The sequence below is a fragment of the Vibrio intestinalis genome (assembly GCF_025195085.2).
Classification (GTDB): domain Bacteria; phylum Pseudomonadota; class Gammaproteobacteria; order Enterobacterales; family Vibrionaceae; genus Vibrio; species Vibrio intestinalis.
Genome location: NZ_JANAVY020000001.1, coordinates 1 through 461373, shown reverse-complemented (window position 1 = coordinate 461373; position 461373 = coordinate 1). Strand labels below are relative to the sequence as shown.

The following is a 461373-nucleotide window of genomic DNA, read 5'->3' as shown; positions in this document are numbered from 1 at the left end:
AGACCAGTAAATGCACAAACTGGGATCGCTAACCAACGCATGTTGATTTTTGCAAGGAAAGCGTAAATCGCGATAGTGATACCAAGAACGATAAGACCAACGTAACCCATGCTACCAGATGCAACATCTGCAGATTGTAGGCTAACTGCCCAGTCTTGAATCGAGCCGATTTGGCTCATCGTACCGGTAAAACCAAGGAAGATAAGTAAGCCACCGGCTGTACCTTCAGAGGTGAGGTTCACCAGTTTAGAACCACCTTTGAAGTAACTCAGTAGAAGACCGAATACACCAAGAAGGATTGCTAGCGCAAGAGGGTGAGCACCCGCAAGAGCGATAGAGCCGATTAATGGGATCATCGGGCCGTGGTTACCGGCTAAGTTAGCGCGTGGGTTGAGGAAACCAGAAGAAATGATACAAAAAAGAAGTGCTGGAATTAACATCTCAACACGCGCAACTTCGATAGCGAACTCTTTACCAAGATTAACGTGATCCCAAGCTGCGGTTAGACCTTCAGCCCAAGACATCATTACCGCAGAGTACATCGCGATGATGCCGATAGTACCTGCAAGAGCTGGAACTAAATCTTCAAGTTCGAAACGGAAATCACGACCTGGAAGGTTTAAACCGAAGCGGCGAGGCTTCATGATTTGCAGTTCGTGGTCTAGGTAGTCGGAACGACTTGCAAACTCAGAAGCTGGACGGTGCAGCTCTTGATAGCTCTTGTTTTCGATATCCGAATCAGAGTGCGGCTTATTTACTGCGTCTGACATAGATTCCTCATATATAAAAGTTAGTGATTCTTTGTGGTCGCTTATTATTTGAATTATGTAAGCGCTGGTGTAAAAGCTATAGCTTCCTGCAAAGTTCTCTTTTGATGCCGTCTTTCAAGCACGACACCTATGTGCTTTAACATAGTCGATTTCTCCGACAAAAGAACGCTTTTGAGGCTTTTATCTGTTGGGGAGTTTAACGTGCTAACCCTTTGGAGTGATTGATTTAGATCACTTTATGACAGAATGTGAAAGAAAACTACGCAGTTTGGTTAATCTTTAGCTAGTCTTTTCCTTGATGCTGAAAAAATATTTCAGATTGTAACTTTTGCAAGCGATGTTTGATGGTTATTTGTCCAGTGGTTTGAAAGTATGCAACAAGGTTTACTGGCTGCTTTTATGTCAAAAATGTTAACACAAACGAGAGCTTGAGTACGTGTCTTTTATTGGGTTTTATTCATTGTGCGAAGTTGTTTTATCTAATTGATGAATTTTTACTCATATAAAATAGCTATATATCCCATTTGTTTAGGTTAATAATTTGTTGCATCTGTTTTGGAGTGGTGCTAATTTGAGTGGAAATATGAGTGGAACTCATAAAGATTGGTTGGCTCCGTTCGCTGATTAATCACACAAATACACAGGGAGTGACAGCGCATGACAGATGTACCCGCGCTTAATATCAAAGACTTACACAAAACATTTGGCCAAAACGAAGTGCTTAAAGGGATCTCATTAGAAGCCCATAAAGGCGACGTAATCTCGATTATCGGCTCTTCGGGCTCTGGCAAAAGTACTTTCCTTCGTTGTATCAACCTACTAGAAACACCTACCGCCGGTGAAATCTGGGTCAATGGCGAATTGATCGAGATGAAAAACAACCGCAAAGGGGAAGCCGTTCCCTCCAACGAAAAACAAGTTCAACGCATTCGTTCGCGTTTAGCTATGGTGTTTCAAGGATTCAATCTTTGGTCTCACATGACCGTACTTGAGAACGTGATCGAAGCCCCAGTTCATGTATTGGGTGTACCGAAAGCGCAAGCAATTGAAAATGCAGAGCTACTCTTAAAAAAAGTCGGTTTGTATGAGCGCAAAGATTACTACCCCGGGCATCTTTCTGGTGGTCAGCAGCAACGTGCAGCGATAGCACGAGCGCTGGCCGTAGATCCAGAAGTGATGCTGTTTGATGAGCCCACATCGGCTCTCGACCCTGAACTAGTTGGTGAGGTTTTGGGCGTAATGCGTGAGCTAGCGGAAGAGGGGCGTACCATGTTGGTCGTGACTCATGAGATGGCTTTCGCGCGTGACGTATCAAACCACGTAATGTTCTTGCATCAAGGTTTAGTGGAAGAGCAAGGCGATCCTGCCAAGCTATTTTCTAATCCTGAATCAGAACGCTTACAACAATTTATTTCATCAATTTATTAGCCATTCTTTTCTAAGCTAGAAAATGAAGATGGCGCAAACACAACATCTATAAGCAATAAAATCACAGGAGTATGGATATGAAAAAGTGGTTAGTAGTAGCAGCTCTCGCAGCTACAGCCGTGACGGGTATGGCTCAAGCGAAAGAATGGAAAACCGTTCGCTTTGGTATTGAAGGTGCTTACCCTCCGTTCAGCTGGACAGAAGCTGACGGCTCACTAAAAGGCTTCGATGTCGACATGGCAAACGCGCTGTGTAAAGAGATGGAAGTGAAATGTAAGATCGTCCCTCAAGACTGGGATGGCATTATTCCTTCACTACTTGCGCGTAAGTACGATGCGATCATCGCTGCGATGTCTATTACAGAAGAACGTAAAAAGAAAATCGACTTCACGGGCAAATACGCACTGATTCCAAACAAATTCATCGCTAAAAAAGACGCAGGTTTAAACTTCGATAACCTAGACGGCGTGAAGATTGGCGTTCAGCGTGCGACTACCCACGATAAGTACCTAACAGATAACTACGACAAAGTAGAAATCGTTCGTTACGGCTCTTTCGATGAAGCATATCTAGATCTAGCAAGTGGCCGTATCGCAGCTGTATTGGGCGATGCATCAGCACTGGAAGAGGGTGTACTTAACAAAGATGGTGGTGAAGGCTACGAGTTTGTAGGCCCATCACTGACTGATCCTAAGTGGTTCGGTGAAGGTTTTGGTATCGCAGTACGTAAGCAAGACAAAGATCTTACCGCTAAGCTAGATGCTGCAATTCTTTCTCTACGTGAGAAAGGCGTTTACCAAGAAATCGCTGCTAAGTACTTCAACTACGACGTTTACGGCGAATAAGCCCACAACGCATAGATTGCCGATTTGTTCCTAGAAGTCATCGGCAGTCGTCATTGACTGATTGTCGATAGGGCAGTTGCCCTTGCTCTATCGACGATTGAGTTTAGGGATTAGGAACTCACCTATGCTGGATCTTCAAGGATACGAAGCCTCAATATTTAAAGGGGCTCTGGTGACAATCGAAGTTGCCATTCTGTCGCTTTTGCTTGCTATGATGTTAGGTATGCTTGGCGCGCTTGCCAAACTGGCACCTTACCGCTGGGCTCGTGCTATTGCGACCCTCTACACCACCATTATTCGTGGCATCCCTGACTTAGTTCTGATGATGCTGATTTTCTTTGGCGGACAAGTCTTACTTAATAACGGCCTTTACTACATAAACGAATCCATTAATGAGTGGTTCACTTCTAGCGATCCTAGCCATGAGTGGACGGCTTATTTGCCCGACTATATAGAAGTGAGCCCATTTATCGCTGGTGTTCTGACGATCGGCTTCATTTTCGGTGCTTACATGGCTGAGACTTTTCGCGGTGCAATTATGGCCGTTGATAAGGGTGAACTTGAGGCAGCCAAAGCCTACGGGATGAGCTCGACGCTGGCCTTTAGACGCATTCTATTTCCGCAGATGGTGCGCCATGCGCTGCCGGGTTTCGGCAATAACTGGCTAGTACTGCTGAAAACAACTGCGCTAGTCTCGATTATTGGTTTAGAAGATATGGTGCGAGTAAGCTCTTTAGCGGCTGGCTCCACCAAGATGCCATTTACCTTTTATATGGCCGTAGCGATCATTTTCTTATTCTTCACCAGTGTTTCAACTGGCTTACTCAAGCTAGTAGAACGTAAATTCTCAATTCACGCGAGGTAGAGGAATATGGATTTCAGTATCATTATCGACAATCTGCCACTCTATTTCGAAGGTCTATGGACCACAACATGGCTAGTTGGTTTAGCTTTGGTGATTGGTTTAGCAGTCTCGATACCCTTGGCGATAACTCGTAACAGCTCTAACTATTTATTGATGTTACCAAGTTGGGCGTTTATTTACTTTTTCCGTGGCACGCCATTGTTGGTTCAGCTGTATCTGATTTATTACGGAATGAACCAATTTTTCCCAGTGGTTGGAACTTTGTGGGAACACGCTTGGTTCTGTGCGCTGGCAGCTTTTGTATTGAACACATCTGCCTACACCGCCGAAATTATTCGCGGTGCTATTAATGGCTTACCGAAAGGGGAAGTGGAAGCGGCAAAAGCTTATGGTATGAGCAAGGCAAAAACTTATTACCGAATTATCTTACCGAGTGCGTTACGCCGAGCTTTGCCAGCGTACAGTAACGAAGTGATATTCATGTTACACGGCAGTGCCGTAGCAGGTATTGTAACGATTCTTGACTTAACAGGTGCGGCACGATTGGTGAACTCACGCGCTTATGCGCCATTTGAGTCGTTCATCGCTGCGGGTATGTTCTATATGGCGCTTACCTTTATTATTTTGTGGGTGTTTAAAGTCGCTGAGAAACGCTTCTTAGCGTATCTAAGACCATTGAGTTGACCGTTCGATTCAGTAAGTAACTTTCTTATTACGTAAACCTCTAGCTGTAATGGCTAGAGGTTTTTTGTTACATGCCTTTAAACAAGCTTTGCGATGCACGGCTTACCGGTAATTTATGTTGCCCAAGCATGACAAACATTCTTCCGGCAAAATCTTTGCTGACTTTATCTATCGCAGAAACCCGAACCACAGTTGAACGATGGATTTTCCAGAATTGTTCAGGGTCGAGCTGAGTGAGCAACTCTTTAAGTGGAGTACGGATGAGAAACTCCTGCTGATCATTGGTATGAATCGAAACGTATTTTTCTTCGGCTTTAAAAAACAGTACATCATCGACCGAAATAAGGTGAATATCTTCGCCTTTGGAGGCTTTCAACCACGTCAGAAAATCAGATTTAGTCGGGGATGAAAGTTGACTAAGCTGTGCCATTAATGCACTTAAATCAGGGGTTTCAGGCTGAGAAGATTCAGCAAGGCGGCGTTTTATCTTCTCACAACATTCCAATAAGCGGTTTTCGTTGATGGGCTTAAGTAGATAGTCAACCGCATTTTGCTCAAAGGCTTGGATGGCATATTCGTCATAGGCTGTGACAAAGATGATCAACGGCTGATACTCGCTACTCTTAAGCTGCTTGGCGACGCCCATGCCATCAAGCTCTGGCATGCGTATGTCTAAAAACACCACATCCGGTTTGAGTTTGGCAATATGCTCTAACGTTTGCTGGCCATCTTCGCAGGCTGCGAGAATATCAAGGTCAGGCCAAACTTCGCCTAGGCTGCGGTCGAGATGATGACGAAGCAAAGGCTCGTCATCGGCGATAATCGCAGTATATGAACTCATAGTGCACTTGGCTCCTTAGTCATAGGTAATTCGATGGTTACTTTAAACCCACCTTGCTCTGGTTGTTGGATAGACATTTTAGCCTGACTGTCATAAAGGGCGTGCACTCGTTGCTTGATATTGCTTAAACCAACCCCCGAACCTTTAGTCTGGCTGCTTGCCTCTAGGCCTAGGCCGTCATCTTGCACTGTGATGATTAGACGATCTTGGGTGTATTTTTCCACTGAAATAGTAATCGTCCCGCCTTGTTTTTGTGGCTCAATACCATGTTTGATGGCGTTTTCTACCAAGGGCTGAATGAGCATCGGTGGAATGGAGATTTCTCTTAGTTCGGCGGCGATATTAATCTCAAAGTTAAGCCTATGGTCGAGACGGACTTTCTGAATCGCCAAATAGGCCTCGATTAAGCGAATCTCGTTAGCGATGCTAGAGTGTGATTGACGAGAGTTGGCCAGTGAGGTTCGCAAAAGCTCGGTGAGTTTTTCTAACATCATGCGGGCTTTCGCCGAATCTTGCTCCATGAGTGCGCTGATATTGGCAAGGGTATTAAACAAGAAATGCGGTTCTATTTGGCTCTGCATTTGACGCAGTTGGCTGAGGATGAGCGCTTTTTCTTGTTCCGCTTGTTTACGTTTGCTCTCTTCAATAATTCGTTCTGCATGCGCTTGCTTTTCGCGGTTGTGGAAATAGTAGTAACACATACTGGTGAAGATGATGCCAAGCAAAACGACCGGCATCAAACCGTCTAGGCCATCGCCGACAAACTTAGCTAGCCAAATCCATGCGTTTAAAGAGCCAATTACAATGGCACTGACCAAAGAGACCATAATTTCGGCGCGGTGAGACGCGTTAGGCATGGCAGTTTCAAAGATCAGCGAAGAGATCAGAGCACCGTAGCCAAAACCAAGACTCGTAAGGATGTGGACATGCACGGGGCCGCCCCAAACCGCTGAAGTGGTGGCCGCGATAAATAAACAGAAAAACGTGGTAAAGACGAAATTTCGCCAACGGCCTGTGAGTTTAGTGCGTAAGCATGTCATTAGAACTTCCCTTTAAGCGAGAGTGTCAGTGTACGTTTATCATTGATTTGCGCGTAAGCAGATTCGCTATCTCCGGTCAAAAACCGTGCGCTAAATTCCAGTTCTATAGAAGCAGAGCCCGTATCAATCCATTGATAATTCAACCATTGTGTCGCGATGATGCCGCCATCTTGCGGAGAGTACATCAAATCTAGAGTGGGGGTGAAATCGGTGAGCCATTGCCATGAATCGTCAGTTTGCCACTGTGCCCATGCTTGGGTATCCCAACTCCAATGAAGCAATAGAGTGTGTTGAGCGATGTTGCCATGGTTAAGACCTTGCGCGTAAGAGCTTGCCAACGCGCTGGTTTGAGGTGATGTGTTTAACTTGCCTGCTTGATCAATGGCCTGCTCCCATTGCGATGCTGTCCATGCGCGTTGATCATACCAATACTCACCAATTAGGCTGTGACCATGCATGTTGGTGTAGGTGAAGCCTATTAGTCCTTGCCAAGCGTTGCTATGCTCAGTTAATTCTACTGGTTGATAGGGCTGCGAAGCTTGCTGATATTGTAAGTATTGGTTTTGCCAACTGCCTTCAGCGTGTAGCTCCCATTCCTCACCAAATACGGTTACCCAACTTGCGCCTATCAAACCTCGGCGCACGTCGTCATAATATGCTACCCATTGATATTCAGTATCGCCGGAGAATATGTAGCGTCGGATACCCGCTCCCTGTTGTTGGTTTGCTTTGGCAAACGCATTTTCTTCACGGTCAGACCAATGTGAGTTTGTGTAAATAGCGCTCCATTCGCCTAGTTGATCAAAGTAGGAAAGAGCGCCAACTACTGCGCCTTCTTCGACACTTAAACCAATCGGGTTTTGTGCGTACGGTTTGAATAGATCAAGTGGCCTATAGCCATAACCGACGCCCCAATCTACGCGTACTTTTCCAAGAGTGATATCGATGCTCTCATTTCCGAATGCTATTTCACCCTGCCAAGCCAGTTCTCTAACGATAAAATCGGTATGATCATTTTCAAACCAGCCGTCTGCGTGTTCATCAAGGCCATGTTTATAGTCAGCTTCGCTATAGAGCTGCTGGCCATAGAGGGTGAACAAGCCATTCCAGCTTCCTAGGCTGACTTGCGCGTCTAATAGGGCATCAAACTGAGTGGTAGAGTTTGTATCGGCACTAATGAATGCGGAGTCTTTTTGCTTTGAATGCTGAACGGATGTTGCCCAATCCCAATCGACTTGCGGCGAGATGGCTGCTTGAAGCTCACCACCGAACATCGCGAGTGAAATCAGTCCCAAGACTCTCATGGCTATAACTCCGATGTATTGTTGCGCGCGAGAAAGCTAGGGTTGTAATACTTGTCATCCAAGCGCCAAGGCTTAATTGATTGATATTCTATTTCGGTCTTTTTGTTTGGCTGAATAGCATCAAGTAGTGTCATCGCGGTCACCGCTAATTTGTCATCACGAATTCCGCGGGTGAATTGCGCTTGCTTCGCCAGTTTACCGGAGCGCAGATAGAGGTCGGCTTGAATCGGGAAGCCATTATCTTTCTCTAGCCAAAGTACGATGCGTTGGTAGCTCGCGCCTTTTGTGGTCGCGATTAATTCTATGCGTTGCGTGGTGTAACTGACGTCAGCGTAATCGCTTATTGTTTCTTCGGTTTGCCAAGTGCCTTGATAGTCTTGGCTCCATGTTAGGGTGCTGATATCGCCAACGGAGGCATCACCGAGCAATTTCTGCATAGGTGTAATACGAATGGGTCTGCGACTTTTGGGCATTTGTAGCCAAAAGTTATCCTGTAGCATCAGCATCTTTTGCCCAGCCTCAACCGCCGATTTGAACACCACCAAAGACTCGCGATCAGGACGAGAGTAGACGTTGTACTGGCGAGTTTTATCCAGCTGATTGTCTTTGTATAGCCGAACTATCGAAATGATCTGCGCGGAGTCTTGGTCCATTCGATAACTGTCTGCTTGCTCAATTAACACATCGACTTGTTGTTGAGTTAAAGGCGCACTGTTGACTGTCATTGAAAGGGTAAGCGCAATGAATACACCAGCGGTTTGGAGCAGATGTTTTAGGCTAGATAAGCTAGTAAAGTTACACATAAATTAATGCCTCAGTGATGGGTTTGTTTACGCCTTTACGGGCAGAGAAATAGGCCGCAGTTAGGCAAATGGTCAGAACGCCAAATGATGCGAATAGTGCCAGTGGCAGCGAGAAATAAATGGTGAGAGGGTAGCCCTCGGTCATTCCCGGTGGTGGGGGCATTTGCACGTCAAAAATCATCAGCAGCGCAGTTAAACCGAGCGAAGCCAATGTTCCAAGCAAGCTACCAAGCAGCGCCAACAAGCTTGCTTCACTTAAGAATCCATTAATTATTTCTTGCGGGTAGCTGCCTAGTGCAGATAGGGTGCCAATTTCGCGGGTTCGCTCTGTGACCGACATTGTCATGGTGTTAAACAGTGCCACAAATACCACCATGGCCATGATACAACCCATAATGCCGAAGATACGGTCATAAAGATTTTTTACGTTTTGGTAGTAAAACGCGCGCTCATGCCACGGTGTGATTTGAAGCTGCTGGCTATCATCAATCAGCTTAGAGATGTGTTCAGCAATGGTTTGTGTTTGCTCTAGTTCGAACAGAAACACCGAGATAGTGCTGACTTTATCGCTGTTCAATAATGATTGAGCACTATTGATGTGAATATAGAGTTGACGTTTATCAAGCTCTGGGACTCCAGTAGAGTAGATACCGTGCACTTGGAAATCATAAGCATTAAGCGCACCATCGACAGTAGTGGCGAGTAACGTGACCCAGTCACCGATTGATACGTTTAAGTTTCTGGCGAGATCCTTGCCTAGCATGACTTCAGGCGCATTGGCATCGTAACGTGGCGACCGGACGTTGGATAGCGTTTGGCCTTGCTTCACATCGAGAAATGGCCCTTTCATATCAAATTCACGATCGTTAACACCATGCCCCACATAAATGGCTGACTTAGTGCCATTGGAGATCAGTCCGGTAAACTCGATTCCCGGCTGTACCCCACGAACTTGGTCGAATGCCATGATGCGGCGAATGAGCTCGGTTGGTTCATTTAGACCATTGGCCAACGGTGTCTCTTCTTCTTTTTGAAAGTAGCCGGGTGTGGAGATAATTAAATGACCAATATCGCGTGCTGTCGATTCTTTAAGGCTGTCGTAGGTGTATAGGCCAAAGCCACCGGTGCTGGTTAACGCGAAGACCGCGATGGTGATTATTAAGATCGACAGTGAGCTTCGGCGTTGGTTACGGCGTAGGTTTAGCCACGCCAAACGCATGGCGTCAGGGATTAAGAGTGCAGCTAGCTTGCCCATGAGATCACTCCTAAATTTGAGTTGTGTGCATGCAGTTCGCCATCTAATAATTCGATGGTGCGGTTGCAGCGAGAGGCCATGCGTGAGTCATGAGTTGCAATCACAAACGTGGTATTCATCTCGTGTCCTAAGTCACGCATGATGTCGACCACCAGATTTGCGGTTTTACTGTCTAAACTGGCGGTGGGTTCATCTGCAATCACTACGCTAGGGTGATGTACCATTGCTCGCGCGATGGCGACGCGTTGCTGTTGACCGCCGGATAGATTGTCTGGCCGGTGGTGGATGTAGTCTTGTAGGCCAACCATATCGAGCATGCGTGTGGCTTGTGCGATTTGCTGTTTTCTGTCGAGTCCGTTTAGCATCAACGGGTACGCAACGTTTTCAAGTGCGCTCATTACGGGTACAAGGTTGAAACGTTGAAAGATAAAGCCCATTTGCGAGCGACGAATTCGCGCGGCTTGTTTAGGAGCTCGAGGAACTGCTTCGCCATTTAGCGTGACATCGCCTTGGTATTGCATATCCAAAAGGCCAAGAATATTGAGTAGGGTGCTTTTCCCCGAGCCTGACGGCCCACATAACGCGACCATCTCGCCGCTTTGTATCTCACCAGAAACGGATTTAAGCGCCGGGACCGATTGGCTACCTAACTGGTAGTGGCGTTGAATGTGGTTAAACGTAATCATGACGGCCTCCTTAGCTTTGGTCGCTGATTAGCTGCTGCATCGCTTGGGTTTGTTTGTCTTGTGCATCGAGCTTTTCCATTGTGGTTAACCACTGTTTGGCTTGCGGGAGGTCTTGCGCTCTTAGTGCTGCTTCAATGGCGTAGCGATAGATCCAGCTGGTGGCTGAAAAGGGCTGCTGCTCAAATTGGGGCTGTGCGAGTAGAGTGAGGAACATGTCATAGCCGCGATCAAAGTGATTGAATAAGTCGGGTAGAGACGTGTAGGTCGCCGCCGCCATAGCTTGCGCAAGATAGGATTCAGGAATGCCTTGTACCCGTTGCTGCTGGTCTATGGACTCTGGCAGGGTGTCAATCAGGCCAAGTCCTTTTGCGATAGTCGCTAAGCCTTGTTCAGTAAACTTCATTTTATTCCAAGGCAGAAAAGCATCGCGGCCTTGCATGGTTTGAGTGCTACCTAAATAGACTAAGGTCAATGGCTTCGCGCCTTGCTGGTCTATCAATTGGTTTAATTGGCCGTAAACTGTATCGACCATGGTTTCGTCGCCTTCTGCAGCAAGGTTATAGTTGCTTAATACCTCTGGTGTTGGGTTTGCAAGTAGCGGAGTGCTTACAAGGCTTGCGCTGATTAATGCTGCCGATAGAAGAGTTTTAACTGTGTTCATCGCTCGAATCCTTAAGACAATGTATTGGGTAAGTGATGTCAGAATAAGGAAGAGATGAGTAGGGTGCTGACCAATGAGACAAATGGTCAAATTCGGAGATAAACGGTTAAACCCAAGGATGAACTGCGTGGGAAGGATTTATCGAGCCAAAACAACCAAACAGCATAAGCGTGAGTTGCTCGCATTGGTTGATATGTAGTTAAGTAATTAAGTAGATAAGTAGGAATAACGCCAAAGCGGACTTTGGCGTTATTCAATTATACTCGGTTATCGCCACTACTGAATGCGATCACTTGGCTGATATGGGTCAGGCTTCGGCCACTTTCTTGCTGCCAATGAGCAAAGGCTTGGTTGCAAGCTTGCAGTGACTTTTTGGTATCTCTGCCACCTTCAATAATTTTGTAACTGCGTAGATATGCTTCGACATCAGAAGAGAGAATAAAAGTGTCTACCCCCATTTGGCGTAGGGCGTAAGGGCCAGTGTTTCCGCCTAAACGTTTACCGTGTTTTTTCATGTACAGCCACAAATCTGTAATGCTTTCTTTAGGCCAGTTGGCAACCATGTTGCCGAATGAACCGTGCTCGATACTGGCTTCATGAATCATTCGTGCGTTGTCTGCAATCGACATCACCTTGGTTAGATGACGAATGATGCGCTTATCGGTAGCTTTGGTTTCCCATTGTTCGTCAGACAGCATAAGCAGTGGCTCAACCTTGAAGCCAAAAAACAGTTCTTCAAAATTTGGCCATTTATTGCGCACCACTTTCCAAGATATGCCCGATTGGAACACTTTCATTGAAAACGCAGATAACCAACGGTCATTGGGGATAGATTGAATTTCGCTTTGGCTCAAAGAAGGAGAGAGCAACAGTTCTAGTTGATCTTCGCCTCCTTTACGTTCAGCGGCTCTTTGATAGATGTCTGCAAACTTTTCTAAATGCATCATAGCTGCCTTTATAATGAGAGTTGATTACGTCCTAAAAACAGTAAAGCCAGAGCTCAGCTCTGGCTTTCAAGGGATTATAGCGTCAGTAAGTAGTTAACCAGTTGGTTATACTCATCAAAGCTTTTTATTTGGTTTGCGACCACGATGTATTTATCGTTGACCACAATTGCTGGTACGCCTCGTAAGGTGCTTTTGTTGAATTTCTGGTCATACTTTTTCAGTTTCATTTCTACTGCTTTGCTATTGTAGGCCAGGTCAAATGCAGTGCTACTGATACCATTGTCGCTAAATACTTGACGCAGCTCTTGCTCGTTCATTGGTGGCTGACGTTTAATGTGGATCTGTTCAAACATAGCTGGAACCATACGTTCTTCTACCTGCAGTTCAGCCATGGTTGCGTAAGCTTTTACCATCGGCTTTGCCATCTCTCCGCCCATAAAGCCGACGTGCACTTTTTCAAACGTGACCTCTGGGTCAAGCGTTGGTTTTAAATTCTTTACAATCGATTCAAAACGAAAACAGTGTGGACAATAGAACGAGAAATACTCGGTTACCGTCGGTGTTTTCGATTTAGGGCCTTTGATTGTGGTGTAGTAGGTGCCTTCTTCAAATTGTGTCGCACTTGCGCCAAATGAAATGAGTAATGCAGTGAATGCTGTGATCAGTTTTTTCATGGGAATTCCTAATGTTGTATTCCTAGTTATAGGTTTGATAAGTAATAACAAGTTAAGTTAGGAATACCCTTTTGGAGGGCGTTTTAGTGCTTGAGGTCGAGAAATGGTTTTGCCAATCGGTTCACGACCAATCAGCGCAAGAGTTGATGGTGCAACTTGCCAGCAGAATGAGACTGGCTCACTAGGCAGTTTGGTAATGCAGACTGATGAGCAGCCTTGATGGCTAACTTCACGTTTGTGCTCCGGTGCATCGGGGCATTCAGTACTGCTGCTTAGATGGGGAGTATGTTGCTCAGGCATTAGCGGTAAAGGCTCAGCCGGACTTGCTTGCACAGTAGAAGTCGCACTCAACCATAACAGGCTGAATGCGCAAAACAGTGCAATCAATAAACGGCGTTGTTCCTTAAGCATTCATGCTTCCTTGACCCTATCTAGTGCAAAGTATTACAAATATGAAGCTGTCCAAATAGACAGCCTCCATTGCTATTGGTTCACCAATGTTAAACCACTTGGCAGTGCATCACCAAACACACGTTTCGATTCTGATTCAGAAAGCGCTTTGACTTCACTAACCAGTGCTAGCCATGTTTCTGGAACTTTGTTTTTCTTAAGATTTTCAATCACTTGTTCGCGGAAGTGGTCAGAAATATCAAACAGCCGATCTCCGGTTTTACGACAGATCATGACCGCGGCAAAGGCAATCATTGGCTCTTTTTGCCAGTTTTGTTCCAGCAGTTTCGGTAGCCATTGCTCGGCTTGCTCACGCGATACCACATTATGTTGACTGCCATAAAGCGGGGTACGAGAGGCCAAACGACCGACGGCCCACCAGTGTGCTTGCTGGAATTGACTATGGTTTATTGCTTTACTTAAGAACCATGAGCTAAGCAGAACTTTATCCTCAACATCTAGGTGTTCAAGTGAGGCGGCAAGGCGAACCATGGATTCATAGCCTTGCTCCTGCGCGGCTTTCATCGACTGTGGGTTCTTCATCGCTCCCGGATGCAGGTATTTCGCAATATCCGCTAAGATGGTCTCTTGCTGATCTTGATTTAAACCACCTGCCACGCGGCGCCAGAACACCCACCAATCGGTCCAACCTTGGTGGTTTTTAAACTGGATGCCCTGTTGGTAAAGTGACCATACTTGCTCCATGCGCCAGCTATCGGTGGCATCACCAAAGCCCGGACGCATAGCGAAGCCCGCAAGACGTAGCCAGTTTTTCTCGTGTGCTTCAGAGCGGCGACGACGCTTACGACCAGTAGCAAAGCTATCAAAAATTTGGCGAAGGGTAGCAAAATCCCATTCATCACGTTTACCAAGCTTACGCTCAAGTTCTTTGGCGAGGGTTTTGATCTCTTTGCCATCGGCGCTTTTCTTGTTACCGCTGTATATACGCGCGATGAGTTCTCTACAGTGATTTAGATTTGGATGCTGCTGTTGCTCAGATTCTTCATCTGCTTTTTGATTGCGAACTTCGAATTCTAGCGCCCAACGTTGATTATCATCTTCAACGCTGACACATTCCATTTTTAGAGTGCCGACTTCAGTTAATTGGCAAGCAAGCTGCACTTCTACGCGTTCTTTCTGGTTAGCTTGCAGCTCAACGCCTTGGCCTTCTAAGGTTGAAATGTATGGTGGAAGCGGCGCAAATAGGTCGGGGTCGATATCCGCCATTACACCGTTTTGAATCGCAAGGTTATTACTGAGCGAATCGTGAGTGGAGGTCAGCAGGTTGAATCGCACTGGCTCACCCAGTGTCAGCGAGAAGCGGCGTCCACTAAGGCGAATTTCTTGGCCTTCTTCTGTGCCTTTGGCTAATAAGCATAGGGCTTTACCGAGTTTGTTTTTCTCGGGTAAATGCAAAAAGTAAGAGCGAGCAGCACCACCGCCAATTTTAAGCTGCGCACCGCGGCGAGCTTTACCAAAGGCCACTGCACCGAGTGCAACCGACCAATCAGGGTGCGGGTTATCAAGCACAGTAACCGGAGCACCGCGCCAATTGCCAAGTAAACTGGTTACACGTTCGGTGACTAATTCACTGTTGAATACGCCTCCGTTGAGCAACAAGCCTACAGGAACCGCTGCGCCTTGTGCAGCATCAGTACCGAGCGCAGCATGGCTAACTTGTTGATGCTGAGTTAAGAACTCGGCAATGTGTTTACTAACCGCAGGATCGGCCACATAAGGCAAGCCAAATTCGACGACCGCGCTGCGGCGCTTATCTGGTAGCTGATCAAACTGGCTGAGAGGGAAGAAACCATCAAGCGCAATTTGGTGTACTTCTTGTCTACTTAAATCAATGCTCTTAGTACCGCCGAGTAGCTTTGAACCGCTGCCAAGCATCGTGATTTTTACTTGCTCAGGCGCGTTGGCTGAAAGCAGGTTTTCTTTCGCTTTGCGAGTTTGTTGAATCAGCTTAGTTAAGCTAGCTGCATTAAGTTTTTTGCTTTGATTGAAACGCTGCTCCGCAAGGTGAGCGAGCGCAAGGTCAAGGTTATCACCACCAAGCATTAGGTGCTCACCTACGCCGATACGATCGAGAGATAACTCTTGCTCTGCATGGCTGTCTTGCTGATTAAATTTCGCCTCAATCAAACTTAAGTCGGTAGTACCACCGCCTACGTCAGCCACTAAAATTAGCGGCAATTGCTGTAACTCTTCAGCGGCGGTTTGCTGGTGGCGTGCGTACCAGTCGTAGCAGACCGCTTGTGGCTCTTCAAGTAATACAATTTTATGCAGGCCCGCGAGCTCTGCTGCTTCTAGAGTGAGCTTTCTTGCTGTCTCATCGAATGATGCAGGGACAGTAACAACTACTTCTTGGTCTTCAAGTTTGTTACTTGGGTTACGGTAGTTCCACGCTTGGCGAATGTGATTCAGGTAGCTAGCACTGGCAATAACAGGTGAGACTTTCTCTACGTCACTCGCGCCCGCCCACGGTAAAATCTCAGAGTGGCGATCAACCGCTTGGTGTGAGAGCCAGCTCTTGGCGCTGGAGACTTGTCGGCCTTCGACTTTCGCGCCAAGCTCTCGTGCCCATTCGCCAATGATCACTTGGTCAATATCACCCGCGACAAGCGTCGGTTGCCAAGGGAGCGTAAGATCCGATGGTGCGATTTGGCCTTGAGCAGGGTGGTAGCGGAAAGAGGGCAGTAATGGCTTACGAACGACTTCGCCCGGGCCAATTAGCTGGTCTATATCGAATAGGTTAACTTGGGAGTGTTGCAGATCGTCGGTAATTTCACAGAATGCGACGACAGTGTTTGTCGTACCTAAATCGATACCAACGAGAAAACGAGGAGATGCCATACAAACCTCTGCTTTGGTCAATAGACCAATACCTAAAAGAAAGGCACCCATAGGTTGGGTGCCATTGGCTTAATTATGCTTGCTCGACGTCGCTTTTTGAATCTTCACGAACGTCAAATTCAACATGCCATTTTTGGCCGTTGTCGGCCGCGATAGCTTCTAAGTAAAGCGTGCCTAGCTCAGTCACTCGTGACGCGAGCGTTACTGGAACGACTTCACCTTGCTTACGACCTTCAGAAACCGGAAGTGTTACTTGAATTTCAGGTAGCTCTTCAAGCTCTTCTGGTGCCCAGTGATCTAGGTGTGTGCCTGCTTCATCTTCACGGCGAACCGTTGAGCCAAAGAATTGGAAGTGAACCGGCTCACCGATAACCAAACCAAACTCTTGGCTAGGAACAACAACACTTGAACCTTCTTCCATACCAAATGGCGCAACACATAGTGCTTCAAGTGGTGGTGCCATACCCGGAATCGCCGGCATCGCACTTTCGATACCTACATAGTAGCTAGACGCGATACCGCCGCGAATACGAACGCCTTGGCCGCGACGCACTGCGCCGTAGTAAGATGCGCCGCTTGCTACAGCAAGGTCTAAGTCAACACCTGTTAGGCGTTTAGGTAACTCAGCATCTGCTTCAATTAGCCATTCGCCGATGGTCTCTTCAAGACGGTTAGCTAGAAGTCCAGATTTCAGCACACCGCCGTTAAATAGAATTGCGGTTGGTTTGATGAAGTCAGCGCTTGAAGTAGATTCCGAATCTGGCATGCCCGGCATATTTGCAAATGGATTGAAGTCTTGCGCAGGCGCAGACTCTTCACCAGCAAGGGCATTCGCTTGCTTAGTTAGGAAAGTGGCGATATGGCGTGTGATGCCAGCATCTTGCGCGTAAGGTAAGCCCATTTGCGTTAGTGCGCCACGTGCTTTTTGCACTGGGTGCTCGCTAACCGTAACTTTAGGGAAGAAGCCATCAACCAAAGTTTGCTGAACTTCTTGCTGAGTCAGTTCAGTTTTCAGCGTTGCGCCCAGTAGTTTTGAACCACGGCTTGGCACTACGATTGGCACTGATTGCAGCTCGCTATCGTTTAGTAGCGCTTCTTTGGCATCACGACATGCGTGCGTCATGGCCTGAACTTGCCAAGGTTGAAGCTCTTTACCTTCTTGAGCAAGCTTCATCTTTAGACGATACGCTAGCGCTAAATCCATGTTGTCACCGCCAAGTAGGATGTGCTCACCTACAGCGATACGGTTAAGAGTGAGGTTGCCATCATCTTCGGTTACTTCAACCAAAGAAAGGTCGGTAGTACCACCACCGATATCAACGACCAAAACGATGTCGCCGACATTGACTTCATCACGCCATTTATCGTTGCTGTTGTCGATCCAGTTGTACAGTGCCGCTTGAGGTTCTTCTAGCAAGGTTAAGTGTGCTAGACCGACGTTTCGAGCTGCTTCTGCGGTAAGATCGCGTGCGGCTGGGTCAAATGATGCAGGAACGGTAATCGTTACGTCTTGTTCGATTAGGTCATGCTCTGGATGAGTATGATTCCAAGCTTGTTTAAGATGTTCTAGGTAAAGCTCAGTCGCTCGAAGTGGTGAAACTTTCTCAACTTCTTCTGGGCTACCTGTTGGCAAAAATGCATCACGACGGTTTACGCCGCCGTGGCAAAGCCAAGATTTCGCACTTGCGATCAAACGAATAGGTGTTTTAGAACCAAGGTTACGCGCAATGGCACCAACCAGTGCGGTTGGCTCTGTAGACCACGGCAATACGCGCGAGGCTGGGTTCATCTCATGTTCGTGAGGTTGATATAGGAACGAGCCAAGTTGGCTGCGAGTTTCTACTGTGCCTGGCGCGGTAAGCTGCGCGATTGGCATAACTTCAACCTGTGCGTTTTCATCTGTCGTATCTAGGTAAGACAGAACGCAGTGTGTGGTACCTAAGTCGATACCAACACTAAATTTTGCTTGTTGCATGGTGTTCTCTTTGGTGCTTAATTTTGCTGCTGGAGTGCTGTATTACAGCTCTACTTCAGCAGGAGCAATAACAGATGCATCGTAATTCTCTGCCAGTTTTGGCAAGGTCATGTCGGTTGCTTTCCAACCTTTGTGCACAAGTGTGCCATTGAATGGCGCTTGGCCTGTTACGTTGCCTGTTAGGCGAATTTCTTGCGGATTGAAGCCTTCAGCCACAGTGATGCGTGTTTCTTCGTCTTCTTCACGGATGTGGCTAAGCGTTACGTAGTCGCTTAGTATTTTTTGACCGCCAGTGTGAATTACACGTGCTGCTGCGCCCACTTCTTCATCAGAGAATGACGTTAGGTCTTCTTTTAGGAAGTCGATTAAGCGCGCTTCTTGCTGCATGATAGACAGTAACTGCATTGCTGAATCGGTAGAAGCGGTCGCTAGTTTTGATTCTACTTCGACAACTTTTTCGATGACTTTTTCTACTTCTACAACCTTCTCAACTTCGACGATCTTCTCGACAGGCTTTTCAACCTCAACGATTTTCTCTACTGGTTTTTCAACCACTTTTTCGATCACTTTAGATTTGCGTGAAACAGCAACTAGAAGCAGCAAAACACTAGAAGCGGTTAAGCCAGCGTGCAGCATATCGAATGTTTGAGGAATCAGTTGTAAATCGACAATCATAGCGAATCTCTTAAATTAGGTTAGATATCAAGGGATGTCCCTTGCTCATTGCTCTATAAATAAGGGCGAATGTTAACATATTCAAGGCCTCGCGCCCGTATAAAAGCAGCGTAAACCAGTATAGTCGGTGTTATTTGGTTTGTTTTTAGCCGTTTGTTACGGCTGTTTTTTGGTCGCGGATGTCAGTAAAGCTGAAATCCGATCAATTCCTCGCCAGTTACGCCGTTGGCAACCGCAATGCTCAGGGCTACTCTTGAGATTGGAGTGTGAAATACGTTAAGATTTTGCGCTTCGATTTATTCTAAATCCCTAAGACAACAGGTAAGCAATGAACCATAACCGTATCGTATGTTTTGATCTTGAAATGTGTTGCTGGAACCAAGATGGTGTCGGCACCACAGGTGAGATCATTGAAATCGGCCTAGCCGAGATTGATTTGGTGCAAGGTGAGATTGTCAAACGCGCTCAATACTACGTTAAGCCCGAACAGGATGAAGTCTCTTTGTTTTGTAGCCAATTGACGGGAATTACTCCGCGTAAAATTGAGAAGCAAGGTCGTCCGCTGGAACAAGTGATTAAATCGATGATCAAAAACTTCGGTGGTAGCAATAAAATCTATGCAGCTTGGGGACGTGACGACTTAATCCTTGCTCAAGAGTGTGCGGATAAAAACATCGAAATGCCATTTAAAGAGTACATCAATCTAGCGACTTTATACAGAATTCAAAACCGTTTAAAAGACAAGCGAATTGGCCATAAAGCGGCCCAAGAAGAAAAAGGGATTGAGTGGGAAGGTCGTCAACATTCTGGCTATGTAGACGCCTATAATTTGGCTAAATTGGCCTTGATTCTATTATAAAATATTGTTAAATTTATTAATTGCTTGTCGTGATTTTGCATTTCTCATCACATTGTGATTTGACTCAAATACATTATCTTGTGCTTCTTTTTCTGCTTTACCCTAAGCGGCTCCTATCTCACCATGAAACGGCATATCAATAATAACAAGGATGTCGTTTATGAACTTGCTTGCGAATACTTCTGTTCGAATTCGCTTAATTGCGAGCACTATATTTCCTATTTTCGTTATCGCGATTTTAGCCACTTTAGCCGTGACTGAACTCGGCAAAGCCAACCGCGGCGCACAAACCATTTATCAAGACCGTGTTGTTCCCCTTAAAGGGTTAAAAGTCATTGCGGATGAGTTTGCAGTATTAATTATTGATACGGTAAATAAAGCTAATGCAGGTTTGGTTGATCGCGACCAAGCTATCAACGATGTTGAATACGCCATTAAGGATATCTCCGATCAATGGCAAGTGTATATGGCCACCGAGCTGACCCCAGAAGAAGCCCAATTAGCCCAGCAAGCGGAGAAGCTGTTTGTACCAGCCAAAGCCGAGCTTGCCAACCTAATTACTTATTTGAAATCACTAGAATCTGGCAATATCGAAGGTCAATTAGGTCGCTTTGATGGCCCTTTGTATCGCGTGGTTGACCCTATTAGCTCGAAAATCACAGAATTGGTTGATTTGCAGTTACAGGTGGCGGAGCAAGAGTACAATCAGATCAACACTATTTACGCGAACTCTCTAAAAATCATGTTGTTTGTTGGCCTAATAGCAGCAGTCTTCTTGCTTATTATCAATACCAGTAATTTTGTTGTGATTCGCCAAGCGTTAGAACGTCTACAAAAAGCAATGTTTGGTGTCTCTGAGCAGATGGATCTCACCATTAAAGCACAGGAAAATGGCCCTAAAGAGCTGGCCGATATTTCTAAAGCGTTTAATGAGATGATCGGCAACATTAATCAGCTTGTTTTAAAAATGCATGATATGTCAGGTGAACTGGCGCAAAGCTCAGAACAAATGAAGCAAATCAGCCAACAAGCGAGCCAGCAGGTTGTGCATCAATCAAGTGAGATTGACCAAGTAGCGACTGCAATGGAAGAGATGGTATGTGCTTCGCGTGAAGTGACAGAAAGTGCTAACAAAGCAGATCACTCTGTACGTGAAACAATGACGCAAGCGTCATCTGGTCGAGAGATTGTAGAGGTTACGGTGCATGCTTCAACCGAACTTGTGCAGCAAATTAACCATGTAACTGAGCAAGTACTGGCTGTTGAAGTCGAAACCGATGGTATTGGTTCCGTAATCGATGTAATTAACGGCATTGCCGAGCAAACTAACTTGCTAGCGCTTAATGCTGCGATTGAAGCGGCGCGTGCGGGTGAGCAAGGGCGCGGCTTTGCTGTGGTTGCCGATGAGGTGAGAACATTAGCCTCTAGAACGCAAAGCTCTATTTCAGAAATTCAAAGTGCGATTGAAAGGCTGCAAACAGGCATGAAATCAGCGGTGACAGAAACACAATCGAGCCAAGAGTTTGCGATGTCAACAGGTGAAAAAGTTGGTGGAACTGGTGAGGTGCTGCAATCCATCGTCGGCTCTGTAGAGCAAATCAATGACATGAACACTGTGATTGTCTCAGCGTGTGAAGAGCAGCAACAAGTGTCAGAAGAGATCAACCGTTCGCTCTCTGGCATTAGCCAATCGACCCAGCAAAGCAAGCGCGGGGCAGAGCAATTGGCTGAGTCGAGTTTGTCTGTCTCGGATTTGTCTAAGAGCTTAAGCGCGATGGTAGCGCAGTTTAGAATATCACGTTGAGCGGTGAATTATAGAATGTAACTTTAAGGACAGCTCTTTAGCTGTCCTTTTAACTGAATGACCGCATTATTGTTCAAGTAGTTTTAGCTTGGCAGTTACAGGGAGATGGTCACTGCGGTTTGCCCAACTTGCTTTGTCTTGTTGAGGAATTGACACGTACATAACTTGCCACTTTTGCGCGTTTGACGTGAGTATGTGGCCTATGCCGATGATTGGGTTATCTGTTGGCCAAGTACGGATGTCTAAATTGTTTTTCTCGACTAGATTCCAGTATTTCGATAGCTTAAACATAGATTCATCACTTGGTACTGCATTGAAATCCCCGCAAGCCCGCAAGAATGACGATTCTAGAGCTAATATTCTTAAAGAGTGAGTCACTGTTTCCGAGAACATAGTTGTTAATGGCATAACGTTCTTCGACGCGTAATTTAGGATCTGCATACCAGTCGTAATGTGCGACTAAAAATAGGATAGGGCTGTCAAACGAAGGTACTTTTATCTTAGCAACGTAAAGTACCCCGTAGTTCATCTCCTGATGGAATTTGAATCGCCTCTGTTCGTAAGATAGGGTATTTAGACATAACCGCTACGCCATATTCACCGCCATCAAAATTAATCGTTTTAGCAAACTTGCCTTGAAGATTGGTTTTTTCCTTTAATAACGCTAGTTGATCAATGTTTCCGCTGCGCTTGGTATTTTTGTCGATTTCTATGATCGCTGTGATGCGGAGTTTAATGTTTTGATGCCCTGTGCTATGTCATTTAAGGCACCTACACGGGCTGCTGCAATATTATAAGTAGAGACGGTTATTTGAGGATGGTTTTGCGTATATAGATCTCATACTGAAATAAGTGCTTCAATTTGCATTGCAATAGCCAAAGTTTAGTTGCTCGTTTCTAGCTCCATTTTTGGGGAGAAGGTTAAGAGACTGTCATTGCGATTGGGAAACAGTAATACTTAAATCACATGGCGGTCAGTTTAATGTATACTGGTTGGCTAAATTAATGGTCAGAAAGCCTAGTTGCGAAGTAAAGGAACCACTTGAAAAAATATATCATTATATTATTACTCTGTTTACTTAAATCCAATGTTGTTTCTGCAAATGGATTTGGTTTTGAACTCACCCCAATACCCGCAAGTAAGTTTGAGTACTTTTTAAAGCTCAAAAAATCTTATTCTCAGCCATTGCTTAATGAAATTGATGATCTAAACAAAGTTCTTGAACTGAATCCTGAACGCTTAGCTCTAAAGGGAGAACTACTCGTTATAAACAATGAAACTAATGAACAGTTGGCGCAAATAGACTTAATGTACAATGGTTTTATTGCATACTATCCAGATGACAGGGTTCTTTACTTTGAAGGGGGGCATAACTCAGACGTTGTTATTTCTTTAGATAGCGGATTAGAGCTTGAAGAAGTTCCTAAGAATAGGATTTATTCACCGAATGCAGGCTATAGAATTAGTTCATATTATAACGGGCAGGCGCCGTCATCGCTCATTCAAAAGAATACAAATGGAATATGGCAGTCTGTATCCCATTTAACCGAGAGTAAATTGCCATATTCATTTTTTATGATTGACCGTTTTAACTGGATCTCTGAGACAGAATTCATATTTGTCAATTTTGAAGGTAAGTTTTATTTAGGTGAAATAATTAGAAAGTGAGTTTTGCTTAATGTCGTTGAATTTGTTGGTTCAGAATTTTAAAGATAACTCAAATTCTGACACTGAGTTATTGGTAGCTATTCATAACTGGGTTAGGGAAGAAATTAAGTTTGGCTTTACCGCTGATTTTGAGTCAGTCTGTCCAAAGAAAACCTTAGAAAATGGAGTCGGGCACTGCAATGCTCAAGCTGATCTTTTATGTCATTTGTTTACCTTAGCAGGCTTTGATGCAAGGCTAGCATTCGTCTACATCAACAAAGAAATTCTGAGATACTCTATTCCTAAGCTTGTTTATTTCTTCCTGCCTAAGAAGCTGTTTCATGCTGTAACTCAAGTGAAACTAGAGGGAAACTGGGTGTCTATAGATAGCTATATTTTTACTAAGTCCCAGTTTTCAAGTCAGCTAAATCGGTTAAAACAACACAGAGAAAATTTCTGCTTCGGGCTTCACCATCGTTCGGAGTGTCGGTGGGATGGTAAAACGGATTGTTTTTCTCAAGCTCAAAGTGCAGATATTGATGAGTTTTGCAAAGTGTATGAAAGCTTAGCCCAAGCGATCAAGTCTCAATCGAACACCAACAGAATTCTCGGAGTTCACTTTAGCACCTTGCTTAAACCTTTAGCAGCTAAGAATGGTATAGGACGTAGAGCTTTTCAAAGCTACATTAATCAATATTTGAACTGATAATTGGTTAATATTTTGCTTTTAGCAACACATGAAAGATTTAGCTTTTCAACCGCTGCTTTGGCTTCACTTCCATCAGGCATTTCAAAAAATGCAAAGCCTTTAGATAGGCCTGCTGCTTAGTCAAATACCAAGTTGCACTCTCTGACAGAGCCATATTGAGAGAACAAAGCGCGAATTTCGTGCTCAGTGGTAGTACCTTCTAAGTTGCAAACTAAAAGTTTCATAATGATTGCCTGATTTAGTTAACCAAGCGTAGAATTGACTTTCAGTGTGGGCGGCTTGATATTAAGGACTTTGGTTTTGGCCGTATTTTACTTCGAGTCGGTTACCGACAGCTTGGCGCGGATAAATTCGCTGTGGTCAACGTAGAGAAGTTCTGCTGTTTTACGGATGACCGCATCTTCCAATGGATCAATCTCACCATCGGCATGAGCGACTTCCCACATTGCCTTGATAAGTTCAAACCGCGTTTCTTGGCTCATCTCGCGTAGCTGAGAAGTAAACTCATACAAAGAGGCTGATTGCTTGGTTTGATTTTGCGCACGAGACAGTAGCGTTTTGCTGCCAGCCTCATCAAGGTCGAGTAGCCGAGCAACCAGCGCGATTTTTGCTTGGGTCTCTGCTTCATCTACTTGATGATCCGCGCCTGCGACTTCGCACAGTAAGCAAGCGATAGCGAGGTTTTCATCGGCTTGATGATTGTTGCTGAGGTCTTCGCCTTCAAGTAGCTGTTTAAAAAGCTTAGTGATCGAATTTAGCATCTATATCGCCCATTTTATTTCTTTATAACTCTATACATAGTGGCGTCATCAAGGGATCACAAGTCAATCATCACAACTTTTGCTCGATAGGAGGAAAGTGCACTTGTTTTCCTTCTCCGGTCAAAATTGAAATGTCACTTGGTTTACCATGGCTATCTAGCTTTAATTCACCAATTGCACTCGTGTTAACTAAGCGTTTTGAACCTTCGGTGTCTGGGTCTCGCTTATACACTTTTAAACGCTTACGTTTGGTGAAAAAGTTAAGCGGTGAGCGAGGTGAATAAATGGCTTGGTCTATCCAATCACATGCTGAAAGAAGCGGTTCAGGGAATTGATTTTTGAATCCACTACAGGTTATTTGGAAGATGTTTGGGCTGGATTTTCTAAATCTCAGCTTAATATCGTATGCAAAAGAGTAGTGCACATCGCCGGATAGAATCACAAAGTTAGTCGGGGTTTTTGTGTGGGTAAAAATACTTAATAGCGTATTAGCACTGCCCGGATGCGCCATCCAGTTCTCTGCGTCAATCAGCAGCGGTTGACCAAGTATGGTCATACTCTTTTGCAGCGCTTCAATAAACTTGACCCCAAACATAGGGGCTGCCGAGATGATGATCACCTTATCTTGGTGCATCAACTCTTGCTGAAATTCGATTAAAGCTTCCCAATCCATCAGACCTGATGGTTTGTTCATTCGCGATTCTGAGCGCCAACGACGAGTACGGGTATCGAGCACCACCACCTTAGGTGAGGCATCAATGGTGTAGTGCCAGCGCTCAAAAGTGTACAAGTAGTTGATTAGGTCGTCATGGCTTTGTGTTGATTGGCTACTGAAATAGCGCTTGGCTAAAGCGAGCAACTCGCTAGTAAAGTTATCAGGTTCATTGCCCCAACCTTGGCATAGCCAATAAGCGACCAACCCGTTACCGATAATGCGTTTGGAAAACGGGTTTTCGTAGGCGGCTTTTTCCCATCCCACGGTTAAGTTCCAATCATCGGTGATGTCGTGATCATCAAAGATCATGTAAGTGGGGATGTGCGCCATCAAGCGCTGGCTATTACCAAGCCCTGCGACAAACTGCTCGATGATAGGCTTTTCTGTGTGCCAGTTGTTTTGGGTCGCCGCTGATAGCTTTTCTCCACCTTGCACAAAGTTGTTATCCGCAAGGTGATTAAGATTGACCAATTGCCATACCGTCGGAGACCAAACCATGAGGTACATGGCAAAAAACTCGCTGAAACTTATCAGGTGATTCTCGGCCTCTCGTGAGCTAAAAATAGGCTCTTGAACATGAGGGAATAATCTATTCAGTAGGCGAGGTTCTGGCTGATATGTTGGCAGCAATTTATCGCGGTGGTAATAGCACCAAGGGTGAGAGTAGAGCTGCTGAGATGATGAAATAGGCGCATCGGTAAACTGCTCATCATATAGCCCAAGAGTTTGAATCACTTGGTGGATGGCATCGAGCATTGGGCCTGCAACATGATCTGCGTAAATTTGATCGCCGCTCATCATTAGCATGTCAGGGCGTTGTTCAAGGGTTTGCTTTGCGACTTTTAAATCCGCTTGTACTAGCGCATCTTTGCTCGGGTGATGAGGGTTGCGGCAAGAGCCATGCAGCAAATAATCTGCTTTGGTCGAGATTTTAAAAACTGGGCGACTCTCTTGCTGGTATAGCAATTCAGGAATCAGATCTGCCAATCTACCTTGAGCCGTTTGAATATCGTAACTTAGCGCGATATTGGTAGGAAATTCCCCTTTAAACTGAGCGCAAACAACATGGGCGTGCTGGCCTACTTGAAGTTGGCTAGAGAGATCAAACTCAGCTTGGTGAATTAAGCCTTGGTTGGCTTCGTCATAAAGCTCAAAAGTGGCTTGTAACGGTTGGCTGGTGACAAGCCAAATAACCAGTTCGTTGGCGGTGGTCTTTCTGAGAATAGGCCCAGCAAGAATAAGGGGAAGAGCTGAATTTGCTGTCATCAAAATCCTAATTATTCTACGTATTCATTTTCTAAGTCGGGCGCTTCTAATAATTCGACGATTTCAGAGCTAGAACGCTCATGGCCCATCAAAAACAGTGCAAGTATTGCATCAGCTTTACTTTTGGCATCGCTATCTTCTGCTATGATCTGTTCAAAGCGTTCGCGAATTAGCTCAATCTCATGCTCAACAAAGCCTCGGCCTTCTTCTTCACCTTGCTCTTCGTCAGGGGCGTTGTCGAATTGCAGAAACAACATATCGTCCACCTGATTGGTAGCGATTAGGCGTTCTGGTAACCACTCGTCGCCAGTCACCAAATTAAGGTCGGCGTCGGTCGGTAGTTGATTAAGTAAATGCTTGAATTCGGAAACTTTCACAATTATTTGAGTAAATAGAGCGTATTATCCTATTTTAACGGCTAATCGCCCTGAAACATAAGTAAAAAGTCGCGTTAATAACGTCTAAGTGGCCAAAAAATGACAATAAACACTCGCTGGCTGTTGCCAGTGTGCTTTTTAAGCTTCGCAAACTGCGCGGTAAGTGCAGATGAAAAACATCAATTTTCTGAACAAGAATGGGGGCTAGCGGCCATGTATCGCGTTGCCAGCATTCCTTTTGATACCCAAGATGGAGACCAAAGTGTTAGCACTTTTGTCCCTATGATGTTTTTTGAAAACGAATATGTCTTCGTCAACGGATTAGAAGGTGGTTTGCACCTTTATGATTGGCAGCAAGAGCAACTTGAGTTGAATGTATTAACCCGAATGCGTTTTGTTGATATTCCGGCCTCAGTACAAAATGCTGAGCAGGGGGATACCGCAGATTACGGTTTTCAGCTCAAATACCAGTTTGATGAGCAGTGGCATCTAAACACGGAATTGATGACAGATGATGAACTGAGATTTCATACTAACCTCACAGTGGGTGGTGAATTTGAGCAAGGGGATTGGCTGTTAAAGCCATTCGCGACATTGAGATACAAGGATGCGGATTTCAATAGCCAATATTTTGCTTTTCACGAATCGTCAGGCGAGAAAATTGGCGGCGGTGTGGATGCAAAAATAGGTCTAGATGTACGTTATCACGTGGCATCAAATCTTTATCTATTAGGCTCTACCAGTGTAACGCGCTTGGATGACAATGCGTATAACGCTCTTGCCGTTGAAGATAGATATCAAGGGGAAGTGTACGTTGGTTTTGGATTCTTCAATGATAAGAACAAAGAGTACAAATCAGAGCTGTCTAACCGACCATACCTACGTGTTGCCCATGGTTGGGGAACACCATCCAATATTGGTGACATTCTGGCGCTGAACGTAGAGAAAGATCCGTTTAATAACCAGCTTAGTTCGGTGTTTTATGGTCACCCATTAACGGATGAGTTGTTTGGGTTCCCTCTGGACATCTACTTCACGCCGGGTCTAGTGCATCATTGGTCGTCAGAAGTGCAATCATCCAGCACTGAGTTTGTCGCGGCCATTAAAGCTTACGTTACCGTTGAGTGGCCTATCGATTGGCGTTTAGGTATCGCGGAAGGTCTCTCTTACGTGGACAACATCACCTACATCGAACAAAGCGAAATGGATAGAAAAGGCTACAACGCCAGTAACTTACTTAACTATTTAGATTTCTCTGTAGATGTGAATGTCGGTCAGCTATTTAATCAGCCGGAATGGGAAAACATGTGGTTTGGTTATTCACTCCATCACCGTAGTGCGATATTCGAAAAAGCCTCCCAGTTTGGCCGAATTAAAGGTGGCAGTAACTACAATACGATTTATCTGCAATATGAGTTTTAGCCGCTCGTTGTTATAGGCTTATAACCTAGATTGCGAAACGCCCATAAGCACTGGTACTTATGGGCGTTTTATTAGCAAACTGTGATACAATCCCGCCAGTTTTAGATACAGCAAAGAATAGGACACGCTTTGACTTCGTCACAGCCAAATAAAAACAAGCCAGCAGAGCAAAAATCGCAAGCCAACAGTGCTGCCTCTCTGCGTAAAGCGCTTGAACAATGCATGCTGCGCGACCGATTCCGCTTAAGTAAGCGTATCGCAGGTGCTAACAAGATTAAGAAAGACGCTGCCCGCAACGCAGTGTTTGATGAGATCGCGCTCGATATCGCAAAATCCATGATGGATGTAGAGCAGCGCAGCGCGTATCAGCCAACCATTGAATACCCAGAAATCCTGCCCGTCAGCCAAAAGCGCGATGACATCGCCAAAGCCATCGAAGAAAACCAAGTGGTTATTGTCGCCGGTGAAACAGGTTCAGGTAAAACCACTCAGCTACCAAAAATTTGTGCCGAGCTTGGTCGTGGTAAATTTGGCCTGATTGGTCATACTCAGCCACGTCGATTGGCTGCACGTTCGGTAGCCAACCGCATTGCGGAAGAGATGGAAACGCAACTTGGCGAGTTCGTTGGTTATAAAGTTCGATTTAACGATCAAATTTCTGACAATACCCAAATCAAGTTGATGACAGACGGTATCCTACTGGCTGAAATTCAACACGACCGTTTTTTAAATCAATACGACACCATCATCATCGATGAGGCGCACGAGCGCAGCCTTAACATCGATTTTATTCTTGGTTACTTGAAAGAGTTGCTTCCGCGTCGTCCTGATTTGAAGGTCATCATTACTTCGGCAACCATTGATCCAGAGCGATTCTCTAATCACTTTAATAATGCGCCGATTATAGAAGTTTCTGGTCGTACTTATCCGGTTGAAACTCGCTATCGCCCGCTGCGTGGTGATGATGACAGCGACCGCGATCAACTTGAAGGTATCTTCGAAGCGGTTGATGAGCTGTGTGATGAAGGCTTAGGTGACATCCTAATCTTCATGAACGGTGAACGTGAGATTCGCGATACGGCGGATGCCTTATCGAAACGAAATTTAAAGAGTACGGAAATCGTACCTCTTTACGCGCGTTTGTCTGCGGGTGAGCAGAACAAGATCTTCCAGCCGCATGCTGGGCGTCGTATCGTATTGGCAACTAACGTAGCCGAAACCTCGTTAACGGTACCGGGCATCAAGTATGTGATTGACCCGGGTACTGCGCGCATTAGCCGTTATAGCTACCGCACTAAAGTACAGCGCCTTCCGATTGAGCCTGTCTCTCAGGCGAGTGCGAACCAGCGTAAAGGTCGTTGTGGTCGTGTGGAAGAGGGTATCTGTATCCGTCTTTACTCGGAGGAGGATTTTGAGTCCCGTCCTGAGTTTACCGATCCTGAGATTCTGCGTACGAACCTAGCGTCGGTTATCTTGCAGATGACGGCACTGGGCCTTGGCGATATTCAAGCATTCCCATTTGTTGAAGCGCCAGATAAGCGCAACATTCAAGATGGTGTTCGCCTGCTAGAAGAGTTAGGTGCGATTAGCGGCAATGAGAAAAATGGCCGCGAAGGTGATAAGAAAAAACTTACCGCGATTGGCCGTCAGTTAGCTCGCTTACCAATCGATCCACGTTTGGCGCGTATGGTACTTGAATCACCTAAATACGGTGCGACCAAAGAGTTGATGATCATTGCCTCGGCATTGTCGATTCAAGATCCGCGTGAGCGCCCAAGTGATAAACAGCAATCATCAGACGATAAGCATCGTCGCTTCTTCCATGAAGAGTCAGATTTCCTAACGTTTGTGAACTTGTGGGATTACATCCAGAAGCAGCAAAAAGCACTGTCGGGCAATCAGTTCCGCAAGCAGTGTAAGCAGGATTACCTGAACTACTTGCGTGTACGTGAGTGGCAAGATGTTTACTTCCAGATTCACCAAGCCATGCGTGAAATGGACTTTAAACTCAATGACGAGCCAGCGTCATACCAAGGTGTGCACTCGGCTATCTTAGTTGGCCTGCTTTCTCATATTGGTATGAAAGACCAAGAGAAGAACGAATACCAAGGTGCGCGCAACGCTCGTTTCCATATATTCCCTGCCTCTGGTCTATTTAAGAAGCAGCCGAAGTGGATTATGTCAGCCGAGCTGGTGGAAACATCAAGGTTGTGGGGCCGTATTATCGCCAAGATTCAGCCAGAATGGATCGAGCCTTTAGCGAAACACCTGATTAAACGTAGCTACAGTGAGCCACATTGGTCGAAAAAACGCGCAGCGGTGATGGCTTATGAAAAAGTCATGCTGTACGGAATTCCTATCGTACCAAAACGCTTAGTGAACTACGGCAATATTGATTCTGTGATAAGCCGAGAGATTTTCGTGCGTAGCGCATTGGTGGAAGGGGAATGGGAAACCAAACACGCCTTCTTCAAACAAAACCGTAAGCTATTGCAAGAAGTTGAAGAACTAGAGCATAAATCTCGTCGCCGCGATATATTGGTGGATGATGACGAGCTGTTTGATTTCTACGATCAGCGTGTAGGTACAGAAGTCGTTTCTGGTAAGCATTTTGATTCGTGGTGGAAGAAAGCCTCGCAGCAAAACAAAGAGCTACTCAATTTTGAAAAAGAGATGCTGTTCAAAGGCGATGCAAGCCACGTTACGGATTTAGACTACCCGAACTTCTGGCACCAGAATGGCCTCAAGTTAAAACTAAGCTACCAGTTTGAACCGGGTGAAGATAGTGACGGTGTCACAGTGCATGTGCCACTGCCGATCTTAAACCAGATTGACCAATCAGGCTTTGATTGGCAGATCCCGGGTTTGCGCCATGAGCTGATTGTGAGCTTGATTAAGTCACTACCGAAAACGCTGCGTAAGAACTTTGTTCCTGCACCAAACTATGCCGATGCGTTCCTTGCTCGTGTAACGCCAATGGAAATGCCATTGCTTGATGCACTAGAGAAAGAGCTGCGCCGCATGACAGGCACTGAGCTACTGCGAGAAGATTGGAACTTAGAGCAAGTGCCTGAGCATTTGAAGGTGACTTTCCGCGCTGTTGATCATCGCAACCGTAAACTCAAAGAGAATAAAGACCTTCATGAGCTAAAAGAAAGCCTAAAAGATAAGGTGCAAGAAACCTTATCTAAAGTGGCAGACGATGATATCGAGCAGCAAGGTTTACACACTTGGAGCTTTGGTGAACTGCCTCAGGTTTATCAGCAAAAACGTGGCGGTTACGATGTCAAAGCGTACCCAGCGATTGTAGATAGCAAAGACAGTGTTGAGATTAAACTGTTTGAAACTGAGTTCGAGCAGCACAACGCGATGCGTGCCGGTCAGCGACGTCTGATTCTTCTCAATGTGCCATCACCAATCAAATACCTGCACGCGAACTTGCCGAACAAATCTAAGCTGGGTCTTTACTTTAACCCTTACGGTAAAGTGTTGGATCTGATTGATGACTGTATCGCTTGTGGCGTTGATAAGCTGATTGAAGAGCAGGGCGGCCTTGTTTGGGAATCAGATAAGTTCGAAGCGATGAAAGAACACATTCGTGCAGAACTCGGTGACACTGTGGTTGAGATCGCTAAGCAAGTGGAAACGATCTTAACTACGGCATTCAACATCAATAAGAAGCTTAAAGGCAAGATTGATTTCAGCATGGCGTTTGCGCTGTCTGACATTAAAGCGCAAGTAGAAGGGCTTATCTTTAAAGGATTTGCCACTGAGTGTGGTTGGAAACGACTGCCAGATATTCTTCGCTACCTGAAAGCGGTTGAGCGTCGTATGGAGAAACTGCCAATCGATCCAAATAAAGATCGCTTGCACATGCTTAAGGTTGAGTCAGTGGCGAATGATTACAAAGAGCTACTGAACAAGATTCCGAAAGGTGTGGCAGTGCCTGAAAACGTCAAAGAAGTACGTTGGATGCTTGAAGAGCTTCGCGTGAGCTTCTTTGCTCAGCAGTTAGGTACGCCATATCCGGTGTCAGACAAGCGAGTGAAAAACGCTATCGACAACTGTTAATAGCCTTTATGCCAGCGCCCTTTGAATACACTTTGGGCGCTAACTTGTTAGATTGTTTAGATTTAACAGTGCCCTGTCATAACGGTATGCTATTTGCATTATTTTGCTCAACAGACAGCCATGTCAGAGAAACGGCAGAGCCTTGCCGTTCACTGGCATTACGATAAAGAGAAGGTTAATTATGAAAAAGACACTTATCGCTTTGGCGCTATTAGGTGCATCAGCGACTGCTTCTGCAGACTCTTGGATTTACGGTGGTGTTCAAGGCGGCCAATCTGACTTTTCAGGCGAGAATGACACAGCATACGGTGTGCATGTTGGTACGGGTATCCTACCATTCATCGGCCTAGAAGCAGGTTACTGGGATTTTGGTCAAGTAGAGTTTTCTGCTCCACGTGCAGGTATCACTGCAAAAGCGGATGCAAGCTCACTTTACTTTGCTGCTAAGCCAAGTATTGATTTCGGTCCTCTACATGTTTACGCGCGTGGTGGCTTACACTCTTACGATATCGGTTACAGCAGTAACTTTGGTAGCATCCCTTCAGATGATGGCATCGATATCATGTACGGTGTTGGCGCAGAGTACTCTGTACTTCCTGGTCTAACAATCGGTGCAGGTTACCAGAGCTTTGCAGTAGAAGTGGAAGGTGAAAGCGATAACATCAATACCTTTACGCTTAACGCGACATTCCACTTCTTATAATGATTAAGTGGTAAGAAATGATAAAACCCAGCAGTGATGCTGGGTTTTTTGTTTTGGGTTAACGTCGCTATTCATCGCCGAGCGTGGTTACGATGCACAGTTCACTGAGTTGATCGTATTGCTGCTGCATAGAGTTGAGAAAATCGTCAGCATCAGCAAATTTGGTAATGCCTTCGCCGAGCACAACATCACAATTGAAAGGAACAAACATCGCAGTGCCTTTTGGCAAAGAGCGGCCCAAACCTCTCATTACCACGGGCACAACTGGGCAGTTGTCATGTTCTTTAACTAAGTGATAAATCCCTTTCTTTAAACCACTCATCACCTCCGGCTCACCACGGCTGCCTTCAGGGAAGATGATTAGGATGTCTCCGTTTTTCAGTGCTTGGTGGCACTCATCAAATACAGCGTTTCGTTCACTTTTTGAAGGAGAACGGCGAATAGGAATGATACCGAGCACATTGAGTGACAACCAAGACGACAGCTTGTTTTTGAGAAAGTAATCCGCGGCCGCAACAGGGCGAACCTTGTGCACCATACTGATTGGGAACAGCGCTAATAACACTAAGGTATCAAGATGGCTATTGTGGTTAGCGGCGACAATCACAGGGCCTTTCTCTGGCAGATTTTGTCGTTGAATGACGTTAAGGCCTAAGCCAATAAACACCAACGGTTTGACCAGTAGCAGCACAAATAGAAACTTGAAAATCTTCATATTTAGCCCCTAATAGTACAAGTAGTAGATGTAGTGGAAGAACAGTGGCGCAGTAAACATCAAGCTGTCGATTCTATCTAAGATACCACCATGACCTGGGATGAACTGGCTGGTGTCTTTAATCTTAAGATCGCGCTTAACCGACGAGATAACTAAATCACCAATAAATCCACTAAATGCAATGATCATCCCAGCCACCATGCCCTGCAACGAGGTGAGCGGTGTTAAGTAAGGTGCGACAAAGTAACTAATGGTAATAATGGTAGCAGCGCCGCCGATAAAGCCTTCCCATGTTTTATTTGGGCTCACTTTTGGCACAATTTTATGTTTACCAAAGCTCTTGCCCCAAACGTACTGACACACGTCGTTGAACTGAGTAAAGACGAGTAGGAAGAGCAGCATTCCCATAGAACCAGCATCTGGATTCTTGCTTGGTAATACGAGTAAGTAAGCCATGTGGCTGACACAGAATACTGTTAGCATCAAAGCCCAGTGAATAATGCCCGCCGAGCGAATAAAGCCTTTAGTATCGCCAATTAATACCGCCACCATCGGTAGGTAAAGGAACATGTACACCGGAATAAAGATGATGAACATGCCGTACCAACCAATAGATAACCAGTAGTATTGGAAAGGGATAGACAGATAGGCCCAAAAGATCACACGGCGGTCAGTCATACGTGTTGGCACAATAGAGAGGAACTCTTTCAGCGCCATAAAGCTTAAAAAGCCGACGAAAATGAGGGTGTATTGCACTGGTAGGTAAAGCACCACAAACACAATGCCAATCATCCACCACCAAGAGCGAATACGTAGTTTAAGCTCTTGATAGTCTTTATCTGGGTTACGTCGTGATAAATACAAATAGGCGAGCGTTCCAACCATTAGAACTAAGATAATCGTCGCCATCATATGTAGCGAATGGGGAGGGATGTTCATCATGGGTTAGCTCGCTGTATCTGCTTCAGTGTTTGTTTCAGTGACCTCATCAGTATCCATTGAGAACTGTTTCGCTTTCGCATCATAGATCGCTTTTAAGCGGCGCCACGAGGTGTACAAACAACCAACTACCAGCACGCCTAATGTCACATCCATGGTGTAGATAAATGGTTCAGGGAGAATAACGAAAACTTGGTCAGCAAACATTACCAAGCAGATTACCGTTAATAGCGCCATGCGATGCTGTTTCGCCATCGGGCCTCTGAAGTCTGCTTCGCAGCCCATGCTGACACCGAGTACGCGAATATAAGCGGTTAGGACTGCAAGCAATGCGGCAGTCCATGCTAAAGGTAAAGCAAACTGAGATACGCCAATAAAACCTGCGGCTAGGATCAGTAGCGGGTCGGCAATTCTGTCGGGTACATCATTAAACAGTTCACCAGCAGGGGTCTTTTTCCCGCCTTCTACAGCAACCATGCCATCAAACAAGTTACACAGCAGGCGCATTTGAATTGCTACAGGTATCAGGATTAGCCAAACAGCGGAAGGGAAGAAGTGATAACCCACTGCAAAAGCCAGTCCCAATGCAGCAAAGGCCATGCTCATGAGAGATATTTGATTAGGGGTAATATTTTTATTGCTCAACCAAACAGCGATGCGTTTCGCGATGGAGAGATTGCGTACCGCGAGTGGTCTACGGTTCTTTTCTTCTTGTGGTTGCATAATGCCAGACATCCATTTTCATAATTGTCAGCATTATACCTCTGGTTTTATAAGCTCGACAGAAAAGTTACTTTTAAACATAGACTTATTTGATCTCCCTCCATTGGCGTCAATCGATATAGCGAGTTAAGGATGAGGAAAGGCTTTGATAAACGTTGGGGCTGGAAAATCCAAATAAATGCCTAACTATTTGTTAATAAACAACTTAATTACATCGTACTTGTTTTGTTTATCACAAATTGGTTTGTTTTATCGAATTTAAATTAATTTAACGAATATTATAAATTTGCATTTGATTCTAGGTGAAATAGGGCGGCAAGCTATGAAAAGTTCGGTAGGTAAGGTGGGATTCAGTTTGTTTCTGGCACTCACAATAGCAGGCTGTAAAAGTACACCAACAGTGTATCCAACAGGCCAGCGATTGTTATTGACTGGCGATACGTTGATTTATGAAGGAATGATCACTGGCGAAGGCGTGTTAGAAGCAATAAGGATGGTGAGGCAGAGTGACAATGCCATTAAAAAACTGAAGATCACCAGCACTGGTGGTGAAATGGCGGTAGGAATGGAGTTTGGTTACTTTGTTAAAGAGAACGATCTTGACGTCGAAGTCAGTGAGGTTTGTTTTTCCGCCTGCGCGAACTACATACTTCCTGCTGCGAAAAGTGTTGTGATTAATACCAATTCATTGATCGGTTGGCACGGTGGTGCTAAACAAACGGATAAACTTTGGCAACAAAGCGTGCCGAAAAGTAAACAAGTTGAGTTTATGACGTATTTAAATCGTCTACGAACCAAAGAGACTGCATTCTTTAAACATATGGGAGTCGACCAACAAATTACCACTTATGGGCAGACAATAGAGAATAGCTGCCAGATTAAGCAACAAACTCACGGTTGGTATTATACATTAGAAGACCTGCATCGAATGGGGCTCAAGAACATCACAGTTAAGGGCAGTGGTTTGTTGAATGAAATTGAATACAAAGATGATGGTGGTCAACTCGATACAACAGACTTCACGCCTCAAAAGATCACTTCTTGTTTGTTAGAGAGTGTCTTCGACCAAGCATAATGTATGTTTACGAATGATGCGCTGTCTCGATACGGTTCTAGACCAAGTAAAAAGCCACTCCTCGGAGTGGCTTTCGAATTTATTAGAGCTTTATGAGGTTAAGCGTTTTGCTTTTCTAGCTCTTCTACTTGTTGCTCATCTTCAATCAGAGAGTCAACAATTACCGCACATGCTGCATCACCAGTGATGTTAAGTGCTGTACGAATCATATCGAAGATACGGTCTAGAGCGAACAGTAGTGGTAGACCTTCAATTGGAATACCCGCTGCCAGTAGAACTGCAACTACTAGGAATGAAGGGCCAGGAACACCTGCTTGACCAACTGCGCCTAGCGTAGAAGTCACGATGATTGCGATGTACGCGCCAATACCTAAATCTACTTGGAACAGCTGTGCGAAGAAGATAGCAACCAAACCGTAGTAAATCGCGTTACCAGACATGTTGATTGTCGCGCCTAGTGGCAGTACAAATGAAGCGGTAGAGTTACGAACGCCTAGCTCGTTTTCACATGCATCCATTGTTACAGGTAGAGTCGCCATTGAAGATGCTGTTGATAGCGCAACTGCTTGAGGCTTCTTCATTACGGTTAGGAACTTCTTCGCTGATGTCTTAGTGAAGATTTGGATCATCAGTGGGTAGGCAACAAAACCGAAGATTAGGATAGCAGCTACGTAAACCACGAATAGCTTGAACACCACCATTAGTGCGCCGAAACCGAACGTACCAACTGCTTCAGCCATAAGACCAAATACACCGATAGGAGCAATGATCATTACTTTATTGATCATCCAAACCATAGCGTCAACGATGCAGTTTACACCGTTCATGATTGGGTCACGGCGGGCTTTGTCTTGCTTAGAAATAGCAATACCAAAGAACAGGCAGAATACCAAGATTTGTAGGATGTTTGCTTCGTTCAGTGATTGGAAAACGTTAGTTGGGATCATACCAGTGATGGTCGCCCAGAAAGTAGGTAGTTCACCTTTTGAAGCGTATTCTGATGAGAACATGCCTTCAACGCCAGAAACGTCGATGCCCATGCCCGGCTCAAATACAGTACCCATAACAAGTGCAAGTGTTACCGCTAACGCAGAGGTTAGAGCAAAGTAGCCAAGGGTAACTACGCCCACTTTACCTGCAGATTGGCTATTACCAAGACCTGCCGCACCTGAGATAAGTGCAACGGCAACTAATGGGATAACCAGCATTTTGATTAAGTTAATAAAAATTGCGCCCAGTGGAGCGAACATTGTGGCACTTTGGCCCATCATGGCACCAACGGCAGTACCAACGATCATTGCAATGACGACTTGAACGCCAATGTTGCTTAGCAAACTCTTTTCTTTTAACACTTCCATAACCTCTGTGCTAATAAATGTTTAATTCCTAGAATTAACGACTAACGGCTTTCGCTGTGTTGGTTAATTGTTTCGAGAAGGTTTTTACACGTTTGTTTTACAATTAGCAATAAGCAACTAGGAGCAAAGATTAAAACGTGAACAGCTTTTTGTGTGTTTGGTGATATTTCGCACGAAAGCAAACGTTTGCTCTTGGTGTTGTTATAAATTTGGAGCGCTTAGTTTATAAAATGGTGAGGATGGGTGTGGGTTGATTGGTGGGGTGAATGTTAATGAAAAGATCGATTGTCAGCTGGCAATCGATCTTTAAAGAATGTTACAGAATTACTTTTGAGTCGCCGCTTTCATTGATGAAATGAAGGCCTTGAGCTCGCTTAGCATTTGTTCTGGCTGCTCAACGTTTGATTCGATAATTTTAACCACGGCTGAGCCTGAGATAGCACCTGCTGCACCAGCATTTAGCGCTTGCTGTACTTGCTCAGGTTGAGAAATACCAAAACCCAGCAGCGCTGGTGGCGCATCAAATTGGTTTAAGCGCGCAAGCAGATGATCAACCGGCATGTTAGCCTTAGTTTCTGCGCCCGTTACTCCTGCGCGTGACAATAGGTAAGTGTAGCCACCACCAAGTTCAGCAACAGATTTTAATGTTTCATCGCTAGCCGTTGGCGGAGCGATGAAAATAGGGTGAATGCCATGCTTTTCCGCAGCAGCAACAAACTCTGCACTTTCGTTGGTGGGTACGTCGGCAATCAGAACTGAATCGATACCTGCTTTTGCGCAGCGCGCATAAAAATCATCTATACCGCGCGAGAAGACCAAGTTGGCGTACATCAATAGGCCAATAGGTAACTCTGGGTATTGAGCTCGAATCTTACCGATTTGCTCAAAGCAGATATCAGGCGTCGCGCCGGCATCCAATGCGCGAATGTTCGCGCCTTGAATGGTTGGGCCATCGGCGAGTGGGTCTGAGAAAGGGATGCCTAACTCTAGTGCGTCTGCTCCCGCTTCAACTAGCGTTTGCATCACAGCTAGAGATTGCTCTGGGTTTGGGTCACACACCGTAACGAAAGGAACGAACGCGCCTTGATTTTTCGCTTCCAGACGCTGGAACATTTGTTGATAGCGGTCCATTACATCACTCCTTTTTCTTCTAAAATGGCATGAACGGTAAAGATGTCTTTATCACCGCGACCCGATAGGTTCACCACCAATAGTTGTTCTTTTTCCGGATTTTCGCGTGCCATACGTAGTGCATGGGCTAGGGCATGAGAAGACTCAAGCGCAGGGATAATACCTTCACTACGGGCTAATTCTTGGAAAGCATCCAGTGCTTCATCGTCAGTAACGTTGTCGTATTCAGCGCGGCCAATCGCATTGAGGTGCGCGTGTTGTGGCCCAACAGATGGGAAATCCAACCCCGCAGATACAGAATAAGACTCTTCTACTTGGCCATTTGGATCTTGCATCAATGGTGCTTTCATACCAAAGAAGATGCCTGTTTTACCATGCTTCAGTGGCGCGCCGTGTTGGTCAGTATCAATGCCTTTGCCTGCGGGTTCTACACCAATTAGGCGCACGGTTTCTTCTTCGATGAAATCAGCAAACATACCGATTGCATTTGAACCACCACCGACACATGCGATGACGGCATCCGGCAGTCGACCTTCACGAGCTAGAATTTGGTTTTTGGTTTCCTCGCCAATCATACGTTGGAAATCACGTACAATGGTTGGGAATGGGTGAGGGCCAGCGGCGGTACCTAATAGGTAGTGCGCCTCTTCATAACTTGCAGACCAGTCACGCAGCGCTTCATTACATGCATCTTTTAGTGTTGCTGAGCCTGAGTGGACAGGAATCACTTCAGCTCCCATCAGCTTCATACGAAATACGTTCGGGCTTTGGCGTTCAACATCTTTCGCACCCATGTAAACGCGGCATTTCAAACCAAGCAACGCACAAGCAAGTGCCGTTGCCACGCCGTGTTGACCTGCGCCCGTTTCTGCGATGATCTCTTCTTTACCCATACGCTTAGCAAGCAGCGCTTGACCAAGTACTTGGTTGGTTTTGTGTGCACCGCCGTGGAGTAGGTCTTCACGCTTTAGGTAAAGCTTAGTCTTGGTGCCTTTTGTTAGGTTACGGGTCAGCGTTAGCGCTGTTGGGCGACCAGCGTACTCTTGTAGCAGCGCCATAAACTCGCTGCGAAACTCTGGGTCTTGTTGTGCATCAATAAACGCTTGCTCTAGTTGCTCTAGCGCAGGCACTAAAATTTGCGGAACGTACTGACCGCCATATTCGCCAAAGTAGGCATCTAACTTTGCCATTGCTCTCTTCCTTAATATTGTCTAATTGCAGCAAACGCTTGTTGCAACTTAGTTGAATCTTTTTTACCCGGGGCGCTTTCTACGCCTGAGTTTAGGTCTAGTCCCAAGCAGCCGAGTTGTCTGGCCTGTTGTGCATTGTCTGGTGATAGGCCGCCTGCAAGCATGGCTTGCTCAGTATCGCCGATGAGCGACCAATCGAACGTTTGTCCCGTACCGCCGCTTTGGCTGCCTACTTGGGCATCAAGCAGATGGCGGTCAATACCACGAGCGATGCGAGCAGGGGCGCTGTCGCTCACGCCATAGGCTTTCCATATTTCAGTTTCCGAAGGCAGTTGAGTACGCAACACTTCCACGTACTCTTGGGATTCTGCGCCATGTAGCTGAACCGCTGATAGCTTAAGTTGATTAGCGATCTCCGCCACGATTTCAGCAGGATGGTTTTGGAACACGCCAACATAGTTGAGTGGTGCGCCGCTCATTACGATGCGCGCCTCTTCTGGGCTAACGTAGCGTTTAGATTGTTCTACAAAGATTAAACCGCCAAAAACTGCGCCTGCTTGATAAGCTTTTGCCGCATCGTCGCTGTGAGTTAGGCCACACACCTTGTTTTCGCCTAAAGTCACTTTGCGAACCGCTAGCTCTAAGTTTTCTTCTGACATCAGAGAACTACCAATTAGGAAGCCATCAGAAAAAGGCACGAGGTCACGCACTTGCTGATGGGTATAAATGCCAGACTCTGAAATCACCGTCGCATTGGGGGCTAACTCGCGAATGGTTGGAGATAGCTGTTTGGTGCGGTTAAGGTCGGTAGAAAGATCGCGTAAGTTGCGGTTATTAATACCAATCACTTTCGCGCCTAGTTTTAATGCGCGGTGCAGCTCTTCTTCATTACTGACTTCTGTCAGAATACCCATGTTGAGCGAATGGGCGACGTCCGCTAGCTGCTGGTATTCTTCATCATTTAATACCGAAAGCATCAGTAAAATCGCATCGGCAGAGTAGTTTCTTGCCAGATACACTTGGTAGCTATCGACCATGAAGTCTTTGCATAACACAGGTTGGCGAACTTGGCCGCGCACCTGAGGTAAGAAATCAAAGCTACCTTGGAAGTATTTCTCGTCGGTTAATACCGAGATTGCATCCGCATGATTGTTATAAACCGATGCGATGTAATCGAGGTCAAAGTCATCACGAATAAGCCCTTTTGACGGAGACGCTTTCTTACATTCAAGGATAAATGCCGTGTGCTCATCACCAACCGCTTGATAGAAGTCGCGATCAGACGGGGTTAACTCGGCTTTAAAGCTTGCTAAAGGTTGCTCAAGTTTACGCGCTTCTACCCATTGATATTTGTCGTGCACGATTTTCGCTAATACTTCGGCCATCTGCGCTTCTTTAATCGAAACGTGTTGCGACAGTTGGTTTTGCTGAGATTGGTCTGTCATGGTGTTGTTATCCTCGCGCAGCCAGTTGTTGAACAAGCTGATACGCTTTACCTGAGTTCATCGCTTCGATGGCTTGCGCTGCATTGGCCTTTAGATCTTCATGACCAAATAGACGCATTAACAGCGCTACGTTAACCGCAACCGCGCCGAGCTGAGCATCTGTACCTTTACCCGTTAAGATATTGGTGATGATCGCTTTGTTCTCTTGCGGGTCGCCGCCTTTGATTGACTCTAATGGGTAGATTTCCACGCCAAAATCTTCTGGCGTTAATGTGTATTCAACAATTTCGCCATTTTTGATTTCGGCGACTGTTGTTGCACCATGAATCGCTACTTCATCTAGGCCACTACCATGTACCACTGCTGCGCGCTTCATGCCCATTTTTAGCATGGTTTCTGCAATCGGGCGCACTAATTCTTCGCTGTAAACACCCATTAGCTCGATGTTAGGGCGAGCAGGGTTAATCAGTGGGCCTAGAATGTTGAAGATAGTGCGAGTTTTCATGGTTTGGCGCACTGGCATAGCATGGCGCACACCGCCGTGATATTGCGGCGCAAAGAGGAAAGCAACGCCAAGATCGTCGACCGCTTTGGCGGTGTCTTCTGCGCTCATCGCCAGATCAATACCAAAGGAGTCCAATAAGTCTGAAGAACCTGATTTACTTGATACGCTGCGGTTGCCGTGTTTGGCAACCTTTAAGCCACACGCCGCAGCAACAAAGGCGGCCGTGGTCGAAATATTGATGGTGTTGTGACCATCACCGCCTGTACCCACAATGTCTGCAAAGTCGTAGTCCGGGCGTGGGAAAGGGTTGGCATTCGCCAGTAGCGCTTTGGCTGCGCCGGCGATCTCTTCTGGGGTCTCGCCTTTGATTTTAAGTGCCGTCAGCGCAGATGCCATTAGGATTGGGTCTAACTCGCCACGAATAATGACATCGAAAAGCTGTTGGCTCTCTTGCTCAGAGAGTGACTGCTGGTCGTATAGTTTATTAATAATCTGTTCCATGACGTTGTTCCTTAATCCTTTTTATTGTCCGTTGCAGCGTTTGAGTGCACATCCAACGCCCAATCAATGGCGTTCGCCAGCAGTGTTGCACCGTAGGTGGTCATGATTGACTCTGGGTGGAACTGAAAACCGCAGACTTTATCTTGCTCTTGTACTACCGACATTACCAGACCATCGACTTCCGCTGTGACGGTTAGGCTTTTCGGCACTTCTGTTGCCACTAAAGAGTGGTAACGCGCAATCGCCAGCGGTGAAGGTAAACCTTGGTATGTGGCATGATTTTGGTGAGCCATCATGGACACTTTGCCATGCACAATCTCACCAGCGCCTTCAACTTTACCGCCATAGGCTTCAACGATGGCTTGGTGACCAAGACAAATCCCAATCATTGGCACTTTGCCTTTTAGACGCTGAATCAGCTCTGGCATATTGCCCGCTTCTGATGGTGCGCCCGGGCCGGGAGAGAGCAGTATCACTGGGTTATCCAGTTTGCTGACTGCTTGCTCAATCACTTGTGCGGCAATGTGGTTTCTATAAATCGTTACCTGATGGCCTAGCGAGCGAAATTGATCCACAAGGTTGTAAGTAAACGAGTCGAAGTTATCGATAAAAATAATGTTCGCCATGGGTTAACTCCTTGTGCGTCGATGCTTGATGCGCTGATTGAATGGCTGAGATCACCGCTTGCGCTTTACCGCGCGTTTCATCCGCTTCCGCTTGAGGGTCAGAGTCGAAAACAACCCCAGCACCCGCTTGAACTTGAGCAATGCCGTTTTCAACATAAGCTGAGCGAATCACGATACAGGTATCTAACGTGCCTTCGCCGGTAAGGTAGCCTACAGCGCCGCCATAACTGCCACGACGTGCTTGCTCTACATCGCGAATAAGCTGCATCGCGCGGATTTTAGGCGCGCCAGTTAATGTGCCCATGTTCATGCACGCTTGGTAAGCGTGCAGCGCATCTAGATCTTCACGAAGTTGACCAACCACACGTGATACTAGGTGCATCACGTGGCTGTAGCGGTCAACTTTTAAAAGGTCTGCAACGTGGCGAGTGCCCGCTTGCGAGATACGCGCAACATCGTTACGCGCTAAATCCACCAGCATCATGTGCTCGGCGTTTTCTTTTACATCGCTGCGCAGTTCAAGCTCAATGCGGCTATCTAAATCGAAATCAATGCGGCCATCTTGGTGTTTTCCACGGCGACGCGTACCAGCGATTGGGTAAATCTCGACTTGGTTGGTGTGTGTTTCGTATTTCAGCGCACTTTCAGGAGAAGCGCCAAACAAAGTAAATAGCTCATCCTGCATGTAGAACATGTAAGGGCTTGGGTTGCTCTGTTTTAGTGCTTTATATGCCGCCAGAGGAGAAGGGCATGGCAGCGTAAATCGACGTGATGGTACAACTTGGAATACGTCGCCTTTCACCACGTATTGTTTTAGGTCACGCACGATCTGACAGAAATCTTGGTCAGCAATGCTTGGCACCGCGGTCACGTCGCTCAGCTTTTGTGGCTCTGGTAAGGCTTTTGGTTGCTGACATGCAAGGTCAATCTCTTGTAGGCGCTGCTTTAATGGCTCAACGTCCGAGTTTTCCGTAAAGCGCGTCGCTTGCAATGAGCAAGATTGCGCTTGGTGATCAACCACAAGCAATGTCTCTGCAACGTAAAACACGTAGTCAGGGCACTGGTTCGTTGCTTGTGCGTCACCCAATGGTTCAAAGTTTGCCACTAAATCGTAAGCAAATAAGCCACCTAAAAATAGGGCGTGTTTAGATTGACTAGTTAAATCGAAACTGTGTTGAATAAGGCGCAGCGCATCAAATGAAGAGGCTTCACGTAGGCGCGAGTCTTCATCTAACGTGTCGCAGGGCGTGCTGAATTCAAGGGTCAATTCGCCTTGTTTGTATTGGCTGGAAACCGATTCCGCCACGTTAGCTTGAATATGCTCCAATAAGTGCTGACCGTTGTCGGTTAGCGCTGTCATTGTCACGGTATGACCAAAACAAACGATACGCACTGCTGAGTCGACAATTAAAAGGCTTTGCAGATTTTGTTTTGAATCGATTTCAGCCGATTCAAGTAATAAGCTGTCGGTTTTGTTTTCACACAAGGTGTGGAATAAATGCGTTGGATCCTGAGAGTAGGGAACCTCAGTTTGAATAACGTCTACACTTCCTAGCTTTCGAATTTCAATGGCCTTGTTCACAAGACCTCCTTTTCGTTATCGTTTTAATCATTCTTCCTTATCTACATACTCGCACAAAGCAAACGTTACCCCAATCTAGAATTTGTTCGTTTTGCTGAATCTTTCGCCAGTCAGTTTAAGTATGTTTGTCGGAAGCAAAATAATGGAATCAAAAAAGCCCGCTATCTGAGCGGGCTTTGGCAATCTTTCTAACACCTAAGTGTTGTTAAAAGTACACGTTAGCCCACCAAGAACTTGTCCAAGTGCGCCACCAAACTAGGTCTGAGTTCTGCTGTTTAGAGCAGTTCAGATCAAGTTTCACATTTTGCTGTTGGTTAAATTCTTGTAACATAGCGCGTCTACCGAATTAGGTGAATTTAATACGTTGTATTTGCGTACTAGTTAACTAGTATTTTGTTGTGCTGTCAAGCCCCAAAATATCTCAATATCGTGATTGTTCGAATAGACTCTAACTATTAGACCTTTGTCACCCAAATTAGAATTTACAAATGAGAATTGATTTACACAGTCATACCACAGCTTCAGATGGCCGACTTTCCCCGCCAGAATTGATTGAGCGTGCATTGAGTTTTGAACTTGATGTACTGGCGATCACTGATCACGATACTGTTGAAGGCCTTGCGGAAGCCAAACAGTATGTGGCAGATAATAATTACGATCTGACCATCATCAATGGCATTGAAATTTCTACCGTGTGGCAAAACAAAGATATTCATATTGTTGGTTTGAATCTCGACCCTGATAACGCGGAGCTGCAAGCTCTTATAGAGCAGCAAAAGAGCTATCGCAGTGAGCGAGCGGCTTTAATTGCTCATCGTCTACAAAAAGCGACCCGAGAAGGGGTATTGGAAGAAGTTCAGCAAATCGCTGGTGATGCGCCAATTACGCGCGCGCACTTTGCTAAATGGTTAGTAGATAATGGTTACGCCAAAACCATGCAGCAGGTATTTAAGAAGTTTTTAACCCGTAATAATCCGGGTTATGTGCCGCCGCAATGGTGCTCGATGGCGGAAGCTGTGGCTGCGATTCATGCCGCTGGTGGCCAAGCAGTATTAGCACACCCTGGGCGCTATGATTTAACGGCAAAGTGGATTAAGCGATTGATCGCGGCCTTTGTTGAAGCCGGTGGTGATGCGATGGAAGTTGCGCAACCTCAACAAGCGCAACAAGAAAGACGCAACCTTGCAGATTATGCTATACAATACAAACTATTAGCCTCTCAAGGCAGCGACTTCCATTATCCATCCCCTTGGATGGAGTTGGGGCGCAATCTCTGGTTGCCTAAAGGTGTGGAACCAGTCTGGAAAGATTGGGGTATTGAGCCTTTAGCAACTGAGGCTGATATTGATCAGCAAGAGTAATATCGAAAACCCAGTGGCAAAGTCTTTAAAGTGTGACTGGGTATTATAACTATAGAGCCGCGAGGCTCGATAATGAGGAATTACCATGAGCCAGTTTTTTTACGTTCATCCTGAGAACCCACAGGCTCGCTTGATTAATCAAGCTGTAGCAATCATTCGCAATGGCGGGGTAGTGGTCTACCCAACTGACTCTGGCTACGCATTAGGTTGCCAGCTAGAAAACAAACAAGCATTAGAACGAATTTGTCAGATCCGCCGTCTAAACGAGAAACATAACTTTACTTTGCTTTGCCGTGATTTATCTGAAATCTCGTTGTATGCACGTGTGGATAACACGGCATTTCGTCTTCTGAAAAACAATACGCCAGGGCCATACACCTTTATCTTTAAAGGGACTAAAGAAGTGCCGCGTCGCTTGATGAACTCAAAACGTAAGACGATTGGTATTCGCGTTCCTGATAACCGTATTGCGCTGGATTTACTTGAAGCACTGGGCGAGCCATTAATGTCAACGTCGCTTATTCTACCGGGTAACGACATCACGGAATCTGATCCAGAAGATATTCGTGACAAGTTAGAACACGCAGTAGACGTGATTTTGAACGGTGGTTACTTAGGTGAACAGCCAACTACAGTGGTTGATTTTAGTGATGATGAGCCTGTGATTGCTCGTATTGGTTCTGGCGATCCAGCGCCATTCGAATAGTCAGCTATTGTTTGCTAAATTTGATGCTTTCATCACAGTATTTTGCTATATTGTGCGGCCGCGAATTTGAGTCGCGTATTTCATTCGACGTCTGCGAAGACGACACATAGGTAAATTGATGAACGAAAAACTTCAGAAAGTATTAGCCCGAGCTGGTCATGGCTCTCGACGCGAATTAGAAGCGTTGATTAAAGCGGGCCGTGTAAGTGTTAACGGTATCGTTGCAAAGCTGGGTGAACGACTAGAAGACGATAATGCTATCGTTCGTATCGATGGTCACACTGTTTCTGTTAAAGCGCAGGAAGAAGTGATTTGTCGTGTGCTTGCTTATTACAAGCCAGAGGGTGAACTGTGTACTCGCCACGATCCTGAAGGTCGTCGTACTGTGTTTGACCGTCTACCAAAAATCCGCGGTTCTCGTTGGATCTCGGTAGGTCGTTTGGACGCAAACACATCAGGTCTACTTCTGTTCACTACTGATGGTGAACTAGCAAACCGTCTAATGCACCCAAGCCGCCAAGTTGAGCGTGAATACCTAGTTCGCGTATTTGGTGACGTGACTGAACAAAAAGTGAAGAACTTAGTTCGTGGCGTAGAGCTTGAAGATGGCACTGCTCGTTTTGAAGATGTTGTTTACGCAGGCGGTGAGGGTATGAACCACACTTTCTACGTAGCGATCAACGAAGGCCGTAACCGTGAGGTTCGTCGTCTATGGGAATCGCAAGAGACAACAGTAAGCCGTCTGAAACGTGTACGTTACGGTGACATCTACCTAGATAAGAAACTGCCTCGTGGTGGATGGATGGAGCTGACTCTGAAAGAAGTAAACTACCTACGTGAATTGGTAGAGCTTCGTCCAGAGCGCCAAACTATGCTTGACGAAAGCAAAGAGAACACATCTCGCAAACGTGAACGTTCTCGTAGCCAGAAGATTCGTCGCGCAGTTAAGCGTCACGAAGAGCGTGTAAATGCACCCAAAGGTCGCAGCAACAACCCAGCTCGTCGTAAGCCCGCTAAATCGTCGGCAGGTAAGCCAGGTGCACGTAGCAAGCATCGTTAATTGATGATTCAATATTTAAAAAGCAGCCAGATGGCTGCTTTTTTCTTGTCTGCAATTTCGTCAATCATTACAAAACTAAACGAACCAAATCAAAACTCTAAGCCTCTCGCTTTTAGTTCTTGCTCCGCTTGATGCGCATGCGCAAATTGAATTGCATCAATGCCAACTGCTTTTGCCCCTTCGACGTTGTGTGGCATATCATCTAAGAAAATACACTCTTCAGCCACTAGCCGGTTGCTTTGCAGTAAGTGCAGGTAGATTTCTGCTTGGGGTTTCAGCATATCCACATCCGCCGAGATAGTAGCACCATCAAACAAAGGCCAGAAATCGTATTGCTGCTTTAGGTAATCGACCAGTTCGGTCACGTTATCTGTTAGAGAATAGACGCCATACCCTGCGTGCTTTAAGCGCTCAATCAACTGTTGAGAACCATATAGCGGCGTAAGGGTTTGTCTTACGTTGTAGAACAGCTTTTCAGCCTCAAGCTCGCTGAAATGAAGTTGCTCTTGATACGCCTGCTTGGCTTGTTGTTCCGTTAATCGGCCTTTGTTCAAATCCATCCAGATAGAATGCTGGAATACTTCACGAGCTTTACTTTGCGCGTCGATATTGTCACCAAAGGTTAGGCGGATGATTTCTAGCGGTGACCAACGTACTACCACGTTGCCAATATCGAAGATCACGTTTTTGATTGTTGTTGCGGCCATAGCGACGTTCCTTAAATCTTATGGATAAAGAGGGCGATTGATATTGTTCAGCATAGCGAGATTATTGGTCAAAATGTCCGATAAATGTCATTCAGAATCAAACAGTGTGACGTCGGTAATCACTTGGTTTTCATCAAGCTTTACGCAGATTTGAGAATAGTAGAGACAACCTTCTTTGATGAATGGTTCAAAGTCATCAACATCTCGTGGGATTCGTTTTATAACGCTCTTGGCATCTTTGCCAATTAGGTCGTGTTTCGCCAACACAATGGCTTGCCTTAACGATTGACTGGTCGTTTCGTAACTTGCTTGCTGATAGGTTTGAGTCACACCTATATCGATGGCCTTGATAAACCAAGTCCCTAACCAAAATAGGTTGGATAACACCAGTAATGCGATGAGAAAGATGATCTTCTTCATTACTTCTTCCTTGTGGGTGAGTCCAATATCAATGTCGCGAATGAACTCGGATATCGCCATTCAGTAAGTTGAATGGCGATACATGTTGGTACTCAATGCAGTCCGTTAAGAGTTTTCTTTTATCTGAGCTAAACACTCTTCGATTTTTTCTAGGCCATATTCTTTATGCGCTTCTGCATCTAGATTGATGGCGTGTTCGAAGTTGGTAATAGCGAGTCGCAATGTGTCTAATGCTTGCGGGATATCACAAATGATGAAGTTGTACTCCGCATCACCCATTAGGTAAATGCCTTTCATCATGTAGGCGCTAGAGCTAGGGTCAATTGCTATCACTCTATCCATTAAAGCTACGCCATGGTCGGCGTTCTCACCATTGTAGGTAAGGACTTCTGCATATTTGTACATAGCATCAACGTAGTTCGGTTCTAGCTCAAGTGCAGTATAGAGAAGTGACTCCGCTTCTTCATCGTCGATATCAAGAGAGAAGTAGATACAAGCTTTATGGTATTTTGCGCGCGCATTTTGAGGCTCAAGTTCGATGATTTTATCTAAGTCTTCAAGTGATTGGCGGTAGTTTTGCGCATGGTCATCGAAAAGACATTCATCGTTAGCGATGTAGTCACCAGCAAGCCACAGCGCGCGTTCATAAAGAGCAGGGATACTGGTAGGGTCAACCGCTAAGGTTGCGTTTAGTTGTTCTAATCTTTGTTCAATCATTATGGTTACTCTGACATTGCTTCCCACGTACAGTTGCCATTTTGGTTCACTGAGTGAGAGTTTTTAGATAAGTTGAAAACTTGTTTACTACCACTAGGCCGGTAAGAGAAATTAAATACCACAGCGCCTTGGCTATGGTATTGGTAGCTGCCGTTGATTTGGCCATCAACAATTTCAAGCCAAGTATGTTTAAACTCCCATGGTCTATCGGGAATTTCAGTGACCACTTCGCTGCCCTTAAATACTAACGGGATATATTGCTGAGAGGTGTGATAGCGAAGTTGACCACCCACCCAGCCGATGTCTGGATCTTGATAGGTTTTGAACTCAACTTTTAACTTCTCATCTGGTGCCATGAAACAGCGGGTATCAATACTGAGTTGCTTCGCGTTAGCTTGGGTGATACCGAAGAGTAGCGTGGCTATAGTGAGTATCTGGATTCGTTTCATGGCTTAGACCCTATTCCCAAGGATTATAGCGAGCAGTAACATCCCCCAGCCTAAGAAAAACAAGGCTTTGTATATAAAGTTATAAACGTATTCGTTGTCTCTAGTGTCGTAGTGGTCGACGATCGCCGTAAATACCAGTAAAGAAAAACAGCCCATCGCTGTCACGAATGGCGTGATCGCACTACCCACGATATCAGTACCACCGCGTTTGCCCGGTAAGTGAAAATACCCAGTTTGCCACGCGTAAAAACCCATACCGCCCAGTGCTAAAGCAAAGATAAACATGCCAAATCTCATATTGCGTGAGATGCGGTTCGGAACGTAGGGTTTATCTTTCTTGATAAACTCGTATTCGCCATGACGCTTGCTGATAAATGATTTTTTCACCAGTAGTTTTAGGATTAGTGTTTCTTCTTGTTCGGTGTAATAGCCGGTATTGAGTTTGGCGAACAACTGACGTCCGAGCTTAGGCGTAATGTCTTGCTTACCCTCGAACAGCACTTGGCGCTGTTGAACATAGAAATAGATCTTACTGAACATTCTAGAGCCCCTGCATTGCTTTAGGCACAGGGTACGCATGGCCGTCATATTTTAAGGTGATTTGCTGTTTGTCTGTATTGGTGACGACGTCACTGCATTCATCACCAGTCAGTAGCGTTTGCCACTTAGTGGTTGTGGTTTTAACCAATAAATTCGCATAGCCTTGATTGCTCTGCTTTTGGATGATGATAATTCGCTTATCTTCGCCCGATTTACCTTCGCAATGGGTATCCCACTCGCCAGCAAATTTCTGTACTTGCATATTGTCTAATACTTTATTGATCCGTCCGCGTTTGTAGGTGTACAGCGACATGCTCGTGTTATGGAAAGGATAAACACTGGAGCTGCCACTACGGTACTCTTTAATACCAAAAGCAACAGTATCATTGGCTAACTTGTAGTAGGCGGTGTCGATTTCGATTCCTGTTACATAGATAGCGTCAGAGAACAGCGCATCGTCTTCTGTGTGAACGCTTAAAATGGTATTTGTTTCCGTCGAGACCATCAACACGATGAGATCGGATGTTTCTGCTTCACGCGATTCCTCAAAAGTAGACGGGTGGTCGGCTTTTAAGGCAAGAATTGCCAGCTTAGGGTTGGCAGGCCATACCTTGCATTCTATTGAAGCTAACGAGCGGTTTAACTCATCGTTCAGCTTAGGGTTGCGATTCTCATCAGGCGAATAGTTTGGGTAGAGCTGTTTGATGATTTTGCTGCTTTTATTGGCGCAAAAATCTTCGCTAGCTTGAGAAGCGGTTGCGACAAACAATAAACAGCACATTAGGCCAGTTAAGTATTTCATGATTCGGCAGTCCCGCGTTCTTGTTTTATGTCTTGTAAGATTTTTTTAAACGCAGAGTTAGGTACAGCATGTTTGACATAAAAGCCAAGTGAGCTTTGGTAGCCAGATAATATGTACACTTGGTCTTTGGTCAAATAGCTTGTTTCTGAAATGCAGACATAACCATGTAACGTTGGTTCTAGATAGTCGTTTTCTATGACGAATTCACACTCACGCGAAGCATGGTTTTCACGCGGCATGACGATTTGCACATTGGCGTATTGCTTCCCAAGTAGGCGAGCGTGTAATCCTGGCACACTGTAGGCAAAGCAAATGTGCAAGGTATAGCCAATTAAAAATACTCGAAATACAAATTCGATCGCTTGGAATATCTTGCGTTTAGACATCATCTTGCTCGCGACACCTTTACGGAACAAGGCCAAAATCACAATGGTCAAAATGACGGCTAAGGTTTTAGCGACTTTGCTCACCATCTCAGTGGGAACAAATTCGATGAAAAAGCCGTACATACCAAGGGGCAAAGCAAGGATGGCAGCCCAAGCTAACGTTTTATTCATTGGTGTTTGGTTCGGCTGAAAAGTAACGTTTTGGTTCATATTTATTTTGGCTCTGGTAGCACTGGCGGTGTGCTGTCTGCGTAGGTCAAAAAATTCTCCCACAAAATATGGGTGCGCTGCTTGGTCAATTGGATACGGCAGTTCAGCCATTTTGCGTTTCGGATCGTTCCTTCACGCCACATGGTATAAATAGAATCGCAGTGAGATTGGCGGTAAGCATCCCATTTTTCATGGGCCACTTTCATTTCTTCTACAAGGGTTGGGTCAAAGCTGTTTCGTTCTAGGCTTTTTTGCCAGTAATGTTCAAGCTGCTGATTGGCTTGTTCAGCCTCTAGTCCCATACAGTAGTTAAAATCAAGGCTAGTAACGGGGTTGCTGCAATCGACCTCTTGCTCTGCCAAGCAAGAAAACGCCATAAATGCGCTGGCGAAAAGAAGTAAATATTTCATAGTAAGGTGGTTTAGATTCCGATAAATGTCCGAACTGATTACTGTCGGGGGTGCTTTAACTGCTTATTAGTACGGTTGTTCTGTAAATTTGATGGCAAATACCGTATTCGCACTGTATTTGCTCGTTTGTTGGGTGGTTAGAGCATTTATGCGTGCGGAATAAACCGAAACAACAATTGATCATAATGATGCATATCTTAGCAGGGTTAATGCTTAATAACTTTGGTACAAGTCATTCTTTTAACTAAGAAAAATTAATTTTTGGCGATTTGTTAATCGATTTAGACTTAAAAAGCAGAATATTCACACGGTTAGGCGTGTACGGCATCGAAAGCGGTAGAGTATTGCTCTCCAATCAATGGTTTCGCTGGTTGTTTTTACGTACAAGGTTGGAATGTTGCATTTTATGGTAACTTTATAAAAAACAGCTCGTTACTTGCCTCAAAATATTAACGAATTATTGATCGTATGCTGAATTTTTGAGCGGATTAAATTGCTGCTAACAAAGAGATATTGTACGGTATTGATATTAGTTTTGTAGACAGGATGTTTGCGTATGCAATGTTGTATAAAGCAGCTTTGGCAACGAGAAAGAATCTCACTTTTTTTTATTTCTCTTCTTTCTATTTTCGTTTGTTTAGGCTTTTCTCCTCGCACACAGGCCGATTTCAATGGGTTACCACCTTCATTACAGGGGGAGCTAACGGAGTCGCAAGTCAAAAATATCGCTATTGAACTTAAGTACTTGGATGAAGTCTTGACCTCATCTGTGCTCAGTTATGCCTTTTCTGGCGATGAAAAATGGTTAGACCGTTATTACGATTATGAGCCAAAGCTTACAGCTCTGATCAACGCGTTACTGGGTAGTCAAACAGACAGCGATAGGGAAATCGTTAGTGATCTCGAAGCGGCGAACTTTTTGTTAGTCGAGTGGGAAATGCGAGCTTTAGATTACGCAAAAGCGGGTGATCGTAAAGCCGCCATGGATCTCATCAACAGCGATGACTATCACCACTACAAAAATCAATACATGGGTTTGTTGCTTAATTTGGCTAACCGAATTGAGCAGCGCGCGAAGAAACAGCGCGAAGAAAGCGAGCTAAAGTTAACTCAAGCAGAAAAGCAGTGGATCAGTGAAAATACCATTAAGGTCGGTGTCGAAAATTGGCCACCAATGCTTTATCGCCTTGATGATCACCAAGTGGGGGGGGTAGCGGGCGAGATTGTTAACCAAATCATGCACAAAACCGGCCTGAATGTTGAGCTTGTTGACGGTGAGTGGAGCGATTTGCTTGCTATGTTTGAACGTGGTGAGCTAGATGTATTGCCGCACGCCTATCAAAGTGAAGCACGCAAAGAATTTGGCGATTTTTCTACGCCGTACTTTCTTGTGAGAGAGCTGTTTTTTGTTAAGCAGGATGCGCCGTATCGTTTGGCCTCTGATCTGTCCCAAGCGACTATCGCCATTTCAGAGGGTTACACCACCATCGAAAAGGTTCGAACGCTCTACCCAGATATTAAGGTGATTGAAACGCCGGGGATCGACCAAGCGATTAAAGCCGTGCTTGATGGCAAGGCCGATGCGGTATTAGATGCTGAAACGGTGATTTTGAACTGGTTGGCGACTAATCAAGAGTCGCGTTTACGCTCAATAAATGAAGATGTTGTATCACCTTCCACATTGCATTTATGGTCTTCGAATCAGCATCCAGAACTGCAACCCATTCTACAAAAAGGCTTAGATTCGCTGGAGCTGCGCGATCTGATTCTCACCAAGAACGACTGGTATCAGCCAGCACAGGCGATTGAACTTAATCAAGACAACCAAAGCTTACTTGAATCGCTGCGTTATGTGGTTGCAGCGGTTATCGTTCTGTTCTTAATTTTAGGTTTTATTACCCTTAAGGTTTTCCAAGCCAGTGATAAAGAACTGGCCAACAAGTTCTCAAGCAAAAGCTTTAAGCACTCTGTGATTTCTGTTCAGGTCATCTTATGTATTGCTTTGCTTACCACAGCCCTAATGGTCACGCGTTACGCTGAGAGGCAGAGTATTAGTGCTATCAACTATAGCTTGAGCACCTTATTGACTTCTACGCACAAACGTATGACAGGTTGGGTAGAGCTAGAGCTAGATAGCCTCGGTCAGTTAGGCCGTAATCCCCAGTTGGTGGAGATGGTCGAAGAGCTGTTAGAGATCACGCCTACACCAAGTGCATTGATCTCTGCGCCGATTCAAGATGATATCCGCGCCTTCATTAATGAGCGTACCGGCATTGCTGGGTCATTTGGCTATTTCATTATTTCGCCAGAAAAAATCAGCTTATCTTCTCGTCGGGATGCCAACATTGGTGGCATTAACCTGATTCAACTTAACCGCCCAGATTTAATGGAAGAGGTGTTGAGCGGACGTGGCGTGTTCATTCCGCCAATTCGCTCTGATGTCGCGTTAGAAAACCACGATGGCAAATCTAATCCTCCAACCATGTTCTTTGCTGTGCCTATTTATAACTCAGCGAACCAAGTGATTGCGGTGTTAACCAAGCGGGTCAACTTTGAAGGCGTATTTTCTACTGTACTGTCGGCGGGCTTTATTGGCCGAAGCGGTGAAACTTACGCGATTGATCGCACAGGTTTGCTGCTATCGAATGTGCGATTTGAAGATCAGTTGCGTGAAATTGGTTTATTGGATGAGGGCGTGAGTTCATCGCTACATTTACGCGTTGCTAACCCAGGCGTTAATTTGACTGAAACGCCAATGGACGCAGATGCTTCTTGGCCTCTAACCGAAATGGCGCAAAGCATCTCAGACCGTGAGGCAGGAGTTAACCTTAAGGGATATAACGACTATCGGGGCATTCCGGTTGTCGGCAGTTGGGTGTGGGATGAAGTGCTCAATGTCGGCATCGCAGCTGAAATGGATGTGGATGAAGCCTACGCGCTGCTGAAAACATTCAAAATTACTGTTTGGTCTATTCTGGCAGTAGCGCTCACCTTAATGCTCAGCACCAGTATTTTCACCTTGCGTATCGGTACTCGTGCAACCCGTGCACTGGCGCGCGCTCAGGCAGATTTGGAAGTGCTCGTTGATCAACGCACCGCTGAGCTACAAGTCAATGCGCAGCGCACACGAACCATTATCGATAACGCTTCTGACGGCATCATAGTGGTTAACTCTGACGGGACAATTTTGGAGTTTAGCCCCGCAGCGGAGCAAATCTTTGGCTATCAGGCCGAGCAAGTGATCAGCGAGAAAACCAATATCAGCACTCTGATGGATAGGCCGTTCCAACAAGTCTATTTAGAAGCGGCAGAGCAGGGCGATGTCAGCAACTTACTGTTTGAATTCACGGGTTATAAGCCAGATGGCAGTGAGATTGATATTGAGGTGGCGATCAGTGATGCGTTTATCGATGGCGAACTGTCGTTTACCGGTATCGTTCGTGATGCGACAGAGCGTAAAGAAGCTGAGCGCGAATTGATGCTAGCTAAGAAAAAAGCGGAAGAGGCAACCAAGGCGAAGAGCGACTTCCTTGCTAACATGAGCCATGAAATTCGCACACCAATGAATGCGATCATCGGTATGAGTTACTTGGCGATGCAAACCGACTTAGATCGTAAGCAGCGCGATTACGTCAACAAAATTCAAACGTCGGCAGAATCGCTGTTGGGCATTATTAATGACATTCTCGATTTCTCTAAAATTGAGGCAGGTAAGCTGGATTTAGAGGCGACGGAGTTTGAGTTAGATGATGCGGTAGAGCAGCTGGTGCAAGTCGTCGCTCAGAAGGGCCAAGAAAAAAGCATCGAATTACTGACCGATATTGACCCGAACATGCCAAATAACCTAATTGGCGACCCGCTGCGTTTAGGGCAAATCTTGCTTAACTTAACCAACAACGCGATCAAGTTTACCGACTCAGGTGAGATCATTGTGCGCGCTGAAATGCTCAGTAACAACGGCAATACCATTAAGACGCGATTCTCGGTTAAGGATACCGGTATTGGTATGACACAGGAGCAGATCTCGCGCCTATTCCAATCGTTTAGTCAGGCTGATGCTTCGACAACCCGTAAATATGGTGGCACAGGTTTAGGTTTAACCATCTGTAAAACCTTAACTGAAATGATGAACGGAGACATTTGGGTCGAAAGCGTGGCAGGGGAAGGCAGTACCTTCTTCTTTACCGCTGAGTTTGATATTTCAGAGCATGAAGTGCAAAGCCGAATTGAGTCAGCGAAAAAAGTAGAGAACTTATCGGTACTGATCGTTGATGACAGCGTTGCGGCGCGTGAAATCCTGTTCAGCATCTGTGAAAGCTTACGGTTCAAACCTGATGTCGCTTCTTCAGGGGCAGAAGCGTTAGAAAAACTGGTATTGGCGGAGAAAGAACAGAATCCATTTAGCTTGGTATTAGCCGATTGGAAGATGCCAAACATGGACGGCATTGAGCTAGGTAAAGCGATTGTCGCTCATCAAGAGATCACAGAGAAGCCACACTTTGTGATGGTGACGGCGTATGACCGTGATGACATGCTTAAGCTGGCAAAAGAGACCAAAGTCGATGGCTCGATGACCAAGCCAATCAGCGCTTCAACTTTGCTTGATACCGTGTTGAAAGTGGTCTGCAAGCGCGCAATCAGTAACAAGAGTCGCGCTTCAGATAACCTTGACGTGTCGGTGACACAGGGCATTGCTGGCGCGAAAGTACTGCTTGTCGAAGATAACGAGATTAACCAGCAAATTGCCATCGAACTACTGACACTTGCTGGCTTAGATGTGGATACGGCAGATAACGGCCAACAAGCCGTCGATAAAGTAGATCAACATGAATACGACTTGGTATTGATGGATATTCAAATGCCAGTGATGGATGGTTATCAAGCAACGCGTGCGATTCGTCAAAAACCTCAGTTTGCAGAGCTGCCTATTATCGCGATGACTGCCAACGCCATGTCGGGTGACAAAGAGAAATGTCTGGAAGCAGGCATGAACGATCACCTTTCGAAACCAATCAATCCAAACCAAGTATTCAAAACCCTAGCCGAATGGATTGAACCAACCGGCCAATCAGTGGAAGCCGCTGAATCCGTTGAACAAGAGTCGATTGAGATCGAAGGGTTTGATACTCAAGCGGCATTGGCGCGTATGGCCGGAAACGTGAAGGCGTATAAAAAGACTCTCGCCCGTGTGGTTGAGTCAGAGTCGAATGTGATTGAGCGACTGAATATCGCCCTGCAAGGGGAAGATATCGGTAAAGCGGTCATTATCGCTCACACGCTGAAAGGCATCGCGGGCAACATCGGTGCTAATGATCTTATTGAGCCGTCTGAGCGCATCGAGCATGCCTTGGTGGAACAGCAAGAACAGCAAGAACAGCAGCGCTGTGAAGTAACTCCTGAACTTGAATCCCAAATCGCTGAGCTAGAAGAGCGAGTAACCACTATGTTAGGGGCTATAGAGTCGGCCTTAGCTCAAGCGACTTCATCCGAGCAGCCTTCACAAGCCGATAGCAAACGCTTTGCTGAGTTGGCGCAAACCTTACAACGTCAGATTGATGACTTTGATAGCTCGGCAAGCGATACCTTTGATGAGATGGTGACTTGTATGCCAACCAAAGTGCAAGCAGAGCAAATTAATGCCATTCAAGATGCGCTCTCGATGTTTGATTTTGACCAAGCAACTCCATTGATTGAAGCGCTTATCGCTGAGAATAATGCTGATTTGGATGCGGCAAGTGAAGGCTCAAATCAGGCCAGTATTGCTGAGCATATTGAAAAAATGGAACAGATGATTGAGATGTTTGATTCATCCATCGTCGAGTACTTAGATGACTTGCTGGAATCGGATATAGACAGCTGGACACGCGGTGAACTAGAGCAACTTAAGCTGCCAATTGAACAATATGAATTTGAACAGGCAGCAGAGCAGTTAGCTAAGATTAAAGCTGCGGCGACCACGTTTATCAATTAAGTAAATTTATGGAAGAAGCTATGAGCACAGGAAAAAAAGCGACCATTTTGGCTGTCGACGATACAGTCACCAATATCGAAGTCGTTAAAGGCGTTCTGTCAGGCGACTATTTAGTGCAAGCTGCGGTGAGCGGGGAAATGGCACTAAAAATCATCGGTAAACGTAAACCCGATTTAATCTTGCTGGACGTTATGATGCCGGAAATGGATGGTTATGAGGTTTGCCGCCGACTTAAGGACTCTGAAGACACGTGTGATATTCCGGTCATATTCTTAACCGCGAAATCGCAAGAAGATGATGAAACAAAAGGGTTATCACTGGGCGCGGTGGATTACATCACTAAGCCTATTAGCCCACCAATCCTTAAAGAACGCGTCAAAAATCACTTAGCCTTAAAATCGGCTCGCGATCAATTGGCGCGTCAGAACGAAGTGCTGGAAGAAAAGGTGGTTGAGCGTACTCAGCAACTCAATGACTTACAAGATGTGGCCATGGTTGCTATGGGCGCTTTGGCTGAATCTCGAGACCCTGAAACTGGCAACCACATTCGACGTACCCAGAAATACGTCAAAGTGCTTGCGCAGGCGCTATCTCAAACACCGAAATACCGAGAATATCTACAGCCGGATATTATTACTGCCTTATACAAATCAGCGCCTTTGCATGACATTGGCAAAGTTGGCATCGTCGACAGCATTTTGCTTAAACCGGGCAAATTGACCGATGAAGAATTTACCGAAATGAAAAAGCACGCGGCTTACGGTAAAGACGCAATAGAAGCGGCAGAAGGCTCGTTAGGTATTGCAGATAACTTCTTAACTTTTGCCAAAGAAATCGCTTATTCACATCATGAAAAATGGGATGGTTCGGGCTACCCTGAAGGTATTAGCGGCGAGCAAATTCCAGTTTCTGCACGTTTAATGGCCATTGCCGACGTGTATGACGCGCTAATCTCTGCGCGCGTTTATAAGCCGGCCTTCTCCCATGAGAAAGCGGTCGAGATCATCACAGAAGGTAAAGGAAGTCACTTTGATCCGATAATGGTAGAAGCATTCGAAGAAATCGCTGACCAGTTCAATCAGATCGCTCAACAATATAAAGACGAACACCCTCACTAACGGAAGCGTGGTTATGGAAAACTATAAATTAATGGCAAAGGAGTCGCCGTACAAAGAATTGAGCGTGTTAATTGTCGATGATTTTGAAGCAGTGACACGAACTTTATACAGCGCGTTTGAACAGCTAGGTTTTAAAACCATCTTAAAAGCAAAAGATGGTAAAGAGGCGATTTACCGACTGGAGCACAATGTATTCGATATCATTGTTTCTGACTGGAAAATGCCCAAAATGGATGGTTTGGAGTTACTGCGTTTCGTTAGAAAATCAGAAGCCCATAAAACCATTCCTTTTATTATGCTGACTGGCAACTTACATCAAAGCGATGTTGTCGATGCTATTGAAGCAGGGGTCTCTGAGTATTTGATTAAGCCATTTTCGATGGCAACGTTGAGTGAACGAGTTCATAAAGCCTTCGTATCGCCAATTCCCGCAAATACGATAAGTCGGAATCGAGATAAAGAAGTAGTTGTTGAGAAAGAAACTAAACGCACCATCTTAGTCGTGGATGATGAGCCATCAAATCTACAGGTGTTTGGTGAACTCTTAAAACCGCTTTACAAAATACGAGTGTGCCGCAGTGGTGCTCAAGCGATAGATATTTGCTCCAAGCCCGATAAACCGGATTTGATTCTACTCGATATCATGATGCCTGAAATGGATGGCTTATCGGTGTGTCGAGCACTGAAAGCGAATCCGGAAACGGAGTTTATTCCGATTATCTTTGTTTCTGCTTTGTCGCAAACCGACGATGTGGTGAAAGGGCTCAAGCTCGGTGCGGTCGATTACATTACCAAGCCTGTTGTCCCTGAAATAGTGTTAGCGCGTGTTGAAGCCCACATGAATGCGGTGGTGCAAAGACAAAAGCTGGTGAACCAAGTGGAAGTGCTGATTCAGTCTGCTCGGATGCGCGATGATGCAGACCAAACTTTCTTGCACGATGTGCGCAACCCGCTGACAGCAATCATGACGACCTTGATGAATGGTGAAACCACTCAAGAAGATGTCGAGGTGGTCAAAGAAAACTCTGCCGTGATTGGCCGAATGTTAGAAAACCACAGTATTCTGATGGAGCTAGAGCAGGGCTTGTATTCCAAAGCGCTAGAGCCGGTCACTGCGGAAAATGTGTTGCAAAAAGTCGCGTCTAGTTTTAAAGCCAAAGCGGATGAGAAACAGATACGAGTTATCTTGGATGTGGACCCTGCCCATATCTACCAAGGGGATGATTTACTCAGTTACACGATGTTTTGTAACTTGATCTCGAACGCCATAGAGGCTGCGCCCAACGGTACTCGCGTGACGGTCAAATCTGAACGCAAAGAGGATGAAATTATCATCTCAGTGCACAATGTTGGCGAAGTACCCATTAATATTCGCGGTCAGTTTTTCAATAAGTTTGTCACCTCTGGAAAAATTGATGGCATGGGCATCGGTGCTTACTCAGCGAAACTCTGTGCTCAGGCGCAAAACGGCCGGATAAAACTGAATATTAAAGAAGGGGTGGGGACAACGCTCATCCTGCATTTAAAAGTGGGTTAAGTTGGGTTAGAAGTAGGACATATAAAATCAAAAAGGGTCAGCAGTTGCTGACCCTTGTGTTTTTAAAGAGGAGATTACAGAGTTTGATTAAGTTGGAAGTATCGACCTTGTTGGGCGATTAACTCTTGGTGTGAACCGTGCTCAACCACTTCACCATTCTCGACTAAACAAATGCTGTCCATCTTCTCTAGTTCTACAAGTCGGTGGGTAATAAATACCACGGTTTTGCCAACAAAATGCTTATCAAACAAACGCATGATTTGCTGTTCAGTTTGTTTATCTAGCCCTTCGGTTGGTTCGTCAAGCAGCAGAATAGGGGCATTGTGCAGTAATGCACGTGCAATACCGATACGGCGTTTTTCACCACCAGAAAGCTGACGGCCACCATCACCTAACCAATCGTCTAAACCTTTACCTTCGAGCAGTTTCTCAAGACCTACCTTACCAATCGCGGCAGATACTTCAGCATCGCTGGCATCTGGCTTAGCCATGATTAAGTTATCTCGCAGCGTACCATTCAAGATATCTACTCGTTGGCTCACGACGGTAATCGCTGAGCGCAGTTGCGATTCTGATAACTCTTTTAGTGGCTTACCAGCAATCAAGAGTTCTCCTTGGTTGGTATCCCAGTAGCGGGTAAGGAGTTGAAGTAATGTTGATTTACCTGATCCCGTTTGGCCAACGATCGCTAAACGATGCTCAGCAGGCACGACGAGATTAATATCTTTAACTACGGGTACTTGTCCATCAGGGTAGGTGAAGGTGACATTGCGATATTCAATGCCAAAGCCTTGTACTAATTCTGCTGGTTTCTCTGCGAATACTACTTCAGGCTCCGCTAAGATGACGTCATTTAGTCGACGAGCAGAGGTCAGCGTTTGACCTAAGTGTTGGAAAGCGCCGGCAATTGGCATTAGCAGCTCAACACTGGCCATGGTTGCAAAAGCAAATAGAGCAATCAGTGGGTCAGGTTGACCACCGCCAACACCGTCTGCGGCTAGCCAAAGCATAAGTACTAATGTCCAACCATTGGCAAGCATTAGTAGTGCTTGGGCAAGGCCAGCAAAGTGGGCGTTAACGAACTGGTTCTTAAGCAGCTTTTCTTGCGCCGAGTAGATGGCATCGCGGTAGCGTTGTTCTGCGCCAAAAATAGTTAGCTCGCTGTAGCCTTGTAACCAATCAAGGGTATTGATGCGTAAGTCGGCTTTGTTCTGTGTTAGCTCAGCACCGTTACGTTTACCTAATTTGTAAAACAGCACCGGCCAGCAAAGCACTAATACCAACAAGATGCCGCCAAGGGTTAAGCCTAACTCTGGGTCGAAGTAGCACAATACGGCTGTAAGGCTGGCGATACCGACAACACCAATGGTGACCGGGCTGATAAGACGTAGATAGATGTGGTCCATCGCGTCGATATCGGCAATGATGCGGTTGAGAATATCCGCATCACGCAGGTTAGAAACTTTGCCCGGTACGAGTGGCGCCAATTTCTTAAAGAAGAAAATACGCAAGTCAGTCAGCAGTTTAAATGTCGCATTGTGGCTAACTACGCGCTCACCCCAACGACCCGCTGTTCTACCCATGGCAAAGCCACGAACAAACGCACCAGGTAACATGTAGTTAAAGGTTTCACGCGCGATGGTTAATCCGGCAACCGCCGCAGCGGATAAGAACCAACCGGAAAGAGAAAGCAATCCGATGGATGCAAATAGGGTCAAGAACCCAAGGAACATCCCAAGAGATAAACCAAACCAGTGCTTTTTAAACAGTTTCAGATAAGGAAGTAAATCACGCATCTAGGCTACCCTCATTTTGCTGTTGCAGGGCTTGGTTCGCATTGAGCATGTTTTGGAACAGTCCTTCTTCTTGTGACAGTTGAGCAAAGTCGCCTTGCTGAACGATTTGTCCATCTTGCATCACCAATATTTGCTGCACACTTTGTAGCGGAGCAAGTTGGTGAGTAACGATAAGCGCGCTCTTAGCTTCAATTTGGTTATCAAGGCCTTGTGAGACAAGACGTTCACTGCGCGCATCAAGGCTTGCTGTTGGCTCATCTAACAGCCAAAACTCGCCGTTTTGCAGCATGGCTCTAGCAAGGGCAAGACGCTGTGCTTGACCGACTGATAAGCCACCTGAGCGATCAGAAATCGGATACTCTAAGCCGTGTTGAGAAACAAATTCATCGGCAAAAGAGTCCTTTAGTACTTGCTTGATACGTTCTTCATCCACCTCGTGCTTGCCCAACGTGATGTTGTCACGGATTGAACCATGCAGCAGTAGTGGGTTTTGCCCCACCCAGCTAATTTGTTGACGCCAGTGCTCAAGGTTCAGTTCAGTACGTTCTATGCCATTAATTTGCAAAGAGCCGCTGTAAGGTAAGAAGCCTAAAATCGCATTAACTAAACTGGTTTTACCCGCGCCACTTGGGCCGACTAAAGCCGTTGTCTGTTTTGCGCTAAGCGTAAAATCGATAGGGCCAAGTAGGCGTTTGCCCTCTAAGCTAAACACTTCTAGGCCTTGTGCTTTGATCTCTACCCCTTGGGAGACATCAATGGAGGTTTGTCCTGATTTTACTGCGGTCACATCGGTTTCAAGGAAATCGACAATACTCTCCGCTGAGGCAACAGCTTGCTGCTTGGCGTGGTAAAAAGTACCGAGGTCACGCAGAGGCTGGTAGAACTCTGGGGCAAGGATCAGAATAAACATACCGGCAAACAGAGTGACCCCGACGCCGTAATATCCGAAGTTGAGCTCGCCAATAAAGGCGAAACCAAAGTAAACCGCAGTCAGCGCGATAGAGATTGATGTGAAGAACTCTAATACCGCTGATGATAAGAAGGCAATACGCAGAACATCCATGGTACGTGAGCGAAATACCTCAGATGCGCCTTGCATGAGCTCCGTTTCTGCTTTGGTGCGATCAAACAAACGTATAGTGGTCATAGACTGCAGACGGTCGTAGAAGTGACCAGACAATCGTTGCAATGCTTTGAAGTTTTTTTGCCCAGCGTCAGCGGCTTTAATTCCGACCAGTGCCATAAATAAGGGTACAAGAGGGGCGGTTAGTAAGAAGATGAAACCCGCAGCCCAGTTGACCGGAAATACGACGACAAGAATGATGAAAGGAACGATAACGGCCAGCGACATTTGCGGCAAATAGCGAGCGAAGAAATCGTGCATTTCTTCGACTTGCTCAAGCATCAAGGTTGCCCATGTACCTGCTGGTTTACCTTTGATGTAGGCAGGGCCAAGTTCGCGTAACTTATCGAGGATCAGTTGTCGCATGTAGGTACGGATTTGCTCACCACAGCGGTAGCCTGCGATTTCACGCCCCCAAGAGCAGAGCGCTCTTATTGCGATCAATGCCGCTAGACCGGCAAATTGAGGAAGTAGCGAATATTTGTCCGTGTGTTCAATAATCAGTTGATGAAGTATTGAGGCAAGTAAGGCCGCTTGCCCAAGTAAAAACACGCTTGATAACACGCCAAGGCCAACGGCAGCCAGCAACCAGCGCTTTGCCAGTTTACTTTGCTGTCGGAGCCATTTGTTCAAGCTGCGTTGTTTATTTTTATCCATTATGAAGGCTTACTGCTGTTTTTATAGGTCATCTGATGCCCATTACTTGGTCTAGTAATCGCTCAGATTTCACTTTTTCTGACTTGTGAACGCTCGATTATACAAAATAAAACCCCGCGGGAGTACCGCGGGGCTTGAATCATTGTTTTAAATTATGTCAGCCGTTACTTGTTATCAGCTAAGGCATCAAGAAAACGCTCGGCGTCTAGAGCCGCCATACAACCTGTACCTGCCGAGGTAATTGCTTGGCGGTAGTTGTGGTCCATTACGTCACCGGCCGCAAATACACCTTCAACACTGGTTTGAGTCGCATTGCCTTCTAAGCCAGAGTTCACGATGATGTAGCCATCTTTCATCTCAAGTTGGCCTTCGAAGATGCCCGTGTTTGGCTGGTGGCCGATGGCAATGAATGCGCCCATGACATCAATTTGTTCAACCGTATCTGACTTGGTGTCTTTCACGCGTACGCCAGTCACGCCCATATCATCGCCAACCACTTCATCAAGCGTGCGGTCGGTATGCAGAATAATGTTGCCGTTTTCTACTTTGTCCATCAGGCGCTTAACTAAGATCTTCTCAGCGCGGAAGGTATCACGGCGGTGAATCAGGTGAACTTCTGATGCGATATTAGACAGGTACAGCGCTTCTTCAACCGCTGTGTTACCGCCGCCAACAACCGCTACTTTTTGGTTACGGTAGAAGAAACCATCACAAGTTGCACACGCAGATACCCCGCGACCTTTGAATGCTTCTTCTGATTCAAGACCAAGATATTTTGCCGATGCACCGGTTGAGATGATCAATGCGTCACAGGTGTATTCAGCGCTGTCGCCTTTTAGTTTGAACGGACGCTGGCTGAAATCTACTTCGTTGATATGATCAAACAAAATTTCAGTTTCGAAGCGCTCAGCGTGTTCTTTCATGCGCTCCATTAAATCTGGGCCTGTTAGGCCAGTTGGATCGCCAGGCCAGTTCTCAACTTCAGTCGTTGTCGTTAGCTGACCACCTTGCTGCATGCCTGTAACCAAAACAGGCTTAAGGTTTGCACGCGCTGCGTATACCGCTGCTGTGTAACCCGCTGGGCCAGAACCAAGAATAAGTAGGTTACAGTGTTTTACGTTGCTCATTGGCGCTCCATCTTTTTACTAATAGCTTCATCGCTATTGGTCACTGTTTAGGAATTAGAATCGATTGTAATAAAAATAATGGGGATAGGAAACGCGCATTCAAGCCTGATCGGATAAATAAATCGCTATAGCTTAGAACCAGTTGTATCAAAGGTTAAAGCTGAACAAAGGCGATGCAATGGCCTGAAACTCATAGGATTGTTAATAATTCCTAGTTAAGAACACCAAAAACAAGCTCTCAGGCTTTGATGGGGTAGTCATAATACCTATATCTGGCTATTTTGTTGGAGTTTATTTCTAAATTGGTAATTCTGTTGGAGTTATATATCGCAAAAAGTTGACTGATTAGAATTTATGCATGATATTAAGTTGTAAATATATTGTTAAATTGAGCGTAATCATTAAGGAGTCGATGATGCTACACGGTCATGAAAACACATTACAGCTGACACAACTGAGTCGCGAGGCGATTCATCAGCTTTCTCCCACCTTCACAACTTTACCTCACACTCAGCATGCGGATGGTCAATATCGCTTGCGCCGTTACTCGGTAGTGCAGTTTATTGACGGTAAAGTGGTCGCGACAGACAAGCATGATTTTGTTCAGTCAGAGCAGATTAACCATTTCCAAGGCGATATCGTGCGTCAATTTGAGCCATTGCTGAGTAAAACGATAAACAGTGAAGGGATGCGAGAAATGTGCGAGTTGTTTGTCGAGAGCAATGAGCTGCCAAATGGGCAGGAAATTGAAATCCATCAAATCCGGATCTCTGCGGTGTATGACGAAACGCAAGTTGCGCCAGAAGGTGTTCATCAAGATGGCTTCGACCATATCGCTCTAATTGGTATCGACCGCCACAACATTGTGGGTGGTGAAATCATGCTTTATAACGATAACCACGAAGCGCCATTTTTCCGTAAGGTGTTGGAAAATGGAGAAGTGGCGTTACTGGCAGATGGTAAACTTTGGCATAATGCGTGCCCAATTCGAGCCATAGAACATGGTAAAGAAGGCCATATGGATGTGTTTGTATTGACCGCGAAGGATGGTGTTAATGCACTTCAATCTTAATGCCGTTCGGGCGCAGTTTGGCGCGCTAAGCCAGCAATATAATGGGCAAGATGTTTGCTTTTTTGATGGGCCAGGAGGTTCGCAAGTTCCTTTCTCTGTATTAGAAGCGATGCAGGATTACTTAGGCCATTACAATGCCAATTTAGGTGGGCAATACTTCTCAAGCCGTAAAACTGATCAACTGATGGCGAATGCTAGGGCAAGTGCTCAGGCGCTCGTTAATGCTCAAAGCGCCGACAATATTGTGTTTGGCGCGAACATGACTTCGCTGACGTTTTCTCTTAGCCGATCTATCAGCCGTAATTGGATTGAGGGCGATGAGATTATTGTTACTGCGCTTGATCATTACGCGAATGTCAGTACATGGCAGCAAGCGGCTGAGGATAAAGGAGTTAAGGTACTCAGTGCCAACATCAATACTGACGACTGCACGCTTGATGTCGCGCATTTGCTGTCAATGATGAATGACAAGACCCGCTTGGTGGCGGTGACCTTAGCCTCCAATGCGACCGGCAGCATCGTCGATGTTGAGCCGATTATTCGCAAAGCGCAGCAATACGGAACTCAAGTGTTTATTGATGCCGTTCACTACGCACCGCACCATTTAGTGGATGTTCAGCAGTTAGGCTGCGATTTTTTGGTCTGCTCTGCGTACAAGTTCTTTGGCCCCCATGTGGGGATCGCCTATATCGCGCCCAAATGGCTGCAGACCTTATTGCCTTATAAAGTTGAACCGGCAACCAATATTGGACCGGGTCGATTTGAAACAGGTACTCAAAGTTTTGAAGGCCTTGCTGGTCTGGTGGCAGCGGTTGATTATCTCGCACAGTGGGGCAACCAAAATGATTCACTGCGCGATCGGCTTGTTCAATCTTATGTTTTATATAATCAGCACGAACAAACCTTAAGCGAGCACTTTATAAAGCGGATCAATGAACGCAAATACATTCAGCTTTGGGGAGTTAAACAAGGCTTGAGTGCCCTAAGAACGCCAACATTCGCGCTCACTTTTGAGCATCAAAGCCCTGCTGATATCGCTCGACATTTAGGAGAGTCGAATATTTGTGTCTGGAGTGGTCACTTTTATGCGTTGGGGGTAGTTCGTCAGCTGGGGCTAGAGGAGAGTGGTGGTGTGGTCCGTATAGGCATGATGCACTACAACACTATTGAGGAAATTGATCAGTTGTTTGCCACGCTCGATGCACTTTACTGATTAGCTCAATTATCCGTCTCGCTATCCGCTTCACTAACAATAGAGCCGCTCGGTCTGAGCGGCTTTGTTGATCAACTAGGCGTCAGCGGACACTTCTACTTCATAAGATGTGAACTTACGAATATTGATAACGCCGGTATCCAGAATTAGGTATTGACCCTTTATCCCTTCAATTTTGCCTGACACAACAGGATTCTTATCAAAGTTGTGTGAGGTGATCTTAGTCGGGTGGGTATTAACCGGATAGTGAATCTCAGTGATCGCTTCTTGCAAAATCTCAATCGCATCCTCACCAAACTCCTGTTTGATTTGTGTGATTTTGTCTTCGACTAGAGGCAGTAATTCAGAGAATTTTTCTTCAAGCGCCATTGGTTCACCATCTTGCTTAAGCAGGGTTCGCCAGTTGGTTTTGTCTGCAATATGTTTGGCTAACTCCACTTCAATCAGGCCAGAAATATAACGACTTTTCACTTTAAAAATAGGCAAGCCTTGCGTTGCCCCTTGGTCAATCCAGCGTGTAGGGATTTGGGTATGACGAGTAATGCCGACTTTTAAGCTAGAGGTGTTAGATAGGTAAACATAATGGTCAACCATGCAGTTTGCTTCGCCCCATTCAGGTTCGCGGCAAGTGCCTTGGTCGTAGTGACAGGTTTCCGGCTTCATGATGCACATGTCGCAGCTAGCGAGTTTTTTCATGCACACAAAGCAATGGCCTTGAGAGTAACTTTTCTTGGTTTTTTTACCACATGATTGGCAAAAGATATTGCCAGTGTGAGTCAGGGTAATGTTTTGGCCTAGGAATGGCTTGAGATCGATAGCGTGTTCACCGACCGGTAAATGGTAGTGAACCGCATCTTCAAGATCACCGCGCATTTTACGCAGTGTCCCGATAGCGATAGATGACATGACTTTGCTCTTTTTGCTTTATGTAACCACGTAAGTGGCTGGGTCAATTAACCCTAATGATTATTTTGTTATTTTATCAGAAAAGTCTCAGGAGTGTGGAGTAGATGCGCTCTGCGTATAGTGGCATTGGAGCATAACGGTGCTGTATACGAGGGAGTTAAAAATATTGGTGTAAGTAGGGTTATTTTTCTGTGCAACAGATCATTTTTATCGTACATTTTGTATCAAAAATAGGACAACAATAATTAGGGTCTTTTGACTCACATTTAGCTGGTTAGGAAGGTGAGGAACCTTGAAAAGTTTTCACAAGCTCGTTTTCGTTATGACGATATTTTCAGTGACGGCCGTTTGGCTACACTGGTTATATGGCGACACGAAAGTATACAAAATTAGCCCCAATCAATTTGTTTATGTTGCCACCAATGATCAAGTCCAAAAGGGTGCATCGACAAGCTCACTCACACAAACGCCACATAAAACCGTTTTAGATTGCCAACTGCAAACCAGCGAAGATTATGCATGGCCGTATTGTGGTCTCTCTATCCATATCCAACCAGAAAATGCGGCAATTGGCATCGACTTATCTGATTACCATACGATACGCCTAGATCTAGATTTTGAACGTTTAGACAGTGACGAAAAGCCAACCATGCGCTTTTACCTGCGTAACTTCAATCCCGCTTACTCTAAAACTGATGATGAGTATACCCATAAATACAACGGCTTAGATTATCGTCTTGGCGATTACAGCAAACCGTTGGAGATCCCACTCAAAAGCCTACAAGTGCTCACGTGGTGGCTGGTGGACAATAAAATTCCTATTGAGCATTCCTCGCCAGAGTTCAACAATATTAACCGTATTGAATTTGCCACTGGATCAGGTAGCCCTGTTGGGCAATATCAAATGACGGTAAATAGCATTGAGTTTATTGGTGAATACATCGCTGGTGAAGATTTGATGATGGGGCTACTTATCATGTGGATTGTCACGGGAATGACCTACAGCGCACATGAGATTCGCAATAGCCGTAAATTAATTGCAGACACAGAACATCGCCGTCAAAAGCTCAAAACTCTTAACCGCAACTTGCGTGAGCAGAATGTGCAATTTGCTGAGATGGCTCATCACGACCCTTTAACTGGCGCAATGAACCGACATTCGATTCGTGAATGGTTAGACAAAGAATTTGTCGCGACTGATGGCGGCAATCTACAACTGTCGGTCATTTATGTGGATATTGATCACTTCAAGCAAGTTAACGATCAATTTGGCCATAAAATGGGTGACGATATTCTACGCGAATTCACCATGGTGATATTGGGTCAGCTACGTGTGACTGACCGCCTTGTTCGCTGGGGTGGGGAAGAGTTTGTGATTTTCAGTCCGTTTACCACGCTTGACCAAGCGGTGATCGTTGCTGAACGACTACGTAAAAAAATCGCTCAACATATCTGGATTCACGGTGAAGTGTTGACGGCCAGCCTTGGTGTTGCAGACTTAGGCGATGAAAGCCCAACCGATATGTTGGCAAGAGCAGATGAAGTGCTTTACCTTGCGAAGCGCAATGGCCGTAACCGAGTGGAAGTGGCCGAGCGAGTGCAATAGTGATTGAGTCGCGTTAATTGTTTCAGTGCAGATTGTTTAGGCAGGAAAAAGGTGACCGTGAGTCACCTTTTTTGTTCCGCTATGTTTTATTCAGTTTATTCGGTTTTATCTGTTGGCTCTGCGGCGCTTTGACTTTGTTCCAAATCAGGTAAAGCCTTTGAAATAGGCTCTTTCGGGCCAAGGAATTTAGGCTGAGTACCAATCAAATATAAGTCAATGAAGGCTTTAGTTCGGGCGAAAACCTCACGAAAGCGCACCTTAAAACCAGAGTGAGAACTTGGCCCCGGCACAGCAAAACAGCGGGCATTAATCTGATGGTAATTGGCGATATACAGCGCGCGCTCACAGTGGAATTTTTGCGAGATAATTAGAAAGTTATCGGTATCGAAAATTTCTTTTGCGCGCACGATGGAATCAAGCGTGCGAAAGCCTGCGTAATCGAGGTGAATACGGTCTTCAGGGATTTCAGCTTTGAGTAAATCGCGCTTCATCGTCCACGGTTCGTTATAGGAGCGATGGGCGTTGTCGCCACTAAGGATGAAGTTGCTGATTTTTTCGTCTTGGTAAAGCGCTATCGCAGCATCGATACGGTTGGTGTAATACTCGTTTAAGGTACGGCCTAAGTATTTGCTCGTACCTAGTACCACGGCCACTTCATGGGGTTTGACTTCACTGGCGTCGAAGTAGAGTTGTCCCTGGGTATGATTTGTTACCCATCGGTCAATGGAGATAACCGCGACAACCCCCAAAATAGCTAAGGCTAAAAATGTCCATAGCGCTTTCTTGCACCGAGTCAGAAAACGCGATTGAGGTGAGCGGTGGTAAAAAATCTTTCTCACTAGATTTGTCGATTCCTTTGTGCCCAAAGCCCTATCAAAATAAAGCTGGTCAATACTATGCAAAACATCATGCCATAGGGCAAATCACGTAATGTCCGCGCTAGGTAAGGGGTTGCTTTTACAATGATTAAGCCGTAACCAAACGCATTAATCAATATAAACACGACCGTTCTTACGACAAAGTTCTGAGTTCTCAACAATCGACGCAGATTCGCATTGATTTCACCGCCAAACATCACTAAAGCACAAGCGATTAAGGCAGTAGAGATCTCACTTAAATATGGCGCAATATAACGCCCAGCAGGGGCTAAAAATTCCAACATTTTGATGACCAAAGCAAAAAGCCCCTAATAATAGGGGCTTTGAGTAGGATATTAGAAAGCAGTACGTTTGTAACGGCGGTACACAGGCTGCCAGAAGTGAGCATCGATAGCTTCTTCAAGCGCTTCGTCGGTAATTTCCAAAGCAACACCTTGTTCAATCGCTTTTTTGGCAACTGCGAAGGCAATCTTCTTCGATACTGAATGAATCGCTTCCAGTGGCGGTAACAATGCGCCTTGGCCATTGATTGCCAGTGGTGAACATGTTGCTAGCGCACGGCTTGACTCCATCAGCATTTCATCAGTTACGCGACGCGCTGAAACAGCAAGTACGCCTAGGCCAATACCCGGGAAGATGTAGCTGTTGTTACATTGTGCAATTGGGTAGGTTTTACCATCGTGAACCACAGGGTCAAATGGGCTACCGGTTGCCACTAGCGCTTCACCGTTTGTCCAACGAATGATGTCGTTTGGTGTCGCTTCAACACGACTGGTAGGGTTTGAAAGCGGGAAAACAATTGGACGCGGGCAATGCTTGTGCATCTCTTGAATGACTTCTTTGCTAAACAGACCCGGAGCGCCAGATACGCCAACAAGAACCGTTGGTTGGGCATTGCGCATGACATCTAATAGTGAGTATGCGTTGTTGTCGGTTTCCCAATTTTGTGTGTTTTCAGATTTCTGAACGAGCTTTTGTTGGAAGTCGAGAAGGTTTGGCATGCCTTCTTGCAGTAGGCCCCAACGGTCAACCATGTAAACTTGTGAGCGAGCTTGCTCATCTGAAATACCTTCAGAAACCATTTGAGCGATGATCGCTTCTGCAATACCACAACCGGCAGAGCCTGCACCTAAGAAGGTGATGCGTTGATCAGATAGCTTACTACCCGCAGCCTGACATGCCGCCAATAGTGAACCCACGGTAACCGCAGCCGTACCTTGAATGTCATCATTGAAGCAGCAGATGCGATCTTTGTAGCGCTCTAGTAGCGGCATTGCGTTTTTCTGTGCAAAGTCTTCAAATTGAATTAGAGCATCAGGCCAACGACGTTGAACCGCTTGGATAAACTCTTCGACAAACGCATCGTAATCCGTACCTGTGATGCGTGGATGACGCCAGCCCATGTACATAGGGTCAGCAAGGCGTTGTGGGTTGTTTGTACCCACATCAAGCACGATAGGCAAAGTATAAGCTGGGCTAATACCACCACAAGCGGTATAAAGCGAAAGCTTACCAATTGGAATACCCATACCGCCGATACCTTGGTCACCAAGACCAAGAATACGTTCGCCGTCCGTTACAACGATGACTTTTACGTTGTGGTTTGATGCGTTGTTTAGAATGTCATCCATACGCTCGCGGTTGGCGTAAGACACAAACAAACCACGGCCACGACGGTAGATGTTAGAAAAGTTTTCACATGCTGCACCAACCGTTGGGGTGTAGATGATTGGCATCATCTCGGTGATGTGGTTCTGCACTAAACGGTAGTAAAGCGTCTCGTTAGTGTCTTGAATGTTGCGTAGATAGATATGCTTATCCATATCGCTTTCAAAACTACGGTATTGCTGATACGCGCGTTCAACCTGTTCTTGGATGGTTTCGGTGGTTTCTGGCAGCAGACCTTCTAAGTTAAAAGAAATTCGTTCTGAAGCAGTAAAAGCACTGCCTTTATTTAGAAGGGGGGTACTTAGAAGTGCTGGGCCAGCAAAAGGGATATACAAAGGGCGTTTGTCGTTATTCATTACGAACCTATTAATTTCGACCCATAGTTGGGCAGGGGGAACAGGGAAATTGTTACTATTGTAAACCGCTATGGGTAATCTCGACAACAATCACAGTGCAGAGTGAGAGATTGATTAAAGGAATCGGGCTTTCTCTGACGGATGTTAACGGCTTGAGTTTAAAAACTCACTTTTTGGCGTGTTATACTGGCGCTCCTAATTACTTCCATTCTATTGATTATGCTTCAACTTCCTATTGATTCACTAAAGTCTGATTTTATGCAATTGCTCAAACAGAGCGATCTCATTGTTGAAGCTGAGACCGGCTCGGGTAAGTCGACTCGCTTGCCTTTATGGGCGGCGGAGTATGGCCGAGTATTGGTGATTGAACCAAGGCGATTGGCGTGTACTTCGCTAGCGGAGTTTCTCTCGCAGCAAGCAGGGCAAACTTTGGGTGAACGCATTGGTTATTCGATCAAACTCCAACACTGCGCGACTGAGAATACTCAAGTGCTGTTTGTCACTCCCGGAGTGGCACTTCGTTGGATGAGTGAAAATCAGTTGAGTGATTTTTCTACCATCATCGTGGATGAGTTCCATGAACGTCGCTGGGATACGGATTTGCTCGTCGCGCTATTGAAACAGCGCAATCAGCACCGCGTGGTGTTAACCTCGGCAACCATAGAAGGAGAAAAACTGGCTGCGTACTTGGGCGCACAAAGGCTGCATGCAGAAGGGCGCGTATATGATGTGGCGATTGGTCATCGCGCTAAAGAGTCTCGCCAACTGCCGGATTCCCGTCATTTGGATCAACGAGTGCGCCAAGAGGTAGAAGCCTTATTACCAGATTGTCAGGGTGACATTTTGGTTTTTCTTCCGGGCAGAAAGGAGATTGCTCAGTGCCAATCAGCGCTCGCGCACATTGAAGACATTATCGTTGCGCCGCTTCATGCGTCAGTGACTAACCAACAGCGTGATATCGCTTTAAATCCGCAAGGAAGAATGAAGGTTGTTTTAGCGACCAATGTCGCTGAAACCTCACTCACCATTGCCAATATTGTTGCTGTGATTGATTCCGGTTTAGAGCGCAGAACAGAGCAACGCAATGGGCGCACCACGCTTAGTTTAAAGCACATTTCTAAATCGAGCGCTCAGCAACGCGCGGGGCGAGCAGGCCGAGTGATGGATGGCATTTGTATTCGCTTGTTTGGAGAACATGCCGCGCTGAGTGATGTGACGCCACCGGAGATGTTTCGAGAGTCATTAACCGAGGCGATGCTTGCCTCTGCTAGTTGTGGCGTAGCGCTAGAGCAGTTGGAGTTTTTACAATCATTACCGCAGCGCTCGGTGGAACAGGCTAAAGAGTTATTATTGGCCATGAACGCCATAACGCAGCAAGGCTTGGCAACTGAGCATGGTAAGAAAATCTATCCTTTACCTATTGATGCGCTGTTGGCCGACCTTGTCACTCGAATGCCAACTAAGGCGCTGCAAGAAGTGATGATCGATTACACCGCGATATTGGCAACACCCGGCAAGCTATATCGGCTCAAAAGTTCAGAAGAACTGCAAGAACAACTCGCGCAGGATGAGCCATTGGGTTGTGATGGTCAGTTAGCCATCAAGATCATTCGTGGTGATCTGTTATCAGGTGTCGACGTTGATAATGAGGCCTTAAGCGAGGCGCGAGCGCTATCAGCGCAGATGCGTGAGGTATTTGAACTGCCACAGCTTGAGGTTGCATCACGTTATGAACATTCTCAATGGGTCAATGCGATTGCAACTTTGCATCCTGAGCTGGTTTTTGTCAGACGAGAGCGCAGGCAAGAGGCATTTAGCAATGGTGAGTTGGAAGTTGTATTGGGTAGAGAAAGCCGTTTTTCGCCTCGTTCTGAAGGCGCGATTGTATTAGATACTCATAGCCTGCCGGGTAGAGGGGTGAAGCAAACCTTAACTTTAGCGACGCAAATGATGCCGTTCTCTTTTGAGCAGATGGCGGCGCTAAATATTGGTGAATGGCAACAGGGTGAAACCGTGTGTGAGGATGGCGTCACCCAAGTTGAGATGCAGCTAGTGTATGCAGGACGAGTGATCGCCACAGAGCTGCAACAAGCGCAAGGGGAGCTCGCAATAAAGCCGATGCTAGAGGCGGTAAAAAACGGTGAGGTGCTTGATGGGCTCTACTTGCAGCGCAAACAACAAATAGACCATTGGCGATTGTATGTTGAACTGGGTTTAAGCGAGCAGGTAAGCGATCATCAGCAACTGACGTTTGAACATTGGTTTACTGAGCAGTTAACTCAACTCGAATTGGACTCAATGGAAGAGCTTGAGCTTTTTAGCGCCGAGGATTTTCAGTTCGAGGGCATTCCATATTGGGAATATGAAGACTTTGCACAAACTTATCCATTTACCCTGCTTTTAGGGGATTTGAATTTAGATGTTGAATATCACACGGATAAAAAATTAGTTTACGTAATATATCGTGATGGCTTACGTAAAGGCGACCCCAAGAGGTGGGAGCTCCCGCGCTGGAAGGGCTGGCGCGTTCAGTACAAAAAAGCCAGTCGAGTTATTAATGTGGTTTAACAGGATAGTGTCCTATCTCGTTTTTGGGAATGGATTATTTTGGTAGCGCAAATATTAAGCAACTGATTCCGTATATCATTTTCTTGTTCAAGGTTTGTTACTGCTTTGGTTTTTATATAGCTTTTCCGCTCAAGTAAGGGGTATAAAAGACTATTGTTTTATATCCTATTGCTATATGAAGAATGATGGCCGATATTAAATTCACTGTGTTGCCGCGATCACGGGGGATGATATGGAACATCAAGGCAAGGCATGTGTGGTATTTGATTACACCTCTTTTTTAGGCGCTTCCTGCAGTAAGAAATGGACGTTTCTCGAAGCAATTAGCTCCATTGCTCCTATCTTTGGGCTGGCATGGAAAGATGGTATCAAATCGCAAGAGACAGCCGAAGAGCGTTTATGGAATCAAGCCATGAAGTCGCTCTCAGCGAGTCGAAGTGACGAATCAAATATTCATACGCTGTTAAAGCTTGCAAAAACGGAGGGTATTCACGAAATAAAACTTGTCATGCCTTACGAGCTAGAACAAGAACAAATAGAGCGATTAAAAAAGCGTTCCAAAGTGGATATTCAAAATCTTCAACAAGATGAATTAATGATTACTTTTTAAAAGGCCCTAGCGGGCCTTTTTTGTTTTTGGTGATCACGTTTTTGCCACGAAACCCACATAAATATAATTGCTTATACGCGAACTCGTTAACTGTGCACTACGGTTAAAAAAACAGTTGTGAGGGTCAGTTATGCGCATAAATCCAAATAAAACGCTGCCAATTCTCGGTTGTTGTTTACTCGGTATCACTTCACTGCCAGCGGCGGCAATGGTCGAACTCCCAAGATATTTTTACGCGGATCTCGCTGCAGGTGCGTTAGATGATGATATCGGAACCAACAGCAATGTGACCGCATTGAGTGTTGGTGGGGTGATGCCGCTAAGCTTTGGGCTGTTGGCGAGCCTTGATTATTCTGCTCGTTTTATCCATCCAGATGAGACTACGACGGAAATCTATACCTTACTGCCCGGCCTAGGGATGCAATTCGATTTGGCGCAAAACCTTGCGTTACAAGGGTTAGTGAAAGCGGGCATGCAATGGGCTGAGCAGACCAATGACATTACTGACACCACGCTATCAAGTAATGATGAGTTCACATGGGGTGGTGAGTTGGGTTTGATATATCAATTGAACGAGCGGTGGAGTGCTATCGCGGATGTTGAATGGAATCGCAGTGACATTATTGATGTTGATATTTATACGCTAAGGGCAAACTACCGTGCTTCTCAGCGAATGAGTTTTGGCGGGTTTTATACCCATCGAAATTCGGGAGTGACGACCACTAATGAAGGGGGTGTATCGTTAAGAGTGCACTTCTAACAAAAAGAGCCAGCAATCGCTGGCTCTAATTCTATTGGCTGTTGCAATAGGGGTTTTGGCGGTAATCGGGCTTATAGAACCGCAGCAATGCCTTTGCAAAGCGGTAGCATGTTGTTCTTCGTCATACCCGCTACGCTGATACGGCCAGAGCCAACAATGTAGATACCGAACTCTTCTTTTAGGCGGTTTACTTGCTCTTTAGTTAAACCAGAGAACGAGAACATACCGTTTTGACGTTCAATGAAGCTAAAGTCTGCGTCTACGCCTTGCTCTTTTAGTGTTGCAACGAATAGCTCACGCATCTCTTGAATGCGGTCACGCATCTCTTTTACTTCTGCTTCCCATTCAGCACGAAGATCGGCATCGTTTAGAATGTAAGTAACCACAGCACTACCGTGCGCAGGTGGGTTTGAGTAGATAGAGCGAATGATGGCTTTTACTTGAGAGAAAGCCGTTGTCGCGGTTTCTTCGTTTTCTGCAACTAGAGTGAAAGCACCCACACGTTCGTTGTAAAGACCGAAGTTTTTAGAGAATGAGCTCGCAACTAAGATTTCTTTGTTGTATTTAGCGAAAGTACGCAGACCTGCTGCATCTTCTTCTACGCCAGTTGCAAAGCCTTGGTACGCGAAGTCAAACAGTGGCAGAAGTTGTTTCTCTGCAACCAATTTTGCCAATGTTTCCCACTCGTCTGCCGTTGGGTCGATACCCGTTGGGTTATGACAGCAGCCGTGAAGAAGAACGATGTCGCCTGCGTTTGCTTTCTCTAGATCAGCAAGCATGGCTGAAAAATCTTTCTCTTTGGTTTCAGCGTTGTAGTAGCTGTACTGAGCGGTTTCAATACCTGCTGCTGTAAACACGCCATTGTGGTTTGCCCACGTTGGGTTGCTGATCCAGATTTTTACGTCGCCCAATTGGCGTTTGATGAATTCACCCGCAACGCGAAGTGCACCAGTACCACCTGGTGCTTGTGCTGTTTTCGCGCGTTTAGAGGTGACGATTTCTGCTTGCCCACCGAATAGCAGTTTTTGTACTGCTAGGCCGTATTCTGCCGTACCTTCGATTGTAAGGTAAGACTTGGTTTTTTCGGTTTCAATCAGTGCTGCTTCTGCTTTCTTTACTGTTGCTAGAACAGGCGTTTCACCTTGTTCATTTTTGTAAATGCCTACGCCTAGGTTGATTTTTTCAGCGCGAGGGTCTTTTTTAAACTCTTCAGTAAGCCCAAGAATAGGGTCTGCTGGTGCAGCTACTACTTTTTCAAACATAATCGTCATCCATGTAAAGTCGAAGGGAGAAAATACTTCGAATATTTATACCTTTATGAGGCCACACTGACAACAGCTAGCCGAAATAAAATGCAAATTTATTCATCTATTTGCTTCACTCTTGGTTTAAGTCGGGCATTTACCTAGTTGCTTGGCCGTGAATTAATCGAGAAATCATAACTTTTCCATCACTTTTAGATGTTCTAACGAGAGCGGTTTTTTGACCCAGAATTACGTATAACGCCATAGCCTATGGGGATTGCCAATGGTTTTATATTCCTAAAAATTGGGATGAAAAGCTCAGTTTTACTCGATTGATGTGCAAGCACTTAATATGAGAGTGATTTTCCAGACTAAGTTGTGAGATGTTCGCCTATTTTTAGCTAGAGTTAATGACAAAGGGCTAGGGGTTAGTCAGGAACGTAATGCTGTTCATTGAAGAGAATGTCCCTTCGTTACTGAATAGAGAAAAGCCTCAAGATTTACTTAAATCTTGAGGCTTTTTGTCAATTATTCGGTCGTTTTAAATTATTTTTTTAAATTAATTTCCGACTCATGGGCGTTGGTTTCAAAATCAGGGTTGGATGCCATTTTCTCACTTGCCCATTTGTTCAAGTGGCTCAAAATCGCTTTCACAGCATGCTTTTCAGTAGGCTGCTCATTACTTTCTACCGCGATTTCTTCTTTAGGGTGCGTACCCGTTGCATCTTCAGCAATGTGTAGCCAATCTGGGTGCCAATAGTAAGGTTGACCCGATGGGGTAGACCAAGTGTGCACACCGTTGGTTTCACCTTTGTATTCAATATTGGATTCGTCGTATTTCTTCATTGTTATTCTCACCAGTTATTTGCTGACTTGTGTGGCCAACTAAGGCCTAGTTCGCGCAAGCGTATTAATCTAGTAGGTTAATTATAGAACCTGACCCTAAATGTAATATACGTTGTGAGAAAGAAAGTGATCTCACCGCCATAATTGACGTTTGCTGGCGTAGAGCTGAGGGATAGTAACTAAAGCTGTGGATTGCTTGAGTAATAACTACAAAAAAGCCCTCTAAAAAGAGGGCTTTACATCGTATTCTTGGTTCAGATTAGAAGTTTGCTGAACGTGGTGTACGTGGGAATGGGATTACGTCACGAACGTTACCCATACCTGTTACGTAAGACACTAGACGCTCGAAACCAAGACCGAAACCAGCGTGAGGCACTGTGCCGTAACGACGTAGATCGCGGTACCAGTTCATGTGCTCAGGGTCGATGCCCATCTCGCGCATACGTGCATCAAGAACATCTAGACGTTCTTCACGTTGAGAACCACCGATGATTTCACCGATACCCGGTGCAAGTACGTCCATCGCAGCAACTGTCTTACCGTCGTCGTTCAGACGCATGTAGAACGCTTTGATGTCTTTCGGGTAGTTCTTAACGATTACTGGCGCTTTGAAGTGTTCTTCAGCTAGGAAACGCTCGTGCTCAGAAGACATATCGATACCCCATTCAACTGGGAATTCGAACTCACGACCAGAATCTAGAAGAATTTGGATTGCGTCAGTGTAGTCTACTTGTGCGAAGTCTGAAGAAACGAATTGCTCTAGACGAGTAATCGCTTCTTTGTCGATGCGTTGTGCGAAGAACTCAAGGTCATCACGACGCTCTTCCAGTACCGCTTTGAAAACGTACTTCAGCATATCTTCTGATAGCTTAGCAACGTCGTTTAGGTCTGCGAATGCTACTTCAGGCTCCACCATCCAGAATTCCGCTAGGTGGCGGCTAGTGTTTGAGTTTTCAGCACGGAAAGTAGGGCCGAACGTGTAAACTTTGCTTAGTGCACAAGCGTAAGTTTCTGCGTTAAGCTGACCAGATACCGTTAGGAACGTCTCTTTACCGAAGAAATCTTCGTTGTAATCAACATTGCCTTGCTCTGTGCGAGGTAGGTTTTCCATGTCTAGCGTAGATACGCGGAACATTTCACCAGCGCCTTCAGCATCAGATGCTGTGATTAGCGGAGCAGAAACCCAGAAGTAACCTTGCTCGTGGTAGAAACGGTGGATTGCTTGAGATAGGCAGTTGCGTACACGCGCTACAGCACCGATAACGTTAGTGCGCGGGCGTAGGTGCGCAACTTCACGTAGGTACTCAATCGAGTGACGAGTTTTAGCCATTGGGTAAGTATCAGCGTCTTCAACCCAGCCAACAACTTTAACGTCAGTTGCTGCTAGCTCGAAGTCTTGACCTTTAGCAGGAGACTCAACAATCTTACCTGTTACTTCAACAGAGCAGCCAGTAGTTAGCTTAAGTACTTCGTCTTCGTAATTATTAAGATTATTTGGGACCACGGCCTGAATCGGGTCGAAACAAGAGCCGTCATAAATGGCAAGGAAAGAGATTCCAGCTTTGGAATCACGACGTGAACGAATCCAGCCGCGAACAGTGACTTCACTGTCTACTGCTAGCTTACCGCTCAAAACGTCTGTTACAGGCGCGTAAGTCATGTTTAAAATAATCTCCATTGAGGTAAAAATTCAACCCAATGTCTTTTGTAGGAGATTAATGGCTAAATTTGGCCAAAAATTCGTCAAAACATTGGGTTGGCGATATTTTTTCATCGAACCTCCATATTACCTGTCAAATCCTATGCTTCAACCTTTATTGTCAATTTGCTTGCGATAATTTCATTATTTTCTTTGACGGTATTGTTTTATCACCAGAAATAACCGCTGTTTGTCTCTTTACACCACGAGAAATAGGCAACTCTGGGGGATTTACTTGTCAGCAGCAGAGTAAATCCTTAGTATTGCGTCACTTTTATAAAGCCTGAGAATTAAGATGAAAACAGAATTGTACAAAGAGTTTATGTTTGAGGCAGCACACCACTTGCCTCACGTTCCAGAAGGTCACAAATGTGGTCGTCTGCACGGCCACTCTTTTTTAGTTCGTCTTTATGTAGAAGGCGAAGTTGATCCCCATACAGGCTGGGTTGTGGACTTTGCAGAAATCAAAGCGGCATTTAAACCAATCTACGACCGCTTAGATCATTACTACTTGAACGATATTGAAGGTCTTGAAAACCCGACAAGCGAAGTGCTAGCAAAGTGGATTTGGCAGCAGCTAAAACCATCATTGCCACTTCTGAGCAAAGTTGAAATTAAAGAGACTTGCACGGCGGGTTGTATCTACAAAGGTGAGTAATCTTTGTTGCCGAGTTAGACTAAAAAGCCAATCGAGAGATTGGCTTTTTTCGTTTAGAGAGTGGGGAAGTTTATTATCGGCACACCGAGCGAGCCATACGCGCATAAGTGTGTCTTACGCCACGAATGGTAATGCTGTATTCACGAATGTTCTCCGGTACGGCGATGCCAATAGCGCAGCCAGTGTCACCAATGTGGTGTAAATCTGCACCCGCCATTTTACTCATCAGTGCGATTTGGCGGATGGTCTCAATGCCAGCCCCTTCTTGTGATGTGCCAATCGCTGTCATCGCCATAATGCCAATCTCATGTGCGTAGTCGATAAGGCTTGCCGCGTATTCTGTAGTAATACCTGCAACTGTACCTGGCGCAGGGATCAGCACAATATCTACCCCATTGTCAGCAAACTCTTTCACATCTGCCTTGGTGATGATTTTTTCGCTACCAGAGCGAAGAATGCCAGCCGCGTGCATTTTACCCGCGATTAATACCATATCTTTACCCACCGATTCTCGAATGGATTTAAGGCTGTGCGAGATGGCTTCGTTGCTCACGCCGTTACCCGGATTACCCGTTACCGTGATAAAGCGCGCGCCCATATCATATAGTTTCTTGGCATTTTCACCGGTAGCTAATCGGCCTGGGGATACTTGCCAGAAATCTTGGTGCGTTGGAGCGTAATCTGGGGCTACCGCTTCTAAGTTTACGCCGACCGCACGGCCAGTATAGTGGGCAAGTTCAGAGAGTAAGTTTTTAGACTCTATTGAATCTGGCATGCCTTTAATTTCAGGCTTATCGGCATCGAACAAATTGAGAAGAAGTAGGTCAGCGCCTTGACTCGCGGCAAGCTCCGCGTTGCTGACAGAAACCAGCATCGGCTGCAATGCGCCAATGGTTTCGGCCATGATAATGCGTCCTTCACTCATGCGCAGTGAGTCTAGAAGAGATTGGCCTTGAAGCTGTTTGATCTCTGAAGCAGAGCAATCTAAATATCTTTTCGTCATAACGAATCCTTAATGCACCAAGCGCTCGCTAGATGAACCGCTAGCGGCCAAGGTAAATGAAAACTGCCAAAATGGTAGCAACTCTCACTAGGTTATTCTGAATTAGAAATGACTTTTTGGAACTGGGCGACAGAGTGAATAATCTTAACTTGATCTTAATTTAAAGTAGCAAGCTAGGAGCATGTGATGCCCGTGAGTGAAAAGCGAAGATAAGGTTCGCGAGTGGTGCTTGCATACCACTCTTTTGGCATTGAATCCGCAAGGCCAAGCTGGCGTAAGGCTTGTTTTTGCTGTTTAGTAATGACAACAAAATGAAGCAAACTATCAAGGACTCGACGCGCCGATTGTCGGTTTAACTCGCCATCGCGCTCATAGCGTTTTAACTCGCCAACAATAACAGTTAAAGGCACGATAGGTTCAAGCTGCGCATGTTTAATCGATGTGCAGCCATCGGCTTTTGGGGCTGATAAACGTGCGGTTTCCCAATCGGGTTTGCCTTGCTTTGATAGATAGCCTTCGCGAAAGCAATAATAGCTGAATAGAAAACGCTCGACCATCGCCCAGCGCTGGGCTGAAAGCTCTAGCCAAAGGTGTTCAAATTCGATATCCCAATCAGTCATTAATTAGCCTTTACATGGCTTAATGGTTGATGCTTATGCAGCGCTTTTAGCAGTAGGGCTAGCAACATGATCCCCGTTGCACCAAGGCCAATCCCAATGCCAGCCCAAATGCCCATAAGCTCAAAGTGGTTCGCTAGCCACCAAGCGGCAGGAATACCAATTACCCAATAGCCAATGGCGGTAATAATGGTAGGGCCAACCACAATTTTCATGCCGCGCAGCAAGTTGATTGCTAATAACTGCCACGCATCGACAATAAACGACAGTGCAACAACCCAAAGTACACTAGCAAGCAGCGCGGTGAGCGTTGCATCAAGGCTAAATAGGTTAGCAATAAACTGCGGCCAAATAATGAAGCCTGCAGCAATGATGATGCTGATGACTGAAGTTAAAAAGAAGCTACGTTTTACTGTAAGTTTGATTGCCGGGTAATCTTCTGCGCCATACTGTTGCCCGACTAGAATAGCTGCGGCTTGCGAGAAGCCGAAGTTGACGTTCCAAGTGAAACTTAAACATTGCAGCAGTATTTGGTGTAGAGCCAATGACGCGACGCCAATCATACCCGCCATCAATGTACCACCGTAGATTAAACCGTGCTCTAGCAGTGCTGCCAGTGCGATAGGTAGGCCCATACCTAGCAACGGCAACATAGAAGAAAAAGAGAATTCGTGCAGGTTGAGCCAAGGCGCAAATTCTTTGTATTCGTCACGACTAAACACCCAGCAGGCATAAAGAACCGTTGTGATAGCAGCCGCCAATGCGGTGCCTGCGCCGAGCCCTGATAGCCCTAAGTTAAAATTAAATGCCAACACGTAGCTGATAGGCACATTAAGAAGAACGGTTGCAACCGATACCACCATGATGGAGCGCACGTTACCAAATGCACTGGTGAGCCCACGTAGTACCAACATTAATAGCGAAGGAAGCATGGCCCATTTTAGTGCGTCAATGTATTGCATCGCTGGGGCAATAAGCTCGGCTGGTTGTTTTGCCAATATTAGGAGTTCAGGAGTCCAAATAAAACTAACGGTCAGCAGCATAGAAAGAATCACTGATAGCAGTACCGCACCTTTGACGTTGAGGCGGATTTGCTGATTGCCGTAGTCTGGGCGAGCGACTCTTTGACCATACGCAATTGCAATTAGGTTAGCGACGCAACCAACGGTGCTGCCCGCAACGATAAAGACAAAGGTATAAATTGATGCGCCTAAACCACCAGCGGCTAAAGCGGCAATACTGAGTTGAGACATCATCCAGACATCAGTAAGCACTAATGCCATAGCAATCAGTTGAGATATGATCAGTGGAAATGCGAGTGATAGTATTTTATTCAAAGGATTGCTCTAAGATCAGTGAATTATGTTGTCTGTTTTTTGAGACATTTAACTGCATTATGCCCAGTGATTCAAATGACTTTTACCTTAAATCTCGAATGCTTTTCATTGTGCGAGATTCCATTGGCTTGGTTAGTCTGCTTTAGTCAGGTTTTGGGCAGTGAGATATACGGTAAGGCGTCAGTGTTGACTGTGCTATCGGTGCTTGTCGAATGTTGATTTGCAGGAGTATTTAATGGATGCCATATTCTAAACTGGTCATTTTTACGACATGCGTCTATTAATTGACCATTAGTTAGTAAAAGCGCTTGCCGAGTTCGGAGTCAATATTGATCCTTGTCACGATTTGGAATTCGATACAGTTAAGGAAAATGTAATGAAATCGCCTTTTGACCACCAAATTCAGCAAGAAATTGGTGATCGGCAAGTGATCGCACTGATGTGCGCTGGTGGTTTTACTTCTAGTTTGCTCGCGCGAGCCATGCAAAATTATCTTGATCAACACCAACTGCCTTACTACGTGATGTATTCTGCGGTAACACTATTGTCTAATCCAAGCTTCTTGGAAGATTTTGGCCGCAAGGTGTCACTGGTGATGTTGTCGCCTCAAGTACATTACTATTTCGATGATGCGCAACAAGCACTCAATTTTTATGATATTCCGGTAAGTAAAATAGAGAAGCAAGATTACTGCCGTATTGATTATCAAAGAGTGTCAGAAGTGGCGTTAGACAACTTGCGCTTAACGTCAGTGTAGTGCGCTGTAGGCACTCACTGGCAAGCGACGATAACGCGTTGACAGGAGGGGTAAATGCAGCAACTCGATAAAAACATATGGATAGTGGAGGGTGAGACAGTATCGTTTTACTCTTTCCCTTTTTCGACCAGAATGACCATTGTGCGCTTAGATGATGGCCGTTTATGGATTCACAGCCCTATTCGAATCAGCGATGATCTGCAGTATCAAATCGACCAGTTAGGTTCAGTGGCTTTTCTTGTTGCCCCTAATCATCTACATCATCTGTTTTTACGCGAGTGGCAAATAGCTTACCCCTCAGCGATGACACTCGGCACCCAACAAGTCATCAATAAACGTAAAGACCTCAATTTTGACCGCGTGTTAGATAGCAATACATCGTTACCATGGGGAGAGTCTCTCGCTCATCGATTCTTCACCGGCTCATCTGCGATGCAAGAAAGTGTATTTTTACATCACGCATCTGGCACTTTGATTGTGACTGACCTGATAGAAAACTTCGAGCCAAGTAAACTTACGCCTTTTCAGCGTCGCATTGGCAAATTGGTAGGTATTGTTGCTCCCAACGGTAAAATGCCGATTGATTGGTGCTTGACCTTTTCATTTAACAAACGAGAGGCGAGGGAGCACATAAAAGCAATCTTAGCTTGGCAACCTAAACGCATTGTGATGTCTCATGGCAATATCGTCGAACAACAAGCAGAGCAGTTTTTGACGCGTTCGTTCAGTTGGTTGAATCCACTATAAACAGTACGAATTGTAGATGATTTACGCATGGCATTTTTTTGGCATGTCAAAAGGGTTACGTTATTGAGTGCTTGCCAGTAAAACGGTGGTAACTTATGTGTGTAGACTCCCTTTTTTGGACTTCAAATAACATTTTTGCTCAGTATTTATGCAAGCCACTGATATGATGAAGATATTAAAGCAGTTTCATTTGATTGCTAGTTCGGGCTGAGGCTTTTTTCTAAAACAAAGTGCATGAAAAGCAAACCTCGCCCTAATCTTTGTTAAATTAGGTAGGGTTTGGATGCTGGAAACAAAAAGGTTGATACTTCGCCAATGGGAAGATGAGGATTATCCTCACTTTGCGCGTATGTGTGCAGACCCAATGACGATGAAATTTTTCCCCAAGCCACTTTCTGTGCAAGAAAGCAATGAGTTAGCCGATAAAATCCGTTCAGCCATTGACGAAAATGGATGGGGTTTTTGGGCGGTGGAAGATAAAGCAACGTCTCAGTTTATTGGCTTTGTCGGTCTACATTATCAAGACGCGACCAGTGGTTTACCAAATGCCCCATTTTTAGAAGTGGGCTGGCGTTTATCTAAAACGTATTGGCATAAAGGTTACGCAACAGAAGCCGCTGAACAAGCGCTACGTTACGCATTTTATGTGCTCGATTTCGACCAAGTGTATGCGTTTACCGCTAAAACGAACTTGCCATCCCAAGAAGTCATGAATCGTTTGGGTATGGTCAACACCTGCCAGGATTTCAATCATCCTAGCTTACCTACTGCTCACCAACTTGCTCCCCACTGCTTGTATCAAATAGAACGAGAAAGGTTCTTGTCACTGTAATTTTATTGGTCGACTAGTGCGGTTTATGGCATTAGTCGCATCTCATCGTCTCTTATCTCTGCTTTTGAATCGTTTTGATTACACTGGTTTTAACTCATTCACAAGGTAACGCCGTAACAAGGAAGAGAAGCGATGTCTGTTCAACACAAAATCCATAATCAAGAAGTGTACTGCTGCGCAGACAGTGCGCTCATCGAAGAGCAAAAAGCCTGCATGGAACGTCTTTATGACTATAACCAGTCAAGGCCGTCAGAATCAGATAAGAGAACGCAATTGCTTGACGAGATCTTCGCCAGTACAGGTAAGGACTGTTACGTAGAGCCGCCGTTAAGAGCAAATTGGGGCAGGCATACTTCCGTTGGCGATTATTTCTATGCCAATTTTAATCTTACTTTGGTCGATGATACTTACATCACCATCGGTAATTACGTCATGATTGGCCCAAATGTGACGCTATCCACGGCGGGTCACCCCATCGATCCTGAAACGCGCAAACGAGCGGCTCAATTTAATATTCCTATCACCATTCGCGATAATGTTTGGATTGGCGCCAATGTAGTAGTGCTACCCGGAGTAACGATTGGCGAAAACAGCGTGATAGGCGCAGGAAGCATTGTCACAAAAGATATACCTGCTAACGTTGTTGCGGTAGGTAATCCTTGTCGGGTATTACGTGAGATAGGCGAAAAAGACAAACAGTTCTACTTTAAAGATAGGCGCTTTGATTCGGAGGCGTTTATCGCTCAAATAGAGAGTTAGCCCGCAATTTTAGTTGGCTAATTTATAAATTTTATCTATTCGCTGTGGCATAATCCTTTTTTATTATTTTTATCAATGATTTGAACTAATCTAAACAGAGACATTTGGATAAATAATTAAGGATTAAGTATGAAAAAGGTGTTTACCGCGGCTGCATTAGCGCTTTCTTGTGTTCTTACTGCACCAGCGCAAGCGAACGTTAATGACTTCTCGATTTGCCTAGCTGATTCACTGAACGGTAAAGAGCGTAAACAACTCGCCACTTGGGTTTTTTATGCGATGGCAGCGCACCCTGAGTTGAAGGAGCTTGCGAATGTAAGCCAAGAGCGCCGTGTCGAGATGGATAAGAGTGTAGCGAAGTTGATGACACGCCTACTGACAGAAGACTGTTCTGAGCATGTTGTAGCTGCGATGCATCAAGACCCGTTAGCTATTCAACGAGCGTTTGAGTTTGTTGGCCAAGTGGCGATGCAAGAACTGTTGGCAGATCAAGCAGTGACGAATTCAATTTCTAACTATGCGCATTACGTAGACCAAGAAGCCATTGCAAGTTTGTTTACTAAATAAAACGATAATTGAAAACGCTGCTTTTTAGTCATCATGAAATTAAAGGCAGGTTTCTGTAGCGCTCAATAAGCCCAATTTTTCGTAAAGAGGAACGGCTAGGGCGCTACTGCTGATTGGTTTTGGTCGTTTACAAACAGCAACGCGAGATCATTAGGTAGTAAAAAAGCATTGCTTTCGACAATGTTCTGCCAAACCTCTTCTTCATCTAACTGAGTCACATCCTCTTTGGCTTTCACGAAGCCCCCATAATCCCCATCATTGGTTTGAAAGATCACCATATATTTAAGCTTAAGCCCGTCTTCATAGACCTTTTTGATGCTTATCTCTTGGGCTATGTCTTTGGCCGGAAAGTGCTCGAAAGTAAATTTACGATTAGTTCTTAACACGTAGTGGCCAATATCCTCGCTAAGTGGAATACCACGAAAGGCAGTGGTAAACGCAAGGGATTGGCAACCACCGAGTGAGCTTGCTTTTTCTTTAATAAAGAAGCACATGGTGTATTTTGCGGGGCAGCTTTCAAACCCGGGCTCTGCCACACAAATTGCGTGCGGGCCAGCTTGTATTACAGCTGCTTGGTGGTAATCAGTCATTGGTTGTTGGTATTAATAAAGTCGTCGTTATAATTTGCAACTTAGCGTCAACGTGCTGTTTTATCAATCAATAACTACTGTTCGCGAGACGTAACCCACGAGTCTGGGTGTAGAGTAGGGTGTGAACGTTACTTGATAGGTTGAGAGCAGCGATTTCACTGCTCTCATTATTAAGGCGTGTTTGGTCTTTATAGAGAGTTAATACGTTAGATTTGGGCTAGCAATAAATAACTTTTTCTCCCAGTAGCGCGAATAAAGCACATAAGGGACGTTGCCGATTCGAAACGCATACGGTCTTACTGCATCTTCAATTGGCACAATACGCTCTAGACGTTTTTCAAGTAAATCAGCTCGCCAGATACAAGCGTACGCTGATGAGTTATCGAAGTAGAACTCATAGTTGTCTGTACCCCAGCCAAGATTGTTGATCACCCAGCCGTTGTATACGTCATTAATGACGACAGAGTTGCCTTGGCGCCCCTCGATTTTTAGGGCTCCTTCACTCGCTGTCACTACAGCATCACCTTGTGGAGAGGTGACATAATCACTCGCATAGCCAGTAATGATGTGCGGCGGATTTTCTGCAGGTAGCGCTTTGATTTCGTCTTGGCTTAGGTCGATAAACCATGCGTCTTTTCGGTCATCGTAGTAGGTGAGGTAAACTTTAGAACCTTTTACTGCGGAGACTTTAAGGTCAACAGGTGCAGTAAACAGCAACGACTCTTCACCTGTAAGCAAGTCTATTTGTCGTACCTCTGGCGATGAAATGCGAGAAAATACCACTTTCACTTGGTTGTCGTACTGGGCAACTGCATAGCTAGTGGATGAAGAGAACGGCTGCTCAGTAACGAGCTCTTTGCCCTGCCAAGTAGCGTTAGAGTCTACCGTTAAATCATCTGCCACAGAGGATTTCATCGACTCCATGTATTCTAGCGTGGCTTGCGCATTGTCATCCGCAATAATCAAACTCATCCCAGTATTGATGGTTTTGACTTGAGCTTGCTGCTGCGCGCTCAGCGGTTTATGCCTCGCGGTGAGATATTCTATCGGCTTGGCTGGCTGAAGGGTTTCAGCGCTTGTTGGATTAAACATATTGGCCAGAATCATCGGCTTATCTTCATCAAGGAACAACAGTCGAGTTTGCTCGTCTTCAATTGTCTGATCAGTCTGTATCGCTACTTTATCTAAGTCGCCGCTACTGTTTTTAACCAATAGATTTAACGGTTCATTAGGTTTGAGAGTTTTAGGGCCAATACATACCGCGTTTTCATAGCCAGCGAAACTGGATTGCCAACTGGCCGGTAGCGCAAGCATCGATTTGTCGTGGGCACAGCTACTACGAGAGAAATATTGCTCGGTTTGTTGTTCTATTTGCTTAATTGAGCAAAGGCTAAGGTTGGTTTGAAACGCTTGCTCGATATTGTCGCCTAGCTTACGAGAAGTTGCTTGAACAAGAGCTGCTGCTTCATTGCAGCGTTTAGACTCATTAAATTTGGTGGCGACTAATGCGTAGTCGCTCAGCAACCATAAACTTTGCTCATTTGCTTGCGAGCCAAACTGGTTAGGGCAGGCGTCAGTATAGAGGTAAAGCGAGTAGTAAGCGGCGTTGTAATCTTCTCTCTTGTAGTGGTCGAGAAACAGAGCTCGCGCTTTTGCCGTCGCTTGATCGCTACATTCCAAGATCGGTTCAGCAGAATAGGCCGAAAAGCTTGATGCAATTAAAGCGAGTGCACCCAAGCGAAACAGTGAATTTTTCATAATGGTAGGGCTTGTTTTAATAAGATCAGTAACATACCACATCTCACATTTGAAACAATTTGCTACTTCAAGCTTTCTAGCAAAATCTGAGGTTAATTCCAATGCGGATAGGTATGTAGGTTTAGGGCTCTATAGCAGCCTGCATATCTTGATAACCGCCCGCATTGTAAAGGTTAGTGAAGCCTTGCTTTGTTAAGTAATCATATGCTTGACCAGAGCGGTTGCCGCTGCGGCAGTACAGCACAATAAGTGTATCTTTATCAATGTTGGCAAAGTGTTTGTCGAGGTCAGATAAAGGGTAGTTGAGTGCCTTTTTAAGATGGCCTTGCTGGAACTCTTGTGGCGTTCTGACATCGACGAGGAGTGCTCCCTGTTCAATGAGTTGCCAACCTTGATCTGCTCTTGGTGTTGCTTGAATAACAGTAGATATCAGCGCAAAATTGATGATTGCAGCAGCAAGTAGTTTATTTAGCATTTCTATTTACCTAAGTTTATTTAGTTTCAACTTTCAAATTGTAGTCACTCTTATTGCTTATTCGTCTTCGTATTCATCGCCAAATTGATAGTCACTGACTCGGATAAATCTAAGATTTGGCGCTAGCGATTCAATTTGCTGTTTAAGCTTCTCATGAATAAATAGAGGGCTTAGATCGCATCCGCCCATTTTAAAGATTAGGCGCTGATCTTCGTCGATTTTATCGAGCACGTTTGCATCCAGTCGATATTGATAGACTCGGGGCTCATCGTCTTCATCATCGCACGCCTTGTAGTCAGACGTTTCTCTGTCCCAACAATCGAGGTCTTGGTACATATTAAGTAGCAAAAAAGGCTGCTGAGCATACTCTCCTTTGTATTCAACCGTTGCAGGGAATAGCTGACCGCCATAGATGTGGTGTTCTAATAGGGCTTTAAATGACTCGGTAAATAATAAGCTAGGGGTGCAGAATAGGTTACTGGTTTCGCTAAGGGCGAGACGAGACTTCGCGTTGAAATGAACGGCACCATCTTCAAGGTTTAATTTACGAAAGTGAAAACGTCGCAGTGCAGTTTGCTCGGTAGGGATGACTTGCCAAGGCTCGATGCTATCGGAGTAATTGCCGTGCATGATGTAGTAACTGTTGTTGTAACTCATAGGTGTCGCATCATTGCTTAGTTTTTAGTGAGTTTATCATGAGCGATATCCGGTTTATTGAGTAGTCATGTCTTTGAATGGGCTGAACATCACATTATTCAACTATCTGGCTATCTAGATGAATCGCAATAGTGCAATTGATTGAAATAACTTAGCTTTTCATGTCCAATATGCTCTGGTTTTGATAAGGGGCAAGTATGGAAGCGTTGCCAAAATGGTTAGCGAAAAAGTTTCAGTTTTTCGCCAGTAAATCGATTCTATTTCTGTGGCTAATGCTGATGGGCTGTGTGTTTGCCATGGCAGCTATGCTCGCTTTGATCTTGCCTTTTGGCGATTATTGGGCATTGGTGTTAGTGGCGCTGTTCATGGTCTGCCTAGTGGGGTTAATGTGCAGTAAGTTTTATTACCAGCGTTGCTATTTAACGGGTGAATTAGTTAAACACAGTAAAGGAATGAAAATCGCTTTTCTTACTAATGTGTATCTGTTTTTAGCAATGACAATGGCATTGTTGTTATTACCGTTATTGCTATGAATGTGGGGAAAGATAGAGGTATACCGTCATTAAGGAACGAAAATTGAAAATTAATTGGTTAAGCCTTGGCTTATTGCTCATTACAGGGCAAGCCATTGCAAGTTCGGATCTATCGGGTGAATACCAGCGCTACCGAGGAGACCAATTAGATCAACATGGTGCGTATTTTGAAATCACCCGTCAGCCTAATGGTCACTATTTGATTTCAGGTTCTGCGGTATGGGTGGGGAACGCACAAACAGGCCAAGTAAATATTGGTGATGTTTATGGCGAATATCCTCTGAAAGGCGATCAAATCCATTATCAAAATGATGAATGCCAGTTCGTCATGACTTTTGCAGGCGATGAAATCTTCGTCACTGATGACCTTGTAAGCTGTGGCGGAATGAATGTTACCTTCAATGGTACTTATAAGAAGAATCAATAACCTAATATAAAATTTGAGTTCGTTTTAGCGCGGTCAGTACCGCACTAGAATCTGACTCAGAGGTATTATCCATTATGCTTAAATCCCTTTTTATGCCAGTCGTTTTAATTGCTGGTTCTGTTCAAGCGGCCGATCTGCAAGGGTGTTTTTCGACTGAAGATTTGATTACCAGTTTTGGTGATGGTCAGTCTGAAATGAAACAGTCTTATATAAATATTGTAAAGCAGGGCGATGACTACCTAGTTGATGCGTTGCTGTGGGGAGCGAATTATCATATTTGTGGAGTAGGCGATCCAACAGAAGGCGCTGACCCTGCGCCACTTAAAATGCATAAAGTTGGCGATAAATTAGTTTACGAGAAGCAAGAGCCCGAATACGGTATTAGCTGTAAATTAGAGCTAAGCGTGCAAGATGAAATGGTCAATATTTCTGATGAGAATTACCACTGTGGGCAATACATTTTCTCTTGTGGTGCGCGGGTAGGTTTACACAACGTTGAGTTGCCTTCTACTCCCGACCAATGTCATTCAAGTAATGCGTCCAACTAAGAAGGAAATGTTATGAATAAAGTGGGCTATGCAGTGTATTGGCTTGGCTGTGGTTATGTATTGTCACATCTCTTTCTAATGCACGATTGGGTGCAATTCTTTGACGGTTTCTCGTTGCTCTGTACCTTAGTACCGGCGGTTGCTGCCTTGGCTATTGCAGGTGAAGGAATCACGCAAAGGTTTAAGCTATCGGCCAAAATCATGTGGGTCAGTGCCACTCTTACATTTGTCTATGGCGCAGTTTTGACACTAAGCCATCATCCATTTGATGCGGATGGATTTGTTATGGGTCTGTCTGTTGCCATGTTGCCGTTGTTCTATGCGCTTATTTTAACTCTACTGGTTGCGCCTTTGGTGTTTAGAACAGAGGGCAATAATCAATGAAACGCTTGAGCATTATCGCTCTATTGATGTTTTGCAGTTTACACTCTTTCGCTCAAGAGGGCAGTTTTGAGCGAAAAAGCTATTTAGAAGTGAAACGACAATTAGTTTCTGATGGTTGGACCGTTGTTGTTGAACAAGCGAAGACTAGTGCGCAAACACCTCCAGAAGTGGACTGCGGCAGCGGTGCGGATTCTATTTGCTCGGCTGCATTTACCAAAAATGGTCAGCATCTCGCTTTAGCGCTTGAATCTAAAGATGGTCAGTTAATAGTGATAGGAGAGTACTGAGTATGAAACGAAAGTTGGTATTGAGTACTGCCTTTCTACTTACCGCAGTTAGCAATATATTGGTCGCTCCGAGTGTAAGCGCGGATACTCTAGAAACCAAGAGTTACATTGTCATAGTAAATGTGCAGTGTGAGGAAGGTGAGGTAACTTGCGAAAACGTACTTTACTCGGGTGAGTCCAAAATCTCAGGCAATAAAATTGAGTTGGTCGGTAAGACAGTGCATTCCATATGCGCAGATGGTGTAACTCCGTGTATGTTTCGTGGTTACTCTTTTAAAAATGGTGATGTGAACTATTTTGTTTCTGTCTTCGGTGATCTGGAAGTGTGGGATGCCAAAGGGAATGTTTTAGTTGATGAATCCGGTGAGTGGAAATAAGCATGGCGATGGAAAACTACTGAGCCTGATGAATATTGACCGCGGAATGACTCAATTCTTGCTTCTGTGACCAATTCTACTTCCAAATCGTTTTATAACATCCATAATGAGCACTATCTAACATGTTGTTTTGAAAGCAATACGTATAGGCGAATTGCCATCTAAAATCATAATCTATAGGTAGTCATTATGAAGCCAGCACCAATTAAACCAGAAATTCAATTTGATGATTTTGCTAAGCTCGATATTCGAGTTGGCGAAATTGTTGAAGTGTTGGAAGTAGAAAAATCAGACAAGTTGATGAAGCTGATGGTCGATTTTGGTGACCACACTCGCTCTATTCTGGCGGGCATTAAACAAGAACGTGAAAACCCGAAAGAGATAGAAGGTAAACAAGCACTCTTTGTGGTCAATCTCCCAGAACGAAAAATGGCGGGCGAGCTATCACAGGGTATGTTGTTTGATATTGGCTATGAAGACAAATTACAGCCATGCTTAGCGTGCCCAGAAATTAAAATTCCAAATGGTGCTCGTGCTGGTTAATTGTGGCAAAGTACCTAATTACAACGGCTAGAAGGTAATAAAATGATAGATTTCAATAACTCATCAGTGTTTAAACTTAAGCCTATTGAAGTAGAGAAAGCACGAGACGATTTCCATAAATTCTTGATTAATGGCGAGCAGATTTTCGCGGCGTTCAAAACGATTCGCGATCAAGTGGTGTTTACCAATAAGCGTGTTATCGCTGCTAACGTGCAAGGTATTACTGGCTCGAAAGTGGATTACACCTCGCTTCCTTTTAGCAAAATCAACGCGTTTTCTGTTGAAACGTCTGGAACGTTCGATATGGATTGTGAGATTGAGCTTTATCTGAGCGAAGTCGGCCGAGTGCGTTTTGAAATTAAAGGTTCATTCGATATTGTGCAGTTCAACCGTTTTATTAGTGAATACGTACTGTAATTAAACGATGAATAACAAACACCCTGCTAGGATACCTGCAGGGTGTTTTTGTATCTGGCTTGAGTTAGGCTTTCGAAGAATTAAGGAAGCAGGTGCTCGATTTGGGTAATAGAGTAATGGGTTTTCTTATCTTCGTCGGGAAGGGATGCACTGATGGTTACTTTCGCCATATAAGCTTTTGCATCTGGATGAGCGGGTTGGGCCTGACAGAAAAACGTATAGTTGATGCCATTCTTAGCTTGAAGTTGTACTGCGAGAGGGCTGTACTGAACGCCAACAATCGAGTTCATGATTTCAAATGCGTCAATGACTTCAGAGGTGAAGTCCCGCGTCAAAATCAGCGTGCCATAATCATTCGATACTGCATTTTGTTGTGACATTCTGTACTCCTTAGCGTGATAAACGACTCTATGAGTAAAGTAGTAGTGACTTCAGCTCAAAAGAGATTGCCAAGCAGTATTACTGAAAATATCAGCAAAGTTGGTATCAAGTTAGTATCAAGTTCACTTCTCCGTCTTAATTTTATTGGTAACTTTATAAATACCTATAAAGCAGGTGGCGAATATTAAAAAATAAAGGAGCCGAAAACGACTCCTATGAGCGACGTGTATTGGCCACCTTATAGGTACAGAGGCATCACTTCAGTGGGTTCTCCATACGCTAGCCTGCTAGGTTTCAATTGGTTATTTATCAAGTTTTGTAGTACACCAATGGCAGAACCAACAGGGCCTACTACAGGTATATAACGTTGATACTTGCTACTCAGTGCGTGGCTAAGATAATCGTGCACTTCGAGCATCCCAGTACAGCCGAGAATGATGGCCTGTGCGCCTTGCTGTTCAATGGCGATAGCACTTTGCTCAAGAAGACTTTGTTTGAGTTTCTCAGTATCGTGCAGTTGATTGACAGGAAGGTTTGCGTGTTGAATAGAAGCAACATGGTTAGCGACATCTAATTGGCGAGCTAAATCCCAAAGCATGGGTACGACGGATTCAACAACGGTAATGATGGAAAATCGATTGGCAACCATCATTGCGTTCAGTACCGCTGGGGCGAACCCTCCCACCACAGGAATACTGACCGCTTCTTTTAATGATTCTACTGCAGGCTCACCAAAGCAGTTTACAAAGATACCATCGAACCCCGCTTTTTCCGCTTGAATAGCTTTAGTAAGTATCTGTTGAGAGTTCCACAATTCGGCCGTTCGAGTTTGAATAAAAGGGGTTGCACCTTCATCTAATGCAACATATTCCACCGAGAAGTCCGGGGATAGGACAGGAGAGATTTCCTGCTCAAAGCCAGGGATAAAAGATTGAGCGCTTTGGTTCGAGACAGGAACAATGACCATGATTTTTTTCTGTGTCATAGTGATATATCCTTATTTAGTTTGATTTGTTAAACACAGGTGTTGGTCCCAAAGTAACCAAAACTTTGCAGCATAGAATTAAAATTTTGTACCGCTTGTTCGGTTTTCAGTTTGGCGTGTGGAGGCAGTGAGAATAAGTAAACTTGCTGTTTCTCTTTCACATCTTCTACGGATAACCCGTGTAGGCTATTTAAATGAGGGTAGGCGAGCTGCTTATCTTCTTCTGTTAATGGTGCAATTATCTCTTCAATTAACTCCGCGTCGATTTTGCCAATCATACAAATGAGGTTTGGGCACATGTCGATAGGCGCTGGCTGGCTAGTGTTCCAAGCGATAAGGTTTTCGTTTTGGTTCAAGACCACCATCTCTTGCTCTTTGGCATTGTGGTCATTCAATATCTCTTTGGTTTGTTTGAATCTCAGTTCTGTAAAGTCAAACCCACCTTCCGATTTCGCACTTACTTTATCGACAATGCATGGTAGGTCATTGTCAAACAGTGGCGTAAGGGTAATATCATGCTGCATCGCTAAATAGTGACGCAGCGCTGCGAGTGGTTGGTTGTCACCGCTGGTGGCAAGGCTGTGGCCAATATCACGAGACAAAGAAATGGTGTTAGGTACTAGTGCCGATTTTGCTTGTTGCACTGACATCGGCCAACCAGCAATTGCACCGATACCGTCAAATGAGTCTGGGTTAGCCAGCATAGGACGGATAGTAAACTCGGTAATTTGCGCTTGTTCAACGGGATTACTGTCTGAGGTAAGGTTGAGTGTTAGGCCATTGGCAAACTGCGCACCGGGTACGTTTTCATGTGCGGGCCTTAAAACAAACGGTGTAGCGGGCACTTCTTGAGTAAAGGTTAATGAACTCAACGTTGGTACAGAACGGCCAGCTCCATCCGCGTCTACTAATTGAATAGCGGGTGTATGCTTGAGCGCTGCTAGCATCGCAACAAAGATGTTAGACCCTGTTTCCACTGAAATGGTGTAAGAGAGTTTATCGGCGATGTTTTGTTGTTGTACATTTTTCTCTAATGTGCTGAATGCGCGTGTTTCCGCACCTTTTAAACCGATTCGCTCAAAGCTTTTCGGCGAGCCCATTGCTGCGACTACTGCGCCGTAATCATTGGTATTTAAGTCATCCAATTTTGCCAGTTTGACCGGATTACCTTGCTGTTGCTCTTGAGCGATTTTGGCAATAAAGCCATAAGCTGTTTTGATGGAGCCGCCACCTCCGCTTGCCAGCAAGGTAGAGCCGTTGGCGATTTCAAAGAGGTGTTCAATCTTAAGTGTTTCCATAGTAATTGTTCCATTATTGTAGTTTGGGTGGCCGAGTACTTATTACGGCCTGACGTTGCATGTGATTTTTTCTATCAGTGTTTCTATTTCGATTAAGTAACAAAGTTCGCCTTTCTTGTGCATAAAGGCTTGGCCTTTTTGGGCGATCAATAAGGCTGGATGAGATTGCTCCGCAAGGTAAAGGATCTGTGCAGAAAATAGACAGTAGAGTGAGTGGCACATAAGGTGACCAGACTTAGCGAGCCAGTTGTTGTAGCCATCTCTAATATAGCTAAGGCCATGTTCTAATTGCCCTGACTGACCATAAGACCAACCAAGAAATAAGCGTGATAAACCAATAAAAAATGACAGGTTATGGTTCGTCGCTAGCAGCAATAAACGATCGGCACTTCGCTCGACTTGCTCGACTTGATTCAAGTGAAAGTAATAGAAAAGCTGCGCTTGCAGTGCAATGGCTTCGGTTAAAATATTGCTGGTATCTTTGCTAAGCTCATACAGTTTTTCGATGACAGATTCCGCTTCAGGTAGATCTCCTTTTCGCGAGTGACTGAGGGTTAAGAATAGGTAAGCAACCACCCTAGGATCTTGGCCAAATTCGACTAAATCACGCTCTAAGTGCTCGGCTTGGTGAAGTTGTAACGCGTTGCTGGCCGCTTCAATTGATTGGTCTAACTGACCAATCCAGTAATAGGTATTGGCTAACGCAATTAAGGAGTTAACCCGAGCGCATTCATCATTCGAGCGACGGCTTATTTCATGTAGGCTCAGAGCGATATCTTTCGCGTCAACCAGATCCAATGCCATGAGCTTTTCTAACCAGCGATTGAATATCACGCTGTTCAGGCTTGATTGCTGAGCAGAGCCTGAAAGCAGTATGGCCAAACGTTCATTGATGATCTTTTGCTGAGGTGATAACCAACCAAATTGCGCGCGGCAAATAGAACCTTGTATTAATAGAACCTCGATGGCTTGATTCAGGACAAGCTTACCCGGCAGGGCGTGTTCTATTTGGTGAAGTAGTTCGGCAGCTTGGTCAAATTGGCCATTGTTTTTGAGTAGTTTGGCTGCGTGTATGTAGTGTTGTGCGGCTTGACGCGTTTCGCCTAAGTTTTGATAACAGTTGGCCAGCACAATAAGGTCGTCGGCGTGTTTTCGCGGTGTTTGAGTCAACGCTGAGATAATTAATTTGTTGCTAGCGATCCAATCTGCTTTTGAGATGTTGTTTTTAATGTGTTGATAAATACCGGAGTGGGTAAACTTAAACCGCTGATGATCGACTTTATCAAGTAAGGCACATTGGCAAAGCGCTTCTAAGTTAGGCTCTGCAATGGGGTAGACGGTTTCTATCAACATATTTGAAAAGCTAATGCCAAGAATCACTGCTGTGTTCAGCATCGAGCGCTGCTCGCTAGTTAAAGTTTGTAGTTGTTGGTCGACAAACGCCAGCGATACAGCATTTAGTTCAACTGTTGGTTCTTTATTGAGTAACATCTGTTTTAGAAACTTAGGGTAGCCTTTTGCGATGTCGGCGCATTGATCAACGAAGTGCTTTGATGCGTTTTGCTGAGTCCAGTATTCAGCTAATAGTCGGCAGTCGGAGTGAGTGAGCGGCGTTAGAGGGTATTTGGGGTGATTTTCTAACAATGTGCCTTTGAACAAATCTTCATCGATAGTGGCACTGAAAATAAGCACGAAGTTGTCGATGTCATTGGTTAAGCACTGCTTAAGTAATTGAATACTTTGTTGATCAAAATCGGAAATGTCGTCGATAAACAGCCCGCTTAGGTTGCAGGCTCGGATCACGGTCGAGATAAGTTTGATCGTATCTGCAGTGATAGTGACGGAGGGGCGTTGCTTGCATTGTTGCCAAGGCTGCAGGATTAAAGCGAGCAGCTTGTTTATCTGGTTTTGTGTTAATGACGGAAGTTTCTCGGCGATGGTCTTAACGATAGCTTGGTCATCAAAATACGCTTTTATGTTAAATATTAGAATTAGAAGTTCAGTGATCAACGGGCGTTTTTGAAATGGGAAAGGCAGTGGGCTAAACCTAAGAACTGGCCTAATGCCTGCGGTTTCCAAGGACGATAAGAACAGTTCACACAGATGAGACTTACCAATGCCATTTGTTCCGGTCACTTGCACTATCAAAGGCCCACGCGGCGCATCATAGTATTGAGATTGCTGCTTAATAAATTGAATCAGCTCTTTGTCTCTACCAAAGGTATCAATGACAGACGTTCTATGATGGCTAAAGCGCCAGTAAGGTAACTCGGTGCTTACATCTGGTTGGGTTAGACAGTGAAAACTGGTGTAGGCAATAATCTCAGGGTCACAGATGTGCAATCCGCAATGTTCGGTTGATTGTAAAATGGTGATCAGCTGGTTTAAATCAAAGTTACTTATCGAGACGCTTTCTGCTAGGTACTTATCGACTTTACTGGTGGTAAGGGCGATTTTTAAGTCATAGCAATGGTGTGAGCCCCTGTATCGATTGTAGATTTTTTTGAGTACCAGTGGGGTTAAGGTTGGCTCTGGGTAACAATACCCAAACCCAACAATATAGTTGCCGACGATGTCCACCACTTCCAAACTGTTATCTTTAAGCTCCGCTACATGATGAGCAATGTAATGGCTGTTATCTTCACCTAGATGATCGCATTGGCCGTTGTTGGTAATGAGAAGGGCAAATAGATGTACCTTGCTGGGCTGAATCTGAGGTTCGACTTGGCTATTCACCTCGCTTGGCAGTAAGGCTTCGATAGTGGTATCAAAGAAGTTAGCTAACTCATTGGCTACACGAAAACTCACTTCTTTACCAGTTTCCGCTCGCTTTAAAGTGGCTATAGAAACTTGGTAGTTTTCCTCGTACAAAGCTGCTGCTAAAGCCTCTTGGCTGTATCCGCTCAGTAAACGTAATTGTTTGATTTTGCGCTTTGAAAGCTCAATTTTACCTTTATATTTTTGGTTAGGACGACTCGTTTTGGTAATGTTTGGCATCGCAATACTTGTTTAATAGTGACAAAAGTAACGTAAGCCCGTTTTGTGCGAGGGGCGGCAATACATCAGTTTTAATGGCGAGACGACAAATAACAGTTTGGCTGTTAGGAAGTGATGCTGACGATGTTATTGGATTTATTTATGCACAAGTAATTGTTTACATTGAAACTAATTATGACAGCAGCGTCTATAAACCGAAGTGACGCCATTATAGCAACTGGTTGAGTATATGTTTTAGGGCTGAGATCGGAAAACTTGATTAATGTTGCAAATTAAGCGCTCAGCAACATTCACAGAAGCAATAGACGGAGAGAAAGCGTGATACAAGTGGGACTTATAAAAGAGCGCGCTAGTGTTCTAGCACGCTCGAATCCAATGGTTACAGATAACGATTAGTGAGGTGCTGCTGGAAGTATTGTGCGTTTAAGGTTTCCCCCGTTGCCGCTTTAACCAGTTCATCGGTTGTGAATAAGCTGCCTTTACTCCAGATGTTATTGCTCAACCAGCTAAAGATTGGCGAGAGATCTCCAGATCGAATTGCACCGTCTACATCAACCGTTTTCTTCATAGACGCCATAAACTGCGCAGCGTACATAGCGCCAAGCGTATAGCTAGGGAAATAGCCAAATGCGCCATCGGTCCAGTGAATATCTTGCATACAGCCGTTCTTAAAGTTGCCTTCGGTAGATAGGCCTAGGTATTGCTGCATTTTGGCGTTCCACAATTCAGGAACATCAGTATGTTTGATTGTGCCATTGATGAGGTCGCGCTCTATTTCATAACGCAAGATCACGTGTGCAGGGTAGGTGAGTTCATCGGCATCAACACGGATGAAATCTTTCTTCACACGGGTATACAACTTCTGGAAGTTTTGTTGCGAGAAAAGCTCACTATCAGGTTGATTGAAATGCTTACCTGCAAAGTGTGAGAGATGCTCGATAAAAGCATCGCTGCGGCCAACTTGCATTTCAAAAAATAGCGATTGCGATTCATGAATACCCATTGAACGAGCTTCGCCTGCCGGTGTGCCAGCAAGGGCCTTTGGCAAGCCTTGTTCGTAGCGAGCATGGCCCGTTTCGTGCACGATACCCATTAGACTTTGTACAAATTCAGCTTCATCATAGCGAGTGGTAATTCGCACATCAGATGGCACGCCACCACAGAATGGATGAACACTTTCATCGAGTCGGCCATGGTTAAAATCAAACTGAAGTAGCTTCATTACATCAAGACCAAGGGCTTTCTGTTGCTCTGTTGCGTAGTGGCCTTGTGCTTGAATAAACTGTTCGCTTGCTTGCTTATCGATTACTTGATCAATAAGGCTTGGTAGCCAACTTTTCACATCACTAAATAGCGTATCTAGTGCGGCAGAGGAGGTGCCCGGCTCGTATATATCAAGCATGGCATCGTAAGGAGTTAGGTTGTTTGCTTCCGCGCGTATTTGCGCTTCTTCTTGAGACAGTGCCACCACTTCAGCCCAGTTTTTCTCAAAGCCTACCCAATCGTTTTCTCCGCGTTGAGTACGCCAAGCATGCTCACATTTAGAACCAGCTAATGATTTAGCTTGCACTAGCTTCTCAGGCAGCAAATTCGCTTGTTGCCATTGTCGTTTTAGCTCTCGAAGTTCCGATTGTTGCTGGCTGCTTAGCGCTTCTTGCTCTGCTTCAGCAAACCAATCATTAAGCTCTGGCTTAGTATGAAGAGAGTGAATGTGTACTGAAAGCTGCGCCATGGCTTCTGAACGAGCTTGATTGCCGCCCGATGGCATAACAGTGGCTTGATCCCAGCCACAGATAGACGCTAAGTGGTTAAAGTGATCAATGGTTTTTGAATGTTCGACGAGTTTTTTGAATGCGCTCATGATGTTGGCCTTTCCCTGACTGAGTAAATAAAAGCGATAGAAAACAGAATCAGAGTGTAGCAAGGCAATGATTATCATCCAAGTATCTGATAAATATACCGCCAATAGCAGTGCGTAAGGCGAATATACTAGCAATAATCCCTGATTATTCTGCTCGATTCCGACTAAAGAATGGCTTCCACTACCGAATAACTGGTGTATATTGAAGCATCAACAAGGAAGTCTGAATTATGATTGTTAACTTTGAAGCGTTTCTTATCGCGATTACCATCCTCACGCTTACGCCTGGGTTAGATACTGCGTTAGTGATTAAAAACTCCTCGCGTGGAGGGCTTGCCGATGGCGCTATGACGAGCTTGGGTATTTGCCTTGGTTTGTTTGTTCATGCCACTTTTTCAGCGGTCGGCATCTCGGCGATTCTAGCGCAATCGGCAGAATTGTTTTCTCTGGTTAAAATGGTCGGTGCTGCCTATTTGATTTGGTTAGGCGCAAGCTGTTTAGTTTCATTATATCGAGGTCAAGCGAACGGCATGGAGGTCGCAATGGCATCAAGTGGTGTGAACTTAAAGCGCTCTGTGAGAGAAGGGTTCTTATCTAACGTTTTAAACCCTAAAACGGCGGTATTCTACTTAGCCTTTTTACCTCAGTTTATTGACCCAAATGGCTCAGCATTTCTCCCTTCATTATTGATGGCATCGATTCATTTTGTGATTGCTATGATCTGGCAGTGTGGTTTGGCGGGCGCGTTGGATAAAGCCAAAGGCCTGTTACAGAGCTCCACATTTATGCGCAGGATGGAAGCAACAACAGGTGCAGTGCTGGTGGCTCTGGGCGTGAAATTGCTGATTGAAGAGTAGTGAATAGAGATCAACCAAAAACGCGGCTTACTTAGCCGCGTTTTTGTTTTACTGAAGCTTAAATAGTGATTTGATTTTAGCTAGGCTTACGCTTTGACCGCATCAACTTCATCAGAATTTGAGTGGCTGGCAAAAAACAGTTTAGTCTCTTCAACCACTACTTGGCGCAGTGCAATCAAACCAATTAGGTTAGGGATTGCCATCAAACCATTCACGATGTCGGCGATAATCCAAATCATATCTAAGTGCAGGAAAGCGCCTGACGCAACTAACGCGACAAAAATGATTTTGTAAGGCAATACGGCTTTGGTACCAAGTAAAAATACCACGCAGCGTTCGCCGTAGTAGTTCCAACCTAGGATGGTGGTAAAGGCGAAGAAAATTAGGCCAATAGAGATTAACATTGGGCCAAAGGTATCAGCGTTTAGACCAACAGCAAATGCGTGCGTTGTCATCGCTGCTCCTGCAAAGTCACTTTGCCATGCGCCTGTTAGAATGAGTGCAAGACCCGTCATGGTACAGATGATGATGGTGTCAAAGAAAGTCCCTGTCATTGAGATGAGTCCTTGCTTTACACACGAGTCTGTTTTTGCTGCTGCCGCCGCCATTGGTGCACTACCAAGGCCAGATTCATTCGAGAATACGCCGCGAGCAATGCCTGATTGAATGGCTAACATGATGCTCGCACCTAAGAAACCGCCCGTTGCCGCAGTAGATGTAAAGGCAGACACAATCACCAATTCAACCGCTTCTAGCAACTTATCTGCATTCATGATGATGACGCTTAAACATGCCAACACGTAGAATAGCGCCATTGTCGGCACCACTTTACCTGCCACTTTAGCGATAGATTGAATACCGCCCAACGTTACGAACGCAACTAACAGAGTTAGGATGCTAGCTGAAATTTCACGCGATACACCGAACGAGATTTCACTGGCATCGAGAATGGCATTTACTTGCGGGAAAGTACCAATACCAAAACACGCGACACCTAGTGCGAAGATGGCAAAGAGTACCGCGAGTGCTTTAGAGCCGACGCCATATTGCAGGTAGTACATTGGGCCGCCAACCATCTCGCCTTTGTCGTCTACACGGCGATATTTCACCGCAAGTAGGCATTCAGCGTATTTGGTTGCCATACCAAATAGAGCCGCTAGCCACATCCAAAATAGTGCACCTGGGCCACCCAGTTTGATCGCCGTAGCAACACCGACGATGTTACCCGTGCCAATTGTTGCTGAAAGCGCAGTACATAAGGCTGCGAAGCTTGAAACATCGCCCTGTTTGTTTGAATCTTCTTTGCTAAATACCATTTTTAGCGCGCGAGGCAGGTACCTAAACTGAAGTAGGCCTAAACGAAAAGTAAAATAGACACCCGTGCCAACGAGTAAAATAAGTAATGGCGGACCCCAGACAAAATTGTCGATGGTTTTTAGTAAAGATTGAAGGTTATCCATGGTTTCCCCTTAAGTGATAAAACTTTTTTAAGGAGAAGAGTGAAAGGTGAGATCGAGCCGTAAAACAGCAAAATCATCAAATATGAGCAATAGGGCAGGCAAGGCCAGATCGCTGGATGTAACTTTCCACTCCTCTGTCCTTTTGCCTGAGAGTTTCACTCTGCTTGCGCTGAGCTTGCTCCTTCGGCGACCGATTGCTACCACGAGGTAGTACGGTTCTCTCCAGAGGTTCCTCCAACTACAGTCCCTGCTACCTATGGCAGCACCTGAAAGATTTACTTCTTCGGTAGGTTAATCTAACCAAATGTTAAAATTTGGTTAATAACCACTCTCCTGCAGTCTTCAACGGAACAATCATTCGAACTAGCGAATGAATGCTAGTCAATAGCACTGGTGGCTATTGATGGAGGAACTTTATCACTATTTTTGATGATTTCAACAGATTTTTGATACTAGAGCCGCGAAAGGTCAACTAAAACGAAAAACGGCGCTCAATGAGCGCCGTTTGTGCAAGAAGGTTATTCTCAGTCTACAACGTTACGATGCTTTCTGATTAGAAGTAGTTTGCGTCTACTAGTTCGCTTGTTTCTACAGCGCTTACTTCTTCGCGAGCTTCTAACCAAGCCGCAACTTGAGCTTTTTGCTCTTCAGTTACGTTTTGGTAGCGTTTGTTTGCACAGATAAAACCTTCAAACAACTCAAGGCCGCCACCGCCAAAACATAGGCCTAGGCTATCGATGTAGTCGATGAACTCATCAACAAATACATCATAACGATCGAAATCTTGGATGTTTGTCTTACAGCTAACATCAAAGCCCAGCATCGCGAATTCGCCTAAAAATAGTTTTTTCAGGATACGACGTTTTTTGTTTTCTTGTTTAAATGGTTTCATTAGTTTGCCTCAAAAAAAAGGGTTAGCTGTTTATACCTCAATTTTAGCTATTCCCCAAATATAATGCGACGAGGGAGTGACAACAGTATGCTATTTGTCCAACTGAAGCACTTGGCAGGTTTGTGATCTAAATTTACAACAAGAAAACGACTTGGCTCTGACCATTTCACCTTGATTAATGGTATAAAATAATGAACTCACGCCAAGGTTATGCGTGCTGGCATCTAAGGAGTGGCTATGACAAGACTGATTGCGATCGTATTTCTTATTGCGTTAGCGTTTGTAATTTTCCGTTATCGAACCAATGAAAAGGTTCAAAAGTGGGTCGTGGTTACTTTGGTGTCAGGTTTTTTAATTTATACCGCTAGTTTGGTGGTAACCGAGTTGATGCGCTAAGTCAGTAGGAGCGATAACGTGAACACACATAACGAGCACGATGATAACGAAGATGTGGTAGTAATAGAGCAGCGTGATAAGCGCACCTATGCTTATATTGCTATCGCCGGTGCTCTTGGATTGGCTTTGGGCGGACTGATTGGCTCATCATTGACGGCTGATAAATGGCAGCAAACTTACCTACAGTTGGAGAAGGAAGTTCAAACTCTTGAACAAGATAAAAAGCAGTTGGTGGTAAAGGTTGAGCAGAAAGTAGCAAAAGTTGATGATGAAGTGGCTGACAAGCTCAAATTAGCTATGACGCAACAGCAACAAGATTTTGAGCAGCAACTCGCGGCGATGCAATCTCAAGTGGCTGAATTAGAGAAAGTGAATATCTCTTTAGAAGAGCTGATTAATCAGCAAAAGCAGCAAATTGCCGACGCGGACAAACAAAACAATCAGCTAAATCATCAAGCGGATATGCAGGTTACCTTGTTAGAGCGTTCACGCGAGCTATTTCAACGTGAGCTGAAGGTAAAACAAGAACTTGAATCATTGATTGTCGAGCGCGAAGAGCTTGAACCTAAATTAGTTACGCTGAAAAAACAGTGTGATGCTTACTTAGATGGCACATCATGGGATGCGAAGTCTGATTCGTGTGATAAGCAGGATGATGCCAATTCGCGCATCAGCCAGATTAATCAAATGATCCGCGTGCACCAAATGGATCTAGAGCAAATAAAATCGATTGCCGAGCAGATGGGGCTAGAGTAACCCTGATGAAATAGCTTGGCTAAACAAGTGGCAATAAAAAACCGACCATCAGGTCGGTTTTTTCATATCTTGAGTTCAAACTTAGAATTTAAAGCGAGTTGTGAACATGATTTGATCGTCGTAGAAGTCGTTCAAGCGTGCTTCAGCACCTAGTGAGAAAAGCTCTGACGCGTGGAAACGTGCGTACGCTGCACCTACCCAATCTTCGTTGTCGTCTAGCGATACGTAACCTGCTTTGCCGCCAACTTCAAGTTGTGGGCCTAACCATTGACGAACACCTACGTTCAGTTCCATGCCTGAATCAGTGCCGTTAGTACCGTCATCAGCAATGCGGAACAGGATTTCACCCGTTAGGTCTGCCCAGTTGTTGATAGGAGCGTGGAAGCCCACACCCGCAGCGGCATCGAAATCACCAGAGAACTCAGAGTCAATACGGCCAATTGCGTGTGCATTTGGGTGGATTGATTTGCTCATGCCTGCACCGAAAGTACCAGGGCTTGCGCCGATACGCGCCTCGACGTAATCGTAGCTAAAGTTGCTCATTACCGATGGGCTATTTGGGTCAGTTTGAGCTAAAGCTTGACCAGATACCAGCACTAGCGCTGCAGCTAAGATTGATTTACGCATAAGGAGATTAACCTATCTATATCTAATTTTATTCGGCGACATCTTGCCATGAAAGCAGCGGCTATCCTAAACGTTTTGATAAACCATGTGTCGGCACAATGTCATTGTTTTGTCGGAATAACTTAAAATAAGCAAACATTATGCCATATTGGCTAATTCAGACCTCATTTTTCAATCAGTTATTCACCAAAGTTGATTCGATTTTCGGCTAGTGCATTAAAGACCTTCTCGGTATCTAGCACGGATGCCCAGCGCATCAGATCGGGCTCGTTGGCAATCATGTATTGGGTCAACTGATCTTTGACGATTTGACGAATTTCATCGCCATGCCAAGGTTTCGCGAGATAGAAGTCTAGGCTAGCGTGGTTGACTGCTTCAACTGTATCTTCTAATCCGGCTTGACCTGTTAGTAGTAGTTTTCTCGCGACTTTTGTATCACTATCTTCATTTAATTCAATTAGATAACTGATGCCAGTTTGCTCCGGCATGATATGGTCACATAGGATGAGCGCTAAATGCGTTCCTTCTGATTTGGCCTCTTGGATGATTTCTTTTGCCTCAGAGACAGATTCAGCCGCTTCCAATATGAAATGCTCTTCAAAACAGTCGAGATCTTGAATGACGCTATCTAATACTTCTCGCTCGTCGTCGACACATAGGATGAGGTATTTGTTCATTAGTGGTTTTCCTCGCTGTTGTTTGATGGGGTTTCAATCGGTAGCCAAACGGACATCTGAGTGAAGTGACCTAACTCAGATTCCACTTCAATAGTGCCACCATGTTGTTGAATAATCTGCTGGCATACTGACAAACCGATACCTAAGCCGAAGTTTCCTTCCTTCTTCGTAGTGAAATTGAGAGTAAAGACTTGCTCGATAAGCTCTTTAGAGATGCCGCAGCCATTGTCTTTAAATGCCACCACAGCCCATGTTTGGCCTTGTCTGTTGACCATGCTGGTTGTCACTGTGAGTATGCCTTGCTCTGGGAAGGCATCTATCGCATTAGACACTAAGTTAGTCCATACCTGTTGCAGCGCGATTGGTAAACATTTGATATCGGGTAGAGGAGCGTAGCTTTTCTCTACTTGATGACGTTTGAGCTTGTTTTCAAAAATGACTAACGTGTCTTCGATGCCTTCATGAATATCGACATAGTGATAGGTCTCATCATCTGGGCGCGCATAACCTTTTAGGCTTTTGACCATATCAGCGATACGTTGCGCACAAACATTGATTGAACGCAGTGTGGAGCCTGCCAAATGGAAGTTCTCTAGTTCGTTGAGCTCAGCCATGGCCATATCTGCGTTGGCTTTTGCTTTGGTAATCCATTCTTGGTCTTGCTCTAAGCCCAAACGCACCATCTTTTTCGCAATGCGGCGATTGGCAATCTGCTGCTCTAACTGTTTGGCTTTTTGGCGTTCGTCGGAGGTCGATTCCGGTCTTGATGCCAAGGCTCGCGTCAGTATTTGGTTACCTTGTTCAACCACATTGCGGCTGCTGTCTGCCACTAAGCGGTGAATATTGTCCGTTAAGGTTTCAGTGCCGCGCAGTATTGCCGCAATTGGGTTATTAAGCTCGTGAGCTACTCCCGCGACGAGTTGGCCAAGCATGGCCATTTTCTCACGTTCAATCAGCTGTTGATGAGCGGTTTCTAATGATTCGAGGGTTTTTTGTAGCTCGAGCTTGGTGTTGATGCTGCGTTGTAAGCGGCGGTTGAAATGGCGTAACAATAAGTTGGTGAAAAGAGGGAGCAACGCCGTATTGGAATGCATAACTTTGGTGAATACTGCTCGGTCTAATTTAATGACCTCTGTATCTGTCAAAGTTATGGCGGTAGAGAATGAAGGTTCACCGGTAACAAATGACATACCACCAACTAAATTACCTTTGGTGTGACGTACAACTTCACGTTGCATGCCGAGCTCGTCTTTTTTATACAGCGCCACTTCACCACTGGTAATAAACCAAAGAAAACGGTTTTCTTCACCTTCGACAGTGAGTAAATGATCGCTGGAATAACGTCGGAGTGCGCGGGTGTCATCTTCGTTGGAGAAGAAATTAATTAAACTATCAATGACTTGCTCGGCTAACTGCGCATCGGACATACGGTGATGCTCAGAGATGAAACCCTCTTGGTAAGAGCGCATCTTCAAATCAATATGGCTACGCAGCAGTCGCTGTTGGTCTAGTACTTGGCTATAGTGAAGTAAGTTTTCTTTGTCGTGTTCGATGACAAAGGTCGTCAGCTCTTTTTTGACGGTTTTGAACACCAAGTTGTCTTGTAGCGGTTTGGTTAGACAGTGGTCGAGTCGGCCTTCATTGACCGCAGCGAGAATGGCCTGAATATCTTGGCCGCAACTGATGAGAATTTTACGCGCAGTTTGAGTTAAAGGTGATTTATCGAGCTGAATCAGTAAGTCAGCGCCATCGAAACTTTCATGGTGGCTGGCAATAACTAATGCGACTGGCTGGTCATTATCAAGGCAGTATTGCAGCGCGGCATGAGCATCTTCCATGGTGTCAGCGCTGTGAATATCAAAACGCGACGCAAAGGAGCTGAGCTCTTGGCGCAACTGTTCAACGCTAACAGGATTGTTGTCTACACATAGTACGGCATATTGGTTCACTTAACTGAAACTCCAAACAGATAAGATGCTTATAAACTCACCGTAGCAAGTTTGTCGCAAATATGCTGAGAGCTAGTTAATAGAAATATCGCCCGGCGATTTATTTGACCAATACTCTGATTTAACTCAAGGTTTTTTCGTGTAGACTGTAAGTAGATATTTAATAAAACATAAGCAAAAAATCATGCAACAACTTAAAAAATATGGCGCTATTGGCGGCGCAATCTCATTGGCTCTGTGTTGGCCTTTAGCGGTTGGTCAGATTGGCTACAACGTAATTAATGACGGTATTGCTCAGCTTGATAGCGATGCTGTTGAAGCGGAAGTCGTTAGCTATGAACGCGGTTACCTAAGTTCTACGGTTGTGACTCGTTATGTCGTTAAAGATGAGTTCACCGCAGAAATGTTTGCGGCTGATAACATCCCAACCGAAATGATCGTTACCAGTGAAGTTAAGCACGGCTTATTCAGCCTAAGTGCTGATTCAGCGACTGAGATGTGGCCAGAATTGACACTACACACTGATACTCAGCTGAACGGCAACACAGATTTCGCGTTCAAGCTGGATAGTTGGGCAGCGGAGCTAACGGCCGAACCTGCAGGCATGTTCTCATTTGCACCATCAACACTGACTGGTCATGTAAGCGTTTTAGGTGAAGTGGAGTTTGAGCTTAATATCCCATCTATCCAAGGTGACTCAACAACGTCAGAGAAATGGATGGTTACAGGCTTAACAGCGAAAGGTAACGGCAAGAAGCAAAAAGGCTTCTGGATCGGTGATCAATCAGTTGTCATCGAAAACATGAACATTGTGACGCCGCAAAATGGCAAAGAGTTTGAGTTTAATCAAGGTCAATACCTTTACTCAGCGCAATACGATGAGCAGCAGCAACGTGTAGACAGCAACCACGCAATCAGTGCGAATGATGTGATCATGGGCACCGACAAAGTGGATAACTTCTCTGTGGATATGACGTTTGGTCAGCTAGACGCGTCTGGCTTTGAAAAGCTGATGTTAGCGTATGAAACTGCGCCAGTGGGTACAGTAGAAGGCGAGCGCCAGTTTATTGAAGCGATTGACAGCATGATGAAGCGCGGTTTCTATATTGCATTGAATAAGCTGTCGATGCAGATGGGCGAGGGTACGTTCTCTTCGAGCTGGAAGATTGAACTGCCTGAATCAGAAGCAGGCTACTCTATGAACCCGATGATCGTATTGCCTGCGCTAACTGGTCACGTAGAAACATTCGCTTCTGACCAGTTCGTGGCGGATAACCCAAGCTTCCGCGCAGCCATTGATGAAGGTATGGTCATGGAGTTTGTCGGCGAAGTAGACAAAGGCTACCAGTTAAAAGCGGAGCTTAAAGATGGCCAATTACAATTTGCAAGCGGTCAAAAGATCGCTTTGCAAGACATGCTGTTACCTTTAATGCTTGGTATGTAAGCTGAAAAGTTATCAATAAACAGCGTTAGCCAATCAAAAGAGGTCTTAAGACCTCTTTTGTTGTTTTTAACTCTCGAAAAAAGTGGTATTAATGAAGGCTTATACAAAGTACCAGCAAGGAAAGAAACTGTGAGTGACGTTTTTAACTTTAGTGCCGGCCCTGCGGCTTTACCGAAAGCGGTAATGGAGCAAGCCCAGTCGGAATTCATTAACTGGAACAACTTGGGTACGTCTGTAATGGAAATCAGCCATCGCAGTAAAGAGTTTATCCAAGTGGCCGAGCAAGCTGAGCAAGACTTACGTGATTTGCTCAATATTCCAGATAACTACAAAGTTCTATTTTGCCAAGGTGGTGCGCGAGCGCAGTTTGCAGCCGTGCCTTTAAACCTTCTTGGTGACAAAAAGAAAGCGACCTACGTTGATGCAGGTTACTGGGCAGAAAGCGCCATCGATGAAGCGCAAAAATATTGTGAAGTGGATGTTTTCGATGCGAAAACAACCATTGATGGCAAAGTTGCAGTAAAGCCAACTAGCGAGTGGAAAGTCGCTGCTGATTCTGCGTATGTTCACTTTTGCCCGAATGAAACCATTGATGGTGTAGAGATCGCTGAGCTGCCTGAAACCGATTTGCCGATCGTTGCAGATATGTCCTCTAATATTCTTTCTCGTCAAATTGATGTCAGCAAGTACGGCGTGATTTACGCGGGTGCGCAAAAGAATATTGGCCCTGCGGGTCTTTGCATCGCTATCGTTCGTGATGATCTGTTGGAGTTTGCGAGCCAAGTGGTACCAAGCTTTATTAATTACAAAGTCTTGGCAGAAAAAGACTCGATGTTTAACACGCCACCAACGTTTGCTTGGTATCTCTCTGGCTTAGTGTTCAAATGGCTAAAAGCGCAGGGCGGTGTCGCGGCAATGGAGCAAATCAACCGTGAAAAAGCGGCATTGATTTACAACTACGTAGATGGTTCAGACTTCTACCGCAACAATGTACATCCTCAAAACCGTTCACGTATGAACGTGCCATTTCAATTGGCGAAACCTGAGCTAGATGGTCTGTTCTTGGAGCAAGCTGCAGAACGTGGTTTAGTATCATTAAAAGGTCATCGCGCCGTAGGTGGTATGCGTGCATCAATCTACAATGCCGTGCCATTAGAAGGTGTACAAGCCTTGGTTGAGTTTATGCGCGAGTTTGAAGAGAAAAACGCTTAAGTTCAATCGGATATTGTTGCACTACGCAAAGAGTTGATAGAAATGAAAGAGGCTGACCATATGGTCAGCCTCTTTAGTATTCGCTGAATTATTAGCGTTGTCTCTGTTTGCGTTTACCTTGCGCGTTACCGGTATTATTTCCGGTTGTTCCACGGCGATTACTAGTGCTTCCGCCGTTTTTGCCTTGGTAACCGCTCTGGTTGTTATTTTGGTTTTGTGACCCGCCTTGTGGATTACCTTTACCACGATTTTGGCCACCAGAATTAGGTTTGCCGCCATTGCGGTTGTTAGGGTTACCTTGGCCGTTACCACCTTTAGCCGTATTGCGTTGGCCGTTGTTCTCGCCTCGCTTACCGTTCATTTTGCTAAAGCCCGGTTGGTTTTTAGTATGCTTAGTGGCAAAGCGTTGTGAACCGTGACGGCCAGACTTACGGCGCTGAGCTGGGGTTAGCACATCGGAGTCTTCCGCAGGAATCAAACAGCCCGGCTTATCACCAATTAAGTGCTTTTTACCCATGTTGATCAGTGCTTCACGAATCATCGGCCAGTTTGCTGGATCGTGGTAACGCAGCAGTGCTTTGTGCAGACGACGCTGACGATCACCTTTCGCTACTGGCACTTCTTCGCGTTTTTTGTATTTCACGCGTTTCAGCGGGTTAGTCTCTGAGTAATACATTGAAGTCGCATTACACATTGGTGATGGGTAGAAGTTTTGAACTTGGTCAGTTTCAAAGTTGTTCTTTTTCAGCCATAGCGCTAGGTTAACCATGTCTTCATCTTCAGTGCCCGGGTGCGCAGAGATAAAATAAGGGATCAGGTACTGCTTTTTACCTGCTTCTTGGCTGTATTTTTCAAACATTTCTTTGAAGCGGTCGTATGTCCCCATACCCGGTTTCATCATCAGATCGAGTGGGCCTTTCTCTGTATGTTCAGGGGCGATCTTCAAATAGCCACCAACGTGGTGAGTAACCAGTTCTTTTACGTACTCAGGTGACTCAATCGCTAAGTCGTAACGCACACCGGAGGCGATCATCACTTTCTTTATGCCTTTCACTTTACGCGCTTCGCGGTAGAGGTCGATGGTGTGCTTGTGATCGGTATTGAGCTTGTTACAAATACCCGGGAATACACAAGAAGGGCGGCGACAGTTTGCTTCCGCTTTAGGGTCGCTACAACCTAGGCGATACATGTTTGCCGTTGGGCCGCCAAGGTCGGAAATTGTGCCTGTAAAGCCAGGTACTTTATCGCGAATTTCTTCAAGCTCGTTGATGATCGACTCTTGAGAACGGTTTTGAATGATTCGGCCTTCGTGCTCGGTGATCGAGCAGAATGAACAACCACCAAAACAGCCACGCATGATGTTTACCGACGTTTTAATCATGTCGTAAGCTGGGATTTTCGCTTTGCCGTAACTTGGGTGAGGAACACGCGCATAAGTTAAACCAAATACGTAATCCATTTCTTGTGTAGATAGAGGAATCGGCGCTTGGTTAACCCACAGTTCGCGATCACCATGACGTTGAATCAAAGCGCGACCAGAATATGGGTTGGTCTCAAGGTGCATAATGCGACTAGCGTGCGCGTATAAAATACGGTCGTTATTTAGCTTTTCAAATGGCGGTAAGCGAACCGCGGTGGTTGCAGCGTCGTGGCGAGAAGGGCGAATCGTAATTGGCTTCGCTTCTGGCTCTTCAGTTTTTGCTTTGGTATCGCATTGCTCTTCAACCGCGTATGGGTTTGGCGGAATGAAGGCTTCTTTACGCGGCTTTTCAATACGTGATGAGTCTACGATGGTGTAGTCCTCAGGCTCACAAGGTAGGTTTACCGCTGTACCACGAACATTAGTTAAGCTAGAAATTTCTTCACCGTCAGCTAAGCGATGAGCCACTTCAACAAGCGCACGTTCCGCATTACCAAATAGAAGAATGTCTGCTTTAGCATCAAACAGCACTGAGCGACGAACTTTGTCTGACCAGTAGTCGTAGTGCGCCAAGCGGCGAAGGCTCGCTTCAATACCACCTAGTACAATTGGCACACCTTTGTAAGCTTCGCGGCATCGTTGCGAATAGACCAACGTCGCGCGGTCAGGGCGTTTGCCGCCTTCGTTGTTTGGCGTGTAGGCATCGTCATGGCGCAATTTTCTGTCCGCAGTGTAGCGGTTGATCATTGAATCCATGTTACCTGCGGTAATACCAAAAAATAGGTTTGGCTTACCTAATGCCATGAAGGCATCTTTATTATTCCATTCTGGTTGAGCAATAATGCCGACGCGAAAGCCTTGTGCTTCAAGTAGGCGACCAATGATGGCCATACCAAAACTTGGGTGATCGACATACGCATCACCGGTAACGATGATGATGTCGCAGCTGTCCCATCCCAGAGCATCCATCTCTTTACGGCTGGTCGGTAAAAATGGTGCGGTGCCAAAGCACTCCGCCCAATATTTCTTATGCTCGTGAATTGGCGTGATATTGTTGTACATATATTGCTCTTAATTCCAGTGAGCGCGAATTATAGCGACTTGTGATACGAGTATCTATAGCCGTTTTGTATCGAATATTATGACTGTTTAGCTTCTAAACTGCGTATTAGAAGGTCATTGCCTTATAGCGAAAAACCGCAGGTTTGGTAGAATCCGCACCTATTATTATTTTAGTGAGTAAATCACACATGGTTCAGCAATTGTTAACGATGTTTGCGCCAATGCTTTTAGGCGCGCAATTAGTTTTAACCCTAGTGTTAGTCAAAGGCGATATTTGCCCGGGGCAAAGAGGCCGCGTGCATAAACTATTACCTGTGTTAGCTATCTTATGGCTGGCCGTAGCCTCGCTAAAAATCCAAGCCTTTATGGTGGTTTTCGCGATTGGCTATTTTTATACCCAAGTGCAAACCAAAAAGACTCGCGATTCAGGCCCATTATGGGTGATGTATATGGCTAATGGTCTTGCGTTGGCTTACGTGGGCATCATGATTGGTGAGGCAAGCACTTGGTCTGCAGGCTTAGCGGTGTTGATTGAAGTATTATTGTTAGGTGCTGCATTGGCGCATCTATTACTGACGGTAGCGCGCACTCGTTTACAAGCATTCCATAAAATTTTACCTGCGGCAGGCGTTGTCTCTGCGATGCTGATGAGCTTGACGGTATTGTTCAAAGCCTATGGATTGAGCGAAGAGCAACTTAGCCAACTGACTCAACCCATTCTATTTGGCCTTGCGCTACTCATTAGTGGTGTTGTGGTTTGGTGTTGGCATATCTTTACTCAAAAAGCGGTGAGTAAAGTACAACTTGGTGTTGCGTTAGTGATGTTACTTGGCTCAGGTTTTATTGCCCAAGTGCTATAACTGGCGGCATTTTAGATCTGCTTCACTTTAAAAATGACTATTTAGGTCTAGGCTAAAAGTAAGCCATTAAAGTAGGAGTGGAGTTATGGATCTGAGCAATGTTCGAAGCCTAGATAGCATTATCCTTCTAGGTATCGTTAACGAAAAACTACGGCTAGAGTGCGATAGCTTCGATGAGCTAGTCAGCATGTATGAGATGGATGTTGAGAATGTTGTGGGCAAACTGGACGTACTCGGTTACCAATATGACCCGCTCACCAATCAATTCAAATCATACGAACGATAATTGAGAAAAGGCGCCTAGAGCGCCTTTTTTATTACCTCAATAATTCCACTAAGCGAGTTTTATCCCTTCTAAGTGCGCTTTGCACTGCTGTTTCGCGGTGGAGAAAAACGCTTGTAGATAGCGTTTGTCTTTTTCTGAATTTCGCGTAGCTGCGAATAACCGTCTTTGTAACCCATCACCTAACGGGATGCTAGTAATTAACCCTTGGCGAGAAAATTCGCTGATTGCCCAGTTTGGTAGTGCGGCAACACCTAATCCCGCTGACACCATTTGTACCAACATTAATGTGTTATCGCACTGCTTCCATTTAGCCGGTTCAATGCCTGCTGGTTGCAAGAAGTGTTTGACCACATCTAAACGCTGCTTTTGCACTGGGTAAGAGATCATAGTTTGATCTAGTAAATGCTCTGGTTCGATTTGCTTTAACGAAGCGAGAGGGTGGTTGATGGCGGTGATCAATCGCATTTCAAAATCGAACAGAGGTTCGTAATGTACTTCCGCTCTTGGTTGGATATCTGAAGTGATCACTAAATCAAGCTCGCCGTTGAGTAGTGCAGGCAGAGGCTCAAAACCAAAGCCGGATGAAAAATCTAAAGTGACACTTGGCCATGTCACTTGATATTCCTTTAATGCTGGCATTAGCCATTGAAAGCAAGAGTGGCATTCAATCGCCATATGCAGTCGGCCATTTACGTCTTCTTTTAAGCTCGCGAGTTCATTTTCTGCTCTCGCTAGACGTGGCAATACATCATCCGCAAGACGCAGCAAGATTTCTCCCTCAGAGGTGAACTTCACCGGACGAGTTTTACGCAAAAACAGTTGGCCGCCGATGCGTGCTTCTAAATCTTTTATTTGGTGAGATAGTGCTGATTGGGTTAAATGCAGCGCCGTCGCGGTGGCAGTGAGCGAACCAGTGTCGCGTAAAGAGAGCAGTGTCCTTAGGTGTTTGAGTTCTATCATCAATCACGTTCATCCAGATTTTCATTCCATGAATATTTCTAACTTACCTGTGTAACAGGTGAATGTAAACATCTAGACGTCTATAAGTCTGCTTTATTTATTTTTGAGGTTGAGATTAATGATTATGAATTTTTTTAATAAACAAGTTGAATAATTGGACGTTGTTCATCTTGGCGAGAAGCGAGATAGTTTAGCCATCCAGACGCCTTTGGTTGCTCTGAAGCAGAAAGCAATCAAGTAGGCTCTGAACCAAACAAACGAAATAAAATATTGAACGAAGGATTTGGATTATGGCTACGACAACGCACATTTTAGGTTACCCGCGTATTGGCGAAAAACGCGAACTCAAATTTGCGCTAGAAAAGTACTGGCGCGGTGAAATTGAACAGAAAGAGCTAAAGCAAGTGGGCGCGGATCTACGAGCAAAGAACTGGAAAACTCAGGCGGATGCGAATTTGAGCTTTGTCAGCGCGGGTGATTTTGCTTGGTATGATCATGTACTGACGACCACATTGCTACTCGGTAACGTGCCTAAGCGACATGACCAAGGTTTTCCGGATTTAGACACCTTGTTCCGTGTAGGGCGTGGTCAGTCGCAAGCCAATTGTGGTTGTGCGGGCAGTGCCGCATCAGATATGACGAAGTGGTTTAACACTAACTATCACTACATAGTGCCTGAGTTTAACAAAGAGACGAGCTTTGAAGTGAGTTGGCCGCAACTGTTCGAAGAAGTAAACGAGGCAGTAAAAGCAGGCCATACGGTGAAACCAGTGTTGTTGGGGCCTCTGAGTTATCTATATCTAGGTAAAGAAGTGGAAGATGGCTTTGACCGCCTAACTTTGCTACCACGATTACTCACCGCCTACCAAGCGATCTTGGCCAAGTTGGCTAAACAAGGTATCGAATGGGTACAAATTGATGAGCCAATTCTATCACTTGAACTAGAAAAGCCATGGTTGGATTCATTTAAGCTCGCTTACCAAGTGATTCGTAGTGATGTCAAAGTGCTGCTAACTACTTACTTTGATTCTGTTGTTGATTCACTCGACCGTATTGTTGAGCTTGAAGTTGATGGTCTACATGTAGATTTGTCTGCGGCGCCATCTCAGTTAGATCAAGTTGCTGAAAAGTTACCAAAAGAGTGGGTATTGTCAGCTGGAGTGGTGAATGGCCGAAATGTGTGGCGCGCAGATCTTTCAGCGCAATTGCAAACACTTCAGCCGTTAAAAGACAAGTTGGGTGAAAAGCTTTGGATTGGTTCGTCTTGTTCGCTGCTACACAGCCCAGTTGATCTTGAGTTAGAGCCAAACCTAACCGATGAAGTGCAAAGCTGGTTTGCTTTTGCTAAGCAAAAAGTGACCGAAGTTTCGCTGTTAGGGGCAGCGCTAGATGGCGACCAAAACGCGATTCTTGCTTGTGATACCTACAGTGCGCCAATTCAAGCGCGTAAGACAGCGGCTCACGTGAACAAACCTCAAGTTCAGCAGCGCCTAAATAGTATTACCAAAGCGTTAGCGGAGCGAAGTGCGCCATATAACGAACGCGCGGCTCATCAGGCTGAAGTGCTAGGCTTACCATTGTTTCCGACGACGACGATAGGCTCGTTTCCGCAAACCAGTGAAATTCGCGTACAACGCAGTGCCTTCCGCACGGGTAAGTTATCGGAATCTGAATACGAAATTGCGCTCAAAGGCCATATCGAAGATGCAGTAAAACGCCAAGAAGCGTTAGATCTGGATGTGTTGGTGCATGGTGAAGCGGAGCGCAATGACATGGTGGAATATTTCGCTGAAAACCTAGCAGGCTTTCAAACCACTAAGTTTGGTTGGGTGCAAAGTTACGGCTCTCGCTGCGTAAAACCAGCCATCGTGGTTGCAGATATTGAGCGTGAAAAACCTATGACAGTTGGCTGGTCTACGTATGCTCAGTCGCTAACCAGTAAACAGATGAAAGGTATGTTAACTGGGCCGGTGACTATCTTATGTTGGACATTCCCACGTGAAGATATCTCGCGAAAAGAGATTGCTAACCAACTTGCACTGGCGCTGCGTGATGAAGTGTCTGACCTACAAGATGCAGGCATCAACATTATTCAAATTGATGAGCCCGCAATTCGTGAAGGTTTGCCACTGAAAAAGCGTGACCACAAAGCATATTTAGAGTGGGCAGTGGATGCGTTTAAGATCTCCGCAGCAAGCGCGAAGCCAGAGACTCAAATTCATACTCACATGTGTTATTCAGAGTTCAATGAAATTATCGACTCAGTGGCCGCACTTGATGCCGATGTGATTACCATTGAGACATCACGCTCGAATATGGAGCTGCTGAAAGCGTTTGAAGAGTTTAATTACCCGAATGAAATTGGCCCTGGCGTATATGATATTCACTCGCCAAACATTCCAACCGAAGAGTGGATTGAAGGTCTTATTAACAAAGCGGCTGAGCAAATTCCGGCGCAGCGCTTATGGGTAAACCCAGATTGTGGACTAAAAACTCGTAACTGGGCTGAGACAGAAGCGTCGCTCGCCAACATGGTCTCTGCAGCCAAGAAACTGCGTAAAGAGTTTGCTCAAGCGTAACTAAAACCGTCTATTCGGCCAAAATAAAAATCCCCGCGACTGTAATCAGTGAGCGGGGATTTTCTATTCTTATCAGAGGTCTAGCTCAGTATGATCAACACCGTACCGGCTAAGGTCATCAATATGTTGGCTATCGCGTAGGTACCCGCATAACCCAATGCTGGGATGGTCGATTTCGCGTAGTCATTTACGATGTCCATTGCAGGAGCACAGGTGCGAGCACCGATGATGGCACCAAATAGTAGTGCACGGTTCATCTTAAGCAGGTAGGCGCCAACTAAGTAAGCTGCAACCACGGGAACCACGCTGACTAAGAACGCAAGGCCAATCACCTGCGGGCCGATTTGCGATAGATGCTCAAACATCTTGCCGCCAGCACTGAGCCCGATGCCGACCATAAAGAACATCAAGCCTAAGTCTTTGACCATGTTAAGCGCACCTTGAGGAACATAACCAAAAGTAGGGTGGTTCGCTCGCAAGAAGCCCAGTGAAATACCTGCCAGCAATAGACCAACCGCGTTACCAAGGCCAAATGATACTTGGCCAAACGTCATCGTAATCAAACCAAACAGTAAGCCAAGGATGAAGAAGCTACAGAAGGCTAATAGGTCAGCCATTTGGCTGTGAATCGAGATGAAACCGATTTTTTCCGCTAGGCCATGCACGCGGCTCTTTTCACCACTTACCTGCAGTACGTCACCTTTTGCTAATACGATGTCTAAATCCATTGGCATTTCGATTTGCGCACGTACAACGCGGTTTAAGAAACAGCCATATTCAGAGAGATTCAAATCTGAAAGGCGCTTGCCGGCAATGGCATCACTCTTAACGACGATTTCTTCTTCTGCGATACGTAAATCAAGTAGGTTGCGATCGAAGACTTCTTTACCGTTACGGAAGCTTGGGTCAAGACGAGCATGGCTATCTGGGAAGCCAACCAGCGCAATCTCATCGCCTTCTTGTAAAATTGCATCACCATCAGGGTGCGCTAAAATTCCGCCACGGCGAATACGTTCGATGTAACAACCAGTTTGGCGGTAGATACCCAGCTCACGTAAGTTCTTACCATCTGTCCAATCGATAAGTTCTTGGCCAACACGATAGGCACGAATAATTGGCAGGTAAACTTTACGTTGACCACTGCTGCCTAAACCACGCTCTTGGGCAATTTGCTGAGCAGAGTCTGATAGGTTTTCTTTCTGCAGTTTTGGTAGCAACTTAGCAAACATGATCATACTGATTAAGCCGATCAAGTAAGCCATCGCATAACCGACCGAAATATTTTCAAGCACTAGCCCAAAGTCCATGTTTCTCGGTAGCGTTGCCAGACCGGTGTTCAGAGCATCTTGCGCACCTACTAATACTGGGGTCGAGGTTAACGCACCCGCCATCATACCGGCAGATAGGCCAAGGTCCAAACCTAGATAGCGGCTGCAGAAGTGGGTGATGAATAGCGCCGTAGAAAGCACCACCATACTCAAAATGAAATAGTGTTTACCATCGCGGAAGAAGATACCAAAAAAGTTTGGCCCAGCTTCGATACCTACACAATAGATAAATAGCATAAAGCCAATGGTTAAGGCGTCTGCGTTAAAGGTAAAACCTAAGTGACCCATGATCAGCGAGGTGATCAATACGCCAATAGAGTTACCAAGTTGAAGGTTTCCGAAGCGGATTTTGCCGATAGCAAGGCCAATGGCCAATACGACAAAGATGAGGAGGATAGGGTTTTGTTCGAGCAAGTGTACGACGTCAATGTTCACAGGGGCAATTCTTGTGTCTGTGCCAGAAAAAAATACTTAAGGCCATTTTTTGAGCTCAAGTATAGGTTGTGCAAATTGTAGCTGAAAAAATAAAAAAGATAAGTAGAAAGTACTATTATTTTTAGTAGCAGTGAACGAATCTCTTGTTTTGGCCTAAGTTTCTGTTAGATATGAAAAAACCGCTGCAAAAGCAGCGGTTTTTAATAATTCGTTTCGCAGTGTGAGATTAGTCGAAAAGACCTAGGTTCTCTTTTGCGTATTCTTCAAATTCAGTACAGCCGCCGATGTGCTCTTGATCGATGAAAATTTGAGGTACAGTTTCTACTGGCTTACCAACTGTTTTTTCTAGATCCGCTTTTGAAATGCCTTCAGCGTGGATGTCTACGTAGCGGTAGTTGAAGTCGTCACGTTTTGCTTTTAGCGTTTCTGCGTGCTCTTTTGCGCGAACACAGAATGGACATGCTGGGCGACCGAAAATAACTACGAACATATACTCTTTCTCCTTTATTTTGATAGCTGCAACTATGCATTAATCGAGAGGGAAAATAAAGTGGCATTTGCCTCTTGATTTGATAGGTAGAATCTATTGCTGAAAAAGCAGGCGAGAATAAGGATATGTTGCCATTAAAGCCGTGGGACAAGTCGCGAAAGCATCAAAATAAATAGGGTTATTTTCGACAAAGCGCTGTAGGTCAATTTTTTTTTGTTTGCCACAAGGCAATCTAGATTTAGCCCAATTTAAGCCTAAGGAGTGTAATTGTGTTTCAATTTATGACCTCCACACGAATCATCTTTGGTGAAGGTGCGTTGCAATCGTCTCTCTCCGTTCTCAACCAATTTGGTTACAGCGTACTGCTTGTCACTGGACAAAACACCTCTCGAGCCTCTCCATTAATCAATTATCTAAAACAGCAAAACATGCGCTATCAGCATGTGGCCATTTCAGGCGAACCTAACATCACTATGGTTGAAGAGACCGCTTTATCAGGGCGTAAGTTTAAGCCAGATATGGTGGTGGCGATAGGCGGCGGTAGTGTTATCGATATGGGGAAAGCCCTTGCGGCGATCATCCCTAACCAAGGCGATGTTTACGATTATGTTGAAGTGGTCGGGCGCAACGTTCCTTTAAAAACCAAGCCGATCCCTTTTATTGCTATTCCCACAACGGCGAGTACCGGCTCTGAAGTGACGCGAAATGCTGTGCTTCGCTCGGGGCAAGACCAAGTAAAAGTGAGTTTGCGTAGTCCAGATATGTTGGCCGACGTAGCGATTGTTGACCCAACATTAACCTACGGCACTGATAGCTATACATCAGGCCGCGGTGCTATGGATGCGTTTACTCATTTGATGGAGGCCTATGTCTGTGGCGATCCTAACCCGCTGACCGATATGGTGTGTGAAGAAGGGTTAAGACGTCTAAGTGGCGCTATCTTAGCGGGTTGTTTGCAAGATGATTTTAAATCACGCAGTGATTTGTCTTTTGCCGCCATGCTTGGTGGTATGGCGATCACCAATGCGAAGTTAGGCGCTGCCCATGGTTTAGCTTCTGCGCTTGGTGGCAAACTCGCCGCGCCGCATAGTGTGATAACCGCTCGTCTCGCACCTTATGTAATGCAAGAAAACATTCGAGCTGCGCAAGATGCAGGCCGAGCAGATGTATTAGCGCGATATCAAAAGGTGGCGCAAATTCTCACCGAGCGAACCAATGCTTGCCGAACTGACAGCATACTTTGGGTAAATATGATGCTAGATAAGCTCGGTTTGCCTAACTTAAATAGCTTTGGTGTGTGCAGCACGTCGTTTGAAGATGTCGCCAATGATGCGCTTAAATCGGTGGCGATCAAAGGGAATCCACTTCCTCTAACCAAAGAGCGATTGACCTATATTCTTCAGCAAGTATGCCAATGCCAAGGGGAGTGTACTGAGAGTGCCGATATTGAACGCGCGTCTTTAGCCGAAGTGGTTGATGAGTCGGGGCGGCGAGGACTATCACCACCGATAGCGGATATAAAATAAATAGAGCAAAACAAAAACGGAGCCAATCGGCTCCGTTTGTTTATGCTGTTTGCGTGGGTTAGACCACTAGTCTAGAAGTGTGAAAGCTTGTCGTAGCGAGAATCTTTCAGTGCGTCTTTTACGCGTTTAAGGTTTTCACGAAAACCCGCGCCGCGACGCAGTGTAAAGCCTGTTGCTAGCACATCAATTACTGTCATCTGCACAACGCGACTTGCCATTGGCATGTAAACGTCAGTGTCTTCTGGCACATCCAGAGAGATAGAAAGCGATGCTGCTTTATCTAGCGGAGAATCTTTTGCTGTTACGGCAATAACCGTTGCACCGTTCTCGCGAGCAAGATTAGCGATTTCAACTTGGCTCTTAGTACGACCTGTGTGCGAGATAAGCACGATCACGTCGTTGTCAGAACAGTTAATGCAGCTCATGCGTTGCATGACGATGTCTTCAAAACAAGTAATAGGGATATTAAAACGAATAAACTTGTTTTGTGCGTCTTTAGCTACCGCTGAAGATGCGCCTAAACCGAAGAACGAAATACGTTTCGCTTGAGTAAGAAGATCAACAGCGCGATTAACCTGCATCGGGTCTAGGCTGTTTTTCGCCACATCCAAACACGCCATAGTGGATTCGAAAATCTTATGGGTGTAGGCATCTGGGCCGTCGTCTTCTTCTACGTTACGGTTTACGTATGGAGTGCCGTTTGCCAGACTTTGCGCTAAGTGCAGTTTAAAGTCAGGGAAGCCTTTGGTGTCCAAGCGGCGACAAAAACGGTTAACTGTAGGCTCACTCACATCGGCCATTTTTGCCAATGTTGCAATGCTAGAGTGAATAGCTGTCTGTGGCGATGCCATAATAACTTCGGCAACTTTGCGTTCAGACTTGCTGAAATTCTCTAGATTTTTTTGGATTTTTTCTAATGTATTCATAGTGTTCACAGGGGTATAGAGAACAACTCGCTGGACAACAACTTACACGTCAAATCGAGTTTATAACATCTCACTTCGATTGGATTCTATTCACCAGCGCCATTGAGCCAGTATAAACCTATCCCACGCTGTTCCAGTAATTTTTATACGAATCAATTGGTGAGAATATGACAAGCCTCAAACAAAATTTTAGAAAAACTACACAATTTTGTTTTAATTCGCCCAAAAGTGACGAAATAGAGGCTTGTAATGATATGAAGTTACAACAAATCAGAAAGAAAGTTTCACTTTGCGCATATTTGTTGTGCTAGAGCTTCGATCTTCTGTGTCAGCTTAGGAGCTTGTTGGGCGATGTCTCGTTGTTCTTGCAGAATGTTTTGCAAAATATCGCATGTCGTCAGCGGGTTAGCTAATACCACACGGAAAACAATAGTGTGGAGGCGATCCCAATGGGCTGGCGTTAATCTTGTGCGCGATACAAATGATCGACCGTTCTCACGTTGACGTTTTTGGATGAACTTCGTCCATTCATTTAATAGTCCGTTGAGTTCCGCTCGCTGATCGGCATTCGCAATTTCCAGTGCGTGTTTTATATGCTCTGGTAAGTAACGATAGGTCAGCAGGCAAAGCTCAGGGTGAGACACTAACTCAAAGTCAGCTTGTTGCTCAATCAATTCTGCAAAATAACGTGCTTTTTCGATACTTTGATCAATAAGTAGCTCATAACCCGGGCGGCTAATAATGTGCATTGCGGCGTAAACCAGCATCGCCATGCCCGAACGAGAACCTTCTAACGTGTGACTACCAAGGTCTTTTGAGCCTTTACGCAAAATATATTGGGCATGATGCTCGATAGATTTCATTGAGCTTGGATCTTTAAACAGAACCATGCCCGCACCCATAGGAATATAAAGCTGTTTATGGGCATCGATCGTTACAGAGTCGGCTAATTCAATACCATTAAGTAGATGACGGTAGTTGTTCGACATTAACGTCGCGCCGCCCCAAGCCGCATCAACGTGGAAATGACACTCTTCTTGCTGGCAGATCTTAGCAATGTCGCGTAGTGGGTCGATAGAGCCAGTTTCTGTTGTACCAGCCACACCAACCACAGCAAATGGCTTAATGTTTTTCGCCTTAAGCGATTTGATTTGCGCCAATAGGTCATCAGGGCAAATGCGGTTATCGCTATTGGTTTTCACCGCAACGAGACTTTGCTGACCAATACCTAAAACATCAGCCGCCTTTTTCAATGAATAGTGGCCACGCTCAGAAACCAAAATCGCAAGGCCATCGTAGCCATAATGTTTCATGGCTTGGAATAGGCCTTCTTTTTCTACGCCTTTGAAGCCATTTCTCGCGCGCAGTGCGTTGTTGCGAGCCACCCAAAGGGCAGTGATGTTCGCGATTGTGCCGCCAGAGCAGAATGCTCCAAGCGAGTGGTTGGCACTGTGCATCCACTTATCGTAAAAGCCATCTTGCTGAGCATAGATAAGGCGATGAAGCATCCCCAGAACTTGACGCTCTAAAGGAGTGAAAGCTTTTGAGGTTTCAATCTTCACCAAGTTTTGGTTCAGGGCGATCATGATCTTTGACAGCGGCATTAAGAAATACGGCAGGGCAGAAGTCATGTGACCAATAAAGCTTGGTGCAGAAGTATGAACCGAATGGGAGACAAGATTATCAAGCAGGTGCTGAGTATGGTCTGAGACAAACTCAGGTTGCTCGGGTATCGCGGCATTAGAAAAGTCTTTTTCAATCTCACGCAGCGGTTTTTCTTCCGCCACTATGTGCTCTCGCAAAAACTTGTTTAAGTTGCGCGATAGTTTTTCTTCTATTTGAGTGAGTGTTGAGTCTGGGCCTTCTGGGACGGTGAAAATTCGAAGTAAACTCTCGAAGCTCACGTCAGCCGTTCTTTGTTCCGATACCATGCAAATACACTGCTCTTATCATTCTTGTTGCAGCCGAACAATCTAAACGAAAATGGGACTAATGTCCCGCCTTAATTGAATAATCTTAGATTTCTTATTCAGTAAATAGCGGCAAATTGTATTGATTTTGTTCATTAAAAGTAAGAAATGGCGGGGCTAGATCCTATAAATAGAAAACCGTCAGGCTTGGCTGACGGTTTGTCTTCTAATCTATATAAGTTATAAAGCGCTTAGAATAGAGTTAGACGTTTACTGGCACTCGGTTTGGGCAATTTCGCTAACGGATTGATTGTAACGTTGTAACGCTTTGTCGATCTTGCTTGGATGGCTGAGTAAATCGGCTAACGCAGAGCGTAACTCATAGTTTTTTGGATGCGGCTTTGATTGGCGGTCAGTAAAGGTTTGCTCAGCAATCTTACCTAATTCATCAGCTCGCTTGGCTAGCGCTTTGATTTCTTTTTGTTCGAGTTGTAACCAGCCTTCCACTGAACGTTCAGTCGCCACTTTGCTAGGGTCATTTTCGAGATAGTGTTTGACCGCCGCGGCATTGAGCGCGAAATGGTGCTGGCGACCTTCTAAATACCACTGGCTTACTTCGGCTAGCTCTGGGTATTGCGCTGAGGTGAGCTCGGCGAGATCTTGATACCAGCGCATAGAGGCATCTACGTACGCGTCGTACTTATTGGCCAAGCATGCGTTATCAGCGGCAAAGCTGGCAGAGGCGAGGGTGCTCAGCACTAATGCAGTTATCATCCGTTTCATCAGGCTTCCTAATTGTTATAAGTATTGCTTTATTGTAAACGTAATTTGTCAAAAATCCTGAGATCTAACCTGCAAGAGAGACAAAGAAAAGCATTAATACGGGTACTAACAAACTAAGAATAAAGCCACTAACAATCGCGACGGGTACGCAGCGCACACCGCCCGTGGATTGGATGACAGGCAGTGTGAAGTCCATGGCAGTCGCGCCTGCATAGCCAATCGCGGTACATGGCTTAGTACGAATCACCATCGGGATGAGTACCAGCGCAACCAATTCACGCAATAGCTCAATCATAAAAGAGACGCCGCCGTAGATAGGGCCGAAAGCATCACCCATTAAGATGCCAGCTAACGAGTACCAGCCAAAGCCAGATGCCATAGCTAAACCGCGGAAGATATCGATATCTAGAATTAATGCCGCAATGATGCCACCAAGAAACGAACTCGCGATGACTAAAGCCGCGATACACATCCCTTGCTTATTAATTAGGATTTGCTTGAGAGTAAGGCCACTATTGCGCAGTTGGATGCCAATAAAAAACAGTAGCACGATTAAGATCCACTCACTGGCGGTATCGACCCATGAGAGATCAATAGGTAATAAAAGACCAGCGGCTAAACCAGCACCGACAACCAAGATAAGCTTGAGTGATTCTAATGCCATGCTGGAAAGGGGGAGTTTACTATTTTTGATGTCGGTTTCTATCGGTAAAAATCTATCGATAAGCGGCAAAATAGCAATGTTACATGCGCCTAAACTGAAGAAGAAAGTCGCGGTGTACTTGATTAAGATTTGAAGGTTTTGCCCAAGGTCATCAAGCGCAGCAAGACTTAACCCCATTAAGGCGAGGATCACCAAGATTAGGTAAGAGGTTGTGCTGTTGATTCTTTCGAGTAAACGCTGATTTGAAATCGATATAAAATACCCCACAACAAGTGGGGTAAAGATAAATAACATCCCTGAGAACATGGTCCTTCCTGATCACTAAATGCCGCTGGCGCTGATAAGTTCATCAATTTTCGTATTGAACTCAATATCACCTAAATTAGTGAGTTTGTACAGAACATCTGCACCGGTAACATCAATCTCAATAGAATGTTCGTCGATGGCTTCATCTTGGCGTCTGAACATTAGGATGTGGTTGGCGATTCGCGCAATATCAAGGTAGGAGATTTCTGCGTCTTGATGCTGGTTATCTTGGTTGGTTGCCACGTCAACGAAGTCCGCATCGAAGCCCCATTTGTTCAACACTAACTTGCTCGCAGAAGAGCATAGGTTGTCGAACACGCGAAGGGCTAAATCCCAATCAAGGTAGTTACCTTTCTCTGAATAGAGGTAGTACTCGTTTACGATGCAAAATAAGCCAATGTCGGCCAGTAGGCCGGTTAGAAGAGCTTTGTCAGTATCGAGTATGCCGTAGCGCTGAGGATCAGCGTTCTTGAACTCTTTAGTTACCATGACCATGGTAGCAGACAGCTCTTTCGAGGTAATCGCGCTCTTACGTAAGATGGCATTACATTCGTCAGATAGGTTTACGGAGTTTTTGAGTTGCTCGATAGCTTGCGCAGTAACAATATCTCGCACGCGCAGCATGCCCAAGCGGGAAACGGCGGTAATGATTTCAGTGCATTCAATATTACGGCGGTTAAAGATAACCGAGTTAGCCACGCGGATGACAGCAGCAGTTAAGCCAGGGTCGGCAACTAAGCAGTCAGCGATATCAACCACAGTAGCGGAATCTTGAGTACAGAGCTTTTGTATTTTAAGGACAACTTCGGAAATCGGCGGCAAATTGATTTTGCCTGACTCTATAGAGCTCTCAAGGAAATTTGCGAACTCGCTCTCAAGACTCTGAATGATGAGATCTTGGTTATTTGGCAGCCAATAAAAAGATAAATGAGTCATAAATTAATAATGATGAATTATAGGCGGTTAGTGTACCGTTTCTCCGACTAAACAAGCAATCGTTCATTATCAGTTGCTGACAATTCACAGAGTAATTTTAACTGCGTCGAATAGTGATTTTTTTGACGCATGGTGTCAAGTTTATTTTAGGATGTGATTCTAGTCTCATATTTCCTGAAATTCGGTCTTATTGATGTGAAGTATGACCAGACTTATTTTGTTTCGTTAACTATCATTTCAGCTATCAAATTTAAGGGTTGAAGCTTCATAAAATACACTACATTTTCAACCTAATTTTTTCGCTTAAAAACGCTGCTATCTGGTGATCATAAATAATCGGGGCTTTTCTAGATTAGAAGGATCAATGGATATGACAGACCAAATGTTTATTCAGTACGTTGGCAAATATGGGAGCTTTCAGAAGCGTTCAATGTTTGGCGGAACTGGCCTCTTCCAAAATGATGCCATGTTCGCATTACTCAGCGCGGAGCGCATTTTTATCCGCGGTGGTAAAGAGTTGGATGAAGATCTGATCGCTTTAGGGTGTGAGAAATATCGTCATGTAAAAAAACAGACTACAGCAACAGTAAACTACTACGATATTACTGAGCTGTTTGACTCCCGAAACAAAGAGTTAGATGTTATCGTTAAGAAGTCGATAGACCTTTCGGTTTCTCAACGTAAATTTAAACGATCGTCAGCAAACCGTCGCTTACGCGATTTGCCAAACATGCAGCTTACTCTTGAGCGTATGGTTAAAAAGGCGGGTATTGATGACGTGGATACATTTATCGAAATGGGCGCGCCAACCGTGTTCTCTAAAGTTAAACAAACTTACGGCAGTGACGTCGATGTTAAGCTACTTTGGAAGTTTGCCGGTGCTATCGAAGGTATTCACTGGAAATTGATTCAGGAACCACGTAAGCGTCAGCTTTTAGCGAGCTGTTCATAAGGCGTTGTTTATAAGCGTTAGTTTGGTAATACCAAACGCTGTTGATTCTAGAAGACACCGAGCGATTACGCTCGGTGTTTGTTTTTATGAAAGAAACTATCTCACTACCTTCGTTAATCCATCGTATTGGCCGAGAGCAGCTAGATGTTGCTCGTGATCTTGCGACTCAATATCAATGCCAACTGAAACGAGTACGTCGGTCTCGGCATTGGCAGTTAATCGGTGAAATTTCTCATATATCCGATTTTTGCACCCAGTTATCCCAACTGTCACAAAGTCGTTTTATTCAAGACAAAGTGGAACGGCACTTAAATTCACTAAAACCTTCCCTTTCAATAGAGCAGCAATTAGCAGCGCTTATCGAAGCCAATCCAGCGATCACATTAAGTGAGTTGATGAGCGAGACAAATTGCACTCAAGCTGAGGCTCGTCGAGCGCGTTTTGACGCCGATGCTTTTTAGAGTCGCCCTCCTGATATTTCATAAAGGTTAAAAAAGTGCTTTACCTCAAGTTAAGTTAAGGTTTTAGAGTGTTGATATTCAATTAGGAATAATCAAAACGCAAGGAGCACTTTTATGACAAGTTACGTTGAACATGCAAATATCTCAGTAGTAGATATGGCACATACCACACAGTTCTTATTAGCCGCGATTCCATCTTGGGAAGTTAGAGGTGGTGGTGAATATCAGAATGTTGATGGTGAAACCGTTGAGTGGAATCATATTGGCGATGAGCAATCCTATATCGCGCTAAACTCATTGGGAGAGGGTACGCAAGGAGAGTGGACCGACCGCTTTACCGGTGTTAAACATATCGGTATTGCTGTGCCAAATGTCGATAATCTAATTGCGCGCTTATCTCAAGCTGGTTTTGAGTTAGACCATTGGGGCGCTGAGCACCCGCACCGGAAAAATGTTTACTATGTTGATAAGCATAATGTGCAGTTTGAATTTATTGAGTATTACTCTGATAAAGCCGAAGAGCGCAATGATTACCAGCAGTAGTTTCCTTTGCTGTTTGACTCGCTAACTCATCTTTTGGAGCGCTTGAATCTCACCAGCTAAATAAGTGTTCTCGCCAAGTTTCATGTAAATAACGCCGTCTAAAATTATAGATGGCGTTATTTTTTGTCGCGAATTTCTAAGATCTAGACCTGTGTCATGAATTATTTTACAGCTAGAAATTATAGTGGCCGCCTTTTTCGCTTGTTCCATTGGAACTCCATACATATCTAAAAACATAATAAGGTTTCGGATGTTTAAGAAACTATCACTTAAAAACAAGCTTGCCATATCAGCAAGTACGGCCATTATTGTCGGGGGACTATTGGTCGAAGCTTTGTCGTTTAATGCTTCGTTGCAAAGAATGGACACTGAGGTTGAGCAGCGCCTAGAAAGCACTACTGCTTCTTATAATCAGTATGTAACTGATTGGTTGTTATCAAAAGAGAGGGCACTAACGTCGCTTTCTCAAGAGGTATCAAAAGACGCCATCGTTACTCATCTAAAACAAGTAAAAACATCAGCTGCATTTGATAATGTATTTTTGGCTTATCCTGATGGTAGCCAAGACAATGCCAATGGCGTCGTCTTACCGCCGGGTAATGATGATCCGCGTAAATGGGGTTGGTACACAAATGCGATGGCTAACCCAAGCAAAGTCTTTATGGATAACCCAACTGTTGCCGCTGCGACAGGTGCCAATGTTGTATCGCTAGGTAAAGCGCTCAATTTGCACGGCCAACAAGTCGTGCTTGGTGCTGACGTTGAAATCACTGATATTTTAAATAGCTTACAAACGGTGATTCTACCGGGTGACGGCTACATGTTTATTGCCAACGACCAAGGCAACGTCTTTACTCACGCCAACACCAAGCTATTGAATAAATCTGTGAACGAGTTGGGTTTGAACTTCAATACAATTAAAGGTGCGGTTCAGTCAGGTAAAGATGAGTTGATTGAAATCGACGGTCAAGAGTTTGTTCTTTACGCGCAAAACATCGACGGCACTTCTCTTACCACGGTGACTGTACTTAATTACAACTCGCTGGTGGCGCCGTTATTTGATGCTGTTTGGGGGCAAATACTGGTGACGGCGATTGTGGTGGTGATCTGTACACTGCTGTTTAACTTGCTGTGTAATATTCTGTTTAGGCCGCTGAACAATGTTTCTCAGGCACTAGAGCAAATCGCCAATGGTAGCGGTGACCTAACTCAGCGTATTGAAGTTGAAAACGATGATGAAGTGGGCAAGTTAGCTCATAACTTTAATACCTTCGTTGGCAGCTTACAGAACTTGATTCGCCACATTCGTGAGCAATCTGAATCTATCAATGCTCAATCAGATAGCAGTACTCAGCGCGCGCAAAGTGCAGTGGCTGAGATTAATGCCCAGCAGCAAGAAATTACTATGGTTGCAACGGCAGTGACTGAGCTTGCCAGTGCAACACGTGAGATCGCGTCTCACGCTGAGCAAACAGCAGAAGCGGCGCATGGTTCAACGGAAAGCACCAACTCAGGTCAATCTTTAGTATTGAGAACCAAAGATTCTATCAATAGCTTGGCCAATGAGCTTGAACAAGCAAGCAATGTTATTGGCGATCTAGACCGCCACGCGCAAGAGATCTCAACGGTACTATCAACCATTCAAGGTATTGCTGAGCAAACCAATCTACTTGCATTGAATGCGGCGATTGAAGCCGCACGTGCGGGTGAGCAAGGCCGTGGCTTTGCCGTGGTCGCAGATGAAGTTCGTGTACTATCGCAGCGCACGCATTCTTCAACGGAAGAGATCAAAGCAACAATTGATACACTGCAGCAAATTACAGCGCGAGCAGTAGGATTGATGGGCAGCAGCTCTGACTTGGCGAACACTTCCGTGGTTGATGCAGACCAAGCAACCGCAGCCCTAGGCGAGATTCATCATGCAGTATCATTAATCAGTGATATGGCGACACAAATCGCAACCGCGGCAGAAGAACAAACGCACGTGACGGGTGAAATTACGCAAAACATCACTTCGATTAAAGATGTAGCCGATCAGTTGGTGGTGGATACTCAACAAAGCTCGACAGAATCAAGTAAGTTGAAAGGCCAAGCCCAAGACTTAACCGACAAGGTTGCGATGTTTAAGCTATCTTGATTTATGGTTTGATTTAATCGCTAAGGCGCTTCTTTTTAGAAGCGCCTTTTTTATAGTATTTTTTCTATAGTGAGAACTGGAATTGAGCGGCGACAAACGCATGATCGCTTGCTTGTTTATCTTGTTCGAAACTCGGATTGATAAGGTGTTTGTCGAGAGTGGTGTAATCAATCGAATCGATCAGCGAATAGGGCGATTCGATTTGAAGCTCTTGCGAGACCAATATGTAGTCGAGCACATTGCCTTTGGCAAAATGGTAATGGGTCGCAGGACGAGTAGCGCACGGATGCTTATCTTGGTATACCTGCCAGCTATCTTGTAGCTGTAGCGCTAAACCATCAGATTCAACCGGCTTAACCAGTAGGCTTGTGGTATCACTGATTAGCGACTGGTTGAAGTCTCCAGTTAACACGCTTGGCAATGGATTTTGAGCATATTGTTGCTCCATAAACAGTCTAAGCATCAGCGCTTCCCAGCCTCTTTGTTGGCTAGAAAGCCAAGAGCCTAAGAGCGGATGATTGAACGAGCTCTCTGATAGTTCGGTCCCGCGTTGCGATTTTAGGTGACATACATAAACTGCAATATGGCCAATAACCGGTATATCGACCACAGCATAGATCGGTTGGCGACTAAAATTAGGCGCATGAAATTCTGCGTTATTGGTTAGTGGCGGTACTGCTTGATGGTGAGTAATTGGGTATTTTGAAGCGAGGGCAACGACCGGCTTTGAATAGATATAGTCATCTTCAATATGCGGAGTATCGACTGTAACAAAATACGGAAAACCTATTTCAGCAAACAGTTTCTCCGTTTCGGCAATACTGAATACCTCTTGAATTCCAATAATATCGGGGTTGAGCTCTGCAATCTGTCGCTTGGTCCAATCACACTTATCTTGCCATTGAGCCTGATCGTAGATGTTCTCAAAGTCATAAAACGCATTGGGTGGCGCGACAAAGTTAAATAAGTTCGCGCTAGCGATAGTGAGATTGGGTTGTTTAGACAAATGATAGACTCAATGGTAAAGCGATTAGTGATCATCTTACGCTAAAACGCTGCGCAATGAGAACAGGGTTAATTGACGTTGAACGATAGTTGGAAAGTCGCAAAATGATTCACCGTCGATGATACATAAGAAAAGCTCGCACAAATGTGCGAGCTTTTCTTTAGATGTAAATTACAAAGTGAGTTTTTCCACCATGCCTTTATCGTAGTGGTCACCTATGTTGCAGGCGATCTCAACTTGGTTTTTGCCATGGAAGTGCCATAAGAACTGACGCGCTTTTTTAGGCTGAACGACGATAGAGTTGTTGGTGTCATGCTCCATACCTGCCATTTGCGCCATCATAGCGCGGTGCTTTTTCAATTCATCGCTAGAGCCAATTGAAAATTCATGGATTTGTGTGCCAGTGTTCATTACGACAAACTGAACAACGTCATTCGGCTCAATGGTGACGGGCTTTTTGAACGTGATGGTATTGTCATCACTTAAAATCACGTGAACCACTTTATCTGGCTTTGCACCTTTCGCGGGCATACCCACTTCAGACATGCCCGGCATGTTCATCATCGAGCCATGATCCATTTTAGAATGGTCCATCTTTGCGTGATTCATTTGCGAATGATCCATATTTGAGTGGTCCATTCCCGAGTGATCCATGCTGTCGGCCAAGGCTAGTGGAGCGGTGAAGGCTAGGGTGGCGATTAATAGTGTTTTCATGCTGTTTCCTTTTGAGCTGAATTTAGTTGTCGTTGTTTCCAAAGTTTGAATATGGCGGGCAGTACTAACAGTGTGAGCAGCAGCGCAGATGCCATACCACCAATCATTGGTGCGGCGATACGTTGCATCACTTCTGAACCTGTTCCGTGCCCATACATAATTGGGATTAAGCCAATAATCACGGTGCTTACGGTCATCATGACGGGGCGAACGCGCAGACCTGCGCCTTGGCTAATCGCGTGGTTTAAATCGCGGTCATCAAGAGGGCGCTGAGCTTGATTTGCGCTGAGTTTGCTCTCATCCCAAGCTTGGTTTAGGTAAACCAACATAATGACGCCGATCTCTACTGCGACGCCTGCAAGGGCGATAAAGCCGACACCTACCGCGATAGAGAAATTGAAGTTGAGCAGATGCATGAGCCACAAACCGCCCACCATAGCGAGTGGCAATGTGGCCATGATGATCATGACCTCACCAACACGTCTAAAGCTGAAATAGAGCAGTAGCATGATGATGGCAAGTGTGACAGGGACAACCACACTCAAGCGTTGTTTTGCGCGCTCCATGTATTCATATTGCCCAGACCAGGTTAACGAGTAGCCTGCTGGCAACTGCAGTTGCTCGGCTACCGCTTGTTGGGCTTCTTGTACGTAAGAGCCTAGATCTCGGCCTTCAATATCGACGAATACCCAACCGTTCGGACGTGCGTTTTCAGTCTTTATCATCGGTGGGCCATCTTCGTAGCGAATGTTCGCTACATCACCAAGCGCGATACGCGCGCCGTTTGGTGTCACAAGCGGTAAGTCTCGCAGTTTCACCACTGAGTCACGGTAATGCTGGGGGTAACGTACATTGATCGGATAACGCTCTAAGCCCTCAAAGGTTTCACCTACCTTCATGCCTCCAACGGCAGTTGAAATCACTTGCTGGATGTCAGCGATGCTTAACCCGTAGCGCGCGGCTTGGCGGCGCCGAATATCAATGGTGACGTAGCGGCCACCAGCAACACGCTCGGCATACACTGAGGTGGTGCCGTCGATGGCATTCAATATTGGCTCAAGCTGCGATCCAAGTTTTTCGATTACTTTAAGATCGGGGCCAGAGAGCTTGATGCCAATGGGAGTTTTAATACCGGTTGCTAGCATGTCGATACGCGTCTTGATTGGCATTACCCAAGCGTTAGTAAGACCGGGGAACTGAACCAACTGATCAAACTCTTGACGTAATGACTCAGTGGTGACGCCGTCACGCCATTGGTCGCGAGGTTTTAACTGAATCGTCGTCTCTATCATGGTGAGAGGCGCTGGGTCTGTAGCCGATTCAGCGCGACCAATTTTGCCCCAAACGGTTTCTACTTCCGGTACGGTTTTAATCAGCTTGTTGGTCTGTTGTAGTAGCTCGCGCGCTTTACCAATCGAGATGCCTGGGTAAGTGGTTGGCATGTACATCAGATCGCCTTCATCAAGCGGCGGGATAAACTCACTGCCCAGCTGTTTGGTTGGGTAATAAGCCGATGCCAATAGCACCATCGCAAACGCGATCATAGATTTTGGATAGCGTAGGCTGAGGTTGAGTAGTGGGCGATAAAGCGATACCAACCCTTTATTGATAGGGTTCTTGTGCTCAGGTAGCACCTTGCCACGAATAAAGTAACCCATCAAAACTGGCACCAGTGTTATGGCTAAACCTGCCGCAGCTGCCATGGCATAGGTTTTGGTAAAGGCAAGTGGAGAGAACATTTTGCCCTCTTGGCCTTCTAGCGCGAACACAGGCACAAAGCTTAAGGTAATGATAAGCAGTGAGAAGAACAAAGGCGCGCCAACTTCTTCTGCAGCTTTACCGATCACTTGCCATCGATTTTCATCAGTTAATGGGGTTTTCTCGATGTGTTTATGGACGTTTTCTATCATCACGATCGCGCCATCAACCATGGCTCCGATCGCAATGGCGATACCACCTAAAGACATGATGTTGGCATTAATACCTTGCCAATGCATGACGATAAAGGCGACTAAAATACCAATCGGTAGGCTGATAGCGATAACCAGAGACGATCGGATATGGAATAGAAACAGCGCACAAACCACAGCAACAACGATGAACTCCTCAGCAAGCTTTTGCCATAGGTTATCGACTGCTGCATCAATCAAGGTTGAACGATCGTATGTGGTGACAACCTCTACTCCTTCAGGTAGGCCACGTTGCAGCTCTGCCAGTTTGGTTTTCACTTGTGCAATAACCTCACTCGCATTTTCACCAAATCGCATCACGATGACGCCGCCAACCGCTTCGCCTTCACCGTTAAACTCAGAGATACCACGGCGCATTTGTGGGCCTAAATTGATGTCTGCAATGTCACCAAGCAGTAATGGTGTTCCTTTCTCTGTCACTTTAAGTGGCAAAGCGCGTAGGTCATCCATACTGGAGAGATAGCCCGAGGTTCTTACCATGTGTTCTGCTTCGGCTACTTCAATTACCGATGCGCCTGTTTCTTGGTTACCTTGATTAATCGCTTGGTTTACTTGCTGCAGTGTGAGGTCGTAAGCGCGTAGCTTGGCTGGATCAATTTGTACTTGATACTGTTTGACCATACCGCCAACGGTGGCCACTTCAGACACACCCGCGACAGTTTGCAGCTCATATTTTAAGAACCAGTCTTGCAAACTGCGCAGCTCAGCCAAATCGTGTTTGCCAGTTTTGTCTTGCAACACATAGCTGTAGACCCAGCCCACACCTGTCGCATCTGGCCCAAGTGTCGGCTTGGCCTGTGACGGGAGGTTAGGTGCAACTTGGCTTAGGTATTCAAGCACGCGCGAGCGCGCCCAATACATGTCAGTATCATCGTTGAAGATGATATAAACGTATGAGTCGCCAAAGAAGGAGTAACCGCGAACCGTTTCAGCGCCCGGAACGGCCAACATCGCAGTGGTGAGCGGGTAAGTAACTTGGTCTTCGACTACTTGCGGGGCTTGCCCCGGATAGCTGGTTTTAATGATGACCTGAACATCAGATAGATCAGGAATGGCATCGACAGGGGTGTTTTTTACGCTGTATAAGCCGGCTAATGTCAGTAGTACCGTTGCCACCAAAACGAAGAATCGGCTTTGGATGGACCATCGAATTATCGCGCCGATCATAGTGACTCTCCTTGCGCTTCGATTTGCATTAGTTGCCATTCGCCGCCTTGGTTTTCGACTAGAAACCGAATTTGCTGACCCTCACTAAATGGAGATAAATCGAACGAATCAGAAACGGAGAAATTTTGCTCTCCAGCTTGCCATTGAATCGAATCCTGCGGTTCATGGCTGACGGTGACCATGCCGAAATCCGCCATGAGCATGGTAATCGTGCCGTTAACCCAAGCCTGAGTTGGAGCGCTGGCGTCAAGTTTGATATCGGTGAGCAAGTATTGGCCGTCGGCATCTTGCTTCATCTCAAATTCAATCGCTTGGCCTTTGCTTAAGCCAGAGACGTCGACTTGAGAATCGAGCTTGAAGTTCATCACCATGCCAGGCCAATCCCATTCCGGAACAGGCTGGTGGTTGAGCGTGATCATCTGATGTTGCGGCATTAAGTCTGTGATATGGCCGCTTGCCCATACTGACGTAGCGGGTTGGTCGATGCCATTAATACGCGAAAGGTCGGCGCTTTGGCTAGATTCAGAATCAAGCATGAATTGCGCTGAGGTGACGACTTTATCGTCGGTTGTTAATCCATCGAGCACTTCTACGAAGTCACCTGCTTCACGGCCAACTTCGATACGGGCTGAACGGTATTTCCCATTACCCAAGGCCAACACAACACGGCTCATATTGGCAGAGTGGATGACGGCGCTGCGCGGTATAGTGAGCACTGCTTGCTCGCTGGTTGGGGTAAGTTCAATGTTGGCAAACATGTTGGGTTTGAGCTCGCCGTTCGGGTTGTCAAATTTGAGTCTTACCCGAAACGTACGCGTAGCGGGGTCAAGAATGGGGTAGAAGTAATCCACTTTCCCTTGCCATGTTTCACCCGGTACTGCGTCGAGAGTCATGTTGGCGCTGCTGCCTTGTTTAATCCAATGTGCTTGTCGCTCAAACAGTTCAACATCAACCCAAACTTGCTCAAGTGGGCCAGCACTAATGACGGTTTGTGCCGGAGAAAGGTAGCCACCTTCGCGCACATTCAAGGTCGCGATGACACCATCGGCGAGGGCTTTTATTGCGATATTCTGCTTGGCTTTGCCACTGCGATAGATTTGATTTATTTGTGTGGTATCGACACCTAGTGCGGCTAAGCGTTCTTTTGCACTGGTGATGAGGTTCTTGCGTCCGGTACGTTTGGCATTAAGCAATTCTTGCTGCGCTTTAACCAGTTCAGGAGAGTAGAAGGTGAATAGTACATCGCCTTGGCGAACTCTTTCACCGGCGGCATTGACGTAGAGCTTTTCTACCCAGCCACTGGCGCGTACGTTGGTTTGCCAAAGCGTGCTTTCGTCAAATGCAATGTACCCGACCGCTTGAATGCTCGGCTGCAGTGGTTGCTCAATCACTTGCGCGCTCTTTACACCAAGGTTGTTTTCAACGGCTGGTTCAATGGAGATCGTACCCGGCGCTTGTTGGGCGGTATCATCTTCAGCAAAAACAGGGATAAGATCCATCCCCATTGGCGATTTACCTGGTTTATCGCGTTTGTAGTTTGGGTCCATTGGCGCAACCCAGTAGAGAGGTTCATTACTCTCTTGAGAGTGTTCGGTTGTATGCGTGGTATCGCCCAGCCAATGCTGCGCCGTAAAGCCAATAGCGCCACCTAAAATGCTACCGATAGACAAAGCTAATGCTGCGACTTTGATTGATTTCATGTTGTGTCCTTACTATTGGTTCGCTTGGTTTGGCGAAGTGACTTGGTGATGTTCAAACACACCGAGTAGGCTTGCCAATTGGCTATTGATGATATTGAGGTCGGTTAGCAGTCTTTGCTGTTCTAGCTGGATGTTAAGCTCTGCAATGGATGAGGTGACAATGTCACCAAATGAGGCGCTGTTGTTCTGGTAACCTCGCTCAACCGCTTTCCGCTGCGCCTTGGCTTGGGGCAGTAGATCGGATTGATAGCGCTGAATACGCGTTAGGGTATGTTGTCTCTGGCTATTGAGTGTATGTAGCTGAGCAGACAACCGCGCTAGTGCGGCATCGCGCATCGATTTTGCTGCGCCCACTTGGTGCTGAGCCGCGGCGTGTGCTTTGTCTTGTTTGTTACCGGTAAATAGCGGCAGATCCATTGTGAGATAAGCGCTGACCATGTCTGGGGCTGGATTCCCTTGCATGTTGTTTGCTTGTCGATGTGCGTACATTACCTCAACGCCAAATTGTGGTGAGTAGGCTTGCTCTGCAATGCCTACTTGAGTTTCCGCAGCACCAATGGTGGCATCAATAGCGCGTACGGAAGGGTGGCTTAAAAGCGATTGATTTAAAGCCGACCCATTTTTGTTTAATACATCAATTAAGCGTGGCCAATCGAGTTGATTAGAGGCGTGCAACGAGCTTTGATTGGCATCTAATTGGTTTAACCATTGGCTGCCAAGCCATTCAGACAACTGTGATTTGATTGAAAACTGCAATTGCTGATTGGCGATCAGTTTTTGGTCCAACAGGCTCACTTTGATTTGGCTAGCGAGAATGTCTTGCGATTCACTCATGCCGAGTGAGTAATTGGCTTGGATATTTTCAACCAGTTGGTTGAGCCAAGTTCTTTGTTGGTTAAGCAGTGTTTCGGCTTGTTGTGCATAGCCAAGCTCAAGCCATAATTGAGTGATTTGCATGGTCACTTCACGCTCGCGCAGGGCGATTTGACTGGCACTTGCGTCGGCTTGATGACTCGCCAGTTCAGATTGCAGCTCGGTTGTATTTCCGCGGTCGAACTTTTGCATTATACCGACGGATACATTGCTCATCGGATCTTGGTCTAGGCTAAAGCTATCCACTGGTACGCCGCCAAAGCCCACTTTAATGGTTGGATCCATTAAGGTCGCGTTAGCAAGGCCTGATTGTAAGATTGCCTGAGATTGAGCACTAAATTGTGCGCGAGTATTGTCGTTTTCAAGGGCGAGGCTGATTAACTGCTCTAAGCTGAGCCCACGGTTTGTGGTTATCAAAGCCTCGTCAGTTTGTGCAAAAGCCAGCGGGGCCGAAACGCTAAGGGCACTGCACAATCCCAACATAATTAGATGATGTTTCATGGGGTAAATTCGTCCATTCATAGGCCATTAGCATTAAGCTAACAGACAGAAAAACTAGCCATAGCTCGAAGCCTAGGCCATTTAGATTGAATAGCGAATTAAAGCGATGGAGGCCGGTAGAGAGAGCGAGAGACTTTTACGATCGAACGAGTCGGTTCATGGTTGAATGCAACGAGCTGACTGTGTTGTGCTGGCATGATAGGGGGATGGAGCAATGCCGCAACGACAGTGATGCAGGTGGTATCACAACAGTTGTGCTCAAAGCTATTGTTAGTCTCGCAATCGATAGGAGATGAGGTTGTATAGCTTGCGGTGTGATGCATGGTCATGGATTGAGTGGTCTCTTCTGCCATAGAGTGGCAAGATTGTGAGACTTCGGACATCTGCATCATTTGTATTGGCATTAGTGGCGCACTGGAAACCACGCTAGACAAAATTAATGTCAGCGAGCTAAACAGAATTAAGCAAATTGTACGCAGTGAATGAATGCGCATTATGCCACCAAAAATTACAAACGAATGGTTAATCTAAGGGTTACCCTAGGGGGAAGGTCAAGTATTTTTGATAGTAAAAAGCCCCAAGAACCTTGATTCTCGGGGCTTAGCATTATTCATAATGACAGTTAGTGAGTCAGGTAGTGCTTCATGAACTCAGTAATTCTTACCATGTCTTCTACTGCAATGAATTCTTCCGTGGTGTGTACTTTAGACATACCAGTAGAAACGTTAACGGTTGTTAGACCTTTCTTGTAGAAGTTGTTTGCATCGCTACCTCCACCGGTTGATTTAGTGAACGGTTCTGCGCCGATGGCACTGAAAGAGGCTTTCACTTGTTCAATGTGAGGGTGATCTTCTGGGATAACAAATGCATCGTAGGCACGAGATGATTCAATCTCTACTTCTGCACCATGTTTTGCCGCTACGGTTTCGAATGTTGAGATCATATGGTCAACTTGAGCAGTGAGTTTTTCGCTGTTTAGTGAGCGCGCTTCTGCTACGATCTTCAGCTCAGGCATTACGATGTTTGTTGCGTTACCGCCTTCCACAATACCGATGTTCGCTGTGGTCTCTTCATCGATGCGCAGTAGCTTCATTTGAGTAATCGCGTCAGCTGCCACTTGAATTGCGCTGATGCCTTCTTCAGGTGCTAAACCTGCGTGCGCAGGGCGGCCTTTGATTGTTGCTACGATTTTTTGCTGACCAGGAGCAGAGTTAACGATAGTGCCGATAGGGCCGCCAGTATCGAGTACTACCGCTTTGTCCGAGGTAATGTAGTTCATATCGAAGTTTGCTGAGCCGTGTAGGCCACCTTCTTCATGCACAGTGAACGCCAGTTCAATGGTTTTGTGCTCTAGGTTTTCAGCTTGGATGCAGCGCACGGCTTCCATGATAGCTGCAATGCCAGATTTGTCATCGCCACCTAGGATGGTGTTGCCTTTAGAGCGGATGATGCCATCTTCGATAATTGGCTCAATGCCTTTACCCGGTGTGACCGTGTCCATGTGACAGCTCAAAACTACGCTGTCTTCGATATTACCCTCTAAACGAGCGTAAACGTTGTAACCATTTGAGATATGCTCAGGAACTGGCAGCTTGTGTACCGTAAAGCCCATTTGGCCTAGTTGTTCGCTGAGTGTGTCTGCAATCTCTTTTTCAAACAGAGATTCGCTGTCGATTTTGATGAGTTGACAGAAGTGCTCGATCAGACGATCACGATTAATTTGCGTCATTTTAATGCCTCGATAGGTAGCAGAGGCGGTTACCATAACGCTTTCAACCAGAACAATACACTGCGTTAAATCAAGTTTTGTTTCTGTAAATGATGGGGCGGGTTGACGAGTAGGAGGATAATCTCGGTATATGATTGGTGTGTGGGTGTTATGGGAATCACATACCGAGAAGTTCGATGATTAGATAAGCGCGATAAAGCTCATGCCAACTAACGTATCTAAGGATTTTTGCGCATCATCCCCGAAGATAGTGGTTGAGGTTTGGGTAATTTGACTTAGGAACCCACGAGAAAACTGCTGTTCTTTTTCCCCTTTACCGATTTGAGACAGGATGAGGGTTAAGATCGCACGAAAGCGCTTTCTTTCTAATCCGGTGACCCAACTGTCATTAAAGTCGGTCAAACTGTTTTTAAAATCCAATTGTTCGGCAAATTGCTTGATCAGTCGAGCCTGTAGAGCTTCAAGAAAATCGGTTTTTTTCGAGAAGTGGTGGCTTATACCTGTACGGGAGATTCCCGTCTCTTTGCTTAGCGTTGTGTACGACATCGCTTCATAGCCACTTTCGAGTAGTTGTTTGGTCGCCGTGTCTAAGATCAAGTTGATTGTCGCTTGGGTATCTTCTTTGCTTCTTTTTGGCATTGTCTTTAACGAATCTTACGTTATTGGAATGCAGTATTGTATTTCAATACAGAACAGCAAACCATAAGATCTAACAAAATAAGTCAGATTCTTGCAAGTTAGTTCAAAATCTGTGTAATTAACCAACTGGTTAATTGCAGTGTAAGCTATTTTTTACGCGATTATCGAATAATTGTTTTATAAAACAATGTCATATCTAGTTTGGTTTTATGTTTTACGTTCTTGTACATTTTTAACCTACTGAGTAAAACACTAGCTTAACTACCAATAATCCCCTTCAAGGTACATGTTTGTAATAGGGTTTTATGGGGGAAGTAGCATGGAAAAGTTAGCTAATCCGTTAGGTACCAATGGGTTCGAATTTGTCGAATATACCGCTGCAAATTTAGAGGGCATTGCCCAACTAAAATCACTGTTCACATCATTAGGCTTTGCTGAAGTCGCGAAACATCGTTCTAAGCAGGCATGGCTTTACCAACAGGGTGATATTAACTTCATCGTTAATGCCCAGCCTCATAGCCAAGCAGAACATTTCGCTAAGCTGCATGGCCCCTCAGTGTGTGGGATGGCCTTCAGAGTGCAAGACTCAGGCGAGGCGATGGCTCACGCGTTATTACAGGGCGCGCAAGCGTATGTAACGCAAATAGGGCCGATGGAGCTTTCTATTCCAGCGATTTATGGCATAGGTGATAGCTTGATCTACTTTGTCGACCGATTTGGCGAGCAAAACATCTATCAAGTGGATTTCGTTTTTTATCCTGATCATGATGAGCGGATTGCTCAAGCGCAAACTGGTTTACTGGTCATAGACCACCTTACTCACAACGTAAATCAAGGCCGGATGGATGTCTGGTCGAGCTTTTATGAGCGTATCGGTAACTTCAAAGAGATTCGTTACTTTGATATTGAAGGCAAGCTGACTGGGTTAGTAAGCCGAGCCATGACAGCGCCTTGCGGCAAAGTACGTATACCGATTAATGAATCAAGTGATGACAAATCTCAGATCGCGGAGTTCATTCGAGAGTACAAGGGTGAAGGTATTCAGCACATTGCGTTAAGTACTGACGATATCTACCAAACGGTGAAATTGCTGCGCGAACGTGGGGTTGAGTTCATGCCAACGCCTGATACTTACTACGAAAAGATCGATCAGCGAGTGCCCGATCATGGGGAAGATTTGCAACTCCTGAAATCTCTGCGAATCTTAATAGATGGCGCACCAATGAAAGATGGCATTTTATTGCAAATATTCACGCAAACCGTCATTGGTCCGGTATTTTTTGAAATTATTCAACGTAAGGGAAACCAAGGTTTTGGTGAGGGTAATTTCAAAGCGTTGTTTGAATCGATAGAAGAAGACCAGATTCGTCGTGGGGTACTCAAGGATGCGTAAAAACATGGCTTATCCACATCGAGAAGGGGTGTGTTCGAAACAAGCCCATGCCGACTTCCCGAAACAGGCAATTTATGAACGCGAAGCAAGTCGGCAGGGGTTTTATGGCTCGGCGGCCCATTTTCACCACCAACATCCACCGACCTCTTGGTCAAGTTGGCAAGGGGAGTTGAGACCAAGAGCCTTCGATTTCAATCAAGTCGAACTGGCTTATCAGCCGTCACCTTGGGATGTGCCGATGTTACTCTCTAACCAAGAGTGCAAGCTTCGCGTGTGGCAGTTGAGCCACGAAATGGATCATTTGGTGAGAAATGCTGATGGTGATGACTTGCTGTTCATCCACCAAGGTAGCGCGGAGTTCTTCTGCGATTATGGCCATTTTAGTGTGGTCGCGGGGGATTATGTATTGATTCCTCGTTCGACCAGTTGGCGTATTACGCCACACGAACCCATGTTCATCTTAATGATTGAAAATACCGATGGTGAATATGATTTGCCAGATAAAGGCATTGTGGGGCGTCATGCCATTTTTGATCCTGCGGTGTTAGACGTACCGAAAATTGATAAAGAGTTTCAAGCTCAATACAGCGAAAGCACCACTCAAGTAAAAGTGAAGCGTCATGGTAAACAGAGTGTGATTACCTATCCGTTTAATCCGTTAGATGCCGTAGGTTGGCATGGTGATCTATCGGTCGTTAAGCTTAATTGGCGCGACATACGCCCTTTAATGTCTCACCGCTATCATTTACCGCCATCTGCACACACTACTTTTGTTGGGCAAGGCTTTGTTGTCTGCACCTTTGTCCCGCGGCCGATGGAGACTGACCCTGGCGCTTTGAAAGTGCCTTTTTACCACAATAACGATGACTATGATGAAGTGCTGTTTTATCACGAAGGGGACTTTTTCAGTCGCGATAATATCTCTGCGGGCATGGTGACCTTTCATCCTGCGGGTTTTACCCATGGGCCGCATCCTAAAGCTTTCGCCGCAGGGCAAACCGACAAGAAAAAACGTACAGATGAAGTGGCGGTAATGATAGACACGCGCCATGCTTTAGAAAGTTCAGAACAGGCCAAGCAAGTAGAAAATCACGACTACGTGAATAGTTGGCAAAGTAAGGATTGATAACAAGGAGCGGATATGAAGTTGGCTACGCTGAAAAATCATACCAGAGACGGCATGTTAGTCGTCGTCAATCACTCTTTAACCGAATGTGTTGCAGTGCCTCAAATCGCAACTACCTTGCAGCAAGCACTGGATAACTGGGCAGACGTTGAGCCAGAACTGTATCGAATTTCACAAGCTTTAGAGCACCATGCATTAGAAGCGATGCCGTTTATCACTGAACAGTGTGAAGCGCCGTTACCGAGAGCGTACCATTGGGCGGATGGCTCTGCGTATGTCAATCATGTCGAGTTGGTTCGTAAAGCGCGCGGCGCTGAAATGCCGCAAAGCTTCTGGCAAGATCCGCTAATGTATCAAGGCGGATCCGATGCTTTTATTGGCCCTAATGATGATATCTGTGTGGCAGATGAAAGTTGGGGAATCGACTTTGAAGCGGAAGTTGCTGTGATTTGTGATGATGTGGCGATGGGGAGCAGTGTTAAACAAGCGGGTGAGTCGATTCGTTTGTTGATGCTAGTGAACGATGTGTCGCTGCGAGGGCTTATACCTGCTGAGTTAGCCAAAGGGTTTGGTTTTTATCAATCTAAGCCATCATCGGCCTTTTCGCCTGTGGCTGTTACTCCTGATGAGTTAGGAGAAGCGTGGCAGGATAATAAAGTTCATTTACCACTACGCTCGTTCTACAACCATCAACCATTTGGCTACCCCAATGCGGGTGAAGACATGACGTTTAACTTTGCCGAGCTTATCGCTCATGCGGCGAAAACCCGTCCATTAACCGCAGGCACCATCATTGGCTCGGGAACAGTATCCAACAAACAAGGAACAGAACTCGGTAGCGCGGTCGCTGATGGCGGGTTAGGGTACTCTTGCATAGCTGAGTTACGCATGTTGGAAACCATTCAAAACGGCGAGCCCAGCACACCCTTCATGGCATTTGGTGACGATGTTCGCATTGAGATGCTGAATGACAAGGGTTGCACCATTTTTGGCGCCATTGAACAAACGGTAGTGAGGCAGCAATGAGGCTATATAGTTATTGGCGCTCGTCCGCCAGTTATCGAGTAAGGATTGCACTCAATTTAAAACAAATCGAGTTTGAAACCTTACCTGTCAACTTGCTTAAAGAGGGTGGCGAGCAACATAAGGGGCTATTTCGTGATGTTAATGGCAGTGGCTTAGTACCGGTGTTGGTGGATGGTGGGACGGTAATTAGTCAATCTTTGACCATATTGGAATATCTGGATGAGCAATATCCTGAACCGCAATTGATCCCTTTGCATGGTCAAGAACGCTACTTAGTGCAATCTCTCGCGCAAGATATCGTGGTTGATATACACCCGCTGAACAATTTAAGGGTACAGCAATACCTCACCAATCAGGGATTTAGCGATAAGCAGAATTTGCAATGGTTACAACATTGGATGCAGGTGGGTTTTTCAGCTCTTGATGAGAAATTGCACAAGGTTGCGGGTAACTATTGTGTGGGTGCGGATGTGTCGCTGGTGGATGTCTGTTTGGTGCCACAAGTGTATAACGCGCTGCGCTTTAACCTTGATATCACCGAGTTTCCAACCATTGAACGGCTTTACTTACGTCTGATGACCAAGGAGGCGTTTCAGCAGGCCGCGCCAGAAAAGCAGCCGGATGCACCGAAAGCAAAGTAGGCGAGTAAGATCGTGCTAATACAAAAAAGCCACCGTTCAATGGTGGCTTAGGCATCGTCCTTGGTGTGGCACTATCGCATTGACTGCGCTTGACGCTCGACTTGCTTTGCTTCTGCAATATTGAATTGGCGCACATCCAGTGTCGCCATATCATCACACTCACGACAAGCGTAATGACATTTACCGTCAAGATAATCGTGCTTTTTTAATAGGCTTGGCTTTTTACACCAGTCGCAAATGCCTTCTTTAGTGTACATGTTTTGCTCCCACCGTTATCACCAGGCGTTATTTTCAACGCTAATTATGGCACATTTAGTTATTTGAGGTTAACTATTTGTTGCAATAACTGGGAGGGTGATCGATTGCGCAGGCACTGGTATGCGTATGTTTTGAGCAAAACGCGATCGGTGTTTATTGTTTTGCAACTATTTATTAACGTTTTTGAGTATTAATTTTAAAGCGCTATTGAGTCTTTTCATCTCTTCATCACTGCCTTTTAAATCGGGGTGATAAATTTTGCATAGCTGCTTATAGCGAACCTTAATCTGCTTCTCATCAGGTAACTTTTGACTGTCATACCCAAATAAGGCGCAGGCTAGGCTAAAACTTGTCGCAGAAGCCGGCTTAGCAACGGGTGTTTGATGGTTGTTTTTGAGTTCCAACTGCTGTTTTTTCAGTTGGTTGTACATCGCTTCCATCTGGCGTTTCTGCTGTTTTAATGTCGATTCTTGCTGCTTGATTTGTTGTTTCAGCTGCTCGCTTTTCGACGAATGTACATTGGCATCACTAGAAAGCTGCTGAATAGAACTTTTGCTTGAACGCCAAAGCCAGGCCACTGCGGTCACTAATAAAGCCACCAATGTGAGTAGCGCATAACTTAATGGAGTAAATAGCGGGGCAGAGTTGCGGTTTGTTTTGGAGATTGGCGAAGAGGCAGTGTGATTGAGCTGCTCGTCCATTTCATTGATCGCAGCCACTTGTTTGGCTCGCTGGGCGTTAAATTCCGCTTCTAACACGCGTGAATATGCTTCTTCAGCTTGAGAGTTGTGCTCTGCGGCGAGTTGATACCAAATTTTGGCTTGGGAGGTCGCTGAAAGCTGTTTGCCTTGATCTTCGTATAGCTGCCCCAGTTCAAATTGAGCTTGGTCATCGCCATTAATTGCCAGTTTGGTTAACCAGAACATCGCCTTGCTCATGTTTTGAGTTTCAGGCTGTTGGTAGTAGGCAACCAATTCATTTTGCGCTTGCTTGTAGCGATGATTTGCTGCTTGCTCTAGCCAGTACAGGGCTTCGCTTGAAGAGGCAGATACGCCATCTCCGAGTTGGTACGCTTTAGCGACTTGGTATTGAGCACGCGGGTTGTTTAGTTCAGCTTGGTGCAGTAGTTGTTCAAATTCAGCTGGGGTCATGGCCCATGAGCTGGCAGAGAACAACGCAAGCATTAACATCGCAGCTTTTAACATCAACAAACTCCAAAATAAAAAAGCCGCTAACTCATCAAAGCTAACGGCTTGAAAGACGGGTTACCTATTATTTCAGAGGTAGGATCTTAATTTCAACTCGGCGGTTACACGCACGACCTGTTTGAGTGTCGTTTGTACATAATGGGTAACGCTCACCGTAGCCACGAGAAATAGCACGGCCCGCTGCAACGCCTTGTTGTACTAGGTAGCCACGAACAGACTCAGCACGTTGCTCAGAAAGCGTTTGGTTCATAGTGTCTGCACCAGTGCTATCTGTGTGACCTTCGATCACTAGGCTAGTATCTGGGTACTCTACTAGGATGCGCGCTACGCCGCGCAGTGTGCGGTGGATGCTTGGGTCAAGCTGGTAGCTGCTTGACGCAAAACCGATACCGTTTTCAAGGCGAAGAAGCAGTTGGTTTTCGCCAACACGTTCTACTTGTACGCCCGAGTTTACTAGCTCTTTACGTAGAGCAGCTTCTTGTTGGTCAAAGTAGTAACCCACGCCGCCACCGATTGCCGCGCCACTTGCCGCGCCAATGAGAGCGTGCTTACCGCGTTCTTTCGAGTTATCACCTGTAGCAAGACCAATCGTTGCACCTGCAATCGCACCAAGAAGTGCACCTTTAGTTGCAGAGTTAGTTTCCGTTTCACCGGTCGTTGCGTTTTGACGTTGAGTCGCCTGACAGCCTGTTAGTGCGATAGCAATCGCTAGGGCAATAGTCATTTTTTTCACGGATATGTTCTCCATGTGATATCAAATTAGGTGGAATAGGCTTCAATTAACCTTATGTCGTTCTTTATGTCAATTATTCTTACTATATTTGACACAAGATTAACTTGTGATGAACACAAGCTTCAGAAAACCGTTAATCAGCGCAGCATTTTTGGTGCTTGAGCACCATCGATAGGGCGGCTAACTGAGACAGTGCGGCCTTTCTTTAGTCCCACTTCGTAGTCGTCGGTGAGGTTTTTCATCGCTTCACGAAGTTGCTGTTTGAAGGTTTCACGGTCGATATTTTTGAATTCTTTATCGATGTAATCTTCGATTTTGTTTGCCGATTCTTCGTCAGGCGAAATGATAGGCAGCTTTTCTAGTGCACCTTCAACCCAACCAGACACAAATGAGTTAACGCGGCGCGTTACTTCAGTGCTGGATGTGCCTGAACCGGCAAAACTGTTGCGGAATTTACCCGTTTGTTCATTGAGTTCACGGTAGACGATATCAAATGCGAACGCTGCGAAGATGGCGCGGTCTGCTTCGCCAATAAATTCTACGCGTTTCAAACCTTTGTGGTTAAGCAGTACCGCTTCTACGCCAAATTTGGTGTTAATACCGCGAATAATACGCAGCAAAGTAGAACTGGTATTGGCAGGAAGTAAGTGGGTAGATTGTGTCTTGCCCATTTTGATGAACTCGATGTCATCTTTATCCAAGCCATACTTGAGCATTAAGCGATGCGCCATTTTGATCGCATTCGCTGCTTCATTGACGTTAGCTGAATTGCCAAGCTCTAGGCATTTGGCGATTTTTTTGAGGGCTTTTTGTTTATCCATCGATGACAGCAAAACTCATGAAATTAGCAAAGTCGGCTATTTTACCTCTTTCTAATGCTCGCTCGCAACTTTACCCGCTATCAGAATGCATAAATGACAATGCCCTCGGCTAAGGAGGGCATTGTGGTTGGATAAGATTTGCGTAAGACGCTGAAATTAAATACCTAGCTCGTCAAGTAGGTCGTCAGCGTCGCTGTTGCCCTTATCGCTTGCGCTAGCTTGCTCTTTTTCACGCATCTTCTGCTGCGCTTGCTCAAGGATGTCATCTGGGTTTTCATCTTCAGTCGCTTCAAAGTCTTCTAACTGGATGAACTCAGTTTTGTCCATAGCAAGCTCTAGGTAGAAGATGTTGCCACCTTCCGTTGAGAAAGTTACACGGCGCGCTTGTGGGCGATCTAAGTTGGTATCAACAGACAGGATGACCTGTTTGTTTAGCGATAGCATCTTAGGCTGGTTTTGTGTGATGTGAGTGTGTAGCTCTTTACGGATCTTGTTAGTGAAATCGCCCACTAACTGGTTCATTAGCTCACCCAGTACATCACCCACTTCATCAGAGGTGTGAGCAATTGCAAGTTCTTCTGCTGGCATGCCCATGTTACGCATGTAGTTGCGGTATAGCTCTAGTGCCGCTTTTGCGGTGAAGTTGATTACGACAAGGCCTGAGAAGCCGCCATCGAACAGAACAAAACAACCAAAGTCTGGCTTTAGGCTGGTTTTGTTGATCTTTTGTACCATCGCCGAGTAAGAAACATCAGAGTCAGTTGCTGACGTTAGAACTCCCGACACTGATTGGCAAAGTTTTAAAAGGATGTCTTCAGTAGTGATGATTTTATTTTTTTTCATTGGTAGTCGCTCAAAAAGCCAAGTTTGGGAATATTCATTCAATATATTCAGTACAAAGAATGCTCGAATTTCAGTGTTTTGGCTAGGACAAACTGAAATTCTCTGAAATTGTTCGCTCGGCGGTGACAAGATAAGAGAGTCGTGGCACGCCAGTTAAAGACCAATATCCGAATATAATTTCTATTGTGGCATTGCAAATCTGTTTTGATCACCCTTTTAAATGTTGTAAAGTGACGAAACTCAAAGATTAATAGAATAACCCAATGCTGAATGGATCAGCGTAGTAGGGGCAGGAAGCAAATGTTACCAAGACTTCATTCAAAGCCAGATGTCGATCCGGTGGTGGTTAGCTTTTTACAAGAGCTACAAACCGCAGGGTTTAGCGGCGATGTTGAAACGCACTATTCAAGCCGACTTGCCGTCGCAACTGATAACAGTGTTTATCAGTTATTGCCGCAAGCCGTGATTCATCCCAAATCCACCGAAGACGTTGCCTTAATCGGTAAAATCAGCACTAAACCTGCTTATGAGCGGGTGAAGTTTTCGCCTCGTGGCGGCGGTACAGGTACGAACGGCCAATCCTTAACACAGGGTGTGGTGGTCGATCTTTCTCGCCACATGAATAAGGTGCTCGAAATCAACGAGCAAGAAGGCTGGGTTCGGGTTCAAACCGGTGTCATTAAAGACCAGCTCAATGACGCGGTGCGCCCTTATGGTTACTTCTTTTCGCCAGAGCTTTCAACTAGTAACCGTGCAACGCTTGGCGGTATGATTAATACCGACGCGTCGGGGCAAGGCTCGCTTAAATATGGCAAAACCTCTGATCACGTTTTGTCGCTACAAGCGGTTTTTTCTGATGGTTCTGTACTTGAATCGGATTTATCTAAAGGCCTACCAGAGCAGGGGCAGTACGCACATAATGCCTTAACGGTAACCGAACAAGTTTGTCGTGAAAAGCGCGCTCAAATTGAAGCGAAGTTTCCACCTCTTAACCGCTTTTTGACCGGTTACGATTTAAAAAACGCATTAGATACTGAGACAGATCAATTCGACTTGACCCGAGTGCTCTGTGGCGCGGAAGGTTCATTAGCTTTTATCACTGAGGCAAAACTAAACCTAACCAAGATTCCTAAATCGCGCGTCTTGGTGAATGTTAAATACAACAGTTTTGACTCCGCTTTGCGCAATGCACCATTCATGGTTGAAGCTGATGCGCTGTCGGTCGAGACCATTGACTCTAAAGTTCTTAACTTAGCCAAAGAAGATATTGTTTGGCATACCGTGAGTGATCTGCTGACCGATGTTCCCGGTAAAGAGATGCTTGGCATCAATATGGTCGAGTTTGCAGGCCAAGATGAGCAACAAGTACAGCGCCAAGTTGATCATATGACGCAGCAACTTGATGCCATGTTGGAGACTGAGCAAGCGGGCATCATCGGCTATCAGGTTTGTAATGATGTTGCTAGCATTGGCAAAATCTACGGTATGCGTAAGAAAGCGGTAGGTCTACTCGGTGCGGCAAAAGGCCGAGCAAAACCGGTCGCCTTTGCTGAAGATACTTGTGTTCCACCAGAAAACTTGGCTGATTTTATCGTTGAGTTTCGTCAGCTATTAGATGCTAAGCAGCTGAATTACGGTATGTTTGGCCACGTAGATGCCGGGGTTTTACACGTACGCCCTGCGCTTGACTTGTGTGACCCTCAACAAGAGAAGTTAATGCATGACATCTCAGACGATGTGGTGCGTTTGGTCGCCAAGTATGGCGGCTTGATGTGGGGTGAACACGGTAAAGGTTTTCGCAGTGAATATGGGCCAGAGTTTTTTGGTGAAGAGCTGTTTAATGAACTTCGCCGAGTAAAGTCCGCGTTTGACCCTCAAAACAAAATGAATCCGGGCAAAATATGTACGCCACTGGAAAGCCATGAGCAATTGGTGAAAGTGACGGATGCGAAGCGCGGATTTTACGATCGCCAAATTGACGTAAAAGTGCGTGATAGCTTTAAGCAGGCGATGGAATGTAATGGTAATGGCCTGTGCTTTAACTACGATACCGCGTCACCTATGTGTCCATCGATGAAAGTTTTGGCCGACCGTCGCCATTCGCCAAAAGGGCGAGCTGGCTTAGTGCGCGAGTGGTTGCGACAACTGACGGACCAAGGCGTCGATATTCTAGATTTAGAAAAACAAGCGTTAGAAAACAGCGCTTCGATTAAAGGGTTGCTTGATCGAGTCCGTAATTCATTCAACAAAAGTAAAGAGTACGATTTCTCTCATGAAGTCTACGAGGCGATGAATGGCTGTCTTGCCTGTAAAGCGTGTGCCAGTCAGTGCCCGATTAAGGTTGATGTCCCTAGCTTCCGTTCCAGATTCTTAAACATTTACTACACTCGTTATCAGCGTCCTGCGAAGGATTATTTGGTGGCCAACATCGAAACTATGTTGCCGCTAATGGCAAAAGCGCCAACGATCGTTAATGCGGTGCTTAAGCAGAAATGGGTACAAGATCTGACCGCCGCCTCGGTGGGTTATATTGATGCGCCTTTAATGTCTGTACCGACGCTGAAAAAACGAGTTAATCAGCTTAAGCAGTTTGATTTGCAAGAGCTTGCTGCGCTCTCTCGCGAAGATAAAGCTAACCACGTTTTAGTAGTGCAAGACCCGTTCACCAGTTACTACGACGCAGATGTCGTTGAAGACTTTGTCAAACTGATTGAAAAACTGGGCAAAACACCGATTCTGCTGCCTTTTAAACCTAACGGTAAAGCGCAGCACATTAAGGGCTTTTTACATAAGTTTTCGAAAAGTGCTCACAGTACAGCGATGTTCCTGCAGCAAGTGGCAGATCTGAATATTCCAATGGTGGGTGTCGATCCTGCGTTGGTGCTCTGTTATCGCGACGAGTATGCAGAGGTGTTGGGCAACAAACGTGGCGACTTTGAAGTACTAACGGTACATGAGTGGTTAATCCCCAGATTAGAACAGTTTAATCAAGCGCAATCTGAGGCTCGTGAACCGTGGTATTTACTGGCTCACTGCACCGAGAAAACTAAAATGCCTAATGCGGAAAAAGAGTGGGGCGCTATATTTACTCACTTTGGTGCTCAGTTAACCACTGTCCCCGTTGGGTGTTGTGGCATGGCTGGTACATTTGGTCATGAGGTGGATAAGCTGCAAATGTCGAAAGACATCTTCAATTTAAGTTGGAAACCCCGATTGGAAGAGTTACCCGCGGAGCGTTGCTTGGTGACGGGCTACTCATGTCGAAGCCAAGTGAAGCGTTTTGAACACGTCAAAACAAAGCACCCATTACAGGCGTTGCTGGAAATCATGTAGTTGAGTCTATCGACTTTTACCACAAGGCGGGCATTGCCCGCTTATACTAAAGAGAATGACTTAAGAAAGAGGTTGGCTTGATGACGTTTTTGGAACGAAAAATTCCACCCGTTGCGCTGTTCTTAATATTGGCGCTAGCAATGGTGAAGCTTGACCACGTGCTAATGGGTTTTGAAGTGAGTTTACCTCTGCCAATCGTTATCTTTACGCTGGTGGTGCTTATCGCCACTGTGATTGGCCTCTCTGGCGTGTTTGAGTTTCGTAAAGCGAAGACAACAGTGAATCCTGTTAAAGTAGAGCAAGCCACTACAGTGGTAGATTCGGGCATATTTGCTTATACCCGCAATCCGATGTATCTGGGCTTAGTGATGGTGCTGTTTGGCTTGGCTTATTGGCAGCAAAACATCATCTGTTTTGCTATGCCGCTGTTGTTTATTGTTTATATGAATAGGTTTCAAATCGAGCCTGAAGAAAGGGCGTTAGAAAATCTATTTGGTGCAGAGTATTTAGATTATAAGCAGCGAGTACGTCGTTGGATTTAAAAGAAAAAGCCTTCACGCATGTGAAGGCTTTTTACTTTTTGCTACGCAAAAAATCTAGTCAATGAGACCGTATTCTTGAGCAAGAATATCGATGATCTCTTGCTTTGGGTTATCACTCAGATGAATTGCTTTACCTGTGATCTTTTCAGCAATACCAGTATAGGTCTTAGAGATATCCATTAATGCTTCTAAAGGCAGTTCATTGTCACGCGCAAGCGCTTCACGTTCTGGCATACGGTCTTTGTTTAACAAGATATCTGGATCTGGGAAGTGGTTAAGCAGGAACTGACGGAAGCCTTCTTTCGAGTTCTCGACGATATTGCCTTTCTGATACTCTTTCTCGTCCCAAATACGTGATGAATCAGGCGTACCTACTTCATCCATGTAAATCAGCTTTTCATTGCCTGCCGCGTCATTGACATAGCCAAACTCGAATTTGGTATCGACGAAGATTTGCTCTACTTTCGCTAGCGCATCACTGATAACTCCAAAGCCTTCACGAAGCAGTTTTTCGTAATTGGCGATGTCTTCTTGTTTAGTGAAGTTGAAGGCGGCGAAGTTATCTTCAATGTTCTTACGTGTGATGTTGACATCATCCGCTTCAGGAACACCCGGAATGCCTTTTAGAATGCCTTTTGTTGACGGCGTCATCAGTAGATCTGGTAGCGCTTTATCTTTCTCAAGACCTTCTGGCAGTTCAATACCGCAGAATTCGCGCTCGCCCTTGCTGTATGCACGCCACATTGAGCCTGTGATGTACTTACGGCAAATAGCTTCAATCATGATTGGCTTCGCTTTTTGAACGATCCAAACCAGCGGGTGAGGGATATCAAGAATGTGGCTATCGGCAAGGCCATTGTCTTTAAATAGCTTAAACCAGTGATTAGAGATGGCATTAAGTGCAGCGCCTTTCCCTGGAACGCCTTTTAAGCCACCTTGTCCGTGCCAAATGCAGTCAAACGCAGAAATGCGGTCGCTGATAATCATGATTGCAAGCGGCGCATCTGGTGCAACATCGTAGCCTTTTTCTTTAATTAGGCGTTGGCTATCTTGCTCAGTTAACCAGTATACAGAGCGAACTTTGCCACTGTGAACAGGCTTATCGGTGCGAATAGGTAGGTCGTCATTAACGGCGAGGACTTGATCAGCGAGACTCATGAGATATTCCTATCGTTTACATGAAAGTGATAACAGATTTGAGTCGCATGATACCAGAAGTAGAAGAGTGTTCCAGATAAAAAGCAAACGTTTGCTTTATTTTTTCAAATTGGATGAATGACCAAAGAAAAGCCTCCCGAAAGAGAGGCTAAAAGACGTATTGCTGAGCTTATTAATGGTACTGGTTCACTCTGCCCTCAACAAAAAACACTTCGCAATTATGTTGGTGTGCTAAATCCGTCAGTAGATGTTGGTTCAATGGGTTAATGGCATTGGATGCAACAACCGCGCTCGCGTTGCCTGATTTAATCGCCTTCATTACGATTTCCAGCTCAGATTGAATATTAGAATCTTTAAGCTGAATGATTTTTTTACAGCTAACGTTTGATGCTGAGAACTGCGCAAAATCGGGACGAGGGCATTGAGCGGTAAAGAAAATCCACTGACTTTGTAGTGAAAGGCCAGCTAAACGATTCAGGGTATCGTTATCAATGTTCATAGGAGACGTTGGTCGTGCGAGTACATTGTATTTTGAGAAAGATTGAGTATGTGCCTGAATCATAATTAACTGTCCTTATATACATGCTGTATGTGTATACAGTAGTTTTATTTAAGGTAGAGATCAAGACTTTTGTGCATTAATTCAGCATGTTTTTGTTTTAGATTGATGGCGTCTTGGCTAAGTGTTTGATTTTTATTGATTTGAACTTGATGAAGGTTCGAGAGAGTAAATAGAAGATGGATTACTGTAAGTGAGGCTACACCACTGTATATCCAGTATTCGTCGCGTTATACAGTGGTGTATGTGATTAGCTCTCCGTTAGGAAGCGCTGCGGAAAGTCACTAAAAATACCGTCAAGGCTAGGAAGTTGCGCTATCTGATCTGGTTGGTTGATGGTGTAGCTCCAAACCTTATAACCGCTTTTGTGTAGCTGTTTAATGTGCTCTTCTTTTAGATGGGCGATATCCAAGTTGCAGCCAACCGCTTTTATCTCTTCGGCCAGTTTTATGTCTTGATCATTTAACTTATCGCTAAGAACCGCGATGGGATATTGAATCTCACATTGGCGAATCGCGCGTAACATGTTGTGGCTAAAGCTCGAGATAACGACGCGCTCTGTGGGGAAAGCGTGTTTCTCCAGTAACTGCTTTAACTGTGTGGCCACTTCGATGTACTGCTGGGTATCGAGCTTGACCTCAATATTGAGCTTTATAGTAAGTGGCTGAGTGAATGAGAGCAGTTGGTCGAGGGTAAGGATTGGCTGTAAATTGAATTTTGGCGCAAACCAGCCGCCAAAATCAAATTGCTGTAGTTGTTCTAAAGTGTAGCTATCGACGCGGCCAAAACCGTTGCTACAGCGATCAATGGTATGGTCATGGCAAACCACAAGGTGACCATCTTTAGTAGGTTGTACATCAAATTCCACCCACTCTAAACCAAGCTCGATAGCGGCTTGGATACTCACTAGGGTATTTTCCGGGTAATGTCCCGCGATGCCTCGGTGACCGATGATGGTGATTGGCATGTTCGCTCCAACGTGGTGGCAATAGTTTAGATAGTAGCAATAGAAGTGTGACGGTTGTGATCAACTGTATGCTTAAAATTGCCTTATTTTTAGTCACTTGATTCGTATTAATCGTAATCTGCGACATTATATTGGAGTTTAAAGCCACAATGTTAGTACAATTTAAAGAGTTGTGTTAACAAGGATCGAAACATGAAAATAGGCGTAATTGGTGCAGGTGCTGTTGGGGTAGGGATATGCAATTACCTACTAACACTAGGTAGTGTAAGCGAGTTAGTTTTACTGGATCAAAACCGCGAGAGAGCTGAAGGTGAAGTTTATGACTTTCGTCATACCGCTGCTCTCACGTTTTCAAAGAATACCAATATTATCCCAACTGACGATTATTTGAGTTTGATTGGTGCTGATATCGTGGTTATCACGGCAGGAGCGCAAATCAAGCAAGGTCAAACTCGAATGGATTTGGCGGAAATCAATAGCAAAATTGGAGTGGAGATTGCGCAGAACATTGAGCGTGTTGCCCCGAAAGCAACACTAATTGTGGTCACCAATCCGTGCGATATTGTGACGCATTGTATCGCCAAAAATACTAATTTCCCGGCCAGTAAAGTAATCAGTAGCGGTTGTGTTATCGATACGGCTCGTCTTATGTCGATAGTGGCTAATCGCGTCAATCTTGACCCCAAAAATGTGTTTGGCTATGTACTGGGTGAGCACGGAAGCCATTGCTTCACACCTAAAAGCCTGATTTCCATTGCTGGTCAACCCGCGGATTATTACTGTGATACTCAGCATATTGCCCGTATTGATGCCGATGAGTTGCTTGAATCGGTAAAGCAAGCCGGATACGAGATTTTTAAACGCAAGCAAAATACAACCCATGGTATTGCTGCCAGCGTGTTTCGTATTATTCAGGCGATTAAGATTAACGAGCGCTCTGTGCTGCCAGTGGCAACCTTGATGCAAGGTGAATACGGCATCAAAGACGTGGTGATGAGCTTACCGACAGTGGTCGGTAAAAATGGCGCAGAGATGATACTACAGCATCCATTTAGCGATGAAGAGCTAGAGACGCTGCGTACTATCAGCGAGAACTTGCGAGAGTCGATTGAACGTGTTGGTGAAGCGACAGGGCTAAATGTGTAGTTATTCTATGCTTAGTTAGGCACACTCAATCGAATCATAAACTGCCATCGTGATTGAGTGTGATATCAGTGATTATCTATATAATACCCAGCTATTTAGTTGGGTATTTTTATGCCATTTTTCCTCATTATTTGGTTGTCAGCGCAGCACGTCCAGATTAGAATCTCAACCTTTCTCATTTAGATTATGTGAATCATGTCTCGTATTTTAGTTGTTGATGACGATGTAGAACTAAACCAACTGATCTGTGAAGTGTTGAGTTTAGAAGGTTATCAGGTGTCGAGTGTTTACTGCGGGGAAACGGCTCTGCAGTTTCTAGAAAAAAACGCGGTAGACCTTGTTTTACTGGATGTGATGTTACCAAAACTGAGTGGGTTGCAAGTGGCGCGTCGTATATGCCAGCGCTTTGCAACGCCAATTCTTATGCTTACAGCACTGAACGATGAGTCATCAATGTTAGATGGCTATCAAGCAGGCGCCGACCAATACATGGCTAAGCCGTTTAAAGTGCCAGAACTGATCACTCGAATTAAAGCCATCTTCCGCCGTGTAGGCTTGGAAAAACAGCGTCAAAACGGCCTTGCACAAAACCAAACTGAGTTTTGTGATGCAATCAATAACCTACCTTTTACTGGTACCGAAGCGGACCTGTTGGGCTATTTAATGCGCTACGAAGGGGTGGTGGTATCTAAAGCTGAGTTACAAATTGAAGTGCTGAAAAAAGAACTGAGCCCGTTCGATCGCAACCTCGACATGCACATCAGTAATGTGCGCAAGAAATTGGTTGAGGCGGGGATGTCTAAACAGCATATCAAAACTGTGCGTGGTAAAGGGTATAGCTTTATCGAAATGGTACGAGACTAACCCGTGCGACTTCGTTGTCCCTCTTTTATTGAAAAGCGCAAAGATGGCTTAGCATTTAACTTGTTTAGCTATATGTCGCTGGTGGTTCTTTCAATATTGCTGTTGCAAGCCATCACTGAAAAAGCGCTAGTACGCACTACCTTAGTATTGCCTGATAGCCTAAAAGCAGAAATGCAAGAACTGGCTCACCAAGCTAATGTGTTGATTGAAGAGGGTGACATGGATGAGCTTGCCGATTGGGAGCGAGCGCAGCCTTTTTACCTATTTGTGCTTGATAGCGACAAACAGCCACTTTCTCATCGTAAGATGCACCCACATTTTGAGTTCAAGCTGCGTTTTTTGCGTAAGCTAGATGACTTAATGAATGACAGGGTGAACAAGCCCTTGATTGGTCAGCCGTTGGTTGGCCAAAACTTACTGGTTATTCAACTGCCTAGTGAGTTGCACCCCGCGCATTTATTCCTCAATTACCTGATGGTGAGTAAGTTTGTGATCGCTTTTGCCATCATGGGGCTGTTCTCGTTGATCATTGCCCGTCAATTGCAAAAGCCACTTGACCGCTTACGCGAGGCGAGCCACCGAGTAGCGATGGGGGATTTCGACGTCAATGTGGTGTCTGAGCTGCAATCGAACACCCGTGAATTTAATGAATTAGCTCAAGACTTTGATAACATGAGCCAGCAAATTCATTCCCTTGCGACTAAGCAAAAACAATTGATACGCGACGTTTCTCACGAGCTAAGAACGCCATTGGCGAGACAAAACTTGGCGCTGCATTTGCTCAAATATAAGGTCGACCCTAGCGACCTTCATTTGGTCGAGCGAGCTGAGCGTGAAGTAGAAATAATGGATAGCTTAGTCGATGAAATCTTAACTTACAGCCGCTTGGAAAATGCTCGTTATGAAGTTGAGATGACTGAACTCAATTTACAAACGTGCATTGAAGGCGTCATTACCCAAAGCCGACTTGCGCTTAAACCGAATCAAACCTTGTTATCAAACTTAAATGAGTTTTTACCTCATGCTTTAGCTGATCAACGATTGGTCGCACGCTGCGTGCAAAACTTGATCACTAACTCGATTAAGTACGCTGGCAGTGATGCGCGTATTGATGTGAAAACCATGCAGCGTTCTCATCGAGGTCAAAACCATTTGGTCATCGCGGTTGAAGATGATGGTAAGGGCATTGATGCTGATAAGCTTAAAGAGATTTTCACCCCCTTTACTCGTTTAGATACCGCGCGTGACAAGCAATCTGGCGGTTATGGGTTGGGGCTTGCGATCGTCAAAGAATCGATGAAACTGATGGGCGGCCATGTGTACGCGAACAACAGACCGCAAGGCGGCCTGTGTATCGAGTTATTGTTTAAATTAGCTTAGGTTGTCTAACTGATCTTGGTATTGTCGTTTTAAGCCTTGGTTTCCGGCCTTATCCTCTAAATCAATCATTAAGCGCAGTGCGTCTTTCTTCAAACCATAACTTTGGGTGAATTGCATCAAGCGGATGCGAGCGTTGATCAGATCCCCTTGTTCAATTTCCAATTTAGCTAAGTTTAGTGTCGAGCGGTATCGCATCGGCTGATGGTCTAATGCGCGCTTAAAGTATTCCATGGATTGCTCGCGGTTACCTGCTTTTAATGCGCAGAAAGCGGCATTCTCATAGCTACCAGAGATAAGGTAATAATAGGGTTGGGCAATGGCTCGATTGAAAAATTCATCCGCTTGCTCATACTCGCCTTTTTTGCACAAATAAGTGCCGTAGTTATTTAGCACATTACCGTTGCGCGGGTGGTAAGCCAGTGCGCGTTTATATAGCCCTTCGGCCGAATCATCTTCACCGACTTGCTCATAATAGTGCGCCATAGAAAGCTGTGCACGGTAAAACGTTGGATCATGATTGAGTGCGATTTGTAGGTTTTCACGCGCTTTGATCATATTGCCTTGCTCAAGATATCCCATACCTAATGCAATACGAGCTTCTGCGCGCTCTTGTGGCTCTGATTCGACTTCTGAATTGACAGTTTCTGTTACGGTAACGCAGGCAGTTAAAGAGAGCGTAGCCAATACAATGACGCTTAACTTGAGCATGAAAGTCTCCACGGAAAATTTCTCTCAAGTATAGGGTTTACGATATGGACTACGGGAGTGAGTAATTGAGCTGATGCGATCAAAGCAACAGCATCAAATGTAAGAAAGGGCTATATGACATAGCCCTGAGACTGACTAATCATCTTTAGTGAAGTTATCTTCGCTAAAGTGCTCCAAGTCAAACGGTGTTTGCTGATAAACACAATAGTTCAACCAGTTCGAAAACAGCAGATGGCCATGACTACGCCAACTTGCGCGAGGCGGATTATCTGGGTTGTTATTTGGATAATAGTTAACCGGAATAATTGGCTCCATACCTTCGCCTAAATCGCGAATGTACTCGTTGTGCAGAGTATTGGCATCGTATTCTGGGTGACCAGTAACAAAGACATTTCGCTTATCTTTAGTTGCCGCCAGATAGACACCAGCTACATCCGAGGTCGCGAGAATATCCAAATCAGTATGCTCGGTTAAGTATTCCGATGAGAAATCTGCGTAGCGAGAATGGGGGGCTAAAAATTCATCGTCGAAACCGCGAAGAATTGGGTTAAACGGGTCGTGGGTTTGATGCTTATACACACCCGAGAGTTTCTCTTTACGTGTACGTTTAGGTAAGTCGTACAGCAATTTCAAGCCAGCTTGCGCCGCCCAACAAACATAGAGTGTAGAGGTAACGTGGTCTTTGGCCCAGTTCATGATGTTTTGTAGATGTTCCCAATAAATCACATCTTCAAATTGCACTAAGCCGAGTGGTGCACCAGTGATGATCATGCCATCAAAGTTACGTCCTTTAACCATCTCAAACTGGCGATAGAAGTTATCTAAATGCTCAGTGGGTGTGTTTTTACTTGGACGATTGTCGATGCGCAACAGTTCAATATCCACTTGCAATGGGCTATTGGATAGTAGGCGTAAGAATTGAGTTTCCGTCTCAATTTTCTTCGGCATAAGATTGAGGATCAATACCTTAAGTGGACGAATTCCTTGCGTTGATGCGCGAGTCTCTGACATAACGAAGATGTTTTCGGTACGCAGCACGTCTGATGCAGGTAATTGATCGGGGATCTTAATTGGCACAGCTTTCTCCCTAAAGCGTATTTCTAGACGTCTATACATCTAAACTTACAATAATCATTATGAGATGTCGATAACAAATTTCAGTATACTGCTAGCCTGAATAGACCGAGGATTAAAGCCTGTAGTGAAAGTAACACCAACATTAACGCTGATTCGTGGTATTCCGGGTTCAGGTAAAAGTACCGCTGCAAAGCAAAGAGGTGCTCGCCATTTTGAAGCGGATATGTTTTTTGTCACAGAGCAAGGGACATATCAGTTTGATCCGCTAAAACTAAAGCAAGCCCACCAGTGGTGTTATGAACAAGCCCAGTTAGCCTTGCAACAAGGTGAGGATGTGGTGGTGTCGAACACCTTTGTGCGCCGCTGGGAAATCATGCCGTATTTTCAGTTAGCCAAACAGTTGAATGCGACATTTGAAGTATTAGTATGCAGTGGTGAATTTGGCAGTATTCATGGCGTAGAGCCAGCAACGATTAATAACATGAAAGCAAGGTGGCAAACATGGCGAAACGAACGCCAATTGTAGAAATGACCTCATTTGGTATTTACGACAAGTGGGATTCTCGCTCTAAAGCGCTACCCAAGATTCAGCAATTTACCACCACAGTGAGCGCAGATGAGCACGTTGAGTTTGGTTTTATCGTCAATATCAAACGAGCCAAAGGGCAAGTCATACAGTTCGTGATTGATCACCCCGGTGTGATTGGCAAAAAGGGACAATTACTTGCCCCTTTTGATGGCGAGCTGCATGCGGGTAGCAATGATTGGGATTTCTACCTTGGTGATACCATTCAATTGCTTTGTCCAATTAATGGCTTGGAGTCCAATTATGGCCCTTGGCACATGTCTATTGAACTCAAAGGCAAAGTGATTGCAGAAAAAACCTTTCAAGTCGTTGCGCGAGACGAATCAAGCTTTTGGAAGCAACGCGGCTTTTAAATTCCCCCTAATCAACGAGGGAGCGTCGCTTCCCTCTATGATAACTTAGTCCCGCAATCACCACCCATGCCGCCGCTTGTAGCCATAACTGGGTGTAACCATGTCTAATTTGTCCCCAATCTGCGCCCATTTGATTGAGCGCCAAAAAGCTTTGTATCGCAGGTGTGCTGGGAAACAAGTTAGAAATGAACACCAGTGGGTAAGGGATCGCTTCTAACGGCCAAATAAAACCAGCACTAAAGATAAGCGGCATAGAGCTGATAAGCACTACTAAAGTTACCAGCTCTCTGCGTGGCACGATTGACCCAAGCCATACACCAATAGCGCATGAAGCAATTAAAAAGGGCAGCAGTAGGGTAAGCAGCTCAGTCGCATTCGCCAGTTGGCTAATCCCTTGTTGGCTAAAGCTTGCGCCAAAATAGTACATACTGAGTAAGTAATAGATGGCGGTTAAAATTGTGATCCTAACAAGCAGCAACTGACCAGTAGAAACGGATGACCAGTAGCCTTTGCCGTCTTTTTGCGTTCCACCCATTAACCCTGCAGCCATGGCAAGAGTCTGCTGTAAAATTAACACAAACACCGCAGGAACCACGTAATCGATATAGCCCATTCGTGGGTTAAAAGTTGGCTTTAGGTTAAGCTTGGTCGCGGCATATTGCTGCGTCGCTTGAGATAACGGCGTACCTTCAATGACAAGCTTGCTTACCGTCGTTTGCGCCGCCAGCGTTCCGCCGGCTTGAGCCAAACCTTCCACAATAGTGCCATAAACCAAGAAATAAGAAGCGTCGCCTGCATAGGTCAATGTCGGGCTTTTCCCCAGCAACAGATCTTTATAGAAATGCTCGGGAATAACCAAGATGCCGCTGACATCGCCGGCAAGAAAAGCCTGCTTTGCGGATTCTATGGTGTGATCGCGACGAACCACCGCAACTTGTGGTGTGGCATCAACCATGCGCTCAAGCGTGTAACTGGTTTGGCTGCCATCGAGATTGACGATGCTAATGTGCTGCTCGCGCGGTGTCTGATGACTATATGGCATTGGGTACAAAAATGAGTAAAACAGCACGCCCCCGAACACAGTTAATACTACTACAGGGTTAGTGAGTAGGGCTTTGAGCTCTGATTTAAATAGCTGAATGATGTTCATGTCACAGGCTCTTTGCGTAGGTGTTTTTGAATCAAAGCCATGCATAGCAACATAGGCACTAAATAGCCAAGCATAGGTATAAGTTGAGTAAGTGCGTGGTGGGCTGATGCGCCATAACTGACTTGGCCGACTTGCAGTTCTATGTAGTGGCTGATTGGCAGCAAGCTACGCCAAAACTGCGCGAAACCGTTCATATCGGTCACCGGAAAGGTGATGCCCATAAAAGCAAAGCTTGGTGCGGTAAATGCGCCAGCAAAGCTCATTGCGCGAGCGGCATCAAGGGTCATGAAGAAGAAAAAGCTGCCCATGATCACGCAGGCTAGTGTAGTGACGATAATGCCAACTGTCAGCCAGGCTAAGCTGCCATTGATTGGCCAATCAAACCCTTGATAAAACCAAATGAGAAAAGCGAAGCCTTGGAAGACAAATATCGGCAGGTAGGGCGCTAAGGTAGAACATAGATTACTAAATGGTTTTACTCCTAGCCATTGAGTTAAGCTGCGTTGACGTAAGTTGGCTGCCAGAATAAGAATGGTCGAAACCACCACAGTAATTTGCCATAAAGCCGGAATCACAGCGGAAACCAAGAACTGGGCGTAATCACTATTTAGGTTAAACAGTGGTGTGATTTGACTGCGGATTGGTACTGCTTTGGCCATGGCTGATGAAAGTGTTTGATTGCCATGGCTAAGCTGTGAAAACGTTGATATCTGAGCATTAAACGTTGCTTGAGATTGTAAAAAAGCAGAGTTGAGCAGCTTACCGATCAATATCGCTTGGCTGTTATAAAACACACTCACTTGAGGTGCAAATTGCTTGATGACATCTTGTTCAAAGTTGGCTGGGATCACCGCATACGCGTAGATATCCCCCTCTACAAGAGCATCTTTGGCTTGTTCAACACTTTGATAAGTGGCCGTAACGGCCATTGTTGGGCTGGCATCATAGTAACGGACTAGTGTTTGCGATAATGCACTGGGCGCTAGGTTGACTACGCCAACAGGTAGATTACGGGCAATACCTTGTGAAAATATCGCCCATATCGAGACACTGAGTAGGATGGGCAACCAAGTTAGGCACGATAATAGCCATTTGTCGCGCCTTAAGATGTTCCATTGCGAGTCGTTGGAGAAAGTCATTGAATTTCAACCGCTAAGCTCATGCCCATACGCAGTTCAGGTTGCGGCTGAGTTGGGCGCGCTTCAACCTCGAAGGTTCTTAGATCAAAACCTTGTGAGGCATCAGTTGAACGCCATGTGGCGAAGTCACCCATTACAGCGATGTGATTGACTTTAAATTCAATCGACTTATCCAGTGCTGGCAAATATGCTTTGAATACGCTGCCTTTGTTAAAGTGCTTTAGCCAATCTTCGCGCACATTGAATACGGCCCATGAGTCTTTGGTATCCACTACGGTGACAACAGGGAAACCTTGTGGTGCAAGTTCGCCGCTTTGCAGTAATACTTGAGATACTTCGCCGTTAAACCAACTCTTAATCTGGGTATCTGCGGCGTAGGCTTCTACTTCCGCTACTGCACCAGCGGCCATAAGCGCTTTTTGCGCTGCTGCGAGTTTGGTTTCATCTCGCGCACCTTCTTTGGCCATTTGATACATCTGATAAGCAGCGCTTTCAGTATATTTTGCTGCTTGCCATTGAGTTTTGGCCTCATCACGTTTTTGCTCAGCAACCACGCCATCTTTAAATAGGTTGTTAACGCGCAAGAAGGTTTTTTCCATTAGGCTGGATGCCGCTTTGGCTTTTTGCCATTGGTCTTTAGCGGCTTGAATTTGTTGCGCGCGAGCCCCTTTTTCAGCTTCTTTTGCCAGTGCGTCTGCTGCTTTTTCTCCTGCTTTAGCTTGCTCAAGTTTGGCTTCAATTTCAGGGCTATGCAGGGTAAAAATAAGCTGGTCTTTTGTGACGATGTCACCTTTTCTCACCAAGACTTGATCAATTCGCCCTGCAACTTTAGAGGAAATGCTGTATTGCTGCGATTCAATTTGGCCTTGCAGGCGAATTGGTTTTGGTTGATATGCTTGGTAGAAGCTGTATCCAACCCATGAAGTAATCGCGATCGCCGTGGCTGAAAGTAACAGTTTTTTAGCGTTTTTCATCATTGTTCCTTACCGCTTTGGGTTGTCATCGCTTTATGTTGATATTGAGGGAAACTGTCCATCTGGCTTGAAAGTGCAAGCAGCTTGGAGAGTGAAATTAGATAGTTAAAGCTGGCGGCCGAGCGCTGAGTTTGAATGCTGGCTAAGTAGAGCTGTGCATCGACAACGTCAGTTGAGGTTGATAGCCCTTGCGAGAAAGCTTTTTGTCTCAAGCTGAGATTCTCTTGGGCTAAACGCAGACTGGACTTCAGACCTATGGCTTCTTCTTGTGCTTGCTGCGCTTCTAGATAGGTTTTTTGAACCAACACCGCGAGGTCTTGTTTAGCTTGCGCTTTTAGGTATTTCACTTGGCTAACCGCACTGTGCGCTGCTTTGAGCTGTTCACTTCGACCAGTTGATTCTATAAGAGGAATGTTTACCCCAACACCAACCATCCAATCCGGCTTCATCTGCGCCGCCAGTGACTCATCTTCATGCAAGCTGTAATCACCGTACAAATAGACTTCTGGGTAGAACTTACCTTTCTCCGCTTTGATTAAGCTGTGCGCTTGTTTCTCTTTTGCGTCCAGTAAGGCAAGACCAGGGTAAGTCGCTAAAGTTTGTTCAACAAAAGCGGTCAAAGCAGGCAAATGTTGGTTGATGAACAGGGTATCTCTTGGCTCTACCGGTTGAGGTTGGTTGAGGACTTTAGTTAGCGCTGACTGCGCAATCTCTAAGCTCTTTTGTGCTTTTTTGGTTTCAACTTTGGCTTTATCGAGCGCGGCCTCTGCTTGTAAACGCTCTACACGAGCAATTTGACCTTGCTGTTCTAGCTTGAGCGCGTTGTCTCTATGCTGAGTTAAACCTTGTTCAACTAATGCACGGGTTTGCACCACCTCTTTTGCTAGCAACACACTGAAATAGTATTTGCTTAGGTCTTCGTAGCGCGCTTGAGTTTCCATGGCTAGTTCGCTGTGCGCTTGCTCTGTCTTGCCTTGTGCCGCCGATTGCGCTGCGCTGATACGGCCGCCAGTAAAGATAGGCCAAATTGCACGAATGGATGAGGTAAATATATCGCGCTCGGTAATGGTAGAGGTTGTCGCACCAAGTGCGGCTAAGATCGGAGACAGCTGGGGAGGAAGCGCAGGCAGATGTGCGCCTGTGCTGTCAAAGAGTTGCTCGCCCGATACTGTGACATCTTGGTCTAAGCGGGTGTAGTTTGCGCCGATGGATAACTGAGGTAAATCTAGGTTGTCAGTTGCATTTTCTAAATGTTGGTAACGTTCGACGTTGGCTCGCTGCGCGGCTAGCGAGTTGTTGTCTTGTTGCAACAGTTGCCATGCTTCATCAAAGCTGATTTGTGCCGCATAGGTTGTGGGTACCCAGAGGCCTAAACAACTGACCAATAGTGAAAGTTTACGCAGTTTCATAGCGCGATTCTTATTGATTGTAAAGTTAGAGTATAAACTCTAAAAATAATGCTGACAATCACGCCGCGATTTCAGGAAAAGGTGTTATATGACACTTTTGTTACAATTAGTATTAAGTTTTAGAAGATGTTGTGTTGAACTTTTGTGCATACGGTTCAATACTGAATTAGTTCTATAGTTATGAATACAGGCTGATATGGATGTGTAAGCCTGAGATTTATCACTGACTCGGAAAAAATAAAATATAACAGCGAGTTCAGTGCAACAAGCAACCTCCCGAAAAGATGCCAAAGGAGGGCATAGTTGATGACCCAAACGTCAAGTTCGGCTCGAAAGTTTTCTATTCGCTTTACTGTCGGTAGCATGTTTATATTCGCTACTGTATTAACTGCCACTTTCGCGATCAGTCTGCAATATTATTTTGGTCGGCAAATGTCTGAAGAGCATGTGCTCTCCAAGCTGACGATGGCAAGTGCGGAGATCAGTGAATACATTCAGCAAATTGAAGTGAACGCGACGAGCAGTGCGCGTATTTTGCGCAGTGTATCTGTCGCCGCTGGGCACCAATTCAGTGAAGAGGATATTCGCGATATTTTTGTTCAAGTCCTTTCCGACAATCCACTTTTTTATAGCCTTTATTACGGGAATGAGTTTGAAGATTTTTATCAGATAATTAATTTGGATTCATCACCCATTGTGCGAGAGCGGATCATGGCATCTGAGCAAGACCGCTGGGTGATCATTAAGATATGGAGCGAACGAGGAGAGCGAGTTCGTACCACTGAATATTTTACTGAATCATTTCAACGCACTCGTATGACTTCTGAAAGCAGCAACTATTACCCTACGCAACGGCCTTGGTTTGCTTCCGCTAGTGAATCTGACGTGTATAAAACCGAACCCTATCTATTTAAACATCTCAAAATCACCGGCCAGACTTATTCAACCCGCAGCAATCAAGCAGTGATTGGGGTAGACATTGTTCTTTCATCAGTGAGTTCAAAAATCAGCTCAGAAGCACTGGGTATCGATGAAAACAAAGGTATTGAAGCGTTCTTGTTTACCCAAAGTGGTGAAGTGATAGCGTCTAATCAGCCGCAACAGGCGCAAATTAGAATCCCACGTTCCGAACCAATGGCGTTGTCTGCAAAGCAGCAAGCGTTGATAGAGTCGCTACCGCCGCTAAAAGTGTCGAACCAAAATGCATGGGGCCCTTATGACTTTGCTAATGCAGGTGAACCGCAAGGTTATTCGATCGAACTGCTAGCGGTGGTCAGCAAAATGACCGGAATCAAGTTCGAGTTTGTGAATGGCTTTAACTCCCAGCAGCTCGTTAAACGATTTGAAAATGGCGAGCTAGATGTGATTCATTCGGCAACCAGCTTAACTAGTGGCCACACCGCTGATCGTGTGAGGCTCTATTCCGCATCCCTCGGTGTCAGCGCTTTAGCTCAACATGAACTACCAGTGAGTGGGCTTGGTTTGCAGCCGCATAAAGTAGCCGTAGTAAAAGGGCGAGGAATCGAGCAGCTGTTACATCAGCTTTATCCTGCAACCAATATTGTTAGTGTAGATTCATTCGAGCAAGCCAGTGAAGCGCTGCTCAGTGGCGAGGTGCGTTATGTGGTCGACAGTTATCTGACCTTGGCTGAAATGCGCGGTGTGAGTAACAGTGATGCCTTTTCGGTAGGTAAATTGATTGATCTAGAGACGGTGCCATTTTATCTGTTTGTTCAACCTCAATTTGCCCAAGTGATTCCGATCATTCGCGATGCACTGCAAAAGGTGACGCCGTTGCAACACAAGGCGATGCAAAGTAAGTGGCTTGATCAAAACGTCTCTCGCGGCGGTTTTGTGCCTTATGCCGATTTGTATCAAATGGCGCAAACTCGTAGCCAACACAACCGAGTGATTCAGTTAGAGGATAAACAGCAATTCTTTTACGTTACGCCAGTATCAAGCAGCGGCTCGCAGGAATACTTTGCGGTTGTGATTCCAAGTGAGGTGATTACCCATCAAGTTATTGCACGGCTGATGAAGTCAGTCGGCTTTACTGTGTTGGTCATGATGGTCTTCTTGCCAGTCGCTTGGCTGTTTGGTTCGCCAATTGTTAGGCCAGTAACACGCTTACGAGAAGAAACACTGAAAATTAAGCAGCGCCGATTCAAAGAAGTGACGGGCGTGAAATCTCGAATTAAAGAAGTGCATGAGCTTTCTGTTTCTATGCGAGAAATGGTGCAAGAAATTGAGCGCCACCAACAAGATCGAGAAGCATTCGTTGAGGCCTTCATTCGCTTAATTGCACAAGCGATCGATGACAAGTCACCATACACAGCTGGTCACTGTAATCGTGTGCCTGAGCTAGGCATGATGTTGGCGAAAATTGCCGAAGATTCAAATGCTGATAAGTTCAAAGATTTCCGTTTTGCCAATGATGATGAGCGCCGAGAGTTCAGAATAGCCGCATGGTTACATGACTGCGGTAAGATCACCACACCAGAGCATGTGGTGGATAAAGGCACTAAGCTAGAAGCTAACTACAATCGAATTCATGAGATTCGTACGCGTTTTGAAGTGCTATGGCGCGATGCCGAGATTGAATATCTGCGTAGCGTGATGCAAGGGGAGGTGGATAAAGCACAAGCGTTTGAGACATTGCATCAAAAACAAGCCCAGTTACAGCAAGATTTTGAGTTCATCGCCAATGCCAATGTGGGCGGAGAGTTCATGAGCGACGATAAAGTCGAACGAATCAAACATATTGCTAGCCAAACGTGGATGCGCCATTTTGATAATCGCCTTGGCTTATCACCTTGTGAAGAACTGGTTCGAATACCCCCTCAAGGTCCACTGCCTGTAGAGGAATCACTATTGGCTGATAAACCTGAGCATATTATTGACCGAGTTAGGCCAATGGAGTTTGACCCTAACCACGGCATTAAAATGGATGTGCCAGAGCATCAATATAACTATGGTGAAATTTATAACTTGTCGATTTCTCGCGGCACATTGACCGCTGAGGATAGATTCAAGATAAATGAGCATATGATCAGTGGCATTAAAATGCTTGAAGCGCTGCCATTCCCGCCTGAGTTATCAAAAGTACCGCGCTATGCGTCTACTCACCATGAAACACTCGATGGCAAGGGGTATCCACGTAAACTGACCGCTGAACAACTGTCTATCCCAGAGAGAATTTTGGTGATTGCAGATGTATTTGAAGCGCTCACGGCGGCAGATAGGCCATATAAAAAGGCCAAGCCGCTCAGCGTGGCGATTGATATTTTAAGCCATATGGCAAATGACAATCACATAGATAAAGACTTGTTTATGCTGTTTTTAACCAGTGGCGGATTCAAGCAGTATGCCGATAAGTATTTACCGCCGGAGCAAATCGACGAGGTTGACATAACAAAGTACGTCCATACTGCCGTGTCGGCGTAAAGGGCTGAGAGTAGCTGGCTAAATAGAAAAATAGTAAAAAGGAGCTCAATTGAGCTCCTTTTCAGTGGTTAAGATAACGGCTGTTGGCCTAACGGCTATCAACCATCAGTAATTTAGCGTGATCGTAAGCATATTGCATTGCGGTAATTTCATTACTTTGCGCCAATAGCTCCTCAACACTTGGCAGTGCGACGAAGAAAATTAGCGGCGCGCTGTGCATCGGCTGCCAAGTCGATGCTTCATTGAATCTTTTATGAACGTTCATATTAATGGTCAGCACCAGATTGTTCGGGCTTAATGTGCTGCTGTTAAATTGGCCAAGCGTATGAACCGCACCCCAAAGGCTTTCGAGTGATTTTTCTGCTCCACTTTTTAGAAACAGATCCATTTCCATATCTTGAGTGGCATTGAGGGTCTGCACCGCTAAGCGTTGTTCAAACCTTGCGCCTTTATGAAAGGGTAGGTAGCTAAGGCCGTTGGCTGCAAGGTCATTACTTGGCGGACAGGCTTGAACAGAATCGGTACTCTGCTGGCTTGCGTATAGCTCACAACTGAAGCTTTTAACCAGTTGTTCTACCGAATCGTGAAACTGTGATGTTGCGAGATCTTCAAAACTTAAAACGGACGTCTGTTCCAGCTCAGGAAAGAGCGAATCTAGCTGCTGGTTAATCTCACTGGTTTCGCTCAGTGGTAGCCAGCGATTATTAGTAATGGCACCACGAACGACGTTATAACTGTCGATCAGCACGTCACCATCTGATGTGTATGTTGTGTATTTGATTGGCGGATAAGTCAGATGGGAAGGATCGTTTTCTGGGTTCGATGAACATCCTGTTGCTAAAAGCACCGCACCTGTTGCGATAGCGAGTAAAGCTCGACGAGTAAAAGTATTGCAGCGTTCCATGTTTTCTACGAAGTTCGATATGAAGTTGGCCTCATGCTAGACCGCGCAGCATGGATTGTCAGCTAGTGTATTTAAGAACTGCGTCTCAAGCGCACACTTTTGCCTATTCGTTGGTTGAATTGCGTACAGTATGCCGCTTGGGAGCCCTTGATTGGCAGTGTGCGTCGCATCATTGATGAGATATTGCTGCCGCATTTGAATGTAGCGTGAAAAAACCGTCGTATTCTATTGATTGTGTGAGCGTGACCACTCAAACTAATGTTTTATTTCATACGCGACTTATCATGCCAGTACCATTAATTCTTCCTGCCCAATGTAATGATTTGGAAATGCTCAATGACCTCATGTACGAGCTGCATCATGAGCATCACCTGCAAGCGCCTGATAGCTTTAAAACCGCAGAGGAAATTGAGCAGGAAAAAAGTATCGCTCGCTATTTGGATAACCCAGATTGTTTGGTGTTTGTTGCGAAAATCAATGATGAGATTGTTGGCTTCATTACTGGGCATTTTTGTGAGTTGATTTCGACAGTGAGCCAACCGGTACAAATGGGCAGTGTTGATGAGTTGTACGTCAGCCCTAGTTATCGCGGTAAAGGCATTGCGAACGCGTTATATCAGACATTAGAGCAACGCTTTAGTGAATATGGCGTAAAAGAAGTGTTCGTCGAGGTGTGGCACTTTAATCAGGGAGCGTGTGAGTTTTATTTTGATAGTGGCTTTAGCCATCATATTCATTGGTTAAGAAAACCTATTGCTTAATCAGAACAACCCAGTCAGTGAGAAGAGAATTTTGCTAGGTCGAATTATATTTAGCTTTTTGGTTTGCTTGTGGATGGCTCTGCCATTGCAGGCTGAAACAGGGATAAAGGGCGCGGTTTGTATAATAAAGGCCGACAACCGTTTGGTGATGGTGGATGAGATTCTTACCCAAAGAACCTCATTACCTGCCGGCACGATTGATGGCGCAGAAACACCCCAAGAAACCGCGCAGCGCGAAGCGTGGGAAGAAACAGGATTGGTAGTAACAGTAGGTAAAGAACTGGCTCGTACGCCGCAGGCAGTTTATTTCGATTGCCAATCAGATTCCGACATCATCGCGTTTAGTCAGCAAGATTTTAATGGTGCGAAATCGTTGCCGATTTGGTTTGCTCCGCATTACGGTATAGAAACTTCAGCGGCTAAGTTGATTGAGCCAAGCCAAGTCGATGCAAGTCAATATCGTTACCCACAAGAGTGGGGGACGGTTTTAACTGCTTTTCAGGCTGCTTCTAATCAACCAGTGCAGTACGTAGCAAATCTGTTTGACGCTGCCCCAAGTTTTCATCAAGTAGAGCTTGGTTGGCTCACAGCGCTGAAAAACACAATCCAACAATTGCCGGCAGGGTTAGCTTCTTTGATGGATGTCCTTATTTTAACTGGTTTAGAGCTTGCATCTCCTTGGTGGTTGCTGTTTTTGTTGCCTGTGGTCTTCGCTCAATTTGGTCGAGGATTTGGCTTTAAGCTGATCTTCACCATTGGCGTGACGGTGCTTATGGCAATGGTCGCGCAGCAAGGTGTTCAACTACCCGCGCCGCATGTTTACATGCCAAGTTTACATTTGAGTGAGCAAGTCGGTTTTAGTTTACCTAACGTCGCCTTGGCCTTATGGGCCGCTGTGGTGGTATTAGTGTGGCATCAACTGGGTTGGGGTTGGAATCGCCAAAGTGCACTGGTAACCGTGTTTGCTGTGTGGCTTGGTTTGGCACAGTTCTATAGTGGCAGCGCATTCTTGATTGATCTTTTGGTTGGCGCGGTACTCGGCTGGTTGTGCGCATGGCACATAATCCGAGTAGAAAAAGACCCTAAAATTGGCTTTTCCGTTACGCAAAGTAAAGGGACTTGGGCGCTGTTAGTTTTGGTTAGCGGTGTAATGTTAATGCTTTGGCCAACGCCAAACTTTATGTATTTGTCTGCGACGCTTGTGAGTCTGTTCATTGCGTCAAGAGTGTTACCGAGCGAGGTAACAATGAGCCGAGGCCATTTATTGCTAACAGTAGTGGGGCTAGTGGTGGGTTATATGCTACTTGGCCAAATCCAGTCTTTAGTCAGCAGCAGCAATTTTCATTCTTTATTAGTTGAAGCGTTTAGATGGCCAACATTAGTTGCTCTGTTTACACTTTCAGCGGTATATAAACCTTCAAAGGCCTAGCGAATAGCTAGGCCCTTTTTATGGTTGCTTTTGCTTAGCACTTAAATTGTGAGACTAAGTGATCTAGGTGGTTACACTGAGCGCTTAGCTCGGCAATTTTCTCTTCTGCCTGCTTCGCGATATTCACAACGTTTGAGCTATTACCCGCGATACGAACAATGTTTTCAGTGACTTCTTCACTGACGGTGTTTTGCTGATTCGCGGCAGTGGCGATGTGAGTATTCATATCGTTCATTTGCGAAATCGCGGTTAAGATCGCCTGCAATGATTGACTTGCTTGGCCCGCAGACTCAATCGTGTTTGCACTACTTGTTTGGCTCGATTCCATCACACTGACGGCTTGTTGAGCGCCTTGCTGAAGCTTCTCAATCATGGTGTGGATTTCACCTGTACTTTGCTGGGTACGGCTGGCTAGTGAGCGCACTTCATCAGCAACTACCGCAAAGCCACGGCCTTGTTCTCCTGCGCGAGCAGCTTCGATTGCCGCGTTCAATGCAAGTAGGTTAGTTTGTTCTGCGATTCCCTTAATTACGTCGAGTACAGAGGCTATATTGCCAACGTCTGAATCAAGATTGTGTACCACAGTACTTGCATTTTCGATATCGCTGGCGAGTTCGCGAATCGAGCTTACCGTTGTGTCTAAAGTGTCATTCGCTGATTGAACTTCAAGGTTTGCACTTTGACTCGCGTTTGCGGCTTCACTTGCGTTATCGCTCACCACTTGGCTTGTGGCCTGCATTTCATTGACTGCTGCCGACACCATTTCACTTTCTTGCTGCTGTTGGGCAGTTTGGCTCGCAATCGTTTGAGAAATCGTCGTGATTGCATTGAGCTCGCTGCGCACGGCTGCGTTTGTTGCCACAACTTGTTGGATTGTTGAACGGATTTTTGACACGAATTGGTTGAACCCTTGCGCGAGCTGACCTATCTCGTCATTGGATTCTGATTGGATGGTTTGGTTTAAGTCTCCATCACCAGCAGCAATATCGTGCATTGCCGATTTAATGTGTTCAATAGGACGAACAATCGCGCGGATAAGAATAAAACAAGTCGCTAGCGCAAGTAAGATGACGATTATCGTCCCAGCTTGTAGAGCGAGTTCTGCGGTGCTTGATGCTTGCTCGATTTGTTTATGAATCTCAGTTCGTTGTTCTTCAATTTGATCTTTAATTACGTTGAGCTGTTTGCGAACAGAGACAAACTGATCAGCATAAAGCTGTTTGTTATTTTGATATTGTCTTTGCCATTGAGATTGTGGTGAATTTACCAACTGCTCATAGCTAGATAGCCATTGGTTTGCAAGATCAACCAGCTTTCTAACTTCAGCGCGCTGGCTTTCAGGTAGCACACCTGCATCAACCACGGCGATCGTTTTCTCTAGACGAGGAATTGCTTTGTAAGCGTTATCTTCATATTCGAAGCGGTTGTACTCGACGGCCTCGGTATTGTTCTCTGCCAAGATGAGACCCTGGATAGCAGAAGTGGCTTGATAAAGATCCCGATAGGCGTCTTCGATGTTAAACAAAGTTGGAAGGACGACCTGTTGGAGTGTGTTGTCCAACTTGGTTTGCTTATGAGATGTAACGATGTTGATTACTGAGCTTGTAGCAAAAAGAGCTATGATGCCGAAAATCGGCAAAGTTATCTTTTGTTTGACTGATAAATTGCGAAGCATTTTTATGTACCTAATTTTATATGTTTGCTCGCGCATCTTAACTAACTAATTTTCAATAATCTTCATAAAAACAACCATTTATGAACAAAAAGTCCAATTCGATATGATAAAAATAATTAATGGTAGTTAGTCTTTGAAATTGCTCGCAAAATTTTTGTACAACGCTTGTTTTGTGGTGCGGTAGTGGGATGGGAACGGTTCTATCCAGCATGATATAAGGTATTCACTGTTATTGCTGTGGTTGATCTTGTGAGCGCTCTCCTTTAAGGTCTCGTCCCTAAGTGGATTTACAAGACATGTAAGTAGAGAAGTACCTTGTATAAAATTAACGAAATGTTTGAGACGATTCAGGGAGAAGGCGTCTTTACTGGCGTTCCATCGGTATTTGTTCGTCTGCAAGAGTGCCCTGTCGGTTGTGCTTGGTGTGACACTAAGCAAACTTGGGATGCGACGCCTCAAGACGAACGCCCGTTGGCGGAAGTATTAGCTAAAACGTCGGACTCCCCAACTTGGTGCAGCGTAAGCGCTGAGGATATCGTCGAGCAGTATCGTCAAAAAGGGTACAGCGCAAAACATATTGTGATTACAGGCGGTGAGCCTTGTATCTACGACCTTATCCCGCTGACTCTTGCATTTGAAGCGATAGGTTGTCGATGCCAAATTGAGACCAGCGGTACATCTCCAGTCGTTGCGAGTGATGATACATGGGTGACGGTGTCACCAAAAGTAGCCATGAAAGGTAAGCTACCTGTTTTGGATTGCGCATTGCTACGCGCAGACGAGATCAAACACCCAGTCGGCTCAAGCAAAGATATTGACCAACTTGATGAATTGATTGAAAGAGCAGGAGTTAGCGCAAAAACGCAGATTGCACTGCAACCTATCAGTCAAAAGCCCCGCGCAACTCAGCTGTGTATTGATACCTGTATCGCGCGTAACTGGCGTTTGTCTATCCAAACACACAAATACCTAGATATTGCCTAAAAGGATCAAAGTAATGAATAAAGCAGTTGTCGTTTTTAGTGGTGGTCAAGATTCCACCACCTGTCTTGTTCAGGCTCTTAAAGAGTATGATGAAGTGCATGCCATTACTTTTGATTATGGCCAGCGTCATAAGCTAGAGATTGAGGTTGCGCAAAGCTTAGCGAAAGAGCTCGGCGTGGCGGCGCACAAAGTAATGGATGTAGGTCTACTTAATGAACTGGCGATTAGCTCACTCACACGCGACGACATCGAAGTGTCTCACGAGCTACAAGAGAATGGTTTACCTAATTCCTTTGTGCCTGGGCGCAATATTCTGTTTCTTACTCTAGCGGGCATTTACGCCTATCAAATTGGCGCAAATACGGTCATTACCGGTGTGTGTGAGACAGATTTCTCAGGCTACCCAGATTGTCGAAACGACTTTGTTAAAGCGATGAATGCCGCTTTAGTACAAGGCATGGATAAACAGCTAGAGATCAAAACGCCGCTAATGTGGCTGAACAAAGCAGAAACATGGGCTATGGCTGATCAATACCAATCACTTGAATTGGTGCGAGAAAAAACGCTGACCTGTTACAACGGTATTATTGGTGATGGTTGTGGTGATTGCCCATCTTGCGACCTGCGCAAGATAGGCTTATCGGATTACCTGACTAATCGTGCGCAGGTGATGGATGAATTGGTACGTAAGCAGACGTCGACAGATAGATAGGCTCGTTGTAGGCATCAATAATACAGTTCTTACCGTTCTGCTTCGCTTGATATAGCGCTTGATCAAGAATGGAGTAGAGCTCATCAAAGTCACTAAGCGCTCTAGAGGTCGCCAAAAATGAAAAACTGGCGGTAACGGTTAGTGACTTTCTATTCTCTGCTTTAAACATGGTGTTTGCGATCGCTTGGTGCATGCGTTCAACACGCTCACGAATATCGAGCTCGTCCACTTCTTTCAGCAATACCACAAACTCTTCACCACCTAATCGGCCTAGAATATCTCCGGTCGATAACTGACTCTTGATGATTTTAGTCACGTGCCTAAGGGCTCTATCACCAGTAGGGTGGCCATAAGCGTCATTAATGCTCTTAAAATCGTCCAGATCAAGCAGCAAGATAACGTGTTTATAGTCAGGGTTATTTAGCGCTGGTTGACGCTTGATTTCACGAATTGATGCCGCGCGGTTGAGCGCGCCAGTTAATTCACACTGTTCCACCTTGGCTTTTTCAATTCGTCGGTAATAGAAAAAGAAACCTTGTGTAAGAAGCAGTAGGCCAATCACCAGTAGGTATTGCTCGTTATACTTTTTCGCCTTAAGGAATTGTTCACTCAATGCATCTTTTTCAGCGGTAAGGTTAGATATTTCTAACTGGCTAAGGTATGTGCGGCGCGCGGTATCAAGCGCGACAAAGGCATTTTTATGCTCCTTATTGCGCTTAATGAGTTCGGCTTGAGTGTATTCACGGTAGTAATCGAGCGCTTTATTGAACTCACCTTTGGCTTCCGCAATTTCCGCTAATTCTTTTAAGCCTTGGCTTTCTAATCGCTCACTGCCTATTGTCTTCGCAAGGTTTTGTACCTCTAGCGCATACTTCTCTGCGGTTTGGTAGTTGTTTTGGGTTTGGTATGCGTCTGAGAGTGTTAAGTAAATCTCACCCATTAACTGGGCATTCTCTTGCTTGGTGGCGCTTTCTAAGGCACTAAGCAGGTACTTATTACCTTGCTCGAATTGTTTTAACGCAATATGTGCGTTACCCAAGCCTAGCTCGGCGTAGGTTTGTCCATAGAGGTGGTTATACTTTTTCACAATCAACTTGGATTGCATAAAGTGAGTAATCGCGAGTTCGTATTCTTGTTCTGCTAGCAGAATTTTCCCCATGCTGTGGTGGGATTGTGCCAGCTTTAATGGTGACATGTTGTCACTGCGAATTTTCAACGCGTGTGAGATATATTCTTTCGCTTGGCTAAAGTTACCCAAGGTTGATAACAGCAAACCGGCATCATTATAGATACCTGATGAGTCTTCATAGTGCGGAATAATGGATAGCAACTCTTGATAGGTATCGAGAGAGGCAGGGTAGTTGCCGATGAATTCTTGGTTGTTTGCGATTACTCGTAATGCCATATGCTTAGGCAGTATTGGCTGTTTGGCATCTTTGATGTGGGTAGCCAGTGACGAGCAGTAAGTATTGGCTTGTAGGTATTGAGCCTGACGATTCAATAGGCGGCACAAATGGTATTCGAATAGAATTTTTCCATCTAACGAGTCGATGTTATCGGCGTATTGCAGTAGTGCCAGGTAGTTTTTCCGAGCAGGAATAAAATCAAGCTGCTCTTCACTGTTTAGGGCACTGATAAAGCGCTCTTCGAGCGCTGAATAGCTTTGGTCAAAATCGATCGCAGTACCGTAAAATGGCTGACCATGTAGGGTCATAAAACCGTGCAGCTTTCCGCTGATGTAGAGCTTTTCGATTCCGGGTTGTAGGGCGTTATAGCGATCTTGCAGCAATGATAAAGCTCGAACTTCATCATCTTTGAGCGCGTTAGCATAGGTCTCTTCCCACAGTGCTCGTTCAGTCTGCGCTGCGGTATTAAATGCGAGTAGTAGGGAAGATAAACCAAATAGTTTGGCCAGTCGACGTTTCATATTTAATCGTTATTTTCTTTATGAAACGACAAGTTTACGGGAGGTTAGTATGCGGAACAACGTGTTGATTTACGATTGGATTAGTCAATAGGTGCAAATGTGAGTGAGCTCCCACAAGTCGGTGAATGAAATTGGCGATTTCTTTTACGCCACAAAAAAACGCCGCAGTGCGGCGTTTTTACAAAAGAGTCGGTGCTATTAAAGGTACATTTTAGCCAAATCTGCTGGCTCTACTTCTTTACCTTCTAGCGTTGCATTCCAGTTAGTGCCAACTAGAACGCCGTCTTCAGCAAGAGTCAGTAGCCAATCTTCAACGAAGATGTCCAGTGGGATTTCTAGAACTTCGAAATCTGCCCATTCTTCAACATTGTGCGTTAGAGCATCTTCTTTAGAAGACCAAAATGGCATTACTTCGCTGTTTTCAAACTCCGTCGAATCACAAGAAAGCCAGCCCTCTTCGTTGTTTCTTAGGCCCCAAACAAGTTGGTTTTCTTTCGTTTCAGCAACAAAAAGTGCTAGGTTTGCTTCGATATCAGCCGTTAGTTTGCTCATCTCTTTTCTCTCTTAAACAGGACAGCTTAAGAGTAACACTCACATGGGGTCGTTACCAATAAAAAAGGGAGCTTATGCTCCCTAGATTACTGTGATATTAGGATTATTTAGGAAGTTTTGTAAATATTGTCCATTCTTCCTTAACATTGCCTTTATGACCGACTACTTTGGCAACCACCTTACGATTTTTGGCATGGCTGATTTCGTCATCGCCCAACTCCGTTAAGTTTGTTTCTCCGTAGCCGACGATGGTGACACGTGAGCTAGCGATATCATAAGATTCAAGCAATTGTTCAACGGTTTCTGCGCGGCGCTTAGACAATGCGAGGTTGTAGGACTCAGAGCCCACTGCACTTGCGTAACCTTGAATTTCAATCGCTGTCTCAGGGTAACGCTTCAAGAACTCCGCCATTTGTTTAATCTGGCCAACGAAGAAAGATTGCACTTCACTAGAGTCATTGTTGAACAAGATATGCAGGCCTGACTCTTCCCAAGAACTGACAATAGTCCCACATCCATCGTTATCAACTTCGGCAAAGGTTGGAGTGTTAGAGCACAAATCACGCGCATTAATCACGCCGTCGTTGTCTTCATCTTGTAAGTCCGCGACTTGCTGCGGATTCGGCGTTACTCGGTATTGATATTCGTCTGCGTCTGCGTCTGCGTAAGCGTTGGTGCAAAGCGCAATGATAGACAAAGAAATAAGCTGTTTAATCATATTAATACTCTACCGCTTGGTTCCATTCTTTCGGTGTATCGACACGCAGCGCAGCCATGAGACCACCCGTTGCGTTAAGTACACGATACTTGGCGTACTGCTCATCGTACTTCGCATCTAAATACCCTTTGCGAGCTTCAAATAGTTCGTTCTCGGTGTTGAGCAAGTCAAGCAGAGTTCGTTTGCCAATGCGGAACTGTTTTTCATATGCGATGACAGTCTCTGATGCTGAATCTACGTGGTCAGCAAGAAAATCTTTTTGTTGTACGGTAAGGTCGAGAGCACTCCACGAGAGGCGTAGACCTTCTTCAACGGCTTGATAGGTGCGATCGCGAAAATCTTTCGCTTTGTTTAGCTGATAAGCTGCACTTTCCGTTCTATCTGCGTCTGCACCACCATTAAAGAGGTTGTAGCGTAAACGCACCATGGCGGTAAATTCATCGCTGTTTCCTTCAATGCCGCCTGCATCATCACGCCAAGTTTGAGCAGCTTCTACCGAGATGGTTGGGTAGTTTGCCCCTTTGCTTTGATCATATTGGAACCGTGCTGAATCGACATCCACTTGCGCGATTTTAATCACCGGATGGTTGTCGTTTGCTTCAACAATGGCTTGGTCTAATGTAAGTGGGATAGCATTTTGGTCAGCTCGCGGGAAGATTAACCCCTGAGGTGCTTGGCCAACAATTCGGGTAAATTGAGTATGCACATCCATAAGATTGTTTTGCGCGGCGATAAGGTTGCCGTGGGCTTTGGCAAGGCGAGCTTCTACTTGAGAAAGGTCAGCGGTTGAGCCAATACCTGATTCCACTCGGCGCTTGATATCACTATGAATCTTTTTATGAACAGCAAGGTTGGCTTCTGATAGTGATAACACTTCGTGTGCTTTTGTGGCATCTAAGTAGATTCTAGATACTTCCAATGCCATGTCTGACGCGTCAGAAACGAGTTGGTAACGAACGGACTCCGCATCAGCTGCTGTTCTGTCCATATCATTAACGGTCGCAAAACCATCCCAAATCAGTTGGGTCAGGCTTAATGTCGCTTCTTTACGAGTTAGCTCATTATCAATCCCCGAGGCGAGGTCTACGTTTTCATAACCAATTCCGGCATCAAGGTCGACCTTTGGTAGGTAAGCGCCGCCTGACGCTTCGGCATCATAAACTTTGCTCATGAATTCGTTATATGCGGCTTTGATCTCAGGGTTGTTCGAAATCGTCAGCGCAACGGCTTGTTCTAATGTTTGGCTATGGGCACCAAAACTGGTTGCGACTAATAAACTGAGTGCGCTCAATTTGCGTAAATTCACTTTATTCTCCTCAAAGTGCTTCTAGGCGGGGATACTACTTAAAAATCCATCTCTTTTATGAGAATTATTTTTATGATGGCAATAAATTATCATTTAATTAGATTTAATGCTAACTATCAAAAATAACATTAGTTATTTTGTTGTCTTAATTATTAGAACTGAGAAATATAATTTTTATTCAAGGTATATGATTAAACGCTCGAGGTGTTATATAAGTCTTTTGTTTCATAAGTTGTTGCCTTTGCGTGTGTTTCTTGTCGATGTTTATCATTAATTCTCAAACCTGGTAATTTGGCTATAAAGTTTATTAAGTGGCTTTTGGCTATATCCTGCAAATGTTAGTTTATGCGAAATTGGAATTCATAATGGGTTGTTTGCTGGTAGTTAACTATTTTACTGCTAGCTAATAATTATATTGATTGAGGCTTAAACTATGGGAATTGGTACTTTGGTTGTTGGAGGAAATATCGCAAGTGGGCAGACAGTTGTCATCGATATAAATGGTAACGTTAGAATGTTGGCCAGTGGAGAATCTCCTCGTCCCGGAGAGGTGACGGTCGAGCTTGATCAAGCCGTTGAAGACCCAAATCTTACTGAGCTGTCAATCGAGCAGATTACCGAACTTGGTGAGAGCGTCGATTTGACGCAAGACATAGCGAATATTATTTCTGCAATTGAACAAGGACAAGACCCAACCCAGTTTGATGATGAACTCGCTCCCGCTGCTGGTGGACCTGCAGGCTCAAGTATTGGCCTAACGGGAACCATTGAACGTGATGCGATTGAAAAGATTGCATCAACTGAGTTTGTCACTGTAGCAACAAGCCAATTAGTGTTGTCAGAAACACAGACTCTAAGTCTGTTTCAACAGCTTCAATCCGTTTTACCTGACCCTTCGCCAATACTCCCGCCGACTTTTCCCTTTGCTGAGGTTAGTTTAAGTGGACCAAGCCAAGTAAAAGAAGGGGCGACCAGTAGCGAGTTCACTGTAACGCTGAGTGAGGCTGCGCCAGTCGGTAGTATTGTCACTTTAAGTTATACCTATAGTGATGCTAACGACAACGACATTACTGAAACCGTTCAGGCGGTCATTGGCCCTGATGGTATTACCGCAATATTTACTGTTGACGCATTACCCGACACGATTTCCGATCCGGGCGAGCAATTTACCGTGCAAGTGGATGATGTTGTTGACCCTTCTACGGGTAACAGTATTTTTGACCAGCTCGATAATTCCAATGCCAATCAAACGGTCGAAATCATTGACAATAATCCTCCCGTCGCTGTCGATGATCCCAAAGGTTTTCGCGTAATTCGTGGTGATATGTCGGATGATGGTAAGGGAGAAGCGATAGAGTGGGTGTCTGACCCAAGTAACCCGAACGAAATCGGTTTTACTCTCAGCGCTTCGTTTGGCGGAGAAAGCTCGACAGTTCACCATAACAAAACCGATAAATTGGGCGTACAAGATGGCGCGCCTTATCAAGGACCTTCCGATCAAATTCAATACGATCGAGCAACCGGTCAATCTGAAATTCTTACTATTTCATTCGATGAGCCTGTCACCAGTGCAACTTTTGCTATTAGTAACTTGTATTCCGATGAAGGTAAAGGCGATGACAATCATGAGTCGGGCAGCTGGATTGCTTATCTTGATGGCGTGCCAGTTGCGAGTGGTTCTTTTGAAGGTACTGATAGCAGCAAGCAGCACATTGTTATAGGTGATTTAGATGGTGACGGCGTCACAGATATTGCGTTCGACTCAATAGAATTCTCTGCCACTGAATACAGCGAAGGCATTCAAGGTGATGATGAATATGATTCATCGGATTACTTCATTGAAGGTATGGATGTCTCATCTGATGGTGCTTACGCGACCAATCAAGGGCAAGAGTTACGCATTCCCATTAGCGAAATCCTAGGCAATGATAGTGACATCGACCTGGATACATTGACCATTACTTACGTCAATGCCGACGGCTCAGTTGGGCAAGCGCGAATTGAAGGGGATGAAGTTGTCTTTGAACCAAGCCCAGGTTTTTCGGGAAGAACGGAACTTGAATATCAGATTACCGATGGTTATGGCGGCTACGATGAGGCGAAAATTGCTGTCATTGTAAACCCAACTCCAGAGCCTGCTAAGGTCGATGATGTCTCACTGCGCGATGATATTGTCGATGAGGGGGAAAGCTTAGTTTATACCGTGTCACTTGATAAAGTAGCTTTAACGGAAACCATCTATGAGTTTTCGATTAACCCGCTAGATGATGCTTCATTCAGTGACATTTCTGTCGATCAATTAAGTTTTACCAATGGTGTCACCATTAATGCGGATGGTCATCTGGTTGTGCCAGCCGGTGTTAAGGAATTTGATGTTCATCTACCGACTACTGTGGACGACTCTGGTACAGAGAATAACGACCAAATTGAATTAGTTGTAGGGGAAGTGGGAGATATTGATAATGGTGAAAGTGCGACTGGCACTATCGTTAACAACAATCCTCCTAGTGTTGATAATGAAATCAGCCAATACCAAGTTTCCCAAGGCGACATGACGCTCGACGGTAGCGACAATCAACAGTGGAATGAGGTTGAATTAAGTGCCTCGTTTGGCGATAAGTCGCAGACTAATGGGGATGCGGTTCATAGTGGCGTCTCTAATACTAATGGTGAAGTTGGCGTTCGTGATGGTGCCGACTGGGCTGGTCCAACATCCCAAATCCAATATGATAGAGAAAGTGGCGTTTCTGAAAAACTCAGCGTTAAACTTAAATCACCGGCAACATCGGGCAGCTTTATTGTTTCTCACCTATTTGCAGGCGAAGGTGAGGGGGACAACAACCATGAAGCTGGTGCATGGGTCGCTTATTTAGATGGAGTCGCGGTGGCCAGCGGCTCGTTTGATGGCGAAAACGCTGGACGAGGCAATCGAATGGAAGTTGACATTGACACCGGTGGCTATGCTTTCGATGAAATCGTATTTTCCGCGACCGAGTACAGCAACGGTCTACAGGGCGATCAAGAACTAGATTCTTCAGATTACTATATTGGTGGGCTTGAAGCGTCGAGTTCAGGTAACTACATCGTTGCAGATTCTTCCAGTTTACGCATACCTGTAAGTACGCTGTTGGCCAATGCCCATGACGTCGATGGTGATGCGATTCATATCGGCAATCTCAATATTGACCCAAATAGTGGCTCTTTGGAATTGATTGATGACCATCTGGTTTTTACCCCTAAACAAGGTTACCAAGGGGCCGTTCAACTTGATTTTGATGTCATTGATGAACATGGTGCATCTACTCCAGCGACCATTCCAGTGACTGTGCAACCTACTCCTGAAGATGCAACGGCGACGCTCATTGAGGCGCTTCCGGTAGTGGTCGAAGAAGGGGAAGATTTCATTTTCCGCGTTCATTTAGACAAAGTGACTTTAAATGACACCGTGCTAGATTTTGAATTTAGCGCCAATGATCCTTTGGTGCAAAATCAAGTGGGAGATGACCTGCGCTTTACCAATGGTGTGACCCTTGATGGTGCTGGTAACGTGATAGTGCCTGCTGGAGTGAAGGAGTTTGATGTTTATATTCCTACGTTAGAGGACAATGTTGACGAGTCACATCAAGGTTATACCCTCGAAGTGGGCGGTGTAGCCGCCAGTGCCTACCTTAGTGATGAAATTAACGACTCAGTCGTTGGGTATGTTGGTACTGACAACGCAGATTTGATCATCGGTGATGAGAACGACAATGTAATTCAAGGTGGCGATGGCTCAGATATTATTGTTGCAAACTTAGGCAATGACATCTTAAGCGGCGGTGATGACCAGGACATTTTCAAGTGGCTTGATGTTGACCTGCCAGCGGATGAGCAAGATCAAGTCACCGATTTTGAGCTGGGTAGCGATAAGCTAGATGTCAGTGATTTGATTGCCGCTGATGCGTCAATGGATGACTTGCTTGCGAACATTGAGATTGAGAAACAAGCAGGTAGCGACTTAGTGATTACCTTAAATGATGGCGCGCAACATGATTTAGAAATTGTGTTGGACAATCACAACAATCAGTTTGATGGTATCGCGACTGGTCAGGTTACCGGTGATACCTTGAAAGGTTTGGTTGAAGATTTGTTTGTTAACTTGCCAGATTAGATATCGTCTAGATTATTGATTGTGATTAAAGGGCCGAAAGGCCCTTTTGTCGTTTTGTGACCATTGAAATCGTGTTCATTCCAATAGATGTTCAGTAATGGATCTCGCCAACGGTACTTGCTAATGGGGTGCTGGCTTGAACGCAGGCCTAAATAAGCATTAGAAATTATGAGCTTGTTAGTGGTGAGTTTATAAATTTAAAGAAATAGTCTTATATATGAGAAGCTTATCTGCTCGATAATAGCGAACAATACTTAAGGACGATAATAAAAAAGTAGTAGGAATGGCAGGGGTTTACATTAAAAACTCTGTGTAGATGGATTTCTTACGCCTTGAGTAACCACGTTTGCAATTCGACGTTCTCAATAGCTTAAGGTTTTGCTTTGGCTCGCGCGAATATGAGCAGACAAAAATATTCAGAGAAAGTAATAAGGATATCTAAGTGAATAGCCAAGCAAAGGCATCTAGTGCTTCAAGCAATCAAACAAGCCACTCTACAACCCACACATCTGTCAATTCGCAAAACAGTCCGCCGATCGCTCGCAACGATCCTAATGCTTTTACCCTGACTCAAGGAGATGCAACCGCGGATGGTGTTCACACGAATTCGGGTTGGGACGATGTCATTCTTACCGCAAGGTATCAGGGTGAAGATGCGGAAGTTGATATTGATAGTCGCGGAGTCGTTGGGGTTTCCGCCGGTGCTGAGCACAATGGGCCTGAAGCTCAAATTCAATATGACCGTGATGCGAATGCATCTGAGCAATTGAGTATCAAACTTCCGCAAAGCGCAACCAGTGGCAAGTTTACTGTGAGCCGTCTGTTCGCCAATGAGGGTAATGGTGAGGATAACCACGAAGCGGGTTTATGGATTGCATATTTAAATGGTGTTGAAGTTGCAAGTGGCCAGTTTAATGGCATTTACCGAACGGCTCAGACACCTTTTGAGATAGATACCGATGGCAAGGCGTTTGATGAAATCGTTTTTTCTGCGGTGGAGTACAGTAATGGTGCGCAAGGGGATCAGTCAGGCGATTCATCTGACTACTTCCTAAATGGCATCGAAGTATCGTCTGATGGCTCTTATGCTGTTAATCAAGGTGACGTGCTTACTATTCCGTTAGCTGAGCTTCTAGCAAACGATGAAGATTTCGATGGCGATCAACTGACCATTACTTATGTCAATGGCGAGCAACATGGAGTTGCACGTATTGTCGGTGATGTGGTTGAGTTTGATTTAGATGATAGCTTTGTTGGTAAAACTCAATTTACTTATCAAGTCTCTGATGGTCAAGGCGGTGTGGATGAAGCTCAAGTCAGCGTTATTGTAAACCCGTTGCCTGAAGCGGCACTCGTTGCCAACGTTGAGCTGAAAGAGACTGAAGTAAATGAAGGCGACACTTTAGTTTATCAAGTTGAACTTGATAAACGTGCTCCTCAAGAAACGGTATTTGATTTCCAATTGTCATTAGAAAACGGCGCGACCAGCGATGATGTCAATTTAAAAGGCCTGAATTTTACTCATGGCGTTGCACTGAATGGTTCGGGCCAACTGGTTATTCCTGCTGGCGTAACTAGTTTCTCGGTATTGCTGCCAACACTTGATGATAAAGAGTTTGAAAGCACTGAAAGTGTGCGCATCACTATCGGAGAAGTGGATGCCGTTGGGGACATTCTTGATGTAGGTGACAGCGTTGATTTTGATGTTGTATCCGATGGTGACCGAGTTGACACGGTGCACTACATGACTGGTCATGAGAAATACCTTTGGTCTGCCTCTGCCGCAGAGATTGGTCAAAGCCAGATATACCAGCTGGATGATTATGAACAGGCCGGAATTGCGGTTGATGTTGGCGATGCCGGTGATGATGTGTTCACAGGCGCTGGAAACGATTATATCGATCTTGGTGAAAGTCATGCGCGATTAGATGAGAACGCCCATTCAGAAGCGAACTTAGCTCAATCTGCCAACAAGATCGCTGATTTCATGAATGGTTCTGACGAGAGCCACTTGCTTCACCCAGCATGGGGTGGGGAAGATGGCGCACTAGACACCTCTTCGGTAAGTAATGCTTATATTGATATTGCACACGCAGGCGCGGGTGATGATGTTGTACTCGGTAAAGGCGGTTCTGATGCTATCTTTGGCGGTTCGGGTGACGATACGCTTTATGGTGGTGAAGACGTAGATGGCCTGCGTGGTGGCAGTGGCAACGATACGTTGCATGGCGGTTCGGGCGAAGATATTTTGATTGGCGGGTTAGGTAACGACATTCTCACTGGTGGTGAAGATGCTGATATCTTTAAGTGGGTCGACCAAGGCGACACAGCTCGTTCAGACAATGATATCGTGACTGACTTTACGCTCGGAGAAGACAAACTAGATCTGTCAGATCTATTGGCAAGTGATGATTCGCTACAAGACTTGCTTTCTAATATTACCCTTGAGAAAACATCAGAAAGCGACCTTTCTCTTACGGTAGAAAGTGGTGAAGGTAGTCAATTAAGCATTACTTTAGAGGGAGTGGCTTCGCAATTAGATGGCTTAGCAGATGGCCCACAATCAGGAGATGTAATCGCACCGCTGGTGGACGATTTATTTGTCAATTTGCCTAATAACTATTAAAGAACTAAAGACAAATTAAGCGCACATATAAGAAAGGGCCCATTGGGCCCTTTTACTTTATCTATATATTATAGAACTTTACACGCGAAGCCCTTGAGGTAGAAACCTTCTGGGTAAGCGGTATCAGTTGGGTGGTCAGCCGCTTGTTCAAAGCGCTCCACAAATTTCACTTGGCGATTAGCATCGACAGCTGCATCCGCAATGATTTTTTGGAAAAGTGTCTGGTCCATTAAACCCGAGCAAGAGTAGGTCAACAATGTACCGCCCGGATTAAGAATCTGCATCGCTAACATATTGATATCTTTGTATCCGCGGCATGCACCATTTAATTGTGCTTTGCTATCTGCGAATTTTGGCGGATCCATAATGACGACGTCAAACTTAGTGCCTTGGTCACGATATTCACGCAATAGCTTGAACACATCCGCATTCAGAAACACAGCACGCTTTTTCGAAATGTCGAACTCGTTAAGCTCCGCGTTGTGTTTCGCTGTATCGAGTGCTGGCTGAGAAACATCAGCGTTGATAACACGCTTTGCGCCGCCGTTCAGTGCGTAGAGGCCAAATCCGCCTGTGTAAGAGAAGCAGTTTAATACTTCTTTGTCTTTCACGTACTTCATTGATTGCTGACGACTATCGCGTTGGTCTAGGTAAAAGCCGGTTTTATGGCCGCCGACGATATCGACACTGATTTTAATGCCGTTCTCTTCAATAACTACTGATTTTGGTGGCTCTTCACCGTGCAAAACACCTGTTGACTCTTGAAGGCCTTCTTTCTTACGTACCGCAACATCAGAACGTTCGTAAATGCTGCACTCAGGGAATACTTCAATCAGTGCTTCGACTAATACTGATTTTTGGAATTCCGCACCTGCACTTAACAGTTGGCATACCAAGAAGTCTTGATACTTATCGATGGTGATACCTGGCAGACCATCAGATTCAGCCGCGATTAAACGGTAGCCAGTTAGGCCGTCACGTTTGATCACATCTTCACGTAGCAATTGCGCATCTTGAACACGTTTTACAAAGAACGCTTTATCAATGTTTTGCTTCTCAAAGCTCCAAACACGGGCACGGATCTGCGAATGCGGTGAATACGCCGCTTTTGCCAGCCATTTGCCATCGTGAGCAAACACATCGACCGTTTCACCAAGCTGAGGGTCACCGTCTACTTTGCTGATCCCACGGGAGAATACCCAAGGGTGCTTTCGAAGAAGGGATTTATCACGGCCTTTGACTAAATGAATTGCTGCGGTCATTGGTTTACTCAATTGATTGTTTTGAAAGGTTGGCTATTTTCGAGCAACTGACAGGGAAAAGCAAATGATATAGCTCGATACGCCATATCTGGTAAGGGATCACCTTAGAAAGTAGCAAAACTTGCTAACATCAAAGTAATAGATAACGGCGAAAGGAAGCTATTGATGGAAGTGCAATGCAAGAAGTTTACTGTCTCGGGGCGCGTGCAAGGGGTGGGGTTTCGCTATAACACTGCTTATCACGGACTAAAGCTTGGTGTGACCGGTTATGCTAAGAATCTATGGGATGGAAATGTAGAAGTTGTCGTCAGAGGCAATGCTCAACAAATAGAGCAGATGGAAAAGTTTTTACAGCAGGGGCCACGTATGTCGCGTGTGGATAGCTTACAAAGCGAGGCGGCAGAGCTAAAAGAGTACAAAGGGTTCGACATCTTATAAGGATAAGATGCCGAGATCTATGATGTTTATAGGCACTTAGCGGGTTTAGGCAAACCTGCCAGTTTTGTCGCTTGCTTTGCTGGGCCTTGCTTAAACAGCTTAAACAGATATTTACTGTTGCCTTTTTCTGGGCCATGAGCCTTTTCCATGGCCTTGACCAACATGCGAACGGCAGGTGACGTGTTAAATTCAAGATAGAAATCACGCACAAAGTGGACAACTTCCAAGTGCGCATCTGACAGCTCGATGCCTTCTTGTTGGGCAAGAATCTCAATCATGCCTTCTTCCCATTGGGTGTGATCTAACAAATAGCCTTGAGCGTCAGTTTCAATTTGTTTGCCGTTATATTCAAACATCTCATGTATCCGGTTTATTAAGTCGAGATTAGGGTAGCTCAGAGCTTAACAACAGACAATAAAAAAGCCCGAAGGTGACATACCATCGGGCTTTTTTTAATCAGTTTCGACCTAATTAGTCGTCATTCATAATGCCTAGAATGCTCAGTAGGCTGATGAATAGGTTGTAGATTGAAACATACAGAGTGATAGTTGCTGAGATGTAGTTAGTCTCACCACCACGGATAATACCCTGTGTTGTCATCAAAATAGCCATTGTTGAGAAAACAATGAACAAGCTGCTTAGCGCAAGGCTAAGAACTGGCGATTGGAAGAAGATACTTGCAACCATGCCGACAACCAAAACAACAAACAGAGACAGCATTAGGCCGCCTAGCATTGATAGGTCACGTTTAGTTGTTAATGCGTATGCTGATGCTGCTAAGAAAGACAGCGCAGTACCACCTAGAGCTGTTACAACAAGGTCGCCCATGTCTGCGCTAACGTATGCGCCGATCAGAGGGCCTGTGGTGTAACCTAGGAAGCCAGTGAATAGGAAGGTGAAGACAAGACCCATAGAGTTGTTACGGTTCTTTTCAGTTAAGAAAAGTAGGCCGTAAAAGCCAACCAGCATAATGATGATGTTCGGACGAGGAAGATTCATCGCCATAGATACACCTGCCACTAATGCTGACCATAGAAGGGTCATAGAAAGCAGCGCGTAGGTATTACGCAATACTTTGTTTGTTTGGATTGCACTTTCTTGTTGCGACGTGCGGGTAAACATTGGACTGTTCATCGTATTCCTCATTAGAATTTAATGCTTATAGCTACATTTATGAGGGTGACAAGGCAAAAGATCAAGTCCCTCATGTACATAATAATAGAATTGCAAATCTATGTGTTTCTAAAGATGTAACACAATTTAACGAATGTTAGACGTAATGGCGTAGAGGGGAAGCAGATGAACACCAAGTTTAGACCTCGATCCAAACAAAACAGCGCAAGCGAATTGCCTGCGCTGTTGGTCATTCATCCACCTACTTATTTGGTCACAAAGTTAAAGCGATGGAGATCGTTGGCAATGATTTGCTCGGCGATGTATTCGTGCGCTGCCGTCGTTGGGTGTGTTACCCCCCAGAAAACATATTTATCTGCGCCATGATAAGCACAATCATCGCTAAAGCTATGGCTGTATAGATAATCTAGCGATGAGCTGCGGTTGATGTTCAAACAAGCATCAGCAGCGTTTTCAAATCCGTGTTGCTGAGGGTTAGAGGTCAGGCTCTCAAACAGCGAGTTTGCATCAAACATTACCAAGTTAATGCCCTGCATTTGGTAGAACATTGCTTGTTGCTTGATGAACTGATTAAATTCGACGATTTTAGCGCGCACTTTTTCAATCTCTTCTTGAGTTGAGTACTTGAATTGTGGAGCTTTGGTTGCGTCGGGAAGCGTGAGCAAGATGATATTTTTTGCTCCTGCATCAGTTAAGCGAATTAGAGCACTGCTGAAATCAGTCTTTACATCGGTCACATCACGGTTGTAATTCATGAAGTCGTTGAGACCAAACTCAAGGGTGAATAAGGTTCTGCTTGGCTGATAGTTTTCCGCCATGTCCATGTACGTGAGGTAAGAAGAAACTTGATCGTAAATACCTGTGATTGCAACGTATTGGTTTGTGCCTGCAGCACCACCTACAGCCCAGTTGTGAAGAGGCACATTCGCTTCTTTCGCTAGATATTCTGTCCACACAAACCCATTAGAGAAGTGACCTAAGAACCATGAGTTCGGGTTAGGGAATACCCACTGAGAGCCATTAAATAAGTTGCCTGTATCTGACAAGCTATCACCAAAAGCAACAATTCGGTTTATTTCGTTGAGTGGTGCATCGGCGCTGTCGTTGGTCCAAATCTCATGGTTGTAAGATAGATTACGATCGGCTGCATAGAAGGTAATATCCGCCGTTTCGTGATCAACTTGTAAGGTGTCCAGACACTGTTGTTTTATCTCATGGTTTGGCGTGTCGGTGTAGAACATGTTTTTGTGTGAAACAGAAGACCACCAGTAGCCATCGACGGTGTAGTAACTACCATCAGAATGGGTTGCCCATTCCCAAGTTGTCGCCGCATCATTTCTATCCTGAGCTGGGCGATACCAACATCTTACATAGGTGTAAGTTTGTCTACCTTGAGTAGATTCAGAATAAGCGTGAGTCACTGCCTCTGACGAGTTTGGAGCTGGAGTAGCTAAAGCGCTAGCTGAGAGCAAAGTGCTTGCGAGGATCGTTAATTTTTTCATGCAATCTCTCTTTTTTGTAATGGTTGAGTAATAACTCTAATTTATTGTCATAATAACGCAAAAGCCCCGACATTACTGGGCTACCAACAAAGTCATTAGGTAATAAGTGAATAAAGATCACGGGATTTAGCACTGTTTGAACAATATCTAAGCGAATGAGTAGCTAGCGCAAAATAAGTCAGATAAACGCAATGGTTTGCGTATATCGGCGAAGGGAAGAGGGCAATGAAAGAGGCAGAAAGCCTGCCTCTTTAAAGGTGGTTAATGGTGCAGAATTTGAGCGAGGAAGTTCTGTGTTCGATCCGATTGCGGGTTTTCAAAGAAGTCGATAGGGTTATTTTCTTCGATGATTTCACCTGCATCCATGAAAATAACGCGGTCAGCGACTTCTTTCGCAAAGCCCATTTCGTGAGTCACACATAACATGGTCATGCCTTCGTCTGCGAGTTCTACCATAACGTCGAGCACTTCGCGCACCATTTCTGGATCGAGTGCCGATGTCGGTTCGTCAAATAACATCACTTGAGGGTTCATACACAACGAGCGAGCAATCGCGACACGTTGTTGTTGCCCGCCTGAGAGTTGCCCTGGGTACTTATCAGCTTGGTCTGGAATCTTTACCCGCTCTAGATATTGCATCGCGACTTTTTCTGCTTCTTCCTTGGGCATTTTCTTAACCCAAATAGGAGCGAGAGTGCAATTCTCCAATACGGTTAAGTGTGGGAATAGATTGAAGTGCTGAAAACACATGCCGACTTCACGACGTACAGCTTCAATGTTTTTCAGATCTTCAGTTAACTCATTACCGGACACGAAGATGTGGCCTTTTTGGTGCTCTTCTAATCGGTTGATGCAGCGAATCATGGTCGATTTACCTGAGCCAGATGGGCCACAAATAACGATTTTTTCGCCTTTTTTGACTTCAAGATTGATGTTTTTCAACACATGGAACTCGCCGTACCATTTGTTCATCTCTTGGATTTGAATCATTAGTTCAGATTGTTGCGTCATAATACGTCCTTGAATATGCTCTATCGTTTGTGGCCGGTGTGCAGTTTGTTTTCAAGCCATATCGAGTATCTCGACATGCCAAAACAAAATACCCAGAACACTAACGCGACAAAAACATAGCTTTCTGTTGCAAAGCCTAACCACTCAGGGTCAGTATTCGCAGCTTGGCCGATACCCAGTACATCAAACATACCAATGATGAGTACGAGACTGGTGTCTTTAAATAGGCCAATGAAGGTGTTCACAATGGATGGGATCGTTATCTTTAGCGCTTGAGGCAAAATAATAAGTCCCATCTTTTTCCAATAGCTTAATCCGAGCGCATCGGCGGCTTCATACTGGCCTTTTGGAATTGCTTGCAGGCCACCACGTACTACCTCTGCCATATATGCTGCACTAAACATGACCACACCAATTAAAGCGCGAATCAGCTTATCGGTTTCAGACCCTTCTGCTAGGAATAGCGGCAACATAACCGACGCCATAAACAGCACAGTAATTAGTGGTACGCCACGCCAGACCTCAATATAGACAGTACACATACTGCGGATGATGGGCATCTCAGAGCGGCGTCCTAAGGCCAGCGCGACGCCAATCGGCAGTGATACCACAATACCGACTAAGGCAATGATTAAGGTAACGAGCAAGCCACCCCATTTATGGGTTTCAACTACTTCAAGGCCAAATACACCACCATATAAAAGTGCGGCGACAATAAATGGGTAGATGTTGACGAAAAATAACCAAATCCAAAAACGTTTTGGTGTTTTTTCGTAGGCGAGCAGTAGAGTAAAGATAGCCAAAGTGATGTAGAACAGGCGTGGGCGCCACAGTTCTTCTTGTGGGTAGAAGCCGTACATGAACTGCTCCCAACGCACACTAATGAATACCCAGCAAGCTCCTTCTCGGCTACACGCATCACGGGTAGTGCCTACCCAGTCGGCTTTTAAGAATGCCCAGTCAACGATGCCCCATAACGAAGACAGAGCAAAGTAGGCCAGTATGATGGTGACAACAGAGTTCACCGGGCCATTAAACAAGTTACGACGTAACCAACCGACCACACCAACCGTGTTTGCTGGTGGCGGCAGGTCAGGCAAGAATTGATGTTGTTTCATGCTATCTCTCCACCAGTGCGACTTTGCGGTTATAAATGTTCATTAACGCTGAGGTTAACAAACTCAAAGTGAGGTAAACGCCCATGGTCATGGCAATAATTTCAATTGCTTGACCGGTTTGGTTGAGAGTTGTGCCCGCAAATACTGAGACTAGATCAGGGTAGCCGATGGCCATTGCGAGTGATGAGTTTTTGGTTAGGTTTAAGTATTGGCTTGTTAACGGCGGAATAATGATTCGCAGCGCTTGCGGAATAATCACTAGCTTAAGTGTTTTAGACCGAGGTAAGCCTAGTGACATCGAGGCTTCAGTTTGTCCATGGCTAACGGCATTTATGCCCGAACGGACAATTTCCGCAATAAAGGATGCGGTATAAATACTTAAAGCCAGTAACAGTGCGGCCAGTTCAGGAATAATGCTGATACCGCCTCGGAAGTTAAATCCTTTGAGTTCAGGGTATTGCGCCGAAATAGGCGAACCCATCAGGAAATAGGCCGCAATCGGTAACACAACACAGAGCCCGAAAACAATCCGTAGCATTGGTGTTTGTTGACCGGTGAGCTTTTGCTTATTGTTGGCCCAGATGTTAATTACAATTGAAGCGACAATACCAAACACCAGCGTAAACATTACGACCGAAGAGCCAGATTCAAATACCGGAGCAGGGAAGTAAAGTCCGCGCACGTTCAAGAAAATGGATTCACCTAAGCTGATACTTTGCTTGGGTGACGGTAGCGCTTGCAGCACCGCAAAATACCAGAAGAATATTTGCAGCAATAAAGGTACGTTACGGAATATTTCTATGTAGACCGCAGCAAAGCGGCTGACTAACCAGTTGGACGATAGTCGAGCGATACCAATCGCAAAGCCAAGTACCGTAGCCAGAATGATACCCAGAAACGACACCAATGCCGTATTGAGTAGGCCAATCACAAAGGTTCGGCCATAGGAAAAGGTTTCGTCATATTCAATCAAGGTTAGGCCAATCCCAAAACCTGCTTCTTGATTAAGAAAGCCGAAACCAGTTGCGATACCGCGAGAGTCTAGATTAGTAAGTGCATTGTTAACGATAGTGTAAATGAAAAAAGCTAGGGCGCAGACCGCTATGATTTGGAACACGACCGAGCGAAAGGTGGGATTATAAAGAATATTCGTACCCGAGGGTTTAGCCGGCGGTACGTTATTGTTATCAGGTTTCATACAGCAGTAACCTCAAAATCCGTTTGATGTAGGGCAGGCGAACATTCGCCTGCCCACTTGTGCCGTTATCGGATTGGTGGAGCGTACAAGAAGCCGCCTTTATTCCACAGAGCGTTTACGCCACGAGAGATTTCCAGAGGTGAACCTTCACCTACAGTACGCTCGAAGCTTTCGCCGTAGTTACCTACTTGCTTGATGACTTGGTAGCCCCAATCATCGTTTAGACCAAGGCCTTTACCTTTAGGGCCATCCACACCAAGAATACGTTTGATGTTTGGATCGGTTGATTTGAGCATCTCATCTGCGTTTTCCGAACTAATGCCGTATTCTTCCGCGTTAATCATGGTGTTAAGTGTCCATTTCGCAACGTTAAACCACTTATCATCGCCTTGACGAACCACAGGACCTAGCGGTTCTTTAGAGATAATTTCAGGCAGTACTACTGCCGATGATGGGTCTGCAAGGTTCAAACGCAGTGCATACAGACCAGATTGGTCAGTAGTTAGCACATCACAACGGCCGGCATCGAAACCTTTCGATGTTTGCGCTGCGGTATCGAAAACAACCGGTTTATAGCTCATGCCTTCATTACGGAAGTAATCCGCTAGGTTTAGCTCGGTCGTTGTACCAGATTGAACACACACTGAAGCGCCATCAAGATCTTTCGCGCTCGCGACATCAAGGTCTTTCTTCACCATAAAGCCTTGACCATCGTAGTAGTTAACACCGACAAAGTTTAAGCCTAGTGCTGTATCACGGTGTAGAGTCCAGGTAGTGTTACGTGAAAGCACATCAATCTCACCAGATTGAAGGGCAGTGAAACGCTCTTTAGCTGTAAGCGGTACGTATTTAACTTTAGATTTATCGCCTAACACGGCAGCTGCGACCGCTTGGCAATATTCCACATCGATGCCTTCCCATTCACCTTTTGAGTTAGGGTTTGAGAAACCAGGTAGACCAGTACTCACACCACATGTCAGTACGCCATCGGCTTTGACTTTATCTAATGTTGAACCTGATTGAGCAGAAGTGGTAGCAGCGGGTGCTGTTGAAGATTGTTTAAGTTGAGATTCTAAATCCGCTACTTTGCTTTCTAATGACGCTATTTTTGCTTGGTCTTCGGCAGAGCTTTGAGTTGAGCTTTCGCCACCACAACCGGTGACAACTAGAGCGGCAATAATGCCTGTACTAAGGAGTGAGAGCTTATTTACCATGTGTATCCTTCCTGTATGATCCTTGTTAAACCAGGTAACCCCTGATACGTCGCATCAAATATGTTATGTTTTGTGTTTGTTTGATTTAAAACCCGTTAATAATCGTGGTTCTATAAATCAACTCGTTATAAGGTTAGGTAAGGATTTGCCGATTCTCAAATATATAATTTAAAAAGAATTTTGATAGGAATCACAAATCCACCCCAATAGAATGACCAATTGTTAATGATATGTAAACGGGATCGAGTCGATCTTTTTCAAAACTTGGTGAGTTATAAAACGACGCAAGCGATAATTAGCAAAATAAATCGCTGCGAGAGAAGAACTCCGTTTTAACTGTTGGCAATGTGCTGAAATTCGGTAATTAATTTTATTTAAATAGTTTTCAGGGAAGGGTATGCAGTATTTTCCATTGTTTTTGGACTTAAAAGGTAAGCCAGTTCTTGTTGTTGGAGGCGGAGAAGTCGCCAGCAGAAAAGTCGACAGTTTGGTGCGCGCAGGTTCGCAAGTGACCATCGTTTCCCCAACCATAGACGCATATTTGCAAAGGCTGGTGGATCAGCAAGAGTGCTATTGGATTCAGAACTTCTATTCGCAAGATATGATGGACAAGCGTTATGTGCAGGTATGGGCAACCACTGATAATCCAGAGCTCAACCATCAAGTACATGCCGATGCTAAAGCGCTAGGTTTACTGGTTAATGTTGTGGACGACCAGCCGTATTGCGACTTTATTACGCCTTCAATGATTAACCGTGGCCGCATTCAAGTGGCGATATCTAGCGGCGGCGCTTCGCCCGTTTTGGTGCGAAATATCCGCGAGAAGCTTGAGGCACAGCTACCACAGAACCTTTCGATATTGGCTGATTTTAGTTCGTCAAAACGCAATCACATCAAGCAAGTGATGCCGGATGTCGATAGTCGACGAAAATTCTGGGAGCGCTTTTTCTCTCATCCCGGGGTTGAATCAGCAGCATCGCGCCAAGCGCTAGAAGAGAGTTACCAACAGGTGCTAACAACGACGCAAATCGAGCCGCCAACCGTGACTTGGCTTGAATATGGTAGCGATGTGGAGTTGTTGTCGCTGAAAGCGATGCGTTTGATGCAGCAAGCTGAGTTGGTGTTACACGAATCGGCGTGCCCATTTGGTTTTGTTGATTTAGTGCGTCGTGACGCTGAGCGAGAAGAATTCGTCAGTGAGGGCGAATTGGCAGAGAAATTGGCATTTGCGCGCGAGCAAGGGTTGCGTATTGTGGTGTTTGTATCACCTCAAAATGCTAAATATCGCTTGTTGCGCGGTCAGGATTTGTTCTTGAAGCTCGCGAGTCAGTAGAACAGAAACAAAAAACGCCAACGAAAGTTGGCGTTTTGCTTAACTTCAATGCGGCTTAGTCGCGGAAGTTTTCGTATTGGAATGGTTGGCCAAGCTCTGCTTCGCGGATCAGCGCGATAGCAGCTTGTAAGTCGTCACGTTTCTTACCAGTAACGCGCACTTTCTCACCTTGGATAGACGCTTGAACCTTCATCTTGGCGTCTTTCAGTGCTTTTACCACTTTCTTTGCCATTGGCGTATCAATGCCTTGCTTGAAGACAATGACTTGGTGCCAGTTTTTGCCTGTCGCTTCTGGGTCTTTCGCTTCCATTGAGCCGGCATCGACGCCACGTTTCGCTAAGTGAGCGCGCAAAATATCACGCATCTGCTTAAGCTGGAAATCGCCTTCAGCGCTTAGCTTTACAGACTCATCTTTTTGCATCTCGAACTCTGCTTCTACGTTTCGAAAGTCAAAACGAGTTGAAAGTTCGCGTGATGCGTTGTCCACTGCGTTACGTAGTTCAACTGTATCGATTTCTGAAACAATATCAAAAGATGGCATGGAGTTATCCTCAAAGTTATGGGCGAGCTTTAACCGCGTTCGCCAATAGTTCCAACATGTTCGCTGTATCTTCCCAACTTAAACATGGATCAGTAATCGACTGGCCGTACGTTAGGGCAGTGATGTCATCCATTGGTTGGTTGCCTTCCACAATAAAACTTTCAGCCATGATGCCGGCAATGTAGCGGCTACCAGACTTGATTTGCTCGCAAATATCTTTTGCGACATCGATTTGTTTTTTGTGCTGTTTTTGGCAGTTTGCGTGACTAAAATCTACCACAAGTCGTTGTGGTAAATCGACCTCATCAAGCTGTTTACATGCCGCTTCAACCGATTGAGCATCAAAGTTTGGACCGTTCTCACCACCACGTAAAATAACGTGACCAAATGGATTACCACTGGTGCGGTAAACGGTCATGCGGCCATTTTTATCTGGAGAGTAGAAGTAGTGAGACGCTTTTGATGCGCGAATCGCATCGATGGCAATCTTGATGTTGCCGTTGGTTCCGTTTTTAAAACCAACTGGGCAAGAGAGTGCAGACGCCATTTCACGGTGAATTTGAGACTCAGTAGTACGTGCGCCAATTGCGCCCCACGTAATGAGATCAGCAATATATTGACCGGTGATCATATCAAGAAACTCGGTTGCGGTAGCTAAGCCAAGCTTATTGATATCAAGCAGCAGTTTGCGTGCTTTATGTAGACCAGCTTCTAGGGCGTAAGAGCCATCAAGATTAGGGTCAGTGATGAGGCCTTTCCAACCCACGACTGTACGTGGTTTTTCAAAGTAAGTGCGCATCACGATGAAGAGTTGATCTTTGTATTGCTCTTGAACCGCGGCTAGACGCTCTGCATATTCAAGGGCAGCTTCAGTGTCATGCACTGAACACGGACCGACGATAACCAATAAGCGGTCGTCTTGTCCGTTAAGAATTTTTTCGATTTGGCGGCGAGAATTAGCTATGCGATCTGCTACGTCGTCCGTAATTGGGTGAGCGCTTCCAAGCTCTGCCGGTGTCGGCATTGGACCCAGTGGTTGGGTTCTTAGTTCGTCGGTTTTAAGTGGCATACCACAGCCTGTTCTTTTATTGCGAAGCGGTAAAGATAACGGAAACCCACCGAGGAATAAACCACTTATCGTTTTTAACTTATAACTAAGTGAAGGTTTAGGTGACAATGTAACCTAAGCGGAGATTGGAATTCTCAAAAATGTTAAATTTATGTTGACTTTATGACCAGTTGATATTCAATTGATAGAGTGTGGAGCAGGTCGGATGAGTTATATGTCGCCATTAACAAAAGCAAACTTCTACTTAAATTACTTCGGTTTTTTTAAAGTACCGATGATTTGGTTATCGAGACCCAAGATATTGACGTTGGATGAGCAGCAGGTTGTGGTGAAAATTCCACTCAAACGTCGAACAAAAAACCATCTCAATAGCATGTATTTTGGCGTGTTAGCGATTGGGGCAGATGTTGCTGGTGGCTTTATGGCCATGAGTAAAGCGCAGGCAAGAGGTGAAAAAATCTCACTGGCGTTTAAAGCGGTCACTGGGCAGTTTCTCAAAAGGCCAGAAGCGGATGTGATTTTTACTTGCCATGATGGGGAGTTGATCGATCAAATGCTGGACGAGGCTATTGAGTCGGGCGAGCGAATTAATCAGGCGGTAAAAATAGTCGCCACCTGCCCATCAATCAGTGGAGATGAGCCGATGGCGGTGTTTGATTTGACCTTATCGATTAAACGAGTGGGTTAGTGGTCGGGTTGATTTCGATTTGTTCGATGGCGACTACTTTGCTTCGGTTTAGCACTATCTTCCAACGGTAATAAACGGGTTTGCCATCAAAGTTATCTTCTTTGGCGATCAAGTTAATAAGGTGGCGTTTTTCAACGGACTCTTTACTTACTTGACCGTTGTTGAGCAAGTACACCTTATTTGAGCCTTTATCCATTAAACGCGTGAGCGATCGCATGCTCAGCATAAGTGATTCACGTGTCTCTTCATAACCACTCATAAACTTCGAGGTCGACATTTCGATTTCAGAGCGATAGTGAAGGATCTGCTCTTCACGCTGAACAACACGCTTTTTGCGGATCAGCTTAATCATATCCGGCAAGGCTGTACGAGTGGTGTAATCAAGCCACTCATGTTTTTGCCCCACGGTTTTATTCGTTGTTGGGTCGATATAACGCTTACGCCATTTAGGCTTACCTTTACGAAACCAGCGCCACAAGACGTCACGCAAATCATCTTTGAATATTTCACGCAGCGCGTAAACGAAAGACATCGCAATGATAAATGAGGCGGTAATTTCACCCCAGTAGTCACGAGCCAATATCGCTGTGGTCGTCACGAACACCATCACAAAGCCAGTCGCGATACCTTTGACCGCACGCTTCATGTTTTTACCTAGCGAGGTAGTGCGTTCTTTCAATACGATTGGATGCTCAATCAAACGACGCAACAAGCGCATTTTGTTACTCATTCGCGTGACATCGTCACGTACACCTTGCGAGTTGTAGTTATTGAGTTTGCGGTGCGCTTTCTCTTTTTCAACGATGGTAATCAGGCGCTCTTTCAGCGTTTTATACTCACCATCGCGTGGCATGTGAGCGACCAAAGATAAGAACCTTTGCTCGGTATACCATGAGAGATAGTTATCAATGTTGGCGTAGTAACGTTTTAAGCTTTCTTCATAAGGAATACTGCGGCGCAGCTTTTTCAGAATGTCGATGGCAAGTTCGATCACTGCATCGACCTCTTCGGTGGTCACTTCATCTTTATCATGTTTGTTTAGCTCACTCACTGCTTTATCAAGTGCGATAACGTATTGGTAGGCGAACAAACTCAAACTGACTCGGTATTGAGTAGACGAAAGACGGCCTCGTTTAGCTAAACGGCTATGTACAAGGGGAAGCAGGGTTTTGTCACTGAAGTAGGCGCGTTTTTGAACAATCGAGCTGTAGTAAAAATCACTTTCTTTTAATACGTCCGGCGTTAAGCCAAGCTCACCGGGAATAAAAAAGTAGAGGTCTAAATTGGACTTCTTGGTCGAAGCCATCGCATGGGCAATCTTGAGCGTAATGCCGTCATGCTTATCAACGGTAATCAAAGATAGCTCCTAGAAAAATTGTTCAAATTACCGCGAGCAAGCATACCAGAGTTTCGTTATAATCGCCCTCATTATGTGTTACAGAGAAAAAATACAATGATTAACGTTGGGCAAGTAAACCACCTAGAAGTAGTAAAGAAAACCGAATTTGGCGTGTTCTTAGACGCCGGAGAATTTGGGTCTAGCCTGCTACCAAGTCGCTTCGTTCCGGAAGGTACCGAAGTCGGTCAGTTTATCGATGCATTTTTGTATTTTGATTCTGATAACCAACTCGCTGCAACGACTGAAACACCAATCGCTCAAGTTGGCGAATGGGGCCTAATGAAGATTGAAGGCATCAATGCGACAGGTGCATTTGTTAACTGGGGCATCAAGAGCAAAGATCTACTGATACCATTCAGCGAGCAACGTGGTCGTTTAGCTGAAGGGCAGACCATTTTAGTTTATGTCTACACAGATAAGGCCTCTGGCCGCATCGTAGGTACAACTAAGTTCAATAAACACCTAGATAATACGCCAGCCAATTACACGCGTAACCAGCAAGTCGACTTGTTGATTGCTGAGCGCAGTGAGCTTGGCTACAAGGCGATTGTTAACTGTGAACATTGGGGCATGATCTTTAGCTCTGATGTGTTTGGCAAGCTGTTTGTCGGTAAAAAGGTTAAGGGTTACATCAAAGCGATTCGTGAAGATGGCAAAATCGATCTTTCTTTGCAAAAGGTTGGTGTAGCTAAGATGGATGACTTAAGCACCAAGATTATCGAACTGCTTGAAAAGAAAGATGGTTTCTTACCGCTGAATGATAAGTCTTCACCGGATGCGATTTTTGCCGCGTTTAGAACCAGTAAAGGTACCTTCAAAAAGACCATCGGTGGCCTGTATAAAGCAGGAAAAATCACCATCGAAAAAGAAGGCATTCGTCTGGTTTAATTAGACCAGACAAAAAAAGGCCCAGATCTTATCCCGATCCGGGCCTTAGGGGAAGGGCTCTACTGAGCCTGCGCTAACTGTTTGATATTACTGCTTAACTCATAAATTAAGTGTAGTACAAAATTTCGTTAGTGCGAGAATTTGTTGGAATTTGGAACTAAGCTCTTGCGTTTAGAACAGATTTTTATCTCTAACAAGCTCTCGCGGCAGGCCATTCTTAACTCGGTTTCCTACCCACTTTCCTAAGCCAATCACATCGTTATTGAATTTCACAATCACTTCGCCTTTACCTGACAGGCCTTCTGGTCGAACATCACGACCCATAAACCATTCTCTTGCATCTTCGATAGATAACTCGACACTTTGTGAGTCAGCATCGGTGGCAAGTGTGGTCGCCACTTGGTGTTGCCAGCGGTAACCCTTCTTATGAGCTTCAGCGATCTTGATGCCCATGCGAGAGAATTTAAATTCAGTCAACATGGGTTCGAGTGCTTGTGGAAACAGCCAAACATCGTTATCACGCAACCAAACTGCGCTGTCAGCGGGTAGGCTAATGTTTAAGGTTTGTTTTAGTGAATCGGCAATCTGTTGCGCGACTTTGTTGCTCGCTTTGGCAAACGGGAATTTACCTAGGCGCTTTTTCACCGGTGGTGGCGTCACAGAACCTGTTTTACGAAGTCTTGCGACAAAGAAACCCTCACAGTCATACATCTGCGGGAATATATGCAAAAAGCCATCTTCAGTGATTGCGGTTTTTGCTTCAGGGAATAGCGGTGTTAAATCATCGAACTCGACTAAATCGCCAAAGGTTTGTTTTAAGTGATGGCAAACTTGTTGGTTTTCTTCAATGCTCAAGGTACAGGTTGAGTAGACCATGACGCCACCAGGCTTGAGTGCATGGAAAGCGCTCTCGATAAGGTCTTTTTGCGTATCTGAAATGGCAATAACCGACTCTTTGCTCCAGTTTTTCATTGCGTCCGCATCTTTGCGCACCGTACCTTCACCAGAACATGGAGCATCAATCAGTACCGCATCAAAATGCTCAGGTAACCAACCACCAAACACTCGGCCATCATAGTTACTCAGTGCTGCATTTCGTACGCCGCAACGCTCAATGTTTGCGTGTAGCACTTTTACGCGGCTCGCTGAAAACTCGTTCGCGACTAACACACCTTGGTTTTCCATGCATGCGGCAATCTGGGTCGTTTTAGAGCCAGGAGCTGCGGCCATATCGAGCACGGATTGGTACTGTGTTGGCTCAATATCGAACAGCGCTGATACAGGCATCATAGAGCTGGCTTCTTGGATGTAGAACAACCCAGCCATGTGCTCAGCGGTATTACCAAGTGGAACTTCAGATTCATCGGCTTCAATCCAGAAGCCTTGCTTACACCAAGGAACAGGGGATAGCTGCCATCCTTTACGTTCTGCGCGAGCCACAAATTCTTCAACGGAGATTTTCAATGTGTTGACTCGAATGCTTTTACGCAATGGGCGCTGGCAAGCGGAAATAAAGTCATCCATAGAGAGTGATTCCGGCATGATGGCCTTCATCTCGTTTAGAAATTCTTCTGGTAGGTAGACGTTCTGGTGCAAGGTAGTATCTCGTTCAAATCAAACTGGCGGCTATTGTATAGTGCTTAACTGAAAATTGCAGTTCACTCTTTATCCGTAAAAGAAAAAACGCAGCGATTGCTGCGTTTTTAAGGTTAAGGTTTTGGAATCGCGGTGCGCCATGTCTTCCAGCTTTCCTCTGGCTCTGGGTAGAGGAAGAAGCTTTGGTTAGATTTAGCCATCGGTTGCAGTTCTGATTGCTCAGGAGTAGCAAAGGTAATACCGCCGCGCACTAAGCTATCAATGGTACCCGCTTTAATGTTCGCGCCCGATAAGCCGATTGAGACATCCACACCGGAAGTATTCCAGAACACAGTATTTTGTCTAATTAGATAGGCATATTTTGACTCGATAGAAATCGATGTAATGATGCGATCGGCAAATTCGCCCAGTTCGACATCTGTCACTACGCCCACTTCCATGTCTCTGAACAGGATAGGGGTACCAATACTAACAGATCCGCGTGTTTCACTTTGAAGCGTAAATTTAACCCCTTCGGAGCTGCTTGGTTGGTCGTGCAGCGTGAAGGTGCTGGTTTTGTTGCCGTGTCCCACTTCAACCGCAATGGATTGGCTAAGTAGGTTCTCTAAATTCTTAACACCGCTTAAACCAACTTCAGGCTGTGGCAACCAGAAGTAAGCGCCTGAGCGTGCGATTCTATCGGCGTATTCAGGCAGAATGCGGGCTGATAGGTCGACGTTACCATTGATAAAATTAGGCTTAATGTCGGTTACTTCACCCACTTTTACGCCGCTGAATTTAATGGGTGTGCCGACTCCAACATTGCTATCGCCACCGGCAACAAGGCTAATCGCGTGGCCAGATTTACGCGCATTTTTGAAGTCTTTATACAGTAACCAACGTTCGCCTTGTTTGTTTTCAACGCCCGATAGGGAATCAAACGCAATGCCGCCTTGTACTAAGGTTTTCAGAGGTGAAGCTTTTACGCTAACACCTGCTAAGCTAGCATCAATCTCAACGCCTGAACGGTTCCAAAACACGGTTTGTTGAGTGATAAGGTGCTTGTATTGATTTTCGATACTCACAGCCACGAGCACTTTACCATCAACCAGTTTGAAGTCAGCCACGCTACCAACTTGTAAGTTGCGATAAAGAAGAGGGCTTCCCTTTGATACAGGAGGGAGTTCGTCAGCCAAAAGCGTCAGTTTGTAAGAGCCTGATAAGTTGTATTTCGCTAACTCAGCTAACGATTGGCTTTGGTAGAGTTTGTAGTGCTTGCTTGGCTTAGCTGCGCCTTCACTGACGAAACTGATAGAGCCAGTTAATAGCTGCTTAGCGGGTGGCACCGTAATATTTAAGCCAGATTCGGTTAGCTCGGCTTTAGCACTGCCAGTAACGAAGAATCGGTTTTGCGATTTGATTAAGTTGGCATAGCGTTTATCAATCAAAGTATCGAAACGAACTTGGTCATCGACTAAGTTGACCTGAGTAATGCTACCTACTTTAATTCCGCGATAGAGAATCTTGGCACCCGAATCAAGGCCAAATGAGTTGTCTGAAACGAGCTGAACAGGAATCGATTTTGCCTGCTGCTTCTTAAACGCGTTTTTGCGAATTGCAGTAAAGTGACGAACTTTTTCCCCTTCACCCGGTACAAGCGTTAAGAAGTTACCCTTAACCAAGTTGGTTAGATTCTCTACGCCAGAAAGCGAGACTTGTGCCTCTTCTAAAATCAATTGAGTGCCACTGGTGAGCATGTCACTGAATGCGGGCTCAATCGCGGCTGAAGCAATGATTTGCTCGCGCGATTCATCTAAGGCTAAGTCGGTGATTTGGCCGATCTCTAATCCGCGGTAAATAATAGGTGCGCCAGATGGGCTGATTTTGTTGTCGTCTGGCAGAGCAATCTTAATCGGAATACCGCGACCTGCTGTTTTCAGATCAGGGTAGAGCTTAAACAAGGTGTTATCCATCACTGGTTCGCCTTTGTCTGGCGAATCAACGGCAATTGAACCACCAATCAGTGATGTTAGGCTTTCAAGGCGAATATCTACCCCTGAAAAACCGATGTTTGCGCCGATGCCACTGACGTTCCAAAAGCGGCTTTCGTCAGTAATGATAGAGCGATATTCATCTTGGATAGACGCTTGGATAATCACGTTCTTACTGTTGTTATCCAATTGATAGCTGTATACCTCACCGATAGGGATTTTGCGATACAGAATTTGTGAACCGATGGAAATACCGCCCAAGTCTTGCGCTTTTAGGCTGATGTTGAGCCCTTGTTTAGCGAGTAAATCAGACGGGGCACGCTCTAAAGCGACAAATTCGGTTTTAAGTTCGCCGCCTTCGTCACTTGGTTGAATGGCAATGTAGTTACCCGATACTAAGGCATCTAAGCCGGAAATACCTGATAGTGACGCGGTAGGTTTGACCATCCAAAAGCGTGTTTTGTCTGTAAGCAGCTGGGTGGCATCAGGGTAGATGTCTGCTTCGACGTAGATGCTTGATAGATCTTCGCCAAGGTTGATTGAACGCACCATGCCCACTTCCAAGCCTTGATAGCGAATGGTAGTGCGCCCGGCAATTAAGCCCTGTGCATCAGAAAAATGAATTTGCACTCTTTGCCCTGCATCATGGATGGCTTTATAGACCAACCAACCGGCTAACAGCATGGTTAAGATCGGCAAAATCCAAAGAGGGGAAATGCCTTTATTACGCTTCACATCGGGAGCATACGAAGTTGGCGAAGACGTTTGGTTACTCATTCACAGACTCATTGTTAATAGAACTAGGTTTGGTGTTACCTGATGTTTGGTTGGATTTCTCTGAGTAGTTGTCCCAGATAAATCGCGGATCAAAACTTTCTGCGGCTAGCATGGTTAATACCACAACAAACCCGAAAGCGACAGCGCCATAACCCGGTGTAAAATCAAGGATTTGACCGCGGTCAACTAAGGTCATCATGATTGATATAACAAACAGATCCATCATTGACCATTTGCCGATCCATTTCACAACAAAGTAGATAATCATCCTTTGTCGGTGAAAAATTTGTCGTTTGAAGTGCGCGGCTAACAAGATATAGGCGAGGCCGAGAATTTTCGCGACCGGCACAACAATACTGGCTACAAAGATAATGATGGCAATGCCAGTCATACCGTTTTTAACCAATGCCGCCACGCCGGAGAAAATTGTATCTTCTAGGCGTTTACCGTTGGTGAGCAAAATTGATATCGGGATCAAGTTCGCAGGAAAGATAGCAATGGACGCAGCAATCAGGTAAGCCCAAGTTTTTTGGATTGATTGCGGGGCTCGATGATAAAGAGGCTTATCGCAGCGAACACATTGCTCACCTTCGGGCTGAGAAAGATGACACGCAGTACAATGGACGCTTTTGTGCCCGAACTCAAAGCTACTTTCCGTTTGGTAGCTCTCCCAATAGCGACGAATACTCACTCGACTGACCAGCAGTACCGTAAACAGTTGGAGTAGAATCAAACCATATAATCCAGGGCCAACAAAAATGTCAGAGTAGTCTTGCAACTTAAAGCATGAGATGGCCACGCTAATAAGGAACACATCAATCATCACCCAGTGCTTAAGGTGCTGAATTAACCATAGTGAGGTTTTGAGTAGCTTAAAGTGACGATATTTGAGTGCCGCATGGGCGCTAACAACAGCGCTACACACTAAAAGGGGCGCGATAGAGCTACAGAAGAAAATCAGTAAAGATAAAAAGATGAAGCCTTCACCAAATAGGGTAAATACCCCTGATGGTAAGGTCGCTGGGATCATCACACCAAATAAGCGAATACTAATGAACTCGAAAAAGTGAGAAGGAATAAAAAGCAATAAACAGGTTAACGCTATTGCGAGGTTACCAGAAAGAGATGGTTGGCCGCCTCGGTAGAGCTGCGTGCCGCAACGAGGGCAATAGGCGCTTTTCCCGCGCTTAACCTCTATGATTCCAATCGGTAATTCACATCCTTGGCAAAGACGAGTAGCGGAGGTAATTTGTGGCACAGAGCCGCGACACTCTTGTTTTGGAGAGCTCATAAAAGCTCTCCAGCACAAAACTGCGAAAGAAGAACATTACGCGTGCGATTGAATCGACCCATATAAGGTTTGGTATAAGCCTTGTTGTTCAACTAATTCTCCGTGCGTTCCCGTTTGGGTAACTTGTCCGTCTTCTAATACGTAAATTAAATCAGCTTGTTTCACTGCCGATAGGCGATGAGCAACAATCAAAGTGGTGCGGCCATTGAGGAATTCATTCAATGCCTTGTGCAGTGCAGCTTCAGTTGCGGTATCAAGCGCGGATGTCGCTTCATCTAAAATGACGAATTTCGGATCGCTCAATATCATTCTCGCTATCGCTAAGCGCTGGCGTTGACCGCCGGATAAACGAATACCACTGCGACCAATTTGCGTCTCTAAACCGTCACTAAGCTGCGTGATAACATCCTGCATCTGTGCGACATCAAGTGCTTGCCATAACTGCTCGTCACTGTATTGACCGCCAAGGGTCAAATTATGCCTTAAGCTGTCATTAAATAGTATAGGTTGTTGTAATACCACCGCTATCTGATCACGAATTACATCAAAACTGACCGCTTCAGTCGGTTGGTGGTTAAATAAAATAGAGCCTGAGTTTTGTCGATACACACCAATTAACAGCTGTATCAAGGTTGATTTACCGCCACCGCTAGCGCCAACCAATGCCACTTTTTTCCCCGCAGGGATGTGTAATGAAAGGTTATTGAGCACTTTGCTTTCTTCATTGTAGGCGAATTCGATGTTCTCTACTTTTACGTCTACTTCTTGCCCTTGTACGAATGGATTTACCTTGCTTGGTGGGCGGTGTTCTTCTTCAAGGTCAAGTAACGTATTGATTCGACCAAGAGCGGCCTTGGCGCTGTACCAAGAAAACTGGATGCCTAGCAACTCTTGAACAGGGCCTAACATAAACCATAAATAGCCAAACACAGCAAAAATTTGGCCGATGGTTAAATCACTAAACAGCACCATTAACATCGCAATCGCGCGAAATAGCTCAAAGCCCAATAGGAACAACAAAAACGAAATGCGGCCAGCAGCTTCTGATTGCCACGCATATTTATCGGCATCTTGGCGAACTTGATCTGCTTGTTGCTTGAGCTGATTTAGAAATTCTTTCTCGCGGTTGGCCGCGCGCAATTGATAAATGCCATCTAAGGTTTCGACTAAACGATTCTGAAATCGCTCAAAAGATTGATTCTCACGCTTTTTAAGGTGTTTAACTTTGCTACCTAGTTTACGAGAGAAGTAAATGACGACTGGGTTAACAAGCAAAATGAACAGGCCTAATCGCCATTCCAGCCAAAGCAGCACACCCGCAGTACCAATTACCGTAAATAAGCTAATCAAAAACTTGCTAAGCGTTGAGCCGATAAACTGGTCAATAGTTTCTATATCGGTAATCAGGTGCGCGTTAATGCCGCCACTGCCGCGCGTTTCGTATTGACGAATGCTAATGCGACCAAGCTTTTCAATCATCTTTACACGCATTTGGTAAGTGATGGTCTTAGAAACTAAAGTGAACTGACGGCTTTGCAGAATGTTCAGCACTTGGCTGCCAGAGCGCATCAAGATAACCAGAAACAGCGTAAAAAAGATGTAACCTGTTGGTGTTTGAATAGAGTCGGGCAGAACCATGTTCATCAGCTCTAAACCTGTCGCCGGTTTATCCAGTAAAACCTCATCAACCATTAACGGCATTAATAGAGGAATAGGGACACTGATTAAAGTGGCAACAATGGCGATAAAATTGGCAAACAACAGCTTGGACTTGTGTGTTTTTACTTGTGTTATCAGCCAAGAACGGCTAATAGTGTTGGTCTGACTACTCATTAAAGTGATAATGCTTATTATTCTGAATGTGCGGCATTGTACGTAGATTCATCAGAGAAGTCTCTTTGGATTTAATAGGGAAATACCCCAAGAAGTTATTTAGTGGGAATATAATGAAAATAGAACATTACCAGCGACTTACCAAACAAGCTGTCGCGCTTTTGGAATCTGAAACCAATCTTATCGCCAACCTTTCAAACTTAAGCGCCTTGCTGAACATGGAACTAGAACACCTTAATTGGGTAGGTTTCTACTTAATGGATGGCGAAGAGTTGGTGTTAGGGCCTTTCCAAGGTAAGCCTGCATGTGTACGTATTCCAGTAGGACGTGGTGTTTGCGGCACCGCAGTGGCGACGAATCAAGTTCAGCGCGTTTATGACGTGCATGAATTTGAAGGTCATATCGCGTGTGATGCAGAGAGTAATTCGGAAATTGTCATTCCATTTTCTATTGATGGTAAAGTGACAGGCGTACTTGATATCGACAGTCCAAAAATTGGTCGATTTAGCGAAGTAGACGAGCAAGGATTAACGTTTTTGATGACCGAAGTTGAAAAGCTGCTTAATTCACACGCTATCAAGGCATAAATTAGCGCTAGACTGTGGTTTTTCGCTTTCATGTCACTATAATACGTGAAATATTTATCTTAATGCTCGCGGAAAGTCCGCAATAACCAGGAACCCACATGGAAAACACTGAAAAGTTAAAAAACAGCAAAGAAGTTATCGCATATATTGCTGAATGTTTCCCTAAGTGCTTTACTTTAGAAGGTGAAGCAAAGCCACTTAAAATTGGTATTTTTCAAGATCTTGCGGATCGTCTATCAGACGACCCTAAAGTAAGTAAGACACAGCTTCGTGCAGCGTTAAGACAATACACTTCATCATGGCGTTACCTACACGGTGTTAAGCCTGGTGCAGTACGTGTAGATTTAGACGGTAACCCTTGTGGTGAACTTGAAGAAGAACATGTTGAACACGCTAAAACAGCACTAGCTGAAAGCAAAGCGAAAGTACAAGCGCGTAAGAAAGAGCAAGCTCAAAAAGCTCGTGAAGAAGGTAAAGCGAAAGCGAAACCTGCTAGCAAGAAGCCTCAAGCTCGTCGCCCACAAGCGAAATCTGCGCCTAAAGCTAAAAAGCCAGTGGAAACACGTGCACTAACTGCTGAAGAAGTAAAAGTTGGCAACGACGTTAACGTGAACATGGGCAAAGGAAACATGGCTGCGACTATCGTAGAAATCAATAAGGAAGATGTGCGAGTTCAACTGTCTAACGGCCTACAAATGGTTGTGAAAGCGGAGCACCTGCGCGCATAAAGGAGAATCTCCTACGCATGAAATGCCGTTTAAACTTTTCGCTGATTGCTGCTAGCATTGTGCTAGCAGCATCACCAGCACAAGCTCTCGAAGCAAAAATCGAGTTAAAAGACCTACCTGTTCTCGCGCCTGAAGCGCAGCACGAACCAGCTAGCAAACGAGTTACTTCCCGATTCACTCGCTCCCACTACAAACACTTCACTTTAGACGACGAATTCTCGCAAGCGATTTTCGAACGTTATGTTGAATTGCTAGATTACAACCGCAACATCTTCACCCAAGCAGATATTGATGGTTTTTCTAAGTGGGCGACGCAAATTGATGACCAGCTAAAATCAGGCGATAACCAAATCGCATTTGATATTTACAACCAGTCAATCAAACGTCGATACGAGCGTTTCCAGTACGCACTTTCTCTACTCGATACTGAAATGACCTTCGATACCGAAGAGTCGATTGAATTGGATCGAAGTGAAGCGGCGTGGGCTAAAGATACCGCAGAGCTTAATGAGTTGTGGCGCAAACGCGTAAAATACGATGCGCTAAACTTAAAGCTGACGGGCAAAGATTGGGAAGAAATCAAAGAAGTGCTTGGTAAGCGTTACAACAATGCGTTGAAACGTTTGAGCCAAACGCACAATGAAGATGCATTCCAGCTTTATATTAATGCGTTTGCCCGTGAAGTTGACCCTCACACCAGTTACTTATCACCACGCAGTGCCGATCAGTTCCAACAAGAGATGAATCTTTCTCTTGAAGGTATTGGTGCAGTATTGCAAATGACCGACGACTACACTGTGATTCGCTCTTTAGTCGCTGGTGGCCCAGCATCGAAGAGCAAGCAAATCACCGAAGGTGACCGCATTATTAGTGTTGGTCAAGAAGGTGAAGAGATGGTCGACGTGATTGGTTGGCGACTGGATGATGTTGTTCAGCTAATCAAAGGCCCGAAAGGTACAACAGTCAAACTTGAAATCTTACCGGAAGGTAAAGATGCTAAGAGTGAAGTTATCTCGATTGTTCGTGATAAAGTTCGCCTTGAAGATCGCGCAGTGAAATCTGAGCTGATTGAAAAAGACGGCAAGAAAATTGGTGTTCTTGAAGTGCCAAGTTTCTACGTTGGGTTAGCAAAAGATACGAACAAGCTGATAAGTGAGCTTAAAAAGCAAAAAGTTGACGGTATCATCGTAGATTTGCGTAATAACGGTGGCGGTGCACTGACTGAAGCAACTGCATTAACCGGCTTGTTTATCGAAAGTGGCCCTGTGGTTCAGGTTCGCGATTCGTATGGTCGTGTGAGTGTTAACTCAGACACTGATGGTGAGATTAGCTATCAAGGTCCAATGACGGTATTGATTAACCGTTACAGTGCATCGGCTTCTGAGATTTTTGCAGCGGCATTGCAAGACTATGGTCGGGCTATTGTTGTTGGTGAAAACTCGTTTGGTAAAGGTACTGTACAGCAGCACCGCTCATTGAATCATATTTACGATTTGTATGAGAAAGAGCTAGGTTACGTTCAATTTACGATTCAAAAGTTCTACCGTATTGATGGTGGTAGTACTCAGAATAAGGGCGTAGCACCAGACATTGCGTATCCAACTCCGGTTGACCCGAGTGAAACGGGTGAGAGCGTAGAAGATAACGCGCTACCTTGGGATAGCATCGCCAAAGCGAAATACCAACAGTTACAGCGTAACGATAAGTTAATTGCTCAGCTGTCTGCTTCGCATCAGGCGCGTATCGCTAATGACCTCGAGTTCGGTTTTATTGCTCAAGATATCGAGCGTTATAAGGCGGAAAAAGAAGACAATTCGATTTCTCTAAATGAAAAAGAACGTCAGAAAATGAGTGATGAAGCGGACGAGTTGCGTTTAACTCGTATCAACGAAAGACAAAAAGCGCAGCAATTAGAGCCGTTTAAGTCTTTAGATGATGTGCCAAAAGACTATGAAGCACCAGATGCATATTTAGATGAATCGGTTGCTATCATGGTAGACATGCTGAAATAGTCAGCAGAAAATATTAAAAAGCGAGCATTTAGCTCGCTTTTTTTATGTAAATAAATAACGTGATATAGATCAAATTTTTTAGCTTTCTCGTATAGATGTGCCTACGCTTAAAGAAAAACGAGGGGAAGCACTATGAGATTTTTAGGGATATTGTTGTTCTGTTTTAGCGCATTGACCATGGCCGAGACGAAGAAAGATGCTGATGCGTTAAGTTATTTTGATCACCCTTTTTTGTTGGGCGATTGGTATTTGGTTAATCCAAATCCTGATGATTCCCAAGAAAACTTTCTTGCTATCAAACTGACGCTAGACTCCAAGTACAATTTTAAAATCGATATTCAAAAGCGCGACTATACGGTTGACCACTGGGAAGGCCTTTATACCGCCAATGGCGATACCTTGATACTCGGCCTGAATACCGATTCCCCTCAAGTTTACAACTACTCTGGCAACCACAATTTACTTAACCTCAACGGTGTCATGTTTACCAAAGCGTTACCAAACAAGCTAGCTGGTATGTGGTCAAGTGCGCACCTTGCGGGCCACGATTTAGCGGGTAGTGAAGTAAACCAAATGGATTTAATTTTACAGCCAGATTTCGTATTCCTTTTTAAAGTGAGTAATTCCGACGGCGACGAAGCTATTCACAAAGGTGTGTATTACACCGAAGGAGAACACTTAGTTCTTATGTACGAAAACGGTGAACACAATACTCGCTATACATTGAATAGCGATACCCTAACCATTGAAACCGAAGAAGGGGGCATGTACGCCGTTCTAAACAGGATTCGATAGTTTTGCCATTTGATTGAAATTTAGTCATACCGTTTAGGCTTTGACGACTTTACAGTAAAAAAGCGAGGTAATTGTTGAGAATGCCTCGTTTTTTTGTTTGTTGAGAGGTAAGCTAACTCAACGAAAAAATAAACATCAAATAGAAGGATTTAGACATGGCTCAAGCTCCTCAAGCCAAATACCGCAAAGACTATCAGTCTCCGTCTCATACCATTACCGATATTGACTTAACTTTCGATTTATTCGATACAGCCAGCATCGTGACTGCGGTTTCTCAAGTTGAACAATTAACAGAAAGTACCAGTTTGGAATTAGACGGTGACGGTCTGGTTTTAAAAAGTCTGCTGGTCAACGGCGAGGCATGGAGTGACTATCAAGAAGTCGAGGGCGGTCTGCATATCCACCAGCTACCAACTCAATTTGAACTAACGGTAGTAACAGAAGTCAACCCTGAAGCGAACACGCTGTTAGAAGGCTTATACAAATCTGGCGGTGCTTTTTGTACACAATGCGAAGCGGAAGGATTCCGTCGTATTACGTTCTACTTAGATCGTCCAGATGTTTTAGCAAAATACACGACCAAAGTGATTGCAGACAAAGCCTACCCATACTTGCTAAGTAACGGTAACCGCATTGCTGAAGGTGAATTGGATAATGGTCGTCACTGGGTTCAGTGGCAAGATCCGCATCCAAAGCCGGCATACCTATTTGCGCTAGTCGCAGGTGACTTTGATGTACTGCGTGATAAGTACGTTACTCAATCTGGCCGAAATGTTGACTTAGAAATATTTGTCGATAAAGGCAACCTTGACCGCGCAAACCACGCAATGGTTTCTTTAATCAACTCAATGAAGTGGGATGAAGAGCGTTTCGGTCTTGAATACGACTTAGACATTTACATGGTTGTTGCGGTTGATTTCTTCAACATGGGCGCGATGGAGAACAAAGGCCTTAACGTCTTTAACTCTAAATTTGTTTTAGCGAATGACCAAACGGCAACAGACACCGATTACCTTGGTATTGAAGCGGTTATTGGCCATGAATATTTCCATAACTGGACGGGTAACCGCGTGACTTGTCGCGATTGGTTCCAACTAAGCTTGAAAGAAGGTTTAACGGTATTCCGTGATCAAGAATTTTCTTCAGATTTAGGTTCTCGTGCAGTTAACCGCATTAACAATGTTCGCATTATCCGTGGCCCTCAATTTGCGGAAGATTCGAGCCCAATGTCACATCCAATTCGCCCAGAAAAAGTGATTGAGATGAACAACTTCTACACGTTAACCGTGTACGAAAAGGGCAGTGAAATTATTCGCATGTACCACACACTACTGGGTGAAGAAGGTTTCCAAAAAGGGATGAAGCTTTACTTCGAACGTCACGACGGTACGGCAGCAACTTGCGAAGATTTTGTAAGCGCGATGGAAGATGCAACAGGCGTGGACTTAAAACAGTTCCGCTTGTGGTACAGCCAGTCGGGTACTCCTACGGTTAAAGTGACCAGTGATTTTGACGCAGCACAAAAAACGTACGCACTAACGATTGAGCAATCTACTGAGCCAACACACGATCAAACAGAGAAGCAGCCACTGCACATTCCTTTTGATATCGAGCTATACTCGCCAAACGGTGATGTGATTGAGTTACAATGTAACGGTAAAAAAGTACATAATGTTCTGGATGTTACTGAAGCCAAACAAACGTTCGTGTTTGAAAATGTAGACCAGCTTCCAGTGCCTTCTTTACTTCGTGAGTTCTCTGCGCCAGTGAAACTTGAATACGATTATGCAGATGAAGAGCTGACTTTCTTAATGGTTCACGCTCGCAATGAATTTGCCCGTTGGGATGCAGGCCAAATGTTGCTAGCAAAATACATTCGCTCGAATGTTGTTGCTGTGCAAGCAAACAAAGAGGTTGAGTTGCCTGAATCGGTTATCGATGCATTCCGTGGTGTACTACTAAGTGATTCGTTAGAGCCAGCGTTTATCGCAGAAGTTTTATCACTACCAAGTTTCAACGAAGTATCAGGTTGGTACAAAACCGTTGACGTTGATGCCGTGGCAAAAGTACTTAAAGCAATTAAGGTTAAATTGGCAATCGCTCTTGAAGATGAGTTAGGTGCTATCTATCACAGCTTAACTCAACAAGAGTACACGATTGACCACGCTGCAATTGGTCAACGTTCTTTGCGTAATACCGCGTTGGCGTATCTTGCTTACACAGAGCAGGGTAATACCTTAGCTGAGAAACAGTACCAAGTTGCGAATAACATGACGGACACGATTGCCGCAATGTCTGCAGCGAACAGTGCCAAGTTAGCTTGTCGTGAAATTTTAATGGCTGATTACAGTGACAAGTGGAAACACGATGGTCTAGTAATGGACAAATGGTTCGCACTACAAGGCACCAACCCTGCAAACAATGTACTGGAAGTGATCAAACAGAGCATGAGCCACGAAGCGTTCAGCCTGAAGAACCCAAACCGTACTCGCAGCTTAGTAGGTTCGTTCTTGAACATGAACCCAGTACACTTCCACGCGAAGGATGGTTCAGGTTATCAGTTTGCCGGTGAGATTTTGCGTGAGCTAAATAGCAGTAACCCACAAGTTGCTTCTCGTTTAGTTGACCCGCTACTAAAACTTGGTAAATATGATGAGCATCGTCAGGCATTAATTAAGCAAGAGCTTGAAAAGCTGAAAGCGATGGACAACCTAGCGAAAGACTTGTTCGAAAAAGTAACAAAAGCGTTAGAATCCTAGTCAAATAGCTCAAGCATTAATCGAACAGTGCCGCTTTTATGCGGCACTGTTTATTTATACAGGTAAGTTGTTTTTGACCACATTATGAACCATTACTACTTTCGATTAGACATTTCTTATCAAACCTTTCTCGCACATTATTCTGGTGCAGCAAGCTCAGTGCTAGTGACCACGGAAAATGGATTGCGCCTGCAATTACCCGCCACTCGCTTTCGACCATTTCTTACTCAAATTGGCCTTAAAGGTCGATTTCGTTTAACAACCGACCAAAATAATAAATTTATAAAGTTAGAAGTTCTGTGAGCGACTGATTTCATAGAAGTTTAAATAGAACATTAGTCACATTCTCAAACATTTTCTCTATTTCTCATCCAAAAGAATTAACCATCTAACAATAATGCTTTTACAATAAAACGGCATTACCCGTATTAAGCGCTATGCTTACAACAAACATGGTGCTTATAACATCCCTACAAATATAAAAATCTAATTGTGGAGTGTGACTATGACCGCGCGTGAAACTCTAATGCCGGTTCTGCTTGAAAAGGTGTATCAACTCATTCAAGACAAACTCGAACTTGCTCAGCGACCTCTAGTAACTCAACTTGCTCAACATCTGTTTAGCAACATTTCTCATGACGACCTAGTCGAACGTAACGAATCTGATCTGTATGGTGCCGTAGTCAGTCTTTGGCATCATATCAATGAAAAAAAAGCCGACGACATTTCGGTGCGCGTATTTAATCCGACGGTAAGCCGCCAAGGGTGGCAATCCACTCATACAATCGTTGAGATTGTGGTTCCCGATGGCCCATTTTTAGTCGACTCAGCAAAAATGGCGCTTAGCCGTTTAGATCTTGCTTCCCATTTAATGTTACATGGCCCAACCCAAATCGATCGTAACAAACAAAACCAGATCGTTGCGATTAATAGTGGTGAAGGGGTTATGCAGTCATTGTTTCATATAGAAGTTGACCGCCTAAGTAGTAAAGATGAAATGGCCTCTTTGAAACAAGAGTTACTTTCTATTTTGACCGATACCGGTTTGGTAGTCGCAGATTGGAAGAAGATGGTCGAAAAGCTGTCTGCCGTGACCAGTGAAGTCGAGCAGCATAAAGGCAAGATTGAATTGGAAGGGGATCGTTATGAAGAGACGATCGAATTCTTACGTTGGTTGGGCAACCACAACTTCACCTTCATGGGTTACAAAGAATATGACTTGGTTTCAGTAGATGGTGACACTGAGCTGCGCCCAACCAAAGATAAAGGTTTAGGTTTATTTGCTAATCCTAACCGTGTGCGAAGCGTGAAACTTTCAGACTTCCCAGACTCGGCACGTTTAGAAGCGAAAAAGCCATTTTTGCTGATCGTGACTAAAGGCAATATTGCGTCACGCATTCATAGACCAGCTTATACCGATTACATCGGAATTAAGAAGTTTGATGAAAACGGTAAAGTAGTGGGTGAACACCGATTTACTGGCTTGTACACATCCGCGGTGTATAACCAAAGTGTGGCGGGCATTCCGCTGATCCGCGATAAAGTAGAACGGATCTTAAAAGCGAGTTTATACCGAGAGGGATCGTACTCCTACAAAGCACTGAATAACATTCTAGAGAACTACCCGAGAGATGAACTGCTTCAAGCAAAAGAAGAAGAGTTGCTTGAAGTGGGCATGGGCGTGGTACAAATGCAAGATCGTGACATGCTGCGATTGTTTGTCCGTAAAGACCCATTTGGTCGCTTCTTTAGTTGTATGGTGTATGTGACTAAGGATCGTTATAACACCGAGCTTCGTCGCCAAACCCAACGGATCCTTAAACAGTATTTTGGTTGCAAGCAAGAGGTAGAATTTACTACTTATTTCTCTGAGAGCCCGCTTGCGAGAACACACTACATTGTTCGTGTTGATAACAACAACATGGATATTGATGTAAAAGCAATAGAGCAGAACTTAATGGAAGCATCGTCGACATGGGATGATCGTTTATCAGAAGCGATCGTGGCTAACTTTGGTGAAAGTAAAGGCTTGCCGCTATCGAAAGATTATATGCGCGCATTCCCACGTTCATATAAAGAAGATGTGATGCCGGGTTCTGCAGTTGCTGATATTGAACGTCTAGAAGCGCTCAGTGACGACAATAAACTCGGCATGCTTTTCTACCGTCCACAAGAGCTGGCGGCGGATTCAAAAGCAGTGCGCTTAAAGCTGTATCACCGTGATGAGCCTATTCATCTTTCTGATGTTATGCCAATGCTTGAAAACCTTGGCTTACGCGTGATTGGTGAATCACCTTATGAAGTGCGCAAAGCGAATGGCCAAGTGTATTGGATCCTTGATTTCTCTATGTGGCATAAGAGCGAAGCGAGTGTGGATCTGCGTGAAGCACGCGATCGTTTCCAACAAGCCTTTGCTGCTATTTGGGAAGGTGAGCTAGAAAGCGATGGATTTAACCGCTTAGTTCTCGGTGCGTCATTAACTGGTCGTGAGATTTCTATCTTACGTGCATATGCAAGGTACATGCGCCAAGTTGGCTTCCCATTTAGCCAACAATACATAGAAGATACCCTCAACCATCACCCTGAATTGGCAAAAGGTTTGGTGGATCTATTTACTAAGCGTTTTGATCCTAAACACAAAGGCAGCCAGAAAGGTCAAACCGATCTTATCAATAGCATTACTGAGCAATTAGATCATGTTGAAAGCTTGGATGATGACCGTATTATCCGTCGCTATATGGAGATGATCACTGCCACGCTTCGTACCAACTACTATCAGTTGGATGACAATAAACAGATCAAACCATGGTTGTCACTGAAACTGAAACCGCGTGACATCCCTGAGATACCACAACCAGTGCCAGCGTATGAGATTTTCGTTTATGCACCAGACATTGAGGGTGTGCATTTACGCGGTGGTAAGGTTGCCCGTGGTGGTTTACGTTGGTCCGATCGTCAAGAAGATTTCCGCACCGAGATTCTTGGCTTAGTGAAAGCGCAACAAGTGAAAAACACTGTGATTGTGCCTGTGGGTGCAAAAGGTGGTTTTGTTTGTAAACGCCAAGCAGGACTCACTTCTCGTGATGAGATTTTTGCTGAAGGCCAACGTTGTTATAAACGCTTTATTCGCGCACTGTTAGACGTATCAGATAACATTATTGAAGGCGAAGTAGTTCCACCGAAACAAGTGGTTCGTCATGATGAAGATGATCCATATTTGGTGGTAGCGGCAGATAAGGGTACAGCAACGTTTTCGGATTTAGCTAACTCCGTTTCTGCGGAATATAACTTCTGGCTAGGAGATGCATTTGCATCTGGTGGTTCAAACGGTTACGACCATAAAGCCATGGGTATTACTGCCAAAGGTGGTTGGGAATCCGTGAAGCGTCATTTCCGTGAAATGGGCATTGATTGTCAGACAACGGATTTCACCGCGATTGGTGTTGGTGATATGGCGGGCGATGTGTTCGGTAACGGTATGTTGCTATCAAAACATACACGCTTGCAGGCTGCATTTAACCACATGCACATCTTCATTGATCCAAATCCACATTCAGCATCAAGCTGGGAAGAACGTAATCGCTTGTTTAATCTGCCTCGCTCAAGTTGGGAAGATTACAACGCAGAGCTGATTTCAAAAGGTGGTGGTATTTTCTCTCGCCGAGCGAAATCTATCGCTTTGACGCCTGAAATTCAAAAGATGTTGGGCACCAAAAAAGGATCGCTAGCGCCGAATGAGCTCATCAAGATGATCCTTTCTATGCAGGTTGATCTGTTATGGAACGGTGGTATCGGTACTTATGTTAAAGCCTCAAGCGAGACGCATACCGATGTAGGTGACCGTGCTAATGATGTATTACGTATCGATGGCAAGGATCTAAAAGCTAAGGTTGTCGGTGAAGGTGGTAACTTAGGTATGACTCAACTTGGTCGTATCGAGTATGCACTGACTGGCGGCCGCGTAAATACAGACTTTGTTGATAATGTCGGCGGTGTAGACTGCTCGGATAACGAAGTGAACATTAAAATCTTCCTTAATGGCTTAGTGGCGAATGGTGATCTAACCGTTAAACAGCGTAATAACATCTTAGAGTCGATGGAAGATGAAGTCGGTGACATCGTATTGGATGACGCTTATTGCCAGTCTGAATCAATTTCGGTAACAGAGCATCAAGGTGTTTCATTAGTGAAAGAGCAGATCCGGTTTATCCATACTATGGAAAAAGCAGGGCATCTGGATCGCGCATTGGAATACATCCCAGACGATGAAACATTGCTAGAACGTGAGAAGCAGGGCTTTGCACTAACTCGACCAGAGCTATCTGTACTTGTCGCTTATGGCAAGATGGTTCTCAAAGAGGAGTTGGTTGATGATGACATCGCCAATGATGAGTTCCACTCGCAGCAACTGGTGAATTACTTCCCATCAGAGTTACGCCGTAACTACTCTGCGCAGATGGATAATCACCCGTTACGCGCCGAAATTATCGCGACCGCACTTGCTAATCAAATGGTTAACGAAATGGGCTGTAACTTCGTGACTCGTTTACACGAAGAGACGGGTGCGAATGTGGTCGATATTGCCAATGCGTACGCCGCATCTCGTGAAATCTACGGATTAGGGGATGTGTTGGTTGAATTGCGTGATTTGGATAACCAAGCGACAACGCAAGCGCAGTACGACATGATGTTCTATGTTCGTAGAACACTACGCCGTCTAGCTCGTTGGATGATCCGCAACCGTACCGGCAAGCAATCAGTTAATGAGTTGATTGATCTCTATAAAGCGGATGTCGACAAAGTGAAAGCCATGCTTGATACCTTGTTGGTTGAAGCCGAGGTTGAAGAGCACAATCAAATGGCCCAAGAGTGGATCGAGCAGGGCGTCTCGGCCGAATTGGCGAATTATGTTGCTCGCTTGTCTAGTCTTTACTCGGTACTGGATATATCTACAGTATCTCGTGAAAAAGGCACTTCTGTCGAACAAACCGCCAAACTGTACTTCAATTTAGGCGATCGCTTGTCATTGCACTGGTTCTTGAAACAGATCAATAGCCAAGCGGTAGATAATCACTGGCAAGCATTGGCTAGAGCCGCGTTCCGTGAAGATCTCGATTGGCAGCAACGCCAGCTGTCTGCCCAAGTATTGTCTTGTGGCTGCAAGCCAGAACAGTTTGATGAAATGCAAGCATTGGAAGATTGGTTAGTTACCAATGAAGTCTCTTTGCACCGCTGGGAAAACATTCTCAACGAGTTCAAGGTGGGTTCAGTGCATGAATTTGCAAAATTTTCAGTCGCTTTACGGGAATTAGTGTTATTAAATTTGAATTGTTCAGCAAATGAGTAAATAATATAGCCCCGTTTATACGGGGCTTTTTTCTATCGGAGGCACAATGCTTTACCGTCTAGCCAGAACTGGCTTTTTTCAACTTGATGCCGAAAAGGCGCATGATCTTGCAATTCAAAACTTCAAACGTTTTACCGGCACACCCCTCGATCTTTTCTACCGTCAACAACTTCCACATCGTCCAGTCGAATGCATGGGTATTACATTCCGTAACCCTGTAGGTTTGGCTGCAGGGTTGGATAAAAACGGTGAATGTATCGAAGCATTTGATGCAATGGGATTTGGATTTGTAGAAGTAGGTACAGTAACTCCACGACCTCAACCAGGTAACGACAAACCTCGTTTGTTCCGACTTGTTGAAGCGGAAGGTATTATTAACCGAATGGGCTTTAACAACTTGGGTGTTGATAACCTCATCGATAACGTTAAGAAAGCGAAATACGATTGCGTACTTGGCATTAACATCGGTAAGAACAAAGATACCCCAATTGAAAAGGGCGCAGAAGATTACTTAATCTGCATGGAGAAGGTTTATCAATATGCAGGTTACATTGCAGTAAACATCTCTTCACCAAACACACCGGGATTACGTTCTCTTCAATATGGCGAAGCTCTCGATCAGCTTCTAGCCGAGCTAAAAGCAAAACAAGCAGAGCTAGCTGAAAAGCATGATAAATATGTGCCATTAACATTAAAGATCGCACCGGATCTTAGTGATGATGAAATTAGCCAAATTTGTCAGTCTCTGATTAAAAACAAGATTGATGGTGTTATCGCAACAAACACCACACTAGATCGCTCAATTGTTGAAGGCATGAAACACGCCAATGAGGCGGGTGGTTTAAGTGGTCGTCCTGTGCAATCACGCAGTACTGAAGTGGTTCGACGTTTACACGAAGAACTTGGCGAAATTATGCCAATCATCGGTGTCGGTGGTATTGACTCTTATGTCTCAGCGAAAGAGAAGCTGATGGCAGGGGCGAAACTGGTTCAGGTATATTCTGGTTTCATTTACCATGGCCCAGGCCTAGTAAAAGATATCGTTAAGAATCTCTAGTTCGCGAACTGAGTGACGCTGTCACTCTAGATTTAAACAGTTATTTAAGCATTATCGAAGAGGAGATGAGCAATCATTTCCTCTTTTTTTTTACCAATCAGTGCATAAACTTTGGCTTAACGTTGGCAGGGTAATAAAACGATTACCTTTATCGACCCAAACATAGAGATTGGAATGATGCTTAAACCAAGTGACAAATGGACATGGTACTACGATGACTCAGAACAGCACCTGATGCTGGATCTGGGCAACGACATGGTATTCAAAACCAACCTTTCTCGAAAACTCATTGTAGAGTGTGCAATCGGTATCAATGAATTCTCTGTTGATGACGCATCTGCATTCCAAACCTATAAAGAGCAAATCTCTCACTTAAACCTCAGCGAACCAAGACAAGCAGAGCTCGCTCTGTATTGTGTGGCAGCAAAACGATTCCACAAACCGGTTCAACCTAAGAGCTGGTTCTTCGATAGTTTATCGGATGGTTCATGTGTTCCTGAGGAAGGCGACTTCGTTAAATTGGCTAATGGCCATGGTGAAGGGGCCTTTATTGTGCTTGAAGTAGGTGATAGCGCAAGCTTGTGTGCGTCAATTAAATTGGACGAATTCAATCTAAATGGCCACAAATCGCTTCAGTTTGGTCAAGCGATTAAAGTGATGCATGACCGCATGAGTGTTATCAATCATCATTTCTTGGTTCAGCCAATGGCATTGGTTGGCTAAACCGCCCTTAATTTTGTTCCTTTTGTTTCATTTCTCGTCGGCCTAAGTGCCGACTTTTTTCTATCTGCACCTCTAAATCGTGAGTTACACATCCAGCCAAATTGCGTCTGTAAGCCTTGTCTCAGATGTGAACAAGCTTCCAATCAGCACCTAATTTCGTTTTCTTTTTGTCCATATTTTCCGGTTTGCTAATAGGGCGTTTCCCTTAAAATTCCCCAATTAGGCTATTTTGGTAATTAAATTACACTGTAAATCAGTGGCTGGTATAGACCAAAACTGCAGTGAATAAGCATTCACTATCGCTATGAGCATTGGTTTTAGGTGTTCAATTTGGCGAAGAGAAGCTGATAAGCGTTGGTGTGAGGATTCACTAACAAAACGGTCGAATATTGCTCAACCAATCATTAGCTGGAGCAATTAAGACGAGAAAAGTGTGAATGAGTTAACCTAATTGGCAGTGGGTCAGGTATAATGCGGGGTCATTTTCTACAAACATAAGAACACTATGCATCAATATCTTGCGGTTACCTCCAATGGCCTAGAAAACCTATTGGTAGATGAACTTACTAAGCTTGGGATCAGTAATGCAAAGCCAGTACAGGCGGGCGTTAAGTTTAAAGCGACCAACGAACAGATTTATCGCTGTTGTTTATGGAGCCGTTTGGCTTCGCGCTTTGTTCGTATCTTGTCTGAATTCACTTGTAACGACGACATGGACCTTTATTTGGCAACGTCTGCAGTGAATTGGGCTAATCAGTTCCACAGCTCTAAGAAGTTTGTGGTTGATTTCAATGGTACTAACCGTGAGATTCGCAATAGCCAATACGGCGCAATGAAAGTGAAAGATGCGGTAGTGGATTGCTTTAATAAAAAGAACCTACCACGTCCGTCGATCAGTAAAGATCAAGCGGATCTTCGTATTCACGTACGTTTACACCGTGATAAAGCGATTCTCGGTGTTGATATGGTAGGTGGCGGCCTGCATCAGCGTGGCTACCGACCAGCTTCAGGTAAAGCGCCTCTTCGTGAAACCCTTGCTGCAGCAATCATTCAACGCAGTGGTTGGGACGCTGATAAGCCTTTCCTAGACCCTATGTGTGGTTCAGGTACGTTGGTTATTGAAGCGGCGATGCTGGCTGCAAATATGGCACCAGGCGTAAAACGACAAGCGTGGGGCTTTGAGTCACTAGACGACTTTGAGCCAGAGCTTTGGGCTGAGATAAAATCTGAAGCAGCGGTACAGGCTCGTAAAGGTGTCAAGAAAATTGACACTAAATTCTACGGCTACGATAACGATGAGCGAGTGCTAAAGGTTGCACGTGAGAATGCTCGTCGTGCTGGTGTGGAATCGCTGATTCATTTCGAATTGGGTGATGCGGCAACGCTTAAGCGCCCAGCAGGCTTTGAGAACGGTGTGATTGTATCAAACCCTCCTTACGGTGAGCGTCTAGGTACTCATCCTGGTCTTATTGCGCTATACACCGCATTTGGTGCTCAGTTGAAGAATGAGTTCGGGGGCTGCCAAGCATCTATCTTCTCTAGCTCAGACGAGCTGCTATCTTGTCTGCGTATGCGAGCAGATAAGCAATACAAGATGAATAACGGTGCGTTACCTTGTCACCAAAAGAACTACTTTATGACCAGTCGTGCAGCGGAAAACGCAGGTGACAATGTCACTGAATCTGCAGTTGCACCGGATTTTGCTAACCGTTTAAAGAAAAACATTGGCAAAATTGGTAAATGGGCACGTAAAGAACAATTAGATTGTTACCGAATCTATGATGCTGACTTACCTGAATACAATGTGGCGATCGATGTTTACCTCGATAACCTAGTGATTCAAGAATACGCGGCGCCAAAAGACGTTCCTGAAGAGAAGGCGAAAAGACGTCTAACTGATATCATCCGTGCGGCGATTCAGGTTACAGGTACAGACGCGAACAAAGTGGTTCTTAAAGTACGTGAGAAGCAAAAAGGCCGTTCACAGTACCAAAAGCTATCTCAAGAGTCTGAGCGACTAGAAGTTAACGAATATGGCGTGAAGCTGATTGTTAATCTACATGACTATTTAGATACAGGCCTGTTCTTAGATCATAAGATCACTCGTCGTCGCCTTGGTGAAATGGCTCAGGGTAAGGACTTCTTAAATCTCTTTGCATACACAGGCTCTGCTACGGTTCACGCAGCATGTGGCGGTGCGCGCTCTACAACGACAGTAGATATGTCGAATACTTACCTAGAGTGGGCAAGAGATAACATGAAGTTGAATGGTCAAGTTGGCCGTCAGCATCAATATGAGCAAGCAGATTGCTTACAGTGGCTTGAAAAGGCAAACGGCAGTTACGATCTTATCTTTATTGATCCACCAACGTTTTCAAACTCGAAACGTATGGAACAGTCGTTTGATGTTCAGCGTGACCACATCCAACTGATGACTAATTTAAAGCGTTTGTTACGTGAAGGTGGAACCATTGTGTTCTCTAACAACAAACGTCACTTCAAAATGGATCTGGATGCACTGGCTGAGCTTGGTCTTGAAGCTAAGAACATCTCTTCACAGACACTGCCACTTGATTTTGGTCGTAATAAGCATATCCACAACTGCTGGCTCGTGACCCACAAAGGCTAATTGAGTCAGTAAGCGAATAACAAGGAGTTGAGCTTGATTTCTCTTTATAGTACGCAAGAATGCCATCTGTGCGAGATGGCATTTGAATTAACGAAGCAAATTGGTATTAGCCAGCGAGTGGAAAAGGTCGATATTGCACTCGATAACGACCTGTTTCTTCGTTACGGCGTCACTATTCCTGTATTGAAATACCAACAGAGCGAGCTCAACTGGCCTTTTGATAAACAACAATTACTAAATTGGTTAGACAATAATGGCATTACTTACCATACATAATGGCTTATTAGCGTTTGGCGATCATCCTTTGCTCGATAACGCTGATTTTGCTCTTCAAGAAAACGAACGTGTGTGTCTTGTCGGACGTAACGGTGCGGGTAAATCAACCTTAATGAAGGTTTTGGCCGGCGATGTAATCATGGATGATGGTAAGCTAACCATTAACCAAGATGTCGTCGTTTCACGTTTAGAGCAAGATCCGCCTCGCAATGAACAAGGCACTGTATTTGATTATGTGTCTGAAGGATTAGCGGAAATCGGCGAGCAGCTTAAGATCTATCAAGAGCAACTTGATCTGATTGCCGACGATCCAAGTGAAAAGAACATCAATAAGTTGGCTCGTATCCAAGAGCAGCTAGAGCATACCGGTGCATGGCGCTTTGAAGACCGTATTAAAAACGTTCTCGATGCACTAAAGCTTGATGGCCATACAAAACTAACGGATTTATCCGGTGGCTGGCAGCGTAAAGCGGCATTAGCGCGCGCTTTGGCTCGCGATCCAGATGTGTTGCTTCTTGATGAGCCTACTAACCACTTAGACGTAACAACCATTGAGTGGCTAGAAGGCTTTCTAAAAGATTTCCGCGGTTCAATTATTTTCATCTCGCACGACCGTGCATTCATTAAGTCAATGGCGACTCGTATCGTAGATCTCGACCGAGGCCAACTTGCTTCTTTCCCGGGTAACTACGATCAGTATCTTATCGATAAAGAAGAGATGCTTCGTGTTGAAGAGATGCAAAATGCTGAGTTTGATAAAAAGCTTGCTCAAGAAGAAGTTTGGATTCGTCAGGGCATCAAAGCTCGCCGTACTCGTAACGAAGGCCGCGTAAGAGCACTTAAGAAGCTACGTGAAGAGCGTCATGACCGTAGAGAAGTACAAGGCAAAGCAAACATTCAAATTGATGATGGGTCACGCTCAGGCAAAATTGTTTTTGAGGCGGAAAATGTTTCTTATGCCATCGACGGCAAGCAGATTGTTTCTGATTTCTCGTTCAATATTATGCGCGGTGACAAAATTGCGCTGATCGGTCCTAACGGCTGTGGTAAGAGTACATTGCTAAAGCTTATGCTTGGCACGCTAAAACCTAATTCTGGTCGTCTACATTGCGGTACGAAGCTCGAAGTGGCTTACTTTGACCAATATCGTGAGATTTTAGACCCAGAAAAGACGGTTATCGATAACCTTGCTGATGGTAAGCAAGAGGTGACAGTCAATGGCCGTCAACGTCATGCTTTAAGTTACCTGCAAGATTTCTTATTTGCGCCTCATCGCGCAAGAACACCCGTTAAGGCATTGTCAGGCGGTGAGAAAAACCGTCTATTATTGGCGCGAATCTTCCTAAAACCAAACAATTTATTGGTGCTTGATGAACCAACTAACGATTTAGATATCGAAACCTTGGAACTTTTAGAAGATTTGCTTGCCAATTATCAGGGTACGTTGCTTTTAGTGAGCCACGATCGTCAGTTTGTAGACAACACAGTAATGACCAGCTGGATATTTGAAGGCGAGGGCGTTATTGAGGAGTTTGCTGGTGGCTATCATGATGCACAGCAGCAGCGTGCGCAGGTAAAACAGTCTCGTGAGATTGAAAAACCAACAAAAACACCGCAAGTGGTTGAGGCAAGTCTCAAAACTGCTCCGGTAAAAAGTAAGTCGAAGAAGTTATCCTATAAACTACAGCGCGAGCTTGAAGCACTGCCTGCAAAATTAGAACAACTAGAAGTTGATATTGAAGATTTGCAGCAAACAGTAAACAGTGCAGATTTCTTTACCAAGCCCGTTGAGGAGACTCAACCAATATTAGATAAGTTATCTGCTGTAGAGCAGGAGCTTGAAATTGCTTTTGAACGCTGGGAAGAGTTAGAAGCAATGCAACAGGAAAGTTAAAAATCAATGAGAAGTAACGTATTAAAAGTTTCGGCGCTAGCCGCAACCATCGCAGCATCTTTTGGCGCACACGCAGCCGTTTATACGATCGTACCGCACAATACTGCGGCTTCAGGGACGACACATGGCGTTGCCATTACTCCTAACAATACCGACAACTGTTGGACCGGGAGTTGTAGTGCAGCTACCGCAGATTTAGCGGTAGAGACTCGCCCAAAACTTGCGGGCTTTAGCTATCGTGAGGAAGTGCCGTTCATAATCAATACCGGTTACGATTATCTAGAAGATGTGACTGCTACTCAATATGATGGTTTTAAAAACTACTGTGATGTTTATTTAAGATACCAAAGTGATCTTTGTGACTCTTGGGCGAGAGAGCGTTGGAACGGTTATAAGAAAGAGTTGGCCGATGATTTCACTAACTCGCTTGTGTTTGTTGAGAATGGCGTAGACCTTGGCTACTCAGAAAATGCTATCGTCAATGAGTTAGATGACGGTGCGGGCAAATACGTGGGTAACCGCAGAAACGGAACGACTAATCGTAATCTAGCGTACTACGGAAGTACAGATTTAACCGCAACAGGTCTAAGTTCTACCCACGCTTGGCGTTCACTCGTTGATGGCTCTGACATCTACGTAGTTGGCAGTGTTACAAAAAATAGTGCACATAATCAGCCTTCAGACAAAATTTCTCAAGCGGTTGTTTGGAAGCTAACAAGTGCAGGTGCTATAAGTGAAACTAACGTCATCCCGTGGGGCGCTGAAGGTGAAAGTGCTGCTTCAGATGAAAACAAACGTGAAAAGCCACACGCTAGTGCTCGAGATATAGTGAAAATCGGCGCGGAGTTTTATGCTGTAGGCTACAACTCTGATGTTGATGAAAAGCCGTTTGCGAGTGTTTTCAACTCGACTGATGGTACTACTTGGAAAACCAGACGCGTTTCTTTCCCACGTGATGAAGATGCGCTGACAAATTATTACTTACAAGCAGTAAATGATAATAAAATTGCAGTCGGTACGTATAAGCTAAATGAATCATTGAATGGCGCCTACGCAAACGGCCTATTTTATGTTGCTGACGTGACGGCAACCAGCCCAAGTTCAACGAATTTGACTGGCGGGATCTTCTTCGAAGGCGCAAACGGAAAAGTGGGTAACATTAACAACAAGAATGAGTTAGTAGGACAAGTAGACTACGAAACTCATGCCGAAAATAACGGTAAACCAAGAGCACAACGAGGTTTTATTACTGTTCTAGGTGATAAGTCTTTATCAAGCGCACCATTTAAAAATACCGCCTACTTGCTTGATGACTTAACGAATGACGGTTCTGGTGCAAACAATGCTTATCGTGTTTATGACGCAACGGATATTAATGAAGCCGGTGTGATTTCAGCGACGGCATATTATTGTGCTGGTGGTTATGATACCGAAGCCGTTGATTCAACGTGTAACGGCGGCCAACCTGGTGCAGAAAAGCTAGTGGCGGTTAAGCTCGTACCAGATAGCACGAAGACTGCGGCAGATATTACTCCTCGTCCACGTGATAGAGTGAATGCCACAGTTGAACGTCAAGGTGCTTCATTAGGTTGGTTAGCACTAGGTCTGTTAGGTCTCTTAGGTTTTAGACGAAAATAACAGATAAAATTGTAAACTAGAGCACAGCTTCACAAAAATGAAGCTGTGCTTTTTTTATCCCTTGAGAAAGGTCGGTTTTTGGTCGATTCTGTAATAGTGGAGAAACAAGACTTCCACACTATTTTAATAGTAGTACGTTAGATAACACTTATTGTATGAGGACGACACTATGAAGAGACAAAAGCGTGACCGCTTAGAACGAGCGCAATCACAAGGATACAAAGCTGGTGTAAATGGCCGTTCAATGGAAACGTGTCCATATCAGCAGATGGACGCTCGTTCATATTGGTTAGGCGGTTGGCGTGACGCCAGAGAAGATAGACAAGCTGGCCTCTATAAATAATTAAGGCTCTTCGCATACAACTAAAGGAATTTTAGCCCCGAAAGGGGCTTTTTAGTATCAGGCTAATGCACTATAACTAAATGTATTGTTCAATAAAAAGCGACTCAAGTGAGTCGCTCTAAAAACTAATATCTTAGAAGGCTGATGTGTCTTGGAAAAGGCCAACTTTAAGATCTTTCGCTACGTAGATTTCTTTACCATCTACCAGTACGCGGCCATCCGCTAGGCCCATAACCAATCTACGGTTAACAACGCGCTTCATGTGGATCTCATAAGTTACTTTTTTCGCTGTTGGTAGGATTTGGCCAGTGAATTTCACTTCACCTACACCAAGAGCGCGGCCTTTGCCTTTACCGCCAACCCAACCAAGGTAAAAACCAACTAGCTGCCACATTGCATCAAGGCCAAGACAACCTGGCATTACTGGATCGCCAGGGAAGTGGCAATCAAAGAACCATAAATCAGGGGTAATATCTAATTCTGCAAGGATTAAACCTTTACCAAAATCACCCTCAGTTTCTGACATTTTAGTGATGCGATCCATCATCAGCATGTTTGGTGCAGGAAGCTGTGGGTAGCCTTCACCAAATAGTTCACCTTGGCTAGAAGCTAATAAATCATCGCGATTGTAAGAGTCACGTTTGTTTTGCATTATCAATTACTCCAATATTTGATAGCTGCATATTAGTGAACACGTGTACGCTAAACAACGCTGACCAGTCGTTTATCAACGATTTAGCCAACATTTTAGACGTTCCACGATACCTTGTGGCTGTTCGTGTCTTTCAAAATTCTCAATCCGTTGTGCAATCTTGCTCACAACACTGGTCTCGTCATCACCACGGAATGGTTTACCCATTATGATTGGAATTGCTTGGTCAACGGTTTCTACTGACCAAATATGGAACTCATCGTTTTTGATGCTGTGGACGACATCTTTATCTAACGCTAAGTGCTTTAAGTTTGACTTAGGTAAGATCACGCCTTGTTTACCAGTAAAGCCTTGGTGTTTACAAACGCGATAGAAGCCTTCGATTTTTTCATTTAAACCACCAACAGCTTGCACACGGCCAAATTGGTCAACAGCGCCGGTTACGGCAATTTGTTGATCGATTGGGTACTCAGATAACGCACTTACAAAAGAGCACAACTCTGCAAGCGTGGCACTATCTCCATCCACTTCACAGTAAGATTGCTCAAACACGACGGATGCTGAATATGGCAGTGGTTCTTCTAAGTTCAAAGCCGCACTGACGAAAGCTTGCATAATCATCATGCCTTTGGCGTGCAGATTGCCTCCTAGTTCCGCTTTGCGTTCTACATCAGAAATATCGCCGTCACCGAAGTGAATCACACAGGAGATACGTGCAGGCTCGCCATAAGAGAGTGGGTGACCAGGAACGTCAATCACCGTTAGACCATTGACCTGACCAACACATTCACCTTGAGTTTCAATGATTACTTGGCCATCTGTTATATCAGAGAGCGCCCGCTCTGGTAGGTAAGATTCACGAGCGTATTTGGCATCGATGGCTTTATCCAGATCATCGGCACTAAATTCTGATTGCGAAGTAAAAAGCTGCGCCTGTTGGAACAACGACAAGTACCAAAGAATATCTAATGGCATGTAGCGTTGATCTTCAGTAAGACGTGCGCCCGCAACCATAAGGCGATGTATTGCATCCGCGCTTAAACTTGGTAACTGGTAGTTCTGAGCCAACCAAGACAAATAACCCAAATATTGCTCAACCGTTTGCGAGCTAAGGTTAATTTCTTGTTCAACTTCAGTATAGAGAGCGAGGCCTGAGTATAGGTCTGGCTCTAGGAACTCTAACTCGGCGATCTGATCGCGGTCACCGACAACAACCAACTTAGTTTGGTAATTCTTTGCGGGCACTTCTAGCGCAGGCTTGCTCTTGTCACTATTAATTGGGCTAACACTGTCACCCAGTAACACTGATTTAAGAGTTTGCCACGAAGCAGGATTCGCCAGCAGTAAATTCACCGAGACAACTAGATAGCCATTTGGAGCTTGGTCAAGTAAGCCGGGCTTTTGGAATTGAAGGGCGCCTGTGTCATCCGCGCGGTAACAACCAAGCAGTGCTTGAATGTCGAGCGTTTCACTAGTGATGACATCTTGATTGGTTTGGCCTTGAAGGGACTGCGCAATTAGCTTTCGATAAAATGCGTTGTCGGTTGAATTGATAACTAAAACTCGGCTTAGGCCGTTTAAAGTAGTAAATGTAGTGATCGCATTTTTAAGGCGAGGTTGAATATTGATGAAGTCAATTTTCGGTAATGTGGCAAATGTACTAATAACATCATCAAAATCAGTGTATTGTGGCGTAACTGAACGCCAGTTTTCTTGAATCATGGATTACTTTCATTTACTTGAAAAAGGTCAGAAATTATATAGAAAAACGCGACAACGTTATACTCCCAATTTACGCTTTGCGATTGATTAACAACTAAGGTCGATTAGAATGATCTCGGTCGCTAAATCACAGGTTGTGATTGTATCAAATAGGGACTTGGGTTACGCTGTCACTCTACCAGTAACGGAATCATATATCATGAAATATCAGCAGCTTGAAAACCTTGAATGTGGTTGGAAATGGAAATACCTAATAAAGAAATGGAAAGAGGGTGAAAAAATCACTCGCCACATTGATAGCAGCGAAGATAGCGCAGCGGTAGACGCACTGCGCAATATTGAACATGATCCGACAAAAGTACTGGAGTGGATTGAGCTGCACATGTCAGCCGAGTTAGACAACAAGCTAAAGCAAGCGATTCGTGCCAAGCGTAAACGTCACTTTAACGCCGAGCAAATTCATACGAAGAAAAAATCCATCGATCTTGATTATCGAGTGTGGGAGAAGCTTTCTTACCGCGCCAATGAGCTAGGTTGTACGTTGTCAGATGCCATTGAATACTTGTTGTCTGAAGCCTCTCGTAGTGAGAAAGCATCACAGACGGTTTCGAGCTTGAAGGAAGACTTAAGCAAGCTATTGTCGGATTAAACTTTCCTCTGACTAAATAAGGAGTAGCGCTATGATCTATGTACTCATTATCGCTGCGGTTGTCATTTTTTGGTTGGTGGCGATCGATAGACCTGTTTTGAAGGTGAGCTTTAAGCAAGGCCAAATTGACAAAGTGAAAGGGCACTTTCCAGCAAAATTTCGCCACAACGTTAGTGAAATCTGCGAAAAACAAACGTTTGATGGTGAATTGAAAGTCTACATGCTTCGTACTGGTCCTAAACTGGTGTTTTCAAATAAAACGCCTAAGAAAATTCAACAGCGCATTCGTAACGTGTTTCCACATCAAGGCTTTACGAGCAAGGGCTCAAATAAAGCAGGCTAACATTACTGTCAATTACATTGTTGGCTTTTTCTTCCCGCATACGCATTGTTTATCCGATTTAAACGTCAGTTTTGATAGTAATCTGACTGCGGAGGTGAACAATGCGAACATTTCTACCTATCTTAATTCTTCTATGCTCTGGTTCTGTATTGAGTGACGATGCCACGCGTAATAAAGTTGCTAAAAAACTCAAACATAAGATTGAACTCAAACTCAAAAAGTACTCGAATCTTTCAGGTTTTTGCGACTTATATATTGAGATGAAACACCGTAAAAGCAAAGCGGTGGTCGTATCAATAAAAGGCAATGGTGACTATCAAGTCTGTAAAGTGAGTAAAAAAGCGATCAAAGTTGGCAGCTCTTACCAGTATCAATATCCTGAGAAACTAATACGCTTGCACATTGTCCCATAAGGTCTGTGACGTTATTGATGTGTTACACTTATCGTTAGTGTAATCAAGAGATCATCAAGAGCCATCCGTTTGCTAGTTACAAACAAAAAATACACAGACGAAGCGAAAGCTATAGCGACAAAAGTGACTGAACTTAACCGCGAGCGCCATGCCAAATGGCTGGTTAATATGAAGTACGTGCTCGATCAATCAGATGTGGACGCAACTTTAAGCCGTCAGGCGGACTTTTGTGAAAGCGTTATTTTTAATGAAAAAGAGCGGGTGACGGATAACCAACGTTTACTGCTCGAATGTGAGTCCGAACGAGTTAAAGAGCGTCGTAAAGAGCAAGCAGAACGCCAAAATCTCTATAAATTTGTTGTCGATGACATTGCGAAACATGCAGAAAAATTATTTATGGAGCGACTGAAAAGCTCAGACACTTATCAACTGTTTAACCGTTTCCCAGACTTTAGTCACTTCATTTCTATCGCGTATTCTCCTTCACTAAATTTCTCCAAATTAGCCACGCTAACCACCAATGACAAACAGCTTAATGACAATGTGATTGCTTTGGTCAACAATCCGAGATTTTGTAGCAGGCTAGGGAAGTCAAGCCGTGAAATTGTAGATATCAAGATGGCTATTGGTACATTAGGTGTTGATAATAATAGACTTTTACTGCCAATTCTCATGGCTAAGCCGCTGCTGAAATGGCATGACAACGTAACAAAATCTATTGCGCCGAAGCTGTGGCAACATACGATTCTAACCGCGAATGTGAGTCGTCTTAGAATGCAGCAAGCTGGGCTAAAAAAGCCAGAACAAGGCATCATACTTGGCATTTTACGTACGATTGGCCATTTCGCGATTGTGAATCATTTTCCGCAGATTTTTGAAGACGCGCTAGTTGAACGTATGCAGTATTATCGAAACAACAATATGCGTGAGGAATATTATGCTTGCGCTGAAGTTAAGCCGATATTGAGTGTATTACCGAAAATCATTTTGAAGCTTGAGAAAGTTATCACGCGCAACATTCTCAACGAGCTTGAATGGGACCCTGCAAACATTCATCTCAAGATTGCGCTTGAGCAAGATTTGGATGACGTACCAATCTTAGAGCGCAACGAACATTCCATAGCTTTGGCACAAGCAAAAACATATTCAATGTTTGATGGTTTGGATCGTAGCGGAGTGTTTGTCGATAAGCATAAGCCATTTTGGTTTGCCAACGTGCAAATGCCGCCAATGGCATTAATGGAAATACGCGACTCAAATCCGGGTAAAGTTGAATTGATTAAATAGACAATGCAAAGTCTAGTAGTAGATGTAGATTCACATGACGAGGCTTTTTAGTGCGTTGAGATTAAATTTGTGGGTAATGACAGCTAAAACAAGCTCATATTTCACGTACAGCTCGCTATACTCTAACACGATCTCAGTGCGCATTATGTATATTATGTTAAATTGGGTGTGGGTGAGCTCGAAATCTAATGCTCTATTATCTCCAATCACCTTAATTTTCACTGTGCCGACTTAACATAATTGATTTACCATAAAATACTTAATAATCAGTTATTTAATTAATCATTAAATAACTGATTATTAATGGCTGTTTGCTCAATCATTAAAACATTATCAGTGTTTTAATAATGGCTTAGCTGCGGTTTTCTTTACGTCTGTGTTTAAACGCCACGTTTATGCGTGTCGCTCTTTGTGTTTGTTTCGCCTGATTATTGAAAGCTGATCCTCATGATTTTATTCTGGCTGATGTCATTGAATGTGCCGACAAACTCGTGGTCTTTTTTTTCTACAGCCCATTCTATTTTGCCGGACTCTGAAGATTCATCGAATCTAAGTTCGGTATCGCTCACTTTTTCAAACGATAAGCCTATTGGTGTTTGGTATTTGTTATACCAGTAAGCCCAGAAGTTATGCTTCGTGCCAACGATTGTTATTGGGTACTTGGCTATTTTCCCGTGGTAAACGCCGTAAAGTGTCTTACGAGGTAAATTTGCTACTTTCTGATTGGAAAGATACCGTTTCCCTTCGAGTGTCATGTATTGACTGAGTTCTTGAAAAGAAAATGTATTGGAGAAGTTGCCTATGTCATCCAATGCTCGTGACGCATGGTTAGAACAGCGTCCGTGTTCAATCGTTAACGTACCCTCATGCGTATAAAAACGAGTGTCTTTGTCTAATGTGTGAAAATCTTTTATGTCCTGATAGCAGTAATTGTACATATTGTAGATGGCGATATCCCATTCATCAGCGGTGCTACTAGATTCGTTTGCTATAAATGGCTTTATTCTTTCAATATTAAGCGTTTGAATGCGTTTCTCTAGTTGCCTAAGCCCATCTGTTGATAATAGATCTATTAACGTAACTGGTTGACCGCTATAGTTGTCAAACAATATGCTATTAGAGAAGTATTCGCAGTAAGCACCACATGAGTCTCCTTGGCTCGTAATCTGAATATAGTTAGTAAACTGCTCTACTTTGTGTTCATACATGCTGTAAACACTTCGATATTCATCATCAAATCTTAGTGGATTAGTCGATTTGGAGGCAAAAACCTCACGTTTGAGTGGTGTTTCGAAGTACCTATATTGCAGATAAGTGTTTATTGTCTCTGCACTATGAGGGTATGCATCGGAGATCACGTAAGGAAAATGTGAGTTATCAATTTCTGGGTGCTTTAAGTCTTGTATCGTAAATGGGCTCGCCGAGGCGACAAATGGTACGAGTGCAAGCAATGATATAGATGAACGAAATTGTGTCATATGTATTATTTCTAGTTGGTAACATGCCTAGCTGCTCTATCTCTTTGACTTGCAAACAAATAAAACATCCCGATAGCGCAAATTGTACCAATCAATGCAAAGCAAACCCAAGGTAACCATTGAGGAAATGTCGGTGGCTGCTCTAAAAAAGCTTTATCATATAGCCAGCCGCCAACCATGTTCCCTAACCCGCCACCGATTGCTAGGCTCAACATACTGATGCCGATGAAACTTGCTACAGCGTCACTTTTAGCGAACGATGCGGTTAGGTTTTGTTGCGTTGGCCTAGTTAATAGTGCTCCTATCGAGAAAATGGCCACATTGGTTAAGAATAAAATATAGCTTTGCTCGAAAGCCGCTACTGATAGACAAGCGACAGACATAAGTGCAATACCGATAATCAAGATGCTCGAATCACTGCAATATTTTTGCATCCACTTAACTAAAGGATATTGGAGCACTACGGTAATAAGAGCGCTGACGGCGAACATTATCCCTACGCTTGATCGATCCTCGGTAATCTGTTCTATGAACAGCGGGAAGGTAATGTTTATTTGCATCGATACAAACCAGTAACCAGTCATTAGAATCAGAAACAGGAAAAATGGCTTGTTCTTTTTGTTCCAAATATCTGATTTTCCGGATTTGTCTTTTGCTTCTTCTGGATTGTCGAGAGAGTTTGGAATTGTCTTTATAGCGAGAATAAAGTTCACGATGAAGCATCCGCCCGCGACATAACAAACAGTGGCGAAATTGATGTCGATGAGTAAAGCACCAATCAATGGACCTACAGTCGTCCCTACTCCCACAACCCAGTTACTGAGCACATAGAAATGAGATCTTTGTTCTTGAGTGGTAAGTTTGATTATGGCTGCTTGGTAAGGTGTTTCAAATAGTGCGCCGCCAATTGCAGAGAGACATAGGCCAAAGAACAATTGCCACGTATCGGTTGCCCACGCAAGGAAGATAAATCCGAACGCTCGAATGAGCAATCCAAACAGGAGCAGAGGCTTTATCCCAACGCGATCTGCGATAAAGCCACTGATGACACTCAACCCTTGTTGTGTGAATTGTCGCACCGCTAATGCGAGCCCAACGACCGCAGCAGTCATGCCGAGGTCGTTAACAAAATACACCGTCACCAAAGGCATCAACATAGTGAAGCCAACTACCATAAACAACGTGTAAAATAGTAAGCTCATTAATGCGGGGCTTAAGGTGTGTTTACTCATGAAGTACTATCGCCTGCCTCTGCGCTAAATAATTGGTAAACAGGCGTTTCTTCTGCACTGAACTGAGAAAACGGAAAGGTTTCAGCTAGTAGATTATGTACCCCATTTCCCATAAATTGCTTAGCAATGTTAGCTCCGGTCTGTGCATAGATGGTTAATGGCTTACCTGATACCCGAGACCATTGGACGAGTTGATCAAAGCTTCCGTTTGATAGTGTCATACCGGTCGCAATGATTTGATCTGAACGTTCAAAAAGTGCAGTCATATCTTTTTCGACAGTAATGCCAGAAGCTGTTTTCTCCATATTAAAATCGCATGGAAGGCAGATTGCTCCCTGCTCTGCTATTGCTTCTACTAACGGATTGACAACACCAATTAAGCCAACGGTTTCATTAGGTTCACATTGCAGCATTTCAACAATATAACGATCTCTTTGGATGGCTCTTTCGATTGGTGTTCCCAAGTCTAAGGTTCTTCTCTCAGCAATGGGTTCACTCCGTAAGGGTGAAAGGTTACCTAAATAGGCATCAAGAGCTGCAATTCTGACAACTAATGAGTCATGCTGGAGCAGCGTTGCAATGCTTTCCCCTGATAGGTTTGCGATGGTATTTCGATCTACTTGATTTTGTTCTATGCAGCACGCACCGAAACTCGTTCCAACTCTAAACACAATGTATCGATTAAAGTAGCGGTGGGATGTGTTAGGAAACTGCGTTGTTTGAACGATATCAAATGCACCGGTTGCATAAATTTGGTTTGGATCTTCGCCAAGCTTGCTTTGCAACGCTGCATTTATCATATCCTCAACCGTATTGAAGTGACATTGATGCATTATTCCACCTCTACACTGAGTTGATTGATGAGCTGCTCGGCGATTTTCCTAGCGCCCTTCCCACTGTTATCAAAGGTGATGACATGGCCTAGGTAGGTCGCATTATCTATCGCAGGCTCGACCGTTTTGCCAACCAGATCTTCAAATTGGAAACGATGTACTTTGTCATGTCGCTCAAGTTGTGAAATACCATTGATCTGTTGAATGATGCCGGATTGATGAGGAACGTAGAACTGAACGGCGGCGCTTTGGCATTTGGTCGTTTTGGTCTCAACGTCTGGCTTAATATTTAGCGCAAGTTCAATATGCGCCTTTAATACATCAAACCCTGTTACTATCTCCATTAACTCCGCTATATAGTTTCCGCCAGGGCGTGAATTAATTTCAACGATCTTTGGTCCTTCTGGCGTGAGCTTCACTTCTGTATGGGATAGACCATGGTCATGTCCAACAGCTTGTAGAGTTTCGAGTACCAGATCAGTTATCTGTTTGGCTTGGATCTCTTCAATGTCTGCGGGGAACATGTGCCCGTTTTCAATGAAAAATGGTTCACCAGTAATGCTCTTATCGGTGATGCCCAAAATAGTGGTTTCACCTCGGAAGGTACAGGCTTCAACACTGTACTCTTCACCGGTCATGTACTCTTCTAGAAGCCATAACGGCTCTCGCCTCTGCTCTCGAAAGTTAACTTTCATCTCATCGATATCTGAAAATGCTTGCTTGAGCTCTGACTCATTATTAATAAGCGCAACCAGCGCACTAGAAGCTAAATCGGATGGTTTTATAACCAAGGGGTAACCTAATTGCTTAGCTGCGCTTAGTGTCTCTTCCCAGTTGTAGGCGACGTTATATTTACAATTTGGTAGGTTTGCATCATCAATGAGTTGTCGCACGCGATGCTTTTTCCTTACTTGCGCTACGTTTGACGAAAAGGCTTGAGGTAAGTCTAATGCTTTAGCAACAGTTGAAATGGCGTCTACGTAGTAATCACAAACGGTTAAGATGCCATCAAACTTAAGTACTTCATGCTGTTTTTGTAGGAAAGGAATCAAGATATCTGGATCATTGGTTTCACATGTCAGTATGTGATCGGCCAATTCAAAAATGGGATGAATCTTGTTGGTTCTATCGTCACAGTAATGGCTTTTGTTTCGCGTTACAAAGGTGAATTTATGGCCTAGTGCTCGTATTTTTTTCGGTAACAAATGCCCTGTTCCAAATACCCAGTTTTCTAGTACTAATAAATGTGCCATGTGATTTTCCTATCCTACTTTTGCTAAACGGTTATTCTTGTAATGTTTGGGAGTAAAGTGTGTTTCTAGTTGCGGCCAAGGAATTACACTCCAAGGCATGCTCAATTCTGAAAGGTGCGAAAGTTTCTTTGGTTCTAATGAATCAATGGGTTCGGCAAGATGTGGGCGTTGGAACACAGCTTCTAAATAACGGTGCCCAGTGTCGGGAGCAATAAGAAGAATTGGCGATTTGTGGCCAGTATTACGCAGCCATCGAGCGACGGTTAACCCAGCCCCAGAAGACAAACCCGCGAAAATGGCGTGTTCTTTCATTAACGCCAACGAGCCGCTCAAACAAGTGTTAAAACTCATCCAGTGGATATCTTGATAGATGTCATGCCTAACATTGTTAAATGGAATGGCACTGCCAATACCTGCTATTACCGCTTCAGGATCATCTACAAATTCTGCACCGAACGTTACGCTGCCAAACGGTTGAATTCCCTGAACATTAAGGTTGATGCCTTGGCCACGCAAGTAATGTGCGGTTCCACCTGTTGAGCAACCTGTCCCTACGCCACCAATCAGCGTTAAAGAGTCGTCAGGGACGAGATCGAGACTATGACAAATCTTTTGTGCAAACTTTTGATAACCAAGATAATGAATGTCGTCATGGTATTGCTGCATCCAATGCACGTTCGGTGACTCGGCAAGAAGATGCTTGATTCGGTTTACTCGAAACTCTTGATCAAGCTTAAGAGATTGACCTGACGGAGCTGGCTCGTACGTTGCCCCGAGTAGCGACAGTTGAGTTTTGAAACTGTCATCTACGGTTTTAGATGCGATGATATGACATTTCAGACCAAACCGATGGCATGCGAGCGCTAAGGCGTGAGCATAGATTCCACTGGAGCTATCAACCACAGTGTCTCCAACTTTAAGAGTGCCTTTCTTAATGAGATGATCAATCGCAGTAAGTGTTGAATACACTTTCATGCATTCAAATTTTGCAACATAAACCTGATCCCCTATATCAATGATATGAGGGTGCTGGATAGCTTCAGTTATGTGTGGATAAACTTGCATTATTATTCTCCAACTGACTAAAGGAGAATGATAATAGATCGCATTTGGTGCAATGTAACATAGCGGATTAGCCCTAAAACATAGTATTTAGCTTTGTGTCACATTGTTGGGGCTTTATGTTGATATGCTACTTACCGTTTAATCTTGATTATAAAATACTAATTATAATCAGTGACTTAAAGATTGTTGTAGGCAGGTTATATATGGCGGAAGGGAGTTATATCGTTTCTAACATGTTATTTTGACAGTACTTTTACTAGTGGAAGCGCAGCTAAAATGCACATAGCCGCCAGTTTGGCGGCTATGTTGAGTATGAGTTTGCAAATGACTGAACTCGACTCAGATATTTGTACAGCGGCAAGTCTTAAATCCTCTCGTTTTTAATCTACGCTCATTGGTTCAGCACCAATTTGATAGCTTCTGCTTGTTGGCTATGAGTTAACACTAAAACAAAATTGCTATCTGTTGGTTGTTCAAACTGCCAAACACTTTCTTCTTGGATAAGTGTTAATTGCTTGGTCTCACTTGTTACCTTCCATTCTGTGTTTGGTGTTTCAACGAAGATTACACCATGCTTCGATACCACACTAAACTGCTCACCCTTAACATTAAACGTACAAGTTTGTTGCAAGTTGCATGTCACATTGTGCTGTTGTGAATACGTTGCGGTTCTCCAAAAGAAGGCGATGATAAGCAGACTTAACATCACTAATATCTGGATTAATCGTGCTTTTGTAAGCTTCTGTGCCGCCATTTGAGTGAGTTCTCCGTGTAACAAACTTCAAAGTTTTCAAATAAAAATCAAAACCTGACCGTTAGTAAGGTTACTTTTCTGTCATTGAATTGTTAATTGCAGTATAGTTTTAACTTGAAAGTGCCACTTTTGATAAAAATCGTAAAGAATAATTAACCTTCTGAAACACTAAGGTATTTCTTAAGGATTTGGGTGGCATTACGACATGAGTCGTACTGGAAGTAAAGTGTAGTCATTATAAATCGGAAGCATGCAATTATGAGCCAATTAGAAATGCATGAGCAAAACTACAACTATACCGTTGTTCGCCAATTCACTTTAGTCACCATTTTATGGGGAATAGTCGGTATGGCGGTTGGAGTTTTGATCGCTGCTCAACTCGTGTGGCCACAGCTCAACTTTGATACACCATGGTTGACGTACAGTCGCTTAAGACCGCTACATACCAATGCGGTTATTTTCGCGTTTGGTACAAGTGCCCTTTTTGCCACCTCTTATTACGTGGTGCAACGGACTTGCCAAACACGTTTATTCGGAGGCCCACTCGTTCCATTTACCTTTTGGGGATGGCAAGCGATCATTCTCGCCGCCGCAATCACACTGCCTTTAGGCTATACCTCAGGTAAAGAATACGCGGAGCTAGAATGGCCAATTGATATCGCAATCGCCCTTGTCTGGGTTGCTTATGCGGTGGTGTTCTTTGGAACACTGATAACACGAAAGACCTCGCACATATATGTGGCAAACTGGTTCTTTGGTGCATTCATTATCACGGTGGCTGTGCTGCATATCGTTAACAGCATGGCGATACCTGTTGGCCTTGGTAAGTCATACTCCATCTACTCAGGTGCTGTCGATGCCATGGTGCAATGGTGGTATGGTCACAATGCGGTAGGTTTTCTTTTGACGGCCGGTTTCTTGGGTATGATGTATTACTTCGTACCGAAGCAAGCTGAGCGCCCTGTCTACTCTTACCGTTTATCCATTGTTCACTTCTGGGCATTGGTTTCGCTCTACATTTGGGCGGGCCCTCACCACTTACATTACACCGCTCTACCTGACTGGACTCAATCCCTAGGCATGGTGATGTCATTAGTGCTGTTTGCGCCTTCTTGGGGCGGCATGATCAACGGTATTATGACCTTATCAGGTGCATGGCATAAACTGCGTTACGACCCTATTTTGCGTTTCTTGATTGTTTCGCTCTCTTTCTACGGCATGTCGACCTTCGAAGGCCCGATGATGTCCATTAAGACGGTTAATGCCCTGTCCCACTACACCGATTGGACGATAGGCCACGTACACTCTGGCGCACTTGGCTGGGTTGCCATGGTATCGATTGGCTCTGTCTATCACTTGATCCCTCGTTTGTTTGCCCAAGAGCGCATGTACTCGGTTAGCTTGATCAATGCCCACTTCTGGTTAGCAACAATCGGTACGGTGCTTTACATCGTTGCGATGTGGATTTCAGGTGTGATGCAAGGTCTGATGTGGCGCGCAGTTAACTCTGACGGCACATTAACCTACAGCTTTGTTGAATCGGTTGAAGCATCCTACCCGTTCTATACCGTGCGCTTTATTGGTGGTTTTATATTCTTGGCGGGTATGTTCTTAATGGCGTACAACACGTATAAAACCGTAACAGCACCAAAGAATAGTCTTAAAGCTATTCCGCAGCCGGCATAAGGAGATTTTAGAATGAGTAATAATTCGAACAATCGCCACGAGCTAGTTGAACGTAATGTCGGTTTGTTGGCAATTCTGATTGTATTTGCAATCAGCTTAGGTGCGCTGGTTGAGATCACTCCGCTGATTTTCCAAAAACAAACCAACGAACCAGTAGACAATCTTCGCCCTTATACAGCCCTTGAAATGGAAGGCCGTGATATCTATATCCGCGAAGGTTGTAACGTATGTCATAGCCAAATGATTCGTCCATTTCGCGCTGAAACAGAGCGCTATGGGCATTACTCTGTGGCTGGTGAAAGCGTTTGGGAGCACCCGTTTTTATGGGGTTCTAAACGTACAGGGCCTGACTTAGCACGTGTGGGCGGCCGCTACTCTGATGAGTGGCACCGTGTTCACTTGCTTGACCCGCGTGAACTTGTGCCAGAGTCAAATATGCCAGCTTTTCCTTGGCTGGCTGAGAATAGCATCGATGGCGCAGTGACACAGAAGAAACTCCAATTGTTCCGCGATCAGTTTGGCGTTCCTTATACAGATGAACAAATTGCAAATGCTGAGAAAGATGTCGAAGGTAAAACCGAGATGGATGCCATCATCGCTTACCTACAGTCTCTTGGCCATGCAATGAAGTAAGGAGCCGATTATGGATATAGGTACTATTCACAGTATTTGGACCATAGTGCTTTTCATCAGCTTTATTGGTGTGGTTTGGTGGGCTTATGGCAAGAGCCGTAAGGCTAGATTTGAAGAAGCCGCCAACCTTGTGTTTGCTGATGAAGAGAAAAAGCCAACCGATGAACAAGGGGAGACCAAGTAATGGATACGTTCTGGAGTCTTTGGATTATCATTATCACGGTCGGCACTTTGCTAGGCTGTGCAGCCCTGCTCTACTGGTGTTTAAAAGACACCATGGGCGTAGAGGAAGGCGAAGATATGGGGCACGAATACGATGGCATTCGTGAGCTCAACAACCCGTTACCTAAATGGTGGACTTACCTTTTCGTAAGTACGTTCATCTTTGCCGCGGTCTATTTAGCGTTATACCCAGGTTTAGGCAGCTTTAAGGGCCTACTCGGTTGGCAAAGCTCAGACCAAACGGTTAAAAACATCGCTGATTCAAAAACGTCTATCTCTGAATCTCAGCAAAACAAGCAGCTTGATCAATATGCGAAAGAGCTGGACGATGCAGACGCCTACTTTGGTGAAGCCTTTAAGCGCTTATCTTATGTCGATGGCGGTGACGTTTTAAAATCGATACCTGAAATCGCGAAAGATTCGGAAGCGGTTAAAGTGGGTCAACGTTTGTTCCTACAAAACTGCTCTCAGTGCCATGGTTCAGATGCGCGAGGCCAAACAGGGTTTCCTAACTTGGCGGACAATGCTTGGCTATATGGCGGTGAGCCGCAAGCGATCGTTACCACGGTAATGCAAGGCCGTATTGGTCAAATGCCTGGATGGAAAGATGCGCTTGGTGAGCAAGGCGTGAAAGAAGTCGTTAGCTATACGTTGAGCTTGTCTGGCCGTTCGGTGAATGCAAAAGATGCTGAGGCTGGTAAAGCCCGCTTTGTAGTGTGTGCTGCATGTCATGGCACAGATGGTAAAGGTAACCCTGCCGTTGGCGCGCCTGATTTAACTGATAATATTTGGTTATTTGGTGGTAGCCGCGCTGCCGTGACTGAAACCGTAATGAATGGTCGCTCTGGTGTGATGCCTGCGTGGCAACATATCCTCGGTGAGGACAAGGTTCAGTTGGTATCAGCGTATGTTTGGAGTTTAACTAACTCAGAGCAAGAGTAATTGCTGTGGCAGCCCCTGTTTGGGGCTGCCTTTCGTTTCCCATTTCTTATTAATTCGAGATCTTTTTTATGGTAAAGCCTTGGTATAAGCAGTTTTGGCCGTGGTTTCTGATCGCATTACCTCTCACAGTTGTCGTGTGGACCATTATTACGGTCATTATTTTCGCGCAAAATGAAGTTTCACTTGTTACCGAGGATTACTATAAAAAAGGAAAAGGCATTAACATTGACCTGTCTAAGATTAAAATCGCTAAAGAGCTACAACTTCAAGCAGATGTTATGACGAACGGGCGTGAAATCGTTATTCAGTTTGATAGAGGCCAATTAGACCATTACCCTGCTCTTTCAGCCGAATTTGCCCACAGGACATTAGAAGACCGTGATTTCTCGCGTATGCTCTCTTCTGATGCGAAAGGCAATTATCGTTTTATCGTCGATGAAACCATCGACATTAAAGGCCCGTGGTTTGTCAAACTGAGCCCTCATGATGGGCAATGGATTATCCAAGGAAGAGTAAACTTTCCTTCCTCGTTGCCGACAAGGCTAATGAACTAGGACGCTTATGTGCAAATCGTGTTATCACTGTGGTGAAGATGTACCAGTCAACACGGATTACAAAGTCGAAATTCTCGGGGAAACTCGAGATATGTGTTGCCCCGGCTGTGAGTCAGTCGCGCAGACTATCGTCGATAGTGGACTTGTCTCCTATTACCAATATCGTACCGCCCCCGCTGAAAAAGCTGACCTTGTCCCTGAACAACTTAAAGCACTGATTCATTACGACAATGAAGAGGTGCAATTGGAGTTTGTGCGAAACAGTGACAATATTGCAGAGGTGACATTGTCACTGGATGGCATCTCTTGTGCGGCTTGCGCGTGGCTGATTGAAAAACAACTCTCCCATACTCAAGGTGTGAGTCAGATTCGTGTTAATACCACGACTAACCGCGCGATTCTCGCTTGGGATAAGCAACAAACACGATTGAGCGAATTGCTTGCCGTGATACATCGACTCGGCTACAAAGCCGCTCCGTTTGAGGCTGACCAACAAGAAGCCGCCTATCACCGCTCAATGAAACAATATTTGTATCGCCTTGGTATTGCAGGCCTTGCGACCATGCAAGTGATGATGTTGGCAGTCGCTCTCTATTTAGAAGTGTTTGGCGATCTCGACGCTGAGTTTAAAAACTACTTTCGCTGGGTCAGTTTGATCTTCGCAACGCCAGTTATGCTTTATTCTGCACTGCCATTTTATATGAATGCTTGGCGTAGTATTCGAAGCCGTACTCTAGGTATGGACGTCCCAGTATCGATAGCCATGATCTTTGCTTATGTGGCGAGTCTAATCGCTACCGTTACAGAGCAAGGAGAAGTGTTTTTCGAGTCTATTTCCATGTTCGCCTTCTTTCTACTGGTGGGTCGCTTTTTGGAGATGCGCGCTCGAAGAAAAGCCGCAGCGGCGAGTGGGAACTTGCTTAAATTGATACCTGCAATGGCAACCACGTTGGAAGGTAAGCAAATTCCGGTTAAATCATTACGTATTGGCGATCGAGTTAAAGTGCTACCCGGCGAACATATACCCGCAGATGGTTTTGTATTGCAAGGGCGTATTCATGTCGATGAAGCCATGTTAACGGGTGAATCGCTACCCGTAGTAAAAGTGGCGGGTGATAGTGTATTTGCCGGTTCGTTAAATGGTGATGAGGCATTTGAGCTTGAGGTGAGCGCCTCTAAGGCTGAATCGGTCATCTCGAATATTGTTCGCCTTCAAGATGAAGCTCAGTTATCTAAACCAAAAATTGCAGAAGTCGCCGACGTGGTAGCACGCTATTTTGTTGGTGCGATTTTACTGATAGCGATTGGCACTTGGTTGTATTGGACGCAGCATCAACCCGAAGATGCATTTTGGATCATGCTTGCTGTATTAGTTGCCACCTGCCCTTGTGCGCTGTCATTGGCAACGCCAACGGCGCTTACCTGTGCGACCTCTAGAATGGGTAATTTTGGTATTTTGCTACGTAAAAGCCATGTATTCGAAACGCTGTGCAAAGTGAATCATTTGATTGTTGATAAAACCGGTACTCTAACTCAAGGTGATATAGAAATCAGTTCGGTTGAGGTGGCTGACGGCTATGACAAATCGACACTTTTGGCCATCGCTGCAGAGCTAGAATCTCATGCAAACCACCCGCTTGCGCGCGCATTTCTGCCATATAAACAGCAGGCGGTTGTTTTAGATGATGTCGAAAACATCATTGGCAGCGGATTGCAGGGACACTATCAACAACAGCTAGTAAAAATAGGCAGCGCTGAATTTGTGCTGGGTGACACACAATCCGCTCAGCCAAACTCGATATACTTATCTATTGATAACGAGTATTGCGCGACGTTTGAATATCGCGATCCCGTGCGGCCTGAATCGCAAGACTTGATTAAGCAGTTTCAAGATGCAGGTATTAAAGTAACGTTGCTTACTGGTGATAACCGCCAAAATGCTGAGTTGGTGGCCAACCAAATGGGTATTAAAAATATAGTGGCGGATGCTAAGCCGGAAGACAAATTGGCCTATTTAAAGTCTGTTGCTGCCAATGATGTCACCATGATGATCGGCGATGGTATTAACGATGCCCCAACCCTTGCGGGTGCTCACCTTTCTGTGGCGATGGGCGGCGGGACTGATGTCGCTAAAGCGTCAGCGGATATGGTGCTGTTAGGTGATAAGTTGGATCGATTGCTAAAAGCACGAGCGCTCGCATTAAAGACTCGCCGCATTATAGCTGAGAATCTTGCATGGTCTCTGGGGTATAATTTATTGATATTGCCTTTAGCGGTAGCTGGTATGGTCGCGCCCTATTTTGCTGTGGTGGGCATGTCGGCCAGTTCGATTATTGTGGTGTCTAATTCACTGCGTCTACTTAAGGAACAGGGGAAATAAATGGAAAGTTTGTATATTCTCATCCCTATCGCAATCGTGTTGGTTTGTGTCGCCGTTGCTGTGTTCTTATGGGCAGTTAAAAACGAGCAATTCGAAGACTTAGAACGACAAGGCCACAACATTTTATTTGATGAGGATGATGCGCCATCCAAACCAAAAGAGTCAGATAAGCAATGACTCCTGATTGGATCGCCGCTTTTGTAATAGGCCTTGTTGGTGCCGGGCACTGCATGGGCATGTGTGGCGGTATCGCCTCATTGCTTTCTATGGGGCAATCAAAACCAAGCGCTGCAATACCTATTTACTATAACCTTGGCCGACTCAGCAGCTATGTGTTGTTTGGTAGTCTGATTGGTGGCGCGGTATCTTCATTAGCCAACATTGCCAATATTACGCACGCCTTCGCATGGTTGCGTCTTGCCGCTGCCCTTTTTATGGTGCTATTAGCGTGTTACCTAGCCCGTTGGTGGCAAGGTTTATTAGTGGTTGAAAAACTTGGCCAAGCGCTTTGGCGTAAAATCTCTCCTGCGGGAAATGCTCTGTTACCGCTAAAAAAATCTCATCATGCGATCTACTTTGGCTTTATTTGGGGATGGCTTCCTTGTGGCTTGGTATACTCGACGCTCACTTGGGCGGTAGTCTCTGGTGGTAGTGTAAATGGTGCACTTATCATGCTGGCTTTTGGTCTTGGAACCTTGCCTGCAATGCTAGCAGTAGGCTACGGCGCTTCTTATCTACACAACCTGCAACAATCGATAGTATTTAGAAACATTGCTGCGCTTGCGATCTTAACGTATGGCGTTTATACAGCGTATGGTTCACTCATTATCCTGATGTCACGTTGATAGATTGCTGTTTTTAAGCACCTTTTTTCACTACCTTTTATGACGCAAGAGTGATAAAATATTGATGTATATCAAATAGTGAAAGGTTGTTATGATTTCTGAAAAGCCTGCGACAAAACGCATTCAGTCGGGCGGATGTGCAATACACTGCCAAGATTGCAGCATTAGTCAGCTTTGTATTCCATTTACGCTAAATGAATCTGAACTCGACCAGTTAGATCAAATCATTGAACGTAAAAAACCGATTCAAAAAGGCCAAGAGCTATTTAAAGCTGGCGATGAGTTGAAGTCTCTTTACGCAATTCGTTCAGGTACGATTAAAAGTTACACCATCACAGAACAAGGTGATGAGCAGATCACTGCGTTCCACTTAGCAGGTGATTTGGTGGGTTTTGACGCTATCACTGACGATAGCCACCCTAGTTTCGCTCAAGCTCTAGAAACATCAATGGTATGTGAAATTCCATACGAAATTTTAGACGACCTATCAGGCAAGATGCCTAAGCTTCGTCAACAAATTATGCGTTTAATGAGTAACGAAATTAAAGGCGACCAAGAAATGATCTTACTGCTTTCTAAAAAGAACGCAGAAGAACGTTTGGCGGCGTTTTTATACAACTTGTCTACTCGTTTTTCGCAACGTGGTTTCAGCCCGCGCGAGTTTCGTTTAACCATGACTCGTGGCGATATCGGTAACTACTTGGGCCTAACCGTTGAAACCATTAGCCGTCTTTTAGGCCGCTTCCAAAAATCAGAAATTCTCAGTGTTAAAGGCAAGTACATCACTATTCTTGACCACGATGCATTGATGCAATTGGCTGGCGTTTCAACAGAATCTTAATAACTTCAATGATGTAGCTCTAAACTGAGCTACATCATACTTCTTCGATCTTCCGTATAGTTTTTCTAAAAACCTTCATCGAAATACGCTACAGTAAACTTAGTGACTTAAGTACAAGTCTCCTCTTCTCTAAGGAGTTTACTATGAGTATCTATAATAAAATTCTAGTTGTTGCCAATATCAACAATGATGAACAGCCCGCTCTAGCTCGAGCTATGCAACTCGCTGCCAAAAGCCGCTCGCGCAGTCACGTCACTTTCTTCTTATCTATTTACGACTTCTCTTACGACATGACGTCTATGCTATCAGTCGATGAACGTAACGCGATGCGTAAAGGTGTGATTCATCAGCGTGAACAGTGGATGCGAAAAGTCGCTGAGCCTTATGTGAATGACAGTGTTGATTTTGATGTCATTGTCGTGTGGCATAACCGCCCTTATGAAGCGATTATTTCTGAAGTGTATTCTGGCGGTCATGACATTGTGATCAAAGGTACGCGCAAGCATGATGTGTTGGAGTCGGTGATTTTCACCCCTACTGATTGGCACTTACTGCGCAAATGCCCATCTCCTGTATTGTTGGTTAAGAATTCAGATTGGCCAGAGGATGCAAGTATTCTTGCTTCAGTACATGTTGGATCTGAAAATGATACCCACTTGGGCTTGAATGACAGCATGGTTGAACAGCTTAAGAGCTTAACCGATCGCTTGGGCGCAAAACCGTATTTGGTCAATGCCTACCCTGTGACGCCAGCCAATATTACGGTGGAATTGCCAGAGTTTGATCCTGCAACTTATACCGATGCAGTGCGCGGCCATCACTTAACCGCGATGAAGGCGCTGCGTCAAAAACATGGTTATGATGAAGAGCAAACCATTGTAGAGCAAGGCTTACCGGAAGATATCATCCCTGAAGCAGCAGAAAAGCTGAATGCTGCGATGGTGATTGTTGGTACGACAGGCCGCACTGGGTTGTCTGCGGTGTTTATTGGTAATACGGCAGAGCATGTTATCGATAAAATTAACTGCGACATATTGGCGCTAAAACCAGAGGGATACATCAGCCCTCTTGACCCAACCACCGCTATTTAACTTATCTAACCAATCCCCTTAGCCTCGCTAAGGGGATTTTTTTATCTACTCAGTCATTAGAACTAGCATCTGCCGCATTTATCCGTATCATACGCCCTTCGTAGTTATTCCAGCTAATTGGAATCTGCACATTAACAATGATGACAAGAAAAGACTGCAAGCAAATGACCGAGCAAACTCAAGAGCGTACTAAAGCTCAACAATATAACTTCAACAAACTTCAAAAGCGTATTCGCCGCAACACTGGCCAAGCGATTCAAGACTTCAACATGATTGAAGATGGCGACCGCATCATGGTGTGTCTATCTGGTGGTAAAGATAGCTTTACTATGTTGGAAATCTTAATGAGTTTGCAAAAGAGCGCGCCAATCTCGTTCTCTTTGATTGCAGTGAACTTAGATCAAAAACAACCGGGTTTCCCTGGTCACATTCTTCCTGAGTATCTTGAGTCGCTAGGTGTTGAATACAAGATTGTCGAAGAAGATACCTACTCTATCGTTCAAGATAAGATTCCTGAAGGTAAAACAACTTGCTCACTATGTTCTCGTTTGCGTCGTGGTATTTTGTACCGCACAGCGAAAGAGCTAGGCGCAACTAAGATCGCGCTTGGTCACCACCGTGATGATATTCTTGAAACGCTATTCTTGAACATGTTCCATGGCGGCAAGATGAAAGGTATGCCACCTAAGTTAGTGTCAGACAACGGTGAGCACGTGGTGATTCGTCCGTTGGCTTACTGTCGTGAGAAAGACATCATCAAGTACGCCGATATGCGTGAATACCCAATCATTCCGTGTAACTTATGTGGTTCTCAGCCGAACTTACAGCGCCAGAACATCAAGCAAATGCTCAATGATTGGGACAAGCGCTTCCCGGGTCGTATTGAAACCATGTTCCGCGCAATGCAAAACGTGGTACCAAGCCACCTTGCTGACCATGAACTTTTCGATTTCAAATCAATCAACCGTGACTCTGGCGTAATCAACGGCGGCGATATCGGTTTCGACAAAGAAGAGATGCCAGCACAGCAATTTGATGATGAAGATCGCGTGCAAGAGTTTGACCCAAGCCTTCAGCTTGACGTGACAAACCTATAATAAGCATTTAATGAATAGAAAAGGTCGCCGCAGCGACCTTTTTTGTATCTGTGTGATTTCTATTTTTCCAAGTGTTACTTGGCATCGGGTAAATACGGCAGCACTCGCAAGGTCGGTTCTGGCAATGTCATATAGCCGCCATCACCTATTTCATCTAGCGCTACTTGCAGCTTTCCATCCACGATTGGTTTACGCAGACCGTTAGAAAAGGTCACTTCCCCTTGCTGCTGAGCAAACTCCAACGTGACGCCTTCTACATCAGGGGTAAACCAACTAGCGAACATCCCACCTAATTGTTCTAGAATCGACTGCATTTGAGGAAGTAGTTTCTCAACTTCTTGATAGGATACGTTACCCTGTAGCGGATTTTTGGTCATCACAACCATAGAAAAATCACAGCGCTGGTCTTGAGGCGTATCGACAAATACCAAAGGATTGGCCTGTTTTAAATTGGCATCGACAGGTACTAGCACTTCGTGGCTAGGAGAGATGACCAACTCCTCGTAATGCTCTTCTTTCTCCATCCACGCTTTTTCGATTTGGCAGAGTTTTTTGGTATCCGCGTTAGTAAAGAAAAAGCCGACTTTGACATCGTCATGGCCTTCTTTCACGTTTTGCTTCATGTGGGTATACAGCTTGGAATAGGTAAACATGTATTCTTGAGCTGATGCAGGTAAACAAACAGCGCCTAAAAGCGCTGTCGATAAAAGTGTGAGCGAGACTTTCTTCATTGATTTATTCGATAATATTGTCTGTCCAATATTCATCATTGTGACGGATCATTGCTTGCAAGTCCTTGACGTATGCCTCACCACGCTCAGAGTATTTTAGTAAGCCATTGGTCAACGCTAATGCTGCATTGGTGTCTTCAAGGCTTTGACCATTTTCACCACGCACGTAACGTATTTCACGCAAGTCAAAATACGCCTTGTTGCGGTTCACATTCATAAAGTAACGATGAATAGATTCTTGTACCGAGCTAAACTTGGCCACTTCGTGTTTTGCGCCATCTCCACGCTGCAATGGCACAAGCCCACAGCCTTGCACATAGCACCACTGGCCAAAGTAGTTATTACCCTGAGTGGCAAAACGGGATGTACCCCATGCAGATTCATTCGCGGCTTGAGTTAGAACTAATGAAGGCGGTAATACGTTGACGCGATGCAGCATGTCATCGAGCCAAGATTGGTCAATCCCCTGCGCTGGTAATTCATGTTTGTACAGCTTGCCCAGGCGCTTAGCGTAGCTACGATCTTCTCCGGTTAGCTTTTGTTGTTCGAAGTGTTTCGCGATGCGTTCAAGGCGGATTCGCTCATTCATTACTCGCTCATTTTCCAATGCAATACCCGGTGTTAGGTAGTCAAAGAATGCTTGTTTTTTCTGTTGAACGTTTTGAATTGCTCCAAAATCAGGCGCTGCGCCAACCGCATGGGCAATAATTGAAGAATGATAAACCTCTATAGGCTCGTCAATTTCCAATTTATGTTCGTATCGGTAATAGCCAAAAACAGCCACGGCAAGAGTGGCTGCTACAGCAAAGGATTCAAAGTTACGCATTAAATACCTGTGAGTCGTTATTGTCGTCGTCATCTTTAGGGCGATCGGTCGCTACGATTCTCAGCTTAATACCAAACATATTGCGGTAAATGATGCCCTTCACGTGGAAGAAAAATGGCAGTACGAAAATCAAGCCTAGGCCATAGAACATTGCACCAGCAACGAACATCAGCATAACCATTACGTAGACGCCCGCTAAAACGAAGATTTTCTTATTTACTGCACGTAGGGATAGCAATAGTGATTGCATTGGTGGTACTTGCTTCTCGCAGATAAGCAAAATCGAGTTGCTGAATGCCAGAGATAAGTACATAGACAAAAATGGCAAAATCATGCCCGCGACACCTTGTAGTAGCAAACTAAATAAGGTCGCGAGAATCACAGGGATTGTGTACTGCAAGCCTTTGCCAATGTGGCGCGGCTTAGTCGATAAGCCAGCAGAGTGGCTCATCGCCATTAAACAGATGCCTGCATAAATGGGAGCACTGACGACTTCATAACTGAAATTGGCAATAAACAGCGCTTGCATGATATTTGGGGTGAGAGCGCCAGATTCCGGCGAGGTAAGCGCGGTCAAGAGTACAGTCGGGTCACCCAACTGCAATTTTAGCGCGACATAAAAGATACCCAGCTGAACAAACATCAAAACAACGATGGCTGGAGAGAATGACAAAAAGTTTTTAATGGTGTGGCCCCATGCCTCACGGAAAATGTCGCCGGCTTTAAGTTCATAGTCGCCAGAGATAGCCCGCTCGATGCTGCCACCTAAGTTAAAGTCTTTTTCGATGTCTTTGTTCATTGTCGTTTCCGCGGCTTGACGCTAAGCATTAAGCCAGTTTTGTTGTTGATCAACTCAATCACTTGTACGTACCAATCAAGAGTACGGTTTTATTGAGTACAGCTAAAATAAGCGATTAGCCCTCTACTCTACCATCTATTATGGATTCGCGGCTTGCTTTATTGACTATATGGCTGATAATTAACCAGTAAAAGCGCGACGTAAACACTAATTTTTTGATGATTAAAGTACTTGTGCGCCATCTAGACTGCATGTCTTTGGCATAAAAACAGTATGGTAAAGAATGTTTACTTTTACCTGCAAAATTTTTTCTGTATCAGAATAAGAAAATGCTTTGATTTCACACTATTGGTGATTATGATGCGCGCCTCTATTTTGTGTAACTACAGGTCATTAGAATAATCGATTTGAAAATGACCGATGTGGGAGAAAAACAGACGTTGAACGCTAAACAACAAGCAGAACAACCAGTCATTCGTTTATCTGGTATTAGCAAGAGTTTCGATGGTAAGGAAATCATCGGTAATCTTAACCTTGATGTGAACCATGGTGAGTTTCTTACCATTCTTGGTCCATCTGGCTGTGGTAAAACCACTGTACTTAGGATGATTGCAGGTTTTGAAACCGCGGATAATGGCGACATTATTCTCGATAATCAGAACGTTACTCAAGTTCCTGCTGAACAAAGGCATGTCAACACTGTATTCCAGAGTTACGCACTATTCCCTCACATGACTGTGTTTGAAAACGTTGCGTTTGGTTTACGTATGCAGAAAGTCGCCAACGCTGAGATTGAACCTCGCGTTATGGAAGCACTGCGTATGGTTCGTCTTGAAAAGATGGCTCAACGTAAGCCGCACCAGCTTTCTGGTGGTCAGCAGCAACGTATCGCAATCGCACGTGCGGTAGTGAACAAGCCTAAAGTTCTTCTATTAGATGAATCGCTATCCGCGCTGGATTACAAACTGCGTAAACAAATGCAGATCGAGCTTAAACAGCTTCAGCGCCAATTGGGTATTACCTTCATCTTCGTAACACACGATCAAGAAGAAGCACTTTCTATGTCTGACCGTATAATCGTTATGCGCGATGGTGTGATTGAGCAAGACGGTTCGCCACGTGAAATCTACGAAGAGCCTAAGAACCTATTTGTAGCGCGCTTTATCGGCGAGATTAACGTCTTTGGCGCAACCACGATTGAACGTATTGACGACAAGCGTATTCGCGCTGAAGTTGAAGGTGTTGAGTGTGTGGTTTACTACGATGACAAAGACGTTCAAGTTGGCGATAAACTGCAAGTATTACTTCGCCCAGAAGATTTGCGTATCGAAGAGATCAAAGAGTCTGAAGAGAAAGGCATTGTGGGTCACGTAAGAGAGCGCACCTATAAAGGTATGACGCTGGATTCAGTGATCGAACTTGAATCGGGTATGCGCGTGATGGTAAGCGAGTTCTTCAACGAAGACGATCCAGACGTAGACCACTCTCTTGGCCAAAAAGTGGCGATTACTTGGGTTGAAAGCTGGGAGGTAGTACTGAACGATGAGCAACAAGATTAATCTACAAAACGCTATCATCGCGCTGATTGTAGGTTGGTTAACACTGTTCGTGTTAGTTCCCAATGTCATGATCATTGGTACCAGCTTCCTAACCCGTGATGAAGCCAACCTTATCGAAATGACCTTCACTTTCGATAACTATTTACGTTTGATGGATCCGCTGTACGCAAAAGTACTTTGGCATTCATTTTACATGGCGATTATCGCCACGCTACTGTGCTTAGTGATTGGTTATCCGTTTGCTTACATCGTAGCGAAGATGCCTGAAAAATGGCGTCCGATCATGTTATTTTTAGTGATTGTGCCGTTTTGGACTAACTCACTGATTCGTACTTACGGTCTTAAAATCGTATTAGGTACGCAAGGCGTATTGAACAAGTCGCTGATTGCACTTGAAATCATCGATAAGCCAATGCGTTTAATGTACACCGAAACCGCTGTAATGATCGGTTTGGTCTACATTCTGTTGCCATTTATGATTCTGCCGTTGTATAGCGCGATTGAAAAACTCGATCACACTTACCTAGAAGCTGCGCGTGATTTGGGTGCGAACAAGATTCAAACCTTCACTAAAGTGATTCTACCGCTAACCATGCCGGGTATTATCGGTGGTTGCTTGTTGGTGCTGCTTCCAGCGCTAGGTATGTTCTACATTGCTGACCTACTGGGCGGCGCGAAGAATCTACTGATCGGTAACGTGATTAAGAGCCAAGTGCTCAATGCGCGAGATTGGCCATTTGGTGCCGCGACCAGTATCGCCCTCACCATAGCCATGGCTGTGATGCTATATGCCTACTACAGAGCGGGTAAATTGTTGAACAAGAAAGTGGAGCTAGACTAATGGGACGCACGATTAGATTTAGCTTTATGGCGTTGGTATACGCATTTTTATACCTACCAATTATTGTGTTGATCGTTAACTCATTCAACGCGAACAAATTTGGTATGAAATGGGGTGGCTTCACCACTAAGTGGTACGAAACCCTAGTCAATAACGACAGTTTAATGCAGGCAGCGTGGCACTCATTAAACGTAGCGGTATTCTCAGCAACGGCTGCAACTATTATTGGTAGCTTAACTGCGGTTGCCCTATTCCGTTATTCGTTTAAAGGTAAAGGTTTAGTCAACGGGATGCTATTTGTTGTAATGATGTCTCCGGATATTGTTATGGCTATCTCGCTACTTGCACTATTCTTAGTAATGGGTGCGCAGCTTGGCTTCCTTACCTTGTTGGTTGCACACATTACATTCTGTTTGCCGTTTGTGGTTATCACTGTGTATAGCCGCTTAAATGGCTTTGACGTGAAAATGCTAGAAGCAGCGAAAGACTTAGGCGCAAGTGAATGGGTAATCTTAAAACAGATTATTCTGCCATTGGCCAAACCTGCGGTTGCTGCAGGTTGGTTACTAAGCTTTACTCTGTCTCTAGACGACGTAATCATCAGTTCATTTGTGACTGGTCCTACGTATGAAATTTTACCATTGAAGATTTACTCAATGGTTAAAGTGGGTATTTCACCAGAGGTGAATGCACTCGCAACCGTAATGCTGATTGTTTCTTTAGTTCTTGTTATCACTTCTCAGTTGCTAGCAAGAGAGAAAATAAAGTAGAATCGCGTTCAATTTCACTAAACAGAATGACATTTGTCATTCTGTTTTTCTATCTACTGCTGTTAATTCAATCTTTTAGATGCAACAGCAACGTTTAGTTTGGAGCTAACGTCAATGAAAAAATGGGCTACTTTATTAGCTGGTAGTGCATGTGCGCTCTCTCTGTTCTCTGGTTCAGTGGCAGCGGACGAAAACAAAGAATTGGTATTTATGAACTGGGGGCCTTACATCAACAGTAATATCCTAGAACAATTTACCAAAGAAACGGGCATCAAGGTGATCTACTCAACTTACGAGTCGAACGAAACCCTTTATGCAAAGCTAAAGACGCATAACCAAGGTTATGACCTAGTAGTGCCTTCAACTTACTTCGTAGCGAAAATGCGTGACGAAGGTATGTTGCAGAAGATCGACAAGTCAAAACTGTCTAACTTCGACAACTTAGACAAAAACTACTTGGACAAACCGTACGATCCAAACAACGACTACTCTATTCCTCACGTTGTTGCGATTACTGGCCTTGCGGTTAACGCAGACATGTACGATCCAAATGACTTCACTAGCTGGGCTGATTTATGGAACCCAGAGCTAGAAGGTCAGTTGATGCTGATGGATGACACCCGTGAAGTGTTCCATATTGCATTGCGTAAGCTAGGTTACTCAGGTAACAGCACTAACGATAAAGAGATTGATGAAGCATACGCTGAGCTACAAAAGCTAATGCCAAACGTTCTAGTATTTAACTCTGACAACCCAGGCGCGCCATACATGTCTGGCGAAGTGGGTGTTGGTATGCTTTGGAACGGTAGCGCTGCAGCGGCTCAAAACGAAGGTATGAACCTTAAGCTAGTATTCCCTAAAGAAGGCGGTATCGGCTGGGTTGATAACTTTGCAATTTCTTCAGGTGCGAAAAACGTAGAAGCGGCACACAAGATGATCGACTTCCTACTACGTCCTGAAATCGCAGAGCAAATCTCGCGCGATACTGGTTACCTAACAGCGGTAGCAGAATCAAACGCGAAGTTTAAAGATGTTGCGCCTCTATTCCCATCTCAAGAAGATCTTGACCGTGTGGAATGGCAAGATGCGGTTGGCGATAAGACAGTGAAATACGAAGAGTATTTCTTAAAACTGAAAGCTGGCCAATAAACCATCTTAAATCTCGAAAATAGGCAGCATTAGCTGCCTATTTTCGTTTCTGGCTGATATAATTCCCGCTTGCTGCGTTTATCTTCACGATAAATTACTGTGTTACACCCCTACCTCAGAGGATATTATCAGGACTGGTAATATGCTGACTTAGGAATATAAAACGGAAACATAATGAAAAGTAAACTCTATGCAAGCGCGCTTTGCGCAGCCTCTCTAATCGCAACTCCAGCGATGGCGGCTGATCAAGAACTGTATTTCTACAACTGGTCGGAATACATTCCAAACGAAGTTCTTGAAGACTTTACAAAAGAAACTGGTATCAAGGTTATCTACTCAACGTACGAATCGAACGAGAGCATGTACGCGAAGTTGAAAACTCAAGGTTCTGGTTACGATTTGGTAGTACCGTCTACTTACTTTGTCTCTAAAATGCGCAAAGAAGGCATGCTACAACAAATCGACAAATCAAAACTGTCTCACTTTGCCGAGCTGGACAAAAACTTTTTAAACAAACCTTTTGATCCAAGCAACAACTACTCTATTCCTTACATCTGGGGCGCGACCGGTATCGGTATCAACTCAGACATGCTAGACAAATCTTCTGTCAGCAAATGGGACGATTTCTGGGATAGCAAGTGGGAAGGCCAGCTAATGCTGATGGACGACTCACGTGAAGTTTTCCACATTGCATTGACTAAGCTGGGTTACTCACCAAACACAACCAACCCAGATGAAATTAAAGCCGCTTACGAAGAGCTGAAAAAGCTAATGCCAAACGTGTTGGTATTTAACTCAGACTTCCCGGCTAACCCTTACCTAGCGGGTGAAGTATCACTGGGTATGCTTTGGAACGGTTCTGCTTACATGGCGCGTCAAGAAGGTGCTTCTATCGACATCATCTGGCCAGAAAAAGGCGCGATCTTCTGGATGGACAGCCTAGCGATTCCTAAAGAAGCGAAAAACGTTGATGCCGCGCATCAGATGATCGACTTCTTACTTCGTCCTGAAAACGCAGCTAAGATTGCTCTAGAGATTGGCTACCCAACTCCAGTAGCCGGTGCTGTTAAGCTTCTTCCTGAAGAATTTGCCAATGACACAAGCATCTTCCCTCCTCAAGAGGTAATGGATAGCGGTGAATGGCAAGACGAAGTGGGCGAAGCAAGCGCACTTTATGAAGAGTACTTCCAAAAGTTAAAAGTTGAAAACTAAACGTTTACAATTTAAAGGTATTGTTTAACAAAAGCGGCTTCGGCCGCTTTTCTTTTATGCGAACATCAAGTAGCTTTAGTGATAGAAACACTCATTATTGGTTCGCGATGCATAAAAAAAGTCCTTATATTCTGCTTGTCAGCCTAATGCTTATCACGCTTGTACTCATGTTAGTAGCAAGTCGTGCTCTTCATATCGATTCAAACTACGACCTCTTTTTCGAAGCCAACACTTTTGCGATTCTTGTTTACATTGTCTTCATAGGACGAGACTACATTCGCCTCAACGTTAAGTTAAAAATCGGCGCAGCTATTTTGCTGTTTAACAAAGCTTACGATGTATTTACAGAGATCGCGGTAGTCGATACCTTTCTCGACCCATTCGAGTTTTTAGATACTTTTCTTGAAGATGGCCTAATTCAGTTGGCCTTTTTGATCATCGCTCTTGGTTTAACCGAAATCAGTGCTAAATTGCGCGAACAAGCCACACGGGACGAACTTACTGGACTGTATAACCGCAAGAAACTGGTGACTACGGAGCTAGAACGTTTTGACTTGGTCTACTTTGATTTGAATGGCTTAAAAAAGCTTAATGATACCAAAGGGCACAAAGTGGGCGATCTTATGCTGATTCGTTTTGCTCAGGTGCTCAACGATCAAGCGCATAGCAATGAATTGGTAGCAAGAATTGGCGGTGATGAATTTGTAGCACTCACCCACCCTCGCCGTGGTAAAGAGTACGTTGATAACGTTGAAAAGGCGCTTGAGGGTGAGCAAATCAGCTTTGCGTTTGGTATCCAATACGGCACCAAATCGAATCTTGAACAGGTGCTCGAAAAAGCGGATTTGAGCATGTATCAAATGAAAAAGGCCAACAAACAGCCTTAAGCACTGATCGCCTTATCCGCCGCCAATAGTTCATTGACTAACTTAGGCACTTCAATACTTGCTTTACCATAGCGCTTCTCTTCAAACTCACTTTGAACGGCACTTGGTTCTAGGTTTATCTCAAGGGTGTGGGCGCCATGCATTTTCGCATCATGGACAAAGCCAGCAGCCGGATAGACAACACCAGAAGTCCCGATAGAAATAAACAGATCGGCTTTTTCAATCGCAGAATAGATATCACCCATACGTAGCGGCATTTCACCGAACCAAACGATGTGTGGGCGCATTTGCGCAGGAATTTGGCAGCAATGACAAAGCTCACCCGTATGGATATCTTCGTTGTGGTCTATAACTTGATTTGATTCACTACAGCGCGCTTTTAGTAGCTCACCGTGCATGTGAATAACGTTCTCGCTACCGCCTCTCTCGTGAAGATTGTCGATGTTTTGCGTGATAATAGTGACTGAGCCTTGCAGTTTCGCTTCCAGCTCTCCTAGCGCATTGTGCGCGGCATTAGGACGAATATCAGAATGCTGTAATTTGTGGCGGCGTTGATTGTAAAACTCTTGAACTAAATCAGGATCGCGCTCGAACCCTTCCGGCGTTGCGACGTCCTCAATTCTATGATTTTCCCAAAGCCCATCTGAGGCACGAAAGGTTTGAATGCCTGATTCAGCGGATATGCCAGCGCCTGTTAGCACGACGATGTTTCGGTAAGGGAAATCCATACACTGTCCTTGTTATTTATGCTCTTGTTTCATCTTAACACTTATACAGAAACAACAGTAGTTGTAAGGGTTTAGACGATCGTCGTATATCGATTTCGTCAGATACTAAAAAGCCCCTTTCGGGGCTTTAAATTTTATAGGTTTGGACCAGTGGATGGTCGATGTGGCAGGTTATTTTTTAGTTGCTGCATGCCTTGATACATACGAACAAACCAAACTAGAATCGCCAGAGCTGCGAACACCATCCCAACAATCGGGATCACGTAAGCCACTTTGTCTAAAATTGGGTTATGGAACCAGTAACGCTCAATACCTGCTAAAAGGCCGTTTGAGGTTGCAATGGTAACAATCAACACCACAAAGAAGGTTAAGTACAAAAAGAAAGTACGGATTAGGCCATAGTAGTGTGAGTTGACCACTTCGCTGTCTTCATTCTTGTCTAAACGATAGCCTGCATAAACAATCGCAATCACGCCAGAAATCAAGAAAGTAAAAGGTGTAAAGCAGCTAAGAATATAGGCTACCCAAATACCATTATGAGGTTTGTTCATTGACCTCTCCTTTCACTTCTTTTGTTGCTGATACCGGCTCTGCGCCTTCTGCTTGCTTTGCTTTGACTTCTTCATACCAAAGATCGTGGTGCTCTTTCGCCCAAGTTTCGTCAACTTCGCCCGTAACCATACCTTCAAGCGCGCCTTCCATACCAAACAAACCAATGTAGATATGGAAAATGAAACCACAAATCAGGATCAATGCTGACGCCATGTGTACAAGGTTCGAAAGCTCCATATCACGGCGTGTTTGACCAAAGATTGGGAAATCTAGAATTAGACCACTTACCGCCGCAACCGCGCCAAATACAATCAGTAGCCAGTAGATCGCTTTTTCACCACCGTTAGAGAAGCCAGCCGATGGATGCGTCCCTTTGTGTTTACCAACCATGCCGCCCATCTTCATAAACCAACGTACGTCAGTCATATTGAAGATAGATTTGCGCCACCACTTCAACAGTACAAACGTCAGCAAAATAAAGAACAATGGCCCAACATAGTTGTGGTATTGCTTAGCGGAGTAAACGATAAAGCCCCAGAACTCACTAGGTACATACGGTTTCAAGAAGTGCTTACCGTAAACCAGCATTAAGCCACTGAACGCAAGGGTTAAAAAGGTAAACGCCATGCTCCAGTGGAGCGCGCGATCCCAACGAGACCAACGCTTCATCTTCTTGCCTGTTCGCGGCTTGCTGAGCATCAGAGGGCCAACTAACACGTAAGCCATGACAACCAGAGCGATACTGCCGAAAATGGCCACCGCGCCCGCTGGCGACATCCATTTCTCTTTTAAAACAAACCACGTTTCTCCGGGTGTACTAATAAGTACGCCATGTTCAGGAAACTGAGATGTGGTGTAACCTTCTTGCCCTTCACGTACCTGACGCCAGAAATCGGCGCCCGCGAGTTGTGTCATCTCTTTCTCGACTACTGGAGATTTGGCATCTTCAGCAGAAGCTGGCAGCGACAATGCCATACACAGTGCTGCCAATAATGGCAGCACTGCAAGAGATAGACGCTTAAACAGATGTGTCATATCTCTCTCCACGCTTAGCTTTTAGTCGCGTCGTAAGAAAGATCTTCACCGTTTGTCCAACCGGCATTTTCAGCACCACGTTGAACCACACGTTGACGGAAGATCTCTGATACTTTTTCAGCATCACCAGCAAGCAGAGCTTTGGTTGAACAAAGCGATGCACACATTGGCAGTTTGCCTTCTGCAATACGGTTAGCGCCGTACTTTTCACGCTCTTCTACTGAACCCGGTTCAGTTTCAGGACCGCCTGCACAGAAAGTACATTTGTCCATTTTACCGCGCTCGCCAAATGCTGCTTGTTTAGGGAACTGAGGCGCACCAAATGGGCAAGCAAATAGGCAGTAACCACAACCGATACAAAGATCTTTGTTATGCAGTACGATGCCATCTTCAGTATGCTCGAAACAGTCAGCAGGACAAACCGCCATACAAGGCGCGTCTGTACAGTGCATACAAGCGACTGAAATCGAGTTTTCACCCGGTTCACCATCATTCAACGTCACTACGCGGCGGCGTTGAATGCCCCACTCTAATGCGTCGTCGTTTTCGTTTTTACATGCAGTCACACAGCCGTTACATTCGATGCAGCGTTTGGTGTCACATAGGAATTTCATTCGAGCCATTTTTTAACTCCTTACGCTGGGCGAATGTTACATAGGGTGACTTTGGTTTCCTGCATTTGCGTTACAGGATCATAACCATAAGTCGTTGCAATGTTTGCTGATTCACCAATCACGTATGGATCTGTACCTTCTGGGTACTTGTGACGTAAATCTTCACCCTCGAACTTACCGCCGAAGTGGAAAGGAATGAATGCCATGCCCGGACGTACGCGGCGTGTCACCATTGCTTTAACGTGGATGCGTCCTTTCTCTGCACCTTCAACCCACACCATGTCACCGTCTTTGAAGCCAAGGTCGTTAGCATCTTTCGGGTTCACTTCTACGAACATTTCTTGCTGTAGCTCTGCAAGCCATGGGTTTGAACGGGTTTCTTCACCACCACCTTCGTATTCAACCAGACGACCAGAGGTTAGGATAATTGGGTACTCACCCGATTTATCTTGGTCTTGGATTGATTTGTACATAGTTGGTAGACGGTAAATAGACTCGCTGTCGTCCCACGTTGGGTAGTCTGCGACCAGATCACGACGAGGCGTGTACAGCGGCTCACGGTGCAGTGGTACGCGGTCTGGGAATGTCCAAACAACTGCACGAGCTTTTGCGTTACCAAATGGAATACAACCGTGCTTGATTGCAACGCGCTGGATACCGCCAGAAGTGTCTGTTTTCCAGTTTTTACCTTCAGCTGCCGCTTTTTCTGCTTCAGTTAGGTCATCCCACCAACCAAGGTGTTTCAGTAGCTTGTCACTGAACTCTGGGTAGCCATCTTCAAGCTCACAGCCTGCTGAGTAGCTGTCTTCTGCAAGTAGGTTGTTACCTTCAAACTCAACACCAAAACGTGCACGGAAGTTACCGCCACCTTGCGCTACCGGCTTAGAGGTATCGTAAAGGATATGCGTACCTGGGTGTTTCATTTCCGGTGTACCCCAACATGGCCAAGGTAGACCGTAGGTTTCGCCGTGTGCAGGGCCACCTTCTGCTTCCAAGGTTGTGTTGTGGAATGTGTGCCAGTTTTGTTGGTGCGCTTTTAGACGCTCTGGGCTTTGACCTGTGTAACCAATGGTCCACATGCCTTTGTTAAACTCACGAGTAATGTCTTCAATAACCGGTTGGTTATTTTCAACACGCACGTTTTTGAATAACTGATCTGCAAATCCAAGCTTTTTGGTCAGCAGATACATGATTTCGTGGTCTGGCTTAGATTCGAACAACGGCTCAACGACTTTGTCACGCCATTGGATTGAACGGTTTGATGCCGTCACACTGCCGTAAGTTTCAAACTGAGTGGTTGCCGGAAGCAGGTAAACGCCATCAGTACGGTCGTTCATTACGGCTGCAACCGTTGGGTATGGGTCAACGATGACCATCATGTCCAACTTCTGCATCGCTTTCTTCATTTCAGGGCCACGAGTCTGAGAGTTCACAGCGTGACCCCAGTAGAACATGGCGCGAATGTTGTCGTTCTGCTCAATGTTGTCTTTGTTTTCTAGAACACCATCAATCCAACGCGAAACAGGAATGCCCATGTTGTTGATTGGTTTTTTACCGCGATATTCTTTTTGGTCGAATCGGTTCTTAATCCATTCGTGCTCTAGGCCCCAAACACCTGCCCAGTGCTTCCACGCGCCATCAGATAGGCCGTAGTAACCTGGTAGAGTATGCGACAGTACGCCAAGGTCAGTTGCGCCTTGTACGTTATCGTGGCCACGGAAGATGTTAGCACCGCCGCCTGATTTACCCATGTTACCTAGTGCCAATTCAAGCACACAGTAAGCACGTGTGTTGTTGTTACCAGTAGTATGTTGAGTACCACCCATACACCAAACCACACAGCCTGGGCGATGTTCGCTCAGCAATTTCGCTGTTTGGTACACATCTTTCTCTGAAACGCCGGTTACGCGTTCAACTTCTTGTGGGTTCCACTTAGCCACTTCTTGACGAATTTCATCCATGCCGAATACGCGTTGGCGAATGAACTCTTTATCTTCCCACTTGTTTGCAAACACATGCCATAGGATGCCCCAGATGAATGCAACATCAGAACCCGGACGCAGTGATACGTAATGGTCGGCTTTAGCCGCAGTGCGTGTACGACGCGGGTCAGCAACAACAATCTTACAGTTGCTCTTCTCTTTTGCTATTAGGATGTGCTGCATCGCCACTGGGTGCGCTTCAGCAGGGTTCGAACCGATGAACAGAATCGACTTACAGTTGTGCATGTCGTTGAACGAGTTTGTCATCGCGCCGTAGCCCCAAGTGTTCGCAACACCGGCTACAGTGGTTGAGTGACAAATACGCGCTTGGTGGTCAACGTTGTTGGTACCCCAAAGTGATGCCATTTTACGGAAGCTGTATGCTTGTTCGTTACTGTGCTTCGCACTACCAAGCCAGTAAACTGAATCTGGACCAGATTCTTTACGAATCTCTAGTGCTTTGTTACCGATCTCCTCGATCGCTTGTTCCCAAGAAAGCTTCTTCCACTTACCGCCTTCAAGCTTCATTGGGTATTTAAGACGACGCTCACCATGGCCATGCTCACGCAGTGCTGCGCCTTTGGCACAGTGGCCACCAGCGTTGAATGGGTGGTCGAATGCAGGCTCTTGACCTGTCCAAACACCATTTTGTACTTCAGCGTAAATACCACAACCCACTGAGCAGTGAGAACAGATAGTACGTTTCACTTCCGTTTTTGCATCTGGATCAACTGACTTAGCTTGTGCCTTTTTGATCATGCCCGGCGCGAATAAACTCGCACCAACCACTGCACCACCAGCCGCAAATGAAGTGTTCTTCATAAACGTACGACGAGAGACGCCAAGTTGGTTTTGTTCTTTGCTCACAGAGTCGGAGCGTTTGACTAATTTCATCGGTTAGCTCCTATAGTGAGTCGTAGTAGTCGCGAACATGCTGAGTTTCGCGATAGCCCGTCTTCTTCACGCTTTCTTGTTTAATATCTACAGTTTCTGAAGCGCTTGCCGCTTTTGTTCCAGCGACAACCGCACCAGCTACGGCAGCAGTCGTTAAGCCTTTGAGAAGATCTCGGCGGCTTGAATTAATTTCATTATTATCTTTCATTGTTGCTTCCTTACCTTACGGTAGTGTTTTGGAGGCTTAAGCCCCTCTTATCGACGTGACTTCCGTGTAACTACTCGTAAGTAGTCACGTTTTTCACATCAATTTTTAAACTGGTTTTAGTACTTTGAACGTTTTGACTAAATTGGACTTGCTCTACGGTGGCGAAAGCACGCATTAATGCCGCCACTGCTAAGTAAAACTGTGCACTTTTCGCTTGCTGAATTTGCTCACAAAGCGAAACAAACCAAGGAGCGATGTGCTTATTGAAGAACACTTGCTGAATCGCTGCGTCTTCTTCTGTTAGAGCGGCCATCACTTCGAACAGTGCAGCGATATGGTCTTCTGGTTCTTTAACTTGCTCGTCGCGTTCTAGGCCAAGCAATTGAAGATCTTTGCGGATCTCTGCTAATGGCTTTTCCATTAATGAACCGGTTAAATGCCAAGATGCAAAAGGCACCACTTCACCGCGGCCAATACCGATGAATAGATCTTGATATTCATCGGTCAGTTGTTCGTCGTCACTATTCATTGCGGCTTGCTTTAATTGCTGCCACGCTTGCTGCATTTCGCTCTGGCTTGGTTCGATATCAAGCTGAGTTAAAAACTCGATAAGCTCGGCACTTGGCTTTTGACGCAACAACGTCGCCAGTAATAGGTAGATGTCAGCACGTAGACTTTGTTGTTCTAGATTCACTACGCTCTCTCCTAGTAGTTCAACTGCTTGGTTGGGTCATCAGCCATGGCTTCAAACATATCGATAACGCGACAGTCTTCGCACATCGCAATACGGTTAATCGCCGCTTCATCTGCGAAATGAGAGTGACCGCGTAACTTATCTTGCAACATATCAATCATTGATTGTGGTGCGAATGGCTTATGACAACGCACACATTCAGCGGCTTTTTCCTGATGGATAACTTGCGCGGTTTGACGTGCTTCTTTATCCCAGTTCATACGCGGCGTAAGTGTGAGAACTTGCTCTGGACACGCTTTGGCACATAGCCCACATTGAACACAGTCTTGTTCAACAAACTTAAGTGAAGGTGATACGCCATCTGTATGAAGCGCGCGTGTCGGACATACCGCGACACAACTCATACACAACGTACAATCTTTGCTTTCGCATTCGACGTTGCCATACGGCGCGTTTGTCGCAAGTTCTACAACGTTTTCAACTGGAATACGCGAAATAGCCAGTGCGTCTAGCGCGGTAAATAGTCGCTGGCGTTTGTCGCCTTCAAGATCGCCTAAAGCAAGGTCAAACGAATCCGTACAAAGGGTTGGAGGTCCTTCACGTAGCGATTCTAGATAAAGAATGTCTATACACTCTTTTTGAATGCCAAGTTGACCCAGTAACTCTTGAGCGGTTGCGACTTCATTGCTCAGCACACGAATAATTGTCGCGGGCATAAAGCGGCTGGCAGCGAACAGCACTTGAGTTGCACCGTTGACCAGTGCCGCGAACCAAGTATCAATACCAATGGATGGCAGCTCTTCAACGACGACAGGAATAACGTTATCTGGCAATGCTTTAAGTGCCATGACGTTGTAACTTTCATGGCGAGAACTACAGATAAGAACGATAGGATCAACGCCCCCTGCCTTTTCATAATTCGCTAAGGTGCGTTCAATGAATTTTTGCGTGTCTTGCGGCTCTGGAAGTGCGTAATGAATGGCTTCGGTCGGACAAGCTGATGCACACGTACCCACGCCTTGGCATAGGTATGGGTTAATCTCAATGCGATGACCAATCTTGTCGTTCCCTTGGCTTGAAAGCGCGCCAGCAGGACATGCATCCACACAGCGGTCACAACCTTTTACGCCACGAGAACTGTGTGCACATAGATCGGTATCGAGACGGAAGAATTTCGGCTTGTCGAATGTACCCATTAAGGTTGGAATTTCTTCTAATGCTTCAGCAAGCTTAGGGTAGCCACGACCAACAGGATAATAACCCGGTACAGGTACTTCTTCTGTCATACAGCTGCTAAGGCAGAGATCGAGCACAATATCAAAACAGTCATGATTAATGGCTGCTTTAGCAAGATTGCTTTCGATACCGTTATTCTCAACAGTAACGTTAAACGTACCTAAAAAACCGCTAACACTGACTGAGTTAGCAAAGTAAAGTTGGCTATGAGTGCCCTGCTCTCCATCTGTCGAAAGGAGGGTTAAGCTGTGCATTTCGCTCAATTGTTGCGCAGCACTTTCGATGATAGCAGTAGGGCCGACAATTAATGTATTGCCCCCACTCTCATAGCTCACTGTGGGTGGAATAAGGTTTTTCAGCTCTACGGTATTCTCATACGCGTAAAGACGAGCTTTTCCGTTATTCGTGGTTGCTTCTTGTAGTAATTGTTTAAGCATCGCTCAGTTCCAGGTTTAAACCGGATTATGTTTACACCTGTTATAGCAATTGCTGTACCAACTTTTATTTTTAATTAAATCAGTAATTTATAGTTGTTCGTTGAATGTGTAACGTACAAAAAAACCGAATGCGACAATTTGTCGCACTCGATTTTTATCTGGCTAAGTCAAAATGTACCTATTTTTCGTGTGGTATATTTTGTCCCACTGTATGAGCTTGAGATTGTTGCTCTGGTCGCAGGTCTTCGATCGTTGGCTGATTTTTATGTTCAAGTTCGCTAGACGTCGTAGTACTTTCTTCGTTAGGACTGGAGTCTGCATCACTTATTTCTACTGGGTTTTCTTGCGCTTCTTTTGCCTCAGTATCATCTACGTTTTTCACCCAATCCCTTAATTGGCCAGCTATCTCAGAAGAGAGGGACTTCACTTGGCTGTAGTCGTGATCATAATCATTTAGCGCATCCACTTGATTGAATTCAGACATAAACAGTTTACGCATCGCCATTTTCTTCAGATGTTTCTCGGCATCAGAACTGAGCGCTGAGCCCAGTGTCGCCTGTTGCTCCTCATCTGATTGGTCCGCTTCTGTTTGTGCTAACCCTACACTACTCTGACTGTCAGCCGTTTCCTGAGGGCTATCGTTATTATCATTAGGGGCAATTACGACCTCTTCTTCAACAGGTTGCTCGCTTTCAAGCTGATCGTTTTGGTCTAATTTTCGCTTTGACCATCGGGATAAAAAACTAGTTGCCACTGGCTCTACCTGCCCCTTTACGTTTTTTACGGCGCTGCTCTAATAACTCACCATGTCGGCCAATAAAAGCTTCCATCCAAGCTTGTACAGGCAATGGCATGTCGTTAGACAGTACCAAATAGTCGCCATCCATATATTGTCCAGCAACGCTTTGTGATGCTGTTAGAGCCACTACGTTGATTTCGTCTTCTAAATTATCTAGTACAACAAACAGCTTAGGTTGCAGTGAGCTTAAATTGAAACGGTAATCCGTGCGCTCATCTAGGTGAAGTTGTAGCAGCGCTAGGCGATCAGTGTGCGCTTCAGGATTTAAATCAAAGCCTTGCAACTGCTTTTGCGTGGTGGTCCAAATACCGGTTTTGATTTCATTGCTTACGATATCGCACTCAATGGGCCATATCTGTTCATTTTTGCTAAGTGGGATGGTTTGTTGGTTATTATTGGTCATGAGTCACCTACTTTTCGTTATACTCAGTCTAAGCAATAACTGTTCCCTAATCTAAGTATTAAGATAATTCGTTTTGAAATGGCGTAAAGCGCCTTTGAAACTCAATAGTTTAATTGGAACACTAATTGCTTAGAGCTATTCAAGAGTAAGACACTTCGCTTGTGTTGAACGTGTAGAGCCAATAACAAACCAATAGGAACACTCGTGGTTAAAGCCAATATAATTAAAACCAGTGAAAACCCATTACAGACTATAGAAGTCGAAGTATTCGATGAGTACGGGGAAAAGCTGACTAAGCAGATTGCTTGCGAGCGCCCTCTTACCGTGATGTTGAACTGGAGAGAAGTCGTAACCTTGATGACGTTAGGTTCTCGCCCTGAGTCGTTAGTGCTTGGCTATCTAAAAAACCAAAGCTTCCTGTCTGATCCGTCTGCTTTAGAGTCGGTCATTATTGATTGGCAAACCCACACTGCTGCGGTCATTACCAAAGAGAACACTGAGCATATTGAAGGTGCGCTGAAGAAAAAAACGGTCACGTCCGGCTGTGGACAAGGCACCATGTATGGCAATGTAATGAAGCAACTTGAAAACTATCAAGTACCTCAAACGCCTCTTAAGCAATCACAAATCTATGCCGCATTAGAAGCATTGACTCATTTCAATGATACTTACAAAAAAGCGGGTGCGGTGCATGGCTGCGCGATTTGTAAAGATGACCAAGTGCTTTCGTTTGTTGAAGATGTTGGTCGCCATAATGCAGTAGACACACTAGCCGGAGAAATGTGGCTAAATGAAAAGTCTGGTGAAGATAAAATCTTCTACACCACTGGTCGTCTGACTTCTGAAATGGTGATAAAAGTGGCGCAAATGGGTATTCCTGTGCTGCTTTCTCGCTCTGGCGTGACACAAATGGGCCTAGATTTAGCAAAAAAATTCGGCATAACAACCATTGCTCGCGCCAAAGGCCTCCGCTTCCAAGTGTTTACTGGCGCTGAAAAAATTAAGTTTGACGTTAAAGGTCAGCAGTAAATCCCTCCAAAGCCCTAATAAATTTAGGGCTTTATAATCCATTCTCATGGTTGCAAAACCTTCCTCTAATGCTATTAGTTTAATATCCGCATCACAAAAATTAGTCATTGAAATAATAAAGCGGTTAATAACATCCACGTCATCAGCTAGAGGAATGTGCTCATGGTCGAGTCACCAAAGTCTTCAGGAGCTTTTCAAGGGCTCAGTATTCGCGCAAAATTGCTTTCAATTAATGCCGTATTGATCGTCGGGGTCATCTTTTACGGGATTTTCGAACAAGTCAGTTTGGATAACTTGCACCGGTTAGAAGTCGCATCGGTCGAGAATATGGCCTCTGAGGTTGATTTGCTCACCTTGCGCCGACATGAAAAAGACTTCCTTGCTCGCCACGATACGAAGTACCACGACAAATTCAACGGCACTTACGATAAACTCATTGCTCGTCTGGCGGGTTTGAATGCCACCATCGAAGACAATGGCCTGCCACTTGATGGCCGCATGAGTGTTATCTCTTCCACTTTGCAGCAGTACCATGAAAAGTTTGAGCAGGTGGTTAAGCAAGTCGAATACATCGACTCTAAGCAAAGTGGCGTGTCATTAATCAACAAACTCTCTTATGCGCGTGACCAACTTAAGCAACGCGTAATTAGCATGAATGATTTAAGCGCCAAAGTCGCCTTGTCTGAGCTGCTAGAGAAAGATTTCCAATACATCGCTTATACCTCAGAACAAAACGAGCTTTCGTTCTCACAAGCTTTGCAGGCTTTTCAGCAGCAGTATGGCTATGCCGCGCCTATCGCCTTTCAAGAGTATCAAGATGCAGTCGTCTCTCTGTTTGAAGCCAACATTGTATTAGGGCTAACGCAAAACGAAGGTCTACGGGGCGAGCTACGTTCTACTGTTCACACAACAGAAGAAGAGATCTTACTACTGCAAGGTGAGTTAGAGATCGCGATTGTCGCTGCTTCTGACAGTGTGAAGAATCAGCTGCATCTGTTTGGCGCACTGCTCGCGATTATTATTTCAGCCTTATTGATGATTATCGGTAAAAGTGTGATTCGCCGTATTCAAGACATTAACTCTATGATGCGTGATATCGCCAGCGGCACAGGCGACTTGACCGCGCGTATGAATGCCAATGGCAACGATGAGCTTGCCCAGCTCGCCAACTCTTTTGATACCTTTATGGGCAAGTTGCATGGATTAATCAAAGACGTCGCCAATGTGAAGAATGTTTTAACCGAGAGCTCATGTAGCTCCGAGCAAGCCGCATCGAAAAGTATGAATAACGCGGAGCAGCAAAAGATTGAATCTGAATCAGTCGCGACCGCAGTCAATCAACTGGTACAAACCAGCAATGAGATCACTTCGAATATTGAACATGCAGCGAGTAATGCCTCGCGGATGAAGGAAGAATCTCACAAGGCGCTTGATATTACGCATACTGCAAGTTCCAGTATGCAAAACCTCGCCAATGATATCGCCAACTCACAAACGCTGATTGAGCAGTTGGAAGAACAGAGCCGCGAAATCAACTCGGTGATTTCAACCATACAAGGCATTGCAGAGCAAACTAACCTACTCGCACTGAATGCTGCTATTGAAGCCGCCCGTGCAGGTGAATATGGACGAGGCTTTGCGGTAGTGGCTGATGAAGTACGAGACCTGTCTATGAAAACTGACAACTCTACCCGTCAGATTGAAACCACCATCGGCAACTTAACCGATAGAATCCACAAAACGGTCAGTTTAATGGCAGAGAGCCAGGTACAAGCTGAAGCCACCAAAGAGAACACTCAATTGGTGGTGGATGCGATAGATAGCGTCAATCAGCAAATTGAGGACTTGTTCAATATGAATGCTCAGATTGCTACCGCGTCAGAGCAGCAATCCATGGTCTCTAATGAAATCGATCGAAACATTACCCAAATCGCTGAGTTAGCGATTGATACTCACCGCGAAGTGACGGGCTCAGTGAAATGCAGCGAACAAGTTAGCCAAGTGAGCTTAAAGCTTGATGCAATTGTGGCTCAGTTCCGTTACTAATCGAATTGGCAAAACGTACTTAGAGCGGGAAGCGTATGCTTCCCGCTTTGATTTATTGGGCTGTTGAATACTGACATACGAGAAATTGTCTTACCGCTACACTATTTCTCTAATGAATGTGATGGCTATCATGCCGCGCTATACCATTGATTTGCTTAAATTGGTATAAAGAACGATGTCACATAAAAGATGCATGGTTTAGTGTTTTTAGCTGCAAACAATCTCCTGTTTAGCGCAAAGCACTCATATCAAAAACCAGTGGCTTCGATGACCATCATCAGGGGGCTCTGCAATGCTCAACAATCAAAAGACCAATTCTCTCGCCGTTCGCCAAGCCAAAACCGTATTTTTAGTTTCGGTCACTTTAGGTTTGTGTTTTAGCTTCTACCAAATTTTGATGAGCATGCATCAAGAACAGCAGAACATCGAGCAGCGCTATCGCTTTGAGCTACTGCAAGGATACTCAAATGCTAGCCTCGCGGCGTATCATTTAAATGCTGAACTGGCAGAGCAAGTTGCCACTAGCCTAATGATGGACGATACGATCAACAAGGTGAGGATCATTGATGATTTTGGTGATGTTCTTGCTGAGCAGTCTCTACCATCAAATAAGCGCAATGCCTTCTATCACCATTTGTCCCAATATTTCATACCCGCTGAATCGACCTATTCAACGGTACTACACCAACCAAACTCAAACACCGTTGTTGGTACGTTGACTTTAACTGTCGATGGTCAAGAAATCGCACGTCAATTCGTCGCTGAATCGAGCCAGATCTTGTTGTTTGACCTGCTGCGAAATGTACTGCTTGCATCCATTTTGCTGATTTTCTTCTACAACAAGCTGTCTAAACCCTTGGTGCTATTGATTGACTGGGTTAGCTCACTGAAAAAAGGCTCTCATGTATTACCCCCTCAGCACTTCGAAGACAATGAGCTCGGTAAGCTGACTCAAACCTTCCATACCATTTGGCAAGAGCGCGAATTAGCAGAGCGCCAATTAAATCAGTTAGCCTATTATGATGAGCTGACTGGCCTAGCCAATCGAAGTTTACTTTTAGAAAAGTTAGAACCTGCAATTACCGATGCTACCACTCATAACCACACTGGCGCGCTTATCTATGTCGATTTAGACCGTTTTAAAACCATTAACGACTCGCTCGGCCATACCGTAGGTGACAACCTTGTTCGGGCGATTGCACAGCGAATATCAGCCAATGTAAATCAAGATGTGACAGCCGCGCGCTTAGGCGGCGATGAATTTGCCATCTTGTTACCGAAAGCGAGTTTTGCTGAGGTTAACCGCCAAGCGCAAGCCCTACTCGCGCTCAACAACGAGCCCTATGATATCGATGGTCATATCCTCTACTGCACTGTTAGCCTTGGTATTGCGTTATTCCCCAATGCTGACACCAACAGCGTCGATTTGCTAAGACAAGCGGACACCGCGCTGTACAAAGCCAAAGCCAATGGCCGTAATCAATCGATGCTTTACCAAACCGAGATGCAAGCCCAAGTGGCCTCGTTTCTTGAAACTGAAAAGGGGTTGCATGAAGCGCTTGATAATCAGCAGCTAGAACTGTTCTATCAACCTCAAGTGAATGATAAGCACGAAATCATTGGTGTTGAGGCGCTCATTCGCTGGAATCACCCCGACAAAGGTCTACTGCCACCGGGGGTATTTATGCCTGTTGCAGAAGAGACAGGACAAATCATCAATATAGGCAAATGGATCATTAACCAAGCGTTTAGTCAATTTGCCCAGTGGCAGCGTGGTGGCTTATTACCCCATTCGTTCAAACGCCTAGCGATCAATATCAGCCCATTGCAATTTGCCCAACATTCGTTCGTCAGTGACATAGTTGATGCCTTAAAGCGCGCTAACATTAGCGGTGACAACATTGAGCTAGAAATTACAGAGAACTTGTTACTAGAGAACGTAGAAAGTGCCGTAGCTAAAATGAGCGAGCTTAAGCAGCATGGCCTTAAAATTTCTATTGATGACTTTGGTACGGGCTACTCTTCGCTTCGCTATTTAAAGCATTTGTCTGCGGATGTGCTGAAAATTGACCGTTCGTTTGTCACCCAATTGCATCTTGATGAAAACGATCAAGCGATCGTCGATACGATCATTATTACAGCCAGAAAACTGAACCTTGAAGTGATTGCAGAGGGTGTTGAGGATAAAGACGAACTGACGACCTTGAAACAGCTTGGCTGTGACCAGTTCCAAGGATATTTGTTTGATAAACCGCTACCTGAAGCGCAGCTTATCGAGCGCTTTAAACACTGCTGTTACCGTGTGAACGAGAAACAAGCCGAGCTTGAGAATTAATGGCTGACGAGTAAGTCATTACCTTGCTATCAATTAACGCTAACGGAGATTACGGTAGCTCTGCATTACTGGGCTGTCAGGTTGGTAGTCATCAATCAGCTGTTGCAGTAGGCCTTGGTTTTTCAGCTTGTTCAAACTGGCGTTTAAAGCTTCGACAACCTCTTTGGAGGTATTATGCCCTGTCACTAACCACAGTTGCTGACAAAGCTTATCAACTTTAGCCACTTCAACAAACTCACTCGGATTGTAGCCATATTGCTCCATACGATAAGGAAAACTGGCCGTTACCATAGGAGCGAAATCCGCCCTATCCATCTTGAGCAGCTTGATCGCCTCTTTGCCCTTGTTGACCGGGATGATATGGCTAAAACCCTCACTTTTAATCAACTCTTCAAATGAGCTTGCGGTTTGCGCGGCAAATCGATACTCCGACAGTTCACTTAAGCTGGTAACAGAGACCTTTGGGCCTTCTGACTTACGATAGACTGCTACTTCATAAGGCGAAACCGCGCCTATCCATTGATACAAGGCTTCACGCTCTGGCGTTCTAGAGATGGAAAATAACAAAACGTTTTCAAGTTGCTGGGTGTTTTTGATCGCACGTTTCCAAGGCGCAAAACGTAGCGAGTTGACTTCCATTGGTAAAGTCTTGGCGGCATCCTCAATAACAGCTTGAACAAACTTAATGGTGTATCCCTCAGCTTGCCCATCCACTTTGACTTGCAAAGGCGGGAACTCTTGAGTGTAAAGATCCAGTTTAATCGGCTCCGCGAGGCAAGATGCCGTCGCAAGCAAGCTAGAAATCAAAACTGTAAGCTGTTTTCTGGTTTTATTCATGCCACTACTGCGCTTTGTCAAAGTGTGTTTAGCGTATCTAACGTAATGATGTCACTAAGTTAATAGCCTTGCCTATCTGGAATCGCCATGCTGTGAACCCGTTAGCACTTTCGTTTATTTGATTTGATTGAATAGAAAATAACGGACTGCTGATAAACAACTGCTTAGTTGCGATTGAAACGATGAGCATATCAAATGGTGAGCGTAGATATAGGTAAAAAAAATCCCCTCTTGGAGGGGATCTTTAGCATCGTTTAGCGGTTAATCATCAATAGATTAGCCGTCGATACCGCGAGCTTTTAGGAACTCTGCGTAAGTACCACGGAAGTCGTGAATCTTACCGTCGCGGATTTCAAGAATACGCGTAGCTAGTGAGTCTACGAATACACGGTCGTGCGATACGAAGAACAATGTACCTTTGTACTGCTCTAGTGCCGTGTTTAATGATTCGATAGATTCCATATCCATGTGGTTAGTTGGCTCATCCATCAGCAGCATGTTTGGTTTGTGCATCATGATCTTGCCTAGCAGCATACGACCTTGCTCACCACCTGAAAGAACTTTAACTGACTTCTTGATATCGTCTTGGCCAAACAGCATACGACCAAGGAAGCTACGTAGAACTTGCTCGTCGTCGCCTTCTTGACGCCATTGACCCATCCAGTCCATTAGGTTCATGTCTTTCTCGAAATCATCCGCATGGTCTTGCGCGTAGTAACCAATGTTCGAGTTTTCAGACCACTTGTAAGAGCCCGAGCGTGGCTCTAATACACCTGCGATTGTGTTAAGCAGTGTTGTTTTACCTACACCGTTCTCACCGATGATGGCAACACGCTCACCCACTTCAAAAATCGCATTAAAGTCAGCAAACAAGTCGTTTTCAAAACCTTGGCTTAGGTTTTCAACTTCTAGAGCATTACGGAATAGCTCTTTAGATTGCTCAAAACGAATGAATGGGTTTTGGCGGCTTGATGCTTTAACTTCATCCAATTGGATTTTATCGATCTGTTTTGCACGAGAAGTTGCTTGTTTTGCTTTTGATGCGTTTGCAGAGAAACGCGCCACGAAGGTTTGTAGTTCAGCGATTTGCGCTTTCTTCTTCGCGTTATCAGACAATAGACGCTCACGAGCTTGTGAAGCTGCCGTCATGTACTCATCGTAGTTACCAGGGTATAGACGCAGCTCACCGTAATCTAAGTCAGCCATGTGGGTACATACTGAGTTTAGGAAGTGACGGTCGTGCGAGATGATGATCATGGTGCAGTTACGTTGGTTTAGCGTTTCTTCTAGCCAGCGAATCGTATCCATATCCAAGTTGTTGGTTGGTTCGTCAAGTAGCATGATATGCGGGTCAGCAAACAGTACCTGTGCCAATAGCACACGAAGTTTCCAACCTGGCGCTACTTCGCTCATAAGGCCGAAGTGTTGCTCTTCAGGAATGCCTACAGCAAGCAGAAGTTCACCTGCTTTAGCTTCCGCCATGTAGCCATCCATTTCTGCGAACTGAACTTCTAGATCCGCGACTTTCATGCCATCTTCTTCACTCATTTCTGCTAATGAGTAAATACGATCACGCTCTTGCTTTACTGCCCACAGCTCTTTGAAGCCCATGATAACCGTGTCGATTACCGTGAATTCTTCATAAGCAAATTGATCCTGATTCAGCTTAGCAACACGCTCGTTTGGATCGTAACTTACGTTACCGCCCGATGGTTCAAGTTCGCCACTCAGAATCTTCATGAATGTCGATTTACCACAACCGTTCGCACCGATTAGGCCGTAGCGGTTGCCCTCGCCAAACTTGACTGAGATGTTTTCAAAAAGTGGCTTAGCACCAAACTGTTGAGTGATATTCGCTGTGGAGATCAAAATCTTTACCTTAGCTGGTTATGAAAGAAGAGTATAAAACCGCGCAACGTTACTGATTATGGTGACCAACTGCAAGCTTTGATTTGTTTTTAACAATAGATAGACAAATAAAACGTTTAAAAATGTCTAAAAAAAGTCAATTACACTAATTCGACGCCCCGTTAAATAGAGTACCGCTAAACAGAAAAACCAGGGAAACCCTATGAAAAAACTAATCGCGGTAAGCATTACCCTAGCGCTATCCTCACACGCTATTGCAGAAGAGGTTGAAACTGGCTTTGGGGGCGAAATCGGCCTCGGTATCAGTTACTTCTCTCAAGACGGTAACCTGAATACATCGAATGACACGCAGCTTACTAGCCCAAATCAAACGCTAGGCGCTGAAGCGGAAATTAACCCAGAAATTATTGGTGAGCTCTATTACACTTTTGGCCAAGAGGCCAACCATCAAATTTTTGTCTCAACCAACAATGAAGAATCCATCAAAGCAGACCTTGCGGTTGAGCTTGGTTACCGAACCGAGATTGGCGAAGATTCAACGTTATCGGTCAGTTACCTCACTGGCTTGGTGGCCGATGAATCTTGGGCTAACCCTTACCTACTCAACCAAAAACGTGAAATCACCGAAGTATCGAGCTCTGGTTTTAGACTTGAGTACGACAACATTGCCGGCACAGGTTTTGGTTTCGAAAGTGTGTACTACAGCGAAGATGTCGATAACGAACGCTCAGGTGAAGGTTTAGGCATCGATACCAAAGTACTACAACGTAGTGGATCTGGCTTTGAACTGGGTTTTGAATACGAAATGCAGTTCACCAATGACGCAACGCTAACGCCTCGCTTAACTTACGGCTCGTTCTCTGCTGATGGTGATGCCTTTAGCAATACAACAATCGGTGGTGAGCTAACTTATATTAAAATGATGGGCGATCACGCTCTTGGCTTACAAGGATTCTACAACAATATCGCGTTTGATGGTGCTAACCCGCTATTTGACGACAAAACTCGTACTGACAGTGAGTATGGATTTGGTGCACTTTACCAATACCAAGGCTTCATGGGTTGGGAAGATGTTTCACTGCTTGGCCTAGCCGCGTATGAAATTGGTGATTCGGATATCGATTTCTATGACGTGACTGAGTACCAATTAGGCGCAGCCCTTTCTTACTCGTTCTAGTAGAACCGACTAATTTTCCTCCAAGCCAGCTTAGTTTTAGCTGGCTTTTTTCATTTCTTTGTCAATAAAGTTCCGATCTGACTCACACGTATTGTTCGCTTTTATCAATCTTGTATGCTGTAAAAGCCCGTTAAACCACGCTAAGTGCTTAAAGGGTCTACAATAAATCTAATTAATCAATTCAAGAGTTTACTATGCGAACATTTTTGCGCTTTCTATGTTGGCTGAGTCTGCTAGGTTCGTTTTCCGTTGCCGCTAATTGGCAATATGACGACCAATATTCTCCGCAAATTTCCGACCAAGCGACGAACATAGCCACACAAGTGAACGCCCTTCCCGAACCGTTGTTCATGACAGGAAAAGACAAAAACAGTGTCAGGCGATTACTCTCTAACACCTTAACTCAGCAAGAGAATGAAATAAGCACGTTTGCCAAGCAGCTCGACAGTTATCGACAAGCCGACAGCGAGCAAAATTGGCACTTGGTGCAATCAAGCTATTCTACGCTGCGCAGCTTAAGCCAAAGCAAACAAGCCTTATTGGAGTTAAGTGATACAGCAGTCAGAGACCAGCTGACAGGTTTTGGCCCTTATGGCGTAACCCAATTTAAGCAAGAGTGGAAGCTAACCCAGCTAAACAGTGAATACTTGATCTATTTTCAGATTCGCAGTTTTAAATCTCTGATTAACGACATTTTGATCTCGCCTATCCCTGTGATCTGGGCGGGGCTGAAAGTGTTCTTTATCTACCTTGGATTAACTTGGTGGCTCACCAATAGCCAACGCCTGATTAACCTCTTTCGTGAAGCTCAACTTGAAAACCAAACCAAACCGGCGCTTTGGGTTCGAGTAATTTGGTACATCAGCCGAGCGCACCGAGCAATTGCGTGGCTTATTGCCATTACGTTGTCACTGAGAGTATTAGCCGCCATCCCTAGCCTGCAGCATTTAATACTGCTTGAGATTTTTACTTGGTGGGTGCTGGGTGGTTCAATCGCGATCAGTTTTATCCTTGAGTTTGCCTACCGTAATAGCCGCACATCAAGCGCTGAAAGCATTGCGCTGCGTCTTTCGACCATTCGCCGTTATGTTTGGAGCGCAATAGTCGCAGGCGTTATCTTGCAGCTTTCTCTGCACACTCTTGGTAAAGGCACTATTTATTATTGGATCTACAGCGCGCTGTTCTTCTGGTTTGTGCTAATTACCATTTCAGTTTTAGGCATTTGGCGCAGTACCGTTTTTGCCACCGTTGAAAAGCTCTCTGATAGACCTGTGTGGGTCAATTGGGCGGTGTCCCGACAAAAGGTTTACGTGCTACGCACTCTCGCGACAGCCATGGCTGTGGTGTGGCTGACTGTTTATACCTTTAAACATCGCATCATCGCTGCGCTATCCAACTACACCTTGTTCAGTCAGGCGCTGGCCTATTTATTTAGAATTGAGGTTGCTAAACAAACCAACCTCAACCGTAGTCATGAAAACTTAGTCCGAATTAAAGGTGAGCAAACCTTCGAGCTAGTTTCACCGGGTTCGTATCACAGCACCTTAATTGATTACGCAGGTGACGAAGTTAAACAACTCAATCGTTATTTGATGACAGATAGCCCTGCTATTTGCGTGCTCAGTGGTGAGCGCGGCGTAGGCAGCACCACATTGCTCACTTCGCTACTGACTAAGGTTAAAAACGCTGAGCCTGTTTACTTAAATTGCCCTTATGCGGGTTACAAAGAGTTACTCGCTCATCTTGCTGTCAGTATTGGCCTCGACGATGATGCCACCGAGATTCAAATCTTGTCGCATCTGCGTAAAAGTGAAACGGCTTACCTGATTGCGATTGATAACGCCCAGCGCCTAGTTAAGCCTATGGTGGGTGGCTTATCTGATCTTATGAAGCTGACCAATCTTCTTCGCCGCTCTAAAAAGAATCACCGCGCGGTGATTTCAATTGAAAAAGCCAGCTGGCGCTTTGTCGATAGAGCGCGTGGTGAAAGGCTGTTGTTTGATTTGGTTTGCTTTCTACCAAGGTGGACAGAAAAGCAGATTTGCGAACTGTTAGATACGCGCGTCAATCAACCTGAGCAACCACCACTCTCGTTTGATGGCCTTGTTGTGCCCAAGCAATGGGACCAAGAAGAAGTAACCGAAGAAGAACGAGCCAAACTTGGGTTTTATCGTATTCTTTGGCATTACTCCGACGGCAACCCAACTGTAGCGCTGCGATTTTTCCGCTTATCACTCAATCGCGATAAAGAAACTGATCAGGCGGTTGTGCGATTGTTCCACGCGCCTGAATCAATCGAACTAGAAAAAATGCCCAAGCCTATGCTTGCGGTATTGCGCTCTATCGTGCAGTTAGAGATTGCGTCACCGGAAGTCTTGTCTGAATGTACTCAGCTGAGCATTGCCGAAATCACTGGCACCCTGCGTTATTTCCAAAGCCGTGGATATATCGAATGGAGCGAAGATAAAGCCCGCGTGTCTGACCACTGGTTTAGGCACATTACCAATGTATTAGACCGACAACATCTATTGGTGAAGTAACATGATGAGATTTTTGATTATAGTTTTGGCTCTATTATCTGCGCCCGCTTTCGCCAGTGAGGAAGTAGCCAGTGTCGAGAATATCTCCCAGATTGCCAGCCTAATTCGCTGGAGTGGCGTGTTCTTCTCGATGTTAGTCATCGCCGCGACTTGGTTATTGCTTAAGTTTCTCAATTCGCTTGTCGATAGCATCGGCGGTCAGTTTGCCCAGTACCGAATGATGCTGCAAAAACTGCAATCCTTTACCCAGTTCTTTATCTATATGGGTGCAGGTATTTTGGTGTTTATGATGAGTTTTCGCATCAACGACCAAATCCTCGCTTTGATTGGCGGTACGTTAGCGGTTTCAGTGGGCTTTGCACTAAAAGACCTCGCGGCATCATTCATTGCTGGGATGACCGTAATGGTTGATCGTCCATTCCAAGTTGGTGACCGCGTCACCTTTGAAGGTAATTACGGTGATATTATTGCGATTGGCCTTCGTTCGGTACGTATGCGAACACTCAACGATGACATCATCACCATTCCTAATAACCGTTTTCTTAACGAAGTAACGGTCAGTGGCAACTATGGCGCGTTGGATATGCAGGTCGTCATTCCATTTTACGTTGGTATGGATGAAGACATCGTGCTGGCGCGCGATTTAATCCAAGAAGCAGCTTCATCAAGCCGTTATATTCATTTGCCTAAACCTGTGACTGTATTGGTTAAGCAGACGATCGCCGACAACTACCTTGCCATTCAGTTAACTTGTAAGGCCTACGTGGTTGATACCGCCTACGAGAAGTTATTTGAAACCGACATTACTTTACGTGTGATGAAGGAGTTCAAACAGCATGGTATTAAGCCACCTAAGATTGCGGTCAACAGCCAATAACAATCTACCTATTCATTTAACCAAGCATCTAAATACGCACTAAATAAAACGGCTCGCATTCGCGAGCCGTTTTCGGTTCAATGGTCAATAAACTTAGCCACTAACGAGTTGAAACCAGAAGGTCGATGTTACTTTCCACTTTCTTGGGTAGGTAAACGCTAAAACAACTGCCTTTGCCCCACTCCGATTCCACCGTAATTTCGCCGCCGGTCTGGCTGAGAATACTTTGCGAAACCGATAAGCCAAGCCCTGTCCCATCACGGCGAGTGGTATAGAAAGGAGAGAAAATACGCTTTAAGTTTTCCGGCTTAATACCGCACCCTTCATCTTGAATATGCACGATTGCGCCACGCTCTTCCCCATTTTCCAACCAATCTTCACTGCTGATAGTCAGTTTGCCTTTACCTTGCATGGCGTGAATGCCATTCATTTGCAAATTAACTAATATTTGCAGCAATTGATGACGATTTACCTCAACCGAGGTATGCGCTTTAAGGCTTGAAACAAACTCGACATCACGCTTTTTGCTGCCGGTTTTCACAAGCGTAATGCTCTCTTCAATGATCGGATTGACGTGCTGCCAAGTAATTTCATCTTGTACGCCACCCTGGCGGCTGTATTGCAAAAGACTGCGCGTAATATTGCGGATACGGTCAATCTGCGCGTGAATCGCCTCTAGCTCGTCTTTAACACGGTCGCTGTCTTCACCTAGCTCAAACTGAATTAGCTCAACGTTACCTAAAATCACCGCGCTTGGGTTATTGATCTCATGGGCAATCCCTGCGGTTAACTCGCCAAGTGCCGAGAGTTTTTCATGAATCACCAACTTATCGCGGGTTTGATTGAGTAACTGAATGTGCAACTCAAGCTCAGAGGTTTTCTCTTCTAAGCTTGCGGTTCGATGTTGTACTTTGGCTTCTAGCTGAATGGCGGCTTGTTCCAACTCGCTTTTTTGTTGACGAAGCAAATCCAGCATGTTGTCGAACTGCTTGGCTAGTTGCGCCAGTTCATGCTCTTCATCCAGTCCAAGCGGGCCAATGCGCGTATCTTTGCCCATTTGAATCATTTTCACCACGCGGTGAATATGCTCGATGGGATTAAACAAATCTCGCGAGCCACGATAAACAAACACGCCAGAGATTAGCAGTAAAATCAGCGTGGTAATGCTCACCTCAGCGATGTTGGTCATGTACGCTTTAAGGAATGGCCAAATTAGGTAGCCAGTGTAAAGCATACCAATCACTTGATCGTGTTGATCCTTAATCGGCTCATAGGCGGTGATATACCAAGCATCGTAAACAAAGGCTTTATCCACCCACTGCTCGCTTTGGTTTAGTACCGCAAAATCCACTTCTTCTGAAACTCGCGTACCAATTGCGCGCCCTTCTCTTTGGTCGCTGTCCAGCGGCACATTGGTACTCACGCGAAGATTGTCTAGAAACAGAGTCAAGGTTCCAACTGGACGCAAGCTATCGTGAGTTGACGGATAAATAAGGTCGCGGATTTGGTCAACAAGCACAGTGCTATTGTTTAACAGTAAACCGCCATCAAGAAAGCCGACAATTTTGTAGTTGTTGTCTCGTACAGGAATGATGGTGCGACTGACTAAGCCACGCTGCTCTACTTTGCGTTCATCTAGAACGGGAACTTGAGCGCGCTTAGCAAGGTTCTTATCGAGCTTATTGAGCTCTTGCGCCGAAAGCACATCAAAGAACGACTCTTTACCCGTCAGCACTTGGTGAGAGATGTCTTCATCACGATGTAGGTAAAGAAAATCTAAGTTGTAGCGATTCTTTTGCTCCGAAACCCATTGTTGCAACGCTTGATCGCCCTGCATGTCTGTTAACTGGGCTTGTGCTAAGCGAGTGCGAAAATCATACGACTCCGCGAAGGCCTTGACGTGATTGGCCTGCTTTTGTTGTAGCAGTACGATGCTGTTGTTCGCCACACCCAAACGCTCAGAGACATCCACTAAAGCACTTTGCCATGTATAGTGAATTGACCAATAAATGGTAATGCCGATCAGCGCAATCAAAGTGAAAATGATTGGCGCAGAGGTGAGAAACATGAGGCGATAACGCACCATAGTTTTAAAGCGATAACGCCACTTGGCGATAAAGTGAATCCGGTTTGGCATCGGCCTATTCCTCAGCGTCCCATTCTTTGTATTTACGCTCTAGTGTTTTACGCGCTACGCCTAAATCGCGCGAAGCCGCTGATTTATTGCCATCGTGGAAATCTACTAGCTGTTGAATGTGTGACTTCTCGACTTCTTTTAGCGTCCAAGAATTTGGATAACCTTCGCCCACTTCTTTCGCTGGGTGCTCAAGTTCAATCAGCTGCGCTCCCGACGAAACTGTCATCGACACTCTTGGCTTATCTTGAATACCTTCCACTTCACGCCAGTAATGCGCAGGCGGCTTACCAAGCAAGATGCAGCGTTCAATCAGGTTTTTCAGTTCGCGAATGTTGCCCGGCCATTGGTAATCATGCATTGCTTGAATATCTTCGTGTGCCCATTTTGGATCAGGCATTGCCAGCTCTTTTGAGAGCATTTTGGTAAAAAAAGGTACCAAATCGTTGAGATCAGACTTTCTATCACGCAGAGGCGTAACATCGATTTTTAGTACGTTCAAACGATAGAACAAATCTTGACGGAAGTTCCCTTTCTCTACTTCTTGTTGCAAGTTACGGTTCGTTGCAGCGACCACGCGAACATCAACCGCAATCTCTTTTTCACTACCAACAGGTCGTATAGTGCGTTGCTCTAGCACGCGCAGCAATGCGGATTGCATCGCCAATGGCATTTCACCAATTTCATCTAAGAATAATGTGCCGCCACTCGCTACTCGAAAAAGGCCTTCGCGGTTTTTCTTTGCGCCAGTAAATGCACCAGAGGTGTGACCGAATAACTCACTTTCTAGCAATTCAGGGGCAATTGCGCCACAGTTGATCGGCACGAATGGCCCTTTACGCTGACTGGCTTCATGCACACCGCGCGCGACTAATTCTTTACCCGTACCTGATTCGCCCTCAATTAATACTGAGGCGCGTGATGGCGCAAATTGAGTGATTAGCTGTTTCAGCAGTTTGGTACGTTCAGAGTTACCAACAATTTCAGTAGTGATGTGACGATTAAAATCATGACGAAGTGCATATTGCAGACGCTCGTTAAGGCGCTTATCCATACAACGCTGAACCGATTGCAGCATTTGGCTAAGGTTGAACGGCTTAAGAATGAAATCCGTCGCACCAAGCTTGAGCGCAGAGATGGCGGTTTCTAAATCGGCGTAACCGGTCATGAAGATGACATCGGCTTTACGATCTTCATCGTTAAACGCTTCTTCCCATTCAATACCAGAGCGCCCCGGAAGATTAATATCAAGAATGATCAAATCGTAATGGTTTGATGTACGCAGAACTTCCGCTTGTTCAATGCTGCCAGCAGTATCTACTTTAGAAAACATTTTGCTTAATGCTTTTTGCAGGATGGTTTGCATCCCGACTTCATCATCAACCACCAGTACTGAAAACGCTTGGTATTGGGACAACTTATTTTCGTCGATCGTTGGCGACATGAGTTCTACTCTTGTTATTGTGGGATTGGGTCAGAGTGTACCAAGTTTATCAGGCTAGAATCGAGAACAATTGCGACAAATTGTCTCATGAGCCATTTTATCCCATCTGAATTGACCAATTTATCTAGTAAAAACAATGAAATTGAGACATTTAAACTTGGCACTTAGTTTGCAAGTACGAGGCCACTGATTATCAAATCAGCTTTGTGATCGACTGCAGCGATTTGATATCAAACATAATTTAACGTCGGAAGCACCGAGCCAGCTTTTCTGGCATTAGGCAAAACATGGAAAATAAAACAATGAAAACCATTAGTTATACTGTCATTACAGCGTCTTTAGCCCTAGCAAGTTACTCCGCTACAGCGGAAGAAGCGCCACACGTACGTTTGGCCACCACCACGAGTACTTACCACTCTGGCCTACTGGACTACCTATTACCTGAGTTTGAAAAAGACACTGGCTACAAAGTCGATGTTATCGCTGCTGGTACCGGTAAATCTTTGAAAATGGGTGAAAATGGCGATGTTGATTTGGTTATGACTCACGCACCAAAAGCAGAAGCAAACTTTGTAGAGAAAGGTTACGGCGTTCTACCGCGTAAACTAATGTACAACGACTTTGTGATTGTTGGCCCAACCGCAGACCCTGCAAAAGTAGCAAGCCAAAAAGACGTTGCTGAAGTATTTAAAAACATCGCTTCAAGCAACTCTACTTTTGTTTCTCGTGGTGATGATTCAGGCACACACAAGAAAGAAAAAGGCATTTGGGAGCAAACTAGCATCGAACCAAACTTCGGTGGTTACCGCAGTGTTGGCCAAGGTATGGGCCCAACGCTAAACATGGCGTCTGAAATGCAAGGCTACACCATGACAGACCGTGGTACTTGGTTGGCTTACAACAACAAACTTGACCTTAAGATCCTGTTCCAAGGCGATAAGAAACTGTTTAACCCATACCAAGTGATTTTGGTAAACCCTGAACGTTACCCAACCATCAACTACCAAGGTGCGAAAGTATTCAGTGACTGGTTGGTTAATCCTAAAGGCCAAGAGCTGATCAACAGCTTTAAGCTAAATGGCAAACAGCTGTTTGTTGCTAACGCTAACGAGAAATAACTGCGTATGAGCCTGTGGCAAACCACATTAGATGCGTTGTCATTATTGGTCAGCTTTGACCAACAACTATGGGAGATCGTTGCGGTCTCCTTTAGTGTTTCTTTGACCTCGATATCCTTGGTGTTATTACCAGCAATTCTGTTCTCGTTTGTTCTCGCGTACACCGAATTTCGAGGCAAATGGTTATTGCTATCTTTAATAAATACGCTGCAGGCTGTTCCGACCGTGGTAATTGGCTTATTGCTTTATATGCTGTTGTCTCGGTCAGGACCTTTGGGTGACTGGCAAATGCTATTCACCCAAAAAGCCATGATATTTGGCCAGATGCTGATTTGTTTTCCTGTATTGGTTTCGATGATGCATGGCGCGCTGCAATCCAGTGATCGTCGCGCAGTTGAAACTGCTATCACGCTTGGCGCATCGATGACGCGTTTAGCGGCTACCATGATATGGGAAACGCGCTTTCCACTACTTGCAGCAGCGATCGCAGCTTTCTCACGCATCGTGACCGAAGTGGGCTGTTCGATGATGGTCGGTGGCAACATCATGGGGATTACACGAAATATCCCTACTGCCATCGCAATGGAAAGCCATAAAGGCGCGTTTGCGCAAGGTGTTGCATTAGGAATTGTATTACTCTCATTAGCATTAGTGTTGAACTGCATGCTCACTAGCATGCGCGGTAAAGGCTATTTGAGAACTTAAGGCGCTGTATGACAATAAAAATCGCTGCACAGCAACTCTCTATGCGTTTTAACGATCGAGTTCTGTTCCATATACCTGAGCTTTCTATAGGCCCAAACGATGCCATCTATCTGAAAGGAGCAAATGGCGTTGGCAAAACGACCTTGCTGAAGATTTTGTCGGGTCTGCTAAAGCCGACCACGGGCAAAGTGATTGCGCCGAACGATAACTTCGCTCAAAGGTTCTTTGCTCGAAGTGGTCGCCGAGATGTGGTCTATCTACACCAATCCCCTTACCTGTTTGATGGCACCGTTTATGAAAACGTCGCCTACGGTATTCGTTACCACAAACAAACTCAGCAAGATAAGCGCGCTAAAGTCATCAACGCATTGCGTTTAGTTGGCTTGGAAACATTGGCAGATGAGCATATCTCGGTGCTTTCTGGCGGTGAGAAACAACGCGTCGCTATGGCAAGAGCATGGATATTAACCCCATCGATTCTTTTGATGGATGAGCCAAGCGCCTCACTTGATCAAGAGTCGATCGAGCGCTTAGTGGTCTTAGCCCAAGACTTAATCAACCGTGGTTCAAGCATTGTGGTCACGAGCCACCAAAATAACGCCTTAACCGATTTATGTCGCAAACAATGGTGGATCAAGGACTCAACTCTGGTAGAGTCTCCATTGTTACAAATCATAACCGAAGTGAAGCAAGAGAACACTTATGCTACCTCCAACGCAAACTAGTTGGGTTATTTTGGCTGGCGGTCAAGCCAGCCGTATGGGTGGACAAGACAAAGGTCTTATCGAACTAAATAATAAACCACTCATACAGCACGTTATTGAACGCCTGTCGCCACAAACCCCGAACATTTTAATCAACGCCAACCGTAATTTAGATGCTTACGCTCAGTTTGGTCGTGTATTTCAAGACCAGTTTAAACATTACCCCGGCCCAATGGGTGGCATTCATGCCGGCTTAGTTGAAGCCCAAACCGATTGGGTGGGTTTTGTTCCCTGTGATAGTCCTCAAATCAACCACGATTTAGTGGAAAGATTTTGCTCTCAAGTGACCGAAGAAACCGATATTTTGGTTGCTCATGACGGCGACTACCAACAGCCTGTGTTTACGCTCTACCACAAACGAGTGTTACCTAAATTAACCGCATTTTTGCAGCGAGGCGATCGCAAAATCATCCTACTCTATAAAGAGTGCAACACAGCTTATGTCGATTTTAGCGACTCTCCTGATTGCTTTGTTAACCTCAACACCCCACAAGAACTGGCGCAGTTTGGAACACTACAACTATGAATAATCAATCAATCGTCCCTATTCTTGGTTTTGCTGCCTATTCGGGAACGGGCAAAACAACTCTCATTGAAGCACTGCTACCCAAGTTAACCGAAGCGGGTTTGCGCATTGGCATGCTAAAACATGCTCACCATAATTTTGATGTCGATAAGCCAGGTAAAGACAGCTACCGCTTGCGTAAAGCAGGTGCAAGCCAAATGCTGATTTCATCTCGTAATCGCTACGCGCTAATGACGGAAACACCAGAAGAAGAATCTGAGTTTCATTATCTACTGAGCCGTTTCGACCAACAGAAACTGGATGTGATTTTGGTTGAGGGCTGTAAAAATATCGCCTTTCCTAAAATCGAACTGCATCGTGAAGAAGTGGGCAAGCCTTGGCTACACCCTAACGATGACAATATCATCGCGATTGCCGCAGATAGCCATGTAAGCGACACCTCATTACCGCAGCTAAACATCAACGATTTAGACGCGATCACGCAGTTTGTGCTTGAGTACGTTGCCAAAGGTCAACCAAGCCAAGCTGCAGCATGCTGCGATACGCTCTCCCCTGCTTTTTTGTCCGTGACTCAAGGTCAAGAGAAGATTCTTTCGCTCGTGTCTACCGTTGCAGAAACCGAGCAAGTTACTGTTGAGCAAAGTTATAACCGCGTCTTAGCCCAAGCGATCAGCTCTCCTGTTAATGTGCCGCAATACACCAACTCTGCAATGGATGGCTTTGCTATTCGTGGTGATGACTTAACCCAAGACAACTATCAAGTGATTGCAGAAGTGATGGCCGGCCATGCGTATGACGGCGAATTGCAAGTAGGCCAAGCGGTTAAGATCATGACAGGCGCACCAATGCCAAACGGCGCGGATACGGTCGTCATGCGCGAGCAAGCAGAACACAATGGTGACGTGGTAACCTTTGGCGACGCAGCTATCAAGCCTGGGCAGAACGTTCGCCAAGCGGGTGAAGATCTCGCAGTCGGTGCTGATGTGTTTACTCAAGGTACTCGAATCGAATCACCAGAAATGGGCATGATGGCTTCATTAGGCTTTGGTCACTGCCCTGTGGTACGTAAACTAAAAGTTGCGTTGTTCTCTACTGGTGATGAAGTTCAAGCGCCAGGTAGTGAGCAAAAGCCAAATACTATTTATGATTCTAACCGCTATACCATTATCGGTATGCTTGAAAAACTTGGCTGCGAAATCATCGACTTTGGTATTCTCGAAGATAATGAACAAGTGATGATTGATGCGATTGAAAAAGCCAGTGATCAAGCTGACGTGGTCATTACTTCTGGTGGTGTTTCTGTCGGTGATGCAGATTACATTAAGCTTGCGCTTGATAAACTAGGTCAAATTGATTTTTGGCGTATTAACATGCGCCCTGGCCGCCCACTTGCTTTCGGTCAAATCAACGATAAACCATTCTTTGGTCTGCCGGGCAACCCTGTGGCAGTGATGGTGTCATTCATTAACTTTGTTGAGCCTGCGCTACGTAAAATGCAGGGTGAAGTTGATTGGCAACCATTAAAAGTAACCGCAATTGCTACTGAAAACCTTCGTTCTCGCCAAGGTCGAACAGAGTTTAGTCGCGGGGTTTACGAATTAGATGCTTCTGGTCGATTATTGGTACGCACAACCGGTAAGCAAGGCTCAGGTATTCTGCGTTCAATGAGTGAGGCTAACTGCTTAATTGAAATATCTCCGGCTGTCGATACAGTAAAAGCGGGAGAAAGCGTGACAATCATCCCTCTTCAAGGCAGAATCTAGCACAATACCATTTAGATGAGAGCCAGCACTTTGCTGGCTCTACTATTTGTTTCAATAGAATTTAATTAAGAGTGAAATCCATGGCTCGTACCATCCTTTACACCTACAAAGACGAAGAAAAAACGCTGACTTTCTCATACCAGCAGCACCGCAACATTCACGAAGCGGTAGCAGAGGCGGAAGGTATCGATATTTCAGAGTTCCTTAAGATGGAGCAGCAAATTGAAGCGATTTCTGACACTAAAGCAGTGCGCAACTACCGCGACAACCACTTCAGAAAGCTCGGTTTTGGAAAAATCACCCTACAACAAAAAGAAAACCTTGGCGTAGGTAAGAAAAAGTAATCCTGAGCCCAACTCAGCTTTACGTAATTACTAAAAATGTACCGCGCATAAAAAAGCATCAGCCAATGGCTGATGCTTTTTCGTTTGAGCAATGAATCTGTTAGCTCACTTTAAATTTGCTAATGGTCTTAGCTAATTTATCGACCGCTTGGTGCTGAGAATCAATACGACTTACCATCTCATCAGTGCTGTGTACCCCGCTTTCTGCTAACTGGTCAACAGACACGGTTTGTTCACTGATTTCACCAGACGCGAGCGCTTGTTCTTGTACCATGGTCGCGATTTCTCGTGACTGACTATCAATCTGCTCAATGGCATGCAGAATATCGGTCAGCTTCTCATCCACTGACATGATGGTTTCTACTCCGCGCTCAGTTTTGCTGCGGCCAACTTGCATTGACTCAACCGCATTAGTTGCAGACTCAAGCAGCTTCTTAATGATCTCTTCAATATCAATGGTTGATTCTTGAGTACGCTGAGCAAGTGAACGTACTTCATCGGCAACCACTGCAAAGCCACGACCTTGATCGCCTGCACGAGCCGCTTCAATAGCTGCATTCAATGCTAGCAAGTTTGTTTGCTCTGCGATGCCACGAATCACTTCAAGTACAGTAGAAATCGAAGAAGCGTTGTCGTTTACCACATGTACCACTTGTTCTGAGCGTGACACATCCTCATTAATCTCTTTCATCAACAAGGTCGCCTCATCGGCTAACTGCTTACCTTCTTGAGAACGTTCAGTCGCGCCGCTTGCTTGTCTTTGTGCGCTTTGCGCATGGTCTGCGATACCATGAATGGTTTGGGTCATTTCATTCGCAGCTGTGGCAATTTGCTCGATGTACGCTTTTTGATTCGAAATATTACCGCGCAAGTTATTCGCCAACGTATTAAGTTTTTCCGAGTCAGAATTCACATCGTTGGTCACTTGCAAACTTGAAATGGTGGTTTGCTGAATGTCGCTAACAAAGTTGTTAAATGAACGACTAAGCTTACCCAGTTCATCGTTTTTGTTGTATTGCAGACGTTGAGTCAAGTCCCCTTCGCCATCAGCAATGTCATCCATCGCTTTCACAACTTGCTGTAGAGGTTTAGACACGAAGTAATTGATCAACGTAAATAGACCCGCTGCAACCAAAACCAAGAAGAGCACAATCGAAATAATGGTTGCCCAGAATGTTTGCTTAATTGGTTCGCTAATCAGGCTTTCAGGAATCATAAAACCAAGACGCCAATCAAGTGCAATGGTGTCATCGGTAATCGCCTCGGTAAAGACGACTTGTTTTTCACCTTGGAAAGTCACACTGCCACTAAAGCTTTGATTGTTGACGACACTGCTTTGTAGTTGCTCAAAGCCTTGTGTGTTTGTGAAAATTTGATCGATATCGGCTAATGAAGGCAGCGTCGACATGTCGATTTCGCCAGCATCGTTAAACGCGATAATTCTGCCATTGGACGCAATTAAAAAGCCAATACCCACATCTTGATATTTCATCTTATCAACTAGGTCACGCTTAATCACATTACCTAATACATCAATTCCGAGTACACCAATTAATTGATTATCGCTGTTTTTCACCGTGGTTTTAATTGAAGTTACGATACTTTTGTCGTTGGCATCAATTTCTGGCTCAGTAATAAACATGCGATCTTTTTCTAGCGCTTCAAACCACCAAGGTCGTTTATTAGTGAAGTAATTTAGGTCGTTATATCGGCCATTCACATCAAAATATTCAAACGTATTTGCGGAAGCGAAAAATACAGACTTGATTATTGGATCTTGCGCAGAAACTTTTTTAAAAGAGGTGACGATAGATTGGTAGTCAAGATCCTGATCAATCACGCCGCCGCGATCGTCATATTGGTTAAACCATTCTGTCATCGCGCTGTTGGCGGCCATGGTTGTAACCACACGAGATCGCTCTCTAAAGAACTCTCGAATAGACGATGACGTTTGTGTAACGACAACACGAACGCTGCGTTGCACTTCATTTTCCACCGTGTCTGAGCGCTGTTTGAGTACAAAGTACCCTACTACTACAGTCACACATAATAATATTAATGAACTCGCGAGTATCACCTTTTTCGCTATGGTGTCATTCAATTTCATAAGCTTTCCCTTTAAATGGCGATTAAATTAGATCTTTAACTCTAATTTCAATTAATTATTATAATATTTATAAAATGCACGTTATCTTTAAAGTACGTCTACAAGCGGAGTCATGTTAGGTGAAATAAGGATATGTATTCAATCCTAGAAGTGGATATTTGAAGGTTCGATCTCTATATACGTAATATTATTAATAATACTTAATTAATTTTTCATATTAAAAAAGCCTGACTGAATCAGCCAGGCTTTTAAACGTTAATTTAATAACAATTATTTAATATTTAGGAATGCTGCACCACGAACACCGCCTGAATCGCCGTGTTTCGCTTTCACAATCTTCGGACACTTCGCTACAGAAAGAAGATGTTTAGGAATGCGTTTTGGCATCTCTTCGTAAATCATATCGAAGTTTGATAGGCCACCACCTAACACTACTACGTGCGGATCGTTGGCAGTAAATAGGTTCGCAAAACAGATTGCTAGAAGTTCCATGAAGCGCTCAACGTGCTCAACCGCTTTTGCTTCACCTTCTGCTTGTGCTTTGATGATATCAATCGCTTTCTTTTGCTCGCCATAGTAGTGAGCGTACAACAATTCAAAACCGCGGCCTGATAGGTAGTTATCTAGACAGCCTTTCTTATCACAACCACAATCAAGTAGTGGAGCGTTGTCTCCTAGATGGAACCAAGCATCGATAGGTAAACGCATATGACCCATCTCGCCCGCTACGTGGTTACGACCAGAGAAAACCGCGCCGTCATAAATGATACCGCCGCCAAAGCCTGTACCTAGGATAAGACCTAATACCGATGGAGCATCTTTAAGCTCATCATCCCACGCTTCTGAAAGCGCGAAACAGTTTGCATCGTTGTCTACTTTTACAGTGCGACCAATGATTGCTTCAAGATCTTTACGTAGCGTTTTACCTTTTGCCGCTGGGATATTCACAGTCAAGATAGCGCCTGTATCAGCGTCTTCCATGCCTGGTAGACCTAGTCCGATCGTACCTTCGCACTGAAATTCTTGGTCATATTTACTGACTAGGCCAGCGATAGTATCAAGTAGTAATTGGTAATCACTGGTTGGCGTTGGGACACGTTCCGTCGCGACGCGTTCTAATTTCTCGTTAAATGCGCCAAACTCGATTTTGGTGCCGCCCACGTCAAAGCCGTAGTACATCTTACTTTCTCCCAGAAAAATACAAAAAATCTAAACTCGCTCATTATCCACAGAGCGATTCTCACAATCCGTGACCTGTACCCGTTTATCTGTTAAATGAAATGCAAAATCAACCCTGTTGATGCGGATTTGCGGCAAGGTAGCGTTTTAACTCAGGGCGAGTAAAATCGCGCTTTAAACGGGTCTTTGATAACAGGTAACTCTCGCGGAAAACTGAAAACCACTGTTCTAGCGTATTTGATGCTTTTAGCTCGCCAACCGCCTCTAAAACCAACACCGCTACTTCCGCAGTTGAAAGGTGCTGCTCGTTATCAGACTTGCGCATTTGATACTGAGACAGTTGCTCTGGTTGAATTGAAAGTACAGGTAAGCTCTGGAGGTATGGGGATTTACGGAAAATTCGTCTCGCTTCACGCCAGCTGCCATCGAGGAAAATAAACAGCGGTTTCTTCCCATTAGTCAATGGCAAAGCGTGTCCACCCATTAAGCGCTGTTTGTCTTCAACATATTCATCTGGGAATACCACAATTGGTTGATATGCTGGGTTATTTAGCAGCGCTAGCATCTCGCTATCTGGCTCGGTGCGACTCCATTGGTATACATAGCTCTCTTTGATCGTATCAACAATCAAACGGCCAGTATTGCTTGGTTTAAAGACTTCATTCTCAGACACAAGCAGCATAACAGCCACATTACTATCAACATCCGGCTGATATTCACAAATACAGTGTTTCTGCGCCACTTGGCAGTATTGGCAGCGCTCCACTTTACTTCCGCGCGCGGCAAACGCTTTGGTCGAGTTTTGTTGGCGATGTAGGTATAGACGGTGAAATCCGTGAATTCTCATAGTGAATCGTCGATAATGATAGGAACGAGTAAGGCGTGAGATTCTACTCACCCTATTTGAAGTTGCAAGCGAGGATCCTAAATGCAACAAGCTGACGTTATTCGCCTCTCCGTATTCTTAGTTGTATTGCTCGGCTGTGCGATATGGGAATGGATGACACCGCGTAAAGCGCTCACTCAATCGAAATGGCAACGATGGCTAAATAACCTTGGGTTAGTCGGCTTAAACTCACTGTTTTTGGCGCTATTAATGCCATTGCTTGCAATAGAGGCGGCGATTGCAGCCGAGAAAATGCAGTTTGGCTTACTAAACCACGTTAACCTGCCGCTTGCGCTCGAGATTTTGATTGCCGTCGCTTTGCTCGACTTAGCCATCTATTGGCAACATCTGCTGTTTCACCGAGTTCCTGTTCTTTGGCGCTTGCACCGTATGCACCATGCCGACCAAGATATTGATGTCACTACGGGTGCACGGTTTCACCCTATCGAAATCGTACTTTCAATGTGGATAAAGATTGGTGTGGTTATGTTGCTAGGTATCAACCCTATCTCTGTACTCGTGTTTGAAATTGTCTTGAATGCTAGCGCGATGTTTAATCACAGCAACGCCAAATTACCGCTTGGTTTAGATCATTGGCTGAGAAAGCTCATCGTCACACCTGACATGCATCGAGTGCATCACTCTGTTGAGGTGAAGGAAACGCACTCAAACTTCGGCTTTTTCCTCTCTGTTTGGGACCGTCTGTTTAGCACTTATATTGCGCAGCCAAAAGCGGGACATGAGAAAGCGGTCATCGGCCTGCCCTATTTCCACACAGCACGGGAGCAGTGGCTAGACAGAATGCTAACCCAACCATTTCGTAAAAAATAAGGGGACTTTCGTCCCCTTCAACTTAATCGGCGCACCCAGCACCGGTTTAAATTACGCTTTCGCCAGTTTGTATTTTTCCAGCATGCTGGTTTGCAACTTGGCAATGTCAGACACCTGCTGAGAAATATCCAACATGGTGGATAACTGAGACTTAGTATGGTGGCCTTGTTCTGAAACATGATTGATCGAACGGCTTACATCTGCCGTTGCTCGCTCTTGTTCTTCCGTCGCGACCGATATTTGCTCAAAGCGCGCGCGAATTTGGCTCACGGCCTGATCGATATCTTCAAAAGTATGTTTCACTTCTTCACTTGAGGTGAGTGCATGTGCCATCTCTTCTCGCGTATCTGCCACTGCCTTGCGCGATTGCTCAGCCGCGACAACCAAATCGTTCATGCGTATTTGAATATTACTGGTTTGCTCTGAGGTATCACTGGCTAACTTGCGCACTTCATCGGCCACAACAGCAAATCCGCGCCCTTGCTCTCCTGCTCGCGCTGCTTCTATTGCGGCATTTAGAGCAAGTAAATTGGTGTTCTCCGCAATACCGGAGATCATATCGACCATCTCGTTAATCTGTTTAACACGTTTGTCTAGCTTGACCATGGCTTTTTCGTTGTCGTTAAGTGTCGTTTCTAATGACTCTAAACGCGTACGATTTTGCTCTATCGCTTTGACGCCCACGGTTGTGTGTTGTTTGGCGAGCTTTGATTCATCATACGATTCATTGGTCACGGTCGCTATCTCACGAATCGATGCTTCCAATTGGTTTACTGTGCTGACCATATCAGTGAGCGACTGATTTTGCTGCGCTAGGCTGGTTTGAGAGTTCTCCGCCGCATTATGGCTATCTTCAGCTGACTGATACAGGGATTGGCTGTTTTGGGTTACGCTCTGCAAAGAATCGCCCGTCGAAAAAATCACTTCATTAAGATGGTCGGCGATTTCTCGCATTTCATTTGGCCCAGTTAGCGGCACTTTGTCACTCAAATCGTGCATGGTCACTTGGTAAAGATGGCTAATGATCTGCTTTAAGCTTGATTGCACCCAACGTTTAAGCCCGTACCACACCACAAGTACGACAAAGCCAATCACTACCGTCGCACTAATTAGTGTTGTCGTTATGGTCGCTATCGTGCCTTTCACCACTTGCTCACTTGCAATGATGAGCCCTTCAGAGCTAGCTGAAATTTGGTTTAACGTTGCAACCACTGAACTGGTTTTTGCTCGGACTTCAGCGATTAACGCCCCTTGCTGCTGCGCCAGTTCTAGCTTAGCCATTATGAGATTCAGTACCCCTTGCTCAGCAAACCCAGCTTGTACCATTTGGTAAGGGGCCGTTAGGCTGGAGAATTCGGTTACATCTGGGTGCCACTCTTTAAAATCATCATACGCAAGATTGATAGCAGCGTTGCGATACTTCATCTGCTTCATTTCTTTTTGCGCTTTGTCTTGATCGGTCTGCATCATCAACATTAGGAAGGTGCTCTCCATTGAACTGGCGCTGGCAATAAAACGGTTAGCCGCATCGGAAGATTCTGGATTATCAACGGCTAAAAATGATGATATGCGGTTCATTTCTGGGCCAATGGAGCTAATACCATAGCGAAACTCACCTACTTTGCCATCTATCTCACTTTGCATCACAAGCAAACGTTGTTGCATCGAAATAATCGATTTAGATAGCGCTTGTAGTTGCTGAGTCTCTTGCAATAGCTGCTCTCGCTGTTGCTCATCCACTACTTGAGGTAAAGTTTGCACTATCTCCGCAACTTGTTGACGCAGTTGCAAAGCCTCTTCACTCAATGTGTCGATGGTGTGGGCGAGCGTTTGAAACTCTTGTTCTGAGCTTACTTGAGTAGCGTAACTGAGCTGCTTGGCTTGTTCTAACAACGATTGTGTCAGCTTCGCATTTGTTAGCGAAAGAGGTAACGCTTGATCAGAAAGCCCGGTAAATTGATCGCCGACTTGCTCTAATCCTCGTTGGCTAATGAATGAAAGCCCAGCGATAAGCAGTGCGAAGCAGATAAAAATCGCACTGATTGATTGGATCAAGGAGAGTGAAAATCGATTTTTTTTAGATACCATTACTATGCAATTCTGTTTAATACTTAAGTTAATTTTTTGCAGTGTATGGCCGGACTATTACAGTTAAATGTCATTAAGGACGATGAATTACTTTATGTTTCTCAATCCTCTATCCCATCTTTCACGCGTTTTAATGTCGCTATTGACCACCAGCTTGCTGGTGGCTTGCTCCTCAAGCCCTGATTTTTCGGGTCGTCAATCATCAAGCTTGTCCGCGCAAGAACTCGCGACCAAACACCAATTGATGGCGGTTTATCAAATTTGGCAAGGTGCGCCCTATCGCCTTGGTGGAGAAAGTCTAAATGGGGTTGATTGTTCTGCGTTTGTGCAAAACGCCTTTTCAAGCGCGTTGCAGGTCAAGTTACCTCGCACGACCAAAACTCAAGTAGAAATTGGCCAAGAGATCGATTACGACCAAGCCAAAGTAGGTGATTTGGTGTTTTTTAAAACGTCATACACAACACGTCACGTGGGTATCTACCTCGGTAACAAACAGTTCATGCACGCTTCAACGTCTAAAGGGGTGATTATTTCTAGATTGGATAACCCATATTGGGCAGGGAATTTTTGGCAATTTAGGCGGGTAATGTCCCCGCCTCTATAAGTCTTGGATCAGTCGTATTTCGCGACTGCACTGTCAAACAGGTTTTTTACTAAAGCGATGTATTCGTCAAGGAAAGCAATCTGCTCATTTGCGGCAGGTTTGCCCCACACACCCGCGAGTACTTCGCCTAGGTCAGCAACGACAGAATCTGCTTCTTTAAGCAGTTTGAAACGAACACTCGAATGAAGCTCTGGGTTTTGCTCGAAGATAGACATAATATTGGTCGCAACCATATCAGTGACTACATCTTCAATACTTTCTTCGCCTGTATCACCGTCGGCAGCGAACACATCAAGATTTGATGCAAGATATTCTACAAGAGCTAGATAGCCATCAGTATCAACAACCACGTTCCTCTCCATTAATTATAGTTTTAGATGACTTGCCTATACTACGGCATTGTTAAGTCACTTAACAATGACTCGGTCGCCAGTTGCTTATAAATACAACACAAATATAGAAATGAAGCGAAAACATAACAGTTATCGCGTGCATTTAACGGAATGCAGATCAACCTTCCGCAAGATATCTTAATCTATTGATGTTCTTCACACTTTATAAACTCAGTTGCTTATTTCACCCCAAATCGTTGAATTCTTTGCAGCATCGTTCGGTTTTTAAGCAAAGCATGACCTACAATTACTCCATTCATCATCTGATTGAAGGGCGTACTATGTGGCAAGCGATCGCAGAGCAATTGTCTGAAACCTTGATGTTTGATTTCACCATTCACGAAAAGGTGAGGTTAAGTGGCGGGGATATTAGTGAATCTTATATGATCAGTGATGGGGAGCAGCGCTATTTCATCAAGATCAATCAACGTGAATTCCTACCTCAGTTTCAAGTCGAAGCTGACAACATAAAAGCGCTGCGCGATACCTCAACCGTTTTTGTCCCCGAGTTGGTCCATATCGGTCACTGTAAACACAACTCTTTTCTTATTCTCAATTATCTACCGACCAAAAATCTCGATGACTCTGACAACAGTTATGCGTTTGGGCAAAAACTTGCTGAGCTTCATTTGTGGGGCGAGCAAAAAGAGTTTGGTTTTGACCAAGATAACTACATAGGCAACACCCTACAGCCGAATAAATGGGACAAAAAGTGGTGTCGATTTTTTGCTGAACAACGCATTGGTTGGCAATTGCAATTGGCGAGTGAGAAAGGCATTAAACTGGTCGATATTGATGAGTTTACCCAGATCGTAAGAGAGCAGTTGGCCTCTCACCAACCTCGCCCTTCTTTACTGCATGGTGACTTATGGTATGGCAATGTTGCCAATACGCCTTTCGGGCCAATCTGTTATGACCCTGCTTGCTATTGGGGAGACAGAGAATGCGATCTGGCCATGACGGAGCTATTTGGTGGATTTAGCCAAGAGTTCTATCGCGGCTATCAGAGTGTCAACCCACTTGACGCTGGCTACCAACAGCGCATGCCAATTTACAACCTGTATCATGTGCTCAATCACTACAATTTGTTCGGTGGTCATTACCTTGAACAAGCTGAATCGTTAATTGAGCGAGTTCAAGCCTTTTAATCCCTTTTCCAAGCCATATTGCAACGTTTTGCAACAATAGAGGTGGTTTTCATACCACCTCTATTACGATTTTCTGCCGCTAGTCAAACTTTGTACTTAATTCACGCCCATTACTAACTTCTATCGATAATATTTAAGTAAGCGCTAGCTGAAGTCCCCTAACTTTCAGCTAGCAACTTGAAGTCTTTAAAGAGGTAATGTCCATGCGTAACTTCACTGAGAAACAGGTATCTTGCCCTCACTGCGGCCACTCTATTGGTATCACCCTCGACGCCTCCAATGGCAATCAAGAATTCTATGATGATTGCCCTGCTTGTTGTAATGCCGTTCACTATAATCTTGTCGTCAATGAACAAATGAACCGTATCGATCTTTCCATTGATGCGGACGATGAACAAATTTTCTAAATCTGTTTTTAACGTGACCTGTTTATCTATATAAAAAGAGCGCTGAAAAGCGCTCTTTTTTCGTTTCGACTTATTTTACCTAGCTGCTTTTTTAACCTAGCTGCTTCGCGGCAAGTACGCGCTCAACCGTATCGACAATCGCTTGGGTTTGCGGGTCAAATTCAACGTTAATTTTATCGCCGACCTCACGTTGACCAAACAAAGTGCGTTGCAGCGTTTCAGGGATCAAATGCACGCTGAATTTGTTCTTTTCCACTTCGCCAATCGTCAACGAACAGCCATCAAGACCAATGTAGCCTTTTGCTAACACGTATTTCATCGCATCTAGCGGCAGCTCAAACCAAATGGTTCTATTGTTTGGCGAGTCAATCACTTCTGTCACCGTCGCCATCAAAGAAATGTGGCCAGACATGCTGTGGCCGCCAATTTCGTCACCAAATTTCGCGGCACGTTCAATATTCACCAAACGTCCGGATTCAACTTCCCCTAAGTTGGTTAGCTTTAGCGTCGCTTGCATAAGATCAAAACTCACCAGATCACCTTCGATTTTGCTCACCGTCAAACAGCAACCGTTATGTGCGACTGAAGCGCCAATGGCGAGGTTTGCGCCCAATTCATCAGTTAGCTTTACTGTGTGAGTTTGAAAGTCTTGCTTCTTTTCCACCGATACGACTTGCGCCATACCTTGAACAATTCCTGTAAACATGAAGATTCCCAGTTATGAGTGATTAAACATAAACTAACGCATAATGATTTGCGGTAACAGTGTGAAATCTAAATACGCTTCACTTCACATCGAAAGATCACTCATCCCCCATTGTTTATGTATAATGCGGCGGTCATTGAGACACAACAACACGAATGTTGTTTCTTCCCTTTCTTGGAGTTTTTTCGTGCATCGTTATAAGCAAGAAGCCAACACATTAGTTAAGTTGGCTACACCCGTATTGATCGCCTCTGTCGCGCAAACTGGTATGGGCTTTGTTGATACAGTTATGGCGGGTGGCGTAAGTGCAACCGACATGGCAGCTGTATCCATCGCTGCGAGTATTTGGTTACCGTCTATTTTGTTTGGCGTGGGTTTGTTAATGGCTCTTGTGCCCGTTGTGGCTCAGCTGAACGGCTCTGCGAACTACAACAAGATCCCATACGAGATTCAACAAGGCATCTACATGGCTTTGGTTATCTCGATACCTATCGTTGGCGTTTTGTTTCAAACACAAACCATCTTGAGTTTGATGGATGTGGAACAAGTGATGGCTGATAAAACCAACGGCTACATGCACGCGGTTATGTATGCCGTACCTGCATTTTTATTGTTTCAGGCGTTGCGCAGTTTCACCGATGGCTTGTCGTTAACCAAACCAGCAATGTTCATCGGCTTCATTGGCCTACTGTGTAACATCCCGCTCAACTGGATTTTTGTTTACGGTAAATTTGGCGCTCCAGCGCTTGGTGGTGTTGGCTGTGGCGTAGCAACAGCGATTGTTTACTGGATCATGTTTGCCTTGATGCTGCTTTACGTATTAACCGCTAAGCGCGTTGCTCACATAGAGCTATTTAAGCATTTCCACGCCCCTCAAGGTAAGGCGCTGATTCGCTTATTTAAGCTTGGCTTCCCAGTTGCTGCTGCACTCTTTTTTGAAGTGACGCTATTTGCCGTGGTTGCGCTTTTAGTCGCTCCGCTTGGCCCGATGGTTGTTGCTGCGCACCAAGTCGCGATTAACTTCTCGTCTCTTATCTTTATGTTACCAATGAGTATTGGTGCGGCGACCAGTATTCGTGTTGGTCACCGATTAGGCCAAGGCAGCGTCGAAAGTGCTCGAATCGCCTCACACGTCGGTTTGATGGTCGCACTCGCACTGGCGCTAATTACCGCTCTATTTACAGTGGTATTCCGCGAGCAAGTGTCGCTGCTCTACACCGATAATGCCGAAGTAATTGCACTTGCTATGCAGCTTTTACTCCTAGCCGCCATTTACCAATGTACTGATGCAATTCAAGTTGTGGCAGCTGGCGCGCTTCGTGGCTATAAAGATATGGCTGCTATTTTCAACCGTACCTTTATCGCTTATTGGATTATCGGCCTACCAACAGGTTATATATTGGGTATGACCGATTGGATTGTTGAACCAATGGGCGCACACGGTTTTTGGATTGGCTTTATTACCGGTTTATCATCCGCCGCAGTCATGCTTGGTTTAAGACTACGCTGGATGCACAAGCAACCTGAAGAGGTTCAGCTTAAACTCGCTGCGAAATAACAACGCACACTTGTACCCTAGATAAACCGAAGGCCAGCAATGCTGGCCTTTTTGCTACATACTTAAATCGATCAGCTGGGATTGGTTCTGTTTCAATATCTTTTCTAACCAATAAACTTTTCTCACAGTAGATAAGTAATAATGTTTATTGAAACATTGATTGGACATGCATTATGTGGAAATCCATTATTGTTGTCATCACTATGACACTCGTTGGCTGTGAGTTTAGCTCTCACCCAAACGAAGATTTGTTTGATGATTACTTACAACGTATCGCCCGAGTGCAAGGACAAGACGCATTATTAGTTGAAAAAGGTGACGCGGTCACCATTCCTGATAAGCGAGAGCTTTACATTGAGATTGAGCCGCTATCCATTGGTCTGCTAGATAGTTACCAATTACGCAACTGTGGGTTGTTTGAATTAATCGCGGAAAAGAATTCCATAATGGGCAAGGTTCAAGATCCGTTTCGAGATTTTGATTATCAAAATTCCCTCATTGCTGGCCTACAACATTGCGTGAATAACCCGCAGGTTGATGTTGAACTTCGCAATCAGCTCAGCATTATTTTGGCTAAAAAGCAGCAGCACATTGCCAGTCACTTTGCCAACCTACTATTTGCTAGTGATGCAATGCGAAACCAGTTTGCCCCAAATGGTTGGATTGACCAACGGCAGCAAGCTTTTCCCAACCAATTGATTACAGCCTTTGACGTCTTGTTGCAAACCGCTCGATCATTTAATCAACCTTATAGCCTAGACGCCAGTTTTCACCCTATTACCGTTCATCAAGAAACATTGGATAAAGCGCCCATGCTAGGCAAGCTATGGTACTCGCTCACTATGAGCACCGCTTACTTAAATACCGTGACAAGACAGCTCAACTTTTACGACAGTCGCGTCGTTTGCAAAGTCAATCGGGATAAAAAGCAGTTTCGTTATTTGAACAATGTGTTTAATCGCACATACGTTACTGAAGTGCAGCCATATTTGGCTAATTTAGATAAGCTCTATATACAAATAGAGCCGCTTGCAAAGTTATTGCAAACGGCTCATCCAGACTATCAATATCCTTTGGTATCGGCTCATCAAGCATTTCGTAAAGCAACCCTTGATCATGTTCAATATTGGCAATCTTTGTTCAAACGGTGTGGCGTAAGTGTTGGTCAGTAACGCTATTACTCCACTCGCTCTCTGACATAGCGAGCAAACTTGGGCACACCATTTTGAGTTAATCCGTTGTAACGGAAGGTAATTGTACTTCCAATCGGAGGCGGATTTTTACGTTGTTGCTCTGAAAAACCACTGCCAATATAGAACTCAACGCCATCTTGCCACTTAACCAAAATCGACCCCATCATGCCTTTAAACTGGCCTCGGCCAACTTTATAGCCAATCACCTGCGCTTCATCGTCTTGATGAGTTTTGAGTTTAAGCAAATCTGAACTGCGCCCTGCTTGGTAACGACTGGTGATTTTACGCAGCATCACCCCTTCACCTTGGCCATTATTCACATTATCTAAATACTGGAATAGCTCTTTCTCAGACGTGATGGGGGTATGTTCGATGTATTTAATGTGGTCGTGTTCGACTGAAGTAACGTAGTGGACGATATTGTAGTAGCGCTTTTGATAATCCCCAGCGGCGTGAGGCATATCGAACAACATGAAGTCAATCTGCTTCCAAGATTGATCGATTGGTTTGTGGTCTAACACGGTTTGCTGCACGAGGTGGAAGTTTCCGCGGCCCGCCCACAGCTCTCCTTCGACTGGATAATCAGGTAATGGCGCGGTAAACCACGCTGGCGCGTAAATCTGTCGCCCATTTCTGGTGAGTAACTTTTCACCATCCCAAATTGCCCGAATACCATCTAGCTTTTCGCTTTGCCAATATTCATGCACATTCAAGCCTTCTTGATATTGATGCGCCTGCATCACGGGCATATACCCCTCTAAAGAAGCAGGTTCGGCCGCGCCAGCTTGGAGTGTAAGTAGTACCTGACTAGCCAAAAACGTAAGACGTAAATGCATTCGAATTAACCTAATCTATTGTTCTATCGGACGATATGCTCATTGTTACATTAAATTTAGGTTACTTAATCAATAGAAAGTATGAATCGGGCTTAGAACAGCTCGCAAAAACAACTGAAAATATTCGCGTTGCATATGAATTTACAAAATAGATATTGATTCTCAATTTGAGAATTCACTCTTTCAAATTGACAAATCAACCCTCTCCTCAACGTAAATTATTGATTTTAAGCATATTTAATTTTGGCATGTTTAGTGCGTTATTTAGTTCAAACACGAAAGGAGTAACACCATGGAACTACGTACTATTGAAGCCAGCGACACTGTTTTAACTCTAGAACTTAACGGGAACCTAGACGCTGATGGCAGCCGAAGCGCTCAACAACATATTGATCAAATCATTGCTGACCCAAGTCATTCCGAAGTTGAAATTGACTTTGAGAAAGTAACATTTCTCGATTCATCGGGCGTTGGTGCCATTGTTTACCTCTACAAACGCTTGGTAGAACGTGAGCGCAACATGCGTATTGAAAACGTGAAAGGTCAACCTTTAGAAATTATGACCCTACTTCGTATCAACCAAGCTATCCCAGTGAACTCTCACAAACATTAAAACAATTACAATAAGAGGAAGTTGGCATGGTTAAATTCGCACAATACATAGCCCTAATTGCATCTGGACTACTGACGCTAGGCTGTACCAGTTATCCAGATGAAGGGCGCGGCGGTATCGCCGAAAACTACATAGATAATAGCTTTTCACCCGTTATGCCCGATGAACCACTAGGCCCAGAGCATGGACTAAGGTTTGATTGGCAACTGACTAAACTCCACCTTGATTCGTTGATCCGTGAAGGCGCAAAATGGTGCTTCCCCGCCGCGGTGGTGCAAGCTCTCGAAAAACAAAACCGCATCGCCCGAGAACTTGAAGGCGGATTATGGCTCGACGCAGCCAACGACATCGTAATTCAGCGTAAACGCCTAGGTGAGCTAGAGCGACAACTTGATTACGTCACCTCGCAAGCTAACTGTGTACCTCCAGTTAACGAGCAAGAATTTCAGATGCAACTTTCTGTCATTGATCAGTTGTTCAACCTGCTCAACGTTGACAATCAATTTGCGTACGACTCGACGGAAGTAAACCCCAAATATATGGGACACCTTGCTGAAGCCGCCAACATCCTAAAACAAAATCCAAGCCTTCACCTTTCTGTGACGGGTCATGCCGATGCGACTGGCGAAACGCTTTACAACCAAGAATTAGCGATGGGCCGAGCAAAGCAAGTTAAACGTTATTTAGTGATTTTTGGACTCGCACCCTCTCGAATAGAAGCACATTCGCTCGGCGACACTCTGCCACTTTATGAAGGGCAATCTGATGGGGTTCGATTGACTAATCGTCGTGTCAGCATTGAAGTTATCGCCACAAAGGAACTGGCGAATCAAAATCAGCAAGGAGGTTATTATGAAGTGGACTAATACCCTATTCATCTTGGTGCTTACGCTCAGCTACTCGGTTTTTTCTTTCGCCGCAGAGCGTGTACAAGTTGGCGATCTGATTCAAGTTAACCTTCCTGGCGAGTCATCGTTAAATCGTGGTTTTCAAGTGGATAAACGAGGCCGTATTGATTTGCCCGAAGTTGGCACCCTGTATGTGGCCGGCTATACCGAACCTCAACTGTCTGAAGCGGTTATCAATGCACTAAACAAAGCGTTTCGTGATTTGTCTACTGCCAGTGTTTACATCGCAGAGCAGCAAATTCTAGTATCAGTGCAAGGCTATGTGAAATCACCGGGCGAATACACGTTGGCGAAAAACGCCGATGTTCAAACCGCCATTCATGCCGCTGGCGGCCTTCGTTCAGGTGCACAGCTCGATAACATGCTACTTAAGCGGGGTAAAGATAAGTTTCCTTTCAATTACAAAGCTTTTTTAGACTCTGGTGATGATAGCTTACTACCAGAACTTAAATCACTTGATAGCCTGTTTGTGCCAGCATCGCCTCTTGTCGGCAACATAGAGCAGCAGTTTGATGCAAACAAACAAGCGAATGCTGGTGACAGTGCAGATAGCCGCACCGCAATTAAAGTGTTTGGCGAAGTAAACGCGCCGGGTACCTTCACCTACAAACCAAACACCGATTTGGTCGATGTTTTAATGCGCGCAGGCGGCGTGACTCGCTACGCAACGGTTGAGCAGATTCGCGTGATCAGCAATAACCAACCACAACTGTTTAATTTAAAACTCTACTTAGACAGCGGCGATAAAACCCTACTGCCTAAGTTGAGCAAAGGCACCACCATTTTTGTACCAAAACAGGAAGAAGAGATACGCGCTGGGGCTAATGTTGTCTACATCATGGGGGAAGTGGCCAGCCCCGGCGCGTACGAAGGTAAAAAAGGCGCATCCTTTATGGATATTCTAGCCAATGCTGGCGGCCCAACGCGTTTTGCTGAATCTCGTCAGATTCGTCTAATCAAGGCCAGTGGTCGAGTGATTAAGTTCGATTTAACCGCTTACACTGAAGGCCTCAGTGGTCAACGTCCACCAGCCATTGGCCCCGGTGACGCGATTTTTGTGCCTGAAAAAACCGACATGAACGAGAAGTCATGGCTTAAGATCTCGCCTGACCGTGCAGTCAATGTGATCGGTGAAGTTGTCCATCCAGGGCGTATCGAATGGTCGGATGAAATGGATTTAATGCACTTACTCGCACACGTTGGTGGCCCAACATTGCGTGCAGATACGACTAAAATTGAAGTCGTTGATGCCAATGGCGAGCTCATTGTGTTCAACCTTGATGATTTCATTTTAAAAGGTGCACCAAGCCATGAGCTACCTTTGATTGCCGCAGGCTCTATTGTACGAGTGCACGATCTACCACAAGATCCTTCTGACAATAAATCTCAGTGGGTGCGTCAAAGCTCAGATGCGTCGATCTATGTATTTGGTCAAGTTAACGCGCCGGGTCGCTACCGCTTTACCAAAGAGATGCACTTTCTCGATATTCTCTCTGCTGCGGATGGCCCAACTAAAGATGCCGATATTCACAACATTCGCATTACCCATCGTGACAAGAGTTACTCAAAAGTAAGTAAACTCAATCTATCGCTCTATTTCGAAACCGGTGATGAGTCGTTGCTACCCAAAGTGACCATGGGCGACACAATCTACATCCCAGAGAAAGACAAAATTTGGTTAGATCGCTCAAAGGAATCGACGGTTCGAGTGCTCGGCGCAGTGAACAATCCAGGTCGCTACGTATTTGATGACAACATGACGATCCTCGATATCATCGCCGAAGCTGGTGGTCCGAGTGACAACGCCTATCTTGAGAAGATTTCGGTGGTAAATATGTCTTGCTGCCAAGGCCAAGCACGTACTTTTGACCTGATTGATTTCAGCAAAACCGCCAACATCTACAAACTGCCCGTACTACGTGCCGGCGATACTATTTATGTGCCAGATCGTCGTGACAGTTTTATGGAAAAAGCACGTGTTGGCTTGGAAGACATCTTGCGCCTCACCACAACCATTGTACTGATTGGAGCGTTATAGCGATGATTCCAGCAACTCATACAGAAATTGAACAGATCTTTCTTGCCGCAGAAGCCAAGCAGTGCCGCTCATTATGTGTCACCGCGTGCGACTCAGGTGACGGCGTCACCTCTGTTGCAACTGCGCTAACTGAGCGCTACCTGCTTGCTGGTCGTTCTGTGCTGTTGGTTGATTTGAATCTGTATAACTCCGGTTTCAATGACCTTGCCATTACTTTCGATACTCAAGATTCGACCAACACATTTAACCATAGCTCGGCCAAGGTCACTTGGCTTGAGCAGCAATCAAGCAAACAAGTATTTACCGGAATCGCTAAGCCATCAAGTCCATCGGAATTGGTGCAATACAGCGATCCACAATGCCTAGCAAAGTACATTGAAGATTGGTTACAAAGCTATGACAGAGTCGTCATTGATACCTCTCCGTTACTCAAGATCAACCGCGGTAATATTCCAGCTCAAGCGGTCGCACAAGCGTGTCAGTTTGCTCTGCTGGTTGTTTTAGCCACGCAAACCACCCAAAGCCAGTTAGAGCAAGCCAAACAACTTCTACATGCCAACCAGACAGAGATTATCGGCTGTGTACTCAACAGCCACTATCAACCCACTTTAGCCAGCGAGATAAGCCGTCAAATTGAACGACTTCCACTGATCCCGAGACGAATGAAACAAACGTGGATAGACAAAATCCAGCAAATGCCACTGCTGTTAGAGCGAGCATAATGCAAATAGCGTCTTATCAAATTTGCGACATGGATTGAGAAAACACCAACCGAACAATTTTTACCCAACCAATTGAAAAATTTCATCTATTCTTAAACTAACAAGCGAGCAATATGGACTTTAATGCACATTAACTCACTTGTTTCTACGCAGAGACTGCTAAGGAGAAGCTTGTGGATATAGAGCTAGTTGATGAAGAGATCATTCAACAGATGATTGCCGACACCAGTGCTGAAGTGATTCCAATGTTGATTGACCACTATCTTGAAGAGTCGCAAGCAAGATTAAAAGTGCTCGATGACGCCTTTCAGGCGCAAGATGTCAGTGTTATAGAGTTTGAAAGCCATACATTAGGCAGCTCTTCTTTGGCGCTGGGCAACCGCGAGTTATCGAACTTAGCGCGAAAGATTGAACACATGTGTGCCGATGGTAAAGGAGAAGATGCCTTACAATGCCATCACGATTTACTCGATATTGCCAATCGCTCATTAGCTGCACTCGAACAGAGAAAAACACTAGGATTTGTCGATTAACTTTGCCAAACAACCATAGCTATTAAGGCACAGTGATAACAATAAGGAAGTCGCCGATGAAACCGAAAGTATTGCTGATTGAAGACTCCACATCGCTGGCTGTACTTTACCAACAATATGTTAAAGATCAGCCATTTGATCTATTTCATGTCGAAACAGGCCGCGAAGCCATTGCGTTTATTGAGCGAAATACGCCACAACTGGTGATACTCGATCTCAAATTGCCCGACATGGAAGGCGAAGATATTCTCGATTGGATCATCGACAATCAAATTCCGACTTCAGTTATTGTCGCCACCGCTCATGGCTCGGTCGATGTTGCGGTTAACTTGTTACAAAAAGGCGCTAAGGATTTCTTAGAAAAACCGATTAAAGCGAACCGTCTCAACACCTCTATCGCGCTTCATCTGCAACGCTCTAAGCTTGAAAACCTCGTGGAAGATATCGAAACTCGGTTCGATCGAAATCAGTTCCACGGTTTTATTGGCAGCAGTTTATGTATGCAAGCGGTGTATAAAATTATTGATTCTGTCGCCCCTACTACCGCCAGCGTATTTATTGTTGGCGAAAGTGGTACAGGTAAAGAAGTGTGCGCAGAAGCGATTCATAAAGAAAGTAAGCGACGTGATAAACCCTTTATAGCGATTAACTGCGGTGCAATTCCAAAAGATTTGATGGAGAGTGAAATCTTTGGCCATGTCAAAGGCGCATTTACCGGTGCGACCACCGATCGTAAAGGCGCAGCGACTATGGCCCACGGCGGAACATTGTTCCTTGATGAGCTGTGCGAAATGGATCTAGAGATGCAGAAGAAGCTATTACGTTTTCTGCAAACCGGAACGTTCACACCTTTAGGCGCAAACCGCGAGCAAAAAGTCGATGTTAGAATTATCTGTGCGACCAATCGACATCCTTTGACCGAAGTGGAAGAAGGTCGTTTCCGTGAAGATTTGTATTACCGCGTTCATGTTGTGCCAGTCGATATGCCGCCTTTACGCGACCGCTCCAATGATATTGTCACCTTAGCCAACCACTTCTTGCGTCTCTACGCAAAAGAGGATGGCAAATCGTTCAAGGCCATTAATAAGGATGCGGAAGCTGTACTCAAACGTTATGCATGGCCTGGCAACGTGCGCCAACTTCAAAATGTGATTCGAAACATAGTGGTGCTAAATGACGACAAGAAGTTAACCTCACAGCACTTACCCGTTGAGATCGTTAATAACAAACCAAGCAGAACTCGCCCTGCTCCAACACCGCCACAACCTTTGGTCGAAGCGCAAATTAGCCACGCCGAGATGGAAATCAGTTCCACCCAAAGCACTAATAGCGTACTGCCGAATGCCAATAAGATTCGTCCTATGTGGCAAATTGAACGGGAGGCCATTCAACAAGCGATTGATTTTTGCGATGGCAATGTACTTAACGCTGCAGTGTTATTAGAACTAAGCCCCTCCACTGTTTATCGTAAGAAACAGGCATGGGAAGCAGAAGATGAGCAGAATTTCGTCTAATGAAATTTGGTTAGTCATGGATAGCCGCCAGTTTGGCGGCATCGAAACCCACCTTTTGCAGCTTGCGTTAGGTTTAGTCAAGCATCAGCAGAAAGTGAGAGTTTGGCTTACCCACCGTTACGCCGTCCCAAGTCCACTAATTGCAAAGTTAGAAAGTCATGATATTGATTATGGCTACCTTAACGATAATCACAGTCAGCCGCTGTTTCAGTTGATTAAATTAGTCAAACAATACCAACCGCAAGTAGTGCATTGCCATGGCTACAAAGCAAGTCTGATTGGTAAACTGGCGCGGTGTGTTACTGGCATGCGTCAAGTCTCCACCTATCACGCAGGCGAAACACCAACTGGACGCGTAAAGCTGTATGACTTTTTAGACCGCTATACTGCGTGGCTCTCAACCGCTTCTATCGTAGTTAGCCAAGCCATTGCCAGCAAGCTGCCCTGCCAAACTCATCATTTTAATAATTTCATCGATACAAGCGAAGTCGCTTTCCAACACGGTTCTCAAATCGCGTATGTGGGAAGGCTCAGTAGTGAAAAAGCACCACATCACTTTGTTCAGCTTGCGCATGATTTCCCTGAGCATGATTTTCATCTCTATGGTGATGGCCCGTTATCGGACAAGTTGAAACAAAGTTCATCTCCCAACTTAACCTTTCACGGTCATCAAAAAGAAATGGCGCAAGTGTGGCCTAATATTGATGTGTTGATCATTAGCTCTGAATTTGAAGGTTTACCGTTAGTTGCGATTGAAGCGATGGCGCGAGGTATTAATGTTATTTCAACTGCAGTTGGTGATATTCCAAACCTGATTGACTCGCCATTTAATGGTCTTTTAGTCAAAGATGGCACACAACTTAAGCGGGCGTTAAAAGAATATCTCGCCTTCTCGCCGTCATCAATCATGGCACTGCGTGTCAATGCGGCCAATACCATTGCTCGCCATTACAGCAGTACGCATGTGATACCCAATATGCTATCTCTCTATGCGATTAGTCCCTTTTCTGACTCCCAAACTGATTCTCAATTTGAGAATTAACTCTGTCATTATGAATCAATCTAAATTTATTTTAGCTAAATCATCAAGTTAGAACAGAGCCTTATTTGGCACTTACTTTGCGTTATTACGGATATTGATAACGACAAGTAAGGCTAGAGAATGAGTAACCCAACCCCAATTTTGTTTGTCCATTATGGCGAAGATTGGATTCGCGGTAGTGAGCGCTGCTTACTGGATTTGATTCAGCATCTAGACGCCTCTCGCTATCACGCCATCGTTTGGACCAATAACCCCTCTTTGCACAAAGTGCTTACCTTTAATGGCATCCCTTGTCTGCTTGAAACCTTCCCTCTGCTGCTGGGTTGGAACAAACCGCGCTATAACCTCTTAGCGTGGGCGCGATTGGTTTTTACCGCCAGAAAGATCATCAATAAATACAAGATTGGCTTAGTTCACGTAAACAGTGCTGCGCCAAACCAGTGGATGAGCCTCGCGGCTCGATTGACCGCCACGCCTCTGGTAACCCACCTTCACAGTGATTACCCAGCTCGTGACCGTGTCACACACGCCTTGCATTTATCCCCTCATGTCATCACCGCTAGCCGTGCAATTTCGGCGCAGCTGATTGATGAAGGCTACAACGAAAAGCGTTTAAGCGTGGTGCACAACGGCTTGGACATCGGCAAACTTCAAGACACTCCAGCCATTGATGTCAAACAGCACCTCAAACTGGATGAAAAGGCGACCCTGTTCGTGACAGTGGGCTCACTGATTCATCGCAAAGGCATTGATCGAATTTTTCAAGCGCTTTGCTACTTGCGCCTTGAACACCCTAATAGTCACCTAGTCGTGATTGGAGATGGTGAAGAGAAACAAAATTTACAGCATCAGGTGAGCCAATTAGGTTTGGACAGCTGCGTCCACTTTGTCGGCGAGCAAAACAACGTCATCGGCTGGCTAAAAGGTTGTGATGCCTTCGTCAGTGGAGCACGTGAAGAAGCATTTGGCCTTGCTATTGCAGAGGCTGGCCTTGCTGGCATACCTATCATTGCTCCCCATGTTGGAGGTGTCCCCGAATTTATTACCCATGCGCAAACCGGCTTTCTTTACGCTAATCATGGCTACATGAACATGATGAAGTTGATGTCGAGTGTGGTGACTCATCCAGACTACTGCCGCCACATCGCCCATCAAGGGCAAAGCCATATCGAGCATAAATTGTCAGTACAACATTATGTGAGCGGTATTGAGCGAGTCTATCAACAACTACTCGAACAAAAGCGCACACCGCCAGCGCTTAGCCATTTGTTTCGCCCTGTACCGCACGCACTAAAACGGATGCAGAAAAATATTGGAGGTCGTCATGGCTAAACTGCATAACCTGATCTTCGATCCGATCCCTTTCAAAGGAGGGTCAAAAATCGCCACCAGTGACGCGCTAAGCCAATGCAATCGAGAAAATGTTCACTTTACCGTGCTGACTGTTGACCCCAACTATTGGGCTCAAAGCGCATTGATAAAAGAGCATGACGTGACGGTTTTAAAATTACGCTCTATCCCTTGGCTAAATCGCCGCTACCACGGGCTAGCGTATTGGCTTAATCAAGCCTTCTTTAGCCTCATAGTACTGCTTATTATGCTGCGCATACCAAAAGTCGATGCATTGATTGGCGCATCAGGCCCAGGCATCGACATGCCCCTTTACCTTGTGAAATGGCTAACCAAAGTGCCTGTGTTTCAGTTTGTTCATGGCAATGTCGCGTCTTCTCGCTCGATTGGTTGGTGCTTTACTCAGGTTGAAGGCGTGTTCTATTTACCTTCCACCAAACACAGTATACGCCTCGCACTGCGCGCCTATTTAAGCCAAACACTGCGTTTGGACGATGTTACCGCCATAGAGAACACCTACTTAAGTAACCGAAACTTCATTCAATTTGTGAATGGCATTAGTGCTGAGCGCTGGCCGACTCAAAGCCATAGTCACTTCCCAGTCTGCTTTTGGGCAGCTTCATTGCTTAAATGGAAAGGCCTTGAATTATTGGTCAATGCGCTACGGTACAGTCATCAAATCCAACCCATTGCGAGCCATATTTGCTTTATCAAACCGCAAAACAGCGCGGTTGAGACTTCGATAGCGCCCGTGGTGCTTAAACACACTAAATGGCATCAAGACCCACCAAACCTCGATGAAATTCGTGCACAGTGCAATATCTTTATATCGACTAGCCACAAAGAGCCGTTTGGCTTATCAATTCTAGAAGCACTCGCCGCGGGAATGTGTGTGGTGATTCCACAAGATGGTAGCTACTGGGACGGACGGCTAACCGATGGCGTGAATTGCGTTAAATATCAACCGCTCGATTTTCAGTCTCTTAGCCGCGCAATACTTTCGATTTACAAAGACGCAAGTAAGCTCAAAGTCTTACGTCGTAACGCGCTTGAAATTGCGAAGGAGTACCGCGCAGAAGCCACTTACCGTGCCATCTCAGCATCCATTGAATACGGCGCAACTGATGCTGTTCATGCTGTGCCTACCCGCGAGGAATAACGATGACGGTTTCCGTGGGCAATAACAAAAGTAGTGTGAACCAAGTGCAGAACGCCACGAACGCTCTGCCTTCAAAAAACGGTTCACCATGGATGCCTATACTGGTTCAAAAGTGGCGTGACAAGTTGCAGCCGTTTGAGCAGATGCTTCTCTATGGTCTGAGCCTAATTATGGTCAAAGGTGCAGCCTTCATTACATTGCCACTCATGACCCACTTTTTAAGCCCCGCGGACATCGGCCAATTGGAATTACTGGCCACTACAACTGTGTTCTTTAGTTTGCTGGTTGGCCTTGCAATGCATGAAAATCTCTATCGCTTCATTGCTACACAAAAGCAACCCCAATTACAGAAACAACTTGTGAGCAAACTGTATTACAGCACTTTGTTATTATCATTTGGGTTATGTGTATTGTTTGGCGCGATGGCTTTTGCCTTCCATTCATGGTCAAGTGCCATTATCAGCCCTGTTCAACAGGGTTTACTGGGCTGGGTGGTGATGTACGAAAGTGCGCTCGCGATCAGTTTTGCGTGGTTAAGGCTTCACAACAAAGCATGGCTATTCTTTAAAATCAGTATTGTCACAACCATGCTTCAAGTGTGCTTGGTCGTCACGAGTCTAAACTGGCAGCCTGATTTCACCACCATTTTTGCTATTGGCGTACTTTGCTCTACCTGCCAATTTGTTTGGTTACATTGCCACAACCGCTTTACGCTGCAGTTTTTAAGCTACCAACAGCTGCTTAAAATGCTCAAATACAGTGCACCACTGATGCTATCGGCATTAATTGCATTCGGTCTAAATGGTGGGGAGCGTTGGATTCTCGCCGTACAATTTGATTTAACGACGCTTGGCGTGTACGCCATCGCCGCTAAATTCGCCCTTGCACTCGGTATCGCGCTGCAACCTTTTCACATGTGGTGGATGCCGAAAAGATTTGAATCTTGGCGTACTCTGGGTGACAGCGTCACCGCATCAAAAACGCAACTCGGCATACTGCTCGCCTGCGTGTTAAGCCTTTTAGTATCAGGTTTTAGCCAACTGTTCATTCTTTATGCGCTCCCATCAGACTACCAAATGGCCGCATCGCTCACTGCAATTGCGCTTATCGCCATGTTGTTCAAAGAACTGACCGAACTGACCAATATTGGCATTCTAAAAACAAAGCAGACACAAACACTTTTACTGATTAATGGCCTAATCACTGGCATCACCTTCGCGCTGTTTTTAATGCTCTCATTAGATTCAATCTGGCTGATGGTGTTGTTGTTGGCCAGTTCGCAAATGGCGCGCTTTTTGGTGGTTACCCTTTGTAGCCAACGCAGCGCAAAACTGCCTTACCAAGTCGCACCTTTGGCGTTTATTGTTTTGGCAACCACAGCGTCACTCCTTGCTAATGCTTATATGACGAATCCTGTTTGGATGTTGCCTATCACTATAAGCGCCTTTATTTTCATTGCCACTACCGCGTACTACGGACGAATACTCCCATATTACAAACCTGCGGCGCACAGCATTAGGTCAAAAACATGACTTCGCCAGTCAGAGCCGCTCAACCTTCTATGCAAGTCAAAAACAGCAAACACGCGATTTTGATTTTGCTTATCTGCGCCTTTATTTCTTGCGCATGGTTCATTATACCTAATCCAGTCATCGTAGTTGCGCTCGCACTGCTGCCGTTGGGCGCCTTGTTCGTTGTCAACCAAACCTTTTGGTTTGTCTCTTTGTTTGTGCTGTTTTCATTCTTTCGAATTCACGAGGCCTTCAGCGTTCTTTATTCACTCAAAATTCCATTATTACTTTCACTTGGCGCTCTAGCTGGCTTGTCGTGGCATATTTTGATTAGCCGTTCATTAAAGGTCTATTGGCACTCAAGCCTCACTTGGATGGCGTTATTTTGGTTATTGGTCATTATCGGAATCGTATTTGCGTCCAATCGCGGTATGGCAGTCGCCAGTTTCAAAGGGATCTATTGGAAGATCATCATCATGACGTTAGCCATTACTTGGTTAGTGAACAGCCAAATTATGGTTAAGCGCATGTCTTTAATGATCGTCATTACAGGTATTCTTATTTCCTCAGTCGCGCTATTTAATTCCGTCAGTGGTATTGGTTTGGTGGAAGGTTCACGGGTTACCATAGGGCGCGATTTGGGCTCAATGCTCGGCGACCCAAACGATCTCGCCCTCGTATTAATGTTCCCTCTCGCGTTCGCTGTTAGCTTAACCATGACTAAGCAACTCGGCTTTGTTCGGGTTATCGGTTTAATTTGTACCGTTGCAGCCATGGCAGCAGTCATCGCCACTCAAAGCCGCGGCGGGTTGCTTGGCTCTCTCGCCGTATTTGGAATGTTTGGCCTCAAGTACATTCGCTCAAAAGTGCTATTGTTCACCCTAGCAGTCATTGCTGCCGGTCTTCTATTCGCATTGGCAGGGATTTCCGATAGACAATCAGGAGGCGCAGCAGAAGAAGGAATTGATGCATCAGCCATGGGACGTATCTATGCGTGGCAAGCGGCTTTTAAGATGGCACTTGAAAACCCATTGACTGGCGTTGGATTGGATAACTTTTACGTCAATTATTTCTATTATTCCCCTCATTGGGATGGCCTTAACCATGCCGTTCACAGCACGTGGTTTGGCGTATTGGCCGAAACTGGCTTTGTTGGCCTCGCCGTATTTGTTGGGCTGATCATTTCTTTGCTGCGTACCAGTCGCACTACCATTTCCAAGCTAGCGCAAAACCCTACTCGCTATTCCCTCTATCTTCACGCCAATGTCTATGCGGTTTACGCAGGCTTAATTGGTGTAATTGTTTCCGGCACCTTCCTCACGCAGGGCTTTAACTGGCCTCTTTACATACTCGCAGCTCTCGCAATATCAAGCGCACGCATTGTTCAAAACCATTCTCAAAATGAGAATCAAAATAAGCACATCAAAGACACATAACTTAACCTTTTGAAATTACTAACTTTACAATTTGGCACGCAATATGAAACAGATTGGGTTAACTGGTTAGATTGGCTAAAAAAATACGAGGCACTCATGTCTGCGACTCAAATTAAGTTATGGCTTCAAACCCACCCCAACCCAAGGTTTCGCGCCTTGTTTAAATTACTAAAACGTATTCGTAGTGCTGGGCTTCCTACGCCTCAATGGCTGAATAAACTCATGTACTTCACCTACCAGACAATTTCAATGCTGTGGCAAACACTGCTACGCGTATTGTTTTTTACACCAACATTCAAAGGTCGTCTAACCCAATGTGGGCGTGGCCTTTATTTGTACGGTGGCATACCACTTGTCACTGGGCCGTTAATTATAGAGTGTGGCGATCAGTGCAGAATCTCTGGCCAAACGACGTTTAGCGGTCGAATCCAAACTGATCAACCCCGCCTAGTCATTGGTAATAATGTCGATATTGGGTGGCAAAACACCATTGCGGTTGGCACAAAAGTAGTGATTGAAGACAACGTACGCATCGCCTCTGGCGCGTTTATCTTCGGCTATTCTGGTCACTCACTTGATGCGCAATTACGTGCTGAAGGCATGCCCGATGATGAGAGCAATATCGGCGATATATGGATTAAACAAGACGTATGGCTTGGCACTAACGTTACCATTCGACCCAACGTCACTATAGGTCAAGGAACGGTTGTCGCGGCTGGCAGCGTCGTCACTCGTGATTTACCCGATTTCGTGGTTGCAGCAGGCAACCCTGCAAAAATAGTTCGCCAGTTAAAGGAGCAACCTTATGCGTGATATGATCGTTTTTGGAGAAGATTTCGGTGGCCTACCATCTAGCACACAGCATTTGGTTAAGTACCTGGCTAAAGATAGAAAAGTTATCTGGGTCAATTCTATTGGCCTTCGTCAGCCTCGCTTAAACTTGAGCGATTGCAAACGCGCCGCAAGCAAACTACTTGGCCAAGGCAAACAAGGCTTTGATCGCTTTGAAGACACGCCGACCAACATCTCAGTGGTTAACCTGCGTACCATTCCAGCGCCGCAATCTGGGTTATCACGTCAAATGGCCAAGCAAATGATGCTAAGCCAATTAAAGCCAATTCTAAAAAGCCATAATATTCATAATCCGATTCTGTGGTCGTCGCTACCCACCGCGGCTGATTTAGTTGGTCATTTGGATGAACATGCGGTGGTTTACTACTGCGGTGATGACTTTTCCGCACTAAGTGGCGTCGACCATAAAACCGTCGCAAAACACGAGAAGAAATTGGTTGAGAGAGCAAACATCATTTTTGGTGCGAGTGAAAACCTATGCGCAAAATTTCCCAACTGTAAAACCCAATTGCTGCCCCACGGCGTCGATCTCGACCTATTCACTCACCCGACGAACCCAGCCCAAGATCTACCAAAATCGGGCAAACCGATAGCTGGCTTTTACGGTAGTCTGTCAACGTGGATTGATTATGAGTTAATTCATTACGTCGCGATTAACTTGCCCAATTGGGAATTTGTTTTTATTGGCCCAAATGAGCTCAATCACTACCCGTTACCTCGTTTGGATAATGTGCATTATCTCGGCCCTAAGCCACATCATGAATTGCCTAGTTATAGCCAACATTGGCAAGCAAGCTTGTTACCTTTTAAGGCTAACGATCAAATTAACGCCTGTAATCCTCTTAAGTTGCTTGAGTATTTAGCGGTTGGTGCGCCTGTTATTTCTACACCATTTCCTGCGTTAAAGCCTTACAGCAAGTACATCAATGTGGTTGAAACGGCCCACGAAATGAGTGGCGCATTAAAGCTCGCCACCTATGAGCCTCGTCTACCAAGTGACATTGTCACTCAAGACAGCTGGCAGTGCAGAGGTGAGTTTGTCAAACGCATGTTGGACCAACTATGAATGGGCTAACGTTTAGGATCATCACTCTGCTTAATGCAGCGTGGCGGCAGCGTTACGTTATCTTGATTCCGATACTCATCCTACCAATCGTGGGGTTTACGTTAGCAAAACTAGCGCCTAAAACTTATGTGTCGCACACCAGCATGTTGGTGCAAGAAACCGCCAAAATGAACCCTTTCCTCGAAGACCTCGCGGTTTCTACCATGCTCAAAGAGCGCTTAAATGCGCTCAGCACACTGCTAAAAAGTCGCCATATATTACGCGCTGTCGCGACAGAGCAAGGTTTAATCTCAGCGCAAAGCACTCCGCAAGAAATTGAACGCGTTATTGCCGAGCTCTCAGCCAGTTTATCGGTCTCCCAGCCCGGTAAAGACTTTTTAAAGATACAACTAACCTCTGATGACCCAAGTAATATGCAAGCGCTGCTTGCATCTATCAGTGATCATTTTATCGAGCAACTACTCGCGCCTGAACGCTCATCCATACGCGATTCAAGTGAGTTTTTAACGGTGCACATCAACAAACGACGTGAAGAACTCGATCTCGCAGAAGCTGAGCTAGCCAATTTTAAAAACCAAAACCTCGCGGTGACTCCTGAGATGCAAAACCAAGCCCTTACCCAGCTTGCAAGCTTAAAGCAAAATTTAGCCGAAAAAGAAGCGGAGCTAGCGGGCGTTGAGAAAAGCTTAGGTTCGTTAGATCAGCAGCTCTCTAAAACTAACCCTGTGATTGGTAAAATCGAAGACCAAATCATCGACATCCGAAGTTCACTCACTTTGCTGCAAGCCAAATACACCGATAGCCATAGCGCAGTTCAGGCTAAACAAAGAGAACTAGTAAGACTAGAGAACGAACGCAGCCGTTTACTAGAGGTGGAACAGCCCAACATTTCTAGTGGTCAACTGTGGGATATCGCCAGTAGCAATACGCTGTCAAACATGAACGAAGTTCAGCCGCTGCTAGTAACGCAACTGCATAGCTTGCAACTGGTACGTGGCCGATTCGAATCTTTGACTGAAGAGACAAAGAGCTTGCGCTCGATGATTCAAGAGTTAGAGCAAAAAGCGCAGCGATTTGGTGATACTGCGAAAGAAATGCATCAATTAGAGCGTGAAGTAAAGATCAAACGTCAGCTCTACGATCAACTGATTGAACGCTACGAAATGGCTCAGCTCACGGGTTCATTAGGGCAATTTGAAGAAAGCAAACGAATAAAGATTATCGATCTTCCCTACACGCCCGGCGCGCCAGCAAATTTACCTAGCATACTCTACGTGCTGGCCGGTTTAGTCGCGGGGGTTGCCTTGGGGATCGGTATCGCAATTTTACTCGAACTGTTTGATACCAGCATTCGCCGACCTGAACAAATTGTAGAGATTATTAATGCCCCAGTAATCACTTCTATTCCGAGAATCTCAAGTCGCTTCTCAAAATGATAAACAAGTTGAAAACCAAAGGCAAACCTTCCTAAGTAATTGAAATTAATTACTAATAATTTTGGCATATGTTCTGCAACACAGGATACATGGTTCGAACGCATCGTTCGTTACGACAAAACTCTAGGTGAGCAATATGGATAATTCGAAAACAAACACCGCTAAACAGTTGGCCAAGCCGTTAGCTTCCTCACACTCGCGAACCAAGCGGACGTTACACATCCATGTCGTGCAGCATCTCAAGCCAGGCGGGATTGAATCCTTGGTATTGGAAATTCTTAACCATAAAAAGCATAACCAGCAGATTTTAATCGTCAGTCTTGAAGGTGACAGGCTCTCTGCAATCGCCCACTGGCCAAAGCTAGAGCCCTTCAAACATCAATTATTGTTTCTCAATAAACCACAGGGCTTAAGCTACCAGTGCTACCGGACTCTGAGAAAACTGTTTGCCATCGTTAAACCTGATGTGGTGCATACTCATCACATTGGCCCATTGCTTTATGCTGGTATCGCAGCGAAACAGGCTAATGTTGCCTGCCGTATACACACCGAGCACGATGCGTGGCATCTCAGCCAAACCAAACACGCATTAATACAGCGTTTGGCACTCAAACTAGCCAAACCCTTTTTAGTCGCCGATGCCCAATTGGTTAAACAAAAGCTCGATGAGCAGTTCCACTACCCACAAACTCGCGTAATAAAAAACGGGATTGATTGCGATCGCTTTAAGCCCGCGTCCAAATCGTTAGCTCGTCAACAACTAGGGTTGCCGCTTGAACCCACCATCATTGGCAGCGCAGGACGTCTAGAGCACGTCAAAGGTCATGACATTCTTGTGCAAGCACTAACAATGCTACCTAAGCAATACCACCTTGCTATCGCAGGCGCAGGTAGCCAAACTCAAGCTTTGCAAAGTCTCGCTGAACAGTGTGGTGTATCCGAACGGATCATTTGGCTAGGTCAGGTCGATAACATGCCTAGATTTTATCAATCGCTCGATCTATTTTGCCTCCCTTCCCGCTGTGAAGGTTTTCCACTGGCGACTTTGGAAGCGCAGGCATGCAATATCAAAACAATGGCATCAGATGTTGGTGCAAGCAAAGAAACTCTTTGCCCACACACAGGGGTAAGTTTTGCGCCCGACAGCCCAATTAGTTTAGCGGCGGCAATTTTAAAACAGCTCAACACCGAAACCATTACCCAGCCAAGACGATTTGTCTTAGAACACAACAACATCACCAAGATGATCTCCGACTATCAATCGATTCTAATGGAGGCGTAATCAATGAATGAGATTGTATTACAAGTGTTGTTTGTTACCTCAGTGGTACTCATTCTTTATCACCACTTTGGCTACCCGCTGTTGCTGCGTTGGCTTGCCTCGCGAAGAGCGGAACAAAACCACGCAGAAGTTCGTGGCTATCAAAACGTGAAGGCCGATCGTCAGCGACGCACAGTAACTATCATCGTACCTGCGTATAACGAGCAACGCTGGATAGCGGATAAAATTCGTAACTTGGCTGCGCTCGATTATCCGCGCAGCCAATATAAGGTGATCATCGCCTGTGATGGATGCACTGACGACACAGTCGAAATCGCACAACAAACTATTCAAGAAGCAATCTGCAGTGACACTCATTTTGAGATTTTGGCCTATGAGAAAAATCGCGGTAAAGTGGCTCTAATCAACCATTTAATGCCTACGGTTAGCTCTGACATCACGGTTTTAAGCGATGTATCTTGCCTTGTGGCGGTGGATGCACTGATTATCGCTGACAAGCACTTCCAATCTTACTTAGTCGGAGTGGTCAATAGCCAATACTGCTTAATGGCGGCAGGAAGCGACGGTGAAGCGAAATATTGGCGCTATCAAGCGCAAAACCAATTAGGCGAATCGGAGCTAGGCGCAAACATTGGCGCACATGGCGCACTGTTCGCTTTTCGCACTCACCTATTTGAAAACCTGCCTCAAGACATCATTAACGATGATTTTGTTTTGCCAATGCAGATCATTCGCAAAGGCTACATCGCTGTCTATGAACCCATGATGATCGCGATTGAACAAGAACCGACTCAGTTAAGCCAAGATATCCAGCGTAGATTAAGAATATCCGCAGGTAACATGCAGCAGGCGATTCATTTAGCCGATCTTTTTTTGCCAAAGTATCGCGGCGTCGCATTTGCCTTCGCTTCTGGTAAAGGGTTAAGGCTAGCTACGCCCTATCTAATGATCATTAGCCTTGTCAGCAGCCTTTTGTTGATTAGTAACTCAATATTTTTTGCTTTGCTGCTTGCGCAGATCGCGCTCTATCTTCTCGCCATACTAGGGCATTTTTTGCCAAAGATTTTCAAACACAAACTGTGTCGCCTTTTGACCTATTTGATGGTTGGTCATTGCGTCAATTTTATCGGCGGCCTGCGCTATCTAATCGGTTTAGAAACTGGCCATTGGAAAAAAATAAACAACAATTAGGACGTGATTATGCTTTCAACTTTTGCCATTCATACTACTGCGCGGCCGACCACTTGGTTGGCCAAAAGGTTATTCGATATCATTGGTTCTATCGCAGCGTTAATTTTACTCGCTCCGATTATGCCAATCATCGCCATATCGATAAAAACAACCTCTAGAGGCCCAGTGTTTTACCGGCAGCAACGGGTGGGCAAATCGACCCCCTCAAAAATGGAGTTTTTCGACATCATTAAATTTCGCACCATGTATCAAGATGCCGAAGCGCGCTCAGGAGCCGTTTGGGCCTCTAGTAACGACCCAAGAATCACGCCTGTTGGTCGGTTTTTAAGGAAAACTCGTTTAGATGAAATTCCTCAACTGTTTAACGTACTAAAAGGCGAAATGTCTTTAATTGGCCCCCGCCCAGAAAGACCCAGTTTCTACAACAAGCTAGAAACAGCGATTCCATATTTTGCCGACCGTACTTACGGTGTGATGCCGGGTATCACGGGCCTTGCACAAGTAAAACAAGGCTACGACACCTGCATCGATGATGTAAGAAGAAAAGTCGGTTACGACCACAGCTATGCATTGTCACTCCGCTCCACTAAATCATGGCTACTCATGGACGCAAGCATCATCGTGATGACCATAGTCGTGATGTTTAACGGCCGAGGCCAATAGCCCCGCAACGAGCCCTATAAGGTGTGCGTGATCGCACGCACACTCTCGTCACCTTCTCGAATAAAAAACCAACAATCAGCACATATGTGCGCCAAACGATTCAAATTACGAGAATTTACGCTTGCACCACTGAGCCTCTCTGGGTAATATCCAACTCGTTCTTAGGAATGGGTCCGTAGCTCAGTTGGTTAGAGTACTACCTTGACATGGTAGGGGTCGGCGATTCGAGTTCGCCCGGACCCACCATTCCTTACTGCGAAAGCAGAGACAAAATTTGGGTCCGTAGCTCAGTTGGTTAGAGTACTACCTTGACATGGTAGGGGTCGGCGATTCGAGTTCGCCCGGACCCACCAAATTTAGTTCATTATGAACAAACAAAGCCCAGCATCGCTGGGCTTTGTTGTATCTGAAGGTTATCACCTCTAACTCTCTTTCAAATATGGCTCGACATCTTCTAAGTCAAGTAGCTCTTCAGGTAAATATTTCTCTGCGTAGCTACGATAGACCCCGCTGCTGAGTAGCAACTGGAATACCTGCTTATCAATATGACCGCCCTGCACCATTTTCGACATAATGGAGATCGCCTCACGCAAAGATTTGGCCTTTTTGTATGGCCTATCTGCTGCGGTTAGGGCTTCAAATATATCTGCCACGACAAGGATGCGCTCAGGGATCGATAAATCCTCGCCTTTTAACCGTCTTGGGTAACCATTGCCGACCATAGTTTCATGGTGGGTCGTCGCGTATCTCGCTACTCGCGCGAGCTCTGGTGGGAACGGAATACTTTCTAACATCCGAATACCACTGATCATGTGTTCATTGATTTTAAATCGCTCTTCAGCCGATAACGTGCCGCGCTGCACTGACAGATTGTAGATTTCCCCATGGTTGTACAACTTCTCTGGTATATCGACTTTAATGCCTAGCTCTGGATCTAAATCATAACTGCCATGACGGTCGATGACATGTTCATCTCTGTCTGATAAGAGCTTTTCTGTTGCTGGTGTATTTTCAGGTTGATGACGTGTTTCTTCTAATGGTGACAAGCCCAGACCACGGTCAAAATAGCGCGTCCACTCTTTTTCAGCCAATAAGTGCAATCGCTCGATATCTTGCTCAGACATAAACTCACCGCCGACGTTGGCATTGGCAATAAAACCAAACTCCTCTCTTAACTGTTCGAGCTCTTGCTGTAGTTCACTGTCGAGATCGACCTGGTTATCGAGTTTGCCCAGTAAATGCTTAATTTGTGCGTCTCGCCACAACACTTCGAAGCGCATTCGAACCTCGTGGATACGGTTGTAGTTGGTTTCGAGCTTGCTTCCTTTATCAACCACGTATTCAGGCGTAGCGATTTTGCCGCAGTCATGCAGCCATGCGGCAATTCTAAACTCACGTCGCTCTTCATCATTTTCAAAACGGAAATGCTTAAACTGCCCATCTTCAGTGTTCTCTGCGGCCTCAGCCAACATGAGTGCAATTTCCGGAACTCGGTGGCAATGGCCAGCGGTATAAGGCGACTTTTCATCGATCGCTCTGGCGATTAGCTGAATCACAGATTCAAAAAATTCGTTTTGCTGCTGCTCAAATCGTTCAAATGAATGGCTACTACGAATCACTGAAAGACCGAGTTGATGGATCTCTTCTACTCGACTGTGAACTCGCTGTACTTCGCTATAGCGGCGTTTTTTCACCAGTTTGACTTGTTGTCGAAGCAAATTAATCGGTTCAGAAATCGGCCGAGCCATGACCCAAGCAAACGGAATAAGTGCCGCAAGTGCCAGTAACGATGCGCCCACTGAGTACCACGTCACCTCTTTTACTCCCGCCATCACGTAGGCTTTCGGTACAATTACCGCGAAAAAGCGTGGTTCGATGTCTGTTAGGCGTTTAATAAAGAGGTATTTTTGCTCACCATTAATGGTGATTTCTTGCACGGCATCGATGTATTGATTCATCGAGGTATATTTGACGATCTCTCGATAAGGTAAGAATGTATAAGTCGACTGGGCTGCGCCACTAGAGAACCATTTTTCACGAAGCTCTTGTCGTTGTGACTCGGTAATATTCGCCAGTGCAAGGTTTATAATTTCAACCACTTCACTGTATTCATCACGCACTGAGTAGTAGAAATTCCTCGGTAGATTCGTTGATTCAAGCGCGTGTACGGTTAGGCTCTCCCTGAACTTCTCTTGCACTTTGTTCATTAAAACCCGATGTAGATCCAAAACTGCTTCTATGTTTCCCGCTTCAAGATCATCAATCGCCGCATGTAACGAGTCATAGGAGACGAGGCTAATGGATGGGAATTGTTGTTGGATGTTGTCTTGAATACTCCACCCTTTAAGTACGCCAATTTTTCTACCCGACAATTGGTTTAATGACGTCACAGGGTCACTACTCTCGTTCATAAGTAGCGCGTAGTTTCCTCTATAAAGGCGCTCACCCAACACACCCATTGATTCAAACTCACTCGGGTCTGAGAACGATTGTAAAATGTCGATTTTTCCTTGAGAAAAGTCGTTCACTAACTCGTTCCACGAGCGGCCATTGACGTATTTAAACTGTAAGCCTGTCATCTCTGAGATCACTTTAAATATGTCGATAGCAAAGCCATTTGGTCTTCCGCCTACGGTAAAATCTATCGGCCCCCAATCATTTTGGTTGGATACTTTAAGCTCTGGCGCATTGGTGATGATTTCAATTTGTCGGTCAGTTAAAGGCAATGAACTGACGAGAGGAAGTCTATCTTCAATATCTATTTTTTTGTTGGTGGCGATAAGACGGCCATCCGCTCGATAAATAAATGCTTCTGCTTGCGGTTCATGCTTGTTTTCAACAAAACGATTGGTTAACTGAGATTCTAATGAGGAAAGAAGCACATCGACGCCCACGACGGTTTCACTGCCCTCAACCTTGATAGAAAATGTTTCACCGGTAACCTTTAGTGTATTGAAAAGATAAGGTGGCGTGTAATAAACACGTCCTTGTATAGCATTTTCATACCAGCTTCGTTGGGTAGGTAAAAAGTTACTAAACTGTTCCTCTTGATCAAGTTGATTAAAATTGCGGTCATAGAATGTAGAGACTTTACGGCGCTGTTTACCCTCTCCTTTATGTTCCACCAGCAGCCAACGCTCACCGCGTTCGGTTTTGAGCGTTTGTTTAATCTGTTCTGATTCCAAGTTAATTAATTGGAAAAATTCGTTGTTCTCTTTAGCGACATAAATGCTGTGCAAACTTGGGTCACGGGTGAGCAGCTTTGACAAAGGCACGACCAATCGTTTTTCGGCAACGTCTGTTCCGATAATCTGAACCAGTTGAGCGCCACCTTTGGTGATGTTCTCAGCTAGAGTGTGTAAGTTTGAAAGGTGACTCGACACCCCATTAGCGATAACTTGATAGCGAGTAAGCGTATGGTTTAACTCGTTTTTGGTCGCAAAGTGATACTGAATAACCAGCGCTACGCCCGCCGTAAACAAGGTGCAAAACACAAACATCATGCCCAGCGCTACTCTTAGCGATATACGTTTCCTTTTAATTTCACTCACGTCCGTCACCTTTGTGATTCCATAGACATCTAAATAATAGCTAAAACTCAATGCTTTATTGAGCCGCCACTCAAATTGCAAAAAATATGTGATTAAAACGAATTTGATACTCAACGCTCCATCACACTATCGATGTGTCCATCGTGATTTTACGTAACTAGCACTTAAAGCGATCGCAGCTTTCTCGATTGAGTAGCCAAATAACGTTGAGTTACTCGTCAATTTTCGCCCTTTCATGTTTCTTCATCACAAATTTATTCATTACTTCGAGCTTTTGGTCGATTTGCCGCTGCAGACATTTACTTTCCAAATATCTCTGCTTTTATTATTTAAGTAGCTGACAATAATAAGGAATTAAGCCGATGAGGATGCCCATTTCAACACTCTCTGCTGCACTACTTGCAAGCTTTTCAATTCAAACTCATGCCAATGAATGTGGTGAATTCACCATTGCGGATATGAACTGGAACACCGCGAGTTTGATGGCGCATGTTGACCAATTTATCTTAAACGAAGGGCTTGGTTGCAGCGCTGAACTTTTACCGGGAGATACCGTCCCCACCGGAACGTCAATGATTGAAAAAGGCGAACCTGACATCGCGCCTGAAATGTGGACTAATGGCATTAAAGAGGCGTTAGACAAGGGCATTGCCGACAAACGCTTGCGCCTTGCTGGTAAGGCTTTCTTAGACGGTGGTCAAGAAGGTTTCTGGGTACCAGATTATTTGGTTGAGCAATACCCAGAAATGAAGACGATTGAAGGGGTCATTAAACACGCCAACGTATTTACACACCCAGAAGATGATGAGAAATTTGCCTTCTATAGCTGCCCTGCCGGTTGGACATGTCAAATTACCTCTGGCCACTTATTTGATGCCCTTGGTTTAGAAGACCATAATTTTGAGATGATTGATCCCGGCTCTGGTGCGGCATTGGCGGCGACCATCGCCAAAGCGTATGATCGCGAAAAACCATGGTTTGGCTATTACTGGTCACCAACTTCGGTATTAGGTAAATACTCTATGGTCAAAGTCGATTTTGGTAGCGGTACAGACATTGATGAATTTCGTAACTGTACCACTCAGCCGGAATGCCTAGACCCTAAAGTGACCATGTATCCTACAGCACCGGTTTATACGCTCACTACCGAAGAGTTTGCCCAAAACGAACCAGTGGCTTTTGCCTATTTTGAGCAACGTGGATACACCAACCAGTTGATGAGTGAATTGTTAGCTTGGATCGAAGATAACCAAGCCGATGCAGAAGAAGCCATGTACTACTTTTTTGAAACCTACCCTGATGTATGGAAAAGCTGGGTTTCTGCTGAGGTCGCACAAAAAGTAGAACAAGCTCTTTAACCCTTTGCTTTAGGACGATAAAAACAGCCCGATTGAATCTCTTCAATCGGGCTGTTTATTTACGCTATATCAGATTTAGGGAATAACTAGGCTTTTTGGTCCGTGTATTCCACTTGCTCTTCTTCTGCGTGCTCGTCACCTTTGGCGATAAGGCCCGAGATAACGCGTGATAGCATCAATGTAACGATTGCCGCAACCACCGCCATAATGGCGAGATTATAGAAGTAGCTACCGTAGACTTGCTCTACCACTTCAGTGGTTAGTTCAATGTCTTTTGGCAACGCAATCTTAGTTGAGATTACCGCCGCCAAAATGCCACTCAGTGACAAAGTAATTGAACGCAGGCCAATGGCAAACGCAGATAGGTATTTCGGTACCATCTTGAAGATGAAGCCCACTGCTAGTGCGCCAACAATCAACTCACCAGCTGCTTGGAAGAAGTGCGTCCAGAAGATCCAATCCGCTGCTACTTTACCGTGTTCGTCGATGTTTGAAGTCGACAAGCCTAAAATCGCAAATGCAATCGCACTCGCAATGAACGCAGCCGCAAATTTAGAAGGGATGCTGATCTCAATGCCCTTCTTATCTAACCAGCCATAAATCATCATGGTTGGCGCGCCTAGTAAGAATACCCATAACGGGTTAAACGCTGCATTCGATTCCGGTTTAATTGGGATAATGCCAAACAGTGAGCCATCCATCATATTGATGGCATACATGTTCATTGATGTCAGCATTTGACCGTAGTAGAAGTAGTAGCAAATCAAAATGACCAACATAACCAACACTGCAAGCATGCGGTAGCGATAGTACGGTGCGGCTTGTTTGATTTGTACGCAGAAGTAAATCAGCGCCATTGCGCCTAATGCGTACAGGACATTTTTACCAAGATCCAGATTGTCGAACATGAAGAAAACCACGCCCAACATCAATAGAGAACCAATGATGAATATAGCCCAATGCTTCATTGGAACTGGTCGTTTATCGATATCATTACCCACTTCAATCAATTGCTTGCGGAAGATGAAGAACAGAATCAAAGTCAATGAAATCGAAATGCACGAGATAAAGAAGTTACCGTTGTACGACACATACACCAAGATGAATGGGAAAATGTACTTAGCAATGAACGAACCCAAGTTGTTGATTGAGTAGTTAAAGGTTAAGCCTTGTTGGAACGCCTCGTTGGTCTCATCTTTGAACGAGTTACCCAGTAGAACTGTCGGGCTGGTTGAAGATAAACCGCGCGCATAACCAATTAAGGCGATGGCGAAGATACTCATGCCCACATTGTATGTAGAAGCGGCACTACCCAATAGGCCAAAGCCTAATGTATAGATGGCGTAACCAATATACACAGCACGGAATGAACCTATGTATCGGTCTGCGGCCCAACCACCTAATGCCGAGAATACCGGCCCTACTGCACCAAATGCACCTAGCATCATGATGGTGTCAGCTTCACTGTAATTTAGCTCTTGTAAAAAATATTTCGTTAATAGTACGTATGTACCATAGAATGCCGCGCCCCATAGGAATTGGCGAAGGATGAGGACTCGCGCAACAAATGGGATTCTTATTGTTTTTTCCATAACATTATCCAAATTAACTCGGATGCTGTAGGGATCGTTTCAGCTTAGATGGCTAGAGGCCGACAATAACGTTGGGATGAGGCTGTCACTACACGACGGAGGTTGATTTAAATTGCGAATTTAGAGCGATTTGTATCTGTGCCGCGCGCGATTTGGCGTTTCCTTGGCAATTATCTGAACGCTAGTTCTCTTTTGTGAAATATATATCTCCCTACCCCTAACTAGCTCAGTGTAAAACTTCATGACACTTTGCAACTCAGGCATTAAGAACTATTAACAATCAAATAAGTAGCATTTTGTAACAATTACAAGAGCTGGTGCACAAATTTACTTGGATCACATTATTATGCAAACAATATCCTAAGAGTATTCACATAAATCAGTTACATCAACGACACAAAACAAACATTGTTATGTATTTTAAATGCCTAAAAAAAACAAAGCCCGCATCTGCGGGCTTTGAGCTATATATCATCAACTTATCATCTACATTTCTTGCGGTTTGATGATTTCATTCAGTAGTGATGTGAGTTCATTACCAGTAATTGAAGGGCCACCACTACCGTCGATGCCATCAATTTGGTCAACCAAATCATCAATCTTAATCGACTGAGTTTGACCATTGCCGCGATCGATAGTCAGCTGAATGTTGTTGTCATCAACTATGGTTGCAGAAATATCGTCTAGCAATTGCTCCATGGTTTCGTTTGGTTGAAGCAGATCGGAGATATCAATCTTATCTTCGTTAACCGTGAAATCAGTAATGACGTCTAGGCCTCCATCCAGATCGCTATCCATCCATACAAAGATATCACTACCCTCACCGCCAGATAATATGTCGTTACCTTGTCCACCAATCAGGTGGTCATCACCCGCACCACCGAACAAGAAGTCATCCCCGAGTCCACCATCTAAGATATCATCACCTTGATGGCCCATTAGGATGTCATCGTTATCCGTACCTACGATGTGATCATCACCGGTAGAACCATTTTTATTGTATGAATCCGCTTTAACGCTACCATCCGCGCTGACATTGAGGCTCACTACATGTTGTGACTCCTCGCCCATGGCGTCTGTCACTGAGTAAAGCACTTCATAGCCAATCGCTTCGTTCACTGGGATATCAGCTGCACTTGGATCTGGCTGGAAGAAGTACGAACCATCTTCTCGAATACGCAAATCACCGTGTTCGGTATCAATGACTAACTCACCGTTATCAAGCGTCGCATCAACCGTAGGACGAGTAACCGTACCATCGGTATCGACTTTTTGTAGCACTTCGAGTTTACTCGGGTCTAACACCACCGCGACAGCATCAAGGCCGGTAATCATAGCCAGCAATGCGCCCATTTGACCTATAGTCGGGCGAAGTTTAGGTAAATCAGCTTTGATATTAGCGTCCGGAATATAGACAATTTTGCCATCTGCGCCTGCAACCTCGCGTAAATGAGCTTCCGGTATGTTAGACGGAACGCCGACACCAACCGACGTCACATGCTTATCAGCAATGAAAGCATCCCATGTATCGTTGGATGTATCACTCCAACCCGCATTCATTCGGCCATCACTCAAGAAGAAAATCTGGTCATTGGTGTTGGTTAGGCCAGATACCGCTGCGTCGTTGTAGCCATTCATCACCGCATAAACAGCCTCTTCGTAGTCCGTCGCTCCGCCAATCGCAAACGGAGCAGAACTGTTACCCTGAGCAATGTCATCCATTGCCGTCTCTAATTTACTAATGGCGTCAGAAACAGAGCCCCACTGCATAGGCATCGCCTGAGAGTCGTTACTTAATTTGTTGTCAAAGTCGATCAATTGAACTAGCACATCTTCTGAGCCCTCCTGCTCTTGAATGTTTTTGAGTAGCTCAATACTCGCTTCTAATACCAACTCCATACGCGTCATGTCTTTCTGTGGATGGCCCGATTGATCATAGAATGGTTTAGTTCCCATACTACCCGATGAGTCAATCACTAAGCTCATCACCGTGCGAGGCGTTTCACCACCCTGATCGGCGTAGATATCTTGCAGTGACGCCGCGTTTTCAGTGGTTGTCTCACTGTCATTGTTCGCGGTTTCTATCGCAGTGGCTGACACATCAATATCTAACACTGAACCTTGTGGATGGGTAATAACAACATCATACTGCTGCTGCGCAGCCCCAGTCACAGGAAGCTCCCAACCGCCTGCGCCCGCTTGGCCGACAGGGTTACCTTGACCATCAGTCACTAACGCACCATTAGGCAGGCCAGCAATGATGACCGATTGAATCTGTTCGCTGCCGTCTGTATCAGGCGTGGTTGCGATAATGGTCACAGGCGTATCAACATCACCATTGTTTACCTCACTTTCACCAAACACAATCGACACGTCTGGTACCTCTGCAACCGGAGTTACAGTAATGTTCAGAGTATCGCTTGCGCCCGTGTTTGTGGTGTAAACCACTTCTGGCAATACGCCTGACCAGTGATCTGCTGGCTCAAATAGGTAATCACCATTTTCACTCAGGGTAAACGTGCCCGCACCGTTTGGTAAACTAATCGCTTCACCGATGTTGTAACTCACGCCACCGATCGTAGCCGAGGCAACATAAAGCACGTTGTCTGAATCAACATCGTCAGCTAATAGATTACCGGCTACATCACCGCTATCTTCATCGACAACGTGAGCATTTGATGCTGTTACCGTCGCTTGGTTCTCATGCACGACGACTTCAATCGTGCCATAGGCATTGGCCTCGCTGGTTGAGTGAATCTCATCCGCTGTGGCGGTAATATCAATGGTGAATTCGCCGTAATAACCTGCCGGTGGCAGTATCGTTAGCTCAGTAAGATTCCAATCGGTTACATCGACCTCACCACTATCACCTACGGGAACGCTGTTGGTACCATCACTTAATACCGCATCTTTAGGCAAACCACTTAACAATACCGTCAGCTCTTCTGAGGTATCAAGGTCGTTCAGTGAACTTGCGATATCTGATAATGGTATTTCAGTATCTTGCTCACCTTCGTTATAGCCATACACTTCGTATACGTGCTTACCATCAACGATTTGTAGCTCGGATGTACGCAAGTCAGTGGCATCAAGCGCGGCCTCATCGGGTACAACAGATAGATTGCTATTGCTTAAATCGACTGCTGGCTCGCCATTAATGGAGACATCAATGTTGAAATTACCAGGGCCATTTTGGTTATGATGGTAAACCTCGATTGGGTAATAACCATTAACCGATGGAACAAATGCTCCGCCTTGGATTTCCCCACGGTTTACACCCCAGCGAGCCTCATCGACCACTTCACCGCCTACCTTAATCGCCATACTATCGTCAGCGCGACCGACAAAGTCGTATGATTGCCCCGCTTCTAGATAAATTAAGCCCGTCACAAGCACTGCGGTATTGGCAACCGTGGCATATTTGGCTGTATCTTGCAGGTTATCTATGGTTGATGTGGACGCATCGGCTGAATTCAAATCTGCGAACTCATTAATCAAGGTGGTACTATCTACTCCTTTACCTACCCCATAAATCGGGTCGACTACCACACCGCCCCAACGCTGCATAGTGAAGCTTTGTTCAGGTAGAACAAGATCCGGCGTTGTAATGGTAAGGTTTGGTATATCCGCCTCTGGAGTAACATCGATAGTCAGTGTCATTTCATCACTGCGCGCATCGCCTTTCTCTAGGACAAAGGTTAGGCTCGAGTAATCTTGTTTTAAATTACCTTCACCAGCGTCAGGATAATCATCATGACCGGTTTCATTGAGCGTTGGCGTAAAGCGTAGGTTACCCGCATCGATATCCGTTACATCAATACGATCACGCTCTTCGACTACTTCCCACACATTTGGTGCAGTTTGTAACTCATAAGTACCATGCTCTGAAAGCTCAGTGATAAACAAGGTTGCATCAGTATCTGTGATACCTAAATCAGCAAGACTTATTACATGGACATTGTCTTCGACAATTTCGATCTCCTTGCTTTGTGCATCAAGCACTGGCAACACAGTGACATTAATGATTTGATTAACCGATTCAGGTACCCCTGGCGCATTATCTTGAGAAGTGACAATCACATCCAAAGGATAAGTGCCCGGTTCTGGTGACATAATGAAAAGGTCGTCTAGATTATTGCTCCAAGCACTCACATCAACTAGGCCGTCAACATCTGGGTCTAGCACTGAGCCATCTGGCGCCTTAATTTTCGAACCACCAGGCAGGTCTGACAGATCAAGCTCTACCGTAAGTTGCTCTGAACCATCGGTATCAACAAGGTTTGCGTTAATATCGCTCAATGGAATGTAGCTGTCTTCATAGCCAACATTATCGAGTGTTTCGAGTTTGATGTTATCAAGCAACGCACCATAGCTGTTGGTTGAAGTTTCAGACTCAAACACAATTTTATAATCGCCGTCTGCTGGGGTTGCGAAGTTAACCGAAACATCATTCCAATCTCGATTTTGACTATCGTCGAACTCAAACAGGATGGTTCGATTGCCTTGACCGTCTTCTAGGAAGATGGTCATTGGTGAATCGTCAACACGGCGAGCAGCAACATCAAGCGATAGGTTATAGAAATGACCAGCTTCGCCCGTAAACTCGGTAAACAAGTTGTCATCACCATTGCGGCCTTCTAACTCAAATACGTTGTTGTCTGGGTCGCCGCCTCGGCCTAGGTAGACATTCTCTTGCCCAACCTCCGTATAGTCACGGCCTCCACGATCATTTTCGGTACCCCAAGTACCCTCTGCGCCATCTGAGATGCCCTCCACCGTATCCGCAGCGGTTAACTCGTTTGAATCAACGTTGCCGCGCCACGATCTGTCGCCCAAATCAATTGAGTCGAAGTTATGGAACGAAAGAATGTCCGCACCTTCAACTTCGAGTGTTGGAGCATCGGTCACCGCGCTGACATCCACATCAATTTGATGTTGTTCAATCAGCTCATTGGTTGCGGTAAAGCCATCCACATCTAGGCTGAAGTCTTCATCGCTATGTAGCGGTGGCGTGATAGCTAAGCCATTAAGCTGTGCAGGCGTCAGTGAAGCCACACCATTTGAAATTGCAATCGGATTAGCATTGCTTTCAAGGCTCGCACCATCAGGAATGCCTTTGATTTGGATCTCTGTTACTGAGCTGTCTTGCGGCAGTGTAATGGTTAGCGGAATTGCGTTATCTTCATCGCCGCTTGCGTTTTCCCCAACCGTTAGATCAGGGACTTCAATTACTTGTACTGTTGTGGTTGCGGTATTTGACACGTTACCGGCATTATCCGTCACCGAAACTTCAATGATGCGGTCGGTTTCATCTGGATTTTCACCGCTGTTTTCAAAACCAATACCTTTCAATAAGGTTTCAAATGCATCAGCGGATAAACCATTAGGATCATCGGCCACTATAGACAGCACGATAGTGCCATTAGTAACGGTTGGTGTAATGGTAAAGCCAGTCGTATTGGCTGGTAGCACCAAGGCATCATCAGCAAACTTATTAGTTAGCGTTACTTCCATTGACTTAATACTGTCTTTATCATCAAAGATATCAGCGTCAAGGTCAGCAATCGAAACCGGATCATCGCCCTCTGTAAAGGTGGTTTGATAATCGACGTTGTCATCGAGCTTAGTCACTTTAATCACTAAGTCGTTGTAGTCGTCATCATCACGAGGATGACCAATTTGATCATCAAAGCTCAGAACGGTCTCGCCGTCGTTACCTTCTGACACTCGAAGTGTGGAGTTTTCACCGTGAGTTGAGTAAACGGTTTGATTCGGCGCAACATTACCGTCTATGAGTAGCTCGCCCGCATCATTCACTTCAAACACCGCGTTGTCAGGTGCATTTGCGATTGCGTTGCCACCATTTGGTATTAAGAAGTAGCCAACATTATCCAGCGAATCTAATTGACCAAGCACTGGGTCAAAACCATTACCACGTGAGTCATGGGAATTTTCCATCAGAATCACAAGCTCTTGCGTGTCTGAGGTTTCATCGTAAACATAGTAGCCGAAGACATTTTTATAGCCCGCGCTTTCGCTGACAAATTCAATTTGATATTGGCTGCCATCCAAGTCGAGACTAGGCGCTTCGTTATCGGCAATGGTCGCAATACCTTCTTCACGACCAACTTGATACTGAGTACGTGCATCTAGTAAGAATTGCTCACCGTCATCAGCGACATTATCGTTATTTGTTTGTACTTTAACGGTAAAGTCAGTTTCACCAGCGGGCAACGAGAATCGGAAATGACCACTGTTATCAATATCGAGTGTTTGTGTGGTATTACCAAATTCCACCACCACCTGAGCACCATCATAATCCTCAGGAGAAGTTGCATTACCCTCATTGAGCGACATGACAATGTTCGTTGGGGTGGTGCTTGGGTTTGACATAGTGACATCAAATTCAGCTACGCCGCCTTCCTCAACCGTTGGCTCGCTGATTGAATCAATGGCCGGTCGATCATCGTCACCTGAGTTTGGCCCTTGTGGCCCAAAACTACCGTCATCAAATATTGCTACTCGGCCTGAATCGTTACCGGTCGCCCCTTCAACACCTTCAGCAAGAAGTTCAAAACGTTCGACGCCTTCATATATTGGCGCGCCGTTATCATCCGTGGTTGGAATGGTAACGCGAACTTCATCCACTCCAGCAGGCAATACGACATCGCCATTTGGCCCAACAGTCAAAGTTTGCCAGCCAGCGTTTGTTTGATGCTCAACGACCATGTTACCGACATCGTCCGGTTCGGTAGATAAGTGATTAACGGACAGATTGATTTTTGTCGGTACTTCCGTTTCGGTTGTGAGCGAAACAGTAAAGACCGCATCATCACCTTCACTCACACGGAGATCATCAGAAACTTGGACTTCTGGGATATCGACGTTTTCAATTGCGCCAGATGCTTCAATTGGTGCATCACCCGGCAGACCAAGGGCTAATGTGTAATCCTCGGTCAGTTCGTAGATACCGTCCACCAAGGTTGGAATGATGACAGAAAAATTACTGACACCAATCGGTACAACTAACTGACCAGAACCTTGATCATAAGTCACGCCGTGAGTGAAAAACGCATTACTTAAATCAACATCGCTATCTGTTGCTGTATCGCTAGGGTTACCAAAAGTGACGTCGTAACGCCCCTCTTCTAGCGGTCCACCATCAAGAGTAACTTGGAAAACTAAGCTATCACCTTCCTGCACGGAATCATCAAGCAGTGTAATACCATCAACTCCGACAGGTTGTGGCAATGGATTCACAATGATAGAAACCGTTGCTTCACTAAAGCCGCCTTTATCATCTGTTATCACATAGTCAAAGGTAGTTGGCCCGGTAAAATCATCGTCTAAGTCTATATAGACCATGCCATCTTCGATGCGAATATCAGCGTTGTTCACCTCAGAGACATGAGTAAAGCGGATATTGTCACCATCTGGATCAGCATCGTTACCGAGTAATTCGCTAATAGGAATCGCGAATTCTTCCCCTTGATTGGCCGCATAAGCGCCACTGCTAGAGGCTGTGAAACCGGTTAAGTAGTAGTCGGAAGAGTCTTCACCTTGAGCGGGGTGATTAACAAAATCTACCGCTTCAAACACGATACTATCAAACGCCACGCCACCTAAGTCATCGCTATCAAAACTATACTCGCCAGCTTTGCGGCCCTCATTGGCTACAAACATACCGCTAGCGACTGGATTATCACCTAAATAGGCAACCCATTTGCCCTGTTCATGATTGCCTTCACCGCCTTCTTTTCGTACTAGGTTGTTAACGGAGAAGGTAAATTCGGTCACCGGATTATCCAATTCAATTTTGAACTGCTCCGATTCTCCGTCAGTACGGTTAAATTGTAATTGAGGACCGGGGCCGCCATTTTCGTCACCCGCAACACCACGCTTCACACCACTTTGACTGATCGCGCGGTCATCACCTTGGTAACTGGCACTGATTGCTGCCCCATCATCCTCCCAAGAATTACTATTGTACTCACCTAATGCAACAGAAAATGCCACTGGATCATCAGTTGCAACTGGCGGCGCGTTGTCTGCCTCACCAAAGGTGACAGTGCGTTCTTCACTGACATTGTCGTCTGTATCCACAGCGCGGTAATCGATGGTGTCATCACTTGGGTTGGCTTCAAAGGATTTAAGCTCCCAGTTACCATCACCGATAGTGGTAAATTCAACTTTAGTGATTTTTGCATCATCGGAGGACTCAGAAGCTGAAATAGTCAACTCTTGAAATAAACTTGATTCACCTTGCGGCTTGGTCACTTCTTTAACTATGGTGCTGCCATCATCGAGATAAACGGTAATTTGAACCATCGTTGGGTGCGATGGATGATTCTCTTGGAACCAACCGCCCATGCCATCTAAACCGACCGTGATCGATTCTGCCGGGCGATCTGTCATATCAATTTGGATGGTTTCGCCTTGGTTGATACCATCGCCCCCGCCGACACCTAAACCATACCCAACGTGGCCTTTGTCACCAAAGTACTGGGTTAACGGTTTATCATTATTGGAGATGGCACTGATGGTGATCACGTCGTCGCTATCTTCAAAACGCAATTCACGTTTAGTTGGGTCACCATCGACGGGTTGACCCCAGTTAAGGAAATTACTGGTACTTTCATCGCCCGTCATTCCATCAGGGCTTTCATCAACACCTAAGAAGAAACCGGTCGATTCATCATCATTTTGGTAGGTAAAGCCGTTAGGGTCGAAAGTATTGAGTGAGCCAATCACATCGCCATTGGCATCAAACTGAGTTAAATCACTTTCAGTTAACGGCACTCCGTTATATAGCAAAGTGCCAGAATCGGGCAGATCAGTAATCACCACACGAACGGTGTCGCCAGCGGCATCATCTTCGTCATCAGAGATTTGGTCTTGCGACGGTGTGGCACTATCAAACACGATTGGCGCACCACCATTTGAATCGAGTTCAACAGTAAAGTCTTTCGCTTCTGGTGGGTTGTCTTTACTGTCATCAATCAGAGTGGTTTGACTGGCATCGGTTAATGTCAATGCTTCGAATAGGTCAACACCACCAGAATCAGTTACTGAAACAACTGATACTGTGAATGCTTGCCCCTCTTCATACTCTTCATCTTGAATAGTCTCGACCGTAAAGTTTGCCGTATAACCGTCAGCATTCACAATTGCTTGCGTCTGTTCCGTAATATCAGTCCCGTCAGCATTGGTGTAGCTATACGTTAACGTAATAATATCTCCGACACCTGCGATCCCAGTGCCAGGATTACTCGGGTCAGTCAAGGTAATTGTGTAAGGCGTTGTAGTATCTCCTTCCATAACACTTTCAGGACCAGTGAGTGTTACGACTACTGGATCTCTTGGATTTTGTGGATCGCTTCCATCTTCATCAGTGATCTCACTCGTTGCACTGGCTTTACTAGCCGAAGCATCGACGAGTTCAAATGCACCGTTATCACTGACATTGCCTATTGTTGCTGTGATCGGCTCACCGCCTTCATTAAATACATCATCCACCGCATCGACCGTAAATTGAGCGCTGCCTGTATCACCAATGGTAAAGCTATCTGGCAGTGCACTGGTATCAAGACCGCCTGCTGCGGCGCCTGTCCATGTCAGTGAACCCGACACTTCGGTACCGGCAGGTGGCGTGACGTCATTGCCTTCACTGTCGACCAGCTTAAGGGTGTAAACCAGCTCACCGCCTTCAGCGACACTGGTCTTATCGACACTGATTTCAACATAAACCGTATCTGCGCCATCGGGTTCGGCTTCATCGGTAATCGCACTATCGACGCTACCTTTAGTAGCTGAAGCCGCCACAGCCTCAAACTTGTCATTATCGGTAACGTTACCCACCGTCGCTGTGATCGGCTCACTGCCTTCCAGTAAGAAGTCGTCCACCGCATCGACCGTAAATAGAGCGGTGCCTGTATCACCAATCGTAAAGCTATCTGGCAGTGCGCTAGTATCAAGACCGCTTGCTGCGGCGCCTGTCCATGTCAGTGAACCCGACACTTCGGTACCGGCAGGTGGCGTGACGTCATTGCCTTCACTGTCGACCAGTTTGAGGGTGTAAACCAGCTCACCTCCTTCAGCGACACTGGTTTTATCGACACTGATTTCAACATAAACCGTATCTGCACCATCCGGTTCGGCTTCATCGGTAATCGCACTATCAACGCTACCTTTAGTAGCTGAAGCCGCCACAGCCTCAAACTTGTCATTATCGGTAACGTTACCCACCGTCGCTGTGATCGGCTCACTGCCTTCCAGTAAGAAGTCATCCACCGCATCGACCGTAAATTGAGCGGTGCCTGTATCACCAATCGTAAAGCTATCTGGCAGTGCACTGGTATCAAGACCGCCTGCTGCGGCGCCTGTCCATGTCAGTGAACCCGACACTTCGGTACCGGCAGGTGGCGTGACGTCATTGCCTTCACTGTCGACCAGCTTAAGGGTGTAAACCAGCTCACCGCCTTCAGCGACACTGGTCTTATCGACACTGATTTCAACATAAACCGTATCTGCACCATCCGGTTCGGCTTCATCCGTAATCGCACTATCAACGCTACCTTTAGTAGCTGAAGCCGCCACAGCCTCAAACTTGTCATTATCGGTAACATTACCCACTGTCGCTGTGATCGGCTCACTGCCTTCCAGTAAGAAGTCATCCACCGCATCGACCGTAAATTGAGCGGTGCCTGTATCACCAATCGTAAAGCTATCTGGCAGTGCACTGGTATCAAGACCGCCTGCTGCGGCGCCTGTCCATGTCAGTGAACCCGACACTTCGGTACCGGCAGGTGGCGTGACGTCATTGCCTTCACTGTCGACCAGCTTAAGGGTGTAAACCAGCTCACCGCCTTCAGCGACACTGGTCTTATCGACACTGATTTCAACATAAACCGTATCTGCACCATCCGGTTCGGCTTCATCCGTAATCGCACTATCAACGCTACCTTTAGTAGCTGAAGCCGCCACAGCCTCAAACTTGTCATTATCGGTAACATTACCCACTGTCGCTGTGATCGGCTCACTGCCTTCCAGTAAGAAGTCATCCACCGCATCGACCGTAAATTGAGCGGTGCCTGTATCACCAATCGTAAAGCTATCTGGCAGTGCACTAGTATCAAGACCGCCTGCTGCGGCGCCTGTCCATGTCAGTGAACCCGACACTTCGGTACCGGCAGGTGGCGTCACATCATTGCCTTCACTGTCGACCAGTTTGAGGGTGTAAACTAGCTCACCGCCTTCAGCGACACTGTTCTTATCGACACTGATTTCAACATAGACGGTGTCATCGTTCGAGGGTGTAGTTTCATCAATGATTGAAGATTGATCATCATCACTGTTGTTAGAAACATAATCACTGTTAACATCAGCTTGTAGCGTTACTGTCTCTTCACCTTCAAGTAGCTTATCGTCGAAAACCTTAATAAACACTTCCAACTCAGTGTTACCGGCAACAATAGTTAAATCATCTTGAGTTAGTAGACGAAAGCCACCTTCTCCATCAGACACATATAATGCGTCTTCGTAATCAACGCCCTTAGTCGCTGAGTCTGAACCTGCGCCTAAGGTTAAAGTTAAGTCGACATCTGGCTTAACAACCTCATCGATACCCACAGTAAATGATAGGTATGCGCCTTGCTCCTCAGTGACAGGGTCACCCGCTTCAACATAAAGCTCTGCAACCGCTTCCACTTCCACATTGACTGTGACTAGATCAAAGCCACCATTACCGTCGGATACTTGAATAACGAACGTATCATCAACACCATCCGGATTATCCGGTGATACGTCTTCACTGTTACTGTTAAAGCCTTCGTCCGGCGTAAACACCCAAGTGCCATCCTGATCGATAGTCACGCTACCATTAGCAGGCTGAGTCTCAATTGAATAAGTTAAATCGTCACCGTCTACATCGGTTGCATCAACAGTACCACCTATCGGCTCATCTTCTTTGGTTACAACATTGATATCGCCAAGCAGAATTTCTTCGCCGTCAACGAAATTTGGCGCATCGTTTACAGGGTTAACACCAATATTGATCTGAAGATTATCGAAGCCGCCATTACCGTCTGAAACCGTGACACTAAACGCATCAGGGCCGTTGTAATTGAGATCTGGTGTGTATGTCCATGAACCATCAGGGTTCACTACTACATCACCATTGGCTGGGTCCGAAAGTTTGGAAAAAGTCAGTACATCGTTTGGGTTTGCATCCGTAGCCACTAATTGTCCATCAAGAGGAGTATCTTCGTCAGTAAACACGTTTACGCTGTCATCTTCCGGGGTGAGCGTAAAATCAACAAAAATCGGGTCTTGTTGGAAAGAGCGGAACTGCTCTAATAACGAAAGGCTTTGGGTTTGGGATATTTGCGGTGCATCGAAACCTTGGGTGTCGAAGTTGGTTTGCGCGATCAGTTCTGCTGCATCACGAACGACCGTTCCTGAGTCAGTCAAACTTGAACCACTGTCTTCACCGGCTGCGGTTTCTTCCCCTTCACCTGGGGTAATATCTTCACCGTCTGCTAAAGCTTGTTCCACCTCTGCGATGATGTCATTCACTTCTTGGGTGACATCTAACGTTTCATTATTTTCGCCGACTAGCTGAATAGCGACTTCATCAGGGTTTAGCTCAGATCCATCTGGAGCAATGAGTACTTCACCTGGTCTTGGTGAATCTCCTTGTTGGAGTATACGAATGTTACCATCCGCATCGATTGCAATAATTTGTCCACTTGCCACATTGCCCATGGCAATAAAAGTTCCAAAACCCATGGTGACCCCCGGTCCTTTAGTCAACCCAATACACACGATGAACGCATGGTCACTTTTCCAATCATGACCATACGCCTAAATTTCTTCAGCCCAAAGGTAATAATCAAACGTTAAAACTACCTTGGCTACTGGATTAGTTTAGTTGCTGTTACTAGATTTATCCTGTTTTAGCACTCATTTGTTACATAGTTGATACCAAATTACATCATTTGAAGTTACAAATTGCTCTTCCCTTCTGCTAGATCACAGTTTTTCGACTGTAGCCCTTTTGAACACTTAAGTTTGTTTTGCTGTAAATGGCTTGACTCGACTACCGGTATAACCTTTAGTATTACGCCCTTCGCCGCCAAGAAACGGCTAAATATCATCAAATGAGGTTTACAAATGGCTATTGGATTTGACTACGGAACTGCAAATTGCTCTGTGGCACATATTGTTAATCAGAAGGTTGAACCTATTGCCATAAACAGCGAAGAGTTTTACATCTCCTCTACTTTGAGCGCGCCTTCGGCAGAATCCGTTTCAGAGTATTTGTTTCGTTGTTTAAACATCCAGCCCTCAGATGATGTCGGCAAAACCGTTTTGTCACGGGCACTGCGCATCAACCAGCAAGAAGATCTGGATGTACAAGCGCACGATATAAAATTTGGCCAGCAAGCGCTGAATGAGTATTTGGATGACCCAAAGCACGTTTACTACATCAAATCCCCGAAATCGTTCTTAGGCACGATGGGGCTAAGAGATGCTCAGCTGTCGTTTTTTGAAGATATTGTTTGTGCCATGATGAGTAACATTAAGCGCAGTGCCGAACAGACGCTCCAACACGAGATTTTAGAAACTGTTATTGGCCGTCCGGTTAACTTTCAGGGACGCGGTGGTGATGCGTCCAACATTCAAGCAGAAGGGATTTTAAAGCGAGCGGCCACTCGGGCTGGCTTTAAACACATTGAGTTTCAATTTGAGCCAGTGGCTGCTGGCTTAGAATACGAGGCGAGCCTCACTGAAGATAAAAAGGTTCTAGTTGTAGATATTGGTGGTGGTACTACCGACTGCTCTTTTTTACACATGGGGCCATCTTGGTTTGGTAAACAGCAGCGCGAACAATCGCTACTTGGCCACACGGGTCAAATGGTTGGAGGTAACGACTTAGATATCTTTACGGCTTTCAAATGTTTTATGGATGAGTTCGGAATGAACTCGCGTAAGCTTAACGGCCTTCCTGTTCCGATAACTCAATTTTGGAACCCGATTGCGATCAACGATGTTCAAGCCCAGCGCGCGTTTTACACTCGCGAAAACTTAAAGGAATTGAACCTGCTAATGAAAGAATCGCAGCAGCCGGAACTGATCAAACGTTTGATTGAGATGCAACAAGATAGCCTAGGTTACGCGTTAATTAAACAAGCAGAGAACACCAAGATTGCACTAGGTGAACAAGAAGAGTTCACTGCTCAGTTAGAGCTTGCAAAAGAAGTGATTCAATTGCCCGTTTCAAGACGACAAATGGACGATGCGATAGAGCCACCAACCAGTAAGATCAAAGCTCTAGTCGAAGAAGCCGTAAAGCTTGGCGAAACCCAGCCGGATGTAATCTATATGACTGGCGGTTCCGCACGCTCTCCCCTGTTACGCGCCACAGTTCAATCCGTATTACCAAACGTACCATTAGTTGCCGGTAACTACTTTGGCTCAGTCACCGCCGGTCTTGCTCGTTGGGCGCAAGTTTGCTTTAAGTAATCGTCAATGAAAATCAAATCGTAAACAATAAAAAACGGCCTTAATTTTAAGGCCGTTTTCGCAACTCATGCTAAAAGAGCAATTAGCTCATTCGCGGGGCAAACATGATAATTGCCATACCAACCATAGCGACACAAACGCCGACAATATCCCATAGCGTCGGTTTAATACCATCGACCAACCATAACCAACCAATCGCGACAAAGATATATACGCCGCCATACGCGGCATAAACGCGACCTGCTGCGGTTGGATGTAATGACAGAAGCCACGCGAACAGAGCTAAACTCAACGCTGCGGGAATCAATAGCAAGATCGATTTACCTTCTTTCAGCCAAAGGTAAGGTAGATAGCAGCCGACAATTTCAGCAATCGCGGTAATAAAGAACAAACTGACGGTTTTTAGCTCTGGCAAAACAACTCCTAAGCGGTAATAGATTGACGGCGTTTAAAGTGAACCAAGGCGCCAATTAAATTAGCATCATTGCCAAATTTACTCGCGACCACGTTGGGCCAAATATGACAATAAGGCATTTTCTCAGAAAGCTGCTCGAATTTACGTTGCAGTAAAGCGATAAGATCGGCGCGTTGACTGATTGCTCCACCAAGGATGAGACATTCGGGGTCAACGGTATACTGAACATTGAACAGCCCTTGGGCGAGGTATTCTAACCATTGTTCAACCACTTGAACAACAACAGGATGTTGCTCATCATACATTTGAAATACCTTTAGCCCATTAAGCTCTGATCTTGGCATTTGTAGCGCTTTCGCAGCTTGCATTACCAATGCACGAGTGGAGCCAAGTTCTGACCACACTTTCGGTTGCCCATCGGAAAAGTGCAAGATCGAATAACCAAATTCTCCGCCATACAGATGATGTCCCTTTTGTATTTCACCTTGGCTGACAATGGCGCCTCCCACACCGGAGCCAATCACAACCAAACAAAACAACTCTGATTGAGCAAAGTCTCCTAATTCACTCTCAGCCAACGCAGCGCAACAAGCATCATTCTCTATTTCAACAGGCAAGTCATAGCGTTCGACAAATGCCTGTTTTAACTCCACACCATGAATGTAAGGCAGTAGTGTTGCGCCATGTACAATGCCCCGCTCAACATCTACCGCGCCGCAAGCACTGATGGCAATACCTCGGATTGGATAACGTTCACTTAGCGACTGAACGTATTGATCGAAAGACTCAAACCAAAGTTCTAACGTGTTCACTCGACTGGGCAGAGAAAATCGCTCTAAGCGTTCTCCGAACTGGTTGAGCACCGCGCCTTTTACAGCGCTACCACCAAAATCTAAACCTATAACATGCATGCTATTCTACTATCCCTCACCGAAAACATCACCCGGATGAATTAAAATCATCACAGTACTCGTCATAAACGAATCATGGTACTAAGTTGCATATAGAGTATCAGTACATTGAAACTAAGTAGATGAAAAATAAGTGAACCTGAGCGGGCAAAGATCGCAAAATGTAGCTTTATAGTAAACCGGATGACATATTACGTGATTACCCTAACATTAATGAGTTGCTCATATAGTAACATCACCTCTAACGTGAAAGTTTATTATTAATATCAAGAATGTAATCGCGGCTCTCGCCTAATATCGCGATTCACACAGCTCCATGGAGTGGACGGTTCAATGACGGCACTGACGGATAAAAAGCTTCTTAATATTGTAAAAACACTTCCTTTTGTCCTTATTCTTATTTTCATCGCCATGCTCCTCACTGTGGTTATCAACAGCAGTCAACAGCGTGCCAATGAGTTTGAACAAAATCTGATTGATAATAACCTCGCCAAACAGAAAGAGATCATCGCCCAACGCGTCGAAAGCGCTGCCGAGCAAATTAACTATCAGAGAGAACAAACGGTCTCAGTCCTCAAATCAGAGATTAAGCAACAAGTTGAAACCGCCCATCAAATTGCGACCGCCATCTACAAAGAAAACCTTGATAAGCCAGAAAATGAAATCAAAAAGCTCATCAGTGATGCCCTAAGAGACATCCGTTTTAATAATGGCCGTGGCTACTTCTTCATCTATCAAATGGATGGAGTAAGCGTAATGCATGCCTTATTGCCAGAGCGTGAAGGGCAGCAAATGATCGAGAGTACTGATTCGCGCGGCGTCCCTATTCTAAAACAACACATTGATGCTATTGCCAGCTCTAAAGATAAAGCTGCGTTTTATCGCTGGTGGTTTAAAAAACCACAAGAAGAAGGTGAATTTGAAAAGATTGGCTACGGGCAATATTTCGAACCGTTTGATTGGTTTATCGGTACCGGTGAATACGTTTATGAAGTTGAGAATGAGATAAAGAAAAACATCCTTAATTGGGTGTCTAATTACCGATTTGGCGAAACTGGTTATATCTTCGTTCTCGATCAAGATGGCACCATACTCGCTCACAAAGACCCTGAGTTGCTTGGAGAACGCATCGATGGTCTAGTGACTCGCACTCTAGGTATGTTTGCTATCAACAATACCACCTCTTCTCATGTTGAATACGATTCAATCTACAAACCTGATTCTCTGCAAAGCGGGCATAAAGTCAGCTTTATGAAGTTTGACTCCAAATGGGGTTGGCTATTGGGCTCTGGCGTTTATATTGAAGAAGTTCACAGCGAAATTGAAGATCAGTTAGAGCAATTACAAAACCAGCATCAAATGGAGCTGATTAAGGTTATTGCATTATGCTTGACCCTCGCTTTAATTCTGACCCTACTGTCACTGCTGCTAAGTAACTATTTGGGTCGCCGCTTCCTAAAATTCCAAAATCGTATCGCCAATGATTTCAACCAGTTGGAAGTGAAGAAAGAACAATTGCGTCATCAAGCTCAGCACGATGCTCTCACCCACTTGCCCAATCGCATCTTGCTAGAAAAACAAGCGATGCACGGCATCATTCATAGCCGTGAGCTCGATAAAAAGCTGGCGATTTTATTTGTCGATTTAGACAACTTTAAGCGCATCAATGACAAGTACGGCCACGAAGTTGGCGACCAGCTATTGGTCGAAGTCGCACAAAGATTTAGCCAACTCACTGAAAGTAAAGGAACGGTGGCTCGGTTTGGCGGTGACGAATTTGTATTCTGTATTCCAGAAATTGAGAGCGACAACGAAGCACGCACCATTGCAATGCGTGTGCAAGCCTGCCTCAAAACGCCTTTTATTGTTCATGGCATCACAACTGAGCTCAATGCCACCATCGGTATTTCTTTATTCCCAACGGATGGCGAACAACCTCGAACGCTAATGTCGAAGGCTGATATCGTGCTTACCCGTTCTAAGAAATACGGCAAAGGCGAGATAACCTTCTTCGATAAAAAGATCAGCGATGAGATTGAGAATAACTTCTTACTTGAAGATGAATTCAAATCTGCCTTGGTTAATGGTGAGCTAGACGTTCACTACCAACCGCAAGTTAATGCTACCACCAACAAAATGATGGGTATTGAAGCACTATGCCGATGGATAAGCCCTACTCTTGGTTTTGTCTCACCAATGGTTTTCATTGATATCGCTGAGAAAAACAATTCGATTTTGCAACTTGGAGAGTTCGTCTTCGAGCGTGCCTGTCGAGATACAAAAAAACTTAACCAAAGCTTGAACGAACCAGTGACGGTCTCAGTCAACATCTCGCCGAAGCAGCTGCTGCATAAAGGCTTCATTGACATGATCGTTAACACAGCCAAGCATCATGAGCTTGCGAGTAACCTAATTATTTTAGAGCTAACTGAAAATGTCTTTATTGAAGATTTAAAAGCGGTACAACCGACATTAAAGCGCTTACAAGATCTTGGTTTTGGCATTTCTCTAGATGACTTCGGTACTGGCTTTTCATCGCTGAGTTACCTCAATGCCCTACCAATCAGCGAAATCAAAATCGACCGTTCGTTCATTATCCGCATGCTTAACAGTCGCAGTAACCTCAATATCGTCAAAACGATCATCGCGATTGCTCGCTCTAACGATATCGAGATAATCGCTGAAGGGGTCGAGAGTGAGCAACAGCAACAAGTGTTGATCGATTTAGGCTGTGAATTGATTCAGGGCTATTTGTACTCCAAACCCGTACCAATGCATGAAGTACAGGCGCTAGCCTCGACCACCTTTACCAATAGCACCATGCTTAAAGCCGATACCCTGTAATTAGGGTATCGGTTGATACATTCCTTAATTGTCTCAAATATCAGACAGATAAATGTGTAGTATTACTCGAACTATCATTCTTTTGGGTGATTCGGCTAATACGCACTGTTGACTACATTTCGCCGAAATCACACCTTAGCCTAGCGGGTATCAGCACTAACAATGCCATTTGTTGGGTGAATCTTCATACAAGAATGACTGACAATGATTGTGAGTGGTATTGAGTAATGAATTCGTTTGTAAAACAGTTCTTTGGGACTGCGGGCCTACAGTTTTTAAGTAAAGGAATCTCCGTTCTCTCTGGTGTTATCTTCGCCCGTTTCCTTGGCGCAGAGCAATACGGCATCTATACCTACATCTTCTCTATTGTCACCATTGCTGGTATTCCTGTCATTGCCGGCTTACCAGCACTCATGGTGCGTGAAATCGCCAACTTTCAATTAGAAAAAAAATGGCCACTTCTATACGGTATTCTTTGGTGGTCACGCGGCTTTGTCTTCCTCGTTTCATCCATCATTGTTCTTGTCATGCTTGGCCTTGCGTATGTTGGTTATTTCGAACCTTACGTTGCGGCATTGCTGCTCATTGCGGTATGGGTGATCCCACTCAGAGGAATCGCCTATCAGCAAGATGCTGTGCTTAATGGATTTCGCAAACCTGTATTAGCCCAGATACCCTCAAAGTTACTTGCGCCGATCATTACCCTTTCGACGTTACTTTTCTTTGTGATAACCGACCGACCGCTTACGTCAAAAACTTTGATTGAAATCTCGGTCGTCGCCTTGTTATTTACCTGTATATTGAGTTTTGTACTGGTGCGCTACGTCATTAAGAAAAACAGTCAACCTGCAAAAGCTGAATTCAAAACCAAACAGTGGAGTAAAGCGTTACTCCCATTTGCCATCATTACCTTCGTCAGTACATTAAATTCTGAGTTAGCCATCGTATTGCTCGGTTGGTTATCCGATCTTGAATCCGTAGCCTATTTCCGCGTCGCGACTCAAGCGGTACTTCTAATTAGTATTGTCGTTTCGTCGATTAGCCCAGTGCTGATGCCCAATATCGCCCGTTTGTACAAAAGTGGTGACCTAGAGCAAACCCAAGCCATACTCTCACGCGCAGTTCGCCTTACGGTATTAGTCGCAACCCCTATTTTCCTTGTTTTGCTGTTTGGTGGTGGTCTACTTATCTCAATACTATTTGGCGATGAATACCTTTCCGCTTACCCTGCGCTAATCATTCTCTGTTTTGGTCACTTTATTAGTTTAATGATGGGTTCTGTTGGGCTGGTGTTAAACATGACCAATAACGAGAACCGCACACTGCGATCACTGGCGATCGCCGTTACCGTCAACCTGATTCTTCTCTTTGGACTCATTCCACTTTATAACGAAATTGGAGCCGCGATCGGTGTGGCGTTGAGCCTCATCATTTGTAATGGATTGATGATGTTTGATGTGCGAAAAATCACTCGATTAAAAACCTGGCTATCGCTGAATAAATAGCCAACACGGACTGTAAAAACGCACTAAAAGCAGTGTTACGCATACTCAGACGCAAACAATGCAACATCATGTAAAACACTGGATTACAAGGCTCGCCTATACATATGGATCACTAAAGCAGTTGTAAATTCGAGTTATTTCATAAAACGACTGAATTTCAGCGTGTTAAAGTTAGAAATATGTGATCTTGATTCAGATCTCCTATTGATTCCCCACGTCAAAAGCATACTATTTAGCGGTATTCACATTTAGGCATATGCGCCTCAAGGAAAGCTTATTATGGAGCTCGACATATTTAATCCATCTCGTCATATAAGACGGGCTGTTTTATTTTGGTTGAGCATGCTGCTTTCCTGCGCATTTTTTGTCGCTAGTTACCTCGATTACACCATCACAGATTGTCTGCCCACAGCTCTGACCAACGCCTCTTTCGCGCTGTTCTCCTTATTTGTCAGCTATCAAACCTACCGTAAAGATTGCTCTAACGATTTAGCCTTACTCTATTCTGGCGCTATGGTGATGCTGGTACTGTTTGGCATACTCAGGCATACCATTTATCACGGCTTATACTTATGGGCGAGCATCTTCCCAATCATGTTCTATATCTTTGTTGAGAAGCGACAGAGCTTTTTGCTTAGCCTGATTGGCTTTTCAACTGTGACGGGCGGTGTGATTTTTAAGATGTATCAACATCAAGGTGAAATACACGCCTATTTGCTGATCAACTTCATCATGAGTTACATCTGTATCTGGGTGACTGCACATATTCTCGAGGTGAAACGTAAATCCTCAGAGAACTCACTTGGGCAATTGGCCTCTCGCGATGCGTTGACCGGCGTCTACAATCGTCACGCCTTGACTCACAACTTCCACCGTTACCGTCAAGAAAGCAAGAAGCTACCAATGTCTTTGTTGGTGTTAGATCTCGACTACTTTAAACAAGTTAACGACATGCATGGCCATGATGTGGGCGACAAAGTGCTAATCCAAACGGCGGCTTTGATAGACGCGTTCAGCGATGAGCATTTGGTGTATCGAATTGGCGGTGAAGAGTTTTGTATTGCGCTACACAATGCTGATATCACTCAAGCAATGGTCAAAGCGGAGCACATTCGATTAGCGATTGAGAATTATCGATTCAACCAGCAAGACTGCCCTATTTCGCTTACCGCGAGCATTGGCGTATATCAATGCGATCACTTTAATGATTTAGAATCGGTACTAAGAAAGGCTGATATTGAGCTATACAAAGCCAAGAAGAATGGTCGAAACCAAGTCATGATAGGCAGTGAGCAAGAGCTAGAACTCGCTAGCTCTTAATCTTTTTAGGGTTGCTTCCCGTTAATGTTTCAAAGCTAAAACCGTTTGGTTTAACTATCCAAATCTTCAAATACGACGTTGTAGTTTTCAGTGTAGGTACATTGTGGCTGACGACTACAAGTAAAGAATCGACGACCTTTAAACTCACCTTGCGCGGCCGTTTTCACGACCATCGGGCTGCCACAGCGTTTACAAAAACGTACTTCTTTATCTGGTTCAATTAGATCAATATGAGCCGCTAACAATCGACGCAATTTACCCACTTGATAACTGTGCTTAACGGTTGCACCAATCAGTGGAATTCCTGACGATTTACAAACATGAAGGAGTAGTTTCTGTCTGTCCATTTTGCCTTTGTTCAAGGCGACGCCGTCATCTAGCTCAATCGCGACGCGCACATCTAAGGTTCTTGGATCACAAACAATAAAATCAAAATGGCTCTTAGCAATGCGATTATGGGCGATAAACCAACGCTTTTTATCCGTCGCCTGCGGCGTAATCACTTTCGCCATCGATACTTTAGACATCACCACCCCATGGTCACCAACCGCAGTGGTCAACGCATTGTAGAATGCAGACTCTTTACTATTAAGCAGCGCGCCCTTTTTTTTATAGGCACTGTCTTTCAGCTCATCTTGAGTAAGGTATTTTTTTTGGACGTAGAGATAGAAGGCCACAAAAACGACAACAATAATGGCAATATATTCCATTGCTTACTTTTGACTCCCAAATTCAATCAAGTAGAACCAACCGTTTGGTACTCTATGGGTTATTTTATACCTAAATCTCGCCAATAGGCACTCGTGCTAGTAAAGATTGTACTAAAGATTCAAGAAATTAGCGTACTGCCGCATGCTCACTTATTCTCTGACCAAATCTAACTTGATCGCTTTCGCAAAGCCAAGGCGCACTTGGTGGTCGTAAATTCACCGCGTTTTCATAAGAGCTGAAGGCGATTGAGGTCAACAACCGGTGATCTTTACGCCTTTATTTACGTGTTAAATATAGATTTCAGTCACACTAATTTTGGTTAATTTGCCCAATAACAATGCAATTCAACTGTATACTTATTGAGCAATGTAATTTTAATTTGGCTCAGCGATAATCAAAAAAATACGCTGCAACTGTCAGAGGGACAGACAATGAAACGCGATATTTTTGGCATTTGCCTTTCAAAATCTATGCTGTCGAACAATCTTTCTAGCACATTTACTCACGTGCGCGCTTATCATAAATCAAGCGACTGCGACGACCTTAAAGTCGAACACGCTTATCCTCAGATGACGGGGAAAGAACTACTGAGTAATATGGACTCAGCCCAAGCCATGCTTTGGCGCGCTGAATACGTTTGCCAAGTGCCAAAATAGCGATTTAGTTCTTAAACGAATCACCAACAAAAAGCCCGCTGAAATCAGCGGGCTTTTATATATCGAACAGCAGAACATTAAAGAACCTTGCTGACGTTAGCTTGTTTGGGTTGCTTTGGCTTTGCGTAATTGGCTTAAGTATTTAATCCAACTCTTAGCTTGTTTAGAAGGCGCTATCGCCTCTGCTTTTTTCGCTTCTATTAGTGCTTTCTCTAACTGATCAAGCTTGTAGTAAGCGCGCGTTTTTGCCAAAGCGACCTGTGACTTCTTACCCTTTACTTTGTTTAGCACAGTAAGAGCCGAGTTATATTGACCTTCTTGAACAAGCAACTGCGCCACGTTCCAGTGGTACTTACTGTTTTTGTTTGCAGCGAGTTTCCATTGAACAATGGCTTTGTCCCACTCTCTCGCTTGCTGCCAATACGTTGCTTGCGCGACCACTAAATCAATATCCGATTTAGCCGCGTCTAGTTGGCTTACTTCAATTGCAGCGCGCTCGGGAATGCCGCGCTGCGCGTACAACTGCGCAAGTAGACGTCGATCTTGCTGGCTTAATGGCAAACCTTGCAGTTTTGCCAATGCAAGCGTATCAAGCGCCGCGTTATTTTGCCCTACTCGCATTTGCAAGCTCACCAACTGTCGCCACCAGTTAAGCTTATCAGGTTGTAACGCGATTAGACGCTCTAGGGTCGGAATCGCTGATTTCCAGCGTTGCAATTGAAGTTGAGCGCTAAGCTTTAAAGACAATGGTTGAAGCTCATCCTTGCCTTTTGCACGGCGATATTTATCAACCGCAGGGATAACCTGCTTGAACTGTTCAATCTGATAATGTGACTGAGCAATTCTCAGCCAAAGATCGACACCCTTTTGCCCTGTTGGCACGCTTTTCACGAGTTTGTAGTAATGAGGCAGCGCTTTTTTAAACTGCTGATCGTTAACCAGCAAATCCGCTAACATACGTTGCGAGATCCACGCTTGTTCATCATTCAGCTGGTTAGAATTAACAGCGTACTCAAGCTGCTTTATGGCTGATTTAGTTTTACCGTCTTGCCAATAAAAAACACCTAGCATTCGCGCAACAAAAGCTTTGTCGTACTCTCTCGAAGTTTCGATTTCTTTTAGCTTTGCGATAGCTTGCTTGACCTGTTCTTTCTGTGCCAATTCATGTGCTTTTTGTACACGAATTACCGTGTATTGGCTCAACTCGTTAGCAAAGCTAGTCGCACTCGCGAACCAAATCATACCGGCAATGATTGCTTTTCTGATCATTTTGCTAATTTAAACTCCAATCTAACGGTTTGACCAACCTGAGCAAACGAAGTGCCATCAACAACTTTCGGCTGGTATTTCCATTTTCTTAATGCACGCATTGCTTCTTTTTCAAACATACGTTTTGGGTTTGCATCAAGCACTTCAATATCAGTCGGGCGGCCAGTCGGATCAATCGTAAACTTGAGCACAACAAATCCTTCCGCACCGCGTTTTAGCGCTTTCGCTGGGTAGCGTGGCTCAACGCGATATAGCGGCATTGCCTGTTGGTTTACCCCAAAGTCACCGAAAGTTGGTGCACTGATCGCAAGGCCATCAACGGCAGTGTTAAGGCCTAACGTAGGTTGCATTGCCAAAGGAGAAACCTGAGAAACTTGGGTTCTCGCTTGTGAAACTGGCTGTTGCTCTGGAACCTCCGGCGCTTTAGGTTGCTCCGGCACGCTGCGTTGTCTACGTTGAACATCCTGCTCATTTTCGACCATTACCATATTAAAGCTGAGCGATTCACTGTGCTCAGGCGCTCGTTGATGGCCATGATCGACCATCCACGCCATAAAAGTGAACAGCATTAGAGCAAACAAAGCTGCAATAGGTAATGAGATTAATAACCTTCCCACTACTGCTTCTCCGCTGCCAAAGCGATGTTTTTAACGCCCGCTCCCTTCGCTGCGTCCATCACTTTTACTACCGTGCCGCTGTATGCGTGTTCATCCGCTTGAATGACTAACGAAGCATCAGGCTTATCAAGTAGTAGATGCTCTAGTGTTGCTTGTACGCGCTCTACATCCACCACTCGCTTATCGATGTATATGTCATTGGCTGCCGTCACAGCCACGAAAATACCAGCGTCTTTTTGGCTTACTACGTTAGAAGCTTGCGGACGATTAACCTCAACACCAGACTCTCGCACGAACGAGCTGGTCACAATAAAGAAGATCAGCATGATAAATACGATATCAAGCATTGAAGTGAGGTCGATTTGCGCCTCGTCTTGATTGTGTTGGCGTCTACCGAGTCTCATCGCTGACTCCTTAAAGATTTTTCTAATTTAATTTCTCTGATTTGGCACGCTTTTGCCAAACGAGCATGTACGAACATACCCGCTAGCGCAGCAACCATTCCGGCCATCGTTGGCAAAGTTGCCAGCGAAATACCTGATGCCATCAGTTTAGGGTTACTGCTGCCTTGGTTAGCCATCACATCAAATACCGATATCATGCCTGTTACCGTGCCGAGTAGGCCAAGCATTGGGCAAATCGCCACTAATACTTTGATGAAATTGAGGTTTTGATAAAGGGCCATATGCGCCTGTGCAATCCAACCATCACGAATAGAAAGCGCATACCAAGAGTGTTGCTCTTTGCGCTCATGCCATTTTTGAATCCATTGCAGACGCAATTTTGGGTAAGCCAAAGTTAAAAACAGCACACGCTCAATAATGAGTAACCAACACACTAAAACCACCGCACCGAGCCACCAAAGTACTTGGCCTCCCTGCTCCATGAAGCTTTGCAGCGAGAGAAGCCAATCACTGGTTTGTAGCCCACTAGGCAACCATGAGATTGAAAATAGCGCTTCCATTACGCAGCGTTCTCCACTGGTTGCGTTGTTTTAGGTTCAGTTGCTTTTTCTGCTTGCTCTGCAACAAGGCCAATGCCCTGTTTCTCAAGGATATTTCGAATACCCTCTGCTTGAGAGCTTAAGATGTTGTGTGCAAGTAATAATGGCATTGCCGCAATCAAACCAAGTACTGTGGTGACCAGTGCCATTGAGATACCACCCGCCATGACTTTAGGGTCGCCGTTACCAAATTGAGTAATCACTTGGAAGGTTTCAATCATACCCGTCACTGTACCCAGTAGACCAAGCATAGGCGCGAGTGCTGCAAGCAATTTAAGCATCGATAGGCCTTTTTCTAGGCTAGTCTGCTCATCCACAACCGCTTCTAGCAAACGAAGCTCAAGTGCTTCCACTGTGCGGTTTTGCTCTTTATCGTAAACAGCAAGAATGCGACCCAGCGGGTTGTTGCCCGGTTGGTCAGGATTTTTAAGCTGCGCGCGAATTTTCTGGCGCGCTACCGATAAGCTTGCGCCGCGCACTAATGCAATGATGACACCAATCGCTAGCAAGCCAAGAATGATCTTACCAACCACACCACCTGCTTGAAGACGATCTGCAAAGCTTGGTGTAAGCGCCAATTGCTCAAGCATTACGCCGCGAGATGGGTCTAATACTACTGAGGCAATTTGACCATTTTCTAAAGAAGAAACAGAGGCCAATGTGGGGCCATTCTCTGGTAATTTAATGTATGACTTTGTCTCTTGGCGAGCACCGTTCCACGCAACATAGCCCGCATCCCCCACTAAGCCAAACGCACCAAGACGTGCAACATCAACTTGCTGAGTTTTACCTTCACCATCGATGAATGACACCGGTGTTAGCGCGATTTGACCACTTGCCTTGATTTGTTGCTCCATCGCTTTCCACAAAGCAGTAAGCTGAGGCATCGACGGTAATGTCGTCGCGGCGATAACATCATCAATTTGTTGATTGTATGACTGAGCATCAACGCCAGTCACAGAAGTATTCAGTTCATTTTGAATTTCTTTCGCATTTTGGCGTACCACACCAAATACTTCGCCCAAGCTGCCCGTTTCCAGACGTAGCTGCTCTTCTAAACGCGCTAGAACATCTTCATTTTCACTAAACGTTGCTGCAAGTGCGTCGTTTTGCGCTTGAAGTTTGTTGCGCTTTGCGACTAGCTGAGCTTTAAGATTTTTTAACTCTTGCTCTGTCGCTTTAAAACCAGCTTCTCTTGTGCGGTTATGCTGACCTTGCTGAGCATTTTCTGCTTTTGCTTTGTTCACTAACTCGGTTGTAGCGACACTAGAGAAGGAAACAGAAGCCATCATTAATGCCGAAGCGATAAGTTTCATTTTCATGTTATTTCGCCTCTGCTTTGGTCAGTGATACAGGGAGAGTAATTAGGCTGGGTGCGACATGATTCGCTGCGATGCTGTATGCCTTATCCAATTCCGACTTATTACTCGCATCAAGCGCCTGCCAATCTTTGCTTGAACGTTGCCAAGCCCAGTAGTGATTGCCGTTAAGACTACGAGCCACTAACGAAACACGGCCAAGATGCAGAATATCCGCTTCACGAGCTTCACCATCAACAGTGATTTGACCTTGGTAAACGCCTAACTTCGTCCCGTAATCCAGTTCAATTTGGTACGCCTCTAGAATACGGCGATATTTTTCTGCATCGCTGACATCCGCTCTTGTCATCAAAGATTCAAGTTTGGCAATACGCTCTTCACGCTGCTGTTTTTTAAGCGGGGAATCATTCGCTACGATCTCTTTTAGACCTTCAACCATCTGATACATAAGTGGTACAACGCCTTGGCGCGTGTACTTAATATCTTGGATCTGAGCATCAATGCTCGATACTTCTTGCTGTTGGTTTTCGATCAGAGCGGTCAAATGAGACTGGTATACTTCAAGGTTTTTTACTTCTTCTTGAAGTTGTTCCACATCTGCAGTTAAAGAAAGCGTGTTATCTGCGCTTTTATTAATGCGTTTCTGACTGGATACAGATGCCGAGTTAGTCTTGCTTTGAACAGTTTGGGCATTATCTAAGCTAGAGGCTTGTGCAGGGGCAAGAGTCGCCGCCACAAAAAGAGCTAAACTGGATTTTATTAGGTTCATAGTCGTAATCAATTACATCAACTAACCTCGCCTAGCTATAAATTTACTAGGCCAGATTGAGGTTAAAAAAAGTTCCCAAAAGAGCGAATTGATAAAGGTTATCGTTATCAACAAGCTGCAATAGTAGCGACTTTTGTCTGTTTTGCCAACGAGTAAAGGGGGAAGGTCTCCCTTCCCCCTTATTCACTTTTGCGAATAGGCTTAGTATTTAACTTGAAGCGTCGCCATGTAGTTGCGGCCTTCGCCAACTACCACACCACTTGTGCTGCCACCCTCTAGGTAGTCAGTATCAAATAGGTTCTCTACATTGAAGCGCGCAATAAACTCAAGGTTCTCATCATACTTCATAGTATGCGCTACACCTAGGTCAACACGAGTGTAAGCGTCTTTCTTGAATTCGTTTGAGTCCTCTGCCCAACGGTCACCCACATGGTAAACACCTAGGTTTACGTCAGTGCCATTGTTAAATGAGTAAGTAGACCAAATGCTTGCAGTAAACTCAGCAACGTCAGCTGGAGTTTTACCTTCTAGCTCTGGGTCATTCTTAAACTCTGCGTCTAGTAGCATCGTTGATGCACTCACTGAGAATGCCTCTGTCACGTAACCTGTTGCAGAGAGCTCTGCACCAGTGTGAACTTGTTCACCAACCTGCGATGTGCGAGTTTTGCTTGAACCAAGATCTTCAGTGATTTGCATGTTTGACTGAGTAATCTGGAAAAGTGCACCAGAGACAAATAAACGGTTATCAAACAGTTCCCACTTAGAACCTAGCTCGTACAAGTTACCTTTCTTAGGATCTTGTGACTGACCAAAGTTTTCATCATTTTGATCGCTGATGTCAGCAACTGGTTCGAAACTTTCCGAGTATGTTAGGTAAATAGAGCCGTTTTCTACTGGAGAGTAAATTAGACCAACCTTTGGTAATACGTTGTTGTAGCTTGCTTCAACGTTTTTGCTCGATGTTGTTTTATCGTAAGCAAAACGTACGCCCGCTAGTGCTTGCCATTGGTCGTTAAACGTTACTAAATCTTGTACATAGATACCGTAGTGCTTTTCTTTAGAGTGAGATAGCGAGTCATCATTGCTGTAATGTAGACCGTCTGGCTTTGAGAAGCCGCCATCACACTCTGGACGAGCATCACCCTGGTTAGCACTTTGACATGCGTATGTTTGCGAGAACAACTGCTTGTAGTCGTAATGCAGGCCGTTTGCACCAACTAGAAGACGGTGGTTAACACCTAGCGCATCGAAATCGCCAGAAAAATCTACGTAAGCAGTATCGAACGTCCACTCATCGTGACGATCGTAAGCACGGTAGCCATAACCAATTGTTGCGCCACTGCTGTCTTTTACTTTATCTAGAACGTTGTCTGATTCAGTACGTTGACGTTCATAGAACTGACGGCTAATGCCCGATTTCACTGACCATGAATCGTTTAGTGATGCACTAATAGCTACACCGTAGTTAGTGATGTCATTGTCTGTCATTGCGAACTTCTGATCATTCACAATTGAAGGGTCAATCACTTGACCTGTCGTAGTATCTATCTTTGAGCCGTTGTCTAGATCGCCTTCTTCTTGAGTACGGTCGTAGTGGAAAGATAGCATTACGTCTTCATTGATATCGTAATCTACAAATAGGCCACCAACGAAACGTTCAGTTTGTACGTCTGTACCATCAAAACGAGTACGCCATGAATCTTGATCTTCTTGAGACAACACAACACGTGCACGTAGCGTCTCATCTGCGTTCAATGCACCACTTACGTCAACCATAGTGCGCGTGTAATTGTTTGAACCGATATCTTGGCTAACATTCACTTGAGTATCGTAAGTTGGCTTCTTAGAAATCATGTTTACTAAGCCGCCTGGAGTAGACTCACCGTACAGAAGACCTGCTGGGCCTTTTAATACTTCAACACGCTCTAAAAGCTCGATTGGTTGACGGTAGTGAGACCAATGCTGTGCGCCATCACGTAGGTAACTTGAACCACTGTCTAGTTCAAAACCACGTAGGTTAAAACGCTCACGGTTAGTCGATTTAGAACCCGCAGTGATAGATGCGTCGTTCTTTAGAACTTCACCAAGAGTGCTAGCGCGCTGTTCGTCAATCAGCTGCTCGCTGATTACGGCTACTTGTCCTGGAGTCTCTAGTTGAGTTGCCTCCATACGAAGTGCAGTTGAGTTGCTCTCCGCTTTGTAACCATATTCGCGGCCTTCCACAACCATGTGTTCATCTGTTGCGGCGCTATCTGCCATTACCGGCGTTGCGATGATTGCACCAATCACTAACGCTAACGGACTCTTAGTAAACATATTATTCTCCGAATTAATACGAGCAAAACCACTGTATCTGCTCACTTATTTGCGCAGTAATATAAGTGATAATCACTATCATTAGCATTGAATTTACATTCTTTGCATTCGTAAACAAAAAATAAAAAACGCGACAAATGCCGCGTTTAGATTCAGTGCCTAATAGTTTACTAACCGAGCCATTTCGCTCTTTGTTCTTTGTCGTGGAAACTCCATGCAACAAAGCGACTGATTTTTTGCCCTTGGCTCATCTCAACAATGTTGACCTCTTTCGCTCCTGCTTTTTCCAAGTTTTTACGCAGCCAGCGTACATTCTCTTTCTTGGAAATTAAGGTGCTAAACCACAATACTTGCTCTGCAAACTCACGGCTTTCAAAGGCCATATTTTTTACAAAGGCCGCCTCTCCGCCCGGGCACCATAACTCAGCCTTCTGGCCGCCAAAATTTAACTGCAGCTTTTCACTCTGTTTACTTGAGTTCATAGCGGCAGCGCGTGAGCCACGTTGCGATTTGTTACGTTGCAAATTTGACTGTTTTTTAACGCTGCCTTGCATCGCTTCATCAAGGGACTTATGAAATGGCGGGTTGCATGTAGTGACGTGGTAACGCTCGCCATTTTGGATAATACCCTTAAACAAGTATCGACTGTTCGTTTGCAAACGACACTCAACACGCCCTGTTAGCGTAGCGTTTTTCTCAGCAATGCTATTGGCGTTGTCTACTGAGACAGCGTCAATATCACTGCCTACGCAATGCCATCCATATTGGGTTGAAGCAACAATCGGGTAAATACAGTTCGCACCGACACCCACATCTAGCATTTTGATTTGGCTCGATGAGGTAACTTCCTTGCTTAACATCTCTGCGATGCGATGAATGTAGTCTGCTCGCCCTGGGATCGGTGGGCAAAGATAGCCCTGCGGAATATCCCAATGTTCTACAGAGTAGTATTCGGCAAGCAAGGCTCTATTTAACAGCTTTACTGAGGTTGGATCATCAAATCGAATACTGTCGCCTTTAGGCGTTTTTACAATGTGAGACTTTAGCGCAGGCAAAGCCTTGACCAGTTTAACGAAATCATAACGTCCCGCGTGCAAATTACGCTTATGCAGCCCCGCTTTGCCTTTGATCTTGTTTACTAACATCGTTGACGATGTTTCGGCCTGTTTTTCTTTTTGTCGAATGGTATTTTGTTTAGGCTGGGTCATAGTAAATTCAGTGGTTATTTTGTTTCTCGGTAAATCATGAACAAGCGCGCATCGAGCTCTAACTGATGGTAGTCAGGCTCCATATAACGGCATAACTGATAAAACGCCTTGTTGTGCTCTTTCTCTTTTAAGTGGGCTAATTCGTGCACCACTAGCATTCTTAACAGAGGTTCAGGTGCTTGTTTGAACATACTCGCGATACGGATTTCATTCTTCGATTTTATCTTACCGCCATGCACTTTACTGGCGTATGTATGTAAACCGAGCGCATTATTGATTAGATGGATTTTGCTATCCCATACCACCTTGCTGAGCGGCGCAGTTTTCTTCATATACTGGTTCTTGATCGACATCGTGTATTCATACAGCGCTTTTTCACTTTGAATTTGATGCGATTCTGGGTAGCGGCGTTCAAACCAAGTTCGAAAGTTTCCAGCTTGTAGCATTTGCTCAACGGGATTGAGAATATGGTCAGGATAACCTTGTATATAGCGAAGCAAAGTATTCATTATGGAGCGTATGGGAAGTGTCTAGAGGCCGCTAAGTGTACCCTATCTTGGGTCGCCATTCATTACCTATCAACAGCTAGGGATTATTAAGGGTTTAGTATATACTCTGCGGCCAATTCAGCCGCAGCAAGAGAAATATCGATGAAACGTTTGGTACTTTACGTAAAAGATAAATGCCCACACTGTAAAGATGCACAGCGCTACCTTGATTCAAAAGGTTATAAATACCGTTTGACCAATGCAAAAATGCAGCGCGGCCGTAAAGAACTCGATGCGATTGGAGCGCGTTCTTTACCGGTAATTAAAATTGGTGACCGCTATATGATTGGCTGGAACGCTTCTAATTTTGAGAAGATGTACAAAGCATAAAAATGGAAGAGCATAAGCTCTTCCATTGATTATGAATGCTAGTCTCTATACCACTTCTACATGGTAAAGCCCCATACCGCATCAATCAGTTTAATCATCAGCTCTTTACTGATCTCTTCGCTATCTAACTCGGGTAGATACTCAACGAAATCAATACCAACGAATTTTTCATGTTGAGCTAAACCATACACTAAATGTAAAGCTTCACGCGCAGATAAACCGCCAACATTAGGTGTGCCGCAGGCTCTAAAATGAGTCCCATCAAGTGCATCGTAATCAAACGATACATAGACCGCATCGTAACGCTCATCAATAATCGAAACTAACTGTTCTAGTACGCCCTCAATACCTATGCGTTCTACAGTATTCATGTCGAAGTTGACCATACCATGCTTATTCATGAGTTCATGCTCATTGAGCATTAAGTCTCGCACTCCCACATAATAAACATCAGTCGGATTGAGCACCAATTCAGGCTCAACTTGCCATCCATTATGCGCATACTGATCCATTAACAATGCCAGCGGCTTGCCATGCAGATTACTCGCGAGGCTATCATTGCAATCGGCATGGGCATCGACCCATATGATAGCAACACGCTTGCCTTGGGCTTTTTGAAAATAGTCGAGCGTCGCTTGTACTGTCCCAACCGCAATGGAGTGATCACCACCAATCGTAATGGGTGTTCTACCTGCTTGATAACTCGCTAATACTTTCGCATGCAGCGCGCGTGAATATTCCGCTAGCGCTTGCTCTTTTAGACCTTGATCGATAAGCACTTGAACCTTGCTATCAGAATTAATATCTCCGTGATCAATAATATCAGCTTGCCAACGAGTCGTTCTCACATCAAGCCAATCGGAAAGGCCAATCCAAGAAGTTTCATTCAATCGTCGCAACCCATCTACCGTATTTTGTTTCGTAGGCAAAATACCAAGTTGATTAAAGGGTGCACCGATTAAATCAAAGCCTCTTTTCATAGTTCATTCCTTATTTAATGTTCGAAAATTGTTCACCTCAGTAATATCGTTGATATGAGAACTACACTAGATGAATACTTGTCAATTTCGACACACATCAAATTTATGCCTTAATAGAAATCTCATTCTCAAGATATTTAACTTTTCTATAGTTACAAACACAAATTAAATCGCTACTTTCTTGCTCATGGCGATTTACATACCATCTCTAATTCTACACTTTGCGATGCCATCACCTGCTGAGCTTGATCTACCAGCTTTTCATAGTTCATGGTGCCAAAATCTCGGAACTCAATCTTTAGTAATTCCATAGGGTAATCAGCCACCGCTTTTTTAGCGTACTCAAAATAGTGCTGCACTTGAGGCGAGACAAACACAACCCGAATTTTGCGCCCGTAATGACTCATGAAGTCTTCAGTTTCTAATGCTTGGATAGACGCATACATTACATAGATAGGTAGCCCTAGCTTATCAACATGCTTTTGCATCCGCTGTGCCATCATACTTGAGGTAAACCCGCCAGAGCACATCACTGCAACCACGCTGCGTCCGGCAATTTCATCTGTTAAGTCATAATTAATAAAGTGCTGCATCGATACATCCTTATAGTTTGTTCGACTCGTCCCCCTATTTGACCGGATCAGTAGTCAGCTAACCCACAGTATTGATAATTTATAAATTTAACGGTGCGCACTTTGATCAAGCACAAGCTTTGTTGAGTCGGACAAATTTCCACCTAGGTTGATTGTTACTTCGTGAATTCAGCCGAAATTACTGGGAAGAGTTTTGGTGTACAAACTCAATAAATGCTCGGTCAGCGATTGAAAGGTAACCATCTCTACGCCACGCAAGCGCCAAATCGAGCTTAATTGGCGGTGAGAATGGAATGCCCACAACACCTTGTTCGTGCTTGGTGACCAGTTCTAACAACGCCGTGATGGCAAATTCATTCCGAACGATATTGAGGATCATCGGGAGTAAGTTAGTCTCAAAAGAAAAATTCACCTCTCGCTTTTGCTGCTTAGCTTCGTTCTCAATAAAGTCACGGTGGAAATAGCCATCTTTAAACATCACTAAATCATGCTTAAAAAACTCTTCGAAGCTGATTGAAGATAGTTCGGTTAAAGGATGATCCTGAGAAACCACTGCGACCATTTCTGATTGCAGAATATGCCCTGTTTCTAAATCATCGGGGACATCATCACTTTGAATCACGCCTATATCTAATTCGCCATCAAGGAGCATTTTCCGAATGGAACTGGTGCCAGCATCGACCAACGTCAGCTTTAAATCAGGGTAGCGGCTCTTAAAAGCCATCAACACTTCAGGAAAAAAGTAAGAGCCCATCATGCTAGGTGCACCCAACCGTACCTCACCTTTCTCAAGGCCTTTGAGCTCTTTCATCGCAAGCTCTGCGTCATCAAGCTGTTGCAACACACGCTTCGAATGTTCATACAGCAGTTTGCCTTCGGTAGTGAGTTCGATTTTCCGGTCATTACGCCGGAGTAAGGTCACGCCTAATTGCTGTTCAAACTTTTTGATAGAAATACTCAGCGCGGGCTGTGCGATGTGTAACCGTTTTGCTGCATGAGTAAAGTTACCCTGCTCGGCCACTGCCACAAAGTGGCGTAACTGTTTCGATTCCATTCTATATACTAAATATATCGCCGTGATATTTTTAATATATTTTATATATCTCGATTGCGCTGCTACTTTGATCACATCAACGAATAGGTATGACTATGATCGAACTCGGCACTTCTCAATACAAACGCGTGACTATTAGCCTCGCTTTAGGTTCATTTATCGTGTTTTGTAATCTCTACTTGTTTCAGCCTATGCTGCCGTACATGGCCAATTATTTCGCTGTGTCTGAAACCCAAGTTAACTGGATTTTTGCCGCCTCAACATTAGCGCTATCGGTTTGTTTAGTGCCTTGGGCCGTGGCCTCTGAAAGTATCGGAAGACGACGAGTAATGTTGATTGGGCTGCTAGCTATGCCAGCAATCGGATTGACGATGCTGCTTACTAACAGCTTATTGAGTTTGGTGATTTGTCGCGCCTTAATGGGAGTATCTCTAGCGGCATTTACCTCGGTAGCCGTGGCCTACATGGTGGAAGAGTTGTCCGAAAAAGCATTCGCTCATGCGATAGGCACTTACATTGCAGCCAATTCTTTAGGCGGAATCTCTGGCCGAATTCTTGGTGGTACATTGACCGATGCACTTGGCTGGCAGCTGGCTGTGGTTGTGATGGCTGCCCTTTCACTGCTTGGCACGGCATTAGTTTGCTACTGGCTCCCTATTCAACGTCATTTTAAGCCGCAAAAAGGTATGTTGCGATACCATAATAGAGCGCTCATCTCACACCTCGCTAATCCTTCGCTTCGACTGGCGATGTTGATAGGAGCCGTTAACTTTGCGCTGTTCGTTAATCTATACTCTGTGATGGGCTTTCGCCTTGTTTCTGCGCCGCATAATCTTCCCATCGGCCTCGCTTCAATGATTTTCCTTTGTTATTTGGCCGGTACTGTCAGCTCGAAACTCACTGCGCAGTGGAAGCAATACAACCACCCAGTAGATGGGATGATATTAGGCGCAGCAATCAGCTTACTGGGTATGCTTGTAGCGTATGTTGACCACCTCAGCTTTATGATTTTCGGCTTACTTCTAGTTAGCTTCGGCGCATTCTTTACCCACACGCTTGCTTATGCATGGGTAAGCCAGCACGCCAAACGAGCCAAAGCGACGGCTACCGCTTTGTACCTTGTTCACTATTACATTGGTGGCAGTCTTGGCGGCTTCTTCTTAATCTATTGTTGGCAGCATGGTGGCTGGGCATGGGTGATTGTGGGCGGAAGCGGTTTATACGCGTTAATGTTTAGCCTAACAGCAAAATTGAAACGTCAATCAAAAGCTCAGCCTAAGACAACAAAAACTGCTATCCTTGGCGCAAACAAAAAAATGGAAGCACCATGACTAACCCAAGCTCAACAATGGATAACGCAATCGTCGCCAAGCAAGTAAATCAATGGTTAGATGATGTCGTTATCGGCCTTAACCTTTGCCCATTTGCAGCAAAGCCACAACGAAACAATCAGATCGATATTTTTGTTAGCCAAGCAGAAACTGAAGACAAGCTACTTGAAGACATTTTTAATCAATTGCTTCGCTTAGACGATACGCCAGTTAAAGAATTAGAGACCACCTTAGTCGCCGTACCTAATATGCTGGGCGATTTTTGGGACTACAACATGTTCATTGATTGGGTCGAAGCCTTGATTAAGCAGCAAAATTGGCAAGGCATCTATCAAGTAGCCACTTTCCATCCAGATTATTGCTTTGCCGACAGTCAGCCTGATGATGCTGACAACTTAACCAATCGCGCGCCTTTTCCTATCTTTCACCTAATTCGTGAAGAAAGTATGGAAAAAGTCCTCAAGCATTACCCGAATCCAGAAGCGATACCTGATACCAATATTGCTCGTGTTCAAGCATTGACCGCAGAAGAAAAACAAGCACTGTTCCCTTATCTTTTCGGTTAAATTCTCTTCAATAAAACCTTGCGGATGACACAAATTCGCAAGGTTTTGTGATTTCATACTCGAACAACCCACTATTTGATCCTTGCCCATGGCAGCCACCTACAGCCTTTGCTAGTATTGCCCGATTGTAATTTTTGCCGGATTAAGCGCATGCATTTATCTAAACTGACTAAAGAGATTTTTGATCACCTTTACCGTGATATCACCGAGTTCCGCAGTACATTTGACCTGCCAGTTGCCTCACCAGAGAGCTTAGACGACAAAGCCGATACACTGCACACGTCCCTAGCGATTGAAGAGCTGACTGAATTAGCTGAAGCCGATTGCAAAACAGAGCAAGCCGATGCCATCATCGACAGTGTTTACGTACTAATGGGTCGTCTTGTGCACCTTGGTCACGATAAGATTGAAGATAACCTAGCCATCAGCTACCTGATCGATCTCCTACTGAACGTAGCAGTGAATCGCGGCATTGAATTTGTGCCTTGCTGGGACGAAGTGCACTCAAGCAACATGAGTAAAGTTTGCCGCAACGAACAAGAGTACGCTGATACTGAAGCGCATTACGCAAAACAAGGTATCAAGCTAATGGCCGTACAAAAAGGCGATTACGTTATTGCAAAATGTTCCGAAGATTTTGTCTCAGAGGCGAAAACTATTCGTGCAGGTAAAGTACTGAAGTCAGTTTACTACCGCCCTGCCGATCTAGAGCCTTTAACGCGATAAATGCGTAAACAAATGATGATTGAATAGCCGCCTTTGGGCGGCTATTTTGTTTAAACGACAATCAAATTCGCACACAAAGGACGCCGCTTTGCTGCAAGATTTAACACTTAAGCCATTAGATATTCATGATGCGAAGCCACTGTTAGCGTTTGAGTTAGAAAACCAAACTTGGTTCGAACGTCATATCAGCGCAAGGGAGAAGGATTTCTATAGCTTAACTGGCGTGCAGATTCATATCGCTAATCTACTGCTTGATAAACACCAAGGGCTTGGCGAACCATATTTGTTGATAGGTGGAAACGAAGAGATATTAGGACGAATCAACCTCACTCATATCGACATGCAGTCAGGCAAAGCTTTCGTTGGTTATCGCATTGGTGAACATTATGCCGGTAATGGAGTGGCCAAGCGCGGGGTCAGCCTATTATTACAGCTGGCTAATCAGCGAAAACTTTCACGCATTGTCGCCGTCGCATCCGTTAACAATGTTGGCTCGCAAAAAGTGCTTTTGCATCATGGGTTCAAGCAGAAACAACGTTTAACTGAATTTACACAGGTACAGGGAAAATCGCTCGACTGCTTTGAATACTGGCTAGACCTTTAACCATCATTCAAAAATCAATACCGACCTATCACCCATTTGCGCTTTAGAGACTTGAGTAGCAAACACATCACTCAGTTGATTAGGCTCTAGCACCTGTTCAACCTCTCCCGCCGCATGTAACACCCCTTGGTTGAGTAAAAGCGCTTTATTGGCGTATTGTAACGTTCGATTAAGATCGTGGTTAGACATCACGACTGTAATACCGAGCTGTGCAACCCGTTCAATCAAGCGATAAAGCAAGGTCTCTTGACCAATATCTAACGGCGCAGCCGGCTCATCTAGAACGAGCAACTTAGCGTGAGGGTTGAGGGACGGCCAAATTTGCAAACAAATGGCGCACAAGCGCACCCTTTGCCACTCCCCACCCGAAAGATGATGAATCGAACGATGCAATTTATCGCGAATGTTCAGTATGCCAGCTAACTCATCAACCACACGATTCACTTCTTCTACTTCAGCAGCTAAAGGAATCGATAGCGAGATGTATTGAGACACTTCTAAATTAAATGCTGGGCGATCACTTTGGCTCAAAAATGCGCGGCAGTTCGACAGCGCCTCTAACGAAGCGGTGCCTACATCTAACGCACCAATTTGGGCTTTCCCTTCAAACGTCAATAGTCCTGATAGCGCAGTCAACAAGGTACTTTTACCACTGCCATTGGGGCCAATGACATGCAGGATCTCACCTTGCTCAAGAGCAAAAGAGAGCGGCAAAAGACGCGAGCCTACTGAAAGCGAATTAACGTGAATCATGATTTTTCACCAACATCCAAATGAATATCGGCGCACCGATGGTCGTTGTCACTACCCCGAGTGGCAATTCCGCAGAATCAAGTGCAGTACGGGCAATAATATCCGCAAACACCAATAGAGAAGCGCCTGCAAGGGCTGAAATTGGCAATAAGAAGCGGTTTTCACTGCCAAGCGCCATACGCAGTAAATGGGGTACAACCAAGCCAACGAAACCAATAATGCCCCCAAGGGCAACTGAGCCGCCGACTAGAATCGAGACAGCGAGAATAAGCTTCCATCGCAGCCCTTCAACATCTAAGCCAAGTTGTTTGGCGTGCAACTCACCCATCATCAGCTTATCGAGCACTGGGCCTTTGAAGCAAAGCCATAGCATGACGGGTAAAACCGCTAAGGTGACCACATGGTGATACCAGCTTGCTCCGCCAATACTTCCCATCAACCAATACATTAAAACTCGTAAGCTCAGATCGTCACTGAAATAGAATGCCCACGTCACCACGGCTCCTGCCAAAATACCGAGCGCGACACCTACTAAAAGCAACCGCGTCGTGGTTAAGCGCATAGCTTTTGCCATAGAGACCAAGATAAGCGTAAACAGCAACGCACCGGCGATAGCCGCCAACATGAAGCCAAATGGCGTTGCGAGCAATGGAAAGAAAAACATCACCAAGACCATCATAACGCTCGCGCCTCCAGAAATACCCAGCACACCCGGCTCTGCTAACACGTTGCCAAGCAATACTTGCAGTACCGCGCCTGACAGCGCTAATGAAGCACCAATCGCAATTGCAGCCAGTAAACGAGGCAGGCGCAATTGCGCCACTAATTGTTGTTGAAGTTGAGTAAGCTCTGAAAACGGGTTGATGAAAATCTCGCCAACCATTAGGTAAACACTACTAATTAACAGCAGTGTTATAGTGAGAAAAACAATAGAGCGCTGCCATCGAGTATGTTTTCGAATCAGCAGTTGGGAAAATTCCATAGCGGGTGTAGCGTTCAATCCAATTGATGACGATAGATAAAATAATGGCTTAACGATACCGTTAAGCCATTTGAATAGAAAGTAAAAGGTGTAATCAATCAGTTAATCGTAGACGATTTGACCGGCTTCATAACGAACTTGAACCGGACATATCATCAGCGCTGCTCGCTGACCTATCTCGACATTACGATTCGGGAAGACAATCGCCTCTCCCTCATTCTTAGCCATTAATGGTTTTTCACCATCGTGACCAAACACTTCACCATGCTTAAACGAGGTGAAATTTTCGATGTTGTCATCGAATAAGAAGTCGAAATCTTGATGTAAACGAACAATGGTTCGACTAACACGGTACATGATTGGCTTACGCGGTAAATGCTCAGCATCGGTAGCTGCGATAAGGTCACGAATCGCCAAATCAAAGGCCACTAACTTGTTCAAATCATTGCTGCCAATTTCGGCTACACGGCCTAATTCTACAGTAAGTGCTTGCGCGGCAAATTGCTCAGCGCTGTACCAACTAAAGGTGCTTGAAGGTGCGTTTGAGAACAAAACAGCTTCAATGTGAGCACTATGAACAAAGTCCATCAATGCTTTACTACGAACCGGATGACGTGACTTAGGGCTCACCACAAAGGTGTAATGACGTGAAGCGCGAATGGCACAATGAAGATCCAAATGCCAACGCTGCGACTCTTGAGTACCACGGAAGAAATCTTGTAAGACCTTCTTTAACTGATCTGCAATCGCTAGCTCTTTAGTTGGCTCATGAGCCTTCTCATCAAACAGGCGATTAAGGTTAGTTTGGATATATCGAGTATGCGCGTTGGTCGCTTCAGGGTGAGCGATGATAAATAACAAACGATGGTTAACAGGTTGAAATCCAGTCTGGATATCTTCAATCACACGATCGACAAGCTCCATTGGCGCGGTTTCATCACCGTGTACACCACAAGAGATCACGATGTGCTTGCTCTGCTCATCTAAATTAGCAGGGATAACTTCAAGTACCCCACGTTGATGCAGTTTTAGTTTTGTACCTGCCGCAACGGTTTTCTCTTGTTCCGCTACGTCATTTGCTAAGTCTAAGCTGTCAAAAAGAAAAGATTGGCGAAAGAATGTCTTCGTCATGCGCTACTCCTTTATTGCACAGCGGTATGTTAAAGAAATGTTCTGACAATTTTTGTCGTCGCGATCGCACTTATTGATAGAAATAGCGTGCTTCATCGTAAATATATAAAATTGTCGCGCCGCACGATACAAATCGTGCAGAATAGAAAGCGTATGCTGTACAAACAAGCAGAGCAAAAGCTCTGCTAAACCATAGTATCATAAGATAAAATGACGATTTGTTGATCTAGGGCGGGTTGAGCGATTCGATTAGCTCGGTTGCGCGAGTAAAGCCTCAAAATGAGAAACTTTCTCAGCCACCATATCGATACTTTGCTGCCAAAAATCCGCTTTGCTCAAATCCATCCCCAAATGACGCTCCACCACATCTTCCGCCATCATCGAACCAGTGTCTCTGAGCAGTTCTACGTAGTTTGAATAGAAATTCTCGCCCTTCTCTGCTCGCTGCGCATATACGCCTTTACTGAACAAGAAGCCAAACAAGTATGGGTAGTTGTAAAAACTCACCTGAGAAATGGAGAAATGCAGTTTACTCGCCCAAAAGTATGGGTCTGTCTCTTGCATTGAATCACCATACCATTCGCGCCACGTTTCGCTCATGAGCTCACAAAGTTGGTTTGCATCTAGCTCCCCTTCACTGCGCTGCTGGTAGAAACGTTTTTCAAATTCAAAACGCACGGGGATATTAATCATCAGAGCATAGGCTGATGAAAGCTCTTCCCACAGCATCTCTAGTTTTTCTTCACGGGTTTGCGCTTTTTCTAACAGGTAATCACGCACAATGTTTTCTGCGAAAATTGAAGCGGTTTCGGCAAGTGTCATCGGGTAGCGCGTTTGACACAGAGGCATGTCTCGCATAACCCAGTTATGGAAGGCGTGCCCAAGTTCATGAGCTAATGTCATAAGATCAGAACGGCTACCGCCCCAAGTCATAAACACTAGTGGTGTTCTTGTTGCAGCAAACTTAGTGCAGTAAGCACCTAGACGGCGATTTGGTGTAGGGTCTGCATCAATCCAACCATTATCGACCATGGTTTGAACAAACTCTGCCATCTCTGCGTCTACCGTTGCGAATGCTTGTTTGATCACTTCAATAGCATCATCGAAGCTGTATTCAACCGCAGGCTGATCGGCTTGTAAATTCGGCATACCTGCTAAGTGATTCCAAGGCTTCATTTCAGCCAGGCCATGTACCTTAGCCATCAACAAGCCTGCCTTTTGGCCAACCTCTCGGTTCGCTTTTGCGGTATCCATCATTGCCGTTAGTGTTGGCTGTTCAATGCGGCTTTCATGCAAGCTAGGATCAAGGAAATGCACATCCACAAGGTTAGAGCGCTTTTCGTATTCTGTTAAGCGCCAACCTGCCAAGGCATTTAAAATCGCAGCAAAGGCTTGTTGGTTTGAGGCCATCGCATTTTGAATCGCTCTCCACACTTGCTCCTGCTTATCAAACTCGACACCATACAAAAGGCTAGCAGCCTGAGAGAAACCCAATTCAGTACCATCTTCGAGTTTAATTTGTAGCGAACCAGTAATGTTGTCGTACATGCGCCCCCAAGCATCACGGCCATCGACACTCATCGCAGCGAGCAACTGCTCTTCTTGCACTGCAAGCTTTGTTGCGGCGATTTTTCTATCACATGCAATGGCAAATGCTTGGCCGTAAACATCGCCACTTTCGTGATCGAGTACCTGTTGAATAAACTCTAAATCGGCATTAGCGAGAACATCTTGGTATGGCGTATAAGCTTGCGAAAGTTCAGAGCTTAATTTGGCCAATTTACCAATCAGGCTTTTAGCTTCACTATTGTTGGCATCTACTGAAGCATGGCATTGAGCAAATGTGTTTATGGTGGCGAGTAGTTTACCAGCCGCTTCTCGGGTTTGAATCGCGTTTTGAGTCACGCTCGTTAAATCACGGCGCTCAACGTGCAGTTTTAGTACATCAATACACTGTTGAATAAGCTCGATGTCTTGAGCAATTTTGTCATCAGATAAGCTCTGATAGGCGATAGATAGGTTCCAACTTGCTGTCATTTCAAATTCCTTTATTCAAAACTCAGAGGCGTGCCAATCGCACACACTTGGATGTAATTTTGCTCTGCTTTGGTAATTTTTATATGCGTCAGTGAATGATGGTTAATTTGCAACCGAGAATACAGTGTCGGGTTTTGCCAATCTAACGCTAAAATATCCGCTAAAATCATACGCACTGTGCCACCATGACACACAACCAAAGTGTCTTGCTCGGCCTCTTCCACCAGCTTATGCCATGCTTGTGATACGCGCAGATAGAAATCAGCCAAAGGCTCGGCATTGGGTAGAGTTACCTTTGCAGGCTGCTGCCAAAATTGCTCAAGTAACGGCCAGTGCGCTTTGAGTTGCTCAAACGGGATGCCATCAAAATCACCAAAATGCATCTCTTGCAGTTGTTTGTTTTGTTGTAATTTCGCTGAGCTATGTTGCTGTAATTTATCTGCTAAATCACTGCAGCGGCGCAAGGGTGAAGTAATAATATGCTGAATATCGAGGGCTTTCTCAATGATGGCCTTTGCAATCTCATTTTGGTGTTGTTCACTCACTAACACATCACTAGAACCACATAAGCCAGGCTCTGCTTGCGTCTTACCATGCCTTAACAGATAAATGTTTACGGTTTTCACCATGCTATCCTTTAAGTTTCATCGGTAAGCCTGCGGCGACAAACGTCACTTGGCTAGCGACTTTGGCAATGGCTTGGTTCATCCAACCAGCGTGGTCGACGTAAAGGCGAGTCACTTCACCCATAGGTATGACGCCAAGGCCAACCTCATTTGAAACCAACACCACTTGCGCTTTAGTATTTTGCAAAGCAATAACTAACTGATCCACCATTGAAGAGATTTGCTCACTAGAAGCTGTCTCGCCGTCAGCAAAAATGACATTGTTCAACCACAAGGTTAAGCAATCGACCAACACAATATCATTAGAATTAAATGACTCTAATAGCGCTGCAATATTAATTGGGCATTCATGAAGTTGCCAAAGGTCATCTCGCCCTGCTTGATGATGAGCAATCCTCTGCTCCATCTCTTTGTCAAATGCGATAGCTGTCGCAATATAGTGGCGATTTAACTCGCTCTGCTCGATCACTTGTCTCTCTGCAAAGCTGGATTTGCCCGACCGCGCACCGCCCAATACTAAATGAATACTCATGACACCCACGCTAACACTACAAGGTAAATGAGAAGCTCGGTTAATTGCTGCGCCCCGCCTAAGCAATCGCCAGTAAAGCCGCCTAAACGCTTGTTTAACCAGCGTTTAAATGCTGCGCGAAATACCACAGCAACAACCAACACACTGAGCGCAATCTGCACATCAAGCAGCAAGCTGGCACAAATAGCGGTAGCAATGATGATCGCAAGCTCTGACTGGCTTTGGCGATTGGCTAATGGCTTGCTTTTGCTGCTATCTGGGTCACTCACGTACTCCATATCATAGATAAGCGTCGCCGCTACGCAGCGGCTCACGGTGTAAGCCACCAAAATGATCACCAGTAAATCAACGCTTTGTGCTAGTTCAGTAAGCAACACAAATTTACCAAGCAAGGCCATGATCAGTGCCGACGCGCCATAAGTACCAATACGGCTATCTTTCATGATGGTCAAACGCTTTTCTAGCGTCATTCCACCACCAATACCATCAGCCATATCAGTTAAGCCATCTTCATGAAATGCACCTGTAAGCAATAAGCTAACGACCATGGTAAGAAACACAGCGACGGATACAGGAAACAAAAGGGAAAACAAGAAATACGTTAAGGCGCAAATCGCGCCTATTACGCAACCAACCAAGCCAAAGTAACGTCCGGCTTGGTTCATGCGTTGTTCACTGTATAGGGTATTGGCTGGAATTGGAATTCGAGAAAAGAAACCCAATGCCAGCCAGAAAAGTTCTAATTGGTATCGTAAGTTCGATGCCATTACATATTGACTCCAGCTTGCTCGAAGCTGGCCATATTATTATAAAACTCGGCTGTGGCGCGAATAATTGGCACTGCCAATACTGCGCCCGTTCCTTCACCTAGGCGCATTGAAAGGTCAAGTAGAGGTGTACCGGCCAACTCTTGAAGCATCAACTTGTGCCCAGCCTCATGAGATTGATGTGCAAAAATCATGTACTCACGGCAAGAAGGTTGCATCGTTGCGGCCACATAAGCCGCAGCTGTCGCAATAAAGCCATCAACAATTACTGGCGTATTGCTTTCTGCAGCTCCTAAAAATGCGCCTACCATTTGCACGATCTCGAAACCGCCCACTTGGCGCAGTATCTCTTGAACATTTTGTCCGCGGCAGCGATTCACACCAAGCTGGACAAGCTGGCGTTTTTTGCGCATCTGTTGGCCATCAATTCCAGTTCCCAAACCGACGCACTTTTCTACGCTACGTCTAGAAAGCGCAGCTAAAATGGCAGCAGCACTACTGGTGTTACCAATGCCCATCTCACCAAACATGACAAGGTTTGAGCCATCAGCAATCACTTGCTTTACCACGTCACGGCCATATTCAAGCCCAAGTTCAACTTGCTCTTTAGTCATTGCTGCTTGATGAGCTAAGTTATTCGTTCGCTCACCTAAACGCTTTAAGATGAGATTTGGCGCATCACTTTCAACTGGCTTAAGGATACCCGCGTCAATCACTTTAATATCGACATTATGTGCACGGCAGAAACAGTTAATCGCCGCACCACCCGCTAAGAAGTTTTGCACCATTTGCTGGGTTACTTCACTAGGCGCAACACTTACGCCCTCTTCTGCAATACCATGATCACCGGCAAACACCAAAACTGTAGGCTTTTGGATCTCTATCGTCGTCGCGGGTTCACTACACCCTTGGCTTTTTATCAACGCTAATTTATGAGCCACCATTTCTAGTTTGCCCAATGAGCCTAAAGGTTTCGTTTTATTATTAATCTGCTGCCAAATGGCATCCGAATGCGTTTTATCTAACATGGTACTACTGTGGCCTTGCGATGGTGAAAGTTTGTTGTAACACGGCGTATTCTCCGCCACCCAAACGACAAAGCGGGTTGAGCTTCATCGCATCAATAATTAATTTTTGCTCATCTTGCTTGATGACATCAGGATCGATATACACTGCCTCGACTTCTGCAAACACCAACGTTTGAGGTGTTTTTCCTATCTCTTGCATTTGATACAAGGTGCAGCCAAACGCCACCGAGCAATCTGCAACTCGCGGTAGTTCAAAGCCTTCAAACGAAGCTAGTGTGAGATCACTTTCAACCACTTCAGAGCGGCCATGTTCGAGAGTTGCCGCACTTTCAGTGACAGGCTGTGCTAAATCCGCATTAGCGATATGAATCACCATCTTTCCTGTTTCAGTGACATTGCGGACAGTGTCTTTGATTTCTCCGCTTGGCTTTTTACCAACCGAGAACATTAACAGAGGTGGTTCACTCGAAATTGCAGTGAAGTATGAGAAAGGCGCAAGATTGAAGTTGTCTTGGCCGGATTCGGTCAGTACCCACGCGATCGGGCGCGGTACGATAGTTTGTGTCAGTAAATGGTAGACTTGCGATGGTGCGAGTGCACTCATATCAATATTCATTTGACGTCCCTGTATTCCTTTGCAGTTTATCTTCACACAAACCGCATAACCTTTTGAGTGTACCGTTATTGCGAGCAATTTTACTAGCGACCCGTCGCATAATTATCGTTAAATCAATCGATTAATTGGTATTAATACGCAAATCTTATGCTTTCATCACCAGTTCTTACTCTGAGAGTCAATTTGATAACCTAGCCGATGCTCCTCATAACCAATTGAAAATCAGCACATATAAACATGGTCTATTTGATGCATCCCACTTAGTGTGTCTTTCAGCATGAGGTATTAGCATGCTTACCAACCAAAAACCGAACAACAAAACCAAGAAATCTAAACGAAACCAAAAACGCTCGATACCACTTGGCATTACCTAACGTAACTCGAATGTTTACCACTCTTTGTTGCCACGCCAACCTAAAGTTGGCGTTTTTTGCTCTCAATCATGGACATCAACTTAGCCATTTTTTACTCTGACCGAAAGGATAAATGGCAAAAGGTATGCACGGATGGACAAAAACATCGTGATGATCGCAGGCGCAACAGGCCTAATTGGAAACGAACTGACCAAAATCATGTTAGAAGAGAATGCCATCGATCATATTTATGCCTTAAGCCGCAGAGCCTTGCCTTTCTTCCATCCCAAGTTACAGCTTATCCAACATCAAGATCTAAAGATCACCCAGTGGCAGGAAAGTTCCCCTTCTCCAACTAAAGGCTACATTTGCCTAGGCACGACCAAAAAACAAGCAGGCTCTAGACAACGTCTTGAACAGATTGATGTTCATTTAGTCAGAGAAGTCGCGCAGACAATGAAGTTAGTTGGAGTCAAGCACCTCACTGTCGTATCAAGCTATGGTGCAAACACACGCTCGCTCTCACACTATTTACGCTGTAAAGGAAAAATGGAACTGGCGTTGAGCGACATGGGGTTTGAACAAGTGACGTTTGTAAGACCTGGGCCACTTAAAGGCCTAAGAGACAATCCAAGAAAAGATGAAGCCATCGTCCAGAGTGTGTCTAAATTACTGCGCCCGCTCATGCTTGGCTCATTGGCGAATCTCATCCCTATCGAGGCTAGCCGTGTGGCAAGAGCCATGCTTTACACTTCATTTGGTTACTCGAACAAACGCATCCAAACTCTTAACCGGATTGAGATGCTCAAACTGCTGAAAAAATATCAATAATGACGGCACTTTAAAGCCGAATTGCACAATTTATAGTCTAGCGTTCTTTTTAATAACGTTTCTTTATATTTCATGCAGTTTTCTTATTTCAAACCAACGTAACAAATCATTACCTTTGCCGTTAATCACTAGGGTCTCCAACCTAACTCATTTGAATATCAGCCACATTAGTCGGCTATTTTTTATTCGGTAAGGATATTTCACTATGTCATTTGCAGCTATCGCATCACTCGCGGTGTTTGTCGGCATTCTATTTGTGCTATACGGACAGCAGCGCAAACAGAATACTCTCTCTCGCCTTGTTCTTATTGGCCTTGTTCTTGGTAGTGGCTTTGGTTTAGCACTACAACTCATTTTTGGCGAAGGTAACCCTGTAATAAAAGAAACTCTAGACTGGGTGAACGTTGTGGGCCGTGGTTATGTTGGCTTACTAAAAATGATCATCATGCCGCTGGTTCTTGTTTCTATGATTGCGGCAGTAGTTAAGCTAGAAAAAGGCGGCTCGCTAGGCAAAATCTCTGGCCTAACTATTTCTGTGTTGCTGATTACGACTGCCATTTCAGCGGTAGTCGGTATCGCTGTGACTCAAGCATTTGGTCTGACTGCTGAAGGTTTAACAGAAGGCGCGCGTGAAACCGCTCGTATCGCTGTTCTTGAAAGCCGCGCAGATCGAGTAAGCGACTTAACCATCCCACAAATGTTGGTTAGCTTTATTCCAACTAACCCATTTGCTGATTTAACTGGCTCTCGTTCGACTTCGATTATCGCTGTGGTTATTTTCGGTGTGCTAACGGGTATTGCAGCTCGTAAAGTAATGGCTGAGAAAGAAGAGCTAGAAACGCCTATCCGTACATTTGTTGAAGCGGTTCAATCTATCGTAATGCGTCTAGTGAAAATGATTATGGCACTGACACCTTACGGTATCGCGGCACTGATGGCGAAAGTAGTCGCAACATCAAGCGCCTCTGATATTCTTAGCTTACTTGGCTTTATCGTCGCTTCTTATGTCGCTATCGCATTAATGTTTGTGGTTCACGGTGTGTTAGTCGCATTTGTTGGTGTTAGCCCTAAAGAGTACTTCCAGAAAATTTGGCCTGTACTCACCTTCGCATTTACCTCACGCAGCTCAGCAGCAACAATCCCACTAAACGTTGAAGCGCAAATCACTAAACTGCGTGTGCCACCAGCAATTGCAAACCTGTCTGCATCGTTTGGTGCAACCATTGGTCAAAATGGCTGTGCGGGTATCTACCCTGCCATGCTTGCTGTGATGGTCGCTCCGACTATGGACATCAACCCAATGGATATTAACTTTATCCTATCGCTAATCGCGATTATCACCATCAGCTCATTCGGTATCGCGGGCGTTGGTGGCGGCGCAACCTTTGCTGCACTGATTGTACTACCTGCTATGGGCCTGCCCGTTACCATCGCAGCGCTGCTTATCTCAATTGAACCTCTGATTGATATGGCTCGTACTGCACTGAACGTTTCAGGCGCAATGACAGCCGGTACTATCACTAGCCGTTTACTCGGTGATAAACAGCCAGAAGCGGAAGAGCAAACCGCATAAGCGTAAAACTCAATCACAAAGACCAGCTTGAATGCTGGTCTTTTTGTTTGTGCTCTTAGTAATCGCGGCAATAACCGAGCCAAGGCTTAGACTTCTAACCCCTCTAAACATATTTGGTTGCGGCCTTGATCCTTAGCTTGATAAAGCATGCTATCTGCCTGCTTGATGGACTGCCCTAGCCCGCTAACTAAACGACTTGCCCCGCCCGATATGGTCACCTTAGGCGCACTTTCCATCTCGGCGACATCTAAACGAATACGTTCAAAGATCTGGCTCGCGACCTCAACGCAATCTGTTTTCACCACCACCAAGAACTCTTCTCCACCCATACGAAAAGCAAAGTCGCTAATCCGAATACGACGTTTGATTGCTTGAGCCACGCGACGTATTACTTGATCGCCAATATCATGGCCGTACTTGTCATTAACTCGCTTGAAATGGTCAATATCAAACACAGCTAGGTAGTACTTGTTTGGCTTCAAGCTCTGTTTGTTGACCTTGTTTAAATAGTGGCGATTGTGCAGCCCAGAGAGCTCATCTGTGTAAGTCATTTTGGTCAGCTCTTGCTTGTCTTTACGAGTTCGATACAGGAAGTAACTAATGCCGATGGTGGCAACCGTTAGAACCATTAACAAGTAAACGTAGGTAGGAATTAACTGGTCGTTTCGCACCAACTTAATCAGATAGCTTTGCTGACCATTCATTGTGACACTGTGACGATACACAACGGTATGATCACCAATATCAAGGACCCCTGCTGTTCTTTGACTTCGAGATAATTGCTCAGTGATGATCGTGTATTGCTCAGGCAAAGAGGCTAGCTGTGAAATACCATCGTAACTCGATGAGTAGACGAAGCCAGCCAAATCCAACATCAGAGTATCTTGTCTAAAACTATTGGCGAACTCGCTTGCATGGCCTTCAATAATCAAATAACCCAAATGGACATTATCATCATAAATAGGCGTAACTTCGGTGAAAATGGCTTCATCTGGCCAGAAAAACGTTTGATTCGATAGTTGATTTTCATTGGGTTCAAGTTGTAAATATGAACTTAGCAACAACCCATACTTATTGGCATTCGCGTAGCGCGGGATAATAGAAATACTAGAGATTAAGCTTTGCTCATTGAGCAAATGATAAATTAAATCGTTAAAGGGCTCTGGGTCAGAGAAATAGTGCTTCGCGATAGTAGAGTTAGCCAAAGAAAGGTAGCTTTCAACCATATCTTTACGCAGTTGGAAAGTCTCGCTCGCGACTTTGAGTTGCTGCTCATAGGCCTCAATCTTCTCGCGTTTGATAATGCCTAGCGGTGTATTGATCGCGAATACAACTATCAGCATCAGCAATAACGTTCTTACCTCGATCGTTGCTGATGATGGGCTCATTTTCGTGTATTGAAGAACCATCCTTAGACCAAACTTCACCTTAATCCACTGCTGCGGGTTACAATATGCAACCAGACCTGCCGGACAGTTTCCCATAAGCGATTGTTTATTTTGGTTAATTTTTTATGACATTCGATAAAAATGGGATGTGGTAAGTGACTTGCCTATTCTCTTTCGTCTAATTCAAAACGCAGTCTCTATTGAGTCTCATTTTCTCGAAAACAACCGTCGATGAGTTAGTGATGTCCTCCCCTAGTGCGCCTACGCAAGAGTTCCTGCTAAAGCACTCGATTTTTGATAAGCCTTTATACTTTACAGCCCAATACTTCGAACTCTAACGAAGAGAGCAAATAGCCAATTCTTCGTTAAAATGACTAAGATTCCTCACTTTTGAACCAAAAAGTTATAAAAAATTTGTCATTATCTTTTGCGCAACAACGAAACCCAAAAACAACCACTAAATTTCAATGGCTTATCATACATTTCTTTCTCGTTCTTAATGGTTATATTTCCCATCTTTATCGATCAATTATCGACTCAAAAATACAGTACACATTGAATTTAACCGCAAAATTACTTAGAGTACGAAACGTTTTCCGTTAAACAAAAAATACAAAGGACAAAATTACATGGATCCCATACTGGAAGTTAAGGGACTGTATAAGGTATTTGGAGATGAACCTGAACGCGCTTTTTCATTGATTGAAAAAGGCGTTAAGAAAGATCAAATCTTTGAACAGACAAATCTAACTATCGGCGTCAATGACGTTTCTCTGTCGATCAACGAAGGCGAGATTTTCGTCATCATGGGCCTCTCAGGCTCAGGTAAATCTACCCTCGTTCGCCTACTCAACCGCTTGATTGAACCCACCAAAGGCAGCGTATTTTTCAAAGGCAAAGATATCGCTCACATCTCTGAGCAAGAGCTAAGAGAAGTGCGTCGTAACAATATCTCCATGGTGTTTCAAAACTTTGCATTGATGCCTCACATGACGGTCATCGAAAACGCCGCGTTTGGTCTAGAGCTTGCTGGTGTGAGTATCGAAGAGCGCCGTACCTCTGCCCTAAACGCACTTGAGCGAGTGGGTTTGGATGCGTATGCAGAATCCTACCCAGATGAACTCTCTGGCGGTATGAAGCAGCGTGTTGGCCTAGCCAGAGCGCTTGCCTGTGACCCAGATATTCTTTTAATGGATGAAGCCTTCTCAGCGCTCGATCCATTAATCCGAACTGAAATGCAAGATGAGCTACTGCGCCTGCAAAACGATGATAAACGTACCATCGTATTTATCTCACACGACTTAGATGAAGCAATGCGCATCGGCGATCGCATCGCCATTATGCAAAATGGTGACGTGGTTCAAGTGGGTACACCTGACGAAATCTTACATAACCCAGCGAATGATTACGTCGAAGCCTTCTTCCGTGGCGTGAATATCGCGAGTGTACTTTCTGCCAAAGATATCGCACGTAAAAAGCCAACGGCCGTATTTAAAAAGTCCGAACACGATGGTCCGGGGTCTGCGATGCAAATCTTAATGGATCATGACCGTGACTACGGCATCGTGGTTGATAAAGCCAGCCGCTACTCAGGTATTGTATCACTCGAATCTCTTCGCTCAGCCTACAAAGAGAACCGTTCCCTTGTGAGCGCTCAACTTGAAAACACCGTGACGTTAAATCCTGACGACGCGATTAACGATATTTTGAGTGTGGTTGCCGGAGTGCCTTATGGCGTCCCTGTGGTTGATGCGCAAGGTAACTATTTCGGTGTGGTCACTAAATCTCGTCTTCTGCAAACGTTGGATAAGGACTAAGTCATATGTCATCAGAACAAGCAAGTAATAACCCTTGGTCTACCACTACGACACAGTCTAGCGATCCGTGGGCAACCACCACCGATACACCTGCAGCAAATGACTGGTTAAATTCTGAAGTTGTCGAGCAGACACCTTTTGACATCATGAACCCATTTCAAGATGCCGTATTACCCCTCGATTCATGGGTCGAGTCGGGATTAAATTGGTTGGTTGAGCACGGGCGCCCAGTCTTTCAGGCGATCCGCGTACCGATTGATTTTATCCTTTCTTCATTTGAGACAGCGCTCGTATCTACCCCAGCACCTTTTATGTTGCTAATTCTATTTTTGCTTGCGTGGCAGTTTTCTAACATCCGTTTAGGAGCAGCTACGCTGGTTTCTTTAGTCTTTATCGGCCTAATTGGTGCGTGGTCTGAAGCGATGACCACCTTAGCGTTAGTCTTAACCTCAGTGTTTTTCTGTTTGCTGATAGGCCTACCTCTCGGGATATGGCTCGCGCGCAGCAATACTGCAGCTAAAGTAATACGCCCTATTCTCGACGCTATGCAAACCACACCGGCGTTTGTCTATTTGGTACCGATCGTGATGCTATTTGGTATCGGTAACGTACCGGGTGTGGTGGTAACCATCATATTTGCCCTACCGCCAGTGGTTCGTTTGACCATACTCGGCATTCAGCAAGTGCCTGAAGAACTTATCGAAGCGGGTCACTCTTTTGGCGCGAGTAAAAAACAGATGCTTTATCGCATTCAATTACCGCTGGCTCTACCAACCATCATGGCAGGCGTAAACCAAACCTTGATGTTGTCACTTTCAATGGTGGTTATTGCATCAATGATCGCCGTCGGTGGCCTTGGCCAGATGGTACTGCGCGGCATTGGCCGCTTAGACATGGGATTGGCTGCCGTCGGTGGCTTAGGCATCGTTATTCTAGCGATCCTACTTGACCGAATTACTCAAGAGCTCGGCGTAAATGCTGGTAACACCAAACTACGTTGGTATCACACAGGACCAATTTCTTACTTCGTAAAACGTACGAATAAATCGAACCAATCCGATTTAAAACTTAGGAGAACAACAAATGATTAATTCATGGAAGAAAGCGCTAACAGTGGGAACACTTGCGTCAATGACGCTTTCCACTCAAGTATTGGCAAATGACTTGCCAGGCAAAGGTGTTACTGTACAACCGGTTCAATCAACCGTTGCTGAAGAGACTTTCCAAACTTTAATCGTAAACCGCGCTCTTGAACAGCTAGGTTATGACGTTCAACCAACCAAGGAAGTAGATTACAACGTTGGCTACACATCGATTGCAAAAGGTGATGCTACCTTCTTAGCGGTCGGTTGGTTCCCTCTTCACGCAGATAAATACACAATGTCGGGCGGTGATGAGAAGTTCTTCCGCCAAGGCCAGTACGTTAGTGGCGCTGCGCAAGGCTACTTGATCGATAAAAAAACCGCAGAGAAATACGGCATCACCAACATTGGTCAACTTACTGACCCTAAACTTGCAAAGCTGTTTGATGCGAACGGCGACGGCAAAGCAGACCTAACAGGCTGTAACCCGGGTTGGGGTTGTGAGATGGTAATCGAAGAACAGTTAAACGCTTACAAACTGCGTGACACTGTTGCACACAACCAAGGTAACTACGCAGCGATCATTGCTGATACCATTTCACGTTACAAAAAAGGTGACCCTGTTCTTTACTACACGTGGACACCGTACTGGGTAAGTGGTGTGCTTGTTCCAGGTAAAGATGTTGTATGGTTAGAAGTACCGTTCTCGGCGCTTCCTGGCGAGCGTAAAGACGTAGATACAACACTAGCCAACGGCAAAAACTACGGTTTCGAGATGAACTCGATGCGCATCGTTGCGAACAAAGAGTTCACAGAGAAAAACCCAGCAGCAGCAAAACTGTTTGAAATCATTAAGCTAAACATCAACGATGTCAGCGCGCAAAACATGATGATGAGCCAAGGTAAAAACAGTTCAGCGGATATCGAATCTCACGTAAATGGTTGGATTAAAGCAAATCAACAACTGTTTGATTCTTGGGTAGCAGAAGCGAAAAAAGCTTCACTGTAAGCGCTGCATAGTATTGAAATAACATCAATAGATACACAAAGAGCGACGGATTAACGTCGCTCTTTGTGTATCTATAACTGACTATCGCTTAATATTGTTTACCCAATATTGGTAAAGGCCATTAATGTCACTCGAGCATAGCAGTTTCATCACGCCCTTAAGCGTACTTTCAGACCAATCCCACCATTTCATCTCTAATAGCATTGAGATCTCTGCTTCACTGAATCGAAACTTAATATGCTTAGCAGGGTTAGAGCCAACCACTTCAAATGGTGCAACATCCTTGGTTACAACAGCACGGCTCGCGATGATAGCGCCATCACCCACTTTAACGCCTGACATAATCATGGCTTCAGAACCGATCCACACATCATTACCTATGATGGTGTCTCCCGCGCGGCAAAAACCATCTTCTGCCCCTTCAAAGTTTTCATTCTGTTGGTAGAAAAACGGGAAGGTGCTGATCCAATCATTTCGGTGGCCTTGATTACCAGCCATCATAAACACAGCGCCAGAACCAACAGAGCAGTAACTGCCAATGATCAGCTTATCGACATCATCTCGCTCTGCGCTCAAGTAACGCGCGCAGTCATCAAAACCGTGGCCATGATAATAACCCGAATAGTAGCTGTGCTTGCCTACCACGATGTTCGGGTTTGTCACTTGCTCTTCGAGAGGAATACCCTGAAACGGCGATTCAAAGTAATTCATTACATAGAAATCCTAGCGAGGCCTGCATCAAATCTGCCATGAGAATTCGATACAGGGAAAATAGATAGCGTGTCGTTTAGCAGAAGGTTTCAATATAGAGTGCTTCGACTTTGTCTCTAGCCCATTGAGTACGACGCAAGAATTTTAGCGAAGATTTAATCGAAGGGTTGCTGTAAAAGCAATTGATTTGAATTCGCTCATCTAACCCTTCCCAGCCATAATGCTCTTGCAGTTGGACTAAGATTTTTTCTAACGTTAGCCCATGTAAAGGGTTATTGGGTTGTTCTTGGCTCATGGTCTTTCCTCTGTTAAGCCAATAAAAGTACAGTGTAACAGACCATCAACCAACAGAGCACAAAACTTAATGATTTCGCACAAGCTATTGGCGCAAGTACCAAAACAATTACTCGTATTTTCAAACAACAGACTGGGACGTGCTATCAAGAATGGCGTCAACAATGGCGGTTGCTCAAAGCAATAGAGCTACTGTCACAAGGGTTAGCCGTGAGTGATGTTGGGCATCATTTGAAGTTTTCTTCAGACAGCGCCTTTGTCGCATTCTTCAAAAAGCAGGTTGGCGCACCACCTTTATGTTTCATGCAGGGCAAATGAATTCTCTCAACCGAAGCGGAAACACGCTCTTGTTCACTTAGCTCATGACCAGTATTTGATCAAATTGAGCTAGCCTATTGAACCTATTACCGCCAGAACACCAACGGGCAATAGTAAAATCCACTGCGGGAGTTTGATAAATCCTTTGAAAGAAAAGAAATACCCCCCAACAAGAATAAACACGACTGAAAAAATGACGAACAGAACGCCTATCAACAATGTTGAAACATAAAATGTAGCGAGGCCATGCCCCCCCACATAAATGAGTGCTACAGAGCAAATAAGCAAAGTGACGGAAACCAAATGCCAGCATGCTAATAGCGTCGCTTTAGGCACATCATCCAATGAAGATTTGAGAAACGGTCTAACAGGATCAACTTGTCCTGCAAAGAGATGAATAAGCGCAGTGGCTAACCCTAGCAAACCTGAACTCAATATCCATACATTCATTCAGCGTCCCTCTTGTCATTGTTACTTTGATTGATGGCTAGATTAAACCGCAGAAACTTCCCTTTCCGATCGATAAGGTTTTGTCATATTAAGGAACTGGCTACTTTGATGAGTGACTCGAAAACCAAATTTCATGTATAACTGCCCTACGCGATTACCCTGTAAATAGCGAAGTTTGACAGGTAGCCCCTTCTGCTCTGCAAGATCCACCACCTGCTCAAGGATCTCACTGCCGATACCATTACCTTGATGTTCCGGCAATATGAAAAAGCGGCTGAAATAGAGATGGTCTTCTTTGCATTCAACCAAGTAGCTGCCCACTGGCGCACCGTCTATCTCAATGACCATCGGCTTAGCCTCATCCCACTCTTGGCGATGAATCTCACACTGTACGACATCGTCCCAGCCAAATACCTGATCAACAGGCTCAAATTCAGCCGCTTTCTTTAAATCGTATAGAAATTCGTAATCCTTAGACTCGGCTTCCCTAGTGGTAAACACAACGCACTCCTTGGTTGTTATTGATGAGATTCAGCTACTTGAACAAGCATTGACTACCTAGCCTAACTCATTGGTCAATAAACACAACCACACCTCACAAATGCCACAGGTCTGTAATCAAATAAAAGATAAATGCGGCACTAAATTAAGATACCCGATATTTACAGCTAGATTTTCTCTACAAGTTACATAGAGTTAGAAACTGTTCGAAGCAGTGGAAAACAAAATGCACCCTTAGTAGAACACTTAAGAGTGCATTTTTTGATGACTATTTAGCTGAGGCTAAACTTAATCGACTAATGGGTAAACCCCATTCTCGTCATGAACTTCTGCACCCGTGATTGGCGGGTTAAATACACAAGCCATCACCATCTCTTTGTTTTTGTATGCACGAAGATAGTGCTCATCGTGTTTGTCTAAAATATAAAGAGTACCCGGCTTAATTGGATAGGTCTCACCGCCCACCACTTCAATCTCACCTTCACCGCTCATGCAGTAAACCGACTCTAAGTGGTTCTGATAATGGATATGAGTCTCTGTATCTTGATAAATGGTGGTAATGTGGAACGAAAAACCCATGTTGTCGTCTTTGAGTAACATACGGACACTTTCCCAGTTATCCGACACCACACGTCGCTCGCTATTACGACACTTTTCTAATGTTCTAACGATCATAACTTTTCCTTGTTAAGAAGCTTGCTTATAAAGCTTGGTGGCGACAGCTTCTACTGCCCCTTCAAAAATATTCAGTCCTTGAGCTAACTCTTGCTTTGTGATGGTTAGCGGGCAGAAGAATTTTACGACCTCATCATTAGGCCCAGCAGTTTCGATTACCATACCGCTTTTAAAGCAATGCTTAGCAATGTCGCTGGCAACGTCACCGCTTTTACATTCAACGCCAATCATCATCCCGCGACCTTTACGCTTATTAAACATGCTAGGGAATTGCTTAATACAACGATCTATCACCGTCGCAACCTCGTCAGAACAGCGCTGAATATGCGTTTCAAAATCTGAGTTAGACCAGTACAGCTCTAACGCTTTAGTCGCGGTGACAAAGGCATGGTTGTTACCACGAAACGTACCGTTGTGCTCACCTGGCTGCCATTTGTCCAAGTGTGGCTTAAGTAGCACAATAGCCATCGGTAGGCCATATCCACTAATAGACTTCGACAAAGTTACGATATCTGGCTGAATGCCTGATGGTTCAAAGCTAAAGAAACGGCCTGTACGGCCACACCCTGCTTGAATGTCGTCGACAATCATCAATATATCTTGTGACTTACACAACTTAGCTAGAGCTTGTAACCATTGGTTTGACGCTGCGTTTAACCCACCTTCGCCCTGAACAGTTTCCAGCAACACTGCCGCAGGTTTCTCTATACCAGCAGAGTTATCATTTAGCATGGTTTCAAACAGCTTGAGACCATCGATATCTGCATAACCTTCGAAAGGGATTCGCGTTACGTTATTTAATGGTGAGCCCGCACCTTGGCGATGATGTTGATTACCCGTTGCAGCTAATGCGCCAGCGGTACAACCGTGAAATCCATTGGTAAACGCAACGATGGAACTGCGACCTGTCACTTTTTTCGCTAACTTAATTGCCGCTTCTACCGCATTAGTTCCTGTAGGGCCAGTAAACTGTACTTTATAGTTAAGTTGACGCGGTTTGAGAATCAAATCTTCTAATGCAGTTAGGAAGTTAGCCTTAGCCTGCGAGTGCATGTCTAAGCCATGTGTTAAACCATCACTTTCGATGTATTCCAGTAATGATTCTTTAATCTGCGTGTTGTTGTGTCCGTAATTGAGAGAGCCTGCACCAGCAAGAAAGTCTATGTACCGCTCTCCACTTTCGGTTTCAAGCCAGCAACCTTTAGCTGTCTTAAATACCACTGGAAAACTGTTAGAGTACGAACGAACTTTTGATTCCTGCCTGTTAAAAATATCCATGATAGAACCGTGTTTAAATCCTTTAACTTTGGTTACTTGAGCGAAATTCGATACAGATATTCCGTATCGTGTTTATCTTTAAAATGAAGAGTCTTATCTAAAAACGTAGAGACTTTGCCGCCTTGATATTGTTTAGCGACTTTGTCAAACAGCGCCCACGACGCTTTATTGTTTTTTGTAATGGTGGTCTCGATTGCTGAGACCGACTGCAACGCATCACGGTTTAGTAACGATTGCAGCATTTGATACGCAAGCCCTTGTCCCCGCGCAAATTCAGCCACAGCGACTTGCCAAATAAACAGTACGTTTGGTTCATTTGGTTTGATATAGCCAGAGATAAAACCGGCGATCTGGCCATTTTTCTCGGCCAACACACAAGTGGTACTGAAGTGAATAGACTGTAAAAAATTACAATAGGAGGAGTTCACATCTAGAGGGGGACACTGAGATATTAAGTGGTAAATATCATCTCCATCAGTGGTGTTTGGTAGCCGAAAAATCCATTCTCGGGTTGGGTTATCTGCAATTTCAGGATACAGCACCCAAGGGGCTGATGTGATCATGTGAAGAAACATATCCTTTGAGGTCTAATGAATTTCACTATTATTATGGGCATTTTCTTGCACCAAAAATCAAATACAGCTCGACAAAAACCCCATATACGTGAATCAAATCACACAAATTGGCTAATTAAGTGCAATAAGTATTCGTTAGAACTCAAAGTGTGATTTCATCCCCATACTCAACGTAAATAGTACAATTAACCTTCTAATTACTGCTTTCGTTATTAGTTACGCGAAATTGACCACCTAAAATAGCAAAGGGCACTATGATCAGTGCCCCTTTCAAATATTTAAGATATTCCCTACTATTTAAGGTGGCTTTGTACGCTTACTCCACTCGGCAACCTTCTCAAGTAGGCTTTGCTTCACTTTTTTACGTAGGTATCTACGGTCTAACTGCAATTTCACTGGCCTACTCCTCTCTAGTACTCGCTGATAACATTGAAAGCAGCACACAGAGCAAGCCTCCAACGGTATACGCCACAAGATCGAGCCAATCGAACGTTGCACCAAATATGATTCTCAGCGGTGAAGAAACCGGAATCCCTAATAAGTCAACAACATTAAATAGCTGCGCCAGTTCAACCAAATACGCGATAACAACTACAACCGTTGCCAGCAATCGGGCAGGAACATTGAGCAATGTCGCAAACACGTGATATAGCCATATGACGACTAGAACATCCCCTAGCGTCGGGCGAATAAAACTGTCTTCCACCCATACCGCTACAAACACTAGTACCGCAAAGAGAGCAATACTCAACACTGCATGAAGCATCGAAAAGCGAATGTGCTTGATTGGGTGCTTAACCACATCAACTAACTCATCGAACATTTGCCTATTACTGTGAAGTTTCAGTTGCATCAATCTTCTCCTCTGTTTCGCTCTCCCCGCTATGATCCTCTTGTGTATTGGCTGTATTAGTTTGCGTTGATTTCTGTTCCACTTTTAACGTGCGTTCATACCAGTTCACATTGCGAGTAAATACCATCACCAAGCTTAAAATGGCGAAACAAAGTAGCGTACCCATCAGCAGCGCATAGCTTTCAGCGAGCAATAAGCCAAATAACAACCCATACAGGAACAGTAAGCTACAGCCAAAGATCACACCTTGTTTCTTATCAGCCAGCATGCCAGCCACATACACGCTTAATAGTCCTGTTGAAGCAATAGCTGACAATACGTAAGCCCAGTTAAATCCCAGGTGTTCACTCATCGAAATTAGCAACAAGTAAAACAGAGCCAATGCGAGTCCAACAAAACCATATTGCACCGGGTGTATCGGTTTCGCCTGAAATAGTTCTAATAAGAAGAAGCTCGCAAACACTAAAGTAATCACCAATAGCGAGTAGTTCACTGCGCGATACGATTTTAAATAGTGATCGACTGCATCAATCAGCTCTACCCCCATCTGACGACGGTCCAATTGGTAGCACGAGTCGTTATTCCGAACACAGTTATCAAACAATTGAGAGATATTGGTTGAGAAGTTATTGCTCGACCATTTAGCGCTAAAGCCTTGCTCTGAAATATCAGATGAAATAGGCAGATAATCGCCAATAAAGCTTGGATGTGCCCACTCTGATGACAGTTGAACTGTGGTGTTATTACCGATTGGGGTCACTTGCAGTTCACCCATTCCCTGTAATATGAAATTGAAATCAAACTCCAACGGCTTATTGGTATTGAGTTGGTGAATATCTAGCTCGGTATGAAAGCCTTGTGCCAAATGGCCTATTCCTGTCCCAGGTTCGATTTCTATATCACGGTGATTGAGCGTCATGTTGTTTAACTGGACCAAACCTCGGCTATCTTTAACACCAACAACCATAGTCAAACTTTGTATTGTATTTGGGGCTATTTTCTTCAGTAAGGTTAAATCGAAATGGCCTTGTAAGCGGTTGTCAGCTTTGAACAAGCGTGCTTTGTAGATACCTCGATATTTTTCGAAACTCTCCAAGTGTGCAGTCATATCAAACGTGTCAGGTAAAATGAATTCTTGATGCTTAACTTGGTATGTTTTTTCTTCATGAGTGACAGTTTCTAAGTACTTCACCTGAATGAAAGGCCCAATGATACGTTGCTCGCCACTGCTACTACGGGCAATGTCCTCACGTACCGTTTCTTGGCGGTATTCACGCTCTGAGATAAGACCGCTCACCATATTTACTGGAATTTGCAATAACAAGAACAGAAACAGCACAAAACCGAACTTCATGCCGAGTTGATTAGAAAAGAATTTTTTCATGGTTGGTTGCCTAAATTAACTTGATGAAGCTAATTTAGAACAACCACTTGGAGTAGATATGGAGCTAATGTGGAGTTTATATGGAGTTTGAAAATCAGTTATGCCATTGCAAAACAGATCGAAACTTTCACCCCATCATTTTCGTTCTCTATACATAATTGGCCATGGTGCAACTTGGCTACTTGTTCAACAAAATTAAGCCCTAAGCCAGTACTTTTCACCCCATTCTCACGAGCTAAAGAGTAGAACCTTTCCGTTAACCTTGGCATCGCATATTCAGGGATCTGCGGGCCAGTGTTAAAAACTGATACAACCAGCGAACCATCATGTTTCTCAATGTTCCACTTAATCTCACCTTCAATGAAGACAAAATCCAGTGCGTTGTCCATTAGGTTAAATAAAGCTTGTTTGAACAAGAAACTGTCACCTTGAATAGAAAGCTTACTCTCGCCACTTAAATCGCAATTTACTCGCTTGTTGGCTAGGCGAGCGTCAGAAGCAACAATCACTTCATTGATAGTCTGGTGGACATTAATAGCTTCAAGCTGCTCTAACTGGGGGCGCTTTTCCAACCTTGCAAGCTCTAGCAGTTTATCGACCAAAGACTGCATGCGATCGCTTTCTCGTTCGATATTATTTGCGAAGCGTGCGATTTTTTCTTCAGGCAACGGCATCTGTAGAATCTCACTCGCACCTTTAATGGCAGAGATCGGGCTTTTAAGTTCATGAGTTAGAGTCTGAACATATTCTTCAACATATTGCTTACCGTCTAATTGGTTGCGCATTTTTTCAAGTGCATTGGCGAGCGTGCCATACTCATAAAACACTCGGAATTCGGGTTTTGAGACTTTCTTCCCTTCACCCATCTTTTCTGCGTAGTCTTCCAACTTATACAGTGCCGCATTAACACGCCATGAGAACAGAGCGCCAGCAATCAGCACCAGACCACTCATCAGCACCATCCAATACAACACATTACGCTTAGAAAGATCGATAAACGGCTGCACTGATCGGTTGGCCTTAGCAACCGTCACGCTACCGATAATTTCACCTTGATGATAGATTGGTGCTGCAACGTGCATTACGGTTGATAACGGGTCTTTGGGATCTTCAAAAGTGCTGCGCGCACCGTACTGACCACGCAGTGTTAAATAGACATCATTCCACTGCGAATAATCTTGTCCGACATCTTGCTGCCAAGAGTCCGCAATCACGATGCCATTTTTATCTGTGATATAGATACGATGATTGACGGACTTTTTGCCAATCTCCCAAATGCGCGCGTTGGGTTCTCGTTTTCCATACGCTGTGAGCAACTTTGAGAATCTACTTTCAGGCATTTTCCCGTTAGCAACATCCTCTTCCGCTAACACCGCAATCAAATTTGCCATATCGACCAGAGTTTCTTCGGTTGTTTGCCTTACGGTCGGTTTTAGTTCCTGAATGACTATTTTACTTACCATATAAGCCGTCATTCCCACCAAAAGGAAATAGAGGAAGAACAATCTCAGTCCGAGCGGAATTCTAGGCCAGCGTTTCATTATTCGCCCTTAACTGAGTAGTAATAGCCAAAACCCCTTTTAGTGCAGATCCGCTCAGCCATACCAAATGGCTTCAACTTATTGCGGATCGCCTTGATATGTGTGTCAATATTGCGTTCGTAAGCCGCTTCTGGCGCCATATCCGCAGCGACCATCAATTGCTCCCGACTCAGCACGTTAGAGGCAACGGTAATTAACTTACTCAGAATTTTAAACTCGACTGCGGTAAGCCCAAGCATCTGTCCTGCCACCCCATAATCAAAGTTATGTGCTTGCAAATCATCTGGCGTTATAAGGTTTTCAGATGGCTTAACCTCTAAACTTGCAGATTGAGTTGGGCGCGCTTTGATTCTCAATTTAATACGCGCAAGCATCTCCCGTGGGCTAAAAGGCTTGGTGACATAGTCATCTGCGCCGATCTCTAAGCCAACCACGCGATCGATTTCATCATTGCGCGCGGTTAAAAAGATAATCGGCACAGCGGAAAAATCACGGATTGTTTTACATAACTCGAAGCCATTACCATCAGGCAAACCAACATCAAGCACAACCAAACAAGCGGGATTGTCCTGCAAGTAGCTTAACCCATCGCCTGCTGTCGCAAACCACTGAGTGGCAAAGCCATCCATTTCTAAAACATGAATTAAGTTATCTGCGATTGATGGTTCATCTTCAATAATGACGATTGTTGCTTGCTCGCTCAAAAGGGTTCTCCGTTGTTTCACCAAGGCATCTTGCTAGTGTTTATTTCTTCTTATACTTTTTATAAAGCGACTCTACCGAGTACTCAAACAGCTCTTTGATTTTTTGCTGTGCTTCTGTATTACTGACAATATCAAAATCTTTGGTGGCTTTTTGTCTGCCAAAGAATAAAAAGCCTTCTTTTAGCAACACATTGATTTCAAGCCAACCTTTATTCAGCTCCATCGGCACATATTGGTAAGTCGCATGAATGCCATTTTCATCGCCGAGTACAAAGTAAAAACCACCGCCCTCTTCATACTTTTCAAACATTTCCATTTCACGAGCCCAAGGGAAATCATTAAATAGCGCCACGAGATCTCGATAGGTTCTCAGCTCTTTTTCATGATTCACCAACTCTGGTCCATCGACTCGATGTTGGTAATACGCCATTACGGATGTCATTGTTACTTCCTAACGTTGATTGAATTGCGACGAATCGTGCCAAACTCCTTCCATCGCCTCAACTAATACTTCATTAAAAATATAACTAAAACATTGGTTTGTCGTACAGCTCATGATTTGCCAATAACAAACGCGCTAAGTATATCGTACCGATTTAGCGCTAGTTACAAATTGATAATCTACAATGCGTTTCTGCAGGTCTGCCACTCCGCAAAGTAAGACATACCAAAGGTGTACATTTTAGCCTATTGATGTGAGTTTCATTGCCTTAGTACGCGCTGAGTGGTCTAATACCAAATGAGTTTTCAGATACTTGGTAAACAAATAATGCAGCAAGACCACCAGCCTACGTTTTTTTTCTTTGATTACGAAACGTGGGGAACAAGCCCAGCGAAAGATCGACCAAGCCAATTTGCGGGTGTTCGCACTGATAAAGACTTTAACATCATCGGTGAGCCACTGGTTATCTACTGCCAACCACCCTCTGATTACTTGCCTTCTCCTGAAGCTGCGCTCATTACAGGAATTACTCCGCAACTTGCTGCTAGCCAAGGTCTCCCTGAGCCAGAATTCATTGCCAAAATCCACGAGCAGTTATCAACGCCAAACACCATTAGCTTGGGTTACAACAGCATTCGTTTTGATGATGAAGTGACACGTTATACCTGCTACCGCAACTTCTTTGACCCATACGCATGGAGCTGGCAAAACGGCAACTCGCGTTGGGACTTACTCGATGTGATGCGAGCGTGTCACGCACTGCGTCCCGAGGGTGTGGTTTGGCCTGAAAATGAAGACGGTTACCCAAGCTTTAAACTTGAGCACCTTTCTGTCGCTAACGGTATCGAACACGAAAATGCTCACGATGCGATGGCCGATGTTATTGCAACGATTGAGATGGCGAAAAAAGTAAAAGCGGCGCAACCAAAGCTGTTCGATTACTTCTTGAATATGCGTCATAAACGCAAGCTAAATGACTTAGTCGATATCGTTAACATGACGCCGCTAATGCATGTGTCTGGCATGTTGGGTCGCGATTGTAATTACACGAGCTGGATTGTGCCTGTTGCTTGGCATCCGACCAATCAAAACGCCGTGATTACCGTTGACTTAGCCAAAGACCCACAAGTACTGCTTGATCTTGATGTTGCGGAATTACATCAACGTATGTATACCAAACGCAGTGATTTAGGTCCTGATGAATTACCTGTACCAGTTAAACTGGTACACCTTAATAAGTGCCCTATTTTGGCGCCTGCAAAAACATTGACCGCAGAAAATGCAGAGAAGATTGGCATAGATCGTCAGTTGTGCCTGAAGAACTTAGAGATCATTAGGCAGCATCCTGAAATTCGTGAAAAACTGATTGGTTTATACAACATTGAGCGTGAATACGAAAAATCAAACGATGTAGATACCATGCTGTATGATGGTTTCTTCTCGCCAGCAGATAAGGCCGCAATGGATATTGTTCGTCAAACCGATCCAAACCAGCTTGCTGTATTAGACATTAGTTTTAATGATGACCGTATTGCGCCGTTGCTATTTCGCTACCGCGCCCGTCATTACCCGTGGACTCTCGATGAACAGGAGCAGCAGCGCTGGGCAAATCATTGCCAAGACTACTTCCAAAGTCGCATAGACGACTATATGCTGAATCTTGAAAACTTAGTTCACGAACATGAAAGTGATACAAAGAAAATCACTCTATTAAAATCTGTGTACCAATACGTTGAGAAGCTTATTTCTTAATACCAATTACAATTGATATTAACTCTTAGCCTCAAGCGCCCTACAATTTATAATTTCATTACTTATGGCTAAAAATATGGCTAAAAACATACTCAGATACGCTGTGTCCATGGGGCTAGTTTCCCTCTGTCTCCTGGCCGGTATTAACATTCAACACCTGCTAGAAACTTCTATTCCTGGCAGTATTATCGGTATGATGATTCTGTTTGGCTTGATGACGAGTGGTCTCGTTCCGTCGGACTGGATCAGGCCGAGTGCAAACCTCTTTATCCGCTACATGGTTCTATTTTTCGTTCCCGTTAGTGTAGGCATAATTGATCATTTCGATATGTTAATTTCAAACGCAACGAACATTCTGATTACGACTGTTGGCGGTACACTCATAGTCCTTGTGATTACGGGCTTGATTCTTCAGCATTTACTAGATGGTGGCAATAAATAATGTGGTTGATAACTACGATACTAGTATTTATTTTTACTAGATGGTTAAGCCAGAAGATTCGCAATCCTCTCATTAACCCTTTACTTGTAAGTGTCACTATACTCATATCATTACTCTTCTATTTTGACGTCTCGTTCGAGGCTTACTACGAGCAAAGTAAATCGTTAAGTCTCTTATCGCAAATTGCTATAGTTGCGCTAGCTTATCCTCTATATGAGCAGTTGCCGCAAATTCGTTCCAATTGGCGAATTATAACTTTAGCCTGTGGATTAGGGTGCGTTATCTCAATGCTTTCAATTAGCCTTGTAGGAAACGTACTGAACTTGGATTTAACTCTGATTGCAAGTCTAATGGGTAAATCTGTCACAACTCCAATAGCGATGGAAATCGCGAGCAACCTCGGAGGAGAACCTTCCATTGCTGCGATTTTAGTTCTTATAGCTGGGTTAGTTGGTGCGATCCTCGCCTACCCGATCTACAACATGCTGAACATTACCCATCCAATCGCTCGCGGTCTGACTATGGGTACGGTGTCTCATGCACTCGGTACAGCAACTTGCGCAGAGAAAAATGGCGAAGATGCTGCATTTAGCTCTCTCGCATTAGTTGTTTGCGGTGTTATCACATCGATACTCGCCCCAAGCTTCTTCGCTTTAGCTATGTATCTCATTTGATTAGGTTATCGGCTGCATTCGTGCAGTCGATACTTTTATCAATTACAGGTAACTTCGAGTGATAGCTTATTTTATAAAACAACCATTCGGTGAACTAATACTTTCCTATCTAAAATGAGTATTCTGCCTCCTTCTCTTCTATAGGACGCCTTGTAGTGAATATTCAGAAACCAACTAGCCTTCCCTTACTCACCTCATTAAGAGGTTTTGCCGCCTTATTCGTGACCTTATATCACGCGCGGTTAATCCTGTTCCCTCAATACAAACAACCGATAGCTGACATAACCCAATTTTTGGAAAACAGTTACTTATGGGTCGATCTGTTTTTTATACTCAGTGGCTATGTGATGATTCATGTTTACCAGCAAGGCTTTAGTAAAGGAGTTACATTTGAAAACTGGTGGCGCTTTATGTCTTTACGATTTAGCCGCGTTTATCCTTTGTTCTTTGTTACTTTTCTGGCTCTGATCGGGTGGGAAAGCTATAAGGCTACCCATCAAATCACCTTTTATGCCGGGCCTTTATTTGAATCGTGGGGCATGATTGGCAACGCTCCGTTTGAAGGGCCGTTTAACCGTGGCAATGCCATTATGGCAAACTTGCTGATGATGCAGAGTATGGATGGCGGGATGCTCAGCTGGAACATTTCTTCTTGGTCATTGAGTATCGAATGGTTGATTTACCTATTCTTTCCGCTATTTGCTGTCATGTTGTTCAAACCGGCAGGCCGTTCTTGGCTAACTCCTATTCTCTGCTTGATACTTATTTTCGCGATGGCTTCACAAGCTGCAAGCCTCGATTACACCAAACATGCGTATGGTTTTCTTCGTGGGTGCTGCGGCTTTTTGCTTGGTGCTTGGATGTGCTGCAAGCGCGAACAGCTACCGTTAAACAAACTACAAGGTAGCGCTTGGTTGCTAGTGATCGTGGTTTGCTTAATTGGTGCAATGCATTTTAAAGCCAGCACCGCCAACCTAATGTTGACCTACCTATTACTGGTTCTAATTGTTGGGGTTGGTGCGGTACAGAAAAACACTCAAACCTGGCTAATGCGCATCATCGACAATCGCGTTACTCAGTATTTAGGTGATATCTCATATTCACTCTACTTATGGCATGCCGTGATTTTACTTGCCGGTGTGGAATTTATTCACCTTGTTTACCCTGAGCAATTGAGCAGCTGGTATCAGCAGCAAAGTTGGTCGATGGCGGGTTATGTCATTTTAGGTTTCATTGCGTTGTGCCTATTGGTATCGAGTGCTAGCTATCACTTTATTGAGCGCCCGGCGCAAAAGATAATCCGCCAACGTATCAATACACGTCGAGCGCTTTCTCGCTCTGCCGCTTAATTCTCGTTGAGAAATCACTAAATCATAAGCCACTGAGCTCACATTACCTTGTGTGAGCTCACCCTAACATTGCAACATTAAACATTATTGCATCATTAAACGTGATCTAAAGCTCAGTAAATTCTTGATTCGATCATAGAATAGAATACCAATAGCGAACGGTATGACCGTATAGAGAAACAAGGATTTAAAATGAGAAGCCGCATTGAACAAGCATTAGCTGAAACACCAAGCCAAATTCGCGACTTTCTTTCTTCTATCGTTTTACAAGACGATTTCGACGCGACCCTTTCTAAACAGCAATATTCCGAGCTGCTTGCCCTATCAGGCTTAGACGATGCAGAGCTGCGTGTTGCGCTTCTGCCGTTCGCCGCTGCTTACTCTTACGCACCAATTTCTAACTTTTATGTTGGTGCGATTGTACGTGGCTTGTCTGGCAAACTCTATTTTGGCGCGAATGTTGAGATCTCTGGCGCTCAATTAGGTCAAACGGTTCACGCAGAGCAATCGGCAATCAGCCATGCGTGGATGAAAGGCGAAACAGGCATTTCTGATATCACTATCAACTTTAGCCCATGCGGACACTGCCGCCAGTTCATGAACGAGCTGACCACAGCAAAAGAGTTGGTTATTCAACTGCCTCAACGTGATGAAAAATCACTACAAGAGTACTTACCAGAATCATTTGGCCCAGCAGACCTAGGCATTGAGTCCGGTTTAATGGCAACATTAGACCACGGTAAAACCTCAGATGAAAACGACCCGCTAATCCAAGTTGCTTTAGCGGCGCTTAACCGTAGCCATGCACCATACACACATAACCTTAGCGGTGTCGCTCTTCGTCTCAACGATGGCAAAGAGTATGTTGGCGCGTATGCAGAAAACGCTGCATTCAACCCAAGTTTGCCACCTCTACAAGTCGCAATCATTCAATTGCTGTTAGACGGCCAATCGCTTGATAATATTGAATCAGCAGCGCTGGCTGAAATGGCAGATGGTAGTATCAGCCACCTAGCCGATACGCAATCTACGCTAGAAGCAATCAACCCAGATATTCCTGTCGCCTATCTGGCGGTTTAGCTTATCTTTCGGGTTAATAGAATCAAAAAAGGCGCTGAATTAGCGCCTTTTGTTTTTGTATGAGATTATAAGTCGAAGAACGGTTGTGCATCCACTTCGAGATTGTGTGGTGCAATCGCTTTGTCTATCTTTACTGGGTTGTGTTTCAAATCCACATAGGCGACTTCAACATAACGTTTGTACTTACGAGAGTAGAAACATTTCACTTCTGGCTTTAACGGGTCGTCATGATTGGCCGTCCACACTATTCCGACTCGCCCATCACTTAGTTCAACAATCGAGCCTACTGGGTACACACCAATACAGTTAATGAACTTGTAAACCAGCTCTCTATCGAGATGGGTTGGCGTTAAACTAAGTAGCACTTTAAACGCCTCAGCAGAGCTCATTCCCTTCTTGTAGCAGCGGTCAGCCGTTAGTGCATCGTAAATATCAACGATACTACTCATACGGCCATGCATTGGGATTTGCTCAGCAGTTAAGCCCGCAGGGTAACCTGAACCATCGAGTTTTTCATGGTGCATTAAGCACACATCACGTGACACATCACTCAAACCATTTACGTTGGTAATGATTTGCGCAGCATACACTTGGTGCAGCTTCATGTGTTCAAACTCTTCCGCAGTTAGGCGCGCAGGCTTGTGCAGCACTTTGTCATCCACTTTGATTTTACCTACATCATGGATGATACCGCCAATCGCCATCTGTTTGAGCATGTCACGCGGCAGTTTAAGGTGCTTACCAAATGTGACTAGTAGACAGGCTACGTTAACTGAGTGCTCTAGTAGGTACTTGTCCTTATTACGCAAGGCGGAGACACATTGCAATGCATCTGAGTCAACGAGGACAGATTCAATGACGTCATCTGCCCACTCTTCAATTTCATCAACCTGAATCACCTTACCTTCAAAAGTATGGTTGATCAGTTTCTGTGCAAGACCTTTGGCCTCACGAATGATTTTTGATGCGCGTTTTTGATGAGCAAAGCGGCTTACTTTTTTTGGCTTTGCAGAAGGTTGGCTTGCTTCGTCGCTCTCTTTCGTTTGCGGAGATGGCGCAGGAGTAAAAACACACCCTTTGGCTGATAAACCTTGATCAACCCAGGCGAACTTAATCCCACTTTTTTTTAGTTGAGCTATCGCTTTTTCGTTAGAGACACGACCGGCATTCGCTAAGTTGACACGTTTGCTGTCTTCAATCGCAGTCACAAACATACCGATACTCAGCGTGTTAATAGGTATTTTTATTGATTTATTAGGATCGTACTGCATTTATAAATATTATCTTAGCGGCTTTGTAAGGCTGGCTATGATTATATTCATCTCTGAGACACAATTCTCCTGTTTAATCACTGATTGATGAATTTGTAAGCAAAAATTACTACATATTTGGCTTTGGTCTTATCAGTAATAATACTTTTTCATTAGTTTCAGCCTAAGCGATCGTAAAAAGGCCTTACATAACTGACAACACTGTTTGTTACACAAGGCCTTTAACTAAATTATCTCAATTAAACTGACTGATAATTAATGTAATTTTGCTAACACGACCTCTTGGTCTAAATGAGCATGATATGGTGTGTAGTCTAAGCCAACATCAAAGATATACTCAGTCACAAGACGGCGAATAGCGGCCACAAGAACCTCTGCCTGCCATGGTTTTTCAAAGTACTGATTGATGCCCGCGGCATTGATCGCATTAATGGTATCCGTATGCGTAGCCTGCCCTGTAAGCAAGATTTTTTTCGTGTACACAAAACGGCGATCACGGCTCACCTCAGACAACAACTCAACACCTGTTTTACCCGGCATGACGTGGTCGGAAACCAACACAGCGATTCTCTCACCTTCAGCATCTAGTTCATCCATCAGCTCAAGCACTTCATCGGCTGATTCACAATCTTCAATATTTAACCAATCACTAAGCGGCTCTAAGTCTTGCAATACGGCGCTTAGCACTTCTCTTTGGTCATCCACACAAATTACGTTCAGCTTATCCATGGTCTTCCTCGATAGGTAATTTGATTCTAAATAGGGTTTGTTCTGGGTCACTCTTAATAGCGATTGTGCCGCCATACCCAGCAATGATTCGGCGCACAATAGAGAGCCCCAAACCGAGTCCAAACGAAAGGCCGCCTTTTTTGGTGGTAAAGTTTGGATCAAAAATTTTCCGTCTTGTCACCGAATCTATCTCAGGGCCATTATTGGCAATCGTGATCAAAATTCGATTCTTGTTCTGACGAGTCTGAATATCAATTTCAGGCTCTTTGGTATTCGCCATAGCATCACAAGCATTTTTGATGATGTTGACCCACACTTGGACTAGCTCTGTCTGCGAGCCTCTAAATGAAGACAACTCTGCCGGACGAATCCTTACCGCGACTCTGCGCAAATCACTTTGCAGCAAGGCAACCGCGCGGTTAATGCTGTCGTTGATATCGAGCTCTTGCTCAGAATCAATCTCTGCGCGACCAAGCTGTTTCACCGATTTAACAATGCCAACCGTATGCTTAGAGGCGATGCGCAAGTCATGCAAATCACGCCCCATCTGCCAAAAGCGAATCGCTTGCTCTGGGCTTTTCAACCAATGCTTCGACACTTCATCACTTGGCAAAGCACGGGCAAGCTCCTTGGCTAAGCCTTTGTCGAGGCCATACTTCTCTTCAAACAACTTGCCGCGTTTTCTGGCTTCACTTGAAGAAGTTTTCTGCCCTTGCATCAAACCGCAATCAAAGAACTGACTCGCTTCTGGGTGTACCTCTTCAAGCAGCTCCATGATTACCCCTTCCAAGCGTTCAGACTTGCTGCTCACCACACCAATTGCATTATTCAATTCATGTGCGATACCCGCAGCAAGCTGGCCTAAGGTCGTCATCTGCTCAGCGAGATTGAGCTTTTGTAGCGCTTTTTCTTTAGCCACTGCTTCTTGCGTTGCACGGCGCTGGCGGCGAGAGAGCTCATTGACGATCACGGGCATAAACTGCGCAGTTAACGGGCCATAACTCTCCTCTTCCACTGGCTCAGTCGTGTGATCAATCCACGCCAGCTTAACTTGGCTTTTGGCCACCACAGTCGATGACGCTTCACCCGTACCGGAGAAGAAGCTGTGAACACCAATAAATGCGCCTTCATTCGCGTAGAATACAGGCGTTCGGCTACCACCACGCTCGGAGTAATAGCCAATAAGCTCTCCATCCAGCACGTAATACAGTCGCTCATTACAACCGCTTTGCTCAATTAAGGTTGCTCCTTCATCAACCACTACCGTACGCTCGGGCGTACTGAAGTAGCGGTCAACAAGAGTCCTTAAATCTGCTTTGTACAACACTAGCCAATGTGCCCCACTGCATGTAGAACCCACACCAATACAAAGCTAAGCAGCACACCAACAATACCTAGGATGACACCAACGCGTGCCATTTGATTACTTTGTACATGCCCAGTCGCATGTGCCAATGCGTTTGGCGGTGTACTGATTGGTAATGACATACCAAGTGACGCAGCAAAGGTCACCACCAGAATGAGCGTAATTTCGCCGCCAAGTGGCGCAAGTGACACCATAGATGAACCTAGTGCGGCCATAATTGGCATCAGCAAGTTAGCTGTTGCTGTGTGAGACATGAAGTTGGCCATCACCAGACATAGGAATGCCGCGCCAAATAGAACGATGTAAGGCGAGAACTGATCGAACGGAATACTATGCACCACCAGTTTTGCCAAGCCCGTTTTATCCAAGGCTAGACCAAGTGCGATACCACCGGATACTAACCAAAGTACATCCCAAGAAATTTTCTTCAAATCTTCTTTATTGATGATGCCGGTTAGCGAGAATACAGCCACTGGAATCAAGGCCACGGTATAAGAGTTCATGCCGTGTACTGACCCCATTAACCACAATGAAATGGTTAAGCCAAAGGTAATGTAAACGGCAATCGCTTTTGGCGTTTTAAGGAATTTACCTTTGATGTCTAAGTTAATGGTCTTCTGATCTGCCGAGTAAAGCTTGTCGATTAGGAACCACGCCAGAGCCATCATCACAACCACAAACGGCACACCAAATGCCATCCACTCGCCAAACGAGATAAAGTTATCGCCGACCAAATATTTCAGAGCGATCGCGTTAGGCGGCGTACCAATCGGCGTACCAATACCGCCGATGTTTGCCGCGACAGGGATACACAAAGCGAAAGCGATACGGCCTCGGTCTGTCGGGCCAAACACAGCAATCACTGGCGTCAAGATTGATAACATCATCGCTGTCGTTGCTGTGTTAGACATGAACATTGAGAACACAGCTGTAATTAGCATCAAACCGAGCATCACATACTTAGGGTTAGTGCCAAACGGCTTGAGTAATACACGTGCTAAGTTGACATCCAGTCGATACTTAGTCGCAGCCATCGCCAAGAAGAAACCGCCCAAAAAGAGCATGATGATTGGGCTTGCGAAGGTCGCCATGATTTCATTGTATTTTAGCAACTCGCCAAAATGTGGCTCTCCTTGGTCTAGGCGGAAAAGAATAATCCCCTTGTCTGACAGCATGAGCAGCTCCAAGACAATGATGACCACTGAGGTTGCATAAATTGGGATGGGCTCGAATACCCAACACAATGCAGCAAGTAAGAAAATCGCGATAACTCGCTGCTGGAGAACGGTGATTCCTTCAAATGGAAACGCACTTAACGGCATTAAAAGAATCAGCAGTGGAATAACCACTGGTATGATGTATTTCAAATAAGAACGCATGACGCCACAACTCTTCCTGAGATTATATTAATAGCCGTCTATCATCCTCCTGTTTTGTTTTGATAGTCTGGCGTTAGATCAATGAAAATCAATTCATAATTCAAGCTGTTAGAAAAATGTGCTTCAAGTCAGATTTTGTATCTCTGTAATCCGTTGTTATATCACAACGCAAACGTTTGCTTTTTGGTAAATATTCAGTAATATTCGTGCCAGTTTTTCCTATTTACAGAATAAAGGTTATCTATGTTTGGTACCGCAACTCGTAAAAATGCTACTCGCGTTCTTCTTCTTGGTTCTGGTGAGCTTGGTAAAGAAGTCGCGATCGAATGTCAGCGCCTTGGTCTAGAAGTTATTGCTTGTGACCGTTATGCCGATGCACCTGCTATGCAAGTCGCTCATCGCAGCCATATTATTGATATGCTTGACGGCGATGCGCTGGCGGCGCTGATTGCACAAGAAAAACCTGATTTCGTGGTACCAGAAATCGAAGCTATCGCCACTGACACGCTAGTAGAGCTTGAAGCTCAAGGCTTAAACGTTGTGCCAACAGCGAACGCAACAAAACTAACGATGAACCGTGAAGGCATTCGTCGCCTTGCCGCGGAAGAGCTTGGTTTAACCACCTCTCCTTACCAGTTCGCTGACAACTACCAAGATTTCGCAGCAGCGGTTGAAACGGTCGGTATTCCTTGTGTGTGTAAGCCGGTTATGAGCTCTTCAGGTAAAGGACAAAGCGTCATTAAAACGGCTGAAGATATCGACAAGGCGTGGCAATACGCGCAAGAAGGCGGTCGCACAGGCGCGGGCCGAGTGATTGTAGAAGGCTTTATCGACTTTGATTATGAAATCACACTGCTTACCGTTCGCGCAGTAGATGGCATTCACTTCTGCGCACCAATCGGCCACCGCCAAGAAGATGGTGACTACCGTGAATCTTGGCAACCACAAGTGATGTCAGATACCGCTCTATCTCGCGCCCAAGATGCCGCGGGTAAAGTTGTTGAAGCGTTAGGTGGTTATGGCATTTTTGGCGTTGAGCTGTTTGTTAAAGGTGACACTGTCATCTTTAATGAAGTTTCCCCTCGCCCCCATGACACGGGTTTAGTCACTCTTATGTCGCAAGATATGTCTGAGTTCGCGTTACACGTTCGCGCATTTACCAAGCAGCCAATCGCAGCCATCACCCAATTCGGTCCTAGCGCATCAGCGGTTATCCTTGGTCAAGGCACATCACAAGATATTCAATTTGAAGGTATGGCAGAAGCCGTTGCTGCGCCGCAAACTCAACTGCGCTTATTTGGTAAGCCAGATATTGATGGACGTCGCCGCTTAGGTGTCGCGATTACCCGTCGTGACTCGATTGAAAGCGCAGTTAACGATGCGATCACCGCGGCTAGCAAAGTGAAAGTGATTTACTAATCACGGGCTATATTTCCAATAGAAAAACGCTTGCCGATTGGCAAGCGTTTTTATTTACTCGAAATTAAGCTTGAATCAAATACACTTCTTCAGCAAAACGGGATAGCCCCTTTTTCGCTATCTTCGGGTGATGCTCATCAGCATCGTCACGATACAGTTTAATTATAGTGAATTCAGAAAAATGCTGACGCACTTCCTGCTCAGTGACCGAGAATGGAGGCCCTGCCATTTCCTCTTGCGGGTAATCCAATGTTATCAAAAGAATGCGAGCTCCAGGTTTGAGCAAGCTTTTGATCTTCTCTACATAAGCCACGCGCATCTCTTCAGGTAACGCAATTAATGCAGCTCGGTCATAAACCACATCGACAGGCTTAATCGGCGCCGTAAAGTAATCTCCAACATAAATCGACAATTCATCGAACTGAAATAGCTCATGCTGGCCATTAATCGGCATCACCATTGGGGTATAAAAATGCTCTGCAAAAAAGGCGCGTACCGCAATGTTACTTAACTCAACACCCTGCACATCACTGTGTTTGGTTGCGAGCCACACCAAATCTTCCGACTTACCACATAAAGGAACAAACACATTGTCCTCATGGCTAGCCTTCACCTCCGGCCAATATTTGATAAGCAGTGGGTTTACATCCTCTAGATGAAATCCGATTTGATTCGCTGCCCATTTGTTATGCCAAAATTCTGGATCTTTCATTGTTATTCTCGGCTGACTTTTTGAAACGTAAGCCTATCGAAAAGCGAATCAGAGATAAACACATCATTCAGATTAGGTTCAGAAACGATCGATATACTAATCATCATTGGTTCGGGTGTGATGAAGCAATGACATTGAACTTACACAAACCTGAATTTTGCGTTTTATTTTGACAAAGACTTGAAATTAAACGATTAGCCCCAATACATAATATGTACGACTTGTTGAGCTGAAATTTAATCTTTTAGATTCACCTTTTTAGTAAGCAACGACAAATCCGAGGAGAGTGAATGAGCTTATTCCTACGTACAACGGCCCTAATGCTATTGATGCTTAGCCGTGCTCCAGCCTTTGCCGCTGTACCTTTGGCCGCTCCAAACAATGATAGCGGTCGTTCAACCAATCAAGACCAAGTCTGCTCAAAGGCATTCAAACACAATTTGAGCGGTCTGTATTCCATCCCTACAACCACTACAACCCCTATCCAACCCTATACGGACTTTGACGTGCTTTATAGTAAAGCGCACCAAGCACAGTTCGAACTAGAAACCATCTGTAAAAGTACCGCCCTACTGACTGGCACTGATGCTTATTTCGCAGGTGTGAAATCATCCGAGCGAGCTCAACAAAAAATCGCTCTTGAGTTAGATGGCAATGTCGAGCGCATTACTGACCTAGCGCGTGCAACCATCGTCGCCGATGATGTCGCAAGCTTGATGGAGGTTTACGAAGTTCTCGAGCGAGAAACAACCGTAGTTAAGGTTAAAAACCGCTTTAAGAAACCTGCGCCATCAGGTTACCGTGATTTAAACTTGCTGGTTCAACTGCCAAAAACCAACCTTGTTGCGGAAGTACAGCTGCATTTGAAAGCCATTGCAGATGTTAAATCAGGCCCAGAACATGATCTGTATGAACAGATTCAACACATCGAACGTCGCGCCGACACTGAACAACGCGCAATTAACGAGTTCGAAGTTGCGCAAATTAACAACATGCGCCGCCAATCTCGCCAACTTTACCAAGATGCTTGGCAGCCCTACATCACCACTCACCTGTCGGCAGCATAGCGACTAAGTGATAACTAATAGTTAAAATGGGGCAATCGAGCCCCATTTTTTGATCGATTGATTTTAACTAACAATTTTATCAATCCATCTTTTTGCAATCAGCTATAGTTAAACTAAACAACTATAAAATTTGATGTATATGAAGACTGTACGATTCGCTTTGTGCCTTTCGCTGCTGCTTTCATCTGAAGTTTACGCTGATAGCATCAACGACTATGGACCACTAAAAACCTATGCTCAAGCCCCTTTGCTCACCAATGGGCTTGCACCCCAAATACGTTCTGGATTTGCCATGCCGCTCGATACTGTCGAGCTATATGGCACAGCAACCGCTGCTAGCATTTGGGCGAGAACCGAATACTACACTCTAGATTATTACCAAAACCAAATTGCCATTGGTGGTAAATGGCAGTTCACCGACACATGGCAGTTGGAGATAGGCTATCGCTGGAACTTTGCCGCCAACAATTACTTAGATGGCCTCACTATCGCATTTCATGACTGGTTTAACATCGATCAAAATGGTCGTACTGAAGTGCACAAAGACCGCTTCGTGATTGATATGCCGATCTACGGTATTGAAGAGAGGAACTTCAAAGGCTCGACGCTCAGCCAAGGCATCTACAGTTACTTACAGTATCAAATGTACCAGACAGAGCATCACGCTATTTCTGTCGGTGCAACCCTTCACTATAGCGGAATTGGTAGCGGCATCTTTTATGGCAGCGATTGGGAACAAGCCGTTCAAATCAATTATGGCTACATGCGTGGTAAACATGGGTTTGATGCCTTAATGAGCATCACCTTCAGAGACTCTGATACCAACTTCGAATTCCTACCCTATACCGATCAAAACTGGTCATTTGGAGCCAGTTACCGCTATGAATGGTTTGAAAATCATTTCTTAGTGGCCGAGGCGATGTTCTTTCAACGGGTATCTGAAGGTGATGACCAGTTTAGTGAGATGGCCTATGAGGTGACCTTAGGTTATCGATATCAACTAGAAAACTCCGCGATAGAGTTTTCCGCGAACGAAAATATCATCAATTACGATAACAGTACCGATATCGCATTTACCCTATCATGGCGTTATCGATTCAGCGGTTAAATACGTAAAAAGAGCTTAACCTTGCAGGATTAAGCTCTTTTTCATTAATGACTACACAGTTCAAATTGAGACGATACGTGCCACCGAAGCGCTGATTTCAGAGTCGCTCGCGTTTCGACTCAAACTAAACGATACATATTGGTCGTCACGTAGGCCATGCGAACGGTCTACTTCAGCTAAGCAGTGAATCTGATTGCCCGCAACGATAAACGACAGTTCAATCTCTTTCTTATTCAAAAAGCCGCCACCGCGGAACTCTATCTCTTGGTAGCAGCCTGATTGCGACTTAAAGTGACCACCATTTAAATAGCCTTTCTCGACATCCGCTTTAACCATGCTAAAGCCTACACTTTGCACAGCATTGATCACTTTAGCAACCGCCGGTAGAGGCAAAACTTCAAGGTAATCTCTATCTTTAGGATCTATAGCAAAATCGATATCTAAGGTCGTTTCCACCCAAACGTGACACTGGTTTTTAGTTGCATTTAGCGCGGTGACAGGTGTTTCGTCGTGCAATCTAAGCTCAAATGGGATCTGCTTGTGCTCATTTGCTTGTATTACGAATGGCGTGACTACTTGTAGTGCACCTAATGAAAAATCTTGGTAGCTAACGCCGTTATCACTCTCGACTTTCACTTCCGTGCATAGCTTAAGTTGAATCGCGTCAATCGTCTGCTCGACATCACCACCTTTAATGTGAACGACGCCCTTAAGCAAATCACCCTGTGTCACAGACATACTTTCTAATACTGTATCAACTTTAGCTGCGCCAATACCCAATGAGGCTTTTAGTTTCCCAAGCATGAGCTCTTCCTTTGTTCATTATGTTTATCATTATCTTTGCTCGATAGTTGCCTAGCACGCCGTTAAGTGCAAGCCATAAGCACAGATAGTGAGTGATTCCACATCCAAGTGCTCAGCTCTTCACCAGTTCTTGCATTTGTTCTATATTTGAGTAACCATTTGTATATTCAATTAAGTGGTTTTGTATAAGTTATGGCAACTCCTATCTATCAGCAGATTAAGCGCTATATTGTCGATAACATTGAGTCGGGCGCGTGGCCAATTGGTCATCGAATACCGACTGAGTTCGAACTCACCGAGCAGTTTTCAGTGAGCCGAATGACGGTCAACAAAGCGATACGAGATCTAGTGAGTGAGCAGCGCCTGCAACGTAAACCAAGGCTCGGTACATTTGTCTGTACCCCACGCAACAAGGCTGAGTCACCTTTGGTTGATATTCGCAATATCGCCGAAGAAGTACGCGCTCGCGGCCATCGTTATCACAACTCCATTGAAGTTCAGCGCCAAGTGATCGCCGATGAAAACATCGCGACTCGATTAGGCGTGATGCTAGGAAGCCCTGTTTTTTATTCTGAAATCATACACTTTGAAAATGAGTCCGCGATTCAATTGGAGTGCCGCTGGGTGAATATTGAGTTTGCGCCGGATTACCTCAAACAAGATTTCAGCCAAACCACCCCAACCCAATATTTGTTTGAACACTGCCCACTGAGTGCTATTGAGCACAGTGTCGAAGCTATCATCGCGCCTAAGTCGATTCAAAAAGCGTTACAAATGGATGCTAACGAAGCCTGTTTACAGCTCAAACGTAGGACGTGGAGCGAACGCAATTTAGTCAGCTTTGCATTGCTTTATCATCCCGGCTCTCGCTATAAATTAAGTTCTAAAGTTACCTTTTGATATAGCATTTCATCCTATTTATTGATCACAATTTAGACACATCCAACTTGATCAATCACGGTATCTGATTCAATAATTTGTATATACATTTAATGTTTGGATCGATATTGTGCAGGATGCTCAAATGACTTCTCAACCGACATTCCCTTCTCAGGTATGGCTCACCAATGCCCGTTTACTTACCATGATGGCGGGAGATGCAGGTTATCAGGTTTCTTCGCCAACCACTGTGCATATCAAAGGTGGTCGAATCGCGTCAATTGGCCTGCCTTTACCAAGCACCGATACAATACCAACTATCGATTGTGCTAACCGCTTGGTTACGCCTGGGTTCATCGATTGCCATACCCATTTAATCTACGCCGGAAACCGTGCCAACGAGTTTGAAATGCGCCTTAACGGCAAAAGCTATCAGGAGATATCTGCCAATGGCGGCGGGATTCTCGCGACAGTATCGGCAACCCGAACTGCCAGTGAAGAGCAGTTGATCGAGTTAGCCTTACCTCGTTTAGATGGCTTATTGCGCTGCGGTGTTACCACAGTAGAAGTTAAATCCGGCTATGGCTTAACACTTAAAGATGAGCTGAAAATGCTACGGGCAGCAAAAGCACTACAGGATCATCGCTCTGTCAATGTATGCACAACATTACTTGCCGCCCACGCTACGCCACCGGAATACGCCAACCGACCAAGCGCCTATATCGATTATGTCTGTAATGAGATTATCCCAGCCGTTAGTGAACAAAGCCTTGCCAGTAGCGTTGATGTATTTTGCGAATCTATCGGCTTTGATCTCGCTCAGACAGAACAAGTATTCCTTACCGCTCAGCAACATGGTTTAGCAATTAAAGGCCATACCGAACAACTATCAAATCTTGGTGGTTCAGCATTAACAGCTAAATACCAAGGCTTATCTGTCGATCATATTGAGTATCTTGATGAACAAGGCGTCAAAGCGTTAGCCGAAAACGGAACAGTCGCAACCTTACTTCCCGGCGCGTTTTACTTTCTAAAAGAAACTCAACAACCGCCTATCGCTCTACTGCGCAAACACCAAGTGCCAATGGCTGTCGCCACCGATATCAACCCGGGTACGTCGCCCTTCGCAGATTTAACTATGATGATGAATATGAGCTGCACTCTATTTGGTTTAACACCAGAAGAAGCATTACGCGGTGTGACATCTAATGCGGCGCGAGCTCTAGGTTTAGCCGACCAAACTGGGCAGTTACAAGTTGGCTATCAGGCAGACCTCGCTATCTGGGATATCGACCATCCTGCCGACTTCAGTTATCTACAAGGCGTGACGCGTTTGCACGCGCGCCTCGTCGGGGGACAAGTGGATTATGTCTAATCTAACCACGCAGCAAGAATTTCACTGGCAAGGCCGTGTTGATGAAGAAGATGGCACGCTAGGTACACGTATTCACAGCATCATTAAAGCTATGCAGGTCGAGCAACTTCAGCCGTATCATAACGCCGTTAGTATTTTGGGCTTTGCTTGTGATGCTGGGGTAGCGAGAAATAAAGGTCGAATTGGCGCGCGTAAATCGCCAGACCTGATTCGTCGCGCCCTTGCCAATATGGCATGGCACAAAGAGAGCGCCATCATCGATCTTGGTAATGTGGTATGTGAAGACGACTTACTTGAACAAGCGCAATCACACTGTGCCGATGTTATCTCCACAGCCTTACGCTCGACGCCAGTCATCACGCTTGGTGGCGGTCATGAGGTTGCATGGGCTTCATTTCTGGGCCTAGCTCGTTACTTCGAGTTTTTGAATCCCAACAAAGCACCGCGCATCGGCATTATCAACTTCGATGCGCATTTTGATTTGCGTGCATTTGAGCATCCGCACGTTGAAATTAAACCAAGCTCCGGTACGCCATTTAATCAAATTAATCACTTTTGCGAACAAAAGCAGTGGCCGTTCCACTATGCCTGTTTAGGTGTCAGCCGTGCCAGTAATACCAAAGCGCTGTTTGACAAAGCCGACGAGCTTGGGGTGTGGTATGTAGAGGACAAAGACCTTTCTCATCTTAACCACGTTTATCACCTCACCCAGCTACAGCACTTTATCGATAACTGTGATTACATCTACCTCACGATTGATTTAGATGTGTTCCCAGCAGCGATTGCTCCGGGCGTTAGCGCCCCAGCAGCAAGAGGCATCAGCCTCGATACAATCAATCTATTTCTAGAACGTATCCTACATTACAAGAAAAAGTTGGTCATTGCCGATATCGCCGAATACAACCCAACCTATGACGTTGATAGCCAAACTGCACGTTTGGCTGCGAGATTATGTTGGGATATCGCCAATGCCTTCTCAGAAAAATAGAGAATAACAAGGAGTCTTCTCATGACGGAACGCCAAATTGATCTAAAGCGTCTCGATAACTCGCGCACCATTCGCGCGCCCCGTGGCACAAAGCTCAATACAAAATCATGGCTCACTGAAGCACCGCTACGTATGCTAATGAACAACTTAGACCCAGATGTCGCTGAGCATCCTCACGCATTAGTTGTTTATGGCGGCATTGGCCGAGCAGCTCGAAACTGGGAGTGTTTCGATAAGATTGTTGAGGTGCTAGAACGTTTAGAAGAAGACCAGACCTTATTGGTACAATCAGGCAAACCTGTCGGCGTTTACCCGACTCACAAAAATGCCCCTCGTGTATTAATCGCCAACTCCAACCTTGTACCTCATTGGGCCAACTGGGAGCACTTTAACGAGCTCGATAAGCAAGGCTTAATGATGTACGGCCAAATGACAGCGGGCAGCTGGATTTACATCGGCTCACAAGGGATAGTACAAGGCACTTACGAAACCTTCGTCGCAGTGGCTAAACAGCATTTTAATGGCGACGCCAAGAACCGTTGGATACTTACCGGCGGCCTCGGTGGTATGGGTGGCGCACAACCACTTGCCGCGACCATGGCAGGCTTTTCTATGTTGGCCGTTGAATGCGACGAGTCACGAATTGATTACCGCTTACGCACTGGCTATGTAGACAAAAAAGCCACCAGCCTAGATGAAGCATTAGCGCTGATTAACAACGCGCAAACACCTATCTCGGTTGGCTTACTAGGCAATGCAGCCGATATCTTCCCTAAGCTTGTAGAGCTCGGCATCACGCCTGATGTAGTCACCGACCAAACCTCGGCGCACGATCCGCTTAATGGCTACTTACCCCTTGGCTGGAGTATGGATGACGCTCAAGCTATGCGCACCACTGACGAAGCGAAAGTAGTCAAAGCCGCAAAACAATCGATGGCACTTCAAGTGCAAGCAATGTTAGAGCTGCAACAACGTGGTGCTGCTACCCTTGACTACGGCAACAATATTCGTCAAATGGCGTTGGAAGAAGGCGTTTCGAACGCGTTTGATTTCCCGGGGTTTGTACCACAATACATTCGTCCACTCTTCTGTGAAGGCATTGGCCCATTCCGTTGGGCAGCGTTGTCAGGCGATCCAGAAGACATCTATAAAACAGACCAAAAAGTCAAACAATTGATCCCTGATAATCCGCATCTCCATAACTGGCTAGATATGGCTCGTGAACGTATTCAATTCCAAGGTTTGCCATCACGAATCTGCTGGGTGGGGCTAAAAGATCGTGAACGTTTAGGTCAAGCATTTAATGAAATGGTGCGTAGCGGTGAGCTGTCAGCACCGGTTGTGATTGGCCGAGACCACCTTGATTCAGGCTCTGTCGCCAGCCCAAACCGCGAAACCGAAGGCATGCTCGACGGCTCTGATGCTGTATCCGATTGGCCATTGCTCAATGCGATGTTGAATACCGCTGGGGGCGCGACATGGGTTTCACTTCATCATGGTGGCGGCGTCGGTATGGGATTCTCGCAACACTCTGGCATGGTAATTTGCTGTGACGGCAGTGATGACGCTTCACAGCGTATCGCCCGCGTGCTTCACAATGACCCTGCAACTGGCGTCATGCGCCACGCTGATGCAGGTTATGACATCGCTAAGCAATGCGCAGCGGAGCAAAAGCTTGATCTGCCGATGCTCAATCAAGAACTGGCTAAACTGCGTTAAGGGGATGGATATGATGAATTTAGTTCTACACCCAGGTCAATTGACACTGAAACAATTGCGACAAATTAGTCGTTCTCCTATCAACTTGACTCTCGATCAGGGCGCTCATGATGCCATCGGAAAAAGTGCCCAAGTAGTAGAGCAAGTGATTGCGGAAGATCGTACCGTCTACGGCATCAATACCGGTTTTGGCCTATTAGCGAACACGCGCATCGCTCCACAAGATCTAGAAGTGCTACAGAAGAGTATTGTGTTATCTCATGCGGCGGGTATTGGCGAGTTTATGTCTGACGAAACCGTCCGTTTGATGATGGTACTGAAGATTAATAGTCTAGCCAAAGGCTACTCTGGGATTCGATTATCAGTGATTGAAGCACTGATCGAGCTAGTTAACGCTCAGGTTTACCCATGCGTACCGCAAAAAGGCTCTGTTGGTGCTTCTGGTGACTTAGCACCATTGGCTCACATGAGCACTATTTTATTAGGCGAAGGCCAAGCACGCCACAATGGTAAGATCATATCAGGGCTTGAAGCACTCACCATTGCAGGTATACAACCGATAACCCTTGCGCCAAAAGAAGGCTTAGCGCTTCTTAACGGTACACAAGCCTCGACAGCATTTGCTCTTGAAGGACTGTTCGCAGCAGAGGATTTATACGCGTCTGCCACGGTGTGCGGTGCGATGTCAGTTGAAGCGGCATTAGGCAGTCGACGCCCGTTTGATCCTCGTATTCATCGAGTGCGTGGCCATCGCGCTCAAATGGATGCCGCTGAGGCCTATCGACACTTGCTCGAAAACAGCAGTGAGATTGGAGAGTCCCACACTTGCTGTGAAAAAGTACAAGACCCCTACTCGCTTCGCTGTCAGCCACAGGTGATGGGGGCATGTTTGCAGCAAATTCGCAATGCCGCAGACATTTTGCAAATTGAAGCAAACTCGGTATCCGATAATCCACTGGTTTTCTTTGAAGATGGTGACATTATCTCAGGAGGTAACTTCCACGCAGAGCCGGTTGCGATGGCTGCGGATAACCTTGCGCTCGCCATTGCTGAAATTGGCAGTTTATCGGAGCGTCGTATGGCGCTACTGATCGATAGTGCGTTAAGTAAACTGCCGCCATTTTTAGTCGACAATGGCGGAGTAAATAGCGGGTTTATGATCGCACAAGTCACATCTGCCGCATTAGCAAGTGAGAACAAAACCCTTGCGCACCCAGCATCTGTCGATAGCTTACCCACCTCGGCAAACCAAGAAGACCATGTTTCAATGGCCACCTTTGCTGGTCGTAGGCTACGTGATATGGCCGAGAACACGCGAGGTATCTTGGCAGTGGAGTACCTTTCAGCCACGCAAGGCATTGATTTTAGAGCCCCGCTCACATCATCCCCTCGTATTGAACGAGCTAAAGAGATGCTGCGCGAGCGTGTCTCCTTCTATGACAAAGATCGGTATTTTGCTCCAGACATCGAAAAGGCCAATGCGTTATTAAAACTGGCAGTTCACAACGAACTCATTCCTGACCACATACTGCCAAGCCACCATTAACAGGCCGATGCAATACCTAACCTAACCCATGGCCAGTTTCGACTGGCCATTAGTTTTTAACCACCCTTACATGAGCTTACAAAACCTCATTTCTTGCCCTCTAGCGCTTTTTTCGTTTCAAACACCCCATAGCAAAAGGAACTAGATACTTACGTATCATTACAATTCCGTCCGCGGAATTATTCGAGGCTAGACAGCATCAGAAAGGAAATTATTATCGCCGCACCTGATAGTCAATTACCTAGCGATGTCACTATGTCATTTAGTAAAACCATTAAAATCTCTGCTCTTACCCTATTGGCCACATTAGTTGGTTGTGGCTCTGAAGAGAGCAATAATTCCACTCCCCCAAGCACAAATAATACAGTTAGCACTCAAATCTACACTTCCATCGCTAACTGCACCACGGAAGCTGACGTACCGAACTGTCAGTTTGATAAAGGGGTTTATGTTTTACAATTTGGCCCCAACGTAAGCCAAGCCCAGCTCGATCGAGTGAAATCGCAAGTAGAGCAATTTCTTACCCGCGCTCATGCGGATGTTCGCAAACAGTTCAATCAAAAGTCGATTGTAATTGGTGTCATTGCCGATGAACCAACCAATGGCGCACAACACGAAAAGCTCATTTTGAAACTGGCTCAGAACATCTACACCAGTTCACCTGTACTCAATGGTATTGAGCTGGTTTACACCAATATTGGCGGAACCGATGAAACCCTCACCACCACTGCACAACAGAAAATGATGCAGCTGTTCGATTACTACGTTGATGGAGATAGCAATACGCAAGTTGGCGCTGAACTTACCCTCGCTTATTCTGGATTTAAACACTTAATCAACAACAAACTGGGCACCGGATCACTCGCGCTTGGCTACCTTAAGTACGATGAGTGTAACTATGGTAATGGCCAATTGGTCAGCGGTGATGTTATCGATGGCACTAACTTGGCCGCTTGTAAAGACGACGGCGGTGCTCAAGTTAATGGTAAAGAAGATCCTATCCACACTGTGAGCAAAAACCTCAACCCGGGTGCTTTGCTAGGTGCGATGTATGAATATAAAGCCAACCCTGCATCAGGTAAATTTCCGGGCGAACTTAGAGACCCAAACCCTAAGTTTACGGGCACAGGCAACTTAGCAAGTGGTGAGCAGGCGTCTGCCGATTACCCATTTAACTGGGCAAACCCTGCTTTTACGCCGCTCAACGATTATTTAAACAAATGGTTCTTTGTTAACTAAATAAGCGACGCTACGCCATCGCGTTTAATCTGTACTGGCCCAACCACATCAGTTGGGCTTTTTTGTAACCTAAGTTTACTGACTGGATTGACCAGTGAAATCCGTTACTCATATATAATCGCATGCAGTTTTGGCTACTAAGCGTAAGATATGTTTTTAACACCGTACTTTTCTACACAAGAAAACCAGTTCCAGTTTACCCGTCAGCAAGCAAGTCATTTTGCTAAGAAAGTGGCGGGCGATTACAACCCTATTCACGACGAAGACAACAAACGTTTTTGCGTGCCTGGAGATTTGCTATTTGCAGTGTTGCTTTCCAAGCAAGGCGTGAGTCAAAAGATGCGTTTCGATTTTTCAGGAATGGTTAGCGACGGTGTAGCTCTGCATATTGAAAACAAATGCGACAAAGAAGCCGCAGTTGTGGATGCCAATGGTAAAGAATACCTACATATGAATCGTGAAGGTGCGGTAAACCAAGACGCAGCATTCATTGAGCACGTTGTCACCAACTACGTGCAGTTCTCTGGTATGAACTTCCCTCACATCATGGTTCCTCTTATGGAAGAGAAGCAGATGATGATTAACTGCCAACGCCCTCTTGTTATCTACGAGAGCATGGAAGTTGAGTTCAACCATCTAGACCTCACAGCCCCTGAAGTGACGTTTGCAGGCGCTACGTTCGATGTTGAAGGTAAACGCGGCCTAGTAACGCTTAACTTCGACTTTACCCAAGATGGTGAAGTGGTTGGTAAAGGTGTTAAGCGCATGGTGGCTAGTGGCCTTAAGCCATATAACCAAGATGACATTGATGATTTGGTTAACCGCTTTAATGAGTGCAAAGAGGCTTTCTTAGCGCAGTTTTCTCAAGCAGCTTAACAATCGGTTAGAGCGAACGAATGTGTTTCGCTCTCGCTTCAAAATAACAAAAAGCCCCAACGATTTTCATCGTTGGGGCTTTTTAGTGTCTCAGCTATTACAACTTAAAGCGGTTAATTTCGCGCTCTAGTTCGTGAGAAAGCGAGGATAGGTGCGCGGCTTGCTCTGCTGCATCGTGCGCTTCGTTAGCAAGGTCATTCGATACATCACGAATACCTACTGTGTTACGCGTGATTTCAGACGTTACCGACGCCTGCTCTTCTGCTGCTGAAGCAATTTGAGTCGCCATATCACTGATCACTTCTACTGCTGCTTGAATTTGAGTCAAGCTTGCAGACGCGCTATCTGCATCAGCAACACTGGTGTCAGCTAGCATACGGCTATCACCCATGATGCCAACAGCTTTCACCGTCGTGCTTTGCAGCGTTTCGATCATCTGTTGAATTTCTTGCGTTGAGGCATGAGTGCGTTGGCTCAATACACGAACTTCGTCAGCAACTACCGCAAAACCACGGCCTTGCTCACCCGCACGCGCTGCTTCAATTGCTGCGTTCAGTGCGAGCAAGTTAGTCTGCTCAGCGATGCCTTGAATCGTCGATAGGATGGTATTAATGCTGTTACCGTGCGTTTCAAGCTCTTGAATCACCTCCGTCGCTACCTGCACTTCTTGAGCAAGGTTTTGAATTGATGATTGAGTTTGATGTACTTGTGAGCCACCGTGAACACAAGCGCCAACCGCTTCAGATGAGCTTTGTGCAGTATTATCAGCGTTGCCTGCAATCTCTTGAGTCGCAGCTGCCATCTCATTAATCGCTGTCGCGACCATGTTGATTTCATCTTGCTGGGTACGGATACGCGTACTGCGCTCTTCTGCTTGTTGTGCTGTCGTTTTTGATTGCTCAGAGAGCGAAGCAGATACCTTGCTTAAGTTATTCACCATTTGATGCATGTTGCCAACAAATGTGTTGAAGCTGATTGCTAGGCGACCGACTTCATCATCACTGTGAGGTGTAATACGCTGAGTAAGATCTGCTTCACCTGACGCAATTTCATTCAGAGCTTGAGACACGCGAACCAAATCACGGAACAAGAAGCTCACCAGCCAAGATACCGCGATGATCACGATGATAGTAATAATGGCCGCTGTAATAAGAAGGTTTGACAGAAGTTGAGCATGACCTGCTTGTTCTGTTTCACGATCCATTTCAACCGCGAATACCCAGTCGGTGTTTGGAACGTTCTTGAAGTAGTAAAGCTTCTCTTTACCTTCACGGAAGATAATCTCAATGCTGCCTGATTGCTCAGCTGCATTGATCGCACTCATCGTCAAATCGCTTGATAACGTAGTGGTCGACTTAAGTGACAAGGCTTTGTTTGGGTGCGCTAGGAAAGTGCCGTTTTGCTTATCAATCAGCATTGCGTAAGCATTTTGACCGGCATCTAGGCTGATTACATCCGCAATCAGTTGGTCAATCAAAACGTCAGCACCAACCACACCCACCATTTGACCATTATGGCGAACTGGCTCAGCAATCGTCACAAGTAGCGCATTGGTAATAGCATCTTGGTAAGCAGTGGTAATGATCTGACGACCCGCGTTGTTGGCATCGATGTACCAAGGACGCGTACGTGGGTCGTAACCTGCGCGGTTACGCTCTGGATGAGAGCGCAGCATGTCACCTTGTGGCGTACCTAAAAAGATATCGTCAAAGCCGCCAGCGTTACGGGCTTGGACTAAAAATGGGATTACGTCAGATTCGGTGCTGTGCTCGTTAAAAGCGGTTGCGATATCACGTCGAATAGAAATCCAATCGGAAATACCAATCGCAGCAGTGTTCGACAAGCTTTCTGCTCGTGAATAAACACCATTTCGCGTTTGTTGATATAACTGATCAGCTGAAAGCCAAGTAAGTGTGCCCGCCATTAGCAAAACTGCCAATAAGCTAGCACCTATGAGTTTTTGTTTTAGGGAGATGTTCATTTTTTGTGACTAACCAGATTTTTGGGAGGTCGAATATTAGCCGCAAAAATGTGAAATTGCACGCACTTTTGTTGCGCAAACGTGCAAATATAACCACTTGTAAAACAAGGCAATTTGTAACAACAAAACCACTTGGATTTTATGAAATCGTGACGATTAAAATAATTACTTTTGGCTCTCTAGCCATTCATACAGTTCTCGTCCGTAAAAAACTTCTGTCTGCATATGCATAACAAATGCCACAGCGCCCAACACGGCATAAACCCAATTAACTCGACGAGACCAACGCTGCTTAGCCACGTCCCCGTAGGCGATCATGTTTGCTGCTACTAAAACCACTGGGTAGGACAATATCAAAACCAGCAACACGCCGAGGTAATTTGATATTGCCATCGATGTTCCCATTCCATCCGGCATAGTCCGCTCCTTACCAATTAAAGCGTACAAATATACCAAGGATGTAATTTATAAATTGCGACCCACTATGCCTTTGTCGCGGTAGTTAGTAGAGTACCTGCTCCAATAAAGACGCCACCCGTGACTCGATTAAAGGTTTTGGCTCGCCCTTTAGCAAACAGCCAGTTTGAAGATTTTGCACCTAAAAAGGCGTATATCGCCAACCAAGCAAATTCCATCACCATGAAAGTGGCAGCAAAAATCAAATATTGATTGAACAACGCCGCCTCTGGTTGGATGAACTGAGGAAAAAGTGCGGTAAAAAACAGTATCGCTTTTGGATTGCTACTGCCGACAATAAAACCAGAAACATAGTGTTTTAACGGCGATAACTGCTGTTTATCTTGCTCTCCCTGCATCTCGTAATCTTGCTGCTTAGACGTAAACGCCTTAAAACCTAAATAGATTAAATACGCTGCACCTGTGTATTTAATGATGTTAAACAGCAGTTCAGACGAGGCAATCACAAGGCCTAAACCAGTAAATGATAAGGTTAAAATGATCGTAATCGCAGTCAAACTGCCCAACGCCGTGAACAATGCCGTTTTGAAACCGTTGGTGACCCCTTTGGTCATACACAATAGTGAACTTGGCCCCGGAGAAGCAGTAAGTACTAAGATAGCGACAAAATATAAAGCCCAGACGTCAAAACCCATTAACAAACTCCTTTTGTTAATTTTTTGTAATAGACCTCTAATTCATCAAATATCACCGCCTTTGTCCAATCCTTTTATCCCAGACATAAAAAAACCGAGCCATTAGCTCGGTTTTTCATTCTAATCTAGAAGATTATTCGGTTGCAGCGTCATCTGATGCTGGTGCATCACCTTCGCTCGTTTGCTCACCTTCAGTCGCTTGGGCTACTTCGCCCTCTTCGCCTTCAGCAAGCTCAACTTCTTCAACTTCATCGATACGTTGTAGACCAACTACCGACTCATCTTCTGCTGTACGGATAAGTGTTACACCTTGAGTGTTACGACCAACTTGGCTCACTTCAGCCACACGTGTACGAACTAGCGTACCGGCATCAGTGATCATCATCATTTCATCGCCTTCTTCCACTTGAACAGCGCCAACTACTGGGCCATTACGCTCGGAAACTTTGATAGAAACAACACCTTGGGTCGCACGACCCTTCGTTGGGTACTCAGCAAGTTCAGTACGCTTACCGTAACCATTTTGCGTCACAGTCAGAACGTCACCTTCGTTAGAAGGAACAATCAGAGATACAACTTGGTCATCATCTGCTAGTTTCATACCGCGAACACCTGCTGCGGTACGTCCCATAGCACGTACTTTGTCTTCGCTAAAGCGAACGACTTTACCCGCTTTCGAGAACAGCATAATGTCGCTTTCACCAGTAGTGATATCCACACCGATTAGCGAATCATCATCACGTAGGTTAACCGCGATTAGGCCGTTAGAACGAACGTTTGAGAACTGATCCAGCGATGTCTTCTTCACAGTACCGTCACCAGTCGCCATGAAGATGTACTTGTCTGCAGAGAACTCAGAGACAGGTAGAATAGCTGTAATACGCTCGCCTTCTTCTAGCGGAAGAATGTTTACGATTGGCTTACCACGTGCAGTACGGCTTGCTAGAGGCAATTGGTACACTTTCAGACGGTATGTCTTACCGCGAGTTGAGAAACATAAGATGTTATCGTGAGTATTCGCAACAAGCAGACGCTCGATGTAATCCTCTTCTTTCATCTTAGTCGCACTCTTACCTTTACCACCACGACGCTGAGCTTCGTAGTCACTTAGGATTTGGTACTTAACGTAACCTTCGTGTGACAATGTCACTACTACATCTTCACGTGCAATTAGCTCTTCCATGTCGATGTCATGGCTAGCAGCAGTGATTTCAGTACGGCGAACATCGCCAAATGCATCACGAACAGCTTCTAGTTCTTCACGAATCACTTCCATCAAGCGCTCTGTGCTTGCAAGGATGTGCATTAGCTCTGCAATTTCTTCAAGCAGTGCTTTGTATTCGTCTAGAATCTTCTCGTGCTCTAGGCCAGTCAACTTGTGTAGACGTAGGTCTAGAATCGCTTGTGCTTGGGTTTCCGTTAGGAAGTATTGACCATCACGGATGCCGTATTGAGGCTCCAGCCAATCAGGACGAGCGGCATCATTACCAGCACTTTCTAGCATTGCTGCTACATTGCCAAGATCCCAACCACGAGCCACTAAGCCAGCTTTTGCTTCTGCTGGTGTTGCTGCATTACGAATCAGTTCAATGATTTCATCGATGTTCGCAAGCGCAAGTGCAAGTGCTTCAAGGATATGAGCACGGTCACGAGCTTTTTTCAGTTCGAAGATAGTACGACGAGTCACAACCTCACGGCGGTGGTCTACGAAGCACTTAAGCATGTCTTTCAGATTGAACAGTTGAGGCTGACCATTGTTCAGCGCAACCATGTTGATACCGAAAGTCGTTTGCAGTTGAGTTTGTGCGTATAGGTTGTTTAGAACCACTTCGCCCACTGCATCACGCTTACATTCAATAACAATACGCATACCGTCTTTATCTGACTCGTCACGCAGTGCACTGATGCCTTCTACTTTCTTATCTTTTACTAGCTCAGCAATCTTCTCGATTAGACGAGCTTTGTTCACCTGATATGGAATTTCCGTAACAATAATGGTTTCTTTACCATTCTTGTCAGCTTCGATTTCCGCTTTAGAACGCATGTAAATCTTACCGCGACCCGTCTTATAAGCATCTACGATGCCTTTGCGGCCACTGATAAGTGCTGCGGTTGGGAAATCTGGACCAGGAATGTAGTCCATTAGCTCATCAATCGTGATTTCTTCATTATTGATGAAAGCCAAGCAACCATCGATCACTTCACCAAGGTTATGTGGTGGAATGTTGGTTGCCATACCTACTGCGATACCAGAAGCACCGTTTACCAATAGGTTTGGAATTTTCGTTGGTAGAACCGCTGGAATTTGCTCCGTACCATCATAGTTAGGTACGTAGTCAACAGTTTCTTTGTCTAGGTCTGCTAGCAGCTCGTGGGCAATTTTTGCCATGCGTACTTCGGTGTAACGCATTGCTGCCGCGGAGTCACCATCAATCGAGCCAAAGTTACCTTGGCCATCGACCAGCATGTAACGCAGTGAGAACGGCTGAGCCATACGTACAATAGTATCGTATACAGCACTATCACCGTGCGGGTGATATTTACCGATTACATCACCCACGACACGGGCAGATTTTTTATATGGTTTATTCCAATCGTTACCAAGTACATTCATCGCGAATAGAACGCGGCGGTGTACTGGTTTTAGGCCATCACGCACATCTGGAAGAGCACGACCCACGATAACTGACATCGCGTAGTCTAGGTATGAACCTCGAAGCTCATCTTCAATGTTTACGGGCGTGATCTCTTTAGCTAGATCGCTCATAGAGCCATTATCCCTCTATAGTTTGATCGTATGTTCGATACGTACAAGGCCAAAAAATATAACACACTATTGGTTACTTCGGCATTACTTTCCCTCTCCTTTTATCAGGTTGTGAGCTTTGTTGCGATTCAAATGCTGAGAATTTGCACACACGCTGCATATGCCGCTGATTATTGGTTATATTTTCAACAGCTTTACAGAAAAGTTACTTTGAGTATGGAGAGCAGCCTAAGAACCGTTATAATGCCCTTCAAGTTTGCCAAATAGATAGATGGAACATGACTAAGACACAAAATGTAGATCCGAATGAAATTAAAAAATTCGAGGACATGGCATCGCGTTGGTGGGATTTAGAGGGAGAATTCAAACCTTTACACCAAATCAATCCACTTCGTCTCAATTACGTGATGGATAACGTTGGTGGCCTATTTGGTAAAACAGCGCTTGATGTTGGCTGTGGTGGCGGAATTTTGGCTGAGAGCATGGCAAAAGAAGGCGCAATAGTGACTGGCCTTGATATGGGTAAAGAGCCTTTAGAGGTTGCTCGCCTGCATGCCCTAGAAACCGGAACGAAGCTTACTTACATTCAAAGCACTATCGAAGACCACGCGGCAGAAAACGCAGGTACTTACGATGTAGTGACTTGCATGGAGATGCTAGAACATGTACCTGATCCGCAATCGGTCATTTCATCTTGTGCGGCGCTAGTCAAACCGGGTGGCCATGTGTTCTTCTCTACACTCAACCGTAACTTCAAATCTTACCTGTTTGCCATTGTGGGCGCAGAGAAGTTATTACGCATCGTTCCTGAAGGCACGCATGACCATGAGAAATTCATTCGCCCTTCTGAAATGATCAAAATGATCGACCAAACGGATCTTACTGAGCAAGGCATTACTGGCCTACTCTATAACCCACTCACTGACACTTATAAACTTGGTCGCAATGTCGATGTAAATTACATCGTTCACACCAAGAAAATCTAACTTGGTCGAAGATTAATCGAAACAGGCGGTATCACAGTGTGGCCGCCTTTTTTAGTCGAATTTTGCACGAATTTCGTGCGTTTGATTCCAATTTAATCAATGAAAATATAGCTCGAAATTTTGCGTGAAGATCAAGAGATTTTTTTTCAAATGAGGTTAAGATTAAACCGATTTAAAAACGGTAATTTTCTACAGCCAACTCCCGCCTATTTTCATCAGTTAGTATCCACTTACTGGAATTTTGTAATTTGTCAGTTATCCACAACTCATCCAAGATCTTCAACTTGAAAAACACGGGTTATAGCACTATCTTGTAATCCGCAAACAGATTACCCCCTATATCTTGTGTTTGGTCTAAAATACAAATATAGATTTTGATCACAAAGCCAGTATTAGACTTACAAAAATTACACTAAAACAAGGCTTTCATCAGTTTTGTTAGGGAAATAAAGCAGAATGAACCAACAACTCACCGTCACTAAGCGTGATGGCCGTAAAGAAAACATTGATCTAGAAAAACTGCACCGAGTAATCACTTGGGCGGCAGAAGGCCTAGATAATGTCTCTGTCTCACAAGTAGAACTAAAAGCTCACATTCAGTTCTATGACGGCATTACCACGTCTGACATTCATGAAACTATTATCAAATCTGCAGCCGATTTGATTTCTGAAGAAACACCTGATTACCAATATTTAGCAGCGCGTTTAGCGGTATTCCACCTGCGTAAAAAAGCGTACGGTCAGTATGAGCCGCCAACGCTGTTTGATCATGTTTCTCGTCTTGTTGATATGGGCAAGTACGACAAGCACATTCTTGAAGATTACACCAAGGCTGAGCTAGACGAACTGGATGCTTACCTAGATCACAAACGTGACCTAGATTTTTCTTATGCAGCCGTTAAGCAGCTAGAAGGTAAGTACTTTGTTCAAAACCGTGTAAGCGGTGAGATTTACGAAAGTGCTCAGTTCCTTTACATCTTGGTTTCTGCATGTCTGTTTGCTAACTACCCTAAAGAAACGCGTCTTGACTACATTAAGCGTTTCTACGATGCGACATCGACATTTAAAATTTCTCTACCTACACCAATTATGTCTGGTGTACGTACTCCTACTCGTCAGTTCAGCTCATGCGTACTTATCGAGTGTGGTGACAGCCTAGATTCTATCAACGCAACGGCTAGCTCAATTGTTCGTTACGTTTCTCAACGTGCCGGCATTGGTATCAACGCAGGTCGTATCCGTGCGCTTGGTTCTGAAATCCGTGGCGGTGAAGCATTCCACACTGGCTGTATCCCGTTCTACAAATACTTCCAAACAGCAGTGAAATGTTGTTCACAAGGTGGTGTTCGTGGCGGCGCAGCTACTGTGTTCTACCCAATGTGGCATGGCGAAGCTCGCTCACTAATGGTGCTTAAGAATAACCGTGGTGTTGAAGAAAACCGTGTTCGTCACATGGACTACGGTGTTCAGTTGAACAAGCTGATGTACCAACGCTTAGTTGAAGGCGGTAACATCACACTGTTCTCACCGTCTGATGTACCTGGCCTATACGACGCATTCTTCGAAAACCAAGCGGAGTTCGAGCGTCTATACGTGAAATACGAAAACGATCCTTCAATTAAGAAAGAGACCGTTAAAGCGATTGAAATGTTTACCTTATTGATGCAAGAACGTGCATCTACAGGTCGTATCTACATTCAAAACGTTGACCACTGTAACACTCACAGCCCATTCGACTCTGAAGTCGCGCCAGTTCGTCAGTCAAACTTGTGTTTGGAAATCGCACTACCGACTAAACCTCTAGCAAACGTAGAAGACGATTCAGGTGAAATCGCGCTATGTACGCTATCAGCGTTTAACTTAGGTGCAATCAAAGAGCTAGACGATTTTGAAGAGCTGTCAGAGCTAGTTGTTCGCGCTCTAGACGCACTGCTAGATTACCAAGATTACCCGCTACCAGCGGCATACAAGTCGACAATGAACCGTCGTACTCTTGGTGTTGGCGTAATCAACTTCGCTTACTACCTAGCGAAAAACGGCGTGAAATACTCAGACGGCAGCGCAAATGGCCTAACACACCGCACATTTGAAGCGATGCAGTACTACCTACTCAAAGCGTCTGTTGCACTAGCGAAAGAACAAGGCAAATGTCCACTGTTTGAAGAAACAAACTACGCAAAAGGCCTCTTGCCAATCGACACTTACAAGAAAGATGTCGATCTAGTTTGTGACGAGCCACTGCACTACGACTGGGAAGAACTACGTAAAGAGATCATGGAACATGGTCTACGTAACTCAACCCTGACAGCGCTAATGCCATCTGAAACCTCTTCACAGATTTCAAATGCGACTAACGGTATTGAACCACCACGCGGTTACGTATCAGTGAAAGCCTCTAAAGATGGTATCTTGAAGCAAGTTGTGCCTGAGTTCACTCAGCTAAAAGATAACTACGAGTTACTTTGGGATATCGGCTCGAACGATGGTTACCTTCACATTGTGGGTATAATTCAGAAGTTTATCGACCAAGCGATCTCGGCAAACACGAACTACGACCCTTCTCGTTTCGAGAGCGGTAAAGTGCCGATGAAGAAACTGCTGCAAGATCTGCTGACTGCATACAAATACGGCGTAAAAACGCTTTACTACCATAACACTCGTGACGGTGCTAAAGACGACCAGAAAGACGCAGTTCAACCAGCTGATGACGATTGTGCAGGCGGCGGTTGTAAGATCTAACCAATACCACTCTATAAATAGAACGGTATTGATTTAAACAGAACTATCGCCCCTACCCTTGATAACTAAGTGGTAGGGGCTTAAAAGGAATTGAGGCATCATGGCTTACAGTACTTTTAACCAGAACAAAAATGACCAACTAAAAGAACCTATGTTCCTTGGTCAATCGGTTAACGTAGCACGCTACGACCAACAGAAATTTGAAATTTTTGAAAAGCTTATCGAAAAGCAACTGTCTTTCTTCTGGCGTCCAGAAGAAGTCGATGTATCGAGCGACCGTATCGATTACAACAAGCTACCAGATCATGAAAAGCACATTTTCATCTCTAACCTGAAATACCAAACGCTACTTGATTCAATTCAAGGCCGCAGCCCGAACGTAGCATTGCTACCTTTGGTATCTCTGCCTGAGTTAGAAACTTGGATTGAAACTTGGTCTTTCTCTGAGACGATTCACTCTCGCTCATACACTCACATCATCCGTAACATCGTTAACGACCCGGGTATTGTGTTTGATGACATCGTAGAAAACGAGCACATCTTAGCGCGCGCAAAAGACATCTCTCACTACTACGATAAGCTGATCCAAATGACCAACGATTACCATCGCTATGGTGAAGGTACACACGAGATCGCTGGCGAAACGACGAAAATCAGCCTTTACGAGCTTAAAAAGCAACTGTACATCTGTTTGATGTCGGTAAACGCGCTTGAAGCGATTCGTTTCTACGTGTCGTTTGCTTGTTCGTTCGCCTTTGCTGAACGTGAGTTGATGGAAGGTAATGCGAAAATCATCAAGCTAATCGCGCGTGATGAAGCACTTCACCTAACGGGTACGCAGCACATGATTAACCTACTGCGTAATGGCCAAGATGATTTCACTTTCATGCAAATTGCAGAAGAAGCGAAGCAAGAGTGTTTCGATCTGTTCAAAGCAGCCGCAGAACAAGAGAAAGAGTGGGCAGAATACCTATTCAAAGATGGTTCGATGATTGGCCTTAATAAAGACATTCTTTGCCAATACGTAGAATACATCACTAACGTTCGTATGCAGGCCGTTGGCCTAGGCGCTGCTTACCCAGAAGCAACGTCTAACCCAATCCCTTGGATCAACGCATGGTTATCTTCTGATAACGTGCAAGTTGCACCGCAAGAAGCGGAAATTTCATCTTACCTAGTAGGTCAGATTGAAAGTGACGTGAAAGCAGACGACTTCAAGGACTTCGAACTGTAATGTCTAACATCAAGGTCAACGGTCAGGTGACTATCACTTCTAACGCCTCCAACACTTTGTTAGAGTCGTTAGAAAGTGCTGGAATTGACGCTGAATACAACTGCCGAGATGGTCATTGCGGTGCGTGTCGCTGCAAGCTCAAATCCGGTGAAGTTGAATACGTTGGCTTTGCAATGGCGTATACACAAGGCGATGAAGTATTGCCTTGTGTAACTCGTGCCAAAACAGACATCGAACTCGAAGAAGTGGTGTATAAGCTTAAAGAAAAACGGGCTTAAAGCTCGATAAGAGAATCTTTACAAGCTATCCACGATTAAGACTTCTATCAAGGCCAGTGCATTGCACTGGCCTTTCTAATTTCCCTTCTTTTGAAAACATTCGCGCCATTCGCTACAAACACGACCCTCACTTCCTGTTAAAATCATTTGATAATGATTCCCATTCGTATAGATTATATCGCTACACCTAATTGCTCAGCGGAGAATCAAATGGAATCGTCAGATATTACACAACTACTCATCCCACAAAGTGACTGGGCAAAACCTGATCTTTATCTCTATGAGGGAGAAGATAAGCTAAAACTCAATATAGAAGGCGCATTGCAGTACAGTGGTATTTCAAGTGTGGGTGGATTAGTACTTGGCTTTAGATTGGTTCAATACGCGGTGGAGCTTGCGGCAGGTAATGAAATTTTACAGCGCGACGGCATCAGCATTTACACGTCATTCCCCGGCCGTGGCACACAAGACGCATTCGAATATACATGCCGAGCACTGCGCGACAAACGTTATTGCTGTGATACTACCCTGCACCATCCTGCGGCGCAGCTTGGTCAGCGAGGACAGTTCTTATTTACACTTAGAGTTAATGAACAAAGCATGGTTATGACACCAGCAGATGGCTTACCGCAACGCAGCTACTTTGAGGCTGACCGCAACTCGAGCCAAAGCCGAGAGGCCGCACTAAAATGGCGAGATGAAAAGATAAACTTTGCCAATACCTTATTAAGCTTGCCGCCGCATCAGTGCCTGAAAGTGCTATAAAACTTAACTGTCAGAAAACAAAAAGCGCGCTAATCAGCGCGCTCATCTCAATGGGGATGTTAATTACAGGGTTACTTTATTCATTGTGGTTGCGAATCCCATAAGAACATTGTCTGCTGTCGCAACAGATACTGCTTTTCCTGCCACTTCACGGCCATCATCATCGAACAGAGAAAGTCCATATCCCATCTCTTCATCGTGTTGATTTTCTCGTTTTGCGTTTCGCCAAATCGAGTGGACATCAGAATTTCCCGAGCTAAACGCCTCGCCTAATACCACTTTTTGACTTGCGACTTGATACCACACCAATATTTTCGACTGGGGAAACATCACTACCTCCTTGTGAGCATTTCTGCGCCAATCAATAGTGTAAGATCAATTTCCGTTACATGTAGTCTTAAAAATAAGATTTAATTTTTTATACATAATTATCAGTAACATAACACTTAGAAGATTTTATTCTAAGCCACAAGAAATTGACCAAAATAGCCAGAAAATCTGAGCAAGGTTCTTTAATGCCCAGAGCCTAAAACACTTTGTGGGACATACATTTCTTTCTCTCTGGTCAGCGAACTGTAACTGGCAAACATGGTGCGGCCAGACAAATAGCGACGCAGCATATCCGCAGCCACTGTTGTGATAATTAACGCTTGATCATCGCGGTTATAAGCACGGTTGAAGGTTAACGTTTGACCCCACTCCCCTTCAGGGGTAGCCAAAGCAACGGTAAAGCTACGGTTAAGCAAACGACCGGAAACAATCGCGATATCAGTCGCACATTTATCTCGCGTCGCCCCTGCCAATGCAAACGCTTCAGCCAACGCGTCATTCTCGTTCGCCCCCACTTCAACTTGACCACCTAACACCCAGCCATGACCACAATACTGCGCAGAACGTTCATCTGCATGCAGCCAGCAGGCCAATTGACCGAGAGTGGATCGCTCCGCTATCGCGATAGATTGCTTACGCTCAGAAATAAGATGACCAACGTGGGACTGCATCGGTTCATCGACACTAACTACGTTTGGCTCAATCAATTTGAAGATCAGTTGCATCAGCTTGAGACGAGTGTCCAGATCCCCTTTTGGGCCAAATAGCTTTACTTCGATATAAGGTAAATATGAGCGATAACCTAGCGTATATCCCTCTGGCAATTGCACCTTATCAAGCTTGTCTGACAAAGCCGATTCCGACGTACCAAAAGTATATAGACGACTACAATCTAGCCCCTTAACGCCCGCATACTGCTGTGCAAGATCGGGCAATATTTGCTCTGAGACCATGCGTTTAAACTCACTTGGCACACCCGGAGTAAAATAGAACGCACAGTCATTAATCATCACTTTAAAACCGCATGCAGTCCCGATTGGGTTGTCGATCATTAGCGAACCTTGCGGTAACATCGCTTGCTTGCGGTTACTCTCTGGCATAGTGACGCCGCGCGCTGCAAAAAAGTCGCTCAGTCTTTCTAACCATTGCTCGTATAGCTCTAATGGCACATCCGCAGCATTTGCCGCCGCTTCTGCGCTCACATCATCGCTGGTTGGCCCCAAGCCACCATTGACCACTACCACATTGTTATTGAAGCTGAGCATAAGCAGCTCTTCAGTCAGCGCACCTAAGGTATCGCCCACTGTGCTTCGCTTGGTCAACGCAAAGCCTTTTTGGAAAAACTGTTCTGATAACCATGCTGCGTTAGTGTCAACAATGTCACCGTGAAGGACTTCTTCACCTGTGCTCAACATTGCGATTTTTAACATAATTTTTCCTTTAAATTCGACGTAAGCGTAAATATAATCGGTACGCTGTTTGCCAGTTGCTTGGTCAAATATGGAGCATAAAACCGATCCAGTCGTCGTTTAACTCAATTTACGGTTTCTATTACCGTTACTTTATTGGATAATTGTGATTTGGATCGTCAAAACTGATGCTCTGCTCATTTTTAGATGCTTGTTTCAATACGAATAACTCTATTTGAGCAGCAATATTGGCTGTTAAAGTGATCTTTTTGATATTTAGCTGCCATAATCCATCTTTAATAGATAATTTTAATACTCATATTTTACTCTTTGAGTATAAGACTGTGGAGTTTTTCCGTGCTTAATAAAAACATCGCCGCTTTGATGTTGTCACTATCAGCTTGCGCTAACGCTAACACGTTTGATTCAAACCAACATATTGAATTTTCATACACATTGAATCAAAACGAAGACTACAGTCTTTATAACAGCACCTATAACTATTCTCAATCCGCTGACCCATTTGCTTTGAGCTTAACAGAGGATGAGTTAAAACTCGAAGAGCCACCACTTCCGAAATACCTACAAGTTCAAGACCAGCGTGACTGGCAATACTTGAAAGAGCAAACATACACCGTACTAGGTTTAAGTGTTGCTACCGTTGGCCTAATGACGCTACTTCCTGAATCTATCACTAAATGGGATGAAGAAGATCGCGATCTTGGTAACCTAGGTAAGAAATGGAAAGATAATGTAACTGCTGGCCCAGTATGGGACCGTGATGAACATTTCCTAAACTACATTGCTCACCCGTACTTCGGTGGTGTTTACTACACTGCTGCTCGTCACGCAGGCTTTAACGAGTTTGACTCGTTCCTATACTCAGCTGTGCTATCGACTTTCTTCTGGGAATACGGTGTAGAATCTTTTGCAGAAGTACCATCATGGCAAGATATCGTGATCACACCGTTCTTTGGTGCAGTAGTCGGCGAACTGATGTTTGAAGCTGAGCAAGAAATCGTGGAAACCGGCGGCGAAGTATGGGGTTCACAAACTATGGGTGGCGTAACGCTATTCTTCTTAAACCCAGTAGGACATATTCACGGTTGGGCAACCGATGCTTGGGGCGGAAGCGCCGAATTTGAGTTTAGCAGCAAACCTTGGTTTGGTAACCAAGAAGCCGCTAAATTCGCTCTAGATGCTGGCGCGTCTTACGACAGCCAATTCTATGGTGTAGAGCTAGAAATCACCTTCTAAAGTACGATAAATCAAACACTAAGCGACGCAATAGCGTCGCTTTTTTTGTGCTTAAGGTTCGATATTCAATATCTGTCGTGACGATTAGGTCAAATACTTGACCTATATCAAACCTTAACTCGCCTCCGCTTCTACACTGAATTTATACCAATAACGACGTACTCTTATTAAGTTTGTTATTGAATAACGCACCGCGCTTGCATTCAGGAGGCCTGTATGAATACTACTTTCATCGTCAATTTCGTCGGAAAAGCGACCCCTGCAACCATCAAACAATTAGCCGCCATTACCCATGAAAATGGGGGTAAATGGTTAATCAGCAAAGTGAACTTTATTGAAAACCAAGTTGCTGCTGTCATCAAAATCGAACTTCCTGAGAGCAATGCTCAACTCGTACAAGATGCATTTACAGCACACCCCGACCTTCTGGTTAAAATTTCAGATGCGGACAGTGCAACCCACGACATCGATACCATTTATCAAATCCGATTCGATGCCAATGATCGCGCAGGTATTGTTAACGAAATCACCCACGTGCTTGATGGACAAGGCATCAATATCCTTGATATGGATTGCCAACGCGTGTTTATTGCTGGGGGTGGCGGTGTAAGCTCTAGTTTATTTACTGCCAATATCGCAATGCGAATTCCAACCAATGTGAAGATCGACGACGTGGCCAATGAATTGGAAGCCTTAAGCGAGGATACCCGCGTCATCGTTGAATGATTTATAAATCGTACCAACAAAAATATCAGGAAGCCTATGGCTTCCTTTTTTTTGTCAAAAACTTGCCCAAGTTAACAAAGTCACAATTTCTCTGCAAAACCATGCTATTTCCTACCAGAATTTATCTAGATAACTCACAAATAACCATTAAGTAGTAGATGCTTTCAACGTCATAGCAAGGAGCGAAAACATGCTTCAATATTTAAGCAATATTAAAGTCAGCCAAAAGCTGGCGACCATGATCATTGCCAGCGTGATTGGTTCACTTTGTCTATTGTTCATCTCTGGCAATACTCTCAAAAACAACCTTATTGCCGAGCGAGAAGCTCGACTTTATGCCGTCGTTGACTCAGCTCTCTCTCAAATCAATGTGTTATATAAAACGCTACCTGAAGCGGAAGCTCAAGAGAAAGCCAAAGAGGTCATCCGCGCAATTCGCTACGATGGTGACAACTATGTCTTTGTAATGAATGAAGATCGCATCGTACTTGTCAATCCAGTCCAGCCACAATTAGACGGCCAACAACTTGGGAATGCCAATGTTGCTGAAGATAGAGTTTGGTTTGACATGGTCAACCTCGCCAGAGGTGGACAATCAGGCTCAGTCACCTACCCTTGGAAAGACTCAGCAGGAATACCTGCTGACAAACTCTCTATTGTTAAAGGCTTTGCCCCATGGGGATGGGTAGTCGGTTCAGGAATGATCATCAATGATATTGAAGCCTCGATTTTTAACCAAGTTCTGCGCATGGGTATAGCTGCATTAAGCATCGTCGCCGTAATGATAGTGCTTGGGGTTATAATCACGCGCGCGATTACTCATCCTTTGGACGAAATAAATCACGCAATGGAATTCATCGCTCGAGGAGACCTAACCGCTGAAATACCAGTGAAAGGCAAAGATGAAATTGGTGTTGTCGCCAAGCGTATAAATGAAAGCGTTGCTTCAGTGAGAAGTGCACTCGCCGATTCGGTGCAAGGTTCAAAAAACGTCGCCCTCGCCGCTTCTCAAATTGCATCATCAGCAGAAGAAACCAGTCATGCGGTTTCCGCCCAACAAGATCAGCTGAGTCAATTAGCTACCGCTATGAATGAAATGAGTGCAACCGTTGCAGAAGTCGCCCATCACGCAGAAGACACCGCCCGAGACACTCATCAAGCGAACCGCGAAGCTGGTATGGGTGACAAAGACGTTCACTCTAGCGTCGACTGCATTAAATCTCTTTCTAGTGAACTACATAATGCCTCAGAACAAGTCGCTAAATTAAAAGAAGGCGTAATGGAAATTGGTGACGTCACTGCAGTGATTTCTGGTATATCAGAGCAAACTAACCTGCTAGCTTTAAATGCGGCAATTGAAGCTGCACGAGCAGGAGATCAAGGTCGCGGCTTTGCCGTCGTCGCAGATGAAGTTCGCAGCTTAGCTAGCCGTACCAATGATTCGACCAACGAAATTCAAAACACGATAAATCACCTCCAAACTTTGGCCATCTCAACCTTTGAAGCGATGGAAAAAAGCCAGAACTTAGCGGGAAGCAGTGTCGATCTCGCAGAAAAAGCAGGTTCAGATTTGGATATGATAGTCAGCCATATTCAACATGTTAGCGACAAAGCCACCCAAATAGCGACAGCCGCTGAAGAGCAAAGCTCAGTAGCAGAAGATATGAACCGCAACGTAAATGGCATCAATGACTCTGCTATTGAAATGTCACAAGCAGCCGTATATTTAGCGCGCGAAAGTGAAACCTTAGCGGCGCTATCCAGAGAGCTTGATGAAAAGCTCGTAAGCTTCAAATTGGCGTAACAACCGAATAAATACCATGAGATAAACTAAGCAACAGAGCCCGCATAATGCGGGCTCTGTAATTTCTCATTGCAGTTTAAAACTACTTTACGCTCCACTGAGAAAGTGAGCGTTTGAAGTCTGAATAATCAAATTCATTCAGCTTTTGAATCTCGCCATTTGAGCGTTCACAGTACACCGAAGGCATACGTAAGCCATTGAACCAATTAAGTTTCACCATGGTGTAACCCGCACTGTCCAAGATGTGCAGGCGCTGACCAATCTCTAACGGCTGATCAAAACTGGCTTCACAGAACTGATCCCCTGCTAAGCACGAGCATGAACCAATCACATAACTGTGCTCACCATTTTGAGCGGCTTCTGAGATTGATGCTGGCTCATCGTAGATTAACGTATCAAGGCGATGCGCTTCCGTTGCGGAATCAACAATCGCAGTTTTCTTAACGTTCTCTACGATATCAACCACGGTTACCACTAAGTCTGTCGTCTTAGTAATAATGGCTTCGCCCGGCTCTAGATACATTTGCACGCCATGCTTTTCGGCGAATGTTTTCAGGGCTAAGCCAAGTTTTTCAATATCATAGCCTGGCCAAGTAAAGAATACGCCGCCACCCATGCTCACCCAATCAAGCTTGTCTAGGTATTGACCAAACTGCTCAGAGATAGAATCAAGCAAGCCGATAAAGGCATCCACATCTTTGTTCTCACAGTTCATATGGAACATAACGCCATTAATGTCATCAAACACTTCTGGCTTAATATGATCCGCTTGCACACCTAAGCGAGAGAATTGACGCGCTGGGTTCGCTAAGTCTTGCCCCGCATAGCTTACACCTGGGTTAAGACGCAGACCAAGTGACGCTTTACCTTCTACAATATGGCGATACGCTGCAAGTTGGCTTTGTGAGTTGAAGATCATCTTGTCACAAATATCCGCCACTTCACGTACATCGTCTTCACTGTAACCCACACTGTAAGCATGAGTTTCACCGCCAAACGTTTCGTGACCAAGTTTTACTTCAAATGGGCCAGAGCTTGTGGTGCCATCTAAGTAAGGCTTAATGATGTCGAACACACCCCAAGTTGAGAAACATTTCAGCGCCAGTACCAACTTAACGCCAGAGATTTCCTTTAGCTGCTTTGCTTTCTCTAAGTTCTCAATCAACTTATCTTCGTTGATCATAAAATATGGAGTTTTTAATTCGTTATGTTGCATCTTTCTATTTTCCAAAATCGAACAAAGCCGACGCATCAGCATCGGCTTTAACCTTAGATTATTTTAAGCGAAGAAGGGTAAATTGCGACTTACTTTTCAAGCTCATGAATCACTGGAAGCCCTTGACCTGCTTCTAGCTCTTGTACGTGCCAATCTAGACCGATTTCAGGCATTGTCGCTAGGAATGGGTCTGGGTTTAGCTGCTCCATGTTGAACACGCCTTTATCAGCCCACTCGCCACGGAAGAACTGAAGTGCAGCAGTGATCGCTGGAACGCCAGTTGTGTAAGAGATCGCTTGGTGCTCTACGTCTTCGTATGCTACTTCGTGGTCAGCGTTGTTGTAGATAAATACGCTGCGCTCTTTGCCGTCTTTCTTACCTTGAACCCAAGTACCGATACACGTTAGACCCGTGTAGCCTGGCGCTAGAGATGTTGGATCTGGTAGCAGAGCTTTTAGTACGTGTAGAGGCTGAACCACTGTGCCGTCGTGTAGCGTTAACGGATCTGGGCTTAGTAGGCCAATGTCACGCATACAGTTGAAGTAGTTTAGGTACTTGTCGCCAAAGCCCATCCAAAATTCAATGCGCTTCGCCGGGATGAACTCTTTCATTGAGCGAACTTCATCGTGCGCCATTGAGTAAACTTTGTGTGTACCACAGTTAGGGAAATCAAACTCAAGCATACGAGAGTGACAAGGCACTTGCTTCCACTCTTCGTTTTCCCAGTAGAAAGAATCGCCTTGGATCTCAAGCATGTTGGTCTCAGGATCGAAGTTAGTTGCGAACTTCTTACCGTGGTCACCCGCGTTAACGTCCATAACATCGATAGTATCGATTTCATCAAACAGGTGCTTCACTGCGTATGCAGCAAAAACTGAAACCACACCCGGATCGAAGCCCGCGCCAAGAATACCTGTGATGCCCGCTTCAGCGAACTTCTCACGGTAGCCCCACTGCCAATCGTACGCTTCTGGCACTTGCTGGCCTTCAGAACATAGGTCAACCGCAACGGATGTGTCTAGGTAAGAAACTTTCGCTTGGTAACACGCTTCCATAATGGTGATGTTTACCCAAGGAGGACCAGCATTGATAACGAGATCAGGCTGAACTTCTTTAATTAGCGCAACCAGTGCGTCAACGTCGTCAGCATTAACTGCACGCGCTTCTAGTTTCTTAGTTGAATCCTTTAGGTTGTTTTTACCTTTGATTGATTCGATGATCTTTTCACATTTCGCTACTGTTCGAGATGCAATAGTAATGTCACCCAGTACGTCATTGTTTTGAGCTGCTTTGTGTGCAACTACCCAGCCAACGCCGCCTGCACCAATCTGTAGAATTGCCATAGTTTCGTTACCTTTATTCTGCTAGCTCAAGTGCTAGAGTATTGATTTTACTTAGTAAAGATTCAAAATCTGAAATCTTCAAACACGGGTTTAAGATAGTGAATTTAAGTGCTGACTTATCATCGACTACCGTTTCTCCAAGTACCGCAATACCACGCGTCAACGCCTGCAGTCTCAGAGTTTTATTCAATGTGTCTAGATCCGTGACAATAGAGTTGTTGGCGCGGAACAACACCGTCGACAGTGACGGCTCGGCCAACAGTTCGAAGCCTTCATGGTTTCGAATAAGATTTGCGACTTGCAGGGTCTGTTCAATCAGATGATCGACCATTTCCCCCAAGGCGTTGGGTCCCACATTTTGCATCGTCATCAGCACTTTAAGTGCATCAAAACGTTTAGTGGTTGCAATCGACTTATCAACTAAGTTCGGCAGCTCATCATGTTCGCGATTCAAATAATCCGCGTGATGAAGCAAATACTTAAAGTTCGATTTATCTTTTAATAACACCGCACCACAACTGATGGTTTGGTAAAACAGCTTATGAAAATCGACACTGACAGAGTCCGCGTACTCAATACCTGCTAAACGCTCTTTATGGCGGCTTAGCACCAAAGCGCCGCCATAAGCACTATCGACATGGAACCACAGCTTATGTTGATTGGCTAAATCTGCGATGGCCTTTAGGTCATCAATCGCGCCGTGATCGGTTGTACCCGCCGTACCTACAACACAAAATGGCATCAAACCCTCTTGCGTTAAGCGCTCAATTTCTGCCTTAAGTGCCTCGACTTGAATAGTGCCATTTGCATTAGCAGCAACACAGCATACGCTATTTTCACCCAATCCTAACAGAGAGGCTGACTTTTGCACAGTGAAGTGAGATTTTTTAGAACATAGAATGCGTAATTTGCTAGCAAACTCTGGAAGCCCTTGTTTTTGAATCGAATGACCTGCGACTTTATCGGCAACCCAGTCACGCGCGAGCAACAGCCCCATCAGGTTGCTTTGCGTACCGCCACTGGTAAACACACCATCAGCACGCTCACCTAAGTCGAACTTATCGCACACCCAATCCACTACTTTCTGTTCAACGTAAGTCGCGGCAGATGCTTGATCCCACGAGTCCATCGATTGGTTCAGTGCCGCGATGATTGTTTCAGCGATGATAGAAGGCATCAACGGAGGCGTATGCAAATGGGCAATACAATCAGGGTGCTGAACAAAGATAGAGTTTTTCACCACCAAGTCTGTCGTATCGGTAATGACTTGCGACAAATCAGCGTGACTATCTAAATCCAAATTTTGGATGGCTTGCTCAAGCTGTTTTGGCTCTAAGCCAGAGTAAGGTTGCTCGACATCCTCAAACACCGATTTGATAGCAGACGTAGTTTGTTGCATTAACTGTTGGTAATGCTCGCTACCTAGCGCACCAGTTTGAATAAAGTGCTGACGCCAATCGTCTTGTTGTGCAATTGGCTCACGCAAATGACCGCCCGCGGCTAAAATCGCTTGCTCTAATACGCGCAAAGCAAAATCAATCTGCTCAAATGAAATGATCATTGGTGGCAAAAAGCGAATCACAGAGCCTTCACGCCCGCCCTTTTCAACCATAAGGCCACGCTCAAGCGCCGCGCGTTGAATAGCTAGCGTCAGTTCACCATCAGCTAACGGCTCACCAAACTTGTTTAGCGCTTTGCCTGGCTTGCGAATTTCAACACCCAACATCAAGCCTTTACCGCGAACTTCTGCAATACAATCAACGCGTTGCTGCAATGCTTCTAGGCCATGTCGTAAATATTGTCCTGCGACATTGGCATGCTCTACCAAATTATCGCGCTCGATGATTTCTAGTGCTTTCGCACCTGACACCATCGCCAGTTGGTTACCACGGAAAGTCCCTGTGTGCTCACCCGCTAACCATGTGTCGATTTTCTTATCGAAGACCAAAATCGACATTGGCAAGCCACCACCAATCGCCTTAGAAAGACAAAGAATATCAGGCTGAATGCCCGACTCTTCATATGCAAAGTGATAACCCGTTTTACCTACACCACATTGGATCTCATCGAAAATCAATAAGATGCCGTGCTCATCACACAGTCGGCGCAGCTCTCGTAACCAAAAAGCTGGAGCCGGAATCACACCGCCCTCACCTTGTACGGGCTCTACGATCATCGCAGCAGGCTTCATTATGCCCGCTTCATCGTCGTTAAGCAGACGCTCAATATAACGAATACTCGCTTTCGCACCTTCATCACCACCAAGGCCAAATGGGCAACGCAAGTTGTAGGGGAACGGCATAAAGTGAACATCTGACATTAAGCCAGTGCGGCGCGCTTTAGTGCCCAGATTGCCCATCATTCCCATGGTGCCATTGGTCATGCCATGGTAAGCACCGCGAAAAGCGAACATGGTATTACGACCAGTAGTTTGCTTGGCCAGTTTGATTGCCGCTTCTACGGCATCTGCGCCCGAAGGCCCGCAAAATTGAATCGCCGAGTTATGGGCAAACTCTTGAGGAAGAAACCCTTTAACGCGCTTTATGAAGTTGTCTTTTGCTTCGGTGGTAATATCGAGCGTTTGGTAAGGTAAACCTGTGTCTAATTGTTCTTTTAGCGCTTGGTTAATTTCTGGGTGGTTATAACCCAATGCCAGAGTACCCGCACCGGCCAAGCAATCTAAAAACAGTTGGCCACGGGTATCTTCAACCAGCACGCCATGTGCTTGTTTTATTGCAATCGGCAAGCGGCGTGGGTATGAACGCACTTCTGATTCATGCTGCTGCTGTTCTAGCAAAATTTGGTCAGGTGTCAGGTCGTAAAGGCCATTAACTTGCGGAACCTGAGTTGAAAATGGGGTCGCGATACTAAGTGTATCGACTTCAAAGGCTGTGCTCATATCTATTCCCTTGAAATGTAATTATTCCCTTCGGCATCTAATGGCCGAACGTGAGATACAACAATCCTTCCGCAAATTTTAGGTATGCGAAATCAGACCCATCGATAAGATGGATTACATGTCAAAGAGATAAATCAAGGTTCAGTAATGCTGCTGCTCTGAAGAACAGGGCATTTAGGAAGAACAAAGCTGATCAGAGTGTGTTTGTTTAATGATTTCAATGTTGGGTTTCCCATTCACATGTCGCGTTAACGACATTAGTATCCCGTCTATCGATAAAAGACTTATCGATACCTACCCTACGTAACGTTCACTCAGCCCGAATGCTCGTTACGCGTCTCCCCCAGAGGCGATTGAATATCACTTCCGAGATTACGCGCGAAAGTAACATAAACTGACATCATCTAGCAATCATTTTTAATAAATCTATTTATAACCTCGATGATTTGAAACTCGCCTCTCCATATGCTCTATAAAAAGATTCGCCCTTGAAGAAAAGCAATACAAAATCAGCACCCTAGCCATTTACGTCGTCATTTTCACACTTGGTGATGATATAAAACTCATTTTAACAAATTGTTTTTACTTCAATCGTAAGTGCTAGCCCTCTTCTAGTTCGAAACTTTTAGCTCGAAATTAAGAAAAATTCTCCATTTTTCAAATACTCAACTAACCTTTATATAGCTGAACCAAATACTGCTGACGTATGGAAGCATCTGTCTAATCCTATAGCCAGTACCTCAAAAAAGGAGAGTCCTGTGAGTTGGAATAAGCCATTAATATTGAGCTGCCTGATTGCAGCCAGTTTTAACAGCCATGGTCAAACCCTTGAGCAAGCTGTCGCCATTGCACTTGATACCAACCCCGAGCTCAAAAGCTCATTTAATGAATACAAGAGTGCGGTAAAACTTAACGATGCCTCTGGTGGTGCCTATTTACCGAGTCTCGATTTAGATGCTGGCATCGGATATGAAAGGATCAATCCAGCAGATTCTACCGGGCGAGACGATACAGATTTAACCAGAAAGGAAGCAACCTTAAGCTTAACCCAGCTACTGTGGGACGGGAACGCAACCCTTAATGATATGGACCGAACCGCCGCAGAAGCGGAATCGATCCGATTGCAACTCGTCGCGGATGCATCTGACATGGCACTGCGAGTCACCGAGATATACCTCGATGCCGTAAAAGCAGAAGAAGTGCTCGCCCTTTCTGAAAGTAACCTAGCGACGCACAAAGACATCTACCGCGACATTAAAAAGCGCGCCGATTCGGGCATTGGCTCTACCGCTGACGTATCTCAAGTTGAAGCGCGTATTGCAAAAGCGCACGGTAACCTACTGGCCGCGCAAAACAACTTAATCGACACTCATACCCAATTTATGCGTATTGTTGGTCAAACCCCACTCGGTTTGATTTACCCTCGCGCAGACGAAACCAAACTGCCGCTAACCGTCGATGAAGCTATCGACGAAGCATTTGCTAATCATCCGGTGATTCAAGTCTCTGTTGCTGATGTGGATGCTGCGCGTTTCCAATACGATCAATCGAAAGGCAACTACTACCCTACCTTCTCAATTGAAGCGAGCCAATCTTGGCGAGATGACGCTGGTGGCGAAGAAGGGTCGAGTGATGAAACCATTGCGATGCTTAGAATGCGTTACAACCTTTATAACGGCGGTAGTGACCAAGATTTAGCTGAACGAGCCGCTTACCAACTAAACAAAGCGAAAGACTTACGAGACAACGCTTATCGTCAAGTAGAAGAAGGATTACGTCTATCTTGGAGCGCTTTGGACCTTACGCTACAACAAAAGAACTTCCTTGCTGACCACGTTGATTCAGCGTCAGAAACCGTTATTGCCTATGAAAAGCAATACAAAATTGGTAAGCGTACCTTACTGGATTTGCTCAACACCGAAAACGAGCTATTTGAAGCGCGTAAAGATTATCTCGATGCTCACTATGCCGAACAATACGCCAAATATCGTGTTATGAATGCCACTGGTAACTTGCTCGATGCCCTATTGGTTGATGTGCCATCTGAGTGGACTCAAAAAGTGGAGTACTGATCATGAAACATGGATTCGCATTATCTCTCATCTCCGTCGCATTGATTGCCGGTTGTAGCAGTCAATCGGCGCCTTACGAAGATGAGTACGACTATATTGAAACACCTGAAGCCGAGCAGATCGCCGATCTCATTGATGATGACCGCGATGGCGTAGTTAATGCGCGCGATTTGTGTGTAGGTACCATTGAAGGCTCGTTAGTCAATAACGATGGTTGTGGGGAAACCGTTGTTACCGAAGATCTGCGCCAGTTACGCATTCTCTTCGCCAACGACTCATATGAGATTAATCCTGTATTTGAAGATCAAATCGCAAGCATGTCGGATTTCTTGAACAAGTACACCTCGGCCAATATCGAAATTCAAGGTTACGCCAGTAAAGTCGGCAGCCCAGAGTACAATCTAGTGTTATCGAAAAACCGCGCTATGGCAGTAGAGAAAAAGCTACTCTCAAATGGTATTGCGGCCGATCGCGTTACTATTGTGGGCTTTGGTGATACCAAATTAGAAGCCACTGGCGATGATGAAGTATCCCATGCTCGCAATCGTAAAGTTACTGCCACTGTTGTGGGTTTAGACGAAGAAGTGGTTGAAGAGTGGAATATCTTTACTGTTATTGAAAAGTAATTCGTTAGAACCAAAAACGCCTCGGATAATCCGAGACGTTTTTATTTATTTTGCGGTTACGACTTCTTAGGTAACGAGGTATGCAATAAGAAGTAACCAAGCACTGCGGCAGTCGTTGAGCCCATCAGGATACCCAAGCGCGCATAGGTATCGAACTCAGCGTTAACAGGACCGAACGCGAGTGATGAGATGAATATCGACATGGTGAAGCCGATACCACACAACACAGACACAGCGAAGATATGCTTGAAGTTAATGCCCTCAGGTAATTTAGCCACACCCATTTTCACTGCTGCCCAGCTGAAGGTGAAGATACCTAGAGGTTTACCCACCAATAGACCCATCGCAATACCCAGTGGCAGCATAGAAGTTAGACCTTCAACCGATACACCTTCTAGCGAGATGCCTGCGTTTGCGAAGGCAAACAGTGGCAAAATGAAGAACGCAACGTATGGGTGAAGCGCATGCTCCATATGTTTGAGCGGTGATCGTTCGCCTTTATTACCTTTCAGTGGAATAGAGAAACCAATTACCACGCCCGCTAGCGTTGCGTGCACGCCAGATTTCAGTACTGCAACCCACAAGATCGCACCTACAATCATGTATGGTGTCAGCTTAGTAACATGGCGAGAGTTCAATAAGAACAGCGCCAACGTCATCGCAAAACCAATCGCTAGTGCTGTAGTAGAAAGATCGCCTGTGTAGAACAGTGCGATAATAACTACAACGCCCAAGTCATCAATAATAGCCAACGCAAGTAGGAACACTTTCAAACTTACCGGCACTCGGCTGCCAAGTAGCGCCATGATACCCAATGCGAATGCAATATCAGTCGCGGCAGGAATCGCCCAACCTTGAATCGCTTCAGGATCGTTAATGTTGAACAGAACATAAATTAGCGCTGGCGCTAACATACCACCTACCGCAGCGATCGCTGGGAAGATAGCGGTTTCCTTTGACTTAAGTGCACCTTCAAGAAGTTCACGTTTTACTTCCAAACCGATCAACAGGAAAAACACCGCCATTAGGCCGTCATTGATCCAGTGAGATACAGACATACCAAACACGTAAGTGTGTAAGAAGGCTTGGTACATCTCATTAAGAGGTGAGTTTGCAATGGTCATCGCAATTGCCGCAGCAATTACTAGTAGAATTCCCCCTGCCGACTCCATCTTAAAGAAGTCGCGAATAATATCACTCATGATATCGTCCCTTATATTTATAATGTTAATAAACGATTAACAACGAATAAGCGAGAGTGTATAGACATAAACTTACGAGGAAAAATCGCTTGTTTAGAGGTTTAACTTCGGTATTTTCGAGGTATTCGCTTTTATTGTGCGCATATTCCGCAGCCAAATATCCACTATAACGCATAAATCGTGCTAGAGAATCCAGTGTAACCCAGTATATTAGGGCTACTAGCTATTAGTTTACTCGCATAAAATATAGAAAAAGCGCTCTGTTTTCACAAATAAGAAACAAAGCGCTTATTTAATTAATAGTAGGAGTATCAATAGCCTGTCAACTGCATAAAGCCAGTAACGTTATGACTGCCCTCTGTTTTGATTGGACCTTCCCAATAAGGAATAATGAAGGGTAGCCAGAGCTGGTCATTGACAGCACTGACAGTAAGATCGACTTGGTACTTAGGAATGACCACACGCCATTGCAGCGGTAGGGTTTTGTTGTTTGGTAACGTGGTCAACTTAACAGGTTCAAATTGGATATTTTCATCTTGCAATTGCACCACTTTGCCATCGTTGGTCGATAGCGTACCAAACACGTGTGGCATTTGTTTGAAATGACGATAACGGTTTACCGACAAGGTTGTTTCATCATCCAGATTCAATACAAACCAGTCCCAACCTTTCTGCTTTTCCGCTAGTAAGCCACTGCCCCACTCTTTGCTCATCCACGCCGAGCCGAACACTCGAATTGACGCTTCACCATCAAGGGTTATCTCTCCCACAACGTCTAGGAAAGGCATCGTTACCTTGTGCGAGGCAATCGGCAAGAGATCATGCTTAGCAACATAGCCCCTATCTCCGGGCAAAACAAATGGCCCAGCAGTGTTACTGCGAATATTTAGGCTAAATGTATCGGTCTCTGTCAGCAGTTGCCCCGGAAATGGCGTTCGACCGAGTGAACGCCACATCCAGTTATCAATCCATATCTTAAAGGGTGCTGGAATCATTCCCGCTTGGCCGATGCCACCACGAGCGATGCGTTGCTCCTTCCAAACCTTTTGCCCACTAGAGATAACGATATTGGAAATAAATAGCTGAGGGCTTTGCCAACCTGAGCGTTCTCTATCTTGGCTTGCGATGCGGAAGTAACTCCACTGAATGCCATATTGATTACCGTTGCGGTCGGCAACATTAGCAAAGAAGTGCCACCAGCCATGCTGGTATTCATTTTGAAATGAGAAATCGTCAGGAAGAATAACGGGATTATCTGGCAGTACGGGCTCAAACACGTTCGCGTTTTTCGCCCGCAGTACAGTCACTTCACTGTCTGATGTTAAGGTGTTTTCAGATTGGAATCGGTCATAGATAAAACCACTCAGTATGAGCGTTAGCACTAATATAGCTAAGCCAAGTTTTACGGTTTGTCCCTTAACCTTTTTAGTCATCTATAACGCGTCCCTTAGCGATTTCATAGGAGTATTCCTGACCATCCTAATGACAGGAATTGCGCCAGCCACCATCAGTGACATCATAGCAAGCGCGACTGTATGTAAGTATTCTTGAGGAATAAACTGTATCTGTAACGTCCAGCCAAACGACTGTTTAATAATGATATCGACCACTAAGTGGGCGAGCATTAAACCTAAAGGCATAGCGACAATTATCGAAATCGCACCAAATACAAACAGCTGTAAACTGCCCATCACTATTAACTCACGCCCCGACAAACCAAAGCACCGCAGCAAGGAGACATGCCGCTGCCTTGATACTTCGCCTGCGACGGTAGAGAAGAAAATACCAAATATCGCTATCACGAGTGTAATGTTGCCAAGTGTATCCGCAATAGAGAAAGTACGGTCGAACACGCGCATCGCTTGTTTGTGAATGCTGCTATTGTCATAAATTCTATCGGAACTGAGCCTAAACACAGATTCCATGCGACGTTTTAAGCCAACCGAAGGCACACCGTCGTTGAGAACCGCACCAAGCGCAACATTGCCGTTACCTGCGTAGGCGTATAACCAGTTACGGTGTGACAATAATACTTGATTGTATGGGTTACCGTAATCGTAATATACCCCGACGACTTGCCAGCCATCACCTAACTTGCCATACAAGTTAATATAATCACCCGGTCGTATGTTAAGTTTAATCGCCATCGATTCACTGACCATCACGCCTTTAGAGTGATGCAAATGATACCAATAATTTGGTACGCCCAGTTTCACCGTAAGCGCAGACAGCTCACCTTCTGATGCTCCGGAGCTCACCACTTGGAGCACACCATTAGGAGTTGTGCTTTCTTTTTCCCAGCGCCACCACACAGATTTAACTTCTGGTTGCTTGCTTAGCCAACTACTCATGCGAGCCGCAGCACTGTTATTAGGATAGATATAAAGATCGGCCGCTAAGCGCTGGCTTAGCCATTTGTCCGTGGTATCACGGAAGCTACCCACCATGGTCTCAACACCGATATTCGCCGCCATCGCCAACATAAATGCCATGGTCGCAACACCGCGGTAGCTCATACTCGCAGCCGCATCAGAGAAAAACCAACGCACTTTTACCCAGCGCATTGAGTAGGTGAAGCTAATGAACAGACGCCAAATTAAGAATGGCGTAAACAGAGCCACACTCAATAGCATCAACGCAATAATCACAAAGCCCGACTCTTGCGACTGTGGCGCTTGATAAATAGCGATCGCCGCGACACACAGAGCACAAGCGATCAAAGCTTGGACAGTAAATTCAGTGCCAGTAAAACGCAGTAGAGATAGACGTGTAGTCAAACGTATTGGTTGCGAACGAAGTAAACGAACTAGCGGCCAAGCACAGGCAGAAAACGCCCCCAGTACTGACATGCCAAGACTAAACAGACTAGACTTCCACGACCACTCAATCGATAGGCCAACATTAGCATCATACAAATCGCCCAAGCTTGCAGACACACTTGGAATCAATTGGTTAGCCAGTAACATACCCAGTGCGTTACCAAACAACCAACTCACCAAAACCAGTACCACAAGTTCTAAACACAGCGCTTGCGTAAGCTGCCAACCCGAAACCCCAGTTTGACGCAGAATACCCACCAACGGCTGGCGCTGAGTCAGCGATAGCGACATCGCTTGATAGAAAATAAACAGGCCAACTAAAAAGGCCAGCATCCCCATTGCACTTAAGTTCATGTGGAATGCTTGAGTAAGAGACTGTAGCTCAGAGCCAGAGCTACGAAATAGTGTCATACCACTCGGTAGGCTTTCTTTAAGCCGCGCTAGTTTTTCTTTCGGCATTTCACCGCATGCAATAGCGTTTAAGCCAGATCCGCGTTGCAACATACGCAGCAGCGACATATCAGCAATGATTCGCGTGCCGTTTAACATGCCCTGTTTATCCAGCATAATAGGGCCAAGCTCACTGCCATCATCTAGCTGAATATAACCATTGTCTTGCCAACCCATGTGACCAGCCAGATCGCTACTGACCAAAATAGGATAAGGCGGCTGCATCAGGCTTAGCGTCGGTATATCTCTTAATGTCACACCCGGTTGCAGTTGCAGCATCGCCACTGGGTCAAGACCAATCAACATCAGATCAGTGCCCGATGCGGTGCTCAAACGCGCCGTTTTAAATGGCGCACATTGATTAAAGCCTTCACGACGAAGCTGAATATAATAACCTTGAGGGATCTGATTGATTTCGTGCTTAGGACGGATGCGATATGGGAGAGGATTAGAAAATAGTTTTTCGCCATGCGTGTAACTTTGCAGCGCATGTTCATTAATGGCAGTCACACCGACCAATAGTGAGACGCCGAGCGTTAAACCAAGCCAGACTAAAAGTATTTGAAAAGGGTAACGTCTGTAGTGACCAAGTAGTGCTTTAGCTACGGGCCATAACATGCAGTTGCCCTCCTTGTAATCTCACTCGCCCTTCCATATGTTGAGCGACTTTTTCACTGTGAGTAACCAACAACAAAGTACACTCTAACTGCCGTGTAAGCGTTGTTAATAAGCGCATTACCGCTTCTGCGTTACGTTCATCCAAACTACCTGTCGGCTCATCGGCCAATAGCAATTTAGGCTCCATGTATAAAGCACGAGCAATCGCAGCACGTTGTTGCTGACCACCAGACACTTCTTCAGGATAGCGCCCCAATAGAGGCATAAGATCCAATGCAGATAGAATTTGACGCCACAGACCATGATCTTCAGGTAAGCCTTTCAATTGACGACAAAAACGGATGTTATCAGCGATATTCAAGGTAGGCAGCAAGTTAAACTGCTGAAAAATCAGGCCAATGTTGTTCCTACGGTAAGCAGTGCGCTTACTCTCTTTACCATCGTGCATGATAAAATCCGGGAACTCTATTTGGCCTGAGTCAACGATATCTAAGCCAGCGATTAGATTTAGCAGTGTACTCTTTCCAGAACCACTCTCGCCCATTAAGGCAATCTGCTCACCTTGTTGCAACGACAATTCAGCACCTTGTAATACGGGGTGAAATTCACCACCATCTACATAGCCCTTACAAAGGTCTGTTAGCCGTAACATTTCTCGCTCACTTAAGAATAAATTAGGAGTGTGAATCTACACTAATTCAGGCTCTGTAGGAAGCGTTTTGACTACCAGATCACAAGAAACGCATTAATTTGCATATAAGCGACATCTTAGATCTAATTTTCAATCAAATTCTTTAGCCATTTCTTACTATTCATGCGCCAGATTGAGCCGCCCCATTTGATCACTTCTTCGGTCAAAAAGAGCAAGTAAACCCATTCAGGAGGCCAGCCGAGCGTGATAGCTGCAAAAGCCGCAACAGGAATACCAATCAGCCATTGAGCAACCAAATCTTGATACAAACAGAACTTCACATCCCCACCAGCACGAAGCACACCAACGATGACTGTCATCGGCACTGAGCGCAGGATGATCCCGATACTCAAAATCACAATAAACTTGTCTGCCAAGCTTCTGGTTTCTGCGCTCAACGCACTGAATGAATCCAGTACCAAGCCTTGCACTAGGAATAATAATAGCGAAACAGAGATTGCCACCAGCACGCTAAGCAAGGTAACTCCGATCGCTTGGTAATACGCTTCATCATATTTCTTCGCACCAATTTGGTTGCCGATCAGCACAGCAGCAGCATTCGACATACCAATCAGCAGAGCCAAAGAAATAGATTCCACCGGCGTCATTACCGATAAAGCAGCCAAACCTTGAACGCCCGATTGCCCCATGATCGCGTGGTATGCAAACAAGCCCCCCGCCCAAGCAAGAAAATTAAATGTCGTCGGCATTGAGAGTTTTAAGAAGCGCACAACCTTATCCCACACCAAGGTTGCCCAAATATCTTTGAGACCAAAAGCAAGCAGGTGCTTTTTAAAGTGCAGGTAGCCAAACAAGGTCGCTACCTCAATCGCACCACTGAGAACAGTGGCAATCGCCGCGCCTTTGATTCCCATTGGCGGTACGCCAAACTTACCAAAGATAAATATCCAGTTAAGAAATACGTTGGATAGAATGCCAATACCGCTGAAAAAAGTACTGACTCCCGGCTTGTGCATCGCACGTAGGCCAACCGCCATACTCGCAACCGAAGCAACCGCCAGCATGGTCACGGATGTGATCACCATGTACTGACTACCCAATTGAATAACTTCAGCAGAGTCCGTTGTTAACCCCATAATTTGCTGAGGGATCAGAATAAATATCAAAGCAGTCAGCAGGCCAAAGATACTGGCGACAAACCAAGTTAACGCGGTACTTTCTCGCACCCCTTGGCGATTACCAGCACCCCAATATTGCGCAGTAAGCATTGCACCACCAGTTGTCACACCCACTAGCATGATGGTGGTAACGAACGTCGCACGCGCCGCTACGCCAATGGCGGCGATTTCAGCCTCGCCCAACTGACCTAGCATTAAAACATCGACCAAGCCACGGCTTGAAAACATAATGCTTTGCAGAGTGATAGGTAAAGCAATAGCAATAAGGCGACGCAAAAAGTCACCTTTTGTGTGGTCAAAAACTTGTGAAAACAAAGACACTTACAACCTCAAAAGAAAAATGATTGGTACAATTACCAAATCAGCAGGCTATTATAGAATGATGCATAAAAAACAACCACATAAATAGTAGGTGACCAGATGAAAAGAGTCCTAGTTTTAGGCGCTTCAGGTTATGTTGGCTCTCAGTTATTGAATTTACTGTGTGATGAGGGTTACCACGTCACCGCTGCGGCGCGGCAAATCGATTACCTCACCGCGAGAGCGATGCCCCATTCAAATCTGGATATTTGCTATTTAGATCTGGCGGATAAAGATGCAACCGCACAGCTCGTTCCACAATTTGATTTGGTGTATTTTCTGGTGCATGGCATGGCGCATGGTCATGACTTCGTTGACTATGAGATTGGCCTAGCAGAGAACTTCAGAGACGCATTAAAACACTCTAACGTTGAACACGTGATTTACCTTAGCGCCATCCAGCCACAAACTGGTGACTCTCAGCACTTAAAAGCGCGGCAAATGACTGGTGAGATCATCCGCCAAGCAGGTGTTCCGGTTACAGAGCTCCGAGCGGGCGTCATCATTGGCGCGGGGTCAGCCGCTTTCGAAATCATGCGTGATTTTGTTTACAACCTCCCTGTTCTTATTACGCCCCAATGGGTCGATTCCAAAGCAAACCCTATAGCACTGCAAAATCTCAATCATTACCTACTTTGCTTAGGGAAAGAAAGCCCAAACGAAAGCCAACTATTTGAAGTGGGCGGCCCAGATACCCTCTCCTACCGCAAGCAATTTGAAGTTTTGTGTAAAGCGAGTAATCGGCCATATCGATTATGGTCAACACCGCTGTTAACGCCTTCGATGGCGTCTCACTGGTTAGGTATTGTCACCTCCGTACCTGCTAGTATCGGTAAAGCCCTGATGGCCGGGCTTGAGCATGACTTCATTGCCAATAGTCAGGAGATTCAAGCAAAATTCCCGCAACCAATGATCAGTTTTGAACAAATGGTAGAACAAAGCATTGAAAGTGAGGGCGGGTTTGTCAGAAGTAACGTATGGGGGTTTGATCCAGCGGCATTTAAACGCTGGCAATCTGGCTATGGTTACTACCCTAAACAAACCGGAGCAAGCCAGACGACAACCGCATCACCAGAAGAGATTTGGCAAGTGATCAGCAAAGTTGGCAGTAAAGAAGAAGGTTACTTCTTTGCCAATGGCCTTTGGCGTACACGAGAATGGCTGGATATTTTCTTTGGCGGTCAAAAGCCAATTAGGCGCAGACCAGAGGGGCCAGAGTTAAAAGTGGGTGATTTCATTGATTCTTGGAAAGTGATTCGCTGTGAGCGAGGAAAATTTATATCACTATTATTTGGGATGAAAGGCCCCGGACTCGGCAGGCTTGAATTTACCATTGAAGATCATGGACAGCATCGCTCAATCAACGTCACCGCATGGTGGCATCCACAAGGGTTTAAAGGATTACTCTATTGGTTCGCCATGATGCCTGCGCATTTGTTTATCTTCAAAGGCATGATTAAAGCAATATGCAGCAAAGCGGAAGAAAATAAATAACAAAAATAGCCCCGCTGTTTCACGGGGCTAATAGCTATAATCTTGGCTTAAGCGTTAAAACGACGACGAAGGAAACCAAAACCGAATAGCGATAATAAGGCGCCAAAACCTAAACTACCACCAGCTCCAGAACCATCATATTCTTCTAGAATTGGCTCAACATTAGAAGAATCTTGACTCGTTAGTTCCGCGCTAAACGTCATTGAATCAATCTCTTGCATTGCCGCTGCGGAGACGGTACTTGCCGTTGCAGTACGCTGACCTCTCAATGTCATGGTAAAAGTGTACTCGCCTTTTTCAAGGCCAGTCACATCAAACATGACTGTTTGAGCTCCATCTTTATTTAAGGTTACTTTTGGTAGCGCAACACCATCAGGACGTGGAGAAATCGCTATTTCGGCAACATCACCATCCAGCGCATTGCTATTTACTGGGAATGCGATATCCGTACGGCCACTCTTAATCGCGATTTGAATTGGATTCTCGCCTGCTTCCGCATATTTATACCCTAAACTCACTAGCGCTGAATCGTGATCCGAAGAACGATATGGTGATTCATCGTAGAACGGGTTCGGTTCACTAGCACCATAGCTCGTTTTGTATTTGCTGCTGTAATCCATCAAAGGTGACTCTGGTGCATTGATATGCCAATCAGTCGCATCTACCAGACGTCCTTTTAGCGTTTTAGTGATTAATAGGTGGTCAAGCGAACCTACTTCGTCATTATATGAATAACTCCAAGAGGTCTCGCCCGGTTCGGCCAATAAATCAACCGCGTTTACATAACCATACGATTTTGTAATCACACTACCTTCAGGACCATACTGAGGTTTTCCGTCGATATAAGTGTACCCTGCGGCTTTAATTTCTTTACCAGCAGGAATCGCTGTCATCACGAGCATTGGGTCTTCATGAGCGTATGCATTGAAGTCACCTAACACCACTTGATCACCGCCAATAACGGCAAGTCGTTCACCTAACTCAGACACAGCAGCTACACGGAAATTCTCACAATTGCCTTGATAATCTAAGTTTTGAACATCGTCTTTTACAGGGTCAAAGCCTTCCCACGTCTCCCAGCCTTGCCAATCTTCATAACAAGTAGAACCTTTTGATTTAAGGTGGTTAACCGCTACAGTTAACTTTTTACCTGTATGTAGAACTTGGAATGTTGCAGCAATAGAATTTCGTTGATAATTTTGGCCGCTTTCGCGCACTTCGCCTTTATCATCAATAATCGCACCTCCGTCTGGATAAACGATAGTCGGAGCATCTTGCATCGGCATAGCAATCACTTTGCCCGATTTAACAGAAACTGTAGAAGGACGATAAATGAGGCCGGTAGTAATCGCATCACTGCCGACGGCATCATTTTCATCTAAGATCATGTCACCGTTTGAATCAAAACCAACGAAAATATAACGGTTAGAAATCGAGTTTTTGTAGTGTTTCTCTGAGTATTTATCGTTACTGTATTTCGCGTTTATTGCAGCTAGCAAATCATTAATTGCACTGAAGTCACCAAAACCGTTGTTTTCAATCTCCATCAAACCAATGATGTCTGCATCAAGATCATAAATCGCCTCAACAATCTTTGTTTTTTGACGTTCGTAATCCAGTTCCGTCTCCGCACCTCGGTTATCACCAAATTGGTTGTCGCTGCCGCCGTATGGCGAGTTAAAGAAGTTCAACACATTTTGTGTAGCCACCGTAATGGTAAAGCCCTTATCGTAATCTCTCTCCAATGACGGGCCTGAATTACGAGGCGTGTTATGTACGAAAATTTCATCACTTGCCGTATATGCTGTGCCATCTTGAACAACCATGCGGAATTGTCCATCACTATAGTGAATGGCACCTTCAACCCCAATAACAGAGTCATTAATGCGCACATAGTTGTCATAGGAAAAATCTGGGTAGTAATTAATTTTTCCGTTAGCTGGAGCTTGATCAGATTCTAAATATAAACGGCGGTCATTATTTTCTGCCATTTGATCGTGAGAAGCTTGAGAGCCAGCAATATTATCTTGGTTCGGCTGAGGATTTGGGCGCTCATAAGCCATAACAATATTGTTGCGTCCCGCATCATAGTCATAACTGATAGTGCGAGATACACGCATATCTTGTTTACCAGTAACTGATGCATCCATGTCTTCAACTGTCTTTACAAACATGCCTTCATAGCGCTCAAGTGTCGCTTCAAAGTTTGCATCACTGCTTAAACGAACAAGATCAACCGGGTTTACCGTGACTGGTGTATCGTTCATGATCTGCCAGTTACCGTCTTCCGATTTCAAGTAAGTCATACCGCCATCAGCACCTTCGCTCTCCAATGCTTTTGACACCACACACACTTCTTTACCAATCAGCGAAGCATCTACAGTCAGGTTCGAATCACTCGCATCAACAAAAATACCATCCGATGTCATTGAGTCATTGTCACCAGTAAGGTTGACTAAGTAGAAACCTTTAGCAAAACTTGGTGAAACTGCACTCACAGTCCCTGTTACTTCATAAGTGATTCCGTTATTGTATAGCGGAGAGACTTTGCCTGAACCTTGAATTTCATAGATTTCAGCGCTCGCTTCCGAGGCTGCATCACATGGTTTTGGCAATGACGGCGCTGTTTCATAGGTAGGCTTACCTAGGTCTGAGTATTCATCGGTGCCTACTGATACCCAATGGCTTGAGTTATATGTTGCGTCTGGTGTTTTTGCGGTATCAACTCGGCGGAAAGTCTTCTCTTTACCCCACTCAGAGTTTTTATCACCAATAATGTCATGTATAGCGTCTGGATCAGAGTCTTCAGCGATCCAAACTGCATCATTGCCATCAAAGTTGAGCGCAGCATAACCTATTGGTGTTCCGCCATCGTAGTGGTTGTAACTACCTGAGTAGATAATTCGGGAACTATTGTTTGCCACTGCATCAGTTACATCATTTGTTGCATCATCAGATACGACTACAATACTCTCACCGCTCGGAATAACCACGCCCTGAAGAACGGGAGTGGTTCCGTCTGGCTTCATTACTTTGTTCTTATTACCTCCAGAGCCGTAGTAAAGAGCGTGAGCAGTGAAGGTGAAGTCAGAATCACCATTGTTGGTAATTTCTATGCTGCTGTTTCTTGCGTATTTGTTTACGCTTGATTCCAAATACTCTGTAATAACAATGTCATTAATGGTTGAGGCAGCCAAAACGCCACCAGATAATACTGCGCCGATCGCACCCGCTAATAAGGGTGGGATCGAACTTTAACCACTGAAAATAAAAGACTTTATTTTATTGGGAACTTTTCAAGGTAATCACGATCTGATCATGAAGTTAAAAATATGAGAAACTCGTGCATGATTAT

General features: G+C 45.0%; 395 protein-coding genes, 2 tRNA genes, 2 pseudogenes, 1 riboswitch and 1 other annotated feature (1 of these 401 only partly in view). Of the genes and pseudogenes, 188 read left to right on the top strand and 211 right to left on the bottom strand.

From position 1 onward, the window contains the following. Positions 1-770: the start of a DUF3360 domain-containing protein gene (locus MU515_RS01995; RefSeq protein WP_260258699.1), read on the bottom strand. It extends 778 nt beyond the left edge of the window; 770 of the gene's 1548 nt are visible here — the first part of the coding sequence; its start codon is at positions 768-770; the stop codon falls past the left edge of the window. A gap of 657 nt (positions 771-1427) precedes the next feature. Here MU515_RS01995 and MU515_RS01990 point away from each other — a divergent pair. The 4 genes from MU515_RS01990 (at position 1428) to MU515_RS01975 (ending at position 4592) form a co-directional block, all read left to right on the top strand. Beyond that, positions 1428-2198, top strand: coding sequence for an ABC transporter ATP-binding protein (locus MU515_RS01990; protein ID WP_260258698.1), 771 nt, complete (start codon positions 1428-1430; stop codon positions 2196-2198). 77 nt (positions 2199-2275) lie between these two features. Next, entirely contained in the window at positions 2276-3043 is a 768-nt protein-coding gene (locus MU515_RS01985; RefSeq protein ID WP_260258697.1) for an ABC transporter substrate-binding protein, read from the top strand. Between the two features lie 124 nt (positions 3044-3167). Beyond that, positions 3168-3908 (top strand): ABC transporter permease, encoded by a 741-nt coding sequence (locus tag MU515_RS01980; protein WP_260258696.1) that lies wholly within the window; start codon positions 3168-3170, stop codon positions 3906-3908. Positions 3909-3914: 6 nt separating this feature from the next. Beyond that, positions 3915-4592, top strand: a complete 678-nt coding sequence (locus MU515_RS01975) for an ABC transporter permease (RefSeq protein ID WP_260258695.1) — start codon at positions 3915-3917, stop codon at positions 4590-4592. A gap of 67 nt (positions 4593-4659) precedes the next feature. Here MU515_RS01975 and MU515_RS01970 read toward each other — a convergent pair whose 3' ends face one another. The 13 genes from MU515_RS01970 to MU515_RS01910 all read right to left on the bottom strand — a co-directional run bounded on the left by MU515_RS01970 (position 4660) and on the right by MU515_RS01910 (position 18762). Beyond that, positions 4660-5433, bottom strand: coding sequence for a LytR/AlgR family response regulator transcription factor (locus MU515_RS01970; protein ID WP_260258694.1), 774 nt, complete (start codon positions 5431-5433; stop codon positions 4660-4662). Further along, on the bottom strand, positions 5430-6473 hold the full coding sequence (locus tag MU515_RS01965) for a sensor histidine kinase (RefSeq protein WP_260258693.1): 1044 nt from the start codon (positions 6471-6473) through the stop codon (positions 5430-5432). The genes MU515_RS01970 and MU515_RS01965 overlap by 4 nt, the downstream gene beginning before the upstream one ends. Then, positions 6473-7777: a hypothetical protein gene (locus tag MU515_RS01960; protein WP_260258692.1), complete on the bottom strand. Its 1305-nt coding sequence runs from the start codon at positions 7775-7777 to the stop codon at positions 6473-6475. The genes MU515_RS01965 and MU515_RS01960 overlap by 1 nt, the downstream gene beginning before the upstream one ends. A gap of 2 nt (positions 7778-7779) precedes the next feature. Further along, positions 7780-8580 (bottom strand): outer membrane lipoprotein-sorting protein, encoded by an 801-nt coding sequence (locus tag MU515_RS01955; protein ID WP_260258691.1) that lies wholly within the window; start codon positions 8578-8580, stop codon positions 7780-7782. Next, positions 8573-9835, bottom strand: a complete 1263-nt coding sequence (locus tag MU515_RS01950) for an ABC transporter permease (protein WP_260258690.1) — start codon at positions 9833-9835, stop codon at positions 8573-8575. The genes MU515_RS01955 and MU515_RS01950 overlap by 8 nt, the downstream gene beginning before the upstream one ends. Next, the gene (locus MU515_RS01945; RefSeq protein ID WP_260258689.1) at positions 9823-10521 is read right to left on the bottom strand and encodes an ABC transporter ATP-binding protein; all 699 of its coding nucleotides are present in this window, start codon (positions 10519-10521) and stop codon (positions 9823-9825) included. The genes MU515_RS01950 and MU515_RS01945 overlap by 13 nt, the downstream gene beginning before the upstream one ends. A gap of 10 nt (positions 10522-10531) precedes the next feature. Continuing rightward, the gene (locus MU515_RS01940; RefSeq protein WP_260258687.1) at positions 10532-11182 is read right to left on the bottom strand and encodes a hypothetical protein; all 651 of its coding nucleotides are present in this window, start codon (positions 11180-11182) and stop codon (positions 10532-10534) included. A 257-nt stretch (positions 11183-11439) separates the two neighbouring features. Further along, positions 11440-12126 carry a DNA-3-methyladenine glycosylase I gene (locus MU515_RS01935; RefSeq protein ID WP_260259166.1) on the bottom strand — a complete coding sequence of 229 codons (687 nt, stop codon included), beginning with the start codon at positions 12124-12126 and terminating at the stop codon, positions 11440-11442. A 77-nt stretch (positions 12127-12203) separates the two neighbouring features. Beyond that, positions 12204-12803, bottom strand: coding sequence for a thiol:disulfide interchange protein DsbA/DsbL (locus MU515_RS01930; RefSeq protein WP_260258686.1), 600 nt, complete (start codon positions 12801-12803; stop codon positions 12204-12206). A gap of 57 nt (positions 12804-12860) precedes the next feature. Continuing rightward, complete coding sequence (locus MU515_RS01925; RefSeq protein ID WP_260258685.1) at positions 12861-13214, bottom strand: hypothetical protein; 354 nt, start codon at positions 13212-13214, stop codon at positions 12861-12863. Positions 13215-13286: 72 nt separating this feature from the next. After that, complete coding sequence (locus MU515_RS01920) at positions 13287-16112, bottom strand: Hsp70 family protein (protein WP_260259165.1); 2826 nt, start codon at positions 16110-16112, stop codon at positions 13287-13289. 73 nt (positions 16113-16185) lie between these two features. Beyond that, the gene (locus MU515_RS01915; RefSeq protein ID WP_260258684.1) at positions 16186-18087 is read right to left on the bottom strand and encodes an Hsp70 family protein; all 1902 of its coding nucleotides are present in this window, start codon (positions 18085-18087) and stop codon (positions 16186-16188) included. Positions 18088-18129: 42 nt separating this feature from the next. Beyond that, positions 18130-18762 carry a DUF2760 domain-containing protein gene (locus MU515_RS01910; protein WP_260258681.1) on the bottom strand — a complete coding sequence of 211 codons (633 nt, stop codon included), beginning with the start codon at positions 18760-18762 and terminating at the stop codon, positions 18130-18132. A gap of 328 nt (positions 18763-19090) precedes the next feature. Between MU515_RS01910 and MU515_RS01905 the strand changes: the two genes are divergently transcribed. Together MU515_RS01905 and MU515_RS01900 are read left to right on the top strand one after the other, a co-directional pair. Then, entirely contained in the window at positions 19091-19621 is a 531-nt protein-coding gene (locus MU515_RS01905; protein ID WP_260258679.1) for a 3'-5' exonuclease, read from the top strand. A gap of 160 nt (positions 19622-19781) precedes the next feature. Then, on the top strand, positions 19782-21425 hold the full coding sequence (locus tag MU515_RS01900) for a methyl-accepting chemotaxis protein (RefSeq protein ID WP_260258678.1): 1644 nt from the start codon (positions 19782-19784) through the stop codon (positions 21423-21425). Positions 21426-21491: 66 nt separating this feature from the next. On the opposite strand, the gene MU515_RS01895 is transcribed toward MU515_RS01900, so the two are convergent. After that, positions 21492-21833: an endonuclease/exonuclease/phosphatase family protein gene (locus MU515_RS01895; protein ID WP_260258677.1), complete on the bottom strand. Its 342-nt coding sequence runs from the start codon at positions 21831-21833 to the stop codon at positions 21492-21494. Between the two features lie 634 nt (positions 21834-22467). On the opposite strand from MU515_RS01895, the gene MU515_RS01890 reads away from it, so the two are divergent. Both MU515_RS01890 and MU515_RS01885 read left to right on the top strand, forming a co-directional pair. Further along, complete coding sequence (locus MU515_RS01890; RefSeq protein ID WP_260258676.1) at positions 22468-23094, top strand: hypothetical protein; 627 nt, start codon at positions 22468-22470, stop codon at positions 23092-23094. Positions 23095-23104: 10 nt separating this feature from the next. Beyond that, positions 23105-23779 (top strand): transglutaminase-like domain-containing protein, encoded by a 675-nt coding sequence (locus MU515_RS01885; RefSeq protein ID WP_260258675.1) that lies wholly within the window; start codon positions 23105-23107, stop codon positions 23777-23779. On the opposite strand, the pseudogene MU515_RS01880 reads toward MU515_RS01885, so the two are convergent. The 4 genes and pseudogenes from MU515_RS01880 to MU515_RS01865 all read right to left on the bottom strand — a co-directional run bounded on the left by MU515_RS01880 (position 23764) and on the right by MU515_RS01865 (position 26901). Continuing rightward, a pseudogene (locus tag MU515_RS01880) lies at positions 23764-24006 on the bottom strand (RNA recognition motif domain-containing protein). The gene MU515_RS01885 and the pseudogene MU515_RS01880 overlap by 16 nt on opposite strands. An 87-nt stretch (positions 24007-24093) precedes the next feature. After that, positions 24094-24543 (bottom strand): tellurite resistance TerB family protein, encoded by a 450-nt coding sequence (locus tag MU515_RS01875; protein ID WP_260258674.1) that lies wholly within the window; start codon positions 24541-24543, stop codon positions 24094-24096. 70 nt (positions 24544-24613) lie between these two features. Next, positions 24614-26524: an alkaline phosphatase D family protein gene (locus MU515_RS01870; RefSeq protein WP_260258673.1), complete on the bottom strand. Its 1911-nt coding sequence runs from the start codon at positions 26522-26524 to the stop codon at positions 24614-24616. An 11-nt stretch (positions 26525-26535) separates the two neighbouring features. Continuing rightward, entirely contained in the window at positions 26536-26901 is a 366-nt protein-coding gene (locus tag MU515_RS01865; RefSeq protein WP_260258672.1) for a VC1380 family protein, read from the bottom strand. A 99-nt stretch (positions 26902-27000) separates the two neighbouring features. On the opposite strand from MU515_RS01865, the gene MU515_RS01860 reads away from it, so the two are divergent. The 3 genes from MU515_RS01860 (at position 27001) to MU515_RS01850 (ending at position 33097) form a co-directional block, all read left to right on the top strand. Further along, complete coding sequence (locus MU515_RS01860) at positions 27001-28323, top strand: MipA/OmpV family protein (RefSeq protein WP_260258670.1); 1323 nt, start codon at positions 27001-27003, stop codon at positions 28321-28323. A gap of 129 nt (positions 28324-28452) precedes the next feature. After that, positions 28453-32394, top strand: a complete 3942-nt coding sequence (gene hrpA, locus MU515_RS01855) for an ATP-dependent RNA helicase HrpA (protein WP_260258669.1) — start codon at positions 28453-28455, stop codon at positions 32392-32394. A 181-nt stretch (positions 32395-32575) separates the two neighbouring features. Beyond that, positions 32576-33097, top strand: coding sequence for an outer membrane beta-barrel protein (locus MU515_RS01850; protein ID WP_260258668.1), 522 nt, complete (start codon positions 32576-32578; stop codon positions 33095-33097). A 67-nt stretch (positions 33098-33164) separates the two neighbouring features. Here the strand turns inward: MU515_RS01850 and MU515_RS01845 are convergent, their stop codons facing one another. The 3 genes from MU515_RS01845 to MU515_RS01835 are packed head-to-tail and all read right to left on the bottom strand — an operon-like array spanning position 33165 to position 35474. Next, entirely contained in the window at positions 33165-33812 is a 648-nt protein-coding gene (locus MU515_RS01845) for a lysophospholipid acyltransferase family protein (protein ID WP_260258667.1), read from the bottom strand. 9 nt (positions 33813-33821) lie between these two features. Beyond that, positions 33822-34754 carry a phosphatidate cytidylyltransferase gene (locus tag MU515_RS01840; RefSeq protein WP_260258666.1) on the bottom strand — a complete coding sequence of 311 codons (933 nt, stop codon included), beginning with the start codon at positions 34752-34754 and terminating at the stop codon, positions 33822-33824. Between the two features lie 3 nt (positions 34755-34757). Beyond that, complete coding sequence (locus tag MU515_RS01835) at positions 34758-35474, bottom strand: CDP-alcohol phosphatidyltransferase family protein (protein ID WP_260259164.1); 717 nt, start codon at positions 35472-35474, stop codon at positions 34758-34760. Between the two features lie 322 nt (positions 35475-35796). Here MU515_RS01835 and MU515_RS01830 point away from each other — a divergent pair, with 322 nt between their 5' ends. Beyond that, entirely contained in the window at positions 35797-36549 is a 753-nt protein-coding gene (locus MU515_RS01830; protein ID WP_260258665.1) for a hypothetical protein, read from the top strand. A 98-nt stretch (positions 36550-36647) separates the two neighbouring features. Here MU515_RS01830 and MU515_RS01825 read toward each other — a convergent pair whose 3' ends face one another. The 8 genes from MU515_RS01825 to trpL2 all read right to left on the bottom strand — a co-directional run bounded on the left by MU515_RS01825 (position 36648) and on the right by trpL2 (position 45218). Beyond that, a complete protein-coding gene (locus tag MU515_RS01825) occupies positions 36648-37907 on the bottom strand; it encodes a dicarboxylate/amino acid:cation symporter (protein ID WP_260258664.1) in 1260 nt (419 codons plus the stop codon). Between the two features lie 324 nt (positions 37908-38231). Then, entirely contained in the window at positions 38232-39038 is an 807-nt protein-coding gene (trpA, locus tag MU515_RS01820; RefSeq protein ID WP_260258663.1) for a tryptophan synthase subunit alpha, read from the bottom strand. Continuing rightward, on the bottom strand, positions 39038-40228 hold the full coding sequence (trpB, locus tag MU515_RS01815; protein WP_260258662.1) for a tryptophan synthase subunit beta: 1191 nt from the start codon (positions 40226-40228) through the stop codon (positions 39038-39040). Before trpB ends, trpA begins: the two co-directional genes overlap by 1 nt. Before the next feature lie 11 nt (positions 40229-40239). Then, positions 40240-41673, bottom strand: a complete 1434-nt coding sequence (gene trpCF, locus MU515_RS01810) for a bifunctional indole-3-glycerol-phosphate synthase TrpC/phosphoribosylanthranilate isomerase TrpF (RefSeq protein ID WP_260258661.1) — start codon at positions 41671-41673, stop codon at positions 40240-40242. Positions 41674-41680: 7 nt separating this feature from the next. Beyond that, positions 41681-42679, bottom strand: coding sequence for an anthranilate phosphoribosyltransferase (trpD, locus tag MU515_RS01805; protein WP_260258660.1), 999 nt, complete (start codon positions 42677-42679; stop codon positions 41681-41683). An 11-nt stretch (positions 42680-42690) separates the two neighbouring features. Beyond that, on the bottom strand, positions 42691-43305 hold the full coding sequence (locus tag MU515_RS01800) for an aminodeoxychorismate/anthranilate synthase component II (RefSeq protein ID WP_260258659.1): 615 nt from the start codon (positions 43303-43305) through the stop codon (positions 42691-42693). Beyond that, entirely contained in the window at positions 43280-44887 is a 1608-nt protein-coding gene (locus MU515_RS01795) for an anthranilate synthase component 1 (RefSeq protein ID WP_260258658.1), read from the bottom strand. The genes MU515_RS01800 and MU515_RS01795 overlap by 26 nt, the downstream gene beginning before the upstream one ends. 148 nt (positions 44888-45035) lie before the next feature. After that, positions 45036-45146 (bottom strand) — a sequence feature (Trp leader region). Next, positions 45093-45218: a tryptophan operon leader peptide gene (gene trpL2, locus MU515_RS01790; RefSeq protein ID WP_260258657.1), complete on the bottom strand. Its 126-nt coding sequence runs from the start codon at positions 45216-45218 to the stop codon at positions 45093-45095. Its footprint overlaps the feature before it by 54 nt. 157 nt (positions 45219-45375) lie before the next feature. On the opposite strand from trpL2, the gene rnm reads away from it, so the two are divergent. The 3 genes from rnm (at position 45376) to rluB (ending at position 48014) form a co-directional block, all read left to right on the top strand. Continuing rightward, positions 45376-46248, top strand: coding sequence for an RNase RNM (rnm, locus tag MU515_RS01785; protein WP_260258655.1), 873 nt, complete (start codon positions 45376-45378; stop codon positions 46246-46248). Between the two features lie 85 nt (positions 46249-46333). After that, a complete protein-coding gene (locus tag MU515_RS01780; RefSeq protein ID WP_260258654.1) occupies positions 46334-46954 on the top strand; it encodes an L-threonylcarbamoyladenylate synthase in 621 nt (206 codons plus the stop codon). A gap of 118 nt (positions 46955-47072) precedes the next feature. Further along, entirely contained in the window at positions 47073-48014 is a 942-nt protein-coding gene (gene rluB / locus MU515_RS01775) for a 23S rRNA pseudouridine(2605) synthase RluB (protein WP_260258653.1), read from the top strand. 89 nt (positions 48015-48103) lie between these two features. On the opposite strand, the gene MU515_RS01770 is transcribed toward rluB, so the two are convergent. From MU515_RS01770 to MU515_RS01735, 8 genes are all read right to left on the bottom strand, one after another. Next, complete coding sequence (locus tag MU515_RS01770) at positions 48104-48721, bottom strand: HAD family hydrolase (protein ID WP_260258652.1); 618 nt, start codon at positions 48719-48721, stop codon at positions 48104-48106. A gap of 87 nt (positions 48722-48808) precedes the next feature. Then, positions 48809-49141, bottom strand: a complete 333-nt coding sequence (locus MU515_RS01765) for a hypothetical protein (protein WP_260258651.1) — start codon at positions 49139-49141, stop codon at positions 48809-48811. A 105-nt stretch (positions 49142-49246) separates the two neighbouring features. After that, positions 49247-49858 (bottom strand): tetratricopeptide repeat protein, encoded by a 612-nt coding sequence (locus MU515_RS01760; RefSeq protein WP_260258650.1) that lies wholly within the window; start codon positions 49856-49858, stop codon positions 49247-49249. A 5-nt stretch (positions 49859-49863) separates the two neighbouring features. Next, complete coding sequence (locus tag MU515_RS01755) at positions 49864-50307, bottom strand: hypothetical protein (RefSeq protein ID WP_260258649.1); 444 nt, start codon at positions 50305-50307, stop codon at positions 49864-49866. Positions 50308-50310: 3 nt separating this feature from the next. After that, positions 50311-50847 (bottom strand): hypothetical protein, encoded by a 537-nt coding sequence (locus MU515_RS01750; protein WP_260258648.1) that lies wholly within the window; start codon positions 50845-50847, stop codon positions 50311-50313. Position 50848: 1 nt separating this feature from the next. Then, positions 50849-51649: a PA3715 family protein gene (locus MU515_RS01745; protein ID WP_260258647.1), complete on the bottom strand. Its 801-nt coding sequence runs from the start codon at positions 51647-51649 to the stop codon at positions 50849-50851. Further along, entirely contained in the window at positions 51646-52206 is a 561-nt protein-coding gene (locus tag MU515_RS01740; RefSeq protein ID WP_260258646.1) for a hypothetical protein, read from the bottom strand. The genes MU515_RS01745 and MU515_RS01740 overlap by 4 nt, the downstream gene beginning before the upstream one ends. A gap of 41 nt (positions 52207-52247) precedes the next feature. Further along, the gene (locus tag MU515_RS01735; protein WP_260258645.1) at positions 52248-52655 is read right to left on the bottom strand and encodes a lysozyme inhibitor LprI family protein; all 408 of its coding nucleotides are present in this window, start codon (positions 52653-52655) and stop codon (positions 52248-52250) included. 556 nt (positions 52656-53211) lie between these two features. Here MU515_RS01735 and MU515_RS01730 point away from each other — a divergent pair. From MU515_RS01730 to MU515_RS01720, 3 genes are read left to right on the top strand one after another with little or no spacing between them, the layout of a single operon-like run. Further along, positions 53212-58626, top strand: coding sequence for a response regulator (locus MU515_RS01730; protein ID WP_260258644.1), 5415 nt, complete (start codon positions 53212-53214; stop codon positions 58624-58626). Positions 58627-58646: 20 nt separating this feature from the next. After that, positions 58647-59744, top strand: coding sequence for a response regulator (locus tag MU515_RS01725; RefSeq protein WP_260258643.1), 1098 nt, complete (start codon positions 58647-58649; stop codon positions 59742-59744). A gap of 13 nt (positions 59745-59757) precedes the next feature. Continuing rightward, a complete protein-coding gene (locus tag MU515_RS01720; RefSeq protein WP_260258641.1) occupies positions 59758-61281 on the top strand; it encodes an ATP-binding response regulator in 1524 nt (507 codons plus the stop codon). A gap of 74 nt (positions 61282-61355) precedes the next feature. On the opposite strand, the gene cydC is transcribed toward MU515_RS01720, so the two are convergent. From cydC to trxB, 3 genes are all read right to left on the bottom strand, one after another. Further along, the gene (cydC, locus tag MU515_RS01715) at positions 61356-63077 is read right to left on the bottom strand and encodes a heme ABC transporter ATP-binding protein/permease CydC (RefSeq protein ID WP_260258640.1); all 1722 of its coding nucleotides are present in this window, start codon (positions 63075-63077) and stop codon (positions 61356-61358) included. Then, positions 63070-64857, bottom strand: a complete 1788-nt coding sequence (cydD, locus tag MU515_RS01710) for a heme ABC transporter permease/ATP-binding protein CydD (RefSeq protein WP_260258639.1) — start codon at positions 64855-64857, stop codon at positions 63070-63072. The genes cydC and cydD overlap by 8 nt, the downstream gene beginning before the upstream one ends. A 164-nt stretch (positions 64858-65021) precedes the next feature. Next, positions 65022-65984, bottom strand: coding sequence for a thioredoxin-disulfide reductase (gene trxB / locus MU515_RS01705; protein ID WP_260258637.1), 963 nt, complete (start codon positions 65982-65984; stop codon positions 65022-65024). A 415-nt stretch (positions 65985-66399) separates the two neighbouring features. Here trxB and MU515_RS01700 point away from each other — a divergent pair, with 415 nt between their 5' ends. Both MU515_RS01700 and MU515_RS01695 read left to right on the top strand, forming a co-directional pair. Continuing rightward, positions 66400-67056: a 2OG-Fe dioxygenase family protein gene (locus MU515_RS01700; protein WP_260258636.1), complete on the top strand. Its 657-nt coding sequence runs from the start codon at positions 66400-66402 to the stop codon at positions 67054-67056. Next, positions 67040-68269, top strand: coding sequence for a cysteine desulfurase-like protein (locus tag MU515_RS01695; protein WP_260258635.1), 1230 nt, complete (start codon positions 67040-67042; stop codon positions 68267-68269). Before MU515_RS01700 ends, MU515_RS01695 begins: the two co-directional genes overlap by 17 nt. Positions 68270-68344: 75 nt before the next feature. Here MU515_RS01695 and MU515_RS01690 read toward each other — a convergent pair whose 3' ends face one another. Next, positions 68345-69175 (bottom strand): DUF2797 domain-containing protein, encoded by an 831-nt coding sequence (locus MU515_RS01690; protein WP_260258634.1) that lies wholly within the window; start codon positions 69173-69175, stop codon positions 68345-68347. Between the two features lie 292 nt (positions 69176-69467). Here MU515_RS01690 and MU515_RS01685 point away from each other — a divergent pair, with 292 nt between their 5' ends. After that, positions 69468-70781 carry a GGDEF domain-containing protein gene (locus MU515_RS01685; RefSeq protein WP_260258633.1) on the top strand — a complete coding sequence of 438 codons (1314 nt, stop codon included), beginning with the start codon at positions 69468-69470 and terminating at the stop codon, positions 70779-70781. A gap of 95 nt (positions 70782-70876) precedes the next feature. Here the strand turns inward: MU515_RS01685 and MU515_RS01680 are convergent, their stop codons facing one another. Genes MU515_RS01680 through MU515_RS01670 form a run of 3 tightly spaced genes read right to left on the bottom strand, consistent with a single transcriptional unit; the run spans position 70877 to position 73683 of the window. Beyond that, positions 70877-71647: a SanA/YdcF family protein gene (locus tag MU515_RS01680; protein WP_260258632.1), complete on the bottom strand. Its 771-nt coding sequence runs from the start codon at positions 71645-71647 to the stop codon at positions 70877-70879. Further along, positions 71620-71943, bottom strand: a complete 324-nt coding sequence (locus tag MU515_RS01675) for a DUF3392 domain-containing protein (protein ID WP_260258631.1) — start codon at positions 71941-71943, stop codon at positions 71620-71622. The genes MU515_RS01680 and MU515_RS01675 overlap by 28 nt, the downstream gene beginning before the upstream one ends. Positions 71944-71994: 51 nt before the next feature. After that, positions 71995-73683: an NAD-dependent malic enzyme gene (locus MU515_RS01670; protein ID WP_260258630.1), complete on the bottom strand. Its 1689-nt coding sequence runs from the start codon at positions 73681-73683 to the stop codon at positions 71995-71997. Positions 73684-73902: 219 nt separating this feature from the next. On the opposite strand from MU515_RS01670, the gene MU515_RS01665 reads away from it, so the two are divergent. The 3 genes from MU515_RS01665 (at position 73903) to MU515_RS01655 (ending at position 77621) form a co-directional block, all read left to right on the top strand. Then, entirely contained in the window at positions 73903-76251 is a 2349-nt protein-coding gene (locus MU515_RS01665; RefSeq protein WP_260258629.1) for a DEAD/DEAH box helicase, read from the top strand. A gap of 232 nt (positions 76252-76483) precedes the next feature. Further along, a complete protein-coding gene (locus MU515_RS01660; protein ID WP_260258628.1) occupies positions 76484-76861 on the top strand; it encodes a transporter in 378 nt (125 codons plus the stop codon). Positions 76862-76991: 130 nt separating this feature from the next. Continuing rightward, positions 76992-77621 (top strand): outer membrane beta-barrel protein, encoded by a 630-nt coding sequence (locus MU515_RS01655; protein WP_260258627.1) that lies wholly within the window; start codon positions 76992-76994, stop codon positions 77619-77621. A 71-nt stretch (positions 77622-77692) separates the two neighbouring features. Here the strand turns inward: MU515_RS01655 and MU515_RS01650 are convergent, their stop codons facing one another. From MU515_RS01650 to asnS, 3 genes are all read right to left on the bottom strand, one after another. Continuing rightward, entirely contained in the window at positions 77693-78883 is a 1191-nt protein-coding gene (locus MU515_RS01650) for an amino acid aminotransferase (RefSeq protein ID WP_260258625.1), read from the bottom strand. A gap of 528 nt (positions 78884-79411) precedes the next feature. Then, positions 79412-79711: a hypothetical protein gene (locus tag MU515_RS01645; protein ID WP_260258624.1), complete on the bottom strand. Its 300-nt coding sequence runs from the start codon at positions 79709-79711 to the stop codon at positions 79412-79414. 259 nt (positions 79712-79970) lie between these two features. Continuing rightward, positions 79971-81371 carry an asparagine--tRNA ligase gene (gene asnS, locus MU515_RS01640; RefSeq protein WP_260258623.1) on the bottom strand — a complete coding sequence of 467 codons (1401 nt, stop codon included), beginning with the start codon at positions 81369-81371 and terminating at the stop codon, positions 79971-79973. A gap of 334 nt (positions 81372-81705) precedes the next feature. Between asnS and queD the strand changes: the two genes are divergently transcribed. Next, positions 81706-82068: a 6-carboxytetrahydropterin synthase QueD gene (gene queD, locus MU515_RS01635; RefSeq protein WP_014232353.1), complete on the top strand. Its 363-nt coding sequence runs from the start codon at positions 81706-81708 to the stop codon at positions 82066-82068. A gap of 73 nt (positions 82069-82141) precedes the next feature. Here queD and MU515_RS01630 read toward each other — a convergent pair whose 3' ends face one another. The 3 genes from MU515_RS01630 to MU515_RS01620 form a co-directional block, all read right to left on the bottom strand. Beyond that, complete coding sequence (locus MU515_RS01630) at positions 82142-83071, bottom strand: DUF7916 family protein (RefSeq protein ID WP_260258621.1); 930 nt, start codon at positions 83069-83071, stop codon at positions 82142-82144. A 173-nt stretch (positions 83072-83244) separates the two neighbouring features. Beyond that, positions 83245-83691, bottom strand: a complete 447-nt coding sequence (locus MU515_RS01625; protein ID WP_260258620.1) for a hypothetical protein — start codon at positions 83689-83691, stop codon at positions 83245-83247. Further along, positions 83691-85025, bottom strand: a complete 1335-nt coding sequence (locus MU515_RS01620) for an MATE family efflux transporter (protein WP_260258619.1) — start codon at positions 85023-85025, stop codon at positions 83691-83693. Before MU515_RS01620 ends, MU515_RS01625 begins: the two co-directional genes overlap by 1 nt. Before the next feature lie 376 nt (positions 85026-85401). On the opposite strand from MU515_RS01620, the gene MU515_RS01615 reads away from it, so the two are divergent. The 5 genes from MU515_RS01615 to MU515_RS01595 all read left to right on the top strand — a co-directional run bounded on the left by MU515_RS01615 (position 85402) and on the right by MU515_RS01595 (position 88687). After that, the gene (locus MU515_RS01615) at positions 85402-85782 is read left to right on the top strand and encodes a PTS sugar transporter subunit IIB (protein ID WP_260258618.1); all 381 of its coding nucleotides are present in this window, start codon (positions 85402-85404) and stop codon (positions 85780-85782) included. Positions 85783-85836: 54 nt separating this feature from the next. Further along, positions 85837-86529, top strand: coding sequence for a DUF4336 domain-containing protein (locus tag MU515_RS01610; protein ID WP_260258617.1), 693 nt, complete (start codon positions 85837-85839; stop codon positions 86527-86529). A gap of 283 nt (positions 86530-86812) precedes the next feature. Then, positions 86813-87361 (top strand): GNAT family N-acetyltransferase, encoded by a 549-nt coding sequence (locus tag MU515_RS01605; protein WP_260258616.1) that lies wholly within the window; start codon positions 86813-86815, stop codon positions 87359-87361. A gap of 132 nt (positions 87362-87493) precedes the next feature. Continuing rightward, entirely contained in the window at positions 87494-88120 is a 627-nt protein-coding gene (locus tag MU515_RS01600; protein WP_260258615.1) for a sugar O-acetyltransferase, read from the top strand. A gap of 129 nt (positions 88121-88249) precedes the next feature. After that, the gene (locus MU515_RS01595; RefSeq protein ID WP_260258614.1) at positions 88250-88687 is read left to right on the top strand and encodes a hypothetical protein; all 438 of its coding nucleotides are present in this window, start codon (positions 88250-88252) and stop codon (positions 88685-88687) included. Positions 88688-88782: 95 nt separating this feature from the next. Here the strand turns inward: MU515_RS01595 and MU515_RS01590 are convergent, their stop codons facing one another. The 4 genes from MU515_RS01590 to MU515_RS01575 form a co-directional block, all read right to left on the bottom strand. Beyond that, positions 88783-89277 (bottom strand): hypothetical protein, encoded by a 495-nt coding sequence (locus tag MU515_RS01590; RefSeq protein WP_260258613.1) that lies wholly within the window; start codon positions 89275-89277, stop codon positions 88783-88785. A 198-nt stretch (positions 89278-89475) separates the two neighbouring features. Then, positions 89476-91035, bottom strand: a complete 1560-nt coding sequence (locus tag MU515_RS01585; RefSeq protein WP_260258612.1) for a hypothetical protein — start codon at positions 91033-91035, stop codon at positions 89476-89478. Between the two features lie 121 nt (positions 91036-91156). Next, complete coding sequence (locus tag MU515_RS01580) at positions 91157-91510, bottom strand: rhodanese-like domain-containing protein (RefSeq protein WP_260258611.1); 354 nt, start codon at positions 91508-91510, stop codon at positions 91157-91159. A gap of 57 nt (positions 91511-91567) precedes the next feature. Further along, entirely contained in the window at positions 91568-92167 is a 600-nt protein-coding gene (locus MU515_RS01575) for an imm11 family protein (RefSeq protein ID WP_260258610.1), read from the bottom strand. A 197-nt stretch (positions 92168-92364) separates the two neighbouring features. On the opposite strand from MU515_RS01575, the gene MU515_RS01570 reads away from it, so the two are divergent. The 8 genes from MU515_RS01570 to MU515_RS01535 all read left to right on the top strand — a co-directional run bounded on the left by MU515_RS01570 (position 92365) and on the right by MU515_RS01535 (position 95683). Continuing rightward, the gene (locus tag MU515_RS01570) at positions 92365-92700 is read left to right on the top strand and encodes a hypothetical protein (protein WP_260258609.1); all 336 of its coding nucleotides are present in this window, start codon (positions 92365-92367) and stop codon (positions 92698-92700) included. A gap of 43 nt (positions 92701-92743) precedes the next feature. Continuing rightward, on the top strand, positions 92744-93127 hold the full coding sequence (locus tag MU515_RS01565) for a hypothetical protein (RefSeq protein ID WP_260258607.1): 384 nt from the start codon (positions 92744-92746) through the stop codon (positions 93125-93127). A gap of 74 nt (positions 93128-93201) precedes the next feature. After that, entirely contained in the window at positions 93202-93675 is a 474-nt protein-coding gene (locus MU515_RS01560; protein ID WP_260258606.1) for a hypothetical protein, read from the top strand. Between the two features lie 12 nt (positions 93676-93687). Next, positions 93688-94059: a hypothetical protein gene (locus MU515_RS01555; protein WP_260258605.1), complete on the top strand. Its 372-nt coding sequence runs from the start codon at positions 93688-93690 to the stop codon at positions 94057-94059. After that, a complete protein-coding gene (locus tag MU515_RS01550) occupies positions 94056-94346 on the top strand; it encodes a hypothetical protein (RefSeq protein ID WP_260258604.1) in 291 nt (96 codons plus the stop codon). Before MU515_RS01555 ends, MU515_RS01550 begins: the two co-directional genes overlap by 4 nt. A 2-nt stretch (positions 94347-94348) precedes the next feature. Then, positions 94349-94723, top strand: a complete 375-nt coding sequence (locus tag MU515_RS01545; RefSeq protein ID WP_260258603.1) for a hypothetical protein — start codon at positions 94349-94351, stop codon at positions 94721-94723. Between the two features lie 189 nt (positions 94724-94912). Then, positions 94913-95266, top strand: a complete 354-nt coding sequence (locus tag MU515_RS01540; protein ID WP_260258602.1) for a tRNA-binding protein — start codon at positions 94913-94915, stop codon at positions 95264-95266. 42 nt (positions 95267-95308) lie between these two features. Further along, the gene (locus tag MU515_RS01535; protein ID WP_260258601.1) at positions 95309-95683 is read left to right on the top strand and encodes a PH domain-containing protein; all 375 of its coding nucleotides are present in this window, start codon (positions 95309-95311) and stop codon (positions 95681-95683) included. 80 nt (positions 95684-95763) lie between these two features. On the opposite strand, the gene MU515_RS01530 is transcribed toward MU515_RS01535, so the two are convergent. The 5 genes from MU515_RS01530 to MU515_RS01510 form a co-directional block, all read right to left on the bottom strand. Then, positions 95764-96063, bottom strand: a complete 300-nt coding sequence (locus tag MU515_RS01530; RefSeq protein WP_260258600.1) for a hypothetical protein — start codon at positions 96061-96063, stop codon at positions 95764-95766. Between the two features lie 239 nt (positions 96064-96302). Continuing rightward, the gene (locus MU515_RS01525) at positions 96303-97049 is read right to left on the bottom strand and encodes an aspartate/glutamate racemase family protein (RefSeq protein WP_260258599.1); all 747 of its coding nucleotides are present in this window, start codon (positions 97047-97049) and stop codon (positions 96303-96305) included. Between the two features lie 29 nt (positions 97050-97078). Then, entirely contained in the window at positions 97079-98347 is a 1269-nt protein-coding gene (locus MU515_RS01520) for a DUF917 domain-containing protein (protein ID WP_260258597.1), read from the bottom strand. A 42-nt stretch (positions 98348-98389) separates the two neighbouring features. Beyond that, on the bottom strand, positions 98390-101344 hold the full coding sequence (locus MU515_RS01515; RefSeq protein WP_260258596.1) for a helix-turn-helix domain-containing protein: 2955 nt from the start codon (positions 101342-101344) through the stop codon (positions 98390-98392). Positions 101345-101723: 379 nt separating this feature from the next. Further along, on the bottom strand, positions 101724-103205 hold the full coding sequence (locus MU515_RS01510; protein ID WP_260258595.1) for a carboxypeptidase M32: 1482 nt from the start codon (positions 103203-103205) through the stop codon (positions 101724-101726). 227 nt (positions 103206-103432) lie between these two features. On the opposite strand from MU515_RS01510, the gene MU515_RS01505 reads away from it, so the two are divergent. Next, positions 103433-104062 carry a LysE family translocator gene (locus MU515_RS01505; protein WP_260259163.1) on the top strand — a complete coding sequence of 210 codons (630 nt, stop codon included), beginning with the start codon at positions 103433-103435 and terminating at the stop codon, positions 104060-104062. 86 nt (positions 104063-104148) lie between these two features. On the opposite strand, the gene MU515_RS01500 is transcribed toward MU515_RS01505, so the two are convergent. Together MU515_RS01500 and MU515_RS01495 are read right to left on the bottom strand one after the other, a co-directional pair. Beyond that, the gene (locus MU515_RS01500; RefSeq protein WP_260258594.1) at positions 104149-105522 is read right to left on the bottom strand and encodes an alanine/glycine:cation symporter family protein; all 1374 of its coding nucleotides are present in this window, start codon (positions 105520-105522) and stop codon (positions 104149-104151) included. A gap of 124 nt (positions 105523-105646) precedes the next feature. Then, a riboswitch (glycine riboswitch) is annotated at positions 105647-105758 on the bottom strand. Between the two features lie 317 nt (positions 105759-106075). Then, positions 106076-106414 carry a 50S ribosome-binding protein YggL gene (locus MU515_RS01495; protein WP_260258593.1) on the bottom strand — a complete coding sequence of 113 codons (339 nt, stop codon included), beginning with the start codon at positions 106412-106414 and terminating at the stop codon, positions 106076-106078. A gap of 237 nt (positions 106415-106651) precedes the next feature. Here MU515_RS01495 and MU515_RS01490 point away from each other — a divergent pair, with 237 nt between their 5' ends. Continuing rightward, the gene (locus MU515_RS01490; RefSeq protein ID WP_260258592.1) at positions 106652-106810 is read left to right on the top strand and encodes a hypothetical protein; all 159 of its coding nucleotides are present in this window, start codon (positions 106652-106654) and stop codon (positions 106808-106810) included. A gap of 18 nt (positions 106811-106828) precedes the next feature. Next, positions 106829-107566, top strand: coding sequence for a chromosome partitioning protein ParA (locus tag MU515_RS01485; RefSeq protein ID WP_260258591.1), 738 nt, complete (start codon positions 106829-106831; stop codon positions 107564-107566). 81 nt (positions 107567-107647) lie between these two features. Here the strand turns inward: MU515_RS01485 and MU515_RS01480 are convergent, their stop codons facing one another. From MU515_RS01480 to MU515_RS01470, 3 genes are all read right to left on the bottom strand, one after another. Continuing rightward, on the bottom strand, positions 107648-108193 hold the full coding sequence (locus MU515_RS01480) for a porin family protein (protein WP_260258590.1): 546 nt from the start codon (positions 108191-108193) through the stop codon (positions 107648-107650). Positions 108194-108372: 179 nt separating this feature from the next. Beyond that, a complete protein-coding gene (locus tag MU515_RS01475) occupies positions 108373-108870 on the bottom strand; it encodes a response regulator (protein WP_260258589.1) in 498 nt (165 codons plus the stop codon). Then, a complete protein-coding gene (locus MU515_RS01470) occupies positions 108870-110819 on the bottom strand; it encodes an ATP-binding protein (protein WP_260258588.1) in 1950 nt (649 codons plus the stop codon). Before MU515_RS01470 ends, MU515_RS01475 begins: the two co-directional genes overlap by 1 nt. A gap of 184 nt (positions 110820-111003) precedes the next feature. Between MU515_RS01470 and MU515_RS01465 the strand changes: the two genes are divergently transcribed. Beyond that, entirely contained in the window at positions 111004-112263 is a 1260-nt protein-coding gene (locus MU515_RS01465; protein ID WP_260258587.1) for a DUF945 family protein, read from the top strand. Between the two features lie 129 nt (positions 112264-112392). Further along, on the top strand, positions 112393-113475 hold the full coding sequence (gene serC, locus MU515_RS01460; RefSeq protein WP_260258586.1) for a 3-phosphoserine/phosphohydroxythreonine transaminase: 1083 nt from the start codon (positions 112393-112395) through the stop codon (positions 113473-113475). A 91-nt stretch (positions 113476-113566) separates the two neighbouring features. Here serC and MU515_RS01455 read toward each other — a convergent pair whose 3' ends face one another. Continuing rightward, positions 113567-115957, bottom strand: coding sequence for a YgiQ family radical SAM protein (locus MU515_RS01455; RefSeq protein ID WP_260258585.1), 2391 nt, complete (start codon positions 115955-115957; stop codon positions 113567-113569). 188 nt (positions 115958-116145) lie between these two features. Here MU515_RS01455 and MU515_RS01450 point away from each other — a divergent pair, with 188 nt between their 5' ends. Both MU515_RS01450 and MU515_RS01445 read left to right on the top strand, forming a co-directional pair. Continuing rightward, positions 116146-116817, top strand: coding sequence for an HI_1241 family integral membrane domain (locus MU515_RS01450; protein ID WP_260258584.1), 672 nt, complete (start codon positions 116146-116148; stop codon positions 116815-116817). A gap of 85 nt (positions 116818-116902) precedes the next feature. Continuing rightward, positions 116903-117103: a DUF4250 domain-containing protein gene (locus MU515_RS01445; RefSeq protein WP_260258583.1), complete on the top strand. Its 201-nt coding sequence runs from the start codon at positions 116903-116905 to the stop codon at positions 117101-117103. Between the two features lie 48 nt (positions 117104-117151). On the opposite strand, the gene MU515_RS01440 is transcribed toward MU515_RS01445, so the two are convergent. Beyond that, positions 117152-118063 (bottom strand): LysR substrate-binding domain-containing protein, encoded by a 912-nt coding sequence (locus tag MU515_RS01440; RefSeq protein ID WP_260258582.1) that lies wholly within the window; start codon positions 118061-118063, stop codon positions 117152-117154. 290 nt (positions 118064-118353) lie between these two features. On the opposite strand from MU515_RS01440, the gene metE reads away from it, so the two are divergent. Then, positions 118354-120642 (top strand): 5-methyltetrahydropteroyltriglutamate--homocysteine S-methyltransferase, encoded by a 2289-nt coding sequence (gene metE, locus MU515_RS01435; RefSeq protein ID WP_260258581.1) that lies wholly within the window; start codon positions 118354-118356, stop codon positions 120640-120642. An 80-nt stretch (positions 120643-120722) separates the two neighbouring features. Here metE and MU515_RS01430 read toward each other — a convergent pair whose 3' ends face one another. Together MU515_RS01430 and MU515_RS01425 are read right to left on the bottom strand one after the other, a co-directional pair. Further along, positions 120723-122405, bottom strand: coding sequence for an aspartate:alanine antiporter (locus MU515_RS01430; RefSeq protein ID WP_260258580.1), 1683 nt, complete (start codon positions 122403-122405; stop codon positions 120723-120725). A 226-nt stretch (positions 122406-122631) separates the two neighbouring features. Continuing rightward, positions 122632-122895 (bottom strand): GrxA family glutaredoxin, encoded by a 264-nt coding sequence (locus tag MU515_RS01425; protein WP_260258579.1) that lies wholly within the window; start codon positions 122893-122895, stop codon positions 122632-122634. Positions 122896-123164: 269 nt separating this feature from the next. On the opposite strand from MU515_RS01425, the gene MU515_RS01420 reads away from it, so the two are divergent. Then, entirely contained in the window at positions 123165-124421 is a 1257-nt protein-coding gene (locus MU515_RS01420) for an iron-containing alcohol dehydrogenase (RefSeq protein ID WP_260258578.1), read from the top strand. Positions 124422-124492: 71 nt separating this feature from the next. On the opposite strand, the gene MU515_RS01415 is transcribed toward MU515_RS01420, so the two are convergent. The 5 genes from MU515_RS01415 to MU515_RS01395 all read right to left on the bottom strand — a co-directional run bounded on the left by MU515_RS01415 (position 124493) and on the right by MU515_RS01395 (position 129946). After that, positions 124493-125347 (bottom strand): MurR/RpiR family transcriptional regulator, encoded by an 855-nt coding sequence (locus MU515_RS01415; protein ID WP_260258577.1) that lies wholly within the window; start codon positions 125345-125347, stop codon positions 124493-124495. A 284-nt stretch (positions 125348-125631) separates the two neighbouring features. Next, on the bottom strand, positions 125632-127278 hold the full coding sequence (gene panP, locus MU515_RS01410) for a pyridoxal-dependent aspartate 1-decarboxylase PanP (RefSeq protein ID WP_260258576.1): 1647 nt from the start codon (positions 127276-127278) through the stop codon (positions 125632-125634). 249 nt (positions 127279-127527) lie between these two features. After that, the gene (locus tag MU515_RS01405) at positions 127528-128040 is read right to left on the bottom strand and encodes a hypothetical protein (protein WP_260258575.1); all 513 of its coding nucleotides are present in this window, start codon (positions 128038-128040) and stop codon (positions 127528-127530) included. A 64-nt stretch (positions 128041-128104) separates the two neighbouring features. Then, positions 128105-129010 carry a LysO family transporter gene (locus tag MU515_RS01400; RefSeq protein ID WP_260258574.1) on the bottom strand — a complete coding sequence of 302 codons (906 nt, stop codon included), beginning with the start codon at positions 129008-129010 and terminating at the stop codon, positions 128105-128107. Between the two features lie 15 nt (positions 129011-129025). Then, positions 129026-129946 carry an HDOD domain-containing protein gene (locus MU515_RS01395; protein ID WP_260258573.1) on the bottom strand — a complete coding sequence of 307 codons (921 nt, stop codon included), beginning with the start codon at positions 129944-129946 and terminating at the stop codon, positions 129026-129028. A gap of 364 nt (positions 129947-130310) precedes the next feature. Here MU515_RS01395 and MU515_RS01390 point away from each other — a divergent pair, with 364 nt between their 5' ends. The 3 genes from MU515_RS01390 (at position 130311) to MU515_RS01380 (ending at position 131902) form a co-directional block, all read left to right on the top strand. Beyond that, the gene (locus tag MU515_RS01390) at positions 130311-130898 is read left to right on the top strand and encodes a TfoX/Sxy family DNA transformation protein (protein ID WP_260258572.1); all 588 of its coding nucleotides are present in this window, start codon (positions 130311-130313) and stop codon (positions 130896-130898) included. Between the two features lie 86 nt (positions 130899-130984). Then, the gene (locus tag MU515_RS01385; RefSeq protein ID WP_260258571.1) at positions 130985-131359 is read left to right on the top strand and encodes a ribosome recycling factor family protein; all 375 of its coding nucleotides are present in this window, start codon (positions 130985-130987) and stop codon (positions 131357-131359) included. A gap of 114 nt (positions 131360-131473) precedes the next feature. Then, positions 131474-131902: a VOC family protein gene (locus tag MU515_RS01380; protein WP_260258570.1), complete on the top strand. Its 429-nt coding sequence runs from the start codon at positions 131474-131476 to the stop codon at positions 131900-131902. A gap of 21 nt (positions 131903-131923) precedes the next feature. On the opposite strand, the gene MU515_RS01375 is transcribed toward MU515_RS01380, so the two are convergent. Beyond that, positions 131924-132112, bottom strand: coding sequence for a hypothetical protein (locus MU515_RS01375; protein WP_260258569.1), 189 nt, complete (start codon positions 132110-132112; stop codon positions 131924-131926). A gap of 40 nt (positions 132113-132152) precedes the next feature. Between MU515_RS01375 and MU515_RS01370 the strand changes: the two genes are divergently transcribed. Beyond that, on the top strand, positions 132153-134039 hold the full coding sequence (locus MU515_RS01370; protein WP_260258568.1) for a methyl-accepting chemotaxis protein: 1887 nt from the start codon (positions 132153-132155) through the stop codon (positions 134037-134039). A gap of 64 nt (positions 134040-134103) precedes the next feature. Here MU515_RS01370 and MU515_RS01365 read toward each other — a convergent pair whose 3' ends face one another. From MU515_RS01365 to MU515_RS01330, 8 genes are all read right to left on the bottom strand, one after another. Further along, the gene (locus MU515_RS01365) at positions 134104-135045 is read right to left on the bottom strand and encodes an endonuclease/exonuclease/phosphatase family protein (RefSeq protein ID WP_260258567.1); all 942 of its coding nucleotides are present in this window, start codon (positions 135043-135045) and stop codon (positions 134104-134106) included. A 171-nt stretch (positions 135046-135216) separates the two neighbouring features. Further along, on the bottom strand, positions 135217-135759 hold the full coding sequence (gene copI / locus MU515_RS01360; protein ID WP_260258566.1) for a copper-resistant cuproprotein CopI: 543 nt from the start codon (positions 135757-135759) through the stop codon (positions 135217-135219). After that, positions 135756-138896 carry an efflux RND transporter permease subunit gene (locus MU515_RS01355; protein ID WP_260258565.1) on the bottom strand — a complete coding sequence of 1047 codons (3141 nt, stop codon included), beginning with the start codon at positions 138894-138896 and terminating at the stop codon, positions 135756-135758. Before MU515_RS01355 ends, copI begins: the two co-directional genes overlap by 4 nt. Continuing rightward, a complete protein-coding gene (locus MU515_RS01350; protein WP_260258564.1) occupies positions 138893-140596 on the bottom strand; it encodes an efflux RND transporter periplasmic adaptor subunit in 1704 nt (567 codons plus the stop codon). The genes MU515_RS01355 and MU515_RS01350 overlap by 4 nt, the downstream gene beginning before the upstream one ends. 12 nt (positions 140597-140608) lie before the next feature. Beyond that, complete coding sequence (locus tag MU515_RS01345; RefSeq protein ID WP_260258563.1) at positions 140609-141970, bottom strand: TolC family protein; 1362 nt, start codon at positions 141968-141970, stop codon at positions 140609-140611. A gap of 98 nt (positions 141971-142068) precedes the next feature. Further along, positions 142069-142464: a hypothetical protein gene (locus MU515_RS01340; protein WP_260258562.1), complete on the bottom strand. Its 396-nt coding sequence runs from the start codon at positions 142462-142464 to the stop codon at positions 142069-142071. Between the two features lie 128 nt (positions 142465-142592). Beyond that, positions 142593-143699 carry a M20/M25/M40 family metallo-hydrolase gene (locus MU515_RS01335; protein ID WP_260258561.1) on the bottom strand — a complete coding sequence of 369 codons (1107 nt, stop codon included), beginning with the start codon at positions 143697-143699 and terminating at the stop codon, positions 142593-142595. 180 nt (positions 143700-143879) lie between these two features. Beyond that, a complete protein-coding gene (locus MU515_RS01330; protein ID WP_260258560.1) occupies positions 143880-144338 on the bottom strand; it encodes a TetR/AcrR family transcriptional regulator in 459 nt (152 codons plus the stop codon). 319 nt (positions 144339-144657) lie between these two features. On the opposite strand from MU515_RS01330, the gene hppD reads away from it, so the two are divergent. The 4 genes from hppD to maiA are packed head-to-tail and all read left to right on the top strand — an operon-like array spanning position 144658 to position 148524. After that, entirely contained in the window at positions 144658-145731 is a 1074-nt protein-coding gene (gene hppD / locus MU515_RS01325; RefSeq protein WP_260258559.1) for a 4-hydroxyphenylpyruvate dioxygenase, read from the top strand. Beyond that, positions 145724-146857 carry a homogentisate 1,2-dioxygenase gene (locus MU515_RS01320; RefSeq protein ID WP_260258558.1) on the top strand — a complete coding sequence of 378 codons (1134 nt, stop codon included), beginning with the start codon at positions 145724-145726 and terminating at the stop codon, positions 146855-146857. The genes hppD and MU515_RS01320 overlap by 8 nt, the downstream gene beginning before the upstream one ends. A gap of 15 nt (positions 146858-146872) precedes the next feature. Beyond that, on the top strand, positions 146873-147883 hold the full coding sequence (locus MU515_RS01315; RefSeq protein ID WP_260258557.1) for a fumarylacetoacetate hydrolase family protein: 1011 nt from the start codon (positions 146873-146875) through the stop codon (positions 147881-147883). Next, complete coding sequence (maiA, locus tag MU515_RS01310) at positions 147880-148524, top strand: maleylacetoacetate isomerase (protein ID WP_260258556.1); 645 nt, start codon at positions 147880-147882, stop codon at positions 148522-148524. Before MU515_RS01315 ends, maiA begins: the two co-directional genes overlap by 4 nt. Before the next feature lie 71 nt (positions 148525-148595). Here maiA and MU515_RS01305 read toward each other — a convergent pair whose 3' ends face one another. The 5 genes from MU515_RS01305 to MU515_RS01285 all read right to left on the bottom strand — a co-directional run bounded on the left by MU515_RS01305 (position 148596) and on the right by MU515_RS01285 (position 152387). Further along, positions 148596-148781 carry a hypothetical protein gene (locus MU515_RS01305; RefSeq protein WP_260258555.1) on the bottom strand — a complete coding sequence of 62 codons (186 nt, stop codon included), beginning with the start codon at positions 148779-148781 and terminating at the stop codon, positions 148596-148598. Between the two features lie 168 nt (positions 148782-148949). Beyond that, positions 148950-149987 (bottom strand): tetratricopeptide repeat protein, encoded by a 1038-nt coding sequence (locus MU515_RS01300; RefSeq protein WP_260258554.1) that lies wholly within the window; start codon positions 149985-149987, stop codon positions 148950-148952. Between the two features lie 67 nt (positions 149988-150054). Continuing rightward, positions 150055-150723, bottom strand: a complete 669-nt coding sequence (locus tag MU515_RS01295) for a YiaD family glycine zipper/OmpA-like lipoprotein (protein WP_260258553.1) — start codon at positions 150721-150723, stop codon at positions 150055-150057. Between the two features lie 137 nt (positions 150724-150860). Then, entirely contained in the window at positions 150861-151544 is a 684-nt protein-coding gene (locus MU515_RS01290) for a DUF2786 domain-containing protein (RefSeq protein ID WP_260258552.1), read from the bottom strand. 156 nt (positions 151545-151700) lie between these two features. After that, complete coding sequence (locus MU515_RS01285) at positions 151701-152387, bottom strand: DUF3334 family protein (RefSeq protein ID WP_260258551.1); 687 nt, start codon at positions 152385-152387, stop codon at positions 151701-151703. A gap of 300 nt (positions 152388-152687) precedes the next feature. Here MU515_RS01285 and ydiJ point away from each other — a divergent pair, with 300 nt between their 5' ends. Together ydiJ and MU515_RS01275 are read left to right on the top strand one after the other, a co-directional pair. Further along, entirely contained in the window at positions 152688-155720 is a 3033-nt protein-coding gene (ydiJ, locus tag MU515_RS01280; RefSeq protein WP_260258550.1) for a D-2-hydroxyglutarate dehydrogenase YdiJ, read from the top strand. An 80-nt stretch (positions 155721-155800) separates the two neighbouring features. After that, entirely contained in the window at positions 155801-156262 is a 462-nt protein-coding gene (locus MU515_RS01275) for a methyltransferase family protein (RefSeq protein WP_260258549.1), read from the top strand. Between the two features lie 54 nt (positions 156263-156316). Here the strand turns inward: MU515_RS01275 and MU515_RS01270 are convergent, their stop codons facing one another. The 3 genes from MU515_RS01270 to MU515_RS01260 form a co-directional block, all read right to left on the bottom strand. Beyond that, positions 156317-157420 carry a phosphoribosylaminoimidazolesuccinocarboxamide synthase gene (locus tag MU515_RS01270; protein ID WP_260258548.1) on the bottom strand — a complete coding sequence of 368 codons (1104 nt, stop codon included), beginning with the start codon at positions 157418-157420 and terminating at the stop codon, positions 156317-156319. A 172-nt stretch (positions 157421-157592) separates the two neighbouring features. Next, positions 157593-157982 (bottom strand): SulA-like leucine-rich domain-containing protein, encoded by a 390-nt coding sequence (locus tag MU515_RS01265; protein WP_260258547.1) that lies wholly within the window; start codon positions 157980-157982, stop codon positions 157593-157595. Positions 157983-158229: 247 nt separating this feature from the next. Further along, positions 158230-158946, bottom strand: a complete 717-nt coding sequence (locus MU515_RS01260; RefSeq protein WP_260258546.1) for a glycerophosphodiester phosphodiesterase family protein — start codon at positions 158944-158946, stop codon at positions 158230-158232. Between the two features lie 192 nt (positions 158947-159138). Between MU515_RS01260 and MU515_RS01255 the strand changes: the two genes are divergently transcribed. The 3 genes from MU515_RS01255 to MU515_RS01245 all read left to right on the top strand — a co-directional run bounded on the left by MU515_RS01255 (position 159139) and on the right by MU515_RS01245 (position 162336). Continuing rightward, positions 159139-160092 carry a lactate/malate family dehydrogenase gene (locus MU515_RS01255; protein ID WP_260258545.1) on the top strand — a complete coding sequence of 318 codons (954 nt, stop codon included), beginning with the start codon at positions 159139-159141 and terminating at the stop codon, positions 160090-160092. A 195-nt stretch (positions 160093-160287) separates the two neighbouring features. Continuing rightward, positions 160288-160956, top strand: a complete 669-nt coding sequence (locus MU515_RS01250) for a response regulator transcription factor (RefSeq protein ID WP_260258544.1) — start codon at positions 160288-160290, stop codon at positions 160954-160956. A gap of 3 nt (positions 160957-160959) precedes the next feature. Continuing rightward, positions 160960-162336, top strand: a complete 1377-nt coding sequence (locus tag MU515_RS01245; protein ID WP_260258543.1) for a sensor histidine kinase — start codon at positions 160960-160962, stop codon at positions 162334-162336. Here the strand turns inward: MU515_RS01245 and pilW are convergent. Both pilW and metA read right to left on the bottom strand, forming a co-directional pair. Next, on the bottom strand, positions 162328-163044 hold the full coding sequence (pilW, locus tag MU515_RS01240; RefSeq protein WP_260258542.1) for a type IV pilus biogenesis/stability protein PilW: 717 nt from the start codon (positions 163042-163044) through the stop codon (positions 162328-162330). The two genes, MU515_RS01245 and pilW, sit on opposite strands and share 9 nt — an antisense overlap. Before the next feature lie 135 nt (positions 163045-163179). Then, positions 163180-164121, bottom strand: coding sequence for a homoserine O-acetyltransferase MetA (gene metA / locus MU515_RS01235; protein ID WP_260258541.1), 942 nt, complete (start codon positions 164119-164121; stop codon positions 163180-163182). A 124-nt stretch (positions 164122-164245) separates the two neighbouring features. Between metA and MU515_RS01230 the strand changes: the two genes are divergently transcribed. After that, positions 164246-164647 (top strand): ATP-binding protein, encoded by a 402-nt coding sequence (locus tag MU515_RS01230; protein ID WP_260258540.1) that lies wholly within the window; start codon positions 164246-164248, stop codon positions 164645-164647. Beyond that, positions 164623-165060, top strand: coding sequence for a DUF3859 domain-containing protein (locus MU515_RS01225; RefSeq protein WP_260258539.1), 438 nt, complete (start codon positions 164623-164625; stop codon positions 165058-165060). Before MU515_RS01230 ends, MU515_RS01225 begins: the two co-directional genes overlap by 25 nt. Before the next feature lie 7 nt (positions 165061-165067). Here the strand turns inward: MU515_RS01225 and MU515_RS01220 are convergent, their stop codons facing one another. Genes MU515_RS01220 through MU515_RS01205 form a run of 4 tightly spaced genes read right to left on the bottom strand, consistent with a single transcriptional unit; the run spans position 165068 to position 169732 of the window. After that, on the bottom strand, positions 165068-166210 hold the full coding sequence (locus MU515_RS01220; protein ID WP_260258538.1) for an ABC transporter permease: 1143 nt from the start codon (positions 166208-166210) through the stop codon (positions 165068-165070). Beyond that, positions 166207-167349 (bottom strand): ABC transporter permease, encoded by a 1143-nt coding sequence (locus tag MU515_RS01215; protein WP_260258537.1) that lies wholly within the window; start codon positions 167347-167349, stop codon positions 166207-166209. Before MU515_RS01215 ends, MU515_RS01220 begins: the two co-directional genes overlap by 4 nt. After that, positions 167346-168323 (bottom strand): HlyD family secretion protein, encoded by a 978-nt coding sequence (locus MU515_RS01210; protein WP_260258536.1) that lies wholly within the window; start codon positions 168321-168323, stop codon positions 167346-167348. The genes MU515_RS01215 and MU515_RS01210 overlap by 4 nt, the downstream gene beginning before the upstream one ends. Continuing rightward, a complete protein-coding gene (locus tag MU515_RS01205) occupies positions 168323-169732 on the bottom strand; it encodes a TolC family protein (protein WP_260258535.1) in 1410 nt (469 codons plus the stop codon). Before MU515_RS01205 ends, MU515_RS01210 begins: the two co-directional genes overlap by 1 nt. Positions 169733-170038: 306 nt before the next feature. On the opposite strand from MU515_RS01205, the gene MU515_RS01200 reads away from it, so the two are divergent. Then, positions 170039-173176: an HD domain-containing phosphohydrolase gene (locus MU515_RS01200; RefSeq protein WP_260259162.1), complete on the top strand. Its 3138-nt coding sequence runs from the start codon at positions 170039-170041 to the stop codon at positions 173174-173176. An 88-nt stretch (positions 173177-173264) separates the two neighbouring features. Here the strand turns inward: MU515_RS01200 and MU515_RS01195 are convergent, their stop codons facing one another. Continuing rightward, complete coding sequence (locus tag MU515_RS01195) at positions 173265-174080, bottom strand: hypothetical protein (RefSeq protein ID WP_260258534.1); 816 nt, start codon at positions 174078-174080, stop codon at positions 173265-173267. 284 nt (positions 174081-174364) lie between these two features. On the opposite strand from MU515_RS01195, the gene MU515_RS01190 reads away from it, so the two are divergent. After that, positions 174365-174841 carry a GNAT family N-acetyltransferase gene (locus MU515_RS01190; protein WP_260258533.1) on the top strand — a complete coding sequence of 159 codons (477 nt, stop codon included), beginning with the start codon at positions 174365-174367 and terminating at the stop codon, positions 174839-174841. A gap of 73 nt (positions 174842-174914) precedes the next feature. Beyond that, positions 174915-176270 carry a bifunctional NUDIX hydrolase/phosphatase PAP2 family protein gene (locus tag MU515_RS01185; protein WP_260258532.1) on the top strand — a complete coding sequence of 452 codons (1356 nt, stop codon included), beginning with the start codon at positions 174915-174917 and terminating at the stop codon, positions 176268-176270. A gap of 34 nt (positions 176271-176304) precedes the next feature. On the opposite strand, the gene MU515_RS01180 is transcribed toward MU515_RS01185, so the two are convergent. Beyond that, entirely contained in the window at positions 176305-177945 is a 1641-nt protein-coding gene (locus tag MU515_RS01180) for a methyl-accepting chemotaxis protein (protein WP_260258531.1), read from the bottom strand. A gap of 333 nt (positions 177946-178278) precedes the next feature. Here MU515_RS01180 and queE point away from each other — a divergent pair, with 333 nt between their 5' ends. After that, on the top strand, positions 178279-178929 hold the full coding sequence (queE, locus tag MU515_RS01175; RefSeq protein WP_260259161.1) for a 7-carboxy-7-deazaguanine synthase QueE: 651 nt from the start codon (positions 178279-178281) through the stop codon (positions 178927-178929). A 13-nt stretch (positions 178930-178942) separates the two neighbouring features. Next, a complete protein-coding gene (gene queC, locus MU515_RS01170; protein ID WP_260258530.1) occupies positions 178943-179641 on the top strand; it encodes a 7-cyano-7-deazaguanine synthase QueC in 699 nt (232 codons plus the stop codon). Here the strand turns inward: queC and MU515_RS01165 are convergent. From MU515_RS01165 to MU515_RS01150, 4 genes are all read right to left on the bottom strand, one after another. Further along, complete coding sequence (locus MU515_RS01165; RefSeq protein WP_260258529.1) at positions 179583-181568, bottom strand: diguanylate cyclase; 1986 nt, start codon at positions 181566-181568, stop codon at positions 179583-179585. The two genes, queC and MU515_RS01165, sit on opposite strands and share 59 nt — an antisense overlap. A 198-nt stretch (positions 181569-181766) precedes the next feature. Then, entirely contained in the window at positions 181767-182120 is a 354-nt protein-coding gene (locus tag MU515_RS01160; RefSeq protein WP_260258528.1) for a DUF2750 domain-containing protein, read from the bottom strand. A gap of 103 nt (positions 182121-182223) precedes the next feature. Further along, a complete protein-coding gene (locus tag MU515_RS01155; RefSeq protein WP_260258527.1) occupies positions 182224-182838 on the bottom strand; it encodes an OmpA family protein in 615 nt (204 codons plus the stop codon). 1 nt (position 182839) lies between these two features. After that, a complete protein-coding gene (locus MU515_RS01150; RefSeq protein ID WP_260258526.1) occupies positions 182840-184144 on the bottom strand; it encodes a TolC family outer membrane protein in 1305 nt (434 codons plus the stop codon). A 433-nt stretch (positions 184145-184577) separates the two neighbouring features. Here MU515_RS01150 and MU515_RS01145 point away from each other — a divergent pair, with 433 nt between their 5' ends. After that, complete coding sequence (locus MU515_RS01145) at positions 184578-188294, top strand: cadherin-like domain-containing protein (protein ID WP_260258525.1); 3717 nt, start codon at positions 184578-184580, stop codon at positions 188292-188294. 442 nt (positions 188295-188736) lie between these two features. Next, the gene (locus MU515_RS01140) at positions 188737-190920 is read left to right on the top strand and encodes an Ig-like domain-containing protein (RefSeq protein ID WP_260258524.1); all 2184 of its coding nucleotides are present in this window, start codon (positions 188737-188739) and stop codon (positions 190918-190920) included. Between the two features lie 68 nt (positions 190921-190988). On the opposite strand, the gene MU515_RS01135 is transcribed toward MU515_RS01140, so the two are convergent. Further along, the gene (locus MU515_RS01135) at positions 190989-192182 is read right to left on the bottom strand and encodes a class I SAM-dependent methyltransferase (RefSeq protein WP_260258523.1); all 1194 of its coding nucleotides are present in this window, start codon (positions 192180-192182) and stop codon (positions 190989-190991) included. 165 nt (positions 192183-192347) lie between these two features. On the opposite strand from MU515_RS01135, the gene yccX reads away from it, so the two are divergent. After that, the gene (gene yccX, locus MU515_RS01130) at positions 192348-192620 is read left to right on the top strand and encodes an acylphosphatase (protein WP_260258522.1); all 273 of its coding nucleotides are present in this window, start codon (positions 192348-192350) and stop codon (positions 192618-192620) included. 26 nt (positions 192621-192646) lie between these two features. Here yccX and MU515_RS01125 read toward each other — a convergent pair whose 3' ends face one another. The 7 genes from MU515_RS01125 to MU515_RS01095 form a co-directional block, all read right to left on the bottom strand. Further along, positions 192647-192976, bottom strand: coding sequence for a TusE/DsrC/DsvC family sulfur relay protein (locus MU515_RS01125; protein ID WP_260258521.1), 330 nt, complete (start codon positions 192974-192976; stop codon positions 192647-192649). Positions 192977-193091: 115 nt separating this feature from the next. Further along, on the bottom strand, positions 193092-193754 hold the full coding sequence (locus MU515_RS01120) for a Bax inhibitor-1/YccA family protein (RefSeq protein ID WP_260258520.1): 663 nt from the start codon (positions 193752-193754) through the stop codon (positions 193092-193094). Positions 193755-193999: 245 nt separating this feature from the next. Next, positions 194000-195256: an SGNH/GDSL hydrolase family protein gene (locus MU515_RS01115; protein WP_260258519.1), complete on the bottom strand. Its 1257-nt coding sequence runs from the start codon at positions 195254-195256 to the stop codon at positions 194000-194002. Between the two features lie 261 nt (positions 195257-195517). Further along, positions 195518-196267 carry an amino acid ABC transporter ATP-binding protein gene (locus MU515_RS01110; protein WP_260258518.1) on the bottom strand — a complete coding sequence of 250 codons (750 nt, stop codon included), beginning with the start codon at positions 196265-196267 and terminating at the stop codon, positions 195518-195520. 20 nt (positions 196268-196287) lie between these two features. Beyond that, entirely contained in the window at positions 196288-197385 is a 1098-nt protein-coding gene (locus MU515_RS01105; protein ID WP_260258517.1) for an amino acid ABC transporter permease, read from the bottom strand. A 1-nt stretch (position 197386) separates the two neighbouring features. Next, positions 197387-198583, bottom strand: coding sequence for an amino acid ABC transporter permease (locus MU515_RS01100; protein ID WP_260258516.1), 1197 nt, complete (start codon positions 198581-198583; stop codon positions 197387-197389). A 65-nt stretch (positions 198584-198648) separates the two neighbouring features. Next, positions 198649-199797 (bottom strand): amino acid ABC transporter substrate-binding protein, encoded by a 1149-nt coding sequence (locus MU515_RS01095; RefSeq protein WP_260258515.1) that lies wholly within the window; start codon positions 199795-199797, stop codon positions 198649-198651. 397 nt (positions 199798-200194) lie between these two features. On the opposite strand from MU515_RS01095, the gene MU515_RS01090 reads away from it, so the two are divergent. Beyond that, on the top strand, positions 200195-201130 hold the full coding sequence (locus MU515_RS01090; protein WP_260258514.1) for a precorrin-2 dehydrogenase/sirohydrochlorin ferrochelatase family protein: 936 nt from the start codon (positions 200195-200197) through the stop codon (positions 201128-201130). Between the two features lie 55 nt (positions 201131-201185). Here MU515_RS01090 and MU515_RS01085 read toward each other — a convergent pair whose 3' ends face one another. Next, on the bottom strand, positions 201186-201671 hold the full coding sequence (locus MU515_RS01085) for a YajQ family cyclic di-GMP-binding protein (protein WP_260258513.1): 486 nt from the start codon (positions 201669-201671) through the stop codon (positions 201186-201188). A gap of 16 nt (positions 201672-201687) precedes the next feature. Next, positions 201688-202740 carry a 3-deoxy-7-phosphoheptulonate synthase gene (locus MU515_RS01080; RefSeq protein WP_260258512.1) on the bottom strand — a complete coding sequence of 351 codons (1053 nt, stop codon included), beginning with the start codon at positions 202738-202740 and terminating at the stop codon, positions 201688-201690. A gap of 214 nt (positions 202741-202954) precedes the next feature. Here MU515_RS01080 and MU515_RS01075 point away from each other — a divergent pair, with 214 nt between their 5' ends. Next, positions 202955-203428 (top strand): DUF4442 domain-containing protein, encoded by a 474-nt coding sequence (locus MU515_RS01075; protein WP_260258511.1) that lies wholly within the window; start codon positions 202955-202957, stop codon positions 203426-203428. On the opposite strand, the gene MU515_RS01070 is transcribed toward MU515_RS01075, so the two are convergent. Next, the gene (locus tag MU515_RS01070) at positions 203412-204785 is read right to left on the bottom strand and encodes a hypothetical protein (RefSeq protein ID WP_260258510.1); all 1374 of its coding nucleotides are present in this window, start codon (positions 204783-204785) and stop codon (positions 203412-203414) included. The genes MU515_RS01075 and MU515_RS01070 overlap by 17 nt on opposite strands. A gap of 96 nt (positions 204786-204881) precedes the next feature. Here MU515_RS01070 and MU515_RS01065 point away from each other — a divergent pair, with 96 nt between their 5' ends. After that, positions 204882-205715, top strand: a complete 834-nt coding sequence (locus tag MU515_RS01065) for a CvfB family protein (protein ID WP_260258509.1) — start codon at positions 204882-204884, stop codon at positions 205713-205715. A gap of 171 nt (positions 205716-205886) precedes the next feature. Here MU515_RS01065 and rsmF read toward each other — a convergent pair whose 3' ends face one another. From rsmF to MU515_RS01045, 4 genes are all read right to left on the bottom strand, one after another. Then, complete coding sequence (gene rsmF, locus MU515_RS01060; RefSeq protein ID WP_260258508.1) at positions 205887-207311, bottom strand: 16S rRNA (cytosine(1407)-C(5))-methyltransferase RsmF; 1425 nt, start codon at positions 207309-207311, stop codon at positions 205887-205889. A gap of 113 nt (positions 207312-207424) precedes the next feature. Next, positions 207425-210058 carry an MlaD family protein gene (locus tag MU515_RS01055; protein ID WP_260258507.1) on the bottom strand — a complete coding sequence of 878 codons (2634 nt, stop codon included), beginning with the start codon at positions 210056-210058 and terminating at the stop codon, positions 207425-207427. After that, a complete protein-coding gene (locus MU515_RS01050) occupies positions 210051-211349 on the bottom strand; it encodes a paraquat-inducible protein A (protein WP_260258506.1) in 1299 nt (432 codons plus the stop codon). Before MU515_RS01050 ends, MU515_RS01055 begins: the two co-directional genes overlap by 8 nt. Positions 211350-211385: 36 nt before the next feature. After that, the gene (locus tag MU515_RS01045) at positions 211386-213182 is read right to left on the bottom strand and encodes an ABC transporter ATP-binding protein (protein ID WP_260258505.1); all 1797 of its coding nucleotides are present in this window, start codon (positions 213180-213182) and stop codon (positions 211386-211388) included. A gap of 113 nt (positions 213183-213295) precedes the next feature. Between MU515_RS01045 and MU515_RS01040 the strand changes: the two genes are divergently transcribed. The 14 genes from MU515_RS01040 (at position 213296) to rmf (ending at position 233970) form a co-directional block, all read left to right on the top strand. Beyond that, complete coding sequence (locus MU515_RS01040) at positions 213296-213769, top strand: GAF domain-containing protein (protein WP_260258504.1); 474 nt, start codon at positions 213296-213298, stop codon at positions 213767-213769. A gap of 98 nt (positions 213770-213867) precedes the next feature. Further along, on the top strand, positions 213868-214497 hold the full coding sequence (proQ, locus tag MU515_RS01035; protein WP_260258503.1) for an RNA chaperone ProQ: 630 nt from the start codon (positions 213868-213870) through the stop codon (positions 214495-214497). 17 nt (positions 214498-214514) lie between these two features. Next, positions 214515-216509, top strand: a complete 1995-nt coding sequence (gene prc, locus MU515_RS01030; RefSeq protein ID WP_260258502.1) for a carboxy terminal-processing peptidase — start codon at positions 214515-214517, stop codon at positions 216507-216509. A gap of 177 nt (positions 216510-216686) precedes the next feature. Continuing rightward, a complete protein-coding gene (locus tag MU515_RS01025; RefSeq protein ID WP_260259160.1) occupies positions 216687-217304 on the top strand; it encodes a hypothetical protein in 618 nt (205 codons plus the stop codon). 155 nt (positions 217305-217459) lie between these two features. Further along, entirely contained in the window at positions 217460-220063 is a 2604-nt protein-coding gene (gene pepN / locus MU515_RS01020) for an aminopeptidase N (RefSeq protein WP_260258501.1), read from the top strand. 84 nt (positions 220064-220147) lie between these two features. Then, positions 220148-220366 carry a DUF2835 domain-containing protein gene (locus MU515_RS01015; RefSeq protein WP_260258500.1) on the top strand — a complete coding sequence of 73 codons (219 nt, stop codon included), beginning with the start codon at positions 220148-220150 and terminating at the stop codon, positions 220364-220366. A gap of 202 nt (positions 220367-220568) precedes the next feature. Continuing rightward, complete coding sequence (locus MU515_RS01010) at positions 220569-225410, top strand: NAD-glutamate dehydrogenase (protein WP_260258499.1); 4842 nt, start codon at positions 220569-220571, stop codon at positions 225408-225410. A 46-nt stretch (positions 225411-225456) separates the two neighbouring features. Beyond that, positions 225457-226467 carry a quinone-dependent dihydroorotate dehydrogenase gene (gene pyrD, locus MU515_RS01005; RefSeq protein ID WP_260258498.1) on the top strand — a complete coding sequence of 337 codons (1011 nt, stop codon included), beginning with the start codon at positions 225457-225459 and terminating at the stop codon, positions 226465-226467. A 177-nt stretch (positions 226468-226644) separates the two neighbouring features. After that, the gene (locus MU515_RS01000; protein ID WP_260259159.1) at positions 226645-227190 is read left to right on the top strand and encodes a cell division protein ZapC; all 546 of its coding nucleotides are present in this window, start codon (positions 226645-226647) and stop codon (positions 227188-227190) included. 505 nt (positions 227191-227695) lie between these two features. Next, a complete protein-coding gene (gene rlmKL / locus MU515_RS00995; protein ID WP_260258497.1) occupies positions 227696-229819 on the top strand; it encodes a bifunctional 23S rRNA (guanine(2069)-N(7))-methyltransferase RlmK/23S rRNA (guanine(2445)-N(2))-methyltransferase RlmL in 2124 nt (707 codons plus the stop codon). Positions 229820-229852: 33 nt separating this feature from the next. Beyond that, positions 229853-230095, top strand: a complete 243-nt coding sequence (locus MU515_RS00990; RefSeq protein WP_260258496.1) for a glutaredoxin family protein — start codon at positions 229853-229855, stop codon at positions 230093-230095. Next, a complete protein-coding gene (locus tag MU515_RS00985; protein WP_260258495.1) occupies positions 230073-231989 on the top strand; it encodes an ABC transporter ATP-binding protein in 1917 nt (638 codons plus the stop codon). Before MU515_RS00990 ends, MU515_RS00985 begins: the two co-directional genes overlap by 23 nt. Positions 231990-231995: 6 nt before the next feature. After that, complete coding sequence (locus tag MU515_RS00980) at positions 231996-233627, top strand: DUF3466 family protein (protein ID WP_260258494.1); 1632 nt, start codon at positions 231996-231998, stop codon at positions 233625-233627. Between the two features lie 169 nt (positions 233628-233796). Next, positions 233797-233970, top strand: coding sequence for a ribosome modulation factor (gene rmf / locus MU515_RS00975; RefSeq protein WP_260258493.1), 174 nt, complete (start codon positions 233797-233799; stop codon positions 233968-233970). A gap of 133 nt (positions 233971-234103) precedes the next feature. Here the strand turns inward: rmf and fabA are convergent, their stop codons facing one another. Together fabA and MU515_RS00965 are read right to left on the bottom strand one after the other, a co-directional pair. Next, positions 234104-234622 carry a bifunctional 3-hydroxydecanoyl-ACP dehydratase/trans-2-decenoyl-ACP isomerase gene (gene fabA, locus MU515_RS00970; RefSeq protein WP_260258492.1) on the bottom strand — a complete coding sequence of 173 codons (519 nt, stop codon included), beginning with the start codon at positions 234620-234622 and terminating at the stop codon, positions 234104-234106. A gap of 75 nt (positions 234623-234697) precedes the next feature. Then, positions 234698-236344 carry a Lon protease family protein gene (locus tag MU515_RS00965; protein ID WP_260258491.1) on the bottom strand — a complete coding sequence of 549 codons (1647 nt, stop codon included), beginning with the start codon at positions 236342-236344 and terminating at the stop codon, positions 234698-234700. A 199-nt stretch (positions 236345-236543) separates the two neighbouring features. Between MU515_RS00965 and matP the strand changes: the two genes are divergently transcribed. From matP to MU515_RS00945, 4 genes are all read left to right on the top strand, one after another. Then, positions 236544-236993 (top strand): macrodomain Ter protein MatP, encoded by a 450-nt coding sequence (gene matP, locus MU515_RS00960; protein ID WP_260259158.1) that lies wholly within the window; start codon positions 236544-236546, stop codon positions 236991-236993. Positions 236994-237024: 31 nt separating this feature from the next. Next, entirely contained in the window at positions 237025-237336 is a 312-nt protein-coding gene (locus tag MU515_RS00955; protein ID WP_260258490.1) for a DUF3634 family protein, read from the top strand. Positions 237337-237437: 101 nt separating this feature from the next. Continuing rightward, on the top strand, positions 237438-237749 hold the full coding sequence (locus tag MU515_RS00950; protein ID WP_260258489.1) for a hypothetical protein: 312 nt from the start codon (positions 237438-237440) through the stop codon (positions 237747-237749). Between the two features lie 69 nt (positions 237750-237818). Then, entirely contained in the window at positions 237819-239036 is a 1218-nt protein-coding gene (locus MU515_RS00945) for an HDOD domain-containing protein (protein ID WP_260258488.1), read from the top strand. 428 nt (positions 239037-239464) lie between these two features. Here the strand turns inward: MU515_RS00945 and MU515_RS00940 are convergent, their stop codons facing one another. The 6 genes from MU515_RS00940 to MU515_RS00915 form a co-directional block, all read right to left on the bottom strand. Continuing rightward, entirely contained in the window at positions 239465-240514 is a 1050-nt protein-coding gene (locus MU515_RS00940) for a hypothetical protein (RefSeq protein WP_260258487.1), read from the bottom strand. An 11-nt stretch (positions 240515-240525) separates the two neighbouring features. Then, entirely contained in the window at positions 240526-241746 is a 1221-nt protein-coding gene (locus MU515_RS00935; RefSeq protein WP_260258486.1) for an MFS transporter, read from the bottom strand. Beyond that, positions 241743-242579 (bottom strand): Rossmann-like domain-containing protein, encoded by an 837-nt coding sequence (locus tag MU515_RS00930; protein ID WP_260258485.1) that lies wholly within the window; start codon positions 242577-242579, stop codon positions 241743-241745. Before MU515_RS00930 ends, MU515_RS00935 begins: the two co-directional genes overlap by 4 nt. Then, entirely contained in the window at positions 242579-243832 is a 1254-nt protein-coding gene (locus MU515_RS00925) for an ATP-grasp domain-containing protein (protein WP_260258484.1), read from the bottom strand. The genes MU515_RS00930 and MU515_RS00925 overlap by 1 nt, the downstream gene beginning before the upstream one ends. 9 nt (positions 243833-243841) lie before the next feature. Then, positions 243842-244897: a pyridoxal-phosphate dependent enzyme gene (locus MU515_RS00920; protein WP_260258483.1), complete on the bottom strand. Its 1056-nt coding sequence runs from the start codon at positions 244895-244897 to the stop codon at positions 243842-243844. A 391-nt stretch (positions 244898-245288) separates the two neighbouring features. After that, complete coding sequence (locus MU515_RS00915) at positions 245289-245651, bottom strand: hypothetical protein (RefSeq protein WP_260258482.1); 363 nt, start codon at positions 245649-245651, stop codon at positions 245289-245291. A 258-nt stretch (positions 245652-245909) separates the two neighbouring features. On the opposite strand from MU515_RS00915, the gene ccoN reads away from it, so the two are divergent. From ccoN to ttcA, 11 genes are all read left to right on the top strand, one after another. Then, a complete protein-coding gene (gene ccoN / locus MU515_RS00910; protein WP_260258481.1) occupies positions 245910-247337 on the top strand; it encodes a cytochrome-c oxidase, cbb3-type subunit I in 1428 nt (475 codons plus the stop codon). A 12-nt stretch (positions 247338-247349) separates the two neighbouring features. Next, positions 247350-247970 carry a cytochrome-c oxidase, cbb3-type subunit II gene (ccoO, locus tag MU515_RS00905; RefSeq protein ID WP_260258480.1) on the top strand — a complete coding sequence of 207 codons (621 nt, stop codon included), beginning with the start codon at positions 247350-247352 and terminating at the stop codon, positions 247968-247970. A 10-nt stretch (positions 247971-247980) separates the two neighbouring features. Further along, positions 247981-248154, top strand: a complete 174-nt coding sequence (locus MU515_RS00900) for a cbb3-type cytochrome oxidase subunit 3 (RefSeq protein ID WP_260258479.1) — start codon at positions 247981-247983, stop codon at positions 248152-248154. Continuing rightward, the gene (ccoP, locus tag MU515_RS00895) at positions 248154-249134 is read left to right on the top strand and encodes a cytochrome-c oxidase, cbb3-type subunit III (protein WP_260258478.1); all 981 of its coding nucleotides are present in this window, start codon (positions 248154-248156) and stop codon (positions 249132-249134) included. Before MU515_RS00900 ends, ccoP begins: the two co-directional genes overlap by 1 nt. A 68-nt stretch (positions 249135-249202) precedes the next feature. Then, positions 249203-249688: a FixH family protein gene (locus MU515_RS00890; RefSeq protein WP_260258477.1), complete on the top strand. Its 486-nt coding sequence runs from the start codon at positions 249203-249205 to the stop codon at positions 249686-249688. Between the two features lie 7 nt (positions 249689-249695). Beyond that, entirely contained in the window at positions 249696-252068 is a 2373-nt protein-coding gene (locus MU515_RS00885) for a heavy metal translocating P-type ATPase (protein ID WP_260258476.1), read from the top strand. Continuing rightward, entirely contained in the window at positions 252069-252245 is a 177-nt protein-coding gene (ccoS, locus tag MU515_RS00880) for a cbb3-type cytochrome oxidase assembly protein CcoS (RefSeq protein WP_260258475.1), read from the top strand. It abuts the gene before it with no gap. Continuing rightward, positions 252242-252913 carry a sulfite exporter TauE/SafE family protein gene (locus tag MU515_RS00875; protein WP_260258474.1) on the top strand — a complete coding sequence of 224 codons (672 nt, stop codon included), beginning with the start codon at positions 252242-252244 and terminating at the stop codon, positions 252911-252913. Before ccoS ends, MU515_RS00875 begins: the two co-directional genes overlap by 4 nt. A gap of 91 nt (positions 252914-253004) precedes the next feature. Continuing rightward, positions 253005-253754 carry a fumarate/nitrate reduction transcriptional regulator Fnr gene (gene fnr / locus MU515_RS00870; protein ID WP_260258473.1) on the top strand — a complete coding sequence of 250 codons (750 nt, stop codon included), beginning with the start codon at positions 253005-253007 and terminating at the stop codon, positions 253752-253754. 143 nt (positions 253755-253897) lie between these two features. Next, positions 253898-254845, top strand: a complete 948-nt coding sequence (gene uspE, locus MU515_RS00865) for a universal stress protein UspE (protein WP_260258472.1) — start codon at positions 253898-253900, stop codon at positions 254843-254845. 164 nt (positions 254846-255009) lie between these two features. Continuing rightward, positions 255010-255942 (top strand): tRNA 2-thiocytidine(32) synthetase TtcA, encoded by a 933-nt coding sequence (gene ttcA, locus MU515_RS00860; protein ID WP_260258471.1) that lies wholly within the window; start codon positions 255010-255012, stop codon positions 255940-255942. A 74-nt stretch (positions 255943-256016) separates the two neighbouring features. On the opposite strand, the gene MU515_RS00855 is transcribed toward ttcA, so the two are convergent. From MU515_RS00855 to MU515_RS00845, 3 genes are read right to left on the bottom strand one after another with little or no spacing between them, the layout of a single operon-like run. Next, a complete protein-coding gene (locus MU515_RS00855) occupies positions 256017-256673 on the bottom strand; it encodes a DUF2987 domain-containing protein (protein ID WP_260258470.1) in 657 nt (218 codons plus the stop codon). 4 nt (positions 256674-256677) lie between these two features. Then, positions 256678-257499: a glucosaminidase domain-containing protein gene (locus MU515_RS00850; RefSeq protein WP_260258469.1), complete on the bottom strand. Its 822-nt coding sequence runs from the start codon at positions 257497-257499 to the stop codon at positions 256678-256680. Beyond that, a complete protein-coding gene (locus MU515_RS00845; RefSeq protein WP_260258468.1) occupies positions 257492-258298 on the bottom strand; it encodes a DUF2189 domain-containing protein in 807 nt (268 codons plus the stop codon). The genes MU515_RS00850 and MU515_RS00845 overlap by 8 nt, the downstream gene beginning before the upstream one ends. 422 nt (positions 258299-258720) lie before the next feature. On the opposite strand from MU515_RS00845, the gene potA reads away from it, so the two are divergent. From potA to MU515_RS00815, 6 genes are all read left to right on the top strand, one after another. Further along, on the top strand, positions 258721-259857 hold the full coding sequence (gene potA, locus MU515_RS00840; RefSeq protein ID WP_279256776.1) for a spermidine/putrescine ABC transporter ATP-binding protein PotA: 1137 nt from the start codon (positions 258721-258723) through the stop codon (positions 259855-259857). Further along, entirely contained in the window at positions 259841-260698 is an 858-nt protein-coding gene (potB, locus tag MU515_RS00835) for a spermidine/putrescine ABC transporter permease PotB (protein ID WP_260258466.1), read from the top strand. Before potA ends, potB begins: the two co-directional genes overlap by 17 nt. Continuing rightward, positions 260698-261468, top strand: coding sequence for a spermidine/putrescine ABC transporter permease PotC (gene potC / locus MU515_RS00830; protein WP_260258465.1), 771 nt, complete (start codon positions 260698-260700; stop codon positions 261466-261468). The genes potB and potC overlap by 1 nt, the downstream gene beginning before the upstream one ends. A 114-nt stretch (positions 261469-261582) precedes the next feature. Continuing rightward, complete coding sequence (locus MU515_RS00825) at positions 261583-262617, top strand: extracellular solute-binding protein (protein ID WP_260258464.1); 1035 nt, start codon at positions 261583-261585, stop codon at positions 262615-262617. Positions 262618-262791: 174 nt separating this feature from the next. Next, on the top strand, positions 262792-263829 hold the full coding sequence (locus MU515_RS00820; protein WP_260258463.1) for an extracellular solute-binding protein: 1038 nt from the start codon (positions 262792-262794) through the stop codon (positions 263827-263829). A 107-nt stretch (positions 263830-263936) separates the two neighbouring features. After that, the gene (locus MU515_RS00815) at positions 263937-264716 is read left to right on the top strand and encodes a GGDEF domain-containing protein (protein WP_260258462.1); all 780 of its coding nucleotides are present in this window, start codon (positions 263937-263939) and stop codon (positions 264714-264716) included. Here MU515_RS00815 and cobB read toward each other — a convergent pair. The 10 genes from cobB to MU515_RS00765 all read right to left on the bottom strand — a co-directional run bounded on the left by cobB (position 264713) and on the right by MU515_RS00765 (position 274298). Then, complete coding sequence (gene cobB, locus MU515_RS00810; RefSeq protein WP_260258461.1) at positions 264713-265444, bottom strand: Sir2 family NAD+-dependent deacetylase; 732 nt, start codon at positions 265442-265444, stop codon at positions 264713-264715. The two genes, MU515_RS00815 and cobB, sit on opposite strands and share 4 nt — an antisense overlap. Before the next feature lie 134 nt (positions 265445-265578). Continuing rightward, positions 265579-265995: a hypothetical protein gene (locus MU515_RS00805; RefSeq protein WP_260258460.1), complete on the bottom strand. Its 417-nt coding sequence runs from the start codon at positions 265993-265995 to the stop codon at positions 265579-265581. After that, the gene (locus tag MU515_RS00800; protein ID WP_260258459.1) at positions 265979-267031 is read right to left on the bottom strand and encodes a formate dehydrogenase subunit gamma; all 1053 of its coding nucleotides are present in this window, start codon (positions 267029-267031) and stop codon (positions 265979-265981) included. Before MU515_RS00800 ends, MU515_RS00805 begins: the two co-directional genes overlap by 17 nt. A 14-nt stretch (positions 267032-267045) precedes the next feature. After that, positions 267046-267654, bottom strand: coding sequence for a formate dehydrogenase FDH3 subunit beta (gene fdh3B, locus MU515_RS00795; RefSeq protein ID WP_260258458.1), 609 nt, complete (start codon positions 267652-267654; stop codon positions 267046-267048). 11 nt (positions 267655-267665) lie between these two features. Beyond that, positions 267666-270521 (bottom strand): formate dehydrogenase subunit alpha, encoded by a 2856-nt coding sequence (locus MU515_RS00790; protein ID WP_260258457.1) that lies wholly within the window; start codon positions 270519-270521, stop codon positions 267666-267668. A 10-nt stretch (positions 270522-270531) separates the two neighbouring features. Beyond that, positions 270532-270729 carry a twin-arginine translocation signal domain-containing protein gene (locus tag MU515_RS00785; RefSeq protein WP_260258456.1) on the bottom strand — a complete coding sequence of 66 codons (198 nt, stop codon included), beginning with the start codon at positions 270727-270729 and terminating at the stop codon, positions 270532-270534. A 70-nt stretch (positions 270730-270799) separates the two neighbouring features. After that, on the bottom strand, positions 270800-271423 hold the full coding sequence (locus tag MU515_RS00780; RefSeq protein ID WP_260258455.1) for a TorD/DmsD family molecular chaperone: 624 nt from the start codon (positions 271421-271423) through the stop codon (positions 270800-270802). Positions 271424-271434: 11 nt separating this feature from the next. Next, a complete protein-coding gene (locus MU515_RS00775) occupies positions 271435-273096 on the bottom strand; it encodes a 4Fe-4S dicluster domain-containing protein (protein ID WP_260258454.1) in 1662 nt (553 codons plus the stop codon). A 178-nt stretch (positions 273097-273274) separates the two neighbouring features. Continuing rightward, entirely contained in the window at positions 273275-273850 is a 576-nt protein-coding gene (locus tag MU515_RS00770; RefSeq protein WP_260258453.1) for a DUF3306 domain-containing protein, read from the bottom strand. Next, positions 273840-274298, bottom strand: a complete 459-nt coding sequence (locus tag MU515_RS00765) for a DUF3305 domain-containing protein (RefSeq protein ID WP_260258452.1) — start codon at positions 274296-274298, stop codon at positions 273840-273842. Before MU515_RS00765 ends, MU515_RS00770 begins: the two co-directional genes overlap by 11 nt. Before the next feature lie 204 nt (positions 274299-274502). Between MU515_RS00765 and MU515_RS00760 the strand changes: the two genes are divergently transcribed. The 3 genes from MU515_RS00760 (at position 274503) to MU515_RS00750 (ending at position 279708) form a co-directional block, all read left to right on the top strand. Beyond that, positions 274503-275327 (top strand): formate dehydrogenase accessory sulfurtransferase FdhD, encoded by an 825-nt coding sequence (locus MU515_RS00760; RefSeq protein WP_260258451.1) that lies wholly within the window; start codon positions 274503-274505, stop codon positions 275325-275327. 162 nt (positions 275328-275489) lie between these two features. Next, positions 275490-277373, top strand: coding sequence for a methyl-accepting chemotaxis protein (locus MU515_RS00755; RefSeq protein WP_260258450.1), 1884 nt, complete (start codon positions 275490-275492; stop codon positions 277371-277373). Positions 277374-277665: 292 nt separating this feature from the next. Next, positions 277666-279708, top strand: a complete 2043-nt coding sequence (locus tag MU515_RS00750; RefSeq protein WP_260258449.1) for a putative bifunctional diguanylate cyclase/phosphodiesterase — start codon at positions 277666-277668, stop codon at positions 279706-279708. Between the two features lie 39 nt (positions 279709-279747). Here the strand turns inward: MU515_RS00750 and MU515_RS00745 are convergent, their stop codons facing one another. Continuing rightward, a complete protein-coding gene (locus MU515_RS00745) occupies positions 279748-280545 on the bottom strand; it encodes a substrate-binding periplasmic protein (RefSeq protein WP_260258448.1) in 798 nt (265 codons plus the stop codon). Positions 280546-280821: 276 nt separating this feature from the next. Then, positions 280822-282414: an ABC-F family ATPase gene (locus MU515_RS00740; RefSeq protein WP_260258447.1), complete on the bottom strand. Its 1593-nt coding sequence runs from the start codon at positions 282412-282414 to the stop codon at positions 280822-280824. Positions 282415-282616: 202 nt separating this feature from the next. Between MU515_RS00740 and MU515_RS00735 the strand changes: the two genes are divergently transcribed. The 3 genes from MU515_RS00735 (at position 282617) to MU515_RS00725 (ending at position 287008) form a co-directional block, all read left to right on the top strand. Beyond that, positions 282617-283591 (top strand): DUF2860 domain-containing protein, encoded by a 975-nt coding sequence (locus MU515_RS00735; RefSeq protein WP_260258446.1) that lies wholly within the window; start codon positions 282617-282619, stop codon positions 283589-283591. Positions 283592-283785: 194 nt separating this feature from the next. Beyond that, on the top strand, positions 283786-286131 hold the full coding sequence (locus tag MU515_RS00730; RefSeq protein WP_260258445.1) for an AAA family ATPase: 2346 nt from the start codon (positions 283786-283788) through the stop codon (positions 286129-286131). Positions 286132-286135: 4 nt separating this feature from the next. Next, positions 286136-287008 (top strand): mechanosensitive ion channel family protein, encoded by an 873-nt coding sequence (locus MU515_RS00725; RefSeq protein ID WP_432816129.1) that lies wholly within the window; start codon positions 286136-286138, stop codon positions 287006-287008. Positions 287009-287108: 100 nt separating this feature from the next. Here the strand turns inward: MU515_RS00725 and MU515_RS00720 are convergent, their stop codons facing one another. Together MU515_RS00720 and MU515_RS00715 are read right to left on the bottom strand one after the other, a co-directional pair. Next, complete coding sequence (locus tag MU515_RS00720; RefSeq protein WP_260258443.1) at positions 287109-289145, bottom strand: sensor histidine kinase; 2037 nt, start codon at positions 289143-289145, stop codon at positions 287109-287111. Positions 289146-289149: 4 nt separating this feature from the next. Continuing rightward, complete coding sequence (locus MU515_RS00715; RefSeq protein WP_260258442.1) at positions 289150-290586, bottom strand: sigma-54-dependent transcriptional regulator; 1437 nt, start codon at positions 290584-290586, stop codon at positions 289150-289152. Positions 290587-290888: 302 nt separating this feature from the next. Here MU515_RS00715 and MU515_RS00710 point away from each other — a divergent pair, with 302 nt between their 5' ends. The 6 genes from MU515_RS00710 (at position 290889) to MU515_RS00685 (ending at position 295806) form a co-directional block, all read left to right on the top strand. After that, positions 290889-291704, top strand: coding sequence for an ABC transporter substrate-binding protein (locus MU515_RS00710; RefSeq protein ID WP_260258441.1), 816 nt, complete (start codon positions 290889-290891; stop codon positions 291702-291704). Positions 291705-291710: 6 nt separating this feature from the next. Continuing rightward, complete coding sequence (locus tag MU515_RS00705; protein WP_260258440.1) at positions 291711-292409, top strand: ABC transporter permease; 699 nt, start codon at positions 291711-291713, stop codon at positions 292407-292409. Between the two features lie 8 nt (positions 292410-292417). Continuing rightward, entirely contained in the window at positions 292418-293134 is a 717-nt protein-coding gene (locus tag MU515_RS00700; protein WP_260258439.1) for an energy-coupling factor ABC transporter ATP-binding protein, read from the top strand. After that, complete coding sequence (gene mobA / locus MU515_RS00695; protein ID WP_260258438.1) at positions 293112-293699, top strand: molybdenum cofactor guanylyltransferase MobA; 588 nt, start codon at positions 293112-293114, stop codon at positions 293697-293699. The genes MU515_RS00700 and mobA overlap by 23 nt, the downstream gene beginning before the upstream one ends. Continuing rightward, positions 293696-295462 (top strand): bifunctional molybdopterin-guanine dinucleotide biosynthesis adaptor protein MobB/molybdopterin molybdotransferase MoeA, encoded by a 1767-nt coding sequence (locus tag MU515_RS00690; RefSeq protein ID WP_260258437.1) that lies wholly within the window; start codon positions 293696-293698, stop codon positions 295460-295462. The genes mobA and MU515_RS00690 overlap by 4 nt, the downstream gene beginning before the upstream one ends. Positions 295463-295542: 80 nt before the next feature. Next, positions 295543-295806, top strand: a complete 264-nt coding sequence (locus tag MU515_RS00685) for a DUF2960 domain-containing protein (RefSeq protein WP_260258436.1) — start codon at positions 295543-295545, stop codon at positions 295804-295806. 100 nt (positions 295807-295906) lie between these two features. Here MU515_RS00685 and MU515_RS00680 read toward each other — a convergent pair whose 3' ends face one another. The 3 genes from MU515_RS00680 to MU515_RS00670 form a co-directional block, all read right to left on the bottom strand. After that, positions 295907-297913, bottom strand: coding sequence for a methyl-accepting chemotaxis protein (locus MU515_RS00680; protein WP_260258435.1), 2007 nt, complete (start codon positions 297911-297913; stop codon positions 295907-295909). Positions 297914-298183: 270 nt separating this feature from the next. Further along, positions 298184-299092, bottom strand: a complete 909-nt coding sequence (gene nagK, locus MU515_RS00675) for an N-acetylglucosamine kinase (RefSeq protein WP_260258434.1) — start codon at positions 299090-299092, stop codon at positions 298184-298186. A 109-nt stretch (positions 299093-299201) separates the two neighbouring features. Next, on the bottom strand, positions 299202-299939 hold the full coding sequence (locus MU515_RS00670) for a tRNA-uridine aminocarboxypropyltransferase (protein WP_260258433.1): 738 nt from the start codon (positions 299937-299939) through the stop codon (positions 299202-299204). Between the two features lie 81 nt (positions 299940-300020). On the opposite strand from MU515_RS00670, the gene MU515_RS00665 reads away from it, so the two are divergent. After that, complete coding sequence (locus MU515_RS00665; RefSeq protein ID WP_260258432.1) at positions 300021-300809, top strand: sterol desaturase family protein; 789 nt, start codon at positions 300021-300023, stop codon at positions 300807-300809. Positions 300810-300860: 51 nt separating this feature from the next. Here MU515_RS00665 and MU515_RS00660 read toward each other — a convergent pair whose 3' ends face one another. Then, on the bottom strand, positions 300861-302897 hold the full coding sequence (locus tag MU515_RS00660; RefSeq protein WP_260258431.1) for a methyl-accepting chemotaxis protein: 2037 nt from the start codon (positions 302895-302897) through the stop codon (positions 300861-300863). 94 nt (positions 302898-302991) lie between these two features. On the opposite strand from MU515_RS00660, the gene MU515_RS00655 reads away from it, so the two are divergent. Further along, complete coding sequence (locus tag MU515_RS00655) at positions 302992-303501, top strand: NlpC/P60 family protein (RefSeq protein ID WP_260258430.1); 510 nt, start codon at positions 302992-302994, stop codon at positions 303499-303501. A gap of 8 nt (positions 303502-303509) precedes the next feature. Here the strand turns inward: MU515_RS00655 and MU515_RS00650 are convergent, their stop codons facing one another. Then, on the bottom strand, positions 303510-303851 hold the full coding sequence (locus MU515_RS00650; RefSeq protein ID WP_260258429.1) for a DUF3802 family protein: 342 nt from the start codon (positions 303849-303851) through the stop codon (positions 303510-303512). Positions 303852-304174: 323 nt separating this feature from the next. Between MU515_RS00650 and MU515_RS00645 the strand changes: the two genes are divergently transcribed. Further along, positions 304175-305041 (top strand): fructosamine kinase family protein, encoded by an 867-nt coding sequence (locus MU515_RS00645; RefSeq protein WP_260259157.1) that lies wholly within the window; start codon positions 304175-304177, stop codon positions 305039-305041. A gap of 203 nt (positions 305042-305244) precedes the next feature. After that, positions 305245-305448: a CPXCG motif-containing cysteine-rich protein gene (locus MU515_RS00640; RefSeq protein WP_260258428.1), complete on the top strand. Its 204-nt coding sequence runs from the start codon at positions 305245-305247 to the stop codon at positions 305446-305448. Between the two features lie 91 nt (positions 305449-305539). On the opposite strand, the gene MU515_RS00635 is transcribed toward MU515_RS00640, so the two are convergent. Continuing rightward, on the bottom strand, positions 305540-306154 hold the full coding sequence (locus MU515_RS00635; protein WP_260258427.1) for a riboflavin synthase subunit alpha: 615 nt from the start codon (positions 306152-306154) through the stop codon (positions 305540-305542). Positions 306155-306341: 187 nt separating this feature from the next. Here MU515_RS00635 and MU515_RS00630 point away from each other — a divergent pair, with 187 nt between their 5' ends. Both MU515_RS00630 and MU515_RS00625 read left to right on the top strand, forming a co-directional pair. Then, positions 306342-307712: an MATE family efflux transporter gene (locus MU515_RS00630; protein ID WP_260258426.1), complete on the top strand. Its 1371-nt coding sequence runs from the start codon at positions 306342-306344 to the stop codon at positions 307710-307712. A gap of 173 nt (positions 307713-307885) precedes the next feature. Further along, on the top strand, positions 307886-308884 hold the full coding sequence (locus tag MU515_RS00625; protein ID WP_260258425.1) for a DUF3080 domain-containing protein: 999 nt from the start codon (positions 307886-307888) through the stop codon (positions 308882-308884). A gap of 5 nt (positions 308885-308889) precedes the next feature. On the opposite strand, the gene MU515_RS00620 is transcribed toward MU515_RS00625, so the two are convergent. Continuing rightward, complete coding sequence (locus MU515_RS00620; protein WP_260258424.1) at positions 308890-309741, bottom strand: DNA ligase; 852 nt, start codon at positions 309739-309741, stop codon at positions 308890-308892. Between the two features lie 292 nt (positions 309742-310033). Between MU515_RS00620 and MU515_RS00615 the strand changes: the two genes are divergently transcribed. From MU515_RS00615 to MU515_RS00525, 19 genes are all read left to right on the top strand, one after another. Beyond that, on the top strand, positions 310034-310354 hold the full coding sequence (locus tag MU515_RS00615; protein ID WP_260258423.1) for an STAS domain-containing protein: 321 nt from the start codon (positions 310034-310036) through the stop codon (positions 310352-310354). A 26-nt stretch (positions 310355-310380) separates the two neighbouring features. Then, positions 310381-311220: an OmpA family protein gene (locus MU515_RS00610; RefSeq protein ID WP_260258422.1), complete on the top strand. Its 840-nt coding sequence runs from the start codon at positions 310381-310383 to the stop codon at positions 311218-311220. Next, positions 311207-313300, top strand: coding sequence for an SLBB domain-containing protein (locus MU515_RS00605; protein WP_260258421.1), 2094 nt, complete (start codon positions 311207-311209; stop codon positions 313298-313300). The genes MU515_RS00610 and MU515_RS00605 overlap by 14 nt, the downstream gene beginning before the upstream one ends. 2 nt (positions 313301-313302) lie before the next feature. Next, a complete protein-coding gene (locus tag MU515_RS00600; protein ID WP_260258420.1) occupies positions 313303-314022 on the top strand; it encodes a P-loop NTPase family protein in 720 nt (239 codons plus the stop codon). Between the two features lie 173 nt (positions 314023-314195). Continuing rightward, the gene (locus tag MU515_RS00595) at positions 314196-314555 is read left to right on the top strand and encodes an Hpt domain-containing protein (RefSeq protein WP_260258419.1); all 360 of its coding nucleotides are present in this window, start codon (positions 314196-314198) and stop codon (positions 314553-314555) included. 56 nt (positions 314556-314611) lie between these two features. Next, on the top strand, positions 314612-316069 hold the full coding sequence (locus MU515_RS00590) for a sigma-54-dependent transcriptional regulator (RefSeq protein WP_260258418.1): 1458 nt from the start codon (positions 314612-314614) through the stop codon (positions 316067-316069). Then, entirely contained in the window at positions 316050-317111 is a 1062-nt protein-coding gene (locus tag MU515_RS00585; protein WP_260258417.1) for a glycosyltransferase family 4 protein, read from the top strand. The genes MU515_RS00590 and MU515_RS00585 overlap by 20 nt, the downstream gene beginning before the upstream one ends. Positions 317112-317231: 120 nt before the next feature. Continuing rightward, a complete protein-coding gene (locus tag MU515_RS00580) occupies positions 317232-318443 on the top strand; it encodes a glycosyltransferase (protein WP_260258416.1) in 1212 nt (403 codons plus the stop codon). Continuing rightward, positions 318436-319620: a glycosyltransferase family 4 protein gene (locus MU515_RS00575; RefSeq protein ID WP_260258415.1), complete on the top strand. Its 1185-nt coding sequence runs from the start codon at positions 318436-318438 to the stop codon at positions 319618-319620. The genes MU515_RS00580 and MU515_RS00575 overlap by 8 nt, the downstream gene beginning before the upstream one ends. Before the next feature lie 2 nt (positions 319621-319622). Then, positions 319623-321152, top strand: a complete 1530-nt coding sequence (locus tag MU515_RS00570; protein WP_260258414.1) for a lipopolysaccharide biosynthesis protein — start codon at positions 319623-319625, stop codon at positions 321150-321152. Beyond that, positions 321149-322567 (top strand): O-antigen ligase family protein, encoded by a 1419-nt coding sequence (locus MU515_RS00565; RefSeq protein ID WP_260258413.1) that lies wholly within the window; start codon positions 321149-321151, stop codon positions 322565-322567. Before MU515_RS00570 ends, MU515_RS00565 begins: the two co-directional genes overlap by 4 nt. 96 nt (positions 322568-322663) lie before the next feature. After that, entirely contained in the window at positions 322664-323380 is a 717-nt protein-coding gene (locus tag MU515_RS00560) for a DapH/DapD/GlmU-related protein (protein WP_260258412.1), read from the top strand. Next, entirely contained in the window at positions 323373-324485 is a 1113-nt protein-coding gene (locus tag MU515_RS00555) for a glycosyltransferase family protein (protein WP_260258411.1), read from the top strand. The genes MU515_RS00560 and MU515_RS00555 overlap by 8 nt, the downstream gene beginning before the upstream one ends. Then, positions 324482-325921, top strand: a complete 1440-nt coding sequence (locus tag MU515_RS00550) for a GumC family protein (protein ID WP_260258410.1) — start codon at positions 324482-324484, stop codon at positions 325919-325921. The genes MU515_RS00555 and MU515_RS00550 overlap by 4 nt, the downstream gene beginning before the upstream one ends. A gap of 136 nt (positions 325922-326057) precedes the next feature. Further along, positions 326058-327203 carry a glycosyltransferase gene (locus MU515_RS00545; RefSeq protein ID WP_260258409.1) on the top strand — a complete coding sequence of 382 codons (1146 nt, stop codon included), beginning with the start codon at positions 326058-326060 and terminating at the stop codon, positions 327201-327203. A gap of 3 nt (positions 327204-327206) precedes the next feature. Beyond that, complete coding sequence (locus MU515_RS00540; RefSeq protein ID WP_260258408.1) at positions 327207-328394, top strand: glycosyltransferase family 2 protein; 1188 nt, start codon at positions 327207-327209, stop codon at positions 328392-328394. A 9-nt stretch (positions 328395-328403) separates the two neighbouring features. Then, positions 328404-329057, top strand: coding sequence for a sugar transferase (locus tag MU515_RS00535; protein WP_260258407.1), 654 nt, complete (start codon positions 328404-328406; stop codon positions 329055-329057). 169 nt (positions 329058-329226) lie between these two features. Then, positions 329227-329303 (top strand) — tRNA-Val (locus MU515_RS00530). Positions 329304-329333: 30 nt separating this feature from the next. After that, a tRNA-Val gene (locus tag MU515_RS00525) sits at positions 329334-329410 on the top strand. A gap of 69 nt (positions 329411-329479) precedes the next feature. Here the strand turns inward: MU515_RS00525 and MU515_RS00520 are convergent. After that, on the bottom strand, positions 329480-332608 hold the full coding sequence (locus MU515_RS00520; protein ID WP_260258406.1) for an HD domain-containing phosphohydrolase: 3129 nt from the start codon (positions 332606-332608) through the stop codon (positions 329480-329482). A 368-nt stretch (positions 332609-332976) separates the two neighbouring features. Between MU515_RS00520 and MU515_RS00515 the strand changes: the two genes are divergently transcribed. Next, complete coding sequence (locus MU515_RS00515; protein ID WP_432816128.1) at positions 332977-333966, top strand: glycine betaine ABC transporter substrate-binding protein; 990 nt, start codon at positions 332977-332979, stop codon at positions 333964-333966. An 86-nt stretch (positions 333967-334052) separates the two neighbouring features. Here MU515_RS00515 and MU515_RS00510 read toward each other — a convergent pair whose 3' ends face one another. Then, a complete protein-coding gene (locus MU515_RS00510; protein ID WP_260258403.1) occupies positions 334053-335558 on the bottom strand; it encodes a peptide MFS transporter in 1506 nt (501 codons plus the stop codon). A 486-nt stretch (positions 335559-336044) separates the two neighbouring features. Continuing rightward, positions 336045-348344, bottom strand: a complete 12300-nt coding sequence (locus tag MU515_RS00505; RefSeq protein WP_260258402.1) for an Ig-like domain-containing protein — start codon at positions 348342-348344, stop codon at positions 336045-336047. A 384-nt stretch (positions 348345-348728) separates the two neighbouring features. Between MU515_RS00505 and yegD the strand changes: the two genes are divergently transcribed. Continuing rightward, the gene (gene yegD / locus MU515_RS00500; RefSeq protein WP_260258401.1) at positions 348729-350081 is read left to right on the top strand and encodes a molecular chaperone; all 1353 of its coding nucleotides are present in this window, start codon (positions 348729-348731) and stop codon (positions 350079-350081) included. An 82-nt stretch (positions 350082-350163) separates the two neighbouring features. On the opposite strand, the gene MU515_RS00495 is transcribed toward yegD, so the two are convergent. Together MU515_RS00495 and MU515_RS00490 are read right to left on the bottom strand one after the other, a co-directional pair. Further along, positions 350164-350496, bottom strand: a complete 333-nt coding sequence (locus MU515_RS00495; RefSeq protein WP_260258400.1) for a YnfA family protein — start codon at positions 350494-350496, stop codon at positions 350164-350166. 8 nt (positions 350497-350504) lie between these two features. Then, positions 350505-351407: an ROK family protein gene (locus MU515_RS00490; RefSeq protein WP_260258399.1), complete on the bottom strand. Its 903-nt coding sequence runs from the start codon at positions 351405-351407 to the stop codon at positions 350505-350507. A gap of 333 nt (positions 351408-351740) precedes the next feature. Here MU515_RS00490 and MU515_RS00485 point away from each other — a divergent pair, with 333 nt between their 5' ends. The 3 genes from MU515_RS00485 (at position 351741) to MU515_RS00475 (ending at position 357076) form a co-directional block, all read left to right on the top strand. Continuing rightward, positions 351741-354251, top strand: a complete 2511-nt coding sequence (locus tag MU515_RS00485) for a bifunctional diguanylate cyclase/phosphodiesterase (protein WP_260258398.1) — start codon at positions 351741-351743, stop codon at positions 354249-354251. Between the two features lie 227 nt (positions 354252-354478). Further along, complete coding sequence (locus tag MU515_RS00480) at positions 354479-355756, top strand: flippase (protein WP_260258397.1); 1278 nt, start codon at positions 354479-354481, stop codon at positions 355754-355756. A 279-nt stretch (positions 355757-356035) separates the two neighbouring features. Continuing rightward, positions 356036-357076 (top strand): GGDEF domain-containing protein, encoded by a 1041-nt coding sequence (locus MU515_RS00475; protein WP_260258396.1) that lies wholly within the window; start codon positions 356036-356038, stop codon positions 357074-357076. Positions 357077-357126: 50 nt separating this feature from the next. Here MU515_RS00475 and MU515_RS00470 read toward each other — a convergent pair whose 3' ends face one another. After that, positions 357127-357786 carry a DUF2726 domain-containing protein gene (locus tag MU515_RS00470; RefSeq protein ID WP_260258395.1) on the bottom strand — a complete coding sequence of 220 codons (660 nt, stop codon included), beginning with the start codon at positions 357784-357786 and terminating at the stop codon, positions 357127-357129. A gap of 432 nt (positions 357787-358218) precedes the next feature. Here MU515_RS00470 and MU515_RS00465 point away from each other — a divergent pair, with 432 nt between their 5' ends. Beyond that, on the top strand, positions 358219-358443 hold the full coding sequence (locus MU515_RS00465) for a hypothetical protein (RefSeq protein WP_260258394.1): 225 nt from the start codon (positions 358219-358221) through the stop codon (positions 358441-358443). Positions 358444-358539: 96 nt separating this feature from the next. Here MU515_RS00465 and MU515_RS00460 read toward each other — a convergent pair whose 3' ends face one another. The 9 genes from MU515_RS00460 to MU515_RS00420 form a co-directional block, all read right to left on the bottom strand. After that, positions 358540-359712, bottom strand: coding sequence for a bacterial transcriptional activator domain-containing protein (locus MU515_RS00460; RefSeq protein WP_260258393.1), 1173 nt, complete (start codon positions 359710-359712; stop codon positions 358540-358542). Further along, positions 359709-360281, bottom strand: coding sequence for an energy transducer TonB (locus MU515_RS00455; RefSeq protein ID WP_285892349.1), 573 nt, complete (start codon positions 360279-360281; stop codon positions 359709-359711). Before MU515_RS00455 ends, MU515_RS00460 begins: the two co-directional genes overlap by 4 nt. A gap of 47 nt (positions 360282-360328) precedes the next feature. After that, on the bottom strand, positions 360329-360733 hold the full coding sequence (locus tag MU515_RS00450) for an ExbD/TolR family protein (RefSeq protein ID WP_260258391.1): 405 nt from the start codon (positions 360731-360733) through the stop codon (positions 360329-360331). Beyond that, entirely contained in the window at positions 360730-361293 is a 564-nt protein-coding gene (locus MU515_RS00445) for a MotA/TolQ/ExbB proton channel family protein (RefSeq protein WP_260258390.1), read from the bottom strand. The genes MU515_RS00450 and MU515_RS00445 overlap by 4 nt, the downstream gene beginning before the upstream one ends. Further along, on the bottom strand, positions 361293-362654 hold the full coding sequence (locus tag MU515_RS00440; protein WP_260258389.1) for a MotA/TolQ/ExbB proton channel family protein: 1362 nt from the start codon (positions 362652-362654) through the stop codon (positions 361293-361295). The genes MU515_RS00445 and MU515_RS00440 overlap by 1 nt, the downstream gene beginning before the upstream one ends. 1 nt (position 362655) lies before the next feature. Continuing rightward, on the bottom strand, positions 362656-363420 hold the full coding sequence (locus MU515_RS00435; RefSeq protein WP_260258388.1) for a DUF3450 domain-containing protein: 765 nt from the start codon (positions 363418-363420) through the stop codon (positions 362656-362658). A 201-nt stretch (positions 363421-363621) separates the two neighbouring features. Next, a complete protein-coding gene (locus tag MU515_RS00430) occupies positions 363622-365736 on the bottom strand; it encodes a TonB-dependent siderophore receptor (RefSeq protein ID WP_260258387.1) in 2115 nt (704 codons plus the stop codon). A gap of 170 nt (positions 365737-365906) precedes the next feature. Then, complete coding sequence (gene rlmF, locus MU515_RS00425; protein WP_260258386.1) at positions 365907-366944, bottom strand: 23S rRNA (adenine(1618)-N(6))-methyltransferase RlmF; 1038 nt, start codon at positions 366942-366944, stop codon at positions 365907-365909. Positions 366945-366958: 14 nt separating this feature from the next. After that, positions 366959-367453, bottom strand: coding sequence for a M48 metallopeptidase family protein (locus MU515_RS00420; RefSeq protein WP_260258385.1), 495 nt, complete (start codon positions 367451-367453; stop codon positions 366959-366961). A 141-nt stretch (positions 367454-367594) separates the two neighbouring features. On the opposite strand from MU515_RS00420, the gene MU515_RS00415 reads away from it, so the two are divergent. Beyond that, on the top strand, positions 367595-367822 hold the full coding sequence (locus MU515_RS00415; protein WP_260258384.1) for a glutaredoxin family protein: 228 nt from the start codon (positions 367595-367597) through the stop codon (positions 367820-367822). A gap of 56 nt (positions 367823-367878) precedes the next feature. Here the strand turns inward: MU515_RS00415 and MU515_RS00410 are convergent, their stop codons facing one another. From MU515_RS00410 to MU515_RS00400, 3 genes are all read right to left on the bottom strand, one after another. Further along, positions 367879-368802 (bottom strand): arginase family protein, encoded by a 924-nt coding sequence (locus MU515_RS00410; protein ID WP_260258383.1) that lies wholly within the window; start codon positions 368800-368802, stop codon positions 367879-367881. Between the two features lie 185 nt (positions 368803-368987). Further along, positions 368988-369395: a PTS sugar transporter subunit IIB gene (locus tag MU515_RS00405; RefSeq protein ID WP_260258382.1), complete on the bottom strand. Its 408-nt coding sequence runs from the start codon at positions 369393-369395 to the stop codon at positions 368988-368990. A 178-nt stretch (positions 369396-369573) separates the two neighbouring features. Continuing rightward, entirely contained in the window at positions 369574-370449 is an 876-nt protein-coding gene (locus MU515_RS00400; RefSeq protein WP_260258381.1) for a LysR family transcriptional regulator, read from the bottom strand. A 95-nt stretch (positions 370450-370544) separates the two neighbouring features. On the opposite strand from MU515_RS00400, the gene MU515_RS00395 reads away from it, so the two are divergent. The 4 genes from MU515_RS00395 to MU515_RS00380 all read left to right on the top strand — a co-directional run bounded on the left by MU515_RS00395 (position 370545) and on the right by MU515_RS00380 (position 373676). Beyond that, positions 370545-371780, top strand: a complete 1236-nt coding sequence (locus MU515_RS00395) for an MFS transporter (protein ID WP_260259156.1) — start codon at positions 370545-370547, stop codon at positions 371778-371780. After that, positions 371777-372346: a DUF1415 domain-containing protein gene (locus MU515_RS00390; protein WP_260258380.1), complete on the top strand. Its 570-nt coding sequence runs from the start codon at positions 371777-371779 to the stop codon at positions 372344-372346. Before MU515_RS00395 ends, MU515_RS00390 begins: the two co-directional genes overlap by 4 nt. A 150-nt stretch (positions 372347-372496) precedes the next feature. Beyond that, positions 372497-373072: a nucleoside triphosphate pyrophosphohydrolase family protein gene (locus MU515_RS00385; protein ID WP_260258379.1), complete on the top strand. Its 576-nt coding sequence runs from the start codon at positions 372497-372499 to the stop codon at positions 373070-373072. 88 nt (positions 373073-373160) lie between these two features. Further along, a complete protein-coding gene (locus tag MU515_RS00380) occupies positions 373161-373676 on the top strand; it encodes a GNAT family N-acetyltransferase (RefSeq protein WP_260258378.1) in 516 nt (171 codons plus the stop codon). A 3-nt stretch (positions 373677-373679) separates the two neighbouring features. Here the strand turns inward: MU515_RS00380 and btuD are convergent, their stop codons facing one another. The 9 genes from btuD to MU515_RS00335 form a co-directional block, all read right to left on the bottom strand. Next, positions 373680-374429, bottom strand: coding sequence for a vitamin B12 ABC transporter ATP-binding protein BtuD (gene btuD / locus MU515_RS00375; RefSeq protein WP_260258377.1), 750 nt, complete (start codon positions 374427-374429; stop codon positions 373680-373682). Continuing rightward, positions 374416-375411 carry a vitamin B12 ABC transporter permease BtuC gene (gene btuC, locus MU515_RS00370; RefSeq protein ID WP_260258376.1) on the bottom strand — a complete coding sequence of 332 codons (996 nt, stop codon included), beginning with the start codon at positions 375409-375411 and terminating at the stop codon, positions 374416-374418. Before btuC ends, btuD begins: the two co-directional genes overlap by 14 nt. Before the next feature lie 102 nt (positions 375412-375513). Next, the gene (locus MU515_RS00365) at positions 375514-376542 is read right to left on the bottom strand and encodes a succinylglutamate desuccinylase (protein WP_260258375.1); all 1029 of its coding nucleotides are present in this window, start codon (positions 376540-376542) and stop codon (positions 375514-375516) included. 249 nt (positions 376543-376791) lie between these two features. Beyond that, the gene (locus MU515_RS00360; RefSeq protein ID WP_260258374.1) at positions 376792-378579 is read right to left on the bottom strand and encodes a M3 family oligoendopeptidase; all 1788 of its coding nucleotides are present in this window, start codon (positions 378577-378579) and stop codon (positions 376792-376794) included. 11 nt (positions 378580-378590) lie between these two features. Continuing rightward, complete coding sequence (locus tag MU515_RS00355; protein WP_260258373.1) at positions 378591-379205, bottom strand: histidine phosphatase family protein; 615 nt, start codon at positions 379203-379205, stop codon at positions 378591-378593. Between the two features lie 4 nt (positions 379206-379209). After that, entirely contained in the window at positions 379210-379737 is a 528-nt protein-coding gene (cobU, locus tag MU515_RS00350) for a bifunctional adenosylcobinamide kinase/adenosylcobinamide-phosphate guanylyltransferase (protein WP_260258372.1), read from the bottom strand. Continuing rightward, the gene (locus tag MU515_RS00345) at positions 379734-380504 is read right to left on the bottom strand and encodes an adenosylcobinamide-GDP ribazoletransferase (protein WP_260258371.1); all 771 of its coding nucleotides are present in this window, start codon (positions 380502-380504) and stop codon (positions 379734-379736) included. The genes cobU and MU515_RS00345 overlap by 4 nt, the downstream gene beginning before the upstream one ends. Next, positions 380504-381532, bottom strand: a complete 1029-nt coding sequence (cobT, locus tag MU515_RS00340; RefSeq protein ID WP_260258370.1) for a nicotinate-nucleotide--dimethylbenzimidazole phosphoribosyltransferase — start codon at positions 381530-381532, stop codon at positions 380504-380506. Before cobT ends, MU515_RS00345 begins: the two co-directional genes overlap by 1 nt. A 4-nt stretch (positions 381533-381536) precedes the next feature. Next, positions 381537-382148, bottom strand: a complete 612-nt coding sequence (locus MU515_RS00335) for a flavin reductase family protein (RefSeq protein ID WP_260258369.1) — start codon at positions 382146-382148, stop codon at positions 381537-381539. Positions 382149-382654: 506 nt separating this feature from the next. Between MU515_RS00335 and MU515_RS00330 the strand changes: the two genes are divergently transcribed. Beyond that, the gene (locus tag MU515_RS00330; protein WP_260258368.1) at positions 382655-383332 is read left to right on the top strand and encodes an NAD(P)H-binding protein; all 678 of its coding nucleotides are present in this window, start codon (positions 382655-382657) and stop codon (positions 383330-383332) included. A 205-nt stretch (positions 383333-383537) separates the two neighbouring features. Further along, on the top strand, positions 383538-384905 hold the full coding sequence (locus MU515_RS00325; RefSeq protein ID WP_260258367.1) for an L-cystine transporter: 1368 nt from the start codon (positions 383538-383540) through the stop codon (positions 384903-384905). Between the two features lie 86 nt (positions 384906-384991). Here MU515_RS00325 and MU515_RS00320 read toward each other — a convergent pair whose 3' ends face one another. Next, positions 384992-386389 (bottom strand): GGDEF domain-containing protein, encoded by a 1398-nt coding sequence (locus tag MU515_RS00320; RefSeq protein ID WP_260258366.1) that lies wholly within the window; start codon positions 386387-386389, stop codon positions 384992-384994. 533 nt (positions 386390-386922) lie between these two features. On the opposite strand from MU515_RS00320, the gene proV reads away from it, so the two are divergent. Genes proV through proX form a run of 3 tightly spaced genes read left to right on the top strand, consistent with a single transcriptional unit; the run spans position 386923 to position 390201 of the window. Continuing rightward, positions 386923-388110 (top strand): glycine betaine/L-proline ABC transporter ATP-binding protein ProV, encoded by a 1188-nt coding sequence (proV, locus tag MU515_RS00315; RefSeq protein ID WP_260258365.1) that lies wholly within the window; start codon positions 386923-386925, stop codon positions 388108-388110. Positions 388111-388115: 5 nt separating this feature from the next. Continuing rightward, entirely contained in the window at positions 388116-389201 is a 1086-nt protein-coding gene (gene proW / locus MU515_RS00310) for a glycine betaine/L-proline ABC transporter permease ProW (protein ID WP_260258364.1), read from the top strand. Then, positions 389194-390201 carry a glycine betaine/L-proline ABC transporter substrate-binding protein ProX gene (gene proX / locus MU515_RS00305; protein ID WP_260258363.1) on the top strand — a complete coding sequence of 336 codons (1008 nt, stop codon included), beginning with the start codon at positions 389194-389196 and terminating at the stop codon, positions 390199-390201. Before proW ends, proX begins: the two co-directional genes overlap by 8 nt. An 81-nt stretch (positions 390202-390282) precedes the next feature. On the opposite strand, the gene catB is transcribed toward proX, so the two are convergent. Then, on the bottom strand, positions 390283-390912 hold the full coding sequence (gene catB, locus MU515_RS00300) for a type B chloramphenicol O-acetyltransferase (RefSeq protein ID WP_260258362.1): 630 nt from the start codon (positions 390910-390912) through the stop codon (positions 390283-390285). A 76-nt stretch (positions 390913-390988) separates the two neighbouring features. Then, complete coding sequence (locus MU515_RS00295; RefSeq protein ID WP_260258361.1) at positions 390989-391207, bottom strand: VF530 family protein; 219 nt, start codon at positions 391205-391207, stop codon at positions 390989-390991. 83 nt (positions 391208-391290) lie between these two features. On the opposite strand from MU515_RS00295, the pseudogene MU515_RS00290 reads away from it, so the two are divergent. Further along, positions 391291-391524: pseudogene (locus MU515_RS00290) on the top strand (helix-turn-helix domain-containing protein); the annotation flags it as partial. Between the two features lie 69 nt (positions 391525-391593). Here MU515_RS00290 and MU515_RS00285 read toward each other — a convergent pair. From MU515_RS00285 to MU515_RS00240, 10 genes are all read right to left on the bottom strand, one after another. Continuing rightward, positions 391594-391974, bottom strand: a complete 381-nt coding sequence (locus tag MU515_RS00285) for a hypothetical protein (protein ID WP_260258360.1) — start codon at positions 391972-391974, stop codon at positions 391594-391596. Positions 391975-392016: 42 nt separating this feature from the next. Beyond that, the gene (locus MU515_RS00280; protein ID WP_260258359.1) at positions 392017-392475 is read right to left on the bottom strand and encodes a GNAT family N-acetyltransferase; all 459 of its coding nucleotides are present in this window, start codon (positions 392473-392475) and stop codon (positions 392017-392019) included. A 288-nt stretch (positions 392476-392763) separates the two neighbouring features. Then, entirely contained in the window at positions 392764-393150 is a 387-nt protein-coding gene (locus MU515_RS00275) for an ectoine synthase (protein WP_260258358.1), read from the bottom strand. A 12-nt stretch (positions 393151-393162) separates the two neighbouring features. After that, the gene (ectB, locus tag MU515_RS00270) at positions 393163-394428 is read right to left on the bottom strand and encodes a diaminobutyrate--2-oxoglutarate transaminase (RefSeq protein ID WP_260258357.1); all 1266 of its coding nucleotides are present in this window, start codon (positions 394426-394428) and stop codon (positions 393163-393165) included. Between the two features lie 32 nt (positions 394429-394460). Continuing rightward, complete coding sequence (gene ectA, locus MU515_RS00265) at positions 394461-394991, bottom strand: diaminobutyrate acetyltransferase (protein ID WP_260258356.1); 531 nt, start codon at positions 394989-394991, stop codon at positions 394461-394463. Between the two features lie 412 nt (positions 394992-395403). Then, entirely contained in the window at positions 395404-395856 is a 453-nt protein-coding gene (locus tag MU515_RS00260; protein ID WP_260258355.1) for a ribosomal maturation YjgA family protein, read from the bottom strand. Next, on the bottom strand, positions 395834-397240 hold the full coding sequence (gene creD, locus MU515_RS00255) for a cell envelope integrity protein CreD (protein ID WP_260258354.1): 1407 nt from the start codon (positions 397238-397240) through the stop codon (positions 395834-395836). The genes MU515_RS00260 and creD overlap by 23 nt, the downstream gene beginning before the upstream one ends. Before the next feature lie 98 nt (positions 397241-397338). After that, positions 397339-398781 (bottom strand): two-component system sensor histidine kinase CreC, encoded by a 1443-nt coding sequence (creC, locus tag MU515_RS00250; RefSeq protein ID WP_260258353.1) that lies wholly within the window; start codon positions 398779-398781, stop codon positions 397339-397341. Continuing rightward, positions 398781-399485 (bottom strand): response regulator, encoded by a 705-nt coding sequence (locus tag MU515_RS00245; RefSeq protein WP_260258352.1) that lies wholly within the window; start codon positions 399483-399485, stop codon positions 398781-398783. The genes creC and MU515_RS00245 overlap by 1 nt, the downstream gene beginning before the upstream one ends. A 40-nt stretch (positions 399486-399525) precedes the next feature. Beyond that, positions 399526-399927 (bottom strand): hypothetical protein, encoded by a 402-nt coding sequence (locus MU515_RS00240; RefSeq protein WP_260258351.1) that lies wholly within the window; start codon positions 399925-399927, stop codon positions 399526-399528. 327 nt (positions 399928-400254) lie between these two features. Here MU515_RS00240 and sbcB point away from each other — a divergent pair, with 327 nt between their 5' ends. The 5 genes from sbcB (at position 400255) to cdd (ending at position 405224) form a co-directional block, all read left to right on the top strand. Next, positions 400255-401679 (top strand): exodeoxyribonuclease I, encoded by a 1425-nt coding sequence (gene sbcB / locus MU515_RS00235; protein WP_260259155.1) that lies wholly within the window; start codon positions 400255-400257, stop codon positions 401677-401679. 76 nt (positions 401680-401755) lie between these two features. Then, the gene (locus tag MU515_RS00230; protein WP_260258350.1) at positions 401756-402121 is read left to right on the top strand and encodes a CidA/LrgA family protein; all 366 of its coding nucleotides are present in this window, start codon (positions 401756-401758) and stop codon (positions 402119-402121) included. Further along, on the top strand, positions 402121-402795 hold the full coding sequence (locus tag MU515_RS00225; RefSeq protein WP_260258349.1) for an LrgB family protein: 675 nt from the start codon (positions 402121-402123) through the stop codon (positions 402793-402795). The genes MU515_RS00230 and MU515_RS00225 overlap by 1 nt, the downstream gene beginning before the upstream one ends. A gap of 155 nt (positions 402796-402950) precedes the next feature. Then, on the top strand, positions 402951-404144 hold the full coding sequence (locus tag MU515_RS00220; protein ID WP_260258348.1) for an acyltransferase family protein: 1194 nt from the start codon (positions 402951-402953) through the stop codon (positions 404142-404144). A 192-nt stretch (positions 404145-404336) separates the two neighbouring features. Then, positions 404337-405224 carry a cytidine deaminase gene (cdd, locus tag MU515_RS00215; protein ID WP_260258347.1) on the top strand — a complete coding sequence of 296 codons (888 nt, stop codon included), beginning with the start codon at positions 404337-404339 and terminating at the stop codon, positions 405222-405224. Between the two features lie 65 nt (positions 405225-405289). Here cdd and MU515_RS00210 read toward each other — a convergent pair whose 3' ends face one another. From MU515_RS00210 to MU515_RS00195, 4 genes are all read right to left on the bottom strand, one after another. Further along, on the bottom strand, positions 405290-406495 hold the full coding sequence (locus MU515_RS00210) for a cyclic di-GMP phosphodiesterase (RefSeq protein WP_260258346.1): 1206 nt from the start codon (positions 406493-406495) through the stop codon (positions 405290-405292). 255 nt (positions 406496-406750) lie between these two features. Then, positions 406751-407224 carry a response regulator gene (locus tag MU515_RS00205; RefSeq protein ID WP_260258345.1) on the bottom strand — a complete coding sequence of 158 codons (474 nt, stop codon included), beginning with the start codon at positions 407222-407224 and terminating at the stop codon, positions 406751-406753. Continuing rightward, positions 407217-408548 (bottom strand): ATP-binding protein, encoded by a 1332-nt coding sequence (locus tag MU515_RS00200; protein ID WP_260259154.1) that lies wholly within the window; start codon positions 408546-408548, stop codon positions 407217-407219. The genes MU515_RS00205 and MU515_RS00200 overlap by 8 nt, the downstream gene beginning before the upstream one ends. Before the next feature lie 2 nt (positions 408549-408550). Then, a complete protein-coding gene (locus MU515_RS00195; protein ID WP_260258344.1) occupies positions 408551-409969 on the bottom strand; it encodes an SLC13 family permease in 1419 nt (472 codons plus the stop codon). 243 nt (positions 409970-410212) lie between these two features. Here MU515_RS00195 and purT point away from each other — a divergent pair, with 243 nt between their 5' ends. Further along, positions 410213-411388, top strand: coding sequence for a formate-dependent phosphoribosylglycinamide formyltransferase (gene purT / locus MU515_RS00190; RefSeq protein ID WP_260258343.1), 1176 nt, complete (start codon positions 410213-410215; stop codon positions 411386-411388). 64 nt (positions 411389-411452) lie between these two features. Here the strand turns inward: purT and MU515_RS00185 are convergent, their stop codons facing one another. Beyond that, positions 411453-412100 (bottom strand): thiopurine S-methyltransferase, encoded by a 648-nt coding sequence (locus tag MU515_RS00185; protein WP_260258342.1) that lies wholly within the window; start codon positions 412098-412100, stop codon positions 411453-411455. Between the two features lie 290 nt (positions 412101-412390). Here MU515_RS00185 and MU515_RS00180 point away from each other — a divergent pair, with 290 nt between their 5' ends. Further along, on the top strand, positions 412391-413167 hold the full coding sequence (locus tag MU515_RS00180) for a RelA/SpoT domain-containing protein (protein ID WP_260258341.1): 777 nt from the start codon (positions 412391-412393) through the stop codon (positions 413165-413167). Between the two features lie 139 nt (positions 413168-413306). Further along, complete coding sequence (locus MU515_RS00175) at positions 413307-414275, top strand: DUF3187 family protein (protein WP_260258340.1); 969 nt, start codon at positions 413307-413309, stop codon at positions 414273-414275. A gap of 60 nt (positions 414276-414335) precedes the next feature. On the opposite strand, the gene MU515_RS00170 is transcribed toward MU515_RS00175, so the two are convergent. Continuing rightward, complete coding sequence (locus MU515_RS00170; RefSeq protein WP_260258339.1) at positions 414336-415079, bottom strand: sporulation protein; 744 nt, start codon at positions 415077-415079, stop codon at positions 414336-414338. A gap of 192 nt (positions 415080-415271) precedes the next feature. On the opposite strand from MU515_RS00170, the gene hutC reads away from it, so the two are divergent. The 7 genes from hutC to MU515_RS00135 all read left to right on the top strand — a co-directional run bounded on the left by hutC (position 415272) and on the right by MU515_RS00135 (position 423701). Beyond that, complete coding sequence (gene hutC, locus MU515_RS00165; RefSeq protein ID WP_260258338.1) at positions 415272-415979, top strand: histidine utilization transcriptional repressor HutC; 708 nt, start codon at positions 415272-415274, stop codon at positions 415977-415979. Positions 415980-416103: 124 nt separating this feature from the next. Next, positions 416104-417333 carry an imidazolonepropionase gene (gene hutI, locus MU515_RS00160; protein WP_260258337.1) on the top strand — a complete coding sequence of 410 codons (1230 nt, stop codon included), beginning with the start codon at positions 416104-416106 and terminating at the stop codon, positions 417331-417333. Further along, on the top strand, positions 417326-418321 hold the full coding sequence (hutG, locus tag MU515_RS00155; protein ID WP_260258336.1) for a formimidoylglutamase: 996 nt from the start codon (positions 417326-417328) through the stop codon (positions 418319-418321). The genes hutI and hutG overlap by 8 nt, the downstream gene beginning before the upstream one ends. A gap of 21 nt (positions 418322-418342) precedes the next feature. Beyond that, positions 418343-420040: a urocanate hydratase gene (hutU, locus tag MU515_RS00150; RefSeq protein ID WP_260258335.1), complete on the top strand. Its 1698-nt coding sequence runs from the start codon at positions 418343-418345 to the stop codon at positions 420038-420040. Positions 420041-420044: 4 nt separating this feature from the next. Then, positions 420045-421586, top strand: coding sequence for a histidine ammonia-lyase (gene hutH / locus MU515_RS00145; protein WP_260258334.1), 1542 nt, complete (start codon positions 420045-420047; stop codon positions 421584-421586). A gap of 255 nt (positions 421587-421841) precedes the next feature. After that, positions 421842-422825 (top strand): histidine ammonia-lyase, encoded by a 984-nt coding sequence (locus MU515_RS00140; RefSeq protein WP_260258333.1) that lies wholly within the window; start codon positions 421842-421844, stop codon positions 422823-422825. A 150-nt stretch (positions 422826-422975) separates the two neighbouring features. Further along, the gene (locus MU515_RS00135) at positions 422976-423701 is read left to right on the top strand and encodes a DUF3581 domain-containing protein (RefSeq protein ID WP_260258332.1); all 726 of its coding nucleotides are present in this window, start codon (positions 422976-422978) and stop codon (positions 423699-423701) included. Positions 423702-423798: 97 nt separating this feature from the next. Here the strand turns inward: MU515_RS00135 and MU515_RS00130 are convergent, their stop codons facing one another. From MU515_RS00130 to gyrA, 4 genes are all read right to left on the bottom strand, one after another. Then, entirely contained in the window at positions 423799-425682 is a 1884-nt protein-coding gene (locus MU515_RS00130; RefSeq protein ID WP_260258331.1) for a methyl-accepting chemotaxis protein, read from the bottom strand. Between the two features lie 165 nt (positions 425683-425847). Continuing rightward, on the bottom strand, positions 425848-426099 hold the full coding sequence (locus tag MU515_RS00125) for a hypothetical protein (RefSeq protein WP_260258330.1): 252 nt from the start codon (positions 426097-426099) through the stop codon (positions 425848-425850). A gap of 65 nt (positions 426100-426164) precedes the next feature. Then, positions 426165-426794 carry a LysE family translocator gene (locus tag MU515_RS00120; RefSeq protein WP_260258329.1) on the bottom strand — a complete coding sequence of 210 codons (630 nt, stop codon included), beginning with the start codon at positions 426792-426794 and terminating at the stop codon, positions 426165-426167. Positions 426795-426927: 133 nt separating this feature from the next. Further along, a complete protein-coding gene (gyrA, locus tag MU515_RS00115; protein WP_260258328.1) occupies positions 426928-429561 on the bottom strand; it encodes a DNA topoisomerase (ATP-hydrolyzing) subunit A in 2634 nt (877 codons plus the stop codon). A gap of 278 nt (positions 429562-429839) precedes the next feature. Between gyrA and ubiG the strand changes: the two genes are divergently transcribed. The 5 genes from ubiG to MU515_RS00090 all read left to right on the top strand — a co-directional run bounded on the left by ubiG (position 429840) and on the right by MU515_RS00090 (position 435563). Continuing rightward, complete coding sequence (gene ubiG / locus MU515_RS00110) at positions 429840-430547, top strand: bifunctional 2-polyprenyl-6-hydroxyphenol methylase/3-demethylubiquinol 3-O-methyltransferase UbiG (RefSeq protein WP_260258327.1); 708 nt, start codon at positions 429840-429842, stop codon at positions 430545-430547. A 456-nt stretch (positions 430548-431003) separates the two neighbouring features. After that, positions 431004-433286, top strand: coding sequence for a class 1a ribonucleoside-diphosphate reductase subunit alpha (gene nrdA, locus MU515_RS00105; protein ID WP_260258326.1), 2283 nt, complete (start codon positions 431004-431006; stop codon positions 433284-433286). 100 nt (positions 433287-433386) lie between these two features. Beyond that, the gene (nrdB, locus tag MU515_RS00100; RefSeq protein WP_260258325.1) at positions 433387-434520 is read left to right on the top strand and encodes a class Ia ribonucleoside-diphosphate reductase subunit beta; all 1134 of its coding nucleotides are present in this window, start codon (positions 433387-433389) and stop codon (positions 434518-434520) included. Beyond that, the gene (yfaE, locus tag MU515_RS00095; protein WP_260258324.1) at positions 434520-434798 is read left to right on the top strand and encodes a class I ribonucleotide reductase maintenance protein YfaE; all 279 of its coding nucleotides are present in this window, start codon (positions 434520-434522) and stop codon (positions 434796-434798) included. The genes nrdB and yfaE overlap by 1 nt, the downstream gene beginning before the upstream one ends. Positions 434799-435008: 210 nt before the next feature. Further along, positions 435009-435563 (top strand): hypothetical protein, encoded by a 555-nt coding sequence (locus MU515_RS00090; protein WP_260258323.1) that lies wholly within the window; start codon positions 435009-435011, stop codon positions 435561-435563. Between the two features lie 63 nt (positions 435564-435626). Here MU515_RS00090 and MU515_RS00085 read toward each other — a convergent pair whose 3' ends face one another. Together MU515_RS00085 and MU515_RS00080 are read right to left on the bottom strand one after the other, a co-directional pair. Then, the gene (locus MU515_RS00085; protein WP_260258322.1) at positions 435627-435893 is read right to left on the bottom strand and encodes a hypothetical protein; all 267 of its coding nucleotides are present in this window, start codon (positions 435891-435893) and stop codon (positions 435627-435629) included. A gap of 182 nt (positions 435894-436075) precedes the next feature. Next, on the bottom strand, positions 436076-437323 hold the full coding sequence (locus tag MU515_RS00080) for a CinA family nicotinamide mononucleotide deamidase-related protein (protein WP_260258321.1): 1248 nt from the start codon (positions 437321-437323) through the stop codon (positions 436076-436078). Positions 437324-437659: 336 nt separating this feature from the next. On the opposite strand from MU515_RS00080, the gene MU515_RS00075 reads away from it, so the two are divergent. The 3 genes from MU515_RS00075 to MU515_RS00065 all read left to right on the top strand — a co-directional run bounded on the left by MU515_RS00075 (position 437660) and on the right by MU515_RS00065 (position 441089). After that, entirely contained in the window at positions 437660-438559 is a 900-nt protein-coding gene (locus tag MU515_RS00075; RefSeq protein ID WP_260258320.1) for a DUF3943 domain-containing protein, read from the top strand. A gap of 216 nt (positions 438560-438775) precedes the next feature. Further along, positions 438776-439285 carry a glycine cleavage system transcriptional repressor gene (locus MU515_RS00070; protein ID WP_260258319.1) on the top strand — a complete coding sequence of 170 codons (510 nt, stop codon included), beginning with the start codon at positions 438776-438778 and terminating at the stop codon, positions 439283-439285. A gap of 190 nt (positions 439286-439475) precedes the next feature. Beyond that, the gene (locus MU515_RS00065) at positions 439476-441089 is read left to right on the top strand and encodes a methyl-accepting chemotaxis protein (protein WP_260258318.1); all 1614 of its coding nucleotides are present in this window, start codon (positions 439476-439478) and stop codon (positions 441087-441089) included. A gap of 82 nt (positions 441090-441171) precedes the next feature. On the opposite strand, the gene nspC is transcribed toward MU515_RS00065, so the two are convergent. From nspC to MU515_RS00050, 3 genes are all read right to left on the bottom strand, one after another. Continuing rightward, complete coding sequence (gene nspC / locus MU515_RS00060) at positions 441172-442305, bottom strand: carboxynorspermidine decarboxylase (protein WP_260258317.1); 1134 nt, start codon at positions 442303-442305, stop codon at positions 441172-441174. Between the two features lie 89 nt (positions 442306-442394). Beyond that, positions 442395-443648: a carboxynorspermidine synthase gene (locus MU515_RS00055; RefSeq protein WP_260258316.1), complete on the bottom strand. Its 1254-nt coding sequence runs from the start codon at positions 443646-443648 to the stop codon at positions 442395-442397. A gap of 13 nt (positions 443649-443661) precedes the next feature. Then, the gene (locus MU515_RS00050) at positions 443662-446547 is read right to left on the bottom strand and encodes a pyridoxal phosphate-dependent class III aminotransferase (RefSeq protein ID WP_260258315.1); all 2886 of its coding nucleotides are present in this window, start codon (positions 446545-446547) and stop codon (positions 443662-443664) included. A gap of 758 nt (positions 446548-447305) precedes the next feature. On the opposite strand from MU515_RS00050, the gene MU515_RS00045 reads away from it, so the two are divergent. Both MU515_RS00045 and MU515_RS00040 read left to right on the top strand, forming a co-directional pair. Then, the gene (locus MU515_RS00045; protein WP_260258314.1) at positions 447306-448619 is read left to right on the top strand and encodes a TolC family outer membrane protein; all 1314 of its coding nucleotides are present in this window, start codon (positions 447306-447308) and stop codon (positions 448617-448619) included. Between the two features lie 2 nt (positions 448620-448621). Beyond that, a complete protein-coding gene (locus tag MU515_RS00040; RefSeq protein ID WP_260258313.1) occupies positions 448622-449245 on the top strand; it encodes an OmpA family protein in 624 nt (207 codons plus the stop codon). Positions 449246-449301: 56 nt separating this feature from the next. Here the strand turns inward: MU515_RS00040 and nhaA are convergent, their stop codons facing one another. The 5 genes from nhaA to MU515_RS00015 form a co-directional block, all read right to left on the bottom strand. After that, positions 449302-450447, bottom strand: a complete 1146-nt coding sequence (nhaA, locus tag MU515_RS00035; RefSeq protein ID WP_260258312.1) for a Na+/H+ antiporter NhaA — start codon at positions 450445-450447, stop codon at positions 449302-449304. A 311-nt stretch (positions 450448-450758) separates the two neighbouring features. After that, on the bottom strand, positions 450759-451880 hold the full coding sequence (locus MU515_RS00030; protein ID WP_260258311.1) for a lipocalin-like domain-containing protein: 1122 nt from the start codon (positions 451878-451880) through the stop codon (positions 450759-450761). Then, positions 451881-454334 carry an ABC transporter permease gene (locus MU515_RS00025; RefSeq protein WP_260258310.1) on the bottom strand — a complete coding sequence of 818 codons (2454 nt, stop codon included), beginning with the start codon at positions 454332-454334 and terminating at the stop codon, positions 451881-451883. It abuts the gene before it with no gap. Further along, positions 454315-454986, bottom strand: coding sequence for an ABC transporter ATP-binding protein (locus MU515_RS00020; protein WP_260258309.1), 672 nt, complete (start codon positions 454984-454986; stop codon positions 454315-454317). The genes MU515_RS00025 and MU515_RS00020 overlap by 20 nt, the downstream gene beginning before the upstream one ends. Before the next feature lie 122 nt (positions 454987-455108). Continuing rightward, positions 455109-456485: an MATE family efflux transporter gene (locus tag MU515_RS00015; protein ID WP_260258308.1), complete on the bottom strand. Its 1377-nt coding sequence runs from the start codon at positions 456483-456485 to the stop codon at positions 455109-455111. A 99-nt stretch (positions 456486-456584) separates the two neighbouring features. Between MU515_RS00015 and MU515_RS00010 the strand changes: the two genes are divergently transcribed. After that, positions 456585-458018 carry an SDR family oxidoreductase gene (locus MU515_RS00010; protein ID WP_260258307.1) on the top strand — a complete coding sequence of 478 codons (1434 nt, stop codon included), beginning with the start codon at positions 456585-456587 and terminating at the stop codon, positions 458016-458018. Between the two features lie 47 nt (positions 458019-458065). On the opposite strand, the gene MU515_RS00005 is transcribed toward MU515_RS00010, so the two are convergent. After that, entirely contained in the window at positions 458066-461215 is a 3150-nt protein-coding gene (locus MU515_RS00005) for an ExeM/NucH family extracellular endonuclease (protein ID WP_260258306.1), read from the bottom strand. Between the last annotated feature and the right edge of the window lie 158 nt (positions 461216-461373).

What these genes read in the sequence shown, in the direction of transcription:
- MU515_RS00935 (WP_260258486.1), bottom strand. Translation starts at nt 241,746, where the DNA reads ATGAGTAAACACACCTTAAGCCCCGCATTAATGAGCTTACTATTTTAC.
- MU515_RS00040 (WP_260258313.1), top strand. Translation starts at nt 448,622, where the DNA reads ATGAAACATGGATTCGCATTATCTCTCATCTCCGTCGCATTGATTGCC.
- pilW (WP_260258542.1), bottom strand. Translation starts at nt 163,044, where the DNA reads ATGCTCAAGTTAAGCGTCATTGTATTGGCTACGCTCTCTTTAACTGCC.
- MU515_RS01970 (WP_260258694.1), bottom strand. Translation starts at nt 5,433, where the DNA reads ATGAGTTCATATACTGCGATTATCGCCGATGACGAGCCTTTGCTTCGT.
- yfaE (WP_260258324.1), top strand. Translation starts at nt 434,520, where the DNA reads ATGTCTAACATCAAGGTCAACGGTCAGGTGACTATCACTTCTAACGCC.
- proX (WP_260258363.1), top strand. Translation starts at nt 389,194, where the DNA reads ATGATTAATTCATGGAAGAAAGCGCTAACAGTGGGAACACTTGCGTCA.
- MU515_RS00735 (WP_260258446.1), top strand. Translation starts at nt 282,617, where the DNA reads ATGAAAAAACTAATCGCGGTAAGCATTACCCTAGCGCTATCCTCACAC.
- fnr (WP_260258473.1), top strand. Translation starts at nt 253,005, where the DNA reads ATGATTTCTGAAAAGCCTGCGACAAAACGCATTCAGTCGGGCGGATGT.
- MU515_RS01730 (WP_260258644.1), top strand. Translation starts at nt 53,212, where the DNA reads ATGCAATGTTGTATAAAGCAGCTTTGGCAACGAGAAAGAATCTCACTT.
- MU515_RS00955 (WP_260258490.1), top strand. Translation starts at nt 237,025, where the DNA reads ATGATCTATGTACTCATTATCGCTGCGGTTGTCATTTTTTGGTTGGTG.
- MU515_RS00655 (WP_260258430.1), top strand. Translation starts at nt 302,992, where the DNA reads ATGTTTCTCAATCCTCTATCCCATCTTTCACGCGTTTTAATGTCGCTA.
- MU515_RS01650 (WP_260258625.1), bottom strand. Translation starts at nt 78,883, where the DNA reads ATGTTTGAAAAAGTAGTAGCTGCACCAGCAGACCCTATTCTTGGGCTT.
- MU515_RS01675 (WP_260258631.1), bottom strand. Translation starts at nt 71,943, where the DNA reads ATGTTGGAATTTTTAGCCCCTGCTGGGCGTTATATTGCGCCATATTTA.
- MU515_RS01585 (WP_260258612.1), bottom strand. Translation starts at nt 91,035, where the DNA reads ATGAAAAATTCACTGTTTCGCTTGGGTGCACTCGCTTTAATTGCATCA.
- mobA (WP_260258438.1), top strand. Translation starts at nt 293,112, where the DNA reads ATGCTACCTCCAACGCAAACTAGTTGGGTTATTTTGGCTGGCGGTCAA.
- MU515_RS01535 (WP_260258601.1), top strand. Translation starts at nt 95,309, where the DNA reads ATGATAGATTTCAATAACTCATCAGTGTTTAAACTTAAGCCTATTGAA.
- MU515_RS00715 (WP_260258442.1), bottom strand. Translation starts at nt 290,586, where the DNA reads ATGTCGCCAACGATCGACGAAAATAAGTTGTCCCAATACCAAGCGTTT.
- cydD (WP_260258639.1), bottom strand. Translation starts at nt 64,857, where the DNA reads ATGGATAAAAATAAACAACGCAGCTTGAACAAATGGCTCCGACAGCAA.
- MU515_RS01290 (WP_260258552.1), bottom strand. Translation starts at nt 151,544, where the DNA reads ATGGATAAACAAAAAGCCCTCAAAAAAATCGCCAAATGCCTAGAGCTT.
- rlmF (WP_260258386.1), bottom strand. Translation starts at nt 366,944, where the DNA reads ATGACCCAGCCTAAACAAAATACCATTCGACAAAAAGAAAAACAGGCC.
- MU515_RS01125 (WP_260258521.1), bottom strand. Translation starts at nt 192,976, where the DNA reads ATGTTTGAATATAACGGCAAACAAATTGAAACTGACGCTCAAGGCTAT.
- MU515_RS01000 (WP_260259159.1), top strand. Translation starts at nt 226,645, where the DNA reads ATGCTTAAACCAAGTGACAAATGGACATGGTACTACGATGACTCAGAA.
- MU515_RS00450 (WP_260258391.1), bottom strand. Translation starts at nt 360,733, where the DNA reads ATGAGACTCGGTAGACGCCAACACAATCAAGACGAGGCGCAAATCGAC.
- MU515_RS01270 (WP_260258548.1), bottom strand. Translation starts at nt 157,420, where the DNA reads ATGAGTCTCGCTGATCAAGTCCTCGCCGTTAATGACGACCTACCTATT.
- MU515_RS00515 (WP_432816128.1), top strand. Translation starts at nt 332,977, where the DNA reads ATGCCCATTTCAACACTCTCTGCTGCACTACTTGCAAGCTTTTCAATT.
- MU515_RS01825 (WP_260258664.1), bottom strand. Translation starts at nt 37,907, where the DNA reads ATGGAAGTGTTAAAAGAAAAGAGTTTGCTAAGCAACATTGGCGTTCAA.
- MU515_RS00480 (WP_260258397.1), top strand. Translation starts at nt 354,479, where the DNA reads ATGAATTCGTTTGTAAAACAGTTCTTTGGGACTGCGGGCCTACAGTTT.
- MU515_RS00400 (WP_260258381.1), bottom strand. Translation starts at nt 370,449, where the DNA reads ATGGAATCGAAACAGTTACGCCACTTTGTGGCAGTGGCCGAGCAGGGT.
- MU515_RS00670 (WP_260258433.1), bottom strand. Translation starts at nt 299,939, where the DNA reads ATGAGAATTCACGGATTTCACCGTCTATACCTACATCGCCAACAAAAC.
- MU515_RS00130 (WP_260258331.1), bottom strand. Translation starts at nt 425,682, where the DNA reads ATGAACATCTCCCTAAAACAAAAACTCATAGGTGCTAGCTTATTGGCA.
- MU515_RS01735 (WP_260258645.1), bottom strand. Translation starts at nt 52,655, where the DNA reads ATGAAATATTTACTTCTTTTCGCCAGCGCATTTATGGCGTTTTCTTGC.
- MU515_RS00645 (WP_260259157.1), top strand. Translation starts at nt 304,175, where the DNA reads ATGTGGCAAGCGATCGCAGAGCAATTGTCTGAAACCTTGATGTTTGAT.
- MU515_RS01570 (WP_260258609.1), top strand. Translation starts at nt 92,365, where the DNA reads ATGGAAGCGTTGCCAAAATGGTTAGCGAAAAAGTTTCAGTTTTTCGCC.
- MU515_RS00800 (WP_260258459.1), bottom strand. Translation starts at nt 267,031, where the DNA reads ATGACACATCTGTTTAAGCGTCTATCTCTTGCAGTGCTGCCATTATTG.
- MU515_RS01250 (WP_260258544.1), top strand. Translation starts at nt 160,288, where the DNA reads ATGTCTCGTATTTTAGTTGTTGATGACGATGTAGAACTAAACCAACTG.
- MU515_RS01915 (WP_260258684.1), bottom strand. Translation starts at nt 18,087, where the DNA reads ATGCAACAAGCAAAATTTAGTGTTGGTATCGACTTAGGTACCACACAC.
- MU515_RS01475 (WP_260258589.1), bottom strand. Translation starts at nt 108,870, where the DNA reads ATGAACAAATACCTCATCCTATGTGTCGACGACGAGCGAGAAGTATTA.
- rluB (WP_260258653.1), top strand. Translation starts at nt 47,073, where the DNA reads ATGAACGAAAAACTTCAGAAAGTATTAGCCCGAGCTGGTCATGGCTCT.
- MU515_RS00545 (WP_260258409.1), top strand. Translation starts at nt 326,058, where the DNA reads ATGGATAATTCGAAAACAAACACCGCTAAACAGTTGGCCAAGCCGTTA.
- cydC (WP_260258640.1), bottom strand. Translation starts at nt 63,077, where the DNA reads ATGCGTGATTTACTTCCTTATCTGAAACTGTTTAAAAAGCACTGGTTT.
- MU515_RS01450 (WP_260258584.1), top strand. Translation starts at nt 116,146, where the DNA reads ATGGTTCAGCAATTGTTAACGATGTTTGCGCCAATGCTTTTAGGCGCG.
- btuD (WP_260258377.1), bottom strand. Translation starts at nt 374,429, where the DNA reads ATGATTCACGTTAATTCGCTTTCAGTAGGCTCGCGTCTTTTGCCGCTC.
- MU515_RS00360 (WP_260258374.1), bottom strand. Translation starts at nt 378,579, where the DNA reads ATGACAGCAAGTTGGAACCTATCTATCGCCTATCAGAGCTTATCTGAT.
- MU515_RS01185 (WP_260258532.1), top strand. Translation starts at nt 174,915, where the DNA reads ATGGCTCTGCCATTGCAGGCTGAAACAGGGATAAAGGGCGCGGTTTGT.
- MU515_RS00625 (WP_260258425.1), top strand. Translation starts at nt 307,886, where the DNA reads ATGTGGAAATCCATTATTGTTGTCATCACTATGACACTCGTTGGCTGT.
- queE (WP_260259161.1), top strand. Translation starts at nt 178,279, where the DNA reads ATGTTTGAGACGATTCAGGGAGAAGGCGTCTTTACTGGCGTTCCATCG.
- MU515_RS01610 (WP_260258617.1), top strand. Translation starts at nt 85,837, where the DNA reads ATGCAGCAACTCGATAAAAACATATGGATAGTGGAGGGTGAGACAGTA.
- MU515_RS01225 (WP_260258539.1), top strand. Translation starts at nt 164,623, where the DNA reads ATGGCGAAACGAACGCCAATTGTAGAAATGACCTCATTTGGTATTTAC.
- MU515_RS01595 (WP_260258614.1), top strand. Translation starts at nt 88,250, where the DNA reads ATGAAAAAGGTGTTTACCGCGGCTGCATTAGCGCTTTCTTGTGTTCTT.
- hutI (WP_260258337.1), top strand. Translation starts at nt 416,104, where the DNA reads ATGACTTCTCAACCGACATTCCCTTCTCAGGTATGGCTCACCAATGCC.
- MU515_RS01615 (WP_260258618.1), top strand. Translation starts at nt 85,402, where the DNA reads ATGAAATCGCCTTTTGACCACCAAATTCAGCAAGAAATTGGTGATCGG.
- cobU (WP_260258372.1), bottom strand. Translation starts at nt 379,737, where the DNA reads ATGAGTATTCATTTAGTATTGGGCGGTGCGCGGTCGGGCAAATCCAGC.
- MU515_RS01330 (WP_260258560.1), bottom strand. Translation starts at nt 144,338, where the DNA reads ATGCCAAAAAGAAGCAAAGAAGATACCCAAGCGACAATCAACTTGATC.
- MU515_RS01390 (WP_260258572.1), top strand. Translation starts at nt 130,311, where the DNA reads ATGGATATGACAGACCAAATGTTTATTCAGTACGTTGGCAAATATGGG.
- MU515_RS00230 (WP_260258350.1), top strand. Translation starts at nt 401,756, where the DNA reads ATGGCTAAAAACATACTCAGATACGCTGTGTCCATGGGGCTAGTTTCC.
- queD (WP_014232353.1), top strand. Translation starts at nt 81,706, where the DNA reads ATGAAAACAGAATTGTACAAAGAGTTTATGTTTGAGGCAGCACACCAC.
- MU515_RS00660 (WP_260258431.1), bottom strand. Translation starts at nt 302,897, where the DNA reads ATGGTATCTAAAAAAAATCGATTTTCACTCTCCTTGATCCAATCAATC.
- MU515_RS00395 (WP_260259156.1), top strand. Translation starts at nt 370,545, where the DNA reads ATGATCGAACTCGGCACTTCTCAATACAAACGCGTGACTATTAGCCTC.
- MU515_RS00580 (WP_260258416.1), top strand. Translation starts at nt 317,232, where the DNA reads ATGAGTAACCCAACCCCAATTTTGTTTGTCCATTATGGCGAAGATTGG.
- ectA (WP_260258356.1), bottom strand. Translation starts at nt 394,991, where the DNA reads ATGATCACATCAGCCCCTTGGGTGCTGTATCCTGAAATTGCAGATAAC.
- MU515_RS00285 (WP_260258360.1), bottom strand. Translation starts at nt 391,974, where the DNA reads ATGAATGTATGGATATTGAGTTCAGGTTTGCTAGGGTTAGCCACTGCG.
- MU515_RS01155 (WP_260258527.1), bottom strand. Translation starts at nt 182,838, where the DNA reads ATGATTAAACAGCTTATTTCTTTGTCTATCATTGCGCTTTGCACCAAC.
- MU515_RS01275 (WP_260258549.1), top strand. Translation starts at nt 155,801, where the DNA reads ATGACGTTTTTGGAACGAAAAATTCCACCCGTTGCGCTGTTCTTAATA.
- trpD (WP_260258660.1), bottom strand. Translation starts at nt 42,679, where the DNA reads ATGGAACAGATTATTAATAAACTATACGACCAGCAGTCACTCTCTGAG.
- MU515_RS01760 (WP_260258650.1), bottom strand. Translation starts at nt 49,858, where the DNA reads ATGATTGAACAAAGATTAGAACAACTAAACGCAACCTTAGCGGTTGAC.
- MU515_RS01350 (WP_260258564.1), bottom strand. Translation starts at nt 140,596, where the DNA reads ATGAAATCAATCAAAGTCGCAGCATTAGCTTTGTCTATCGGTAGCATT.
- MU515_RS00210 (WP_260258346.1), bottom strand. Translation starts at nt 406,495, where the DNA reads ATGCAGTACGATCCTAATAAATCAATAAAAATACCTATTAACACGCTG.
- MU515_RS00135 (WP_260258332.1), top strand. Translation starts at nt 422,976, where the DNA reads ATGTTTTTAACACCGTACTTTTCTACACAAGAAAACCAGTTCCAGTTT.
- MU515_RS01550 (WP_260258604.1), top strand. Translation starts at nt 94,056, where the DNA reads ATGAAACGCTTGAGCATTATCGCTCTATTGATGTTTTGCAGTTTACAC.
- MU515_RS01480 (WP_260258590.1), bottom strand. Translation starts at nt 108,193, where the DNA reads ATGCGTAAATCAATCTTAGCTGCAGCGCTAGTGCTGGTATCTGGTCAA.
- MU515_RS01055 (WP_260258507.1), bottom strand. Translation starts at nt 210,058, where the DNA reads ATGAGTAACCAAACGTCTTCGCCAACTTCGTATGCTCCCGATGTGAAG.
- MU515_RS01090 (WP_260258514.1), top strand. Translation starts at nt 200,195, where the DNA reads ATGCAGTATTTTCCATTGTTTTTGGACTTAAAAGGTAAGCCAGTTCTT.
- MU515_RS01305 (WP_260258555.1), bottom strand. Translation starts at nt 148,781, where the DNA reads ATGTACACTAAAGAAGGCATTTGCGACTGGTGTAAAAAGCCAAGCCTA.
- MU515_RS00555 (WP_260258411.1), top strand. Translation starts at nt 323,373, where the DNA reads ATGCGTGATATGATCGTTTTTGGAGAAGATTTCGGTGGCCTACCATCT.
- nspC (WP_260258317.1), bottom strand. Translation starts at nt 442,305, where the DNA reads ATGCAACATAACGAATTAAAAACTCCATATTTTATGATCAACGAAGAT.
- queC (WP_260258530.1), top strand. Translation starts at nt 178,943, where the DNA reads ATGAATAAAGCAGTTGTCGTTTTTAGTGGTGGTCAAGATTCCACCACC.
- MU515_RS00930 (WP_260258485.1), bottom strand. Translation starts at nt 242,579, where the DNA reads ATGCATCAATGTCACTTCAATACGGTTGAGGATATGATAAATGCAGCG.
- MU515_RS01930 (WP_260258686.1), bottom strand. Translation starts at nt 12,803, where the DNA reads ATGAAAAAACTGATCACAGCATTCACTGCATTACTCATTTCATTTGGC.
- MU515_RS01960 (WP_260258692.1), bottom strand. Translation starts at nt 7,777, where the DNA reads ATGAGAGTCTTGGGACTGATTTCACTCGCGATGTTCGGTGGTGAGCTT.
- MU515_RS00420 (WP_260258385.1), bottom strand. Translation starts at nt 367,453, where the DNA reads ATGAATACTTTGCTTCGCTATATACAAGGTTATCCTGACCATATTCTC.
- MU515_RS00680 (WP_260258435.1), bottom strand. Translation starts at nt 297,913, where the DNA reads ATGAAATTGAATGACACCATAGCGAAAAAGGTGATACTCGCGAGTTCA.
- ttcA (WP_260258471.1), top strand. Translation starts at nt 255,010, where the DNA reads ATGACCGAGCAAACTCAAGAGCGTACTAAAGCTCAACAATATAACTTC.
- MU515_RS01835 (WP_260259164.1), bottom strand. Translation starts at nt 35,474, where the DNA reads ATGCAACCACAAGAAGAAAAGAACCGTAGACCACTCGCGGTACGCAAT.
- MU515_RS01120 (WP_260258520.1), bottom strand. Translation starts at nt 193,754, where the DNA reads ATGAACAGTCCAATGTTTACCCGCACGTCGCAACAAGAAAGTGCAATC.
- MU515_RS00665 (WP_260258432.1), top strand. Translation starts at nt 300,021, where the DNA reads ATGCAACAAGCTGACGTTATTCGCCTCTCCGTATTCTTAGTTGTATTG.
- MU515_RS01695 (WP_260258635.1), top strand. Translation starts at nt 67,040, where the DNA reads ATGCACTTCAATCTTAATGCCGTTCGGGCGCAGTTTGGCGCGCTAAGC.
- MU515_RS01205 (WP_260258535.1), bottom strand. Translation starts at nt 169,732, where the DNA reads ATGAAACTGCGTAAACTTTCACTATTGGTCAGTTGTTTAGGCCTCTGG.
- MU515_RS00410 (WP_260258383.1), bottom strand. Translation starts at nt 368,802, where the DNA reads ATGAAAAGAGGCTTTGATTTAATCGGTGCACCCTTTAATCAACTTGGT.
- MU515_RS01935 (WP_260259166.1), bottom strand. Translation starts at nt 12,126, where the DNA reads ATGCATTTAGAAAAGTTTGCAGACATCTATCAAAGAGCCGCTGAACGT.
- cobB (WP_260258461.1), bottom strand. Translation starts at nt 265,444, where the DNA reads ATGGATTTCCCTTACCGAAACATCGTCGTGCTAACAGGCGCTGGCATA.
- pyrD (WP_260258498.1), top strand. Translation starts at nt 225,457, where the DNA reads ATGCTTTACCGTCTAGCCAGAACTGGCTTTTTTCAACTTGATGCCGAA.
- MU515_RS01545 (WP_260258603.1), top strand. Translation starts at nt 94,349, where the DNA reads ATGAAACGAAAGTTGGTATTGAGTACTGCCTTTCTACTTACCGCAGTT.
- MU515_RS00435 (WP_260258388.1), bottom strand. Translation starts at nt 363,420, where the DNA reads ATGAACCTAATAAAATCCAGTTTAGCTCTTTTTGTGGCGGCGACTCTT.
- MU515_RS01010 (WP_260258499.1), top strand. Translation starts at nt 220,569, where the DNA reads ATGACCGCGCGTGAAACTCTAATGCCGGTTCTGCTTGAAAAGGTGTAT.
- MU515_RS00690 (WP_260258437.1), top strand. Translation starts at nt 293,696, where the DNA reads ATGAATAATCAATCAATCGTCCCTATTCTTGGTTTTGCTGCCTATTCG.
- hutU (WP_260258335.1), top strand. Translation starts at nt 418,343, where the DNA reads ATGACGGAACGCCAAATTGATCTAAAGCGTCTCGATAACTCGCGCACC.
- MU515_RS00805 (WP_260258460.1), bottom strand. Translation starts at nt 265,995, where the DNA reads ATGAACAAACCTCATAATGGTATTTGGGTAGCCTATATTCTTAGCTGC.
- rmf (WP_260258493.1), top strand. Translation starts at nt 233,797, where the DNA reads ATGAAGAGACAAAAGCGTGACCGCTTAGAACGAGCGCAATCACAAGGA.
- MU515_RS01340 (WP_260258562.1), bottom strand. Translation starts at nt 142,464, where the DNA reads ATGCGCATTCATTCACTGCGTACAATTTGCTTAATTCTGTTTAGCTCG.
- MU515_RS00565 (WP_260258413.1), top strand. Translation starts at nt 321,149, where the DNA reads ATGACTTCGCCAGTCAGAGCCGCTCAACCTTCTATGCAAGTCAAAAAC.
- MU515_RS01285 (WP_260258551.1), bottom strand. Translation starts at nt 152,387, where the DNA reads ATGAAAAAAAATAAAATCATCACTACTGAAGACATCCTTTTAAAACTT.
- MU515_RS01405 (WP_260258575.1), bottom strand. Translation starts at nt 128,040, where the DNA reads ATGAAACGGATGATAACTGCATTAGTGCTGAGCACCCTCGCCTCTGCC.
- MU515_RS00790 (WP_260258457.1), bottom strand. Translation starts at nt 270,521, where the DNA reads ATGAAATTAGTCAAACGCTCCGACTCTGTGAGCAAAGAACAAAACCAA.
- MU515_RS01940 (WP_260258687.1), bottom strand. Translation starts at nt 11,182, where the DNA reads ATGAACACAGTTAAAACTCTTCTATCGGCAGCATTAATCAGCGCAAGC.
- trpB (WP_260258662.1), bottom strand. Translation starts at nt 40,228, where the DNA reads ATGGCAAAGTTAGATGCCTACTTTGGCGAATATGGCGGTCAGTACGTT.
- MU515_RS01355 (WP_260258565.1), bottom strand. Translation starts at nt 138,896, where the DNA reads ATGATCGGCGCGATAATTCGATGGTCCATCCAAAGCCGATTCTTCGTT.
- MU515_RS00640 (WP_260258428.1), top strand. Translation starts at nt 305,245, where the DNA reads ATGCGTAACTTCACTGAGAAACAGGTATCTTGCCCTCACTGCGGCCAC.
- MU515_RS00610 (WP_260258422.1), top strand. Translation starts at nt 310,381, where the DNA reads ATGGTTAAATTCGCACAATACATAGCCCTAATTGCATCTGGACTACTG.
- MU515_RS01515 (WP_260258596.1), bottom strand. Translation starts at nt 101,344, where the DNA reads ATGCCAAACATTACCAAAACGAGTCGTCCTAACCAAAAATATAAAGGT.
- MU515_RS00785 (WP_260258456.1), bottom strand. Translation starts at nt 270,729, where the DNA reads ATGAAAGATAATAATGAAATTAATTCAAGCCGCCGAGATCTTCTCAAA.
- MU515_RS00570 (WP_260258414.1), top strand. Translation starts at nt 319,623, where the DNA reads ATGACGGTTTCCGTGGGCAATAACAAAAGTAGTGTGAACCAAGTGCAG.
- MU515_RS00505 (WP_260258402.1), bottom strand. Translation starts at nt 348,344, where the DNA reads ATGGGTTTTGGAACTTTTATTGCCATGGGCAATGTGGCAAGTGGACAA.
- asnS (WP_260258623.1), bottom strand. Translation starts at nt 81,371, where the DNA reads ATGACTTACGCGCCTGTAACAGACGTTTTGAGCGGTAAGCTAGCAGTA.
- MU515_RS00320 (WP_260258366.1), bottom strand. Translation starts at nt 386,389, where the DNA reads ATGGGAAACTGTCCGGCAGGTCTGGTTGCATATTGTAACCCGCAGCAG.
- MU515_RS00455 (WP_285892349.1), bottom strand. Translation starts at nt 360,281, where the DNA reads ATGCTGTTCACTTTTATGGCGTGGATGGTCGATCATGGCCATCAACGA.
- potC (WP_260258465.1), top strand. Translation starts at nt 260,698, where the DNA reads ATGGGACGCACGATTAGATTTAGCTTTATGGCGTTGGTATACGCATTT.
- MU515_RS00700 (WP_260258439.1), top strand. Translation starts at nt 292,418, where the DNA reads ATGACAATAAAAATCGCTGCACAGCAACTCTCTATGCGTTTTAACGAT.
- MU515_RS00295 (WP_260258361.1), bottom strand. Translation starts at nt 391,207, where the DNA reads ATGAGCCAAGAACAACCCAATAACCCTTTACATGGGCTAACGTTAGAA.
- MU515_RS01200 (WP_260259162.1), top strand. Translation starts at nt 170,039, where the DNA reads ATGACCCAAACGTCAAGTTCGGCTCGAAAGTTTTCTATTCGCTTTACT.
- MU515_RS01495 (WP_260258593.1), bottom strand. Translation starts at nt 106,414, where the DNA reads ATGAAACCATTTAAACAAGAAAACAAAAAACGTCGTATCCTGAAAAAA.
- MU515_RS01920 (WP_260259165.1), bottom strand. Translation starts at nt 16,112, where the DNA reads ATGGCATCTCCTCGTTTTCTCGTTGGTATCGATTTAGGTACGACAAAC.
- MU515_RS01025 (WP_260259160.1), top strand. Translation starts at nt 216,687, where the DNA reads ATGGCCGAGACGAAGAAAGATGCTGATGCGTTAAGTTATTTTGATCAC.
- MU515_RS00985 (WP_260258495.1), top strand. Translation starts at nt 230,073, where the DNA reads ATGGCATTACTTACCATACATAATGGCTTATTAGCGTTTGGCGATCAT.
- proQ (WP_260258503.1), top strand. Translation starts at nt 213,868, where the DNA reads ATGGAAAACACTGAAAAGTTAAAAAACAGCAAAGAAGTTATCGCATAT.
- MU515_RS01845 (WP_260258667.1), bottom strand. Translation starts at nt 33,812, where the DNA reads ATGAAGATTTTCAAGTTTCTATTTGTGCTGCTACTGGTCAAACCGTTG.
- MU515_RS00180 (WP_260258341.1), top strand. Translation starts at nt 412,391, where the DNA reads ATGAGCTTATTCCTACGTACAACGGCCCTAATGCTATTGATGCTTAGC.
- MU515_RS01925 (WP_260258685.1), bottom strand. Translation starts at nt 13,214, where the DNA reads ATGCTTAAGGAACAACGCCGTTTATTGATTGCACTGTTTTGCGCATTC.
- pepN (WP_260258501.1), top strand. Translation starts at nt 217,460, where the DNA reads ATGGCTCAAGCTCCTCAAGCCAAATACCGCAAAGACTATCAGTCTCCG.
- MU515_RS00330 (WP_260258368.1), top strand. Translation starts at nt 382,655, where the DNA reads ATGGACAAAAACATCGTGATGATCGCAGGCGCAACAGGCCTAATTGGA.
- MU515_RS01345 (WP_260258563.1), bottom strand. Translation starts at nt 141,970, where the DNA reads ATGAAACATCATCTAATTATGTTGGGATTGTGCAGTGCCCTTAGCGTT.
- MU515_RS00335 (WP_260258369.1), bottom strand. Translation starts at nt 382,148, where the DNA reads ATGAATATTGATATGAGTGCACTCGCACCATCGCAAGTCTACCATTTA.
- MU515_RS00765 (WP_260258452.1), bottom strand. Translation starts at nt 274,298, where the DNA reads ATGACCAATAATAACCAACAAACCATCCCACTTAGCAAAAATGAACAG.
- MU515_RS00050 (WP_260258315.1), bottom strand. Translation starts at nt 446,547, where the DNA reads ATGAGCACAGCCTTTGAAGTCGATACACTTAGTATCGCGACCCCATTT.
- hutH (WP_260258334.1), top strand. Translation starts at nt 420,045, where the DNA reads ATGGATATGATGAATTTAGTTCTACACCCAGGTCAATTGACACTGAAA.
- MU515_RS00730 (WP_260258445.1), top strand. Translation starts at nt 283,786, where the DNA reads ATGCGAACATTTTTGCGCTTTCTATGTTGGCTGAGTCTGCTAGGTTCG.
- MU515_RS00390 (WP_260258380.1), top strand. Translation starts at nt 371,777, where the DNA reads ATGACTAACCCAAGCTCAACAATGGATAACGCAATCGTCGCCAAGCAA.
- MU515_RS01980 (WP_260258696.1), top strand. Translation starts at nt 3,168, where the DNA reads ATGCTGGATCTTCAAGGATACGAAGCCTCAATATTTAAAGGGGCTCTG.
- MU515_RS01945 (WP_260258689.1), bottom strand. Translation starts at nt 10,521, where the DNA reads ATGATTACGTTTAACCACATTCAACGCCACTACCAGTTAGGTAGCCAA.
- MU515_RS01385 (WP_260258571.1), top strand. Translation starts at nt 130,985, where the DNA reads ATGAAAGAAACTATCTCACTACCTTCGTTAATCCATCGTATTGGCCGA.
- creD (WP_260258354.1), bottom strand. Translation starts at nt 397,240, where the DNA reads ATGAAAAAATTCTTTTCTAATCAACTCGGCATGAAGTTCGGTTTTGTG.
- MU515_RS01700 (WP_260258636.1), top strand. Translation starts at nt 66,400, where the DNA reads ATGCTACACGGTCATGAAAACACATTACAGCTGACACAACTGAGTCGC.
- maiA (WP_260258556.1), top strand. Translation starts at nt 147,880, where the DNA reads ATGAGGCTATATAGTTATTGGCGCTCGTCCGCCAGTTATCGAGTAAGG.
- MU515_RS01105 (WP_260258517.1), bottom strand. Translation starts at nt 197,385, where the DNA reads ATGAAACAACATCAATTCTTGCCTGACCTGCCGCCACCAGCAAACACG.
- trxB (WP_260258637.1), bottom strand. Translation starts at nt 65,984, where the DNA reads ATGAGCAACGTAAAACACTGTAACCTACTTATTCTTGGTTCTGGCCCA.
- MU515_RS00725 (WP_432816129.1), top strand. Translation starts at nt 286,136, where the DNA reads ATGAGATTTTTGATTATAGTTTTGGCTCTATTATCTGCGCCCGCTTTC.
- MU515_RS00030 (WP_260258311.1), bottom strand. Translation starts at nt 451,880, where the DNA reads ATGACTAAAAAGGTTAAGGGACAAACCGTAAAACTTGGCTTAGCTATA.
- MU515_RS00635 (WP_260258427.1), bottom strand. Translation starts at nt 306,154, where the DNA reads ATGTTTACAGGAATTGTTCAAGGTATGGCGCAAGTCGTATCGGTGGAA.
- MU515_RS00010 (WP_260258307.1), top strand. Translation starts at nt 456,585, where the DNA reads ATGAAAAGAGTCCTAGTTTTAGGCGCTTCAGGTTATGTTGGCTCTCAG.
- MU515_RS00600 (WP_260258420.1), top strand. Translation starts at nt 313,303, where the DNA reads ATGATTCCAGCAACTCATACAGAAATTGAACAGATCTTTCTTGCCGCA.
- MU515_RS01645 (WP_260258624.1), bottom strand. Translation starts at nt 79,711, where the DNA reads ATGAAGAAATACGACGAATCCAATATTGAATACAAAGGTGAAACCAAC.
- MU515_RS00815 (WP_260258462.1), top strand. Translation starts at nt 263,937, where the DNA reads ATGCATAAAAAAAGTCCTTATATTCTGCTTGTCAGCCTAATGCTTATC.
- MU515_RS00055 (WP_260258316.1), bottom strand. Translation starts at nt 443,648, where the DNA reads ATGGCAATTCTACAGATTGGTGCAGGCGGCGTTGGCTGGGTAGTTGCA.
- MU515_RS00345 (WP_260258371.1), bottom strand. Translation starts at nt 380,504, where the DNA reads ATGGCATCGAACTTACGATACCAATTAGAACTTTTCTGGCTGGCATTG.
- MU515_RS01100 (WP_260258516.1), bottom strand. Translation starts at nt 198,583, where the DNA reads ATGAAACCTGATAACAATAACGTACCGCCGGCTAAACCCTCGGGTACG.
- MU515_RS01115 (WP_260258519.1), bottom strand. Translation starts at nt 195,256, where the DNA reads ATGAAAAAATTAACGATCCTCGCAAGCACTTTGCTCTCAGCTAGCGCT.
- ectB (WP_260258357.1), bottom strand. Translation starts at nt 394,428, where the DNA reads ATGGATATTTTTAACAGGCAGGAATCAAAAGTTCGTTCGTACTCTAAC.
- MU515_RS01300 (WP_260258554.1), bottom strand. Translation starts at nt 149,987, where the DNA reads ATGTTAAAAGCTGCGATGTTAATGCTTGCGTTGTTCTCTGCCAGCTCA.
- MU515_RS00510 (WP_260258403.1), bottom strand. Translation starts at nt 335,558, where the DNA reads ATGGAAAAAACAATAAGAATCCCATTTGTTGCGCGAGTCCTCATCCTT.
- MU515_RS00550 (WP_260258410.1), top strand. Translation starts at nt 324,482, where the DNA reads ATGAATGGGCTAACGTTTAGGATCATCACTCTGCTTAATGCAGCGTGG.
- MU515_RS00440 (WP_260258389.1), bottom strand. Translation starts at nt 362,654, where the DNA reads ATGAAAATGAAACTTATCGCTTCGGCATTAATGATGGCTTCTGTTTCC.
- MU515_RS01860 (WP_260258670.1), top strand. Translation starts at nt 27,001, where the DNA reads ATGACAATAAACACTCGCTGGCTGTTGCCAGTGTGCTTTTTAAGCTTC.
- purT (WP_260258343.1), top strand. Translation starts at nt 410,213, where the DNA reads ATGTTTGGTACCGCAACTCGTAAAAATGCTACTCGCGTTCTTCTTCTT.
- MU515_RS01085 (WP_260258513.1), bottom strand. Translation starts at nt 201,671, where the DNA reads ATGCCATCTTTTGATATTGTTTCAGAAATCGATACAGTTGAACTACGT.
- MU515_RS01985 (WP_260258697.1), top strand. Translation starts at nt 2,276, where the DNA reads ATGAAAAAGTGGTTAGTAGTAGCAGCTCTCGCAGCTACAGCCGTGACG.
- MU515_RS00430 (WP_260258387.1), bottom strand. Translation starts at nt 365,736, where the DNA reads ATGTTTACTAAGAGTCCGTTAGCGTTAGTGATTGGTGCAATCATCGCA.
- MU515_RS00125 (WP_260258330.1), bottom strand. Translation starts at nt 426,099, where the DNA reads ATGCCGGATGGAATGGGAACATCGATGGCAATATCAAATTACCTCGGC.
- MU515_RS00385 (WP_260258379.1), top strand. Translation starts at nt 372,497, where the DNA reads ATGCATTTATCTAAACTGACTAAAGAGATTTTTGATCACCTTTACCGT.
- MU515_RS00070 (WP_260258319.1), top strand. Translation starts at nt 438,776, where the DNA reads ATGAATACTACTTTCATCGTCAATTTCGTCGGAAAAGCGACCCCTGCA.
- ccoP (WP_260258478.1), top strand. Translation starts at nt 248,154, where the DNA reads ATGGATACGTTCTGGAGTCTTTGGATTATCATTATCACGGTCGGCACT.
- MU515_RS00540 (WP_260258408.1), top strand. Translation starts at nt 327,207, where the DNA reads ATGAATGAGATTGTATTACAAGTGTTGTTTGTTACCTCAGTGGTACTC.
- prc (WP_260258502.1), top strand. Translation starts at nt 214,515, where the DNA reads ATGAAATGCCGTTTAAACTTTTCGCTGATTGCTGCTAGCATTGTGCTA.
- MU515_RS01375 (WP_260258569.1), bottom strand. Translation starts at nt 132,112, where the DNA reads ATGGAACAAGCGAAAAAGGCGGCCACTATAATTTCTAGCTGTAAAATA.
- MU515_RS01660 (WP_260258628.1), top strand. Translation starts at nt 76,484, where the DNA reads ATGGAACATCAAGGCAAGGCATGTGTGGTATTTGATTACACCTCTTTT.
- sbcB (WP_260259155.1), top strand. Translation starts at nt 400,255, where the DNA reads ATGCAGCAAGACCACCAGCCTACGTTTTTTTTCTTTGATTACGAAACG.
- MU515_RS00825 (WP_260258464.1), top strand. Translation starts at nt 261,583, where the DNA reads ATGAAAAAATGGGCTACTTTATTAGCTGGTAGTGCATGTGCGCTCTCT.
- MU515_RS00890 (WP_260258477.1), top strand. Translation starts at nt 249,203, where the DNA reads ATGGTAAAGCCTTGGTATAAGCAGTTTTGGCCGTGGTTTCTGATCGCA.
- trpL2 (WP_260258657.1), bottom strand. Translation starts at nt 45,218, where the DNA reads ATGTTACAAGAATTTAACCAACAGCAAAATGTGAAACTTGATCTGAAC.
- MU515_RS01665 (WP_260258629.1), top strand. Translation starts at nt 73,903, where the DNA reads ATGCTTCAACTTCCTATTGATTCACTAAAGTCTGATTTTATGCAATTG.
- MU515_RS01580 (WP_260258611.1), bottom strand. Translation starts at nt 91,510, where the DNA reads ATGCTAAATAAACTACTTGCTGCTGCAATCATCAATTTTGCGCTGATA.
- nhaA (WP_260258312.1), bottom strand. Translation starts at nt 450,447, where the DNA reads ATGAGTGATATTATTCGCGACTTCTTTAAGATGGAGTCGGCAGGGGGA.
- MU515_RS00085 (WP_260258322.1), bottom strand. Translation starts at nt 435,893, where the DNA reads ATGTTTCCCCAGTCGAAAATATTGGTGTGGTATCAAGTCGCAAGTCAA.
- MU515_RS00685 (WP_260258436.1), top strand. Translation starts at nt 295,543, where the DNA reads ATGGCTCGTACCATCCTTTACACCTACAAAGACGAAGAAAAAACGCTG.
- MU515_RS00620 (WP_260258424.1), bottom strand. Translation starts at nt 309,741, where the DNA reads ATGCATTTACGTCTTACGTTTTTGGCTAGTCAGGTACTACTTACACTC.
- hutC (WP_260258338.1), top strand. Translation starts at nt 415,272, where the DNA reads ATGGCAACTCCTATCTATCAGCAGATTAAGCGCTATATTGTCGATAAC.
- MU515_RS01195 (WP_260258534.1), bottom strand. Translation starts at nt 174,080, where the DNA reads ATGGAACGCTGCAATACTTTTACTCGTCGAGCTTTACTCGCTATCGCA.
- MU515_RS01605 (WP_260258616.1), top strand. Translation starts at nt 86,813, where the DNA reads ATGCTGGAAACAAAAAGGTTGATACTTCGCCAATGGGAAGATGAGGAT.
- MU515_RS00025 (WP_260258310.1), bottom strand. Translation starts at nt 454,334, where the DNA reads ATGTTATGGCCCGTAGCTAAAGCACTACTTGGTCACTACAGACGTTAC.
- MU515_RS01510 (WP_260258595.1), bottom strand. Translation starts at nt 103,205, where the DNA reads ATGAGCGCATTCAAAAAACTCGTCGAACATTCAAAAACCATTGATCAC.
- MU515_RS00875 (WP_260258474.1), top strand. Translation starts at nt 252,242, where the DNA reads ATGACTCCTGATTGGATCGCCGCTTTTGTAATAGGCCTTGTTGGTGCC.
- MU515_RS00120 (WP_260258329.1), bottom strand. Translation starts at nt 426,794, where the DNA reads ATGGGTTTTGACGTCTGGGCTTTATATTTTGTCGCTATCTTAGTACTT.
- MU515_RS01910 (WP_260258681.1), bottom strand. Translation starts at nt 18,762, where the DNA reads ATGATTGTCGATTTACAACTGATTCCTCAAACATTCGATATGCTGCAC.
- ydiJ (WP_260258550.1), top strand. Translation starts at nt 152,688, where the DNA reads ATGTTACCAAGACTTCATTCAAAGCCAGATGTCGATCCGGTGGTGGTT.
- btuC (WP_260258376.1), bottom strand. Translation starts at nt 375,411, where the DNA reads ATGGAATTTTCCCAACTGCTGATTCGAAAACATACTCGATGGCAGCGC.
- gyrA (WP_260258328.1), bottom strand. Translation starts at nt 429,561, where the DNA reads ATGAGCGATCTAGCTAAAGAGATCACGCCCGTAAACATTGAAGATGAG.
- MU515_RS00605 (WP_260258421.1), top strand. Translation starts at nt 311,207, where the DNA reads ATGAAGTGGACTAATACCCTATTCATCTTGGTGCTTACGCTCAGCTAC.
- MU515_RS01755 (WP_260258649.1), bottom strand. Translation starts at nt 50,307, where the DNA reads ATGAAACGAATCCAGATACTCACTATAGCCACGCTACTCTTCGGTATC.
- yegD (WP_260258401.1), top strand. Translation starts at nt 348,729, where the DNA reads ATGGCTATTGGATTTGACTACGGAACTGCAAATTGCTCTGTGGCACAT.
- MU515_RS00855 (WP_260258470.1), bottom strand. Translation starts at nt 256,673, where the DNA reads ATGAAGAAAGTCTCGCTCACACTTTTATCGACAGCGCTTTTAGGCGCT.
- MU515_RS01875 (WP_260258674.1), bottom strand. Translation starts at nt 24,543, where the DNA reads ATGCTAAATTCGATCACTAAGCTTTTTAAACAGCTACTTGAAGGCGAA.
- MU515_RS00065 (WP_260258318.1), top strand. Translation starts at nt 439,476, where the DNA reads ATGCTTCAATATTTAAGCAATATTAAAGTCAGCCAAAAGCTGGCGACC.
- MU515_RS00485 (WP_260258398.1), top strand. Translation starts at nt 351,741, where the DNA reads ATGACGGCACTGACGGATAAAAAGCTTCTTAATATTGTAAAAACACTT.
- MU515_RS01955 (WP_260258691.1), bottom strand. Translation starts at nt 8,580, where the DNA reads ATGTGTAACTTTACTAGCTTATCTAGCCTAAAACATCTGCTCCAAACC.
- MU515_RS01075 (WP_260258511.1), top strand. Translation starts at nt 202,955, where the DNA reads ATGTCGCCATTAACAAAAGCAAACTTCTACTTAAATTACTTCGGTTTT.
- MU515_RS00405 (WP_260258382.1), bottom strand. Translation starts at nt 369,395, where the DNA reads ATGCAGCACTTTATTAATTATGACTTAACAGATGAAATTGCCGGACGC.
- MU515_RS00705 (WP_260258440.1), top strand. Translation starts at nt 291,711, where the DNA reads ATGAGCCTGTGGCAAACCACATTAGATGCGTTGTCATTATTGGTCAGC.
- MU515_RS00325 (WP_260258367.1), top strand. Translation starts at nt 383,538, where the DNA reads ATGTCATTTGCAGCTATCGCATCACTCGCGGTGTTTGTCGGCATTCTA.
- MU515_RS01490 (WP_260258592.1), top strand. Translation starts at nt 106,652, where the DNA reads ATGACAAGACTGATTGCGATCGTATTTCTTATTGCGTTAGCGTTTGTA.
- MU515_RS01145 (WP_260258525.1), top strand. Translation starts at nt 184,578, where the DNA reads ATGGGAATTGGTACTTTGGTTGTTGGAGGAAATATCGCAAGTGGGCAG.
- MU515_RS01800 (WP_260258659.1), bottom strand. Translation starts at nt 43,305, where the DNA reads ATGGCGAACATTATTTTTATCGATAACTTCGACTCGTTTACTTACAAC.
- MU515_RS00915 (WP_260258482.1), bottom strand. Translation starts at nt 245,651, where the DNA reads ATGGCGGCACAGAAGCTTACAAAAGCACGATTAATCCAGATATTAGTG.
- nrdA (WP_260258326.1), top strand. Translation starts at nt 431,004, where the DNA reads ATGAACCAACAACTCACCGTCACTAAGCGTGATGGCCGTAAAGAAAAC.
- MU515_RS01040 (WP_260258504.1), top strand. Translation starts at nt 213,296, where the DNA reads ATGAAAATAGAACATTACCAGCGACTTACCAAACAAGCTGTCGCGCTT.
- MU515_RS01555 (WP_260258605.1), top strand. Translation starts at nt 93,688, where the DNA reads ATGAATAAAGTGGGCTATGCAGTGTATTGGCTTGGCTGTGGTTATGTA.
- MU515_RS00755 (WP_260258450.1), top strand. Translation starts at nt 275,490, where the DNA reads ATGGTCGAGTCACCAAAGTCTTCAGGAGCTTTTCAAGGGCTCAGTATT.
- MU515_RS01210 (WP_260258536.1), bottom strand. Translation starts at nt 168,323, where the DNA reads ATGAAAAACGCTAAAAAACTGTTACTTTCAGCCACGGCGATCGCGATT.
- MU515_RS01080 (WP_260258512.1), bottom strand. Translation starts at nt 202,740, where the DNA reads ATGCCACTTAAAACCGACGAACTAAGAACCCAACCACTGGGTCCAATG.
- creC (WP_260258353.1), bottom strand. Translation starts at nt 398,781, where the DNA reads ATGAAACGCTGGCCTAGAATTCCGCTCGGACTGAGATTGTTCTTCCTC.
- MU515_RS01165 (WP_260258529.1), bottom strand. Translation starts at nt 181,568, where the DNA reads ATGAAACGTCGACTGGCCAAACTATTTGGTTTATCTTCCCTACTACTC.
- MU515_RS01180 (WP_260258531.1), bottom strand. Translation starts at nt 177,945, where the DNA reads ATGCTTCGCAATTTATCAGTCAAACAAAAGATAACTTTGCCGATTTTC.
- proV (WP_260258365.1), top strand. Translation starts at nt 386,923, where the DNA reads ATGGATCCCATACTGGAAGTTAAGGGACTGTATAAGGTATTTGGAGAT.
- MU515_RS01380 (WP_260258570.1), top strand. Translation starts at nt 131,474, where the DNA reads ATGACAAGTTACGTTGAACATGCAAATATCTCAGTAGTAGATATGGCA.
- MU515_RS01500 (WP_260258594.1), bottom strand. Translation starts at nt 105,522, where the DNA reads ATGGATAACCTTCAATCTTTACTAAAAACCATCGACAATTTTGTCTGG.
- MU515_RS00750 (WP_260258449.1), top strand. Translation starts at nt 277,666, where the DNA reads ATGCTCAACAATCAAAAGACCAATTCTCTCGCCGTTCGCCAAGCCAAA.
- MU515_RS00925 (WP_260258484.1), bottom strand. Translation starts at nt 243,832, where the DNA reads ATGGCACATTTATTAGTACTAGAAAACTGGGTATTTGGAACAGGGCAT.
- ubiG (WP_260258327.1), top strand. Translation starts at nt 429,840, where the DNA reads ATGACTAAGACACAAAATGTAGATCCGAATGAAATTAAAAAATTCGAG.
- MU515_RS01015 (WP_260258500.1), top strand. Translation starts at nt 220,148, where the DNA reads ATGAACCATTACTACTTTCGATTAGACATTTCTTATCAAACCTTTCTC.
- MU515_RS01725 (WP_260258643.1), top strand. Translation starts at nt 58,647, where the DNA reads ATGAGCACAGGAAAAAAAGCGACCATTTTGGCTGTCGACGATACAGTC.
- MU515_RS00590 (WP_260258418.1), top strand. Translation starts at nt 314,612, where the DNA reads ATGAAACCGAAAGTATTGCTGATTGAAGACTCCACATCGCTGGCTGTA.
- MU515_RS01690 (WP_260258634.1), bottom strand. Translation starts at nt 69,175, where the DNA reads ATGTCATCTATCGCTATCGGGACACTGCGTAAAATGCGCGGTGATCTT.
- MU515_RS01905 (WP_260258679.1), top strand. Translation starts at nt 19,091, where the DNA reads ATGAACCATAACCGTATCGTATGTTTTGATCTTGAAATGTGTTGCTGG.
- MU515_RS00445 (WP_260258390.1), bottom strand. Translation starts at nt 361,293, where the DNA reads ATGGAAGCGCTATTTTCAATCTCATGGTTGCCTAGTGGGCTACAAACC.
- MU515_RS00820 (WP_260258463.1), top strand. Translation starts at nt 262,792, where the DNA reads ATGAAAAGTAAACTCTATGCAAGCGCGCTTTGCGCAGCCTCTCTAATC.
- MU515_RS01525 (WP_260258599.1), bottom strand. Translation starts at nt 97,049, where the DNA reads ATGACACAGAAAAAAATCATGGTCATTGTTCCTGTCTCGAACCAAAGC.
- MU515_RS00920 (WP_260258483.1), bottom strand. Translation starts at nt 244,897, where the DNA reads ATGCAAGTTTATCCACACATAACTGAAGCTATCCAGCACCCTCATATC.
- MU515_RS00775 (WP_260258454.1), bottom strand. Translation starts at nt 273,096, where the DNA reads ATGCTTAAACAATTACTACAAGAAGCAACCACGAATAACGGAAAAGCT.
- MU515_RS01465 (WP_260258587.1), top strand. Translation starts at nt 111,004, where the DNA reads ATGCAACAACTTAAAAAATATGGCGCTATTGGCGGCGCAATCTCATTG.
- MU515_RS00475 (WP_260258396.1), top strand. Translation starts at nt 356,036, where the DNA reads ATGGAGCTCGACATATTTAATCCATCTCGTCATATAAGACGGGCTGTT.
- MU515_RS00585 (WP_260258417.1), top strand. Translation starts at nt 316,050, where the DNA reads ATGAGCAGAATTTCGTCTAATGAAATTTGGTTAGTCATGGATAGCCGC.
- MU515_RS01590 (WP_260258613.1), bottom strand. Translation starts at nt 89,277, where the DNA reads ATGACTGATTACCACCAAGCAGCTGTAATACAAGCTGGCCCGCACGCA.
- MU515_RS01975 (WP_260258695.1), top strand. Translation starts at nt 3,915, where the DNA reads ATGGATTTCAGTATCATTATCGACAATCTGCCACTCTATTTCGAAGGT.
- MU515_RS01370 (WP_260258568.1), top strand. Translation starts at nt 132,153, where the DNA reads ATGTTTAAGAAACTATCACTTAAAAACAAGCTTGCCATATCAGCAAGT.
- MU515_RS00240 (WP_260258351.1), bottom strand. Translation starts at nt 399,927, where the DNA reads ATGACATCCGTAATGGCGTATTACCAACATCGAGTCGATGGACCAGAG.
- MU515_RS01110 (WP_260258518.1), bottom strand. Translation starts at nt 196,267, where the DNA reads ATGACGCAACAATCTGAACTAATGATTCAAATCCAAGAGATGAACAAA.
- MU515_RS01215 (WP_260258537.1), bottom strand. Translation starts at nt 167,349, where the DNA reads ATGACTTTCTCCAACGACTCGCAATGGAACATCTTAAGGCGCGACAAA.
- MU515_RS00225 (WP_260258349.1), top strand. Translation starts at nt 402,121, where the DNA reads ATGTGGTTGATAACTACGATACTAGTATTTATTTTTACTAGATGGTTA.
- MU515_RS01455 (WP_260258585.1), bottom strand. Translation starts at nt 115,957, where the DNA reads ATGTACAACAATATCACGCCAATTCACGAGCATAAGAAATATTGGGCG.
- MU515_RS00465 (WP_260258394.1), top strand. Translation starts at nt 358,219, where the DNA reads ATGAAACGCGATATTTTTGGCATTTGCCTTTCAAAATCTATGCTGTCG.
- MU515_RS01255 (WP_260258545.1), top strand. Translation starts at nt 159,139, where the DNA reads ATGAAAATAGGCGTAATTGGTGCAGGTGCTGTTGGGGTAGGGATATGC.
- MU515_RS01335 (WP_260258561.1), bottom strand. Translation starts at nt 143,699, where the DNA reads ATGACGCAAATTAATCGTGATCGTCTGATCGAGCACTTCTGTCAACTC.
- ccoN (WP_260258481.1), top strand. Translation starts at nt 245,910, where the DNA reads ATGAGCCAATTAGAAATGCATGAGCAAAACTACAACTATACCGTTGTT.
- MU515_RS00710 (WP_260258441.1), top strand. Translation starts at nt 290,889, where the DNA reads ATGAAAACCATTAGTTATACTGTCATTACAGCGTCTTTAGCCCTAGCA.
- MU515_RS00275 (WP_260258358.1), bottom strand. Translation starts at nt 393,150, where the DNA reads ATGATCGTTAGAACATTAGAAAAGTGTCGTAATAGCGAGCGACGTGTG.
- MU515_RS00885 (WP_260258476.1), top strand. Translation starts at nt 249,696, where the DNA reads ATGTGCAAATCGTGTTATCACTGTGGTGAAGATGTACCAGTCAACACG.
- MU515_RS01160 (WP_260258528.1), bottom strand. Translation starts at nt 182,120, where the DNA reads ATGAGCAAACTAACGGCTGATATCGAAGCAAACCTAGCACTTTTTGTT.
- panP (WP_260258576.1), bottom strand. Translation starts at nt 127,278, where the DNA reads ATGGTATCGGAACAAAGAACGGCTGACGTGAGCTTCGAGAGTTTACTT.
- MU515_RS01320 (WP_260258558.1), top strand. Translation starts at nt 145,724, where the DNA reads ATGCGTAAAAACATGGCTTATCCACATCGAGAAGGGGTGTGTTCGAAA.
- MU515_RS00490 (WP_260258399.1), bottom strand. Translation starts at nt 351,407, where the DNA reads ATGCATGTTATAGGTTTAGATTTTGGTGGTAGCGCTGTAAAAGGCGCG.
- MU515_RS00195 (WP_260258344.1), bottom strand. Translation starts at nt 409,969, where the DNA reads ATGCGTTCTTATTTGAAATACATCATACCAGTGGTTATTCCACTGCTG.
- MU515_RS01315 (WP_260258557.1), top strand. Translation starts at nt 146,873, where the DNA reads ATGAAGTTGGCTACGCTGAAAAATCATACCAGAGACGGCATGTTAGTC.
- MU515_RS01445 (WP_260258583.1), top strand. Translation starts at nt 116,903, where the DNA reads ATGGATCTGAGCAATGTTCGAAGCCTAGATAGCATTATCCTTCTAGGT.
- MU515_RS01840 (WP_260258666.1), bottom strand. Translation starts at nt 34,754, where the DNA reads ATGATGAACATCCCTCCCCATTCGCTACATATGATGGCGACGATTATC.
- nrdB (WP_260258325.1), top strand. Translation starts at nt 433,387, where the DNA reads ATGGCTTACAGTACTTTTAACCAGAACAAAAATGACCAACTAAAAGAA.
- MU515_RS00845 (WP_260258468.1), bottom strand. Translation starts at nt 258,298, where the DNA reads ATGAACAAAGACATCGAAAAAGACTTTAACTTAGGTGGCAGCATCGAG.
- MU515_RS01770 (WP_260258652.1), bottom strand. Translation starts at nt 48,721, where the DNA reads ATGGCCGCAACAACAATCAAAAACGTGATCTTCGATATTGGCAACGTG.
- MU515_RS00170 (WP_260258339.1), bottom strand. Translation starts at nt 415,079, where the DNA reads ATGCTTGGGAAACTAAAAGCCTCATTGGGTATTGGCGCAGCTAAAGTT.
- MU515_RS01045 (WP_260258505.1), bottom strand. Translation starts at nt 213,182, where the DNA reads ATGAGTAGTCAGACCAACACTATTAGCCGTTCTTGGCTGATAACACAA.
- ccoO (WP_260258480.1), top strand. Translation starts at nt 247,350, where the DNA reads ATGAGTAATAATTCGAACAATCGCCACGAGCTAGTTGAACGTAATGTC.
- cobT (WP_260258370.1), bottom strand. Translation starts at nt 381,532, where the DNA reads ATGTTAGATAAAACGCATTCGGATGCCATTTGGCAGCAGATTAATAAT.
- MU515_RS00940 (WP_260258487.1), bottom strand. Translation starts at nt 240,514, where the DNA reads ATGACACAATTTCGTTCATCTATATCATTGCTTGCACTCGTACCATTT.
- MU515_RS00415 (WP_260258384.1), top strand. Translation starts at nt 367,595, where the DNA reads ATGAAACGTTTGGTACTTTACGTAAAAGATAAATGCCCACACTGTAAA.
- MU515_RS01830 (WP_260258665.1), top strand. Translation starts at nt 35,797, where the DNA reads ATGAAAAGTTCGGTAGGTAAGGTGGGATTCAGTTTGTTTCTGGCACTC.
- MU515_RS01745 (WP_260258647.1), bottom strand. Translation starts at nt 51,649, where the DNA reads ATGAAATACTTAACTGGCCTAATGTGCTGTTTATTGTTTGTCGCAACC.
- MU515_RS01220 (WP_260258538.1), bottom strand. Translation starts at nt 166,210, where the DNA reads ATGAACATCATTCAGCTATTTAAATCAGAGCTCAAAGCCCTACTCACT.
- MU515_RS01900 (WP_260258678.1), top strand. Translation starts at nt 19,782, where the DNA reads ATGAACTTGCTTGCGAATACTTCTGTTCGAATTCGCTTAATTGCGAGC.
- MU515_RS00745 (WP_260258448.1), bottom strand. Translation starts at nt 280,545, where the DNA reads ATGAATAAAACCAGAAAACAGCTTACAGTTTTGATTTCTAGCTTGCTT.
- MU515_RS01440 (WP_260258582.1), bottom strand. Translation starts at nt 118,063, where the DNA reads ATGATAGAACTCAAACACCTAAGGACACTGCTCTCTTTACGCGACACT.
- rlmKL (WP_260258497.1), top strand. Translation starts at nt 227,696, where the DNA reads ATGCATCAATATCTTGCGGTTACCTCCAATGGCCTAGAAAACCTATTG.
- MU515_RS00090 (WP_260258323.1), top strand. Translation starts at nt 435,009, where the DNA reads ATGGAATCGTCAGATATTACACAACTACTCATCCCACAAAGTGACTGG.
- MU515_RS01850 (WP_260258668.1), top strand. Translation starts at nt 32,576, where the DNA reads ATGAAAAAGACACTTATCGCTTTGGCGCTATTAGGTGCATCAGCGACT.
- fabA (WP_260258492.1), bottom strand. Translation starts at nt 234,622, where the DNA reads ATGCAAAACAAACGTGACTCTTACAATCGCGATGATTTATTAGCTTCT.
- MU515_RS01095 (WP_260258515.1), bottom strand. Translation starts at nt 199,797, where the DNA reads ATGGTAAATAAGCTCTCACTCCTTAGTACAGGCATTATTGCCGCTCTA.
- uspE (WP_260258472.1), top strand. Translation starts at nt 253,898, where the DNA reads ATGAGTATCTATAATAAAATTCTAGTTGTTGCCAATATCAACAATGAT.
- MU515_RS01740 (WP_260258646.1), bottom strand. Translation starts at nt 52,206, where the DNA reads ATGAATAAAACGTTAGCTTGGGCTGCCATCCTTGCTTTGCCCCTTGGT.
- MU515_RS01885 (WP_260258675.1), top strand. Translation starts at nt 23,105, where the DNA reads ATGTCGTTGAATTTGTTGGTTCAGAATTTTAAAGATAACTCAAATTCT.
- MU515_RS01990 (WP_260258698.1), top strand. Translation starts at nt 1,428, where the DNA reads ATGACAGATGTACCCGCGCTTAATATCAAAGACTTACACAAAACATTT.
- MU515_RS01540 (WP_260258602.1), top strand. Translation starts at nt 94,913, where the DNA reads ATGAAGCCAGCACCAATTAAACCAGAAATTCAATTTGATGATTTTGCT.
- MU515_RS00575 (WP_260258415.1), top strand. Translation starts at nt 318,436, where the DNA reads ATGGCTAAACTGCATAACCTGATCTTCGATCCGATCCCTTTCAAAGGA.
- MU515_RS01395 (WP_260258573.1), bottom strand. Translation starts at nt 129,946, where the DNA reads ATGACTCATTTATCTTTTTATTGGCTGCCAAATAACCAAGATCTCATC.
- MU515_RS01965 (WP_260258693.1), bottom strand. Translation starts at nt 6,473, where the DNA reads ATGACATGCTTACGCACTAAACTCACAGGCCGTTGGCGAAATTTCGTC.
- MU515_RS01135 (WP_260258523.1), bottom strand. Translation starts at nt 192,182, where the DNA reads ATGACCGCAGCAATTCATTTAGTCAAAGGCCGTGATAAATCCCTTCTT.
- MU515_RS00965 (WP_260258491.1), bottom strand. Translation starts at nt 236,344, where the DNA reads ATGATTCAAGAAAACTGGCGTTCAGTTACGCCACAATACACTGATTTT.
- MU515_RS01950 (WP_260258690.1), bottom strand. Translation starts at nt 9,835, where the DNA reads ATGGGCAAGCTAGCTGCACTCTTAATCCCTGACGCCATGCGTTTGGCG.
- MU515_RS00470 (WP_260258395.1), bottom strand. Translation starts at nt 357,786, where the DNA reads ATGGAATATATTGCCATTATTGTTGTCGTTTTTGTGGCCTTCTATCTC.
- MU515_RS00140 (WP_260258333.1), top strand. Translation starts at nt 421,842, where the DNA reads ATGTCATTTAGTAAAACCATTAAAATCTCTGCTCTTACCCTATTGGCC.
- MU515_RS01895 (WP_260258677.1), bottom strand. Translation starts at nt 21,833, where the DNA reads ATGCCATTAACAACTATGTTCTCGGAAACAGTGACTCACTCTTTAAGA.
- MU515_RS00460 (WP_260258393.1), bottom strand. Translation starts at nt 359,712, where the DNA reads ATGATCAGAAAAGCAATCATTGCCGGTATGATTTGGTTCGCGAGTGCG.
- nagK (WP_260258434.1), bottom strand. Translation starts at nt 299,092, where the DNA reads ATGTACTACGGCTTTGACGTGGGCGGCACCAAAATCGAGTTTGGCGCA.
- MU515_RS00560 (WP_260258412.1), top strand. Translation starts at nt 322,664, where the DNA reads ATGTCTGCGACTCAAATTAAGTTATGGCTTCAAACCCACCCCAACCCA.
- MU515_RS00980 (WP_260258494.1), top strand. Translation starts at nt 231,996, where the DNA reads ATGAGAAGTAACGTATTAAAAGTTTCGGCGCTAGCCGCAACCATCGCA.
- MU515_RS01400 (WP_260258574.1), bottom strand. Translation starts at nt 129,010, where the DNA reads ATGTTCTCAGGGATGTTATTTATCTTTACCCCACTTGTTGTGGGGTAT.
- MU515_RS00020 (WP_260258309.1), bottom strand. Translation starts at nt 454,986, where the DNA reads ATGTTACGGCTAACAGACCTTTGTAAGGGCTATGTAGATGGTGGTGAA.
- trpCF (WP_260258661.1), bottom strand. Translation starts at nt 41,673, where the DNA reads ATGACAGACCAATCTCAGCAAAACCAACTGTCGCAACACGTTTCGATT.
- MU515_RS01560 (WP_260258606.1), top strand. Translation starts at nt 93,202, where the DNA reads ATGCTTAAATCCCTTTTTATGCCAGTCGTTTTAATTGCTGGTTCTGTT.
- MU515_RS00900 (WP_260258479.1), top strand. Translation starts at nt 247,981, where the DNA reads ATGGATATAGGTACTATTCACAGTATTTGGACCATAGTGCTTTTCATC.
- copI (WP_260258566.1), bottom strand. Translation starts at nt 135,759, where the DNA reads ATGAAAACACTATTAATCGCCACCCTAGCCTTCACCGCTCCACTAGCC.
- MU515_RS01530 (WP_260258600.1), bottom strand. Translation starts at nt 96,063, where the DNA reads ATGTCACAACAAAATGCAGTATCGAATGATTATGGCACGCTGATTTTG.
- MU515_RS00175 (WP_260258340.1), top strand. Translation starts at nt 413,307, where the DNA reads ATGAAGACTGTACGATTCGCTTTGTGCCTTTCGCTGCTGCTTTCATCT.
- hppD (WP_260258559.1), top strand. Translation starts at nt 144,658, where the DNA reads ATGGAAAAGTTAGCTAATCCGTTAGGTACCAATGGGTTCGAATTTGTC.
- MU515_RS01575 (WP_260258610.1), bottom strand. Translation starts at nt 92,167, where the DNA reads ATGAGTTACAACAACAGTTACTACATCATGCACGGCAATTACTCCGAT.
- MU515_RS01870 (WP_260258673.1), bottom strand. Translation starts at nt 26,524, where the DNA reads ATGACAGCAAATTCAGCTCTTCCCCTTATTCTTGCTGGGCCTATTCTC.
- metE (WP_260258581.1), top strand. Translation starts at nt 118,354, where the DNA reads ATGGCTACGACAACGCACATTTTAGGTTACCCGCGTATTGGCGAAAAA.
- MU515_RS01625 (WP_260258620.1), bottom strand. Translation starts at nt 83,691, where the DNA reads ATGACTGATTGGGATATCGAATTTGAACACCTTTGGCTAGAGCTTTCA.
- MU515_RS01670 (WP_260258630.1), bottom strand. Translation starts at nt 73,683, where the DNA reads ATGAATAACGACAAACGCCCTTTGTATATCCCTTTTGCTGGCCCAGCA.
- MU515_RS01190 (WP_260258533.1), top strand. Translation starts at nt 174,365, where the DNA reads ATGCCAGTACCATTAATTCTTCCTGCCCAATGTAATGATTTGGAAATG.
- MU515_RS01065 (WP_260258509.1), top strand. Translation starts at nt 204,882, where the DNA reads ATGATTAACGTTGGGCAAGTAAACCACCTAGAAGTAGTAAAGAAAACC.
- MU515_RS01520 (WP_260258597.1), bottom strand. Translation starts at nt 98,347, where the DNA reads ATGGAAACACTTAAGATTGAACACCTCTTTGAAATCGCCAACGGCTCT.
- proW (WP_260258364.1), top strand. Translation starts at nt 388,116, where the DNA reads ATGTCATCAGAACAAGCAAGTAATAACCCTTGGTCTACCACTACGACA.
- cdd (WP_260258347.1), top strand. Translation starts at nt 404,337, where the DNA reads ATGAGAAGCCGCATTGAACAAGCATTAGCTGAAACACCAAGCCAAATT.
- MU515_RS01720 (WP_260258641.1), top strand. Translation starts at nt 59,758, where the DNA reads ATGGAAAACTATAAATTAATGGCAAAGGAGTCGCCGTACAAAGAATTG.
- rnm (WP_260258655.1), top strand. Translation starts at nt 45,376, where the DNA reads ATGAGAATTGATTTACACAGTCATACCACAGCTTCAGATGGCCGACTT.
- MU515_RS01265 (WP_260258547.1), bottom strand. Translation starts at nt 157,982, where the DNA reads ATGATTCAGGCACATACTCAATCTTTCTCAAAATACAATGTACTCGCA.
- MU515_RS00260 (WP_260258355.1), bottom strand. Translation starts at nt 395,856, where the DNA reads ATGCAACTGAAACTTCACAGTAATAGGCAAATGTTCGATGAGTTAGTT.
- MU515_RS01260 (WP_260258546.1), bottom strand. Translation starts at nt 158,946, where the DNA reads ATGCCAATCACCATCATCGGTCACCGAGGCATCGCGGGACATTACCCG.
- catB (WP_260258362.1), bottom strand. Translation starts at nt 390,912, where the DNA reads ATGAATTACTTTGAATCGCCGTTTCAGGGTATTCCTCTCGAAGAGCAA.
- MU515_RS00205 (WP_260258345.1), bottom strand. Translation starts at nt 407,224, where the DNA reads ATGGATAAGCTGAACGTAATTTGTGTGGATGACCAAAGAGAAGTGCTA.
- MU515_RS00080 (WP_260258321.1), bottom strand. Translation starts at nt 437,323, where the DNA reads ATGTTAAAAATCGCAATGTTGAGCACAGGTGAAGAAGTCCTTCACGGT.
- MU515_RS00720 (WP_260258443.1), bottom strand. Translation starts at nt 289,145, where the DNA reads ATGCCAAACCGGATTCACTTTATCGCCAAGTGGCGTTATCGCTTTAAA.
- MU515_RS00850 (WP_260258469.1), bottom strand. Translation starts at nt 257,499, where the DNA reads ATGCGTAACTTTGAATCCTTTGCTGTAGCAGCCACTCTTGCCGTGGCT.
- yccX (WP_260258522.1), top strand. Translation starts at nt 192,348, where the DNA reads ATGGAAGTGCAATGCAAGAAGTTTACTGTCTCGGGGCGCGTGCAAGGG.
- fdh3B (WP_260258458.1), bottom strand. Translation starts at nt 267,654, where the DNA reads ATGGCTCGAATGAAATTCCTATGTGACACCAAACGCTGCATCGAATGT.
- MU515_RS01050 (WP_260258506.1), bottom strand. Translation starts at nt 211,349, where the DNA reads ATGAGCTCTCCAAAACAAGAGTGTCGCGGCTCTGTGCCACAAATTACC.
- MU515_RS01750 (WP_260258648.1), bottom strand. Translation starts at nt 50,847, where the DNA reads ATGTTCAGTAAGATCTATTTCTATGTTCAACAGCGCCAAGTGCTGTTC.
- MU515_RS00535 (WP_260258407.1), top strand. Translation starts at nt 328,404, where the DNA reads ATGCTTTCAACTTTTGCCATTCATACTACTGCGCGGCCGACCACTTGG.
- MU515_RS01780 (WP_260258654.1), top strand. Translation starts at nt 46,334, where the DNA reads ATGAGCCAGTTTTTTTACGTTCATCCTGAGAACCCACAGGCTCGCTTG.
- MU515_RS01765 (WP_260258651.1), bottom strand. Translation starts at nt 49,141, where the DNA reads ATGAAGAAGATCATCTTTCTCATCGCATTACTGGTGTTATCCAACCTA.
- hutG (WP_260258336.1), top strand. Translation starts at nt 417,326, where the DNA reads ATGTCTAATCTAACCACGCAGCAAGAATTTCACTGGCAAGGCCGTGTT.
- MU515_RS01655 (WP_260258627.1), top strand. Translation starts at nt 76,992, where the DNA reads ATGCGCATAAATCCAAATAAAACGCTGCCAATTCTCGGTTGTTGTTTA.
- MU515_RS01600 (WP_260258615.1), top strand. Translation starts at nt 87,494, where the DNA reads ATGTCTGTTCAACACAAAATCCATAATCAAGAAGTGTACTGCTGCGCA.
- matP (WP_260259158.1), top strand. Translation starts at nt 236,544, where the DNA reads ATGAAATATCAGCAGCTTGAAAACCTTGAATGTGGTTGGAAATGGAAA.
- ccoS (WP_260258475.1), top strand. Translation starts at nt 252,069, where the DNA reads ATGGAAAGTTTGTATATTCTCATCCCTATCGCAATCGTGTTGGTTTGT.
- MU515_RS00365 (WP_260258375.1), bottom strand. Translation starts at nt 376,542, where the DNA reads ATGACGAAGACATTCTTTCGCCAATCTTTTCTTTTTGACAGCTTAGAC.
- MU515_RS01415 (WP_260258577.1), bottom strand. Translation starts at nt 125,347, where the DNA reads ATGAATACATTAGAAAAAATCCAAAAAAATCTAGAGAATTTCAGCAAG.
- potB (WP_260258466.1), top strand. Translation starts at nt 259,841, where the DNA reads ATGAGCAACAAGATTAATCTACAAAACGCTATCATCGCGCTGATTGTA.
- MU515_RS01425 (WP_260258579.1), bottom strand. Translation starts at nt 122,895, where the DNA reads ATGTTCGTAGTTATTTTCGGTCGCCCAGCATGTCCATTCTGTGTTCGC.
- trpA (WP_260258663.1), bottom strand. Translation starts at nt 39,038, where the DNA reads ATGGACCGCTATCAACAAATGTTCCAGCGTCTGGAAGCGAAAAATCAA.
- MU515_RS00185 (WP_260258342.1), bottom strand. Translation starts at nt 412,100, where the DNA reads ATGAAAGATCCAGAATTTTGGCATAACAAATGGGCAGCGAATCAAATC.
- MU515_RS01630 (WP_260258621.1), bottom strand. Translation starts at nt 83,071, where the DNA reads ATGACGAAAAGATATTTAGATTGCTCTGCTTCAGAGATCAAACAGCTT.
- MU515_RS00615 (WP_260258423.1), top strand. Translation starts at nt 310,034, where the DNA reads ATGGAACTACGTACTATTGAAGCCAGCGACACTGTTTTAACTCTAGAA.
- MU515_RS00950 (WP_260258489.1), top strand. Translation starts at nt 237,438, where the DNA reads ATGCGAACATTTCTACCTATCTTAATTCTTCTATGCTCTGGTTCTGTA.